The sequence below is a fragment of the Serratia proteamaculans genome, assembly GCF_008830365.1.
Taxonomy (GTDB): Bacteria; Pseudomonadota; Gammaproteobacteria; order Enterobacterales; family Enterobacteriaceae; genus Serratia; species Serratia proteamaculans.
In genome coordinates, this window is sequence record NZ_WBKI01000001.1 from 399,535 (window position 1) to 860,907 (window position 461,373).

Genomic DNA, 461,373 nt, shown 5'->3' on the forward strand with positions numbered 1-461,373 from the left:
TTTGTGCTGCCAACGCCGATTTTCACCGCAATCATTGTTCGCGAAGTAGCCACTCAGCCAGTGAAAGATAGACCCGGGCAGCGTTTTTAATTATCCTTTGCCGTCCTTTGACCAGGCATAAGAATGAAAATCTGAGTTAATCCACTGATTATTATTAAAAATTCGCGGAGAAGGATATCCCGTTAGGCGCAATCGTTGTCGCTGCAGATTAAGGTAAGCTTTCCTATGAGTACGATTTCTCCCGATTCAGGCACGCTGGTTTCCGCCCAGCCGGGCAAATGGAACAAGACTGACACCGTCTGGATGTTCGGTCTCTATGCCACTGCGGTGGGGGCAGGTACGTTGTTTCTGCCGATCAACGCCGGCTTAAACGGCCCACTGGTGCTGTTGTTGATGGCACTGTTTGCCTTCCCACTGACTTATTTACCGCACCGTGCCCTGAGCCGCTTTGTGCTTTCCGGCTCCAGCCGCGACGGCAATATCCATGATGTGGTGGTCGAGCACTTTGGCGTGCTGGCCGGAAAAATCATCATGGTGCTGTACCTGATGGCGTTCTTCCCGATCGTGCTGGTGTACAGCATTTCGATCACCAACGCGCTGGACAGCTTCCTGACTCATCAGTTTCGCCTGACGCCGCTGCCACGCATCTGGCTGAGCCTGGCGGTGGTGGTGGTGTTGAATCTGGTACTGCTGCGCGGTAAAGATGCCATCGTTTCGGCGATGGGCATGCTGGTGTTCCCGTTGTTGGTATTTTTGATGGGCATCTCGCTGTACCTGATGCCGACCTGGCAAACCGCCAACTTCGTCAGTGGCCTGGCCAACACTCAGTTCAGCAGCCCGGATCTGTGGCATTCGTTGTGGCTGGCCGTGCCGGTGATGGTGTTTTCTTTTAGCCATGCGCCGATCATTTCGTCCTTCGCCTCGACCCAAAAAAGCCTGTATGGCGAGCTGGCTGAACGCCGCTGTGCGCGTATCATGCGCTACAGCTATGTGTTGATCTGCGTTACCGTGTTGTTCTTTGTCCTCAGTTGTGTGCTGAGCCTGTCCCACGAAGAAATGCAGCAGGCGAAAGATCAAAACATTACCGTGCTGACCACGCTGGCGAACAAATTCTCCAACCCGCTGATCGCCTATTTGGGGCCGATGATGGCGATGCTTGCAATGGCCAAGTCCTATCTGGGCACCTCACTCGGGGTGACCGAAGGGGCGACCAGCCTGATTGACGGCCTGACGCGCGCCGTCGGCAAACCGTTAAGTTCGCGTATTACGCACCGAATTTCCGCCGTGTTGTTGTTCCTGCTGACCTGGGCGGCAACGGTCTGGAACCCAAGTGCACTGCATATTATTGAAACCATCAGCGGCCCGCTGATCGCGGCGATCCTGTTTATTTTACCGATGTATGCGGTACGTGCTGTGCCTGCCATGCGTCGCTACCGTGCGCTGAGCAACGTCTTCGTGCTGGTGATGGGCCTGATTGCGCTGTCGGCGCTGATTTACGGCCTGATTTAACCTGTGTGGCGCGCCGAAACTGGCGCGCCATCTTGCTGCTGTTCACATCCCTTTTCAATTAAGCGAAAACTCGACCGGCGTTCTCTTTGATAATGGGAGCAATTCTCATTATTATTTCTGGATTAATTTCCAACGCTAAGGAGTTTTACGTGCACCGTCGAATAACCCTGCTGGCTTTGGCCTGCGCCTGTGGTTTGTCTGCCCGGGCGATGGCAACCACTTATCCACTGACACTGACCGATACCGCCGGACAGACGGTAACGATTAAACAAGAGCCGAAACGCATCGTGGTGCAGGACGGGCGCGATATTCTGACGCTAGCCTTGCTGGACCGTGCCGATCCCTTTACCCGGCTGGTGGCGTGGAACAACCTGCTGAAGAAAAGTGATGGCGAAACCTGGAAAATCTTGCAGAGTAAATGGCCTGAAGCGAACAACATTATCGATATGGGGTTCAGCGACAAAGGCGAGATCAACCTCGAAAGCGTGATCGCCAAACATCCCGACCTGATGGTGGCGCAACTGCGCTCCAAACCCTCACTGAGCCAGACCGGCGTACTCGACAAGTTGCAAGCGTTGAATATTCCGGTGCTGTTTATCGACACCATGCTCAAGCCGGTGGAAAATACGCCGAAAAGCATTAGCTTGCTGGGGGAAACCCTGAACCGTGAGAGTGAAGCGAAACAGTACACTGATTTTTATCAGCAGCACTATCAGAGCATCCTCGACAAAACCAAAACGGTAGAGCCAAAGCCCCTGGTGTTTATTGAAGCCAAAGCCGGCCTGAATGGGCTTGAGTCTTGCTGTTTCACCCATGCGCACGTGGGTTGGGGTGGGATGATCGAGGCGATAGGGGCACGCAATGTCGGTTCTGCACTGTTGCCGGGCGCGACCGGTGACGTCTCGCTGGAAAAAGTGATCAGCATGAAGCCGGACGCCTATATTGTTTCCGGTTCCCAATGGGCCAGCAAAACCAACGCTGCGGTGCCCTTTGGCTATGGTGTGACGCAACAGCAGGTGGATGACGCTTTCAATCGCATGAAGCAGCGCCCGGGCTTTGCTCAGGTCTCGGCGGTGAAAGATGGCCGCTTCTACGGCATTTACCACAATTTCTACAACCACCCGTACAATATTGTCGGGCTGGAGTATTTGGCGAAATTTATCTATCCAAATCAGTTCAAGGATTTGGATCCGGCGAAAACCTACAGTGAGATCCTCAGTCGTTTTACCGAAGTACCGGAAGGTAAGGGGATTTTGGGCGCACAGGCCCCGGCAGGTAAATAGTGAAGTGGGCGCGATTCATTCATTATCGCGCCCGTTTAATCGGTCAGGCAACGGCTGGCGTATAGGTCGAGATGATCTCCAGGATGCCGTTGATAATAAACTGTACGCCCATACACACCAGCAGGAAGCCCATCAGGCGTGAGATTGCCTCAATGCCGCTTTGACCCACTAAACGCATGATTGCACCGGAGCTGCGCAGGCAGGCCCACAAAATCAGGGCGACCGACAGGAAGATCGCTACCGGTGCGACCAGCAGCACCCAGTGTGCAAATCCCAGCGTATTTTCTTTAACGCTCGAGGCCGAACTGATGATCATCGCAATGGTACCGGGGCCGGCGGTGCTGGGCATCGCCAAGGGGACAAAGGCGATATTGGCCGAGGTTTTCTTACGCAACTCATTGCTTTTGCTTTCAACCTCGGGAGCCTCATCCGCACTTTGCTGCGGGAACAGCATACGAAAGCCGATAAACGCCACAATCAACCCACCGGCGATCCGTAAGCCGGGAATCGAGATACCGAAGGTGTTCATCACCAACTGGCCGGCATAGAACGCCACCGTCATGATGAAGAACACGTAAACCGATGCCATCAACGATTGCTGGTTGCGTTCTTCGCGGGTCATATTGCCCGACAGCCCGAGCAACAGCGCGACGGTGGTCAGCGGGTTGGCCAGTGGCAGCAGCAGTACCAAGCCCAGACCGATGGCCTGGATTAACTGCAAAATACTTGTCATAACGCAAACTCCCTGTTTTCAGTCAAAAGCGCGGCGCAGCTTATTGCCTGGTTTGCCCTGCAAGTCGCGGCAGCAATATGAGACTAAAGGTTAAAATAAAATGGTTTTTTGCAACATCAACCCGGACTCTGCCGTTAGTGGCATCAGAATAGCGGGAGTGGGGGATCTTCGCCATAGCTGATTTTTGAGTGGAAAATGCATCGGGAGCCCGTTGAACCAACGTCGGCAATCTTTTTTCCTGCGCTTACCTTGGTGGTTTTGCCTGAGATTTTTGTTTTTTATGGCGCTTTGGCGCTGTGCCGGCCCCGAGAAGGGCCTATTTCGCATTAATTGCCACGATCCCCATAGACAGAGGCCTACCATAGGCGCGCTTTAAATAATAACGAGTATGACTATGAAACATGATCTGCAAATTATACTGGGGAAAGTAAGTCGTTTTCTGCTTTATAGCCTGTTACTGGCCGGCTTGATGGGGCTGATTTTTATCGATGTGCATTGGCTGCATAACTTTGTCTACGAAACCTCTTTAACTGAAATAGCCCAGGAGCTGATGCTTGCGACTATCTCATCCTGCTTTTTCATTGCGGCATGTCGGCAACCCACTTACCGACCGGCGTGGATGTTGGTGAGCGGGTTTTTCCTGTGCATGCTGATTCGTGAGATGGATTTTGCTTTCGATATGCTCTGGCATGGCGCCTGGATGTGGTTTGCCCTGGCGGTTACGCTAATTTGTCTGGGGTATGCGTCACGTCATGTCGCTGCCACCATGCAGGGCCTGGTGCATTTTGTGACGCACCCGAGCTACGGCATGATGTGTGCTGGTCTGCTGTGCATTTTGGTGTTCTCGCGCCTGTTTGGCATGAATTTACTGTGGCAGACATTGATGATCGATGGTTACAACCGGGTGGTGAAGAATATGGTTGAAGAGGGGTGTGAACTCCTGGGGTATACCTTCTGCTTGATTGCCACCCTGAGTTACCTGAAAGGCTCTTTATCGTCATGCAAGGTAGATATTTGATGAGCGCGTTTGAATTGCAGTTTATTTATCCGAAACATTTTTAGTGATAGTATCCACTTAGCCAAATATGGCTGTGAAGGTATGCTTTTCATTCTGTGTACCAGGTTAGGTATCAATCTGGCAATTGTGGGCGAGATCTGAAACCTAACTGACTAAATCCCAATCCAATTTTCGTACTGCATGTGATCTGTCGTGTGGGTCACCACTGTAGATAAGGAATTATTAATGCCTGTTATTACTCTTCCTGATGGAAGTCAGCGTCATTTCGAAAACCCTGTTTCCCCCCTCGATGTTGCCCTTGATATCGGCCCTGGTCTGGCGAAAGCCTGTATTGCCGGCCGTGTGAACGGCGAATTGGTTGATGCTGGCGATCTGATCGAGTCAGATGCGCAATTGGCGATCATCACCATCAAGGACGCCGAAGGCCTGGAAATCATGCGCCATTCTTGTGCGCACCTGTTGGGCCATGCGATCAAACAACTGTGGCCAGACACCAAAATGGCCATCGGCCCAGTGATCGACAACGGTTTCTACTATGACGTTGATATTGACCGCACCCTGACGCAGGAAGACCTGGATCTGCTGGAAAAGCGGATGCACGAGTTGGCCGACAAAGATTACGACGTCATCAAGAAAAAGGTGAGCTGGCAAGAAGCTCGCGATACCTTTGCTGCGCGTGGTGAAAACTACAAAGTGGCGATTCTGGATGAAAACATCAGCCATGACGACCGTCCTGGCCTGTATCACCACGAAGAATATGTCGACATGTGCCGCGGCCCGCACGTACCGAACATGCGTTTCTGTCATCACTTCAAACTGCAGAAAACGTCGGGCGCTTACTGGCGTGGCGACAGCAAGAACAAAATGCTGCAGCGTATCTACGGTACTGCCTGGGCAGACAAGAAACAGCTGAATGCTTACCTGCAGCGTCTGGAAGAGGCTGCCAAGCGCGATCACCGCAAGATTGGCAAGCAGCTCGACCTGTACCATATGCAGGAAGAAGCACCGGGCATGGTGTTCTGGCACAACGACGGCTGGACTATTTTCCGCGAGCTGGAAGCCTTTGTGCGCATGAAGCTCAAAGAGTACCAGTATCAGGAAGTAAAAGGGCCATTTATGATGGACCGTGTGCTGTGGGAAAAAACCGGCCACTGGGAAAACTATAAAGACGCCATGTTCACTACCTCGTCGGAAAACCGCGAGTATTGCATCAAGCCAATGAACTGCCCGGGTCACGTGCAGATCTTCAACCAGGGCCTGAAGTCTTACCGCGATTTACCGCTGCGTATGGGCGAGTTCGGCAGTTGCCACCGTAACGAGCCTTCGGGTTCTCTGCATGGCCTGATGCGCGTGCGTGGTTTCACTCAGGATGACGCCCATATCTTCTGTACTGAAGAGCAGGTGCGTGCTGAAGTGAATGAATGCATCAGAATGGTCTATGATGTGTACGGCACCTTTGGCTTCGACAAGATTGCGGTGAAACTGTCCACCCGTCCTGAGAAGCGCATCGGTACTGACGATATGTGGACCCGTGCGGAAGAGGATCTGGCTGCGGCGCTGACTGAAAACGGGATTCCGTTTGAATATCAGCCGGGTGAGGGGGCCTTCTACGGACCAAAAATTGAATTTACTCTGCATGATTGTTTGGATCGTGCATGGCAATGTGGTACCGTGCAGCTCGATTTCTTCTTACCGGGCCGTTTAGGCGCATCGTATGTTGGCGAAAACAACGATCGCGTGGTCCCGGTAATGATTCACCGTGCTATTTTGGGCTCCATGGAGCGTTTCATCGGTATCCTTACCGAAGAATACGCAGGGTTCTACCCAACCTGGATTGCTCCGGTACAGGTGGTGGTGATGAATATCACCGACAGCCAGTCTGATTATGTCCAGCAATTGACCAAAAAATTGCAGGACGCAGGTATTCGCGTTAAAGCGGACTTGAGAAATGAGAAGATTGGCTTTAAAATTCGCGAACATACTTTACGACGGGTTCCATACATGTTGGTGTGCGGTGATAAAGAGGTCGAATCAGGCAAAGTTGCCGTTCGTACCCGCCGTGGCAAAGACCTGGGAAGCCTGGACGTAAACGAAGTCGTAGACAAGCTGCTAAAAGAGATTCGCAGCCGTAGTCTTCATCAACTGGAGGAATAAAGTATTAAAGGCGGAAAACGAGTTCAACCGGCGCGTCCTAATCGCATTAACAGAGAAATTCGCGCGCAAGAAGTTCGCCTAACCGGCGTCGATGGCGAGCAGATTGGTATTGTCAGTCTGAATGAAGCTCTTGAAAAAGCTGAGGAAGCGGGCGTTGATTTAGTAGAAATCAGCCCAAATGCCGAACCGCCAGTTTGTCGAATCATGGATTACGGCAAATTCCTCTACGAGAAGAGCAAGTCGACAAAAGAACAGAAGAAGAAGCAAAAAGTTATTCAGGTCAAGGAAATCAAATTCCGTCCTGGTACCGATGATGGCGACTATCAGGTCAAACTACGCAACCTGATTCGCTTTCTGGAAGATGGCGATAAAGCCAAAATCACCCTGCGTTTCCGTGGGCGTGAGATGGCGCACCAACAGATCGGTATGGAAGTGCTTAACCGCGTCCGTAAAGACCTGTGTGAAGATTCTGATCTGGCCATTGTCGAATCCTTCCCTACGAGGATCGAAGGCCGTCAGATGATCATGGTGCTCGCACCGAAGAAGAGGCAGTAAGGCTTCCAAGTAATAGAACCCACGCAGCGCTTGCGTTGTGTGGGCTTTATTCGCCTCACTGATTCGTTGTTTAACAATGCGAAGTGGATTTAATTAAAATGCCAAAGATTAAAACTGTACGTGGTGCAGCCAAGCGCTTCAAAAAAACCGGCAGCGGTGGTTTTAAGCGCAAGCATGCTAACCTGCGTCATATTCTGACCAAAAAAGCAACCAAGCGTAAACGTCACCTGCGTCCGAAAGGCATGGTGTCACAAAACGATCTTGGCTTGGTTATTGCGTGCCTTCCGTACGCATAAGCCATTTTTTTTGAATCTAGAATAAGACTTTAGGAGAGAGCATATGGCTCGCGTAAAACGTGGTGTAATTGCACGCGCACGTCACAAGAAAATTTTAAAACAAGCGAAAGGTTACTACGGTGCCCGTTCGCGCGTTTATCGTGTTGCCTTCCAGGCAGTAATCAAAGCAGGTCAGTATGCTTACCGTGACCGTCGTCAACGTAAGCGTCAGTTCCGTCAGCTGTGGATTGCACGTATCAACGCAGCTGCTCGTGTGAACGGCCTGTCTTACAGCAAATTCATTAACGGCTTGAAAAAAGCTTCTATTGAAATTGACCGTAAGATCCTGGCTGACATCGCAGTCTTCGACAAAGTGGCCTTTGGCGCACTGGTCGAGAAAGCGAAAGCAGCACTGGCGTAAGTCAGTTATTAAAGAGGGAGCTTGCTCCCTCTTTAATCTTTGTTTTCAGCTACGAATATTGACTTTTATTGACCGCCGCCGTATCACTGGTGGACAATCATCGACAAGGTAACGCAATCATGAACGCTGCTATTTTTCGTTTCTTTTTTTACTTTAGCGCCTGAACTCAGGAGGCTTTGCGCGTAAGAAAAGAAACGAAAAGTAGCGCCTAAGCCTCCCCTGTGGAGGCTTTTTTGTTTTTGGCCATCTCCAGTCATTGCCGGGCTATAACTTAAAATGCTTTGGAGATGCGCTAAAGGCGTGTTCGAATAATAGATAACAATTACTTAGAGCCATATCGGCCAGAGGAAGAGGAAAGCAATGCCACATCTCGCAGAGCTGGTTGCCAATGCCAAGGCAGCCGTAGAAGATGCCCAGGATGTTGCCGCGTTAGATTTGGTACGCGTCGAATATTTAGGCAAGAAAGGCCATTTTACCTTGCAGATGCAATCGCTGCGTGACGTGCCGGCAGAAGATCGCCCGGCAGCCGGAGCGGTGATCAACCAGGCAAAACAGGCGGTACAGGAAGCGCTGAACGCGCGTAAGAATGCGCTGGAATCTGCTGCGTTGAATGAGCGTCTGGCGGCAGAAACCATCGACGTTTCCCTGCCGGGCCGTCGTATGGAAAACGGTGGGCTGCATCCAGTGACCCGCACCATCGACCGTATCGAAGCCTTCTTCGGCGAACTGGGTTTCTCCGTAGAGACCGGGCCTGAGATTGAAGACGACTATCATAACTTCGATGCGCTGAATATTCCGGGCCACCACCCGGCGCGCGCCGATCACGATACCTTCTGGTTCGACGCCACGCGTTTGCTGCGTACCCAGACTTCTGGCGTGCAGATCCGCACCATGAAGAACCAGCAGCCGCCAATCCGTATTATTGCGCCTGGCCGCGTTTACCGTAACGACTATGATCAGACGCACACCCCAATGTTCCATCAGATGGAAGGCCTGATTGTCGACAAAGACATCAGCTTCACTAACCTGAAGGGCACGTTGCATGATTTCCTGAATAACTTCTTTGAAGAAGATTTGCAGGTTCGTTTCCGTCCTTCTTACTTCCCGTTTACCGAACCTTCCGCTGAAGTGGATGTGATGGGCAAAAACGGCAAGTGGCTGGAAGTGCTGGGCTGCGGCATGGTTCACCCGAACGTGCTGCGCAATGTGGGTATCGATCCGGAAATTTACTCCGGCTTCGCTTTCGGTATGGGTATGGAGCGTTTGACGATGCTGCGTTACGGCGTCACCGACCTGCGTGCATTCTTCGAAAACGATCTGCGTTTCCTCAAACAGTTTAAGTAAGGCGGGAATATCACATGAAATTCAGTGAACTCTGGTTGCGCGAGTGGGTAAACCCGGCCATCAGCAGCGAAGCATTATCCGATCAAATTACCATGGCCGGCCTGGAAGTGGACGGGGTGGAACCGGTAGCCGGTGCCTTTAACGGCGTAGTTGTGGGCCATGTTGTTGAGTGCGGCCAGCACCCGAACGCTGACAAACTGCGTGTGACCAAGATCAACGTGGGTGGCGATCGCCTGCTGGATATCGTCTGTGGTGCACCAAACTGCCGCACCGGTCTGAAGGTAGCCGTTGCTACCGTCGGCGCAGTGCTGCCAGGCGATTTCAAAATCAAAGCTGCGAAACTACGCGGTGAGCCTTCAGAAGGGATGCTTTGCTCGTTCTCCGAACTGGGTATTACTGATGATCACGACGGTATCATTGAGCTGCCGGAAGACGCGCCGATTGGCACCGATATCCGTGAATATCTGAAGCTGGATGACAACGCGATCGAAATCAGCGTAACGCCGAACCGTGCCGACTGCCTGGGCATTATCGGCGTGGCGCGCGATGTGGGTGTATTGAACCAGGTTGCCCTGACCGAGCCGGACATGAGCCCGGTGGCGGCCACCATTAATGATACGTTGCCGATCCGCGTCGATGCGCCTCAGGCGTGCCCTCGTTACCTTGGTCGCGTAGTGAAAGGCATCGACGTCAAGGCGGCCAGCCCGCTGTGGATGCGTGAGAAGCTGCGTCGCTGCGGTATCCGTTCCATTGATGCGGTAGTGGATGTTACCAACTACGTGCTGTTGGAACTGGGCCAGCCGATGCATGCCTTCGACCTGAACCGCATCGAAGGCGGTATCGTGGTGCGTATGGCGAGCGAAGGTGAAACCCTGACGCTGCTGGACGGCAACGAAGCCAAATTGAACGCTGATACCTTAGTGATTGCCGATCACCAGAAAGCTTTGGCGATGGGGGGGATCTTCGGTGGCGAACACTCCGGTGTGAATGAATCCACCCAGGACGTGCTGCTGGAATGTGCTTTCTTCAGCCCGCTGGCGATTACCGGCCGTGCACGCCGTCAAGGTCTGCATACGGATGCTTCCCACCGTTACGAGCGCGGTGTTGATCCTGCGCTGCAGTATAAAGCCATGGAGCGTGCGACTCGCCTGCTGATTGATATCTGTGGCGGTCAGGCTGGCCCGGTTATCGATGTGACCGCCGAAAGTGAGTTGCCAAAGCGTGCCACTATTACTTTGCGTCGTGAGAAGCTGGATCGTCTGATTGGCCACGTGGTGCCAAGCGAGCAGGTCAGCGACATTCTGCGTCGTCTGGGCTGCCAGGTAACCGAGCAGGGCGATAACTGGCTGGCGGTTGCGCCGAGCTGGCGTTTCGATATGGAAATCGAAGAAGACCTGGTGGAAGAAGTGGCACGTGTTTACGGCTACAACAACATACCTGACGTGCCGGTCCGTGCTGATCTGATCATGACCAAGCATCGCGAAGCGGATCTGACGCTGAAGCGTGTGAAAACCATGCTGGTCGATCACGGTTACCAGGAAGCCATCACCTACAGTTTCGTTGATCCTAAGGTACAGGCCTTGCTGCACCCGGGTGAAGAAGTGCTGATCCTGCCAAGCCCAATCTCGGTAGAGATGTCTGCGATGCGTCTGTCGCTGTGGACCGGCTTGTTGTCCGCCGTGGTTTATAACCAGAATCGTCAGCAGACTCGTCTGCGTCTGTTTGAAAGCGGCCTGCGCTTTGTCCCTGATACTGCGGCAAATCTGGGTATCCGTCAGGACGTCATGCTGGCAGGGGTGATTGCGGGCCATACGCATGAAGAACATTGGGATCTGGCGCGTAAGCCAGTCGACTTCTATGATTTAAAAGGGGATCTGGAGTCTGTCCTGGAACTGACCGGTAAATTATCCGAAATTCAGTTCAAGGCAGAGGCTAATCCGGCCTTGCACCCAGGGCAAAGCGCAGCCATTTATTTCCAGGGCCAACGTGTCGGTTTCATCGGTGTGGTTCATCCGGAACTTGAGCGTAAACTGGATCTTAACGGCCGCACAGTGGTATTTGAACTGGAGTGGGACAGGGTCGCAAGCCGCGCCGTGCCTCAGGCGCGGGAGATTTCTCGCTTCCCGGCAAACCGTCGTGATATCGCTGTTGTGGTGGCTGAAAACGTCCCCGCAGAAGATATTTTGGCAGAGTGTAAGAAAGTTGGCGCAAATCAGGTAGTTGGCGTAAACTTGTTTGATGTGTACCGTGGCAAGGGCGTGGCAGAGGGTTATAAGAGCCTGGCTATCAGTCTGGTATTGCAGGATACCGCTCGTACACTGGAAGAAGAGGAGATAGCCGTTACCGTTGCAAAATGTGTAGAGGCTCTAAAACAGCGATTCCAAGCATCCTTGAGGGATTGAACCTATGGCGCTTACTAAAGCTGAAATGTCAGAACACCTGTTTGAAAAGCTTGGGCTTAGCAAACGGGATGCCAAAGACCTGGTAGAACTGTTTTTCGAAGAGGTTCGTCGTGCTCTTGAAAACGGTGAGCAGGTTAAACTGTCAGGTTTTGGCAATTTTGATTTGCGTGACAAGAACCAACGTCCGGGGCGTAACCCGAAGACCGGCGAGGACATTCCGATTACGGCGCGCCGCGTGGTCACTTTCCGTCCAGGACAAAAGCTGAAAAGTCGGGTAGAGAACGCAAGCCCGAAAGAGTAAGTTGCATGAAACCAAAAAAGGCCGCTTTTGCGGCCTTTTTCTTTTTAACGTTAGAGGTAAATTTCGGTTTATTTTTAAACGACGAAAGAATAGATAATTCACTCAATAATATTGATACCTGTAATGCACATTAAAATAACCTATGGCTTGCGGATTATTCTTATGGTTATTTTTTTGACGGAGATAGAAATAAAACAGAGGCCGAAGCCCCTGTTGACTAATAATGATTGTAGTAGTGGCTTTGTCCGCCACCGCCACCGCCACCGCCACCGCCACCGCCACCGCCACCGCCACCGCCACGGTGACCACCACCGTGAGGCCCGAAGCAGCAGGCGCTGAGCGCCACGGACAGTAGGGTGACGGTCAAAAAAAGCCCAATGCGTTTAATCATAATAGTATCTCTCTGATGGGTTTCAGATTAATTATAAAGACCAACAAGGCTTGCGGTATGTCAGCGATTCGTTAACGGTTGTTAGCGGCTATTTTATTCAAGCAATAAAAATAGAATGTATGGAATTTGTAAGGGGGATGAAAACGATCTGAAAATAGGCATTAGTGAGATAGGCGCAAAATAAACACACTGATATAACCCCCTCAGCGAGAAAATAAAGTAGGAGCGAAAAATGAAAAAAATCCTGTTGCTGGTGTGTTTACCGCTGCTGCTGCCAGTAGCGGCGCAGGCGGATGTCTCGATTGATATCAACGTGCCGGGTGTTGCGGTGCATCTGGGGGATCAGGACCGGCGGGGTTATTATTGGGATGGCTATGACTGGCGTCCGCCGCAGTGGTGGCATGAGCACCAGGGGCGCGGCAAGGGTGAACGCAATAATCGTGGCATGTACTGGGATGGTGGCCGTTGGCAATCTTCGCCACCGCGGGGTAACGAACACGGTGGCCCGGATCGGGGCGGCAACCCTTTCCACGGTGAGCGCGATAATCGTAACGACGGTAACCATCATGACAACGGCGGCCGCGACAATGGCCGTGACCATGACAAGGGGCGCGGCAATGACAATAGTCAGGGTAAACCCTATCCGCAAAAGGGTAACGACCAGCGTCGATAATTGATTCAACGGCGGCTGGTTTTGCCATCACTTACGGGTGATTGGCAAGATCAGCTGCTGTTTTCCCGCAATTCTCCTGATGCAATGCTTTCCCTTCGGGCGCTAACCCCCTAATATTCGACCCAGACGTCAATATTCGGCCGCTGATCACGGTCCGCAGGGGATCTCCACGCCTATGCCAGCCAGCCAGACCTTTACCTTATTGCTGCACAAACAACGCCATCGCGATAAACGGCATCTGCTGTTGTTAACGTTGGGCGTTGCCGTGGCATTTGTTTTCAGCCTCAGCGCGGGCGACATTTGGCTTTGGCCATCACAGTGGTCGAGTGAAGCGGCGCAGCTGTTTGTCTGGCAGTTACGCCTGCCGCGTGCGCTGGCGGTGATGTTGGTGGGGGCCAGCCTGGCGGTGGCCGGGGCAGTGATGCAGGCATTGTTTGAAAATCCATTGGCCGAACCGGGCTTGCTGGGTGTGGCAAACGGGGCCGGGGTGGCGTTGGTGTTAACGGTACTGCTGGGCAACGGCCTGCTGCCGGTGGCGCTGATGAGCCTGAGCGCCATTGCGGGCGCATTGCTCATGACCTTCTTGCTGCTGAGCTTTGCCCGCCGTAAGCGCCTGACCAATGCCCGTCTACTGTTGGTAGGGGTTGCCTTGGGCATCGTGTGCAGCGCGGTAATGACCTGGGCGGTGTACTTCAGTTCCAGCCTGGATCTGCGCCAACTGATGTACTGGATGATGGGCGGTTTTGGTGGGGTTGACTGGCGGCAAAAATGGCTGGTGCTGGCGCTGTTACCGGTATTGCTGTGGCTGTGTTGCCAGGGCAAGGCGCTAAACTTTATGGCGCTGGGTGAAGTACAGGCGCGTCAACTTGGGCTTTCACTGCATCTGTGGCGTAATCTCCTGGTGCTGGCGATCGGCTGGCTGGTGGGGGTGAGTGTGGCCCTGGCGGGGGTGATCGGTTTTGTCGGGCTGGTGATTCCGCATATGCTGCGCCTCAGTGGCCTGACGAATCAGCGTTATTTATTGCCAGGCTGTGCACTGGCCGGCGCCGGTGTGTTGCTGGCGGCCGATGTGGTGGCGCGTATTACACTATTGTCGGCTGAATTACCCATTGGGGTGGTCACCGCCACGCTGGGGGCACCGCTATTTATCTGGTTACTGACCCGGGTAAAAAGCGTAAGGTAGTTTCTCTGTTCACCTGCAAGTAAAACAAGAGGATAAGCTCCATGACTCAAGCGATTTATGACATTCCGCTGGACACTATCGAGAACCAATCCATCACGCTGGGTAAATATAAAGGCAGCGTGTTGCTGGTGGTGAATGTGGCTTCGGAGTGCGGTCTGACCAAGCAATATGAAGGGCTGGAAGCCTTATACGAAACCTACCGTGGGCAAGGGTTTGAAGTGCTGGGCTTTCCGTCCAATGAATTCCTCGGGCAGGAGCCGGGCAGCAACGAGGAGATCCTGGCGTTTTGCCGCGGTACCTTTGGCGTTGAGTTCCCGATGTTTGCCAAGCTTGAAGTGAACAGCGAGAACCGCCATCCGTTATATCAGGCGTTGATTGCCGCCGAGCCGCAAGCCGTGGCCCCGCAGGGCAGTGAGTTCCTGACGCGCATGAGCAGCAAGGGTCGGGCACCGAAGCAAACCGGCGACATTCTGTGGAACTTTGAAAAATTCCTGATCGGCCGTGATGGCAAGGTGATCCAACGTTTCTCTCCGGACACCACGCCGGAAGATCCCGCACTGGTGGCCGCCGTCAAACAGGCGTTGGCCGAATAATAAACAAGGAGCGGTGATCCATAATGCTGCAACTCAGTCAGGTTGGGGTAGAAGGGCGTCTGGCCCCATTTTCAGCACAGGTCGATGCTGGGTTGCAGTTTCACCTTATTGGTCCGAACGGTGCCGGTAAAAGCACACTGTTGGCGCGGCTGGCGGGCATATTGCCCGGTACGGGAGAGATCCTGCTGGCCGGGCAGCCGTTGGGGGGTTATCAGGGCAATGAACTGGCGCTGCGCCGTGCCTATCTCTGCCAGCAACAGCCGCCGGTGGCGCTGATGCCGGTTTTCCAGTATCTGGAGCTGCACCGGCCTGCAGGGGCCACTGAGCAGGCGCTGGAGAGCACCATTGTGTATTTGTGTCAGCGCTTGAAACTGACGGACAAGCTGTCGCGTATGTTGACGCAGTTGTCCGGCGGTGAATGGCAACGGGTACGGCTGGCGGCGGTATTGCTGCAGGTTTGGCCGACGGTCAACCCCCATAGCCAACTGCTGCTGCTGGATGAACCGACCAATAGCCTGGATGTGGCGCAGAAGGTGGCGCTGGATCGGCTGTTGCGAGAGTTTTGTCAGAGTGGACGCAGTGCATTGGTTTGCGCGCACGACCTAAATCATACCCTACAGCAGGCCGATAAGGTTTGGTTACTGCATGCTGGGCGGCTAATCGCGCAGGGAACCACGCGGGAAGTGATGGAGCCGGTATTGCTTTCACAGATTTATGACGTGGATTTTCACCTGCAGGCGGTGGGCGACCAACGCTGGATTATGACCAAAACGGCATAATTGGGTAGTGCATTGAAAATGCACTATAAACGAAAATTAAACGGACCTGATATAAATAGCCGGGTAAGCACCGGCTTTATTTCCCACCTTTCCTCAAAACCCTCCTATCAATCTTGAAAACCGTCGCTGACGTGCTACGCTAATTTAGTTCAAACATAATAAGTAAATAATAAAATATAACTATAACTAATTGATTCTATAATCAATTTAATTTAATGATGATAGCCCCCCGCAGATCAGGTAGTTAGCTGATAATTAATCGCACCTTAAGGTTTAGTTAAGCTTACGGCCGTACATTGGCAGTTAATCCACCAGGAACGATTCTCTCTGGCGTTTAATATTCGTTAAATAAAAGAGATCTACAGTGTCATTAAAGAAATTTGATACGTTTGGGGTTAACTATGGATCAATTTTTACCTTTCTCACGCCCGGCGATTGGCGATGAAGAAATCGCGGCGGTAGAAAAGGTATTGCGCTCAGGTTGGATCACCACCGGGCCGCAAAATCAGCAGTTGGAAAGTGAGTTCTGCGCCACCTTCGGTTGTAAACACGCCATTGCCGTCTGTTCCGCTACTGCGGGTATGCATATTACCCTGATGGCACTGAACATTGGCCCGGGTGACGAAGTGATCACCCCTTCACAAACCTGGGTTTCTACCCTCAACATGATCGAATTGCTTGGCGCAACGCCGGTGATGATTGACGTTGACCGTGATACGTTGATGGTCAGCGCCAGCGATGTTGAAGCCGCTATCACTGCCAAAACCAAAGCCATTGTCCCGGTACATTATGCCGGTGCACCGCTGCAGATGGATGCATTGCGTGAGGTGGCTACACGCCACAACCTTCCCCTGATTGAAGATGCTGCTCATGCGGTAGGCTCCCGTTACAACGGTGAGTGGGTGGGGGCACGCGGCACGGCAATTTTCTCATTCCACGCGATTAAAAACCTGACCTGTGCCGAAGGCGGCCTGATTGCTACCGACGACGACGAACTGGCCGATCGCCTGCGTTGTCTGAAGTTCCATGGCCTGGCCGTTGATGCCTTTGACCGCCAGCAACTGGGGCGTAAGCCGCAGGCCGAAGTGGTGGAGCCAGGCTACAAATACAATCTCTCCGATATCCATGCGGCCATCGCCGTGGTGCAACTGGGCCGTCTGCCGCAGCTTAACGCTCGCCGCAAGGTGCTGGCTGAGCGTTACCTCTGCGCTCTGGAAGGGTCACCTTTCCTGCCGCTGGGGCTGCCTGATTACCCGCATGACCATGCCTGGCATCTGTTTATGGTACGCGTCGACGCCGAACGCTGTGGCATCGATCGTGACCAACTGATGGAGCGCCTGAAAGAAGTGGATATCGGTACCGGCCTGCATTTCCGCGCCGCCCATACCCAGAAATATTACCGTGAGCGCTATCCGCAGTTGTCCTTGCCCAATACCGAATGGAACTCGGCGCGCCTGTGCACCTTGCCTCTGTTCCCTGATATGACCGACGCCGATGTTGATCGCGTGGTTAAAGCCTTGTCTTCTGTTGTGGAGTCGCTACGTGTCTCGCGTTGAACCGATAAAAAAAGTTTCGGTGGTGATCCCGGTATACAACGAGCAGGAAAGTTTGCCTGCCTTGCTTGAACGTACCACCGCCGCCTGTAAAAAACTGACCCAAGCTTATGAAATTATCCTGGTCGATGACGGCAGCAGCGACAATTCTGCCGATATGCTGACCGCCGCCGCCGAACAGCCAGGTAGCTGTGTGATTGCCGTATTGCTGAACCGCAATTATGGCCAGCACTCGGCAATCATGGCGGGCTTCAATCAGGTGAGCGGCGATCTGGTAATTACGCTGGATGCCGATTTACAAAACCCGCCGGAAGAGATCCCGCGTCTGGTCCAGGTGGCGGAAGAGGGTTATGACGTGGTGGGTACCGTGCGTGCCAATCGTCAGGACTCCTGGTTCCGTAAAAGCGCCTCGCGCATCATTAATATGATGATCCAACGCGCCACCGGTAAATCGATGGGGGATTACGGCTGCATGTTGCGCGCCTACCGTCGTCACATTATTGAGGCGATGCTGAACTGCCACGAACGCAGCACTTTCATTCCGATCCTGGCGAATACCTTCGCCCGACGCACCACTGAAATTGACGTGCTGCACGCCGAACGTGAGTTTGGTGATTCCAAATACAGCCTGATGAAGCTGATTAATCTGATGTATGACCTGATCACCTGCCTGACCACGACGCCGTTGCGTTTGCTCAGCGTGGTGGGCAGCGTAGTGGCGCTTTCCGGCTTTGTGCTGGCGGTACTGTTGATCGCCCTGCGTTTGATTATGGGGCCTGAATGGTCGGGCGGCGGGGTATTCACCCTGTTTGCCGTGTTATTCACTTTTATCGGTGCCCAGTTTGTCGGCATGGGCCTGTTGGGAGAGTACATCGGTCGCATCTACACCGACGTGCGTGCTCGTCCCCGTTATTTTGTTCAGAAAGTGGTCGGTGAACAACCGAATCACAATACTCAGGAAGAAGAATAATGAAAGCTATCGTATTTGCTTACCATGATATTGGCTGCGCGGGTCTGAAAGCTCTGACTGACGCGGGCTATGATGTTCAGGCGGTATTCACGCATACCGACGATCCTGGTGAGAACAACTTTTTCTCCTCTGTAGCCCGTCTGGGTGCAGAATTGGAGTTACCGGTCTATGCGCCGGAAGACGTTAACCATCCGCTGTGGATCGAGCGTATTCGCCAGATGCAGCCGGACGTTATCTTCTCATTCTATTACCGTAATCTGCTGAGCGAAGAGCTGCTGTCCCTGGCACCAAAAGGCGGCTTTAACCTGCATGGCTCACTGCTGCCGCGCTACCGTGGGCGCGCACCGGTGAACTGGGCGCTGGTTAATGGCGAAACCGAAACCGGTGCCACGCTGCATAAAATGGTCAAACGCCCTGATGCCGGCGACATTGTTGGCCAGCAAAAAGTGGCGATAGCTGCCGGCGACACCGCGCTGACGCTGCACAAGAAAGTGCTGGAAGCGACACAGGTATTGCTGAAGCTGGAACTGCCAAAACTGAAAAATGGCACCGCTTCCTTCACGGTGCAAAACGAAGCCGATGCCAGTTATTTTGGTCGTCGCACCGCGGCTGACGGTGAAATCCTGTGGCATAAATCCGCGCAGGAAATTAACAACCTGATCCGCGCAGTGACCGAACCTTACCCTGGGGCTTTCAGCTACCTGGGGCAGCGTAAACTGATCGTCTGGCGCGCTCGAGTGCTGGATACCCAGCATGACAAGCAGCCGGGTACCGTCCTCAGCACCTCTCCGCTGATCATTGCCTGTGGTGAAGGTGCACTGGAAATTGTTGCCGGCCAAAACGATGTCGGCCTGTATGTGCAAGGCAGCCGTCTGGCGCAGGAAATGGGCATCGTTACCGATGTCCGTTTGGCCGCTAAACCTAACGCAGTGATGAAACGCAGAACACGCGTATTGATCCTCGGTGTGAACGGCTTCATCGGTAACCACCTGACCGAACGCCTGCTGCGTGATGATCGTTACGATATCTACGGTCTGGATATCGGCTCTGATGCTATCAGCCGTTTCCTGGGTAACCCGCGCTTCCACTTTGTGGAAGGGGATATCAGCATCCACTCCGAGTGGATCGAGTATCACATCAAGAAATGCGACGTGATCTTGCCGCTGGTGGCTATTGCCACGCCGATCGAATACACCCGCAACCCACTGCGCGTGTTCGAGCTGGATTTCGAAGAAAACCTGAAAATCGTTCGCGACTGCGTGAAATACAACAAGCGCATTATCTTCCCGTCCACTTCCGAAGTGTACGGCATGTGTGACGACAAGGAATTCGACGAAGATCACTCACGCCTGATCGTCGGGCCGATCAACAAACAGCGCTGGATTTACTCGGTGTCCAAGCAGTTGCTGGACCGGGTGATCTGGGCCTACGGTGCCAAAGAAGGGCTGAAGTTTACCCTGTTCCGTCCGTTTAACTGGATGGGCCCACGTCTGGATAACCTGGACGCCGCGCGTATCGGTTCTTCCCGTGCCATCACCCAGCTGATCCTCAACCTGGTGGAAGGCTCGCCGATCAAACTGATGGACGGTGGGGCGCAAAAACGCTGCTTTACCGATATCAACGACGGTATCGAGGCGCTGTTCCGCATTATCGAAAACCGTGACGGCCTGTGCGATGGCCAGATCGTCAACATCGGTAACCCGACCAACGAGGCCAGCATCCGTGAACTGGCGGAAATGCTGCTCGAAAGTTTCAATAACCACCCGCTGCGCGATCGCTTCCCGCCGTTTGCCGGTTTTAAGGATGTTGAAAGCAGCAGTTACTACGGCAAAGGTTATCAGGACGTCGAGCACCGTACGCCAAGCATCAAAAATGCCCGTCGCCTGCTGGATTGGCAGCCGACCATCGCGATGCAGCAAACCGTTGCCGATACGCTGGATTACTTCCTGCGCACTACCGTTCAGGAAGGTGATGGTGCATGAAGAAAGTCGGTCTGCGAGTTGATGTAGATACCTTCAGCGGTACCCGGGAAGGGGTGCCGCAGTTGCTGGAGCTGTTTGCCAAGTACAATATTCAGGCCAGTTTCTTCTTCAGCGTAGGACCGGACAATATGGGGCGCCATCTGTGGCGCCTTTTGCGTCCGAAATTCCTGTGGAAAATGCTGCGCTCGAATGCGGCATCGCTGTATGGCTGGGATATTCTGCTGGCCGGCACCGCCTGGCCGGGGCGCAATATTTCCCGCACTCTGGGGCCATTGATGAAGCTCACTGCGCAGGCCGGGCATGAGGTAGGGCTACACGCCTGGGATCATCAGGGGTGGCAGGCCAAGGTCGGCTGGTGGTCTGAGGCGCAGTTGACGCAACAGGTTCAGCTTGGTGTGGATGCGTTATCAGCCAGTACCGGCCAGCCGGTCAAATGCTCGGCGGTTGCTGGCTGGCGTGCCGATACGCGGGTGTTGGAAGTGAAGCAGCGCTTTGGTTTTCACTACAACAGCGACTGTCGTGGTACCCATCCTTTCCGTCCGCTGTTAAGCGATGGTCGTCTGGGCACCGTGCAGATCCCGGTCACGTTACCCACCTTTGATGAGGTGATTGGCAGTGAGGTCAGTATGGCTGACTTCAACGATTACATTCTGCGGGCGATTGAAAACGATCGCGGCGTGCCGGTGTACACCATTCACACAGAAGTGGAAGGAATGTCACAGGCCGCTATGTTTGAACAGTTACTGCAACGGGCGCAACGGCAGGGCATAGAATTCTGCCCGTTAAGCGCTTTGTTGCCTCAAGATTTGGCGTCATTGCCATTGGGCCGCGTCGAGCGTGCTCCTTTCCCTGGCCGCGAAGGTTGGCTGGGTTGTCAAACCGATGTGAAGGACGATTCATGAAGGCGCTAAAAGGATCCTGGGCCATCTTGTTGGCCATTTTTTTTGCTCTGGTTTACCTGAACCCACTTAACGGTCGCCTGCTGTGGCAACCGGACGAAACTCGCTACGCCGAGATTAGCCGAGAAATGCTGCAACGCGGCGACTGGGTCGTGCCGAACTTGCTTGGCCTGCGCTATTTTGAAAAGCCGGTCGCCGGTTATTGGATCAACAACATCAGCCAATGGCTGTTTGGTGATACCAACTTTGCGGTGCGCTTTGGTTCGGTATTCAGCACCGGCATGACGGCGCTGCTGGTGTTTACACTGGCGATGCTGATGTGGCGCAATGCCAACCGTGCCTGCCTGGCGGTACTGATTTTCCTGTCGATGGTGCTGGTGTTCAGCATCGGCACCTACAGCGTATTGGACCCGATGATCTCGTTGTGGCTGGCCGCTGCGATGGCCAGTTATTACCTGACGCTGAAAGCCACCACGGTCAAAGGCAAACTGGGCGGATACGTGCTGTTGGGGCTGGCCTGCGGCATGGGCTTTATGACCAAGGGATTTCTGGCGCTGGCGGTGCCGGTGATTGCGGTGATCCCGATTGTCATTCAGCAGCGACGCATCAAGGACTTGCTGATCTACGGCCCGGTAGCGATCCTGGTGGCGGTGCTGCTGAGTTTGCCGTGGGCGCTCGCCATTGCACAACGTGAGCCGGATTTCTGGAACTACTTCTTCTGGGTGGAGCACATTCAACGTTTCGCCGAGGATAATGCACAACACAAAGAGCCGTTCTGGTATTACATCCCGATTCTGATGGCGGCGGTATTGCCATGGTTGGCACTGTTGCCGGGCGCACTGGTGAAGGGCTGGCGTGAGCGCGTGCAACGGCCAGAGTTATTTTTCCTGCTGAGTTGGGTGGTGATGCCACTGATTTTCTTTAGCATTGCCAAGGGTAAGCTACCGACTTATATATTGCCGTGCATGGCACCGTTGGCATTGCTGATGGCGGTTTACGCCGAGGATTATGCGACGGCGCTGCGCAGCAAGGTATTCAAGGTTAACGCAGTATTAAATGGCCTGTTTGGTCTGATCGGCGTGGTGGCACTGTTGGTTATTGGCGCAGGGTTGCTGCCAAAGGTGCACTTGTTTAGCTCGCAGGAATGGCCGAAAATTGTTATCGGTATTATCGCCTTTGCCGGCTGGTTATTGTTTGCCGTGGTCTCGGTGCGTAATCATGGGCAGCGTTGGCGCTGGGCGGCGGCTTGTCCGTTGTTGCTGTGTTTGCTGATCGGTTACGCTATCCCACAACAGGTGACCGACTCCAAACTGCCGCAAAACTTTATTCGGGTGAATATGGCCGAGTTAAATCACAGTCGCTATGTGCTGACCGACAGCGTGGGTGTCGCCGCGGGGTTGGCCTGGGAGTTGAAGCGCAGCGACGTATTGATGTTTAACCAGAAGGGTGAGGTGTCCTATGGTCTGGACTATCCCGATGCTCGCAGCCATTTCATCAGCGACGGCGATTTTCCGCAGTGGTTGGCACAGGCACGCAAACAGGGCGATGTCTCATTGGTATTGCAGCTGTCGCGTGGCGAAAGTATCGATCAGCAAGATCTGCCGGCAGCAGATAAGGTGCAAGTGATGAACCGTCTGGTCTTGTTCTGGTATTCTCAGCAGCCATGATTATCGGCTATTTGTTGGTGGTTGTGGTCAGCCTGCTCACCTGTGGTGGGCAGCTGTGCCAGAAACAGGCGGCCCAGAGCTGGCAGTTACCCCCCGGCGTCAGACGAGGGGTAACGCTGCGTTGGTTGGCGCTGGCCGTATTGCTGCTGGGGCTGGGCATGGCGGTGTGGCTCAATGTGCTGCAGCGTTTGCCTCTGAGCCTGGCATACCCGACGCTCAGCATAAATTTTGTGCTGGTGACGCTCGCTGCCCGTTGGCTGTTTAAAGAACCCACTACCGTACGTCACTGGTGCGGAGTGGCTTCGATCATGCTGGGGATCCTGTTGATGAGTATCAATCCATGAGAGGTTACGCCTGGGGCGCGGCCAGCGTGCTGTTGGTCACGTTGGCGCAGTTACTGATGAAGTGGGGCATGGCCCAGATCCCATTGATGTCGTTTGCTGACGTCACGCTTAACCTGTTTATCCAGTACTGGTTGCCCTTACTGACGGTCAGCGGCGGTATTTTCGGCTACGCGTTGTCCATGCTGTGCTGGTTCTTCGCGCTGCACCATTTACCACTCAACCGGGCTTATCCGTTGCTGAGCGTGAGTTATGCGCTGGTGTACCTGGCGGCGGTGATCCTGCCCTGGTTTAACGAATCCGCCACGTTGCTGAAAACGTTGGGTACGCTGTTTATCCTGTTTGGCGTGTGGCTGATTAACAGTCAGGTCAAGGTAAAAACGCCCGAATAGTGCAAAAACCGGCGTCAATTCGATTATCTCCTTCAGCACGCTTGCCTTTTTCCCCCGCTGAGGGATAAATTAGCCCAAAATAGCGCTCACCTTACTTGGTGCCGGCTTTGCCTCGCAGGCGGTAAGCTTACCGGACGGCATGATGCGGCAATCTGTTCAATGAAGGGATATTATGCGGATGCGTATTTGGTTTTTATTAGCCAGTTTACTTCTTGCCGGTTGCAGTAGCCATGCGCCACCGCCAAGCGGCCGATTGTCGGACTCTATCGTGGTTGTCGCACAATTAAATGAGCAATTGCGTCAATGGTACGGTGCCCCCTATCGCTATGGCGGCTTGGATCGTGGTGGCGTCGACTGCTCCGGATTCGTTTATCGCACCTTCAGCGATCGTTTCGATATGCAATTGCCGCGTTCTACGGAGGCGCAAACCTCACTGGGGACCAAAGTTTCACGCGATGAGTTAATGCCCGGCGACCTGGTGTTTTTCAAAACCGGTGGCGGTGAGAACGGTTTGCATGTGGGCATTTATGACACCAACGATCAGTTTATCCACGCCTCAACCAGCCGTGGGGTGATGCGTTCTTCACTGAATAACGTCTACTGGAAGAAGGTCTATTGGCAGGCACGCCGCATTTAGCCTTAACCCTTTGATTTGGTGTATCATGGCGGCATCACGTCCTTAACGGTGACCGCCATGAATAACTTACGCCTACTGATTTCCGATTCCTACGATCCCTGGTTCAATCTGGCTGTGGAAGAGTGTATTTTCCGCGAAATGACCACGCAGAAAATTCTGTTCTTATGGCGTAATGCCGAAACCGTGGTGATTGGCCAGTCACAAAACCCGTGGAAAGAGTGCAACACCCGCCGGATGGAGCAGGACGGTATTCGCCTGGCGCGGCGCAGCAGCGGCGGTGGGGCTGTATTTCACGATCTCGGTAATACCTGTTTTACCTTTATGGCGGGCAAACCCGGTTACGATAAAACCGTCTCCACCGGCATCATTCTGCAAGCGCTGGCTCAACTGGGTATTACGGCCACCGCATCGGGACGCAATGATCTGGTGATTGATACCGCAGAGGGCGTGCGTAAAATTTCCGGCTCGGCCTACCGGGAAACCCAGGATCGCGGATTCCACCATGGCACACTATTGTTGAACGCCGATCTCAACCGTCTGGCGGATTACCTTAATCCGGACCCAAAAAAGTTGCAGGCCAAGGGCATTACTTCGGTGCGGTCGCGGGTTGCCAATCTGGCGGAGTTTAAACCCGATATCAGCCACCAACAGGTGTGCGACGCGGTGACTCAGGCGTTCTTCGAACACTATGGAGAAACCGCCAAAGCGGAAATCATTTCTCCGGATGTTTACCCGGACCTGCCGGATTTTGCCACTCAGTTCGCCAAACAAAGCAGCTGGGAATGGAATTTCGGCAAGGCGCCGGCATTCAGTCATTTGCTGAATGAGCGGTTTGTCTGGGGTGGGGTGGATATCTTCTTTGACGTAGAAAAGGGCTTGATCTGTCGGGCACAGATTTTCACCGATAGCCTCAGTCCGGCGCCGTTGCAACGGTTGGCCGAGATGCTGGTGGGCTGTGCCTATCGCAGTGAGGCGCTGGCTAATTGCTGCGACACCTTGATTGCGCAGTTCCCAGAACAGGCCGCTGAATTAACCGAACTGCGGCAATGGCTGCTTGAAACGATCAAATAACGTTCGGATCCTGAATGCTCCGGGATGAGGTGACTCATCCCTTTTTTATGCCACGAGTTTGCTCCTTCTTTCCTGACGTTATCCTTTTGTGTAAAAAAATGCAATGAAAACACCGAGCTAGCATAACTTCCCCAAAAAGCAAGGTGAGCATTTTTTTACTGATTCAATGCAAAGAATAACGCGAAGAATTGATGCGTTATTAAATTTAATCAGTTGAGACCACTTCTTCGTACATGCGTTCGGGTGGCGGGTTTGATATTTATCTGGCAATAGGAATTTCTTTAATTAAAACAATGGTGATAAGTCAAATTTTCAGAATTACCCTATTACCTAAGCTAAATATGACTTGAATTCATACCAAGATCTCTATTTTTTGCCTTAAGCCAAATTGTTTTTGACGCTGCGTTCCGCTTGGTCAATATAGCTTTAATCTATCAATTAAATGATAATTTATCACTGGCTGCATTGATATTTCCGATTAATCCCACAGGGATTGATCGATAAAATATATTGATATACGATGAGATGTTCGCCATTCAGCCTATGGCACTGAAATGAAAATCCAATTCGAAGCTGACTTTATTAGTAGCTATGTTTTTCAACCTGTTTACTCAATGGAGGGCAGGCTGTTGGCGGTGGAAATTTTGAACCGTTTTAATAGTCTGGACGGTGATTTGGCGATGCCGGCTGACATTGGGATCAATTTATTGACCCCCGAGCAAAGGATTGAGTTATTTAATGAGCAATTGAGTTTGGCAGAACAGAACGCCGCCTGGTTTGTCGAGAATGGCGTGATGTTGACCCTTAATGTTGAAGAACCCCTGGTCGATTTGATTCTCTCTGATGATCAATTGTGTGAGCGCATCAGACAGTGGTCATTTATTGCCTTTGAAATCAGCGAGGGTTTTCCGAATCTTTCAGCAGGAAAAAACAATGCAAAGATCCGTCAGCTTAGCGAGATGTTCTCACTGTGGCTGGATGACTTTGGTTCCGGCCAGGCGACCCTGACCGCATTGTATGATGGATTATTCGACTACGTGAAAATCGATAAACGTTTTTACTGGCAGTTGTTTAACCATCAGGGTTATGACGTAGTGTTCGACTCGCTATTAAAGAATATCAATCTGCTGTGCAAGGGGGTGATCGTCGAAGGAATAGAGAAGGAGGAATATTTTAATAAGCTCAGACACGCCGGCGTTTTTGGTTTACAAGGTTTTTTATGGCCCAGCGTTGGTGTGGATAATCTGGCGGTGTTACGGGTAACGCCCGATGAGTTCAATAACAATAATTGACAGTACTTACTACACACAATGGGGCCAATAATGGACTGGATGATGTTTGCTGTGATTCCTGCGCTGTTATTCATTATGATTTTCTCGCTGATAAAGTATTTTATCTATCAGCGCAAAAGGGCTTTTAAGCCATATCGGCATAAACGTTGAACCATGCGCATCTGTCCTGGTTTCAGGCAGATGCGTTCTCCCTGCATTTCCTCTGTGTTAATCGCCGCGCCCAAGCTCTACACTAGGTGGAACGGAGGGCCTATGCCGCAGTTTGAAAACGCTTACCACCAACAGTTAACCGGTTTTTATACCGAATTGAACCCCACGCCGCTGCAAGGCACCCGGCTGCTGTATCACAGCGAGCCGCTGGCCCGAGAACTGGGGTTGGACGAAAGCTGGTTTACCCAGGATAAAACCCCGATTTGGGCGGGTGAAACGCTGCTGCCGGGCATGCGCCCGCTGGCCCAGGTGTACAGTGGCCACCAGTTCGGCGTCTGGGCCGGGCAATTGGGTGACGGTCGCGGCATTCTGCTGGGTGAACAACGACTGGCCGATGGCCGCAGCATGGACTGGCACCTGAAAGGCGCAGGCCTGACGCCGTATTCGCGCATGGGTGACGGCCGTGCGGTACTGCGCTCGGTGATCCGTGAGTTCCTGGCCTCCGAGGCACTGCATCATCTGGGTATTCCAACTACGCGCGCGCTGACCATCGTCACCAGTGAGCAGCCTGTCTACCGTGAACAACCGGAGCGCGGTGCAATGCTATTGCGCGTAGCGGAAAGCCACGTGCGCTTCGGCCATTTTGAACATTTTTACTACCGTAAGCAGCCGGAACAGGTTCAGCAGTTGGCCGATTTTGTTATTGCCCGCCACTGGCCGCAGTTTCAAGATCAGAGTGATGGCTATCTGCAGTGGTTTACCGACGTGGTTGAACGCACCGCGCGGTTGATTGCTCATTGGCAGACCGTTGGTTTTGCTCATGGCGTAATGAACACCGATAACATGTCGATCCTGGGTATTACCATCGACTACGGCCCGTACGGTTTTCTCGACGACTACAAACCCGACTACATCTGCAACCATTCGGATCACCAGGGGCGTTACGCCTATGATAATCAGCCGGCGGTGGCGCTGTGGAACCTCCATCGGCTGGCGCAGACTCTGTCCGGGCTGATGAGTACCGAACAGCTGCAGAACGCGCTGGCGGCCTATGAACCGGCCCTGATGCAGGCTTATGGCGAACAGATGCGTGCCAAGCTCGGTTTCTTCACTCAGTCTTCGCAAGATAATAGCCTGCTGACCGGGTTGTTGAGCCTGATGGCGCAAGAGGGACGAGACTACAGCCGCACCTTCCGCCTGCTGAGCCAGACGGAGCAGCAACAGGCGCAGTCACCGTTGCGGGATGAATTTATTGATCGCGCCGCGTTTGACGGCTGGTACCAGCAGTACCGTCAGCGCTTGCAGCAAGAGCAGGTGAGTGATGCCGAACGGCAACAGGCGATGAAGGCAGTGAACCCGAAGCTGATCCTGCGCAACTATCTGGCGCAACAGGCGATTGAAAGCGCCGAACAGGATGATGTCAGTAAGCTGGCTCGCCTGCATCAGGCATTGCTGACGCCGTTTGCCGACAAGTCGGAGTATGACGATCTCGCCGCGTTGCCGCCGGATTGGGGCAAACATCTGGAGATCTCCTGTTCGAGCTGATGGGTGATAGAAGATGACGGGTGCGGCCTGCCGCACCCGCTATAAGCGTTACTGACGCAAATACACCTGCGGCAGCGCCACTTCCGGGTGGTAAACCACTCCCAGATCCGCCTGATACCAACGGGTGAGAATATCCGCCTGCAACACTTCCTGCGGCGTGCCCGTAGCGACCAATTGCCCCTGATGCAGCAATAAAATGCGGTCCGCGTACAGTGCGGCCAGATTGAGATCGTGCAATACACAACACACCGCAATTGGCTGTTGCCGCGTCAGCGTGCGCAGCAGCCTCAGCGTATGTTGCTGGTGGTAAAGATCCAGCGCCGAGGTCGGTTCGTCGAGAAACAGCCAGGCCGGCGCGGGCTGCGGTTGCCAAAGCTGTGCCAGCACGCGGGCAAGCTGTACCCGTTGTTGTTCGCCACCGGAAAGCTGCCGATAATCGCGCTGGGCCAATTCGAGACAGTCGGTTTGCGCCATCACTTGCTGCACCGCCTGCTGTACGTCGCGCTTACCGTGGGGTGCGCGACCCATACTGACCACTTCCTCGACGGTAAAAGGAAAGGCCAGATCGCTGTGCTGGCGCATTACCGCGCGCACTTTAGCCAACTGTTGCGGTTGCCACTGCTCCAGCGGTCGGCCAAGCAACTGGCATTCGCCACAGCCCGGCTGAAGATAACCGGTTAACAGACGCAGTAACGTCGACTTACCCGCGCCGTTCGGCCCGATAATTGCCACCATTTCGCCGCTGGCGATACTGAGTGACACGTCACTGATCAGCCGGCGTGAACCCAGGCTGTAGCGTAATTGCTGCGCCGTCAGGCTTGATGAGTTATCCACCCACGCGCTCCCGCTGGCGCATCACCAGCCATAAAAAGTAAGGCCCGCCGATCAGGCTGGTCATCAAGCCGACCGGCATTTCTGCCGGTACCACCAGGGTGCGCGCCAGCGTATCGCTGACCAGCAGCAGACAGGCGCCACCGAGTGCAGAGCAGGGCAGCAGCCAGCGATGGTCACCACCGAGGCGCATACGTACAAGATGTGGCACCACCAGCCCGATAAAACCAATCACGCCACTCATCGCCACCGCTGCACCAATCAACAATGCGCTTAACAGCAGCAGTTGCAACTTGGCCCGCTGAACATTCACCCCCAGGTAGTGCGCTTCTTCATCACCCAGTTGCAGCAGGTTCAGGCGGCGCGCCTGTAACAGCGTCAGCAGGGTGGCCGGCAGGATTAGCGAGGCGGAAACCACCAACGTTGGCCACTGGGATTGGCTCAGACTGCCCATCATCCACAGTGAAAACTGACGCAGCTGCTGGTCGCTACTGAGGTAAGACAGCACGCCAATCGCCGCCATACACAGGGCGTTGATGGCGATACCTGCCAGCAACAGGCGTGACAGGCTGCCGTGACCGCTGCGGCTGATGCCGTAGATCAACAGCGATACCAACATGCTGCCGAGGAACGCCGCCAGCATATGGCCATACAAAGCGATTACCGGTGGCAGGGCCAGTGGCATAACGATAATCAGCGCAACAAACAGCGCGCCGCCGCTGCTGATACCCAACAGGCTGGGATCGGCCAATGGGTTACGAAACAGCCCTTGCATCACGGCACCAGACACCGCCAACGCACAGCCTATCACCACTGCCAGCAGTACGCGCGGCAGGCGGATGTTCAGCCAGATATGCCAGGCGGTGTCGCTGAAGGGCTGTTGCCACAGGGTGCGAAACGACAGCGTTAATGCACCCAGATTGGCGGCGCCCAGCGCCAACAACATCAGCAGCACCAACAGGCCGGTGATCGCCAGACGGGGGGAGGTGCGACTGCGCATTATTTTTGCTCCGCCGCACGACGCAGCTCGGCCAGTGCGGCCGGTGTTTCCAGCCCAAAGCCCAATAACGCCATATCGTCAACCACCAACACCCGGTGCTGTTTACCCGCCGGGGTGAGTGCGATGCCCGGCAATTTCCACAGTTGTTGTTCGCCGCCGAGCGTTTTTATGCCGTCAGTGGTGACCAACAGCAGGTCGGGGGCGCTGGCAATTACGCCTTCCTGCGACAGTGGGCGATAGCGGCTGAACCCTTGCATGGCGTTCTTCAGACCCGCAGCGGTGATGACCGCATCGGCGGCAGTGTGTTGTCCGGCGGCCATTGGCGTAATGCCGCCGTGGCTCATGACGAACAATACCCTGACCGGCAGAGCATTGGTTTTCACCGCCGCCAATTGCTGCTGGTAGCGATTACTTAACTGCTTACCCTGGTCGACTCGCTGCAACGCATTGGCGATCACGTCGATTTTTTCCGGCACGCTTTGCAAGGTGGTATCACCGGGAATGCGCACCACTTTAACGCCGCTTTCTTCCAGCTGTTTGAGCACCAGCGCCGGTTCGGCTAACTCGGTGGTCAGCACCAGCGTAGGTTTTAGCGCCAAAATCCCTTCGGCGTTGAGCTGGCGCATGTAACCGACATCCGGCAACTTTTTAACCGCTTCCGGCTGCAGGCTGGTGCTGTCTCGTGCTATCAATTCATCGCCCGCGCCCAGTGCGAAGGCAATTTCGGTGACGTCACCACCTATCGAGACAATACGTTCCGCCGCCGCAGCGGTGAACGGCAACGCCAGCGCAATGCACAGCGCCAGACGACGGGTCAATGAAGGTTTCATGCGGCAACGTCCTTGGGTTCAAGCGCGGCAACCTGCTCACGCCACGGAGTTTGCTCCGGCTGGCCTTCGGTACGCTGGCCGTAAAGTTGAGCTATCTGGGTGCCGTCGGCGGCAAACAGTTCCAGACTGGTGACGAAGCCGTCTTTGGTGGGCTTGCGGGTGATCCAGCTTTCGGCGATCGCATCTTCGATCAGGTGCAGCGTGAAGCGGCGATTGAACACGTTAATCCAGCCTTCCTGCGGCATCAGACGTTCAATCTGACCGGTAAAGATCTGCACGCAGCCACGGTTGCCGACAAAAATCATGATTTCGTTCTGCAGGCCCATCGCGGCGTTAAGCAATTGGCTCAGGGCGCTGTTATCGACCCGATAGGCCAAATCGTTACCGACGGCGCTGAAGGCTTGCTGGCGGGTCAGTTTGTTGCGGCTCAACAACTGGAAGAACTGGTGAACGTCGGTCATTGCACGCCATTCCTGGTCAATTTTGTCGGCATCTGGCGAGGCGTTACTGACCGTGGCGTCTGCCGGTTGCAGCGCCAGCTCTGGGTTTTCTGCGTTCAGGTGGCGTTCAACCAGCGCCATCCAGGCCGGCAAATCGGTTTCATCGGTGGTGTACACCTTATGCAGTGCGTCACCCTGATGATCGAAGAACTGAATGCTGTGACGTACACCGCGCTTGTTGGTTTCACTCATGGCGAAAGCGCTGGCCCACTGGTTGAGGAACAGGCGCAGATCCAGCTCACGCGGGTTCAGGATCAGCCCGGCGTGGCCGTTCAGGTGCTGGTTGCGATAGCGGCCCATTTGCTCATGTACCGCGTAGCTGTTGCGGGTGATGGATTTGGTCATGCCGACCTGCTCGAGTTCGGTCAGCAGGGTACGGGCGTCCGCCAGCAGGCGACGGGTATCCTGACCGACGCGGGCGTGGGTCAGTTCCGCTTCACTGACGCCAAGCAGCTCAGCCAGATCGCGTGCATATTTGCCCGGGTTATCAATTTTTGCCTGTTGGTAGCGTGCGTATAGGGTATTGCTCATAGGGTGTTCTCCTGTGTGAGGTTCAATCGGCGGGCAATCGGCTTGCCCGCCGGATTCAAAACGTTACCACTGATAGCTGACCAGCAGTTTGGCATTACGCCCATCCTGTGGAATGCCCTGTGGCGAGTAATATTCTTTATCAAAGGCGTTGCCCAGCACCACCGTGGTGGTGACGCCCTGCAGGCGCTCACGGCCTTTGTAGCTGAGGTAGAAATCGTTGACGCCATAGCCGCCTTGCTCCGCCGTGCCGGTTGCCACGTGGGTGGATCTTTCGGCGAAGGTCGCTACCCAACCGGTCGACAGGCCGCTTTCACCTAAAGGGACGTCAAGCGAACTGGTAACCGTATCCGGGTTGATGTCGCTTAGCCATTCGCCGCTGTTGCCGTTCAACTCACCGCTGCGTGACTTATCTTTACCGCGCGTACGGTTGTAGGCCAGATCCCAATTAAACCACGGGGTTTGATAGCTCAGCGATGTATCCCAACCCCAGATTTTAGCGCGTGAGATATTTTGCGAGGCAGTCTGAGTCCGGGTGACGTACAGGCTGATGTAGTCTTTGGCATCGGTGTCGAAGTAGCTGGCTTTGAACTGCAGGTTATCGCCAGCCATCAGTAAATCGTCGAAGCGCAGGCCGAAACCGTACTCCGCGGTGCTGGTGGTTTCAGGTCTCAGATTTGGGTTGGGAACCCAATAGTTGCCGGGAAAGTGCCTGGAGTCATTGTACATTTCGCCCATGGTAGGTGCGCGGAAAGCCTGGGAATAAGAACCGAACAACATCAACCAATCGGTAGGTGAATAGGTCAGTGCGCCGCGGGATGACCACTTATCCGCATTAACATCATCATGGCCCTGGCTGCTGCCCTTGTAATTGTCGTAACGTGTTCCTGCCAGAAGGGTGACAGGGATATCACGCAACGTAATTTCATCCTGCAACCAGCCTGAGGCGAAGTCGATTTTAGCCTGTGGGAAGCTGGTAGTGGCGCCGCCTGGCGCTTGTTTTTGTTGATAGCTTTCTGAACCGTAGGTCAGCAGGTGCGAAGCGAAACTGTCGGCAAACAGGCGGGTGCGGTTTTCCAGTTTGGCACCGTGGGTGGTTTGCTTACGGAATTCATCCGTGGAGCCGGCATCGTGAGCGTTAATTTTGACTTCTGAGGTATACACCTTAACGTCGGCGTCCAGCCATTGCTGATTTAGCGGTTTCAGCTTATAGCTCAACGCCGCATCGCGCTGGATAGTCGAGCGTTGGGTCATAGGATTGCTGCGGGAAAAATTGGGTTCCTGCGGGTTTTTTGGCTCACGGGCGCTGTTATTGTAATAGCGCAGATCGCCGCTCAGTGACTGAGCATCATCGATTTTCCAGGTTCCCTTGGCCAGCACATTGCTGATGGTTTCATCGTTGGGGGCATCAAAGCCGTTGCCCTGGCGTAGATCGCCGACGTCACGGGTACCGAACGACAACAGGCCGTCGAGATTGTCTGTCTTGCCATAGGCGCTGGCGCCCATACCCAGGCTATGATCGCCGCTGCCGGCGGTGCCGTAGACCCGGTAGCCAGTATCATGACCCGGCAACAGCAGATCGGCGGCATCCACGGTTTCATAGGCGATCACCCCTCCCAAAGCCCCGCTGCCATACAGCATGGCGGCGGGGCCTTTAACCACCTCAATGCGTTTTACCAACGCCGGATCAAGGAAGGTGGCACCAATGTGCCCGGTGTCTGTGCCCTGGCGGATGCCATCGACCAGCGTCAATACGCCATTTTTACCGTAGCCGCGCATAGAAACATCCTGACCGTTGCTACGGCCTGTACCATTGATGGTAAGCCCCGGTACGCGGCGTAGCATATCGGCGGCGCTGGTGGCGGTCTGGCTTTCAGGCGAATTACCCTCGATCACCGTAACCATCATCGGTGCTTCAAAGCTGCTGCGTGCGTTGCCGGTGGCGGCGACGGTCAGGGTTTCGTCGCTGGCGTTGTCCTTTTTTACCTGCGGGGTCGTGGAAGAAGAAGCAGGGGTACTGCTGGTTTGTGCAAAAGTCACCGTCGGCAGAGCGCAGGCAATCGCCAGACTCAATGCGGATAAACGCAGCCGGGTGGAATAGGTCAGAGGCATGTCGCAACTCTCCGTATGTTTTAAACATATCAATAGATTTGCTGGCTGCCTGGATCAAAAACGATCGGGGTGGCTGGCGTTGAGGTGTAAGGGGTTATTTGGTCAGGATCAATTTTCCGGCTTTGGTCTGCCGCAGTTGATAACGCTGGCCCTGATGGATGATGATCGCCACGCCGTCGGCATCAAGCAATTGCGCACTATCGTAGCAAGGAGGCGAAACCAGGCCGCTTTCAGCGGGGTGAGCTGCTTGGGCAGGCGGGGTACGGTTATAATTATCCATCGTCATGTGTTTATAAAACAGACCGTTAAATAGTAATTAATATCAAATTGAGAATCATTATCATGTGAACGAAAGGTTACATCAAGGAAAATTTTCTTACCGATGGAACCTTTTTGCAAGAAGGTGATGTGAGACGGGCTGAGACGACTCAGCCCGTAAAAAACGGGGTTATTTCAGCAGGGTTTCGATGCGCTCAAACAGGCGCTCGGGTTTGGTGATGGGCGCGTAGCGTTTTACCCGCTGGCCGTCGGCGGTCAGCAAGAACTTGGTGAAGTTCCATTTGATGCGTTGGCTGCCCAGAATGCCGGGTGCCAGGCGTTTTAATTCGCTGAACAGGGGATGCGCACCTGGGCCATTAACCTCAACCTTGCTGAACAGCGGGAAGCTGACGCCATAGTTCAGCGTACAAAAGTTGGCGATCTCCAGTGGATCGCCAGGTTCTTGTGCACCGAACTGATTGCAGGGGAAACCCAGCACCATCAGGCCGCGATCGCGATAGTACTGCCACAGATTTTCCAGCCCGTGGTACTGAGGCGTAAACCCGCATTTGCTGGCGGTGTTGACCACCAGGTAAGCCCGGGCAGGGAAGTCGCCCAGGGTTTTGTGCTCCCCTTGCAGTGTGACGCAGGGGATAGATAACAGTGAGTGGATCATGCCTTGGCTCCAAATCCGTTCCATGGGGAACTGCGAGAATTGCTACCAGTATAGATGAGTGAGTGGCGGGCGGAAAAACCGGGGCGGGCGCCCCGGTCATGGGATCAGAAGCGGGTGTCCACCGCATCGGCCAGCATGGCCAGCAGTTGTTCGCTATCGGACCAGCTCAGGCAAGGATCGGTGATGGACTGACCATAGGTCAGCGGCTGACCGGCAACGATTTTCTGGGTGCCTTCCACCAGGAAACTTTCTGCCATTACACCGGCGACGGCGACGGAACCGGCGCGGATTTGCTGGCAGACGTTTTCGGCTACTTCCAACTGGCGACGATGCAATTTCTGGCAGTTACCGTGGCTGAAGTCGATCACCAACTGCTCCGGCAAATCGAATTCGCGCAGGCTGTCGCAGGCGGCGACCACATCGGTAGCGTGGTAGTTTGGCATCTTGCCGCCACGCATGATGATATGGCCGTAAGGGTTGCCGCTGGTCTGATAGATTGTCATCTGCCCGTGTTTGTCCGGTGACAGGAACATATGTCCGGCCCGTGCCGCACGGATGGCATCAATCGCGATACGGGTGTTGCCGTCAGTGCCGTTCTTGAAGCCCACCGGGCAGGAAAGCGCAGAGGCCATTTCACGGTGGATCTGGCTTTCGGTAGTGCGTGCGCCAATCGCGCCCCAACTGATTAAGTCGGCAATGTACTGACCAACCACCATGTCGAGGAACTCGGTGGCGGTTGGCAGGCCGAGCTGGTTCACTTCCAGCAGCAGCCGACGCGCCATTTCGATCCCCCGATTGACCTGGAAGGTGCCATCCAGTGCCGGATCGGAAATCAGGCCTTTCCAGCCGACCACGGTACGCGGTTTTTCAAAATAGGTGCGCATCACGATTTCCAGACGGTCCTGGTAACGAATGCGCAGCGCATTCAGACGGCCGGCATAGTCGACGGCGGCGTCCAGATCGTGGATAGAGCAAGGGCCGATCACCACCAGCAGGCGACGATCTTCGCCGGTCAGGATCTTTTCAATTCGCTGCCGTGAGGCAGTCACGTTGTCCGCGATTTCCGCCGAGATTGGCAACTTCTCCGCCAGTTCTTGTGGCGTGACGAGGCTGTCGATGCGCGCGGTCCGCAGTTCATCTGTTTTGTGCATGATTTTCTCTAAAGACTTTTCTTCGCTGCGGCAGGAGTGCCGGGAAGTGATGGCGATCACAATAACGTAAAAACCGATGAATTCAACCGGAGAAACTGTGTTCTGTTGATCAAAACCGCTAAAAAAAGCACAAAAAACGTGGCCCGTGGGGAAATAAACAACAGATGGCAGGGGGCTTCTTTCCCGCCATCTTATCATCAGAACATACGGCGGCTCATGCCCAGAATATCCAGTATTTTGGTCGAGATCTCTTCCACCGAATAATTGGTGGTGTTCAGATAACGGATCTGGTTTTTACGAAACAGCGCCTCGACTTCTGCAAGCTCCATCCGGCACTGGCGAATTGAGGCATAACGGCTGTTTTCTCGACGTTCTTCGCGGATGGCGGCCAAACGTTCCGGGTCGATGGTCAGGCCGAAAAGCTTGTGCTGAAACGGCTTCAGCGCCACGGGAAGGTGCAAATTGTCCATATCGTCGGCGGTAAACGGGTAATTGGCGGCGCGGATACCGAACTGCATCGCCAGATACAGGCTGGTGGGGGTCTTGCCGCAGCGCGAAACGCCGAGCAAAATCACCTGAGCCTGATCGAGATTACGCAGCGAAATACCGTCATCATGGGCTAACGTGTAGTCAATGGCGGCGATACGGGCGTCATATTTGCCGAGGTTGCTGGCGGTCAACCCGTGGGTGCGGTTGGGCACCGGGGTCGGTTCCACTTCCAGTTCACCCTGCAACGGGCCGACCAGCGCCTGCACGATATCCTGGCAGAAACCTTCGCTCTGGGTAATGACATTGCGCACTTCCGGCGAAATGATTGAGTAAAACACCAGCGGCCGCACGCCGGTCTCTCGATAAATATCGTTAATCTGCTGACAAACCCCACGGGCCCGCGCTTCGGTTTCCACAAAGGGCAGCGTAAAGGTGGTGGCCTTCACCGGAAATTGCGACAACACTGCGTGGCCTAAAACCTCGGCGGTGATCGCCGTACCGTCCGAAATATAAAAAACGCTTCTTTCCACCCTGGGCTCCTTACCTGAAACGCTGACGTCATTATCACGTTTGCCTGTCCTTATCATGGGCTGCAGATTTACCTGCGGTAAAGGGGCGGGCGAAAAAATTGTGATAATGCAGGCAGAGTCGATGACCAATTGCGGCGGTCAGAGAATAACCGAACGTCATGAAAATACCTGGTTAAAACGCTATTTTAATTTTTATGAAAAATGCGGGTTTATTTCTAATGAGGAATTATTCGGCAGGGTGGCGCTATTTTCACCAAAGACAGGGTGAATCACAGGGTTTTTAAAAATGAAGTTTAAAATATACTTAATTTGTTGAGATTTAAGCTATTAGTGCGAAAGGGAACGATTCCAGGTCGATTTCTCTTTTCAGGAAGTTTTCCTAAAATCCACTTTCTTCGCCGGGTTGATCGATTCACCTTTCCATTTCTTATGGATCATTGTGCTAGTCTGATTCGGCACCGTTTTAGCGGCGCTGAGAAAGCAAGCGAATTAAATCCGTCTATACCCTACTGATAGCAATAAGGATTGTCTCGATGTCCAACAATGGCCCAGACTTGCGTAATGTGCTTTGGTACAACCAGCTCGGCATGCACGACGTTGACCGTGTCGGCGGCAAAAATGCCTCCCTCGGTGAAATGATCACCAATCTTTCCGATTTGGGCGTTGCCGTGCCAAACGGTTTTGCCACCACCGCGCAGGCGTTTAACGATTTCCTCGAGCAAAGCGGTGTTAACCAGCGCATCTATCAGTTACTGGATCAAACTGACGTTGACGACATTGCTCAATTGACCAAGGCTGGCGCGCAAATTCGCCAATGGGTCATCGACACGCCGTTCCATGCGGAATTCGAGCGTGAAATTAACCTGGCTTACCAGCAACTGGCTGACGGCGAGCCGGAAGCGTCATTCGCCGTGCGCTCCTCAGCCACCGCAGAAGACATGCCGGATGCTTCCTTTGCCGGTCAGCAGGAAACCTTTCTTAACGTGCAGGGTATCGACGCCGTTATGGTAGCGATCAAGCACGTGTTTGCCTCACTGTTTAACGACCGTGCCATCTCCTACCGCGTGCATCAGGGTTACGATCACCGCGGCGTGGCCCTGTCGGCTGGCGTGCAGCGCATGGTGCGTTCTGACCTCGCATCTTCGGGTGTGATGTTCACCATCGATACCGAATCCGGATTTGATCAGGTGGTGTTTATCACCTCCGCCTTCGGCCTGGGTGAAATGGTGGTGCAGGGCGCAGTCAACCCTGACGAGTTTTATGTGCATAAACCGACGCTGCTGCGAGGCAACCCGGCTATCGTGCGCCGCAACCTGGGGTCGAAGAAAATCCGCATGGTGTATGCGCCATCGCAGGATCACGGCAAACAGGTACAAATTGAAGATGTGCCAGAGCAGCAACGCAATCGTTTCTCTCTGACCGACGAAGAAGTGCAGGGGCTGGCACACCAGGCGATCCTGATCGAAAAACACTACGGTCGTCCGATGGACATCGAGTGGGCAAAAGACGGTCATACCGGCAAATTGCTGATCGTACAGGCCCGTCCGGAAACCGTGCGCTCTAACGAGCAAACCATGGAGCGCTATCAGCTTAACGCAACCAGCCCGGTGCTGGTGGAAGGGCGTGCCATCGGCCATCGCATTGGCGCAGGCCCGGTGAAGGTCATCCATAACATCAGCGAGATGGATCGTATTCAGCCGGGCGATGTTTTGGTGACTGACATGACCGACCCGGATTGGGAACCGATCATGAAGAAAGCCGCGGCGATCGTCACCAACCGTGGCGGCCGTACTTGCCACGCAGCGATCATCGCGCGTGAACTGGGCATTCCGGCGGTGGTGGGCTGCGGTAACGCAACAGATCTGCTGAAAGAAGGCCAGCAGGTCACCGTTTCTTGTGCAGAAGGTGATACCGGCTTCGTTTACAGCGACATCCTCGATTTTAACGTGCAGAGTTCCGAAGTAACCGAATTGCCAGATCTGCCGCTGAAAATCATGATGAACGTCGGTAACCCTGACCGTGCCTTCGATTTCGCGCGTTTGCCGAATGAAGGTGTGGGGCTGGCCCGTCTGGAATTTATCATCAACCGTATGATTGGCGTGCATCCGAAGGCGTTGCTGGAGTTTGATCAGCAGACCCCAGAGCTGCAAACGGAAATCAAGGCGTTGATGCAGGGCTATGACCATCCGGTCGAGTTCTATGTTGGCCGTCTGACAGAAGGGATTGCTACGCTGGGTGCGGCGTTCTGGCCGAAGCGGGTGATCGTGCGCCTGTCCGACTTCAAGTCCAATGAGTATGCCAACCTGGTCGGTGGCGAGAAGTATGAACCGCACGAAGAGAACCCAATGCTGGGCTTCCGTGGCGCCGGTCGCTATGTGTCTGACAACTTCCGTGACTGTTTCGCGATGGAATGTGACGCGGTAAAACGCGTACGTAACGAAATGGGCCTGACCAACGTCGAAATCATGGTGCCGTTTGTTCGCACGGTGGAACAGGCGGAAGCAGTGGTTGCCGAGTTGGCACGTCAGGGCCTGAAGCGTGGCGAGAACGGCCTGAAAGTGATCATGATGTGCGAGATCCCGTCCAATGCGCTGTTGGCGGATCAGTTCCTCGAGCACTTTGATGGCTTCTCTATCGGCTCCAACGACATGACCCAGTTAACCCTGGGGCTGGATCGTGACTCGGGCGTGGTGTCTGAGCTGTTTGATGAGCGTAACGAAGCGGTGAAAATTCTGCTGTCGATGGCGATTCAGGCGGCCAAGCGCCAGGGGAAATACGTCGGCATTTGCGGTCAGGGTCCGTCCGACCATGAAGACTTTGCAGAATGGCTGATGGATCAGGGCATTGACAGCCTGTCGCTCAACCCGGACACCGTAGTGCAAACCTGGGTTAATCTGTCGAAGAGAAAGTAATTCTCGGGTAAAGAATTAACCACGGATCTTAAAGCCGTAGCTCAGGTTACGGCTTTTTTATTTCTGAATGTAAATAGAATTGGTGCTGGGAATAATAATGGTCAAAAAAAGAATAAAAAAAAGCCCATCATAGAAGACGGGCAAAGACTACACACAGCAATTCACATGTATGGCATTACATTGTTTGGAAATCTTGCTTTAAATCAGGTATTTGAAGCAATAGATGGCAATAATACTAAATATTTAAGCGTCGCCAGTCATTAAGAATCGTCCTAATCAAGTTCCGTATTAGAATTTATTCTAAAGGGAACTCAATTTTATCTGTCTCTAAAAAGATGTATTTACTCAGTATGTTTAATTAATGTTCATTGGGGACGTCACAGCGGCGAGTTTGATAATCGTGGCGGGAGAATTCAAAAAACAAAATGGAGCAGGAGGTTCCTGCCCGGCAGCCCGGACAGGAACGGGGGATTACATCTGTTCCAGTTCTTTGGCGACGTCTTCCAGATCGGTGGTCGGCTCGGGGGCTTCGTTCATCCAGGCAGTGAGCAAACGATAAGACACCGCCAGGACCACCGGGCCGATAAACAACCCAATCATGCCGAAGGCCAGCAGGCCACCGATAACGCCGGACAGGATCAGGATCATCGGCAGATCGGCGCCCATGCGGATCAGCACTGGCCGCAGCACGTTATCCAGCGTGGCCACCACGCAGCTCCAGACCAGCAACACGGTGCCCCAGGTGGTATCGCCACTCCAGTACAGCCAGATAATGGCCGGCACCAGCACCAGTAACGGCCCCAATTGCGCCACGCAGCAGATAAAGATCAGTACCGTCAGCAGAGTCGCAGCAGGAATGCCGGTTACGGCCAGGCCAATACCGCCCAGTACCGATTGCACCAGCGCGGTGACTACCACACCCAGCGCCACGGCGCGGATCGCCTGACCGCCGAGCACCACCGCCGCGTCGCCTCTTTCGGCACCCAGGCGGGTTGCAAAGTGACGAATGCCCAGAGCCACTTGCTCACCGCGGGCATACAGCAACACGCTAAATAACAGCATTAGCGTGCAATGCAACAGCAGGCGGCCAATATGTGCGGCCTGTGCTACAAACCAGGTGGCGGTCTGGCCGAAGTAAGGCTGTACCTTCGCCACCAGTGCGGTTCCGCCGGCGTTCACCAGCGTATGATAACTGGTATAGATCTTGTCGCCGATCATCGGGATCGATTGCAGCCAGGCCAGATCGGGAATATGCAGTTTCCCAGGCGTACTGGCCCAGGCAACGATTGGCGCGCTGTTGTCCACTACGCTGCTGACCAGAAGAGAGATTGGCAGGATGAACAGCAGGATCAGCAGCAGCGTCATCACGATCACCGCCAGCGAACGCCGTCCCCACAGTATTCTTTGCAGTTTAATCAGCAGCGGCCAGGTGGCGATGACCACCATGCCGGCCCAGGCAAAGCCGAGTATAAAAGGTTGAACGACCCAAAAACAGGCGACGATCATAATGACGATAAACATCACGCCAAAAATGAGCCGTGGCAAATCATATCGGGATTTCGGGATTGTCATGAATGGGTTCTCATTCTGGTAAGTTAACTCCTTGGGGCCGTTTAATCATGGTGCATGTTGGTGAAAAACGACAGGGCGGCACACCTTTTGTTGCAGGCCATACTGCGGCAGGGCAATTGCAATAATCTGCATGCCTTCACTAAACGAGTATGTTAGTTTTTATCCCTAATAAAAAACAGGGTGGGCCTGAATAAAGGCCTGATTCAGCGTTCATAAGCGCATAAAAATTAGACAGACAGGGTCAAAAATCGAATGATCCCACAAATTTCTCAGGCACCCGGCCTCGTTCAACGGGTGCTCGACTTTTTGGAAGCGTTAAAGCAAAACGGATTCAACGGTGATATCGCCACCAGCTACGCCGACCGGCTGACGATGGCCACCGACAACAGTATCTATCAGTTGCTGCCTGACGCGGTAGTGTTTCCCCGCTCCACCGCCGATGTGGCGCTGATAGCCCGCCTGGCGGCCGAAGAGCGTTTCACTGCGCTGACCTTCAGCCCGCGCGGCGGCGGTACCGGCACCAACGGTCAGTCGCTCAACAGCGGTATCGTGGTGGATATGTCGCGCCACATGAACCGCATTCTTGAAATCAACGTCGAGCAGGGCTGGGTCAAGGTTGAGGCCGGGGTGATCAAGGACCAGCTAAACCAGTATCTGCGGCCGTTCGGTTATTTCTTTTCGCCGGAACTGTCCACCAGTAACCGCGCCACGCTTGGCGGTATGATCAACACCGACGCCTCCGGCCAGGGTTCGCTGGTGTACGGCAAAACTTCCGATCACGTGTTGGGTCTGCGGGCGGTGCTGCTGGGCGGCGATATGATTGACACCCGCGCCATGCCGACACCGCTGGCGGAAACGATTGCCTGCGAAGAGACCGTTGAAGGGCGTATTTATAACCAGGTGCTCAACAGTTGTCGCGATCAGCGCGGGTTGATCCTGGAAAAATTCCCCAAGCTTAATCGCTTCCTGACTGGTTACGATCTGCGCCATGTGTTCAGCGATGATATGCAAACCTTCGATCTGACGCGTATTTTGACCGGCGCCGAAGGGACGCTGGCGTTTATCACTGAAGCGCGGCTGGATATCACGCCGCTGCCGAAGGTGCGCCGACTGGTGAATGTCAAATACGACTCCTTTGATTCCGCCCTGCGCAACGCCCCCTTTATGGTGGAAGCCAAGGCGCTGTCGGTCGAGACCATTGACTCCAAGGTATTGAACCTGGCGCGTGAAGACATCGTCTGGCATTCGGTCAATGAACTGATCACCAACGTGCAGGATAAAGAGATGCTGGGTCTGAACATCGTCGAGTTTGCCGGCGATGACAAGGAACTGATCGACCAACAGATGGAGAGTCTGTGCCTGCGGCTGGATGAGTTGATCTCCGGGCAACAGGGCGGGGTGATCGGCTATCAGATCTGTGGCGATCTGGTCGGCATCGAAAGAATTTATAACATGCGTAAAAAAGCGGTCGGGTTATTGGGTAACGCCAAAGGGCGTGCCAAACCGATCCCGTTTGCTGAAGATACCTGTGTGCCGCCGCAGCATCTGGCCGATTATATTGTCGAGTTCCGCCAACTGCTGGACAGCCATAACCTCAGCTACGGCATGTTTGGCCATGTAGATGCCGGCGTCTTGCACGTGCGACCGGCGCTCGATATGTGCGATCCCCAACAGGAAGTGCTGATGAAGCAGCTTTCTGACCAGGTGGTGGCGTTGACCGCCAAGTATGGCGGCTTGCTGTGGGGGGAACATGGCAAAGGGTTCCGCGCCGAATACAGTCCGGAGTTCTTCGGTGAGCAACTGTACCAGGAACTGCGCCGTATCAAGGCTGTGTTCGATCCGAACAACCGGCTCAACCCCGGTAAAATCTGCCCGCCGTTAGGCGTCGATGCGCCGATGATGAAAGTGGACGCCGCCAAACGCGGTACGCTCGATCGTCGGATCCCGGTCGAAGTGCGCACCTCGTTCCGCGGAGCCATGGAATGTAACGGCAACGGCTTGTGCTTCAATTTTGATGTGCGCAGCCCAATGTGCCCATCGATGAAGATCACCGGCACCCGCATTCACTCGCCAAAAGGCCGGGCGGCACTGGTGCGTGAATGGCTGCGCCTGCTGTCCGAGCAGGGCGTCGATCCGCTGGTGCTGGAAAAGCAATTGCCGCAGCAGCGCCTCAGCTTCCGTACCCTGATCGAGAAAACCCGCAATAGCTGGTATGCCGGTAAAGGCGAATATGATTTCTCGCACGAGGTGAAAGAGGCGATGTCAGGTTGCCTGGCCTGTAAAGCCTGCTCCACCCAGTGTCCGATTAAAATTGACGTGCCGGGCTTCCGCTCACGTTTCCTGCAGCTTTACCACACCCGCTATCTGAGACCGGCGCGTGACTATATGGTCGCCGGCGTGGAAAGTTACACCCCGCTGATGGCGAAAGCGCCGAAAGTGTTCAACTTCTTCTTCCGCCAGCCTTGGGTGCGTGAACTGAGCCGCAGCAGTATCGGCATGGTCGATTTGCCGATGCTCTCCAGCCCGACGTTGCGCCAACAGCTTTCCGGTCACGGCGCGCTAACCATGACGCTGGAACAGCTAGAAGCGTTGAGTTCGGAGCAGCGTGAACAGCATGTGTTGATCGTGCAGGATCCCTTTACCAGCTATTACGATGCCAAAGTGGTGGCGGATTTTGTACGGCTGGTGGAAAAGTTAGGTTACCGCCCGGTGCTGCTGCCGTTCTCACCCAACGGCAAGGCGCAGCATATCAAAGGCTTCCTGACGCGTTTTGCCCGCACTGCACGCAAGACCGCCGATTTTCTCAACCGGGTGGCCAAGCTTGGCATGCCGTTGGTGGGGGTCGATCCTGCCCTGGTGTTGTGTTACCGCGATGAATATAACGAGATCCTCGGGGAAACTCGTGGGGACTTCCAGGTGCAGTTGGTACACGAATGGTTGCAGCAACTGTTGGCCGAGCGAGCGGAACAGCCGGCGACCGGTGAGGCCTGGTATCTGTTTGGCCACTGCACCGAGACCACGGCGTTGCCGACCAGCGGCCAACATTGGACGTCGATCTTTGCACGCTTTGGCGCCAGGCTGGAAAATGTCAGCGTCGGTTGCTGCGGCATGGCGGGGACTTACGGCCATGAAGTGAAGAACCTGCAGAATTCGCTCGGCATTTATGAGCTATCATGGCACCAGGCGCTGCAACGTTTGCCACGGCAACGTTGCCTGGCAACCGGCTATTCCTGCCGCAGCCAGGTCAAACGCATTGAGGGTAACGGTGTACGACACCCATTACAGGCACTTCTGGAGATGATTGAGTGAAACTGTGGAAAAGAGAAACAACGCTGGAACAATTAAACCAGGCCGGTGAAGGTTGCATGGTCAGCCATGTCGGGATCCGCTTTACCCGACTGGAAGATGACTACCTTGAGGCTACCATGCCGGTCGACCAGCGTACCCGGCAGCCGTTTGGCCTGCTGCACGGCGGGGCATCGGTTGTGCTGGCGGAGTCGATGGGATCGATGGCCGGTTACCTGTGCTGTGAAGGCGAGCAGAAAGTGGTGGGGTTGGAAATCAACGCCAACCATTTACGAGCGGCATTTGAAGGCGAAGTTCGCGGCGTGTGTCGTGCGTTGCATATTGGTCGCCGTCATCAGGTTTGGCAGATCGAAATCTTCGATTCGCGCGATCGTCTGTGCTGCACCTCACGCCTGACTACCGCCGTCATCGATTAAGCGTTTACCCCGCAGGCAGCCCTGTCTGCGGGTATTCTTGCCGTTCAACCGGGTTACAGCTGAAAAGGCACCCGCTTGACGAAGTCCTTTTGGAAGGCATTGGCCTTCTCCCAGGTGCCTTCCATCGCATATTTCTGACAAATCAAGGTCAGGGTATGGCGGGCAAAATGATAGCTCTGAACCCGGAACAACTGGCAGCGCTGTGGATTATTGATCTCCACGATCAGCCGATTATGCAGTTTGCTCAGCGCATGCAGGTAGCTTTCATCATCGCCATTCTCCAGACACAGGTTAGCCATGTTCAGGCTGACGTTGTTATAGCGTTTCAGGTGATTGACGTTGCACTCTGGCCGTCGAAGCGATGCTTCCGCCATGTAGAAATCTACCGTGGCGTCGCGCACGCTGAATTTGTAGTCATCAATTTTGCCCAGCAGCCACGCATTCATCGAGATATTCATTTACCCGCGCTCAATGTGAATTGAATGATAATCATTATCATATTTATTGACGCGTTGGTGATCAATCATTCTGTTGAAATATTTATTGTCGGTAGGGGATGGATTGGGGCAGGGACAACCCAATATAGCCAGTAACGACTAAACTTTAATCAGAGGTTGCCGTTTCTGTTGGCTCAGTTGGGTGAGCGGAATGGCGTGAAATGCGCCTTATTGTCGATAAACGCATTTTTAAGACAGACAAAATGAAGAAATAGGTATTTTCTATGAATGTTTAAATCGACAGAAAAAGTCCGGCCCTGTAAAGCGTTCGAGCCAACGGGCAAGCGCAATGGTGATACAGGATGTGCAGTAAATTCATAAGGATAAAATGATTCCATTTCCGACCGGCAGCGTCTGACGCGCTGACTGTCCCGCGCGCTTGCCGCATGCCGAAGTGAAAATCCGGGCTTTTCGCGGATACCCCTGTAAAACAAACGGTTGAAGTGATAATCGTTATCACTAACATAGTAGCAACCCAGATTGGCTGTGGTAAAACACGAGTGTGAGGTAGGCCATATGCAAACGGAAAATGTCGGCACCTTTTCTCTGGACGAAAATGTCTGGCAAGGCATTTTGCTCAGTGACAATGCCGTACAACAAATCAGTAAATTAATGCAGCAGGATCCACAGGTGAAAGGGCTGCAACTCGGGGTGAAGCAATCAGGCTGCGCCGGGTTTGCCTATGTGTTGGATCTCACCCGTGCGCCTGCCGACGACGACCTGCTGTTTGAGCGCGATGGCGCCAGGCTGTATGTGCCGTTGAAAGCCATGCCGTTTATCGATGGCACCACGGTGGATTTTGTCCGCGAAGGGCTGAATCAGATCTTCAAATTTAATAACCCTAAAGCTCAGCATGCCTGCGGGTGCGGCGAGAGTTTTGGCGTTTGAGCGATGCAATCAACATGACACGAAGCAATGTAGAAATGCCTAATGAAGTGCAGGCTTGGGTCAGCGAAGGTCGCTACAAAGAAGGTTTTTTTACCCAGTTGGCTACCGATGAGTTAGCGATGGGCATCAACGAAGACGTGGTGCGCGCTATCTCGGCCAAGCGTAATGAACCTGAGTGGATGCTGGAGTTCCGCCTCGAAGCCTACCGTGCCTGGCTGCAAATGGAAGAGCCACACTGGCTGAAAGCGAACTACGATCGCCTGAACTATCAGGATTACAGCTATTACTCGGCGCCGTCCTGCGGCAGCTGCGATGACGCCTGCGGCTCACAGCCTGGCGCAGAACAGCAACCTGGTGCACCGACGGACAACAACTACCTGACCAGCGAGGTTGAACTGGCGTTTAACCAGCTCGGCGTCCCGGTGCGTGAAGGCAGCGAAGTGGCGGTAGACGCCATCTTTGACTCGGTCTCGGTGTCGACCACCTACCGGGAAAAGCTGGCGGAGAGCGGGGTGATTTTCTGCTCGTTCGGTGAAGCTATCCATGAATACCCGGACCTGGTGCGTAAATACCTCGGCCGCGTGGTGCCTTCTAACGACAACTTCTTTGCTGCATTGAATGCGGCAGTGGCCTCCGACGGGACCTTCGTCTACGTGCCGAAGGGCGTGCGCTGCCCGATGGAGCTGTCGACCTATTTCCGCATCAACGCCGCCAAAACCGGCCAGTTCGAGCGCACCATCCTGATCGCCGATGAAGGCAGCTATGTCAGCTACATCGAAGGCTGCTCGGCCCCGGTGCGCGACAGCTATCAGCTGCACGCGGCGGTGGTGGAAGTGATCCTGCACAAAGACGCCGAAGTGAAATATTCGACGGTGCAGAACTGGTTCTCCGGCGGCGACAGCAAGGGCGGTATCCTCAACTTTGTTACCAAGCGTGCGCTGTGTGAAGGGGCAGGTTCGAAAATGTCCTGGACCCAGTCGGAAACCGGCTCGGCGATCACCTGGAAATACCCGAGTGTGATCCTGCAGGGCGACAACTCTATCGGTGAGTTCTTCTCGGTGGCGCTGACCAGCGGCCATCAGCAGGCGGATACCGGTACCAAGATGATCCACATCGGCAAGAACACCCGTTCGACCATCATCGCCAAAGGTATTTCTGCCGGGCACAGTGAGAATACCTACCGCGGTCTGGTGAAGATCCTGCCTGGGGCGGAAAACGCGCGTAACTTTACGCAGTGTGACTCGATGCTGATTGGGCCGGATAGCGGCGCCCATACCTTCCCGTATGTTGAAGCGCGTAACAACAGCGCGCAGCTGGAACACGAGGCTACCACCTCAAAAATTGGTGATGACCAGCTGTTTTATTGTCTGCAGCGCGGCATCAGTGAAGACAATGCCATTTCGATGATCGTCAACGGATTCTGTAAGGACGTGTTCTCAGAGCTGCCGCTGGAGTTCGCCGTTGAGGCACAGAAGTTATTGGCCATCAGCCTGGAACACAGCGTGGGCTAAATGCCGGATTTACAGCGCAACAGCGCGACCTAAGGACACTGCATGTTAAGTATCAAGAATTTAAAAGTCAGCGCGGAAGGCAACGAGATCCTCAAGGGTCTGGATCTGGAAATCAAACCGGGTGAAGTGCATGCCATCATGGGGCCGAACGGCTCGGGCAAGAGCACGCTTTCAGCCACCCTGGCCGGGCGCGAAGAGTACGAAGTGACTGCGGGCGAAGTGACCTTCAAAGGCAAGGACCTGCTCGAACTGGCCCCGGAAGATCGTGCCGGTGAAGGGGTATTCCTGGCGTTCCAGTATCCGGTGGAGATCCCCGGCGTCAGCAACCATTTCTTCCTGCAGACTTCGGTTAATGCGGTGCGTAAATACCGCCAGCAGGAGCCGCTCGATCGTTTCGATTTCGCTGATTTTATCGAAGAGAAAATTGAACTGCTGAACATGCCACCCGATCTGCTGACTCGTTCGGTTAACGTTGGCTTCTCCGGCGGTGAGAAAAAGCGCAATGACATTCTGCAGATGGCCGCGCTGGAGCCGGACCTGTGCATTCTGGATGAAACCGACTCCGGTCTGGATATCGATGCGTTGAAGGTCGTCGCCAATGGGGTTAACTCACTGCGGGACGGCAAGCGCTCGTTCATTATCGTCACGCACTACCAGCGTATCCTGGATTACATCAAACCGGATTACGTCCATGTTCTTTCCCAGGGTCGCATCGTTAAATCCGGCGATTTCTCCCTGGTGAAACAGTTGGAGGAGCAGGGCTATGGCTGGCTTACCGACGAACAATAATTCACGCGCGCTGCAGCAGCTTTACAGCCTGTTTGAAGCCCGCGGCGGTGAGCATTCCGCCCATGCGCTGGCTCACTGGCAACAGGCTTTACGCCTAGGCTGGCCGACCCGCAAGCATGAAAATTGGAAATACACCCCGTTGGAGGGCTTGCTGGAACAACAGTTCCTGGAGCCGCAGCCGCAGCCGGTCACGGCCGCTCAGCGGGATGCACTGGCGCTGGATATTGACGCTTACCGGTTGGTGTTTATCGACGGGCGCTTCTGCGCGGCGTTGAGTGACAGCGAACTGGGCGATTACCAGTTTGACGTGGCACCTTACGGGACGCTACAGGCGCTGCCGGAACCGATTCAGGCGGAAATCTTCCTGCATCTGACCGAGAGTCTGGCGCAAGAAACCAGCTTTATCCGCGTTGCGGCCGGCAAGATTGCGCAGCGGCCGTTGTATCTGCTGCATATCAGCAGTGGACGCGGTGCTGAGGGTGAAGTGAATACCGTTCATCACCGTCATCACCTTGAAATTGCGCGTAATGCCCAGGCTGAGGTGATCGAGCATTATGTCAGCCTGAACGATGCCGCACATTTCACCGGGGCACGCCTGACCGCCAACGTGGGCGACAATGCTCAACTGCATCACTGCAAACTGGCGTTTGAAAGTCAGCCGAGTTACCACTTCGCCCATAACGATCTGGTGATTGGCCGCGATGCGCGGGTCAAGAGCGACAGCTTCCTGCTTGGCGCGGGGCTGACACGACATAACACCAGCGCGCAGCTCAACGGTGAAGGCTCCAACCTGACGATCAACAGCCTGGTGCTGCCGGTCGGAAAAGAAATCTGCGATACCCGCACTTACCTGGAGCATAACAAAGGTTACTGCGAGAGCCGCCAACTGCACAAAGTGGTAGTCAGCGATCGTGCCAAAGCGGTGTTTAACGGCATGATCAAGGTGGCCAAACACGCGATTAAAACCGATGGGCAGATGACCAACCACAACCTGCTGTTGGGCAAGGTGGCGGAAGTGGATACCAAGCCACAACTGGAAATCTACGCCGATGACGTGAAGTGCAGTCATGGCGCTACCGTTGGGCGCATTGATGAAGAGCAGCTGTTTTATCTGCAATCGCGTGGCATCGACAAGCATGCGGCGCAGCAGATGATTATCTTTGCCTTTGCCGCTGAACTGACCGAGGGCATCGGCAACGAGACCATCCGCGAATCGGTGCTGGCGCGTATTGCAAGGCGCCTGCCGGGGGAGGCAACATGAGTTTTCCGATTGAACGGGTACGCAGTGACTTTCCTCTGTTGGCGCGTGAGGTCAATGGCCAGCCGCTGGCTTACCTTGACAGCGCTGCCAGCGCGCAGAAACCGCAGGCAGTTATCGATCGCGAGCTGGACTTTTACCGTCATGGCTACGCGGCGGTACACCGTGGCATCCACACCCTGAGCGCCGAAGCGACGCAGGAAATGGAAGCGGTGCGTGAAAAGGTAGCGGCGTTTATCAATGCCGGTTCGGCCGAAGAGATTGTGTTCGTCAAGGGCACCACCGAAGGCATCAATCTGGTGGCCAACAGTTTTGGCCGCCATTTCCTGCAGCCCGGTGACAGCATTATCATCACCGAGATGGAGCACCATGCCAATATCGTGCCCTGGCAGATGCTGGCGCAGGAACGCGGGCTGAACCTGCGCGTCTGGCCTCTACAGCCAGACGGTACGCTGGATTTGGCCCAGTTGTCTGGGCTGATCGACTCGACCACCAAACTGCTGGCCCTGACCCAGGTATCCAACGTGCTGGGCACGGTGAACCCGGTGCAGGAAATTACGGCGCAGGCGAAGGCCGCCGGTCTGAAAGTGCTGATCGATGGTGCTCAGGCGGTGATGCACCAGCGGGTGGATGTTCAGGCGATGGATTGCGATTTCTACGTGTTCTCCGGTCATAAGCTGTATGGGCCTTCCGGCATCGGTATTCTTTACGGTCGTCAGGCGCTGTTGCAGCAAATGCCACCCTGGGAAGGGGGCGGCTCGATGATCCAACAGGTCAGCCTGACTCACGGCACCACCTACGCCGCGCCGCCATGGCGCTTTGAGGCGGGTTCGCCCAACACTGCCGGTATGATGGGGCTGGGGGCCGCAATCGACTATGTGAATGCGCTGGGGCTGGAGGCAATTGGTGACTACGAGCAATCGCTGATGCATTACGCACTGGAAGCGTTGCAACAGGTGCCCCGGCTTAAAATCTATGGCCCGGCGGAGCGCGCGGGTGTGATCGCTTTTAACCTGGGTGAGCACCACGCGTATGATGTCGGCAGTTTCCTGGATCAGTACGGCATTGCTATTCGCACCGGCCACCATTGCGCGATGCCGCTGATGGCGTTCTATAATGTGCCGAGCATGTGCCGCGCTTCATTGGCGTTATATAACACGCGCGATGAAGTAGACCGGCTGGTGGCCGGCTTGGTGCGCATCCAAAAACTGCTGGGATAGGATAGACCGGGGGTTAATCCCTCCGGGGGAATAAATACCTGTAGTCAGTGATATGGGGCCGGCATGCCGGCCCCTGAATGATTGAAAGGATCCTCATGGCGAACTTGCCGGACAAAGAAAAGTTAGTACGTAATTTCTCCCGTTGCCTGAACTGGGAAGACAAGTATCTGTATGTCATCGAACTGGGCGCTAAGCTGCCGGCGCTTGACGATACCGAACGTCAGGCGGGCAATCTGATTTCCGGCTGCCAGAGCCAGGTGTGGATTGTGATGCGACTGGGCGAGCAAGGGCAGGTCGAGTTTCACGGCGACAGCGATGCGGCGATTGTCAAAGGACTGCTGGCCGTGGTGTTTATTCTTTATCACCAAATGACGCCACAGCAGATTATCGAATTGGATGTTCGTCCCTTCTTTGCCGAATTGGCGTTGAGCCAACACCTGACGCCTTCGCGTTCGCAAGGGTTAGAGGCGATGATCCGCGCTATCCGCAGTCAGGCTGCCAGGTTCTGACATAGCTATAAAACTCATTGATACGGTGCTTGTATTTGTTGTGTCAATGAGTCTTTACAAAGCCCGGCAAGCCTCGCCATCCGCTCTGCAAATCAGTGACATATCAGCAGCTTACCCCTTGACGTTGCATTGACAAATCTATAAAGCGATTACGTTATAACATGTTGATTTTTAGAGGACTTATTGCCTTTAACGTCAGCATTGCTAGTATTAATCAGGTCTTGTCTGATTTACCCGCCGCCAAGTGCCCGTTAGCCTTGTGGCCGAACCGTAATAAGCATAATAGGGATGATAATGAAACGTGCGTTGAGTTTAATGGGCATGCTATTTGCCACCGTACTGACTGGCACCCAAGCCGCCAGTGCGAGCGAATATCCGCTGCCGCCGCCGGACAGCCGTCTGATTGGCGAGAATACCACCCATACCGTTCCAAACGATGGGCGTCCGCTGGAGGCCATTGCCGCCGACTATCAAATCGGTCTGTTGGGCATGCTGGAGGCCAACCCTGGCACAGACCCGTTCCTGCCCAAGCCAGGTTCGGTATTAACTATCCCGACCCAAATGCTGCTGCCGGACACCAAGCGTGAAGGTATCGTGGTCAACCTGGCCGAACTGCGCCTGTACTATTACCCGAAAGGCGAGAACAAGGTGATCGTTTATCCTATCGGTATCGGCCAGACTGGGATGCACACTCCGCTGCAGGTCACTTCCGTCAGCCAAAAAATCCCGAACCCGACCTGGACGCCAACGGCCAATATCCGTAAACGCTACCTGGAAAAAGGGGTGAAACTGCCAGGGGTGGTGCCGGCCGGTCCTGAAAACCCAATGGGCTTGTTCGCCATGCGTCTGGCAATGGGGCACGGTGAATACCTGATCCACGGTACTAACGCCAACTTTGGTATCGGTATGCGCGTCAGCTCCGGCTGTATCCGCCTGCGTCCAACGGATATCGAGGCACTGTTCAATATGGTACCGCGCGGAACTCGCGTGCAGGTGATTAACGATCCGGTGAAAATCTCTGTTGAGCCGGACGGTAAGCGTTACGTAGAGGTGCATCAGCCACTGTCGAAAGTGGAGAGTGACGATCCGCAGACCATGCCAATCACCTTGTCGAAAGCCGAGAAAGCTTTTGTGGGTGACGCGCAGACCGATAAAGCGGTGTTCGACAGTGCGGTTGTACGCCGCTCTGGCATGCCGGTGCTGGTTAACCTGGGGAAGAGCCCGTCTGAGGTCAGTTTAACGCCTGTAGCCCCGCAGGAAGCGAATAAAAGCCTATTCAAGAGCGCACCCATCAGTTCGGTGAATTAAAAACGCGATTAATGGATGATTCTGAGGGGTTCAGCATGCTGAGCCCTTTTTTTTCGCCTGACGGCCGGGGGGAACGAAGGGGGAATTTGCAGGCAAAAAAAACGGCGCACATTGTGCGCCGTTTTCAATAACCGAAGCTAACTTACTTTTTGTAAGCGTGAGCTTGGTTGTCCAGGCGCTGGTTAGCACGTGCTGCGTCGTCTTTAGCTGCTTGAACGTCAGAACGGATTGCGTTCACGTCGTTGCTCAGCTGGTCAACTTTAGCGTTCAGAGTCTGAACGTCAGAAGACAGTTGATCGATTTTAGCATTGCTTGAACAGCCTGCCAGCATAGTGGAAGCCAGGATTACCGCGCCCAGTACCAGTTTAGTACGATTCATTATAACACCCTCTAGATTGAGTTAATCTCCATGTAGCGTTACAAGTATTACACAAACTTTTTTCGAAAGAGAATAATTTTTTTGGATTGGAGTGCTTTATTTTGATCGTTCGCTCAAACTTGCATCTTCTTTTGAAAAATAGTTAAAAAATGTAGGGAAAACAGCCGGATTCCATGGGACAACTCCGATTTGTAATTAGCTAAATAATGAGCAATCCACGGTTGCGTTTTTGAGAAAACAGTTTACTAGTGTTAAAAAAAACGCCGCTAAGCGGCGTTTTTGTCAAAATAATTATGTCACGTTTTATATTAAAGCACGTGAACCGAGGCAGTATTGGTTGTGCCGCTTGGTACCAGAGCACCAGAAACCATCACCACAACGTCGCCTTTTTGTGCCAAACCACTGGCGAGTGCCGCTTCTTTTCCGATGCGATAGAAGTCGTCGGTAGAGGCAATTTCCTTGACCATCTGTGGGATCACGCCCTTGGTCAGGATCAGCTGATGAGCGGTAGTTTCGTTGGTGGTCAGCGCCAGGATCACCGCGTTAGGGAAATATTTACGCACAGACTTGGCTGACTTGCCGCCGCTGGTGGCAACCACGATCAGTGGTGCATCCAGTTTCTCTGCGGTTTCAACCGCACCGCGGCATACGGCTTCGGTGATGCGCAGCTTGCGGTTGTCATGCAGGCTGTCGATACGGCTTGGCATCACGCGATCGGTGCGCTCACAGATGGTCGCCATGATGGTAACGGCTTCCAGCGGGTACTTGCCCTTGGCGCTCTCGCCAGACAGCATGACGGCGTCGGTACCGTCCAGAATGGCGTTTGCCACGTCGCCGGCTTCTGCTCGAGTAGGGCGCGGGTTCTTAATCATGGAATCGAGCATTTGGGTGGCGGTGATCACCACTTTACGTGCACGGTTACATTTTTCGATCATCATCTTCTGAGCGAAGATCACTTCTTCTACCGGGATTTCAACGCCCAGATCGCCACGAGCAACCATGATGCCGTCAGAAGCTTCGAGGATCTCGTCGAAGTTGTTCAGACCTTCCTGGTTTTCGATTTTGGAGATGATTTGGATTTGTGCGCCGCCGTGGGCTTTCAGGTGCTCACGAATTTCCAGCACGTCAGAACGCTTGCGGATGAAGGAAGCGGCAACGAAGTCCACACCCTGTTCGCAGCCGAAAATCAGGTCGCGTTTGTCTTTTTCGGCCAGTGCAGGCAGTTGAATGGAAACACCCGGCAGGTTAACGCCTTTGTTTTCGCCCAGGTCGCCGCTGTTCAGCACCTTACAAACCACTTCGCTTTCGGTGACGTTGGTGACTTCCATGCCGATCAGGCCGTCATCTACCAATACGGTGTTACCGATTTTCAGGTCAGCGCTAAAGCCGGCGTAGGTTACTGCAACACGTTCGTTGTTGCCGATAACGCTCTGATCGATGGTGAAAGTGAAGGTCTGACCGGCAACCAGCGCAGCGTCTTTGCCGCCTTCCAGTTTCATGGTGCGGATTTCCGGGCCTTTGGTATCCAGCAGGATACCGGCGTTCTGACCGGTTTTCGCCATCACAGCGCGCATGTTCTTGATGCGGTTGCCGTGCTCTTGGTAATCGCCGTGGGAGAAGTTAAGGCGCATTACATTCATGCCTGCATTCAGCAGGTTGGTCAGCATTTCTTCCGATTCGGTTTTTGGACCGATGGTACAAACAATTTTGGTCTTTTTCATGACGGATTTTTCTACAAGTTGTGATGGATAATAAAACGAATAAAACCAGCGGTCAGGCCACTGATAAGGGATTTGAGTCGCGCCTGGTGATGCAAAACACAGTTAAGGATAGGTGACCAGAGTCGAAATGGGGCGGAAAAATTCAGCCCGCGCCGGGATGCGGGGATGCTGCGCAACGTGATGAGATGAAAATGTGCTGTTATTGCGTTTTCGCAGATCAAGGGCTGAAACCATTCAACTGAAAGACGTTGCGCATTATAAAGGCTAAGCGGCGGGAAACAAAATAAAAAACCGGTGTAAAACCTCGGTTCTGTCAAATCAGCAGCAAATAGGGCGCAAATGCAAACCCGCAGCAGGTGTTTGTTGCGCAAAAAGCCATGCGCTTATAATGGGTATTGTGCTCTCAGTTCGTGGTGACGATTTCCCACAGCGTACCGGCCGTCAGACAGAAACAGCCGCTGGCGGTGTTAGCGGGGATTTCGATGGTTTCACCGGCGACCACCACCTGGCTGTCGTTACCTACGGTGAATTCAAACTCACCGGAGACCACTTGCGTTTGCAGAGCATAATCGCGTTTTTGCAACTGGCCAAAGGTACCGGCGTCAAACTTCACTTCCGTGGCACGGGCGCCGTTGCTCATAACGCCTTGCCGGCGAATGAGGCCGTTGTCGAGTTTCTCAAACGGGGTCTCTGCGGTAAATGTCAGCATGGGATCGGTCCTGATAAGATATTCGCCTTGATGATACCTGATACGGCTTGCGGTGACAGGAGCAAAGCTACGGGATCGGACTGGCGAGTTAACGGTAGAGAAAGTGTGAGTCGATAGGGTGGTGCTGAGGAAACAATGATTTGGTGCGTCCGAGTGGACTCGAACCACCGACCCCCACCATGTCAAGGTGGTGCTCTAACCAACTGAGCTACGGACGCACTGCACTGCTTTTAGAAATTTGGTGCGTCCGAGTGGACTCGAACCACCGACCCCCACCATGTCAAGGTGGTGCTCTAACCAACTGAGCTACGGACGCACTGTACTGCTGTTAGGAATTTGGTGCGTCCGAGTGGACTCGAACCACCGACCCCCACCATGTCAAGGTGGTGCTCTAACCAACTGAGCTACGGACGCATCTTTTCCTGTCTGTCATGGCTGACAGCGGGGACGAATATTAACGAGCTACCCGCGTGCTGGCAAGGAGAAAAACGTAATTTTATCCGGTATTTCACGCGATTGCTGCGCTTGTGTGCAGTGCGGTGGTTTTTTCTGCAAACAAGGGTGATGAAGTTGTCGACCGGGTTAACTTCCCGGTCGACAACTTCAGTTAGCGGGCAGAACGCTGCAGGATCAGCGCCGCCGGCTGTTTTTGCAGCCAACGCATGCGCATGGCCATCATGATGGCGGCGAAAGTCAGGCCAATGATAAAGCCAATCCAGAATCCGCTTGGCCCCATCGCCGGTACCACGACGTCGGTCAGCGCCAGCAGATAACCGCTCGGCAGACCCAGGATCCAATAAGCGACAAAGGTGATGAAGAAGATCGAGCGGGTATCTTTATAGCCACGCAGAATACCGCTGCCGATCACCTGAATAGAATCGGATATCTGGTAAATGGCCGCCAATAACATCAAGTGCGATGCCATGGCAACCACCGCCGGGCTGTCGTTATACAGCAGGGCGATTTGTTCACGGAAGGTGGCGGTAAACAGCGCGGTGCAACAGGCCATGGCGATGCCGACGGCAATAGCTGCGTAGGCGGCAATTCGCGCCCCTTCGACCGAGCCTTCGCCCAACCTATAGCCGACGCGGATAGTCGCGCTGACGCCCAGTGACAATGGCAAGACGAACATCAGTGCGCTGAAGTTAAGTGCAATCTGGTGCCCGGCCACGGAAACGATGCCCAGCGGCGAAACCAGCAGGGCGACGACGGCGAACAGCGTAACTTCAAAGAACAGCGCCAGTGCCACCGGCAGGCCAATGCCGAACAGACGTTTCATTGCCGGCCAGTCGGGGCGTTTGCTGCTGCCGTCATGCGGCAGAATATCGCGCTGTGAGGGGGCGCGTTTAACATACCAGCGCATCGCCAGGAACATAAACCAGTAGACGCTGCCGGTTGCCACGCCGCAACCGACGCCGCCCAGCTCCGGCATGCCGAACTTGCCGTAGATAAAGATATAGTTAATCGGGATATTTACCAGCAGGCCGAGAAAACCAATCACCATGCCCGGTTTGGTTTTCGATAGCCCTTCACACTGACCACGCAGCACCTGGAAGAACAGATAGCCCGGAGCGCCCCACATGATGGCATGCAAATACCCCACGGCTTTATCCGCCAGTTGCGGGTCGATATTGTGCATCATGTCGATGACGAACTTGCTGTTATACAGCACGACAATCACCAGCAGTGAGACGATGGCCGCCAGCCAAAAGCCCTGACGAACCTGATGAGCGATGCGATCGCGTCGGCCTGCGCCATTAAGCTGTGCGATCACCGGCGTTAGCGCCAGCAGCAGGCCGTGGCCGAACAGAATAGCCGGTAGCCAGATCGAGGTACCGACGGCAACCGCCGCCATATCCGTGGCGCTGTATGCGCCGGCCATAATGGTATCTACCACGCCCATTGCGGTTTGTGATATTTGCGCGATGATTACCGGGATAGCGAGGGCCAATAAACTACGCGCTTCAATTAAGTACTTCTGCACGCATACACCTTTTCTATTTATTTATGATGGAGGGATGGGTCGTCGCGAAAGGACAACAATTAAAAATAGCGGAATTTTGTCAAAAAGATTGTACCCGCTCGGCGTGGTTAAGCAAATGCTGTGATGAAATAGTTATTAAATGCGCAGGCGCAGATTTTTTGTCGCCCGAGGTTTGGTTTTCCTCGCCAACTGGGGCAAACTGCCTCAAGCGCTTTAAACATTTTCAGAAAGAAGAGGCTTACATGTTCACGGGTATCGTACAGGGCACCGCGCCGCTGGTTGCCATTGATGAAAAATCCAACTTCCGCACTCACGTTATCGACATGCCCACTGAGCTGCTGCCTGGTCTCGAGCTTGGCGCATCGGTCTCTCATAATGGTTGCTGCCTGACCGTCACAGCGGTTGAGGGCAACCGCGTCAGCTTTGATTTGATCAAAGAAACGCTGCGCCTGACCAACCTCGGTGAGCTGGCGTTGGGGGACGTGGTCAATATCGAAAGAGCGGCCAAGTTTAATGATGAAATTGGCGGCCACCTGATGTCCGGCCATATTATCTGCACCGCAGAGGTTGCCAAAATTTATACCTCTGAGAATAATCGTCAGGTGTGGCTGCGCATGCCGGATGCGGAACTGATGAAATACGTTCTGCACAAAGGCTTCATTGGCATCGATGGTATTAGTCTGACCATCGGTGAGGTGGTGAATAACCGGTTTTGCGTGCATTTGATCCCGGAAACGTTGGAGCGCACCACACTGGGCAAAAAACGCCTGGGTGATAAGGTGAATATTGAGATCGATCCACAAACGCAGGCGGTGGTAGACACCGTTGAGCGGGTGTTGGCGAGCCGTGAAGCGGCAATGGCGGCGGCGAGTGCGCTGGCGCAGAAGATCTGACGAACGACAAACTACAGAGGAGCAATCGCGTGAAGTTTTATGGGAAAACGTTGATGTTAACGGCGCTGTTGGCGCTGAGTGCTTGTAGCAGCTCGCCGGAACAGGGCGCAGCCAACCCCGCGGTAGATGCAGAGAATGACACCTGCGGTGCGGCGCAATATCAGAGCTATGTCGGTAAACCGATGTCAGCGCTCGAAGGCGTGCAGATTGAATCGCAAGTGCGCGCGATTCCGTATAACTCTGCGGTCACGATGGACTTCAACCTGAGTCGTCTGAACTTCCTCGGCGATAGCGATGATAAGATCATTCGCGTGTATTGCGGCTAATATACCCGTCGTCTTTCGAGTTGCAGCGTTGTTACCTGCACTCGCTCACCCCAGTTACTTACTCAAGTAAGCGCCTGGGGATGAGCGAGCTGGGCGCCTAGCTGCAACTCGAAATCCATAGGGTATAGTCGTTTACGCTGCAGGATTATTAACGCGTGACGCGAATACCGCCATCAACGCCTTTCGGGCTGAATACCACCTGCCAAAGCTGAATATCACGTGCGCGAAACGCTCCGGCGCAGGCGTTCAGATAATAGCTGAACATGCGTTCGAAACGATCCGAATAACGTTGGGCAAGTTGTGGCCACGCCTGTTTGAAACGTTCGTACCAGGCCATCAGGGTGCGATCATAATCGGCGCCAATATTATGCCAATCTTCCATCACAAAACGCCCCTCACTGGCCTGGGCAATATGTGAGATCGACGGCAGACAGCCATTTGGGAAGATATATTTATTGATCCACGGGTCAACATTCATATCTGTCCGATTCGAGCCAATGGTGTGCAGCAGGAACAGGCCGTCCGGTTTTAAATTACGTTCCACCACTTTGAAGTAGGTGGGGTAGTTTTTCGGACCGACGTGCTCGAACATGCCGACAGAAACAATACGGTCAAACTGGAGGTGTAAATCACGGTAGTCTTGCAAGCGGATTTCGACGTCCAGCCCGGCGCAGTTTTCCTGTGCCAGTTTTTGCTGTTCAGCAGAAATGGTCACGCCCACTACTGAAACACCGTAATTTTTCGCCGCATAGGCGGAAAGCCCGCCCCAACCACAGCCAATATCCAGCAAGTTCATGCCAGGCTGCAGCTGCAGTTTATCGCAAATCATCCGCAGCTTGGCTTCCTGCGCTTCTTCCAGCGTGGTGGCGTCTTTCCAGTAGGCGCAAGAATATTGCATATAAGGGTCGAGCATCTGTGTAAACAGATCGTTTCCCAGATCGTAATGTTCTTTACCGACTATCCAGGCGCGTTTCTTCGATTGCAAATTGGTGAGTCGCGCGGCGGCAATACGCAGGGTATCTTTTAGATGGCGGGGGAGTTTCTTTTCCAGACCGGCACGGACTACGTGTTGAAAGAATATATCCAGCCGTTCACATTCCCACCAGCCGTCCATATAGCTTTCGCCCAGGCCAAGGGACCCTTCCTGCAGCACGCGTTTAAAAAAATCGGGATTTTTAACCTGAATATCGAAAGGGCGCGAGCCGTTAACTTCAATACCGGCCATGCTGAGCATTTCATGGGCGATGCGATACCATTGGTTATCCTGAATACTCAGATCTTCTATACACGATGAACTCATAGCTTCTCCATCACCTTCTTCTGACTTATGACCCGCCAAAAAATAGCTTAGACAAATTCTGCGGGTGCATACGTTTACCTACGGTAAAAAGTCCCGTGGCGTCTGATATCCGACTATGAACAGAGGAAAATTTTAAGAAGGTTCCTGCGCAAGAAACGCGGGAAAGACAATCCTTAAAAAAGTGTGACGCCATACGCGTACACAACAGCAATTTGTGATAAAGAAATTATAAAAGTGTTATTTTAAAAGGTCGTTTTGAGTATAGGCTTGCCGAGGCGCTTACTCAACTGTAAATCACACTCGGCAAAAATATTCTTTAAGTGATTATTAATACATACAATTATGACGCAGAGTTAGCATGTTCCTGCCCTGCAGCCTGCTGATCATCCATCACTTTACCCCGTTGCAGCAGATAGCCCAACGCGGCCAACACCACCGTAGAAACCATCACTGTTACCGTTGCCAACAGCGGCTGGCCGATAAAGGCTGACACCAGCATACTGGCGACAAAACACAGGCCCAACTGCAGGGTGTTTTGCAAGGCTGCGGCTTTGCCGGTGCCTTCCGGGAACGGGGTTAACGCATTTGCCACTACGATTGGGTAGGTGGCACCGTTGACCAGCGCCATCACGCAGAACGGGATCAGCAGCGTGGTGAGCGTTGGCTCGGTCAGCGTGGCAACCAGATATAACGCCACCATACTGATGCCATAAGCTACCAGTAGCCACGGTAGCAAGGTGTTGCCATTCATGCGATTTAACGCGGTGCGACAGCCGTAACCCCCTAATAAGAATGCCAGGGTCTGCGGCACATAGCTCAGGCCGATATCATTTGGGCTGTAGCCCATATCACCAAGAATAAAGGGTGAGCCGGTCAGCCAGGCGAAGAAGCCGGCTGAGCAGGCGGCAAAGATGGTGACGTTGCCGCTGAAGGCCGGGGATTTCAGCAGTTGCAAGAAGGTCAGGGTGTTTTTCTTCTCGGCAGAAGGCGCGGCCTTGGCGCTTTCTTTCAACAGCAGCGTCGGCAGCAACAAAACCACCGTGATGCCCAGCAGCACGGCGAAAATGGCACGCCAGCCCATGTGGTTCAACAACCAGGCACCGACCAAGGGGGCCAGTGCCGGCGAAAGTGCGACCAGTGGCATAATGGTGGCGAAGACTCGGTTAGCCTTGCCTTCACGGTAACGGTCAATCACCAGGGCCTGCCAGGTGACGGCGGCAGAACACACGCCAATCGCCTGGATAAAACGCAGTGACCACAGTTGAACGGCATTCTGTACCCACAGCATACCGAGGCAACCCAGGGCAAACAGCGCCAGGCCAATCAGCAACACCGGTTTACGGCCGAGGTGATCGGACAGTGGGCCCCAGAGCAGTTGAGCAAAGGCAAAGCCGGCCAGGAAGATACTGAGGCTGGCACTGATCGCCCCGGCGGAAATCTGCAGGTCTTGCTGCATCACGCCAAAGGCGGGCAGGTACATGTCGGTGGCCAGATAACCCAGCATACTCAGGCCGGCAAGGTAGAACATAAAACCAAAGGAATTTCGCATGGTATTTCTCGTTAATATTTTAATGTCGCAGGTTTTTAGCGCCGGCAAGTGTATCCGGCTGGATCTCTGCTTGTGAAACGGTAATATTTGTGAGGTGCTGTTAAAAAAATTGAAGGCAAGGTTATGTGGTCTGAATATTCACTCGATGTAGTAGACGCGGTCGCCCGCACCGGCAGCTTTAGCGCAGCGGCGCAAGAATTGCACCGTGTGCCCTCGGCGATAAGTTATACCGTACGACAACTGGAGCAATGGCTGGCGGTACCGCTGTTTGAGCGCCGTCATCGCGACGTGGAGCTGACCCCGGCCGGCGTGTTGTTTGTTCAGGATGCGCGCATTGTCATCAAAAAAATGCTCGACACCCGTCGACAGTGTCAGCAGGTGGCGAACGGCTGGCGTGGCCAGTTGAAAATTGCCGTGGACATCATCGTGAAACCGCAACGCTGCCGCCAACTGGTGCTGGATTTTTATCGCCATTTTCCCGACGTTGAGCTGATGGTGCAACCGGAGGTGTTTAACGGTGTGTGGGATGCGCTGGTGGATGGGCGTGCCGATATGGCGATCGGGGCGACACGTGCAGTGCCGGTCGGCGGCGGGTATGCTTTTCGCGATATGGGGGACATGCGCTGGTTGTGCGTGGTCAGCCCGCATCATCCGTTGGCGGCGCTGGAAGGGCTGCTGAACGACGATCAGCTTCGGCCTTTCCCATCGCTGTGTTTGGAAGATACCTCACGCAACCTGCCCAAACGAGTCACCTGGACGCTGGACAACCAACGGCGGCTGGTGGCGCCGGACTGGGCCTCGGCGTTGGATTGCCTGTGTGCAGGTCTGTGCGTCGGCATGATGCCTGCGCATCAGGCATTGCCGTTGGTGCAACGCGGGGAACTGGTGGCGTTGCAGTTGCAACAGCCGTTTCCGGCCAGCCCTTGTTGCCTGACCTGGCAGCAGAATACGCCATCACCGGCGATGGCCTGGCTATTGGACTACCTGGGGGACAGTGAAACCTTGAATCAGGAATGGTTAAGCGAAGTGACGCCGGAAACCGCGGAGGCTTCCGGCGCTAACGACTAGCGGCGGTAATCGATGAAAGGGCCGTCAGCGACCGAACGGCGCTCAATCAGCTTGGGATGCACTTCAATCACCTGGGATTCTTCGCGCTTGCTGATGATACGGTCCAGCAACATGGTGAATGCCATCTCACCCAAACGCTCTTTCGGTTGATGAATTGTGGTCAGCGCCGGGGTGAAATAGCGGGCGTTACGCACGTTATCGTAGCCAATTACCGAGATGTCCTGCGGCACGCGCAGCCCAAGTTCATCGGCGGCACAGATCGCGCCCATCGCCATGATATCGCCACCGCAGAATACCGCGGTCGGGCGATGCTTTTGCGACAATATCTGGTGCATGGCCTTGTAGCCGGATTCTGGCTCAAAGTCACCCTGGACAATCCATTCGTCGCGAACTTCGATATTGGCTTCTTCCATGGCCTTTAAAAAGCCCTGATGGCGGCCGCCACCGGTATTACGCGCCAACTGACCCGGAATGGCGCCGATATCACGGTGGCCGCGTTCGATCAGATAACGCCCGGCCAGATAGCCACCCTCGAAGGCATTATCGATAATGGTATCGGTAAAATCACCGCGCGCGGTACCCCAGTCCATCACCATCATTGGGATGTTGCGATAGTCTTCCAGCATGCCGAGCAATTGGTCCGGGTATTCCGAACACATGACCAGCAGACCATCGACGCGTTTTTGCGCCAACATCGCCAGATAGGCACGCTGTTTGTCCAGATTGTTGTGCGAGTTACACAGGATCAGCGTATAGCCTTTACTGTAGCAACTGTTTTCCACCGCCTCGATCACTTCGGCAAAGTAGGGAGCTTCGCTGGAGGTCGCCAGCAAACCAATCGATTTGGTGTGATTGACCTTCAGGCTACGCGCCACGGCGCTGGGTGAATAGTGCAGCTCTTTAATCGCGGCAGCCACGGCCGTTTTTGTCTCTTCGGCGACGAAACGAGTCTTATTGATGACGTGCGAAACGGTGGTGGTGGAAACGCCAGCGCGTTTGGCCACATCTTTAATCGTTGCCATGTAAAGAATGACTCCTGAACTCACATGTTGCAGCATGTAAGTGTGATGTTAATCGTTTGCCTGCGTAGATCCTTCTCCAAAGAAGCGAAAACTGAGTTTTTAGTGTGTTGAAGTCGTCAGCGCTTGGTCAGGAGGGGCATTTTGCCGGTACACAGTTGTGAACTGCGAATTTTGTCCCATATTGAACAAAAGGGGAAGAGGTAATCGATATAATAAACCGGGAAATGATAACAAGATTTTATTGGCTAACTGTGTGAAAATGGTTTGACGCATTAATTGTGTGCCTTTTACCCTTGGGAAACCCAATCTGAAAAGGAGTTGTAATGGATACCGATCTGAAAATGTCACTGTTCACCACCGTCTGTGCGCTGGCCGTGATTATTGCTTTCAGCTTCACCGCTGCTTTGAACTGATCCCCTTAAGTAAAACAGGCGCAGCCCGCTGCGCCTGATTGCTCTTTCCCTCAGCTTTACGCCAGGTTTTTCTCCACAAATGCCCAGTTAACCAGCGCCCAGAAGTTTTCCAGGTAGGCCGGCCGCGCATTGCGGTAATCGATATAGTAGGCGTGTTCCCAAACGTCGACGGTCAGCAGCGGTTTATCTTCACCGGTGAGCGGGGTAGCCGCGTTCGAGGTGTTAACAATGGCCAGTGAACCATCCGGCTTTTTCACCAGCCAGGTCCAGCCTGCGCCAAAGTTTTTCACTGCGGCATCGCTAAATTGTTCCCTGAAGGCGGCGAAAGAACCAAAAGCCTGGCTGATTGCCGTTGCCAGTTTGCCCTGAGGTTCGCCACCGCCTTGTGGCGACAAACAGTGCCAATAGAAACTGTGGTTCCACACCTGGGCGGCATTGTTGAAGATGCCGCCGTCAGAAGCCTTAATGATTGCTTCCAGCGATAACCCTTCAAACTTGCTGCCTTTCAACAGATTGTTCAGGTTAACCACATAGGCGTTATGATGCTTGCCATAGTGGTATTCTAGGGTTTCTGCGGAAATGTGCGGCTCGAGGGCGTTTTTTTCATAGGGTAATGCGGGCAGTTCAAACGACATTGCTTTCTCCTTTTACAGTGCCAACCTGAATCAGAACAACGAACAACAGGTTGGCCTGTTTTTATTGTGGGTATTTAGCTTAGCAATTTTCGCGCTGAAATACAGGGGGAATGGCAAAGGATTAGTTGCAGCAGCGAGAGTTTGGGGAAACGCTCAGGGGAGAGCGGCTGGCAGGGCCAGCCGCAAAGGCAATTATCGAATGGTTTTCGGTGTCACTACCCGACGTGCGCCAATGTAGTGGTTTTGCCAGTAATCGTTGTCGAGCTGGCTGATGCGGATTTCTTCACCGGTACGCGGTGACTGAATGAATTTACCGTTGCCCAGATAAACCCCAACATGGTCTGCCACGCCGCGGTTGTTAATTCGGAAGAACACCAGGTCGCCGCTTTCCAATTCATTTTTCTTGATCGGCGCGGCGTCGCGCAGGTGGTACATCTCGTTGGCGGTACGTGGCATTTTGATTTTCACCACGTCCTTATAGGCGTAATAAATCAGGCCGCTGCAGTCAAAACCGGTTCTCGGTGAGGTGCCGCCCCAACGATAGGGCTTACCCATCTGATCCATCAGCTTGGCCATCGCGGTTTGCTTGGCATGCTGGTAGCGTTTCTTGTGCGCCGGGGTAAGTTTCAGCGGTTTCTCGTCACGAACCAGTTTGGCGGTTGCCATACCGGTTTCACGATGGCGCCCATAGCCTTTTTTGTAACCCTTTTTCGGCGGGGTCACTTTAATCTTGGCGACTTTATGAGTTTTGTTTTTCGATTTGGCGCTAACAATCTTTTTAGCGGTTTTTTCTGTTTTGGCTTTGGAAACCTTGGCAGTTTTCTGTGGGGGGGTGACTTTTACTTTTTTGCTGCTGGCTTTAACCGCTTTCTTTTTCTTGCGGTCATCCGGTCGGGCTTCGTTTACGTGGCTCTTACGCTGCTCGGCGGCAACACGAGACTGCGGCGCAGCATGCGCCAGATTAAAGAATAGCTGTGTAAACAACAGCACAAAAAGCGTAAGAATTAAACGCATGTCGACGTTACCAACCTTGGCCCCGGAACAGATATCGAAAGAATGACAGTATTCCCGAATTTCGCCATATAAAACAGCGAAGAACTCATAAATGATAATCCATATTGTGAGAAAACGTTAATAGCATTTTTTCTGCTGAAAAATCAAACTGTTGATGTATGAAAAATCAACAATGACCGTCACTGGATTTATTAAACGTCGTGTTTTGATGAAAAAATATATTAGTGAAATGGCCAGATTAAAAATGTTATTCTGCGCATATGTTTTGACCGGAAAGGCCTTGCCGGCGAGACGCGACTGACAACCAAGGAATGCCCCTGCAAAAGATGGCGTTTTCTTGCGACTGTTCCAGCCGCTACAATAGCCAGTGTGATGCATGTTGTAGCCATGAGATTTGGCTTGAGGAAGCAATATAATGACGACGACGATTGAGAAAATTCAGCACCAGATCACTGAGAACCCAATTCTGCTGTACATGAAAGGTTCACCGAAATTGCCAAACTGCGGTTTCTCAGCGCAGGCTGTGCAGGCGCTGTCTGCCTGTGGCGAACGTTTTGCTTACGTTGATATTCTGCAGAACCCGGACATCCGCTCCGAGTTGCCGAAATACGCTAACTGGCCGACGTTCCCACAGCTGTGGATAGACGGTGAGCTGGTTGGCGGCTGTGATATCATCATGGAAATGTATCAGCGCGGCGAATTGCAGCAGCTGATCAAAGAAACGGCAGAGAAATACAAACAGCAGGAAGACCAGCAGCCTTAATCGGCTCGGTTCTATTGTTGGAAGCCATCGGGCGGTGCCAGCTAAAACTGGGCCGCCCGATTTTTTGTGTCTTAGTCGGTATTACTGGCTGCCAACGGCCAGCCGCCAAGGCGTTTCCAGCGGTTAACCAGCTCGCAGAACAACTGAGCGGTTTGCTCGGTATCATACAGCGCCGAATGCGCCTGAGCGCTATCGAACGGGATATCGGCGGCAATGCAGGCTTTGGCCAGTACCGTCTGTCCCAGTACCAGCCCACTCAACGCCGCGGTATCAAAGGTGGCGAAAGGGTGGAAAGGGTTGCGTTTCAGGCTGGCGCGATCCGCAGCAGCCATCAGGAAGCTGTGATCAAAATTGGCGTTATGCGCCACTATTATCGCCCGGTTACAGCCACGATCCTTAATCCCCTTGCGCACCGCTTTAAAAATAGCGTGCAAGGCATCGTGCTCACTGACCGCACCGCGTAGCGGATTACTCGGGTCGATGCCGTTAAAGGCCAACGCTTCCGGCTGTAGGTTGGCGCCTTCAAAAGGCTCCACATGAAAATGCAGGGTTTCGTCCTGTTGTAACCAGCCGTCTTCATCCATTTTTAACGTAACGGCGGCAATTTCCAGCAGTGCGTCAGTCTTGGCATTAAATCCGGCGGTTTCTATATCTATTACTACAGGGTAAAACCCACGAAAACGGCCACTCAGGGCGTTAAGATCACTTTTTTCGGCCATCAGTTTCTTATCTTCATCGAATACAGCGCGCATTATGGCAAATTTTGCGCCCGGTTGCAGGCGGTTATCACGCGGAAAAAACAAGGGCGCAGAAAGCGCCCCTGATCGACCTTAGTGGCCGAGGCCATGGCCGGCGTGTTTGTTCTCGATCAGTTCGATTTTATAACCGTCCGGATCTTCAACAAAGGCGATAACCGTGGTGCCACCCTTGACCGGGCCGGCTTCACGGGTGACTTTGCCGCCGACGTTACGGATGCTGTCACAGGTGGCGGCAACATCGTCAACCCCCAGCGCCAGGTGGCCGAACGCGGTGCCCATTTCGTAACTGTCTGTGCCCCAGTTATAGGTCAGTTCAATCACCGCACCTTCACTTTCATCGGTATAGCCCACAAACGCCAGCGAGTACTTGTATTCCGGGTTCTCGCTGGTGCGCAGCAAGCGCATGCCTAATACCTTGGTATAGAAGTCGATGGAGCGTTGCAGGTCACCGACGCGGATCATGGTATGGAGTAAGCGCATAATTCCTCTGATTGGATGTGCCGTTGCCAATGGCGGATGGATTGAAGCGAAATCCAGTATAGCGTTGCCGCATAAGGGATTTCAATGTATGCCAAGGCAGGGCGCACAATACTATAGTGACGTTGTCACTCAATGGTCGGGTAAGACAGCAGCAACCGCACACTTTGTCGCCGTGCACAGTTTGGAAATAGGTACTATACCCCCTGCAAGGAACAGCGCGTCACGATAACGATATAGAGCCCGGATTGGACCGGGTTAATTTATAAATTTGGATCGGATTAATATGACGGTTTATTTTTTCAGTGCGGGAACATCGCGTTTGCCGAAGGAGTCGCTTAATGGATGAAATGCTCATTCTGGTGGATGCCGATGATAACTCTATTGGCTCGCAAACCAAAACGCTGGTACATCAGCAGGGGTTGTTGCACCGGGCGTTTTCAATTTTTATCTTTGATAGTCAGGGTCGCCTGCTGTTGCAACAGCGTGCTTTCAGTAAGTATCACTCGGCCGGGCTATGGACCAACAGTTGCTGTGGCCACCCACGCTGGGGGGAGGTAACGCTTGCCGCGGCTCAGCGCCGATTGCAGGAAGAGATGGGGTTTAGCAGTGAGTTGCAGCAGGTTTCCAGTTTCACCTATCACGCTGCGGTGCCCGGCGATTTAATTGAGCACGAGTTCGATCATATCTACGTCGGTTTATTTGACGGCGAACCGCAGGCGGCACCTGAAGAAGCACACAGCTGGTTGTGGATGGATATTAAGCAATTAACGGATGATATAACGCGCAACCCTGAAAAGTTTACCGTTTGGTTTCGCACGATAATGAATAATCTTGATGCCAATGAAATACAGCGTTGGGCGAGGTTGACTGTGAAGTAACTGACCGATAACCCAGATGGCAAAAAGCCCGTCGGTATAGGCACTCCGGCGGGCTTTTGTATTTTACTTACAGCGTTGGATAGTCGGTATAGCCTTCAGCACCGCCGCCGTAGAACGTTTCCGGCTTAGGTTCGTTCAGTTCAGCATTTTGTTTGAAGCGTTCAACCAAATCCGGGTTGGCGATATAGCTGCGGCCAAAGGCCACGGCATCGATAAAGCCTTTATTGATCAACTCTTCCGCTTTTTCGGCGGTGTAAGCGCCAGCCCCGACAATCACCCCTTTAAAGTGGGCGCGTACTGAATCACGGAAGGCGTCGGAATAAGGCTTGCCACCGGCCCAGTCAGGTTCGGAAATATGCAGGAAAGCGATGTTGCGCTTGTTCAGTTCTTCCACCAGATACAGCGCGGCATCTTCCTGATCTTCACCGTTGTCCAGGCCGTTGAACGGGCCCAGTGGTGAAATACGGATGCCAATGTGTTCTGAGCCCCATTCCGCGATGGTGGCGTCAACCACTTCCAGCGTCAGGCGCGTGCGGTTTTCGATGCTGCCGCCATATTGGTCGGTGCGCTGGTTAGACGCCGGAGCCATAAACTGGTGCAGCAGATAGCCGTGTGCGGCGTGCAATTCGACAAAATCGAAACCGGCCTCACGTGCGTTGGCGGTTGCCTGACGGAAATCATTAATGATGCCTGGGATCTCTTCGGTTTCCAGTGCGCGTGGGGTAGAGGTAGGTACTCGTACCCAGGCGCCGGTTTCGTCACGTACGGTGGTGCGGGTGTCGGCGTTGATCGCAGATGGGGCGACCGGTGCCTGTTGGCCCGGTTGCAGGCTGTTGTGGGAGATACGCCCCACGTGCCACAGTTGAACGGCGATATGGCCGTTTTTATCATGTACAGCCTGAGTGATCTTTTTCCACGCGGCGATCTGTTCTGGGGTATGCAGCCCCGGTGCGCCGGCATAGCCTTTCGCCTGGAAAGAAATCTGAGTGGCTTCGGTGACGATCAGACCCGCACTGGCGCGTTGGGCATAATACTCGCCCATCAACGGAGTAGGGATATCGCCAGGTTCAATGCTGCGCAGGCGCGTCAGAGGGGCCATAAACACGCGATTTGGCAGAGTTACAGCGCCAACCTTCAACGGGGAGAACAACTTTTCAATCTTCATAGTGAATCCTATATTAATAGACCGGTCGACTAGTAACGAATGTAGAACTGCCCAACAGGGTAATTCTTGATAAACCAAAGTGTTTTTTAGCGCTGCGCCGGGCGCAACAACAGTTCAATACTTTCCAGCGCGCTGGTCAGTGGGGCGACCGAGTGGCGGATTTTGGCTCGCAGTGAAGCGCCAAGCCACAGTGAATACAGCGTTTCTGCGGTAGCCGCCGGGCTCATGGCTATCGACAACGACCCTTCGCGGATACCGCGTTCAATCGTATCCTGCAGGTGACCAATCACCCGGGCACTGCCGGTTTCCAATGCATGACGCATGGGCTCCGACAGGTCGCTCACCTCGGCCGACAGCTTGACCGCCAGGCAGGCGTTATGGCATTCGCTGCGGCAGTGATAGCTGATAGCCTGAGCGTAATAACTCAACAACTGGTGGCGTGCATCACTTTTATCGTCGGTAAACAGCTGTTGCATTGCCGCATCATAGTGCTCGAAATAACGCTGTAGCATAGCTTCGCCAAACACTTCTTTGGAACGGAAGTAGTGGTAGAACGAGCCTTTCGGCACGCCCGCCGTGCTCAGCAATTCGCTCAACCCCATGCCGGTAAAACCAAGGCGCAGGCTTAGGGTCTCGCCGGTAGCGAGCAAATGTTCACGAGTATCTGTAGGGCAATGCGCATGTTTAGTCATAATGGGTGTCAGCATAATAGACCGATTGGTCTAGGTCAATAGCAATAAAAAAACCGGCACTGAAATGCCGGTTATTATGATGCTTATTTTGCCCTAACAGGGGCGGGAAGTTAAGCCCTCAGACTGCACCCCGGCAGCGTTGCAGAATATCCAACTGGGGTTGATATTCACGGGTCTGCACGTTCAGCATGCCAAGCAGGGTGTGGAACAGATTGTCTTGCGAAACATCCTCCTTTTCCGCCATGTTACTCAGGCACTGGCGATCCACCTTGAAGTTGCGCTCATAGTCCGCAGACATCCACATCAGGAAAGGAACGTGGGTCTGCTGGCTTGGGGCAAACACGTAAGGCGTGCCGTGCAGATACATGCCATTTTCACCCAGCGATTCACCGTGGTCGGAAAGATACACCAGCGCGGTGTTGAACTTGTCGCTGTGCTGTTGCAATAGCTTGATGGTGTCGTCCAGCATGGCATCGGTATACAACAGTGAATTGTCATAGGTATTCACCAACTGCTCGTGGGTGCAATCCTGGATCTGATTACTGTTGCAGGTCGGCGAGAACTTCTGAAATTCCGGCGTGCTGCGGCGGTAATAGGCCGGCCCGTGGCTGCCCATCTGGTGCAGTACTATCACGCCGTCGTCTTTCAGGCCGTTGATATAGTCGTTCAGTTTATATAGCAGCACGTTATCCATGCAGACGTCGCCGTCGCAATCCTGCGGCAGTTTCAACTTGGTCATGTCCACGTGCGGCACGCGATCGCAGGCATCTTTGCATCCGCCATCGTTTTCACGCCACAACACATTGACACCGGCATGCGCCATTACGTCGAGCATGCCTTCCTGATGAGTCGCCTGGGTGGCATCGTAATCCTTGCGCGGCATGTTGGAGAACATGCAAGGTACGGAGATGGCGGTTTCGGTGCCGCAGGAGCTGGCATTTTTAAAGTACACCACGTCGTCCTGCTTCAGGCGTGGGTTGGTTTCTCGCCCATAGCCACCCAAAGAGAAGTTCTCGGCGCGCGCCGTTTCCCCCACCACCAGGATCACCAGGGTTTTCTTTTGCTGCGCAGTAATCAGTGGCCCTTTGTGTGCATCTTCACCGATTTTCACCAGCGGCAGATTACGGGTGAAGTAACGCTGCTGGGTAAATTTGATGGTGCCGGAAACGAAGTTCGACGGCGTCAGCATTTTCACCACGCTTTTGTTATTGCGGATCAGTGAAGCGTAATCCTTATAAAACAGCGCGGCGATAATCAGGATCACCACCACCGAGAGCATTACGTTGGCGGCGCGCAGCCCGACCATGTACCACCATGGACGAGTTTTGCGGATGTCAACAAAGCAAACCAATACTGCAGGCAGAATACCGAGCAAGGTCAACCATAGCCCCATGCGCGGCGTTAACAGCGCCGTCGCTTCCTGGGGATTGGTCTCGAAGGCGTTCTGCATCATGTTGCCATCAATCACCACGCCGTAACTGAACATGAAGTAGTTGGCGGCCGCGCTGCCGAGCAGGAAGAAAATCATCAGCGGTTTGCGCAGGAACGGCACGGTCAGCACGCTGAAAATAATATTCAGCGCACAGAAAATCACCACCGGCATGGTGGCGGCGAAAATCACGCTATGGACGTTATCGAAGGTGATATACGACCAGGCTTTATGAAGGAATAACGCGTTCTGGAACAGAGTGAAGAATAGGGCACTGGCGAGGATAAAACCCAGGCTGTTGCACTGTAAGCGTTGACGTAACGACATTGCTAAATCTGAATCCTGATATTGTGTAATGCGCTGAAATTTACAGGATGAAACTTAAGAAAACCTTAGAGATTCAGAATCGTTGCGGGGGCGTTTAATTTGGGTTTAGGTTAGAGGCGCCAGACCGGATGGTCTGGCGCGGGGGGCTTAGTAGGCGGCGGTAAATTGCGCTTTAATAAACTGCGGCTTTTCGATCTCATCGAGGATAGCAACCGACAGGTCTTCTACCGAGATGCTGGCTGGAGCCTGGCCGTTCATCAACAATTGGGTGGTGCCGAGACGGAACTGACCGGTGCGTTTGCCGGGTTCCAGCAGTGCGGCTGGGGACAAATAGGTCCAGTCGAGTTGAGATTCATTGCGCAGCTTGTTGCGTAAATCACGCACGGCCTGCGCACCTGGGCGAATATTTTCCGGGAACTGCGGGGTATCTACCAGTTCAACACCCGGCGCCACTTCCAGGCTGCCGGCACCGCCAACCACCAGCAGGCGTTTGACGCCGGATTTTTTCACCGCGTCCAGGATCTGTTGTGACCCACGAGTGGTTTTTTCATACAAATTTTCTTCTGCCCAACCTGGGTTAAAGGTGCTGATCACCGCGTCCTGACCGGTCAGCTGTTTCGCCAGCCATTCGGTATCGGCGACGTCACCCAGTGCCACGGTCAGGTTAGCATTGTCCGGCAAGTCTTTTGGCTGACGAGCAATCGCCGTGACCTGTAAGCCACGGGCCAGTGCTTCATCCACCACGCGGCGGCCAACAAAACCGGTTGCTCCAATAATGGCTACTTTCATCTGTTTGCTCCTGTCAGGAATAGGTTCAGTGTTTTGTCTCAGGCCTGGTTGACCTGAGCGGCTATATACACTGTAGTACTTAACAATAGAGCTGATTAGTGCCATATTCATGCTTTCTTGATTAAGTAAAACTTCATAATCGTGGATAAACTGAATCGAATGGCGGTATTCGCTACCGTGGTGGCAGAAGGTTCCTTTGCTGGAGCGGCCCGGCGGCTGGGCATGACGCCGTCTGCGGTCAGCCAGCATATGCGGTCGCTGGAAAAATCGCTCGGTGTGCCGCTGTTGCACCGCTCGACACGGCGGTTGGCGCTGACCGAAGCAGGATCGGCGTTCTACCCTGGCTGTGAGGCGATGCTGTTTCAGGCGCAGCAGGCCGAACAGCGGCTGGCGGAGCTGCGTGACACTCTGGTAGGGGAGTTGCGTATCGCCACAACCATTGGTATTGGTGGCCGCCCGCTGGCGGAGGCAATGGCACCGCTGCTGCAGGCCCATCCCAAGTTGACGTTGCGGGTGCTGGCGGACGACCGGATTATCGATATGATCGAACATCGGATCGACATCGCGCTGCGGGTCAACCGTCAACTGGCCGACGCCAATATGATCGCCCACCCGCTGGCCGAATGGCCGATGGTGCTGTGTGCCGCACCACGCTATCTCAGCCAACATGGGGTGCCGGAGACGCCGCAGGACCTGGTGCAGCACCGGTGGATCTCGGGGGCTTTCAGCGGCGCACATCTGGATTTACATCATCAGGGCGGGCAACAGTTAAAGTTGCGCCTGGCGGAAGGGCAAATCGTCAGCGACAGTATGAACGTGATGCGCGCCTTTACCCGCAGCGGTCTGGGGATCTCGATTCAACCGTTGTATGAAATTGAAGATGAACTGCAGCGCGGCGAACTGATCCAACTGATGCCCGAATGGCGACCGGCACCTCTGCGGCTGCATGCGATGACGCTCGAACGGGCAATGCCGGAGAAAAATCGTCAGGCGTTGCGTTATTTACGCGACTATTTTCACCGTCATGCCGAAAAGTCACTTGCCAGCGGCGCCGATGGCGTCTTCAATTAGGAAAAGAACGCAGGAGGACGTGTGGCGCAGCAGCTCGAGTTTTTTGACATCCCCAGCCCGTGTCGCGGTATTTGTCAGGCCGACGATCGCGGGTTTTGCCGTGGCTGCCTGCGCAGCCGCGAGGAACGCTTTGGCTGGATGCAAATGAGCGATGCGCAAAAACGGGACGTGCTGCGCCTGTGTCACCAGCGTTTCCTGCGCCTGCAACGAGCCAATAAACAGCCCGACGAACCCTTGCCGGAACAACCCTCGCTGTTCTAAGTCATTTCTGATCTGCCGCACGTAAGCGCGGCTTTCCGCTTCCCACCGCGTTATCCGCTTGTGTATGCTGGCATTAAACAATGTCATGAGGTTTCAACAATGGTAAACCGTATACAACTCGCGCCGCAGGGGCCTGAATTTTCCCGCATGATTTGCGGATACTGGCGTTTGATGGAGTGGGGTATGTCGCCGCAGGAGCTACTGGCGTTCATCGAGCAGCATATTGAGCTGGGTGTGACCACCGCCGACCATGCGGACATTTACGGCGGCTATGCTTGCGAACAAGCCTTTGGCGAAGCGTTGCGCCTGAAGCCTTCGCTGCGTCAGTCGATGGAACTGGTGTCCAAGTGCGGCATCGCCACCACCGCCAAACCGGGTAATCCGATCGGCCATTACATTACCGATCGCGAACATATCGTTTACAGCGCGGAACGTTCGCTGGCGCATCTGCATACCGATTATCTTGACCTGCTGTTGATCCACCGCCCGGATCCGTTAATGGATGCCGATGAGGTGGCCGAGGCTTTTGTGGCGCTGCATAAAAGCGGCAAGGTACGCCACTTCGGCGTCTCCAACTTTACCACCACGCAGTTCACCCTATTGCAGTCGCGCCTGCCATTCTCACTGGTGACCAATCAGCTTGAGATCTCGCCAATTCATCAGCCAGCCATTTTGGACGGCACCCTGGATCAGTGCCAGCAATTGCGTATCAAGCCGATGGCCTGGTCCTGTCTGGGGGGCGGTCGCCTGTTCAACGATGCCGAGTTCCAGCCGCTGCGCGATGAGCTGCAGGCGGTGGCGCAAGAAATCGGTGCCGAGACGATTGAACAGGTGGTGTATGCGTGGGTGATGCGTTTGCCATCGGCACCGTTACCGATCATTGGCTCCGGCAAGATTGAACGCGTGCGTTCGGCGCTGAAGGCGCAGCAATTGACGCTGAACCGCCAACAGTGGTTCCGTATCCGTAAAGCTGCACTGGGTTACGACGTGCCTTAATCGCCCCAAGAAGCCGGGCAGCCTGGGCTGCCCGTTTTTTTACGCCAGTACCACCTGGCCGTCAGACAGGCTGCTCAGCCCCTGACCGACTAGCGTGACCGTATTACCGCCAAAGTTAAATACCAGATTGTCGTTCACTTCAGATACAAAATCGCGGAAGTCACCGCCCACGCTGCTGCCATCGGTCCCGATAAAGACCAGCTTGTCCTGCGCCTGATAGCCGTAAATCTGGTCCTGACCAAAGTCGCCACTGAACAGGAAGGTGTTGCTGCCGCTCTGACTGTGCATAACGTCGTTACCACCACCGCCGACAAAGACATCATTACCTTTGCCACCGAACAGTTGGTCATTGCCCTCCAGACCGAACAGCCAGGAACCGGAAGCCTTGGCGGTCAGGGTGTCATCGGCTGCGCTGCCGTTGGCCGAACTGGCATAGGGGGTCAGTCCTTTGTCGGATCGCAATCCGCTGTCGGTCACCTGGTGCTCAACGTCTTTGGTAAAAATCAGCAGTGCTGACTCTTTGCTTTTCAGCGTATTAATCGAACTTGCCAGGGTGATGCCGCCTTTGGCGTCGCGCAGGTAGAGCGTATTACCGTCGTAGGCGACCTCGCTATTTTTCAATGCATGCTGCAGATCCAGGGTGTTTTTGCCTCCACCACCGGAAATAATATTAAAACCGCCATCGTCACGGAAAATGTCATTACCGGCACGACCTTCAAGATAATCATTACCGGCACCGCCCTTGATTAAATCATTGCTGTCGCTACCCACAATAAAGGTCGGGCCGCTGTGGTGCTCGGCGTTGCGATTGAGATCCTCAACCCAGGTATTACCGCGAGTCACATCGGAGAGGTTGGAGACAATGACCGTCGAATCTTTACTGGTCAGCGAGTAAAACTCTGAATTTAATACTCGCATCAAGCCGTCCTGATAAAAGAACGGCAGATGGGATAGCCAGGTCGGAATATTCAGGATCGAGAAGGGCAGGATATTCCAGACGGCTGAAGCGTAGTGATCGTTGAAATTAACGATATTATTGGTGGCGGACTCCTGCGGCGCATCATGCACCCCAAAGGAGGCCAACGTCAGGTTTGTGCCGTCCAGTGCGCGGAATACCGGGTCGTTTTCATAGCCGATATTAATCACCTTGCCGCCGGTCTCATATTGCGTGGGGGAAGCGAAAGCCACATAGCTGGATTGCGCATAGAAACCGCCCCAGTTGTCGTCGCTGAGTGCCGCCATGCTGTTCACTGCCAGCCCACCGAGACTGTGTCCGCTGATGGTCACGTCATCGCCGCTCAGACCGTTTGACTGTGCGAATTTAGCGACGTCGCCCAGCAGGGTGCCAAAGGCCTTCAGGCTGTAGTTATCGGAATAACCGGCAGGGCCAAATCCCGCCAATAGGTCATTAATCAGATCGCCGATGGTATCGGTAATCAGGGATTCCCGCGGGCCGCTGGTGCCACGAAAAGCAATGCCAATGCCGGTGAGTTTGCCTTCGCTGTCATATTTCCCCAGTACTTCAGCCTGGGCGGTGGTGTAGCCCAGAGTTTCGCCATAATAGGTACCACGGGCATCGGTTTTACCCTGGTAGCCTAATTGGTCAGCGCCAATTAATGACCAACCGGCGTTATTGACCGCTTCCAGCGCCGCTTTTTCCGAGTCGGGGTTCCAGGGAATACCGGGTAATCCGCCCTGTGATTGCGTGCTGCCAACCAGCGCTGTCACCAACGTCAGGGGTAAGCCCAGACCGAATCCGGTATTGTGGTAGCCCTCATCAAATCCATTGTCGATATTGTGATAGGCGTAAGTAGAAATTGCCAAGGCGTCACTAAACAATATTTTGGACTTCGCATCATCGAGATCTTGATAATTAAAGATTCCCATATCAGTTCCTTATGAATTCGCTGCATTGCCGGGTTGATCTTTGAATAGCTGTTGCAGCTTGTGTCGGTAGATAAGGTATACCGAACGGCATCTGGTCAGAGGACAGACATCGGTAGAATTATTATTAGTATGAATTATTCATAATGCGAATTTGATCGGCAAAATTGTGTGCGTTTTGAGCGGTGGCTTACAGCTTCCCCTATACTTGAATGCTCACAGTAAGTTCAGGGAGATTAATTAATGAAACATTATTGGTATGCGGCCCTCGGCCTGATGGCCTGCGGAGCCGCTCAGGCGGCAACGGTGGATGTTGACATGAATCTGGTGACCGGACAGGGAATAGGTCAGGAAATTGGCAAAGTGACAATCAGTGAAACGCCTTATGGCCTGCTGTTTACCCCAGAGCTCAAAGCGTTACCAGCCGGGGTACACGGTTTTCACGTTCATGAGAACGGCAGTTGCGAGCCGGGAATGAAAGAGGGCAAGGCGGTTGCGGCACTGGCGGCGGGTGGACATTTTGATCCGCAAAAAACCGGTAAACACCTTGGCCCCTATGCCGATGGCCATTTGGGAGACCTGCCGGCAATTTACGTAACGGATGACGGCATGGCCAGCGATCCGGTGTTGGCACCGCGGCTGAAAAAAATCAGCGAAATAACCGGTAAGGCGCTGATGGTGCACGCCGGCGGTGATAACCATTCCGACCATCCCAAACCTCTGGGCGGCGGAGGGGAGCGTTTCGCCTGCGGTGTCATTAAATGATAAAGCCGGTTAGCGTGAGGCGGGGACCGCTGTTGTACTGTCAGGCGGGGTGATCGCCTGCTGTAACTGTTGCAACGAACAGTAAAGTCGCCAAATTAAGCCGGCAAGATCGCGCGCCGCCTGTTCCGGGTGGTGCGCCAGTGCACGACTCATGCGTTGCAGTTCCTGCAAGCTGGCGTCCAGTGAACTGTGCTGTACGCCTTTCTCCGTCATAATGCCCCGCAGGCAGTGGATACAAACATCTCGCACCGCCGAAAGCGGATCGGAGCGGGTCTGCCAGTCGCGCAGTTGCCAAACGATATGGCTACAGTTGAGCAGCACCACGCCCCAGCGTAATAACCAACTGCGTGCCTCTTGATCCTTGCTTTGATTCAATTGGCTGATACGGTGATAAATCAGCGATTCGAACCGACTCTCGCTCTGCTGCGGCTTTTTGCTCAGTTGATCGATAAAGTCGCGTCGCAGGGCACGGATAATACGCCGGCTTTTGCGTTTGTCCGAACTGGGCCGCAAGATTTGGAACGCCAGACCGGCCAACAGGACGCCGACAATTTTGCCAAGGCTGTCATTGATAAACGACTGATAATCGTAACTCGGTGGATTGGTGACGGATAGAAACGAGCCCATAAACACGATCAGTTGCCCCCAAAGCGCGGCATAGGGGGGATTCTGCAGCTTGAGCATCTGCATGGTCACCAGCACCGGGAACAGGAAGGCGCAGAACAGCCACAAATCATCTATCTGGATCATCAGGCCAAACTTCACCATAAAACAGACGATCGAAAGCAGCGTCACCGCCTTCAGTAAAGTCGTGATGCTGTTGATCGGCGAAGGCGTGGAGGAATAAAGCACGCAACTGATGGCGACCAGCGTCAAAGCGGAGCTACCAGCTTCCCATTGGGTGTTAATCCAGTAAGCACAGCCGAGGGTAATGCACAAAAAGGTGCGTAACCCGTTATAGGCGGCTTCGTAGCTATCTGTGTGGCGTGCCAGAGAGGTCACATGTGGCGGTTGGATATCGCTGACCGGGGTAGCGTTTTCCAGCCGCAGCAGCCAGCGGCTGCAATTCAGATACAGCCAGCAGAAATGCCGTAGCCGCAACCAGAAGGCGCGGTGGCGGTAATCGGCAGGATCCTGCGGGGCGATTTGCTGCAGAATACGGGCGAGCCGATACTTATCGGTATCAGGACTGCGCAGCTCGTTCAGCAGTTGATCCAGAACGCTCGCCAAATTGGCCGGACGATCCGGCCAGTTTAACAGCATGCGACGCAGGCTGGAGATCACGCTGGTAATGCGCAACTGCTGATGCAGCATATAATTGAGCAGGTTATTTTGCCTACGCAGCCGATAGTGGCTCCAGAAGGCCTGAATACGCAGCAGGTTCATGGTCAGGATCTGGCCGATGACCCCTTCGTGCGACGTACGCATCTGCACGGTAATTTCCGGTTGCCACAGCATGGCGGCATGCTCCAGCAACCGCAGGTGCATGCGCCGCAGTGAGGTCAGCAGAGCTTCACCGTCCGAGGTGCTGGGCAGGATCATCATCATCAGACCACCGCACAGAATACCGGTTATCACTTCGCAAACGCGCGCCTGGGCGATATCAAAGATTTGCTGGGTGTCGGTCACGTTGACCGTGCTGAAGGCGATGATGGCGGCGGTATAGCCCGCCAGCGCAAAGGCGTAGGAGACATTGTTTTGATAATGATTGGAAATGTAGGTGCACAGGCCAATCCAGGCGGCAATAAACAGGGTGAACAACCAGGGATCGTTCAGGCAATGGCCGGCAATCGCCACCGAGGCGGCGGCTCCGACCAGACTACCGAAAACACGTCCGATGCTTTTACTGATCACGCCGCCGACGGTGGGGAAACTGACCACCGCCGCCGAGGTTAGCGCCCAGTAGGGTTCGTCAAGATTGAGAACAAAAGCCACCCACAGTGACAGGCACATCGCCAGCGAATTGCGCAGTGCATAGCGCCATTGCCCGCCGGTGGCTTTCCCCCAGGGCGTGCGGTTCCATTCCAAAAAAGGCAGATTCACTGGTTAGCCTTACTGATGAATGGAGATGGTGCAGGTGGTGCCGGCCACCAAGGGCAAATCGGCGGGCACGTTCAGCAGTTTTATCCGCACCGGTACGCGTTGCGCCAGACGTACCCAGGGTACGTTGGGCTTTACGTCCATTAATAAATCACTGCTGCTGTCGACGCTTTGATCGTAAATGGCTCTGCCAATACTCTCCACTTCGCCCTGGAGCGGGATGTTGCCATTATATAAAACGATATCCGCCTGATTGCCTTCTTTTATATGTTTTAGCTTGGTTTCCTCAAAATAACCGAGTACATAAAAAGAGTGCACGTCAACCAGTGCGACCAGTGGGGTCCCGGCACTGGCATAGTTTCCAACCCGTGCCTGTAAATTGGTGATATAGCCGTCGGTAGGGGCGAAAATTTTAGTTTTACTTAAATTCCATTTTGCCTGTTCCAGATTAGCTTGCGCGGCTTTATACGAAGCTTTCATTGCCTGGGCCGCTAAATTTGACTCGTCCATGTCTTCGGCAGAAATAACATTTTTCGGCAGGCCACGACGGCGTGCCGCCTCATGGTCGGCCTTGGCCATATCGGACTGCGCTTTTGCCAGCGCGGCCTCAGCATTGTCGAGCGCAATCTGGTATGGAACCGGGTCGATCGTAAAAATCAGACTTCCCGCAGGTATGAACTGATTGTCATGAACGGTTATTTTCTCTAATCTTCCAGATACTTCTGGCGTGATATTGACGAGCTCTGCGCGCACCTTCCCATCACGGGTCCACGGGGATTGCATATAATAATTCCATAGCCACCAACCGGCACAGATGGCAATGGCGCAGACGATTACCGTAGAGAAATATTTTAAAGTTTTATGCGTCATCAGTTACCAACTCGCTAAAAGCCACAGGGAGCCGCTGACGGCAATGACGAAAATAGACAAATCCATCAGCATGGGATGCCAAATTTCGCCGGAATAAATCCAGTCTCGCAGCAGGTGGTGTACCAGTAACCATAAAACCAGGCCAAGCAAAACAGCCTTAAATATGGGTGGAAAATAAAGCGAGGCGCCCAGCACCAAATCGGGTAGCGGGGACGAGGCATGAAGCCATGAAGTATTCACATTAACAATCCCGATGAGTGAATATGTTGAGTCTTTGCATAGAGAATAAACAATAACAGATCAAAATGGTGGCTATTTCCACAATATACATTATATACATTTGTGTTTTTAATGTTAGTTACTCAAAATAGTCTAAGCTCTGGGAGGGTATGTTAGCATGCTAATTATAAGGAGGGGTAAGTGGAGTCAACATTAGGTTCAGATTTAGCACGATTAGTTCGTGTATGGCGCGCGCTCATTGATCATCGGCTCAAGCCGCTGGCGCTCACGCAAACACACTGGGTAACCTTGCACAGTATCAATCGTTTGCCGCCGGAGCAGTCGCAGATCCAACTGGCCAAGGCGATCGGCATTGAGCAACCGTCATTGGTTCGTACGCTGGACCAACTGGAAGAGAAGGGGTTGATTACTCGCCACACCTGCGCCAATGACCGGCGTGCGAAGCGTATCAAACTGACCGAAGCGGCCGACCCGATTATCCGGGAAGTGGACAGCGTCATCAGTTCTACGCGGGGTGAAATTTTGAGCGGAATTACCACCGATGAAGTGCATCTGCTGGTGGGTTTGATTGGCAAGTTGGAACAAAACATCACTGAACTGCAAAATAAACAATAAGAATTTCTTCTTTTTTCGATTTGATTTCACAGCATCGGAAATGAAACCGGAGGCCTAAAGCCTCCGGTTTTACCTTCTAGATTCAGCTTACAGCGGGGATACGGTAATGGTATCGCCAGTGCGAGCCATACGAACGCGTTGCCCTGGGCTGAACTTGGTGTCGCCTGCCTTCTGAACCACCACGATGTTCTCTTTCTGGTCGGTCTTGATTTCCAGCTCATAGCCTGTAGTACGACCGGCTGCTTCACCGATACTGTTACCGGCAACGCCACCCGCTACCGCACCGGCTGCCGTTGCCAGGCTACGGCCTGTGCCGCCGCCAACGGTGTTACCGAGGAATCCACCCAGCACGGCACCGCCGATGGCGCCAATGGTGTTCGATGTTTCACTACCCTGGATCTTGACCGGGCGCACAGAAACCAGCGTGCCATAAGTCACGGTTTGCACCTGTTTGGCCTGCGAAGCGGAATAAACGTCGCCGGACATGGAATCATTGGCACACCCTGCCAGCGTAACTGCGGCGATGGCAACGACGAGAAGACGCTTGATCATATAAAACTCCTGTTGGTAGTAGTCCATAACCTGGGGAACCTTTCCAGGCCATATTCATAAAAATGATAGACAAAGTATGGCCTAAACGCACGCACATCACCATGACCCGCTACTGCACGCAGCTTAACTTTGCTCTGTTCAACCAATATTAAACGGTGGTTTAGCTTTATAACAGCGTCGAAAGAAAATACGTTGCGGGTTGAACCACTGTTTAACCGCAGTTATCAATATGTGGCTCTGGCAGGAAACAGGCACATTGCTCACAGAGGTGAAAAAATACAACATAATTCATGGCGTTAATGTGGCAATTCTGGTTTATTTGTCAGGTCAAAATTTTGCTTCCCCGTAAAGGGTAAAGGATGTCGCTATGAAGTCAGGCCGCTATATAGGTGTTATGTCTGGCACCAGTCTGGATGGCGTCGACGTGGTGCTCGCTGCGATCGATGGACGTATGGTTGCGCAACAGGCCAGTTACAGCCATCCGATGCCGATCCATCTGAAGCAGGAGATTCTCGGGATGTGTCAGGGCCAGCAGACCACGCTTTCTGCTGTGGGGCGGCTGGATGCACAGCTTGGCACGCTGTTTGGCGAGGCCGTACTGGGCTTGCTGAAGCAAACCGGTGTGGCGGCGCACGACATCACTGCTATCGGTTGTCATGGGCAGACGGTCTGGCACGAACCGGAGGGGGATGCGCGTTTCTCTATGCAGCTGGGTGATAATAATCGCATTGCCGCGTTGACCAATATCACCACCGTTGGTGATTTTCGCCGACGTGACATGGCCTACGGCGGCCAGGGGGCTCCGTTAGTGCCTGCCTTTCATCAGGCGCTGCTGGCGCATCCGGTAGAGCGTCGTATGGTGCTGAATATCGGCGGCATCGCCAATCTGTCGATGTTGTTGCCGGGGGCTGCGGTGCGTGGCTTCGATACCGGGCCGGGCAATATGCTGATGGATGCCTGGATATGGCGCCATCACTCGCAGCCTTACGATAAGGACGGCGCTTGGGCGATGGAAGGGCGGGTTTGCTTACCGCTGTTGCAACAGATGTTGGCCGATCCTTACTTCGCACTGCCGGCACCGAAAAGCACCGGGCGAGAATATTTCAATGCAGCCTGGCTGGAGCGTCAGTTAGCGGGTTTGGCGGCGATAAGCCCGGTTGATGTGCAAACCACGCTGACAGAACTGACGGCAATCACCATTTGTGAACAGGTCCAGTTGGCGGGCGGCTGCGAACGTGTGCTGGTCTGTGGCGGTGGGGCGCGTAATAGCTTGTTGATGGCACGGATGTCTGCGCTGTTGCCGGGTACCGAAGTGTGCCTGACAGATGATTTCGGTATCAGCGGTGATGATATGGAGGCTTTGGCCTTCGCCTGGTTGGCGTTTCGCACTTTGTCCGGGCAGCCCGGTAACCTGCCTTCGGTCACCGGCGCCAGCCGTGAGACCTTGCTGGGTGGGATTTATCCGGTTTTGCCTTTAGGGGGCCGCTAGCTCTGTTAGGATAGAAATCGATGGATTTCCCTAAGGAGCAACAGCATGAAAAAAATCATCATTGCCGCTGGCGTACTGGCGCTGGCTGGCTGCAGCTACGTTCTGCCGCAAAACAGCCAGACCTTGCATTACCAGTGTGGCACTACGCCGTTAACGGTGTCACTGGACGGCAAAGAGAGCACCGTCAGCATGTTGATGGACGGTGAACAACTGAAGCTGAAACAGGTGCTGGCCATGTCCGGTGCAAAATACAGCGACGGTAAATATACCTTTTGGTCGAAGGGCCAAAACGCCTATCTTGAGCGCAATGGCAAAGTGATCATGAGCGATTGTACGTTGACGAATTGATCAGGCCGGTGCGGCGTCAGAGCGATTGAGATCCTGACGCCGCTGGCGCAGAATAGAATCACGATTTTTCAGTTGGTTGATAACCGAATGATTGAAAATAATGAATTTGATGTTGCGGACCTGCGCCGCGAATACACCCGTGGCGGCCTGCGCCGTAACGATTTGTCCGCCAATCCGCTGGCACTGTTCGAGCATTGGCTGAAACAGGCCTGTGACGCCCGCCTGGCCGATCCGACTGCCATGTGTGTGGCGACGGTGGACGAAAACGGCCAGCCCTACCAGCGTATTGTGTTGCTCAAGCATTTTGATGACAAAGGGCTGGTGTTCTACACCAACCTTGGGAGTCGCAAAGCTCAGCAACTGGCGAATAACCCGCACATCAGCCTGCTGTTCCCGTGGCACATGCTCGACCGTCAGGTGATTTTCCTCGGTAAAGCAGAGCGCTTGTCCACGTTCGAAGTCATGAAATACTTCGCCAGCCGGCCGAAAGACAGCCAGATCGGTGCCTGGGTGTCGCAGCAGTCATCGCGTATTTCAGCGCGTGGCGTGCTGGAGAGCAAATTCCTCGAACTGAAACAAAAATTCCAACAGGGCGAAGTGCCACTGCCGAGTTTCTGGGGTGGATTCCGGGTTAATTTCGATTCCGTCGAGTTCTGGCAGGGCGGTGCCAACCGTCTGCATGACCGTTTCCTGTATCAGCGGGACGGGAATGACTGGAAAATTGACCGACTGGCACCCTGAACAGCGAAAATCCCCCTTAAGCGCTGGCACTGATGTCGCCGGCGCTTTATTCTATGCGTTATTCTGAATTTAATATTTCGCCAGTGGGCGAAAGGTCGTGTACCGACAAAGGTGCATTCGTTTATACATGGAGTCATTGATGGCAAGCAGCAACTTGATTAAACAACTGCAAGAGCGGGGCCTCGTTGCCCAGGTTACGGATGAAGAAGCGTTAGCAGAGCGACTGGCGCAAGGGCCAATTGCACTGTATTGCGGTTTCGATCCGACCGCTGACAGCTTGCATTTGGGCCATCTGGTTCCTCTGTTGTGCCTGAAGCGCTTCCAGCTCGCCGGGCACAAGCCGGTAGCCTTGGTTGGCGGTGCCACTGGTCTGATTGGTGACCCGAGCTTCAAAGCGGCTGAGCGCAAGTTGAACACCACCGAGACGGTGAATGAGTGGGTGGATAAAATCCGCAAACAGGTTTCTCCGTTCCTCGATTTTGACTGCGGCAGCAACAGCGCAATTGCCGCCAACAACTACGATTGGTTCGGCGGTATGAACGTGCTGACCTTCCTGCGTGATATTGGCAAGCATTTCTCCGTCAACCAGATGATCAACAAGGAAGCGGTGAAGCAGCGTCTGAACCGTGACGACTCGGGCATTTCTTTCACCGAGTTCTCCTACAACCTGTTACAGGGCTATGACTTCTCCGAACTGTACAACCGTCATCAGGTTGAACTGCAGATCGGCGGTTCCGACCAGTGGGGCAATATCACCTCCGGTATCGATCTGACTCGCCGCATGCACCAGCAGCAGGTATTCGGCCTGACCGTACCCTTGATCACCAAGGCCGATGGGACCAAATTCGGTAAGACCGAAGGCGGCGCAGTCTGGCTGGCACCAGAAAAAACCAGTCCGTACAAGTTCTACCAGTTCTGGATCAACACGGCAGATGCCGACGTATACCGTTTCCTGAAGTTCTTCACCTTTATGGATCTGGCCGAGATCAACGCGCTGGAAGAAGAAGACAAGAACAGCGGTAAAGCGCCACGCGCCCAGTATGTTCTGGCAGAAGAAGTGACCGGTATGGTACACGGTGCGGAAGGTTTGGCCGCGGCCAAGCGTATCACCCAGAGCCTGTTCTCTGGCGCGCTGCACGAGATGACCGAAGCAGACTTTGCCCAATTGGCGCAGGACGGCATGCCGACCATCAAGCTTGATGGTGACGCCGATCTGCAACAGGCGCTGGTTAACGCTGAGCTGGTACCTTCACGCGGCCAAGCGCGCACCATGATCGGTTCCAATGCGGTGACCATCAATGGCGAGAAGCAGTCCAACGCCGAATACAGCTTCAGCGATACCGATCGCCTGTTCGGTCGCTACACGCTGCTGCGCCGCGGCAAAAAACATTACTGCCTGGTTGATTGGAAGTAATCAAAATCACAGCAAAGGGGCCCTCAGTGGCCCCTTTATTTTTAAGGCCTCAGAGTAGGTTTTTGATGAAAAACATTCTTTCTATTCAATCCCATGTGGTATTTGGCCATGCAGGCAACAGCGCTGCAGAGTTTCCGATGCGTCGCATGGGTGTTAACGTTTGGTCGCTGAATACCGTGCAGTTTTCCAATCATACCCAGTACGGCAAGTGGACCGGTTGCGTGATGCCGGCCAGCCATCTGACGGAGATTGCTCAGGGCATTGCGGATATTGATCAACTGAAGCATTGCGATGCAGTACTGAGTGGTTACATCGGTTCACCGGAGCAGGGCAGCCATATTCTGGAGATTGTGCGCCAGGTCAAGCTGGCCAATCCTAACGCCTGGTACTTCTGTGATCCGGTGATGGGTCATCCGGAAAAGGGCTGTATCGTGGCGCCGGGTGTGGCAGAGTTTCACTGTCAGCAGGCGTTGCCGTGCAGTGACATGATTGCCCCCAACCTGCTGGAACTGGAATTGCTGAGCCAGCGCACCGTGACCAACGTGGAGCAGGCGGTTAGTGCTGCACGCGAGTTGATCGCCAAAGGGCCGAAAGTGGTGCTGGTCAAGCATCTTAGCCGCGCTGGTTACCATCTTGACTGTTTCGAGATGCTATTGGTTACGGCAGACCAAGCCTGGCATATCAGCCGTCCGCTGGTAGATTTCGGTGAGCGTCAACCGGTCGGTGTCGGTGATCTGACCAGCGGTCTGCTGTTGGTTAATTTGCTGAAGGGCGAGGCGTTGGACAAAGCGCTGGAGCACGTGACGGCGGCGGTGTATGAGGTGATGCTGACGACTCAGGCCATGGGGGAGTATGAATTGCAGGTGGTCGCGGCTCAGGATCGTATTGTGCAGCCGGGCTGTGAGTTTAAGGCGGTAAAACTGTAACTCAAAGTGCCCCGGCGGCGGATTGTCGCGCCGGGGCGCAGATATTATTTCAAACCTTCCGCATTCAAGGTCGCATCTACGGCTGGTCGTGCGGCCACGCGATCAAAATAGGCCGAAAGCTGGGTGCGCTTTTTGATATCAAACTGCAGGGCGATGGCCCAACGCATCACGGTAAACAAATAGGCATCCGCCACGCTGAACTTGTTGCCCAACAAGAAATGCTGCTTCGCCAACACTGAATCCAGATAGTCGAACTGCTTGTCCAGTTTTTCCCGCGCGATGGTTTTGTATTCATCAGGCGTTTTGGGGTTAAACAGCGGGCTGAATCCCTTGTGCAACTCAGTGGCAATATAGTTTAGCCATTCAATTGCATGATAACGCGACAGCGTACCTGCAGCGGGGATCAGGCCGCGATCCGGCACGCGGTCCGCCAGATATTGCACAATCGCCACGCCTTCGGTCAACAGGCTGCCATCATCCAGCAGCAGCGCCGGCACTTGCCCTTTCGGGTTGATGGCCAGGTAGTCCGCGCCGCTTTCGGTTTTTTTCAGCGCCAGATCAACCTTTTCCGCTGTGAAATCCAGGCCCGCTTCGCGCAGAACAATATGGGGAGACAGAGAACAGGCACCGGCTTTATAGAACAGTTTCATCGAAAGCTCCTTGATAGTGATGAGTGACAGGCATGCTTAACCTGTGATCCTAGCTCTATAACGTCAAAATTACAGCGGTTTAATCGACAAATTTAACTTATCAGTTCGGCTTGCGGCTGCAACTGCGCCAAGGTATCGGCAATTTGCTGTTGCAACGCCTGTGGCACGGCTTGCATGGGTGAGCGCAACTCATTGTGAATCAACCCCTGCTGTGCCAGCGCCGCTTTGACCGGTGCCGGATTAGGGAAGCTGAACATCTGGTGGATCATCGGCAGCAGGGCATAGAAATTTGCCCGGGCGGCGATCAAATCTCCCTCTGCGACCTGTTGTACCAGCTGTACAAAGCGCTGCGGGTGAATGTGTGCAGAGGCAGAAATTGCACCGGTACCGCCCAGACACAGCGTAGTGAGGATCAGGTTATCTTCACCGGTCAGTACGTCGATGTCACCGTCATTAATCAGCGCCATCATGGTGTCAGGATTACCGCTACATTCTTTGATCGCTTTCACTTGCGGGTGACGCGCGATCTGCCGCAGGGTAGCCAGCTCGATCACAATACCGGTGCGTTGCGGAATGTTGTAGAGGATCACCGGCACGCTTGAGGCATCGGCAAGCTGGGTGAAGTAGTCCACCAGGCCGCATTGCGATGGGCGAATGTAATAAGGGGCAGGGATCAATACGCCGGCGATATCGCGCAGTTGGATCGCCTGCTGCATTTGCAAGGTGTCGACCATGTTATTGCCGGACAGGCCCATAACCACCTGATGAGCCGGGGTGACGGCCAACACTGCATCGAGCACTGCCAACTGCTCGTCCTGGCTTAACGCGGCTGCCTCACCGGTAGTGCCACAGACCACCAACCCATCGACGCCAGAGGCGATCAGATGTTGAGCCAGCCGTTGGGTCGCAGGCAGGTCGACGGCGTGATGATTAAATGGGGTAACCAGCGCCACCCAAATACCGGAAAATGAGGCCATAGTAAGTTCCTTCAGTGCGAGCAATAAGAAGCCAGATAAGAAAACAAGCGAGGAGATGATGCGCTGATAATGAATATTCTGCATGAGTCTGTCAATTTACAACCGTTTGATAACATGGTTATTCATGATTAAGTCGTGCAGATGAGTTTGGCTAATAAAAAAGGGAAATAAAAAACCCCGCCTTGGCAGGGTTTTCTGGCGGTCTTATCGGGGGCGGCGGGTGCTGTTCATCGAGGCCGTCCAGTTGAAGGTTTCACCGGTGGGCTGGATGCGATTGGCTTTACGCTCGGCCCGGGTGGCCTTTTCAATTTTCGCACGGGCGGCAGTAATTCGCGCCACCACTTCATCTTTGATCTTGTTATTTTCGGCGTTGGTTAATGCTCGGCCGAGGTTTTTGCGTGCTTTATCCAGCTCGGTTTTAACTTCACGTTGCTCGCTTTCCGTCATGTCTTTCAGCGTCAGTTTTTTCATTGTTGTAGCCCGGTCAGTGAAGATGACAACCAGTGTACAGCAATTAAAGGCCCGAAGATGCCGCTGCCGTAACCTAAATGCTGAGAGAGCCAGCTTGTCACATCTCTTCCTGCAACTCGCTGAGAAAACGCCGCATGCGATCGGTGCGTTGCAGTGCCATTTTCTTGCCGGTCGCGGTTTGAAAACCCTCCTGCAGCTTGAACAGTTTGGTTTCGAAGTGATCCAGACAAAAACGCTTGTCGTCATATTGGCGCTGTTGCGCCAGCGGATCGGCAGCATCGTACAGCGCACTGCGCATACGTCCGCCAATATAGAAACAGCGCGCCACGCCAATCATGCCGATGGCGTCCAGGCGGTCGGCATCCTGAAGTATTTTGGCTTCCAGCGTTTCCGGAGTAATGGCGGCGGAAAAACTGTGGGCCTCAATAGCATGGGCGGTTTTGGCTATCTCCTGCGGCTCCCAGCCCAGTTGCGTCAACATCAGGGTGGCTTTTTCCGCCGCCATGCGTGAGGCCAGATGGCGCTGTGGCGAGTTCTTTTCCACCGCCACACAATCATGTAACAGCACGGCCGCACAGAGCACACGGCGGTTACCGCCTTCCTGCTGGCTGATAGTGTGAGTATTTTTCCACACGCGGTGCAAATGAGCCACGTCATGTGAGCCGTCATCGGAATCGAGAGTCAGTGGCAACAGTGCCTGGGCCAATTCCTGATGAGGTGAAAACGGCTGCAGCAATTCCTGCGCCAGAGTTGAAAAATGCACGCTATGCTCCTTATGGGTGGCAAACCTAAAATCATAGCAGCCGACGATGAGGCCGTTATGACAGACCTGTAAAATAATTGTTTACTGTATTGCAATAGACTATTGCCGTAATCGCGGTTTTTATACCGGAATAAGCAACCTAGAATGTCCCTATTCCGGTCATCCCCGCTTGGTGTAAGCCTGTGTCCGTGGGGTTGGCCGGAGTATCCCGCTTATGCAACTGGAGAAAAGCCATGTCAACGAATCTTGAAATCGTACGCGCTACCTATGAAGGCGGCAGTGCCGAGGAGAATGGCCGCAACCTGCTGGCGGCATTGGCGCCAGACGCGCAATGGACCGAAGCCGCAGGCTTTCCCTACGCCGGCACCTATATTGGTCCAGAGGCGATCTTCAAAAATGTTCATCAACGCCTGGGAACGGAATGGCAGGGTTATCGCGCCGAAGTCGATCACTTCTATGATGCCGGTGAGAACATCATCGCCCAGGGCTTCTACCATGGCACTTATGGCGCGACCGGCAAATCATTCAGCGCATCCTTTGCACATATTTATCAGTTGCGCGCCGGAAAAATCATCAAGTTTGTGCAAATCGTTGACAGTGCAAAAGTGCTGGAAGCCATGCAGGGCTAAAGGCCGCTGTGTTTGCCAAATTTGCGATCGTACTCCCGTCGGTAAGCGCGTGCCTTGTTGCGGTCGCGGATCCACAAATAGCCGCATACCAGTGCGACAGCGCCTGAAAAAGTAATATTGCGCATATCCCGGTCATAAAAAAACACCAGCACCGCGTCCATTGCCGCGATAAAGGCAATCCACTTGTACATATGGGATTGCCGTCGCGTGGCGGCGTTGAGGCGCTTTAACTGTCTGGCTTCGTGCATAACCGGCTTTTGCTGCATAACGTCTCGTCGGTAATAAATTTCTTAGGATAAATTAACAGAAGTTTCCTGACGGCGGCAAAGACAAACGTGCGCCGCGTTCTGTTTTTCACCGCGAGGGATCTCAGAGGAAAATCTTGTTGCGGACCAGCAAATTCGCCGAAAAAAGTGATGGGTTATTTCTTCACTTTAGGCTGTGGTGATGGCTGAGGGCGCGTGATCGCGCCCCATCTTATAACGCCAGGACGGCTTCGATCTCAACGCTAACCTGCGGTGAGAAAAATGCGCTGACCGCGACCAGTGAACAGGCCGGCAGCGCCCCATCAAAATAGTCAAACAGTACCGGTCGTATGGCCTGCAGATCGCCGATATCGGTTAAGAACACCGTTATTTTAATCAGCGCCTTGAGATTTGTTCCCTCGTCGGCGGCGATGGTTGCCAACTGCTCCAGAATCGCCTGCGCCTGTTGCGGCGTGGTTTGCCCCTGAGCCTCGGTGGCAAATGCCGTCAGTCCGGAAATATACAGCGTATCCCCATGGCGCACCGCATGGACATAGGGGCCGCCCGGCGTCGGCAATTGCGGATAATTAATGCGCTTTAATGATGTCATGGTAAAAACCCCGAGAGATTAATTAAAAAAGTAAACAAACTTGGTTAGGATGGCGTGGTGAACATCGGAAGTACGCTGAGACTTATTGCTTTTAAATAATATCACTAACATTCATTTATAACTGTGAAGGACGTTTCAGGGTAATGAATCAGGTCTTAATTCCCTATATGCAACGTTGGCAGTTGCAGCCCGACGGCCCGGCATTTGAAACTCACAGCAGCCTGCTGATGCCGGTACGCTATCAGGGGGGCGCCGCCATGTTGAAAATTGCCCGCGAACAGGAAGAGAAGTTCGGCGGACTACTGATGTGCTGGTGGCAGGGCGAAGGCGCTGCGCGAGTGCTGGCCTGGCATGACGATGGTATTTTGCTGGAACGCGCGCAAGGTGGCCTCTCTCTGCCGCAGATGGTGCGAGACGGCGATGATCGGCAGGCGACGGCGATCCTGTGTCAGGTGATTGCCCGTCTGCATGCGCCGCGCGCTCAGCCTTTGCCGGAGCTGATCCCTTTAGATCAGTGGTTTAACTCGCTGTGGCCGGCGGCGCAGGCGCACGGCGGCATGCTGCGTCTCAGTGCCACGGTGGCGGCGGAGCTGTTGACCAGTCCGCGTGAACTGAGTGTGCTGCATGGCGATATTCACCATGACAACGTATTGGACTTCGGCGAGCGCGGCTGGCTGGTGATCGACCCTAAACGTCTGTATGGCGAACGCGCCTTCGACTACGCCAATATCTTCTGTAACCCCAATTACGGTATTGCTACCGACCCCGATATTTTTCTCCGGCGGGTAGAGCAGGTCTGCCAACTGGCCCGGCTGGATCGCCAGCGTCTGCTGCAGTGGATCCTCGCCTGGGCCGGGTTGTCTGCGGCCTGGTTTATGGAGGATGGAGAGGCAGCGGATATCGATTTCCGTGTCGCAGAACAGGCCGCACGCGCGTTGGACCTCCCGCTACCGGAAGGGGACTCAGGGTTCATCCTGCCAATAATCGAGCGAGGCTGAAGGACGTTGCACATAGCGCACCGGTTTACCCTCATGCAGCGCCGTCGCCTGAAACTTGCCTGAGTCCGGGTATTCCACCAGTTCTGGCTGTTCGCGGGTGCTGATGGAGAGGTATTTCAACGGCGCGTCAGAACTGTTGATGATCTGATGTGGGTATTCCGGCCCCGGCGGGATAAAAATAATGTCACCGCTTTTGATCGGCAGGTGTTCGCCCGCCACCCGTAAAGTGCCGGTTCCCTCCAGTACGATAAACATTTCTTCCTGTGCATAGTGAAAGTGATAAGGGCAGGAACGCATGCCCGGTGCCACGATATCGATGGAAGCCCCCAGCTTGCTGGCGGCAGTACCGGTACCCAAACGGGCACCTATGCTGTCATACAGCGGCGGGCGGGAATCGTGATTTTTTTCAACCTGTTCGAAGTTACGGATCAGGCGCTGGGCAAGCAGCGCGGCAGGGTCATTCATGACTATCCTCGTGACATTGTCACTTAATCGTTAACGATGGCGAAACCGGCAGCAGCACTGTCTCCAGCCTTTATCGATTTGCATGTTCCGAGTGGCTATACCAGCCCGGGCGGCGTTTGGGTTGCGGCCAGAACAGCGCGGCCTGACCTCCGTTTGGGATCTGCCACACCTCGCAATCATAAATAGTGAAAGTGTCGCCGAATTTATCGACGCGCAGGCCGCGATACCCTTGAGCAATACCTTGCCGAGTCACCGTATCCAGTAATTGCTGGCGCTCTGCGCGGTCTGCCGGGGATGCACTTAACCTAGAAGGTAACGCGATAAACTCATCGAAGGAATAGCCAAAGCACTGCTGAGCACAGTGATTGGCATAGATAAACACCGGGTCGCCGCCGCCGGTGTGAGCCAGCAAGCTGTAGGGGGCCTGTTGATGCAGCCAGGGGAAGCGTTCGGCGGTAGCCGCCTGTGGGCCGGGCAGGCCTTCGCCAGTCCAGTGTTGGTACGCGACATCTATCTGTTGAATCAGGTCAATCTGCGCGGAAGATGGCATAAAGGCTCCCTTAATGGTCCCGAGGGGCAACAATCGTTCCCCCTCTCAGTTAAGCAGAAGATCGCCGAAGGGGGAACATATTGCCGGGCGAACCGAGACTTGAACGCAGTTTTGGGGCTATTTTGCCCGTTGCGGCAGCGACAGGATGATATGGGCAACTGCGCCGCCAATAATCCCCCAAAAGGCAGAGCCGACGCCGAGCAGCGTCACGCCGGACGCGGTGATCAGGAAGGCGATTAACGCGGCGTCGCGCTGTTTTTCATCCTGCAGGGCGCGTTGCAGACTACCGGCGATAGTACCCAGCAGAGCCAACCCGGCAATGGTGTGGATCAAGGCGACGGGTAATGCACTGAACAACATGCCGATAACGCCGCCGAACACGCCGGCCAGCAAATAAAATACCCCGGCGGCAACGGCAGCCATGTAGCGGCGTTGTGGATTGAGATGCACGTCCGGCCCCATACAGATAGCCGCGGTAATGGCGGCGATACACACCGAGAACCCACCGAACGGCGCCAGCAGGAGCGCCGTCAATGCCGTCCAGCTAATTAGCGGCGAAGTCGGGACGCTGTAGCCGGCCGCCTTTAGCGTGGCGATGCCGGGGGCGTTTTGTGACGCCATGGTGACCACAAAGAACGGCACGCCAATGCCCAGCAGTGTCGACCAGCTAAAGTGGGGAGTAATAAATTCCGGCATGGCGAACGCCAGCGGTTGCTGTGAAAGATGAATATTGCCCTGCAGTGCCGCAATCGCCAGCCCGACCAGCAGCGTCAGCACAATCGCATAACGCGCCAGATAGCGCCGTGTCACCAGATACACCAGGCCCATTCCGGCACTGAGCACGAAATTGACCTGTAGCGAGGCAAAAGCATCCAGGCCAAAGCGCAGCAGGATCCCCGCCAGCATCGCTGCCGAAATGGCCTGCGGAATATAATCCATCAGCCGGGCGAACAGCCCGGTTACGCCGCACAGCAGGATCAACCCGGAGGCGAAGATGAATACGCCAATCGCTTCGTTAATCGGCGTGCCGGGCAGGCTGGTGACCAGCAGGGCGGCACCGGGGGTCGACCAGGCCGTCAGAATGGGCGTACGGTAATACAGCGACAGCCCGAGCGAGGTAATGCCCATCCCCAGCCCCAACATGCTTAGCCAGCCGCCGATCTGCAACGGCGTGGCGCCGGCCGCGGCAGCAGCCTGAAAAATAATCGCGGCAGAACTGGTGTAGCCGACCAATACCGCAACAAAGCCAGCCATGACGGCAGGCAGGGACAGATGACGTAAAGAGATAGCAGGGCGCATGGCACACTCCGGCAACGGTTGTGCGTTATAACGTACGAAGAGCGGTGAGCATAGCACCGTGCGTTATAGCGCACAAGTGGCTATAATCAGCCGCACTATCAGGGGAGAAAAATATGCAGGAATTGTCTGGCCATCTGGCACAAACGCTTCGATCGCTACGCATGCAGCGCGGCTGGAGCCTGGCGCAGGCGGCCGAAAACACCGGTGTCAGCAAGGCGATGCTGGGGCAGATCGAACGGGGGGAGTCCAGCCCGACGGTGGCTACCTTGTGGAAAATCGCCACCGGTTTTAACGTGGCTTTTTCTGCCTTTCTGGAGATCTCGCCGCTGCAACAGCAGGCCACGCTGCATCGCTATGGCGATGCTCCGGTGTTCAATCAATACAATGCCGATATGCGGGTGGTGCCGTTGTTCCCGTTCGATCGACAACTGGGTTTTGACATGTTCGTTATCGATCTGGCGCCGGGCGCGCTCAGCGAATCATCGGCCCACGAGCCGGGCGTGATTGAGCATGTGATTGTCATCAGCGGTGAGTTGGAGCTGGCGGTAGACGGCGAGTGGCACCACCTGACCCAGGGGGAGGCGATGCGCTTTCAGGCCGATCGGCCCCATGCCTACCGTAACGCCAGCCAACAGACGGTGCGTATTCACGATTTGATCCACTACCCTAAATTTTGACTTAACGACGTTGGGGCAGGCTTTGACTCCGCCTCACCAAACGCCTACTTTATTGAAAATGATTCTTATTAACTATCAAAGGGAGCTTGATTTTGCCAATCACCCACCGCAATCGACGCCAGTTTCTTAAACTCAGTGCACAAACCGCAGGAGCCGTATTCGCAATGACTTCATTACCTAACAGTATCCGCCTGGCGATGGCGGCAGAAGGCGGCGCCAGCGCCACCGATGAATTTTTATGGCTGGAAGAGCTGCAGGGCAAGGCCGCACAGGCGTGGATCAAGCAGGAAAATCAGCGGACCACCGCGCGTTTCGCTCAGGGCGAAGGCTTCCGGCAGGTGGAAAAGCAGGTGCTGGATATTCTGAATAAAGAGAGCCAAATCCCGTGGGTCGCCAAGCGCGGCGATTATTATTACAACTTCTGGCAGGATCAAACCAACCCACGTGGCTTATGGCGACGAACCACGCTGCGGGAGTACCGCAAAGCCAAACCAGTCTGGGAAACCGTGCTGGATATAGACGCTTTGGGCAAGGCCGAGGGCAAAGACTGGGTGTTCCATGGTTCGCAGTCGCTGGCACCGGAATACCGCTATTGCCTGCTGGAGTTGTCGCCGGATGGCGGTGACGCGACGGAAATCCGCGAGTTTGATCTGGTCAGCAAGCAGTTCGTCAAAGATGGCTTTGTGCTGCCGGTGGCGAAAAGCCAGGCTTCGTGGATCGATAAGGACACGTTGTTTATCGCGACTGATTGCGGTGCAGGTTCGATGACTCAGTCCGGCTATGCGCGCATAGCCAAACGCTGGCGGCGTGGTACACCGCTGAGTGCCGCTCAGACGCTGTATGAGGCGCAACCGCAGGATATGACGGTGTTTGCTTATCATGACCAGACGCCGGGCTTTGAACGCAACTACGTGGGACGCAGTCTGGATTTTTACCGTCGTGAAACCTATCTGCTCAATGAGCAAGATCAACAAGTCAAAATCGACATTCCCGCCGATGCCGAGTTCAGCACGCACCGGGAGTGGATATTGATTAAACCGAGCAGCGACTGGGAGGTGGGGGGAAGTCATTATCCTTCAGGCTCACTGCTGGCCGCCCATTTTGACGATTATCTGGCGGGTAAGCGTGAGCTGACGGTGTTATTTACTCCGACGGCCCAGGCGGCCCTGAGTGGCTACAGCGGCACGCGTGACCATCTGATCCTCAGCATCATGGATAACGTGGTCAACCGGCTGGAAGTGCTGACGCCGCAGGGCAAAAGCTGGCAGCGTAAGCCGTTGGGCAAACCGGGGGCGATCAGCACTATTTCTGCCGGTGGCGTCGATGACGAAACCAACGATTATTTCCTGACGCTCAGTGGGTTCCTGCAACCAACCTCGCTGTACCTGGGCAATCTCGACGGCGGTGAGGCGGAATTGCTCAAGCAGGGGCCGAAGGACTTTGACGCCAGCGGCTATCAAGTCAGTCAGCACTTTACGGAGTCTAAAGACGGGACACGCGTGCCGTATTTCCAGATCTCGGCCAAGGGCATTAAGCTGGACGGCAGTAATCCCACGCTGCTGTACGGCTATGGCGGATTCGAGGTGTCGTTGTTACCGGGGTATATGGGAGCCAAGGCACCGGCCTGGCTGGAGCGCGGCGGGGTGTATGTGGTGGCGAATATCCGCGGCGGTGGCGAGTATGGCCCGGCCTGGCACCAGGCGGCGCTTAAGCAAAACCGTCATCGTGCCTATGAAGACTTTGCCGCCGTGGCGCAGGATCTGATCACCCGAAATGTGACATCGTCACAACATCTGGGGGCGCGGGGTGGCAGCAACGGCGGCTTGCTGGTGGGCAATATGCTGACACTGTACCCGCAGCTTTTCGGCTGTATCGTCTGTGAGGTGCCGTTACTGGACATGCAGCGTTATACTCAGCTTTCTGCCGGTGCTTCCTGGATTGCCGAATACGGCGACCCAGACAAAGCGGAAGAGTGGGCGTACATCAAAACTTTCTCGCCGTATCACAACATCAAAGCGGGCGTGTCCTACCCGCCGGTGCTGTTTTACACCGCCACCAGTGACGATCGGGTCAATCCGTCGCACGCCCGTAAAATGGCGGCACGCATGCAGCAGATGGGCTATCCGCAGGTGTATTTCTACGAGAATACCGAGGGCGGGCACAGCGCGGCGGCTGACAAGAAACAGGCGGCCTTCCACAGCGCACTGGTCAGCGAATTCATGTGGGCTCAGTTGAGTCGAAAACCGGCGTAAAGCGTCATCAGCCGTGAAATCGCCGCCGCGTTTGCAACGCGGTGGCGATTTTTCTGTTAGGGCTACATCGGGTTACATGCATTATGGATATTGTTTGTGATTATTCCTATCCCTGGAACCATCCTCTTTATAATATTCATAAGTTATATCTTCGATTGCATGTGTTTTTATATTTGTTCCACCGAATATTTTCGTCTCTTCCTTAAACACTCGGCCCATAGAGAAAAGCGCATGATAGTTGTCTTTATAATGCTCAATCGTTGCTAATCCTTGCGGTGTCTCGTTGCCTAAAATAATAGTTATTTCAGCATTATCCCATGCACCATAGTTATCAATATTCGAGGAGCCAGCCCACAAGAACTCCGTGCTGCCCTGTAAATCACTTTCCATTGTTTCATTTGGCTCCCCCTCAACAATCATATACTTTGAATGAATATAGGGGGTCCATTGCTGGCTATTGTTGTTAACTATCCTTATTGATACATCATCTTTAGATAATTGATTGTCGTTTTCTAGCATGGTATCTCTGAGCCGGAAAAACTCTGGAATAGCCAACGCATTTTCTTTATAGTGCGCTAACTGTGGTACGGGGTCATTCTCGTTCCAAAACAATCGATTTGTGGCGTCTTCTGGAAGTGCAATCTGATTGATAATGATCGATACTTCTGTACTTTCATTTTTTACTCTTTCAATCAAATGATCTGTAACGCCTACGCGGCGAAACGTATATCGCCCCTCATAGGGCCTGACACCTTGCCAGTACGCCATTGCAACTTTTATTGAGTTTATTTTTTTAAATTTATTAAAGAACTGTACAATAGGGTCTGATTTTGCGTAAGTTTTATCATCATTTTTATCATTGTCACGCAATACTCGTGGGTAATATAAAACCCCAACTCCGCGGGCCCCTTTAGAGGTCAATACAGTGTCATATTTTATAAACTTACTAATCAATTCATTAAAATACCCAACGGTTTTATGATAAATGAAGCCAGCATGCGTGTCGTTTTTGTTATCCTCCCAGTTCCAGCTTAGAGTCAGGTCTTGATATTTTCTGGCATCCATTTCAGATAGATTTGCAGAGGTGATGATGGTGACTAAAAAAACATCGACCTCATTGGTGTTCGCAACGCCAAAATACTTTGACACCGTATTTGTTAAGGTCAGAGAACTGATCATTACACCTTTGAAATGGTTCCAGTGTTTTGGGTAAGTATAGATTACATTTTTATTATTAGATGCGAATTCATCGAGCTTTTTATTCATGGTAGGGCTATTATATTCACTCTCTTTTATTTGGTCTCCCTTTGGTTTGATAAGGTTTATTTTACAGCCTCGATCTGCAGCTTCCTGCAGCGCGTCAAGTACGTCTTCACCGTCAAAGAAACTGTCGTCCGTTTTATCATCTTTCCAAATGCAGGTGGCGACATGAATTTCTGCATTATCGCGTGTGGCCTTTATGCAATTAACAATCAGTCTTAAAATATGATAGGACTCATTTCCAAACTTTGCGAAATGACCTCTGACGCCCCATTCCTGCACATTGTTATTATTATCAATTACGCAACCAGGGCAAGGAAGGGCTTTTTCTTCATTCATTTGAATTCCTTAAATAAAATGAGTTTTTGGAGTGATGTGACCGCTTGGCATTCCTATATTCGGTATCAGGTTTTCACCTTTGTTAAGGCTAACTCTTAACGGGATTCATAGTTTGCCTTGTTAATAATTCTAAAGTGAAGCTATTACGATAAGGTGAAATATTTGTATATGGGTAATGACAATATATGTACTAATCATATAGTAAAGTCCCGGGGTTTATTAAACTCAATTTATTTTTTGTTTTTCTCTTGTATGAGTGAGCTTTAAATTAAAAAGTTAAAAAAACAATGCGATAATTTCAATATTTGATCTTTGATGAAAAATTCAAAGGTGAATTATTTCTACGCACATTATTTTTATGGCGATGGATGCTTATTTGAAGCTGAAGTGGATTGACGTTTTTAGATCGTATTTCTATGGGGCTATAGATGGGGGGGAAGGGCGATCTCGCTGCAATAAAAAACGGGGCAAAATAGCCCCGTAGGTGTGGTTCACTCCCGGCGATCAGTGGGCCGCAGCGGCCGCCTGCGCTTTCTTCTGCGTATCTTCTGCGGTATCCAGCGTCATGCGATACAGCTTCGGCGCGGTCAGCATCATCAGGATGGCGATCACGGCGGTGGCGATACCGATCTGCATAAACACGTGGCTATAGATAGCCAGTGAAGCGTGCGCATCGTTAATGTTGGCAGGCACGGCAGTCAGCCCAGCGACCTTACCGGCAATTAGCGCAGCAGCAGCCGTGGTCAGGAACCAGGATCCCATGATAAAGCCCATCAGGCGTTGTGGCACCAGTTGCGCGACCATTGCCAGGCCCAGACCGGAGATCATCAGCTCGCCGATACTCTGCAGTGCATAGCTCAGGATCAGCCAGTTAACCGAAACGATGCCCTGTTCATTAGCGAAGCTGGCACCCCATGGCAATACCAGGAAAGCGCCGGAGCACAGGATCATACCGAAAGCGAACTTGTGTGGCATCGGCAGACGGTCACCCATCTTGTTATACAGTGCTGCCAGAATCGGGCTGGCCAGCATGATCCAGAACGGGTTCAACGCCTGATACTGCTCAGGTTCGAACGCCAGGCCCAGGATGTTGTGCTCAACGTTATGGATGGCGAAGAAGTTCAGTGAGGTTGGCATCTGGGCGTACAGCACGAAGAACACCACTGCTTCCAGCATCAGCAGGAAGGCAACGATCATCTTGCGGCGTGCCGCACCGTGCAGAGCAAAGGCTTCTTTGGCGAACACGATCACGATACCGATGGAAATAAGCGCCAGCGCCCAGCGTGCTACCACCTGGTTGTGCAACAGCCAGCTTGAAAGGGTGACCAGCGCAATCACGCCAACCAGCACCATCAGCAGTTTCTGCACTTGCAGCGGTTTAAAGTCAGGCTTGGAACCGTGATTCTTCACCCACTTGTGGCAAACCATAAAGTTGACCAGGGTGATCAGCATACCCACCACGCTCAGTGAGAACGCGACGCTCCAGCCATATTTCACTGCCAGCCAAGGAGTGGCCAACATCGACAGGAAAGACCCGATATTGACGGACATATAGTACATGGTGAATGCACCGTCCAAACGCGGATCGTCTTTCTCGTAGCAGGTTGACAGCAGGGAGGACGGGTTGGCTTTGAACAGACCGCTACCCACGGCGATGGTCGCCATACCCAGATACACCCAGAAAATTTCATGGCCGGAGTAGGCCACCATGGCATAACCGACGGCCAGCACCAGCGCACCCAGCACGATCACGCGCTTGGAGCCCAGCACTTTATCTCCGAGCCAGCCGCCGATGGCAACGAAGCCATACACCAGCGCACTGAAGGAGGAGAACAGGGTAATGGAGTCGGCTTCGCTCAGGCCAAGCATCTTGACCAGATAAACCGCCATGATGCCTTGCAGGCCGTAATAACCAAAACGTTCCCAGAGCTCGATGGAGAAGATCAGGTAAAACGCCTTAGGCTGTTTGAAGGCGTTGAGACTGACGCTTTCAGGATGTTCGCTGTTGTTGTTTGCAGTTGACACTGGTACCTCTGATTTTTCACTGCCCCGACTCAGAAAGACGGGAAATTGCAAAAGGTGATGCAGGACTGCATCCTTCTGCGTTGTTATAGGATGGAATGACGGCGGTTAATGTTCACTATCTTTGTCAACGAGGCAAGACGTTTGTCATATTCTGTTACATATAACGCTCGTGAATTGAAATGACCATGTTGCAAATGTTATGCAGCATTAACTTTCGACTTTGTTTGCTTTGCCGAGTTTTTGTTTTGATTAAAAGGGATACAGAATTTAAACAGTGATATATTCTGCTGTAATGACTTTTTATGGTTCATATCAATAGGTGTGGTGAATAATCCATTGGATTGTTGTGCATATGTCGGGTTTTATAAAATTATAGAAATTTGAGAAAACGGCCCTGGCGGTTGTGACGACAATGTGATCGTCAAAACGTGAGGTTTACCGCAATTTTTGACTAATTTTTCGCTTGAAAATAAGCGAGAAGTGAGTTTTTCACTGAAACCCGTGGAAACACCAAGGTTACTGCTGCTTGATATCACATTTCCGATAAAAAATAGGTCAGTGCGGTGGGGACCCGAAACGGGGTGCTGGATTGCACCCATCGGGATCAGGCGTCGGGATAAACTTTCTCTTTAAACTCGCAGAGGTCTTCAATCATGCAGGAACCGCAGCGGGGTTTACGCGCGATGCAGGTATAACGGCCGTGCAAGATCAGCCAGTGGTGGCAGTCGACCTTGAATTCGGCCGGCACCACCTTCAGCAGTTTCTCCTCCACCAGATCGACGTTCTTGCCCGGTGCGAAATTCGTGCGGTTACAGACGCGGAAGATATGGGTATCGACGGCAATGGTTGGCCAGCCGAAAGCGGTATTGAGCACCACATTGGCGGTTTTGCGGCCAACGCCGGGCAGGGCCTCCAGCGCAGCGCGGTCTTCAGGCACCTCGCCGTCGTGCAGTTCCAACAGCATACGGCAGGTTTTGATCACGTTTTCGGCCTTGCTGTTAAACAGGCCGATGGTCTTGATGTAGCCCTTAACGCCGTCAACGCCCAGTGCCAGCATGGCGGCCGGCGTATTGGCCACCGGATAGAGTTTGGCGGTAGCCTTGTTGACGCTGACATCGGTCGCCTGTGCAGAAAGCAGCACGGAGATCAGCAGTTCAAACGGCGTGGTGTACACCAACTCAGTGGTCGGGTGCGGATCGTTATCACGCAGGCGGGTAAGAATTTCCAACCGTTTTTGCTTGTTCATTATGCTTTCTCTGCCTGTCCTTGTCCCTGCGCCGGTTCAGCCCGTAACGCCCTGGCCGTACGCGCTTTCATCCTTTCATCAATCAGATATTTTACCGCCAATAGCAGACCCAGACCAATAAAGGCCCCCGGTGGCAGCATTGCCAGCAGGAAAGGGCTGTCGAAGTGAACCACCTCAATACGCAGTACCTTGGCCCAACTGCCCAGCAGCATGTCGGCCCCGTCGAACAGGGTGCCGTTGCCCAGCAATTCGCGCATTGCACCCAGCGTCACCATCACGCCGGTGGCGCCCAGACCAATCGCCAGGCCATCCAGTGCGGACAGGCCGACCGGTTTTTTAGAGGCCACCGCTTCGGCGCGACCGACCACGATGCAGTTGGTGACGATCAGCGGGATAAAGATCCCCAACGACTGGTAAAGGCCGAAGGCGTAGGCATTGATTAACATTTGCACGATGCTCACCGCAGCCGCGATGATCATCACGTAAATCGGGATGCGCACTTCATTCGGCACCCAGCGGCGCACTGCAGATATCGAGGTATTGGTCAGTATCAAGACCAGCGTGGTTGCCAGCCCCAGACCGAGGGCGTTGGTGACGGTGGAGGTGACGGCCAGCAGCGGACACATCCCCAGCAGTTGCACCAGCGCGGAGTTGTTCTTCCACAGCCCCTGGACAATCAGATCTTTGGCTTCACTCATTCGCTGGCTCCACAGGCAGGTAAGCTATCAAGTTTAGGCGGCAGCGTTTCCATATACAATGCCGTACGCCGAACGGCGTTTACCACGGCGCGCGGTGTGATGGTCGCGCCGGTGAACTGATCGAACATACCGCCGTCTTTCTTCACCGCCCAACGTTTATCGTCCGGGCCGTCAATCTTTTTGCCGCTGAAGAACGAGATCCAGTTCGAGATACGCAGTTCAATTTTATCGCCCAGCCCCGGGGTTTCGTGATGTGAGACGACCCGGGTACCCAGTACGTTACCGTTGAAATCGGCACCGACCAGCAACTGAATGGCGCCGGAGTAACCGTCCGGTGCGGTGGTTTCCAGTGCGGCTGCGGTGGGTTGACCGTTTTTGCGCGCCAGATACAAACGGTGTGGCGAGCCATTGCCCAATGCCGGATCGCTGACCAGGAAACACTCGGTCTGCATATTATTGTCGTAGTGTTCCGGTGGCACCACCTGATCAAGCAGCGTTTTTTGTTGTAACGCCGCCTGATGGGCGATGGTGTTCTGCGTCAGGCTATGGACTACCGCAGTCAGGCCGGTGGTCACTGCGGCAAATACCGCCAGCGTGGTGCCATGCTTTCTCATTGAATTTAGCATCATGGCTCCTTAGCGATGGCCGTACACGCGGGGCTGCGTATAGTGGTCGATGAGCGGAACGGTGATATTAGCCAGCAATACCGCGAAGGCCACGCCATCCGGATAACCGCCGTAAACGCGAATCAGCCACACCAGCACGCCCACCAATGCGCCGTAAATCAGGCGACCTTTCGGCGTGGTGGAGGCACTGACCGGGTCGGTGGCGATAAAGAATGCGCCCAGCATGCTGGCACCGGAGAACAGGTGGATCAGCGGCGAGGCCTGCTGCGCCGGATCAAGCCACCAGGCCAAACCTGAGCACAGGGCGATGGCCGCCAGCATACTGAACGGGATCTGCCAGTGGATCAGGCGACGGCCCAGCATAAACAGGCCACCGGCCAGGAAGCCCAGGTTAACCCATTGCCAGCCGATACCGGCCAATACACCACCGAACAGCGGTTGTTGCAGTACTTGCTCAACGCTATGGCCGCTGCGCAGGCCGGTTTTGAAGCCGTCCAGTGGGGTGGCCTGGCTGATGCCGTCGATGCCCATTTGCAGTTCATGGATGGTGGCACCCTGGCCGGTATGGCCGCTGAAAATGGCCAGCAGGGTATCCTGGAACGACAGCGCGGTGGCGCGCAGCTCATCCGGCGGCAACCAACTGGTCATCTGCACCGGGAAGGCGATCAGCAACACCACGTAACCGACCATCGCCGGGTTGAACGGGTTTTGCCCGAGACCACCGTACAGCTGTTTGGCGATGACGATGGCAAAGAAGGTGCCGATGACAATCATCCACCAGGGGGCCAGCGGCGGCAGGCTGATCCCCAGCAGCAGGGCAGTCAGCAGGGCGGAGTTATCCGCCAGTCGGGTCCGTACCGGCAGCTTGCGTAGCGCAAGGATAGTGCCTTCTGCCAGCAGGGCGACGATCATTGCCAGTGCGGTCTGAACCAGCGTGCCATAGCCAAAAAACCATACCTGCGCAGCGATACCGGGAATGCAGGCCAACATCACCCACAGCATGATACGGCTGGTGCTTTGCTGGTTATGGGTGAAGGGGGAGCTGGCGATGTGCAAGCCTTTGGCGGCTGTGGGTTGTACCGGCCTGAACTTCATAGAATAACTGTACCTATCTTTGCCGGACATCGGCAGGTTCAACGCGCCTCTCAGCGGAGACGCAGGAAAAATTATAGCGCTGCATTCTACCTGAATCACCGCAAGGGTAATACGTCTTAATGGTAGGGTTATTAGTCTTATAGCACGGTGTGTACGCTGTGGTTTGAGGGTCATATGGCGCGATCGGATTTTTTTTGCTGATAAAATCGGGTTAGTTTGGTGATGCAGCTGTAAACTGTCGGCATTAACTCCCGGCGCATAACGATAACCGCTGGATTAACATGGTATTTTTGGTTCGTTTTTTCGCACAAAATAACAACTTTTACATAATCTATGTGGGTTATTATCCCGAGTATTATTGAGTCAGTGAATGTAAATAATGACAAATGAAGATGTCTTTTTTATTGAAGAATTGATTGAATGGGTTGAGATACATCTGGAAACACGGCCAAACCTGGATGAAGTCGCACGCATTTCCGGCTACTCCAAATGGCACCTGCAACGCAAGTTCAAACGTATCACCGGTATTCAGCTCGCCACCTATATTCGCTCACGTATCCTGACGCGTGCCGCAGTGGCGTTGCGTATTACTCACCGTTCCATCATCGATATTTCAGACGAACTGGGCTTCGATTCCCAACAAACCTTCACTCGCATGTTCAAACAGCGTTTCGACACCACGCCTAACCGTTACCGTTCGATGGAAAGGTGGGACGTGAAGAATTTGATGCCGCGTTTCAGTTTTGATGCCAACTTTGCGGCCGATTACTACCCAGAGATCAAACGCCTGACGCTGCCCGATATGCAGCTTGTGGGTTACTCGCGGCAGTTGGATTTTGCCGGAGAGACGGAGATTGAACATTCGTCCTGTATGGCGATGAAGGACGAGATCTTTACCGATTTTTTCCGTGGGTTGAATGTGGATTGCCGCCGGGTGTACAGCATCCATTCTGTCCGTAATCGGGGAGGAAACGAATGTTCAGCGACTCATATCATGGCGGTGGATCCTGAGAACAAAAAGGATATTCTGTCGGGCTACCAGATCGACGATATTCCAATTGCCGGGCGTGAATATATCTCTATCAATCATTTGGGGACTGCCAAAGAATGCTCGCAGTTCTTTGCCTATCTGAGTACTCATGTGATGCCGGGGTTGCGTCATGAAGTACAGGGGAGCGTGGAGATGGAAATTATTCAAACCAAGGAATGGAATCAGGACTCGAAGATGCGCCAGATTGACGTTGATTACACCTACCTGATTTCTATCGATTAGTAGGCTGCGTCCCTCAAATGACCTCCAGCGGTGCTGACGTATCATTGAGGGACACAACCTGTGCCGCCTTGCTTCCTGCAAGGCGTCTGCGTTAATTACTCTTTATCCGTATCCGCCGTGGTCAGGCTTTGTGCCGCTTTTTTGGCTTTGACGCGGGCGATGGCTGCTGCCACTGCCGCCTTGCGTGGGTCTTCTTCTGGTACCGCCGCTGGTGGCTCGGTCGGAGTTTCCACTGTCGCCGCCTGTTGCGCAGCTTTCTTGGCTTTGGCGCGGGCAATGGCTGCCGCAACCGCCGCCTTGCGCGGATCTTCTTCTGGTACCGCCGATGGTGGCTCGGTCGGAGTTTCCACCGTCGCCGCTTGTTGCGCGGCTTTCTTGGCTTTGGCACGGGCAATGGCTGCCGCAACCGCCGCCTTGCGCGGATCTTCTTCCGTTACCGCCGCTGGTGGCTCGGCCGGAGTGTCCACCGTCGCCGTCTGCTGTGCCGCTTTCTTGGCTTTGACTCGCGCCAGTGCAGCGGCCACTGCAGCTTTGCGTGGATCTTCTTCTGTCACCGCCACCGGTGGCTCGGCCGGAGTATCATTCGTAGTCGTTTGTTGTACCGCTTTCTTGGCTTTGACGCGTGCCAGTGCAGCGGCCACCGCCGCCTTGCGTGGATCTTCATCTTCGCTAGCCGATGCCGTTACCGGTGCTACAGCAGTTTCCTGCTGCGCACGTCGTTCACGCGCCTGTGCCTTACGGGCCTCGCGGGCAGCGATCATCTCACTGTTATCCGGTGCATCGCCGCTGATGGTGCCGGTCGCCGGTGCCGCGTTTTTACTGCGAACCCGAGCCAGGGCGGCCTGAACGGCATCCTGATCGCCATCGGTCAGCTTGACCGCCGCTTTCTTATGACGCTCTTCACGCGCCAGTTTTTCACGTTCCAGGCGCGCCAGTTTGGCTTCGTAACGTGCCTTGGCTTCGGCGGTGCGAGCGGCTTCCTGATCGATGGCTTTGATCTCGGCCTTTTCCTGGCGGTAGTACTGCACCAGCGGGATATTGCTCGGGCAGACAAAGGCACAGGCACCACATTCAATGCAGTCAAACAGATTGTGATTGCGGGCTTTTTCGTGTTCTTCGCCGCGGCTGAACCAGTAAAGCTGTTGCGGTAACAGGCCCGCCGGACAGGCGTCAACGCACAAACCACAGCGAATACAGGACTGCTCCGGCTCCTGCAGTGCCATTTCGCTGACCGATGGTGCCAGAATACAGTTGCTGATCTTGACGATCGGCACGTTGAGTGCGGGCAGGGTAAAGCCCATCAGCGGGCCCCCCATCACCACCATTTGCTGAGCCTGCGGCTGGAAACCGGCAAATTTCAGCAGGTGCTGTACCGGCGTGCCGATGCGTGCCCACAGGTTGCCCGGATGGCTGAGGGCCTCACCGGTCAGGGTCACCACGCGCTCGATCAAGGGTTCGCCGTCGACAATCGCGCGTTTAATGGCAAAGGCGGTGCCGACGTTCTGCATCAGCACACCGATAGCGGAGGAGTGCTTGCCGTGTGGGACTTCTTTACCGGTCAGGATTTTGGTGAGCTGCTTGGCACCGCCAGAAGGGTATTTGGTCGGAACCACCCGCAGGGCGATACCGGGCTGGTCGCGCAGTGCCAGTTTCAAGGCGGCGATCGCTTCGGGTTTATTGTCCTCAATGCCAATCAGCGTGAGCTTGGGTTGCAGCAGGTGGCGCAGGATCTGCGTGCCTTCAATGACTTGATCGGCATGTTCCTGCATCAAACGGTCATCGGCAGTGATATATGGCTCGCATTCTGCGGCGTTGAGGATCAGGGTTTCCACCCCGTTCATGCCGCCCTGCAGCTTGCTGGCGGTTGGGAAACCTGCACCGCCGAGTCCGGCGATGCCAGCCTGATGAATACGTTGGATCAACTCGCTGGTGGGCAGTTGACGGTAGTCTGCCACCGGTGCACGCTCGCACCAGCGGTCTTCGCCGTCTGGCTGAATGATCACGCACAGTTCCGCCAACCCGGAGGGGTGAGCGGTGATATGCGGTGTGATGGCGCTGACAGTTCCCGAGGTCGGTGCGTGCACCGGCACGGTACGCCCCCGGCCCACGGTCAGCGGCTGGCCTTTCAGCACCGGGTCGCCGACCTTGACACAGAGTTCGCCTTCCGGACCCAAATGCTGTTGCAGCGGGATCACAAAAATATCGGGCAGTGGGGCGGTACGCAACGGCACGCCGCTGGACAGGGCTTTCATTTCCGGCGGATGGATCCCGCCGTCGAAATCCCAAATCCGGTCTTTTTTGAAGGCGGCGAACAGATTAAGCATGTTGCTCCACGTGGATCACTTGCACCGGGATCGTCTTCATGTCCCACTTCCAGTTGGCGGTAGTGGTGGCGACCGGTCTCATTTCAATACAGTCGGTAGGGCACGGCGCAACGCACAGGTCGCAGCCGGTACAAAGATCGGTAATAACGGTGTGCATGGCGCGAGTAGCACCGACGATGGCGTCCACCGGGCAGGCCTGAATGCACTTGGTGCAGCCAATGCAGTTGGCTTCGTCAATGTAAGCCACCTGGCGCACCGGTTCGACGACGGCTTCGCTGCCCAAGGGTTGCGGCTCGACGTTGAGCAATTCGGCCAGCTTCAGCATGACCTGCTCGCCACCCGGCGCGCATTTGTTGATCATCTCACCGTTGGCGACCGCTTCGGCATAAGGACGACAGCCGGGATAACCGCACTGGCCACACTGGCTCTGCGGCAGGATCTCGTCGATCTGCTCGGCCACCGGATCTTCTTCTACTTCAAAGCGGCGTGCGGCAAAGCCCAGCACCAGCCCGAACAGCAGGCCAAGGGCGCTTAATGCAGCAATCGCAATCCATAACGCGGTCATTAGAATTTCACCAGCCCGGTAAAGCCCATAAAGGCCAGCGACATCAGCCCGGCGGTGATCAGCGCGATGGAAGAACCGCGGAAGGGTGCAGGCACGTCGGCAACCGCCAGACGTTCACGGATCGCAGCGAACAGTACCATCACCAGCGAGAAGCCCGCGGCGGCGCTGAAGCCATATACCGCAGACTGCAGGAAATTGTAGCCCAGGTTGACGTTAAGCAACGCAACGCCGAGCACCGCACAGTTGGTGGTGATCAGCGGCAGGAAAATGCCCAGCAGGCGATACAGCGCCGGGCTGGTTTTGCGGACCACCATCTCGGTGAATTGCACCACCACGGCGATCACCAGAATAAATGACAGCGTGCGCAGATACACCAGATCCAACGGAACCAGAATAAAGGTATTGATCACCCAGGCGCTGACGGAGGCCATCGTCATCACGAAAGTGGTAGCCATTCCCATACCAATGGCACTTTCCAGCTTCTTGGAAACGCCGAGGAACGGGCACAGGCCAAGGAACTTCACCAGGACGAAGTTATTCACCAGTACGGTGCCGACAAACAGGAGCAGGTATTCGGTCATTGCGATGCCTAAAAAAATAAAAGCCGCCTATTATCGGGAATTGGCGGCCTGATCACAACATAGGGAAAGCAGGGTTATTGCCCTTTTTGCCCTTTTTTGGTGAAAATTTACACAATTATTCGCACAAAACGTGCCACAGAGTGGCCTAGCTCTCGGTAAAGGTCCCTTTGACTCGTTTGGAACGCTTCATATAGGGCACCAATAATGCCGCCATTAACAGTGGCCAGCCGAGACTGCGTACCGCCAATTCATCCGGCACCGGCGCAAAGGCAAAGGCTTTCACCGCCAGCAGCACGGTAATCAACAGCCACAGCAGGAACAATTTGGGGAACCGCTGTGCGCGGTGGCAGAACAACCACAGCAGCCACAGGGTAAAGCACCACATCGCCAGGGTAGTCAGCACCGAGAAATACCACTGCATGCTAAACGCCTGGGCGTTGGTGAGCAGATATTCGCGCGATTCCGGTACGAAAATCGCCATGCCATACAGGAGCAGCATCAGACTGGCGCTAAGCAGGGTGACAATCAGATAGGCCATCGGGGCCAGCAACCAACCGCCAATACGGGTGTATTCAGCTTGAGACATAAACGGCTTCCTGGGTAAGACATGATCCAATGTGACAGCCGCATAGCTTAGCGGGTAATGCGGGCTTCGTCATCAATATCAAACGGATGGTCGGACTCAGGCGGGGGGTTGCAGCACGTTTGGCTACCGACAGCCCAATGTGCTGCCGGTAGCCAGCCGATTAACGGCGGTTAAGTTGATAGTAGGCTTCGTTCCAGCGCAGCTCGTTTTTGAACGACGGCAGGGTGGTATCCTGGTCGATCAGCAAGAACTCGATGTTATGCATTTCGGCATACAGCCGCAGCATATCGGCATCCAGCGCTTGCGAGAACACCGTATGGTGCGCGCCGCCTGCCAGGATCCAGGCTTCGGCCGCAGTCGCCAGGGTGGGTTGGGCCCGCCAGATGGCACGGGCCACCGGCAATTTGGGCAGCGGGTGCGGCTGTTCCACGGTATCCACCTGATTGACCAGCAGGCGGAAGCGATCCCCCATGTCGATCAGGCTGGCATTGACGGCCGGACCGGCAGGTGTAGAGAAAATCAGTCGCGCCGGGTCGGCCTTGCCACCAATACCGAGCGGTTGAATATCCAGCAGCGGCCTGGATTCTTTGGCGATCGACGGGCAGACCTCCAGCATGTGCGAGCCGACCACCAGATCGTTACCCGGCTGGAAATGATAGGTGTAATCCTCCATAAACGAGGTCCCGCCGTGCAACCCACTGGCCATCACTTTCAGGATGCGCAGCAAAGCGGCTGTTTTCCAGTCGCCTTCGCCGCCAAAGCCGTAGCCTTGCTGCATCAGGCGTTGCACTGCCAGTCCCGGCAATTGCTTCATGCCGTGCAGATCTTCAAAGTTGGTGGTGAAGGCCTGGAAGTGACCCTGTTCGAGGAAACGTTTCATCCCCAGTTCGATGCGTGCCGCGTCGATCAGGTTTTCACGTTTTGCGCCGTTAACTTTCGCCGCGTCGCTCAGCACATAGCTGGCTTCATACTCTTCAATCAGCGTCCCCACATCGCCACGGCTAACTTCATTGATCACGCTGACCAAATCGCCGATGCCATAGGCATTGACCGAGTAGCCGAACTGGATCTGTGCGCCGACCTTATCGCCATCGGTCACCGCCACCTCACGCATGTTGTCGCCAAAACGGGCCACTTTCATCTGCTGACTGGCCTGCTTGGCGGTGGCGACCCGCATCCATTGAGCAATGCGTCGGTGTGCCTCGGGATCTTGCCAGTGGCCGGCAATTACGCTGTGCTGCTGACGCATACGGGCACCGATAAAGCCGAACTCACGGCCGCCGTGGGCGGTCTGGTTGAGGTTCATAAAGTCCATATCCATGCTGTCCCATGGCACCTGGGCGTTGAATTGGGTATGGAACTGCAGCAGCGGCTTGTGGAGCACGGATAGCCCGGCGATCCACATTTTGGCCGGTGAGAAGGTGTGCAGCCAGGCCAGAATGCCAACGCACTGTGGCTGATAGTTGGCGTCACGGCACAGGGCGGTGATTTCATCCGGCGTGGTGACCAGCGGTTTCAGCACCAGTTTTACCGGTAACCCGGCCTCGCGGTTGAGGCTTTCCACCACCTGTTCGGCGTGCGCCTTGACCTGCTGCAGGGTTTGCGGGCCGTACAGGTGCTGGCTGCCGATGGCGAACCAGACTTCGCGCTGCTTGAATGCGTCCATTAAAAACTCCCGAATTGTCATGTCGAATCAGGGTTCAGCTTGCTGAACCGGAGGTAGAGGTGTAGCGCGGCTCGGCGGCCTGGCACCACTGTTGATAGCGTTGGTAAAGCTGTTGGTAGCGAGCGACGTGTTGCGGGCTCGGTTGCAGGGTGCGTTCGATACCGCAGGCCATCTGGTGCTGGGCTTCGGGCACGCTGCCAAATTGACCGGCGGCCACGGCGGCGAAGATCGCTGCACCCAGCGCGCAGCACTGATCGGAAGCAACGATTTGCAGCGGTCGGTTCATGACGTCGGCGCAGACCTGCATGATCGCCGGTGATTTACGCGCAATGCCGCCCAGCGTCAGCACGTTATCGACCGGAATATCCTGCTGTTCAAAGCACTCCATAATCGCGCGGGCACCAAAGGCGGTGGCGGCGATAAATCCGCCGAACAGCGTCGGCGCATCGGTACCTAGGTTCAGATCGGCGATCACGCCTTTCAGCCGCTGGTTGGCGTTGGGGGTGCGGCGGCCGTTAAACCAGTCCAGCACCACCGGCAGATGAGCCAGTGACGGGTTTTCAGCCCAGGATGCGGTTAGCGCCGCCAGCAGGCCGGCTTCAATCTGTTGTAGCTGGGCTTGCAGTTCAGGCTGATTTTTCGCGGCTTCGCGCAGTGGCCAGCTCAGCAGGCGGCTGAACCAGGCGTACATATCGCCAAAGGCCGACTGGCCTGCTTCCATGCCGATCATCCCCGGCACCACACTGCCATCGACCTGACCGCAGATCCCCTCGATGGCGCGTCCGTCCACCCGCTGACGATCGGCGATCAGAATGTCGCAGGTGGAAGTACCAATCACCTTCACCAGAGTGTAAGGCTGGGCACCGGCACCGACGGCACCCATATGGCAGTCGAAAGCGCCGCCGGACAGCACCACCGTGGCGGGGAGCCCGAGCCGAGTCGCCCATTCGGCGCTCAGGGCGCCTACCGGCAGGTCGGCGGTGTGGCAGTCCTCAAACAGCGGCCAGGGCAGGTGTTCAACCAAGAGCGGATCGAGTGCGGCAAAAAACGCCTTCGGCGGCAGCCCGCCCCAGTCCGGGTGCCACAGGGTTTTGTGGCCGACGCTACAGCGCCCGCGTTTTAACTGATGCGGCGCGCAGGTACCGGACAGCAGCGCCGGTACCCAATCGCAGAGTTCAACCCAGGAGGCGGCGGCCTGACGGACTTCGGCGTCCTGGCGCGTGACGTGCAGGATCTTGGCCCAGAACCACTCAGAGGAGTAAACGCCGCCGATATAGCGGGAATAGTCGGGGAATTCGCCGCTGCGGCACAGCCGGTTGATGGCGTCTGCCTCTTCAATGGCGGTGTGATCCTTCCACAGCACAAACATGGCATTCGGGTTGTCGGCAAACTCCGGGCGCAGTGCCAGCACCTGGCCTTGCTCGTCGATCGGCGCCGGCGTGGAGCCGGTGGCGTCAACGCCGATACCAATCACCTGTAGCCGCTGCTGCGGTGACATGCGTTGTACCAGACTGACGATCGCCTGTTCCATGGCTTCAATGTAGTCGAGCGGATGGTGGCGGAAACGGTTCTCCGCCGCATTGCAGAATTCGCCGCGTTGCCAGCGGGGGTAATAGACCACTTCGGTATCCAGCTCAGTACCCTTATGGCAATCGACCGCCAATACCCGCACCGAGTCGCTACCGAAGTCCAGTCCCAGGGCAATAGCACCTGCCGTCATGATGTTGACTCCTGATGTGTTAATACGCTGTGACAACCATAGGAGCCGAAGCGCGGTGCAGGTGAGGAGCCGTTAGCTGGAAGTATGCACTTTTCTGCTTCCCGCAGTGGTTTTGTGACGGCTGTCATAAGTTATCGCTTGGCGGAATTCGCTAAATATATGCACATATCAGCTGTATTCCACGGATGTGATAGCGCTCTACATTTCAGTAACAAATACCCGCTAAAACTTATGCCGTCTTACCCCCGTTGTGGATGAATGCCGCGAGATAAGCGCCACACCGACAACGGACATCCTAATGATAACGTTTTCACCGCGAGCGGGTTTCGTCGCCACAGAGAACAAAATAGCGGAGAGCATCATGCATAAATTCACTAAGACGCTGGCGACACTGGGACTGGCGGCCGTTATGTCACATTCAGCTATCGCCGAGACCATGAAGCTGGGTTTTTTAGTCAAGCAACCGGAGGAACCCTGGTTCCAGACCGAATGGAAGTTTGCCGACAAGGCCGGTAAGGATCTCGGTTTTGAAGTGATTAAAATCGCCGTGCCGGACGGGGAGAAAACCCTCAATGCCATCGACAGCCTGGCAGCCAGCGGGGCCAAGGGTTTTGTTATCTGCACGCCGGATCCGAAACTCGGCTCGGCGATTGTCGCCAAGGCGCGCAGTTACAACCTGAAAGTGATCGCCGTGGATGATCAGTTTGTCACTGCCAAGGGCAAGCCTATGGACAGCGTGCCGTTAGTGATGATGGCCGCCACCAAAATCGGTGAACGTCAGGGCCAGGAGCTGTGGAAAGAACAAAACAAACGTGGCTGGAAATTGCCGGAAACCGCGGTAATGGCAATTACCGCCGATGAGCTGGACACCGCCCGTCGCCGCACCGGCGGCTCGATTGCCGCGCTGAAAGCGGCCGGCTTCCCGGAAAAGCAGATTTATCGGGTACCGACCAAGTCTAACGATATCCCTGGGGCGTTTGACGCTGCCAACTCGATGCTGGTGCAGCATCCTGAAGTGAAAAACTGGCTGATTGTCGGCATGAACGACAACACCGTACTGGGCGGCGTACGCGCTACCGAAGGCCAGGGCTTCAAGGCACCGAACGTGATCGGCATCGGTATCAACGGGGTGGATGCGGTCAGCGAGCTTTCCAAAGCACAGGCCACCGGTTTCTACGGCTCGCTGCTGCCAAGCCCGGATATCCATGGTTACAAGAGCATCCAGATGCTGCATGACTGGGTCGAAAAGGGCGTAGAACCACAGAAATTTACCGAAGTGACCGACGTGGTGCTGATCACCCGCGACAACTTTAAGACCGAACTGCAGAAAAAAGGCCTGATGTAATTAGCGAGGCCGCCCACAGCACGTTGTCGGGCGGCATTTTTAACTGCAGGAGGAGCGCACTATGACCGCCGCACTGCCGTATTTGGCGTTTAAAGGCATCGGTAAAACCTTCCCGGGCGTGAAGGCGCTGGATGACATCAGCTTTAGCTGTCAGGCCGGGCAGATCCACGCCCTGATGGGGGAAAACGGTGCCGGGAAATCCACGCTGCTGAAAATTCTCAGCGGTAACTACGCGCCGACCCAGGGGGAAATTCAGTTACAGGGGCGATCGGTGCAGTTCGCCAACACCACCGATGCGCTGAATGCCGGGGTGGCGATTATCTATCAGGAACTGCATCTGGTGCCGGAAATGACGGTGGCGGAGAACATTTATCTTGGCCAACTGCCGACCAAACGTGGGCTGGTGGATCGCAAACTGCTGCGCTACGAGTCCCGATTACAGTTGGAACATCTTGGGCTGGATATTGATCCGGATACGCCGCTGAAATACCTGTCGATCGGCCAGTGGCAAATGGTGGAAATCGCCAAGGCGCTGGCGCGTAACGCCAAGGTGATTGCCTTTGACGAACCGACCAGTTCGCTGTCTGCCAGAGAGATTGAGCAATTGTTCCGGGTGATCCGTGAATTGCGCGCCGAAGGGCGGGTGATCCTGTATGTCTCGCACCGTATGGAGGAAATCTTTGCCCTCAGCGACGCTATCACCGTGTTTAAAGATGGCCGCTATGTGCGCACCTTTGACGATATGCAACAGGTAGATAACGCACAGTTGGTGCAGGCGATGGTCGGACGTGACCTGGGGGACGTGTATGGCTATCAGCCGCGTGAGCTGGGGCCGGTACGTCTGGCGCTTGAAGGGCTGAAGGCACCGGGGGTCAAAACGGCGATCGACCTGAGCGTGCGGGCGGGGGAAATCGTCGGGCTGTTCGGCCTGGTCGGTGCCGGGCGCAGTGAGCTGATGAAGGGCATCTTTGGTGCCACCCGGATCAGTGCCGGTCAACTGGTGCTGGATGGACAAGCCATTGCCATTCGTTCACCGATTGACGCTATCCGCGCCGGTATCATGCTGTGCCCTGAGGATCGCAAAGCGGACGGCATCATCCCGGTGCATTCGGTACGCGACAACATCAACATCAGCGCACGGCGTAACAGCATTCGTGCCGGTTGCCTGATCAACAAAGGGTGGGAGGCCAGCAATGCCGATCATCATATTCGTGCATTGAATATCAAAACGCCGAGCGCCGAGCAATTAATTATGAATTTGTCCGGTGGCAACCAGCAGAAGGCCATTCTGGGCCGCTGGCTGTCGGAAGAGATGAAAGTGATCCTGTTGGATGAACCGACACGCGGCATTGACGTCGGTGCCAAGCATGAAATCTACCACGTGATTTACCAACTGGCGCAGCGGGGCATTGCCGTGCTGTTTGCCTCCAGTGATTTGCCCGAAGTGCTGGGATTGGCGGACCGCATCCTGGTGATGCGTGAAGGCGCACTGTCCGGCGAATTACATCATGACGAGGCCAGTGAGGAAAAAGCCCTCAGCCTGGCGATGCTGCGCACCCCTGATATAGCCCCTGATGCCGCTGCGGCGGTGGCCTGATCGTGAAGGAGAAAGAGATGTCGACCATAACGACCCATTCTGTGAAAAAACGCAGCGGCCTGGGGCTGGCGCGAATTTGGGACAGCTACGGCATGCTGGTGGTGTTCGCGGTGCTGTTTATCGCCTGCGTGCTGTTTGTGCCCAACTTTGGTTCTTTTATCAATATGAAAGGGCTGGGGCTGGCGATCTCCATGTCCGGCATGGTGGCCTGCGGTATGCTGTTCTGTCTGGCCTCCGGGGACTTTGATCTGTCGGTCGCCTCGGTGATTGCCTGCGCTGGGGTGACGACGGCGGTAGTGATCAACATGACCGAAAGCCTGTGGATCGGCGTGGCGGCCGGTCTGTTACTGGGCATGGTTTCCGGGCTGATTAACGGCTTTGTTATCGCCCGGCTGAAAATCAACGCGCTGATCACCACCCTGGCCACCATGCAGATTTTCCGCGGGCTGGCCTACATTATCTCCGACGGTAAAGCGGTGGGGATTGAGGACGAACGCTTCTTCGCGCTGGGTTACGCCAACTGGCTGGGGCTGCCGGCACCGATCTGGATCACCGTCGCTTGTCTGATCCTGTTCGGCTTCCTGCTCAATAAAACTACCTTTGGCCGCAATACGCTGGCGATTGGCGGTAACGAGGAGGCCTCGCGGCTGGCTGGGGTGCCGGTAGTGCGCACCAAAATCGTGATCTTTATGCTGTCCGGGCTGGTTTCCGCTGCCGCCGGCATCATTCTGGCTTCGCGCATGACCAGCGGCCAGCCGATGACTTCAATCGGCTATGAGCTGATCGTGATCTCCGCCTGCGTGCTGGGTGGGGTGTCATTGAAGGGCGGCATCGGCAAAATCTCCTACGTGATCGCCGGTATCCTGATCCTGGGCACGGTGGAAAACGCCATGAACCTGCTGAACATCTCGCCGTTCTCTCAGTATGTGGTGCGCGGTGTGATCCTGCTGGCCGCGGTGATTTTCGACCGTTACAAACAGCAGGCTAAACGCAGCGTTTAAATTGCCAGCCCTGCTCACAGTTCTGTTATCGGCCCGGGCAGTAATCCGCCGGGCCGCTAAGCTAGGATTGATATCTAAGCTATAAGATTGCCGGGAGGACCGATGTATCATCGCATGGCACAGGAACCGCAACCGAACCCGCTGTTGCCAGGTTACACCTTTAACGCTTATCTGGTGGCGGGGCTGACGCCGATCATGGCGGAGGGTCCGCTGGATTTCTTTATCGATCGCCCCGGCGGCATGAAGGGCTATATTCTCAACCTGACCATCAAGGGCCAGGGCAAGGTGTTTGACGGTGAAGATACCCTTTACTGCAATCCGGGCGATCTGCTGCTGTTTCCGCCCAAGGCGGCGCATTACTATGGCCGTTCACCGGACAGCGACTGTTGGTATCACCGTTGGGTGTATTTCCGTCCGCGCGCCTATTGGGCCGACTGGCTGGAATGGCACAGCAAAACCCATGAGGTGGGGCGGCTGACTCTGCCAAACAATAACCTGCTGCTGGAGTTTGACCGGCTGTTTGCCAATATCGAACAGACCCAGCGTTCCGGCCGCCGCTTTGCCGAAGAGTTGGGGATGAACCTGCTGGAACGACTGCTGTTGCGCGCGATGGAAGAAGATCCGCTCAGCCCGCAGAAAATCATGGATCCGCGGGTGATCGAAGCCTGTCAGTTCATTACCGGCAATCTGGCCGGCGAGTTGCGAATTGACGAGGTGGCACGCCATGTCTGCCTGTCGCCATCGCGGTTGGCGCATCTGTTCCGTGAGCAGGTGGGCATCAATATTCTGCGCTGGCGAGAAGATCAGCGGGTAATCCGTGCCAAGCTGCTGTTACAGACCACGCAGGAGTCGATCGCCACTATCGGGCGGGTGGTGGGCTATGACGATCAGCTCTACTTTTCCCGGGTGTTCCGCAAACGGGTGGGCGTCAGCCCGAGCGATTTCCGGCGCCGCAGCCTGGAGATAAATTATCCCGCCAGAAATCAGCGCGATCAGCCTTATATGGCGGTCACCAATTAACATTAAATTTACTTCTTGTTCCTGCCTGCGTCATGGTGTCAAATCTGATGGGTCTATTGCGAGCCAGTAAGAGGAAACACCATGGCAGAAAAAATTCGGGTTGGGCTGGTCGGTTACGGCTATGCCAGCAAAACCTTTCATGCGCCACTGATCGTTGGCACTCCCGGCGTAGAGTTGGCCGCCGTTTCCAGCAGCGATGCCGGGAAAGTGCACGCAGACTGGCCGTCGATGACGGTGGTCAGCGATCCGCAGGCGCTGTTTAACGACCCCTCTATCGATCTGATCGTCATTCCTACCCCCAACGATACCCACTTCCCGCTGGCACAGCAGGCCATGGCCGCCGGTAAACATGTGGTGGTGGACAAACCGTTTACCGTGACGTTGTCACAAGCTCAGGAGCTAAAGCAACAGTCGGAGCAGAGCGGCAAGCTGTTGTCGGTATTCCACAACCGTCGCTGGGACAGTGATTTCCTGACGCTCAAGGCGCTGCTGAAAGAAGGCGTGCTCGGCGAGGTGGTTTACTTCGAGTCTCATTTCGATCGCTTCCGGCCGGAGGTGCGTCAGCGCTGGCGCGAGCTGGGCGGTGCAGGTAGCGGCATTTGGTACGATTTGGGGCCGCACCTGATCGATCAGGGATTGCAATTGTTCGGCAAGCCGGAAACGCTGTTTGTCGATTTGGGCGAACTGCGTCCGGGCGCACAGTCGGTGGACTATTTCCACGCGGTGCTTAACTACGGTCAACGTCGGGTGGTGCTGCATGGCACGGTGCTGGCGGCGGCGGAAACCGCGCGTTATATCGTGCACGGTACCCAGGGCAGCTTTATCAAATTTGGTCTGGATCCGCAGGAAGACCGGCTGAAGGCCGGTGAGCGCCTGCCGCAGGCTGACTGGGGTTACGACATGCGCGACGGAGTGGTGACGTTGTCACGTGATGGCGTGCTGGCGGAAAAACCACTGCTGAGTATTCCGGGCAATTATCCCGCTTATTACGCGGCAATCCGCGATGCGATTAACGGTGAGGGTGAAAACCCGGTGCCGGCCGCCGATGCCATCCAGGTGATGGAATTGATCGAGCTGGGCATTGAGTCTGCCAAACAGCAAAAGGCGCTGCCGGTAGCTTGACCGCCAGGCTTCTTATCCGGGTTCGGCTGACCGAACCCGCCTAACTTCTCGAGGTATCCGGATCCATGTCTTGGTTGCAACGTCTGCGCATTGATAAATTTTTGCTGGTCTTGATTCTGGTGGTGATCGTCGCCTCGGTTTTCCCTTGTGAAGGGGTATGGAAAACCTTCTTTGATCGCCTGACCACTGCCGCTATCGCGCTGTTGTTCTTTATGCATGGCGCCAAGCTGTCTCGTGAGGCGATTATCGCCGGGATGGGCCACTGGAAGCTGCATCTGGTGGTGTTCCTCAGCACCTTTGCGCTGTTCCCGCTGCTGGGGCTGGCGATGAATTTGATGGTGCCGGGGCTGATGACACCGACGGTGTATATGGGCTTCCTCTACCTGTGTGCGCTGCCGGCGACGGTTCAGTCGGCCATTGCCTTTACCTCGGCGGCGGGCGGTAACGTGGCGGCAGCGGTCTGCAGCGCTTCGGCATCCAGTATCCTCGGCGTTTTCCTCTCACCCTTGCTGGTGGGCGCGTTGATGCACACTCAGGGTGGCGATACTGATGTGTTGCACGCCATTGGTTCGATCATTTTGAAACTGATGGTACCGTTTGTGGTGGGGCATTTGGCACGGCCGTTGATCGGTAAATGGGTCGATCGCCACCGCAAGCTGATTAATCTCACTGACCGGTCATCGATTCTGCTGGTGGTGTATACCGCCTTTAGCGCCGCGGTGGTCGAAGGCATCTGGCACAAGATTGACGGTTGGTCGCTGCTGACCATTCTGGTGATGTCCCTGGTGTTGCTGACGGTGGTGCTGATTATCAATACCTTTGCTGCACGTTGGCTGGGATTCAATACCGCGGATGAGATCACCATTGTGTTCTGCGGTTCGAAAAAGAGCCTGGCGAACGGCATTCCGATGGCTAACGTGCTGTTCCCGGCGGCGGCGGTGGGTGCGATGGTGCTGCCGTTGATGATATTCCATCAGGTACAGTTGATGGTGTGCGCCGTGCTGGCCCAGCGCTATGCGCGCAAAACCGCCAAACAGCGCGCAGAAGTGCTGACGGCGAAATAAAAAATGGGCGCGAAATCGCGCCCTTAAAAACAATTTTAATCTTGGCTTTTAACCCGAGATACCCGGGCCTAGCGCACCGAGGGCCGCTCCGGCGGACAAGCCGCTACGACCCCTTCGGCACGCTCTCCTAATATTCGGCTCAAGTGGAAGCCTGAAGGTCTGGTTTAACCCCGAACTTTATCGCGCAGCGCCTGCTTTTCCTGCTCGCTGAGGAACGCCATTTTCAGGCCATTTTCCTGAGCGGTGCGGATCTCCGCCGGCGTCAGCCCGGCCTGGGGTGCTGCCACCCGGTATTCGTGTTCAATTTCGATACCCTGAACCGCCGGATCGTCGGTGTTGATCGACGCCATGACGCCGTGTCGCAGGAACTTCGCCAGCGGATGCTGTGCCAGAGAAGGCACGGTGCTGGTTTGTATATTGGACGTCAGGCAAGACTCGATGCCAATACCGTGCTCCGCCAGGAAGTCCATCAACGCCGGATCTTCAATCGCTTTCACTCCGTGGCCGATACGCTCGGCGCCCAACTCACGAATCGCCTGCCAGATGCTTTCCGGACCGGCTGCTTCGCCTGCGTGTACGGTGATGCGTAATCCGGCGTCACGGGCGCGGTTGAAGTGGTTAAGGAACAGGCCACCTGGGAAGCCCAGTTCGTCACCGGCCAGATCCAGCGCGGTGATGCCATCGCGGTGCGCCAGCAGGCCATCCAGCTCTTGTAAACAGGCCGCTTCGCCGAAGGTGCGACTCATGATGCCGATCAGGCGGACGTCAATGCCAAAATCACGGGAGCCGGAACGAATGCCATCAATCACCGCTTCCACCACTCCAGCCACCGGCAACTGGTGCTTCATCGCCATGTAATACGGCGAGAAACGCAGTTCGGCGTAGTGCAGACCGGCGTTAGTGGCGTCCTCGACGTTTTCGTAAGCGACCCGGCGGCAGGCTTCCAAGTCCCCCAGCACCGCTACCCCCCAGTCCAGCTTTTGCAAAAAGCTGACCAGATCCGGTTCGGCATGGGTGATTTGCACGTGCGGACGCAGCGCTTCCAGTTCGTCGGCTGGCAGGGCAAGGTTAAACTGACGGCCCAGATCGAGAATGGTTTGCGCACGAATGTTGCCGTCGAGGTGACGGTGGATGTCGGTCAGTGGTAGGCGGGAGTCAATCATGATGTGCACTCGTTATTTTGTTGTAGGTAAAGTGCAGATCAGTATAAAAACAAAATGATGAAAATTGCCATTTTGTTGCATAAAAAAGTGATTAAAATCACATTAATTGCGAGTGGTGCCGCATTTTCAGGCGAGTGCGGGAGAGATATACCCCCGCGACCTGGCAGGCAAACGGCGGCCAAACCTCATCAACCCACCCTCAGTTTAGTGATATTTTCATCGCCGTTATCGGCTACGCCGTGCAGTGCCAGCCAATCTGCAATCTTGCCGATCTCCAGCGGCAGCGCTTGATCAACGCGGATCACCGGGCCTATGGACATCGGCATGGCGCGTTCGGCCAGCGCCCGCAGCTCAGGCAAATATTCTGCGCCGGGATGGCCAGCAGAGCGCTGACCAATGCGGGCAGCATAGCGATCGGTCGCCAGTTCAGCGGAGATCTGGTTCCACACCTCTAAAACCTGGACCACTCCCGCCTCGCGTAGGTATTGACGCAACAGTTCTCTGGGCTGAAAGCCGAACCAGGCATCAATAACGTAGATACAGCGTGACGGAGCCTGCGCCACCGTCGACCAGATTGCCTGATAGGCGGCGTAGCCAAGCCGACGGTTAAGCTCACGATCCACGTTGTCCAACCGGGCCATAAAAGGCTCTTTGATGCCGTCGAGGCTCAGATAAGGCAAACCAAAGTGATGCGCCAGCGCACGGGCGAGGGTGCTCTTGCCAGAAGCCGGAATGCCATTAACCAAAATAACGCTTTTACCACCGCTGTCAGTGAGCACAGTCATAGGATTTCTACCACCTCTTGCCACAGTTTGGCGGCGCGCAGCTTATCGAGCCGCTGTTTGTTGTCCAGTAACTCGACAATCGCCCGGATGCCTTCTTCAATATGCCGGTTGCTGTCCGTCGCACCGAACAGGATGACGATATCGGCCTTTTCACTGTCCTGAAAGGCGACAGGCTGATCTAACAGCACCATGCTGAAACAATCTTTGATCACGCCGCATTCCGGCCGGGCATGGGGGATGGCAATCCCCTCATCAAACACATAATAAGCGCCATGGGCCAGCGTATTGCTGATCACCGCCTGGTGATAGGAAGGGTGAATATAGCCGTTCTCGACCAAAGGCTGCGCCGCCAGCTCAATCACTTTTTTCCAGTCCGTTTCCTGCACACCGACCTGTATTGCTCCGGCCTCGATCAACAGTTGTTTAATGGTCATCATGTTCCCTCAAAGAGACTTCCTGATAATATTGCGCAGCTCGTCAATCTTGATAAAAACCGTATCAATATGTTGGCGATGGTTTTTATTTTTGGCATAAATCTTTAATGCTCGATTATAGGTCAACATTAAGGTTTTATGTATTTCGCTATTTGTCGGTGTGGCCGCCAACTGCTGCTCCAATACGCTTATTTCGGCTGATATATCATTGGCTTCATCATCATTATGCACATCGGGAACGGCCTTTTTATTTCGCCGTAATTTCATAAAATCAAGCATAGTATTCTCCAGCCCCGACGGGCGCCGGGGCACCAGGGTTGTAGGGTTATATTAAAAAGAAAACGGAGCAGTGATTATTTAAACAGGCCGATCTTTTCCATTAATACCTGGGTGACGGCATTATTGGCGGGGATCAGGAATTTGCGCACGCTGTCATTCACCTTGCCCTTTTCAAATGTCTGCATGCAACGACCAACCCATTGCACGTTCATCTCGGTACCGACGTTGACCTTCTCAATGCCGCCGGCCACCGCGCGTCGCATGTCCTCATCACTGACACCGGTACCGCCGTGCAGCACTAACGGGGTCTGGGTGGCCTCGGTGATTTCCGCCAGACGCTGGTGCTGAATATGTGCCTTGCCGGTGTACATGCCATGAACGGTACCGACCGAAACGGCCAGCATGTCGACTCCGGTTTCATCGACAAAGCGTTTGGCGTCTTCCACCGTGGTGAAGGTGATGTCTTCTTCCGCCACGGCCTTGCCGTCTTCCGAGCCACCGATGGCGCCCAATTCGGCCTCAACCGACACATTGCGCTGGCGTGCAATGTCGATCACCTTGCGGGTATTGACGATGTTCTCGTCCATTTCCAGGTGTGAACCGTCATACATCACCGAACTGAAACCGGCGTCGATCGCGGTAACGATAGAGGCGATGTCAGAACAGTGATCCAGGTGCAGGCAGGTTGGCACCTGTTCGCTTTCTGCCAGTGAGCGCACCGAATCAACCAGCAGCTTGTAGCCCAGATACTCGGCGGTGCCGGTTGAAATCTGGATCATCAGCGGGCTGTGGGTGTCCCTGGCCGCTTTAAAGAAGGCCGGCAGCATTTCCAGGCAGTGGAGATTGAATGATCCTATTGCCTTGAAGTCACGCGCTTTGGCCACGGACAACAGCTCGTTGAAATTATAGAGTTTCATGGACTTTTTCCTCATGGTGTTTGGTTGATTTACCGTTAACAAACCACGCAATCAGCGTGACGAAGACGATGAACAGGGCGATGAACAGCCAGTTACCCTGGAAGGCATGGCCCATCACCAGACCGCTACTGATGACGTCGGCGTCGCTGAAGGTCACGCCGACAAAGCCGTAGCTTTCCAGCATCGGCACCAGAATCGCCGGCAGGAAGGTGATAAACAGACCGTGGACCACGCCGCCGATCATAGCGCCGCGGCGACCACCAAGCGCATTGCCGAAGATGCCTGCGGTACCGCCAGCGAAGAAGTTGGTCAACAGACCAGGCAGGATCATCGCCAGACCGAACATAGGGAAAACGATCATGCCGATGATGGAGCCCAGGGTGGTGGCCAGGAAGCCAACGATCACCGCGTTCGGGGCGTAGGGGAACAGCACCGGGCAGTCCAGTGCCGGTTTGGCGTCCGGCACGATGCGCATGGCGATACCGCGAAAGGCGGGGACCAGTTCGTTAAGCAGCAGGCGCACGCCGCTATAGAGAATAAAGACCCCGGCGACAAACTGAATGGCCTGCATAAAGGAGTACATCAGGTAGTTCATACCGCCGGCATATTGGGCAATGTATTGCGGACCGGCCGCCAGCGCGGGGATCAGGTACATCGGGATCATCACCACCGCCATCGACAGGTAGGTATCCTGCAGGAATTTGAAGTTGTCTGGCAGCTCCAGATCTTCGGTTGAGCGGGAACCTTTACCAACCACCTTGGCGACTGCCGCCTGGACCAGATAGCCGATGGTACAAAAGTGCCCCAGCGCCACCTCATCCGACCCGGTGATTTTGCGCACCACCGGTTGGGCCAATGCCGGCATTAACACCGCCATTACGCCGCCAAAGATGCCGCCGGTCAGGATCAGCGGCAGGCCGGTTAGGCCGGCCTTGTAGCCGATCACCGCCCCGATGGTGGCCATCCACAACAACGCCTGGCCGGTCAGGAAGATGTACTTGAACGGGGTAATACGGGCAATGATGATATTCACCGCGAAAATCACCATCAGGGTCATCGCCACTTCCGAGCCCAGCTCACGGTTGGCCAGGCCGGCAATGGCGGCGACGTCGGTGATGTAGCCGGTCATGCCGAAGCCGTGAGTGAAGATGCTGTTCAGGTAGGTCAGGGCACCGACAATAATGTTGATGCCTGCCATCATGATCAGAAAGCCCAACAGGGTTTTAAAGGTGCCCTCGGCCACTTTCCCGGTAGATTTTTTCTGCAGTATTAGCCCCAGCATGGCGATAAAGGCGATCAGGATCGAAGCCTGACCGAGCAGGTCTTTGACAATGAAGTCAATCAGGCTATTCATGGCAGTTTTCCTTCATGTCGCGCTCTTTTAAAAAGGCCACGATCTTTTGCTCAATTTCTACTTTATCGGTGAGCCGGTGGAGAATAATCACCCGTTTCTTTTCCTCTTCGCTGGCATCGGCATTTAAAATATCGGCGAAGGTTTTTTGGGTGAGAATAATATCTGATTTAAAGGCGCTGGCCTCAGAGATAGTGGTGTGATCAATGTCTGCCTCAATCTCTAATTTTTTCAGCACCGCTCTTGCGCTCATTTCGATGGCAAAGCTGGAGCCGAGGCCACAGCCACATACGCACAGTATTTTAAGCATGGGGATCTCCTCAGATTATATTTAATTGCCTGGCGAGTTTGTAATGGTGTCCTTCGGTATCAATCAAACGTTTTTGCATGCTGATTAAGTCAATCGGAATGGGTTGGTTGCTGGCATTAATAATAATGGCTTTGTTTTTCATGCCGGAATGAATACAACGAACCACTTCGCTGGCCATAATAGTTCCCTGATAAATCTCTTCACAGGTAGGATCGCCATTGCGTAAACCATAACCCATAATGGTTTTACGGATGCGTACACCAATTTTTGGTTCAAGCTGTTTAATCATGGTGTCAATGGCACCCTGAAAGCCTGGCGAATATTCTTTGGTATATCCCTCGGAACATAAAATAATGACGCTATTTTGTTGTTCCAGCCGCTGGGATATTTTTTCTGCCAGCTGGCTTAAGGCATATTGGCATTCCGGGATCAGGGCAAAGTCCGCATTGGATTTGATCGCCGCCTGCAGCGTCAGTTCCCCACAGTAGCCGCCCAATAGCTCAATCATAAACACGCGTCCGGGCAGGGCGCGTCCGGTGTTGCGCAGCTTGGAGACCTCTTTGATCACCTGCTCGCAGGCGGTAGAAAAACCAATACTGTAATGGCTGCCAAACACATCATTGTCGATGGTCATGCCCACGCCAAAACAGTTAACGCCAAATTCGCTGAGGGTATTTAAAAACTGCAGCGAACCGTCGCCACCGGCCATAATAAGCACTTCAATGTGTAAGGTTTTAAGCTGCTTGCTGATGGTTTCATATTCACCGGCAACCAATTTCTTGGCCGTGCGGCCGGAAGACATTATCGGCATCGATGAAATAGAGTAATCAACCAGGTCGCGATGACTGACAGATTGATGTTGATTAGCCAATAATCCGGGTATTCCGCCGTTAAACAGAACGATATCGGCCTGCGCCAGTCTGGCGACCTGGAAAATAAAGTTATTAATGCCGGTGACGTCGCCGCCGCTTATTACCACACCGATTTTCATATGCTGGCCTCCAATCTGTTCCGTGGGGCTCATTGTCATTTTTGGCATCGCTAAAATTTGCAAGAGACATCACAAAACACTCACAAATATTTCCGTGATTGTCCTTGACAGACTGGTTGTAGTTAATGTTTTTGAGAGGTAGATCCCATTTTAATTTAAGTGCCTCAGCAGCGTTAAAACGACTATTTATTAATAATCATCATGTTACATCTGTGTTGTCGTAGGATTATTAGTAGGGAGAAAAATGATTGGCTGGGAGAAAATAAGTTTAACGAAGTGTGATTTCTCTCGCATTTTTATCCTATTCGCGGAGATTAATCGTAATAAATACGCAAAGAAGATTAATAACCGCGTATTTATTACGTTATTTAATTCAGGATACCACTCAGGCTTTGATAACGGTCAACCCGGCCTGTTCCAGTGGGGCCGTTAGCGCGGCGTCGGTCGAACGTTCGACAATAATACTCTGCGCCAGTGTGATATCGCCAATGGCATACTGTGAGGCGGCATTCAACTTGGCGGCAGAGGCCAACACCACGGTTTCGGCTGCCCGCGCCGCCAGAGCGCGCTTGATGTAGGCCTCTTCTAGATCGCCGGTGCTCAGGCCGGCGGTCGGGTGCACGCCGGTCACGCCCATAAAGTAGAGGTCGGCGCGGATGTGCGACATAGCTTCCACCGCTGCCGCGCCCACGCTGACGATCGAGTGTTTGTACAGCCGCCCACCGATCAGAATGACTTCCACTTTGGGGTGCTCCACCAGGCCAACCGCCACGCTGGGGCTGTGGGTGACGATTGTGGCTTCCAGCGTGGAGGGAAGCTGTTTCACCAATTCGGCGGAGGTGGTACCGCCGTCGATGATCACCACCTGACCGGGTGCGATCATTGCCGCTGCGGCTTTGGCAATTGCGCGCTTGGCGGCAGATTCCTGCCCGTTTCTTTCGGCGAAGGTGGCAATCGCCGGAGAGACCGGCAGCGCGCCACCGTGCACCCGTTGCAACAGTCCTTCACTGTCCAGCTCGCGCAAGTCACGCCGCAGAGTATCCTCGGACAACCCGAACATCTCGCTGAGCTGTTTGGCCAGCACCTGTCCGTCCTGGGCCAGTTTTTCCAGAATGATTTTTTTACGTTGGCTGGTGAGCATGACGTTCTCCCGTTAAATTTACTCTGCACGAAATATCTTGATAATACACGAAACCGCACGATAGTATCGCTTTCCTTTCCTGGTTGTGGAGTTGACCAACATGATCGCCACTAAAGATCGGGTTCGTATTATCGAAACCCGGGTGCTGTCCGATGACTGGTATCTGCTGAAAAAAACCACCTTTGATTTTTTACGTCGCGATGGAGTATGGCAGCGGCAAAGCCGTGAAACCTACGATCGCGGCGACGGTGCTACCATTTTGCTGTTTAACCGCCAGGCGCAAACGGTGGTGCTGACGCGCCAGTTTCGCTTCCCAGTGTTTGTCAACGGTCACGACGGCATGCTGCTCGAGGCCGCCGCCGGTCTGTTGGACAACGCTTCGCCGGAAGAACGTATCCGTGCGGAAGCGGAGGAAGAAACCGGCTATAGGGTGCAAAACGTGCAAAAGGTATTTGAAGCTTATATGAGCCCCGGTTCCGTTACCGAGAAGCTGCATTTCTTTGTCGGCGAGTATCATGCCGCCGGGCGGGTCAGCGACGGCGGTGGGGTGGAAGCGGAAGGCGAAGATCTCGAGGTGATCGAACTGCCGCTGACGGAGGCGCTGAACGCCATTGCTCAGGGGAGTATTGTCGATGCCAAAACCATCATGCTGCTACAGTTTGTTGCCCTTAATCACACGCTGGAGAATGCGCTATGAAAGCTCAACTGATATTAATTGCTGGCCCTTACCGCAGCGGTACCGATGGCGATGCACAGCGTATTGCCGATAACCTGCAACGCCTGGAACAGGCAGCGCTTGAGGTGTACCAACGGGGGCATGTACCGGTGATTGGGGAATGGCTGGCGTTACCACTGGCGGCAGCGGCAGGCTCAACCCGCCATGACGATGCCATTAGCGAGGAATACCTCTATCCGGTGGCCCATCGGCTGATTGCCCAGTGTCAGGCGGTGTATCGCATTGAGGGGGTGTCGGCGGGGGCCGATAACGACGTACGCTTGGCTCATGAGCGCGGCCTGACAGTTTATCAGCGTCTCGCAGAGATCCCACAGGTTTAAGCCTGGATAGCGGTGACGTAGCAAAGATGAGATAGGCCCTCTCCTGGCGAGAGGGCTTGAGGTGAACGGACTAAGCTGGGCCCAGCACAAATTTCATTCCGTTAATCAACTTGTCCATACCGGCCTCTACCTTGCTGCGCGGGCAGCCGACGTTCAGCCGCAGGAAGCCACGGCCTTCTTCGCCGTAGGTGAAGCCCGGCATGATGGCAACCTTCTCCCGCTCGATCAGCACCTGTTGTAACTGACGGTCGTCAATGCCCAGCGGGCGCAGATCGATCCAGGCCAGGTAAGTGGCCTGTGGTGGTTGCCAATTCAGTGTCGGGAACGCCTGATTCAACCGCTCGGCAACGTAGGTTAGGTTGTCCTGCAGGTAGTCGCGCAGTGCGTCCAGCCAGGGCTCGCCGTGGCGATAAGCGGCAATATGCGCGACAACCGCCAGTACTGCCGGAGAAGATAACCCGTCGCGTGCCTTAAGTTGCTGAGTGTAGGCCTCACGCGCGGCATCATCGCTGATAAAACCGTAGGCCCCGGTCAACGCCGGGATATTGAAGGTTTTGGAACCTGAGGTCAGCAGTGCCCAAGGCGTGGTGGCAAACTGGCTCCAGGGCGTATGATGTTGCTCGCCCCAGACCATATCCATATGGATCTCATCGCTGATCACCCGCACGTCGTGGCGTTCGCACAGCTCGGCCATTTGCTGCAATTCCTCCGCACGCCATACCTTGCCGGTCGGGTTGTGCGGGCTGCACAGCAGCAGAATTTTGGTTTGCGGCCGTGCCAGTAACGCCTCCAGGTGGGCCATATCGCACTGCCAGTCGTTGCCGTCCTTGTGCAGTGGGCAGGCCAGCAGTTGGCGTTGATTACCGAGGATCACCTTATAAAAAGCGTCATAAGCCGGGGTGTGGGTGACGACGTATTCACCCGGTGCTGACCACTGGCGGATCAATTGCGCCACCATGTAAATCACCGACGGACCATAGACGGCCATATGGGTGTCTATGGGGGTATTGAAGCGCTGTTGATACCAGTGGCGCACCGCGCCGAGAAAATCCTCATGCTGCCAGCGGCTGTAGCCCAGCACACCATGCTGCAGGCGCTGTTGCAGCGCCTCGAGAATGCAGGGCGCGGTGGCGAAATCCATATCGGAAATGGTGAACGGCAGCAGGTCATCGTGACCAAAACGGTCAGCGATGTAATCCCATTGCGTGCACCAGGTACCGTGGCGATCGACCGGGGTGGAAAAATCAAACATTTGACGTTCCCTGCAGGGCCGCAGCAGGAAGCGCTGCCGCTATCAGTGAGTCTAATTCATCTTTCACCGATTGCACCTGCGGGCCGATCACCACCTGAAGATTGTGCTCATTGAGGTGTACCACGCCAATGGCGCGATTGGCCTTCAGCGCTGCGTCATCCACCTTGCTCATGTCGTCGACCGACAGGCGCAGGCGGGTGATGCAGTTATCCAAAGAAACAATATTCTCACTGCCGCCCAGCGCCGCCAGAATGGCCGGAACGTTATAGCCGGATTTGCCGACCGGGCCAGCGGGGGCGCTCTGGCTGGCTGTGGTTTCGCTTTCGCGGCCCGGCGTTTTGATATTAAAGCGCTGAATGGAGAAGCGGAAAATGGCGTAGTAGGCGGCGAACCAGATGCCGGCGACGATCGGTACCAGATACCACTTGGTGGCGGTACCGTGCAGAATGCCGAATACCACGAAGTCGATGATATTGCCGTCGGTGTTGCCGATGGTCACGCCCAGCAGCGCCATCACGGTGAAGCCCAACCCGGTGAGGACCGCGTGAATGAGATACAGGAACGGTGCGACAAACAGGAACAGGAACTCGATCGGTTCGGTGGTGCCGCCGACCACGCAGGCCACTACGCCGGAGATCAGCAGGCCTTTAATCTTGTGGCGGTTTTCCGGCTTGGCACAGTGATACATGGCTAACGCTGCGCCCGGCAGACCACCCAGGAAGGCCGGCATCTTGCCCTGTGACAGGAAGCGGGTGGCGCTTTCGGCAAAGCCGGTGGTGGTTGGGCAGGAAAGCTGAGCCTGGAAGATGGTCAACGCACCGCTCACGGTATGGCCGCAGACGTCGAGCGTGCCGCCCGCCTCGGTAAAGCGGATCAGCGCCACCAGAATATGCTGCAAGCCGAAGGGTAACAGCAGGCGTTCGCCAGTACCGAACAGCATCGGCCCAAAGGCACCGGCGCTGTTGATCACCCAGCCCAGCCCGGTAATACCGGCGGCAAACCAGGGCCAAATCAGGGGGATCACCAGGCCACACAAACCCAGTATCACGGTGGTGACGATCGGCACAAAGCGGGTGCCGCCGAAGAACGCCAGCGCATCCGGCAGACGGATGGTGTGGAAACGCTCGTGCAATTTATAAACGATGATACCGACGATCACCGCACCCAGAATACCGGTATCAATCGATTGAATACCGAGGATATTTTGGATGTTGTTGGCTTTCAGCACCAGCGGATCGGTGGTGGGTAAAATGCCGGTGGTGGTCAGGTAGAAGTTGGTGGCCAGGTTCAGTACCGCAAAGCCGACGAAGCCGGAGAACGCGGCGACGCCCTTGTTTTCACGCGCCATACCCAGCGGAATGGCAATGGCGAACATCACCGGCAGGAAGCTAAAGGCAAAGGAGCCGATCTTGCTCATCCAGGTGAACAGCAACTGGAAGGCAGGGTGGCCGATAAACGGCAGCAGGGTGATGACATCCCGGCTGCTCAGTGAACTGCCGATACCCAGCATGATGCCGCAGAACGACAGCAAGGCGACGGGCAGCATAAATGTTTTGCCCAGGCTCTGGAAAAACTCCCAGAGCGTGATTTTTTGTTTTTTAGGTGCTGGCATAACCGGCGGCTCCTGGCGGAAAAACGTGCGAAAGTGGTGTGTACCCCTGTTAGGTAAAAATAAGATAAAACGTTTTACCTACTAAAAATGCGCCACTAATCACAATTCCGACGCGCACTTTGCGGTGACAATGACGAGACCAGTAAAACGTTTTACTGACCAAACAGATTCGGTATACCATTTGCTGCAAGATGCAGAATGCCCAGGAGCGGGCTCGCAGAGGTCATGACCATCAAAAAGATCACCATTACCGATGTCGCGCAGCAGGCCGGTGTCTCGGTTACCACCGTTTCGCTGGTGCTGAGCGGCAAAGGGCGTATTTCACCCACCACCGTGGCGCGGGTGAACCACGCCATTGAACGCTTGGGCTACGTGCGCAACCGTCAGGCGGCGACGCTGCGTGGTGGGGCGTCGGGCGTGATTGGCCTGATCCTGCGTGATATCTGCGAGCCGTTTTATGCGGAAATGACCGCCGGGCTGAGCGAAGTACTGGAGGCGCATGGCAAAGTGTTGTTCCTGACCCAAAGCGGTCGCGACGGCAAGGGGCTGATGCGTTGTTTTGATACGCTGCTGGAGCATGGGGTTGACGGCATGGTGCTGGCGGGGGGGATACGCTCGGCCGAGGGGCTGAAGGAGAAGGCCACAGAGCAGGGCGTGCCACTGGTGTGCGCCGCACGCTCGAATGGTTTGGAAGGGGTTGATGTGGTGCGGCCGGACAATATGCAGGCCGCCAAGATGGCCACCGAATTCCTGATCAAACGCGGCCACAGCCAAATCGCCTATCTGGGCGGGCAAAGCAGCTCCTTAACCCGTGCCGAACGGCTGGGAGGCTTTTGTGCCACGCTGGTGCAGTATGGCCTGCCTTTTCGCTCCGACTGGATTGTCGAGTGTGACTGCCATCAGCGGGCGGCGGCAGAAGCAGCGGAAAACCTGCTGCGGCAACACCCGAACATCAGCGCACTGGTCTGTCATAAGGCGTCGGTGGCGTTAGGCGCCTACTTTGGTATCGTGCGCAGCGGGCGCAGTATCGGTTCGGAAGGCGTCGACACTTACTACGGCCAGCAGGTGGCGCTGATTGGTTTTGGCGATGTGCCTGAGGCCGAACTGACCGAACCACCGCTGACGCTGGTTTCCAGCTCGGCGCGAGAAGTGGGGCGCAGCGCCGCCTCACGCTTGCTACAGCGGATCGCCGACGCTGAGTTACCGCCGCAAAACGTGATTCTGCCGCCGGTGTTGATCAAGCGTGGCTCGGCTTGATCCCAACCTCATTGTTGTTCATCCTTGACCTGCTGCTGGATCCAGCTAACAAACACTTTCATCGCCGGCGTCATATCGCGTGATTTCAGGTGGGTCAGCCAGTAGCTGCCAAGATCCGCTTCGGCGCTGAAGGGGCGCTGCAACAGGCCTTCCCGCAGCTCGCGGGCAAACATACGTGCCGGAGCCAGCGCCACACCACCGCTGTGGATCGCCCCTTCTACCATCAGCCGGGAAGAGTCGAACACCGGGCCGTTAATCCGCCACGGTGTCACCTGTGCAGCGGCAAACCAGCGTTCCCACTCGTCCTTGCGGTAGCTGCGCATCAGCAGTTGGTGTTGCAGATCCTGCGGCGTGTGGAGTTGCTCTGCCACATGCGGTGGGCACAGCACCGTCAGCGGGGCGTCAAACAGTTTGAGGTTGTGGGTCGCGGGCCATCGGCCTTCACCGAAGCGGATAGCGAAGTCCATTCCGTCGGCCGACAGGTTAACCAGGTTATTATTGGTTAACACCCGCAGATCGATAAACGGATGTGACTCTCTGAACGCCGCCAGCCGGGGCATCAGCCAACCGACGGCAAAGGTGCCGACCACCGCCACCGTCAACACCTCATGGAAATGCCCGCCTTCGAACTGTTGCAGTACCGACTCAATGCGGTCGAAAGCGTCGGTCAATATCGGCAGCAGTGCCTGTCCTTCCTCGGTCAGATCCAGCCCGCGCGGCAGGCGACGGAACAGCTGAATACCCAACTGTTGTTCGAGTGTACGCACCTGCTGGCTGACGGCGGCCTGGGTGACGCTCAGTTCCAGCCCGGCGCGGGTAAAGTTCAGGTGACGGGCGGAGGATTCAAATGCCCGCAGGGCATTAAGCGGCAATCGGTTGCGCATAGAGTTAGCCATAAGTTTTTCTTTATGCTGGCTGAAATTCTTATCGCTTGTCAACCTCAGGCGAAAACCCGATATTTAGCCCAGCTGTTGCGGAATTAACGCAGTCAGAAAAGGAATAACACCGTTACCCAAGGATATCTTCGTGTCGAATGGCAATAAAATCTTTTACCATCGGCCGATACCCTGCAACCCAAGAGCTTTCACATGACCAAAATAAATCGCTTGGCGGCCGCGTTGCTGGCCGCAATGATCCTGCCGGCTGGCCATGCCGCCGATAGGGCCGACATCGACGCCATTATTCAACCCCTGATGCAGAAATATGGTGTGCCGGGCATGGCCATCGCCGTGTCGGTGGACGGCAAGCAGCAGTTTTATCACTATGGTGTGGCGTCCAAACAGACTGGCAAGCCGATCACCAACCAGACTTTGTTTGAAATTGGTTCATTGAGCAAAACCTTCACTGCCACATTGGCTGCCTATGCACAGAATGAGGGCAAATTGTCCTTTGCCGAACCGGCCAGTCATTACCTGCCGGAACTGCGCGGCAGCGCCTTTGACCACGTCAGCTTGCTGAACCTAGCCACGCATACCTCTGGTCTGCCGTTGTTTGTTCCGGACCAGGTGACCAACGACGCGCAACTGATGGCCTATTATCGGCAGTGGCAGCCGACGCATGCGGTAGGCAGCTACCGGGTTTACTCCAACCTGGGGGTTGGCATGCTGGGGATGATAACCGCCAAAAGCCTGAACCAACCTTTTGCTCAGGCGATGGAAACACAGTTGCTGCCAGGGTTGGGCATGAACCATAGCTACGTGAATGTTCCGACCGGGCAGATGGAAAATTACGCCCAGGGTTACAACAAGCAAGACCAGCCGGTGCGAGTGACTCCGGGCCCGCTGGACGCAGAAGCCTACGGGATTAAGTCCAATGCCCAGGATCTGATCCGTTACCTGGAAGCCAACATGAAGGTGGCCAAGGTGGGGGATAAGTGGCGCAAGGCACTGGCCGTGACCCATACCGGTTATTTCCAGGCGGGGGTCTTTACCCAGGATCTGATGTGGGAAAGCTATGCTTACCCGGTGGCATTGGCCAAGCTGACGGAAGGCAACAACGCCGGAATGATCATGAACGGCACGCCGGCCACCGCCATCACGCCGCCGCTACAGCAGCAGACGACCGCCTGGTTCAATAAAACCGGCTCAACCGGCGGGTTCTCCACCTACGCGGTATTTATTCCGTCGCAAAAAATTGCGGTGGTGATGCTGGCCAATAAATGGTTCCCGAATGACGACCGGGTCGCGGCCAGTTACCGGATCGTGCAGGCGTTGGATAAACCTTAATGCTGAAGCTCAGGGCGCCATACTGGCGTCCTGAGTGCGGCGCTGTTGCGACCGTTTCTCCCGCATAAAATCAATGAAAACCCGCAGCTTGAGCGGCATATGCCGACTGGCCGGAAAGTAGATGAAAAAACCGGGGGAATCGCCGCTGTACTCCGCCAGTACTTCCACCAGTTGCCCACTGCTTAGCTCGCGTTGCACCGTGTTGGCAAAACGTTGGGTCATGCCCAATCCCATCAAAGCGGCGTCTTTAATCAGCCGGTCTTCGTTAAATATCAGGCTGCCGCTGACCTCCAGCGTGAGCTGCCCGCCATCCTGCCTGAAATACCAGGGTTCAAACTTGCCGCTGCCGGGGAAACGGTAACGCAGGCAGTTGTGGTCGCTCAGCGCCTGTGGCGTCAGTGGTGTGCCGTGCTGCGCCAAATAGCCGGGAGTGGCAATAATCACCCGCCGCTGGTCGTGGTCGATCGGCACCGCAATCATGTCTTTTTGTAGCATGGCTCGCATGCGAATACCGGCATCGAAACTGTCCAACACCAGATCGGAAAAATGGTCGTCGGTAAACAGCTCAAGCTGCACCTCGGGGTAGAGCGCCTGAAATTCCGTCAGATAAGGCATCACCAGCAGCGAGGCGGCCAACTGCGGCAGGGTAATGCGCAGCAGGCCGGAAGGGTGACCGTGCAGGGTGCGCACATCGTCGGCGGCCACCTCGATCTGTCCCATGGCGGGCGCCACCCGTTGGTAAAAAAGACGCCCCTCATCGCTTAGCCGCACCGACCGGCTGGTACGGTTGAACAGCCGTACCCCAAGCCGGGTTTCCAACGCCTGAATGTTTTGCGACACCGCCGGAGGGGTGACACCCAACTGATTAGCTGCCTGGGTAAAGCTGCCCAAGCGTGCGACGGCTTCGAAAAACGGCAGTAATTGCAATAGTGAACTCATCTATCAGTAATCCCTGCTTAATGATTCGTTAAGTAATAGGGTATTTAATTTTATAATAATCACTTTAGACTGATTTCATACCCCTCAGAGAGCATCAAATAATGTCGACATCGAATCAGTCATTAGCAGAACGAGTACAGATGGTCAGCAGACAGGCGCTTGCCGAACAACGCATCGTCGGCAGCGTGGTGCTGGTGGCGCAGCAGGGTAAGGTGATTTACGCCGAGGCCAGCGGCTACGCAGATCGAGAACTACAGCGGCCGATGCGACGTGAAACCCAGTTCCGGTTGTCTTCGGTCTCCAAGCCCTACATCACGCTGGCGGCGATGCGCATGGTCGAACAACAAAAGCTGGGGCTGGATGATGCCGTCAGCCGTTGGCTGCCCTGGTTCACGCCTGCGCTGGCCGATGGCCGCCAGCCAGAGATTAAAATCCGTCATTTGCTCAGCCACACTGCCGGGCTGGATTACCGTTTTAATCAACCCGCGGATGGGCCGTATCAGCAGTTGGGCATTCAAGACGGCATGACGTTGTCACCATTGACGCTGGAGCAGAATTTACGACTGTTGGCTCAGGCTGATCTGTTGGTGGTACCCGGCAGCGAATTCAATTATTCGCTGGCGATCGACGTATTGGGGGCGGTACTGGAGCAGGTAGCTGGCGAGCCGCTGCCACTGTTGTTCGAACACTGGGTCGCGCAACCATTGGGGCTGAGTAATACCGGGTTCTACACCAGTGACGTCGACAATCTGGCGACGGCTTATCACGACAACGCCGCCCGGCCGGAGCCGATTCACGACGGCATGCATCTGACACTGCCGGAAGGTTTTGGTTTTGACATTGAATTGTCGCCATCACGCGCGCTTGATCCGCTGGCCTATGCATCTGGCGGTGCCGGCATGGTCGGCGATGCTGATGACGTGCTGCGCCTGGTAGAAACCTTGCGCGGTGGTAGCGAGGGGATTTTACAACCGGCCAGCGTGGCGCTGATGCGTCAGCCGCATGTCGGTGCTGAAGCTGAAACCCAGGGACCGGGCTGGGGCTTTGGTTTTGGCGGCGCGGTGCTGGTGGATGCACAACTGGCGATGACGCCACAGCATAATGGCACCCTGCAGTGGGGTGGTGTGTATGGACACAGTTGGTTTTACGATCCGCAGGCGGCATTAAGCGTGGTGGCGCTGACCAATACGGCGTTTGAAGGTATGAGCGGGCAGTATCCGCAGCAGATCCGCGATGCGGTGTACGGGAACCAGGAATAAAACAGGGGCCCGACTAAGCGGGCCCCAAGGCTGTGATGCTGAGAATTACTGGGCCGGTACCGGTGCAGGAACGGCGTCCTGTGCCGGTGCGCCTTCTGCTGCTGGTGCACCCAGCAGGCCAAAGGTACCGATGAACTCTTGCAGCGACATCTTGTTGCCGTTCAGATCAACCTGGTTGTCGGCGTAATGGAAGCTGCTGCCGATCACCCCGTCCTTCAAGGTGGTCAGTTTGAACATCTGCCCCATGGCGGCCAGACCCTGCACCTGCTGCTGGGCCAGTTTCTGTGCTTCTTCCGCGCTGTAACCTTGCAGTAAAGCCGTTTGCGAGGTGGTTTCGGTTGCCATCGCTACCGGAATGCTCAGATTGGCGTCCAGTTTTTTCACTGAACGGGCAATCAGTTGATCCGGTGATTCGGCAGGGGAATCGGCCTGCGCAGGATCGGTCAGATCCAGATTCAGGGTAAAGGTGCTTTCACCCTTGCTGTTTTTCCAGCTCAGCGGTGCAACGCTGATGCTAGGGTTGCCCTTCAACAGCAGCGGCAGGTTCTGCAGCAGGATGTCGGTGGTTTGCTGCTGGTAGGCCACAGGATCCATAGTTTGCGTCTGTTGCAGCATTTGCATCGCCTGCTGGTTATAGCGGTCAGCAAACTCTTTCAGCGATTTGGCGTCCAGTTTGTCGATTTTCAGCGACAGCTTGCCGGAACCGAAGTCGCTGTTCTGGATCTTCAGCGCGTCCATGGTGTAATCGATCTGGCCGTTCAGGTTTGCGTCTTTCTCACCGAATTGGCTTGCCAGCTTAAAGCCGTCCAGCGTCAGGGTATCTTTACCGTCAACGGCAACCTTGACCTGCTTCAGTTCCATATTCTGGTTGCCCAGGCTGAGATCGAACTGACCTGCGTGGGTCTTGCTCTTCAGCGTAGCGCCCAGCAACTGGACCTGCTCGGTCTGACCAAACTGGTTCGGGCCGCTGATCATTGCGCTGTCGCTGCTGGCGTCCAGGGTGATGGCTTTCATATCGCGTGAGACATCGGCATTGATGGTCGCACCGCTGAATTTCAGCGCTGACTTGTCCTTCTGGTATTCCAGCGGGATCACGTCAATGGCAGATGAGGTATCACCACTGTAGGAAATACGGGATTCGGCGGTGAACAGCGACTTGCCCTTGGTGATATCAAACAGGCCTTTGGTCGCCGGGGTGTTTTCCAGTTCGGTATGCACTGACGCCATGCTTGGCAGCAGGTTGAATTTTTTCAACTGGGCAAACGGGAAGGGACCGTGGTCGATGGTTTCCATAAACGCCACTTCATCACCGGCTTTCAGCGGAGCCTCGTCGGTGGTGACGCTGCCGTCGGCGCGCAGCACGTAGCGAATTTTACTGCTGAAAATACCGCGCTGGTAATTTTCATAACCCAGCTTAACCCCGGCTTTTGGCAGATAGACTTTCAGCTGGCTGTTGGCGTTATCAACCACTTCACCCATCCGTTGTTCGATCAGTTTGCCGGTGTACCAGGAAGCCCCGGTCCATGCTGCGCCAAGAACCACAATGACGCTAACAGCGACTAACGATTTTTTCATAGTTCTGTTCATCCTTATTAAGCCATCTGTCTCGAACAGATGGATGGGCAAATTGGGGCCAATAAAAAAAACGCCCGTAGGCGTTTAATTGTGAAGGTAAGCCACTCTTTCAGCAACCAATTTGCGGAAATTTACCGAGTGTTTACGACAACAGGTTATAAACACGAGCGATTCGACCGCTGCCACTGACGTTAACCGGCGATTCGAACGCGCCGATAAAGCAGGATTCACCCGGCTTGAGCACCAGTTGCTGATCCTGTTTGGTTAGTACCGCTTCACCGTCAACGCAGAACACGATGGCCGCGCTGTTTTGCGCCAGCGCCTGTGGAGCAGTGGAAAGGTCATGCAGTGAGAAGGCGAAATCTTCGACCGGGATTGGGAAGAACAGCTCGTCACCGCGCTTTTGCGGCTGGGTCAGCAGGCCGGAGGCCGGTTGCGGACGGAACTGCAGGTTGGCCAGCAATTCTGGAATATCGATGAATTTTGGCGTCAGTCCGGCGCGCAGCACGTTGTCCGAGTTGGCCATAACTTCCAGCGCCACGCCTTTCAGGTAGGCATGTGGGGTTTCGGCATACAGGAACATCGCTTCGCCCGGCTTTAGCTGTACCACGTTCAGCAGCAGCGGTGAGAACAGGCCGCTGTCTTCCGGGTAGAAACCGGCGATAAAGCGGATAGTGTCCCAGGTTTCGCCCTGTTGATTATTCAGTGCGGCTTTCAGTACCCCAAGCGCCAGCGATTTCTGTTCACCGCTCATCGCCAGCAGGCTGGCAAACAGGGATGACAGGTGGCTGATATCCGGCTGTTGCAGGAATGCGGCGATATCATGATGGGCACCGGCAATCGGCTGCAGCAGGGAAACAATGTCGGACAGTTCGCGGAAGCCGTTCATCGCCAGGAAAGGCGTCAGGGCGAACACCAGCTCCGGTTTGTGATTCGGATCTTTATAATTACGCTCGGCGGCGTCGAGCGGAATACCGGCGGCATTTTCTTTGGCGAAGCCTGTTTCGGCGGCGGATTTACTTGGATGCACCTGAATAGACAGCGGCTGATCGGCACACAGCACTTTGAACAGGAACGGCAACTCACCAAAGCGGCTGGCAACTTCGGCACCCAATTGTTTAGGCTGATCTTTATCAATGACATCGCGCAACGAGCGCAAAGTGCCGTCGGCACCGGCCACGCGGGAGCTGCTTTTCGGATGAGCGCCCATCCACAGCTCGGCCATCGGCTGCCCTTGCGGGTTAGCGATGCCATACAGCTGGGTTAACGCGTCGTGACTGCCCCATGCATAGTTTTGCACTGCGTTGGTCATTTTTTGCATCTTGATAAACATCCTTTGCATTCCCGTCGAGGCGACGGTCAGTATCTGACAGTGAGTAAACCTTGTGCGGCTTATCCTACACGCGAACCTTGGCGTAAAAACGGGGCGCGATCAAACAAGTAGCGTTCCGCAAGGCCGGCAAAGTATAGCGTGATAGCCCCCCCTGTCACAATTCGGACGTCGGTTGGCAAAGTGGTGGGGTTGGATAAAAAAACACCGTTTCTTTTTTGCGGGTAAATATATTTTTCGGCGTAAATGCAGACGTTGGCATTTTAGTCCGCTTCCTCAATTTATATTTCAAACTGTGTTTTTTGAAGTGAATTATTACCGGCAGAATATATCTCTCATCATAATTATTGGGTTTGTATTGGCAATCACACAACTAGCTAAATTTAGTGGGCAGCGTCGCTATACAGTGCAGGCAAATAAACTCACTGATTAAATTTTGCTAAATTAGAGGCGCTGATGAAAAAACTGCTACTGGTTCTGATGCTGTGCACTTTCGCAGCCCATTCGGCCGTCGTGGTCACCCATGCTTATGGTTATGGCGTTGCCCGGCCGGTGGTGGTCGCTCCAAGACCGGTGATCGTCGCGCCACGCCCGGTCGTGGTTGTGCCTCAGCCCGTGGTGGTTACACCGGCACCGGTGGTGGTCACTGCTGCCCCGGTAGCTCATCCTGTTGCCGCCGTTGCCGGTGCCGTCGGTGCGGGGGTGTATCGCCACAACGAGCGTCAGGACGCCTACGATGAAATCAATCATCTGCAGGACCAAAGAATTAACGCTTATAATCAACACCACCCTTAATCTGTGGGTTGAGAATAAATAATCGGAGCGCCAGACGGTGCTTTTTTATTGCTGATATTTGCCTGCCGGGCTGAGAGAACCTACCCCAAAACAATATCCGTACAATAATCCAGACAATGTTGAAAAAATGCTGTGAAGTAACTCTCTTAATGCGAATAGTTATTATGTCACTATACTGGTTGGGTGTGCCGGCGGGCTTGAGCGCGTTGGCGTAATCGTACATTTTTAGGAATTGTACTAAGGAGATCGTGATGGCAGCCGTTCGTATTGAAAAAGACTCTATGGGGCCGATTGAAGTGCCGGCCGATCGGCTATGGGGGGCGCAAACCCAGCGTTCACTGGAGCACTTCCGCATCTCTTCCGAAAAGATGCCGACCGCCCTGATCCATGCGCTGGCGTTGACCAAACGCGCTGCGGCCAGCGTGAATATGGATCTGGGCCTGCTGCCCACCGAACGTGCCAACGCCATCATCAGCGCTGCCGATGAAGTGCTGGCGGATCAACATACCAATGAATTCCCGTTGTCGATTTGGCAAACCGGCTCCGGCACCCAGACCAACATGAACATGAATGAAGTGCTGGCCAATCGCGCCAGTGAGCTGTTGGGTGGCGTGCGGGGGGAAGAGCGAAGGGTGCACCCGAACGACGACGTCAACAAGAGCCAAAGCTCCAACGATGTGTTCCCGACCGCGATGCACGTAGCCGCGGTAATTGCAGTGCGTGAGCATTTGATCCCCGAACTGAAAGTGCTGCATAAAACCCTGAGTGACAAAGCAGAAGCCTACCGCGATATCGTCAAAATTGGCCGCACCCATCTGCAGGATGCAACGCCGCTGACCCTCGGCCAGGAGATTTCCGGCTGGGCGGCGATGCTGGCGCATAACCTGCAGCACATTGAGGCCAGTATTCCGCATATCTGTGAACTGGCCTTGGGTGGGACTGCCGTGGGCACCGGGCTGAATACTCATCCGGAATACGCGGTTCGCGTTGCCAGGGCGCTGGCTGACCTGACGAAACAACCGTTCGTCACCGCCCCCAACAAATTTGAAGCGCTGGCGACCTGTGATGCGCTGGTGCATGGTCACGGCGCGCTGAAAGGGCTGGCGGCGTCGTTGATGAAAATTGCCAACGACGTGCGCTGGCTGTCCTCCGGCCCGCGTTGCGGCATCGGTGAAATCTCGATCCCGGAAAACGAACCGGGCAGCTCGATCATGCCGGGCAAGGTCAACCCAACCCAGTGCGAAGCGATGACCATGCTGTGCGCGCAGGTGCTGGGCAATGACGTGGCGGTGAATATCGGCGGGGCTTCCGGCAACTTTGAGTTGAACGTATTCCGCCCGATGGTGATCCACAACTATTTGCAATCTATCCGCCTGCTGGCCGACGGTATGCAGGGCTTTAATGAGCACTGTGCGGTGGGTATCGAACCTAATCGGGACCGCATCAGCCAGTTGCTGAATGAATCCTTGATGCTGGTTACCGCGCTGAATACCCACATCGGTTATGACAAAGCGGCAGAAATCGCCAAGAAAGCGCACAAGGAAGGGCTGACGCTGAAAGGCTCTGCACTGAAGTTGGGCTACCTGACCGAAGAAGAGTTCGACCTGTGGGTGCGCCCAGAAGACATGGTCGGCAGCATGAAGAAGTAATTGATTGAGTCAGAAGCATAAGGCTTACTTGAGGTAAGCCTTTTTTGTGGAAAAAAATCAATGTCACGTACCGAGCGTTTACTCGATTTAATGCAGATCCTGCGGCGGCATCGCTACCCGGTTGCCGGCCATGCATTGGCGCAGGAAATGAATATCAGCATGCGCACGCTGTACCGGGATATCGCCACGCTGCAACAGCAGGGCGCCGAGATTGTCGGTGAGACCGGGGTGGGCTATGTGCTACGGCCTGGCTTTATGCTGCCGCCCCTGATGTTCTCGCAGCAGGAAATAGAAGCGCTGGTGCTGGGGATGCGCTGGGTGGGCCGTCGGGGGGACAGTCAATTGGCCGGTGCGGCCAATAATGCGCTGGCGAAAATCGCCGACGTTCTGCCTGCGGCGCTGCGCGATGAGTTGGAGGCCAGCACGCTGCTGATTGGCCCGGTGGATCTGGTGAAGGTGGCGGACGAGACTCTGGTGCTGATCCGCGAGGTGATCCGCCAGGAACGCAAACTGGCGGTGGATTATTGCGACCGTGACGGTAACCCCAGCGAACGTATTCTCTGGCCCTTTGCTCTGGGCTATTTTGAACAGGCGCGGATGCTGGTTGCCTGGTGTGAGCTGCGCCAGTCATTTCGCCATTTCCGTCTCGACCGTATTCGTCTGGCGACGCCGTTGGCGCAGCGTTATCCGCGTGGCCGTCGTTCGCTGATGAAAGAGTGGCACGAGACTCAGGGCATTCCGCCGCAGTAATTTCACTGCTGCCAAAAACTGTCAGTAGGGCGTTTTAATCTTGGGTTATCGGGAGCCGGTCGGTTTCCTTCAACCAAGAGGTTAGTGCGATGACAACCCCAAACATGACCCTGCTTTATGTTGATAACCCCGAAAACAGCGCCGCTTTCTACCGTCGCTTACTGGGGCAGGCACCGGTGGAACTTTCACCCACCTTCGCGCTGTTCGTATTGAGTAATGGCCTAAAACTGGCGATGTGGTCAAAACATAGCGTCGAGCCTGCTGCTGCGGCAACCGGCGGTGGTGGCGAAATAGGCTTTATGTGCGAACTGCCGCAGCAGGTGGACGCGCTCTATCAGCAGTGGCGCGAACAGGGGCTGGAGATGATTCAGCCACCAGTGACGCTGGACTTCGGCTATAGCTTCGTCGCCTGCGATCCGGATGGCCATCGTCTGCGGGTGTACAGCCTCAGCGAGTAGGAACGTCGGTATACAGATGCAACCGCTTGACCAGCAGCCGTAGCGGCCTGGCGTGCGGTTTGTATTTATGTTTGACCGCCGAGGCGTCGTAATTGAGCAATTCGCCAATCTTCGGCACCTGGGCACCGTTTTCCACCTGACACAGGGCAATCAGCGGCAGCGGGCAGGGGTGTTGTACCTGCTTTTGCTGCGGTTGATACCAAACCCGGGCGATGGGTTGCACTTTTACCGGTCGTTTGATTTTTAGCACCGCCTGCTGGGGCAGGCGGCTGACGTCATCGATCTCACGGTTGACCAGTTCGGCCCATTGTTCGCGCGTATGGGGCGGCACTGCGCGTCCGGCCTTCAGGCTCTTTTCCAATTGCGCCAGAATATCGTCGCGTTTCACGTTCTTGATGATGTGCTTATTGGCCCAGCCGAAGCGCACCGAATCCGGATTGGTCAGAACGGTGAGGGTACGATAGGCGCTGAGGGTGATCAGGCCATGCAGGTGGGTGTGGACGAAGTCAAAACGCTGCTCCGGTGCCAGGCCAGAGTCGACGGTGATAATCTGCTCCAGCTCGGCCTTCAGCCGGTTAATCAGGGCAATTTGCTGCTGTAACTCAGGGTATTCCGTTGCTTCCACCGCCAGGCAAATCACACCGGGCAGGCGTACCGCCGCCTTACTGCTGATGTTGTGCTTGTTGTGATGGATAAACAGCCGCTGATAGTGCTCCAGCGCCAGATCGCGCGCGGCCAAGCCCAGATGTTGCTCGACGGCAATCTGCGCCACGGCATCGTGCTCTTTACCTTTCTCGATTTCGGGCAGGCTGAACACCCGCCCAGCCAGCAAGCGCAGCGGCAGGATCTGCTGGTGGAGGCTTGTCAGCGCCTGTTCAAGCTCGCTAAAGCAAACATTCATCCTGCTGATTAAACCGTATTTATCCATCACTCGCTCCTATTTTAGTTACAACATACAATAAGACAACCACAAACGAAAGGGCAACATTAGCAACAGTGTGGGTGGGTATACCGAGCGGTCCAGGCCTGACAGAGTGATTAAGGCCACCGCCGGCACCCATTGGGCCGGCGGTGGGCCAGAGATTAAACGCGTGCCGCTTCCGGCAGTTTCTTCAGATAATGCACCACCAACAGGGCCAGCAACAACATCACGCTGATAAAGGCCACCACGCCATTCCAGCCAAAGCTGTGCCAGAACACGCCGCCGAGGGTACCGGCGACGCTGGAGCCCACGTAGTAGCAGAACAGATAAAGCGAAGATGCCTGACCCTTGGCCCGGCGCGCACGCCGACCAATCCAGCTGCTGGCAACCGAATGGGCGGCAAAGAAACCGGCGGTAAACAGCATCATACCGATGAAAATAACCGCTACCGGTGCCAGTGCGGTAATCAGGATCCCGATCAACATAATCAGTGTTGATGCCAACAGCACCGGCCCGCGGCCAAAACGGGAGGTCATGGCACCGGCTTTCGGTGAGCTGTAAGAACCGGTCAGATACACCACCGACAGCAGGCCAACTATCGCCTGGCTGAGGTGATAAGGATCTGCCAGCAGGCGGTAGCCAATATAGTTGAACATAGTGACAAAGCTGCCCATCAGCAGGAAACCTTCGGCAAACAGCAGCGGTAAGCCTTTGTCATGCCAATGCAGCCGGAAGTTAATCAGCAGGGTACGCGGGCGCAACGAACTGGCGCGAAAATGCTTTGATTCGGGCAAGATGCGCCAAAACATGCAGGCCGCGGCCAGGGCGAACAGGCCGATCACCGCCAGCGAAACCCGCCAGGAGAAGAAGTCGGTCAGTACCCCAGTCACCAGACGACCGCTCATACCGCCGATGGAATTACCGCTGATATACAGCCCCATCGAAAAGGCGACAAAGCTGGGATGGATCTCTTCGCTCAGGTAAGTCATGCCGACGGCGGCGACGCCGCTCAGCGAGAGCCCTATCAGCGCGCGCATCAGCAGAATACCTTGCCAACTGGTCATAAAGGCGCAAATCAGGGTGCAGATTGCCGCCAGCAGTAGCGCTACCACCATCACCGATTTGCGGCCGACGGCGTCGGACAGTGGGCCGGTAAACATCAGGCCAATCGCCAATAGCCCGGTGGACACCGACAGCGACAGGCTACTTTCCGCCGGGGAGATGCCGAAGTCCTGTGACAAAACCGGCAGGATCGGCTGCACGCAATACAACAAGGCGAAAGTGGCCAACCCGGCAGAGAACAACGCCAGGGTGACGCGCATAAACTGCGGCGTTCCGCGTTCGATGTAGGGAAGTTTATTAAGAGTGGAACGTTGAGTTTTTGGCGCAGCAGCCGCATCGTCATTGGCGGCCAGCGTCGACGGCATATTGGCCGCAGAACGCACAGGGGTTGTCACAGTTTTTCCTTACCGAACTTGGCGTGATTTAAACAAGCACATCTTTGGTTAACAAAATCATAGGGAGAGGGCAGTTTTTTGTCTAATATATTAATAATTAAAATTAAGACGTTTAAAGTATGAATATCGAATTGAGGCATCTGCGTTATTTCATTGCCGTGGCAGAAGAGCTGCATTTTGGCCGCGCCGCGGAACGCCTGCGAATTTCCCAGCCGCCGCTCAGTCAGCAGATCCAGGCGCTGGAGGAAATGGTCGGCGCACGCCTGCTGGCGCGTAACAACCGCAATGTCAGCCTGACGCAGGCGGGGGAAATGTTCCTGAAAGAGGCCTATCAGGTGCTCGATCAGGTCGGCCGCGCGGCGGAGAAAGCGGCGCGGCTGGAACGCGGTGAGGTGGGTGAGTTGACCATAGGCTTCACCTCTTCGGCTCCCTTTATCAGCGTGGTGTCGCGCAGTTTGCGTGCTTTTCGCCAACAGCACCCACAGGTGCATATCAAAATGCGCGAAGTGAACACCAAGCAGCAGATCGAACCCTTACTCAATGGCAGTCTGGATCTGGGGGTGATGCGTAATACCCGCTTGCCGGACGCTTTAAAGCATCAACTGTTACTGTGCGAGCCGTTGGTGGCGGTGGTACCGGAAGGGCACCCGCTAACCCATGTGGCACCGGGCACGCTGCGTTTCCAACATCTGGCGGAAGAACCCTTTGTGTTTTTCTCACGCGAGGTGGGCACCGCGTTACATGACGAGATCTTGTCGCTGCTGGCCAAAGCGGGGATCACTCCTTATATCACCCAGGAGGTGGGCGAGGCGATGACCATCATTGGCCTGGTGTCTTCCGGGCTGGGTATCTCGATTCTGCCGGCGTCTTTTGCCCGGGTTAAAATCGACGGTGTGCAATATTTACCGCTGGCGGAACCAGAGGCGATGACTGAAGTTTGGTTGGTACATCATCGTCAACGGCCCCTGACCGCCGCGGCCAAATCCTTGATGGCATTACTGTTGCCCTGAATGCTGAACTGGGTGAATAAAATACAATCCGCAGTGAAAGTGGGGTGAATTTGTGCAGCAAATCACATAACGAATCAAATAGTTGACGCTGTATTACAAAAGCCCCACCATAGCCGATAGTCTTTATTTAGAAGCGCGAAAAATAGTAGGAGCAGGTTTGTGATTGCTGTTGGGCAGCCTGGGCATATCGATCAAATCAAGCAAACAAATGCAGGGGCAGTTTATCGGTTAATCGATCAACTGGGCCCAATTTCGCGCATCGAACTATCAAAACGCGCTCAGCTCGCCCCCGCCAGTATCACCAAAATCGTACGCGAACTGCTGGAAGCCCATCTGGTTAAAGAAACCGAATTTCAGGAAGTCGGTAGTCGCGGTCGTCCGGCGGTTGGGCTGGTCCTGGACACCGAAGCCTGGCACTACCTTTCAGCTCGCATCAGCCGTGGCACCATTACGCTGGCACTGCGCGATATCAGCAGCAAGCTGGTGGTGGAAGAGTTGTTGCCACTGGCCGCCGAACATCCCGATCCGCTGTTAAAACGCATTCTCGCTGAAGTCGACCAGTTCTTTATCCGTCATCAAAGCAAGCTGGAACGGTTAACGGCGATCGCCATTACGCTGCCGGGCATGGTCGACGCGATTTCCGGCGTAGTACACCGCATGCCGTTTTACGATGTAGAAGACATGCCATTAGGACCTGCGCTGGAAACGCGCACCGGGCTGCCGGTTTATTTGCAGCACGACATCAGCGCCTGGACCATGGCCGAAGCGTTATACGGTGCTTCACGCGGCAGCCAGAACGTGATCCAGGTGGTGATCGACCACAACGTCGGCGCCGGGGTGATCACCGGTGGCAGGGTGTTGCACGCCGGTAGCCACAGCGTGGTTGAGATTGGTCATACGCAGGTTGATCCTTACGGTAAACGCTGTTACTGCGGTAATCACGGCTGTCTTGAAACCGTCGCCAGTATCGAAAATATTCTGGAAATCGCCCAGCAACGTCTCGGCACCTCAATGAGTTCCAGTCTGCACGGTGCGCCACTGACGGTTGAGTCACTGTGTGACGCGGCGCTGGCGGGCGACCAACTGGCTAAAGACATTATTCTGGGAGTGGGTCACAGCGTAGGCCGTATCCTGGCGATAATGGTCAATCTGTTCAATCCGGAAAAAATCCTGGTCGGTTCCCCGCTGAACCGGGCGGCAGAAATTCTGCATCCGGCCATTGCCTCCTGTATTAGCCAGCAGTCACTACCGGCCTACAGCGAGAAGGTCCAGGTGGAGTCCACGCAGTTCTTCAATAAAGGCACCATGCCCGGCGCGGCACTGGTGAAAGAAGCGTTATACAACGGCTCTCTGCTGGTGCAGTTGCTGCAGGGCTAGCACCAATCAGCAATTCTTATCGTTTAACGACAAAAGGTTGAGCTACCTCAAGCCCCGTCCTCCTTGCATCCTCTAGACTTTTCCCGTTCGTCTCTTTCGCCGTATTTTCGGCGATATTTTGGTTAACGGTGCATCTCGGGGCAATTCATTCATGTTATCGCGTTTATTTGTTACAGGTACGGATACCGATGTCGGTAAAACCGTGGTTTCCCGCGCTTTATTACAGGCGCTGGCCGCGCAGGGCCGTTCTGTGGCCGGTTACAAGCCTGTTGCAGCACGCTGTCAGGAAACCAGCGAAGGCCTTCGCAATAAAGACGCTTTGGTTTTACAGGCATCCTCAACCCTGCCGCTGTCGTATCAGGAAATTAATCCCATCACCTGTCTGGAAGAAGTGTTTCACGCGCAACCTACCGACGATATCGACTACGGTGTGATGAGCAGCGGGTTGCAGCATTTATCCGCCAAGGTCGATACCGTGGTGGTCGAGGGTAGCGGCGGCTGGCGCGTACTGATGAACGATATGCGGCCTTACGCCGAATGGGTGATTCAGGAGCAACTGCCGGTGGTTTTGGTGGTGGGGATCAAACTGGGTTGTGTCAGCCACGCTCTGTTAACTGCGCAGGCGATCATTAATGATGGCTTACCTTTGCTGGGTTGGGTCGCCAATCGCATCAACCCGGGGCTGGCGCACTACGCCGAAACTATCGATGCGTTGCAGCAGCGTATTCCCGCGCCACTGCTGGGTGAAGTTCCTTATTTGCCACGCGCCGAACAGCGTGAACTGGCGCGTTATCTGGATATTTCTCCGCTGCTAAACCGTTAGGCATTGTGATAGACAGACACCGAACGCAAGCCGCGCGATACGGTGGTGGCGATCACACAGGCCAGCAGAATGCCTGGCAGCAGGGTATATTCACCGGTCATTTCGAACACCATCAGCGCAGCCATAATGGGCGCGTGGGTGGTGGCCGCCAACAGCGTGGCCATGCCGGTTAACGCCATCAGAATCGGTACCGCACTGCCCAGCTCCGGCCAGATGGCACAGAGTTGCCCAACCACCGAACCCAGTGCCGCCCCGACAAACAGCGTTGGCGTGAATACACCGCCGGGCGCCCCGGAACCGCTACTGGCGAGTACCGCCAGCAACTTGCAGATCAGAATGGCGCCAACCAGCAATACGCCGGGGGGCGCACTGAGCAGCGACTGCACCACGCTGTAGCCATTGCCCCACACCTCAGGAAACAGCAGCGAAAGCAGCCCGACAATCAGCCCACCCAATGCCAATTGCAGCGGCGGTTTTAGCCGTAGCGAGCGGAATGCGCGACCGGAAGAGGACATGGCCCACAGGAACAACGGCCCACAGACGCCGGCTAAAACGCCGAGTAGCGCCATCAGCAGATATTGCACCGGCCAGGGTGCGGGCAGGGGTTCCACCAGATACAGGGGCGCCTGGCCGCCGTTGAGCAAATTGGTCACCAGCAGGGCGCTGACGGCTGCAATCACCACTGGGCCGAGTGAGGCCAGCATCAGTGTGCCAAACAGAATTTCGGCGATAAACAGGCTACCCGCCAGCGGCGCATGGTAGGCGCTGGCCATACCGGCGGCGGCACCGCAGGCTACCCACAGCTTCCACTCTTTCTCATGGGTGAAACGCTGGGCAAAGACTGACCCCACTAACGCTGCCAGCAGGATCATTGCCCCTTCGCGCCCAATAGCGCTGCCGCTGGAGACCACCAGCAGTGAGGCCAGACATTTCACCAGGCTGGCGGTGACGTCCAGTCGCCCATCACCGGTTTCTATCGCTTCCATGTAGTCGGTTGGGGCAACCTGCCGTTGGTGTTGATAACGCTGATAAACCCACAGCAGCAAACCCGCCGCCAATCCGCCTAACGCCGGGGTTAACGCTCTGCGCCAGCCCGGCATTGCCGCGGCGGCAGCCACCAGGCTGCCATCTTCGTGGTCGAGCAGTAACCATTCCAGCCCGAGCATCGCACGGTGAAACAGCCAAACCACCAACGCAGCGGCAATACCAAGAAAGATGGCGATAAACAGGCGGCGCAACAGGGCGCGATAATGGTGCAAGTGGACCAATCGTTTCATATGTCAGTAAAATCTTGAGAAAAATGAAAGGGTCGCTGAACATTGTGCTTGTCACCCCAACCGAAGGCCAGAGAATCTTTCCAGATTCGCCGACAGGCCCGTGGTTTGTTCGTCGTGGTGAGCCATGGAGTGGTTTATTTGTTACGATGTCACCTTCTGTTCAAATGGTGCGTTTATCGCCAGTCAAAACAGGGAACCAGACGCCGGTAACGGCAACCTTTAATTCGGCTGGTATAATTTAAAGCAAATAAGAATCCATGGTTTGTAATAACGCTATGACAAATAACGACACACCTGCTCCGATCGCCCATCGTCCCTTAATCCTGATTGCCTGCATGCTGGCGATGTTTATGTCCGCCATCGAGGCGACCATTGTCGCCACTGCGATGCCAACCATCATTGGCGATCTCGGCGGCTTTTCCCTGCTCGGTTGGGTGTTCGCGGTTTATCTGTTGGCGCAGGCCATCACCATTCCAATCTATGGCCGGTTGGCGGATCTGCTGGGCCGCAAACGGGTATTTTTCTTTGGCGCGTCGCTGTTTTTGTTGGGATCGATACTGTGCGGTTTCTCCCCCAATATGTACTGGCTGATTGGTTTTCGGTTGTTGCAGGGGCTGGGTGCCGGGGCGATTATGCCGACAGCCACCACCATTATTGGTGATATCTATAGCCCTACCGAGCGTCCAAAGGTAATGGGCTATATTTCCAGCGTCTGGGGCGTGTCGGCGATTATCGGGCCATTGCTGGGGGCGTTTATCGTCCAGCATTTGCCCTGGGCGCTGGTGTTCTGGGTCAATTTGCCGATCGGTCTGCTGGCGATGTTTTTCCTCGCGCGTTATCTTCCCTCCAGCCGACAGGTGCGTAAACACGCGCTGGATCTGGCGGGTACCGCCTGGCTGACGTTGTTTGTTACCGCGCTGCTGTTGTCGCTGCTGCAGGCAGAAAATCTCGGTTGGTGGGTAGTGCCGCTATTGGGGTTGGCGGCGGTCTCGCTGATGTTGCTGGTCCGCCAGGAACGTCGCGCTCCTGAGCCGCTGTTCCCGCTGGCGCTGTGGCAAAGTCGGGTGATTGTGGCCGGCAATATTGGTGGGCTGGTGATTGGTGCGGCGATGATGGGCATCAGTGCCTTCCTGCCGACCTTTATTCAGGGCGTGATGGGCGGAACGCCGCTGGAGGCCGGTACCACACTGGCGCTGATGTCGATTGGTTGGCCGTTGGCCAGCACCTTCAGCGGTCGGTTGATGCTGATGACCTCTTACCGCACCACGGCGCTGTTGGGGGCATTGCTACTGTTGGCCGGTGGCCTGATTCTGTTACTGCTGCAGCCGACCGGCGGTTTATTGTGGGGGCGGGTAGCCGCCTTTATGGTCGGTGCGGGCATGGGGTTGTGCAACACCACGTTTCTGGTTTCGGTGCAGAATGCCGCTCACCACAGCATCCGCGGCATTGCCACCGCCTGTACGGTATTTACCCGCATGATGGGTTCGGCCATCGGTACCGCCATTTTGGGTGCGACGTTGAACATCAATCTGCAAATTCGCTTGCCGCAAACGGCCGATCCGGTACAGCAACTGATGGAACCGGCAGCGCGTAGCGCAATGGCATCAGAAATCCTGACCGAGATGACGCAGCAGGTTGCCGCTTCTTTGCATTGGGTGTTTTTGGTTTCTGCGTTGTTGTCATTGCTGGCGTTGGCGGCAGCGATGCTGATCCCCGCGCGGCATCGGCCACAGGGTGAGGGTGAAGAGGCGGAGCAGGCGTAAAAAAGGAAAGGGCGCACAGAGCGCCCTGAACAACAATTATTGCGAGGTTTTCGTATCCTGGCTGGTGCCGGTCTGAGCCGCGTCACCGTTGTCATCGCCGTTGGCAAGGCGAGTATAAACAATCTTCTGCGTGTCGTTTTCGCAGTGGCCAACCACCAGCCCACCGGCCTGTTGGGCCTGATCGTTAGGCACGATATCCAGCTTGAAGCCAGATTCCGGCACGCCGTTTTTGACAATTTTTTGCGAAATGTCTGCCTGTACGCTTTCGCACGAGGCCAGGGCGGCCAGCGGCGCAGCGGCCATCAGCAGTGCACCCAAGATAAGCGCTTTTTTCATCAATTCGTCCTTATTTGAAAATGAGCATCCTTTGTCAGGATAGCAGCAACGGCGGCGCAGGGTAACGGCCACCGCGGGCTGCGACAAGATTAAGGATTAATCTGACGACCGGTCTGGCGATCCAGACATTTGCGGGTGTTTGGCTCCCAGTAAGCGTTAACGTTCAGGCTGTCGTCGCAACGTTCTTCGCTGTCAATGGCCTTGTCTACCTTGTCGAACTCTTTCTCTACGCGGGTATTAACCTTATTACGCAGGGATTTGGTATCGTTGAACTGCTGTTTGCTCTGGCGGGCCGCTTCGGTACTCATGGCGCCGCTGTTGCTGCCATCGACGGTCACGCAGGTGCTGCCCTGTGTGCAACTGGCAGCCAGTGCCGGAGCTTGCCAGGCCCCCATCAGCATCAGCATGGCGACCGGCAGCATCCCGCGCAGCAGTCGTTGAGTCGAAAGTGTTTTCATCGTTTCATCCTTATGAGTTAGTGTTGCCTGATAACGGCAACACTGGCTTTGACTTGCCCGCAGGCGTGTTGATAAATATACCATCACGGCCTTGGACTGCACCAGTCAAGCACTGCCTCGTTTAGTTTACAGAGAGAAAGTTTCCCCATGTTAAAGACCACCCTGCTATTTTTCGCCACCGCACTGGCCGAAATCATCGGCTGTTTCTTACCCTACCTGTGGCTGAAGAAAAGTGCCAGCACCTGGCTATTACTGCCTGCGGCGTTCAGCCTGATGCTGTTTGTCTGGCTGTTAACACTGCATCCGGCGGCCAGCGGGCGAGTTTATGCGGCCTATGGCGGGGTCTATGTGGCGACGGCGTTATTGTGGCTGCGAGTAGTGGACGGGGTTAAGTTATCGGCACTGGACTGGCTGGGGGCGGGTGTGGCGTTAACCGGCATGCTGATTATCGTTTCCGGCTGGCGCGCGGCCTGAAAAACGACGGCAGGGGCAACCCCTGCCGTACAGGATCAAGACTCGCGGTGGATGTTCAGCCCGGCAAAGGACTGGCTGACCGGCATGATTTCCAGCGAGTTAATGTTGACGTGGCCTGGCAGGGCCGCGACCCAGAACACTGATTCGGCGATATCTTCTGGCGTCAGTGCGTTAGCGCCGTCGTAGACCTTATCCACCTTGCCGTCGTCGCCCTTGAAGCGCACGTTAGAAAACTCAGTGCCGCCCACCAGACCTGGCTCAATGTCGGTAACCCGGATGCGAGTGCCGTGCAGATCGGCACGCAGGCCCAGGCTGAACTGCTTGACGAAGGCCTTGGTCGCGCCATAGACGTTACCGCCGGCATACGGCCAGTTAGCCGCGACCGAACCGATGTTGATCACATGGCCAATGTTGCGTTCGACCATGTCCGGCAGCAGGGCGCGGGTCATGTTCACCAGGCCTTTGGCGTTGGTGTCGATCATGGTTTCCCAGTCTTCGGCGTTGGCTTTGTGGGCAGGTTCCATGCCCAGTGCCAGCCCGGCGTTGTTCACCAGTACGTCAATGTGGCGCAGTGCCGCCGGCAGTTCATCAATCACCTGTTGAATGGCCGCGCGATTACGCACGTCGAGACGGACAATATGCAGTGCCTCGCCCAATTCGTCTTTCAATTCTTCCAGGCGTTCCATACGACGGCCGGAGGCAATCACCTGATGACCTTCGCGGATAAAGCGTCGTGTAATGGCCTCACCAAAACCGGATGTGGCGCCCGTAACAAAAATGATCATGTTGCTGTTCCTCAACTGTTTTTAACCTGAATGCTAATAGCATTAGCATAAACCTACTTCAAGTGGCAGTGGTTATCGGCATCCACGTTGAAAAACCGCCATCGCTGCTGCCAGACGGGCGGTTTTCGGTCAATTATTTAGGGGGGAAGCCAAGGCGGGCCAGACAGGCAGGCCCGCGAGAATGTTTATAGCTGCGGAGGGATGTGATACACCACGCAGTCGTATTTGGTGTTTTCGCGGCGGCCGGCTACTTTGCCGCCCAGAGATTCGGCGATACGTCGGCTTGGGGTGTTCTGTTCGGCTACCGGGTAGATAAAGTGCCGCGGATGGTAGCGTTCACTGGCCCACACCGCCATGGCGTGAACAATTTCACGGCCATAGCCTTTGCCGTGCAGGTTTTCTTTTACCCAGATGCCCAGTTCCGGCGTGGTGTTATACAAATCGTGCACGCCGCCCATGCCGACAAACTGTTTGGTATCGCGCAGCCGGGCGATGTAAATCATTTCCTCGCCTTCGCGGATCAGCGGCAGCCAGGTTTGCCAAACGTTAGCAAACGCCTCCGGCGACTCCTCGGGCTCAAAGTTCATATAGCGCGTCAAAGTAGGGGTGATCGCCTGGTAGACATCGTCGGCGTCTGCTGCGGTAAATGGGGCAATCAACAACCGGTCGGTGTTAACGCGGCACTGAGAAAGGTCACTGTGAATCATTATTATTACCTCGCTTTTCAGGCCAAAACGGCAAAAAACCCGCACCGGTGAAACGGGGCGGATCATCGATATTACGTTGATTGGCGGCAGATGCGACTTATTTCTGCAATCGTTGCGGTGATTGCGCTGTCGGGATGGTGGCGGGTTTCCTTTGGCGTACCTCGCTGCCGGCGTTGGCGTCCAGAGTAAAGCAGTCGATCACCGCCAGCAGGGCAATCACGCCGATGACCACAAACGCCCACTGGAAATCGACCAAGGGGATGCGTTCGCCCGATTGCGGCATCAGCATCTCCGCCAACCGCAGCGCCAGCGCACCAATGGCGATCCCCAGCCCGCTGCCCATTTGTTGCGACACATTGAACAGGGTATTGGCACCGTTCATCTGCGGCTGCGGCACCTCGGAAAAGGCCAGCGTATTGAGCGCCGTGAACTGCATGGAGCGCGTCAGCCCGCTGACGAACAGCAGCGCCAGAATTAGCCAGATCGGGGTCTGTGGCGTCAAGAGTGCACAGGCGAAAATGGTAATGGCGTTCAACAAGCCGTTCACAACCAGCGTGGTTCGAAAGCGAAAACGGTAAAGCACCGCCGAGGTAAACGGCTTCATCACCAGATTCCCGGCGAATACCGCCAGCACCAGCAGCCCGGCGTCAAAAGCGTTCAAACCAAACCCGATCTGGAACAGCAGCGGCAGCAGGAAGGGCACGGCACCAATGGCGATACGAAACAGCGTGCCACCCCAAATAGTGACAGCGTAACTTTTTATCCGCATCGCCCACAGGTTGATCAGCGGGTGTGCGGTACGTTTGGCATGCCGAACCGCTAGCGTGCCTAACGCCAGGCTGCCGGCAATGCACAGCGCCGGCACCAGCCAGGACAGCTGCGGATGATTGATTAAGTCCAGGCCGAACATCAGACCGAAGCAGGCGATGCCGGTCAGCACGAAGCCGAGGGCGTCAAAGGGCACGCCTTTCTGCGGTGCTTCCTGTGGGATCAGCCGCCAGGCCAGCCACAGTGCGGCGATACCCAAAGGCACATTGAGAATAAAAATCCAGTGCCACGAGGCATAGGTAGTAATAAAACCGCCGACCGGTGGGCCGAGGATCGGTGCCACCAGCCCCGGCCAGGTAATGGTGGCGATGGCTTTGATCAGATCCGGCTTGGCGGTGTTGCGCAGTACCACCAGGCGGCCGACCGGCACCATCAGTGCGCCACCGAAGCCTTGCAAAATACGGGCGGCGGTGAAGGTGGGCAGGTTAACGCTGGCGGCGCACAGCACCGATGCCAGGGTAAAAATCAGTACCGCCGCGGCGAAGATATTACGGGCGCCGAAGCGATTGGCGATCCAGCCGCTGGCGGGAATAAACACTGTCAGCGTCAGAATGTAGGCCGAGATGCCAATGTTCATGTCCACCGGCCGCACGCCGAAGGCCGCCGCCATCTGCGGCATGGCGGTAACAATCACCGTACCGTCGAGGTTTTCCATAAAGAAGGCGCCCGCCACCAGCAGCGGTAGCGCGCTTGCACGTGAAAGCAAGCTCATGACAGAGCGCACCGGGCGGAGCACAAACAGAATGCAGGCATGACAGAAACCCCGTTTCAAAAATGTTAACGCTGGCAGAGTTTTGGAGCATAGCGCATCACACAGAGGTTAAAAAGAGGTTATGGGAGTGATTATTAGCGGGCGCACTGATGGCGCCCGCTGGGGTGTTTACCGGCTTCAATTCTCACTCAGTCGTTGCCCCGTTGCGGCATCGAACAGGTGGATGGCCTCCGCGTTGGGCGCCAGCCACAGCGGCTGACCGCTCTCGGCATTAACCCGTCCGCTGAGTTGCACATGCAGGGGGTAACCGCCCCAGGTCAGGTGCAGCAGGCTGACATCGCCGGTGATCTCCATCAGACGTAAAGTGGCGGCCGGTTGTTCGCTGACGTCGACCAAATGGAAATCGTGCGGCCGCAGCCCGAGGATCACCGGGTTGCCGGGCGTCGCAAATCGCCATTTGGCTGGCAGAGGTAACCACAGTTCACCGCAGGTCACGCCGGGCCGATCGTCGCGCGGGGTGACGATACCCTCCAACAGATTCATTGGCGGTGAGCCGATAAAACGCGCCACAAAGGTGTTGGCGGGCGCATCGTAGATCTCCAGCGGCTTGCCCTGTTGCACGATATTGCCGTCTTTCATCACCACGATTTGGTCGGCCAGCGTCATCGCTTCAATCTGGTCGTGGGTGACGTACACCGTGGTGGTCTTGAACTGCTGATGCAGCGATTTGATCTCGGCGCGCAGCTCCATCCGCAATTGGGCGTCAAGGTTGGACAGCGGCTCATCGAATAAAAAGACTTTCGGGTTGCGCACCATAGCGCGGCCCATCGCCACCCGCTGGCGCTGGCCGCCGGACAGCTCTTTGGGATAGCGTTGTAAAAGATGGTCGATCGCCAGAATACGCGCGGCCTGCAGTACTTTGCTTTGCTGCTCGTTTTTGGCGACCTTCATCACCTGCATATGAAACGCCATGTTTTCCGCCACCGTCAGGTGCGGGTAGAGCGCGTAGCTCTGGAACACCATGGCAATATCGCGATCGGCCGGATCCAGATCGTTGATCTTTTGTTTATCCAGCAGGATCGCGCCTTCGGTCAGCGTATCCAGCCCGGCCAGCAGGCGTAACAGCGTGGACTTGCCGCAGCCGGACGGGCCGACCAGCACGGTAAAACTGCCGTCGGGGATAGTTAAATCCAGCGGGTTCAGCACCCGCAGTTTGCCGTAGTATTTGGCCACTTTTACCAGTTCGACACTAGCCATCAGACCATTTCTCCGGCGCAGGTTTTCAGGGTATTCCAGTCCAGATATTGGCGTGGCGAACTGCTGATGGCGTGGCTGGCGGCACGAATGCCCCAGCGAAGCGCCACCGCGGCCGAATGGCCGTGCAGGCAGGCCGTCAGAAAACCGGCGTTAAAACTGTCGCCCGCACCTATGGTATCGACCACCTTGATCGGATGTGCTGCCGCCTGCAACTGCCGTTCACCACACCACATGCGTGCGCCGTCCGGGCCGCATTTCACTACGCAGGCCGCATCGGCCGGCTGTTGCCGGTTTAGAGTGCGGGCGGCGGTATACAGATCCTGATGGCCCGCCATACCGCAGGTTTCCACTTCATTCAGCAGCAGCAGGTCGCAGAATGGCAGCCAGTCGGCGATCTGCCCGCGTAGCGCATCGCTCCAGCCCTGTGGCGGCCAGCCGGTATCGACCGCAATGCGGTAGCCGCGTTGACGCAGGGTTTGCAGCAACGCCGGATATTCTGCCAACAAGGTGGTGCACAGGAAGGTGCCGCACAGCAAAATGGTGTCGCCATTACCGGCGAACAGCGGGATCTGATGCAGTACGTCGTCCTGGCTCAGGCGGGTAATATGGCCTTGGTTGCTGAAAAAGGTGCGCTCGTTGTCGGGATGGGTCACGCCGAAGGTTAGCGAGGTTTCGCAACTGTAGGTCGGCCAGTACAGCGAGCTCTCCGGGAACAACTGCGCCAGCCAGGGGCTGAAGTAGTCATTGCCCTGATTGGCCACCAGCCGATAAGGGGTTTCCAGCGCCGCCAGCGCCAGCGCGCAGTTGCCGGCCGAGCCGCCGGGGCGCAGTTCGCTGTGATCCAGCATCGCCTCAGTGCCTTTTTGCGGCCACTGTTGCAGGGTGCTCATGATCACGTCGACGTTGATATTGCCCACCACGTACAGCGTGGGTCTGGTGTTGGTACTCATCATATTAATTTCCCTGAATAAATTAGCCCTTGCTGCCGCCGTTGGTTAAACCGCTAACCAGCGTTTTTTGCAGCCCGATGGCAATGAAAAGCGGCGGAATGGCAGCCAGGATGCCGACGGCGGCGATCAGCCCGTCATCGGTGGCGCGCCCGGCGGTGAAACCGGCGATGGTCACCGGCAGCGTCTGCGCCTGAATATTGCTGGTGAACAGCAGCGCGTAGAAAAATTCGTCCCAGGCCAGCAGCCAACCAAACAGCGCCGAGGCCCCCAGCGCCGGCTTGGCCAACGGCAGCGTAATACGTAACAGTACCTGCCACTGACGTAACCCATCCAGCCGCGCCGCCTGTTCAATATCGATCGGCAGGGCGTCGAACTGGTTTTTCAGCATCCAGGTGAGGAACGGCAGGATCAGCGAGCAGTAGACCAGCACCAGGCCGATATGGGTGTTCAGCAGCGCCAATTGCTGCAGGATAAAATACAGCGGCAGCACGAAGGCCACCGGTGGCACCATGTAAATCGCCAGGCTGGCAAACAGCCAGCCGTCGCGGCCGGGATAGCGCGAGAAGCTGAACGCCGACGGGATCGCCAACAACAACGAAATCAGCGTAGCGCCGCAGGCCACCAGCAGGCTGTTGAACAGCGCGTGCAGGAACAAGGCTCCCGGCTGGCCGGGCTGCAAAGACAGCAGGCTGGCGTAGCGCGAAAAATCCCAGTGGCGCGGCAACCATTCCAGCGGCACCCGGGTGAGATCGGCCGAGGAACTGACGCTCATCAGAAACAACCACAGCATCGGCGCGAGGATCGACATGGCCAGCAGCAGCGCAGCGCCATAGCGCAATATCAGGCGGATTTTACGCTTCATCGGCGGGGCTCCTTCTGCGCTGGCGGAACAGCATCAGCATGTACAGTGCGATCAACAGGCCGCACAGCAGGGTCATTAACACCGCATAGGCCGCGCCGCTGCCGGCCCGCAAATAGCTGAACGACTCCTGATAAACGAAGAAGCTGAGGGTCTTGGTACTGTCCATCGGCCCGCCGCGCGTCATCACGTAAATGATGTCGAATACCTTGAAAGCGTCAATGGTGCGCAGCACCAACGCCACCGCCAGCGGAGCCAGAATGGCGGGCAGGGTGATGGCACGGAAGCGTCGCCAGGCGGAAGCGCCGTCCAGTCGGGCGGCTTCATACAGGTCGTCCGGGATCGATTGCAACGCCGCCAGCGTCAGTAGGGTGATCAGCGGGTAGTTCTTCCAGATGTCCGCCAGCATGACTGCGTTAAGCGCCGAGGCCGGGTCTCCCAGCCAACTGCGGTAGTGGTCAATCACCCCGAGCTGGGTCAACAGCGCGTTGATGCTGCCGTAATCCGGGTTGAAATTCAGCCGCCACATCGTGGCGTTGACGATGGTGGGGAGCGCCCAGGGCAAAATCACCAGCACCCGCAGCACATTACGGCCGTGGAATTTCTGGTTAAGCAGCAGCGCCACCAGTACGCCGATCACCCCTTCGAACGCCACCGAAACCAGGGTGAAATACAGCGTGCGCCACAGCGCGGCCTGAAAATCCGGGTCGGTCAGGGCATAGATAAAGTTATCCGCGCCAACCCAGGCCGGCGTTATGTCGTTACCCACCAGTGCTGCGTCGGTAAAGCTCAGCCACAGGGTACGGCCCAGCGGCCAGGCGGTTAACAGCAGCATCATTAGCAGCATGGGTGCCAGCAGCACCCATGCCTGACGCCGCTCACGTTGAGGTAAAGTGAGCATGCTCATCGCTTAACGCAACCGTGCAGCGCTTTGGGTCGCGGCATCCAGCCCGGCCTGTGGCGTGATCTTGCCTTGCAGGATCTGCTGCAAGTCCTGCTGCAAACCGTTGGACAACCGGGAGTAATCGGCGGTTTCAGGGCGCGACAGCATCACGTTCAGTGACTGCTTGGCGGCGGCGATCAGCGGTTCCTGATCTTTCTGCACCGCCGGGTCGTCGTAGGACGACTTCCAGATCGGCAGGCTCAGCTTGGCGTATTTGTCCTGCACCGGCTGTGAGGTCATGTAGCTGATGTACTGCCAGGCCTGATCGGGGTGGGCGCTGGCCTTGGCGATACCCAGCCCCATGGAGCCGTTCACCGCAGAAACCTGGCCTGCTACCGATCCCGGAGCCGGGACGATACCGACGTCACCGGCCACTTTGCTTTGCTTCGGATCGTTGGCCATGTTGTACATGTAGGTCCAGTTGAGCGCGAAGGCCGCATCGCCGTTGGAGAACGCCTTACGCACGTCCTCTTCCAGATATTCGCGGGAGTTCGGGTTGGTCAGCCCCTTATCCAGCGAGGCTTTCATATAGTCGACGGCCTGCAGAGAACCCGGGCTGGAGAAGGTAATTTTACCCTGCTGGATAAACTGGCCTTTGAAGGCGGACACCAGCGTGGTGTAGTCGCAAACCAGCGCCTCGGCCTGTGACCAGCTCCACACCAGTGGATACTTGACCACGTTTTTCTGCTTGAGAATTTCAGCCTGCTGCGCCAGTTCCTGCCAGGTTTGCGGCGGGGCGGTTATCCCGGCCTTGGCCAGCATGGCTTTGTTGTAATACAGGTATTTGGTGTCGAGGATCCACGGCATGCCCCAGCGCTTGTCCTTGTAGGTGACGGTAGTCATGGCACCGGCAAAGATCTTGCCGCTGTCGTCGGCGCTGATGCGCGAGGTGACGTCTTGCAGCAGGCCGAATTTGGTGAATTCTGCCGGCCAGATGGCGTCGAACAGCACCACATCGTAGCCGTTGCTGCCTGCGCCGCGTGCCGCGACGATTTTATCGTGCAGCGCTTCGTAAGGGACAAACTCCAGGTTAACGGTGATATCCGGGTGCTGTTTGCTAAAATCCGCGGTCATGGCACGGATGTCGTTTTCGCTGTAGGCCGCCTGGGTCATAAACAACGCATTGATTTGCGTTGGGGCGGCATAGGCGGATGACAGGCTGAGCGCCAGGGCAGACAGGGTACAGGCTGCCGTAGCGGCGAGGGTATGGCTTTTCATTGTGCGTTCTCCGGTGTTAAAAAGATTCTTAAATCAATTTGATTGCTTTATTGGAGGGCACCATACTGCAAAGACGATTTCCCTTTCTGCATAGGCAGTTATGACGACTTCCGGCACTAACCTTGAACATGCTCGTGCACACAACCGGCGCGTAGTGATAGAGGCTATCCGTCTGCACGGTGAACTGACCCGTGCCGAAATTGCCCGGCTGACCTCACTGACGCCACAAACCGTTTCAAACATCGCAACAGAACTGGAACAGGCCGGCATTCTTTCCTCGCACCTGCCGCGTCGTGCCGGCGGGCGAGGTCAACCGGCCACGCCGTTGACCCTGAATCCTGACAGTGCGTATTCCATCGGCATCCATCTGGATCATCAATCACTACTGCTTATCGTGGTTGATTTGTCAGGCAGCGTTCGTTTCCACCGGCTGATTATGGTGCAAAAGCCGCAACCTGCTGCCACCTTGAAACTGATTTGTGATGTACTGCAAGAAATGCGCCAGCAGCCGGATCTGAGCTGGAGAAAAATGCTGGGCATTGGCGTGGTGATGCCGGGGCCGTTCGGCGTGGAGGGAATTTCATCCGTGGGGCCGACCACCCTCAACGGCTGGGAAAATATCGATGTAGTAGCCGAACTTAACGCGCAGAGTGGCCTGCCGGTGACGTTGGAGAACGATGCCACCGTCGCGGCTATCGGCGAACGTCTGCACGGTGTCGCCAGGCAGCTTAATTCATTTATTTATTTGTACATTGGCACCGGTCTGGGGGCGGGGATTTTCACCGACGGCCGAATTTATACCGGCCATGCGCACAATGCTGGTGAAGTCGGCCACATGATTGTGCAACCGGGCGGGCGGGCCTGCTACTGCGGCAACCAAGGCTGCCTGGAACGTTATGTCTCACTGCAGGCGGCCTACGAAAGCTGCGGGCTGGATCCGATGCGCGCCATGCCGCAGGACTTGCTGGCGTTACCGCAGCCGAAGATTGACGCCTGGCTGGATTCAGCGGTGCCGGCGTTACGTCAGGCCATCAACATTATCGAATGCATGTTTGATGCTGAAGCGGTGATTATTGGTGGGCTGATGCCCGAAAGCCTGGTGGAACAGCTGATCAAACGATTAGCGCCACTGCACCGCTCGGTGCGCAGCAAATACCTCGACGGCCTGCGGGTGCGACTGGGTACTACCGGTGCGGATACCGCCGCATTAGGTGCGGCAGCGTTACCACTGTTTGATGAGTTCAACCCGCGTTATGAAGTGTTATTGAAGTAATAACTTTCATCCCACGATTTCTATTGTTGCCCGTTATTGGTGCAGGCTCATAATTAGCCCAACACAAGCAAACGGTTGCTATTTAAGGGCAACCGTTTGCTTATTTGCCGCTTATTTTTATTGATTCAGATTATTGTGCGAGTGATTTTTATCTGATTGTTTTTAAAAGAAAACATGCATTAAAAAACCAACTGGCACGCCGCTTGCTATCCTTAAATCAACACCTGCGATCGATAAAAAGACCGCCATAGTTCCCCCGGCTGAATTCACTCCGCCGGGTGCTGTGCGCTGGTCGGTAGAGAAGGAAAGCAAAATGAGCATGTCATTCACCACGGCGGTCCGTGGCAATTTTTTTGATATTGCTGCCTGCGTGGATCAGCCGCAGCAGTTAGAGCAACATCTGCGACATATTCCGGACGGATTACTGCTGCTCGATGAAGGCACCATTGTCTGGTTTGGCCCCTGGCAGCAGGGTGAGGCGTTGTTACCACCGGGGTTTGAGGTCACTCATTATCAGGACAAACTGATCGTGCCGGGTTTTATCGACAGCCATATTCATTATCCGCAAACCGAAATGATCGGCGCCTATGGCGATCGGCTGCTGGCGTGGCTGAAGCATTACACCTTTCCGACAGAAAGCCAGTTCTGCTGCGAGCAGCACTCCGACAAGATGTCGGCTTTCTTTCTGCAACAGCTGTTAAGCAACGGCACCACCACGGCGCTGGTGTTTGGCACCGTACACCCGCAGTCGGTTGAAGCGCTGTTCAGTCAGGCCGCGGCGCTGAATATGCGCCTGATCGCCGGTAAGGTGATGATGGACCGCCATGCGCCGGACGAACTGCTGGAAACCCCGGAGCAGAGCTACCGCCAGACACGTGAGCTGATCGAACGCTGGCACGGAAAGCAACGGCTGAGCTATGCCATTACGCCGCGTTTTGCGCCGACCAGCACCCCGGCGTTGTTGGCTCAGGTACAGCGGCTGCGTGAAGAGTTTCCGGATGCCTATTTGCACACCCACCTGAGCGAAAACCAGGAAGAAATCGCCTGGGTGAAGGAACTGTTCCCGGACAGTCGCAGCTACCTGGATGTTTATCATCAGTATGGGCTGACCGGTGAGAGAAGCGTGTTCGCTCACTGCCTGCATCTGGAAGAGCAAGAGTGGGACTGCCTGTGCCAGACCCGCTCGGCGATCGCTTTTTGCCCGACTTCCAACCTGTTCCTCGGTAGCGGGTTGTTCAACCTGCAAAAAGCCTGGCAGAAGCAGGTCCGGCTGGGCATCGGTACCGACGTGGGCGCCGGTACCACCTTCAATATGCTGCAAACGTTGGGTGAGGCTTACAAGGTCGGTCAGTTGCAACGCTATCAGCTCTCGGCCTGTGAGGCCTTCTACCACGCAACGTTGGGTGGGGCGCGGGCGCTGTCGCTGGATGACAAAATTGGCAACTTTGGGGTCGGCAAAGAGGCGGACTTCGTGGTGCTGGATCCGGCGGTGTCGCCGCTGCAAAAGCTGCGCCATGAAAACAGCCATGCACTGACTGAGCAACTGTTTGTGTTGATGACGCTGGGCGACGACCGCAACGTTTACCGAACCTACGTCGACGGCAAAGTGGTGTATCGACCGACTACCCAGCAGGAGGCCGCATGATCCAGTTTCTGCTTAATCAAACGCTGAAAAATGAGCGAGCAATCGATCCCAATACCACGGTGCTGAACTACCTGCGCCGCGATCTCGGCCGCTGCGGCACCAAAGAAGGCTGCGCGTCCGGTGACTGTGGTGCCTGCACCGTAGTGCTGGCGGAGCCGGACGGTGAACAATTGCGCTACCGCAGCGTTAACGCCTGCCTGACGTTTGTCAGTGCGCTGCATGGCAAGCAGTTGATCACCGTAGAGGATCTGAAACAGCAGGGGGAATTGCACAGCGTGCAGCAAGCGATGGTCGACTGCCACGGCTCACAGTGCGGTTTTTGCACACCAGGATTCGTGATGTCGATGTTCTGTCTGCAAAAGAATGGCGCGGCCTATCAGCGTGAACAGGCGCAGCAAGCACTGGCCGGTAATCTGTGCCGCTGTACGGGCTATCGGCCTATTTTGGCGGCGGCGCAGCAGGCGTGCGATAACAAAACGCCAGACAGCTTCGATCACCACCAACAGCAAACCCTGCAACGCCTGCAGGCTATTCCTGCGGCCACGCCGTTAGCGGCGGCAGGTAAGCGCTGTTTGCAGCCGCAAACCCTGGAGGAGCTGGCGACGCTGTATCAACAGTATCCGCAGGCCAAACTGTTAGCAGGGGGCACCGATCTGGCGCTGGAAGTCACCCAGCGTCATCAGGATTTACCCTTGATGATCGCCATTGGCCAGATAGCGGCGTTAAAGCAGGTGAGTCGACAGGACGACCGTCTGATCCTGGGGGCCGGTGCTGCGTTGAGCGACCTTTACCCGCTATTGGCCGATTACCACCCGGCCTTTGGCGAACTGTTGGCGCGTTTTGCTTCGCAGCAAATCCGCAATCAGGGCACGCTGGGGGGCAATATCGCCAACGCCTCACCGATTGGTGACGGTGCGCCGCTGCTGCTGGCGTTGGATGCACGGCTGATCTTGCACCGTGGCGCTACGCAGCGTGAGCTGCCGCTGAATGACTTTTTCATCGACTATCGGCAGACCGCGTTGCAGCCGGGGGAATTTATTGAAAGCATCGTGCTGCCGGCCACCGCGCCTACAGATTTCCGCGCCTGGAAAGTGTCCAAGCGGCTGGAGGATGATATTTCTGCAGTATGTGGGGCCTTCAACCTGACCCTTGAACAGGGGATTATTCGAGATGCCCGGCTGGCGTTTGGCGGCATGGCCGCGACGCCGAAACGCGCCAGGCTGTGCGAACAGCAATTGGTGGGGCAGCCGTGGCGGCGGGCGACGATTGAACGTGCGGTTCAGGCGCTGGCGCAAGACTTTACGCCGCTGAGCGATTTTCGTGCCAGTAGCGCTTATCGCCTGCTGGTGGCGCAAAATCTGCTGCGCCGCTATTTCATTGCGCTGACCGCGCCGCAACTGGCGATTGAGGTGACGGCTCATGAGTAATAGCAAACGCACCGAATATACCCAGCAGCAGTTAGCCGAACGCTTCCGACAATCGCTAACCAGCGGTGTTGGCCGTAGCCGTAAACACGAAAGCGCCGACAAGCACGTCAGCGGTGAAGCGCAATACATTGACGACCGGCTGGAGTTTCCCAATCAGTTGCATCTGGCGGCCAGGCTGAGCGATCGGGCGCATGCCCGCATCGAAAAGCTGGATCTGTCGGCCTGTTACGATTTTCCCGGCGTGGTGCGAGTGATCACCTGGCAGGACGTCCCGGGCGAGCTGGATATTGCGCCGTTAACTCATGGCGACCCGCTACTGGCGAAGGATGAGGTGGAATACGCCGGGCAGGTGATTGCGGTGGTGGCGGCGGTGGATCCGGAAATCGCCTGGCGTGCCGCGCAGGCCATTAAAGTGAGTTATCAGGATCTGCCGGCACAGTTGGACGTCACTCAATCGCTGCGGGAAGGTTTCCTGGTGCAGGAGGCGCATCATCATCAACGTGGTGACGCCGAGGGGGCACTGACGCGGGCTTTGCATCGCATTCAGGGGGAGCTACACGTCGGTGGCCAGGAGCATTTTTATCTGGAAACCCAGATTGCCTCGGTAATGCCGGCCGAAGACGGCGGTATGCTGGTGTACTCATCGACCCAAAACCCCACTGAAATTCAGAAGCTGGTGGCCTCGGTGCTCAATCTGCCGATGCACAAGGTCACCATCGACACACGGCGTATGGGTGGGGGCTTTGGCGGCAAAGAAACTCAGGCTGCCGGCCCGGCTTGTCTGTGTGCCGTGGTGGCACATCTGACTGGACGCCCGGTAAAAATGCGCCTTAACCGCCACGACGACATGCTGATCACCGGTAAGCGCCACCCGTTTTATATTCAGTATGATGTCGGTTTTGACGGCGGCGGGCTGCTGAACGGGGTGAAAATTAGCCTTGCGGGTAACTGCGGTTACTCGCTCGATCTTTCAGGTTCGATTGTCGATCGCGCCATGTTCCACGCCGATAATGCCTATTTCCTGCAAGATGTCTTGATAACCGGCCACCGCTGTAAAACCCATATCGCCTCTAACACCGCGTATCGTGGCTTTGGCGGACCTCAGGGCATGATGGCGATTGAGCAGATCATGGACCATATCGCGCGCTATTTGGCACTCGATCCGCTGGCGGTGCGCAAAACCAATTATTACGGCAAAGATCAGCGTAACGTCACCCATTACCATCAGCCGGTGGAACAGAACCTGCTGCAGGAAATCACCGCCGAACTGGAGCACAGTGCGGATTATCAGGCGCGGCGTCAGGCCATTGTGCAGTTCAACGCGCAAAACCCGATCCTGAAGAAAGGGCTGGCGCTGACGCCGGTCAAGTTCGGCATTTCCTTTACCGCCGGTTTCCTCAACCAGGCGGGAGCGCTGGTACTGATTTACACCGACGGCAGTATTCAGCTCAACCACGGCGGCACCGAGATGGGCCAGGGGTTGAACACCAAGGTAGCGCAGATTGTTGCTGAAGTGTTTCAGGTGGAAATAGAGCGCATCCAGATCACCGCCACCGATACCGGCAAGGTGCCGAACACCTCGCCGACGGCGGCGTCGTCCGGCACTGACCTGAACGGCAAGGCGGCGGAAAATGCCGCTCTGATCATCAAGCAACGGCTGATCGACATGCTGGTTAAGCAGCATCAGGTGAGCGCCGGGCAGATCGTTTTCAGTAATGCTCAGGTCAGGGTCGGTGAGCGTTACTTCAGCTTTGAACAGGTGGTTGAGCAGGCCTATTTCAATCAAATTTCCCTCGCCAGCACCGGTTACTACCGCACGCCGAAGATCTTTTATGATCGCGACAAGGCCAGCGGCCACCCGTTCTATTACTTCGCTTACGGCGCGGCCTGTGCTGAGGTGTTGATCGACACCCTGACCGGCGAATACAAACTGCTACGCGCCGACATTCTGCATGACGTGGGCGACTCACTGAACCCGGCCATTGACATCGGTCAGGTGGAAGGCGGTTTTGTGCAGGGCATGGGCTGGCTGACCAGCGAAGAGCTGGTGTGGGATCAACAGGGCAAGTTGCTGACTCATGGCCCGGCCAGCTACAAAATCCCGGCGATTGGCGACGTCCCGGCGGATCTGCGCGTCACGCTGCTGGAGAACCGCAAAAACCCCGAGGAGACGGTATTTCATTCCAAAGCGGTGGGTGAGCCGCCGTTTATGTTGGGCATCTCGGTCTGGTGTGCGATCAAGGATGCGGTGGCCAGTCTGGCAAATTACCGTCTGCAACCCAATATTGATGCCCCGGCGACACCGGAACGGGTGCTGTGGGGCGTGCAGCAGATGTTAGCCAGTGACATTGTCACTGAATTGACTGGGGAGAACGGCGATGGACGAGTGGATTGAGGTTCTGGCCGACTTGCGACGGCGCGGAGAGCCCTGCGTACTGGTAACGCTGGTGGATGAGCTGGGTTCCACGCCGCGCAATCGTGGCACCAAAATGCTGGTGACCGCCGAACGGGCGGTGAATACCATTGGCGGTGGGCATCTGGAGTTTCAGGCGCTGTCGATTGCCCGCGAGATGCTGGAACAAGCGGCGACGACATTACGGCTGGAGCGTTTCCCGTTGGCGGCACGACTGGGGCAGTGCTGTGGCGGTACCACCAACGTGCTGTTCGAACCCTTGATCCCGCCGCGCCCGCAAATTGCCCTGTTTGGCGCCGGGCATGTGGGGCGGGCGCTGGTGCATATCCTCGCCACGTTGCCATGCCGGATACGCTGGGTTGATGGCCGCGCGGCGGAGTTCCCGGCGGTTATCCCGGCCGGGGTGCAACAAGACGTCTGCGAAGAACCGCTGGAGATCGTCGACGCCATGCCGCCGGGCAGCTATTTCATCGTCATGACCCACGACCACGCGTTGGATCTGGCGCTGGCGGAACGTATTCTACGCCGTGGCGATGCCGGATATTTTGGTCTGATCGGCTCGCTGACCAAGCGTAAACGCTTCGACTATAAGCTCGGCCAGCGTGGCATCAGCGAAGCGGCGATTGCCGGCATGCGTTGCCCGCTGGGCCTGTCGGACGTTAAAGGCAAACTGCCGGCCGAAATCGCGGTGGCCGTTGCCGGGGAGATCATTGCCTGCTATGGGAACTGTAGTCACTAATACATAATTCCTTGCTGGGAGCTGCAGTATGGGGGCCGCTGTTAACGATAATTTCAAGGTTTACATACAAGGAAAAGTAAAATGTGAGCATTAACTGAATTGGAGATATTATTAATTTCTGGCGGAGGTGTCGATCAGGATGCCGTTGTTGCCAGTGGGACGATTGTCGGCAGATTAGTGGGGAATGCAAGAAAAGTACCTAATGGCGGGCTTTATGGGTCAGTTGCTGGTGGTTATATTTCTGGTAAAGGTTACGATATGGTAGCTAATTCACCTACAATCACTATACCACATGTAAATGTGAATCCAGCCACACATGGAACACCATGCTATATTTCTCGCCTTGGAATGAATAGCTCTATTTACGGAAGCTAAATAATAAACAAATGGTGTCATATTGATACCATTTATAAATATAGGTTGAGACGATAAATAGGATAGGGCTATGGAAAATTTTAAGAAAGCTGCATGCGTATTCTTTAGTATTTTGTTAGTTGCACCTCATGAAATACCTGTTGATCCAACCGAGCCTGGAGCGCGATCACCACTTACGTAATTTCCGACCGCACCACCGGCGATGGCACCGGAAATAGCTAAACAATCATTTGGGTAAGGTTACGCATAACTACTCATTAATATTTAAGTTTTCAATTAACCAGCACTATCACACTTTGTGTTTTTGCTAATATAGACTAATAGCCTACGTGAGCTGATGATGGCAAAGGCGATAAGTACATACTTTAAAAGTCGATTGATTTCAAAATAATCTGCCACGATGCCAACAACGAACCCGCTAAGAATAACGATAAATAGGTAAAATACTTCCCTAATATTATTCATGCATTACTGTCTCCTTATGTTTGTTTTTTATTTCTATTTTTCTGGTGCTATCAGAAAAATGCCGCGAGTAGCATATAACAAATATATTGTCTAATTATTGAGCCAGGAGCTCATCTCATTTTTAGAAAAAAATAAAAATGTATACAAACATGTAGTAATGGCAGAACAAGAAAATTTAAGCGTCTGGCATTTTCATCTGAATCTCGAATGATAGGGAATAGTTCAATGTCATGTGCATTATTTCACATGCCAAACATGTAGAATCATAAGGTGAACAAGGTTAATTTGATTAGGGTGCTCTTTATTTTGATTGTATAAATATACATATTGATATACAGCAAGGCGTCCAGGTAACCCACTAAAAAGCATTGCATTTATTTATATTGCTCTATATCATAATGAGAATGATTATCCTTACGATTCATTGCTCGAAAAACGGACTGGCTTGTCTTATAAGCGCTGCGGTTGTTTTTTCGGTGCCTTGACGTATGTTTCAAGCCAGGGTTGGCTTGAGCTTTATTTCTGGAAAGGGATCTCATGCGTGATTTGTTTCGACAGGAAGCCACTGAGCATCAGCGGGTGAAGTGGGCGGGCAAAGCCCTATTGATAACCGGGCTGCCCGCATGGTGCTTTGGTATTTTGTCGTTTTTATTTATTCTTATTTTTCTCTCTTTCCTTCTATTCAGCAATTATACGCGCCGCGTTAATGTTTATGGCGAAATTATAACCTTTCCTCGTTCGGTGAACGTGTTTGCGCCACAAGTCTTCATAAAAGGCAACGCCGCAGCGCTTCAGGTGCGGAATCTGCGTTACCAATATGATCGTTTGGCGAAACCTATCATCACGGATTTGAATCTCAGCATCGCGGCGGGAGAAAGCGTGGCGATCGTCGGCCCTTCCGGCGTGGGTAAAACGACGTTGATGAAGTTAATGTGTGGGCTGCTGCCGCCGGATGAAGGGGCCGTGCTGGTCGACGGTATGGATATCAGCAACATTGGCGTTAATAATTATCGCCAATGTATCGCTTGCGTGTTGCAGGATGACAAACTGTTGGCGGGCTCTATCGCTGAAAATATTTCCGGGTTCGACGCCGAAATGGATCTGAAGCGTATAGAAGCGTGCGCGCGGCGTTGCAATATGCATGATGATATTCAAAAAATGCCTATGGGGTATGAAACCTTGATCGGTGAATTAGGTGGCAGCTTGTCCGGCGGGCAAAAACAACGTTTGTTGATCGCACGTGCGCTGTATCGTCGGCCAAGTATATTATTCATGGATGAAGCAACCAGTCATTTGGATTTAAAAAACGAGGCACATATTAATAACGCCATTGCACAGTTGAATATCACTAGAGTTATTATTGCACACCGACCTTCGACTATTGAATCGGTCGATCGGTTGATTGCTTTGGTGTGATGGGTTATATAATTTAATTTTATTATTTTTATCGAGGTTATGTATGAAATGAAAAGACTAATTATCTTATACCTCACTTTTTTTATTGTAATTTTCACCGTCCAAATTATCTCAGGAAGCGGCGTGACCTATAAATCCATCGGTTATTCATTATTAGGTTCGGGAGTGTGGATGTTTTTTTCATCGGTAATTTCACGGTTATCACAAAAGGAGAAGTAAAATGAGAGCATTGCTAGAAAGTGAGATTATGCTAATTAATGGTGGCGATATTGACCGAGAGGCTGTTGTTGCTGGCGGAACCATTCCACCATTTTACCTGCGGTATAGGCGGCACCGCCGATGACGGCACCGGCAACGGTGCCAGGGGCGACGCCGACGCCGCCGGCCATCGAACCGGTCATTTTGCCGTCGCGGAAGACGCGACGTCGGCGATAGGGTTGTTGGCCAGCAAGATCGCGTTATTGGGCACTGCGCCGTAAGGCAGTTGCTTGGCCATTACGTTTCCCCATAATGCCTCCAACACTGCGCCTGTCATCGTCAACTCGCCATCGACATGTTTGGCACCTTGGCCGACTAACGCATTGGCTCCGATGCCTTTAACCTGCCAACGCCCATCAAAACCGCAGCGGGCGCCGCCGCCATTGCGCGAAATAGCACCGCCGCCATAACGTTCGGCGAAAAATACTTTTTCATCGTTGGAGAGTGGCGTGCAACCATCAAAAATAGCATGACGTTTATTTTCTTCGATAAGATAACTGGTCGCTGTTTTCAGATCATCCTGCTCGGCAGGGCTTAATGCATTGTGCCAGAGTAATTGAGAGCCTATTTTTTTTGCGACGAAAGGAATCAAACTTTCGTGAAGCATGGCGAGGTTTTTCATTTTTAAGCGTTATTGTTGTTATTGATACAGAGTGAGTTAAATACCAGCCTTATTGCGCAAGGGATAATAAGGACGCGTTTTTTAATTTGAAGAATCCGGTGTTGAAAGTGACGACGAAGGTGAAGGGCGCCCGCCGCCGCTGCCGTTCCATGTCGGGCCCATTGGAACCTGCGGAATAGCAATGTTGACCGGCAGATGCGGTGCGGTCTGAATAGCAATTTCGGTTCCAACCCCAACGGCTAACGATACCGGCGTGGGTAATTTCGCTATTGTGCTTAGGCTACCGACAATGAGGGAGGTCGGGTTATAAGAATCGTTGCCGTCAGACCCGCTAGTGAATGATAATTCAACTTCCGTTAATGCTCTCATTTAAATTCCTTCTTGCGAGAGGTGGTGTACAAAAAAAGCGAAAAAATAAATGCCATCGGGAAACCATAAATTGCCGTTGTTTTTAGTGCGGCCAGATCCAAAAGGATCGCCTGGCGCTGCAGGCAGTAGTCTAAAAAAACGGCAAGGGGAAAGATCAGGAACGGCACGACGATGTGATAGGTGCGCCATCCTTTTTTTTGCGCTTTTTTATAGATGTAACTGATAATAAGGATAAAAATGATAATTAGAATCATTTCCATTATAAGGTGCATTTGATTAGCTCCATTAATCAAAGTTTACATCAAGTTACATTGGCTAACCTGACAAGTCAACAGGCTATCTTATAATTCCTTTCACTTTTCATAGGGTTGAATTAATTCCCTATGCAACTGTTTCGCATGCTGACTATATATCGCTGATAAAAAATAGCGGCGCGACCGAGGCGTATTGAATGCAGTCGGCAAGGTGACTAACTTCTAATCACTTGTTTTTGCTCAATCTCCCAACAGCGCCTAAGCTAGGATGTGACTCAAGGGGAGATGAGCTCTCCGCGACCTTATTCTGTGAACATGGAGGAGTTTCGATTTGATGCGTTTATCGACATTGGTGTTGGCGATCGGCATGGCGCTGGGCTCGCAGGCACAGGCAGAAGAAACCCATCCGCACGCGGACCATAGCGCGTTGCCAAGTGGCCAGGCAAAGGAGGCTAACGTGACCGGTGAAGCCAACCAACACAACAATAAAAAGAATGAAAACCCGTTCTTCTATCAAAGTCGTCTGCCATTCCAGGCACCGCCGTTCAATCTGATCAAAGAAAGCGATTATGCCCCGGCGATCGACGCCGGTATCAAGCAAAAGCTGGAGGAAGTGGAGAAGATCGCCAACAACCCGGCCAAGCCTGACTTTAAAAATACCTTAGTGGCGCTGGAACAAAGCGGCGCGATGTTGTCACGGGTGATGAATGTGTTTGGTGCCATGACTTCGGCCAACACCAGCGACACGTTGCAAAAGTTGGATGAGCAAAGCTCACCGAAGCTGGCGGCGTTGGATGATGCCATCATGCTCAACAGCAAGCTGTTTGCCCGTATCAAGGCCGTTCATCAGCAGCTCGACACGCTGAAACTGGATGCGGAATCACGTCGATTGGTTGAAGTGACCTATAAGAACTTCGAACTGGCGGGGGCCAATCTGTCCGACGCCGATAAAACCAAGCTGAAGGCGCTGAACCAGGAAGCAGCAACGCTGAGCACCCAGTTCTCCAACAAATTGCTGGCGGCGACCAAAGAGGGCGCGCTGGTGATCACCGAACAAGGGAAACTGGATGGCCTGTCGGAAGGCGAACTGGCTGCGGCGTCCCAGGCGGCCGGTGAACGCAAGCTGGATAAACAGTGGCTGCTGGTGTTGCAAAACACCACTCAGCAACCGGAATTGCAGAGCCTGAAAAACCGCGAGACGCGTAAAGCCCTGTTTGATGCCTCGTGGAACCGCGCAGAAAAGGGCGACGCTAACGACACTCGCCAGACTATTGCTCGTTTGGCTAAAGTGCGTGCTGAGCAGGCCAAACTGCTGGGCTTCCCGAATTACGCAGCCTGGAAGTTGCAAAACCAGATGGCGAAAACCCCTGATGCCGCGCTGAGCTTTATGCGAGATATCGTCCCGGCGGCTACCGCACGTGCCGAACGTGAGGCCAAAGATATTCAGGCGGTGATTGACCAGCAAAAAGGCGGTTTCAAGGTTGAAGCCTGGGACTGGCAGTTCTACGCCGAACAGGTACGCAAAGCCAAATACGACCTGGATGAGTCACAGATCAAACCTTACTTTGAGCTGGATAACGTGCTGAACAACGGCGTGTTCTATGCCGCTAACCTGCTGTACGGTATCAGTTTCAAAGAGCGTAAGGACATCCCGGTTTATCAGCCGGACGTAAGGGTTTATGAGGTGTTCGATAAAGACGGCAAATCGCTGGCGTTGTTCTATACCGACTTCTTTAAGCGCGACAACAAGGGCGGTGGCGCCTGGATGAGCAACTTTGTCGAGCAGTCGAAGCTGAAAGGCACCAAGCCGGTGATTTACAACGTCGCCAACTTCACCAAACCGGCACCGGGTCAGCCTGCACTGTTGTCGTACGATGACGTGATAACCATGTTCCACGAGTTTGGCCATGCGTTGCACGGTATGTTCGCCGATCAGGAATATCCAAGCCTGTCCGGCACTAACACCGCGCGTGATTTTGTCGAGTTCCCATCGCAGTTCAACGAGCACTGGGCCAGCGATCCCAAGGTCTTTGCGCACTACGCCAAGCATTACAAAACCGGTGAAGCGATGCCGCAAGAGTTGGTCGACAAAATCAAAAAGGCCGACAAGTTCAACAAAGGCTATGACATGACCGAACTGCTGTCTGCGGCGTTGTTGGACATGCACTGGCATATGTTGAGTGCCGACCAGCCGCAGCAGGACGTGGATAAGTTCGAGGCTGAATCGCTGATGAAAGACAAAATCGATCTCAGCTATGTGCCGCCGCGCTACCGTTCCAGCTACTTTAAGCATATCTGGGGTAACGGCTATGCGGCCGGTTACTACGCCTATCTGTGGACCGAAATGCTGGCGGATGATGCCTTCCAGTGGTTCAGCGAACATGGCGGCCTGACCGCAGAGAACGGCCAGCGTTTCCGCAATATGATCCTGTCACGCGGTAACAGTCAGGACCTGGAAAAACTGTATATCGACTGGCGCGGTAAGGCGCCAAGCATTGAACCGATGCTGATTAACCGGGGCTTGAAAGACGAGTAATACACCAGGGTGTTAGCCGGAAGGGCCACTAAGGACGCAAACTTGCTTGCGTCCTTTTTTTATTCCACGGGGACATAGCCGGTGTGATGGTTTATCATGCGCCGATTATTTTTTGGCCCGTGAGCAATGAAGATAAGAATCCTCCTAACGCGCTGTTTTGCTTTGATTATGCCATTGCTGCTTTCAGCCTGTGGCACGTTATCACGCATGCCGACCGACACATCACCGTTGGAAAGCAGGCGCTTGGCGTGCAGTGCTGACTTGCAGGCTGAGGTCGACAGCCTGGCACGGCCGATTATTGACGGCGAGCAGACGCCGGGGTTGGTGGTGGGCGTATTGACGGCAGACGGGCAGGCGCACACCTATGGTTACGGCGTGACCGATACGCCGCAGGGCTATCCGGTCAGCGGCAATACGCTGTTTGCCGTGGGATCGGTCAGCAAAGGGTTTATCGCCGAGGTGACGGTGGTATTGGTCAACAAGGGCGTGCTGCATTGGGACGATACGTTGGCTACCTTACTGCCGCCCGGCACCTTGCTCAGCAAGGATGCGGCCAAAATTACCCTGCTGCAGTTGGTGACCCATACCTCGGGCCTGCCGCGTCAGATGATGACACCGGAGATGTTGGGGGCCTTTGTCCGCTATCTGTTTACCGGCGATAATTTTTATGGCTCGCTGGATACGCCAAAAGTCCTCGACGACCTGGCGCAGTTTGAGGCCCCGGCCGTTGAAGCGCCGCGCTATTCCAATCTGGGCTATGCGCTGCTGGATTACATCCTGCAACGGCGCACCGGTAAAACCGTCGATCGTCTGACCACGGAAAACATTCTCCAGCCGTTGGGGTTGATCCACACCAGTTACGATGCACAGCAGTTGCCGGGTTATGCGCAACGGGCCATTGGCCATGCCGGCGATCAGCCCAAGTTTATTCGGCGCGGGCAGCCGGTGCCCGACTGGCAGTTTTCTTCCTATATGATTGGCGCCGCCGGGTTATATACCGACGCCGACGATCTGCTGCGCTATGCGCAGGCACATTTCGTCCCTACTGGTTCGGCAGCACTGGATCAGGCGCTGAAAGACTCGCTGACCGTGCATTTTGCGCGCAGTAAAGAGGCGGCGGCCATCGCCTGGGTGGTTGACGACGTGGGCTCGCAGCAAATTACCTATCAGGTGGGGTTTATCGGCGGCTATTCCAGCTATATCGGCCTGGATCTGCGCCATAAAACAGCGGTGGTGGTGCTGCAAAACAGCTTTAACTGGAGTAACAATATTGGTCATCGTTTGCTGCAACGCATGGGCGAGGCGGCGGACGGGCATTTCATCTGCCCATAAGTCGGGCCCCGCGAACGGAGCCCAACATCCTCAGCGGTTAACCACCTTGGCCGGCAGCGCGACCACCAGCAGGGAACTGATCAACAGGCAACCGGCGAACGCCCAGAGTGCACCACCGCTTTTGCCGGTCAGATCCAGCGCCAGCCCCATCAGCGAGTTACTCACCAACCCGGCGATATTGGCCAATGAGCAGGCCAATGCGAAGCCGGTTGCTGCCGCCGTCCCCCGCAGGAAAGTGGCGGGCAGGCTGAAGAACACCGGTACCGCCCCGATGATCGCCGCCTGGGCGACAGAGAACAACAGCACCGTGGCGATTACGTTGTGGGTGAAGAAAGTGCTACCGGCCATCGCCATCGCGCCGACAATAAATGGCACTATGATATGCCAGCGTCGTTCACGCATACGATCAGAACTGGTGCCGATCAACAACATCCCCAGCAGGGCGGCGACGCTCGGCAGCGCGGTCAGCATACCTATAGTGGTAATGTCGGTCACCCCGGCGGTTTTGATAAAGGTCGGCATCCAGAACCCCATCGCATAGGCGCTAAGCAGGATCGAGAAGTCAATGCCGCCCAGCATCCAGACCTTGAGATTAAAGAAGCCGTCGCGGAAGCTGTGTTTACTGTGACCGGCCTCGGCGTCGTCTTGCGCCAGATCCTCGGCAATACGCTGTTTCTCTTCGTCGGATAACCATTTGGCCTGGCGAAAATTGTTCGGCAACACCCAGAAAGTCAGTACCCCCAGCAGCACGCTGGGGATGCCCTCCAGCAGGAACAACCATTGCCAGCCATGCAGCCCGTGGCGCATATCAAAATGCCCCATGATCCAGCCGGAAATCGGCCCACCCAGCACGCTCGACAGCGGCAGACCGATCATGAACAACGCAATAATGCGGCCGCGGCGGTAGGTTGGGAACCACAGCGTCAGGTAATACAGCACGCCGGGCAGGAAACCGGCTTCCGCCACGCCGAGCAGAAAACGGATGACGTAAAACTGGTTAGGCGTGGTGACGAACATGGTGCAGGCGGAAAGCAGGCCCCAGGTGATCATGATGCGGGCAATCCACACCTTGGCACCGACCCGTTGCAGGATCAGGTTGCTCGGTACCTCAAACAGGATATAGCCGACAAAAAACAGCCCGGCTCCCAGACCGAAGGCCGCCTCGCTCAATTGCAGTTGATCGGCCATCTGCAGCTTGGCCAGCCCGACGTTGATGCGGTCGAGATAGGCGGCCAGATAGCACAGACAGAGGAACGGGATCAGCTTCCAGGTGATTTTGCGGTACAGAAGCGATTCTGCGCCCGCTTTCCCGGTTAACGGGGTTTCAACAATGGCCATGATGATGTCTCCAGGTGGTGCATGGTGGCCTCCGGAGGAGGAGCGTTGTGTGTTTGCTTGGAAGCCGCCCTGTATCGGGCGGTCGCCTGAGGCGCTTGCCGCGCCTTCTTTATTTTTCAGCTCTCCGTGCAGGTGAAACTCTGGATTACAGCCGGTTCAGATAATCGATAGCCTCCCGTTTGGCCACGACGTCGCCGTATTTACTGTCGATGTCGAACAGGTTGGCCTCATGCGGACCAGGGTGACGATCGCCCACGCATTCACGTACCACGATGGTGCGAAAGCCGTGCTGTACCGCATCCACAGCGCTGGCGCGGATACACCCGCTGGTGGAACAGCCGACCAGCAGCAAAGTATCGACGCCGAGCGCCACCAGCATGGGGGCCAGCGAGGTACCAAAAAAGGCGCTGGCATACTGCTTGGTCAACACCACTTCTGTGGCTCGCGGGGCCACCTGTGGACAGAACGCCGCCAGCGGATTCCCCTCCACCATGTCCTTCATGACCGGTGCTTTTTTCACCCAGATGCCGCCATCGGCAAAATGCCCTGCATGATAGCGGATATTGGTGTGGATCACCGGAATTCCCACCTGGCGCGCGGTTGCCAGCAGCGCCACGCTTTCTTCGACCGCACTGACCACGCCGGGAGCGAACAACGGCGCGCCTTCGGTGGTGTAACCCTGCATAAAGTCGACCACCAACAGGGCCGGGCGCAGACCGAAGCCGATGCGGTTACCCCAGACGCCGTGGTAGTTATCGGTAAGCGAGTGCTCGGCTGCCATTTTGCCTCCTTAATAAGCGCCGGACAGCAGGGCGCCGGCACCGGGAACGATCGGCTCCAGTTCCAGTGCCGTCAGCATGGCGTAGGTGGTGGCGATGGCGGCGGTCAGCACCGGCTTGCCGGTTTGCGCCTCAACGGTAGCGACCGCCGGTAATGACGGCATCTGCACGCAGGCAGACAGCACGATGGCGTCGACACCGCTCAGATCCATTTCGGCAACAATGCCCGGCAGTTTGGCCGGTTCATGACGGCCTACCGCCAGATTGTCGGCGATCTCCAGCGCGCGCCACACCTTGACCTCGATACCTTCGTGCTCGATATAGTCCACCACCATTTGGGTCAGTGGCTTCATGTAGGGGGCAACCAGCGCAATGCGTTTGGCACCCAGCACCTTCAGGCCGTTGACCAACGCACCGGCGCTGCTGATCACCGGGGCTGCGGCGTTGTTGTCCTGGGTAACCTGCGCCAACCGGGCCTGGGACTCGCGGTGATAGCCCAACCCCATCGACATGATCGCCACCAGGCAGGCATAGCCCAGCACATCAACCTGGGCGTCGGACAGCTCCAGTGCGCAGCGGTCTGATTCGGCGTCCATGGCTGCCAGTTCCGCCTTGCTGACGTGTTTCATGCGCATGCGGCTGGAGTGAAAGGTAAAGCGTTCCGGACGGATCAACTGGCGTGCCGTCAGCATCGCCGGGATCTCAGTTTCCATCGTGGTGTTGGAACTGGGCACGATCTGGCCGATACGGTAATTTTTACTCATGACAAAGGCTCCTTAATTAATCCAGAAAATCGCCCAAGGCGTGGAAGAAACCGTCGAAGTCATCCCACGGGATCATATGGCCGGCTTTTTCAACCTGTACCAAGGTGATTTCCGGCTGCAACTGGCGGATCTCCGCTGCGTCTTCCGGTTGGATCACACCGCCAAGGCCCGCAATCATCAGCAGCGTCGGCATGCTCAGTGAGGGGTAATCACGATGACTGTCGACCTGATGAAAATCTTCGTAGGCGCGTTGGATCGCCGGTTCGTAGCAGGTGTGCAGCCATTCGGCCCGCAGTTGGCGCTGCTGTTCGCTCCAGCTCGGGCAGTAGGCCCGCATCTGCTCGGCGTCCATTCCCTGCAATGACTGACGAATCGAATCCACGTACCAGGGCCATTTGCCTGGGTATTCACGACGGCCGGGGCCGGAGACCGGCGGATCGACCAATACCAATCGCCGTACGCCAGCCGGTTGCAACGCAGCGGCGCGCAGGGCAAAGCGCGCCCCCATCGAATGGCCGAGCAGGGCGTAGTTTTCCAGCTTTAATGCGGCGGCGAAGGCGTTGACGTCCTCGGCGCAGGTTTCGGCGTCATAGGCCAGGTCTGGCCCGCTGGCGGACAGGCCACGACCGCGCACGTCCAGCACATAGGTGTCGTAGCGCTCGGCCAGGCGTTCAGCAACGAAGCCCCAGGTGATCGCCGGGCTGGTGATACCGGGGATCAGGATCAGTACCGGCCCCTGGCCACCGTAGCGCAGGTAGTGCTGGCGGATACCGTTGGCCTGCACGTTGGCGCCATACAGAAAATGGCTCATGCGGCGTTCTCCGACTTCAGCGTCTGCGCGTACAGGTCATAGCCGTAAACCCAGGCAGGATCTTCCTGAGTGCGCAGGAAGGTATTGGCATTCGAGACCGCCTGGACGCGGGAGGCGCGTTCTTTGCGGTTGGCTTCATACAGTTGGAAAGCGGTGCGGTAGTCGGTCAAACCGGTCTCTTGCAGGCAGCGCGCCAGCATGGCCGCATCTTCGATCGCCATCGCCGCGCCTTGCGCCATGTGCGGTTTCATCGGGTGGCAGGCGTCGCCCAGCAACACCATGCGGCCTTCGCTCCACAGCGGCAGTGGTTTACGGTTTAACAGCGGCCATTTGGTGACCTGCTCGCTGGATTCGATCAGCGCTTGCACAATCGGGTGATAGCCGGCAAAGGTTTCGTACATTTCTTCGCGGCTGCTGTCGATAAAGCTGCCCTGGAAATCCCACGCCGGGTGGGGCACGCCGCTGACGTAGTAGTACTCGTCGCGTTTTTTGGTGGTGTAATAGACCATCAGGTGGCGATCTGCCGACCACCATTTCACGCAGTCTTCAAAACTCAGGTTGTATTTGGCCAGTTTCTCGCCGCGGATCAACGCGCGGTGGGCGACCCAGCCGCTGTAGGTGGGCGCTTCTGCGCCCAGCAGGTGTTCGCGAATGCGTGAGTTGATGCCGTCGGCGCCAATCACGATATCGGCGTGGGCCTGGGTGCCATCAGCAAAGTTCAGCACCACTTCGTTGTCACGCTCCTCAATCTTGCTCAGACACTTGCCAAAATGCACGCTGCCCGGTTGCAGGGCGGCCATCTGCAACGCCTGCAAATCGCCCCGATGCACCGTCACGTAAGCCGCACCGTACTCTTTGCGGGCAAAGGCGCCCAGCTCAATGCGCGACAGATAGTCACCGCTTTCGGCGTCGCGGCTGAACCAGAAGTCCGGGTGCGAGGCCATTTGCTCCAGCGGTTGCTCGATGCCGAGACGGCGGAAAATCTTCAGGACGTTCGGTCCCATATGGATACCGGCCCCCAGGCGTGAAAACACCGGGCTCTGTTCGTACAGGTCGACGGTAAAGCCCGCTTTCTGCAGCAGACCGGCGGCGGCAGCGCCACCCAGACCGGCACCGACCACGGCAATGCGTTGTTGTTTGCTCATCATTTTTCCCCTGACTGTTTGGTTTTTTACCTGTCATCCGCATTGATGCTGGACGATTGATTTATAGTGTATACGCTAAATAACGCAAAGTTGCACAAGTGTTAATTTAGATCTGGCTCACGCTAATTAACCGGCCATTGCTGTTAAACTCATGTTAATCACAGGATGGATAGGGCTTAAAATAGGATTTGCTTATGGGTGGCTGCGCGGCCTTGCTTCCTGTTTGATTTTCGGCTTAGATAATTAAAAGAGTGTGATCACTTTAATTTGTACAAAACAACCTCACCGGCGCCTGGTGTGTCGGCCAACCTTTAGCGAGACAGGAGATACACATGGCGGTCAATGATAGTCAGTTGGTTCAACTGTTCGAGCAGGTCCTTACGCTGTCGAAGGTTGATGCTTCGCAAAGCGTGGCGATCCTGAAAAGTCACTATTCCGATGCGCGTACGGTGCGCGCTGCCACCGATGCGGCACTGCGTCTGGGCGCCAAGGTTTACGCAGTCGAACTGCCGTCATTTAACCATCCGCGCGCCATGGGCAATGACATGACGGCTTACTGTGGCGATACGGCGTTGACCGGTAACCACGCAGCACAACGTGCACTGGAGGCGGCCGATCTGATTGTCGACACCATGATGCTGCTGCACTCGCCGGAGCAAGAGCAGATCCTGAAAACCGGCACGCGCATTCTGTTGGCCGTCGAACCTCCGGAGGTGTTGGCACGCATGTTGCCTAATGCAGAGGACAAAGCGCGAGTGCTGGCGGCGGCAGCGGTGCTGGAGCAGGCAAAGCTGATGCAGGTGAAGTCTGCCGCCGGCAGCGATTTCCGTGCGCCGTTGGGGCAATACCCGACGGTGACCGAATACGGCTACGCCGACGAACCGGGGCGCTGGGATCACTGGCCGAGCGGCTTCCTGTTCACCTGGCCGAATGAAGAACAGGCCGAAGGGGTGCTGGTACTGGAGGTGGGCGATATCCTGCTGCCGTTCAAGAGCTATGCCCGTGAACGCATTACGCTGGAGATCGACAAAGGCTTTGTGACGCGCATTCACGGCGGCTTCGAGGCGGAATACCTGCGGGAGTACATGAAGTATTTCAACGATCCGGAAGTGTACGGCATCTCGCATATCGGCTGGGGTTTGCAGCCGCGTGCGCAGTGGACGGCGATGGGGTTGCACGACAAAAACGACGGGATGTGTATGGATGCACGCGCCTTCTACGGCAATTTCCTGTTCTCCACCGGGCCGAATACCGAAGTCGGCGGCACGCGCAAAACGCCGTGCCATATGGATATCGCGCTGCGCCACTGCGACATCAGCCTGGATGGCACCACGGTGGTGGCCGATGGTGAAGTGGTGGCACCTGCGGCGTCGCGGGTCAACCGGGGTTAACCTTGCTGCTAAACGCGGGGGTTTGTACTATTCTCGGTGGTTTCCATCGATGGTGAGAGTAACGCAATGACGCCCCCCGAATACCCGGCTGCAGATAACGGCAAGACCGAAAATTATCACTTTACTGAACAAGTCGGGCACCTGCTGCGTAAGGTTTATCAGCGCCACGTGGCGATTTTCCAGCAAAACGTGGGCGATTCGCAACTGACCGCCGTGCAGTTTATTACCCTGTGCGCGGTGCGCGACATGGGCCCAAGTTCGTTGACCGAACTGGTGCAGGTGACGGCGGTCGATCAGGCCACCATTCGCGGTATTGTCGAGCGTCTCAAGGCGCGTGACCTGATCACCGTGATGCCGGATCCGATCGACCGACGCAAAGTGGTGGTTGGGCTGACCGATACCGGTGCCGTGCTGTTGGCTGAAACAGTGCCGCATGCGGCGACGATCACAGAATTAACTTTCGGTACGCTGAATCCGGCCGAACGTATAGCACTGATGTTCCTGCTCAATAAAATGCTGGAAGACCAGCCGCCCGGCTGATTCGCCACCCGCAACTGCGGTTGTCTGGTGAATGCGGTGGCGGCGAGGTCACGGCCGACAATACATACCCTAGAGCTTTCAAGTTGCAACTAGGCGCCCAGCTTGCTCATCCCCACGCGCTTACTCGAGTAAGTAACTGGGGATGAGCAAGTGCAGCTAACAACGCTGCGGCTTGAAAGATGACGGGTATAACCAGAGCGCAGGCGGAGACGCAATAATGGCGATAGCTGAAGTGCAATTGCCCAGGGAAGGTGCGGTAAAAACACTGACGGAGCATCCGCTGATGCTGTCAGTCAACGGCGAAAATATTCATATCCAAGTCATGGCGGATACCCCTCTGCTATTGGTACTGCGAAACGATCTGGCGCTCAACGGTCCGAAATACGGCTGCGGTCTCGGTGAATGCGGGGCCTGCACCGTGTTGATAGACGGCATCGCCGCACGCTCTTGTGTGATCCCGGCGCTGGGTGTGACCGGTCGCGCGGTGACCACGCTGGAAGGGCTGGGCGATCGTGACCATCTGCACCCGGTGCAACGGGCCTTTATAGAAGAACAGGCCGCGCAGTGCGGCTACTGCCTGAATGGCATGATCATGACCACCAAAGCCCTTTTGGATCGCAATCCGTCGCCCAGCGACCGCGAAATCCGCCAGGCGCTGTCCGGCAACCTGTGCCGCTGCGGCACCCATATCGAAATCCTGCGTGCGGTTCAGCGCGCCATCATTCTTTGCCGCAGTGAGGAAACCTCGCCCCATGACTGACACCCATTCCTCATTACCGAGCCAGGCCGAATTATTGCAGCGTCATGGCACGTTGCTGATTATCGATCAGATCCAGCCGCCGCCGGGTCTGGTGCCGAAAGGTCAGACGCCGAGCCTGAAACCCAAAGAACCGGGGCTGTTTATCGCCATTTGCGACAGCGGTGAGGTTTACGCCTTCAACGGCCATGTCGATCTTGGCACCGGGGTACGCACCGCGCTGGGGCAAATCGTCGCCGAAGAACTTTACTTACGCATGGAACAGGTGCGCATGGTGTTGGGCGATACCGAAAGCACGCCAAATCAGGGCGCGACCATCGCCAGCGCCACGCTACAGATTTCTGCCGTGCCGCTGCGTAATGCGGCGGCCGAGGCACGGCGCTGGCTGCTGCAACAGGCCGCACAACACTTTGGCGTTACGGTTGAACAACTGACGTTGAATGACGGCAGGATTGTCGGCCCACAGGGACAAGCGCTGAGCTACGGCGAACTGGTCACCGGTGTGCATGTTGAACTATCGATCTCCGGCGATGCGCCGCTCAAGCCGCAGGCCGAATACTGCTTGGTTGGCACCAGCACTGCGCGTGTCGATATCCCGGCCAAGGCCACCGGCGAATCTACCTATGTGCACGACATGCGGCTGCCGAACATGCTGCACGGTCGGGTGGTGCGGCCACCCTATGCCGGTTATGACAGCGGCGAGTTTGTCGGCACCAGCCTGCTGGCGGTGGACGAGTCGTCCATTGCCCATATTCCCGGCATCGTCAAACTGGTGGTGATCGGGGATTTTATCGGCATCGTCGCCGAGCGCGAAGAACAGGCGATCAAGGCAGCGGAAGCGCTGCAGGTGAGCTGGAAGGACTGGCGGCGTAACCTGCCGCAGATGACCGACGTTGCGCAGGCGCTGCGTGATAACCCGCACTCGACACGGGTGGTGCATGACACTGGCAACGTAGATGCGGCATTGGCTGCTGCCGATCGGCGCTTTACCCACAGTTACCTGTGGCCGTATCAACTGCACGCCTCGATCGGCCCGTCTTGTGCGCTGGCGGACTACCAACTGCAGCAGTTACAGGTTTGGTCAGGCAGCCAGAACCCGCATCTGCTGCGTGCCGATCTCGCCTGGCTGTTGGAATACCCGGAAGAACAAATCGACATTATCCGCATGGAGGCGGCGGGCTGTTATGGCCGCAACTGCGCCGATGATGTCTGTGCCGATGCGGCGTTATTGTCGCGAGCGGTCGGCCGCCCGGTACGGGTGCAGTTAACCCGCGAGCAGGAACACCTGTGGGAACCCAAGGGCACCGCACAACTGATGGAGGTGGATGGTGGACTGGACGCCGCCGGTCATCCTGTGGCCTATGATTTTCGCACCTATTACCCGTCCAACGGCGCACCTACGCTGGCGCTGTTGCTGACCGGAATGGTTGAACCGGTGCCGGTGGCCTATGAGATGGGGGATCGTACCTCGGTGCCGCCTTACGAATACCCGGAGCTGCGCGTCAGCATTGAGGATATGGCGCCAATCGTTCGCGCCTCCTGGATGCGTGGCGTGTCGGCACTGCCGAATACCTTCGCGCACGAGTCCTATATTGATGAACTGGCCACTGCGGCCGGTGTGGATCCGCTCGAATACCGACTGCGTTATATCAAGGATCAGCGGGCCACCGAACTGATGCTCAGCACCGCCGAACGTGCAGGCTGGACGCCGCATACCGAACCGATGCAAACCCCGGCGGAAGATGGGGTGCTGCGCGGGCGTGGTTTTGCCTATGCGCGCTATATTCACAGCAAATTCCCCGGTTTTGGTGCTGCCTGGGCGGCCTGGGTCGCCGATGTGGCGATCGACAAGGCCAGCGGCGAAGTGGCGGTGACGCGTATTGTGGTCGGACACGATGCCGGCATGATGGTCAACCCGGACGGTGTGCGCCACCAGATCCACGGCAACGTGATCCAGTCGACCAGCCGGGTGTTGAAAGAGCGGGTGACCTTCGAAGAATCGACCATTTCCAGCAAGGAATGGGGGGCTTACCCGATCCTGACTTTCCCTGAGGTACCGGCAGTTGACGTGGTGATGATGCCACGGCCCTACGATCCGCCGCTGGGGGCCGGGGAGTCTGCTTCGGTGCCCAGTGCTGCGGCCATTGCCAACGCGGTGTTTGACGCCACCGGCATTCGTTTCCGCGAGTTGCCGATCACTTCCGACCGACTGCGCGAGGCGCTGAACGGCCCGGATAGCGCCCGACAGGAAGCTGCGCCAGCGGCTAAACCCAGGCGCAGTAAATGGTGGTTTGGCGGTGCGGCCGGTATTTTTGGCGCGGTGTTGGGCGTAGCGGCTACGGCACTGCCGTGGCGTGCCGAAATTGCCCCGGTAGCCACTGCGGGAGCGGGTACCTGGTCGGCCGCCACCCTGGAACGGGGTCGTCAACTGGCCGCCGTCGGGGATTGCGCGGTGTGCCACACCGCCTCGGAAGGGGCAACCAACGCCGGTGGGCTGGCAATGGAGACTCCGTTTGGCACCCTGTACAGCACCAATATCACGCCGGATGTGGAGACCGGCATCGGCAACTGGTCGTTTGGCGCTTTTGACCGGGCGATGCGTCAAGGCATCAGCCGCGACGGACGTAATCTGTACCCGGCTTTTCCTTATACGTCGTTTAGCAAAATGACCGACGGTGATATGCAGGCGCTGTATGCCTATATGATGTCGCAGCCAGCGGTCGCGCAGAGCAATCCGGCTAACCAGATGCGTTTTCCGTTTAATGTCCGCCCGTTGATGGCCGGTTGGAATGCACTGTTTCTGCGTCAGGGTGAGTTTCAGCCGGACCCTGCGCAAACCGCCCAGTGGAACCGGGGCTCTTATCTGGTCAATGGGTTGGGGCACTGTGCGGCCTGCCATTCACCGCGTAATTTGATGGGGGCGGAAAAGGGGGGCAGCAGCTTCCTGGCCGGGGCGATGGTGGACGGCTGGGAAGCCCCGGCGCTGAACCAACTGGCCACGGCGGAGAAACCCTGGGATGAAGAACAGCTGTTCCAGTACCTGAGCAGCGGTCATTCCGCCGAGCACGGCGTCGCGGCCGGGCCAATGGGGCCGGTGGTCAGCGAGCTGGCGACGTTGCCGGAGTCTGACGTGCGGGCGATGGCCAACTATCTGATATCCCTGAGCAGCCCGGCTCAATTAAATGTAGAGCCGCAGGTCAAACTGGCCACCCGTCTGCAACCTGCCCTGGGGCAACAGGCCGGTGAACGCCTGTTTCAGGGGGCCTGTCAGGCCTGCCACAGTGCCGCTGCCGGTGGGCCACAGCTGTTTGGCGTCAGTCCGGATCTGGCCAATAACACCAATATTTTCAGTGAGCGACCGGATAACCTGATCAAAGTGATCCTGCAGGGGATTGCCAAACCTGCCACCGCCGATCTGGGTTTTATGCCGGGCTTTAAGGACAGTTTCTCCGATCGGCAGGTGGCAGATCTGGTGAATTACCTGCGCCAGCGTTATGCCGGTGACAAACCGGCCTGGCGCAATGTGGAAGCGCAGGTGGCCAGGCTGCGTGCCAATCCGGGCAGCCATTAATCTCTACTGGGAGGCGGCGCTTTTGCGTCGCTGTTTATTTATTGGTTTATTGGCATTACTAATTTAAATTCCCAAGGTAAGTTGTTAGTTGAATATTAAATAAATAAGGTTTTTTTTGCGATAGAATTAATATTGATTCTTGTTAGTTTCCAGATTAAGCTTCTCGTGTAAGTCGCTTTATTTATTTGAATTTTTATTGTGGTGGCGATTAACTTTAATATTGACGCGCTGCTGTTTTATGTTTATATATGTCTGTATTATACGTTTCAAATATGTGGTTTAAATATGGACTTTTAAAATAAGGAGATGTTATGAAAAGCTTAACGAGAACCGAAATTATGATGATTGGCGGTGGTGGTGAAAGCAGCGTAGATACCCGGACCAGAGTAAATCACTATGGCCGCGGGATATCCGCTAACTACGGGAGGCAGACTTACAACCCGGCTGTTGCTTCAACCCCTGTAATTAGCTCAGAGTGCGCAAGCGCACTTGGTTTTGCTGTATTAGGAGGGGTGGCAGGTGGCCTCATTGTTGGAGGTGCCAGAGCTGTTTTTGGCAGTGTGGTAGGTTCATCAATTGGTTCGCTGAGTGCTTGTTTTGGTAGTGGCAATGGTTCACAAAATGCGTCAAAAGGTAACTCTGGCACTTATAATGGCGGCACCTGCAATTGGTAATAAATACGTATACCACCTTAGTATAATGGACTGTTTAAGATATTGACATGGTTGCATGTTAATGTTGAATGGGTGTCTTTTATGAAGACGTTTTGGTCGGTTTTTATTATGGTCATTCTTGCCGTTACGCTATCCCATAATCTGTTTTTTATTGTGGGGCTTAGCCAATATGACGGTCTGTTAAAAATCAATATCCCTTGTGAATTGGCCAAGTGGATGATTTGTTTTTTCGTGCTGTTAGGGACAATGACTTTTATGAAGTCAATATATACCTCGGCGCAAAGATTGGTCCGTAAATGGAAGCGTCGCGGTCAGTAAGATGATTATCGACCTATAATGCCGATAAAGGTATAACCCCCAATGACAGGACGTCCCCCCCAGCTTTACCGCGAGGGTTATTTTGCCGCTCAGGCCACCAGGGCCGAGGGTGAAGTGATTATCCCCGCCAGCCTCAGTTTAACCGCCTATGCCTGGGTCAGCATTCTGCTGGTGCTGGCCATCATGCTATTTCTGATACTGGGTGAATATACCCGCAAAGCGCGGCTGGAGGGGGTGGTGATGCCGTCCAGCGGATTGATCAAGGTGGTGGCGCGCAGCGCCGGGCAGGTCACCGAACGGCTGGTGGAGGAAGGCGCGGCGGTCAAGGCCGGGCAGGCGCTGTATCGGCTCAGCGGCGAATATTTCAATGGGCAGGGTATAGGTACTCTGGCCTCGGTTTCTGATTCATTAAATCGCCAATACCGCATGCTGGAACATCAGCGTGCTCAAGAGCTTGCGACCCGCGTCCTGCAGCAAACTGGCGTGCGTCAACGCATCGCGCAGCTCAATCAGGAGTTGGCCAGCACAGAGGCGGCAATGGTGCTGGTTCAGCAGCAGGCGCAACTGGCCCAGTCGCTGATGGGGCGTTACCGCAAGCTGATCGCTAAAGGCTATGTCTCAGAGCTTGAATTCCAGCAGCAGCAAATGGCGCTGGCGAAGGCGCAGGAAAAGGTTGAGCTCCAGCGGCAGGCGCAGGTACGGCTGAAACGCGAGCTGGCCGCGGCGGCGTCAGAACTGCGGACCCTGGAACAGCAGCAGCAGGCACGTGACGCCGAACTTGAACGCCAGTTGCTGGGCATTAAGCAGCAACAAATCGAACTGGGTGCCCAGCGCGATCATACGCTGACTGCGCCGGTGGATGGCCATATCGCCGTGGTGTTGGCCCGGGCCGGGCAGACGGTAAAACAAAGCGATCCCTTACTGATGATGGTTGCCGACGATGCACAATTGCAGGTCGAACTCTTTGCCCCGAGTAAAGCGGTGGGGTTTATCAAGCCCCAACAGCGGGTGGGGCTACGCTTTGCCTCATTCCCCTATGAAAAGTTTGGCGTGCAGTACGGCGCCACCCGGGCCATTACCGACACCAGCCTCAGCGCCAGCGAAGCAATGCTGCAAAACCCCATGGTATGGAAGGAAAACGAAGGGCATTACCGCGTCATCGTAGCCTTGGATAAACCCACCATTACGGCTTATGGCCGGCAGGAGCCATTGCGCGTCGGCATGACCGTTTCCGCAGATGTAGAACTGGACAGTCGTCGCCTGTACGAGTGGCTGCTGGAGCCATTATGGAGCCTGCAAGGGAGGATCTGAACATGGACGTTATCGAAGTGATTAATTGGGGATGGCGCAAGCGCCTGCCGTTGATCCGCCAGACAGAATCGGCGGAGTGTGGCGTGGCCTGTCTGGCGATGATCGCCGGTTGGCACGGGCATCGGGTTGATCTGCCCACGCTGCGCGCGCAATTTAACGTTTCGCAGCTCGGTATGACATTTTCGCAATTGATGAGCTGCGCCGAACACCTGCACTTAAGCGGACGCGCGGTGCAGTTGGAGCTTGAGGAATTGCACCAGTTGGCACTGCCCTGCATTTTGTACTGGGACATGAATCACTTTACGGTGCTCAAGCGGGTACGGGGGCAAACGCTGGAGCTGCACGATCCGGCGCGCGGCCAGGTAAAAATGAGCCTGCGGGAGGCAGACCGTCATTTTACCGGCGTCGCGATGGAGCTGACGCCCACTCACCAGTTTGCAGCCAAAGACCAGCGTAAAAAGATCCGCCTAATGGATCTGATTGGCAAAACCCAGGGGCTGAAGGCCGCATTGGGCAGAATCTTCTGCTTTGCCCTGGCGCTCGAAGTGTTTGCGCTGATCGGCCCGCTGATTAACCAACTGGTGATTGACGAGGTTTTGGTGGCGCTGGACGCCAGCCTGCTGACGCTGATCGTCATTGCCATGTTGCTGATGGCCGCGACCCAGACGCTACTGGAACTGGCCCGCCAGTGGGCGACCCTCACCATGGCGGTCAATTTCAACATGCAGTGGACGGCGAATGTGTTTCACCATTTGCTGCGGCTGCCGATTGGCTGGTTTGAGGCGCGAAACATGGGGGATATCAGCGCCAAATTCGATGCAGTCGACACCATTCAGGACACCCTGACCACCACGTTGCTTGAAGCCTTTCTGGATGTGTTGCTGGTGGTGGGTACCCTCACCATGATGTTTTTCTACAGTGCCAAATTAACCCTGGTGGCCTTGGTGGCCGCCCTGGTTTATGGCCTGCTGCGGCTGTTTTGGTTCAGTACGCTGCGTAAAGCGGCAGAAGACAGCTGGGTCGCCGGTACCCAGGAATCCAGCCACTTTCTGGAAAGCCTGCGCGGGGTGTTGAGCCTGCGGGTCAACGGAGCGCTGACGCCGCGAGAATCGGTCTGGCGTAACCTTAACGTCGCCCGGCGCAATGCTCAGTTGCGTGAAAGCAAACTGATGATGGTTTACGGCATTATGCAGACGGTGATCGGCAGCGTGGTGGGGGCGGCGGTGCTGTGGCTGGGAGCCAGCGCGGTACTGGCCGGTCAGTTTTCGGTGGGCATGCTGGTGGCCTATATGTCTTTTCAGGGCCGCTTCTCGTCCAGCATCAACGGGCTGATCGACAAGCTGGTCGCTTACCGAATGCTGGATGTCTATAACGAACGGTTGGCGGATATCCTACTGGCAGCGCGTGAAGATGCGGCGTCGCAGGCGGCTGGTGGCGCGGGTGTGTCATCAGCCGCCTGCGTCTGGCCGAGCGATCGGCCGGCGTTGAGTCTGGATCAGGTCAGTTTTAAATATGCTGGCACTGAGCGGGAGATCCTGTCGCAAGTCTCGCTGCAGATCATGCCAGGCGAGGTGGTGGCGCTGGTTGGTGCCTCTGGCAGCGGTAAGACCACGCTGGCCAAGCTGGTGCTGGGGTTATATCCACCGACCGCCGGGGTGATACGCACGCTGGGCATTGAGCACCGGCAGGCGGAGTATCCACAGGTTCGTCAGCATATCGGCGTGGTGTTGCAGGAGGATCAACTGTTTCGCGGCTCTATCGCAGATAACCTGACATTTTTCTCTTCGCGGGTGGATAAGCAAAAGCTCAGCGAGTGCGCCCGTTTGGCGCAGTTGGAGCAGGACATCGATAAATTACCGATGGGCTATCAGACGTTAATCGGGGAAATGGGTGGCACCCTGTCAGCGGGACAGAAACAACGTTTATTATTGGCGCGGGCATTGTACAAACAGCCACAGCTGCTGATCCTGGATGAAGCCACCAGCCATTTGGACATCAATAATGAAATGCTGATCGGCCAAACCTTGCGCCAGCTTGGCCTGCCCATTTTACTGATCGCCCACCGACCGGAAACGATCGCTACGGCGGACCGAGTGATCGAACTGGCGGCGGGACGCATACGTAGTTTGGAGACCTGAAGTTCTCCCTCTGCGAGCCGGAGAGCGGAAGCGACTCAGGCCAGCGGCCCACCCATTATGGTTTCTTTCATGCCGGAGAGAATACGCTCACCGGTTTCGGTTTTTAGCTCTTCATACCAGCCACGAGTGATCTCCATCTCTTTGCCGTGGGTCACATCGCAGCGCTTGCGCGCCTTGAGCACCAAATCCTTCACCCGATGGCTGCGTTTTTCCTGATAGCGCAGCAGTGCGTCTTCAATGCCCAGTGAGTTGGTTTGTAAGGCAATCGCCAGCACCACCGCGTCCTCCATGGCTGCGCAGCCGCCCTGGCCGATATCCGGTGTGGTGCTGTGCCCGGCATCGCCCAGTAAGGCCACGCGCCCACGCACCAGCTGTTCGAAGGGTTCAATATCGTGGATCTCAATGCGGTTGATGGCGTCGGGATCGAGTGCGGCAATCAGCTTTTGCACCGGCTCGGCCCAACCGGCAAAGTAACGCTGCAAATCGGCACGTGCGGTGCTGCGGTCTTCCGGCAATCCGGTAGGCAGCGGCACATCGAAAAAATAGTAGAAGCGGTTGTCGGAAACCGGCATCAAAGACACACGTTTCCCCTCACCGACAAAGGTGGTCCACTGGTCGGCCGGGGCGATGGACTCATCAATGGTTACCAGCCCGTTCCAGTTAACGTAACCGGCGTAGCGACGATCCACCCCGTGGCCCAGAACATAAGGACGAATGACGGAATGGGTGCCGTCGGCGGCGATCAGGAAATCGCCGCTGGCCTGGCTACCGTCTTCAAACCAGGCGGTGACACCTTGTGGAGTTTCCTCAATGCCGCTGACGCGCTTGCCGAAGTGCACCTGGTCGCAGCCGTAAGTGTCCAGCAACATCGCCTGCAGTTCGGCGCGGGCTACCGGGTAAGGGCGTTCACCGACGCTGGCGATCAGTGGATCCAGGCTAAAGCGTGTCAGGGTCTGGCCGTGCAGGTATTCCTGATAAGCCATGTAATGCATTGGGCCGCCCAGTGCGCGCAGGGCGTCCTTCATCCCCAGGTAGTTAAGGCATTTGACACCGTTGGGCCAGATGGAAATCGCGGCTCCAACCGGTTTGATCTGTTTAACCGCTTCAAAAACCTCGGTGTCGATACCGCAACGCTTCAATGCGATGGCGGTACACAGACCGCCGATGCCGCCACCAATGACAATTGCTTTCATCTGCTTCTCCCTCATAGCCATGATCGGGATAAGCAATTTCCATACCAGTCCGCAAACCGAGCGCTGGCGCGCTATCGGGCAGTTGCTTGATGCAATTTGGTGCAATCCATGGGCCGTGGCGGGGCATCATTAGGCAGCCAAAGCATTTTGTGAACTGCTAACCCGCACAGCACAAATCCGCAACAGAAAACCCAGCTCAAATGTTAAACAGACAAATTAATAGGCTACGCTAACTATTAGCCAGCCGTGCTTGTGCATGCAGACGGCGCGCATAAAAAGAATGATTTCGCCGCATTGATCAAGGTTGATCGGCATTTTGGAGCGATGAGCAATGAAACTACCCGAAGTCCCGCTTACCCGGCGGCGGTTTATCGTCGGCACTGGCGCGTTGGTGATCGGCGCCTATCTGCCGTCTACCGGTGCGCTGGCCCGAACCAGCCCCGCCACGGCAGCAGAAAACACCACTTTTGAAGCCAATGCCTTTGTGCAGATTGGCGAAGACGGCATTGTTACCGTTATCAGCAAACACACCGAGGTGGGTCAGGGTGTGTATACCGGCATGGCGACGCTGGTCGCCGAAGAGCTGGACGCCGATTGGGCGCAGGTGCGGGTGGTTGCCGCGCCGGTTGATACCAACGTCTATAAAAATCTGTCGTTCGGTTTCCAGGGCACCGGTGGCTCCAGTTCGGTGGCCAATGCCTATGAGCAAATGCGCCGCATGGGGGCCATGGCGCGTGCAATGCTGGTGCAGGCGGCCGCTCAAAGCTGGAAAACCTCGGCAGAGGAAATCACCGTGCAGGCGGGGAAAATCCGCCACGCTGCCAGTGGTCGTGAAGCGGGCTTCGGTGAGTTTGCTGCGCTGGCCACCCAGTTGCCGCCGCCCGATCCCGCCACGCTGACCCTGAAGGATCCTTCCCATTTTACCTTGATCGGCAAGGCCAGCGGTTTGCACCGGGTGGATTCACTGGCGAAGACCAACGGCTCGGCGCAATTTACCCAAGACATTCATGAGCCGGACATGCTGACCGTGACCATTAAAAAGCCGCCGCGGTTTGGCGGCAAGGTGGCCTCGTTTGACGCCAGCCGTGCGCTGACGGTACCGGGCGTGGTGGCGGTGAAGCAGACCGACACCGGTGTGGCGGTCTACGCCAAAAATACCTGGGCGGCGATCCAGGGCCGTGAAAAGTTGCAGGTGGAGTGGGACGACTCGCAGGCCGAACGACGCAATACTGAGCAGATTTACGCCGAGTTCCGCCAGGTGGCGCAAAAACCCGGAGCGGTGGCAAAAAGCCACGGCCAGCCGGAGCAGGTTTTTGATAAAGCCGACAAAGTGATTGAAGCGGAATACACCTTTCCCTATCTCGCCCATGCGCCGATGGAGCCGCTGGACGGCTATTTGTTCTGGGACGGCGAAAGCGTCAAGGCGCGCTATGGTTGCCAAATCCAAACCCTCGACCAAATACAACTATGCAATCTGTTTCAATTGCCACCGGACAAGGTAGAAATTGAAACCATTCTGGCGGGCGGCAGTTTTGGTCGCCGCATCGATCTGGGCAACCCGCAGTTGGGGCCCGATCTGGCTGCCGATATGGCAGCGGCAGCCAAGGCGATTGGCCCCGGTCACGGGGTGAAGGTGGTATGGACACGTGAGGACGATATCCGCAACGGTTGGTATCGCCCGATGATCCTGCATCGGCTGCGCGGGGCGATCCGTGACGGCAAGGTGGTGGGCTGGAGTGACACCATCGTCGGCCACTCCTGGACGCTCAATAGTGCGATGACGGCGCTGGTGGTAAACGGCGTCGATCAGATGATGATCGAAGGTGCCAGCGAGGTGCCTTATACCTTTGAGAGCTTCCTTTGTGACGCCCATATCGTGCCGGGCAAGGTACCTACCACCTCACTGAGATCGGTGGCCAGTACCCATACCGGCCACGCGGTGGAAAGCTTTATCGATCAATTGCTGCAGGAGACCGGGCAGGATCCGGTGGAGGGGCGGCTGGCGCTGATGGGGGATGCACCGCGTGAGGCCGGCGTATTGCGGGCGGTGGCGAAAGCCGCTAACTGGCAGGGTGCGAAGGTAGTGGATGGCCGCGCGCGCGGCGTTGGCGTCGCCAAGGCGTTTAATACCCGGGTGGCGCAGATTGCCGAGGTGTCGATCGGTGAAGGGGGCATTCCGCGAGTGCACAAGGTGTGGTGCGCCGTGGACTGTGGTGTGGCGGTCAATCCGGATGTGATCCGCGCGCAGATTGAGGGCGGTATTGGCTACGGTCTGAGCATCGCACTGTACGGCAACATTACGTTAAAAGACGGCGTGGTTGAGCAGTGCAACTTCAATAATTACCGTCCGCTGCGTATCGACGAAATGCCGGAAATAGAGGTGATTATCGTGCCTTCAAGCGAAGCCCCGACCGGCGTGGGTGAACTGGGTGTGCCCACCATCGCCCCGGCGGTCGGTAATGCTCTGGCGCTGCTCGGGCGCCCTCGCAGCTCACTGAGCCTGCCTTTACACCGTCCCAACAGTGACGCCAGCGTCTGAAAAGGAAAACAGCATGATAACTTTAACCGTAAATGAACAACCGCTGACGTTTGATGGCGACCCCCATATGCCGCTGCTGTGGTTCCTGCGCGATGAAGCCGGACTGACCGGCACCAAATTTGGCTGCGGCATCGCCATGTGTGGCGCTTGCACCGTCCATCTGGATGGCGTGCCGGTGCGTTCTTGCATGACGCCGGTCTCCGCCGCCGAGGGCAAGAAAATCACCACCATTGAAGCGATCGGCGAAACGCCGACCGGCAAAGCGGTGCAGGCGGCCTGGGTCAATCTGGATGTGGTGCAATGTGGCTACTGCCAGTCCGGCCAGATCATGAGTGCCAGCGCACTGCTGGCCCAGAGCAAGAACCCGAGCGATGCAGATATTGACGCGGCGATGAGTGGCAACGTTTGCCGCTGCGCCACTTACGTGCGCATTCGCGCCGCCATCCACCAGGCCGCCAAGGCGTTGGATTAAGGGAGAGACTCATGAGCAACGCCCTGAGATGGCTGTTATGGCTGATTGTCGCAGTAGTGGTGATAGCGGGCGGTTACGCGCTCTACACCCTGTTGCGTCCTGTCGGTCCGGAGCCTGCAGCGCCTATCGCCGGTGCGCCGGCAGGTATTAGCGATAAACTGGCGCGCGGTGAGTATCTGGCACGTGCCGCCGACTGTGTGGCCTGCCACACCGCACCGGGAGGGAAACCTTTTGCCGGTGGTTTTGCCTTTAAACTGCCGTTCGGGACCATTTACGGCACCAATATTACTGCGGATCCGGAAACCGGCATCGGCGGCTGGAGTGACGATCAGTTTGTCCGTGCGGTGCGTGAGGGCGTCGGCCCACAGGGCAATCTCTACCCGGCCATGCCTTATACCTCTTACACTGCGCTGAGCCGTGATGACGTGCTGGCGATCAAGGCTTATCTGTTCAGCCTGCCGCCGATAAAGCAGGCCAATCCGGAAAACGGGCTGTCGTTCCCGTTCAACCAGCGTTGGGGCATGAAGTTCTGGAATTTGGCGTTCTTCAATGAAAAACGCTTCGAGCCGAACCTCAATCAGGATGAGCAATGGAACCGGGGGGCCTACCTGGCGACAGCTCTGGGGCACTGTAGCGAATGCCACACGCCGCGTAATCTGGGCTTTGGCATCAATCAGAGCAAAAACCTCAGCGGCGAAGTGATCCAGGGGTGGTTTGCTGCCAATATTACCCCAGACAAGCAGACCGGTATTGGTGCATGGAGCGAACAGCAACTGTCAGAGTACCTGGCAACCGGCCATGCGCCAGGGCGCAGCAGCGCTTCCGGGCCGATGGCAGAAGCGGTAGAAAACAGCCTGCAATACCTGACGCCAGAAGATAACCAGGCGTTGGTGAAATACCTGCGTAATATCGAACCTATTGCCACCGACAGTGCCAGCGCAGTGAACCTGCAGCCGAAAGGGGCGGCGTCTTCCAGTGCGATATTGCCGGGTGGGCAGGAAGATTCGCTGGGGCGTCGGCTGTTTGCCGGGGATTGCAGCGGTTGTCACCAATGGAATGGTACTGGTCGCCAGAGTAAGTATGCCTCTCTGGTCGGCAGCACTGCCGTTAACGATCCACAAGGCCGCAGCGTGGTGCAGGCGATCCTCAAAGGAACGCGTATCAGCATCGGTGAGCAGCACGAGCTGATGCCGGACTTTGGTGCCCAATACTCGGACGAGGAAGTAGCGGCGGTAGCCAACTATGTGGTGGGGCAGTTTGGTGAAAAACAAGGTAAAGTGACCGCTAAACAGGTCGCAGAACAGCGTAAGCAGTAACCATAGGCGAGGGGGAAACCCCTCGCCATACCCATCAACTTCTGCGGCGAGACATCACCAGTTTATCCTTGGGGCGATCCAGCCAGTCGGCAATCTGGTTATTGAAGTTATCCGCCAACAGATAGGCTGGGGTTTTTGCCAGCCAGTCCGACAGCGAAATATCCTGGTAAATACCGTTATCCAGTACGATCAATACCTTCAGATCTTCATCACCCATATTCTCAATGTAATGACCAAACCCCTGTGGTACATAGCCAACATCGGTCGGTGCATATTCTTCGGTCTGCACATGGCCGTGCGAACTGAATACCGTCATGCGGCCTTTTCCGGAAATGTAATACTGCCATTCATTGGCGTTGGGATGCCAGTGCAGCTCTCGGATTGCTCCGGGCTTGACGATTTCAATAATCCCGGTAATGGTGGTGGAAATAGGAAATTCCTTCGATGAAACCAGGTGCACACTGCCGGCATCATTTTCAAAAAAAGGTTTCTTTTTCATTAATTCATAACGGTGAGTCAGAGGGGAATTATTCAATCCGCCGTCGTTGCTGGGCAGGGGAAGCGCCGGTGGAATGGCACCGCCAACAATATAGGCTTCACCCTGTTTGGCTTTGGAAAACACGGCTGCCGGCATATTGACGCTTTTTTCCAACACCTCTTTGGGCATGTGTGCCACCCAGTCGGTAATGCTGAAAGTACCGAACTCGGAAAAGTGGCCGTTATCAAAGGTCAGGATGAAATGTGCACCGTCTGCCAGCGCCTGAATTGAGTGTCCGTAACCTTTGGGGAAGTACCAGACGTCGCCTGGGCCGAAGTCCGCCACTTCACACTTGCCTTCCGGGTCGATGATGGTGATACGGGCATGTCCTTCCAGCATAAACGCCCATTCGGCGGCAATGGCGTGCCAGTGCAGCTCGCGGACACCGCCCGGTTCCAGCGTCATATCCACCCCGGCAACGCCTTCAGAAATCGGGAATTGTTCGACGGTGGCCTCTCTGGCCCACCCGCTGGGCAGGCTGCGTTTTTTGCTGTTGGCAAAGACATATTTATAAAGGCTTTGTGCCTCTGCGGCGGGTTGGAAAGTACTGGGCGGGACAATATTGCGATGTTCGTCGGCGCTGGCGGATTTAATCATACCGACCATTACGCTGGCTGCTGCTGCGCTGACCGCAGAGGCTTTTAATATATCACGACGCGATAACATATAACTTTCTCCAATATATAGAATGCCTGCAAAAATATAGGCAGGGTTTATCTGTTAGTTTTATTGGCTGCAGGTGTGTTATTGCCGCATTAAAATGCTCGGCGACGGTTAAATCATAGTGGCTTAGGCCGTATTCACCGCAAATAATTTATTTGTTTGTGTTACCAATTGAGAGAGGCTGTAATTATTATGTTTACTATTAAATAATAATGCATCGGTATCAATTAAACTGTGTTTTTTGTTCAATAAATAATAAACAGAGTTAATTTATTTAGGCGGCAGTTTTTTGTCAGTGTTATTTTAATCGGTTAATTTAACCTGTGCGCTAAAGTGGGGCGTGGTGGGCAACATTGCAGTGCATTTTCGAAAATTAGTGATGTTAATCACAAAGCTTAACGCAGGCTATTGCCGAAAAATCACAACTATGACGATACTTTCGCCGCGATCTTAGCGATCGCCAGACATTTTTATTACGGCGTGTTACTGCTCAGGCAGGCAAGACCAAAATAGGAATGCACCTCTCATTGCGATGAGGCGCATTTTGATTTTGGTCTTTTTTTTGTTTTTTTTACGGGGAAATCTTATGGATTACAAACAGCTGGGCCTGGAAATACTGGCGCGGGTAGGGGGCAAGGGCAACGTCAGCAAACTGACGCACTGCGCTACTCGTCTGCGCATGGAGTTTAACGATGACAGCCTGGTAGAGGCGAAAGCCATTGAGGCCTTGCCGGGGGTGATCAGCGTGGTCGAGCGCGGCGGCCAGTTCCAGATCGTGGTTGGTAACAACGTGCAGCAAACCTTCCGCACGCTGCAAAAAGAAATGGGCGATCTCAGCGGCCGGCAGAGCGAAAAGAAATCCCAGGCCCGCGGCGGAGTGATTTCGCAGATTATCAGCGTGATCTCTACCACCTTCACTCCAGTGATCCCGGCGATCACCGGCGCAGGGATGATTAAGGCGCTGCTGGCGATCCTCAAGCTGACCGGGACGATAGATGCCGCCAGCCCAACCTATCATCTGCTGGACACCATTGCCGATGCGGCTTTCTTTTTCCTGCCGGTGTTGCTGGCCTATGGTGCAGCAATCAAGTTCGAGTGTAACCCGATACTGGCCATGACCATCGCCGGGGTGTTGTTGCACCCCAATCTGGCGCAGATGCTGGCGGCTGGGACGCCGATTGACTTTATCGGAATTCCGGTGCGAATGGCCGACTATGCCGGTTCGGTGCTGCCGATTATTTTCACCGTCTGGCTGATGTCCTATATCGAGCGCTTTGCCGAAAAAGTTTCGCCGACGATGATCAAATTCTTCACCAAGCCGATGATTATTCTGTTGGTTACCGCGCCGCTGGCATTGGTGGTGGTAGGCCCCTTCGGTATTTTCCTTAACGATCTGGTTGCCGCCGGTGCGACGATTGTCGACGGCAAAGCCAGTTGGCTGATCCCGATGCTGATGGGCGGGCTACAACCCTTCCTGGTGATCACCGGCACCGCCTGGGCGATGACGCCAATCGCGACCGGTCAGTTGAGCAAAAACGGTTTCGAAATGATTAACGGGCCGGGCATGCTGGCCTCCAACATTGCGCAGGGCGCTGCCACCCTGTGCGTGGCCTTCCGTACAAAAAACAAAAACCTGCGCCAACTGGCGTCCTCTGCCGGTTTCACCGCGCTGCTGGGTATCACCGAGCCTTCGCTGTACGGTGTGACGCTCAAGCTGCGCAGACCGCTGATTGCCGCGATGATCGGCGGTGGCTGTGCCGGTGTCTATGCCGGGCTGAGCGGGCTGGTGCGTTATGCCTTCGTCTCTCCGGGGTTGGCGGCACTCCCGGCGTTTATCGGTGAAAACCCGATGAATATCGTCCACGCGCTGGTCACCTGCGCCATTGCTATCGTAGTGACCTTTGCGTTGACCTGGATCCTGGGTTTTGAAGATCCGGTCGAAGAGCAGGATACGGCGGTGACGGCCTCTCTCAGCGGCGATGAACAACAGATTTTCAGCCCGCTGTCCGGCCAACTGGTGGCGCTTGACCAGGTGAACGACGATGTCTTTTCCCAGGGGTTATTGGGCCAGGGTGTGGCGATACGGCCGCAGGAAGGGCTGCTGCGTGCGCCGCTGGACGGTGAGGTGGTGACCTTCCTGCCCTCAATGCACGCGGTGGGTATCAAGGGGGATAATGGCGTTGAACTGTTGGTGCACATCGGTATCGACACGGTTAATTTGGCAGGGCAGCACTTTAGCTCCAATCTGCAAATTGGCGACCGGGTCAAGATGGGGGATGAACTGGTGCGTTTTGATCTGGCGGCGATCGCCGGGCTGGGTTACGACCTCACCACGCCGGTACTGGTGGTCAACAGCGAAGATTTCCCACAATTGAGTTGCCGTCAGCCGGGTCGGGTCGGCTTTGGCGAATCCATCATCAGCCTGAATAATGCGCAGCAGGAGCCGGCATGATTTATCAACGACTGAACGATTTCCCCAAAGATTTTCTGTGGGGGGCTTCTACCTCCGCCTATCAGGTAGAAGGGGCCTGGGAAGAAGATGGCAAAAGCCCGTCGATTGTAGATATGCTCGATCATCCGCCAGGCACCGCCGACTTTAAGGTGGCCAGCGATCACTATCATCGCTTTCGCGAGGACGTGAAACTGTTTGCCGAGTTGGGGCTGAAGGCCTATCGCTTTTCCATTGCCTGGACGCGGGTGCTGCCCAATGGCACCGGCGAGGTCAACGCTGCCGGGCTGGATTTCTACCGCCAGTTGATTGATGAACTGCTGAGCCATGGCATCGAGCCGGTGGTGACGCTGTACCATTTCGATCTGCCCTATGTGCTTGAACAGCAGGGCGGCTGGTCTAATCGCGCCACTATCGACGCCTTTGTCGAGTATGCCGGGGTGCTGTTCGACGCCTTTGGCGATCGGGTGAAGTACTGGCTGACCATCAACGAGCAGAACACCATGATCCTGCACCCGGGGGCCATTGGTACGCCAAAGGGTGGCGTACTGCCGTCAAAACGGGTGTTGTATCAGCAAAGCCACCATATGTTGGTGGCCCAGGCGCGGGTGATGGCACTGTGTCACCAGCGCTGCCCCGCAGGGAAGATTGGCCCGGCGATTAACACTACCTCGATGTATCAGGAAACCTGCCATCCGCTGGATGCTATCGCCGCCCATAACTGGGAGACGCTGCGTTGCTGGAGCTTCCTCGATGTTGCGGTGCATGGCCGCTATAACCCGCTGGCCTGGCGTTATTTGCTGGACCGCGAACTGGCTCCGCAGATGGCGCCGGGCGATGCGGCTCTGTTGCTGCAAGGCAAACCGGACTATGTGGCGATAAACTATTATTCTACCGCCACCATTGCCGCCAGCCGTGGCGACGCCTCCGACATCAGCGCGCGCGCAGGCGATCAGCAAATCATGCTGGGGGAATCGGGAGTTTACCGTGCAGCAGAGAATCCGTTCGTCGGTAAAACCCGCTACGGTTGGGTGATCGACCCGGTCGGATTACGGTTAACGTTGCGCAAAACCGCTGAACGCTATCATTTGCCAATATTGATTACTGAAAACGGCATCGGTGCCCCGGATGAGTTACAGACCGATGGTACAATTAACGACGATTACCGCATTGAGTTTATGCGTCAGCATGTCGAACAGATGCAGTTGGCGATCAACGACGGGGTAGAACTGCTCGGTTATTGCCCCTGGGCGGCGATAGACGTGGTCAGCACTCATCAGGGCTATGCCAAGCGTTACGGGTTTGTCTATGTCAACCGGGGTGAGCAGGATCTGAAAGATCTGCGGCGAATCAAAAAGCGCAGTTTTGACTGGTATCAACGGCTGATTGCCTCCGATGGCCGGCAACGCTAATAAAAATAAAGGGTGACGGCCGCGACGATGAAAGTCATTAAGGTACTCAATAATAGCCTGGTGCTATCGACTGACGACGATAACAATGAAGTTATTGCTATGGGCAAGGGTATTGGCTTTAACAGCAAAGTGGGTGACATTCTCGACCCGGCCACGATAGAGAAAGTGTATGTGGTGCAAAACGGGCAAAAGGGCCGTGATTACCTGCGGCTGATAGAGTCCACGCCGGAAGAGTATATCGAGATCGTGCAGATGATCCTCGCGGAGGCCAATCGGCAGCTCAATGGGCGGATTAACGAGCAGATTTTCTTCACGTTGGCAGACCATATCAGCTTCGCCATTGAGCGCTACCACAAAGGGATTGCTATCCAGAACCGGCTGCTGTTTGAGGTGAAGCGCTTTTATCCGCAGGAATTCGCGGTGGCCACGCAGGCGCTGGCGCACATCAACCGGCGGTTGAACATCAGCCTGCCGGAAGAAGAGGCGGGCAATATCGCTTTCCATCTGGTTAATGGCCAGACCGATGTGCAAAACATGGAGCACACGCTGCTGGCGGTGAAAATGTTGAAGGACATTTTCAATATCATCAAATACCATTTTCGCATCAATATCGACACCGATTCGCTCAACTACTCGCGTTTTCTGGTGCATATGCAGTTTTTCATTCAGCGTATGGTCGAGGGGCAACAGATGACGTCGAAAGACGATTTTATCTTTGCTCAGGTAACCAAAGAGTATCCGCATGCCTACCGTGGCGCGCTGCTGATCCGCGACTACGTGAAAAATCTGCTGCAAATGGAAATGTCGAACGATGAACTGCTGTATCTGGTGATCCACCTGACGCGCATCGCCGACAAGGAAGATTAGCCGGGTGGGTGCTCACTGACAGCTTCGGTCACCAAATCGCGAAAACGCGTGATGATGGCCGATGTTCGGTTGTTGCGCAGCGCCAGATAAAGCGGCGCACTGAGCTGGGCCCGATCGTCAATCGCCCGGTAGACAATGCCGTCGCCCCCCAAACGTCGCATCGAGGCAGGCACGATGGATAGCCCCAAACCGGCACCGACCAAACTGAGGGTCGCGGGCAGGCGCGGGGCCTCCTGAATCACGCGCGGGCTGAAACCGGCACGGTGGCAGGCCGCCAGAATAGCATCGTACAAACCCTGACCCGCAGGTCGACGGTACAAAATAAAGGCTTCGCGGGTTAACGCCGTCAGCGGCAGCGGTTGTTCGCCGTTAACCGCCAGTGGATGACCCACCGGAAGCGCGACCAACATCGGTTCGCGCAGCACCGGTTCAATCGTCAACCCTGGAATGCCGCCCACCGGCGAGCGCACAAAGGCCACGTCAAGGCGTTCATCCACCAGTGCCTCCAATAGCTCACCGCTGCCGGCCTCTTCCAACTGAGTGGTAATGCCCGGCAGGATCTCCCGGTAGCGGCGCAGCAGATTGGGCACAAAAGGGTGCAGAGCGGCAGAACTGGTGAAGCCGATGGCAATATGCCCTTGTTCACCGCGTGCGGCACGGTGTACCGCCTCGGTCAGATGTTCCGCACGTTCCAACAGTGCACGCGCTTCATTGAACAGTACATTGCCGGCTTCGGTGACGCGCACGCCGCGCGGCAGGCGCTGCAACAGTTTTACCCCCAGCTCGTCTTCCAACCCCTGCAACAGGCGGGTTAACGGCGGCTGCTGAATAAACAGACGTTCGGCGGCGCGGGTAATATTGCCTTCTTCTACCACGGTAACGAACGCCCGCAGGCGGCGAAGTTCGATCATAGCCATACCCTAAAGGTATCCTTGTTGCTTATGAAATGCATTAGACAGCATGACATGGCGGCGCGCATCATACCAGCCATCATAAAAGCAATGTGGAAGCGGCAATGTCTGAATCTGATGCGATAAAAAACAGCCAACCTGCGTTACCACCGGGTAATGGCGAGTTGTTTTGGGGCTTTCTGATGCTTGGGTTAATGGGCTTTGGCGGCGTACTGCCGCTGGCGCGCAACATGCTGGTGGAGGATCGTCGCTGGCTGAGTGGTGAACAGTTTACCGAATTGCTGGGGTTGTGTCAGTTTTTGCCCGGTGGCAACGTGATCAACCTTTCTGTGGCGGTGGGCATGGAGTTCCGCGGTCTGCGGGGGGCGTTGTGTGCACTGTTGGGGCTGATCAGTGCGCCGACGGCGATTGTGGTGGGATTGGGCATGGTCTACGCCCGCTTCCAGAACGATGCACATGTGCAGGGCGTGTTTGCCGGGTTGGCCGCTGCGGCGGCGGGTTTACTGTTGTCCACCGGGGTAAAAATGCTGTTACCGCTGCGCGGTAAATGGCTGGCGCTGGCGATTGTCGCACTCAACCTGATCGCCATCGCCTGGCTGCGTCTGCCGTTATTACCGACCATGCTGGTACTGGCACCGTTGAGCATTCTGCTGATGGGGTGGAGGAGCCGTTCATGATGGGCATCCTGATTTCGCTGGCGGTGATCTTCACGGAGTTGTCGTTGCTGGCGTTCGGTGGCGGCATGACCATTCTGCCGGAAATGCAGCGTCAGGTGGTGGAGGTTCACCAATGGATGAGCGCGCAGGAGTTCAGTGCGCTGTTCGCCATGGCGCAGGCTGCACCGGGGCCGAATATGATGATCGTGCCGCTGATTGGCTGGCACGTGGCCGGCTGGGCCGGACTGCTGGTCTCTTCGGTCGCCAAATTCGGTCCGTCGTCGTTCGTCACCCTGTTGGTGATGGGTGCCTGGCGGCGTTTCAAGGACAAACCCTGGCGGCGCAGAGTGCAGAGCGGTCTGGTGCCGGTTACCGTCGGTTTGGTGGCGGCGAGTGGGGTGCTGATTGCCGAGGCTTCCGCGCCAAGCTGGCCGCTGGCGGCGATTATTCTGCTGGCCACGCTCGTGAGCATGAGCAAGCGCATTCATCCGCTATGGGTGCTGGCGGGCGGGGCGTTAATGGGATTGTTGGTGGCGTGACGGCAGATTTTTTTACGCTGCCGCCATGCCAGAAAAGCAGGTTATTGGCGTGGTGTCAGCGTAAATCGCGGCTTGCCGTTATGGTTCATCACTTCATAGTGCTTAGGGGCCGTCAGCGCCAGGAACGCGACCATGCTGCCGTCGGCGTTGGTTAACGTCATACCGTCCGGCGTTGGGCGCCAGGCAACCGGCAGTTCTGTCAGGGCCAGCGGCTGCAGACACTGTGTCGAGGCGGTAAAACGGTAGGCGTTGGTACCTTCGATCAGTTCATCACTTAATTCAACGTCACAGGTGGCGGCGTTGTTTTCCGCATCATTCAACTGCCAGTGCCCTTTCAGTGCAGAGGGGGCCAGCAGGGGCAGTGAACTGGCAAAGCTGGTGCTGCTTAACATAAGGCTCATAACAACTCCTGTCAGGGCAACGCGCCGTAGTGTGCGCAAACAGAGAAATCTCGACATCGGCCACTCCTTACTGAAATCCGCTAATACCATAGCACGATCCCTGGTACTGGGTGAGTAAAGGGCAAGGGGTTTTAATGCTCGTTTACCGGCGAAAAATAAGCACCATCAGCATTTCGTCGAGATAACCTTGTTCGGTTTTTAAAGCTCGAGGTTCCATGCCATAGGGCTCGAAACCGTATTTTTTGTAGAGGCTGATTGCGGCATCGTTGTCCGCTACAACCGTCAGCAGTATCTGCTCGACCTGGTTGGAACCATAGTCAATGACCGCTTTTAGCAGTGCATTGGCGATCCCCTGGCCTCTGAATTCGGGTTCAACAAATACCCCCGTCAGGGAAGCCTTATGGGTATCTTTAATCCCCTCGGCCTGCCTGAATACCATAATTCCCACGATCTTGCCGTTTGAATAGGCGCCGAATACGGCGCAGTTGGCGAGTCTGTCGGCAAAAAACGGTAGCGATCTTATGGCCTCAACCGAATAAAGCGAGCCGAACATCTCGGGGGACTTTTTTAAAGCCGAAAGCCGGATAGTCCGAAAATCCTCGGCGTCTTCTGCTTGCAGGCGGCGAATTTTAATATCAAGCATGGAGGGTTTCCTGTCCTGTATCGAGAGGGTTATGGCTGCAATGTCTTGATCAGCGCCTGATTAAATTGCGCAGGTTGTTCCATCTGTGGCGCATGGCCCAGCCCCGGGAACTCGATCAGGCGGGCGTGCGGGATCAGTTTTGCCACCTGTTTGCCCAGTAGATTGTAATGACCGAGCTTGGCCTTGACCGCTGGCGGGGCGATGTCGCTGCCGATGGCGGTAGTGTCAGCGGTGCCAATCATCAGCGTGGTCGGCGTTTGCAGATCCTTAAATTCGTAGTACACCGGCTGGGTAAAAATCATGTCGTAAATCAGCGCCGAGTTCCAGGCCACCAGGCGATGCCCCGGCCCGTTGTTCAGCCCGGCCAGCATATCGACCCAGCGGTCATATTCTGGTTTCCAACGGCCGACATAGTAGGTATTCAACTCATATTGTCGGATACCGGCAGCGGACGTTTTCAGTTCACGCTCGAACCATTGATCGACGCTGCGCCACGGCACACCTTTGGCTTTCCAGTCTTCCAGCCCAATCGGGTTCACCATCACCAGTTGTTCTACTGCCAGCGGATACATCAGGCTGTAACGCGTAGCCAGCATACCGCCGGTGGAGTGGCCGACGATCACCGTTTTACTGATTTTCAGGTTATTCAGCAACGCGTGGGTGTTCTGCGCCAACTGTTGGAAGCTGTATTGGTAATGTTGTGGTTTGGTCGAGCTGCAAAAACCGATTTGGTCCGGCGCGATCACCCGGTAGCCGGCTTTGCTCAGCGCCTTGATAGTCTCTTGCCAGGTGGCGGCACAAAAGTTTTTGCCGTGCATCAGCACCGCAGTGTGACCATTGGCTTCACCCTCTGGCGGCACGTCCATATAACCCATGCTTAACGACTGCCCTTGAGAGCTAAAGTTGTACTGCTCCAGGGGATAAGGGTAGTGAAAGCCCTGCAGTTCCTGACCGTACTTCGGCGTTTCGGTTGCCGCGTTAGCCGTAAAGGCGGTGAGGGCGGCGGATAGCAGCCAGAGGCGGGAAAATCTCAGCATCCTGATCTCCTTATGAAAAATCGGCAAGAGTCTGAGTATAGTTGCATTACATTGGCTTTCAGAATGAAAAGTCAATTTGCAGAGTTGTGGACTAATAGTTATAGAAGGGACCAGCCATTTTTAATTCAGATTGCCACTGGAGGAAATAGTGGTTTATTAGACTGTTTTGTATTGAAAAACACACTGCACCAGGAAGATGGTCACCATGGTGGTTTATTAACATGGTAATTATTCATTAAGAAATAAAATAATGATTTTAATTTTAAATAGGGTGCCTGATTAATTTTTAAACTTGACAACTCTCTATCATCATCTTTAATGATAAATCGTATGTAAAAATAATCCTATTTATAACGAGCGCTATCTACAGGAATCCATGCAATGGAAGAAATGCTGATACTCGTTGATAACGAAGATAACTCTATTGGTTCTGCGGGTAAATTATCTGTTCATCAACAAGGGCTATTACACCGAGCATTTTCGATATTTATATTTGATAGTGAAGGAAAATTACTTCTACAGCGACGTGCATTAAGTAAATATCACTCGGCAGGGCTGTGGACTAACAGTTGCTGTGGCCATCCCCGCTGGGGCGAGGCTACGCAAGCCGCGGCTTGCCGACGCTTGCAAGAAGAAATGGGTTTTGTTACCCGTTTGAAGAAAGTTTCCAGTTTTACTTATCATGCTGAAGTTCCTGGTGATTTAATTGAGCATGAGTTTGACCATATATTTGTGGGTCAGTTCGACGGTGAACCGCAGATTAATTGTGATGAAGCGGCGGATTGGCAGTGGATTGATATTATACAATTAATTCATAAAGTAGAGTCATATCCTGAAAACTTCACCGCATGGTTCAATGTAATAATAAAGAATGTCAGTGCCAATGAACTTGAAGAGTGGGGGAAGCTCGCTTCCTGCTAGTGCTATCAACGTTAATTAACGGGTGAATGGCTATGGATACCCTATTGGATTTAATTAAGTTTCCGGCCGATTTACGGAAACTAACCTGTGAGCAATTAGTGCAGGTAGCCAATGAACTGCGCACATTTTTATTATCCAGCATCGCGCAAAGCGGTGGCCATTTAGCCTCTAATCTCGGCGTGGTGGAATTAACCTTGGCCTTGCATTATGTCTTTGATACGCCGAACGATCGCCTTGTCTGGGACGTAGGCCATCAATCCTATCCGCACAAGGCGATCACCGGTCGGCGTGGGCAGATGAGCAGCCTGCGCAAAAGAGGTGGCATCTCGGGGTTTCCGCGGCGCGATGAATCCCCCTATGACACCTTCGGCACCGCCCACTCCAGCACCTCTATTTCTGCCGCGTTGGGGATGGCTCATGCTGCACGGTTGCAGCAACAACGTAGGCATTGCATCGCTGTAATCGGTGATGGGGCGCTCAGCGCCGGTTTGGCTTATGAGGCAATGAATAACGCCACGCTTGACTCGAATATGTCCTTGCTGGTGATTATCAACGACAACGACATGTCGATTTCACCTTCGGTCGGTGCGCTGAAAAAGCACCTTGCCGGCCTGTTGGGGGGCGAGTCGACCGCACTGTTCAGTACATTGGGGTTTAATTACACCGGCCCGGTAGACGGGCACGATATCGCCGCGTTGGTTCCGGCGTTGGTGCGCGTGCGCGATCGGGGCGGAATACAACTGTTGCACGTCATCACCCGCAAAGGCTGTGGCTTTTCATACGCCGAGGCCGATCCTGTGGGCTACCATGCACCCGCCAAATTCTGTCCGCAGGCCGGGATCTTGCCCGCCAGCGGCGGAAAACTCACCTATACCCGGGTATTCAGCGACTGGCTGTGTGATGAAGCCGAACGAGATCCGCGGGTGGTCGGCATCACCCCGGCGATGCGGGAAGGTTCCGGCCTGGTGACCTTCCAGCAACGCTTCCCCGATCGTTACTTCGATGTGGGCATCGCCGAACAGCATGCGGTGACCTTTGCGGGCGGACTGGCTGCCGAAGGCATGCGGCCAGTGCTGGCGATTTATTCCACTTTCCTGCAGCGCGGTTATGACCAGTTAATCCACGATATCGCCATCCAGCACCTGCCAGTGACCTTCGCCATCGATCGCGCCGGGGTGGTGGGGGCTGATGGGGCGACCCATATGGGGATGTTTGATTTGGCCTATCTGCGCTGTATTCCCAATCTGCTGGTGATGTGCCCGGCGGATGAGAATGAATGCCGTCAGATGCTGCACACCGCCCTGCATCATGAAGGTCCTGCTGCGGTGCGTTATCCGCGCGGTAGTGGCCCCGGCGTGGTGCCGCTGCGGCAGATGGTGGCATTGCCGTTGGGCGAGGCTCAGGTTTGCCGTATTGGCCGGCGGATCGCCATTCTGGCTTTTGGCTCTATGGTGGCACCCAGTCTGGAAGTCGGCGTCAGGCTGGATGCGACCGTGGTCAATATGCGTTTCGTTAAACCGCTCGATGCCGGGTTGTTGCAGCGCCTGGCGCAAACCCATGAGGTTGTGGTCACCGTAGAAGAAGGTTGCCTCGCCGGTGGGGCCGGCAGCGCCTGTCTGGAGAGTCTGTCCGCCGCCGGGATCGCGGTGAAGAGCCTATTGCTGGGTTTTCCGGATCATTTTGTTGAGCATGGCGAATCCGCCGAGCTGTTGGCGGCGTATGGTCTGGACGCTGACGGCATTGAAAGCGCCATCGTCAGCTTTGTGACCCCGTCGGTAGCGGACCTCGCCACCGTGGCGGGGAGTTTTACCGAGGGAAGTGAATCTTTCTTGCCCGAAAATACGCACATTTATCGAGGAGAGCGACCATGAGCAATCTGTCTGAAACCCAGTATTCCGATCCGGTGTATCTGCAGAACCTGCCTTATCAGGTGATCCGGGATAAGCAAACCGACAGTTATGAAGAGAAGGTGGTGCAGACCTACTGTGAAGAGCCGGAGCATTGGCGCAAGGCGATTGGCGATACGTTGCTGTTTCAGTTTGGCGTGTATGAGGATGTCTCACCGTCATTGGCCCCGGCGTCAAAGTTGAAGCCCACCGCCTCGCTGGACGAATCCAGCGTACGCTATTTTGAGCAGCAGCTATTTCTGGCCGGCGTCACCGGCAGCGATCGCCCGGCGATGCGCCGTATCCTGGATATCGGCTGTGGCTGGGGTTACATCCTCAAGCATTTGGCGGAACGTTATCCTGAGTGCCGGCGCTTGGATGGGGTTAACGTCAGCGCCCAACAGCTTAATTACTGCGCCAGACTTCACGCCGAGCAAGGGCTGGCTAATCGCATTAATCTGTTCTTATGCAATGCGCAAGATATCGGACTGTTGCCGGATCCGGCGGATTTGTACGACCTGGTGATCATTCGCGGCGTGATTTCGCATTTCCCTAATGAGCTGTATGAGAAGGCGATGCGTGCATTGTTTACCCGAGTGCGCCCCGGCGGCAAGGTGATTATTTCCGACAATCTGTACAACGTCGAACCGGATCGCTACCAGTCCGATACGCCGGATATGGTTGATCGCCTGGCCTGCCGCCATCAGAAAACTCCGGCCTATTTCAGCCAGGTGCTGGAGGACAGCGGCTTTGGCGTGAAGGATTTTCGCGTGTTGCCCTCCAACGTCGATGTGGCGCACTGGTTGATGGACTCCAAGGCCAATATTGAACGCCATTTCCCGGAAGGCGTTGGCGGTGCGCTGGAAGAACTGCGGATACTGGCTGAAAACTGGTCGGTAGCCTTGCTGAAGGACAAGGTTTCCACCTACAGCGTGATTGCCCAAAAGCCGATCAAACCGGTGGTTTAAGGCGGGTAAGCTTCGGCCACGGGATAACCAGAGCCGCAGTCAGGTGGCCAAAGCCCAATTGATAGTTCAGTACAGGAATTCATTATGGATGCATTCTCGACGGCAGAGCAGGACAGCGTAGTGCCTATTACCCTGATATCCGCGCCAGCACATAAGCGCAGTGCCACGGGTATTGGCCAGATCGCCTTGCCTTATCCCAACGGGTGGTTCGCGGCTGGATTCAGCCACCAACTGCTGGCGGAGCAGGTTCAGCGGGTGTCCTTTATGGGGCAGGAGTTGGTGCTGTACCGTACTGCCTCCGGCATAGCGCGGGCGATAGACCCTTATTGTCCGCATCTCGGTGCGCATCTGGGTTATGGAGGCAAAGTGGTGGGAGAAGAGCTGGTTTGCCCGTTTCACGGTCTGGCCTTTAACCCTGATGGACTGTGTGTGCGAACTGCCGGTGGTCAAAAACCCCCGGTAGCGGCGTTGACGCAGCGTTACACCACTGAGGTCGACGGCGTCATTTTCGTCTGGCGCCATCAGGATGATTTACCGCCGTACTGGCAATTGCCGGTACTTGACCGAGCGGGTTTTTCGCAGGGACGCTATGAAAATTTCGTGTTGCAGGGGCTGTGTCAGGACATGACGGAAAACAGCGCCGATCCGCTGCATTTCGCCTATTTGCACGGTTTGCAAGAGGTGGTCACTCGGCACCAGGAAGATCGGCACCAGATGACCTACACCATGCAAGCCAAGGTCTTCGGCCAGGCGGTGAATATGAAAATGCGATGCTTTGGTCTAGGTTACGCCGTAGGTGAGGCCGAATTCGCTCGTTTGGGGCTGATTGCGCGCACTCAGGCTCTGGGCACGCAGATCACGCCGTTAAGCTGGGATTTCCGCATGATTGACACTATCCGCGTTGAGCGAGTTTCGCGTTTGCCGCACCGGCTGCAGCGCTTGGTTTATGCCGCCTTGCTGCTTTACATCCATCGCTGGTTTGTCAAAACGGTGAAGGAGGATTTTGATGTCTGGCGCAACCGGCGCTTTGTCGAACAGCCTAAATTGATTGCTGGCGAAGGCAATATGGCCGTGTACCGTCGCTGGACCACACAATTTTATCCGCAAGGAGACCTGGAATGACCATCAAATTGCCGGAACTTCCCCAACCGTTCAGCTTTGCTATTCACCCCCATTTTTCCCCCGGTAACGCTACACCTTATCTGGATCAGGATTGTTATGACCGTGATCCCTTCGAGCAGGCTACCCGGGCTTATGCGGATCGTTTCGAACTTTATCAGGATGATGAACAGCGTCAGCGGCTGGCCAATATTCACTGCAGTTGGCTGGGCTCGATGATGTACCCCGTTGGCAGTGACGAACTGCTGCAGGTTGGCGTGGATTTTTGCATGTGGGCTTTTGCTTACGATGACGAATATTGCGATGAGGGGCCGATCTCCAGCGAGCCGGAAAAATTCATTCAGGCCTCGGCGGAGATCTGGCGACAGTTTGAATCACCAGAATACCCGCTTTCGCAGGACCGTTATGCCTTGGCTGCGCGTGACCTGCGGGTTCGGCTGGATAAATACGCCAAACCAGAACAAACCGCCCGCTTTGTCGAATCGATGCGTATATATATGATGGCCGAGATGTGGAAGGCCATTAATCCGGCCCCTTCGTTGAACGACTATGTTTCCATGCGTGTGACCGGCGGCGGCGCCTGGTCGTTTCCGACGTTAGGGCATGTGATCGCTAATGTTGATGTGTCGCAGCGGGAGTTTGAGGATCGCCCTGTGCGGGCACTGTTTGAAATGCTGTCACACCTGATGGCCTGGGAGACGGAACCTCATGCCTATCTCAAGGAGATGGTGCGCGGCTCGAACTATAAAGAACACAACTTGATCCGCGTATTGATACGTGAACGACAATACAGCTTTGACGAAGGCATTGAGGAGTACCTTGAGATGCGTCTGCGGCTGTTGGGGCTATTTTTGCGTCTGCGTGCTGAAGTTGAGAAAACGGCCTCTGTCGGGCTTAAAGCTTATATCGAGTCGGTGGTGCGTTACTATGTCGGCGCGACCGCCTGGTCGCAGAATACCCGCCGTTATAAATCAATGAGTGGCAATAGCGATGAGGGGGCTTTTGAAGGCGGCCAACTGACGCAACCCCAGCCGGAAGAAATCTTCAACAGCACCCAAACTATCGATATCGACGCGCTAAAATGGTGGTGGCAGTACGATCCGGCACGTGGACGGTAGCTGACGATACTGGCGACGTTTATACCGCTCGACGACGCCACAAAGCCGTGAGCCTGCCCGGTTTGGCGAACATCACCAGATTGCCCAGCAGGATCAGGCACAGGCCAATCACCGCATTGAGGTGCCACTGGTAGCCTTCATAAATTGTAGAAATACTCAGCGCCACCAGAGGGAACAACAGGGTGCTGTAGGCCGCTGCACCGGCACCGATACGACCCAGCAGACTGAAATAGGCGGCGAAGGCGATCACCGAACCGAATATCGCCAGATACAGCAGTGAGCCGATATAGCGGCTGCTGAACTCAATCTGGAACGATACGCCCTGAGCCAGGGCAATCAGCGCCATCAGGATCGCGCCGTAGCTCATGGCATAGGTATTGGTGGACAGAATATCCAGACCGCGCCGCTGGTGACGGGTACTGATCATATTGCCCAAAGAGAACCCGTAGGTGCCCAGAGCGCTCAGCCCGATGCCTTTCAACAGCTCCGGTGCCAGCTGTGTGGCGGCCAGATCCTGCCAGAACAGGGCGACGATCCCGCTCAGGCCCAGCACTGCCGCCGGCAGCAGGTTCGGGCTGGGGCGCTGGCGGAAGAACAGCACGCCGTTAACGGCGTTGAACAGCACCGCCATTGAGAAAATTACCGACTCCAGTCCGCTGCTGATATAGGCTGCGGCATGGTAGAAGCAGTAGAAGTTAAAACCGAACACGCAGCAGCCTTGCAGGATGCAAAAAAAATGATCGCGCGGGGCAATACGGCGCAGGCGGCGCGCCAATAGCAGAATCACCAACATCACTCCCGCAGCAACCACAAAGCGGTAACTGATGGAAACGGGAATGGCTACAGGCCCTTCCTGCTGCAGGGTAATTGCAATCCAGGTCGTGCCCCAGATCAGCACTACGGCAAGGTACAACAGCGTGTTCATCATAGACTCCAGCAAAAAATAGACCGGCTCAGGATCCGTTGTTGCAGGCCGCCGTGCTTTCAGCGCTTTGCGTACAATTGCATATTCTTGCGCTTTTTTTGGCAAAAGCGCGGGCTGACGGCTGGTGTGGCGCAGTGCCTCTCTCTACACTGGAGGGATTGAGAAACGGAGGCGGCATGTCCAGCTATAAGGCGTTTGAAACCCTGCGGGAGCATAAAGCGCGGTTGCACAACAGTGTACAACTGGCTTCTGGCGTGGAATTGGCCTCCTGGTCAAACTGCAACGATCGCATTACTCAGGAAAGCGCCAATCACCATACGCTGAGCCTGTATGTCGCCGACGGCTATGAGTGCTATCAAAAGGTGCCGGGTGGCTGGAAGAACGGCGGTGGGCCGGACCGTTTTTGTATTATGCCGCGTCAATATGAATCTACCTGGGATGTACGCAGCGATTTATCTTTTGTGCATCTTTACTGCACCGACCACCACCTGCGCCAGGTGGTGGAGCAAACCTGGGATCGCAGCCCGGCGTCAATTAACCTCGAACAATGCGCCTTTGGCGAAGATCCCCAAATCACGCTGCTGTATCGCCAGTTTTTACTTAACTGCAATTGGCAAGAACGGGCCAACCAACTGGCGCTCAGCAGTGCCACCACTTTGCTGATGTCGCACCTGGTGCAGCGCTATAGTCAACTGCAATGGGCGATGCCGCAGGTGCGCGGCGGTCTGGCTCCGGCGGTCGCCAGACGGGTGAAAGAGTATATTGAGCAGCATCTCGACCAGCCGTTGTTGCTGGCAGATCTGGCGGTACAGGCCGGACTGAGTGAGTTCCACTTTGCTCGCATGTTCAAACATGACACCGGCCTGGCACCACACCAGTTTGTCATGCGCGCGCGGCTACAGCAGGCGGAAAGACTGTTGTGCCACAGCTTGCTGCCGTTGACGCAGATTGCGCTGGAGTGCGGTTTCAGTTCCTCCAGCCATTTCAGCAACCGTTTCAAGGCGGCCTACGGAATTGCCCCGATGCAAATGCGTTTGGGGCGTTGATAGCCAACAGGAGAGAACATGGAACAGCAGTTCGCAGGACTAGGCGTGTTGTTTGTCGCCGGATTTGGGCCGATTACTCAACAAACTGAGCACAGCAAGGCGTTTTATGCTGACGCGCTGGGGCTACCGCTTAAGCCGATGGACGGCAATGCCGATTATTTGCTGACCGAGCATGGCGCGCTGGAGGGGGTTAAACATTTCGCTCTGTGGCCGCTGGCGCAGGCCGCACAGTCGTGCTTTGGTAGTGAGCAATGGCCGGCCGATTTACCGGTACCCCAGGCGTGGATGGAGTTTGACGTCGCTGATATGGCGCTGGCGACGCAGGGGTTGATTGATCGTGGCTATCGTTTGTTGATCGCCAACCGTGAAGAGCCTTGGGGTCAGAGCGTTACCCGGTTGCTCAGCCCGGAAGGGCTATTGATCGGTGTGACCTTTACCCCCTGGCTGCGTGATTAACCGTTGCCAAGGTTTTTTTTAAGAACGACAGGGCCGCGGTGGCGGCCCTATTGATCACTTCCGTACGCCCTCGACCTTGTTAAATTGACTACGCACCTGCAGGCAGTTAATCAGCACCAGCACCGCCGTTACCGCAAACACCCAGCGGAAGCCCATCAGTGCCGAAACGCCAGAGCCAATTAGCGGACCCACCACATTTCCAAGATACATAAACGACTGGTTGTAATTGTGTGCTAAAATATTCTCAATGTTTCTAATGAGATGAATGTCATGAAGGCTTATCTGTACTGTCGAATTTCTTCAGGAAAACAAAAAGATGGCTATGGTATACAGCGTCAATCTGACGCTGTGCTAGAGTATCTTTCCAACTCTAAAGAGGCGGAGAAGTTAGGGTACAAGCTCTCACCAGATCACTATGAGATGCTCGATCCCGATCTAGGGAAGAGTGGCTATCATGGCTACCAATTTACCAAGGGAGCATTGGGGAGGTTTAAGCAACGTGTAGCTGACGGAGAGATAGCCTGTGGTGCATTGGTTATAGAGAACGTCGATCGCTTCTCAAGAGCAGAAGAGTACACAGCATCCGAGGAGTTCAATTTCCTGATTCAACGAGGCATCGACATACACGAGGTAGAAACAGGTATAGTCTATTCAAGTAAGATATCGGGGACTCTTTCTAAACTCTCTCATGCTATTGAACGTGCACATGGTGAGTCAGAACGTAAAAGCCGTATGGCTAGTAAATCATGGTCAAACCGCCACAAAAAAGCATTAGAACAGGGTATAGCACTTAAAACGAATCACCCACGTTGGCTACGGATTGTTGATGATCACTATGAAGTACTTAAAGAACAGTTAGCAATTTATATAATTATTTTCGAACGGTTCCTTGAAGGGCACGGAATAGCTGTCTTATTGGACTATCTAAATGAGAATGGGATTCTGAATAATGGAAAGCGTTGGACACGTACATCACTTCATCATATCTTACGTGATCGACGACTAATTGGATATAACAAAGACAACCGCATATATCCAATCGCAATAAATGAACAAATGTTTAAGCGGGTTCAGGATCATTTTGATTCTCAGGATGGATCTACGAAGCGTAGAACAACTCGTAAGATGCGTAATGTGTTTAATGGTATGACTAAATGTGGGGTCTGTAAGAGTGCCATGATCGCTAATAAAAATCCACATGGTAAGCATCATCTTTATTGTGTTAAGAAACGTGGTGATAAACATGCTTGTTCTGCGTCTGCCTGTAGATATGAGTATGTAGAGAAAGAAGTGCTAAAGCATTTACACAATATTGACTGGAATAGTGTCTACTCAAATAAAAACAAAGTCAGTGTGGATGTTCAAGGGAAAAATACGCAATTAATCGATCTTGCTCGTAGAATAGATGAACTACAAAAAGAGATGACGGGTGCAGACCACGACATGGTTTTAGCACTAGTGCGGTCTTTGAAAGTTCTGCGTAAAGAGCACCAAGAACTTAAAGATGAATTGACAATAATTTCTACAGATGTTAAGCCAAAATTTAACTTTGACATTTCAGAGGTTATAGAACAAAAAAACGTAAGCCTTCGACAAGAAATAAATGTTCTTATCAAAAAAACAGTACATAAGATTTTTGTTCAAAAGTTTTCAGGGCATATATATGTAAACGTAGAGTATTACAACACTGTACTTAGCCACATGTTAGTACTTGAAAACTTGACTGGAAAGTTATTGGCTAATATTGCTATTATTGATACCTCTAATGAACTTAGAATAAGTAGTAATGGTTTCTCAATATGGCATGACAAGACCAAAGACATATGGAATGTCAGTGATTTTAAAGCCATTGGAAGTAGGAATTTCTTCTTAGCACTTAATCATATGTCACAATTTGTAGACCGTGAGGTTATTGATGATTTGTTTGATATGTGGGAAATGAAATCATTAGGTTCTGTCGAGAACATGGTTTAGTACTCGATGAAACTAATCTAGATTCATTTAATTCTGTTTACTGGCCTGCTTTGTTCAACGTTTACAACAGAACATGGATGCAGTTCTCAAATAATTCTGAAAAAAAACCTGATTTCGGCTATAATATGTGGGGCGGGATTTTTTCTCTAAAAATGAAACGACGAAAATAAATGTGGTATAATTAAGGTGTTTTCAGTGGTTATTTCACTAAATAAGTACAGTGAAACTGCACAGGAAACACCGCATGAGAAAATTTATTAAAGACTTCATCGTATTAACTACACTCTTCGTAATACTGATTCTAATACTCGCTAACCCAATGTCAATCCTTTGGGGTATTGCCTTGTTATGGGCATTGGGGGTATTCAATGTCCAAGCCTAACATCATAAGTGCATGTGGATTATCAAAACGAGTATTCGATCTACCAGAACATCTAGTACTGGTAAATGAGATGCTACGATTTCTTCAAGACAACAATTTAGAATTAACCGAAAATATTAATCAATTCAATAGCGTATTCTGGCCTGTATTGTTCACGCTTTATGACGTGAAAGTAATAAATAACAATGATGAAAGTACAATAGCCTTTGTGATTCGTGATGAAAAGCTTGGAATTGCATATGGCAGTACTTACTACTCAATTCAATAAATAATAAAACAAAATCTCCAAAGATAAAGTTACCCGTTGTGACATTCGGGTACTTTTTTGCATGGAAAAAACAATAAAAGGTGCACAATATGAAAGAAAAGAAAAATACATCATTTGGCATACGTCTGAATGATAGACAAATCGAATTAATAGATAGTTTGATTGAGGGCGGGAAGGCCAAAACAAGAAGTGCCGCCATTCAGTACTTAATTAACCAACACATCATTTTAGGCCAAGGAGGCGATAATGAGTAAAAGAATATGGCATAAAGGTAGCTTGGGGAAACCAGGTGGCATCTATCAGACAAAAAGAAATGGATTGTGCGATCACTATCCTAAGGCGAAAAATAAAATAAAAGAAATAGGTAAGAGCTTTATAAAGTTGGATGAAAGTATGTACAAGTCCATTTTAAATGACCTATACAAGGTTGGCATAGATAGTGATAGAAGAGAAATAAACAAAAAGTTTGGTATCAATGGGTCAGCAAACTTTTATTTTGATCTAAAAAGCAACAATATAGAACAGTACAAAGATTGGTGGTTTGAAAAATAAAATTAAAGCCAGTACTGGAATACTGGCTAAACAATAAAAGGGAATTAACATGTATAAAAATATTTATAAGTTTATAAAAGCAGAATGTGGAAGCGGTAAAACTTACCAATTACAAGACTTAGTGAACAGTACTGAAGAGAAGTACCTCATAGTGCAGGGGAAGATAGATCTACTTAACCAAACATTTTCTGGAATTAATGGCGGTCATTTGATTACTTCGGAAACGCATACGAGTAATGTTGATACCTCGATTAATGATTTTCTTTTGAAAGGTACGGGTAGAGTACTGGGCATCACTGCAAAATCATTCTTCAAGATTGAGCCGAATTTATTAGTTGGTTGGAAGATTTACTTGGACGATGTAGTGAACTTCCACTCTTTTAAGTCTATCAATGAAAGGAATCGCAAGATTAAAGCAATCTTACAGGATGACATATTCACGGACTTTGACGAACTAAGTGATAAGTACTGCCTAACATCAAAGAAAGATGCAACAGGTGACATAGTTACTATGATCAGTAAAGGTTTCGAAATGGTTGATACCCACGATCACTTTGCCCTCAATACTGAGTACTTCAAAAAGAAGAGTACCGTACTAGATAACGTGACTATCAGTACTTACGATGACGATATTCAACAATTAACTATGTTGGCTTGGATAGATATCGAAAAGTACAAGGATTGTGACCTAACATTCATGGCGAATAAATTCGATGAATCACTACTTTATAAGTCTAAGCCTGATATGTTCGTGGAAAGTACTTTTGATGGCCTCAGAAAACGCTCAGTACCCGTTACACAGCGTTTAAAGGTAAAGTACTTCTCAAAGTCCAAGGTACTCAGTAAGTCCTTTAGGATGGCTCACAGAGAGCATTTCGAACGTGTTATTCAGTACATCAACGATGAGTTGAAAGGACAAGACTACTACTACACTCGGAACAACTCCGAGTCATTCACTATGGGCGGCCAGTATGTGCCAGTTGATACGCGTGGAATGAATGGCCTACAGGGATACAGTACTTGTGTATGGATGGCAAGTTGCCGCCCAAGTCCAGTAGAAGTCAGTATGACGGAACTATTCTTTAACATTAGTGGGAATGATCTTGTTAGAAGTCGTGAGTACGAGTCTTTGGAACAGTTTGCACAACGAGGTTGTTTGAGGGATTTTGAAAGTACTGAAGTGATGACAGTGTATGTGTTCGATGAACAACAAGCCTTGAGTCTTGGTGGTGAGCTTGAGTACATAGACATTGGCATTGATGATATTGCAGTACGCGTAAATGGTAGGCCAGCGGGAGTAATTCCAAGAGAACTTCAAAAAGCATTCAGTAAATGGCATGGACGTAATGTGAACAGTACTGAACTGATTGCTTCTTATAAGAAATGGAAGGCAAAGCAACAGGGGAAAAATCCCGATGTAGACTTCAGTACTCTTGATGCGAGAGTATTAAAAAACAAATAAACGCTCTATGTCGACATCACTATCATAAAAATTCATTGTGGATTGGGTAAAATGGGGGACAAAAGTACCTATACATATAAGGTAGTTATGTACCCCTTTTTTGTAACTAAAAAGGAAACCCTTTAAAATTAATGAAAAAGGAGTTGAGCAAGTGGATTTGGAGTGCTCTCAGCACGACAAAACACGCAGGGAAACGACATAATGCGGTTGCTTGTCAACTGCATTTATCAAGTAATAACAATATTAATTACGCCCATTGCTCACAAGTTCGCAATAGTCGGCCTGTTGTTCTTAGTTGCACTTGCTCCGCTGCGTTTACTTGCGAACAAAGGCAATTGCTTTTTTCAGTAGTTTAATTACTAATTGCTGGGTATTTTAACTGCCTTGTTAGTAGCTAACGCACTTCGTTTGTTTGGGTGTCGGGCTGTTGAAGCCCTTAATGGAAAGCCGATAAGGGTACTAACGCGAAGCCACCCGATCAATTACACCCCCTCATGATAGTGATTTCGACATGTAGCACTGGCACTGGCACTTGTACTTGCATGAGGCGATGATAGAGTACTATCAGGATGAACTATAAGGGACAATAGATGATCGAATTCGTAAACAAGTACAAAGATTTTGCTGCTATTAGTTTTAGTGCGTTATCATTCATAATTGCATGTATTGCACTGTTCTTCTCCGCAAGGACAGTTCTGAGAGATAGAGAAAAACTATTGATAACAGCACAAACTATAAGAGAGCCGCTTTATAATAAAATTCATAAAATTAAAGTTACAGTTATAAATGTTGGTAGGCGTATTGCTGCAATTGAAGGTATTCAATACAACTATGATAAAGGTTATATATGCCATGACTACACAAAGGACGGGTTTTCTCTCAAGGAAAAACAACGAGTGGTACTCTATATAGATAGGCAGTATACCATTAGAAATGATGATGATGGAGAGACCTATCAGCTTGAAGATATCACGGTGCTAGATACTCAAGGAAGAGAGTACAAAATTAAGAACTCCAAAAAATTAGTAGAAAGATTAATAGCGGAAGGATGAGTTAGCTATGGTATTAAATTGGAATGGAATAAAAAACATAGCAGATATTACTAAAATCACCATTTTTGCGTACTCATGTTATTTCTTCTTTAGGATGGGGGAGGCTGTTTTTTATGACTACCCATTTAGTTATATAAGTGTTGATTCATCGAGTTTGTTTTCAGTACTGATAAAGTCATTAATGGCCTTGTTAGTTGCTTTCTTTATGATAAAGACTGCAATAAAATCATCACAAGGTGCTATTTGGAATACATTCATCGTATCTGTTAGCATGGTCGCATCTGCAATAACCATATATAATAAGAGTGAAAATTTTCGTGAGATTGCTACCATTATTAGTTTTAATTTGGTGATGTTCTTTTCACTTTTTTCAATTGCAGCATTAATAAAAAAAATTAATAAAACTGGTGATGAAAATGTGCAAGGACGAGAGCTGTTAAAAGCTGTATTTTATTCGTGGGTTATTTGTTTCGCATTAGGAAATTACTACTATGGTTTCGCTCCTAATGGGTTATATCAAGATAAGGATGGACGTGTAATCATAGCTCAATACAATGGTAAGTACATAATGAAAAAGTGTCAAAGTAACGGAATTATGGAAACATATATAGCTGATATTCCAGATGGTATGTTAACTTCAGTACCGGAAAACTATTTTGATAGAGAATTTTTGAAAGCAAAATGTAGTATAAAATCCGATACTCCCAACAAGAAATAGAAACAGATAGTATATTTAAAGAGGTAATATGAGAAGGACACTATTAGTACTGGCTATGTTATCTCCAGTACTTCACGCAGCAACCATACCTAACTTCATGTGTGAAGACATACGCCGTACATCGTATAGTACTAACGCGAAGCCAACCCGACCTAATTGAACTGCCCTATGATGGTGAAATTAAAGCCGCAATATTGCGGCTTGTTAAACGCATAGAGTACTAGGAGAAGAAAAATAAGTTTTTAATATCCGTATCCAAATTCTTTTTGAATCCTTCGACTTTGAGATATTGCTGATCTAGATTCGTTTTTGCTTCTTTAAACATTTTAATATTATCAAGTTTTAAAGCACCATAAATCTTCAGGCAAAGATTATAAAATCTAACTAGATCTTGAAAATGCTGTTCAAGCTCCACTTTGCTCTTTATATTAAATCTTCTGCAAGCCTTTAATCTATCTTGTAATGGCAATACAGTGTATACGTGATCTTCAATATTCTTTTTAGTAGTATGGAATTCGTCATCTGATTTTTGCAGATCTAACATCTGGAAGTAAAAGCGATTCATTTCTAAAACTACTGTATCGTAATCAGCCATTAATTTTGCAACATGATCATAACCAGCTGAATTGTGTTTGTCTTTAATCCAGTCTTTGGCATTTACAGCCGCATAAATAGCAGCCCCAGCCATGAATATATTGGCACCCGCACTTAGCCAATCAGTCAATGAACCTATTTCCATCTTCTTATCCAAACTATAATAGATAGTACTAATCAACAGTAGTAGCACAAGAATGAACAGTACTATAACCAAACCAATAATTATTCTATTAGCCCATTTCATTTTACAAACTGCCATACGGTAGCTGGGATCTTATCGTACAACTTACCCATAGTGAGTTCTGCCAGTCGATGATCAGATGCCGCATAGAAGGTTTCAAGTTCATCATTAGATAGTTCATACTTGTTCTTATCAATTACTTTCTCAAGTGTTTCAATACTGCCGCAGCGACGAAGCTGCATTAACCAATCTTGTTTAGTCATTTTTTCTCTTGAATTTTAGTTGAGTAAGATCATCATATCTTACTCATTCTAAATTGGATAGAAGTGTTAGATATTTTTTGCCATTGTATTTTACTAGAGTGATTCTGCGTTTAAAATACTCCATAAAAGTGATACCGCATGGTTACAGAAACATCCAGGTATGGGTTAATCAACCATGAACCATCCCTCATAATATGTTCCTTTGGTTCCGCTTTCCTTTCGTTCACATGCGAAGGTTTTACCATTATCGAGGTTTCCTGTAACTATTTCAGGTTTATCTCTAATAATGGTTAGGGATGAGTTGGTATTCTTTTCTATGGCTTTAAGGCACTCTGCTAAAGTTCTGAACTCGGCTTTCATGACATCATCAGCTCGGCATCCAAAACTTAGGAAGATAGACATAATTGCTACTGTTTTTATTAAAATGGGTAATTTCATAGTGATTCCTTTATGTTTTGTGCATTGCTTTATAGAACGAAAATTCTAATTATTACTGTGTAATAGATATAAATAAATTTTTTGTTCCTAAGAGCAGAGTGTTGTTTAGTAACCAAGTTAATCATTGTTGTCGCAACCTAATCTGTGTTTTTTGTGAAAAAATCATGAACTTTTTTTGTTGAATGTTGAAATTCATCAAGGCACCTTATTATTACTCCAAAATGAATCTTTACGTTTTTAACTGAGTCAAATATATCGGTAACAATAGAATCACATACAATATCGTAATCGTTGATTTCATTATCAGGCCATCGCAACATCTGTATTCTTGTTGAGGCTGAAAGGTATATGGAATAAAATTCCTCTATTTTTGAGAAGAATTCATCAATAAATATTTTTTGCTTATTTTTTAGGACCCATCCCTGACGCTCTAATGTGTCAATATCTTTTTTAAACTCTCTAATTTCTTTAAAAAGATACCAAGCATCTTTATCTTTAAGCTCTAAGGTTTTTACTAATTCATCATGTCTTTCTCTTGAGTTAAATAAAACCTTATCGCCAATGTAATTAAATGGATCAGTTATTCCACCTAATGATATTGAAATGTTTGGACATGTTTCACAAATTACTTTATTAGCTAACAATAATGAAATCTCGTCAGCCTTTTGGTTTACCCAACCCTTAGCATTTAACGCAGCGTAAACAGCAGCACCCGCCATAGCTATATTACAGAAGGCACTGACTATATCAGCTACATTACCAAAGGATATTATAGGTTTCTCACCAAATGTAGAAAGGGCGATAGAAGAAAAGAGAGCTGTAATAATTATAAAGAAAAAATCTATGGATTTCACATTGTTGCTCAAATAAGTAAGGGTTTGATATTATAATACTACGGATCCGGGCTGCTATAAAGTGGGCGTCACCTTCTTATAATGTTAGCAACCCGGATCAATCCCACCTCATGTAAGCCTCACTAAGCGATTTAATCCACTAAGCCAATATGATTGCATGGGTTTATATCAAGACGTCTCACGATGGCGTACACGCACGATTTAACACTGTTGATAGTTTGTAGCGATCAATAACAAACCATTGATCGCTTTTATCGATCAAATCGCTTTGCTTTGGTATCATCTCCCACAAGCCCAATGGCGATAAATAAAATAACAATCTCTGGGAGTAACAACATGAAGAAACTATTAGCAGCATTAGCATTGGCAACATCACTACTATCAGGCTGTAGTACAACACACCCTTGGATGGATAACGCTAAGGTAGGGGTTGTTGATGGGGAACAAGTGGTAGTACTGTTCCCGGCAGGTGATGGATTTTACTACCGCCCACAGTTCAGTAGCGATTGCCGCCGGACATACAACAAGTACTATCAGTTGGACAATAATAGTACCGGATGTCGCATTGCTGCCGAAAGAGTGAGTAATATCCGTGCCTATCGTGAAACGGGTAACACTACGGTAGTACGCACTGATAGCCCGATGCAGATACAGATTCACAGCAATAGTATTGAGAACCTATAGAATTACCAACACCAGTGAATAGGGGATTTAACCAATAATAGTAATAATAAATTACCCCAGTCTCGGCCTAATCGCCGGGGCTTTTTTTTACCTAAATACAATGGAGGATATATCATGACGCAATTATCAGAATGCAAGGTTTTTAAATTAAAAGACTCACTCTATCAGTACATCACAATTGATAATATTCAGATTGAAACGATAGTTACAATCGTGGGTGAATGGTCATGTACTATCAAGAATTTAGATACTGATATAGTACTTGATACTCCAGCTTATGAACTCAATGAAGATGTACTATTTCATTATAATACACTACTCACATCCAGAACGATTGATTATTTAATTATGCAGCATGAGTCATTGAGAGATTTATTGTTGAGTATGAAATGACGCTAGGAATATAAATAAAAATAATGAAGTGGTCACATTCAATAGGTGAATACTATCATTAATAGGTTCTCCAATGAGAATTATTCTCATGCGTAGTTTCGCAGCCCGGTATTTTAAATATATATCAATATTAAACACTCTCCCGCACCGTAAAAACAAGGAAAACCATAAAATGATCAGTTTACGAGAACTCGCACGCCAGTACAGCTATGACGAAGCAACAGTCCGTCAATGGAAATTAAAAGGAATGCCACACGGTAAAGATATTCCCGATGAAATAACCCGAAACTGGATTGTTGAAAATATAATTAAGCCTCTGCGTGATACAAACACACGAGAACAAATAGAAAAAGAAAAACTACGTGACATTACGGCATCCGCCAATATTAAAGAGCTGGACGAAGCCGAACGCAAGGGTGAACTAATTAACGTTGCTATTGTTGAGTCAGAACTTGCAAAGTACTTTCACCAGTTCAAAACAATCATGCGGTCAATCCCGTCAAGCGAGTACTTAAAACTATTTGAAAGCAAGGATGCAATAACATTAAAACACACATTTCAGGAAGTAATTGATAATGCACTTAGAGAGATCGGATCTCTCGAACTCGGAAATGAAGAAGTTCAAGAAGATCTACAAGAAAACGATAAAAAAGATACTACCTCCAGAAAAGATACTACCGAGTAAATTTGCAGAACAACATTTAGTTTTTCCCGATGGTAGATTAGCAGGACAGAAACTACGTTTATTTGAATTTCAGCGTCAAGTACTCGACACAATCGTTGAACCTAATATTCATCGCATCGCCATGCAAAGTAGTGCTCAGTTGCTTAAAAGTACAATCATCATGACAGCGATGCAGTACTTCATTGTGAATGACCCTTCAAATATGGCATATGGATCACAGTCTGGTGCTAGTACTCAGAAATTCAAAACTGGTAAATGGCAACCGAGCATTGATCAAAGCATTCTTAAAGATTATGTAACTCTCAAATCAGATAAGAATGCCGCCAATAATGCGAATACACAACAGAACATTGACGGTACTAATACGTATTTCATTAATTTGAATGCACCTAGTACTCTCAGGGGTATTACAACCAAGCGAATTTTTCTTGATGAAATCTCGGGAAATACTGATGACAGTGAAGGCGATCCGATTGCATTAGCAAGCCAACGTATAAAGAGTTTTGACGATGGTTTGATCATGCTGGCCAGCACTCCAACAAACAAACTCGATGCAATAGTTCAAGAATATGAAGCAGGTGATCAACGTAAATTTCATGTGCCATGTCCGAGCTGTAATCACTATCACGAATTAGTATGGGATAACGTTAGGTTCGATTGGCAAGTACTGCCAAATGGACGGAAAAAAGCAGTACCAGAAACTGCCAAGTTACTTTGTCCGAACTGTGAGCATCATATAACTGAGGGTGAACGGGTAAGGGCAATTGCTGGTGGACACTGGGTAGTAACTAACCCCGCTGGAAAATATCCAAGCTACCACGTTAGCCGCTTGTACAGTCCTATCAATACCATTGAGTCAACGGTTGAGGACTTCAGCAACGCACACTATAACTTCGATTTGCAAAGCTTCTACAACAACTCCCTTGGCTTGCCATATGAGCCAGAAGAGAACAAAGAACATAACCTAATCGAGCTGGAGAACTTACGAGAAGAGATTTCAGTACTGGCAATCCCTGATAACTGCCTAGGTATCGTCCTAGGGGTAGACCAACAACAAGACCGCCTAGAATGCACCACTATGGGCTTCACAGAGAAAACCCTCTACGTACTGGATCATAGAAGCTTCTATGGCGTGGACTGTAACCAGATTGGCAGCAAAGCCTATATCGAACTAACCAAGTACAGTAAAGGCGTATTCAAAACAGTTTCAGGACGTCCAGTACGAGTACTTGCCGGGTTCCTGGATAGCTCGAATGGGAACGCAACACAGACGGTCTACACGTACTGCAACAGTTACAACCCATTATTCAAACCAATTAAGGGTGAAGGGTGCAGTACTACGAAACCGTTGTTCAGGAGTAGTAGAACTGGCGGCCACGAACTACAGATACTAAACGTGAATCTCGCTAAAAGCACTATCAATAAGATGTTGCGTACTTGCCTTGTAGACAAGAACAACCCGCCAATACGATTTAGTGAAACACTACCAGATGATTATTTCAATCAGCTTACTGCTGAAAGGGTAGACGTTAAACATGGTTTCAAGCAATGGTCATTAAAAGTATCAGGCTCACGAAATGAAGCACTTGATTGTCTAGTGTATGCATATATCTGCATGAAACATTATCTAAATACATTAACTGGTGCAGATCCTTATCATATTTTACGAGAATACAACCATAGGGTACGCAATAAATATAACGAGACAACAAATACTTCTAACGATAGTCCACCGGAACCAAACCAGCAACCTAAGAGACTACGAAGACGTAATTCATTCTGGAATTAAAATATGACAACAAAATTAGAAAGGGTTTATATCGGTGAGGTTATTATCTATCATCAAAATGATAGTGAAACAACTACATTGGTTTCCCCGAATAAAACAAAAAAAGAGATCAGTGGTGAAACAACAGCGATTAGTACTGAACAATGGGAAGCCGGATTATGGACGCAAATAATTAAAACTGATATGTCAATCAGTGAGGTAATTCATTTCACCGTAATCGACCCAATAGCATCGAGTGAAAAATATCAAGAGCTTCTAAAGATGTTAGAGGACATTGACCAATTAATAAAGATGCGTGTTGCTGGTGGATTAATCACTACTACCAGTATTAATAACAAAACATTAGTTAATGAATCCCTAGATGTACTTTACAGGTTAAAGGATCAATACACCAAACAGGCGAATAAAGAACTACTGAAACTTAATGGTAAGTCTGGTGATGGACAACGCCCGATTAAAAGCATAACCAAACTCCATAGGAAGGAATGATAATGTTTAATTTTTTTAGAAGACAGGAAAAGGTAGCAGAGCCACCACAAGTACCAATGCCAGTACCTAATATTCAAAAACCACATAGAAATAGAACCTCACAACTAGAACGTGATTTAAATACGATCAATGTCAGTCGTCAAAGTACTTTATCATTTGGGTATTCTGGATCTGGTCAAGGTGCAAACATCAACCGATTGATTCAAAGTAGCTTACCTACACTACAAACTAAGGCACGTGATTTAGCAATAAACAATCCAGTAGTTAGAAAGTACATTCTAATGGATGCCGATCAAATATCGGGTGCAGACGGTATTAGTATTCGTTCGAATGTAGAAATTTATGATGATGAAACAAAGAATCATGATCTTTCGATGAGTATTGAACAACTCTTTTATGAGTGGGCAGAAGATCCTGATGCATTTTCAACTACTGGCCGACTAGATATAAGTACTTTTCAAAATCTAGTTTGCCGTACAAGAGCACGTGATGGTGAGTGCTTTATCAGGATTCATAAGATTGAGGGTATTATGAAACTGGAAATTATAGATAGCTTACGTGTACCTGTAATTGGAAATCAACAGTTCAGTAATGGTGAGTACATCAGCAATGGTATTCGTTTTGATAAGTTCAAGAAACCAATTTCCTACCACATCTGTAAAACTGATCCAACAACCTATGCTTATTATCAAACAGACTATGAGGTAGTTCCAGCAGACGAGGTAATCCACTTCTTTATTCAGGACTATGCCGAACAGGAAAGGGGATTACCGGACATCATTGCCTGTACTGGACTCATCAAAGAGCTAGAGCAGTTCGTGAATGCAAGTCTGGTGCAGAAGAAAGTCTCAGCCAGTTCTATGGCTTTCATTACAAGTGATGATCAGCAATCAGCAACTACTGACTTACTCAATAGCATTGATGAAGCAAACTTAGCAACTGAAACGTACGAAGGGTATCTAGAGCCGGGCGTATTACTTGAGTTAGAGCCGGGAAAGAAAATACAAACTGTGAATCCAACATCAAGTACTGACGGCTTAGACAGCTTTATGGATCAAATGATGGGACAAATTGCAATGGCACTTAATGTAACCAAGATGAACTTACTATATGACACCAAGAATAGTTCTTTCAGTGCTGCCAAGTTATCAGACCGGATGATGCAACAAGTAGTTAAAGGTAAGCAAAATGCATTAATCGTTCAAGTACTGAAACCGATTTATAAAGAGTACTTAAAAGTAGAAATGCTAAATAAGAATGAACTAAATCTTAAATTCCAAAACTTTCGAAAGTTAGTAAAAGCAACTTACACACCTGTCGTATCACTTTCATTAGACCCTAATAAGGACGCTCAATACCAGATCTCATTGCTGGAAAATGGTTTGAAATCACGTCAACAAATTATTAGTGAGCTGGGGCAGGACTACCGGGATGTACTTAAGGATTTTGAGAAGGATGAAATAGATAACTATTTAAATGTTAAGGATAACAGAATAGATGGAAAACAAAACACCCAAAACCCAGATGAAGAGGGAGATGGAAGCCAGCCAGATCAATCAGGGAAATGACAGTAATGATAGTAAACTAATTGAATTAGCCTTTGCTTCAGAACAACCAGTACTACGCGAGTTTGGCGAACAAATTCTAAATGAAATTCTACTTTGCTCCCCAGAAAATGTAGATTTATCCCGCCTACAAAATAAAGCTGCCGTACTTTTCAATCATGACAAAGATAACATCATTGGTGTTGTTGAATCTTCAAGTATCGATGCGGATAAAGTTTGTCGTGCGAGCATTCGACTTTCAAGTACTGCCGATAAATATCAAACAATGGTTGAAGAGGGCATTCTTACTAAAGTCAGCGTTGGATATTCAATCCTAGATTATCGCATTGATGGTGACAATCTACTAGCTACTAAATGGCAACCATTCGAAATCTCCCTAGTTTCAATTCCAGCCGATGATATTCAAAGTGGTATTGGCCGCTCATTAGAGGAAGAACAGGAAAATACTGAATCAGAGCAGGAGCCAGAACAAGAAATTGATAATCAAGAGTCTGAAAGTACTGATGTAGAACAATCAAGTACTGAATCAGAACCGGAGATTGAAAGTACTGATGAGCAGGAATCAGAAGAAGAACAATCAAGTACTGATGAACCAGAGCCAGCTCAAACAATAAATACAGAAGAGCAAGAACAAGAGCGTCAAATGGAAATTGAAGCCTTGGGCAAGCTACTAAATAAAGATGTATCACGTTACCTCGAATCTAATTTGAGTCTCCGAGATATAACCAATGAACTAAAAAATTCTAATGATGATAAGGAAATCACAATGGAAAATAATCTTTCTAAAGCAATTCGCTCACTAATTGATAATTCACCGGTTGAAGGTGTTATTGAAGGTGAGCGTGGTTATGTTGTAGATCTACAACGTGATACCACTACTACTAATGCTGCCGGTGTTGTTGTACGTAAAACCGCAGATTCATACATTGATCAACTATGGGCACAATCCGTATTAGCTCAAGTAGCACAACCACAAGTATTTTCTGGCCTTGAAGGCAATGGCGAACTAGTTATCCCAGTAGCAAATACACTAACTGGTGGTACTTTTGGTTTCGTTGCAGAGGGTGCAGATAGCCCAATGCATGATGCACCATTCACTTCTGTAAGCCTAAAGCCGAAGAACTTCACTGGTTCAGTAGCCTTAACCCGTACTCTACAGTTATCTAATACTGCGGCTGAACGCTTTGTTTCAGAGCAACTAACTAAAACTGCGGCATCTGACTTAGAAAACGAAATCCTTCGTTATATTGCTACTAATGCAACGCAGCAATCCGCTACTGCATTCGATCTTGCTGCCATTGAAGACGCGGTAGAAGCACTAGCAACTGCAAACGTATATGCCGGTAACTGTGTGGCTATCATGCATCCGTCAGTTTATGCAGCACTACGTCAAGTACCAATGGCAGGTAACACCGCAGCCAAGATGTTGATTGAAGGCTACCGTGATGAACAATACCTAGCCGATGAGATTCGCGTAATTGTCAGTACTCGTGTACCTACTGATGCAATCCTAATTGGTGATTTCAGTACTCTTATCCTTGCTCAATGGGGTGGTGTAGAACTAGACCGCGACCTAACAACCAAACGTGCAAGCCAAGGTGTAGTACTACGTTCATTCAGTTATATGGATTTTGCAGTAGCACATAAAGATGCTTTCGTACTAGTAACCAAGGCTTAATGTTATGAGGGCATTTGAAATACAACAAGTATATGCCCTACTTAATTCATTTGGGGAAACCTTAAATTACAATGGAGTGGACTTTCTAGCCATAAAGGAAGTCCGCTCCTTTTTTTTAGAAGGTTCTGATAATTCGGTATTCACTCATGAATACTATTTTACGGCAAGGACTGACCCAAATTTACAAGTAGGTTCAATAATTGTTATCGACAAAAAAGAACAGATAATTTATCACATTGATGACGATCTTTCGGGTGTAAGTGATTACTTTTATAGGAGTGTACTTGATGATTCTGAATATTAATAAAGCAGTAAACACATTGTTATCAAACTTCTCTATAAGTACAAACCCACTTGCACAAGGTCAAGGACTGAATGAACGTTTGTTTTGTGAGGGGACAACCTCTGAACAGTTATATGCAAATATGAATCTACGCCAGCAAGGTAACTATTCAATTGACTTTGTATTGGTTAATGGAACAGAGAAAGACAAGAATTCATTCATGATTCGTTTCTCGGAGATTATTGAATATTTTCGGGTGGAAGTACCACATGTTTTCCGCCAAGATTTCATTATCGTAGATTGGATTATTAGTAATCAAGACACGCATCAAGATAAAACTACTGGTACATGTACTGGAGTTTTCACACTAAATATCTCAGTGATAGAAAAATAACAAGATAAAGGATTAACCATGAATAATAACTTATTAACTGGTGTTAATCTCAAGGTGTTTTATAGTTCGGACGTAGGGAACAGTTCCCCATCATCATCATTATTAAAACAGGTCAATGAGATAGCAGAATTTCCAGCAGTAGCAATACAGAATCAAGCAGCAAAAATTGAAACATATGATAGTGACTATACAAGCGTACTGATGGGTGATAAATCTATAGAAGCGTTTCCAATTACCGTGAATCTCATAGCAGATGATATTAGCCACCAATATCTAACACAAGCCGCCAAAAACCAATCAGTACTTCAAGTAAAAGTACAATATGAAGAAGCAGAAAATCAAGAGGCATTCATTTTACTAAATGGCTATATTTCATCGTATTCAGATTCTGGTGATAAAGATTCAGCAGTAACGCGTTCATTTATCTTCACTCCAGAAACTATCGTTGCACAAGGCCTTGCAGATGTTCAGCCAGTACTCCGGCTCGGCGATTTTGGTGTTGGTAGTAATGGTGTAGACATACCACAGTATCAACTACCAATGGCAGGAAATGGTTTTATTCAAATCCCAAGTACTTCAAGCCCAGCATCAGCAAATCTAATTGGTATTGGCCTAACTAACCAAGGTCGAGAATCTGGATTTGTCATATCTGAGTCCGGCGATCTTAAACTGTATGCACGCAACTCGTCTACCGCATGGACGCGTATCTATTCCAGTAATGAGGCTGACAGTAGGTATGTACAGCGAACAGTAACAGTCAATGGATATCCACTCACAGGTAATATTGATTTAGTGAAGGGTGATGTAGGATTAAGCAATGTAACTAATAATGCACAATTAACAATATCCTCAAATTTGAGCGATTTAAGTAATGTCGGTACTGCGAAGACAAATTTGGGTTTAGACAATGTATTAAACGTACCGTCATACAGTAAAGCTGAGTCAGATGATGCATTCGTACAAAAAACACTAAAAATTAATGGATATGAGTTGAGTACTGACATCGATTTGCAATCTAGTGATGTGGGTTCATATAGTAAAGAAGAGTCCGATGGTTCATTTGTACCTAAAACACTAAAAGTAAATGGACATGAATTAAGTACTAATGTCGTATTACAACCTAATGATATTGGTTCATACAGTAAAGATGAGTCCGATGATACATTTGTACAGAAAACACTCAAAGTAAATGGACAGGAGTTAAGTACTGATATTGTGCTACAACCAAGTGATATTGGAACTATCCCCGTTGCTAATGGCGGTACCGGTGCTACTACAGCAGTTTCCGCAAGAACTAACCTTGGGTTGGGGAGTTCTGATACTTTAACGTTAAAGGGAATGACACTATCAGCTACTAATGCTGATGCAATACTGAATTTAAATACTTCAAAAGTTCGTGCAAACAGTAACGGTGACTTAATTATTGGAAGTAGTACTAACATCTACCTCCGCCCAAATGGTGATAATGTTTCAAGTCCCCAGATGATCTACACATCAGGAGGAAACTTAACAATGTCGGGAACTAATGTAAATATTTCAGGTTCTCTAACATTGGGTACTCCACTGGCAATTACAAGTGGTGGTTCCGGGGCAAATAATGCAGCAGGTGCAAGAACTAATCTTGGTTTAGCATATGGGACTTCAGCGGGCACTGTTGCACAAGGTAATGATACTCGCCTGAATACAGTAGGTGGGAAATCAGGTGGGCAATTGTTAGGCGGGCTTGGTGTGTTAAACGGTACTGCGAATGTTGACTTAAAAAACGCAGGCACATATATGCTATGGAATGAACAACCGGGAACTGGTGTTTCATCGCTTATTAATAATCCAGAAAGTGGTGGTGGTGGTTTTTGGATCCGTTTGATTAATAGTGCGAATACAGTAGAGCGAGCCAGATTTACGTTTAGCCCCGACAGCACCTTATTAGCTCCAGAAGGATTCCGATCAGTTGGCGGCCGTGTACGGGCATTTGCTAGTGTGACACCCACATACGTGACGATTGATGTTGATGGAGTGAACAAGGGAATAAACTTCTTTGATTCTGATAAAAGATTAAAAGAAAACATTTCCCCAATTGTTTTAGGTACTGCACTAGATAAATTGAATTTAATAGAGCCAGTTTCATACAAGTTTAAAGATACGTATTGGACTGACCAAGATGATATTAAACATACCATGCAAGGGAAATCATATTCATATGGTGTAATCGCCCAAAACATTATTGATGTAATCCCCGATTGTGTAAATGTTATGGATGATGATCGAGGCAGTATGTCATTAGATCCATTAGCAATGATTGGATTTTTATTAGCAGCTACAAAAGATTTAGCAGCAGAAGTTGAATCTCTAAAAAAAACAACTAAATAAATAAATACGGTGGGGAAAGGAATTCCCCACGTCAAATATAAAGGAATATAAAATGGATATTTTCTCAGGTGCTAACCTAAAAGTAGAAATCGGCACTGCCGGTACAGTTGTTTCAACTACATTTGAAACAGTACCAGAAGTTGCAACATTCACAACATCCGGTTTTGAATCTGCTGTAATCGAAGTGGTTACTTTTAATAGTGCATATAACCGTAAACTACTCGGCACAAAATCAGTACCAGATATTGAATTAACTGTTAACTATCTACCAGATGATGAAGTACATCAGAAGTTAGAAACAGCCGCAGACTCACAAAAACGCATTCAAGTACGCTTGAGTTATTACGAAGATGCAACTCATACTACTGGGTTCTATGTGGTTTATAACTGCTTCGTTTCAAGTACTACAATCGCTGGCGATAAGGATGCAGTTGTTACTAAGAAATTCAATCTAGCAGTAGATCAAGGTGCCGTAGCAAGTGGTGTACTACCTGTAGTTGGAGAGTAATATATGAATATTGACCAACTACTAAAAGCACTTAAACCAAAGCTACATGAAGTTGAATTTCATGGTCAAAAGCTATTCATCAAACGTCCAACTATGTCTAATGTTGAGCAGTGCTTAGCAACTGCAAAACAGACATTAATTCATTGTGTGACAGACGAGAACGGCGACCCTGTTTTTAGTGATGGTGAAATTACTGGTCGTATTGATGTTAACGCAATCGATGCAGTACTTGCCAATGAACTCTTCCAACTTGTAGTCGATCTCATGTCAGAGAAATCCAATGAAGTCGAAGAATTGGAAAAAAAATAATATCTGACCCCTCGCTACGTTTTACATTGAAGATGTTAACAAAGCGGGGGCTTTCCCTGTCAGAGTTAAATGAAATTACGCCAGAACTATTTTCTGCAATGGTGGTTTTCGATCAATTTATTGAACCTAATGGGGCAAAAATTGACATGATCAAGTACGCCAATCTTTGCAATCTAATTCTTTGTACTTCTCCGAATATATCCGAAAAAGGTCGTAAAGAAGCCCGTGTTGATGACTGGGATTTTCTTGGTATCTTTGATGGTCATTTGACTACGAAAGAACGTGAAGAAGAGAACAAGAAGAAGAAAACCGAAAAAGAACAAAATAGTATTAAACAAATTGGGGAATTAATTAAAAAGCAGGCATTAGGGAAAAAAGATGGCAAATAATAGCAATCAAATTAATTTTCAAATAACAGGAAATACCACAGGTCTTAATAATGCCTTGAATCAAGGTACTACCGCACTTACCACATTTGGTAATCAAGCCGGTGGAGTACTCGGTAACACTGCTAGCATGTTTGAAAAATTCAATAAATCAATGAATGGTTTCGGTGGTGGCCTAGTTGGATTTGCCGGTGGTGCAGGGCTTGCAGTAGCTGGAATTACTAGCCTTGTCATGGCCTCAAATAACTATGTGCGTGAATTGAATGAAATTTCTAAAGCTTCCGGACTCTCTGTTGAAATGCTCCAAAAAATGGATAAAGCATTCTATGGTGTTGGCCTTAATATGGAAAAGTACGCCGATATTAATAGGGATGTACTTGATCACCTTGGTGATGCATTTCGGGATGGTTCAGGTCCAGCCGAAGATATGAAAGCATACGGGCTTAAGTTGCAGGACTTTAACAAGTACCTAAATCAGTCCGATGGTGGTATTAGAGCATTAGCCAATTCATTCTATGAAATGCAAAAGGCCGGCAAGAGTACTGCCGAAATCACCAACATGTTGGAAACTCTTGGTTCTGATGGCAGTAAACTAGTTGAAATCATGAAGCAGTACTCGAACGAAACTGATCTGATGAATGCCATCCAAGAACAACATATCCAATTAACAGATGAGAATGCCCAAAAGTACGCCGAATTCGATAAGAAGGTGGACGCACTTAGTACAACATTCCAGTTGTGGAAAGCTAATGCACTTGCCGGTACGGTTGATGAATTGAACGACATTCTTAATGTGATGAATTCATCAAAATGGACTAGCAATAACTTCATTGAAATGATGAAGAAATTCTACTACGGCGGCGATACTGCATTTGCAAAATGGGCAAGAAATCTTGATGGTGTTCAAGAAGTAGGCTATTCAAATGCGGCGACAGAGCGATTAGAAAAACAAACTAATGAAATGATGAAGTTTGTTAAAGACAATACTCAGAAGGTAGCTCCGAAGGATGGTTGGGTAAACAAAGAGAAAGAAGCAAAAGACGCAGAAGCAGCACGAAAGAAACTAGAGTCAGCCGCTAAATCTGCCGCAGCAAAAGCAGAAGCCGCCGCTAAGGCAGCAGCAGCAAAGAGAGTACAGGCACAAAAGAACCTAGAACAGGCACTTAGCCAGATTGGTGAAACTGAGGGTGATATTCGAATTAAAGCCTTTGAACGCCAACAGAAAGAAATCCAAGACAAAATTAGGGAAAGTGCCAATACTCTTGGAATGACACAAGAGCAGCTCAACAAGCTACTTGGTCAGGCATCTAGCAGTACTTCAATGCAGAGGGCAAAACTCGCCGATGAAATGATCGGTCGTACTGACCCGAATCAAGACCTAAAAAGCCTTAATCAAAATCTTGGCGGCGGCCTCACTTTAAACCAAGGCCAGAAGTCTTATCTCGCAGACCAGCAATCACAACGTATCAATGGTGATAACCCATTTATGTATGATGGTACTGCACAGAAACAGGCTGAACTTGATGAAAAGTACAACCTTGAAATGCAACTCAATGAGAAGCTACTTGGTGGTACTGAGGACTATGAAAAGCGAAAAGCTCAAATAGAAGCACAGTATGCACGCCAATCAATGGATTTAGCTACTGAGAATACTCGATCTCAAATGGCAATGATCAGTTCATCTGCCGGTGATCTCGGTACTATGTTAGCGGGAGTCTTTGGTGAAAGTTCTGGTGCAGCTAAGGCAGCATTTGCCGTACAAAAGGGCATTACGATTGCACAGACTGTATTAAGCATCCAAGCAGCATTGGCACAAGCACTAGCAACACCTTTCCCGGCCTCATTGGCAGCGTATGCACAGATAGCCACTATGGGTGCCAGCATTATCAGTACTGCACGTGGAACTACTGCACAGGGACAAGCACATAGTGGTATTGAGTCAGTACCTGGCTCTCTGGGTAAAGACAGTACTTGGATTCTACAGGCAGGGGAACGCGTAGTTAGTCGTGGACAGAATGAGCAACTTCAACAGTTCTTGGATAAAAGCGATTCTAATAAATCCAGTTCGAATGAGTACACGATCAATGCACCTTTAATCGTACAGGGTGATGTTAGTGAAGATGATGCGAAATTCAATGCAATGTTGAAGAAACACGCAAACTCTGTAAACCAAGCCGTAAGAAGTGCTCAGACCCGTAATACCTAAATCCTAAACTCTAAATATATGGCCCCTTCACTGGGGCTTTTTCATTGCTAAATATATCTAGAAGGAAACTTTATCCTGCAATGAGTAATCAAGGAAAATAAAATGGCGGCATTCACCAATAACATAAAAATAAACAATGTGACATTATCCAGTACTGAACCAAGATACTCAAATGAATCTTGGACTGGTGCAATGATCACTCGCAGTACTGGTATTCAATATTACAATATTCAGTTTGGATTGTCTTTCAATCAAAAAGACGTAGCAGAATATCATGCATTTGTCTCTCAATATTCACAAGGCAAACCATTTGCAATGGCACTTGGACATTTAAGTACTTATAAAGGTTCTCAAGTGGGGGCGGTAAGTGCAACATCACCAGCAGCAAAGGGAACATATCAAGTTAGTACTACTGCAAATACACTCGAAATCGGTACTCTTATTCAGTTCTCAAACCATAGGAAAATATACCGCATAATCGGGCGTACAGGTAACACTATTCAAATATTCCCCAATCTACGTGCCAACGTACAGACAAATGAAATAATGCGTTATACGTCCATTGAGGGCGAGTTTGTACTACTACCAGATAACGAGTACCAGTTACCAATTAGTAATGTTATGTCAGTACAACTAACAGCGAGGGAGAATTTATAATGGATACTCTATTAGCAAACCCCACGTTGTTGGCGTACTGGAACCTAACACGTGGTGGTAATAAAACCAAACTAACCATAACTGAATTGATGAGTCTTGGCGTTCACTGTAAGTGCGTCGATGTATTCCCTACATCACTACCCGGTATTCATTGGACTGATAGTTATGTAGATATAAATCTGAACGGTACACCATACACTAGTTTTCCAGATCTAATTAGCGACTCATTTCCCAGCTTCAATGAAGAGAAGGGGATTAGTAATAATTCGATTAGCTTTAAAGTATCTAACGTGAATGACAGTTCTCGAGTACTTGCACTAAGTGGTGGTTTTCGAGATGCCAAAGTAAATATCTATTTGGTTATCCTAAGTCCAGCAGACAATTCAGTACTGTATAGTTCAATGATGTTCTCGGGATTCATTGACTACATCACAGCAGAAGCAAACCCTCAAGACCAAAAGAACGAAATGACCGTTAACCTAAATAGTGTTTATAAGAAGCTTGATGTACAACCACGAACATTAGCGGCTAACTCAGTACATCAATCATACAACCCCGGTGATAACTACTTCAGTCTACTTGGACAAGTGAACGCGGGGCAAACATGGAAATATAAGTAATGGATTATAACGTAACAAATAAAATTGTTGATATTTGTTCTGATGCTCTCGCAAAAGATTATGTACTTGGAACCAATGACTGCAATATTCTTTCTTTGAAAATATTAGATCTATTAGCTGGTACTGATTATGTCAGTACTTGTACATATGACACTTTGCGAAAAGGCAAAAGCCAACTAAAGAAACTCGGTGTTGAGTACACATCGCAACTCATACTTCCACATGCCGAACAAACAGAATATCCAATTCCCGGTGATATTTGGATTGATGATGAAGACCCACTACAAATGAGTGTGTATGTAAGTAATCGGATTCTTGTAGTTGATGAAGGACATAACAAATTTAAATTGGATGTGCCACGGAATGGCAAGTTCTACAGAATAAAAAGGAAATAATAATATGGGTAAAATTTCAGGCGGGGGAATATTAGGTTCGATTATAACAGCCGTCGTTGTTGCAGCCGCCGTTTATTTTTCTGGTGGTACTGCCTTAGCCGCTATGGGATGGGGAGCCGCAGCAGGGGCAGCATCTCTTGTAAGCTCTTCAATGATGGCACAACTACCGGGATCGGCTACGGGTTATGGCGACTCGGCGACAAGTGTTAGTCGTTCGACATCTCCAGCAACAGGTATGCCAATTATATATGGTGGGCAATTCCCAGATAAAGATATAAATGGTAATGGTAGTTTCATTCAAACAGGTTCTATCGTTCCTTGGTTTAATATTCAAGATGATAGTTCACAATATCTATTCACAGAACATGCAATTTCTATGGGGGGTGTAGCAAAGTACATTAATCAAATCTACATTGATGATGAGCCAATTCTAACTTCACCAATCACTACAGAAGGCATCGTTGATAAAAACACATTCAATGAAAAGTACCGTGACATTCTTCAACTTGAAGTACGTTTTGGCGGTACGTATACAAATAGTAAATCACTCCCAAAACAATATGCCGGGCCAAAATGGAATGACACATTCCTAGGTAATAATGTCGTAAGTATCAGTACTGTCATTAAAAAAACACAAGATTCTTTAGAGAATACAGTACTTGTTAATGATAACTATGTAATGATTGTTGAAATGAAAGGGCTAGAGATAATTGATCTAAATGATATGGTCAAACGTCCTTCAAGTAATGCCCCTAGTCAAATCTACGACTACATGACGAACTCTATTTATGGAATGGGACTTGATCCTAATCTATTCGATCTGCCTTCATTCCGTAGTGCTGCACAGTACTGCGTTTCAAATAATCTATGGTCTAATGGTGCTGTTTCATATCAAGAGTCATATAAAAGTAACATTGAGAAGATGTTACAGACCTTCGGTGGAATTATGTATGTTCATGCCGGTAAGATTTTCATGACTCTCGACATTAAATCGTTACCGGTAGCTTCATTTGATGAAAGTACTATATTCGGAACTGTAAGCATTACGACAAGTGGTAGTACTGATTATTATAACTGTATCGATGCATCATATAAGAATCCATATTCACGTTATGCAACAGATGTAATGCGTATTCCAAGTGATATCTCACAAGATGATGTTGTACGTAGTGATGGGAGAGTAATCGCTTTAGCAAGGGACTATACGTGGATTTATGACCAGACTCAGCTAAGCAAGTTAGTTAATGTTGAACTACTAAAATCTAGATACTCACAGAATACAATCTCATTTGTTACAAGTGAAGGTTGGGATCTTAAGGTATGGGATGTTATTAACATAAAGGTTAATGAGTTTGGTATCAATGGGCAATATCGAGTACTAAGCAAAGACATTAGTACAAGCCAAGATTCCATAGGGTACTGCCAATTAACATGCGTTGAATATAATGCTGCAATGTATGATGGTAAAGATCCGGGCGTATGGTCTCCACCGGGGTCTATAACTGATAATGTGCTTGGTGTTAGTCCTCCTACTAACCTGCAAGTTAGCAAGAAGGGCGGTGTAGTTAATGGTCAGATTGTTATTATTGATTGGGATGCAAGCCCCGATCAATATCTAAGAGGTTACTACATTTACTATCGTGAAACCGGCACAACGGCTTGGTCATATGTGGGAAGTACTTCACCATATCAAACAGACTATGAGCTATTCGGGTTGGTTGCAGATGTAAAATATGACTTTGCAGTAGCTGCATATAACAATCTTGGATTCTTGAGTAATAAATTAACTGTGAATGGGCTTGTACCGGACTTTAATTTTACTTTGCCAGCTCCAACAGGTTTAACCCTAGTAAATGCTATGGACAGTGCTACCAGTACAGAATCAGCCGATTTCAATATTCAATGGAACGATCAAAGCAGCTTGATAATCAACGGTAAGCCGATGAGAGATTATCTTAAGTACTATGAAGTCACTGTATATGATTCGTCAAATACCAAGAGAAAGTCCTATTTGGTCACTGGTAACACCTTTAGCTATACGTTCGCAATGAACCAAGGGGACTACACAGGCCGTCAAGTAACGTTCGGTGTTAAGGCTCAGGGCTTCAATGCTGGAACCTATTCGGATGAAACCAAGTTCACAGTGCATAACCCGCAGGCTCCGTTGCTACAAGGTCTATCTATCAAATCGGGCATTGGTTCTTTGGTGTTCGAGTGGAGTGATTCAAATCGACCAATCGACTACGCCGGGATCATGTTCCAAGTCAGTGCTAGTGAAGATTTTAGTTCTGGCGTTCTGACATTCACAACCAATGCAGAATTCATGTACTGGGCGAGTGTCCCCGATGGTCAGTACTACATCCGGGCCGGTCAATATGATGTGTTCGGGTCTGCCGGGATCATGTGGACGGTTGCAGTACCGTACAAGCAACAAACATCCGTGCCGCACTCACAGCTAAACGACGATGTGATTGATTGGATCATTGGGTCATCTGAGTTTGGACAAGTTAAACAAGAGATTATTGATGAGGCAGGTTATACCGGTTGGACTGTGAGTGTGAACAACAATGGCTATGTATCGGGTATTGGGTTAGCTAACTCTGGGACAGAATCAGTATTCACAATCATTGCTGATAGGTTCAGTTTAATTAGTTCTGGTTCAGCAGCAGAAAGTACTAAGGTCTACCCATTTGTTATACAGGGCGGTACTACCTACTTACAGAACGCCATGATCCAAAACGCCGCTATAGGTACTGCACAGATTAAGGATCTGGCGGTCAGTAATGCCAAGATTGCCAATGCCAGTATCAACGCTGCAAAAATTATTGATGGCGAAATCACGAATGCGAAGATAGGTAACACTATCCAAAGTAACAACTACTCTCCAAATAGTGCAGGCTGGCAGATTAACAAAGATGGTACTTTCTATATCAATGGTAACTCTGGTGGTCGTATGGTTATAAATAATAACAGAATAGAAGTATACGATCAAAATAACGTATTACGCGTAAGAATGGGGCTTTGGTAATGGCACAGGGTTTACAAGCTTGGAACGGTTCCGGGCAAATGGTCGCCGACATTGGCGACTATTCAATGAGATATGCAGGGACAGTTAATTTTAATGCCACCGCCGGAACTACTTCTTGGTGGGTTCCCTTTGGTGGTATGCGGCCCAATGGATGGATAGCAGTTCAAGTAGGGTTATATTATAGAACATACAGTTGTATTCCCAGTACAGATGGTTTTACCCTCCGATATCTTCCAACAGGACATGGTACCGCAGAGACAATAACAATAGAGGTGTATACTTTTGCATGAGTGGATTTCAAGTTTTTAATACGGCAGGGAATCAAATTATTGATTCAAATACCAAAGGCACGGCATTCAGTACTGAAATAGGTTTTCCAGCACTTACAGACATTGGTTTCTTCTTAATCAATAGTCAGTTTGGAAATGGAAGTACTCTAGGTATCCTTTCACAGACATTCCCCCTTGATGCTGGCCTTACTTGGTTTAGGTTCAACCGGGGAAGTTATTGTATGCCGGGTGCCTTGCTGTTTGAGGGCAACAGTGGGCAGTTCATGAGAACAACAGCTAATGGACAACTTCAAAGTGGCTATCTGGATGTGTTTGACGGTGGTGGAAGGCTAGTATGGAGTGCGGCAAGTGCCGGTACTATGCCTCGTATTGTCGATTTTATTGATGTACCCGCAGGATTTGATCTACAGGATACCGTGTTAACAAAACCGATTGGTTTTAATCCGTGGATTTGCATTAGCCAAATGCCAGCTAACGTGTCATTCGATGGTACAGCGGGTGGTTATTCAGGTTTTCAGACTCGATGGACTGGGAGTAGTGTTCAACTCACTTATGTATCTCGAGCACAAAATACTTTTTCATATTCTGTTGGTACTGGTGGTTTTAGGATCGCGTTAGCTACTTTCACTGGATACTAAATACAGTAGTACAATAATAAAGGAAATACTTATGGGTTCTGAATGGTTAATAACCGTTGTAATAATTCCTATTGTTGTGTTTTTATTCAAGGGTTACTTCCGTCATCAAAAGAACTTCAATGATAGAATTTCAGTACTTGAACAGAAAGTACAAGTTGTAGAACTTACAATTTTAGATCTTCGTGATGATGTTGAAGAAATCAAGAAAATCAAAGACGATCTAAGTGATGTTAAGTTAGACATTAGAGAAATTAAAACACTACTAAACAATAGCAAATAATATAGGGCATCATTTCGATGCCTTTTTTTGTGTCTTCCATAAATAAAGTAAATGGAGGTCACAATGGACTTAGTGAATAAATTAAAAGAATATGAAGGTACTAAAGCGTACCAAACAAAATTGAAGTATTTCCGTGAGGGTAAGTTTTATCCGTATAAAGATAGTCGTGGTTATCTAACTATTGGCTACGGACATCTTGTACTAGCTAATGAAAACTACTCACAGGGTTTAACAGAGCAACAGGCAGATACATTACTTGATAAAGATATTGCCATTGCACGTAGAGGCGTAGAAGCATTAAAACTAAATCTACCGAGTGATTCACGTTGGAATGATTTTCTAGTACTAATGGTGTTCCAATTAGGTCTAACGAAGACAAGAGGGTTTAAGAGATTCTTGGCGGCGTTGAGCAATAAGAACTATGCAACTGCCATTCTTGAAGTGAAAGACTCTCAGTGGTATCGCCAAACACCAAACCGCGTTGATTCAATGATTACCTATGTAGTTAGGGGGTAATCTATGAACAACAACGACAGTGAATGGACAATGTTCAGCCCCGACTTCTCTATTGATGATGTACCCGAATGTGCAGCATTTGTGTATCTTATTCAGTTCCCCGGTACTGGGGAGTACTATATAGGTGTTAAACAAACCTATAAAGGACTCAAAGACATTAAGAAAAGGTCTAACGATACCAAAGACTCAAATTGGCCTATCTATACCAGTAGTAGCAAAGTTGTTAATCAGTACATCTGTGAAGGGCATAACTATAAGAAACAAATCCTATGGTGTTTCCCTACGGTACAGCAAGCGGTGAACTGTGAGACCGTGTTGATTAGTCTGTTCGGTACTCAATGGGGTTGTCTCAATAAGGCAATAATGACCAAATCAAGATTGCACAAAGATAATGGTGAGCAATTCAACATTATTCAAGAGATAGTAGGGTGGTTATCATGAGGTTTCAAGGAACGATAACGGGTATACCACAGGCAAGGGTATACCTTAATCAACAGGGGCAGAGAGCTGGACAGAACTTTCTAAAGGAAGTATCCAACAGGGCAAGGCGTCTTGCCAATCAAATGCAAATTGATATGAATGCTGCAATTGCCGGTGGGCCAGTACCATTTACAAGTAATGCAATTCTTTTTAGATTCAAAAGAACAAGTACAGGTGCAGTTAATGAAATCATAGTGAAGGATTATCAGGCCAAGTACTTGCACGATATTATTGTGAAACCACGCAATCAAGTAAAGATAGTTCCTACATCGGTTGCAAAACTCACTGCACAGGGGAACATCAGTGCAATGAAATCTGGCATTAGGAACGGTAAATATAAAATAGTAGATTCGGGTGGGAAGAAACGAATGATTGATACTACAAAGAAAGGTAAGAAAAACCGTTCTAAACGTGTTGTCGGTGTTCGTGAGGTTAAGAAACGTAAAATGGTTTATGACTTTTACGCAAACGCCGAAGCCGGGGCACGTCTTATTTTATCTGACCTACAAGGCCAATATATCTTTCGGAGAATGTAAATGATAATGCAAGACCAACACTATGAAGATGACACACGTTCAATTCTAATTAATGATTTAGTACCAGATGGTAACTCACTACCTACTAATATTTGTTTTCTTGGTCAGAAGTACAAGAAACTATTAAAGCAACAACTAAAGCTAATTAATGAAGAACTTGAAATGAAAGTTGATGTACAAGAAACAATGAATATCATCTTTGAGAAAGAACAACAACTAGAACTTGGAAGCATGTACCAATGGTCATTGTTTGACGTTGAACGAAATATCATTGTCATTGATAAAACAAAATTGTTCGTCAAGGCTAAGTGCTTCTGGGTTTATTCAACTGGGATACTAAAATGTTTGGAATAGGAACGATCATAGATTTGATCAAGACTGGTTTCAGTTTCTTCCAGAAAAAGGAACAAGGTAAGGCCGAATTAGATGCACAAAATAGTCATGAACAAAATCAAATTACACTCGAAGAAACTCGTAAGGGTTTCACTTGGCGGCAGGCTTTGGGGTATGTCCTAACGTTTATTGTGGCATGGAATTACGTGATTCTACCAGTACTGATGGTCTGTGGGTTAGTACTCCCGCCAATACCACTTGATGATGTATGGCGGGTACTGATAGTATTGATTGGTGGTAGTTAATTATTTTTTATATAGCACGAATATTGGAGGGGCTATGTCAGATGAAAACGATACGCGTTCGAAGGACGAGCTGATAAAAGATATAATTTCTAAAGCAAAGCTTCTCGCTACTGTTGATTTTGAAAAGTTAGAGTCAGAAGGTGTGATAGGAAAAGTTAGAGGTGGTTATCTCGTAAAAAAACACTCACTTCTACCCGAAGTGGCTATGAAATATTTAGTGAAGTCTATAACTCCTACAAAAACTGGCACAAAAGTATTGCTTTTTAAGCCACCTAAGAGTTTCATTGATTTATCAAGGAAAAGTGAATAATTTGATATTTGTTGCGACAACGCTTAAATTTCACGATTGAGGCTTTTTTTAAAAGCCTCATTTGGAAACTTATGAAATTTAACCAATGCTGTTCTTCTTAAATTTCATAACGGTTTTGTTACATCTGACGGGGCAATTATCAAATTTGACTTTAGTACTTTCCTCAATTTTATCACATTTTAGTTTTACTTTATTCTCATTGAGTGAGGTGTTTTTCTTAAGGCTCATTATTGTTTTGACGGTTGCTAGCTTATCCTTTGTGTTAGCACAGACAAAATATAGGTTGTTCAAGCTATTTTCTTGAGTGAAATCTGTTGTGTCTTTACTATACTTTGTGTAAGTATTTTCTAAGTCGGTAAATTCAGAAAGAGTTCTTACAAAACCTTTTAGTTTTGGGGTTGGTAGTAATTCAATATTTGATGAACATGCATCATTAAATACATTTGTCAGATTTTCAATTCGACCTAACAGACTTTTATATTCTTGAGATGATGGTAATGGAGCGAAAGTGCATAGCTTCTCAATATACCAATTGCTTGTCATTCCTTTTTCACCCCTAGAATGTCGTAATACATCTATATGTAAATCCCAATTCTTTGTTTTTTGGGCTTGATTTAAGTATGTTAAAACGATGTCAGGGAACCCATTGTATAGGTGATCAGCTCTTTTTTTAATTAATTCGATGCTTTTTTTTAACTCGCTATGACGAGTAGTTAACGAAAAAAAGTTTTCTTTATAATTAAGCAGTTGTTCTAAATTCTCTCTTCTGTCTAACTCGGCATCTATACGATTTTTTTCCTGCACAAAAATTGTATGCTCACTGAAATACTTATCACCGCAGTACCCACCAATCAATCCTTCCATGCCATTTTGAGTAACTCCAACATAGCCAATTTGATGTTTTTTCCCACAGATACCATGGTCACTTTTAACTTGGCACTGAACACTTTCACTAAGATGGTATCGACCTACGAGGGTATGAAAGTTTTCAACGGTAATATTAACATTTGAAGAATAATTTGGGCGTGAGGTTATCTGTTCAACACTTGCAAAAGACTCTGAATTAGTGCTCATCGTATTTCCTTACTCCCATTGTACTGGTTGGATAGACAGCATGGTTAAATGTACAACTCGGACTAGCCTTTTGCAAGAGGTGGTGAGTATGTTTTCTATACAGAGTCACTGTATGTGATGTTATTGCAGGTCGTTATGAGGTTGAAGCAGGACTTGATACTTGTATCAAAAGGAGGTCAGTGACACGGAAGTACAGTTGAAGAGTAACGAAGATAAAAGAATATTTTAGTTCTTGATTGCTTATAGCCGAAGATGCGGCCAGTGACCTGATCGGAAGAGTACTTCAGCAGCAGCGTCTGCACGGCAGGCATCAAGGCGCCGTCGGCAAAACCCAGCAGAAAACGCAGGATCCCCAGCTGTAACGGTGTTTCCACCCACGCCATGATGGCGAATAACACCGTGGTTAACACTAACGCCGCTAACAGAATACGTGCGGTACCGATACGATCGCCAAGTCGGCCGAGGCTCGGTGCGGAAATCAATGCGGCAACGCCGGGAACGGCGGCGATCATGCCGCTAATAAAAGCTATATTGCCGCTATCACCGGACAAATCCTTGATAAACAGCGTCAGAATGGGACTGATGGAGGAGTTGGCCAACTGGATCATCAGGGTGCTGATAAACAGGGTCACAATCAGCGTCGGATAGGGCAGCGACTGGAATACCGCTTTGCCGCTTAGCCGATCGGCTTTTTTCACCTCGATACGGCGTTCTTTTATCAGGAACAGGGTAATCAGGAAACTGACAAACATCAGCCCGGCGGTGACGAAAAACACCACGCGTAACCCCAAATGGTCAGCCATCAGGCCACCCAGTAGTGGACCAACGATCACTCCGGTCACCGGGCCGGTAGACAAGGTGCCCAAAGCCCAGCCGCTTTTATCTCGCGGCACCTGCGACGCAACCAGCGCCATGGCATTGGGGATATAGCCGGAGGTCAGGCCCATCAAGGCACGCAGCGCAAACAGCTGGTAAACGTTGGTCACCATGCCTTGCAGCGCAATCACAACCGCCATCCCCAGCGAAGCACGCAACAGCATCAATTTACGCCCTTTGCGGTCAGCCAGGCTGCCCCACAGCGGTGATACCAGCGCCGAGACCAAAAAAGTGCCGCTGAACACCAGACCGGACCAGATGCTCAGAGACTGGTGACCGGTGACGCCGAGCTGTTCAATATACAGTGGCAGAAAAGGGAGGATTTGGCTCATTGCCAGCCCGGTGAAGAAACAGCCGAGCCAGACCGAGATCAGATTGAGTTTCCACGCTTCCATCAGCTTGTCGTACCACTTTGAATTAGGAGGGATTTGTTGAGCAGAGTAATAATAACACCGGTTATCAGGCGTTGCTGGGCGAAATCAGTGAACAAAAGTAAAACCCGCCAAACGGCGGGGGCGTTTACTGCTGATTATCTTGCTCCACGGCGTCATACAGCTGCTGCAGAATGTCCGGGAAGGCAGACTGTACGCGGTTCCAGCTCGGCACAAAAGGTTTGTCACCGGGATTTTCGCTAAAGGCGTGACCCGCCTGAGAAATGACACGGGAGAACAGCTCGACTGCCGATTCTTCACTGTGACGATCGAAGCCCAGACCGTTCATTTTGGCGTCGTGCTCGAAGGCGTCGATCATATCCAACGCGGTGCGGTAATAGGTGGCGCGCAGTACACGGAAAGAATCACTGGTGATCGGCACCCCCTGGATCGCCAGCTTGCGATACAACGCCTTGGTAATGTCGCTCGCCATACGTTGCAGGCCGGTGTTCGGGTCATCCTCTGACATTGGCTGATGCTTGTGGTCGTAATGGTCGGCGATATCGACCTGGCAGATGCGGTTGGTGGCGGTATTACGGTGGATCTCCGACAGCACGCCAATCTCCAGCCCCCAGTCGCTGGGAATACGCAGATCATTGAGGATATGGGTACGCATGGCGAACTCGCCGGAGAGCGGGTAGCGGTAGCTGCGCAGATAGTCGAGAAAATCCGAGTTGCCATAAACCTTTTGCAGTGATTTCAATAGCGGAAACACCAGCAACCGACCCACGCGGCCATTCAGCTTGCCGCCGGCCACCCGGGCGTAATAGCCCTTGCAGAAGTCGTAATGAAACTGCGGATTTGCCACCGGGTACAGTAAGCGCGCCAGCATGCGACGATCATAGGTGACAATGTCACAGTCATGCAGTGCTACACAGCTGCTGCGGCGCGATGCCAGGGTATAGCCGACGCAGAACCACACGTTGCGGCCTTTGCCCGGTTCGTTGGGTGCCAGTCCTTCGGCGCTGAGCTGTTCGGCAATCGCCGTCAGGCGCGGCCCATCATTCCACAAAATCCGGTGGCGCTGTGGCAGGCGCGAGAAGAAGGCTTTGGCGTGCAGAAACTGCTGATGGTTGGCGCGATCCAGGCCAATCACGATTTCCTCGAGATAGGGCACCTGTGCCAGCGTATCGACGATCTTGTCCAGCGCCGGACCTTCCAGTTCAGAATAGAGCGAAGGCAAAATCAACCCCATGGTGTTGCGGCCGGAGAACACCTGCAGCTCATATTCCAGCTCGGCCAAGTCACGTTGGGCCAGATTGTGGAAGTTGGTGATGATGCCATCCTGATAAAATTCACTCATGCAGAGATCTCCCGTTAAGCAGAAAATGATCCAATCCTTCGCACCAGCCCTGTGGGCCTTGCTGTTGCGTGCGGTACAGCCGGCCGGAGAAGTCGTTCGGTAAGTTAAGCGGTTGGGCCTGCTGGCCGCGGATCAATACCGCCAGATCGCTGGCGTGCAGCAAGGAGAGATCATTGGGGCCATCGCCCAGACTGAGGGTGGTTAAAGGTTGACGCCGAATTAATTGATAACGCACGGTCAGCCAGCGGGCAGCATTGCCCTTGCTGACCTCTCGGCTCATCAGGTGATAAAAGCGCCCCCCCTGGGTCAGATGCAGGTCGTGTTGCGCCAGCAGGGTGCGAAAGTGTTCAAGTTGGCGATCGGTGCCTGCCCAACGAAGCGGTTCTGAACCGGCACGTTGCCGTGCCTGGCGGGCTTGCGTCAGGGTTAAGCCGGTCCAGCCTGCCACCGTCGCGGCATCCACATCGGCAAATCCCCGAAAGGCGAAACCGGTCTGGTGGCGCAATGCCCGCAAGGTTGCCGTCAGGCTGTGGTAATCGACCCCCAGGGTTTTCGCCGGGTAGTCGGGTTGGTCGTGCCATCCCTCGGGAAAGACAATCTGCGCGCCGTTTTCGGCGATAAATGGCCAGTGGCTCAGCCCCAGTTGCTGTTGCAACGTGCAGACCTCGGCGGCGGTTTTACTGGTGGTGATGATCAGCGGCGTTTGGGCCAGTGCCAGACGATCCAGCCAGGGCTGCGCCGCTTGCCAGCGGTAGCTGTGGTGATCCAGCAGTGAACCGTCCAGATCGGTAAAAATTAACAGGTCGGGACTCAGTTTCAGCATTTCATCTCCATTCTATCGTGCACAATTCGCTGATAAATAGGCGGATTACTTTGTTTTAACGCGGGATAGCAAGAGGGGGATTTATCGCCGCACGCACCTTAAAACTGTGATGCAAATCACAATTAACCCTAACGGGTTATCGGCGAGGGTGCAAGTTTTGGCCACCGCGGGTGGCAGGGAACCTTTGCTTTTGCGTGGCAAAATGAGGGAATATCAGGGAGCCCGGTGGGCTTAGGGCGCAATCAGTCGATTGAATAATATTTGCTGAATATCCTGCTTTTGTGCAAGAAAAGCGTGCACGGTAATGAGTGAGTCTTCGAGCGAATAGATGACGCGATAGCCATTTACCGTATTACATTCACGGTATTTATCGCAGCCAATCTTTAAAAGTTCAGGACATATCTGACAATCGGTTGAGAACTGACTTACCCTTGCTTCAAACGCATTGATGATTTTGCCCACGACAGGGATCGGAGGGACATTATTGGCTTTAAGATGACGGATAATCTCGACCAGGGTGCTTTTTGCCGTTGCGGTATACTCAATATCAAGCTGTTCCTTCATGCGACATCTCCTTTTTACCGCATTAGTTATCTATATCAGCCAGTAACTGGTCGCGGGTATAAACTTTCCCTTCTTTTTTGTCTTTTTCAGACAGCGTTAGCAATTTAAGCAGGGCAATAGCGTCATCCCGTTGCTTGCGCTCTTCATAAGACTCGATCACATAAGCCGGTGTGCCATTTTGCGTAACCAAAATAGGTTCAGACAAATCTAGCGCGGCGGCATGTTTCTTTACATAGCTAATGGTTTCAACTTTCATACTGATCTCCTTGCAGAACGAATGTGTCAAATTTAGTCCATATTAAGGCCACAAGCAATGCGCCAGACAGAACCAAATCTGATACTTTGTGATAGGGCGATTCTCGCCACCCACTGACCCTATGTTTATTGAATCAGGAGGCAAACGTGCCCCAGGAAAATCAGACTATTAAGTTGCGCCCCATGGTCGAAACAGATCTGCCGGCCGTATTCGAGCTATCACAGCAGGTGCAGTGGCCCCATCGGCTGGAGGATTGGCAGCAGGCGTGGTTGTTGGGGGGAGGCGTAATTGCCGAGGCCAGCGGTGAGGTAGCAGGTTGTGCGCTACGTTGGCTGTGGGGCGAACACCGTGCCACGCTGGGGCTGGTGATTGTCGCGGAGCAGCACCGTGGGCAAGGCATCGCCAGGGCAATGATGCAGCAGTTGATGGCGCCATTGAGCACTTATCAGCTGCAATTGGTGGCAAGCGATCAGGGCAAGCCGCTGTATCAGCAATTGGGGTTTGTCGAACAAGGCCCTCTGGCGCAGCATCAATGCCGGGAGTTGCCGCTACGCGATGCTGCACCTTTGCCAAATGGGCTAAGTCTTCGTCCGGCTTTGCCTGCGGATATTGCCTTACTGAGTGAGTTGGATTTACTTGCCAGTGGCATGCAGCGTCAACCGCTGTTGGTAGCGTTATTGGCAGGTGCCGGGCAGGCGCTGGTGCTCGAGCGGCAGGGGATTGCCGTCGGTTTTGCCCTGCGGCGTCGTTTTGGTTATGGCAGCATGATTGGCCCGGTGGTGGCGTCAGATCCTGCCGATGCGATCGCCTTGATTGACGCCCTGTTCCAACCCTGCGGTGGTCAGTTCGTGCGGGTGGATACGCCTCAGGGCTGCGGCCTTGGCCCATGGCTGAACCAGCGCGGTCTGCCTTGCGTGGATACGCCCACAATCATGGTTCGTGGCACGGGCCATAGACCGGATTGTTCTCTTGCGCAGACTTTTGCACTGGTTTCGCAAGCCTGGTCATGAAATTGAAATTAAGGGTTCACGGCGGTGCATTGCCAGATGCATTGCCCAAATGTTGTGCAATAGTTATCAACTGATGACCATGTTGTAACCGCAGGTTCTGCCGTTCCTGCACCGCCGTCCGCCGTCGCGCGAGAATTTTTCCCCAGTAGTCCGCAATTGGCACAGGCCATGCATTGTCATCATCAGTCTCTGTTACCTGAGTAACAGAAGGTGGTTTGGTGACAACTCAACAACAGCGGGCGAACTATGGCAGAGCATCCTGATGTGATCGCGCAAATAGAAGCGTCATTTGCGGTACAGACCCCGACCGGCAAACGCATCGCCGGTTACCTGCTGGCCAATCTGGCGCAGGTGCCGTTTGAAACGGCCGACAGCATCGCCCGCAGCACCGCCACCAGTGGTATATCGGTGGGGCGCTACCTGCGCAGCCTGGGTTACCGCAATCTTGATGATTTGAAACGCACGCTGCGTGAACAGGGGACGGCACTGTACCAGCCCTGGGGCGTGACCGATCGTCTGGGAGCTTATCGCCAACGGCGTGAACAGCCGCAACCGCAAAAGCTTCGTCAGTCGTTAACGCTGGAACTGGAGGCGATCGAACAGGTTTATCAATTGGCCGGTGGCGAAGCCTTTGCTCAGGTCAGCCGACAGTTGGCGCAGGCGGAAGCGGTATTTGTTATCGGCATTCAATCAACGCGCGGCATCGCCAACGCCTTCTACAGCCACCTGGAGTACCTGCGCCCCAAGGTCTACTACGCCGACGGATTATCCGGCACCTATGTGGAATCACTCAACTCTGAGTTCAGCACGCCTTATCTGGTGCTGACCGATACCCGCGCTTATTCCACTATCGCCCAGAAATTCTGTCAGGCGGCCTGCGCACGTGGGCTAAGGCTGGCGCTGATCACGGATATTTACTGCCCGTGGGCACGGGATTACCCGATTGACCTGCTACAGGTGAAAACCGACACCGGCCAGTTTTGGGATTCGCTGGCGCCGTTCAGTTGCCTGTTCAACCTGTTGTTGTCTTCGGTGTTGGAACAGGGCGGCACAGCGGTGGAACAACGGCTGGCCAACAACCGCAGCCTGCAAAAAGAGCTGGGGCAATTTGAATCTTAACCGCTATGGGAAAACGTAATGAGTGACAATGTAACTTTAATCGATCTGGCTGAGGCCTTTCCCGGGCTGCCGATCGATTTGAAATACGCCAGCGCCGACAATCTGACCGGCCGGGCGATTTACCTGGAGAACCGCTGCCTGTTGCATCCCGATGCGCTACCGGGGCTGCAGCGCTGCCTGTTGGCGGCGAAGCTGGCCGGTTTTTCCTTGCTGGTGTTCGACGCCTATCGGCCGCAGCGGGCGCAGGCGCTGCTGTGGCTGGCCTGTCCGGACCCACAGTATGTCATCAGCACGCAAACCGGTTCGCACCATAGCCGCGGCGTGGCGATCGACGTGACGCTACTGGATGCCGACGGCGCGGCACTGGATATGGGCACCGCCTTTGATGAGATGAGCGAAGGCTCCCACCCGTTTTACCCAGATTTTCCTCCGGAGGTGCAGCGCAACCGGCTGCTGCTGAATGCGGTGATGGCTGCCGGAGGTTTTCGCGGTATCGCCAGCGAATGGTGGCACTTTGAGCTGCCCAACGCCGGGGATTACCCGCTGCTGGCCGATCGCTTCGGCTGTTTTTCTTACGATTAAAACAACACACATTCAACGCATCAGGAGCTTTGTTTATGAATAAGATCAAATACGCCGCTCTGGCGGCTGCAGTGACGATGGGCCTGGCGGTAATAGGTCAGGCGCAGGCGGCGGTCCCCAAGGACATGCTGGTAATTGGCAAGGCGGCCGACCCGCAAACGCTGGATCCGGCGGTCACTATTGATAACAACGACTGGACGGTGACTTATCCGGCTTACCAACGGCTGGTGCAGTACAAAACCGAAGGCGGCAAAGGCTCGACCCAGGTGGAAGGTGAGCTGGCCGAGAGCTGGACGGCTTCTGACGATCAGCTGGTCTGGACCTTTAAACTCAAACCCGGCAACAAGTTTGATGATGGTTCGGACGTCAATGCCGAAGCTGTGAAGTGGTCGTTCGAACGCCTGATGAAGATTGGTCAGGGCCCGTCCGAAGCTTTCCCGAAAGATTTACAGGTCACGGTGGTGGCTCCGCTGACGGTACGCTTTACCTTGAAAACGCCGTTTGCGCCGTTCCTGTACACCCTGGCCAACGACGGGGCCGGTATTGTTAACCCGGCGATTGCCAAGGCCAATCCGGCGGATGAGGGTAAAGCCTGGCTGGCCAACCACAGCGCCGGTTCTGGTGCTTACAAGTTGGATCGTTGGCAAAAAGGCCAGCAACTGGTGCTGGTGCCGAATCCACATTACAGCGGGGCTAAACCGGCGTTTAAACGCGTGACGGTGAAAATCATCGGTGAAAGCGCTACCCGCCGTTTGCAATTGACACGCGGTGACCTGGATATTGCCGAATCGCTGCCGATTGACCAACTGACGGCGCTGAAGAGTGAAAACAAGGTGGCGGTCAATGAGTATCCGTCGCTGCGGGTGACCTACTTATATCTCAACAACGGCAAAGCGCCGCTGAATCAGGTTGATCTGCGCCGCGCCATTTCCTACGCGGTGGATTACCAGGGCATGGTGAAGGGTATCCTCGGCGGCAATGGTAAACAGATGCGTGGCCCGATCCCTGAAGGCATGTGGGGTTACGATGCCAACGCGCAGCAATACAGCCAGGATGCGGACAAGGCCAAGGCGGCTCTGGCTGCGGTGAAGGATAAACCCGCTTCACTGAACTTCCTGTACTCGATCAGCGACCCAAACTGGGAGGCGATTGCGCTCTCGGTGCAGGCCAGCCTGGCGACAGTAGGCATCAACGTCAAACTGGAGAAACTGGCCAATGCCACCATGCGTGACCGCATCGGCCAGGGGAATTACGACATCGCCATCGGCAATTGGAGCCCGGATTTTGCCGACCCCTACATGTTCATGAACTATTGGTTCGAATCCGACAAGAAAGGCCTGCCGGGCAACCGTTCGTTCTACAGCGATCCGCAGGTAGACGCGCTGTTGAAGAAAGCGGTTTCGGTGTCCGATCAACAGGTGCGTACCGGCGATTACCAGGCGGCGCAGAAAATCGTCATCGACCAGGCGGCCTATGTTTACCTGTTCCAGAAAAACTACCAGGTGGCGATGAACAAAGACGTGAAGGGCTTTGTGTATAACCCGATGCTGGAGCAAGTGTTCAACGTTGGGCAGATGAGTAAGTAATCTTCTTCGGGCAGCCGTTTGGCTGCCCCTGCACCATGGGAAATCGCTATGAACGTTTGGAGCCTTATCCGTCAGCGTTGCTGGGGGTTGGTGCTGGTGATGTTCGGGGTGTGCGTGATCACCTTTACCATCTCGCACCTGATCCCCGGCGATCCGGCGCGGTTACTGGCCGGTGACCGTGCCAGCGAGGAAATCGTCCAGCACATCCGCCAGCAACTGGGCCTGGATCAGCCGTTATATGTGCAATTTGGCCGCTACGTGCTGGATCTGCTGCATGGCGATCTGGGTACTTCCATCCGCACCGGCCGCCCGGTGCTGGAGGATCTGCGTGCTTTCTTTCCCGCCACGCTGGAGCTGGCTTTTTGCGCCTTGCTGCTGGCAATAGTGCTGGGGGTGCCGCTCGGCGTGGTGTCGGCGGTTTATCGCAATAAATGGCCCGATCATCTGGTACGACTGCTGTCGGTAACCGGCATCTCCACCCCGGCATTCTGGCTGGGGCTGGGCGTCATTATCCTTTTTTATGGCCAACTGAATCTATTGCCCGGCGGCGGCAGGCTGGACGACTGGCTGGATCCGCCCACCCATATCACCGGCTTCTATCTGCTGGACTCCCTGTTGACCGGCAACGGCGAAGCATTCTGGAACAGCCTGCAGCATCTGATCTTGCCCGCGCTGACGCTGGCGTTTGTTCACCTCGGGGTAGTGGCGCGGCAAATCCGCTCGGCGATGCTCGAACAACTGGGGGAAGATTACATCCGTACTGCGCGCGCCAACGGCCTTTCGCACTGGCGAGTGGTACTGGGTCATGCATTGCCGAACGCGTTGATCCCCTCGGTAACGGTGTTGGGGCTGGCATTGGGAGATCTACTCTACGGTGCGGTGCTGACCGAAACGGTATTCGCCTGGCCGGGCATGGGCGCTTACGTGGTGGATTCTATACAGGCGCTGGATTTCCCGGCGGTAATGGGCTTTGCGGTGGTGGTGTCCTTCGCCTACGTGATGGTTAATTTGATTGTCGATCTGCTCTACCTGTGGATCGACCCGCGAATGGGGCGCGAGGGATAATGACGATGACTCAAATCGAACAACCGCCGGTGACACAACCGACCTTACGTTTTATCAGCCTGCGTCGTGCCTGGTATCGGGTGCGGCGTAGCCCGCTGACGCTGTTGGGCGCCGCCATAATGATTGTCGTGCTGTTCCTGATGCTGTTCTCACCGTGGCTGGTACCGCACAACCCGGATGCGATTGACCTTACCGCACGTTTGCTGCCGCCCTCTGCCAACCACTGGTTCGGTACCGATGAAGTGGGCCGAGATCTGTTCAGCCGGGTGCTGGTCGGCAGCCGACAGTCGGTGGCCGCCGGGCTGGCAGTGGTGGTGCTGGCGGGGGGGATTGGCTCGCTGCTTGGCTGTTTCTCCGGCGTGATCGGCGGCACGGTCGATGCGTTGATCATGCGTTGCATGGACATCATGCTGTCGGTGCCTTCGCTGGTGCTGACCATGGCGCTGGCGGCGGCGCTCGGGCCCAGCCTGTTCAATGCCATGCTGGCGATTGCGGTGGTGCGCATTCCGTTTTATGTCCGACTGGCGCGTGGCCAGACGTTGACGCTACGCCACCAGGCCTACATGCAGGCGGCGCGTACCTTTGGCGCTTCCCGCTGGCACCTAATCGGTTGGCATGTGCTGCGTAACGTAATGCCGCCGTTGGTGGTTCAGGCGTCACTGGACATTGGCACCGCGATCCTGATGGCGGCTACGCTGGGCTTTATCGGCCTGGGTGCCCAGCAACCGACCGCTGAATGGGGTGCGATGGTGGCCAACGGCCGTAACTATGTGCTCGACCAGTGGTGGTATTCAGCCTTTCCCGGTACGGCGATCCTGATCACCGCCACCGGCTTCAACCTGTTCGGCGATGGTCTGCGCGACCTGCTGGATCCTAAAGCTCGGGGGCGCTGATGAGTGAAACTACCGTTTTATCTATCGATGAGTTGCAACTGGAATTTCCGGTCTACGGCGGCAGCGTCAAAGCGCTTAACCGTGTCTCACTGCAGGTTAAGGCCGGTGAGATTGTCGGCGTGGTGGGCGAGTCCGGCTCCGGCAAGTCGGTGACCGCGATGATGACCCTGCGTCTGCTGGCGGAGGACGGCTACAGCGTGACCGGCGGTTCGCTGGAGATGTTGGGTACCGACGTACTGAAGGCCAGCGAGCGACAAATGCGCCAACTGCGGGGCGCCAGGGTGTCGATGATTTTTCAGGAGCCGATGAGCGCGCTGAACCCGACGCGCAAGATTGGTCGCCAGATGTGTGAAGTGATCCGCCTGCATCAGCGGTTATCGGCGGCAGCGGCCCGTGACAAGGCGATCCAACTGCTGCGGGAGATGCAAATTGCCGATGCGGAGCGGGTGATGGAGCGTTATCCGTTTGAGCTGTCCGGCGGTATGCGCCAGCGGGTGCTGATCGCCATGGCATTCTCCTGTGAGCCAGAGCTGATTATCGCCGACGAACCCACCACCGCACTGGACGTCACGGTGCAGCGTCAGGTGCTGCGTTTGTTACAGCAGAAAGCGCGCGCCAGCGGTACGGCGGTGCTGTTTATCACCCATGATATGGCGGTGGTGTCGCAGCTTTGTGACCGGGTGTATGTGATGTACGCCGGGCACGTGATTGAAAGCGGGGTTACCGCCAGAGTGATTGAACACCCGAGCCACCCGTATTCCATCGGGCTGTTGCTGGCGGCACCGGAGCGCGCCGAACCGCGCAGCCTGCTGCGGGCTATTCCCGGCACGGTACCCAATCTCAGTGCGTTGCCGCCGGGCTGTGCCTTCAGCAACCGCTGCCGCCACGCCGACGCCCAGTGCCAACAAACACCGTCGCTGCTGCCATTAGCCGCTGAACCGACCCAGCGGGTGGCCTGCTGGCATCCGCAGTCAATCGAACTGGAGGTAAGAAATGAACCTTGAAGCGCTGCTGGAATTGCGCGACGTGCGGCTGCGCTTTCCCGCCAGTTATAACTGGCGCGGTAAGCCGCGAGAGTATGTGCATGCGCTCAATGGGCTGGATCTCAATATCATGCGTGGGGAAACCCTGGGCATCGTCGGCGAATCCGGCTGCGGCAAAAGTACGCTGGCGCAGTTGCTGATGGGGTTGTTGAAGCCCAGCAGCGGCGAACTGTTGCGTGCACGTAACGAAGGTTCCTGGTTTGGCAGCGGCATGCAGATGGTGTTTCAGGATCCGCAGTCGTCGCTCGATCCACGTCTGCCGGTGTGGCGCATTATCACCGAACCTGTGTATGTACAGCAGCATAACAGCGTGATGCAGCGGCGAGCACAGGCGGCAGAACTGGCGCAACAGGTCGGTCTGCGACCGGAGGCGATTGACCGGTTGCCGCACGAGTTTTCCGGCGGGCAGCGCCAGCGCATTTCCATTGCTCGTGCGCTGTCCTCACAGCCGGATATCATCGTGCTGGATGAACCGACCTCGGCACTGGATATCTCGGTGCAGGCGCAGATCCTCAATCTGCTGGTGGAACTGCAACGCCAGCGCAACCTGACCTATGTGCTGATCTCGCATAACGTCTCGGTGATTCAGCACATGAGCGACCGGGTGGCGGTGATGTATCTGGGGCAAATCGTTGAGTTGGGGCCGACCGCGCAGGTACTGCGCCAGCCGCAGCATCCTTATACCCGGCTATTGCTGGATTCGGTGCCCCGCGCCGGCCGTTCGCTGAGCGACAGTACCATTGAAGATCGCAAGGGCGAACTGCCGGGCAACCGCCAGTTACCCCAGGGCTGCTTTTTCCGTGAGCGCTGTCCCTACGCTGGAGAAGGCTGCCAACTGCCACAAAACCTGCGTGTCAATCTGGCAGGCACGGCGGTGCGTTGCCATAAGGTGGCATAACGGCCTCTTTGATCAACGGATAATACCGCGCGTCGAACGTGTAAAAAAATCGTTGAACAGGCTCAACAGCGGGTATTCCACGCTGAGGTGAATGATTTCTTGCCGGACGTCCTCCAGTGCCATGGCCCGGTGGTAGATCATGTCATACAGCGAGTGAATCACCCGCTGCTGTTGCGGGTCGGCGGCCAAAAAAGCCGGTGCGGACAGGTGTACACCACCGGGTTTGGCGCGCTGCCCCGCAGCCAATACGAAAGGCGGCAGATCTTGCACCGCCAGGGAGTGGTCGTCTAAGCGCGCATGGGCACCGATAATGCAAAATTGATGTATCGCGCACCGGGCGCCGATCCAGGCGGCATCGCCCAGTTCAACATGCCCGGCCAAACCGCTGTGATCGCCGAGGTAAGTGCCGTCACCGATGATACAGTCGTGGGCCACATGCACATTGTCGCGCAGATCATTGTCATTACCGATAATGGTTCGCTGGCAGCCTTGCAGCGTCCCGCGATGCAGGGTGGCATATTTGCCGATGCGATTGCGATCGCCGAGGGTTAGCGTGGTTGGCTCACCAGCATATTTCAAATCCTGGCTGGCTTCGCCGATCGAGGAAAACGGGCCGATGACATTGTCACGGCCGATACGTGTCAGGCCATTAATCACCGTATGCGAGGCGATTGAGGTGCCTTCACCAATCTCAACGCCGGCAGAAATGTAGCAAAAGGGGCCGATACGCACGCGGGCACCGATAATCACGCCGGGCTCAATCACGCTGTTGTCGGCAATACGGGCAGAGGGAGAAATCATGGCGCATCCTGATGGCGGCGCGTGGCTATCCATCAGCCAGGCCAGTCATCGGTTAATTATTAAGCCGGATTCTGGATTAATTAAGGGGGGAACAGGAAAGTGTGGCAGGAAGTTTGCCTTCCCGTCGGTGTGACAAGGTTGTCTGGGGCCAGCATAAGCCGGTAGACGCCTTAGACTGCTACTTTATATTTTATTTATTTTGTGAACCTTTAGGTAATAACGGAATGTTACCACCGGCGGTAAACAGAAGATCAACAACAGGCAAAACGGTCACGCTTTGCCTGTTCATTCAGGCTCAGGGCATGGGCCAGTCGGTGGGAGTGTTGCTGACGACTTCGACATACATGTCCCAGGCGTGGGACCAGAAAAGCACAAAACCTTCCTGACTGAAGCTGATGCCCATCAAGCCCATGACGAACCAGCAGGTGGTGAACAACCCCAGGCTGCTGAACATAAATGCCATACCGTTGCGGCTGGTCTTACGGCAAACGACGTTTAGCTGGCTGGCCATAAACATCATAACGGCGCTCAGTAACTCCCAGCGCATCATAATAAAACCTGTGGCAATGGCACTCATCGAACATGGTCCTTGGGAAAAGCCGCAACCGACAGGGCGCCGGGAGGTTTATGCGGGCAAAAATGGAATAATGTGATCTGCGTCACATTGTAGCACTGGCGCAAACGGCGGCTCAATCCCTGAGCGGGAGAAAAATCGGCATTTGGTAACATTCCAACATGCTGAAACATTTATGTCATTTCATTAGCAACCTTTTAATGGGGCACCTTCGGCAATAACGCTATGCTTGCCGACTTTTCACTGCCCTGATTTATCTTGGGAAAGTGTGACGTCAGACAGGTAACTCGCCACGCATGGCCCTATTACAAGATAAAATTCGTGACCATTCCGCAGAGGAAATGCTGTTTATCCGCCGTGCCAGTGTGGCTATGGTGCTGGTTGTCGCCTGTTTTGGTGTACTGGTCGCCAACCTGTACCGTTTGCAGATTAAACAGCATGGGTTTTACCAAACGCGATCTAATCAAAACGACATTAAAATGGTGCCGATTGCCCCTAGCCGCGGGCTGATCTTTGATCGCAATGGCACCCCGCTGGTGCGCAATATAACGTTGTATCAAATCCAGATCATTCCCAGCAAAATCGACAATATGACCGCGCTGCTGCAAGAGCTGACGCCGATTGTCGATCTGACCCCCGAAGACATCACCGCCTTTCGCGATGACATGCACCACAATGGCCGCTATAAGCCGGTGACGCTAAAAAACGGCCTGACCGAAACGGAAGTAGCGCGCTTTGCCGTCAATCAATACCGCTTTGACGGGGTAACCATCGATACCTATCAGCAACGTGAATATCCCTATGGTGCCGAGCTGGCGCATGTGGTGGGTTATGTATCGAAAATCAATGACGGTGATTTGAAACGGTTGGATAAAGAAGGCCTTAGTGAGAACTACGCCGCCGACCACAATATCGGCAAGCAGGGCATTGAGGCTTACTATGAGTCTGAGCTGCACGGTACCACCGGCTATCAGGAAGTGGAGGTGGACAACCACGGCCGGGTGATACGCCTGCTGAAGGAGCAGCCACCGCAGGCCGGCAAGAATATCTATCTAACGCTCGACTTGCGGTTGCAGCAGTACATTGAATCCGTGTTGAAGGGGCAGCGTGCGGCGGTGGTGGTTGAGGATCCGCGTGACGGCGGCATTCTGGCGATGGTGTCCAGCCCCAGTTACGATCCCAACCCTTTCGTGAAGGGCATCAGTTATCCCGCTTACAAGTCTCTGCTGGCTAACCCTGATTTACCGCTGATTAACCGCGTTACGCAGGGGCTGTATCCACCGGCCTCCACCGTGAAACCCTACATGGCCACTTCTGCGCTGTTTGCCGGGGTGATCACCCCCAACACCACTTTCTTTGGTGCCCCGACCTGGACCTTGCCGGGCACCCAACGCCGTTACCGTGACTGGCTAAAAAGCGGCCACGGCATGCTGAACGTGACCAAGGCGATTGAAGAGTCTGCCGATACCTTCTTCTATCAGGTGGCATATGAAATGGGCATTGACCGTATTCACAGTTGGCTGAGTCAGTTTGGTTACGGTCAGGCGACCGGGATCGATCTTAATGAAGAGTATCGTGGCGTGCTGCCAAGCCGTGAATGGAAGCAGCGGGTGCATAAAAAACCCTGGTACCAGGGTGACACCATCTCGGTAGGGATTGGCCAGGGGTATTGGGTCGCCACGCCGATCCAGATGGTGAAGGCATTAACCACGCTGATCAATAACGGCAAGGTGAAAACACCGCATCTGCTGTATTCGATGAAGCAGGGCAACCGGGTCAGCCGCTATCAGCCGCCGGTACAAACCGCGCAGATTGGTGATGCCAAATCACCGTATTGGGACATCGTACGCAACGGCATGTACGGCATGGCCAACCTGCCGAACGGCACCGGTTACAAGTTGTTCCACACCGCGTCATACCAAATCGCCGCCAAGTCCGGCACTTCACAGGTGTTCGGTCTGAAAGAAAATCAGACCTATAACGCCAAGATGATCCCAGTGCGGCTGCGTGACCATATCTTCTATACGCTGTTCGCCCCCTATAAAAATCCGCGGGTGGCCATGGCACTGATTTTGGAAAACGGCGGCGGTGACGGCGTGGTTGCAGGGCCGACCGCCCGGGCGATCCTCGACCATATTTTCGACCCGGCTAATGCGCCACAGGCTGCGGACGATCGGCAAGTTAAACCGGAGTTAAACGACAGTGCGGACGTGCAACCGTAAACGCGTTTGTTTTTACTTTCTTACAAACTGCAATCTTCTAAAGATTTTTGTCAGGGTAGACTGAAATCATTACATAACTTTAATAAAAACGCAGGGTTAACAGTGGCGCCATCAACAAAAAAAAGCGGTAAAAATTATTCCACCCTTCGCTTTGGCTGGATTTGCGCCGGGATTCTGGTGTGCTTTTTCCTGCTGGCGTTCCGGGTCGGCTACTTACAATTGCTGGAGCATCAGCAATTGGCCGACCAGGCGGATCAGCGTTCGATCCGCACCCAGGTGCTGCCGACCAACCGGGGGATGATCACCGATCGCAATGGTGAAGCTTTGGCCGTCAGCGTGTCTTCAAGAGACATTGTGCTGGATCCCAAGCATATTCTCGATACCCATACCGATCTGACTAATGAACGTTGGCAGAGTCTGGCCACCGTGCTGAAAATGCCATTGACCGAGGTGCAGAAGCTAATCCAGACTAACGCCCATAAGCGATTTGTCTATCTGGCGCGTAAGGTTGAAGATGATAATGCCAACTATATCAGCAAGCTGCATTTAACCGGTGTCAGCACGGAGCAGGACTTCAGCCGCTTTTATCCGATGAGTCAGGATGCCGCCGGGTTGATCGGTATTGTCGGGCAGGACAATCAGGGGCTGGAAGGCATTGAGCTGGGCTTTAACCACCTGCTGCAAGGCAAGAACGGCGTCCGCGTCTACCAGAAGGATGGCAGTGGGGCGGTGATTGGCGTGATCAAAAACGTCGACCCTGTGCCACCGCCGAACGTCACGTTGAGCATCGATAAATTCATCCAATACGTGTTGTATGCGCAGATCCGCGACGGTGTGGTGGCGAATCAGGCCGACTCCGGCTGTGCGGTGTTGGTGAAGGTGAATACCGGCGAAGTGCTGGGCATGGCCAGCTACCCGTCATTTAACCCAAACAACTATGCCAATACGCCAACGAAAGACATTCGTAACCTGTGTAGCAGTGACAGCTTCGAGCCGGGCTCCACGGTGAAACCGATTGTGGTGATGGTCGGGCTGGAGCACCACTTGATTAAGCCGGATACCGTGCTGGATACCACGCCTTACCGGGTCAACGGTCACCTGATCAAGGACGTGGGCCACTGGTCGAAGCTGACCATTACCGGCGTACTGCAAAAATCCAGTGATATTGCCGTTTCACACATCGCACTGGCGTTGCCTGCCACCGTACTGCCGGCGGTTTACAAAAGTTTTGGTCTGGGGCTGCCAACCGATCTGGGCATCGGTAACGAGAGCAGCGGCTACTTGCCGCAGCACCGTGAGCGCTGGGCGGATATCGAACGCGCAACCTTCTCCTTTGGCTATGGGCTACGTGTGACGCCGCTACAAATGGCGCGTGAATATGCCACCATCGGTTCCTATGGGGTTTATCGACCCTTATCGATCACCAAGGTCACTCCACCGGTGATGGGACAACGCATTCTGCCGGAAGATACGGTAAAAACCGTGGTGCATATGATGGAAAGTGACGCCTTGCCGGGCGGCAGTGGCCTCAGCGCCGCCGTGCCGGGTTACCGGTTGGCGATTAAAACCGGTACCGCCGAGAAAATGGGAACCAACGGGAAATACGACGGTGGTTATATCAACTACACCGCCGGTGTGGCCCCGGCCAGCGATCCTCAGGTGGCACTGGTGGTGATGGTCAACAACCCGAAAGCCGGTAAGCACTTCGGTGGTTCGGTGGCCGGCCCGGTGTTCGGCAAAATTATGGCCCAGGTACTGGAGCATATGAACATCCTGCCTGATGCCCAGCCGCTGAATGTGGTATCTCAGGTTAAGGGGTGACACAAAACCCCCTCGATGGAGGGGGCGCAGGCCTTGTCGAGCGGATCAGAAGTAGTAGCCGATGTTCACGTTGGAACGGAAATACCATTTATTGCTGCCGGAGGACTGGGTGCTGGTCCAGCCGGTGGCGTTTTCGGCGCCACCCCAGGGGTTGGCGTTTTGCGCCCAGGTCAAATCAACCCAAACCATCACCGGCATGGCGAAGATCTGTACTCCCAGGGTATTCATTTTAGAGTCTGACCCGCCGTCCTTATCCTTCCACAGCATGCTGTAGTCGTTATAAAAGCGCAGTTTTTTTACCGGTCCCCAGGGCACTTCGACATCGCGTGCCAGGTTAATCGACGCGGTAGTGGCCTGGGCCGGAATCAAATAGGCTGGGGTCAGGCCGTTGCCGCCCATTAAAATCACCGAGTTGTTTGCCCCCTCAGGCCCCTTGGCATCATAAGAATAACGGATAACCTGAGTCGACAGATGCCATGGGGCGTGGTTCACCAACGCGTGCAGGCCTGCCGCCAAGAAAGAGCCATTATCCCCGGTGGCATGATTATAGAGCCGGGAGCCCGCCAGCGAGCCGCCGAGCTCGTTGTTCCAGTCACCCTGATGGAACTCACGCGTCAGACGCAGGTTAACCTGGTCGCGTTTCTCGTTGGATTGCAAATGCTGCGAGCCGTAGTTGGTGTTTTTCAGATCGTCATAATTGCCCACCTCCGGCGCATAGCGCACGCCTGCCGGCATCATGCGGGGAAAATAGGCTGCATCGAACGCCCAAGCATTGTCATGGTATTGATATTTGGCACCCAGCCCGTTATTAACACCGAAACCGAGGTAAAACGGGATGCCGTAGGACCAACCAAACTGCGGATAGGGTTGCAAACCAAAGGGTTTGAAAGGCGCGCCAAGCTGTAGGTCCGAGTTGCCAGTCAGGTGATAACCGACATAAGCACGGTCGATAGCGTATTTCCGGTGATCCTGAAACCAAAAACCAGAATCAAAGAATGCGTCATTATAATTGGCGTTGGTGTCGATGCGGAAGGCATCAAAACGCAAGTGCGGCGGGTTGCGATAATTGCTACTACCCCAATCCTCATAGCGGTAATTGGCACGTAATGCTCCACCGATATCGATGTTTTTCTTATTATCTGTGCTTTGCCAATGAAGGTGAGGAAATATCGGGCTGCTCTTTTTTACCGGCGATCCGGTGACGAGATTATCCTTGCTTGGTGTAATGGTATTTGCGTAACTCATTGGTGATAAGAGTAAAGTTATGATGATGGCCTTACGCATGGTTTTCCCCTGATCAATACTGACTTTTTAAAAACGAGCGCGTTCCGCCATAAAATAATGGAAGCGTTGCTTGGGTTTTATATATGAGACAAGTTTTGGTTAAGTATTTATTATTTTAACTTTGAGTAAGTTTCAAATGTGAAACTTTGTTCCACATTTAATATTGGAACTATAATCCTGACATGGTGTAAGTCAAGAAATAAAAATAGCAGTGCGAATAAAGCGAACATTGCTCACGAAAGGTCAGTTGTCAGGTCATGGAAAGGTGAGGGAGTGTGCGGGTAGGACCCGAAATGTTATTCTGATTGGGTTTTATGAGGGGTAATAAAAACCACTACTGAGTTTCTTTAATATTAATAAATAATGGAATGGCATAGATTTCAGGTCGATTACTTTAAACAGACAATAACCGACCTGAAACTGATATTTCTTGCTGTAAATATCAGCGGCTGGTCTGGTGGCCGATGATGCCGCCCAACGCTGCACCACCCAAGGTCCCCAGCGTGCTGCCGTCGGTCAATACTGCACCACCCAATGCACCTACGCCGGCGCCAATAGCAGTGTTGCGATCGCGGTGAGACATATTCCCGCATGCAGTCACGGAAAGCGTTGCCATGATAACAACCATTACGCCTGCAGCACGTTTAATGTTCATAAGAGTTTCCTGGTAAAGTTGCCTAATTAACAGACAAAGAAAGCACTGATTAATCGGCCGGTAAAAGTTGAGATGAATGTATTCCTGCGAAAGAAATTAGAATAGGTAAATATTCTTAATTTTTAGCATTCGGATTTTGCCGAACGGCTTCCTGCATTCTTTATGACGATAAAATGAACAGCCTGACTGCAGGACTGAAACAATGGCATGTCACCGGCACTGGGCCGGTTAACAGGACTGGCCAGCAGATCTACACGAGTTACGAGCGAAATTGACAACGACATGCCTTGGTTTGCATTAGGGGGAAGAGACAGGGCCCTCTGCCCTCAAGAGAGGGTATTGAAGTTATTTTATAATGATTGTCTTAAAGTGAACTCAGAAACCAAATAAACCCACAGACCACCAGCCAAAATAAGCCACTGACAATAAATACGCCATGCCAGGCATAGCGTTCAAGCCACTGTTTTCAATATGAACAAAACCAGGGCGTTGATTCGTGCAGGAGAGGGCTGCTGGGAGTTCTGCCAGGATGGCGCAGCGTTTTTGAGCACGTGGCTTGAGGGACAATCGGCTTGCAGGAAAGAGCATTTTTTTGTATTGCGGTAATGCAACTGTGTAAGTTACATTAGCGATGTTATGGTGTGATCTGCATCACAGATTGAAATCAAGCAACAATAACCTTAAGAAAACTCAGGGAAATATTTCTTTTCTGAGAAGGCTTTTCTCTGCTTAAAAACCAGGTGACGACGATGTTAGAGATGATTGAGAGTTTGGCAACCGTGGTGGTCCTGGTGCCGGTAATGATAGCCGTGTTACTTGGCTCGATTTATGGCCTGGGTGAGCTGTGTAATCTTTTCTCCGCCATAGGCAAAAAGAAAGACTGAATTTAATGATCAGGGGGCGCAATGCCCCCCGACGCAGGTTTAGAGCACGGTAGCCAGAAAGTCACGCGTTCTCTGATGCTGCGGCGCATCCAGTACCTGCTGCGCAGTTCCCGTCTCCACCACTTTCCCTTGATCCATAAAGATGATTTGATCTGCCACCTCGCGGGCAAAACCGATTTCGTGCGTGACTACCACCATGGTCATGCCCGAATGCGTCAGGCCCTTCATTACCTGCAGCACTTCACCCACCAACTCAGGATCGAGCGCAGAAGTTGGCTCATCGAACAATAACACCTCGGGGTTCATCGCCAGTGCACGAGCAATGGCAACCCGCTGTTGCTGACCGCCAGAAAGCTCACGCGGCCAGGCGTGGATACGGTGTTCCAGTCCGACGCGGGTCAGCAGCGCTTTTGCCCGTTCCAGCACCACGGTTTTCTTTTCCTTTTTAACCAGCAGTGGCGCTTCGGTGACGTTTTCCAGCACCGTGCGGTGGGGGAACAGATTGAACTGTTGGAATACCATGCCAATACTTTTGCGTTGTTCGGCGACCTCACGTTCCTTCAGTTCATACAGTTGATGACCTTTTTGGCGATAGCCGATGAGCTGTTCACCCACGCGAATAGTGCCACCGTCGAGTTTCTCCAGGTGGTTGATGCAACGCAGCAGGGTCGATTTCCCCGAGCCGGAAGGGCCGAGGATCACCGTGACCGAGCCCGCCGGGATCTGCAGGCTGATATTCTTCAGCACTTCGGTGCCGGAAAAGGACTTCCGCACCTGATTAATCACAATGGCGGCGCTCATGATTCTGCTCCCTGTGCCTGGCTAACCGGGGCCTTACGGCTGCGGAACAGCCAGTTGCTGCCCGTGGCCTGGCTGCCCCGACCAAAGTAACGCTCAACGTAGTGCTGGCCGATCGACAAGATAGAGGTCATGACCAGATACCACAGCGTGGCGACCAGCAGCAGCGGGATCACCTCGTAGGTGCGCTGGTAGATGATCTGCGCCGAATACAGTACGTCCTGCAGGGCAATCACCGACACCACCGCGGTGGTTTTAAGCTGTCCGATCACCTCATTCCCGGCCGGTGGCAGAATTGTGCGCATGGCCTGCGGTAACACGACCCGCCACAGGATCTGCCCACGGCGATAGCCCAGGGCCTTAGCCGCTTCCAACTGACCGCTGCCGACGCTTTGGATACCGGCACGCACAATCTCTGCCGCATAAGCCGACTGATGCATTACCAGGGCGATCACCGCCGCGCTAAAGGTGCTGATAATGGTGTTGGTCGGCGCGCTGGCGACTTCGCCCAGAAAAGGGATCCACAGGCTGATACGCGGATAGAGCGCGGCAATGTTGTACCACAAGAAAAGCTGCACCAGCATCGGTACCGCGCGGAAGAACCAGGTATAGAACCAGCTCACTGCCACCAACACCGGGTTGGCCGACAGACGCATTAACGCCAACAGTACGCCACCGGCGAAGCCGAAGATCACCGAAATTACCGTCAGTTTCAGCGTCATGATCACGCCGTTGATAATCGAGTCTTCGGTGAAGTTTTCCGCCACCACCGCCCATTCGAAGCGCGGGTTGTGCACCATCGAATTGGCGATGATGCCCACGATCAGCAGCACCAGCAGCGCGCTGATCCAACGCCCATAATGCCGATGACCGACGATGCGCAGCCCGGCATCGTCGATGGGGTGTTGCCCACTCATTTTGCGATCTCTTCGTTGATACCGGCAGTTTTCACCGCACCAAAACCGATATCCCAGCCGTCGAGGATTTTCTGGTAGCTACCATCGGCAATCAGCGAGTTCAGCGCCGCCTGCACCGGTTTCACCAGTTCAGAGCCTTTTGGCAAGGCAATGGCGACGGTGGTGCCTTCAATGTTGATGTCGCCGGCCAGTGCCAGCGGCTTCACATGAGTAGCCTGGTAACGCAAGCCTTCATATGGGCCGAAGAACATCGGTACGCGACCGCTGATCACCGCCTGAACGCCGGCCGGGCGGTCGGGGAAGATCGGAATGGTGATTGCCGGTTTGCCGCCGCTGACGCATTGATCGCTGGCTTGCTGCAAACGGGTGATCTGCGAAGTGCCGGCACCGGCACCGACGGTCTGACCACAAAGCTGTGCCAAATCGGTATAAGGACCAAGTGCCGCATCTTTACGGGCAATCAGCGCCAGTTTAGAGGCATTGTAATAGCCGACGAAATCGACCTGCTGGAAGCGTTTTTTGTTGGCGTCGATGTTGGCCAGCGCCACGTCATAGCGGCCGGATTTCAGGCCGGGAATGATATTGTCGAAGCCGCCGGTATCTTTCCAATGGATCGCTACGCCAAGACGATCGGCAATCGCGCTCATCACATCAATTTCACGCCCGGCCAGCGTTTTGTTGTCTGTTTCATAGAAAGTGGTTGGCGGGGTATTCGGGTTGGTCCCCGCCACGATGTAACCGGCCTTTTTGATGGCTTCTGGCAGGCTGTCGTGCAGCGCAGGATCGGCGTTGGCCTTAACTGCGGCACGGAAGGGCACATCGCCTTCTGCCGCGAATCCGCTGGCCAGCGGAGCCAGTGTGCCAGCGGCCAACAGCAGGGACAGTGCGGTGCGTTTAATGGTGGTTTTCATTATAATATTCCCCAGTGAATTAAGCCGACTTAACGTTGGCGAAGTTGATTGCCGGTTGTGGCAGGCCCAGGTTTTCACGCAGGGTTGAGTACTGATATTCCTCACGGAACAGGCCACGACGGCGCAACTCCGGGATCACCAGTTCGACGAACAGCTCCAGTTGGTTCGGCAGCACGGCAGGCATGATGTTAAAGCCGTCAGCTCCTTGTTGTTCCAGCCACAGTTGGAAGTCATCGGCGATCTCTTCGGCGGTACCAACCACCACGCGATGTCCTCGTGAACCGGCGGCAACGGCGGCCAATTCACGCAGCGTCAGATTTTCACGCGCGGCCAGATCGGTCAGCAGTTTCACCCGGCTTTGGCCGCCTTCGGTCGCACCCACGTCCGGTACCGGGCCGTCAAGTGGGAAACCGCTCAGGTCAAAGCCAAAACGGGCAGACAACTGCTCGATACCATTGTCGATATCCACCAACTGATTGAGTTGGTACCAGGTTTCCTGTGCTTCGGCCTTGGTGCGGCCGATGATCGGCATCACGCCCGGCAGGATCAGCAAGTGATCCGGGTTGCGGCCGGCATCGGCGACAAATTTCTTCTGGCTGCGGTAAAACGCCTGGCCTTCTTCCAGCGTGGCGGCAGCGGTAAACACCACCTCGGCGGTTTCAGCCGCCAACTGCTGCCCGGCCGGTGAGGAACCGGCTTCGATAATCACCGGACGCCCTTGTGGCGAGCGCGAAATGTTCAGCGGTCCCTGTACCGAGAAATGCTTACCCTTGTGGTTGGCGGCATGGATTTTCTCGTCAATGGCGTAAACGCCGTTTTCTTTGTCACGCACGATGGCGTCTTCTTCCCAGCCGTCCCACAGTTTGTAGCTGGCCTGCAGAAATTCGCGCGCCACTTCATAGCGCTCGGCGTGCGAAGGCAGGTCGTCACGGCTGAAGTTGCGTGCCGCATCGCTGGAGAATGAGGTCACCACGTTCCAGGCTGCACGCCCGTGGCTGATATGGTCAATGGAAGCCATGGCGCGTGCCAAATGGAAAGGTTGGTCGAAAGTGGTAGAGGCGGTGGCCGCCAGCCCGATATGGCGGGTATTAACCGCCAGCGCGGCCAGCAGCGTCAGCGGCTCCAGGCGTGACATAGTCGACGGCAAACGGTGCACGCTGGTCGCCAGCGCATCGCCGACGAAGAACATGTCAAAGGTGCCTTCTTCGGCCTTTTGAGCGATCCAGGTAAACCAGTCAATGTCGGTCGGGGAACCGCTGGCACCGGCGGCACGCCAGCCGCCGACGTGGTGGCCGAGCGCCTGAACAAACAGGCCGAGACGTAATTGACGCGATGGTGTTGAAGGTGAAGTACTCATGATTATTCCTATATTTATTATTGGTTTAGTAATTTTATTAAGCGGAGCAGCGCCTCGGGTTGCGCTAACGCGCAATCATCCATCACGCTGTCGCTGTCCAGATGCGGCATCAGTTGCAGGATGCTGCGCAGCTTGGCGTTGACGTCGGTTTGGCGGGCGGCCGTTTGCCTTCTGGTGACAATGTCACTGAGTTGACGGCCATCATGCAAAGTTAAGGTCACGCGGTGGAAGCGTAACTCTGCATCCAGTTCATCCGGTGGGGCCGTCAGGTCGGCATGGCGTTCAACCCGCGCTGCCAGGGCGGCAATCACCGGGTCCACCGGATTTTCGCCGTAGTGCATCAGTGGTACGGATCCGCTGTACAGGGCATCGGCGATGACGTATTCCAGGCTGAAGCGTGCTTCAACCCCGTTTGACGGACGACGAATATAGGGAGCGGTATCGGCACCAGGCGGAAAACTGACCTGAATGTGGCTGATTACCGCAGGAATATCGGCAGGGGGAATACCTTGTTCGATCAAGCGATCACGCAGGTTGAATGCCGCTTCGGCGGCGCTGTGGGTGCCGCCGCAGGTCGGGTAGCGTTTAAACTCCAGACCCGGTTGCAGAATGCGCCACGGCGCGCCCCAGTCGATGGTCAACAACTCTGGCCGTTGCCTTCCGTCACCGTGCGATTGCAACAGGCTGTCTATTACGCCTTCCGGCTGGCCGGTAAAGTCCGCCTGCGCCAGCAGCACCGCATTGACCGCTGCACGCGCCGCCAATCCCGCGTGCAGCGGTTTAGCGGCCGAACCAAACTGACTGCGCAACCCGGCGGCCTGGGTGGCGGCCAGCCCGAGGGCGATCTGCGTTTGTTCGGGTGTCAGCTGTAAATAGCGTGCCGCTGCCGCACTGGCGGCCACCGCCCCGAGGGTAGCGGTGCTGTGAAAACCTAACTGATAATGCTGAGTCCCGGCCGCCAACCCCAATCGCCCGGCGGCTTCCACGCCGATCGCATAGGCGCTCAGCAGCGCATGTACATCAGGTGTATCGCCGGTCAGCGCCAGCAGCGCAGACAGCACCACCGTAGTTGGGTGGCCGCGTAGCGCGGGGTGATAATCATCAAAATCCAGTGAGTGGCTGACATAGCCAAAGTACAGCGCGCGGTTCTCTGCCCCGATGGGCGGGAATACCGATGTCACCGCCGCCAGGCCGCTGTCGGTGAGTGCGCCCTGGGCGACAGGCAATGCGCAGGCGAAATAATCCATCAGCCCGACACGGGCGGCCGACAGGGCGGAACCCTCGGGCTGGCTATTCAACACCAGACGGGCAAATTGAGCAGTAATTAGCAATGACAAGATATAAAACCTGATTTTTTATGCGGTTATGCACTGGACTGCGATTCAGATTTCATTGTGTGGTGATTTGAACGCACCCGAAAGAACGAACGGGACTTTGATATTTCAAAATGGAATATAGAAGGGACTGGGTGGCGCAGAATACCGAAGGAATAGGCTGTCGCGCCTGTCTTAGACATTTTTGTGCAAAGCAAAGCTGGAATTGAGAATAAGCCATTGGAGTGGGTCACTGTAGCGCTCAGCATCAGGGCTTGGCTGCTGACGGGCGACACAGTGACTCAAGGCATCACTTGATCATCGCCATCACACGTTTGAACATGGCGCTGTCAGGATTGGCCAACTGGTTCACCAGGGTGAAATGGTTGCTGTGTCGGTCTTCCAGCAGGGTGACATCAAGCCCTTTCTCGCGGCAGGCGGTGTAATAGGCCAGTGTCTGGTTTTTAAAGCCCTGGGTTTCTTTGGCGCCTACGTCGAGCAGGATCTGCGGTGCATTGGCCTTTTCCGGCAGCATAAACAGCGGGCTGAGTGTCAGCGCCTGTTCTGCCGTCAGGCGCATCCAGTCATTCACGTAGATATCACACAGCGGGCGAATGTCGAACAGGCCGCTCAACGCCAGTGCGCCTTTGATCACATTCACCGGCAACTGATAAAGGTGCTGCCAGTCATCGGCGATCAGCATGCCGCTCAGGTGGCCACCGGCCGAGCTGCCACTGACAAAAATACGCTCGGGATCGATGCCATATTGGGCGGCATGGTGGTAAAGCCAGGCTATCGCGCTGCGCACCTCGCGGACGATTTCCGCCAACGTAGCTTCCGGTTGCAGAGTATATTCCAGCGTCGCCACCGCTACGCCGTGACGGGTGAAACTGGCGGCCATCGAACAGGCTTCTTCTTTGCGCTGGGAATGCCAATAACCGCCATGAATAAAGACCAACAGAGGCGAAGGCTGGTTGGCGGCCGGGAACAGATCCAGACGCTCGGCAACGCCCATACCGTAGTGAATGTCATAGATCCCCGGCGTTTGTGCTTTGGCTTGGGAGGCCAGCGTCGCATATTGCGCCATGCAAGCATCAAAATTTTCTACCGAAGCGCGGGCGTTGTATTGCTCGGCACGCACGGACAGGTCATCAAACAGCAGATCGATTTTCATCTTGTCTCCTTGTGTAATTCCTCATCATCTGCCTGAAGCGGATTTGAAGTTTGATCCTTAATGCTGACCGATGACATGGCGTCATATGCATTAATAAACTGCATAGGCTGCGCCTTCCGCCATATCATGGGCTGACATAGGCTACTGACAGGTTCTTTCAGGAGTCAGTACTATGAAGCTAATTACTCAATCTGCGGTGGGCAACCCCCATTCCGGCGGCATTCTCACCGGCCTTTCCCTGACCATGCTGGTTTCATCTCTGGGCGCCAGCATTGCCAACATCGGTTTGCCTACGTTGGCACAGGCGTTCAACACGTCGTTTCAGGCGGTGCAGTGGGTGGTGATCGTCTACCTGCTGGCCATTACCACTTCCATTATAGCCATAGGGCGTCTGGGGGACCGGATCGGTCGCCGTCGCTTGTTGCTGATGGGCATTGTCTTGTTTACCCTTGCCTCCGGACTGTGTGCCGCCGCACCGGATATCTGGCTGCTGTTGGCGGCACGCGTTGCCCAGGGAATGGGGGCCGCAGTGATGATGGCGATGACCATGGCACTGGTGGGTGAGACACTGGGGAAAGAAAACACCGGCCGTGCCATGGGATTGCTTGGCAGCATGTCGGCCATCGGTACCGCGCTTGGGCCTACGCTCGGCGGCGCGTTGATTTTTGGCTTCGGCTGGCGGGCGATGTTTCTGGTGAGCCTTCCTATGGGCGGGTTGGCATTTATGCTGGTTTATCGTTATCTGCCGGTGGGTTCGCCGCAGTCGCAAAAAGATAACGGCAATTTTGATCTACCCGGGACTTTGCTGCTCGGTCTGACGCTGGCCTGCTACGCGCTGTCGATGACGCTGGGGCATGGTAACTTCGGCGTCATCAATTTGCTGTTGTTGCTTTGTGCGGCGCTGGGGATCGGACTGTTTGTACGGCTGGAAAACACCACGGCCTCTCCTTTAATACAGTTGGCGCTGTTCCGTCAGGCTGGGCTGAGTGTTGGGTTGGTGATGAGCGCACTGGTCATGACGGTGATGATGACATCGCTGGTGGTTGGGCCGTTTTATCTGACGCATGGCCTGGGGTTGGCAGTGGGACAGGCCGGACTGGCGATGTCAGCCGGGCCGTTGGTGGCGGCTTTGCTCGGCGTGCCGGCCGGTCGGCTGGTGGATCGTCTTGGTGCACAAAAAATCACCGCCGTGGGCCTGGCGATCATGACCCTGGGGGCCGGCGTAATGTCGATGATGACGCTCAACCAGGGGGGCTTTGGCTACGTGGCCCCCCTTTGCCTGATTACCCTGGGCTACACGCTATTTCAGGTCGCCAATAATACCGCGCTGATGAAGCATGCGGCCCCTGAGCAGCGGGGGGTGATCTCCGGCATGGTTAACCTCTCACGTAATCTTGGCCTGATCACCGGGGCTTCTGCCATGGGCGCTTTGTTTATGCTGGCGGCGAACACCGGTGATATCACGTTGGCGACGGCGGAGGCGGTATCAAACGGCATGCGTGTGACTTACCTGGCGGCAGGTGTGTTGGCGGCAATAGCACTGGTGATGACCCTCCGGAACCATGCCGCCATTAAACCGGACGGGGATCACAGCAGGTCACCCCGGTAGGCGATATGAATCTTGTTGCCGTCCGGATCGCGCAGGTAAGCGCCAAAATAACCTTGGCCATAATGAGGGCGCTCACCGGCTTCACCTTCAGAAATGCCGCCTGCCGCGATACCGGCGACATAGGCTTCACGCACCTGTTGTTCACTGTGGGCGATGAAGGCCACCATGCTGCCGTTACCGGCGCTGGCCGGTTGTCGATTATAGGGCTGGTAAGCGTAAAAACGCGGCAATGCCTGATCGGGTATCACCCAACAACGTGCGGCGGGGCCCCCATCCGGGGTGACCGGGCGTTGTATTAACCCCAACGGCAGCAAAATGGCATCGTAAAAAGTGGCGGCTTGCTCCAGATCGCTGACGCCTACGGTGATATGACTAAACATGCTTTCCCTTAATATGTCTGGTTTACCGGTTCATTCATCTTATGCCAATGGACCTAAAATGGTCGTGGCAATCCTAAACTCTCAGCCCAAATACTCGATGATCGACAAACCGCCGTTGTAATCCGTGCTGTAGATAATACCCTGGGCGTCGACAAACACGTCGCAGGATTGGATCACCTGCGGGCGGTCCGGGCGTTTATCCATCATCGTTTCTGGAGCGGCGGGCACCAAAGCCCCGGTTTCTTTCGGTTGATAAGGGTTGCTGATGTCATAGGCGCGCACACCGGCATTTTGGTAGGTGGCAAAAATCAGCGTTGAGCTGATAAAACTGCCGGGGCGGTTCTCATGCAGGTTATGTGGCCCGAAATGCGCTCCTTTGCTGATGTAATCACGTTCCTCCGGTTGCGGGAAGGTGGCAATGCTCACCGGGTTGGACGGTTGGCGGATATCAAACAGCCAAATCAGTTTTTCGCCGTCCTGCTGGTTATCGAGCACCGCCTCATCCAGCACCACCAGCAGATCCCGATCCGGCAGCGGTAGTGCGGTGTGGGTGCCGCCGCCAAACGGCGGGCTCCAGTTGCGATGGGCAATTAGCTGCGGTTGGCTGCGATCTTTGATATCCAGCAGGGTCAGGCCGCCGTCACGCCAACTGGCATAGGCGGTGTCGCCGCTGATAATCGCATGGTGCAGGGCGTAGCGTTTGCCTTCCGGCCAGTTGGGTGTTTCTCCACCGGCGCTGTGCATACCCGGCAGCCACCAGCGGCCGGCGATCTGCGGATTGCGTGGATCGGCCAAATCGACGGTCAGAAAAATGTAGTCGCTGTAGCCGTCAATCAGGGCGGAAACATAGGCCCAGCGTCCACCGACATACCAGATGCGGTGGACGCCGATCCCCTCCAGCGCCAGAAAACCGATCTCCTTTGGCTGGTCCGGGGTAGAAATATCGAAAATTCGCACCCCGGCACTCCAGCCGCGGGCGTCATTGCCTGACACCGTCTGGCTGATGGCGCGGGTGTAGTAGACCTTCTCATCGGCGAAACGGGCATCGGCAAACAAATCGCGAGCGTTGATCACCAGCAGCAAATCATCGTGCGCCTGTAAATGTACGTTCCATGTACCCGGCGGCGCGGGGACAAAACCGGCCGCACGCGGATTTTTCACGTCACGCACATCGACGATAGAAAATCCCTGCGAAACCATATGCCCGATATAGGCATAACCCCGGTGAACCATAACCTGCACGCCGTCAGGCTTACCGCCCTGATCGCTGTGGCCGATCAGCCGCATATTGCGGCTGTACTCGGGTTGGGGAAGCGCTCGCGATGCCATATCCGTTCCTTACTTCTTAGCCTGTTGCGCTTCAAGCGTGGCGAACCACGGCGCGATAAAATCGTCCGATTTTCCCCAGCCAGGAATGACTTTGGCCAGTGACGCGACGTTGGTGGCATCCGGGTGACTGAGCAACAGATCCTGCGGGATGGCAGCGGCTTTAAATTCATAGGTCGCCGGGGTTTTCTCTCCGGCAATCTTATTGGCCACCAGCCGCAGGTTAACGGCACCAATCAGCTTGGGATCAACCGCCACGCTAAGCTTCCAGGCGCTGCCCTTGGCACGCATCAGCGCCAGATCCTGGTTTGAAATATCAATACTGTAGAGTTTGATTTCGGTGCGGCCATTCTCCTGAAGGGCCTTGTAGGCGCCCTGGCTAAACGCATCCCAGGTTCCCCAGATGGCGTCGATTTTGCCCTTTGGATACTTGGCCAGGATCGCGCCGATCTTGTTGGCGGTGTCACCCTGAACGTCGGAGGATACCGCGCCGATGGACTCAAGCTCCTTGATGCCCGGCTGATCCTTCAGCAACTTTTGATACTGCGCCTGACGTCGCTCCATCGGTGGGAAACCCGCTACCCACAGCTTGACGATATTGGCTTTGCCGTCGAAGTCTTTCACCAGTTGGCCGAATGAAAGATCGGTCAACGAAGCATCATCCTGCTGGCTGATGGTTACCCCCGGGATCTCGCCCTGTACGGCGGTATCGAAGGCAGCCACTGCAATACCGCTGTCGGCAATGCGTTTCAACAGGGCGGTGGAATAGGGATCGCGTCCCTGAGACAGGATAATGCCGTCGTACTTCTGGCTGATGGCCTGGTTGACGAAGTCCTGGAACTTGGCATCGTCACCGTTGGTCAGGAAGGTATTGACCTGAAAGCCCAGTTTGCGGCCTTCCTGCACCGCGCCGCTGACAAACTGCGTGGTATTGTCGTCAGACCCCAGATTGCGGATCACCGCGATACGGATTGGCCCCTGGTGATCGGCAATCGCCGCCGGGATCGGCGCGGTAGCGGGGGCGGAGAACGCGGGAAATACGGCGAACAGGCTTAACGCCAGTAATGAGGTGTTGAACAGTTTCATTAAATTTTACCCTGCATGGTTAAGCATCATTAAAAACGGGAGGACAATTCATCGTCACCATTGGGATGGTTGTTTATTCAAAGAATGAATTGAAGCCGTCAGTTTCCACGCGGGCGGAACGGATGACAATGAACGAAAAATCATAAGCTAATGCTAAAGAGTATTAGGCAACGCTAAACTCGCCTTTATGATGGCAAGATCAGACAAAATAAGGACTTGAACATGAGTGATAGCCACATTCGCGTGGTCGCCGGCTCCGCCAACTATTTTTCTTACCCTGGGGCCATTGACCAACTGGCGCAATTTTATTCCCCGCAACAGTTGAACAATGCGCTGTGGGTGTATGGCGAACGTGCGCTGGCCGCGGCCAAGCCCTGGCTACCGGCGGTGTTTGATGCTGCCGATGCCCGCCGGGTGTTGTTCGACAGCCACTGTAGCGAAACCACGGTGCAGGATATCGTGCAACAGGCCGGGGCAGATCGTCAGGTGGTGATTGGCGTTGGCGGCGGTGCGGTACTGGACACCGCCAAAGTGGTAGCCCGTCGGTTGGGCTTACCCGTGGTGGCTATCCCGACCATTGCCGCCACCTGCGCCGCCTGGACGCCGCTTTCGGTCTGGTACAACGACCAGGGGCAGGCGCTGCGCTACGAGATTTTCAACGATGCCAATCATCTGGTATTGGTCGAGCCGGAAATTATTCTGCGCGCGCCAAAAGAGTATTTGCTGGCCGGTATCGGCGATACTTTGGCGAAATGGTACGAAGCGGTGGTGCTCAGCCCGCAACCGGAACGTTTACCGTTAACCGTGCAGTTAGGTATCAATACCGCGTTGACCCTGCGTGACGTACTGCTGACCGAAAGTGAGGCGGCGCTAAAGGCGCAGGCGGAAGGGCAATTGAGCCAGGCTTTCCTCAATGTGCTGGAAGCCATTATTGCCGGCGGTGGCCTGGTGGGCGGACTGGGCGATCGTTATACCCGTATTGCCGCAGCGCATTCGGTGCACAACGGCCTGACCGCGCTGCCGCAGACCGATGCCTTCCTGCATGGCACCAAAGTCGCCTATGGCATTCTGGTGCAAAGCGCGTTGTTGGGGCAGCAGGACACCGTGGCTCAGTTGATTGCGCTGTATCACCGCCTGGATCTGCCTGTCAGTCTGGCGGCGTTGCAGGTGGACATTCACGATGAGGCGCAAATCAAACGGTTGATTGAGCGCACCCTGCAAGCGGGGGAATCCATTCATTTGCTGCCGCTGGCGCTTAACCCAGCGACATTGCGTTCCGCGCTGAGCTATGTGGAGTCACAGACGGCGTAATCAGTGTCAGGTGGACGGGCGGTGATTGCGTAGCCAGGCCACCGTATCCTGCAGCGTTTGTTCCAAAGGTCGGAATGTCAGCCCCAGGTCTCGTTCACTTTTGGCGTGATTGAAATGAGAACGGTTGGCCTCTTTCACCATCAGACGCACGGTTGCCAGGCTGAGCAATACCGGTTTGCCGCTGAGGCGGGCGTAGGCCTCCTGCAGTGCTGCCAACAGGTAGAGTAACGGCAGTGGTAGTGTGCGAGTTGGCGTTTTGACTCCGGCAATAGTCCCCAACAGCGGCACCAACTGGTGCATGGTCATGTGTTGTCCGGCGGCCAGATAACGCTCACCGCGTTTGCCTCGTTCTGCCGCCAGTATCATGGCCTGTGCCACATCTCGTGCATCAACCACTGAAAAACTGCCCGCCACCAATCCCGGTAATTTACCGCGCATGACGTCATTGGCCAACTGGCCGGAAGAGGTGGGGCCAAGATCGCCCGGCCCCCACATCCAGCCCGGCAAAACCAGGCTAGCGTGCATTTCCGGATGCTTATCCAGGAAGGCAAAAACCCTTTCATCTGCCAGTATTTTACTGCGGTAGTAATCATCGGCCTCTTCGGGACGTCGCAAACAGGTTTCGTCGATCGGCATGCCCGCTTCACCGTTGAGCACCGCGATGGATGAGGTATGCACAAAACGACGTACACCTGCGCGGTAAGCCTGCTCCAGCAGACGCTCGGTTCCCTCGACGTTGATAGCTTTAAGCTTCGCCCAATGGCTGCCACCTTTGTAATTATCACGGAAGTAGGCGGCGGTATGGAACAGCACGTCACAGTCGTGCAGGTGTTCAGCAAAGGTGGCCACGTCAGTCATATCGCCTTCGATCAATTCGATGCTGTCGGTTGCCCCGAACTGCTGACGACCTTTTTCCATCGAACGCACCAGGGCTTTGACCCTGGCCCCCTGAGAAACCAACTCACGCACCAGGTTGTTGCCGAGCAATCCGGTCGCGCCGGTGACAAACGCCGTTTGTATTTTCATCATGATTAAAATCTTAAGTGAATTTCAAAGTTCAAGTGATATATAAATCTATGGCTAGAGGTTTAAAATATCAAGTGATATCTTGAATACCTAAGGGCAATGACAACCAGCGTAAAGTTGATACAGATGAAAACGATAAAAAAACGGTTAACTCGCGAGGAGAGCCAGCACCAGACGCGCGAACGGTTGATTGAAACCGCTCGCCAACTGTTTATTGTCGGTGGTTATGGCGGTACCTCAATCCGTGATATCGCCAGTCAGGCTGGCTATTCGCAGGGGGCTTTCTATTCCAATTTTGCTTCCAAGGAGGATCTGCTGCTGCAACTTTTGCAGCGGCATATGGAAACCGAGGCGGCACAACTCACCAGCCTGACCCAGAGTCATACTGATAGCGCGGAACAGGTGTTAGCGGCACTTGAGGCATGGTCGGCGACCCTGAATCGGGAGGCCGACTGGTGCATGTTATCGATAGAACTGCAACTGCATGCGCAACGCAGCCCGGCCTTTGCCGTTGAATATCAAAAGGTTTGGGATGTACATCAGGCAAAAATTGGCGCGGTGATCGGTTCGCTGTTTCAGCAGGTGGGCAAGACGCCGCCTGCGGAACCCAATGAGCTAGCGGCGGCCTTTATGGCGATGGCGCACGGGTTAGCCTTGCAACGGACTGGTGTGGGCGCCGATCCTTCTGGCCGGTTGATTATGCTGTTTCTGCGTAGCCTGCTGTGGATGCCAACAGCAGGCTAGCCGTTATTCAAGGCACGTAAATGATTTCAAAGCTGGAGGTTTTGTCGTAGTAGGGCGTCATGCCGCCATCGACGTAGAAAACCTGCAGGTCGTAATGATAAACCAGCTTTTTATCCGGGTTGAGGATCAGATCCAATGCCGAGACTTTTACCGTCACGTCATGACTGGGGTGCTCTTTGGTCAACTCAACCGTCTGGTTGTCGATGTTCACCAAAATGCGTTTGATCGGGCGTGGCCCTGAGGGATCGTAAGCGCCGCTGTCGCTTCTGAATTCAACGGTTTTGTAGATGTCCACCGGGGCGGACTGTTGGATAAAGTCGAGCACCTTGCTCTGGTATTTGGCGTCCAGCGCCAGCACCACCGGCAGATGATCCGGGTTAAAGCCGGTAAATTGCACCGCCAAATAGCCTTTCAACAACAGGTTTTGCGGTGAACGGTTAAATAATGCGTCCCAAATCAGCGCGAACTGCCGGGCGGGCAACGTGAATGAATCGACAATCCCGCTTTGCAGGTTGATCAGCGCATTTTTTTCCTCGGTTTTCCCCTCCGGCAATGCCAACTGCAACACCAGCGAGTCGGCGTTGGCGAAAGGGGCCAACCTGGCATCCGGCTGCATTTGTGAAAACTGTGCCGTGGCGTTAGCAATGCGCCCTTGGTTCACCTTGGGTGACAGGAAGTAGTCAAAGGTCACCTTGATCTCATCCAGTGAGGTGGCGTGCTCGCCGGCAGAGAATGAAATCGACAGCATCGGTTTGCCGTCGGTATCGGTCGCCAACAGGAAGGTATCCGGCAGATAGTAAAGGGAATTTTTGCGCACATAGTCCTGATAGTAATTGTACCAAAGCTGCTGATACTCCAGTGGGGTGAGGATCAGTTGCAGACGAGCCGGTGGCGGCAAAATACCCTGATAGATATACGGATAGTAGTTTTCGGCAAAGTAGAAAACTTTAGGGTCGGTGAGGGTATTGGTGATGCCATGATCGGTTTTGATGGCGACCACCAGCGTGGTTTGCGCATCGTAATCCGACAGGGCCTGCAGCAAGGCATCGCGCTGCTCCAGCTTGTACAGATCAAGCTGTGCCTGATAGCGATTTTCCTGCGATGTCAGCATCACCTGGTCGAAGATCATCTCTTCGACGCTGCCAAAGCGGGTGAAACTCAGAACCACATAGGGAACCTGCGGCACCTGGCGACTCAGGGCGAAATCCAGCTCCATGCGCCAACTGGTGCCGTCGGTACTGGTGGCAATCTGGTAACGAGTTTCTCCTGAAACGATCTCGGTGCAGACCTCGGCGGTCATCTCATCCGCCAGCACCGGCGGGGCAGCCCGATAGCGTAGCTGCCTGGCCTCGACGTCAGGAAACTGTTCGCGCGCATTCTGCAGAATAATTTGGTTCAGTGTCACCAGGTCATTGAGAAAGGTATTCATGGTTATCCTCAGTGCGTTCAGTGTGGGCCAGGGTTCTGAATTGGTTCAGGCAGGACGAAGTCCAGAGGAAGCGTCCGTCATGCCGACGATAGAGCGGGCTTTCCAAGCGGTCGGCGGGCCAGTGCCAGTGGGCCAATGCATCAATCAGCGGCGTGAGTTGCGGGACCCCCGCCAGCCTGGCGTACTCCAGAGCGACGCGCCATTCGTTGGGGTGGGCATAATAGGGGGTTAGGGTACTGACTCGGTCGTAACGGTGGCCACTCCATTGCAACGCCTGATTCAGCATCTGAATAATACGCCGATAAGCCGGCAGTACGGCGTCGCTCCCGGCCACCAACGTATGGAGCAAAATCAGCGCGTTGGTATTTACGCAGCAATCCAGTTGGCGAATATCATTGTCGTCCTTCATCCAGGTATAAAAGCTTTGGCACTCTGCCCATTGGTGTTGTACGGCGGCCTGACGGGGATCAACCCGGCGGATCTGGTAGCCGTTCATCTGTGCAATGGTCTGCCTGACCTGTGCCAGCGAAATACGGCCAAACTTGTACAGCAGCTCGGTAATGATGGCGGTGTCATCAATGTCGGCGCAGATACGCTGGTTTGCCATCCACTGGGGATGGGCGGCCGTTGGCCAAAAGCTGAAGTGGAACGGACGGGTTTCGCAGGCGATTAAAAAATCCAGTGCCCTCTCAATAAAGGGAGCGGTTTGTGGGGTGTAATCCAGGGTGCGTAACACCTGCGCGGTAACAAAGGCATTTTCATCCTGATGCCAGCGTCCGTCCGGTGTTCGGACATGGGCGGTAAAGGCACCGCTGGCACATTGTTGCTCAAGTAACGCCGTCAGACTGGAGCGGACAGTCCTTATGGTGGAGGGAGTAGGACTCAGCGGTATCTCCCCGAAGTGGGTATTTTGCGGGCTGAAAGTACAGCTGATGGCCTGACGCCCCTGCATATCCACCGAAAACCCTACCACGTTGAATTGCAGCGGAACCTGCGCGCTCATTGCACATTGCAACAAGGGCATGGTTTGACGGCTTTGGGTCAGCAAGGCTTGCACCGCAGGGAACACCCGGGTGTTATCACCGAAGAAGCTGGCCGCCATGGTGAACAGCGTGAAGCTTTCCAGTTCACCGCCGGGGCCGTAAACCAGGCTAAAGCCGTAGGTAGTGGCAGGAAAACCTTCACTGCTCAAAGTCTGTTGCAGGGCGTGGTCCATCAGCGGTACCAGCGCTGGGAACAGCCGTTCGCAGCCGAAAAAGGTCATCACCGCCAAAATATCGGCATCAGTGATGCGGGCGCTGTGCCACTGAAAGTAATATTCACGCGGTGAGTCGGGCTGCTGCGGATAATAGCCCACCATCAGCAATGACAATCCCGCCTGTTGGCAGGCAGCGGCAGGGTAATCCTTCACGCCGCCGGGCCAATCGTCCGGATCTGGAGCTCCGGGCGGCACTTCGGAATACACTTTGGTTTTTACCGTCTCCGGACTGTATTTTCGTCCCAGCCACGAGCCAAACCGCAGTGGCTGTGCCCCCTGGTGCTGCATGCGGCTGACTGCCGCCAAACAACTTTCGACCTTCTGCTGCGGTAGTGAAAGGGTCAGTTGCTGGTAGTGTCGGTAAAAACTTTCAACTCCCCGATCTTCGGCGTAACGCGGCAAAAAGGGATCCAACGTGCAGGAAAGTGCCTGCGGGTTAGACGATGAAACGGTGAACTCGAGTGGGCACCCGTTATACCCCAACAGGCTGGTGTTAAAGGCGGCAGACAGGCAGCCGGAGGCCAGGCGTGCCTGGCTGAACCGGGCGATCTCGGGCACCAGCGTAGTGTGTAAGTACGGCGCTTCCTGACACAGGGCGCTTACCAGGGCGTTCCATGCCGCTGGTAATACTGCATGGCGTTCGACCATCGTCAGTCACCTATGCCACGGCCGGGATAACAATGGCCGGTGGGTTTTCGCTGCCGTCTATCGTGACGCTGTCACCTCCCACTTTCAGGTAGGTGATTTTGTAGTTAACCGTCCAGGGCTGCTCGGTCAGGCAGCGATACTTAAAGGTCTGTTCTTCGGTTTTATCCGGATTAAACTGGTATTTCTTGGTTTTTCGACTCTTTTTGTCATCCAGATAGGTCAGTTCGACGATCACCTGATTGTAATTCTCCCAGGAAAATTTCCGGTCGAGGAAGATGGCAATCTCGTTGAAGGTCAGCACCGCCCCGGGATCCAAATTCAGCAGGGTCGACGCCGAGACCGACTGCGGTTGATAGCTGCTGCTGCCTTCCCAGCCGGTGGTGGCGGCAGACTTGAAGGCATACTCGCTGCGGATCACAAAGAGTTCATTGTGGTCGCTGCTGCGCGAGATGCTCTTGCTCCATTTACCGTCATCGGTGATAAACGGCTCGGCGGTATAAACCTGTTTGTTGTAGTCGATTCTGAAGCTGGCGGCTTTAATGCCGTACTCGGTAAAGCCGTCCGGCCCCAATACGGTAAAGTCGATTTTCTGGAAGAAGGGATCGTTAACGTTCACTTCAATAAAGTAAGGCGGTTCTTTTTTGGCGCGCAGGATATCGCTGCCGATAAAGTTTTGCGGCACCGCCGATTGGCTGAGGGCTTTCGACGAGATGTAATTGAAGTTCAGGTTTTTGGTTTCTTCGATCCGCACCAGCTTGATCTCCAGTGAGGCGCTGGGGAACAGCCCGCCTTTACCGCCTTCTTCGCCGTCTTCCTTGCCGCTGGCGAGCAGAGATTCCAGGATCGAGTCGCTGGCTGATTTGGCCTGGGTATTGCTGTCATCATTAGGTTTAAGCGACGCGGTAAAGAAGCTTTTCAGGATCTCTTCTTTGACAAACTGCAGCGCCCACTCTTTCTCTTTGGCTTCCTCCTCGCTTGGCATGCTCTCGGTCACCTTGATGATCAACTTCTGGTCCTGCTGCAGTTTTTTGATCACGCTGTCAAAGCCCAACCAAAAACTGGCGGGGGTTTCCACCGGGATCGGGATATTGGCGCCAAATTTCAGGTCGAATTCCTTGTAAAGGCTTTCAAACTTGGCCTCGACCTCGACTTTCAGTGCCGGGGTAATACCGGTAAAGCTAAGGTTGTAGGCCACGGCGGCTGGGGCCTGTGCCTTATTAAACGCCGCCTCGAGGATCACCGCCTGCTGCGGCGTCAGTTTGGCGCTGAAGATGGCGCTGTTGTTGCCAAACAGGCTGGGGCACTGCGCGCTGATTAACTCGCCGTTGGCATTGCTGCCGACATCAAGCACAAAGAAGTTCACCGTGCCTTTGTCATAGGGGACCTGGGCCTTGCGGGCGGTTTTCGGATCCACTTTCAGTTTGCGCAGGTATTCGTTGAAGGCGGTGTCCAGCTCGGCGGGGTCGATCGAGGTATTGACCTCGAAGTTGATGTAGCCCCCTTGCTGGCCGCTGCCGTCGCCGGTGTACTTGATCAATGAAAATATCGGCTTTCCGTCTTTCGCTGCGATATGGATATCACCGGGCAAATACCAGAACTGCTTGTCATCGGAGTCGTCGGCAAAGAAGGTGATGTTGTTGATGGTGGCGGTTCTTGCTCTGAGTAATAACATGGCGTTTCCTTAATTAATTGAGGTTGGCAATATCAATAGCGTCTAGACCGGTGGCGGTTTGGACGTACTCGGGTTTATCCCCGCCCTGGCCCGGCAGGTAGCTGAACCAGACCTCCAGGTCGACGGCAAGCCGCTCTGGGTCGATTTGGTCGGCGCTAAAGCGCTGGGGGGCGGCTTCGGTTTCGGTAAACTGAAAAATTTGCTGCAGAGGCGGAGTGTCATCGCCGGGCAAATAGGCATAACTGGCGGAAACCAGCACCGACGCCACCTGTTGCCAGTCCATACTGGCGGACAGCGTTAACACCCGCTGGTGATACAAACTGGAGGGCAGATACACATCCTGGCTGGTCGGTTCATTCAGCACCGCAGAGATATGGGGTGAGTTGACGGCGCTGCTGTACTCCTTGGTTACGTCAAATAAATACTGATCGGGGTTGGGCAGCATCACCGGGTAGCTGTCCTGCTGCGCAGTCTGGCTAATCTGAAAACTTTTCGACAGGCTGGATGCCGTCTGCCCGATTGGACGGCAGCGCAGGGTGACCAACACCGACTGGTACCAGCGCCAGTCAAACAGGTTGGCGGCCTTGATGACAAAATCGTAGCGGCCATAGAGCGACTCAATATCCAGATAGACATCGTTCAATTCGGTTTGCAGCGCGCCGGAGCTGACCGACCTCACGCCGCCCACCGCCTGGTTGAGATAGACGGTGAGGTCATACTCGACGGGCCACAGCATTTTGCCGGTTTTAGGATCGATAATACTCGGTGACCTGAAGATTTTCGGTTTGGTATCGCCCTGGCGGAAGGTGTATTGCTTGTTGTCCGGGCCATAGCGCAGACGCACCATCACCAGTTGAACGTTATCGTCCAGTTCGTCGGACAACAGATTGATCCGGACCTCGCGGTGGGCGAAGAAATCATCCTGCAGATCGCTTTGGCTGATCACTCGATCGGCCTGATAGTCGGTACCGGCGACGAGTTCAGCAAACAGCGCCTGTGGATAAAGTGAGCGTTTGACCACCGTGGTTTCCGTCAGTTTTCCGCTTAAACGTCGCTGGTCAAGATCCTCAACCGACAGTCGTTGCAGGTAAAAACCGGCCTGAGGTTTGTCTTGTTGTGGCACTTCGGCAAACACCGGGGTAAAAAACTCACCGGTCAGGATCTGCGTCAATTCGGCTGTGGCCTGCATGAAGTGGCCGTCGGGATCGGTGTCCCTGACTTTGATGGTCACCACTTTTTCGCTGATCAGCTGTGCCGAGGTTTTTTCGATATCGACGGAAAAGAACAGCAGGTTGAAACCGACCGACTGTTGCAGGAATTGATAAACCTGGTCCCAGCGGGCCTCCAGTTCAAAGGTGGCCGGAGGAAGTTGTAGCAGGTAGTCAATTTTGTAGCTGATGGCAATCGGCGCAGTGGCCGGTGTGGCCATCAGGCTGGTCAGCAGGGCGATATCGCTGTCCGGGGCCAGTTTGGCCAGCAGATAACAGTTGAGCTGCTCGCTCAATGAGGTCTTGCTGGTTTGGCCTGCGATAAAGCCGGGAATGTTCAGCGTGGCGGTACAGCCGATCGCCTGCAACGGCACTAACACCGCGTCGTGCGGCATGTCCGGGCTGGCGGCTGCCGCAGCACGGGCGGCCTCGGGGCTGCTGTTCAACTGGGTTTGCAGCGACAGCATGGCGTAGTAAACCGTGGCCGGTTGACTGCTGTTTCTAAATATCTGTAGCTGGACAGCGGGCTGGTTACCATCAATAACGCTAATGCCCGGTGCCGCCGCGCAATAATAATAAATCGGCCTGTCTGGGTCGGCTCGGATAAAACAGATGTTTTGCACTACGACCTGAGTGTTCATAGCGACCATTCCATTTTATGAAGGTGAATCAGGGCAAAGAAGCTTTGCCCTGGGGGGCTCAGCGCGTCAGAAAGTCACCACCACGATGGTGCTGGTTCCTGTCACATCCTTCTCGACGGTTTTTTCAAGATTGTCAGTCCCGTAATACACCGTAGAAACGTAATGGATCTTCACCTCGTTGCCTTTTTCCACCTGCATCAGATCGAAGGTCAGATATTGGGTGAGGGATTTAGGATCAAACTCGGTCAGGGCCAGGGATTGGGACTGTGTAAAGTCCCATTTCGGGTAATACACCACCATTTCATAGGTGATCAGCGTGACGTCTTTCTGGGTCGGTTTGAAGATAATGGTGTACTTCTGCGTTTTCGGCAGGGCATTGGCGACCAAAATCTGGTGGCCACGGATCAGCCCATAACCCGGTAGCTGTGGGCTGGTCTCAACGCCGTTGGGGATGTAGGTCAGGCTGTCACCGTCCAGGGCATAGTAATCGGTGGAGAAATAAATCGGTTTATCCACATCGACGCCAATCGGATAAATAAAGGGTTGAGGGGGGGTCGACTCATTGACCACCTGGCTGTTGGTCTTGAGTTTGACCCCTTTATCCGGATCGGAATATTGGGTTTTGATCACCACCTGGCTAAAGACTTTCCAGCCCATAGGATCAAGTAGCGTAGCAATGTCGGCATAAACGATGCCGCATTCGGCTACGTTGATAGAGATAATCAGATCCTTATCGCTCTGAAGGTCGCCAGAGTGGTAGGGTTTGGCCTGCATACCGGTGAAGTTGACGGTATAGGAGTATTTAAATGCGCGGCCCAACTCGGGTTTGATAAACCATTTGCCGGTTTTTTTTGCTCCGCTGTCGCCAGGGGAAAACTGCAGGGTGCTCTGGTTGTCTTTGTCGTAGTAGGCGGTCACCACGATATTGGCCACGTTATATTTCGCCAGATCCGGAGTGACAAAAAACTCGGGCTGGATGTACTGATAGAACGGGTCGTTGAGATCGTACTCTTTGAAGTACTCTTTCAGATTGGCTTCGCCGACGATGGACTGAATCGACGGCAACTGGGTCTGTGGCGCAATGGAGAAGGAGACCACCGAGTTTTCTTCATAGACGCGAGTAAAGCTTTTGGTTTCGCTGAGGCTGGATTTGAATTTATCAAAACCGTCGGCGTCATTAAGCAACTCGAGGCTCATGTCCAACCCGGTTTGGCTACTTAAAATCTGTTCGACCTGTTTCTGACCCCAGGCGGTCAGACCGTCCTTCCATTTAATGTACTGATCCGGTGACATGCCCATTTCTGCTGCGGTCAGCCCGACCTGAACGTCGATCTTGATCGCGCCTTTTTCGATATATTCGCGCTCAATTTTTTTCTCATCGGCCGACCAGGTATGGTAGCTGATGCTTTGCGTTACCGACTTGGTGATCTCACTGTCGTAGCTGACGGTGACTTTGGCGGCCGGCAGGGAGGCGTCCAGGCTGAAGTCGAAGCGAATGCCTACGCTGGAGTTTTTATCGGTGCCTTTCAACACCTGTTCGAACAGGGTGGCACCTTCACCGGTCAACGACAGGCTGAACACGGTGTTGTTATCCCCCAGACCTGATGGCGACAGCGTGGTGGGGATTTGGCGATAGAATTTCTCGTTGCTGTCCAGAATCAATGAGGCCTGTGCCGAGGTGAGTCTCGGGACTTCCAACCTGATTTCTGTCGGCGTCAATTCCAGCACGAATTGGTCATTGCCTTTGTTGGCGTCATACAACGCGACAAATCTGGCAGCCTGGTCGTCATTCAGGCTGGTATTGCGCAACGCGGTATCCATGGCGGTTTTTTTGGTCGCGTTTTCAGGATCGGCCACAGAGGCCTGCTCGGCTTGAACATACTTGACGATCAGGGTGGATTTCGCGATCAGCGGATCTTTAAGCTTGCCGAGCAACTCGATGCTGATCTTGCTTTTCATCGCCGAATCAGGCTGCGGCAGCATGACGGTAAATTGCGCATAGCCGCCCTGGGTGTCTTCACTGCGATACTTGTAGAACATGAAATAGGGGCTTTTGGCATCCCTGGCGACAAACACCGGGATCTCGGGCACCACATAATAAATATTCTTATCAATACTGTCGCCGTAACAGGTAAAGGCATATTCCTTAATACCCAGATATTTATCCGTAGGGATTTTGACCGATTGCTGCAAAGCGGTGGTTAACATAGGGTGTTCCTCTTGTTTATATCACTTGTTGTATTGCAGTTTGACGGGGCTGGCGCTGGCCTGCTGCGGGCCAGAGTCGTAGGTTTTGGGGAATATCGAGGCGGTTTTTCCTTGCCAACGGTAGTCAATGCGACCGTTTAATCCGTTGGCATGGGCATTGATCCACCAGTTGGCTTGCCACTGTTGGGTGCTAAACGAGAAGCTAAAGTTTTGTTTTTTCCCCTGGCTGGCCGGCGAATAGCTCGCGGTGCCGCTGACCGTTTTAAACTCTGCCTTCAGGTGTTCGGCTTCAAACAGCACGCTGTAAAACCCCAGGTCTTGCGGAGTGAGCGCGATGTTGTCTTGCCAGTGGAGTTGATTCTCATAGCTGGAGTAATCAGAAAACGTCACTTTGAGGGTGATATCGCTGACTTCCGAGGTGGTTTTCAATGTCACCGGCGGGAAGTTTGGCCACGGCATCGGGGTTTGTGTTTGGTCGTAACGCAGCTCAATCGACGTGATATTAAAACCGTTTGGATTGAAGCCCAGGCTCACTGTGCATTCGCGGTGCTTGACGGGTTTGTCCGGCCGAGTGGGTTCAGGCAATGGCGTCGGCGTGAACGTGATCATGCTGTCGGCAGGCAGTTGACCAAGCAGGATGGCAATATCCTGCTGCTGCGCCAGCAAATAGCGCTGTGGCACGCTATTGCTGTAGCTGACGTCATAATTGAGCTTGCTGGGGATCTCATCAATCGAGTGGATGTTACGCAGCGTGTTGCTGACCAGTTGTGAAGCAGTTTTCACTAATGAATCCCTGACCAGCTCGCGAGTCTGTTCCGAGGGGGCGTTGTCGAACTGTTCCAACAGGGTGATCACCCCGGCGTCGATCTGTTGGTTGAGCAGGATGGCGATAATTTCCGGTTGGCGCGCCTGTTCGTTGAAGGCCAGGGTTAAAAATGCTACCCAGTCGGCCTCCAGCCTGGCGGTGGCGCGGCTGCTGACGCTGAACCGGCTGTGGGTCACCAGATAAACCTGGCTCTTGGCTCCGCGAATGGCACTGTCCAGCAGGCCTGACTCAGTGTGGGTCAGCGGCATTTTGGACTGTTCAAACTCGACGTTATAGCTGTCTGACTCTGGCTGGCGGATAAAACGCAGGAACAGCGATTGGCGGATATCGCCTTGCTCCAGGCTGATTTTTCCGGGTGCCGAAATGAAATGCTGGCGGATATAGGCCTCAATTGCCGCCGTGTCGACCGGCAGGTTGGGGGCGATAAAGGTCGCCAGACCGCCGCCCGGACTGGTCAGCAAATGCAGCGCACTGATTTTACCGCCCGGACCATCCAGCACCACCTGCGGAGTATAACTGCCGTAGGTATAGCACCCCGGTGGCTGCGTTTGGTCGTGGAAGGCCAGGGCTCTGCCAAGCAGGAAAAAGTTTTGTAACGTCTGCTGGGGATTCAGTTCTTCACTGTTCATTTTTCACCTTTGACATCAATCGTTTGATCGCCGGTCACATAGGCCGACCATGGGCCAGTGTTGATTTGGTAGCGAAACCCGCTGGCAAAAATCGAAGTGACCGTCCAGGGGTAGTCGTAGCTGTTCTGCTGGTGGGTAAAGGTGTGCTCCGTGGTGCGGCTTTGGCTTTCCGGCTGAAAGGTCAATGCGACTTTGAGCATTTCAGCGGGCAGAGTGACGGTGATCCGCGCTCGCTGTGAGCCAAACTGCGGGAAGCTGTAAGCCCCGATAGTGGTGGCCTGGGTAATCGGCATCGGTAGCGGCACGACTCCGCTCCCGGCCAACTGATAAGCCGTTGCTTCAATAAAGGTTTCGTCACCGAGAACTGGACAACTGAAATAAGGCGCCGCCGCGGTTAAGGCCAAATCTTGCAGCCAACCGGCAGAATGGTAGATACCGCCAATCTGACTCTGCTGAGCGAAACCGGGATCAATGCTGATGGTGAGAAATGGGCAGGGTAATGCGGCGTAATCCAGTACCAGCGCCCGATCGGCGCAGGGGCGCCGTTCGCCGATCAGGGTGTGCCAGCTTCCTTGCTGCGGATAATTAACCCGGATTTGGTAAAAGAAAGGTTCTGGCTCCAGCGAACTGGTAAGAAACTTGAAGGTCAACCGGCTCTGGTCCGGGCTTAGCTGCTGGGTTTGCGTTTGTTCCTGCGGGTAAATATCTCCTGCCGGTACGCTGAGTTGAATATCGATAAATACGGTGTTTTTCAGCCCCATGGGAGACACGTAAAAGACGTCGATTTCCCGTTCGCCCGGCGGTAATGGCGGGGCGGTGGTGCGGTGAATAATGGTATCAGGCGAGACCTTGGCAATTTGCTGTGCGGCGGTAAAAGGATCCAGTATGAAGCACAGCGGACGTCGGCTCAGTACCACTGTGTCGAGCTTGAAGATCACCCGGCCCCCTTGCTCAGGAATGCTCAGGGCGATCATTGCAGTGTTACTGGACGCCGGACCGGCGTAGGGTGTACCCCGCAAATTGTAGAGACGATCCAGTAACGTCTGGCTGAACAGCAGGTTTCCCTCGGGATCGCTCACCGGTAGTGGCGGACTGATTTGCAGCGGCAGCAGCGCAATATTCTGGTAGAGATATTGCGTCAGCAGGCCATAGTCGAAGGCCACCCGATCATCGCCAACAGGCTGCGCGCCTTTGACTCCTGCGGCCAATGCCAGTATCAGCTCCCTGGGATCAAACTCGACGGAGTACGCCAGCCGTGGTGAGACCCCTTCAACAAAACCGTCCAGTCGGGCATTAAAGCCGATAGTCTCATTGAGCAGGGTTTTCTCGATCAGTTGAGTGCTGGCCGAGTTCAGCAAAATAATAAACTGGATGCACTGCGCCGAATACCAGGTCGGGTCATAGCTTTGCCCACTGAGGGCGCTGTGATACTCAATCGGTACGTCAAAGCCCAGGCTGGCAGGCAACACGGGGAGCACCTTCACCGCTTTATCCGGGTGCTGTTGTTTGAAGTCCGCCAGACTTTGCTCACCGGCATACTGCAGTTCGGTGGTGAAATTCAGCCAACCGTAAATGCTGTCGGTACTGGGACTGCGAACAATATCCAGCGAGAACGCCAAGGGATCCGCTGCCAAAATGGTGAGAGATGCCGGGTATAAAAAATAGGCATCATTTTGCTGATAGGCTGCAATGAACCTGTGCTGATCGGTAATGATAATCTGCTGAAAGTCCGGGTATCCCTGATACATAAGTTATTTACCCGCCGAGTTGAGATGGTTTTGGTAATCCTGATGCCATTCTTTTGGCAGTTTGTTCAGGATATTCGCCGGACGTTGGTAATATTCATCCTCATAGATGCGTTGCATCTGGATATCGCCGACCAGGATACCGTTAGCGTACAGGGTGTTATCGTCGTAAAGACCATTCTCAGCGGATGGTTCGGCGGACAATTGCAGGTTATATACCTTCAGGTCACCTTGTTGTTGCACCATGCTTATGATTTCGCTTTCACCGTCCAGGGTGATTAATTTAGTGGAATGATTTAATTCACGGGCTATCACCACGCCTGAAGAAGTAATAAAAGGATGACCCCGACTGGTAGTAATATTCGTTATTTTGCCTTTGTCATTGCGCAGGGTTAACTCAATATAATGGCGTTCCTGTCCGCTGGTGACGGCTTCAACCCTTAGCGGTTGATTATTTCTCGACAACAGGGTCTCACCGATACTGATGGCTGAAATGGGTTTCTCACTGCCATCCTGCATCAGGATTTTTGTATCTTCGGCCAGGCAGCCGTAAACAATACGCATCGGCTTTAACTGTACGGTATTTAAAAATCGCTGGTCGGGTTCAAGGTTTTTAGGCGCATTGGTAATAAAGCTAACAATGCTTTTTCCGTCGACGTTAAGAATCACCTTGAAGACGTAATAAACCCATTCACCAGACTCAAAATCAACCTGATTGAACCTTAGCCAATCCAGATCCCAGGCGATATTGTTACTATTAATTCGGGTGTTGGGTGAGTTGAAAATATTATAATCACCGAATGGCGTGACAGGGTCGCCGCCAGCGCGGGTGCGAATTAAATAAATACTATTACTGGCGTTGACCGGTCGACCGCCGCTGAGTTCAATTTGACCCAGGTAGGTGATATTACCTTTAATGGGCACCCTGACCGAGCCATCATAGGTATTGCGGTAATCACAGTCACCTTCATCGCGGGTTAAACAGATTTTTATTTCGTTAGGATTGTTAATACTCCGCGGTGATTCATTATAAATATCTTTAGGGTAACTCTGGCTGGTAATAATTTCCGCGCCGTAAACCGTATTGTTATTGATGGTTTGGGCAAAGGTATAAATCACCGTGACCGGATAATCCGCAGCAATCTGGCTACCCGGATAGACCCCGTTGGCGCTAAGGGTGCAGTCTGCGGCGTAGACATAAGCCTGGTTGTAATTCACCGCGCCGACATTGGTCGCTTCAGCGTCAAACAAACCCAGGGTTTGCGTCACATTGGCTGCGGACACCGGCAGGGAGCCAATGGCATCGGCGCGGTAGTTTCTGCCGTCAATGGAGTCGAGCCGGACAATGCTGTAGACCGGTTGGGCGGAGCCGTCACTGGCTTCGCTCAACCGGCCGGCGCTGCGTTTAAGCAATTTTGCCTGTTGCCAGCATTGGGTAAACTGCGGAGTATTGCCAGAGGCAAGGCCGGCCAGTTTTAATTGAATATCGTAAAAGCTGACCAGCAAAGGGTCGCCGGGCTGAATAATAAACAGGCCGGCATTGCTATATTTGCTGATAACACTTTTGACAATAGTTTTTTCATCTGAAGTATAACCTTGTGTGATCATAATATCAGCACCCAATAAGTTTCAGACATAAAAGTGCGAAAAACATGACAGAGATAAATCAAGCTTTGGTGTTAATAGCCTATGAGTTTATTTGCAGGTTTCTTTGCAATAGGCGTAAATGGCGCTCAGGGTATCGGAACCCAGATATTCTGCAAATTGAGTATCGGTAGGGTCGACATCAGGATCCGCAGTCATGTTATACAGCTCTTGAGCAAACATATCTTTGGTGGCGGAGGGTTTGTTTTTAAAATAAGATTTTAACTTTCCTTTGCTGACCTTGCGTATCCAGGCGAACTCGCCGCCAAGCGCTACCTTTCCGGTGAAGAGAAATACCTTGCTGGTATAGAATATAATATCATTGGGGAAAACCTTATAGCGAACAACCTGTTCTACTTCAATGTTTTTCAGGGTTTCTTCCAATGTTTCTCTTTTTATCACGTTTAGAGCAAAATTCTTGCCATCAACCGGGCCATCTTTTGCATCCGCAGTGCCGCCAAATAACATCGGACAACCTCGGGCAAAACCTTCATTTTTTAAACCTAATAGAATAAAGTCATCATTCCCAACAGCAGCTGGATCGCTGTCAAGAATGACGTATTTTTTAATGGGCATAGTCAGGTCCTTATACATTTGTGAGTATAAAAATAGAGTTTATTTGTCTGGTCGGGAGCGATGAATTACTCATCTTCAACAATAGCAATGGCGACTAAAAAATCAACTGACACTTAAAAATAAATGAAGTATTTTTTTGTTGTGATCGAGATAATCAAGCAAATCACTGCGTTAACAAAACCAAAGAAAAATTATTTAAAGAATCAAATAAACAGGAGGGAATTGTTTTTATTTTGTTAATTCCGATTTTTAACCTCATTAAATCAAGGCATTGAAAATGGCGATTTTGTAAGCCTTTTTACGGTTGTAAAAATAAACAAAAACGCTTAGCCAAGAAATTAATTTTGGTGTGGGAATTTCTTTAATCATAAAGGTTGTGAATAAATGATTAAACAGTTGAAATAGTCATCACAATAGGTCGGTAATGATATTTATACCTTGCTAATGATATATCGGTGCAGGAAACCGCCAGCCCAAGACGGATGTCTGGGCTGAGGCCTTAATCAGCAGCAAGGAGCATCAGGATTGTGGGAATTGAATATCGGCGCTAATACGGGAGCCGTCGGCATCAAATACCAGGCATTGTCCCGCCAGGAAACCCGGCTGAAGTTTTTGGTAAGGACGAAAATGCGCATCCCCGGGGAGCAACATTTTAAAGCCGTCGTAGCCGTGGCATTGGCCAAAAAGATAGGTGTTGTTGCCGAGTCGCTCGACCACTTCGCAATGAAAATCGAGCCGTAACACTGAGTCGGAGTGGGTGGTCAGGTGCTCGGGACGGATCCCCAGCGTGACTGTTTCACCGGGGGCAACCTGCAGGGTGGCGATAGTCAGGGTCAGCGTTTTATCTGCGCCGATAGCGACGGTCAACGCTTCCGGCGTCCAACTTACCACCGTGGCCGGCAAGAAATTCATTTTCGGTGAACCAATAAACCCGGCGACAAATTTGTTGATGGGGTTGTAATACAGCGCCATTGGCGCGCCCATCTGCTCGACTTTGCCGTAGTTCATTACCACAATTTTATCGGCCAGCGTCATGGCTTCCACCTGATCGTGGGTGACATACACCATGGTGGTTTTCAGCTCCTGGTGCAGCTTGGCAATATGCAGGCGCATATCGACCCGCAGCTCGGCGTCCAGATTGGAAAGTGGCTCATCGAACATGAATACTTTGGGATTACGCACTATGGCACGGCCGATGGCGGTGCGCTGCCGTTGGCCACCGGAAAGCTGCTTGGGTTTTCTGTCCAGCAGGTGGGAAAGTTGCAGGGTTTTGGCCACCATTTCGATTTGGTGGCGGATTTGTTCTTTGGGCATCCCGTTCACCTTGAGCCCATAACCCATATTTTCGGCCACCGTCATATGCGGGTAGAGCGCATAAGACTGAAACACCATGGCTACACCCCGGTGGGCTGGCGCAACGTCGTTGACCCGTTCATTACCAATTAGGATATCTCCGTCGCTGATCTCCTCCAACCCGGCAATCATGCGCAGTAGCGTTGATTTTCCACAGCCTGATGGCCCCACAAAAACGGCGAATTCGCCACTTTCAATTTCAAGATTGATATTGTGCAGCGTCACCGTTTTGTCAAAACGCTTGGTGACATTCCTCAGTCTTATGCTGGACATCTGTTGATCCTCGGAAAGTTATCAGTAGACAAACCCTGTCAGGGTGTCTTTCGGCGAGCTCTGCGAGAGGTTGTAGTACGTATAACAATTGTTTTATCTCCTTCAGAACCGCCGGAAAGGCTTGAAAAGACTATAACTGCGCTGCATTTCAAGCCATATCACTGGTTTTCATTTCTGCAATAACGATCACACAATGATGATAATTGTATAGAGTTGGTGCGCTTCAAAGCGTAGCGTATAACAAGGTGAGGTAATGAAAGAGGTTGCACATTAGATGTTGTAATATCGAATATTATGCCTGACCTGAATGCTGCACTTGCAAAGTGATAAAACTAAAATGTAATACCTTCACATGAGGTGGGTAATGAAAACCAAAACAATCACTGCTTTGATATTGACCGCTCTGGCGGCCAGTCACTATTCCGGCTTTGCTGTCGCCGCGGCGGCGGGCCAACAGCTGACCGTCTGGGAAGATATCAAAAAGTCAGACGGCATCAAGGGGGCAATCACCGATTTTGAAAAACAGAACAACGTGAAAGTTAACCTGTTGGAAATGCCTTTCGCCCAGCAAATTGAAAAGCTGCGCCTGGATGGTCCGGCCGGTATTGGGCCCGATGTGTTGGTGATCCCCAACGACCAACTGGGGGCGGCAGTAGTGCAAGGCTTACTGGCCCCCATAAAGCTGGATCAGGCCGCGATGGACGCCTACACCAAGCCTTCCATTGGCGCTTTCACCCTGGAGCATCAGCTGTACGGCGTACCAAAGGCGGTAGAAACGCTGGTACTGATTTACAACAAAGACCTGTTAGCGCAGCCGCTGGCGGATCTGGATGCCTATTACAATTTCTCCAAACAGCAGCGTGCAGCGGGTAAATACGGTTTGTTGGCCAAGTTTGACCAAATTTATTACAGCCGCGGCGCGATCGCCGGTATGGGGGGGTATATCTTCGGTGACGACGGTAAAGGGGGACTTAACCCGCTGGATGTCGGTCTGAATACCGCTGGTAGCGTAGCCGCCGTGAGTTATCTGAAAAAATTCTACGCTGATGGTCTGTTCCCTGCGGGCATCATCGGAGACGGTGGGTTAAATGCGATTGACTCTCTGTTTACCGAGAAGAAAGCGGCGGCGGTGATTAACGGCCCCTGGGCCTTCCAGCCTTATGCCGACGCCGGTATCAATTACGGCGTAGCACCGTTGCCAACTCTGCCAAACGGTAAACCGATGAACTCCTTCCTGGGAGTGAAAGGCTACGTGGTGTCAACCTGGAGTAAAGATAAGGTACTGGCACAGAAATTTATCGAATTTATCAACCAACCGAAGTATGTGAAAACCCGCTATCAGGTGACCCAAGAGATCCCTCCGCTGGTAGCGATGATTGACGATCCGATCATCAAGAATGACGAAAGAGCCAGTGCGGTTGCGATACAGGCCAGTCATGCGACTGCCATGCCCGGGATCCCGGAAATGCAGGAAGTTTGGGGGCCGGCCAACGCGGCGTTGGAACTGAGCATGACCGGCAAACAGTCGCCCAAAGCGGCGCTGGACGATGCGGTAAAGCAAATCAAAATGCAAATCGAAGCGATGCAGGCCAGCAACCAGTAATCGCGCAGCGGGAGGTTTCCTCCCGTTATCAAGAAGGAGCAGTGTGTGATTGTCACTCCAAGTGAAAAATTGTCCGTCGGCAGAGGTCGATACAGCCATGCCATGGCAGCGCTGATTGTGGCGTTGATCCCCGGGTTTGGTCAGTTCTATCACCGACAATGGGCGAAAGGGTTGATTTTCCTGCTGCTACTTAGCAGCTTTGTCGGCGTGAGCTGGCAGTTCCTCACCGAAGGGCTGTGGGGGCTTTATACGCTCGGCAGCGAAGTCCCGCGCGATAACTCGATTTTCCTGCTGGCGGAAGGGATCCTCAGCGTTTTGGTTATTGGTTTCGGGCTGACGATTTATGCTCTGTCGCTACGCGATGCCTGGGTAAACGGCAGGAAGCGCGATGCCGGTATGGCGCTCAACAGCGTGCGTAAGCAATACCAGATGCTGCTGAGCGATGGTTTTCCTTATCTGATGATTACCCCAGGGTTTATCCTGCTGGTGTTTGTGGTGATCTTTCCGATTCTGTTTGGTTTCTCAATCGCCTTCACCAATTACAACCTGTACCACACGCCGCCGGCAAAACTGGTGGACTGGGTCGGGTTTAAAAACTTCATCAATATTTTCACTTTGTCGATCTGGCGTTCGACCTTCTTTGATGTGCTGCAATGGACAGTGGTCTGGACGCTGCTGGCCACCACGCTGCAATGCACCGTAGGGGTCCTGCTGGCGATTTTGGTCAATCAGAAGGATTTACGTTTCAAGCCGCTGATCCGCACCATTTTCATTCTGCCCTGGGCGGTGCCGGGTTTTGTCACCATTTTGGTGTTTGCCGGCATGTTCAATGACTCTTTCGGGGTGATCAATAATGCCATACTGGCGTTTTTCGGTATTGCCCCGAAAGCCTGGATGACCGATCCGTTTTGGACCAAAGCGGCGTTGATCCTCATGCAAACCTGGCTTGGCTTCCCGTTTGTGTTCGCCATGACCACCGGCGTGCTGCAGGCGATCCCGGATGACTTGTATGAAGCCGCCACCATGGATGGGGCAAGTACCTTGACCAAGCTGCGAACCATTACGCTGCCGCTGGTGCTCTATTCAATTGCGCCAATAATCATCACGCAATACACCTTCAATTTTAACAATTTCAATATCATTTATCTGTTCAACAACGGCGGTCCGGCGGTAGCTGGCTCCAATGCCGGAGGAACCGATATTCTGGTGTCGTGGATCTACAAGTTGACGATGTCGTCTTCGCAGTACGCCATCGCAGCCACCATCACCATCCTGCTGTCGATTTTTGTCGTGGGTATCGCGCTGTGGCAGTTCCGCGCCACCCATTCGTTCAAGAATGATAATGGGGCCTAAGGGGAGAGTCATGTCAAAGAGCATCAGGAAAGAGAAGTGGGTGCGTTTATCCCTGTCGTGGCTGGTGATTATTTTGGTGTCCGCCATCATCATTTACCCGCTGGTATGGACCGTTGGCGCTTCGCTTAATGCCGGCAACAGCCTGTTGAGCAGTTCTATCATTCCGGAGAACCTGTCGTTTCAGCATTATGCCGACCTGTTCAATGGCAAAGTCAATTACATGACCTGGTACTGGAATTCGATGAAAATCAGTTTCTTGACCATGGTGTTGACGTTAATCAGCGTCAGCTTTACCGCTTACGCGTTTTCACGTTTTCGCTTCAAGGGACGGCAGAACGGCCTGATGCTGTTTCTGCTGTTGCAAATGATCCCGCAGTTTTCCGCGTTGATTGCGATATTTGTTTTGTCGCAACTACTGGGGCTGATCAACAGCCATATGGCGTTGGTACTGATCTATGTGGCGGGGATGATCCCTATGAACACCTATCTGATGAAAGGCTATCTGGATGCGATCCCTAAAGACCTGGATGAGTCTGCACGCATGGATGGAGCAGGTAACTTCAGGATTTTTATAGAGATTATCATGCCACTGTCCAAGCCGATTATCGCGGTGGTGGCATTGTTCTCGTTCACTGGCCCGCTGGGGGATTTCATCCTCTCCAGCACCATTTTACGGACTCCAGACCAATATACCCTGCCAATTGGCCTGTATAACCTGGTGTCGCAAAAGATGGGCGCCAGTTACACCACTTATGCGGCGGGGGCAGTACTGATAGCGCTGCCGGTCGCCATCCTATATCTGGCCCTGCAGAAGTACTTTGTTTCTGGCCTGACCTCTGGCAGCACCAAAGGATAATCCAATGAAAATATTGAAACCGGGTTTATTAAGTTTCTGTCTGGCCGGGCTGCTGTCCACCACGGCGTTGGCGGCGGTGGAAAGCGTCATCATTAAGCCACTGAATAATGTTCCGGCCGCCTTTATCAAAGGTGTTGATATTTCGACGCTGGCCGACGTGGAGCAACACGGCGGTAAGTTCTATGACGCGAATAACGTTCAACAGGATCCGTTGGTGATCCTCAAACATAACGGAGTTAATTACGTCCGTCTGCGGCTGTGGGTCAATCCGCAGGACAGCGCCGGTCATCCTTATGGTGCCGGCAATAATGACCTCGCCACTACGCTTGCATTGGCAAAGCGGGTGAAGGCGCAGGGCATGAAGCTGCTGCTGGATTTCCATTACAGTGATTTCTGGACTGACCCGGGTAAGCAGTTCAAACCTAAAACCTGGGAGCAGATGAGTTATGACCAGTTGAAAGTGGCGATCCATGATTACACCCGCGACACTATCGCCAGTTTCAAGCAGCAGGGCGTGCTGCCGGATATGGTGCAGATCGGCAATGAGATCAACGGCGGTATCCTGTGGCCGCAGGGTAAAAGCTGGGGACAGGGCGGCGGTGAGTTTGATCGGCTGGCCGGGTTGCTGAACGCCGCGATTAGCGGCCTACGGGAAAATCTGGATTCCCCGGCACAGGTGAAGATCATGCTGCATCTGGCGGAAGGGACCAAGAATGACACTTTCCGTTGGTGGTTCGACGAGATCACCAAGCGCAACGTGCCGTTCGATATCATTGGCTTGTCGATGTACACCTATTGGGATGGGCCTATCGCCAGATTACAGGACAATATGGATGATATCAGCCAGCGCTATAGCAAAGACGTGATTGTGGTGGAGGCCGCCTATGGTTATGGCCTGGAGAACTGCGACGATACCGACAACAGTTTCTCCGCCAAAGAAGTCCAGGATGGAGGTTATCCGGCCACCGTTCAGGGACAGGCTGATTTTATTCGCGACCTGATGCAAAGCATTATTAACGTGCCGGCCAGCCGTGGCAAAGGCCTGTTTTATTGGGAACCCACCTGGATTGCCGTACCAGGTGCTGGCTGGGCCACCCCTGCGGGCATGAAATATATTAGTGAGTCCGGCAAGGATGGTAATGCGCGAGAAAATCAGGCGTTGTTTGATTGCCGAGGAAAAGAATTGCCCTCATTAAAGTCATTTAATTAATTACGTGGATTACTAATAAAGCCTTCCAATGATTATTTTCTAAGGAATTATAATGAATAAATTTCCGCCTTTGAGTGCCAAGGTGCCGGGGCTATTACATGGTGCAGACTACAACCCGGAGCAATGGGGTAATTATCCTGACGTGATAGAAATGGATATGCAGATGATGACAGAAGCCCACTGCAATATTATGTCAGTGGGCATATTCAGTTGGTCGAAGTTAGAGCCCGAAGAAGGAATATATCAATTTGATTGGCTGGATGGGGTACTGAATAAGTTATTTCAGCAGGGTATTCATGTGTTTCTGGCCACGCCAAGCGGTGCACGACCTGCGTGGATGTCGCAGAAATACCCGGAAGTGCTGCGCGTGGGGCGAGACCGGGTGCAGGCTTTGCACGGCGGTCGACATAACCACTGCCTGTCATCCCCGGTGTATCGCCGTAAGGTGAATGAAATTAACCAGCAGTTGGCGCAACGTTACGCGCAGCATCCGGCAGTGATTGGCTGGCATATTTCCAATGAATACAGTGGTGAATGCCACTGCAGCCGTTGCCAGAGTGCTTTCCGTCAGTGGGTGCAGCAGCGTTACCAAACGCTGGAGCGACTGAACGAGGCCTGGTGGAGCGATTTCTGGAGCCACACTTACAGCGACTGGTCGCAGATTGAGTCACCGGCACCGCAAGGTGAGGTCTCCATTCATGGTTTGAATCTGGACTGGCGGCGTTTTTGCAGCAGCCAGGCCACCGACTTCTGTGCACAGGAAATTGTGCCACTGAAGGCGGCCAACCCATTGTTACCGGCCACCACCAACTTTATGGAATATTTCTATGATTACGATTATTGGCAGATGTCGAAAGTCATAGATTTTATTTCCTGGGACAGCTACCCGATGTGGCATAACCAGCAGGATGAAACCGGGTTGGCCTGCTATACCGCCATGTTCCACGATCTGATGCGCAGCCTGAAGCAAGGCCAGCCTTTTGTGCTGATGGAGTCGACGCCAAGCGTGACCAACTGGCAGCCGACCAGCAAGCTGAAGAAGCCGGGGATGCATATCCTGTCCTCACTGCAGGCGGTGGCCCACGGTGCGGATTCGGTGCAGTACTTCCAGTGGCGCAAAAGCCGTGGTTCGGTGGAAAAATTCCATGGGGCGGTGATTGATCACTCCGGGCGACTGGATACCCGCGTCGGTAAAGAGGTGTGTGAGTTGGGCCGCCTATTGGCCGCTATGGCCCCAGTGGCAGGCAGTCGGGTTGAGGCTCGGGTCGCGATTATCTTCGACTGGGAAAGCCGCTGGGCAATGGATGATGCCCAGGGACCACGCAATATCGGGCTGCATTATGAACAAACGGTCGTGGAGCACTATCGACCGTTTTGGGAACAGGGCATCGCGGTGGATATTATTAACGCCGACAGCGATCTTTCGGGTTACCAACTGGTGATTGCCCCGATGCTCTATATGGTGCGTGAAGGTTTCGCCGAGCGAGCTGAAGCCTTCGTTCGGCAGGGCGGTCAGTGGGTTGCCAGCTACTGGAGTGGCATCGTCAATGAGAGCGACCTGTGCTATCTCGGTGGCTTCCCGGGGCCATTACGACCGCTGCTGGGAATATGGGCGGAAGAGATTGACAGCCTGACAGAGGGTGAGACCAATAGCATCCGGGGCGTTCCGGGTAACGAACTGGGTCTGCAGGGAAATTATCAGGCGCGTCACCTGTGCGAGTTGATCCATCTGGAGGGAGCTAGTGCGCAGGCAGTCTACGGTGGGGACTTCTATGCCGGGCGTCCGGCGCTGACGGTGAACCGCTTTGGTGAGGGTAAGGCGTGGTATGTCGCTTCGCGGAACGATGCCTCGTTCCAGCGTGATTTCTTTATGGCGATAGCCGAAGAGCTGGCGTTGCCGCGTGCACTGGCCACTTCACTACCGCAGGGGGTTACCGCGCAGCGCCGCACCGATGGTGAGTCTGAATTTGTGATCGTGCAAAACTACAGCGACAACGTAAAAAAACTGTCGCTTCCGGCGATTTATGTCGATATGGCAGACAATCAAACCCAGCAGGGCGAAATGGTTTTGGCGCCCTGGGGCTGTCGTGTATTAACCCGTCGCCTGGCATAGTTTTTCCCCTTACGCCCGTTCAAGTGAACGGGCGTTTTTTTACGTCTGAATGTTGTGAGGAAAATACCATGGTCAGTTTAAAAGCCTTTACGCACTATTTTTCCCATCCTAAACTTCCGCCTGAAGATAATAGCGTTGAAACGTTATTTTTAGACAACCTGATGCAGTACCTCGGCGGGCGAGAGAATATCATTCATGTCGATGCCTGTATTACCCGGTTGCGCGTGACGGTAGCGGATTTATCCAAAGTCGATACACAGGGGTTACAGCAATCGGGTGCGTTGGGAGTGATTATTATAGGTCAGGAGGTGCATGCCATATTTGGCAAGAAATCGGATAATTTGCGAAAATTATTGTCAGAATTATTTCTGACCGATCCAGAATAATAAAAAAATAGATAACCCCTACAGGGGTTATCTATCGACGACAGCAACCGGAGAACATCGTCAAAGAGACCGGTAACAATGATGGGGTATTAATATATTAACCTAGGCGTACGACTATTTTTGCGGATATTTACCTGTTACCACCATGCCTCGACCTGAACGCCAAAGTTCCAGGTATTGCTGGCCGTACCGTCCTGGAATGAATTGCCTTGCTCAGAGTCATTGAGATAGGAAGCGAACACGCGTAATTCAGGGCGTGACATGAACTCCGGCCCATCCGCTAACCCCAGCGCCAGCGTGTACTTCTCGCCGCCTTGCTTGTAGTGGCTACCGTCTTTGTTGTCGTCTTTCTGGTAGAAACCACCGACTTCGCCAATACCCCGAACGTACTGGGTAAATTGGTATTGGGCGCGACCTACCAGGGAAACCAGGTTACTTTTATCAATCGAGTCGCTGATGTCGCTGGCTGAACCCCAGGTCAACACATGGTTGAGTGAGAACTTATCGGTAATCGGGATCAGGCCGGTGTTGATCACCCGGTAACCGGTCGCATCTTGGGTGTTATTCCATACGTCATACCAACCGCCGCCCTGGGACACCATATTTTGTGCCAAGCCTTTGGTCGCGTATTGCAGTACGGTTTTGTTGTAGCCACCCAGTATATCCTGGCTGATTTCTCCGGTCAGCATTACGCCGTTTTTGGCATCATACAAACCGCCATATTCTTTCTGCTTGTTGGTCGGATTTGGCATCGCATAGTCGATACCAAACTCGGTCCAGGCTCCGCTCCAGGGCTTCCAGCCGGCATAGCGCAGATCGAGATAGTTGATGTTGAGGTCGTTATCGTTGTCGACACGGTAATCCACGTCGTTACCATCACCGCGGATCCAGGCTACGGAGAGGGCTCCGGGGCCGAGCGTGTAATTTTCTACACCGGCGCCGGCACCGGAGATGTTCCAATACTTGGTATCAATGATGTGCAGGTCGTGGCGCTGGTAATAACGTTTCCCCCCCCAGATCACCGCATTCGGATCACCGGGTATCAGCCCCTTGATTTGCAGATTAAGCTGGCGTAGTCCGAACTGGGCATCGTCCCCCAGCGTGGTTTCATTGTCGTTGGAACCATCAGATACCATGCTGACCATACTGTCGAGGTAGAAACTGACATCGTTCTTTTTGTAGACCTCGCTACCCAGCTCGATTTCTCCATAGGTATCGGATTCGTTACCCAGACGGCCAATCTTGTTCTTTTGCCACTCTTCTAATCCACCGTCTTGGGAGACGCCAACTCCAGAACGTAGATAACCATGAAAATCGATCCCTGGAACATCGACAGCAAATGCGGCCGGTGTGATAAGCGTTATCGCCAGAGCGACAGGCAGTGTGCGTAATGTTGTTTTCATGTATTCCTCTTGATGTTTTGTAATACGTTCACATTTTGTCAGCAATAAAATGGCTATTCATGACAACACACAATCTGCTTGTTGATTTATTGTGATTTAGTGCAAATAAAATAGCGATATTTGTAACGAAAAGTGAGAAGGATCACGAACGCTATGGATGTGAACGAATAACTTTCATGGAAATTCTTTGGATGTGACCCGGGTAACTATGTTGTGAAGGGGACGCCTGCTACAATTCATACAGAGCAATCACAGGGAATGGGTTATGAAGTCGAAAAGTACCACTTTAGAGGATGTTGCCCGCCATGCCGGCGTGTCTTATCAGACAGTTTCACGGGTATTGAACAAGTCCGCCAATGTATCTGAGGGCACGCGTCGTAAGGTGGAACAATCGATAGAACTGCTCCGCTATGTGCCAAATCGCCTGGCACAGCAACTGGTTGGCAAGCAGAGCCGCACTGTGGGGTTGGTGACCATATCACTGGCACTGCACGCCCCTTCACAGGTGGCGGCGGCGGTAAAACGGTACGCTAATGCGGAAGGTTATCAGGTACTGATTTCCATGATTGATGAGAACGTCAATCATGGCATACAAGATTCGATCAACGATCTAAAATCGCAACGGGTAGAGAAGGTGATCATCAACGTACCGCTGGAAACGGCGGTGGCGGAAAAAATTGCTGCGGACAACGACGACATCACTTGTCTGTTCCTCGACGTCGATCCTTACAGTTCGGTGTTTAACGTTTCCTTCAATCCGGCGGACGGTACCCGTGCCAGCGTGAAGTATCTTTATGAACTGGGGCATCGTGACATTGCCTTGTTGGCTGGTCCGCAGTACTCGATATCGGCCAATTTACGGCTGAAAAACTGGCAGGAAGCGCTGCAGGATTACGGCCTGACGCCGGTCACCGTGCTGCACGGAAATTGGGATGCTCAAAGTGGCTATGCCGGTGCATTGCAGATGCTGCGTGAAACTCCGCATTTTACTGCGGTGCTGGTGGGGAACGATCAGATGGCACTCGGTCTGCTCAGCGCCTTCCATCAGAACCAACTGCCGGTGCCGGGGCAAAAATCGGTAATTGGTTATGATGACGCTTATGAAAGCGCGTTCTTCTTCCCGGCGCTGACCACCGTCTCGCTGGATCTTGACTTGCAGGGCAAGGAAGCCGTCAGGAAGGTGCTTAACACCAGCGAGAGTGAAGTCTCACGTTCCTCGTCCATTCTGTCGGCCAGGTTGGTGATCCGTAATTCAACTGGGCCACGTGAGCAGAATGACAAGGATTTGAAGCAGATTGCCGAACAACTGCGCCAGTTGGCTCAACGTCTGGCACAGTGAGTAAAGTTGCTAAATCATTCACAAAATATCCCAAGCCGTCATCAATGCCGTGACGGCGGGGGTAATCACGCTGCACTTTCAGATGGCGCCAACCGAGCGCCGTCTGACGTCAGGCGTTATCCACACGTGGATTAGAGTGGGTCGGCTGGCTCGGATACTCCACCTGATGTTTTTGCAGATAGTCGCGTATGAGCTGGCGGATCACCTGAGAAGGGGTGACATCCTGTTGCAGACACAAGTCTTCCAACGCTTTTTTCTTGTCAGGATCAATGAGTACGGTCAGACGTGCCGTTTTCTTTTCCATGATGGTGACTCCAGAGAATAATAATCAAATGATAATCGTCAGGCGGCCATACCGCCTCAGCTAAAGTGCAACCGTTCAATCTTGCGCGACAGGAAGCGGAGGTCGCAGTTAAAGCTCGGGCCAATCTCGGCGGACAGGCGGCGCAACAAGCTTAACGGCGTCTCGATTTCGGCCGGTGTCGCATAGATAATCACGTTGCCGCTGGGTGCCACGCAGTACAACACGGTGTTAAACACCCGGTGCAGGCTGTGGTACAGCAGTGAGTTTTGATCGGGCACTTCATGGTAGTTCAGCACTAACCAACCCTGTGGTGAAAGTCGTCCGGCACAGCGCTGAAGAAAGGTTTGCGTTCCTTGTTGCGGATCCATACTGAAGGCGCTGTAGAGATCGGAGAAAATCAAATCATAGTGTCGCGTTACGGCAGCCCGTAAAAAATCGGCCGCATCCGCCACGTGTAATATCACCGTTTCGTCAGTGGGCAAGGTAAAGTAACTTTGGGCAACAGAGATCACCGCCGCACGCAGTTCCACCACTTCCAGTAGCATATTGGAATCATAGGCATGCAGCGCCCGCACCAGGCCCCCTCCGCCCAGACCCAGGATCAATGCAGATGAAGGTGGTTGCCAGGCGACCGCCATCAACATGGTTTTGATGTAGTTGTGAACCGGTACCTGTGGCGCGTCGATGCACATTTTGCTCTGCTCGCAGATGCCGTCAAAACGCAGGGTCCGGTAGCCCTTGTGGTCAGAGACAATAATTTCGCCGCAGTGATCCTGCTCACGGGCAATGACCTGACCGCGAGGCGAGAAATCCAGACTATTGAGCAATTTATCAACCAAAGACATAGTAATTTCGTTAAGCCTCCATCAAAACGGCGGTGTTACTTACGGGCGCACATAAACTCGGCGGTACAGATACGGCGGCCATCTACCGTGGCACGACCGGTAAAGCGGGCAAGGCCGGAGCGTTGTCGGACAAAGGCGACTTCCATGCGCAGTTGATCGCCAGGCCGGGCCGAACGATAGAAACGGGCACGATGAATGGCGGCAAAGTAGTAATGCTCGCCGGGCAACAACGGGCTAAGAAAGTAGTGGGCCAACAGGCCTGTGGTCTGTGCCAGCGCTTCTACCATTAATATGCCGGGAAACACCGTAGTCTGATGGTGGCCGGTCCAAAAGGTCGGTTCATTGGCGGTGATATTTTTGATGGCGCTTAGGCGACCTTCGGCAATAGAGGTGCCGTCAGGCAGGATGCGGTCAACCAGCAGACAGGGAAAGCGGTGTGGCAGGATAGATTGAACGTCCTGAAACTGTATAGGTTTACCATTCAGCGGCATGATTGATTTGGGTCCTGTCAGCGGGACGAAGCTCAGCTTACGCCGGCTTTTGTGCCTGTCGAAGTGTAATAACATTATAATGTTATTATCATCAGATGCACTAAATGAAAATGATCAGACTGGTAAATAGGGGTCTATTAGTGACAATGTCACTAATTAAAGATAATAAGAATATAATTCAATTTATTGATTAATAATATTTTTTGGCAGAAAGGGGAGCGATTAGCCGCCAACAGAGGGTGGCGGCTAACGGGGATCATTTTTTATCGCGGGTCAGTTTATCGAGATAGCCCATCACAAAGGCGGAAAGCACGAAGGTGAGGTGGATGATCACATACCACATCAGCTTATTGTCCGGCACGTTCTTGGCATCCATAAACACTCGCAGCAGGTGGATGGAAGAAATGGCGACAATCGACGCGGCCACCTTGCTCTTCAGCGAGGTGGAGTCCATTTTCCCCAACCAGCTCAGTTTTTCTTTGTCGTCGCTGATATCCAGTTGCGAAACAAAGTTCTCGTAACCCGAGAACATCACCATCACCAGTAATCCACCCACCAGTGCCATATCGATCAACGACAGCAGCGTCAGAACCAAATCCGCTTCTGCGATGGCGAAAATGTTTGGCAGAACGTGGATGATCTCTTGGAAGAATTTTATCGACAGCGCCAACAGGGCCAGCGACAGGCCAAAGTAAACCGGTGCCAGCAGCCAACGAGAGGCGTACATGGCATTTTCTAGAAAGCGTTCCATAGTCATCTGAGTTCGTTACAAAAAGTGGAGCACAGTATAACGCAACAGGCCTGGCAAATGGCAAGTGACCGTGGCGCGATTAAGGGGGATTTCACCGGGGCTGTAGCTGTTCTGGCCGAGGGGGTAATTCCCTCTTGTTATAAGGTGCTTTTATAGCGGTTTACTCCGGCGTGATTTATTTTGCCAATATATATTGAGCTATCTGGAAATCATACTAGGATTTAAATGTCGTCGAATAACATGGCGGCAATCATTTATATCGCGAGCGAATTATATATAACGGAAATGAATTAATCGAATGGAGATGGAGATGGAAAATTCCCTGAATGGAAAAGCAAGCGGTTGGGACAGCGTCAATGATTTGCTGAATTACCATAACAGAGGTAATGGATTAACCCTCAATAATAAGCCTTCTTTTGGTGTGGAGGAGGCCGGTAAACAAATAGCGCGCAGTGAGCAGACCTGGAATGGCATTCATGTTACCGGTCAAGGCGCTACTGTGACTTATTCCTTCCCGGATTGGGATTATAATCAAAGTAATTTAAATTTCCGCTTTGGCGTCAAGAATCAGGACACCGGCCTTAGCGCCTTCACTGCCGATCAACAAGCGCAGGCCAAGCTTTCTCTGCAGTCCTGGGCGGATGTGGCAAACCTTAACTTTGTTGAGGTAGCCCCAGGGCAAAAGTCCAACATTACCTTTGGTAATTATCAGGGCGACGGCCAGGCCTACGCGATTAAGCCTTTTAGCGGTGCCGGCAACGACTACCGCGGGCATAATACCGATGGTCAAAGCTGGTTCAATATCAATTACAAGTATGAAGATGCCCGGGATGGGGTTTACGCCAACCTGCACCCTGAATTGGGTAACTACGGGCGTTTGAGTATCACCCACGAACTGGGGCATACGTTGGGACTGGATCATCCGGGTAAATATAATGCCGATGAAAATAATCCACCCAACTATAGTATGGCGAGTTATGCCGAGGATACCCGCCAGTTCAGCGTGATGAGCTATTGGGATGAAGCTGTTACCGGTGGTGACAACGGCGGCCATTATGCTGCCGCACCGCTGGTTGACGATATTGCCGCTATTCAGTATCTCTATGGCGCCAATACCACTACGCGCACCGGGGATACGGTGTACGGGTTCAATTCCAATACCGACAGGGATTTCTACACGCTGACGGACAGCAACCAGAAGCTGGTGTTCTCCGTCTGGGATGCGGGCGGCAACGATACGCTTGATTTCTCGGGTTATACGCAGAACCAACGCATCAACCTGACGCAAGGCTCCTTCTCTGACGTCGGCGGGTTGACCGGCAACGTATCCATCGCTCTGGGCGCCGTTATTGAAAATGCCATTGGGGGTTCAGGGAATGATGTGATTGTCGGCAATGATGCGGCCAATATTCTCCATGGCGGTGCGGGCAATGACGTTATTTACGGTGGCGGCGGACAGGATCAGCTATTTGGTGGCAGCGGCAAAGATATCTTTGTTTTCGCGGCGGCGAGTGACTCGCCAATCAAATCACCGGATAAGATCATGGACTTTGAAACTGGCATCGACAAAATTGATCTGTCCTTCTTTAATTATGGCGATAACGGCACAGACTTTATTCACTTCGTCGACAGTTTTAGCGGCCAGGCAGGGGAAGCACAGCTAACCTATAATTCACAAAATAATTTAAGTGAATTAGCGCTAAATATAACTGGCCAGGCTACTCCGGATTTCCTGGTTAATATCGTAGGGCAAGCCAATATGGCCACTGACTTTATTGTTTAAATCCGCTGCGGTGGGTTATGCCCACCGTTTTTTAAGGTCTTTGTTCTTCATCCCTCCTGACAGCCTTCTCTCTGACCCGGTACCTGCGCCACTTTGTAAGGATTTCGTAAAAGTTGAGGAATAACCCAGCAATAGATTTAATAGGGTTATATCGATATTGATTATGATAAGCATTGTCATTATCATTTGTTCCATCAAGTCTACGCAGAGAGACCTTTCTTTAAGCATTATTACTTTTTATTAATATCATTTATCCCGGATAACCACCGGGAGACGAAGCAACTGCGAGCGCATACTAATAATTACTGCAGGGCTAACACATGCGCAAAACCTTTAATTACCGGGGAGTTATCGGTCAGTCTTTCCTGTGGGGAACCTTGTTCACCACCGCCTTTAACGTTAATGCCGAGGTAAAGAAAAACTTAACAGAAAAGACCACGCAAAATGAAGAGGAAATAACGGTTGTTGCACCGGTGATTGAGAAGAAAGCCGGTACCATCACCACGATTTCTGCGCAGGATATGCAGAAAAAGGGCGGTAATGACTTCGGTTCGATTATGCGCTATGAACCGCTGATTAGCGCCACCGGCGTTAGTGGCGGCTCGTCCTCAGGTAAAAGCGGATTCGATCGCAGTGGCTATACCGGCTATAACATCCGTGGTCTTGAGAGTAACCGTGTCGGGCTGGATGTCGATGGCATTCCACAACCGGATGCCACCGGGCGAAGCTATGTCAGCCGTGCCGGCCTCAACACCTTTGGTATTGGCCGCGACTATCTTGACCCCTATATGTATGGTCAGGTGGACATCGAGTCAGGGGCCACTTCAACCGAACGTAGCAACACCTCCATCGGCGGTGCGGTGTCGTTTTCACCGAAGTCGGCGGACCAGTACCTGTCACCGACCAAACCGACCTATTTTGGTTACCAAAGCGATTACGACTCCGCTAACCGCAGCTGGCATAACGGCATTACCGCAGCGGCGGGTGATGAACAACTGCGCGGGGTGTTTGTTTATAGCCGCCGCGATGGTCAGGAAACGCGTAACAACAGCGGTACCCACCAGGCTTATCCGGCCAACTGGCATTCCAACGCGTTGATGGCTTCCGGCATCTGGCAGCCGAGTGACGAACATAAACTCACCGGTACAGTGGATTATTACGACAAAACCAACCACACCCACTACGACAGTTGGAACTCGGCCGGCAGCGCCATTCTTGGTACCGCCCAGCAGCAGAGCAATACGCGCCGCTGGGGTATCAGCCTGAAAGATGAATGGACGCCGTTCAATGATTACGTCGACACCCTGACATCGAAAGCTTATTACCAGCAAACCCAGGCGCACGACAACACCTACATGCCGACCAGTACCGGCAGCATGGAACGGGTTTACTCCGACTACAACGTCAACACCTACGGTTTTGAAACGCAGATCGCCAAAACTCTGGGTCGGCATACGCTGAGCGGTGGGCTCAATGGGCGGGTCACCGATACCGAGCGTCCCTTCCGTGAAGAGCCTGCCCCCAGTGCATTTACCGCCATCATGCAGCCGGAGTCAGACAGCCGCAGCTACGTGTTGGGCGGGTTTGTTCAGGACCGGGTCCAGTTTGATCTGGACGGGCACGGTTTTGCCATGGTGCCTGGCGTGCGCGTGACTCACCAGAACACCAAGCCGCAGAACCTGAGCGGCCTGACCACCGGCAGCACGGTGCTGACGGAGTCCGAACTGGAAATGCTGTACGGTAAAAGCAACACCGATACCCAGGTATTACCATCACTCAGCTTCCAGTACGACATTACGCCGGGGTTGATGACCTACCTGCAATACAAACGCGGCGCACAGTTCCCGAATGCCAGCCAGCTTTATGGCTCCTGGAACCTTGGTTCCAGCTACGCGGGTACGGCGCAGTACGCGTTGATCGGCAACGCCGATCTGAAAACCGAGACCAGCAACAATCTGGAATGGGGCGTGAAGGGGGAAGTGGTGGAAGGGGTGACGTTGCGAACCTCGTTGTTCTACAACACCTATAAAAACTTCATCGCCTATACCCGTTATCAGCGTGCCAGCAGCCCAGACCGGTTCACTAACGTGCCTTCCAATATCTACACCATTTATCAGGCGGAAAACCGTGACAAAGCCTACATCTACGGCGGGGAAGTCAGCACCAGGCTGAATTTTGGCACCTGGTTTGAGCAGGTTAACGGCCTGAGCGCCAATTTTGCTCTGGGGTATAACCAGGGTAAATCCAAGTCCAGCTACTCCGGTGACAAGTATGTCGATATCGACAGCGTCGCGCCAATGAAGGCGATAGTGGGCGTGGCGTGGGATGATCCGGCAAAACGCTACGGTGCGGCGGTGACCGCGACCTTTGTCAAAGGCAAACAGGCAACGGCTACCAACCGTGAAAGCTACAACAACGCCAGCGGCGGCACGCTCACCGACTCTACGGCTGAGTATCTGCGCGTGCCGGGTTACGGTCTGGTCGACATGTCGGCCTACTGGCAGGTGGCCCGCAATGTGAAGCTGAGCGGCGGCGTGTATAACATCACCGACAGAAAATACCGCGATTACCTGAGCAGCCGCGAACTCACGGACTCCACCAATCAGGATGCTTACGATAATGCGCTGGCTGTCATGCCGGGAAGAACCTTCCAGCTTGGCGTCAACGTAGATTTCTAAGGCCAGCCTTGACTGCAACAACCGTCTCTCATCTTTGAACGACGGTTGTTGTGTCAGTCATCTTCATAAGGAGCTAGCGGATGCAATCATGGATTATCGGACTACTGATGCTGCCGTTTTCGGTGTTCGCCGGCGAGCGCGTGATAGCTATTGGCGGTGACATCACGGAAATTATTTATGCACTGGGTGCGCAGCAAACGTTGGTCGCACGCGACAGTACCAGCCAGCAACCACCGCAGGCCAGCGAATTGCCGAATGTCGGTTATATGCGCCAGCTCAACGCAGAGGGGATCCTGGCGATGAAACCCACGCTGGTGATCGCCAGTGAACTGGCACAGCCGTCATTGGCCTTGCAGCAGGTTGAGCAGGCCGGAGTTAACGTGGTAACGGTGACCGGCAAACCCGAATTAGGTGTGATTAACCAAAAAATTGCCGTTATTGCAGCCACTTTGGGACGAGTTGCCGAAGGGCAAATTCTGCAGGCCGAACTGGAGCGTCAGATCGCCGCCGTACCTACTCGCCCGCTGCCCGTCAGGGTGCTGTTCATCATGGCGCACACCGGGATAACGGCCATGGGGGCAGGCAATGGCACCGCAGCCGATGGTGCCATTCGCAGCGCCGGCTTGGAAAATGCCATGGCTGGGGTGGCACGTTATCAGTCGTTGACTCAGGAGGGGTTGGTGGCTGCTGCGCCGCAGTTATTGGTAATAGGGAAAGCCAGTCTGCAACGGTTGGGCGGAGAAACCAATCTTTGGACATTACCGGGGTTGGCGTTTACCCCGGCGGGTCAACAACGGCGGCTGTTAGTGATTGATGACAACGCCTTGCTGAGCTTCGGGCTGGCGATGCCGACTGCCATCGGCCAATTGCGACAGGCGGCGCAGGCAGTTATGCCTTAACTTTTAGCCCCTTTATTATCCACATGTCCTAAGGAACGCTCGGGAAAGCAGCGATCGCGCAGACGCTGCTTTAACGCGGCCGCCTCCGGGAACCCACCGTCGATTTTTCGATCCCAAATGACCAGGTCATCAACGGTTACCTGGTAAATGCCTCCGGTGCCGGGAACCAGCGTGACGGAGGCCAAATCGGTGCTGAAAGTATGGAGTAACTCTTGCGCCATCCACGCGGCTCGCAGCAACCAGTTGCATTGCGAGCAGTAATGGATCGTGACGGCAGGGGATGTTTTCATGGGTTGGACCTGAGCGGTAACATTGCCAGCATCATCGGATGCCATGGCAACGCTGTCAATGCCACCACTGTGTCGCTCAGGGGCGAAAAAGCGTTAAATCGATCTGCCATTTATTGATTTTGTTGTACAGCGTGGTTCGCGACAGCCCGAGCATCTGGGCTGCCTGCCTCAAATTGCCGCCATTGGATCCAATCACCTGAATGATATGAGCGCGTTCATTGTCTTCCAGTCGGTTTGAGGGGGCGGCGTCCGTTTCTGGGGGCTTGCGCCGCATATCCTCGGGCAGGTCGCCCACGTCAATCAGTAATCCTTCACACAGGTTCACCATCCGTTCCACCAGGTTTTCCAGTTCGCGCACGTTGCCCGGCCAGGGCCAGGCGTTCAGACAGGCCATCGCCTGCGGTGAAACCTGCGGCGGGACTTTTTTCATCCGCGTACTGAGCTTATGAATGAAGCCGTTAACCAGTCCGGCGATATCTTCCCGGCGTTCACGCAGCGGCGGAACCGGGATCGAGAGCACGTTCAGACGGTAATAGAGATCGCGACGAAACGCGCCGGTCTCCACTGCCTGTACCAGGTCACAATGGGTGGCCGCAATGATGCGCACATTTACTTTTACCGGGTGTGCCGCACCAATTCGCAACACTTCGCTTTCCTGCAGCACGCGTAGCAGGCTGGTTTGGGCTTCCAGCGGCATTTCACCAATTTCATCCAGCAGTAGGGTTCCCCCGTCCGCCAGTTCGAACTTGCCGGCGGAACCGCCACGGCGCGATCCGGTAAAGGCACCGTCTACGTAGCCAAACAGCTCGCTTTGCACTAAATCGCGCGGTAAGGCTCCGCAGTTGACGGCGACAAAGGGTTCGTTGCAACGCCTACCGCCGTTGTGGATCGCCTGGGCAAACAACTCCTTGCCGGTGCCGCTTTCGCCGGTCAACAGCACCGTGCTGTCACTGCGGCTGCAAGTGCGCGCCTGCGTGATTGCCTCGCGCATGCGGCTGGAGTGGCCGTAAATCATTTCAAAGGTATAGCTGGCGCTGACCCCCATCACCCGGCGGGTAATGGCGCGGATACGCTGGTTCTCTCGCACGGAGAGCACCCGGCCGTCATCCGGCGCGGGCATCAGGGAAATCACGCAGGAAAGGGCGGGCTTGCCTGCCGGCATAAACACCATTTCACGGTCGTTGCAAAACGGCATGGTCAGCAGTGAACCGGATTGTGGGCGCAGTAACTCATCGATAGAGAGGTTACCCGGCTCCAGGCCGTCAAAAATCTGGCGGGCATAGCGATTAACGGTTTTCAACTGCCCGTGGCGATCGCAAACCATTACACCTTCATTCAGGGTTTCCAGAATCGACTGTTGTTCGGCCAGCAGCCGGTGCAGCTTTAGTTGCTGACCAACGGCCTCTGCCGCCGCCTGCACGGTGCCCAGCGTATGGGCATTGAAATTATCCGGCGTGGCGGTGAGCGTCAGCACGCCAATCATCGCTCCCTCGGCGTTACGTACCGGTGCGGCGGCACACTGACGATGCCGTTGGCGCAGACCCAACTTCCAGTTCTCGCCGCTTAATACATATACCAGGCGCTGTTCCAACAGGCAGCGTGCGGTGCAGTTGGTGCCCTGAACCTCTTCACGCAGAATGCTGCCAACCGGCGTCAGGTCGGCGCCACAGTAGTGAAGGGTGACGCCGTTGGCATCGGTCAGATTGATGTGCCCGTCGGGATTGTAGGCTAACAGGTTTTCCATGATGCTTCGCGCCACGGTAATCAGCTCGGCGTTGTGCAACAGGATGGCCTGTAGCTGGTCTGCCGGAGGTGCGTGATAGACAAACTCATCGGGGTCAATACCGTACTCCCGCGAGCGCCGCCAGGATTGCAGGATCGATTTGCGTATCCAACCCGGCTGACCTCCCTCGTTGAATGCCTGCCAGCCTTGCCAAAATAGGCTGTCCCATTCACCGGCCTCTGGCCCTTCCGGCAGGCTGAAGATCGGGTCGCTCTCATCTTTGATTGGCATCAGGCCAGCGGCGGTGTGCATCGGCAGCTCCGTTTTGGAATGTAATGTCCATTTTATTGACATGTGAAATTGACATGTCAATTTAGTTGTCACTTTGTTACGCCTATCTGTGCAATGCCTCACAATTTCCCCGCGTTTCAAGCTGGCATCCCCTTTGCACTACCGCTAGTGAACTCTGTTGCCCGTGAGGGCGTAACCCCACATAAGGAATCACTATGAGTCATTCACCCAAAATCCTGCGCGTTGGTCTGATTGGTGCCGGCCGCATGGGCAGCTTTCATGCAGAATCGCTGGCGCGGCGAGTGCCGGGCGCAGTGTTGGTCGCGGTGGCCGATCCGTTACCGGGGGCGGCACAGCGGCTGGCGGAACGTCTGGGTGTGGAGGCCTATAGCGATTTGCAGGCGATGCTGGATGATCCGGCCATTGATGCCGTCGTCATCGCTTCTCCGGCGCGTACGCATGCGCAGTGGGTGGTAGCGGCAGCCAAGGCCGGTAAGCACGTGTTCTGTGAAAAGCCGATGGCCGTCACGCTGGAGGAAGCGGATAACGCCATTACCGCCGCAAACCGGGCGGGCGTGGTCCTGCAGGTGGGCTTTAATCGCCGTTTTGTCGCCGGGTTTGCCGCCGCTATTGCCTCCGTCAAGTCAGGGGAGAATGGCACCACCCAGCTGTCGCGCTCGGTCACGCGCGACCCGCAGTTACGCGATCCCGCGCCGATCCCGGCCTGGACCATCTTTCTGGAAACCCTGATCCACGATTTTGACACGCTGCTGCATTTCAACCCTGGGGCCCGGCCGGTGGAAGTGTATGCACTGGCGGATGCACTGGTACGTCCGGACTTCAAGGATCGGGGGCTACTGGACACGGCGGTGGTGACCATTCGCTTTGATAATGGGGCTATCGCCACCGCCGAAGCCAATTTCCAGGCGGTCTACGGCTATGACGTGCGTGGTGAAGTGTTCGGCAGCCAGGGCATGCTGCAGGCGGGCAATATCAACTTGAATAACTGCGTGCGCTATCACGCCGGCGGCATCGCCATTGAGACCTCACGACAGGATACCGATTTGCTGCATGACGCCTACGTGGCGGAGCTGACCGAGTTCGCCCAGTGCATTCAGCAAGGGCAAAAACCTCGGGCCACTGGCCAGGATGCACGCAATGCGCTGGAAATCGCGCTGGCCTGTATTGCGTCGGTGCAGCAGGGCAAACCGATCAAACTGGGAGATCAATAATGGCCAATTATCAGTTGTCCGTTTGCGCCGAAATGGTGTTTCTCGATCTGCCGTTTGTCGAACGCGTGGCGCGTATTGATGCACTCGGTTTTGGCGTTGAAATCTGGAACTGGGGCAATAAAGACCTTGATGCTTTGGTGGCTACCGGAGCGCGCTTTACCTCGATGACCGGCTATCTCAGCGGTAATCTGACCGATGAAGAGGACATCGCCCAACTGTTGCACAGCGCCCGGCAATCGCTGGTCGTGGCGCAGCGCTTAAACTGCCCGAGTTTGAACCTGCATGGCACCGGCCTGGACTCGCAAGGGCTGCCGGTGAAGCCGGTGCAGGTGGTAACAGGTGCCATGTGGATGAAGGCGGCCGAGACGCTGACCCGATTGGCGCAGATGGGCGAGGAGGCCGACAAAGTCTTCACGCTGGAAAACCTCAACCTGCCGCTGGATCACCCGGGTACGCCTTTTGCCAAAGCCGGCGACACGCTGGCTCTGGTGGAGGCAGTTAACCGCCCGGGGCTGAAGATGAATCTCGATCTTTATCATGCGCAAATTGGCGAGGGTAATTTGATTGCACTGATCCGCCGCTGCGGTCCGGCGATCGGTGAAATCCAGGTGGCTGATGTGCCGGGGCGAAAACAACCCGGTACCGGCGAAATAAACTACCGCGCCATCGCCCGCACGTTGGACGAAATAGGCTATCAGGGCGTGGTGGCGATGGAGGGCTGGGCAGCCGGTGACAGCACCGAGGCGCTGCAACAGTTCCGTGACCATTTCACCCTCTAATCCTAAGCCGGTCGGGTAGTGGTCTGTTACCCGGGATAAGCAGTGATGCGTTGATTTTAATAATAAATAAACCTCAACCTACAGGATGTCATCATGAAAACAAAAACGTTGCTGTTGCTTCTGCTGAGCCTGGTTATGACCTTCAGCGTCCAGGCGAAAACCTATAAGGTCGGCGTGGCACTGGCCAATTTCGATCTTAATTTTGTCTCTATTCTGCGCTCGCAGATGGTCAGCGAGTTGAAACTGCTGAACATGGACGGTCAGTTTGTCGATGCCAAGGGGGACGTGGCGCTTCAGGTACAGCAGGTAGATGACTTTATCAACCTGGGGGTAGACGCGATTATCCTCAACCCGGTCGATACCCAGGGGGTGAAACCGATGATGGATGCCGCCGAACGCGCCAACATTCCACTGATTTTCGTTAACCGTAAACCCGAGCTGAAATTGGGCAAGACCATGGCCTATGTCGGCTCCGACTCGGCGGCGGGCGGTGAGATGCAAATGGAAGCGCTGGCGGAAAAAATGAACTACCGCGGCAACGTGGCAATCCTGATGGGGGCGCTGTCCAATGAAGAAGCGCGTGAGCGTACCCGTGCAGTGGAAGCGGTGATCGCCAAGTACAAGGACATGAAAGTACTGGAGAAGCAGACCGCCAGATGGCAGCGTAATGAAGCTGTGGACGTGGTGTCCGGCTGGCTGCTGAATGGCCGCCCGATTGACGCTATTGCTGCCAACAATGATGAAATGGCAATCGGTGCCATCATGGCGCTGAACCAGGCCAAAAATAAAACCATTCTGGTGGCGGGTATTGACGGTACACCGGATGGTCAGCAGTTTATCAAAAACGGCAGCATGACCCTGACCATCTTCCAGGACGCCAAAGGCCAGGCCACCGGCGCGGTGCAGGTGACCCAGGCGCTGCTGGAAAAACAAAAAACCGAGCCGTATCACTGGGTGCCTTATAAAATCATCACCCAGGATAATCTGGCCCAGTTTATGGCGGCTACTCCGAAATAAGACCCAGTGGCTCAGGCTGCGGCGCGGGTACCGGGTTTGGCCAACATCCTCAGTACCAGTCCACCCGTAGCCGCCAGGGTAGCCAGTGTCACCACGCCCGGCCAACCGGCACTTTCGAGGATCTTGCTGCCCAGTGCCGCGCCGCTGGCCATACCGACAAACACCAGGGTAAACATGATGGCGTTGAGGCGGCTGCGTGCCGCCGGGTTGATGGCGTAAATAATGGTCTGGTGCGCCACCAGCGTAGCCTGAATACCGAGATCAAAACCTACTGCGCTCAGGGCAATCAACGCCAGTTGCGCCGGTACCGACAGCAACGGCAGCAGAAACATCAGGGCGAATGAAACCACCACCATGGCAGCACCGATTTTTGTGACGTAGTCCGGTCCGTGACGATCGGCCAATATCCCCGCTAACGGCGCAGCCAGGGCACCGGCCGCCCCCGCCAGACCAAAAGCTCCGGCGACGGCGCTGCCCAGTTGATAGCGCTCTGCCAGCATCACCGCCAGTGTCGACCAGAAAGCGCTGAACGCCACCGACAGTAAGCCTTGCGCCAGCGCCGCGCGCCGCAGCTCCGGGTAGTCCGCCCACAATTTGCCTAAAGATCGCAGCAATGCCGGGTAGGTCAGTGTGGTATTGGGCTTAAAGCGCGGCAGTACCGCCCCGATCGCCAAGGTGATCGCCAGCACACCCAGTGCCGCCAACAGGTAAACGCTGCGCCAGCCGAAATACTCCGCCACCACGCCGCTGAAAACCCGCGACAGCAAAATGCCGGCCAGCAGCCCGGTCATCACCGTACCCACCGTTTTGCCCCGGTTGGCGTCAGACGCCAGCGTGGCAGCCGCCGGGATAATGTCCTGCGCCACGGTAGCGGCCAGACCGATCGCCAGGCTACTGAGCAACAGCAACGGAAATGACGAAGAAAAACCGCAAAGCAGCAGGGTGAGTGCCAGCAGCACGCCTTTAATGCGAATGATCTGGCGACGATCGTGGCGATCGCCCAGCGGCGCCAGCAGCAGGATCCCCAGTGCGTAACCGACCTGAGTCAGCGTAGGCACCATGCCGGTGTCACTCACTCCGGCGTGGAATGCATTACCCATAATGCCGAGCATTGGCTGGCTGTAGTAAATGGACGCGACGCTCAGACCGGCGCCGGTAGCCAGCAGAAAGACAACTTTGGCGGAAAGCGCACTGACAGGCGCGGTGGTGTTAGTGACGGGGGAAATCTGGCTCATGGTGGTTATTCCAATCGAGGTTAAGTGCGGCTATTTTTGCCAGTATTCGCCACAAACTGTAGCCCCCGTGCAGGTAAAACTGTTATACGTAATAGGTATGAATAAGAACCTATTTCCTAATGGCGACCGCATAGCCATGCTGCAAACCCTGGTGCGTATCGTCGACAGCGGCAGCCTCTCGGCGGCGGCGGCACAAATGCAGACTTCACAGCCCACCGTCAGCCGGCGTTTGCAGGTGCTGGAACAACTGCTGGGCGTTAAATTAATCCAGCGGACCACCCACAGCATGAAGCTGACCGACGATGGCGAACGTTGTTATCAACATGCCCGTAAGCTGATTGAGCAATGGCAAATCATGGAGGATGAACTGCGAGGCGCGCGCGATGAGCCGGTCGGTGTCTTGCGGGTAAGGGCGCCGCATGCCTTTGGTCAGGACCAGTTGATTGGGCCTCTGGGCGATTATCTGCAACGCTATAGCCAAACCAGCGTGGAGTGGACGCTCAACGATCACTCGCCCGATTTTATACCTGAAGGCGTGGACTGTGCGATCCACGTCGGTGCGGTGACCGATCCTTCCGTGGTCGCTGTGCTGCTGGCGGAGGTACCGCGGATAGTGGTGGCCGCCCCTGAGCTGTTGGCGGCGCATGCGCCACTGGGGCAGATCGAGGATTTGGCACAGTTGCCCTGGCTGGCGCTAAACAGTTTTTATCGCAATGAGGTCAGCTTGACCCATAATGTCAGCGGTGAAACCTGCCGTTTTGATATCACCCCCCGGTTGAGCACCGACAGTCTCTATGCGATACGCAAAGCGGCGTTGAACGGCGTGGGGGTGGCGATGCTGTCATCCTGGGTGGTCAAACAGGATCTGGAACAGGGGCGGCTGACGCCGTTGATGCCGGACTGGCGAGCCGCCTCTTTGCCCATCTATCTGCTTTACCCCTACGCCAGTTATTATCCGGCGCGCTTGCGTAAATTCCTCGAACTGATGAAAGAAGTGATGCCACGCATCACCGGCGCACATGCCCCTCTGTCGTGAACGAGCCAGTTTTGCACTGAGCACAGCGGAATAGGTCGTGGCGAGGGTGATAAACAGCGTAAATACCGAGTGCCAGAGGGCGGATTCAGCCTGATTGGTGATGCTATCTGTTTGATAATCGAAGAACAGTGACCGTCCTTTTCAACCGAGAGAATCGCCCATGCACTTTACTCAAGCCATTGCCAGACTCCCTGCTGATAGCTGCGCCAGCGGGCAGACCACCGCCCAACTGGGTGCCCCGGATATCGCGACCACCGGCCGCCAGTTTTTGGCCTATGTAGACACCTTGCTCCGCCTGGGGCTAAAAGTGACAGTGTTACCGGCTGCTCCGGCATTTCCTGATGCACATTTTGTTGAAGACACCGCCGTTGTGATGCCGGAATTAGCGGTGATCACCCATCCGGGTGCGCCCAGCCGTCAGGGCGAAGTGGCCACCATTGCACCGTTGTTTGAAGGGGAACGCCCGGTTGTGCGCATGAGCCAACGTGGCCATCTTGACGGGGGGGACGTGTTGCTGGTCGATCGCCAGTTTTTTGTCGGCCTGACGTCACGCACCGATGAGGCCGGTATCGGCGAGTTTAGCGCGGCGGTAGAACCCTATGGCTACAGGGTCACTGCCATTGAGGTAAGCGCCGGGCTGCACCTGAAATCTATCGTCAACTACGTGGGTCGCAATACACTGTTGTTGACGGAGGACTACCAGCACCATCCTGCCTTTAGCGATTTTAACAGCATCGTGATCCCGGAAGCGGAGTCCTACGCCGGTAATACGCTGTGGATCAACGATACACTGATCACGCCGCAGGGTTATCCGCAAACGCTGGCCCAAATCGAAAAATTAGGTATGCCGATCGTTCAGCTCGACACCAGCGAATTTAAAAAAATGGACGGCGGCCTGACCTGCCTGTCACTGCGTTTCTGACACTTACTTTTACCGGGGATCTCAGCCATGAAAAAAACATTAGCGGTTTTACTGACTAGCCTGGCATTAAGCGGCCCTGTGGCGGCTCAGGCCATCGACACCATCAGCTTTGGCGTGGACGGTGGTTATCCGCCGTTTGACGTGCTGGCCCCCAGCGGTGAGATCACCGGTTTTGATATCGATATCGCCAATGCGTTATGTACCCAACTGCATGCCAAATGCGTGTTCGTTAAACAACCTTTCGAAAGCATGATCGCGGCGCTCAACGCCCATAAATTCGATGCCATTATCGCCTCGCTGACCATTACCGATGAACGCAAAAAAGAAGTGGATTTCACCGACCGCTATTACCGCAGTTCGGCCCAGTTGGTAGCGCGCAAGGGCAGCACGTTACTGCCTGACGTCGCCAGCCTGAAAGGCAAAACCGTTGGTGTGCAGACCGGCTCGATCCACGAAGCCTACGCCAAGCAACACTGGGGCGGAAAGGGAGTGAAAATTGTCTCTTATGCCAACCAGGATAACGTCTATCTGGATCTGATGTCCGGACGTATTAATGCCTCCTTGCAGGACAATACCCAGGCCGCCAGCAGCTTTATCGATACCCCACGCGGGCAGAAATTTGCCTTCGCCGGTCCGGTGATTGAAGACAGCAGCATTTCCTCCGACGTGGGTATCGCCGTGGGTAAAGACAACCCGGCGCTGCGCGATGCGCTTAACGGGGCGATCAAGGCGATCCGCGCCGACGGCACCTATGAGGCGATCCAGAAAAAATATTTCAGCTTCGATATTTACGGCGGCTAAACCGGCCCGGATTCAGTCATGTAGGGGAGGCCGGGAATGGTCATAGAGTATTTGCCGTTGCTGGTGCATGGTGCGTTACTGTCGCTGTGCGTGATGCTGGTTTCACTGGCGGTGGCGCTGGTGCTCGGCATGACCAATGCGCTGATCAAGCTGTTTGGTCCGCGCTGGTTGCGCTGGGTATCAACTGGCTACACTACGTTGGTACGCGGGATCCCGGAGCTGGTGATCATGCTGCTGCTGTTCTTTGGCGGTGAGATGCTGGTTAACGGTTTCCTTGGCCTGCTGGGGTTGGGGCCGTTGCGTTTCAATACCTTTATCTCCGGCGTGCTGGCGATTGGCTTTGTGTTTGGCGCTTACTACACCGAAACCTTCCGCGGTGCATTTCTCACCGTAGAGCGCGGTCAACTCGAGGCGGCGATGGCCTATGGCATGCGTCCGGGCCAGGTGTTTCGCCGCGTATTGCTACCGCAAATGCTGAGTTTTGCTATCCCCGGCATCAACAACAATTGGCTTGGGTTGATGAAAGCCTCGGCGCTGGTGTCGATCCTCGGGCTGGAGGACATGGTATGGCTGGCGGAACAGGCGGGGCGGGCAACGCAAAAACCCTTCTTGTTCTACTTCCTGGTGGCGCTGATTTACATGGTGATTACCGCCGTTTCCAGTTGGGGTTTTAGTCGGCTGGCACGGCGTTATGCGCTGGCTTCCTCACATTCTGCCGGAGCACGCTGATGAACCTGCAAAACATCCTGGAAGCCGCACCGAGTTTTCTGTGGAGCGACGGTTCTGACGTGACCGGACTGGCGATGACCGCCAAACTGTTCTTGCTGTCGGTGGTCCCGGGGTTACTGTTGGCGGCGCTGATGGCAATTGGCCAGGTTTATGGCCCACGCCCGGTGTCATGGCTGATCCGCAGTGTGACCTATTTTTTCCGCAGTACGCCGCTCTATTTGCAGTTGATGCTGATTTACTACGGCCTGTCACAGTTTGACGTGGTGCAACTGGGCTGGCAGAACGATCAGCCTTTCTGGCTGCTGTTTCGTGACGCCACATTCTGCGCCACGCTGGCATTGGTGCTCAATACCAGCGCCTACGTCGCCCAACTGTTGGCCGGCATGATGGAAACCTTCCCGCGTCAGGAGTGGATTGCCGGTGAGGCCTATGGCATGAGCCAGTGGCAGATCATCCGTCGGCTGGTGCTGCCGGCAACGCTGCGGCGGGGCATTCCTGCGCTGAATAACGAGATGGTATTCCTGCTGCATGCCACTTCGTTGGCCAGTACCGTCACGCTGCTGGATATCACCGGCGTGGCACGCGCCTTTTATGCCGCCACCTATTCACCCTTTATTCCGTTCCTGATGGCGGCGGCACTGTACCTGCTGTGCACCTTCCTGCTGATTTTCCTGTTTTCACGCGCGGAGCGACGCTGGCTGGCGTTTATCCGCCGTGACTGAGCGCCTTCAGGAGCGTTTGATCGACTGTAGTTCGGTCAGAGTGACGATTTTATCCACCCGGAACTTCTTGCTGGTCAGCCAGGTATCGGCCAGCAGCCGGTAGTTTTCCATGCTGCGGCAGCCAATACGCACCAGAAAATCGAAGTTGCCGCTGACCAGCCAGCAGTCCAGCACTTCCGGGGTGTTACGCATTTCCTGCTCGAACGCCGGTTGAGAATGGCCATGGTCGGCCAGCGCGATCTGCGCCTGGATCACAAACGCATGTTCGGGCTCCGGCAGTTCGATAATGGCGCTGTAGCCACGAATAATACCGTCGCGTTCCAGCCCGCGAACTCGTTCCAGGCAAGGACGAGCGGTCAGATTGACCTGCTCGGACAGCTTCTGATAGGAAATGCGGCCATCCCGGCACAGTATTTCAAGGATTTTTTTATCGATGCGATCAAGCCGGGCTTTCTTTTCCACAGATAGGGCGTCCAATGAAAAGTAAACATCATAAGTTACCTGAACATGCCCTGGGTGGGCAGCGCCAATTCACCAGTTTTCATTTCGGCCAGCCGGGTAAAGGCGAAAAAATTTACCTGCAGGCTGGCCTGCATGCCGACGAACTGCCCGGTATGCTGGTGCTGCATTATCTTAAAAGATTACTTAACCAGGCGGAACGGCGTGGTGAGCTGCAAAGTGAAATAATTCTTGTCCCGGTAGCCAATCCGCCAGGACTGGCGCAGGTGGTTCTCAATGGTGGCGTAGGGCGCTTCGATCTGGTCAGCGGTCGCAACTTCAACCGTGACTTTCCTGACCTGGCCCAGTTGTTACAGCAACAGGATTTCAGTAGCACGGAACTTGCACATCAGCAGGTGCGTGCCGCGATGCGCAGCGTTTTACAGACCGCGCCAGACACCAGTGAAGTCGCGGCGCTACGCCGACAATTGCTGCTGTTGGCCTGTGATGCGGATGTGGTTCTGGATCTGCACTGTGACGACCGCGCAATTTTGCATATGTACGCCGATCCGGCCTGGTGCGAACAGGCCGAAGTCCTGGCTAGCTTTATGGGCATTGGCGCGGTGCTGCTTTCGCAAGACAGCGGCGGTGGCTCCTTTGATGAAGCCTGCGGCCTGCCTTGGCACCGGCTGGTGGCGCAACATCCGGCGCTTGATGGGATGTCGCCAGGCTGTATGGCGGTCACACTGGAATTACGTGGGCAGCGCGATATCAGCCATGAACTGGCCAGCGCCGACGCTGAACGTCTCTATCGATACTTACAGCACCGTGGAGCCGTTGCCAGTGACCCACTTGGGGTACCGCAGCTAGAAGTGGCCATGTTGCCGTTCGCCGCCGGGGAGATCGTCACCGCTTCAGCCAGCGGCATCCTGTTGCTGCTGCGCCAGCCGGGAGAATGGGTAGAGGCCGATGAAGCGGTTGCTGAAATAATCGACCCGATCACCGATACGGTAAAAGCGGTGCGAGCCCGTGCCGGTGGACTGATTTATGCCTGCCGCCAGGCACCTTTTGTCACTCTGGGGGCCGAGGTGATGAAGATTGCCGGTAAAACCCCTTACGCGGGCGGTGGCGGACTGGCGTCGTAGCTATCGCACCAGCGTTTGGCTAATTTCGGGGCCGTAGCCGGTAGTCGAAAGTGTATCCCCAGCCAGTTCAACCATGGCGAACGGCAACAGGTCGTCGCCATCCACCATACCCTTCAGGGTGATAAAGTCCGTATGCTCCACCCGCAGATAGTCGCCCAAATGGTAATGACCGGCAAAGTAGGCGCGTATTTATCTGGTATGAATAATTAATGACAGTTGTATGTCGTAGCGGCCCCATGTCCTTACGCGAAAGATGGCTTGCCGACCGCCGTCCGTGTTAAATTTGACCTTTGCCACTCCGTAGCCCCTGATGATAAAGAGAATTTCAAATGGAAGAACGGCTGCCTGTGCCAAAGAAGTCAGGGTCTATGAGCACAGCCAAACCTCGCCGTCCGCACGGGCGATGGGTCTATTACATCCTGCATGAAGATATTCTGTGGCCTTGCCCGGTCAAGTGGGAATGGGAGAGCAACTTCCACGCCTGGCTGCCTTTTTACTACTCACCCACCCTGGAATTTGTTGCCGGCAACCCCGCCAAAGCGACAAAGATCATCAAAACCAAACGTTAATCATTATTCTTGCTTAAGTACCTTTTTATCCCTCTCGCCGGAGTGATATTAAGTGACGCCGAAAGTCACCAAAAGGCCGTTGGGTGACATCAACGCCATCTTTGAAGAGATGAAGTCAGGCACCATCCGTGGCCGTATGGTTATCGATCTAACCCGTTCTTAATTCAATAGGCTAAGGGAAAAGGATATCGATAGCATCGAACTCAGGAGCGATGTAAAGGTGAAACCGCCATCGACGGCGGTTTCAGATGAGACTGACGGGCCTTATCACGACAACAAATTAAAACAGTCCAAGCGGTTTGGCATCGTAGCTGACCAACAGGTTTTTCACCTGCTGGTAATGCGACAGCGCCACCTTGTGGGTTTCGCGGCCGACGCCAGAGTTCTTATAACCGCCGAAGGCGGCATGTGCCGGGTAGAGGTGATAACAGTTGGTCCACACGCGTCCGGCCTTGATGGCACGCCCCATGCGGTAAGCGCGGTTGACGTCGCGGGTCCACAGACCTGCCCCCAGCCCGAACTCGCTGTCATTAGCCAGTGCCAGCGCTTCCGCTTCGTCTTTGAAGGTGGTCACGCCAATTACCGGCCCGAAGATCTCTTCGCGGAAGAAACGCATGCTGTTATTACCGGTGATCAACGTAGGCTGGAGATAGAAACCGCTCTGCAACGTCTGCTCATGGCCGGCACGCTCGCCACCGGCGATGATTTTCCCGCCTTCGTTTTTAGCGATCTCGATGTAGGACAAAATCTTGTCGAACTGCTGCTGGGACGCCTGCGCGCCGATCATGGTGTCGGTATCAAAGGGGTCGCCCTGGCGAATGGTGGTGATCCGCGCCAGCACTTTTTCCATAAATTGCGGGTAGATAGACTCCTGGATCAGGGCGCGTGAAGGGCAGGTACAGACTTCGCCCTGGTTGAAGAAGCCGAGGATCAGCCCTTCAACTGCCTTGTCGATAAACTCCGGTTCGGCCTGCATGATGTCTTCAAAGAAGATATTCGGTGATTTCCCGCCCAGCTCGACGGTGCTGGGAATGATATTTTCCGCTGCACAGGCAAGGATATGTCGTCCTACCGGGGTTGAGCCGGTAAAGGCGATTTTATCGATGCGCTTGCTGGTCGCCAGTGCCTCACCGGCTTCTTTCCCAAAGCCCTGAACCACATTGAGTACCCCGGCCGGCAGCAGGTCGCCAATCATTTCCAGCAACACACAGATGCTGAGAGGAGTTTGTTCTGCCGGTTTAAGCACCACGCAGTTACCGGCAGCCAGCGCCGGAGCCAGTTTCCAGGCTGCCATCAGCAGCGGGAAGTTCCAGGGGATAATCTGTCCAACCACACCCAGCGGCTCGTAAATATGGTAGGCCACGGTGTTCTGGTCGATCTCTGCGGCGGTGCCTTCCTGTGCACGCAGGCAACCGGCAAAGTAACGGAAGTGGTCAATCGCCAGTGGGATATCCGCGTTCAGCGTTTCGCGGATCGGCTTACCGTTGTCCCAGCTTTCGGTCAGCGCCAGCAACTCCAGCTTTGATTCCATACGATCGGCGATGGCCAGTAATACGTTGGAACGTTCCTGCACGCTGGCTTTACCCCAGGTTTCGGCGGCGGCATGGGCGGCATCCAGCGCCAGTTCGATATCTTTCGCGTCGGAACGGGGGAATTCGGCGACAGTCTGACCGGTCATCGGGGAGGTATCAGTGAAGTAGTTGCCTGAAACGGGTTCGACAAATTTGCCACCAATATAGTTGCCATAACGTGGTTTGAAAGAAATCAGCGAGCCAGGTAAACCGGGATGAACGTATTTCATGTAAACACCTCTCATGGGAACAGACTGTGTAGGGTTGACGCCGGAGTGCGTAGCGCCATCAGCTTAACCCTAAGCATTGCTTATGCCACATTGCGTCACTGTCGTCCCTGTAAAACTAAAAAATGTTTTATATCAATAAATTAAATGAATTAAAATGCGTTGTCCGGCAATAAGTCCGAGGGCTTATTATTGGTTTCTATTATTTTTGTGTCCCACGTCGCAACGCATGGGACACATTTATGATACAAAAATGCAACACTTTTATTGGCGGGAGTTGGCCATGTTGCATAAAGACCAGACCACCCAGACCGGGTTTGCCTCTGATAGCGATAACCTGTCTCTCCCTGGTCCAATGTCTGAATCCTGGCTACGTAGTCAGGCTTACGGTCTTAACCGGGCCGACGATCGGATGCCTGTTGTCCGGCCGGGTTTACTCAATGAAGTGCGCGGGCAAAACGGCTGGGTGGCACAGTTGGCAAGGCCGCTGATCGAACGTCTGGGCAGCGAAATTAACCGACAGCCTTCTATTGTGGTGGTATCCGATGCCAGCGGCATGGTGCTGGAAACCTGCGGCAATAGCCATTTTTTGCGCAAGGCGTCGCGTCTCTCGCTGGCACCGGGCAATTTATGGGGCGAGCAGGAGCGGGGGACCAATGCCATCGGCACGGCGCTGGCGTTGGGCGGCTTGTGTGAAGTGAATGGCGACCAACATTTTCTCAATCAAAATACCGGGCTTTACTGCGCAGCCGCGCCGATTTACCGGCCTGACGGCCTGATTGCCGGGGTGCTGGATATTTCTACACCGGCACAGCGCCCTTACGATGACGCACGATCCTTGATTCTGCAGGCGGTCAGGCATATAGAGCACCAGTGGACGATGGGGTGTGTCACCTCTCAGCACTGGACGCTGCGGCTACATAGCGATGCTCGGGTGCTTGGCAGCGCCCATGAGCTGATACTGGTGTTTCGCGATGAGGTGCTCACCGCCGCCAATCGACTGGCAATGCAAGAATTTAATCTCACCGCCGCCTGCTTTGGCAGCCTGGATTGCGCCACGTTGTTCCCGGAAATGCAGCGTCAGACGCTAAACGCACCGCGCCAAACTTTGGCGGTCAATAATCGCCACTATTATTCGCTGTTGCAGATGCCGGAAACGCATTCACCGGCCATCAGATCGCGGGTTCTGCCTTTTGATCAAGACGGTGCCGACAGACAAAAAGCATTACGTATTTTGAATGCCGGGCTGGCGCTGTGCATCAGTGGCGAAACCGGCTGCGGCAAAGAGTATTTCAGCCAACGGTTGTTTGAGGAAAGTCACCGGCGGCAGGGCAATTTCGTGGCGATCAACTGTGCCGCGCTGCCCGAGAACCTGATCGAATCCGAACTTTTTGGCTATGCGCCCGGCGCCTTTACCGGAGCTAATCCGAAAGGCTACCTCGGCAAGATCAGAGAGGCCGACGGGGGCGTGTTGTTCCTGGATGAAATTGGCGATATGCCATTGAGCCTACAGACACGACTGCTGCGGGTATTGCAGGAAAAAACGGTCACGCCGCTCGGCAGCCGTATCAGCTATGCCGTCGACTTTTCGCTGATCTGCGCCACCCACCAGGATTTGGCGCAGCAGGTCGCGGCGGGGGCATTCCGTGAAGACCTGATGTACCGCATTCAGGAATTTAACCTGCGTATTTTACCGCTGCGCCAACGGGCGCACGTCGATCGTTTTATCCTTAATTTGTGGCGTGAGCTGGGGGCCGAGTCACGGGGTATCCGGCTGGCACCGGACACCGTCGCTGCGTTGGCAGGTTATCCGTGGCCCGGTAATGTTCGGCAGTTGATGAGTACGCTGAAAGTCCTGCTGGCGCTGGCGGACGACGGTAATCTGATCCGGCCGAACGATCTGCCGGAACAGTTCAACACCTTGCCGGTGCGCTGTGCCGATGCTCACGCCGCACCACAGGAGATGCTTGAGGCTATCCGAAGCGCTAACGGCAATATCAGCCAGGCAGCGAAACGGCTCGGCGTTTCACGCAGTACGCTTTATCGCAAGATGGAGAAAGGGCGTCGGCGTGATATGTAGAGGATAGTTGCAATGCAGGGCCCCTCCCTGGGCCCTGTTCTGGATGTTACTGGTCGCCCAAGCCCAGTGGGTTGATTTCAGAATGTTCGATTTTCTCGTCGCTTTCCGCCCAACGATCCAACACCTTCAGGTAGCTGCCATTGGCGATAGCGCTATTGAGCGAAGCCTGCACCGCGTTCACCAGGCCATTGCCCTTTTTCACCGTGACGGCAATGTTGGCGCTGCGTGGCCAGCCGCCCGGTACGATGCCCACCAACGTGGTTTTACCGTTCAGTTTTGCCTGATAAGCCCCGGCCACGTTCGGCCCAAAGGTCGCATCTGCCCGGCCCGACTGGAGGGCCAGCGTGGCGGCCGCTTTGTCGGTCACGTAGATCGGCAGCAGGGCGGGCAGCCCTTTGGCCTGATTCTCTTTATCCCAGGCCAGTAACACCGCCTCCTGATTGGTGCCGGAATCGACGATAATTTTCTTGCCAGCAATATCCGGTGCTGATTTTATCGAGGTGATTTTACTGTCGCTCTTCACGTAGAAGCCCAGCGTATCCTGGCGGTAAGTGGCGAAGTCAAATTTGGTTTTACGTTCCTGGGTGACGGTAATGTTATAAATTGCCGCGTCGTATTTACCGGAGGTGACGCCCAGCGGCCAGTCTTCCCACGAAGTCGGTACTAGTTTGAGTTTCAGCCCCAGGCCATCGGCTACCAGCCGGGCAATATCCGATTCGCTGCCAATCACCGTTTTATTGTCACGGGCGTACAACCCGAATGGCGGGCCACTGCCAAGAATAGACACGGCCACGGTCAGCGTACCCGGCTCGACGAATTTAAATCCAGCCGGGATCTTGGCCGCCGCTTCAGCACTTTTCAGCGTATTAATCGGGGTTTCGTTGGCGATCAGATCAATGCCTGGTGCGGCATGCGCCAGGGCTGAAAGGCTAAGGAGTGCCGCCGCTGCGGTGAGTTTTGCGCTATACATCATTATTATTACCTGCATTATTATGTGGTTGAGGCGGTCAACTCACTATCCTTCAAGCCGCTGATTCTGTGAACGAACAAAAATGGCTAACTAATTGCGGGATAAAAAAATGCCGACAGCCGGAGTTTGTTGGGCGGTCGGCCAGGGGCAGGGTTATTGCTTGTCCGGGTATCCGGCGGAGCTTAGCGCGGCAAGGAATGGGGTTTCGTCCAGGGTGCTGTCGACCATAACTTCACGCGCGGCCAGATCGGTTTCGATCACCGCCTGAGGGTCGACGCTCAGTAGTGCTTTGGTGACGGAGCTGGCGCAACCGCCGCAGGTCATATTGGGAATGTAGAAACGTAGCATGGTGAACTCCTTGTGAATGGCTGTGTTCGGCCAGGATGCGGCCTGCCAACGTAGTAAGGTCAAGCGGTTGTTTTCACGAGTGACCGCGCTGGCGCGCCGAGGCGGGCATGTCGATACCAAATCGGAGTGTCCTGCGGGGGGCCGGTGAATGCGGTTCCACCGTCGCTGTCTTCTCTGCCAATCCTTCAATGATTGGGCAATCCGGTCGGTCATTGCCGTGGCAATGTTCGGCCAGGTATTCGATGGTTTGTGCCATGGCCTGCAGCTCGGCTATCTTCGCCTTTAGCCCGGCGACATGGGACAGCGCCATAGCCTTAACGTCGGCGCTGGAACGGTCACAGGCGCGCCACAGGATCAGCAGCTCCGAGATTTGGTCAACGGGAAAACCAAGGTCGCGGGCACGCCGGATAAAGCGCAGGCTATGGGCATCTGCCGTGCTGTAATGGCGATAACCGGCATCAGAACGCATCGCTTTCGGGATTAAGCCAATTTGTTCGTAGTAACGAATCATCTTCGCCGAGACGCCGGAGAATTTTGCCGCTTGTCCGATATTCATCATTCACCCCTTAATCTTGTTTGGTTTCGACCGTCATCGGTGCCTGGAAGCGTTTGAGCCGCAGGGCATTACCGAGAACGAAGACGCTGGAGAGCGCCATCGCCGCCGCGGCGAAGATCGGTGAAAGCAATGTGCCGTTCAGCGGGTAGAGCGCACCGGCCGCCACCGGGATCAGCACTGCGTTATAGGCGAAGGCCCAGAACAGGTTCTGCTTGATGTTGCGGATGGTCGCCTGGCTGAGTGCAATGGCATTCGGCACGCCGCGCAGATCGCCCGACATCAGCACCACGTCAGCCGCCTCAATCGCCACATCGGTTCCGGTGCCGATAGCGAGCCCAACGTCAGCTTCGGCCAGTGCCGGCGCGTCGTTAATGCCGTCGCCCACGAAGGCCACCCGTGCTCCATTGAGGCGGAATTTCTTCAGTGCCGCGACCTTGCCGTCAGGCAGGACTTCGGCGGCGACTTCATCAATACCGAGCTGTTTGGCGATGGCTGCGGCCGTTGCCGCATTGTCACCGGTGATCATCGCGACCTTGAGGCCCAATGCATGCAGCGCCTTGATCGCCTCCGGGGTGCTGTCCTTGATTGGGTCAGCGACCGCGATCACCGCTGCCAGCCGACCGTCGATGGCGGCATAAAGTGGGCTCTTGCCTTGTTCACCGAGGCGTTGGGCCGTCTGCTGGAAGTGGCTCACATCAAGGCCGAGCTGAGTCATAAAGCGGTCTGCACCGACGGCGACAGTTCGCCCCGTGACGCTGGCCGTAACGCCGAAGCCCGGTGTGGCGTCAAAGCTTTCAATGGCCGCGAGCGTCATGTTCCGTTGCCTGGCTGCCGCGACAATCGCTTCGGCGATCGGATGCTCGGAGCGGGTTTCAACCGCTGCCACCAGCGCCAGAACCTCATCGTGTTCAAAGCCTTCTGCGGGCACCAGATCGGTCAGTTCAGGACGTCCTTTGGTCAGCGTGCCCGTCTTATCGAGCGCAATAACACTCACATCACGCAGTGCCTGCAAGGCTTCACCTTTACGGAACAGCACCCCGAGTTCGGCAGCGCGGCCGGTACCGACCATGATCGAGGTCGGCGTGGCCAATCCCATGGCACAAGGGCAGGCGATAATCAGCACCGCGACTGCGTTAACCAGTGCAAAGGTCAGCGCCGGATCCGGCCCGAAGATCAACCAGATCAGGAAGGTCAGCGCCGCAGCCGCCATCACCGCCGGCACGAACCACAGGGTGACCTTGTCGACCAGCGCCTGGATCGGCAGTTTGGACCCCTGAGCTTCCTCGACCAAACGAATGATCTGAGCGAGCACCGTGTTAGCACCAATTTTGGTGACGCGGAAACTGAAAGCCCCGGTTTTGTTGATGGTGCCACCGACCACATCAGTACCGACGTTTTTCTGCACCGGCACCGGTTCGCCGGTGATCATGCTCTCGTCAACGTAAGAGGTTCCTTCGACGACTTCGCCATCAACCGGCACTTTTTCACCCGGACGAACCAGCACGATGTCACCGGTGGCGACCTGAACGAGTGGGATTTCCAGGGTTTCACCATTGCGCTCGACGCGCGCAGTCTTGGCCTGCAGACCGACCAGCCGCTTGATCGCCTGCGATGTCCGCCCTTTGGCACGGGCTTCCAGCGTCCGTCCCAGCAAGATCAAGCTGACGATCACGGCGGCAGCTTCGAAATAGACGTTGGCGGTGCCCTGCGGCAGCACTTCGGGGACGAAGGTCGCCACAACCGAGTAGCCGTAAGCCGCCGCTGTGCCGACCGACACCAGCGAGTTCATGTCGGGAGCGCCGCGCAGCAACGCCGGGATCCCCTTACGGAAGAAGCGCAAACCCGGCCCGAACAGCACCAGGGTGGCGAGAACAAACTGCAGATACCAACTGGTCTGCTGCCCCAGCACCTGCATTACCCAATGGTGCATCGCGGGCACCAGGTGCGAGCCCATCTCGAGAATGAACACCGGCAAGGTGAGGGTAGCGGCAATCAGTAATGAGCGCCGCAGCCCCCGCGCCTCATGCTCACGACGCTCGGTATCCTGATCGTCTGCACTGGCCGTAGCGGTGGATAAACGTCGTGTTTTATAACCGGCCTTTTCAACGGCAGCCTCAAGGTCGGTGATGGCGACGACCCCGGCAAGGTGACGTACCCGCGCACGTTCGGTAGCCAGATTGACGCTGGCCTCGAGCACGCCGGGGAGCTGTGCCAGGGCTTTTTCAACCCGGCCGACACAAGACGCACAGGTCATCTCCTCGATCGCCAACTCGGTGGTCTCTTCACGCACGGCGTAACCGGCGCTCTCGATGGCACGGACCACCTCCTGGGGGGCGGCCGCGCCAGTGAAGGTGAGATCGGCGCGTTCGGTAGCAAGATTGACCGAGGCGGTCTGCACGCCCGGCACAGCTTTCAGCGCGCGTTCGACACGACCGACGCACGAGGCGCAGGTCATGCCGTCGACCGGTAAACTCAGTCGAGTGACTGAGGACAGCGTCGGATTGGCATCGGGTTTGAGGGTAACGGAAGTCATTGAACTGCCCCTTTATGGTGTCTGTTGCTGAAAGCTTAAAGCTTCCCACCGCTGGAAGGTCAACAACTGTCGATGATTTATTTTACCCGTTGCGAATTAGTCGTGCCGTCGGCGCCTCGGCAGTCGTTCAGTCCCGATGTACAAGCTTGCCAACCACCGCCCAGCGCCTTGTAGATACTGACAATGGCAAGCTGCTGGTCGATTCGTGCGACGCTCAGCGCCCGGCGGCTGGCGAAGTCAGAACGTTCGGCATCGAGGACCTCCTGGTAGAGGCCTTCACCTTGAGAGAACCGCACCCGGGCCAGTCGGGCCGCCTCGCGATTGGCCGCTGACTCATGCAGACGCAGCGCCAGCGTGCTGCCAGCGGCGCTATAAGCCTTAAAGGCATCATCGGTTTCCTGCAGGGCCCGCAGCAAGGTTTGGTCGTAGAGGATCAGGGCCTGTTTGGCGCGTGCCTCGCTGGCGGCGATGCGGGCGCGGACACGCCCGCTATCAAACAGTGACCAGCGAATGACCGGGCCGATAAAGCTCGACAGGGCTCCCGCGCCGCTCATCGCATCCAGACTGCCGGCGACGAACCCGATCGACCCCGTTATCTGGATCTCGGGGTAAAGGCCAGCCGTTTCTACACCAATTCCGGCGGTTGCCGCCGCCAGGTTCCGTTCGGCCGCTGCAATATCAGCGCGCCGCCACAGGAGCGCGGCAGGGTCACCCACGGCCAGGGTTCGAACTTTCAGCATCTCCTGCGTAGCTGTGGCAGCAGGGGGGCTGAATCTTTGCGGCGTCTCACCCAGCAGGACGGTCAAGGCGTTGCCGGCGGCTGCACGGCGGCGTTCAAGTTCTGGCGTGGCCGCCTCAACATTTCGCAGTAAGGCTTCGGCACGCAGCCGGTCGACTTCGCTGGCGGAACCGGCGCTGATCCTTCGCTCAACCAACGCCAGACTTTCGCGCTGGTTTTGGCGAGTCGCGGCGACTACCGCAAGCTCGGCCTCGATACCTTGTAATTCAAACCAGGTCGCCGCCACTTCGGCAGCGACGCTCGCCTGTACACCGCGCAACAAGGCTTCGCGTGAGCCCGCTTGTGCTTGAGCGGCCTCCACCGATCGCCGCACGCGGCCAAAGAGATCGATTTCCCAGGCTGCGTCGATCGCCCCACGATAGCTTTCAGCTTGGCGCGGTTGGTCAGGCGAAATCTCCGTTTCACTCCAGCGACGCTGGTCATAGCTGAGCGCCGGGCCCCCTCGCGGCAGGAAGTTCTGACGGTTCTCGCGCAGCAGGGCTTTTGCTTCCTCCAGCCTTGCGGCAGCGATACCAATGTCATGGTTTGCCGCCAGCGCTTGCTGAACCAGACGGGTCAGCGCCGGCTCCTCGAAGGTGCGCCACCACTGCACCTCAACCCGGCCCGAACTCAGACCTGCGGCCGGGTTAGCAAAACCGCTGGGAAACGCCGATGACGACAGCGGGGGCGGCGTGTAATCGGGGCCGACCGCCACGCAGCCGCTCAGCAGGACCAGCGCACTCAGCGGTGCTACAAGAGCTTGATAGCGCATTTTCATGACGAGACTCCCTCTCTGCGTGCTTTGATTCGCGAACGGTACCGATCGAAGCGGGCCGCCAGGCCACGCATCACCAGATAAAAGACCGGCGTCAGGAACAAGCCAAACAGCGTCACGCCGAGCATGCCGGCAAACACCGCAATCCCCATGGCCTGGCGCATCTCTGCGCCCGCGCCACTGGCCAGCATCAGCGGAACCACTCCGGCAATAAAGGCAAGCGAGGTCATCAGGATCGGCCGTAGCCGCAGTCGACAGGCTTCGATAACCGCCTCCAGGGGGCTGGTCCCTTCGGCTTCAAGACTGCGGGCAAACTCAACGATCAGGATCGCATTCTTGGCGGCCAGGCCGACCAGCACAATCAGCCCGATTTGCACAAAGATGTTGTTATCACCGCCGGTTAGCCACACGCCGGTGATGGCACTCAGCAGGCTGGTCGGCACGATCAGCAGCACTGACAGGGGCAACAACCAACTGTTGTATTGGGCGGCGAGGATCAGATAGGCGAGCAGCACACACAGCGGGAAAATGAACAGTGCCGTGGAGCCCGCCAGTTTTTGTTGGTAAGTGAGATCGGTCCATTCGAAAGTCATACCCTTCGGCAGGGTTTCCCTCGCCAGGCGTTCCATCACTGCCACGGCTTGTCCCGAACTGACACCCGCCACTGCGCCCCCCGAGATGTCGGCCGAAGGATAGCCGTTGTAGTGGATCACCCGGTCTGGGCCTGAGCCCGGCGTAACGGTGACAAATGAAGATAAAGGCAACATCTCACCGGCCGCATTGCGCACCTGCAAACGGCCAATGGCTTCGGCCTGCATGCGATGGTCGGCATCGGCCTGAGCGGTCACCTTATAGGTGCGACCGAACCGGTTGAAGTCGTTGACATACAGAGAGCCAAGATAGACCTGCAGCGACTCAAAGACGTCCGCCAAATTGACCCCCTGACTTTTGGCCTGGGTGCGGTCGATGGCGACGTCGAGTTGCGGGGCATTGACGTCAAAACTGGTGAGCAGCCCGGCCACCTGACCGGACTCATTGGCTTTCATCATCAGCACTTGCGTCTGCTGGGCCAGGGCTTCCAGTCCGGCACCGCTGCGGTCTTCGATCTGCATCTTGAAGCCCCCGGTTGCACCGAGGCCGGGCACCGGTGGCGGTGGGAACACGCCGAGGAAGCCGTCAGGAATAGCGGCGAATTTTGCTTGCAGGCGGCCGGCGATCGCCGTCGCTGCCAGGTCAGACGTTGTACGCGCCTTGAACGGGTCGAGCATGATGAACATGACGGCGGCATTGGGTACATTGACGAAACCGTTGATCGACAACCCCGGGAAAGCCACCACGCTTTCAACGCCAGGCTCTGCCAGTGCCATTCTCGACATCTGTTTGACGACCGTATCGGTGCGATCCAGCGACGCCCCATTGGGGAGCTGGGCGATGGCAACCAGATAGTATTTGTCCTGCATCGGCACAAAGCCCGGCGGTACAGCCCTGAAACCGAAGAAAGTCAGCGCGAGCAGCCCGCCATACATCACCAGCGCCACGCCACTGATCCGGACCACCTTGCGCACCGTACCGGCATAGGTATCGGGTGCACGCTGGAATGGCCGTCCGAAAGCCTGAAACCAGCGTTCGGTGCGGCCACGCAGACTGTGTGGATCGCGCGCCATGGCAGGCTGACGTGGCCGCAGCAAAAGCGCGGCGAGCGCCGGACTGAGTGTCAGCGAATTCACCGCCGACAGCAGGGTCGAGATAGCAATGGTGAGCGCAAACTGGCGATAAAACTCACCCTGCAGACCGCTCAGGAAGGCGGTCGGGATGAAAACGGCGGCCAGCACCGAGGTAATGGCAATGATCGGGCCGGTGACTTCGTCCATCGCTCGCCTGGCGGCTTGTCTGGGGGGCTCGCCATTTTCGATGTGACGTTCGACATTCTCGACAACCACGATCGCATCATCGACAACGATGCCGATCGAAAGTACCAGGCCAAACAACGATAAGGTGTTCAGCGAAAATCCCATCAGGTGCATGACGGCAAAAGTGCCGATCAGCGAGACCGGGACGGCCAGCAGTGGGATCAGCGAAGCCCGCCAATTGCGCAGAAACAGCACCACCACAATGACCACCAATATCAGGGCTTCCAGCAGGGTGAGGGCCACCGATTCAAGCGAGGCGCGAACGAATACCGTCGGATCATAGGCGATGCGTGAGCTAAGGCCGGGTGGGAAGTTGCCTTCAAGCCGCTGCATGGTTGCCCGTACCGCCTGTGAAACGTCCAGCGCATTAGCACCGGGACTCTGAACGATTTGCAGCGCAACGGCCGGTTCACCGTCGAGCAGGCTACGCAGGGCATAGGCATCGGCCCCCATTTCAATGCGGGCGACATCACGCAGGCGCGTAACTTGTCCGTCCAGACCGGTGCGAATGATGATATCGCCAAACTGTTGTTCGTCGGTCAACCGCCCGAGCGTGTTTACCGTCACCTGAAATGCCGCATTGGAGTGGGGTGCCTGGCCAACGGAGCCGGCCGCCACTTGCACGTTTTGCTCACGCACTGCGGCGATTACTTCACCCGCTGTCAGCCCGCGTGCGGCGATCAGGTCCGGGTCGAGCCACAGGCGCATGCTGTATTCACCGGCTCCCCAAACCAGAACGTCGCTGATGCCCGGAATGCGGGACAGCTCGTCGCGCACCTGTAGAAAAGCGTAGTTCGACATGTAAAGCGGATCGTAGCGCTTGTCGGGTGACAGCAGGTGAACCACCATCAGGATGTCCGGCGAGGTTTTCTGCGTCACCACGCCCTGACGTTGAACCTCTTCCGGCAAGCGCGGCAATGCGCGCGAGACCCGGTTTTGCACCTGGATCTGTGCCATATCGGCATTGGTCCCCTGTGCGAAGGTGACGGTCAGGATCATTCGCCCATCGCTAGCCGACTGCGACGACATGTACAGCATGCCTTCAACACCGGTGATCGCCTGTTCGAGCGGCGCAGCGACCGTTTCGGCGATCACTTTGGGGTTGGCTCCCGGGTAGGTCGCGCTGACTTGCACGGTCGGTGGCGTCACCGCAGGATATTCGCTGAGCGGTAACTGAAAGAAGGCGAGGATCCCGGCGATCACCATCAGGATCGAGAGAACGATAGCCACGATAGGGCGGTCAATGAAGAAGCGCGGGAAGGTCATGACTTAGCCCTCGGCAATGGCGTACCGTCGATCGCCGCCGGTTGCGGGGTAATCTGCATACCGGGGCGCACCAATCCCTTGACGACAATACGTTCTCCGGGTTGCAGACCTTGCTCAATCACGCGTAATCCCTCAAGTACCGGGCCAATTTCAACGGGCCGATACTCCGTCTTATCGTTTTTACCGACCACGAGTACGTAGCGGCGTCCCTGATCGGTACCGATCGATTGATCGGAGATTAAAACCCTGGCCTGTGGTGCACCGGTCTCCAGTTTGACCCTGGCGAACAGGCCGGGCATTAATTGCCCCTCGGGATTGTCGACAATGGCGCGCACACGTACCGTTCCGGTACCTCGATCGGCGGTGTTAGCGAGAAAGTCGATCCGGCCCGGCCGTGAATAGGTCTTGTCGGTAAGTAATGCCACCCCGACCCTGGCGGTCGCGTTGGCCCGGTCTGCGGCGAGCGATCGTAAATAGGTGCGTTCGTCGATATCGAAATAGACGTAGAGTGGGTTGAGCGAGACAATGGTGGTGAGCGGCGTTACGCCACTGGCGACATAGTTGCCCTCGGTGACCAGGACTTGCCCGATGCGTCCGCTGATCGGCGCAGTGACGCTGGTGAAGCTCAGATCCAACTGTGCGGCATCCAGAGCTGCCTTTGCGGCGTCGACCTGCGCTTTACGCGTATTTAAAACGGCCGTCGTCGTATCGAGGCGCTCACGGGCCACCACCTTTTGGGCAAACAATTGTGTGGCACGCCGATGGTCCGTTTGGGCGAGAATGAACTCCGCCTCAGTCTCACGCAGACGGGCTTTCGCGGCGTTCACCGCCGCCTGGAACTGCCGAGGGTCGATCAGGAACAGTTTGCGCCCCTTCTCAACAAAGCGGCCCTCCGGAACGCTCACCTGCTGGATATAACCGGCAACGCGCGGGCGCAATTCCACCCGGTCTATGGCCGTGAGTGAACCGGTGAATTCGGCAAAGGGTGCTCCCGAACGGATGAGTACTTCAGACACCGGTACGCTGGGTGGTGTTGCCACCGTGGCGAGCGGTACGACTTCCTTGCATCCGGCGATAGCCAGCGTGACGCCTAGGGCCACGGTGAATCGAATCGGGTGTTTATCTTTCATCGTCTTGCCTCCCTCAACTGGAGCGAATAGGGTTGCAGAGCCGGGGTGGCTGCGGTTCCCTTTCTCAGACGATCAGATTTCCCACGTTGGGAAGGTCAAGCGGATATTTGTGGGGCAGGTCTCATTAACAACATGCTGCGCGCTTTAGGTGCCTCAACGGCCTGGCTAAACAGGAAACCCTGGCCCAAATGGTAGCCTGAGTCACGCAGCGTTTGGCGCTGCTATATCTTCCTTCCGTGGTGGCAGCAGATATTAAAAAGCCCCCATCTTTATCAGATGAGGGCTTGATGATTATAACCTATGGCCAGATTTATTTATCGAGAGCATAGGCAATGACGTAGTCACCACGGTCTGGCGATTGACGTGCACCGCCGGCGGAAATCACAATGTACTGTTTGCCGGTGGTTGGCGACACATAGCTCATTGGCGTACCGCCGCTGCCGACAGGCAGACGTGCTTTCCACACTTCTGCGCCGGTAGAAGAGTCAAACGCGCGCAGGTAGTAATCCTGAGTACCGGCAATAAACACCAGGCCACCCTGAGTGGCCAGCGTGCCGCCCAACGTTGGCATACCTACCGGCATAGGTGCGCGCATTTTGATGCCGAATGGCCCGGTATCCTGCACCGTACCGGCCGGAACTTGCCACACCACTTTCTGAGTTTTCAGATCGATGGCGGACAGGGTGCCGAACGGTGGTTTCTGGCATGGAATGCCCAGCGGTGACATAAAGCGGTTTTTGTTGACGCCGTAAGGCGTCCCTTTCAACGGCACGGCACCCATCCCGGTGTTGACCGACTCTCCGCCATTGCTGGCCGGTGTATTGGCATCGGTTTTCTGCGGGATCATCTGTACCCACAGGCCCAAGCGCATATCGTTGGCGAAGATATAGTGGTTGTTCGGATCGGTCGACAGGCCGCCCCAGTTCATGCCACCCAACGAGCCCGGGAAGCTGAGCGAGATATCCGTGTCGGGGGCGGTAAACAATCCGTCATAACGCATCGATTTAAAGCTGATGCGGCACATCAGTTGGTCGAACGGCGTTGCGCCCCACATGTCAGACTCGGTTAACTTTTGATTACCAATCTGCGGCATGCCGACAGAAAACGGCTGAGTGGCCGAGTATTGCTCGCCAGGGATGGTACGAGTTTTTACCGGTAGCTCTTTCACTTCGGTTAAAGGTTTACCGGTATGGCGATCCAGCACGAAGAGCTGCCCGGTTTTGGCACCAATGACCAGCGCCGGCTTGGTGGTGCCATCCTTCATCGGGAAGTCGATCAGGCTTGGCTGCATTGGCAGGTCGAAGTCCCACAGGTCGTTATGAACGGTCTGATAGACCCATTTTTCTTTACCGGTGGTGGCATCGAGCGCCAGGATAGACGCGCCGTATTTGTGATCCAGTGCGTTGCGGTTTGCGCCCCACAGGTCAACCGAAGAGCTGCCCATCGGCAGGAACACGGTGTTCATGGCCGGATCGTAGGACATCGGTGCCCAGGAATTCGGCGTACTGCGCACAAAGGTCTGGCCCGGTTTCAATGCCGAGTTCGGATCTTGATTACCCGGGTCGAACGCCCAGCGCATTTTGCCGGTGGCCACGTCGAAACCACGCAGCACGCCGCCTGGCATGTCGGTTTGTACGTTATCGGCTACGCGACCGCCGACCACGATGGTGGTACCTGCCAGCGTAGGTGCAGAGGTCAGTTGGTATTTGGGATCGGAGGCATCACCCAGACCGGCCTTCAGATCGACCACACCCTGGTTGCCAAAGCTCTGGCAGAACTCACCGTTATCGGCGTTGATTGCTACCAGGCGTGCATCGATGGTGTTCATCAGAATACGACGCTGGCAACTGTCGCCGGCTGCCAGGGTGACCGGCGTGGCGGGGGTAGAGCCTGGCACCGTCGGTTGCGACAGCGGTTTGGTGACGTCGAAGTAGGCCAGCCCACGGCAACGGTTCCACACCTGGGATTTCGCATTGACTTCACGCTTCCAGATCTCTTTCCCGCTGTCGGCATCGACGGCAATCACGTTGTTATGCGGCGTACACAGGAAAATACGGTTACCGATTTGCAGCGGCGTTTGCTGGTCTTCGGCGCCGTTGCCGTCCGGACTTAACGGAGTATCGCCAGTGTGGAAAGTCCAGGCGACTTTCAGTTCTTTCACGTTGTCGCGGGTGATTTGGTCCAAAGCCACGAAGCGGCTGCCGCCCGGGGTGTTACCGTAATTGTCCCAGTCTTTTTGCTGTTTGGCTTTATCCACCGGGATCAACGGCAAGGGTTTTCCGCTAAAAGCGACGGTAGGGTGTGGCTGGAACATCTGTACGAAAGTACCGACCATGCCCACCGCCAACACCGCGCTGAGCAGGTAGGACAGCTTCGCCAGCGGTGCCTTGCCTTCCGATCTACGCAGCGTTGGCCAGCCAAGCAAGGTCAGTAGCATCAAACCGGTAGGGACCATTAAGCGTGAAACCAGTGGCCAGAAATCGAAACCGGCATCGTACACCGACCAAATCAGCGTGCCGATAAACACCAGCAGGAACAGCACCACCGCTGAAGATTTGCGACGGAAGAATTGCACTGCGGCAAGCAGGGTGGCGATACCGGCAACCAGGAAGTAGCTGCTACCCCCCAGCGAGACTAATTTACCGCCGGCAATGGCAAAGAATAGGCCGACTGCGGTAAGGATTATCCCCAATAAACAACACCATAGTTTAAGTTTTATACCCGGGCGGGCATTTGATTCAGGCATGGCTGACAGACTCCAAGATTATGTTTTTCTTCATGTTTACCCCGAATGAACGCGGTATCGCTGTTCCATGAAACACGAGAGGGAACCGAGCGCGAGTCAAACAGTGGAATCTGCATATTGTACCATTTGATTCGTTAGCAGGTTAAGGGTATGTTGGTTTTTTGCCAAATTTGTTAGCCAGAAACACCAGACGCCAATGTTTTATGACGATGTTGTTGCCGAAAAATGTCACCTCTTGAGACAATCTTGAAAATCAGAAATACCGTCAAAGGAGATGGGCATACCATAGCCTTGTCTGGATTAAATCAATGCGTGGATGACGAAGTCATTATTATTTTATAAACCCTTTGCAGCGCAGGGGAAATAAAGGCTGCTAGTTTTTATGAACAGGGAATAGACAAACCTGGCCTTGTAATTCATATGGCTGATTTTTCCAGCCCGTTAATCGGGCCTTTTTGGTTTTTTTAGTTACATAGGGTTAAATGCTTTAATTTGTCATGTTAATATTATTATTCCGCTATGCAGTGCTTCGGTTGATTGGGCGTCATCGTTTTTAATGTACTGCATAGTGGGCATCCTTTAATCCAGATTTATCCTTAATCAAAAATCCTATAAATTCTCCTCTGTGTCTTATCTATTGAATTAATAACGTCTGAGTCACCGTCCCCATCAGGTATTGATCGTCGCGAAACGCTGTTTAACCACGCTTAATACTAACTGTCGCAGCCAGCGATGTGCCACATCGGCTTCTAAACGCGGATGCCACATCTGTGAAACGGTAATAGCCTGGGTTTTTACCGGCAGTTCAAAAGCAAAGAGAGTGGCACTGTCACCATTGCCTACGGGTTGATTGATCAGGAAAGAGGCGGGCACCAACGCCACCAAATCAGAGGCCTGAGCCACCGCCAGCGCGGCGGGAAAGCTCGGTACTACCGCAGCAACTCTGCGCTCCAGCCCCAATTCGGTCAGCGCCCGGTCTACCGGCCCGGTTAATAGCCCACGGCGTGAGGCAACTACATGGCCGCAAGCGGCATACTGCTGGGCGGTAATTTCACTTTGCTGTTCAAACGGATGACCTTTACGGACCACCGCGACGAAACGATCGCGAAATAACGTCTGTAAGCGGATCTCAGGCCCCATTTCGCCCAGTACGCCAATCTCGATGTCCACCAGCCCTTCACGCAAATGTTTTGAACTTTTTTCAGGTTTGGGGGCAAAACACAGGCGTACAAAAGGGGCTGCCTGCGCGGTGGCCGCGATCAGCACTGCGCCAAACGCCTCGACAAAACCTTCGTTGGCGCGCAGGGTAAAGGTCCGTTCCAGGGTGGCTAAACTCAGTTCTGACACCGCCGGTCGAAGTACCGCACGGGCTTCGAATACGGCGTTTTGCGCGCGTTCGCGTATCTCTTCGGCGTAGGGTGTCAACACCATATTGCGGCCCGCTCGTACCAATAAAGGGTCACCGGTGACCGCTCGCAGGCGGCTAAGCGTGCGGCTCATCGCAGAGGCGCTTAATTTAAGACGACGGGCCGCGCCAGCGACGCTGCCCAGAGAAAGGAGTGCATCGAGAGCAATCAGTAAGTTGAGATCGGGGTCTGTCATTGCTGGCATCCTGAGCTATCAATAAGGGGGCGTCTGGTGCAAAAAAGCCGATAACCCGCAAAGGTTATCGGCTTTTGGCTGCCGGTCAGGGCGGATTAAGCGGCAGGCAACTGCTGCGCGGTTTTTTCCACCAGTGCCAGCAGGACTTTGATATCGTCCAGGCTGACCGTTGGGTTTAACAACGTCATTTTCAGGCAGGTTACGCCATTAAATTCGGTCACCCCGACGTTGGCACGTCCTGACTCCAGCAATGCATCACCAATTCGCTGGTTCAGCAGTGCCACTGCGGCATCGCTGCTGGTGGCTAATGACTGCGGACGGTAGCGGAACAGCACGCTGGCCAACTGTGGATGCATCACCAACTCCAGCGCCGGTTGGTCGCCAATATAGTGGGCAACCTGTTGCGCCAGCGTCACGCCGTGATCGATGATCGCGGCATATTGCTGCTGGCCTAACGCCTCCAGCCCCATCCACAGTTTTAACGCATCAAAACGGCGGGTGGTCTGCAAGGATTTAGACACCAGGTTAGGCACCCCCTGAGCTTCGTCGAACTCGGAGTTCAGGTAAGCCGCCTGATAACGCATCAGCTCATAGTGACGGGCCTCTTTCAACAAGAAAGCGCCGCAACTGATGGTCTGGAAGAATTGCTTGTGGAAGTCCAGGGTAATGGAATCCACCAGTTCAATGCCGTCCAGGTAGTCACGGTACTTCTCGGAAAGCAGCAACGCGCCGCCCCAGGCCGCATCAACGTGCAGCCAGATCTGGTGTTCTGCCGCCAACTGCGCAATCGCACGCAGCGGGTCGATAGCTCCGGCATCGGTGGTGCCTGCGGTGGCAACAATCGCCAGGATCTGCTCGCCATTGGCCTGGGCTTGCGCCAGTTTTTCGGCCAGGTCGTTCACATCCATCCGTGCGAATTGATCGGTTTTCACCAACGTAACGGATTGGTAACCCAGGCCGAGCAACGCCATGTTCTTCTGCACCGAGAAATGGGCATTTTCAGAACATAACACTTTAATCTTGCGCAGGTTACCGACCAGTCCATCCTGTTGCACAGAGTGGCCCTGATTGGCGAAGAAGGCATCGCGTGCCAGCATCAGACCCATCAGATTACTCTGGGTACCACCGCTGGTGAATACGCCCGCATCGCCAGGCTGATAGCCAACCTGGGTACGCAACCACTCGATCAGCTTCATCTCGATGATGGTGGCGGACGGGCTTTGATCCCAGGAGTCCATGCTTTGGTTGGTGGCGTTGATCAACACTTCCGCCGCCTGACTGATCACCAGACTTGGGCAATGCAAATGCGCGACACACTGTGGGTGATGCACCGACAGGCTGTCTTTTAAAAAGTATTCAATCGCGCGTTCGATGGCCGCCTGGTTGCCCAGGCCCTGCGGATTAAAATCAAGCGTAATGCGTTCACGCAGTTCGGCAACGGTTTTTCCCTGATACATCTCGGGTTGTTGCAGCCACTGCACTACCGCCTGGCTACTTTGCTCGATCGCTTGCTGGTAGGCTTCGGTGCTTTGCGCCGAGGCGGCCAGAATCGGGTTTGACCGGGACATTAAATTCACTCCATGCCTACAGGCTTGACGCCGGCGGCTAACAGGGCCTGTTCAAATTTATCCAGGAAAATGCCCAGTTCATCGTTGGTGATCAGTAAGGAAGGCAGCAGACGCAGTACGTTACCGTTACGGCCGCCACGCTCCAGGATCAACCCGGCTTCGAAGCATTTTTTCTGCAGCAGGGCAGACAACTGAGGATCCGCCGGGTAGCAACCCATATGATCCTGCGCTTCGTCAGGTTTAACGATTTCCATGCCAATCATTAAGCCCAGACCGCGCACGTGACCTATAGCCGGATAACGTTTTTGCAGCTCAGCCAGCTTGGCTTTCAGCCATTCGCCTTGTGCGGCGACCTTATCGGCCACGTTGTTATCTTTAAGGTACTGCAGGGTGGTCAGGCCGGTGGCCATCGCCAGCTGGTTACCACGGAAGGTGCCGGTATGGTGACCAGGCTCCCAGGCGTCAAATTCTCGCTTGATGCCCAACACCGCCAACGGCAAACCGCCGCCAACCGCTTTGGACATCACGATGATGTCCGGCTCAATACCGGCGTGTTCGAAGGCGAACAGTTTACCCGTACGGGCAAAGCCGGCCTGAACCTCGTCGATAATCAGCAGAATGCCGTGTTCCTGAGTCACTTTGCGGATGCGCTGCAACCATTCGACCGGGGCCGGGTTGACACCGCCTTCACCCTGAACTGCTTCCAGAATGACGGCCGCAGGTTTACGCACGCCGCTTTCGACGTCGTTAATCAGGTTTTCAAAATAGTAGGTCAGTGCCTTAACGCCGGCTTCGCCGCCGATACCCAGCGGGCAGCGGTACTCGTGCGGGTAAGGCATAAACTGGACTTCCGGCATCATGCCGTTAATCGCTTCTTTCGGTGACAGGTTGCCTGTGACCGCCAGCGCGCCATGGGTCATGCCATGGTAGCCGCCGGAGAAGCTGATCACACCAGAACGACCGGTGTATTTTTTCGCCAGCTTCAGAGCGGCTTCGACCGCATCCGCGCCCGATGGGCCACAGAACTGCAGGCAATATTCCTGGCCCTGTTGCGGCAATAAAGAGAGCAAATAAGCTGAGAACTGATCTTTCAACGGGGTTGTAAGATCGAGAGTATGTAACGGCAAGCCGCTGGTAATGACATTTTGGATGCTTTGAAGGACGTCAGGGTGGTTATGACCCAGAGCCAGCGTACCCGCACCAGCCAGGCAATCAAGATATTGATTATTCTCAACATCGGTGATCCACACGCCTTGGGCTTTCGCAATTGCCAACGGCAATTTACGGGGGTAACTCCTGACATTCGATTCAAATTCGGCTTGTCTCGCCAAATATGTTTCGTTGTTTACATTTTCTAAACTCACACCGAAATTATCAATACGGACTTTATCCGTCATCATATCTCTCCTACAACTGGGGGTATCGATACCACCCTAGTTGAATTATTAAATTGAATAAGTAACTACCGTGAAAAAACGCGCCCAATATATGGCTTTTTACCCCCCGGCTCAATAGTTATTTAGCCGCATGAAATTTAATGTTTTTTCTATTAAAAACAATAAATTGCTGGTTTATTGGCCAATAATGCCGCCGTATGGCCGTGACAGGGAAGTTGACAAGGCACGTAAAGCTACCGCAATAAAAGTAGGGCTACTGGCCCAATGCATTTATTTTGCTGACAATTTTCTGATTGTCGCCGGGTTGACGCCTAGGTGTTTTTTAAGCAACGACTTATTATAAATAAATCATTGCTTAGAAATTAACCGACTTAAGGCTGGCATACCCAGAGGGAAAACAGGGTCTATGGTCGTTAAACTTAAATATCGAGGGTTTTATTGACGTTTAGTCGGCATGATTAATTCCTCCCAAGGGCCAGTAAAACCAGCAGAACCGTCTAAGCTGAATGAAATAAGTCATTTACGGTGCGGTGTTAAGCCATGAAGGGTAACGGCTAGCCATGCAGGTTGTGAATCAGCATCGCCCAGAAAGGATAAGCCGGAGCAACCTATGTACGAACCCTGTTTTCCAGAAAATGAAACCGAACGGCTGTCGGTTCTGCATTCACTGAACGTACTGGACACGAATTCGGTAGAGAAATTAGACCGGGTCACGCGCCTGGCCGCCAAATATTTTGGCGTCAGTATTGCCCTGATTTCATTGATCGATCGTGAACGCCAATGGTTCCTTTCTCGCTCGGGTTTAGAGGCACGGGAAACGCCACGCAATATTTCATTTTGTGGCCACGCCATTTTGCAACGTGACGCGTTAGTGGTGCCGGATACCGCGGTTGATCCGCGTTTCTTTGACAACCCTTTGGTGACCGGCGGACCCAAGATCGGTTTCTATGCCGGTCAACCCTTACTGTCACTGGACGGTCTGCCGCTGGGCACCCTGTGCATTATCGACAGTCATCCTCAGAGCTTTTCACCCGAGATGGTGCATGATTTACGCGACTTTGCCGCTGTCATCGAAGAGCACCTGCACAGTGTTGAGCGTGATATTTACACGGAAAGTCTCAAATCCAATCTGCAACGTACCGAAGCCCTGTTTGAACAGACCTTTTCTCAGGCGGCAGTGGGTATGGCCCTGGTCTCGCTGGAAGGATATTGGTTACGGGTGAACCCGCGGATCTGTGAAATGCTGGGGTATTCTGAGCGCGAACTGCTGGATCGTACCTTCCAGGACATCACCTATCGCGAAGACCTGCACAACGACCTCGGACTGCTGCACCAGTTATTGGCCAATGAAATAGATACCTATTCGATGGAAAAGCGCTATATCCGCGCTGATGGTTCAACAATTTGGGTTCAACTGACGGTGGCGCTCAATCGTATGCCTAATGGCGAGCCCCATCATTTTATCTCGGTTATTGTCGATATCAGCGAGCGCAAAGCGGCAGAGGCCGACCTCTACACTCTGCAACATGAGCTCGAAGACAGGGTAGTGACTCGTACCCGTGAGTTGAATTTTGCCGTCAATAAGCTCAACCAGGAAATTGCCAGCCGCGTCCTTACCGAGCAGCAACTCAGTAGCGAAAAAGAACGCCTGCGGGCGATTACCGACAATATGCCGGCATTGATCAGTCAGATCGATGCCGATGAACGCTATCTTTTTGCCAACAGCGCCTATAAAGCCTGGTTTGACCTGGATGAAGGGCGTCTCAAGGCGATGACGGTGCAGGCGTTTATGGGGGAGGAGGCTTATGCCGCGGCCAAACCCATGATCGAAAGGGCGTTACAGGGGGAAACCGTCAGTTTTGAGAATGAACTCCAAACGCGCCAGGGGCCATTGATCATTCACAACACTCTGGTACCCAGTGAAACCCAGGGTTCCTATATTCTTTCCATGGATATCACCGAGCTTAAGCGTTTGCAGCAGCGGTTAGAGTATGACGTCTCTCATGACATGCTGACGGGGTTAACCAATCGACGGGCTTTCTTACTGCGGTTGGGTGCCACCCTGCAGGCTTGTTGCCCGCAGCAGCAAATGGCACTGTTGTTTATCGATCTTGATGGATTCAAAACGCTGAATGACAGCTTTGGGCATGATTTCGGTGACCTTATTCTGAAAACCTTTGCCGAGTTGCTCAGCGACTGTGCCGGCCCTCATCACAATGTTTCTCGCCTTGCCGGGGATGAATTTACGGTGATCCTCTGGCCTTTGACGCAACCGCAGCTGCAGGTATGCGCATTTTGCGAGTGCGTGTTGGCCAGGCTGGCGGCGACGCAACAGGTTGGTAATCAAAAAGTGACGCTCTCCGCCAGTATCGGCGCAGCCATATCCTCAGGCAGCAACATGACGGCAGAAGCCCTGCTGACCAGAGCGGATGATGCCATGTACCAGGCGAAATCCGCAGGTAAGGGGACTTACACCATTCGTTAATCAGCATGTATGACATTCCTCAGGTGAGTGTCCCCCGACAGAAGGGACATTAGCGCTTCTCTGACCAGCATTACGGCCTTTACTTCCCTTTTTTTTCAACCAATATGGTCCGACTGAAACGACAGTCTGGAGAAAAAGTATGGCCAACCCGTATCGCGAACTGCTGACAACCCCGGGCGTAAAGGGGTTAGTGTTCGCGAGTTCTATCGCTCGTCTGCCACAGGCGATGATCGGCATCGGTATTATTACCATGCTGGTACAACAGAGCGGCCTTTATTGGTTGGCTGGAGCGGTGGCCGGCATATTTACGCTGACAAACGCACTGATTGGCCCGCAGATTTCCAAACTGGTTGATCGGCAAGGACAGCGGCGGGTGCTTCCCTGGGTTACCGCTTTCAGTATTGCCATGCTGCTGGCGTTAATGACAGCAGCACATCGGCAAGCCCCAATTCCGATGCTTTTTATTTTTGCCGCACTGGCAGGCACGATGCCGAGCATGCCTGCGATGATAAGAGCGCGATGGACACTGCTTTTCCGAGGTAAACCCCAACTCCACACCGCGTTCTCCCTGGATACCGTGCTGGCAGAACTGACCTTCGTTATCGGTCCGCCTTTATCGATTGGCCTCAGCACCAGTCTTTTCGCCGCAGCAGGTCCGCTGGTGGCTGTTCTGCTACTGATGATTGGCGTAACCATTTTTCTTCTGCAACGACAGACGGAACCTAAGGTGGTCAAAAATACGGGTGAGCATACGGGTTCAACCTTGCGTATCCCCGGTATGAGTACCATTGTCCTGGCACTTTTGGCGATGGGGGTGATAGGCGGTTCAATTGATGTGGCTGTGGTGGCCTTCGCTAATGTACAGGGCTGGCCAACGGCCGCCAGTTTGATTCTGGCTGCTTACGCGCTCGGCTCGATGGTGGCGGGACTGGCCTTCGGCGCCGTCCGGTTAACTTTACCCATCGAGCGTCAATTCCTTATCGGCATACTGCTAACCGCAGCCACGGCCGTACTGCCGATTATTTCTGCGGACGTCTATATCATGATGGGAACGATCTTTGTGGCCGGTATGTCCTTTGCGCCTACCATGGTGATCGTCATGAATCTCGGCACTATCCTGGTGCCACCGTCCAGGATCACCGAAGGACTGACGTGGATGACGACCGGCATCAGTATCGGCGTGGCGCTGGGTGCTGCACTGGCGGGCCTGGTTGTTGATGCCTACGGCGCGCGCGCAGGCTTCGGTATCCCTATTATTGCGGGGCTTGTCATGGTGGTGGTGGTACTTATTGGTTTACGTACACTTCGAGCCGCTTCCGTGACGCACGCCGAACCCATATTCTCTTAAGGGGGCGGCAGCCTGCTGGGCTGCCGTCAGGGGGGCTAGAGGGTCAGCGAGTCATAATTTTTGCGGCGGTAATTCAGCGCGGACATTGCCCAAAGCACCACAAATAGCGCGATGGCGGCGTAACCTACACTGCCCATGTTGTCATTGAGGGCTTCAACACCGCGCCACAGGCCACCCTGTAACCCCAGCTTGTCGGCTAACAACCCCAGACCTTCCAGGCCGCCGATCACCAAAGCAATCGCCACGCTGGTGGCGGTAATGGTCATGTTGTAATACAGCTTGCGGATCGGCTTATTGAAGGCCCAACCATAAGCACCGACCATCACAAAGTTATCCAGCGAGTCAATCAGCGCCATGCCGCTGGCGAACAGCAATGGGAACACCATAATCGACCAGACCGACAGACCCGAGGTGGCACCCGCTGCGGAGATGCCCAACAGGCCGACTTCGGTAGCGGTATCAAAACCCAGGCCAAACAAAAAACCGACCAGATACATATGCCAGCTTTTATTCACCAGATTAAAAGCAAAGCGATACAGCCGTGTCATCACGCCGCCGGTGCCGTTCACCAGCAGGGCAACATCTTGCTCCACCAGTTTCTCCCCGCGTTTCACCTGACGAAAAATGCGATAAACATCGAGGAAAATCAGCCAGTTCAACAGTGCCATGGCCAGCAGGAACAGCGAGGAAATCAACGTACCCAGAGTCGCGCCGTACTGATGCAGCCAGCCAATGCGATCGCCAAATGCCAGAGAGGTGGCGGCAATCGCAATGCAGGCCAGGATCACGATGCTGGAGTGGCCTAAAGAGAAGAACGCGCCGACGGACACCGGGCGCTGGCCTTGCTGCATCAGCTTGCGGGTGACGTTATCGATAGCGGCAATATGGTCAGCATCCACCGCATGGCGCAGCCCATAACCATAAGCCAGCAAAGCGGCGGCAATCAACGTCGGATATTGATGGAACGCGGCAAATGCCGTTCCCCAGGCCAACAGATTCAGCGCTACCAACGCCAGTAATAGCCAAAAGGCGCGGGTATGGGTGTGGAAAAACTCGCGGTTTAACATGTTACATCCTGTCAGGGTTTACAGAGGAAATCGGGGAATGCTGGGCACAGGCGACCAGCGCCTGACCCAACGCCAGCCCACCGTCGCCCGCCGGCAGTTGTTGTGGCAACAGCACCTGCAACGGCGCCAGATGGTGCTGTAGCCGTTCACGTAATAAGCGGTTGTGCAGCACGCCGCCGCTTAACGCCACATGTTGGATGCCATGCTGAGCGGCAAAAAATTTGGCCAGGTTGGCAAAGCCTTGCGCCAGCGCATCATGGAATGCCCAGGCCTGTTGAGGGGCGGGGGCTTGCCAGCCCAGCCACTGTTGCCAGAATGCAGCAAGATCAAATTGATCGCCTTTCAGTGACAATGTCACCGGGTGAGGGCAAGGTCCGCTCTGGTGAGCCAGGGCTTCAAACCGGCTGGCCGCTTCTCCCTCCCAACTCTGTTGTGCCGGGGCACAGCCCAGGGTGGCAGCGGCGGCGTCAAACAAGCGGCCGCAGGAGGAGGCCAGCGGGGCATTAATGCCCGCGTTTATCGCTTTCAGCAGCGGTTGCCAGGGCAACGCCTGCAGCCGTTCGGCCTGAGGGTAACTTTGCCAGTCCGGTACGAAGCGCGCGAAATGCGCCAACTGGTTACGCCAGGGTTGCTGCGCGGCCAGATCGCCGCCGGGCAGTGCCACTGCGGGTAATCCCCCCAGATGACGGCAACGGCGGTAATCAACCAGCAGGCATTCGCCGCCCCACAGGGCACCGCCCTGGCCGTACCCGAGGCCATCGAGTGCCAGACCAATCACCGGCCCACCTTCCAGTGGCCAGCGGTGCTCGGCGAGACAAGCGGCCAGATGTGCATGATGATGCAAGACCGGGGTTACCGGCAGTGACTGCCGGGCAGCCCATTGATGGCTGATGTAATGGGGATGGGCATCGCTGGCCAGCCGCTGTGGTTGACAATGGTACAGGCCGGTGAAGTGCTGAATGGCTTGTTGCCACTGTTGCTGAATATCCTCTTGCTCCAAATCGCCAAAATGCGTGCTGAGCAGAGCCTGATCGCCCAGAACCAGGCAAAAGGTATTTTTGCGATCGCCACCCACCGCCAACAGGGCCTGCTGAGTGGGGAAGCCGGGCGGCAGCGGTAGGGCATCGGGAACGAATCCACGCGCCCGGCGGATCATTTCATGGCCTTCGGTTAGCAAACGCACCAGCGAGTCGTCAACGCGTTGCAGGATCTCGCGATCGTGCATCAACCACAGATCGGCAATGCCGTCCAGGTCGGCCAAGGCCTGGTCATTGGTTAACGCCGGAGCACGGCCACTGGCATTGCCTGAGGTCATCACCAGAGGTCGTTGTATGGCCTGCATCAGCAAATGTTGAATCGGGTTGGCGGGCAACATCAGGCCCACTTCATCGAGCTGCGGCGCAACGGCGGCAGACAACGGTGAGTAAGCGGATTGAGGGACCAGCACCACCGGCGCGGCGGGCGAAGTTAATAACGCCTGCAGCTGCACCTGGTCAATGCCATTGGCGCAGCGTACCAGCCAACTGGCATCCGGCAACATCACCGCCAGCGGTTTGCCTGGCCGCCGTTTACGCCGACGCAAACGCTCGACGGCCTGGGTGTCGGTGGCGTCGCAAGCCAGGTGAAAGCCACCCAGGCCTTTGATCGCCACAATTTGTCCGGCGGCCAGCGCTGCCACTGCCTGTTGTAGCGCTGCTTCGCCCTGATGCTGTGCCTGGCCCTGAGCCAGACAGCTAAACAACTGGGGGCCGCAGTCGCTACAGGCCACCGGCTGGGCATGAAAACGTCGGTCCTGTGCAGTATGGTATTCCCAGGCGCAGTGTGGGCAAAGGGTGAAGGGCGCCATGCTGGTCGCCGGGCGATCGTAAGGCATGGCGCGAATAAGGGTAAAACGGGGGCCGCAATGAGTGCAGTTGATAAAAGGATAACGGTAGCGCCGATCCTGCGGATCGTTCATTTCCTGCAGGCATTGGGGGCAGGTCGCCGCATCCGGCACGATCTGGGTCGCCTTGGCGCCATGCTGACTGGGGCGGATACTGAAATCCTTGGGGGCTTGCAGCCAGGTAAACGAACGTTGCTGGATACGTTCGATATGCGCCAGAGGCGGGGCCTGCTGGTACAACACATGCAGGAATACTTCCAGATCAACAGGTTGTACCAAGCGAATTTCCACCCCGGCGCTGTCGTTCCAGACTTCGCCATGCAGGTTGAGTTGTTCGGCCAGTTGCCAGACAAAAGGCCGGAAGCCGACGCCCTGTACTTTGCCACTGATGCGTAGCAGTAATCCTGAATGGGACACTTTTTTATTACTCTCGGTGTAGGGGCGCTGCATACTGCGCCCGCGTTAATCGGGGCGAATTTATTCGCCCCCTACAAAGTGACTGTGTAACTTTACATCACATCTTCAGCCGCGCGCCGCAGGCGGGCTTTCATATCGCTATAGCTCTGTTGCGCATAGTTTTCCGCCCAGTTCTGATCGGCAATGGCCTCCAGTTTTACCGCGCAGTATTTGGTTTCCGGCGTTTTGGAGATCGGATCCAAATTCTCCTGAGTCAGCTCATTACAGGCACCGATCCACCACTGGTAGGTCATATACACTGCGCCCAGGTTAATGCGCTCGTTATAGTTGGCGCGGCTGATCACCTTGCCGCGGCGCGAGCTGACCCACACCAGTTGCTGGTCGGCAATACCCAATGCTTCGGCATCCTGCGGATTGATCTGCACGAAGCCGGGCTCATCCGCGAGGGTTTGCAGGGCGGCGCAGTTACCGGTCATCGAACGGCAGGAATAGTGGCCGACTTCACGCACGGTACACAGCACCAGCGGATAACCGGCATCCGGCACTTCCGCCGGGGCACGCCAGGTCGTGGCGAACAACTGACCTTTGCCGGTCGGCGTGGTGAACTGGTTACCCTGATACAGGTAAGGGGTTCCCTGGCTTTCCAGCGTGGTACAAGGCCATTGCACGTGGCCCAGCTCGCCCATTTTTTCGTAGGTCGCGCCATAAAACAGCGGGCAGAGCTCGCGCATTTCGTCCCAGATTTGCTGGTTATCGTCGTAATGCATCGGATAACCCATCTCGGTGGCCAGCAAACTGATGATGTCCCAGTCGCGTTTGACGTTGTACTGAGGTTCAATGGCTTTCTCGAAACGCTGGAACCCACGGTCGGCACAGGAGAACACGCCGCCATGCTCACCCCAGGAGGTGGCCGGCAGGATCACGTCGGCCTGTTCGGCGGTTTTGGTCATAAAGATGTCTTGCACCACCACAAACTCCAGCGCCTCGAACGCGCCGCGCACCAGGCTCAGGTCGGCCTCGGTCTGCAACGGATCTTCGCCCATGATGTAGTAGGCTTTCACTTTGCCCTCATGAACCAAATGCGGAATTTCGGTGATGCGATAGCCCACGTTCGGATCCATTTTGGCAGCATCAATTCCCCAGGCGGTGGCGAACTTGGCGCGTACCGCAGCGTCGGTGACGGCCTGATAGCCGGGGAACTCATTCGGCAGCACGCCCATGTCGCAGGCGCCCTGAACGTTGTTTTGCCCACGCACCGGCCCGACGCCCACGTTGGCCCGGCCCAGATTACCGGTCAGCAACGCCAGGCTGGCGAGCCCTTTGACCACGTCGACCGCCTGGCCAAACTGGGTGACCCCCATGCCCCACATAATGGTGGCAGAAGGGGCGCTGGCGTAGGTGCGCATCGCCTGGCGAATTTGCTGGGCGCTGACGCCGGTCAGTTGTTCTACCGCTTCCGGCGCATAGTCCGCCAACTGCTGACGGTAAGCCTCGAACCCCTCGGTGTATTTCGCCACGTAATCACGGTCATACAGGTTTTCTTCAATCAGCGTATAGGCGAAGGCATTCACCAGCGCCATGTTACAACCGTTCTTGATCTGCAAATGCTGGTCGGCAATGCGCGCGGTTTCGATACGGCGCGGGTCGCACACGATAATCTGCGCGCCTTTCTCTTTGGCCTTCAGCACCCGGCGAGCCACGATAGGGTGTGAGTCGGCGCAGTTGTAACCGATGACCAGCAGGCATTTGGAGTTTTCGATATCACCAATCGAGTTGCTCATCGCGCCGTTACCCAGCGTGGCCTGCAAACCTGCTACCGATGGGCCGTGGCAGACGCGGGCGCAGCAGTCGACGTTGTTGGTGCCGATCACCGCACGGGCGAACTTCTGCATCACGTAGTTGGTTTCATTACCGGTACCACGTGAAGAGCCGGTGTGCATGATGGCGCTGGCACCGTGCTTATCTTTGATCTGTTGCAGTCGCTGTGCGGTGTAGCGGATCGCCTCATCCCAACTGACGGCCTCAAACTTGCCGCCTTTTTCGCGGCGGATCAGCGGTTGGCTCAGGCGCGGGGTCAGCAGCTTGGTATCGTTTAGAAAGTCCCAGCCGTAATAGCCTTTCAGGCACAGCTCGCCCTGATTGGTCACGCCGTCAGCCGCTTCGGCACGGATGATTTTACCGTTGTCGACCACCAGTTTCATTTTGCAGCCTGCACCGCAGTAAGGGCAGACGGTTGTGATTTTTTTCATCGGTTCAGTTCCTAAAACAGTGACGACAGGGTGTCGAGTGCGGCGCGACGACGTTTCTCGGCGTTCATTTCCTGCAGCATGTTGCGATCCACACAGTGCAGCGCATTGGTTGGGCAGGTTTCCATGCAGGCCGGTCCGCTATCACGGCCGATACACAGGTCGCATTTATGGGCTTCGGCTTTCTCGGTAGTGGCGCTCATCATGGCGCCGTTCTGGCGGACAACCGGGCGGGTGATCACTTCCATCGCGCCGTAGGGGCAGGCCACTACGCAGGTTTTGCAGCCGATGCAGCGTTCCTGCATCACCAGCACCATGCCATTGGTGCGACTGATAGCGCCATTGGGGCAGACGTTGGAACAGGGAGCGTCCTCACACTGGCGGCACAGCACGGCGGTGCTGACGTTAACGCCTTTGATCACATGCAGGCGTGGGGCGAAGCTGGCGGCGTTGAGCGCTGAAATATCCTGGCTTTCGCTGTGTGCCATCACGCAGGCAATTTCACAGGTACGGCAGCCGATACATTTCTTGGGATCGGCGATGATAAACCGGTTCATCAATAACTCCTGGGTTACCCTTCATCCGGGTATGACAATGGATAGGTTGTGCCTCGGATTAGGCATAAAGCATGCCAATCCTGAAAATCAAGTAAAAGCAGTGAGTTAGTCTGGCGATGACGAAGTGTCCGACGGTATGTCGACACAAATGACGATGCCGTGTCAGAGATTCGTCACCACCAGTGGCGAGTAGCCGCCGTTAATCGGCCAGTCATGCAGGCGTTGATGCAGCCGGGTCACCGCCTGCTGTACCGCCGCGCCGATCGGGTAGTAAAACGCCACCACCTCGGGCTGAATACCGATAAAGGTGATCTCCGGCACCGTTTCGCGCAGTTGGTCGATCAGGAAATTGAGCGGCAGGTTATGGGTGGTCATGATGAACATGTCGGCGATGTCTTTTTCATCGATCACCCGGGTTTCACCCGCCGCCAGCCCCATGTCGGTGGCATCGACAATCACCAACCGATCGGGGCGCAGTTCGCGGATATGGCCAATGTCGTTCTCCGGCGCGGCTCCGCCGTCAATCACTGTCCAGCCGGCGGGGGGATTACCGGCACAGAGTTCCGCCAGCAGCGGCCCGGCGCCGTCATCTCCCATCATGCAGTTGCCCACACACAATAAAACGTCACTCATCATGCCTCCGAACCATCAGGTAAATGGCGGGTTCGTTTTCAATCGACTGCAGCAGGGCGATCAACTGTTGGCTCCAGTCTTGCTGTTGGGTGTTCATCTGCGAGACGGCCCCGCTCAACGCGGTGGCCAACAGGTGGGTGTGGCTGCTGTCGATACAGATCTCACCGAAGCGGTCGACCCCTTCCAGCTTGCGCCGGGCGGTGCTGCCGGCGGGCAGTTGAGCCACCCAGCCGCGGAACCCTGCCAGCGGGCAGCTGAGTTTGGCCTCCAGACAGTCGATAACCCCCAGATGGTGGCCGATCGCCAGGCTGTAATAGATCACCTCCTGGGCTTTGGGCGGGGCTTTTTTCTCCTGCACGAATTTGCGGCTCAGGGAGTAAAACACCACCTGGGCATGGGAATGGCTCATAGTCGTAGTTCCCCACGCAGTACCCGCTGGTAGATGCCCAGCAGGTTGCCGACAATTTCACTCAGGCGCAGATCGTCCTGCTGTTGCAGGTAAGCGTGAATGCGCTGTTCGACCGGCAGGGGGCTGTCTGCTGCCAGCAGTTGCATAAACTGGTCGGCGATCTGGCGGCCATAGCGATATCCGGCCATCCGACGGGCTTCCCGATCCAGCAATACCCGCAGTGGCTGGGGCAATGCCGGGTGCAACAGTCGGGTGGCTTCGCCATCGGTTTCATCATGCTGGCGACCTTTTATTTTCTGATCCAACAGGCCGAGCGCCATGGCAAAACCGTAAATGGTGGCCGCCGGGGTCGGCGGGCAACCGGGAATATAGACATCGACCGGGACGATGCGATCGGTGCCGCCCCATACGCAGTACAGATCGTGGAAGATGCCACCGCTGTTACCACAGGCACCGTAAGAGATGCTGATTTTCGGGTCGGGTGAGGCCTGCCAGGCGCGGATCGCCGGGATACGCATGGCGCGGGTGACCGCGCCGGTAAACAGCAAGATATCAGCATGGCGGGGTGAAGGAACCACTTTGATACCGAAGCGTTCAGCGTCGAACAACGGGGAAATAGCGGCGAAAATCTCGATTTCGCAACCATTGCACCCCCCGCAGTCCACCCGGTAAACATAGGCCGAGCGGCGGATATCTTTCAGCAGGGTGGTTTTCAGCTTGGCGATACTTTCGTCGAGGGTGATCGGCACCGGCAGGCCATTTTCATCGCGAGGGCCAATCAGTGGCGGATTCATGAGATGACCTCCCGGGTCAGATGGCGGCCAATGTCAATGCGATCGGCCTGGGTCAGGTTTTGCTGCTGTTTGCAGGCCGGGCAGGTTTCAAACTGCGTGCGGCGCGCGGCGGTTTCGGTACTGTTCAGCCCAAGCAGCGCAATGGCATAGTCAATTTCCTTCTGCGACGAATAGGGCTTGCCACACTGGCGGCAATGACAGAGGGCGAAATCGGCTTGCTCGTACAGATCTTCTTTGCGCCACACCGCCAGTTCGAACTGTTGCGAAAGCCGGATGGCGGCGGTAGGGCAAACCTCTTCGCAGCGGGCACAAAAGATGCAGCGACCGAGAAATAGCTGCCAGCGTATCGTGCCATTACTCAGGTCTGTCGCCATGGTCAACGCATTGGATGGGCAGGCGTTGGCGCAGGCTCCGCAGGCAATACATTGCTGCGGGTTGTATTCGGGTTTGCCACGAAAGTTCGGGTCAATCACCAACGGCTGAGCCGGATAGGCCGCGGTGGCCGGCCCGGTTTTCAGCACTTTTTTAATCAGTTTCAGCATGATGGGCTCCGGTTAGAACGGTTTGTTTTTCCGTTCGATGCCATAACGCTCAATCTCTTTGTACGGCACGATGATGGACTGGCGTTTGCGCACGTCGACGATGGTCATGCGATCGGTACAGGAATAGCAGGGATCCAGACTGCCGATGATCAGCGGGGCGTCAGAGACCGTGTTACCGCGCAGCATGTAACGCAGGGTCGGCCAATTGGCGTAGGTCGCGGCCCGGCAGCGCCAGCGGAACAGCTTCTGATTGTCGCCGGTCATGCTCCAATGGATGTCGTCACCGCGCGGGGCTTCGGCAAAACCCAGGGCAAAGCGGTGCGGAATATAGGTGAAACCGTCCACCGCCAGCGGCCCGCTGGGCAGGCTTTGCAGCCCGAACTCGATGATACCGAGCGAGTTGAACACTTCGTGAATACGCACTTTAAGCCGTGAATAGACGTCACAGCCGTCCTCCACGCACAGTTCCACCGGCAGCTTGGCGTAACCGGCAAACGGATGATCGAGGCGGGTATCGCGGCGGTGGCCGCTGCCGCGGATCATCGGGCCGACGTTGCTGTAGTCGCGGGCAACCTGTGGATCGAGACGGCCAACCCCGACGCTGCGCTGTTCGGTATTTGGCGTGCTAAGCAAGATATCGACCAGATCCACCAGTTCACTGCGCATTTGCGCCGCCAGCCGCAGGGTTTGCAGCATGTCGTCTTTCAGAATGTCGCGGCGGATGCCGCCAATCAGGTTCAAACCATAGGTTTTACGCGCACCGGTCAGGATTTCAGCCATCTTCATCGACTGTTCACGCACCCGGAAGAACTGCATAAATCCAGAGTCAAAACCGACGAAATGGCAGGCCAGCCCCAGATTCAACAGGTGGCTGTGCAGGCGCTCCACTTCCAGCAGGACTGAACGGATCATCTGGGCGCGCTCCGGCACCTGAATGCCCATCGCGTTCTCGACTGAACTGGTGTACGCCACGCTGTGGGTAAACCCGCAAATGCCACACACCCGGTCCGACAGGAAGGTCACTTCGTTGTAACCCATGCGGGTTTCGGCCAGCTTCTCCATTCCCCTGTGCACGTAGAACAACCGGTAGTCGGCATCAATGATGTCTTCACCGTCGACAAACAGCCGGAAATGGCCAGGCTCATCCGAGGTGATATGCAGCGGGCCGATCGGCACCACGTTGGCTTTGCTACCGGCCAGACTCTGGAACGGATAGGTTTCCACGTCGGTGGTGGGTGCGGGACGTTGGCGATAATCCATGGCATCTTTGCGCAACGGGTAGAGATCGTCCGGCCAGTCATCCGGCAGCACCAACCGGCGTTCGTCCGGCAGGCCAATCGGGCGCAGGCCATACATGTCGCGCACTTCACGTTCACCCCAGACGGCCGCCGGTACCCGTGGCGTCACGGAAGGGAACTCCAGCGTTTGGGCGTCGACTTCGGCACGCACCGTGATCCAACACTTGGTGCCTTTCTCCATCGACAGCACGTAATACAGCGCATAACTGCCACACAGCGTGCGCTCATCGTTACCAAACAGCACCGACAGCCAGCCACCCTGTTGGTAATACAGCCATTCCACCACTTCCGGCAACGCATTGAGTTTCACGGTGACCGTCAACTGATCGGCCGTTTGCCATTCTGCTGCCAGCATGGCGGCAGGGAACTGTTGCTGCAGTGCCGCCAGATAGTGCTGGCCTTGATGTTCGTTAGTCATTATTGATTGCCTTAATCATTATTCAGCCGACGACCAGCCAGGAAACCAGCGCCAGAAAAGCCAACCCAAACCCGGCCCAGGTGGTACGGGCGGTTTTCAGGAAGCGCAAACGTGCCACGCTGTTTTCGATGAGTGCGATCAGCGTCACCGCACACAGCAGCTTGAGCAGCGCCAGTACCAGCCCGGTCAACAGTTGCGGAGCGGTGAGCTGTGCCGCTTGCCCCCAGGGCAGGAACACGCCGAGGAACAGTTGCAGTACCACCAGTTGTTTAAGGCTGATGCCCCATTTGATGATGCCGAGCTCAACGCCGGAGTATTCCGTCAGCGGGCCTTCCTGCAGTTCTTGTTCGGCTTCGGCCATGTCAAACGGCAGCTTGCCCATCTCGATATAAGTGGCGAATGCGCAGGCCAAACCGGCCAACAGCAGCGGTAATCCCGCGTGATGCGGCAAGCCCAGCAGGCTCTGCACCATGGCACTCAGTTGGGTGGAACCGGCGACCAGTGCCGTCACCCACAGACCGAGCAGCAGGATTGGCTCAACCAAAATGCCCAGCACCGCTTCGCGGCTGGCGCCGATGGCGGTAAAGGGGCTGCCGGTATCCAGCCCGGCAATGGCAAACACAAAGCGCACCACGGCGAACAGATAGATCAGCGTGATCACATCGCCTATGGCGGGCAGCGGTGAGGCAGTTGTCAACATCGGCAGCGCACAGGCGATGGCCAGCAAGGTGCCGGTCAACAAGTAAGGCATGGCGCGAAATGTCAGGCCGGAAGCTCCCGGTGCCACGCTTTGACGTTTAAGCAGTTTGGCGATATCACGGTATTCCTGTAATACGCCGGGGCCACGACGGCTATGGATGCGCGCGCGCAGCACCCGGCTGATACCGGCAAACAGCGGGGCAATAGCCAGTAGCAGCAGAGCCTGCGCCAGTCCGAGTAATACATTGGGATAGGTCATTGTCATCTCCTCAGGCAAAAGCCACGACCAACAGCACCGCCAGTTCTACGGCGGCCAAGCCACGGCAGAAGGCTACGAATGCGTTACGGTGTAACCCATTACCGAAGTTTTCCGGCAGCCAGCGGCGCAGTTGGTACAGCGGGGCAAACATCACCCGCAGCGGTTGAGCAAAGCCGGTCGCGGTGATCACCATCGCATCTTCATGCCCATAGCCGCAGGCCCAGGCACTGCCTTGCACCCGGCGAGGTTGGCGACGTGCCTGATAACGCGCCGCGATCAACAACGGCAGTAGCGGCATCGCCAGCAATAAAATGGCAATCAGCGGGGTGGAAACCAGCGTACCGGTGAAGGAAAGCGACTGTTCGGTCGTCATACCGGCCAGGCGGGCAAACAGCGGAATGATCCAGGGTGCACCCAGGCCGCAAACCAGACACAACAAAGCGGGCAGCGCATGGCTCAGCGTCAGGCAAAGGTTGGCCTGAACGGCTTTCGCGGCGGCGGCACAGCGTGGTGCCCCCAGACAGGCGACACCAAAGACCTTGCTGACGCACATCACCGCCAGCGCACCGGTCAGGGCCAGGGCCACGGCCAACAGCGGGCCGAACAGATGACCCATAAAGCCGGGCGCAGCGCTAAAGTGGAACAGCCCCTGGTAGATCAACCATTCACTGGCGAAACCGTTCAACGGCGGTAATGCCGCCATCGCCACCAGGCCAATCAGCAAAGAAACAGCAGTCCAGGGCATCAGCCGTGCCAAACCGCCCATTTTTTCCATGTCTTTCAGCCCGGTCTGCTGTTCAATTGCTCCTGCTGCCAATAGCAATGCGCTTTTGAACAGGCTGTGATTCAGCAGGTGGAACAGGCCACCAATCAGGGCGGAGGCAGTCAGTAACGGCAGTTGCAACGCCATACCGACCATGGCCCCCCCGATACCCAGCAGGATGATGCCGATATTTTCCAGCGTGTGGTAAGCCAGCAAGCGGCGCAGATCGTGTTCCATCAGCGCATACAACCCACCGAAAAAGGCGGTGCCAGCAGCCAGCAGCAGCACCAGTAATCCCCACCACAGCGGCGGCGTGCCCAGCAGATCCAGTCCGACTTTCAAAATACCCAGCAGGCCGACCTTCATCAGCGCGCTGGAAAACAGCATGGCGGCGGAGGCTGGCGCACTGCTGTGGGACTGTGGCACCCAGGCATGTAACGGCATCACCCCGGCAAAAATGCCAAAGCCGGCCAGCGCCAGCAGGAAAACGCCGTTGCGCAGCGCGTCCTGCAATGGCGTGGCGCGGATCACGCTGAACTGCAGGCTGTGGCTGTGGGAATAGATCAGCGCGAAGGCGAGCACTAACAGCAGGGTGCCTGAGCGCATCAACAAGAACTGACTATGCCCGGTGCGCAGGCTTTTAGCGCTCGGGGCATGGACAATCAGGAAATAGCTGCACAGTGCCGCCAGCTCGAGTAACAAAAGCAAAGCCAGGGCGTTATCGGCCATTACCGCGGCGCTTAATGCCGCCAGCATCAGATTGATTAATCCAACCTGTCGGCCACGGGCGTGCGGGTTCAGCCTGGATAAGCTGCCTGCGTGATACAGCGCGGCAAAAATCCCGCTGAGCGCCATCACCAGCAGCAACAGAGCGTTAAGGCCACTGATTTCCACCGCGTAGTGCAACCACGGCAAACGATCGCTGTGCAGTGGCGCAAACAGCATTTGCAGTGCCGCCAACAGCGAAGCGACAGCACAGAGCAAGGTGCCGCCACTCAGCAGGACGCTGATGCGTGACCAGGGGGCCAATAACCAGCCCAACAGGGCGCAGAGTAAATACCCCACCAATGCCGGCGTCAGCAGCAACAACGGGTCGGGCAGAAGGGCATACATCATCAATTCGGCTCCTTGTGGGATCCAGGGGCGGCGGCGAACGGCAACTCGGCGCTGAGCGCCTGCATGGCGTTGCGCCTTTTCTGTTCGCTGGCGTTGCGAACGTCCAGGTCAGTGACCAGCCGGATAGCCTGGGTTGGACAGGTGCGGATACAGGCCGGGCCTTCGGGGCTGAAGTCGCAGAGATCGCATTTCACCGCCACGGCACGCACACCGGGTACACAATCCAGGAAGGCGCTGATCGGGCGTGGTGCCTTGGCCGCTGGCAGTGCCCGCGGGGTGTTGCAGTCGGAGGGGATCGCCAATGGGCTACTGCCGCCGAAGCCAATTGCCCCGAACGGGCAGGCAATACCACAGAGCTTGCAGCTGATGCACAGGCTTTCGTTCAGTACGATGGCGTTATCCTGATGACGAATAGCGTTGACCGGGCATACCTGTGCACAGGGGGCATCCTCACACTGGTGGCACATCACCGGGGCCGAGTCGCGGGCGTTACGTATCACCTGCAAACGGGGTAATGCCTGCAAACCTTGCTGCCGGTGTTCCGCAGAACAACTGGCCATACAGGTATTGCAGCCAATACACAATTTGGGGTCCGCAATAATAAAGCGGTTCATGCACACTCCTTGCTTCGTCATTTATGACGAAATCGTCAGTAAAAAATGACGCTTCGACAGTTTTCTGTCGGTGATTAACGCCGACGGTCAGACGGGTAAGGTTATTTTCTTCAGTGCATCATGAATGGCGTGGCCGTCATGCAGGGAATCAAACAGACATTGATAAATAACGGCGATCTTATCCAGGTAATGATCAAATACCGCCTGCATATCGCGGTTGTTTATTACACCGTCGATATTGCCATTTTCATCCAGTGTGGCATGGGCGAATGGGGCAAAGTTTTCCGGCTCATGGGCCGTGGCCAGATTAATGCGGTAGCAAATATCACGGCTGTAAAAGCCCTCGCTCAGTTGGATACTGACCGTAAAGTGGTTGAACAGCACGAAGCGCAAATCGTTTTCCTGCCCGTAGGTAAACTGATGATTAATCTTCTTTTTGGTGGTGGTCACCGCTTTGACCAGGGTGCTGTGGTAAGTCTGCCACTGCGCCATCAGACGGTTGCTTTTGTTGGCGATATAATCGGCCTGACTGGTTACTTCACTGATTGTACTCATTGTCGTCACTCGATATTGATGGTCGTTGTCGAAATAGCTCCGGGTCAGCGAGTTAAAGCATAAAGCGTGCCAAGCTCCGGTAGGTTTCATTATTTCCTTTTAATTCAATTATCAGGATTAAATTAACCCGCCAGCCGGTTAGGCAATGAACGGGTTAATCACTGACGATGACATGACGCTCGACAAATATGTCATTGGTGACTTGGCACCCTATTTGCAATGTGAGGTAAATAACGCGTTTTATCGCCATTAACGGAGGCCAGATGCACGAAATAACCTTGTGCCAACATGCGATGGAAATAATGCAGCAACAGGCTAACCAACATCATGCGCAGCGTATTACCGCGGTGTGGTTCGAGATTGGCGCATTTTCCTGTGTCGAAGCGGAGTCATTGAGGTTCTGCTTTGACATGGTATGCCGCGATACCTTGGCCGAAGGCTGCGAACTGCATTTGATCGAACAGAAAGCGCTGTCCTGGTGTTATGACTGCCAGGCCAACGTCGAGTTACTGATGCCGCAGGTGCTGGTTTGTCCACACTGCTCCGGGCGCAACCTGCGGGTGCAGGCCGATGATGGCTTGCAGATAAAGCGTCTGGAAATTGAATAACAGAGGGGAACGAATATGTGCAGTACCTGCGGATGTGCCCAGGGCGAACTGACGATTGAAGGGGAAGTGAAGGTGCCATTCCGCCCGCAACGCAATGTGCAGGGCGATCTGCATTACGGCTTGGGGTTGGCGGGCACCCATGCGCCGGGCATCAGCCAGCGCCGGATGCTGGAAATTGAAACCCGGGTGCTGGATAAAAACGATCGCCTGGCGGAAGGTAACCGGCAATATTTTGCCGGGCAGCATATTCTGGCGCTGAATCTGGTTTCCAGCCCTGGCTCCGGCAAAACCACGCTGCTGACAGAAACCTTGCTGCGGCTGCGTGGTCGGCACCCGTGCGCGGTGGTGGAAGGTGACCAGCAAACTACCAACGATGCAGAACGCATCCGCGCCACCGGCGTGCCGGCGATTCAGGTTAATACCGGGAAAGGTTGCCATCTGGATGCGCAAATGGTTCACGAGGCTGCCCGGCGTCTGGAACTCAAACCCCATAGCCTGTTGTTTATCGAAAACGTCGGCAATCTGGTTTGCCCAGCCAGTTTTGATCTCGGGGAACGCCATAAGGTGGCGGTGCTTTCGGTCACCGAAGGGGAAGACAAGCCACTCAAGTACCCGCATATGTTTGCTGCTGCCCGGGTGATGCTGCTCAACAAGATCGATCTGTTGCCGTATTTGAACTTCGACCTGGCCACCTGCATCGACAATGCCCGTCAGGTGAACCCGACCATTGAGGTGATTACCCTGTCGGCGACCAGCGGCGAAGGCATGGATCAGTGGCTGGCCTGGCTGGAGGAACAGCTATGTGCATAGGCGTTCCCGGGCAGATCGTGGCGCTGGATGAAAAGCAGCCTCAGCACGCCTGGGCTGAAGTCTGTGGCGTGCAACGGGAAGTGAACATTGCGTTGGTGCGTCAGGACGGTGAGCCAAGGGAAGCGATGATCGGCTGCTGGGTGCTGATCCACGTGGGGTTCGCGATGAGTCGCCTTGACCAACAAGAGGCCGAGGATATGCTGGCGGCACTGCAGGCGATGGGGGAAGTGGAGCAGGATGTAGCGCTGTTTCTGGCGGGGGAAGGCAACCATGCATTACGTTGATGAATTCCGCGATCCGCAACGGGTAAAAACCCTGCTACAGCATATCCGGCAGCGAGCGGTGCAATTGCCGTTTACCGCTGAGCGCCCCTTGCAAATCATGGAGGTTTGCGGTGGCCATACTCATGCCATTTTCCGCTTTGGGCTGGATAAGCTGCTGCCCCCACAGATTGAATTTATTCATGGCCCCGGCTGCCCGGTTTGCGTGTTACCCATGGGCCGTATCGATGCCTGCTGCGAAATCGCCGCTCACCCGGAGGTGATTTTTTGCACCTTCGGCGATGCGCTGCGGGTACCGGGCAAACAAGGCTCGTTACTGCAGGCTCGCGAGCGCGGGGCCGACGTGCGGGTGGTTTATTCGCCGTCGGATGCACTGATGCTGGCGCAGCAAAATCCACAGCGGCAGGTGGTGTTCTTTGCCCTGGGTTTCGAAACCACCATGCCGGTCACCGCGATCACTTTGCAACAGGCCCGGCTGGAAGCGCTCGACAACTTCAGCGTGTTTTGCCAGCACATCAGCCTGATCCCCACCTTGCGCAGCCTGTTGCAACAGCCGGATGTGCGCATCGACGGTTTTCTGGCGCCTGGTCACGTCAGCATGGTTATCGGCACCGAGCCCTATGACTTTATCAGCCGGCAATACCACAAGCCCCTGGTGGTAACCGGCTTTGAACCGCTGGATATCTTGCAAGGGGTGATGATGCTGATTGAACAGTTCGTCGGGCAGCAGAGCCAAACCGAAAACCAATATCGGCGGGTGGTGCCGGAACAGGGCAATCTGCTGGCGCAGCAGGCGATGAGCGATGTTTTTGTGCTAAGCGGTGGCAGCGAATGGCGTGGTCTTGGCACCATTGCCGACTCCGGCATTGCCCTGACCGCTGCCTATCGTGCCTTCGATGCAGAAAGACGCTTCCGTCCGCAGCATCGGCAGGTGGCTGACGATCCTCATGCCCGCTGTGGGGAAGTGTTGACCGGGCGCTGCAAACCGCGAGATTGCCCGTTGTTTGGCCGTGGCTGTACGCCACAAAACGCCTTTGGTGCGCTGATGGTGTCTTCAGAAGGGGCCTGCGCCGCCTGGTACCAATACCGTCGTGAAACAGAGGAAACCCCGGCATGAATAACGTGATTACCATGGCTCACGGCAGCGGCGGCACGGCGATGCAGCAACTGCTGGATGAGATTTTCTTGCCGGCCTTCGCCAACCCACAGTTGGATCAGCGCGAAGATCAGGCCCGACTGGATTTGGCCGAGTTAACCCAACAGGGCGATCGGCTGGCATTTACCACCGACAGCTACGTGATTGACCCGATTTTCTTTCCGGGCGGCGATATTGGCAAACTGGCGGTTTGCGGAACGGCTAACGATCTGGCAGTCAGTGGCGCATTACCGCGTTATCTCTCCTGCGGTTTCATCCTCGAAGAGGGTTTGCCATTGGCCGATTTACAGCGGGTGGTGGCTTCGATGGCCGCCACCGCGCAGCAAGCCGGTATTCGCATTGTGACCGGGGATACCAAGGTGGTGCAGCGGGGTGCCGCCGACAAAGTGTTTATCAATACTGCCGGGATCGGGGTGATCCCACCGGGCCTGGATTGGGCGGCGCCCCATATCCGTGTCGGCGACGCCGTCATTGTCAGCGGCACCTTGGGCGACCACGGGGCGACAATCCTCAACCTGCGGGAAAAGTTGGGCATGTCGCTGGACGTGATCAGTGACTGCGCGGTGTTGGCTCCGTTAATCGCGCCATTGCGTGCCATTAACGGCGTGCGGGCACTGCGTGATGCCACCCGTGGCGGGGTCAATGCAATTCTGCATGAGTTTGCTCGTGCGGCCGGTGTGGGGATCGAGGTGGAAGAGAATCTACTGCCGATAACGCCGGCGGTTCGGGGCATTTGCGAATTGCTGGGGCTGGATGCCATCAACTTTGCCAACGAGGGAAAACTGGTAGTGGTAGCCGCACCTGAAGCCGAATTTGAAGTGCTGGCTGCCTTGCAGGCCCACCCGTTGGGCAAGGCCGCTGCGGTGATTGGCCGAGTGACGGCAGGACGTCAGGTGAGACTGCAAGGCGCTTATGGCATCAGCCGCCTGCTGGATTTGCCGCATGCTGAACCTTTGCCGCGCATTTGTTGATCCGGTCGGGGGAGAACCTTGCCGCCCAGCGTTACACTTTGTGACGTGACTCACTAACATCATCATCGCGACTCAGGCAAGTGATAAACAATGTCGAATGCACAATTAGAAAAACAAGAATTACTCGAAATAACTCGCACGCTGCTCAGTCAGCACAGCTTCGCCGATCTGTTACGGCAACTACGCCCGCTGCTGCAACGTCAGCAACTGGCTGACAGTGTGACACTGGTGCTGTTTGACCCACACAGTGAGCGCGTGTGTTTTCATGGGCTGGACGCGCAGCGGCAGCCGGTTATCTATCAGGATGAAACCCTGCTGGCTAACGGGCCGGTCAGTCAGTTACGGCAGAGCCCACTGTCACAACGTTGGCAGAGTGAAGATCTGCATGCGCGTTACCCGCAAATCAGCGCCCTGGCGTTGTACCCAGCCTTTAGCCACTATTGCCTGATGCCACTGCATGCCGGTGGCACCCTGATTGGCGGTTGCGAACTGTTACGCAATAGCGCGCAACCTTTCAGTGATGCGAGTCTGGTGCAGTTACAGACGCTGATGGAATTGGTCGCGTTGGCGGCGGAGCAGATCACATTGCGTGAGCAGGCAGAAATTCGCCAGCGCCAGTTGCGCCATGAGCGAGACGATTACCGTGTTTTGGTCGACGTGACCAACGCGGTACTGTCAAAGCTCGATCTGGATGATTTGATTGGCGAAATCTCAACGGAGATCCACCGTTTTTTCAAGATCGACGCCATCAGCATGGTGTTGTGTGTCGATAAAACCGATCAGGTGACCGTCTATTCCACACATTACTTGCAAGACGACGTGGTCGAACGCCAACAGTACAGCGTGGCGCTGGCAGGAACCTTATCGGAACAGGTGATGCAGAGCGGCGAAATGCTGCTGCTGAACCTCAAGCATTCCGATCGCCTGGCGGCTTATGAACGCCAACTGTTCGATCTCTGGCATGATCAAATCCAAACGCTGTGCCTCTTGCCACTGGTGTTTGGCAAAAAGACCCTGGGCGTATTGAAGCTGGCACAATGTCAGCCGGACAATTTCAACGCTGCCAATCTGCGGGTGTTGCAGCAGATTGCCGAACGTATCGCCATTGCAGTGGACAATGCGTTGGCCTACCAGGAAATCAACCGGCTCAAAGAGAGCCTGGTGCATGAAAACCTGTATCTGACCGAGCAAATTAACGGCAATAACCCGGACTTCGGTGAGATTGTCGGGCGCAGTGTGGTGATGTCTGCGGTGCTGAAACAGGTCGAAATGGTGGCCAAGAGTGACTGCTCGGTGCTGATCCTCGGCGAAACCGGCACCGGTAAAGAATTGATTGCTCGCGCTATCCACAACCTTAGTGAGCGACGTGACCAGCGTATGGTGAAAATGAACTGCGCGGTGATGCCGGCCGGTTTGCTGGAAAGCGATTTGTTTGGTCATGAAAAGGGATCCTTCACCGGGGCCACCAACCAGCGGATGGGGCGCTTTGAACTGGCGGATAAAGGAACGCTGTTTCTGGATGAAGTGGGGGAAATTCCCGTCGAACTTCAGCCTAAACTGCTGCGGGTATTGCAGGAGAGGGAGTTTGAACGGGTAGGTGGTAACAAGGTGATTTCAGTGGATGTGCGTCTGATTGCCGCCACCAACCGGGACCTGCAGCAAATGGTGGCCGACCGTGAGTTTCGCAGCGACCTGTTTTACCGGCTGAATGTCTTCCCTATCGTCATCCCACCCTTGCGTGAGCGGCCGGAAGACATTCCGCAATTAGTGAAGTTTCTTACCTATAAAATTGCACGGCGGATGAAGCGCACCATCGACAGCATTCCGGCAGAGACCCTGCGTCTGCTGAGTCAGATGCCCTGGCCGGGCAATGTGCGCGAGCTGGAGAATGTCATCGAACGGGCGGTATTGCTGACGCAGGGTACGGTACTAAATCTGGAGTTGCCCGAACTGCGCTATCCGGTGCCTTCGATGGCCTTACCCTTGCCGGCAGCGGAGCCGACCCTGGCGGGAGAAGACGAATGCCAGCGGATTATCCGCGTGCTGAAGGAAACCAACGGCGTGGTGGCCGGCCCCCGTGGTGCCGCGCAGCGTCTGGGGCTCAAACGCACTACGCTACTTTCACGTATGAAGAAGTGGGGGATTTTGGTCAAGTAAGCAGCATGGAATCATTAAAAGGCCCAAGTCCGGCGGAGTCTCCGGCTTGGGCCTTGTTTGTCGCTTAATTTGAATTAGAGTGTCACTTCATCGCTCTCATGCGGCCTTTGCTTGCGCAGCAGATGCAGCAGTAAAGACACCCGTCGCTCCGTTCGTTCCGGCGTATCCGGCGGCAAATTATAGCGCAGGGTATAACGCTCGTTTTTTTCATTGAAGAAATCGATAACCAGTACCGGTATCGAAGCCCCAACCACTTTGCGATAATTCAATGAGATCGATGACAGGTCTCGTTTCATGACGCATCCATCCTTGATCAACTCACAACAACGTTGCGACGTGTTGATACCGCAATCCGTCCGATACCAAAACTCAGCGCGGCACCCAACAGCAGCATCAGCAAGGAGCCCCAGGCGGCACGGGAGACTTGTTTGGCTGCCACATCTGCCGCTTCGCGGGCTTTCTGTTCAGCCTGAGCCTTCAGTTCTTCGACTTTTTGTACTGCCTGCTGATAAGTCTGGGCGTAGTTGTCGACAATTTGGGTCGCTTCAGCGTGGCTCTTGCCGGTTCGAGCCGCAACGATGTTTACCAGTGCGTCCTTATCAGCGGCATTCAGGGTTGGCTCACCGGATTGCTTCACGCGCTCGAACCATTGCTTAATCTCCGCTGCGGCCTGGGCCGGATCGGTGGCAACATCGGTCGCCGATTGTTTACCGTCCGCACCAACCTGTTCGGTTTTTTGTTCCAATTTGGACGGGTCTAATTCCGGCTTGCCGGTTTGCTTAAGCGTGGTAGCCAACTGATTTTGCAAATCATCCCAATCCAGGCTGATGCCTTGTTTGTCGAGTTGCTGTTTAACGCTGTCGCCAATGCCCGGTGCCGCCGCCGCCAGGCCGTTGCCCGCCAGGGATAATCCTTTACCAACGGCATTCCCGGCCAGACCGACCACGCCGCTTGCCAACGAAATAACCAGCCAGGTGGTCAGCAAGGTGGTGACCGCCCAGCTCAACAGGCCGTGTAAACCGCCCCGGTTGGGTGCGGTTCGGCCGGCGACAAAGGCCCCTGCGGCCAGGGAGAGCAAGGTGGTGACAAACAGCCAGATGCCGGTTCCGACACCGAAGCCACTCAGGGGATTGCCTGCCTGCATCGGGTCCACGGCCGATGCGCCGACAGCGGTACCCAGTACACTCAATATCAGATAGGTCGCCAGTGCCATGGCGCTCCCGGCCAATATTGAGCCCCATGAAACGTGAAACGCAAAGCGATTGGATTCATAGACAGTGGTCATTGTTATTCCTTATATTTACTGGACTAAGGGGTTGTACGCACAGCAGTCCGCTGCGCCGACAGAATCAGTCTGCCGATCTGCACCACCGATCGTCCCGGTTCATTTGCACCCTTGGCGCTAGTGCATTCACACCCCGCGAATGAACTACTTAAGCACTATGCTGGTTGGCACGTCGCATCATTGCCAGGCGCGAAGATCACCACTTGGTGGCCCGAGGCCTTTTGTCTTATGGAGAAATAATGAGCCAGTCCGTTCTTGCCAGCGAAACTAACCGCAGCCAACTACAACAGATCATTTCAGGATTGACCGAAGGGGTGATCCTGACCGAAATCGATCAGACCATTCTGTGGGCGAATGAAGCCGCGCTGAGCATGCATGGGCTGACCAAACTGAGTGAGCTGGGAGCCAATGCCCAGGAGTACGCGGAGCGTTTTGCCTTGCGTTATCGCAACAATCATCCTTTGACCGCAGAGCAATTCCCGATTAACCGGGTGGCCAAGGGTGAAGAATTCAGTGATGTGCTGGTCGAGGTAAAACCCATCAGCGAGCCGGAGTTTATCTGGGTTCACCGTTTGCGCAGCCTGATTATCACCGACGCTAAAGGGCAGCCCGAGTTATTGGTATTGATCCTGAGTGATGCCACCGAGTGGGCCAGTGCCGAAGATCGCTTTGAAAAAACCTTCAACGCCAATCCGGCACCCGCGGTGATCTGTAGCCTGAACGACCTGCGTTACATCAAAGTCAATCAGGGGTTCCTCGATATGACCGGTTACCACCGCGATCAGGTAATGGGCAATTCGGTCTACGCACTGGATGTACTGGAGCAGGCGGAAAATAAGGAACTGGCCGTGCAGCGCCTGAGTGAAGGGGCAACCATTCCGCAGATGCAGGCCGAGTTAAAACTGCCCGCCGGGGGAACCAAACTGGTGATCGTCGCCGGGCAGCCGCTGGATATCAATGAAGAAGATTGCATGCTGTTTACCTTTACCGACCTTGAGCCTCGCCGCAAAGCCGAGTCGGCGTTACGCGAGAGTGAAGAGCGGTTCGCCAAGTCCTTTCGTTTGAGCCCGGTCCCGACGCTGGTGTGCACTGCGGACAAGCAGCGAGTGCTGGATATCAACGAAGCCTTTATCAAGACCACCGGATACGCCGCTGGGGAGCTGATCGGCAAGACGGTCGAGGATCTCAATGTTATTGATGGGCAGGGGGAATGTCGCCGTTTGTTTACCCTGCTGGCAAAAACCGGCAACGTCGAGAGTCAGGATGTTAAAGTCCGTAAAAAGGGCAATGACGTGATCGACTGTGTGGTCTCCGCCGATGCTGTGAGTATTCAGGACGCGCCCTGTTATCTGTTGGTCATGATGGACATTACCGAACGCAAACGGTCGGAACTGGAGTTGGTGTCCGCCATCGAGGAGGTGATGCAAGATGCTTCCTGGTTCAGTCAAACGCTGCTCGAAAAACTGGCCAATGTGAAAAGCATCAATAAACCCCATCTGTCTGGGGTTTCCTTCACCGATCTGACTGCCCGTGAGCGCGATGTATTGGGGCTAATCTGCGAAGGCCTGCCTGACAAGAAAATTGCTACACGCCTTAATCTTGCCGCCAATACCGTGCGTAATCATGTGGCTACGGTGTATTCCAAACTCGACGTGCACAGCCGTAGTGAGGCCATTGTCTGGGCCCGTGAACGGGGGTTATTTGCCGGTGAACGGCAGCCTAAAAAGGAAAAGTAGGGCGCAAATGCACTAGTCAATTTCATGCAAATTGACCTTATGAGTGGCTAGGGGGCAGCTTAGTATTGAGGCAGTCATCTACCGATACCAAACTCAGGAGAACAGGATGAACAGCGATAAAATCGAAGGTGTTATGGATAAAGTTGTCGGCAAAACGCAGGAAGTTGCGGGGAATGTGACGGGCGATGAGCGCCTGCAAGCCGAGGGGAACGCCCGCTACGTGACGGGTGCAATACAAGAAAAATATGGCGATGCCCTGGGCTGTGTCAGCGATCTGGTCAAGAAGAAGCCACTCACCACTGTGGCGATCTTTGCCGGCGTGAGTTTATTGGCTGGCCTGCTGTTACGTCGCCGATAACCCTGTATTAATCGCCCGCACTCTGCGGGCGAACTCTCCCTCAGATGTGCCCCCCTGCGTCAGACCAAACCCTTCGTCGTCCCCGCAGTCATCTTATGCAACTTCGCCAGTGATTCCCCTTTGCAGCCGCAGACTTCTCATAACCCGGGCAAAGAACCTTTGCCTCTGATTTTGCGTCTGGGGCATACGTCCTATATATTTATTAACAGGCCCAAAGGCCGTTAGGGAATTGTGATACTTGATCCAACTAATCACCGATTACTAGGAAGCTATCATGCATAAAAGAACACTGGCGACACTGCACTACGAAAAAATGCCTTACGATGGAGTCTATTACCATATTTTAAAACGTGAGGCGCAAGGGCACACGGCGCTGTTGAAACTTGATGCTGGCAGCCAACAGTCAGCCCGTTTTCATCCGGGTTGGGTCAAACTGATGGTTTTGTCTGGTGAACTCAAAATTGGGGATCAGATTCTGCAAACGCATGAGATGTTGATGATCCCGGCGAAAACCGCCTACACGGTGGAGGCCATCACCGAAGTTTACTGCCTGGCGATTTCTGAACTGGACGGAGTAGAACTGGCTCGCTAGAGAGGGCTCCTGACAGAGTAGCCAGCCTGGCCCCGCATGGGCTTATCTGGTGGAATTCCCCGTCACTCAGCGGGGAGTTCTGATTTTAGCGCTGAAAGATATAACAACCCGCCTGATAGATAACCTCTTGCTACTCATCTGTCACTCTCCTTGTTTCTCTGGGGGAGGCGTTTGCCGTTTAATGTAGATTGTGACGTATTAATATATTGGTCACTCATTGTGAATCAAAACTCACAGAGATAAGCTATACCGATGAATAAAAAAATGAAGACACCCCAAACACGCGGCCCCTCTGATCACAGCGTTCGCGATCAGGTCGTAGAGGCGGCTACAGAATATTTTGGACATTACGGGTTTGAAAAAACCACGGTGTCCGATCTGGCCAAGGCCATCGGTTTTTCCAAGGCTTATATCTACAAATTTTTTGAGTCCAAGCAGGCGATTGGCGAGGTAATCTGCACCAATCGCCTGGCCATGATTATGGCGCTGGTGGATTCGGCGATCGCAGAGGCACCCACCGCCTCAGAGAAGCTGAGACGCCTGTTCAAGACGCTGTCAGAAACCGGCAGCGACTTATTCTTCCATGACCGCAAGCTGTATGACATTGCCGCTGTTGCCGCACGCGATCGGTGGCCTTCAGTGAAGGCGCATGAAGTTCATTTGCAGCAGGTTATTCAGCAAATCCTCCGAGAGGGCCGCGAGTCCGGGGAGTTTGAGCGCAAGACCCCGCTGGACGAAGCCGTCAGTGCGATTTATCTGGTGATGCGGCCCTATATCAACCCGGTACAACTGCAATACAACCTGGAAACGGCCGGTGAGGCTGCGGTGCTTTTATCAGCATTGATATTGCGCAGTCTGTCGCCTTAATGCCATTTGTGACCATTGACATAATTGGTCACTGGTTAGAGAATGCGGTTCTTGTCCTGTTAATGACGTAAGGGAACCCATGCCTCGGCTTAAACCTACCACCATTGCCATTTGTCTGTTGCCCCTGGCCCTGGTGGCCTGTGGTGACACATCGACCGGCGACGACCCACGAATTAAACCACCTTTAGTGCGGGCGGTAGCGGTTGAAGATTCAATCGATACTTCTCGTGCTTTCACCGGCGTCGTGGTCGCGCGCATCCAGAGTGACCTCGGTTTCCGCATATCCGGAAAAATACTTGAGCGCCTGGTCGATACCGGTCAGACCGTCAAGCGTGGTCAGCCACTGATGCGTCTTGATCCAGTTGATTTGGCTCTGCAGGCGCGAGCCCAGCAACAAGCCGTGACGGCAGCTCGTGCGCAGGCCCGGCAGGCGACCGCCGACGAAGCACGTTACCGTGGACTGGTCGCCACCGGTGCTGTTTCAGCCTCGGCTTACGATCAGATCAAGGCGGCAGCGGATACCGCCAAAGCACAACTCAGCGCCGCAGAGGCTCAGGCTGATGTGGCCCGTAATGCTTCCGGGTATGCCGTTTTACCCGCCGACGCTGATGGCGTGGTGATGGCGACCCTGGCTGAACCCGGACAAGTTGTCAATGCAGGTCAGCCGGTAGTTCGGCTGGCGCGGGCAGGGCAAAGAGAGGCCATAGTGCATCTGCCGGAAACTTTGCGTCCGGCCATTGGCAGTGTGGCGATGGCCAGTCTGTATGGCCGCAGTAGTGACGCAATGCCTTCCACATTGCGGCTGCTTTCTGATGCGGCCGATCCTTCGACGCGAACATTCGAGGCCAGATATGTGCTTGAAGGCTCACTGGCTGGAGCCCCTTTAGGGTCCACCGTCACCCTCGATATCGCTAACGGCAATCGATCGGCGTCAAGACTACAGGTACCGGTTGCAGCACTGTATGACCCCGGTAAGGGGGCTGGCGTATGGATTATCGCCGGTAAGCCGGCGAAAGTGACCTGGCGCGCCGTGCAGGTCCTGGGCATCAGTGACGATATGGCACACGTTGCGGGCAATCTCAGGGTCGGCGAACAGGTCGTGGCTTTGGGGGCGCACTTGCTGCGCGACGGTGAGCAGGTCAGATCGGCTCAGCAGGCTGACGACGGCGTTGCCGGGAGTCAGCCATGAGCACAGGGCGCTTTAACCTCTCGGCACTCGCGGTGCGCGAACGTTCCATCACGCTTTTCTTGATCTTTCTTATCACGGTAGCCGGTATTCTTTCGTTTTTCGAATTGGGACGTGCTGAAGATCCGCCCTTTACGGTTAAGCAGATGACGGTCATCACCGCCTGGCCGGGGGCTACGGCGCAGGAAATGCAGGATCAGGTCGCCGAGCCGCTTGAAAAACGGATGCAGGAACTGAAATGGTATGGCCGTAGCGAAACTTATACGCGCCCAGGATTGGCCTTCACCATGCTGTCACTGGCGGACAAAACACCGCCATCCGAGGTACAGGAAGCGTTCTATCAGGCCCGTAAGAAGCTAGGTGACGAGACCAGGAACTTGCCTGCGGGCGTCATCGGGCCGATGGTCAATGATGAGTTCTCAGACGTCACCTTTGCGCTGTTTGCGTTGAAGGCCAGGGGAGAATCGCAACGTCTGTTAGTGCGAGATGCCGAGTCCCTTCGCCAACGCCTGTTGCATGTGCCGGGTGTGAAAAAGGTCAATATCATTGGCGAGCAGGCGGAACGTATCTTTGTCTCCTTCTCCCATGATCGACTGGCCACCCTCGGCGTGACTCCCCAACAGATTTTTGCCGCACTGAATAACCAGAATGTGCTGACGCCCGCCGGTTCTATTGACACCCAGGGGCCGCAGGTCTTTTTGCGCCTGGACGGTGCCCTCGATACCTTGACGAAGATCCGCGACACACCGGTTGTGGCACAGGGGCGGACCCTGAAGCTTTCGGACGTCGCGACGGTGGAACGCGGTTATGAAGATCCTGCCACCTTTATTATCCGCAACAACGGCGAGCAGGCTCTGCTGCTGGGGATTGTGATGCGGGAGGGATGGAACGGACTGGACCTGGGTAAAGCGCTTAATGCAGAAACGGCCAGTATCAATCAGGCCATGCCACTGGGGATGACACTCACCAAGATCACTGACCAGTCGGCTAATATCCGGTCTGCAGTTGACGAATTCATGGTGAAGTTCTTCGTTGCACTACTGGTGGTGATGGTAGTTTGTTTTGTGAGCATGGGCTGGCGCGTAGGGGTAGTGGTCGCCGCGGCCGTGCCTTTGACACTGGCAGTGGTGTTTGTAGTGATGGAGGCCTCTGGCAAGAACTTTGACCGCATCACCCTGGGTTCACTGATACTGGCGCTGGGACTACTGGTTGATGACGCCATTATCGCCATCGAAATGATGGTGGTAAAGATGGAAGAAGGGTACGACCGGCTCAAAGCCTCCGCCTATGCCTGGAGCCATACGGCCGCACCAATGCTGGCGGGGACGCTGGTGACGGCCATTGGTTTTATGCCTAATGGTTTTGCACAGTCTACCGCAGGCGAGTACACCAGTAACATGTTCTGGATTGTTGGTATCGCCCTGATCGCATCCTGGGTGGTTGCGGTGATCTTTACGCCTTATCTGGGGGTGAAGATGTTGCCGAACATCAAACAGGTCAAGGGGGGGCACGCGGCTATCTATAACACCCGTCACTATAACCGCTTTCGTCGATTGTTGACCCGAGTCATCACCCGTAAGTGGGCAGTGGCTGCTACGGTGATTGCCGCCTTTATCCTGGCGGTTGTCGGCATGGGGCTGGTCAAGAAGCAGTTTTTCCCTACCTCCGATCGTCCTGAAGTACTGGTCGAGGTACAAATGCCCTATGGAACCGCGATTGAGCAGACCAGCGCCGCCACTGCCAAGGTTGAAGCCTGGCTGAAGAAACAGCCTGAGGCCAGGATCGTCACATCGTATATTGGTCAGGGTTCGCCGCGTTTTTATCTGGCCATGGCGCCAGAGCTACCCGATCCTTCGTTCGCCAAGATAGTGATACTCACGGACAGCCAGCAAGCCCGTGAAGCCCTTAAGTTCCGTCTTCGCGAAGCCGCAGCTGAAGGGCTGGCCCCAGAGGCCCGTATCCGGGTCACTCAACTGGTATTTGGTCCGTACTCGCCATTCCCTGTGGCTTATCGAGTCATGGGGCCGTCCCCTGATAAACTGCGTGAAATTGCCAGTCAGGTCGAGGCCGTGATGCAGAGCAACCCGATGATGCGGACCGTTAACACCGACTGGGGGCAACGAGTGCCCACGCTGCACTTCTCTTTGGATCAAGACCGTTTGCAGGCTGTGGGGTTAACGTCCAACAGTGTCGCGCAACAACTGCAATTCCTGATCTCTGGCATACCTATCACGTCGGTGCGCGAGGACATTCGTGCTGTGCAGGTTGTCGGCCGAGCGGCGGGGAATATTCGGCTCGACCCGGCCAAAATAGCCGGTTTTACCCTGGTGGGGTCTGCCGGACAACGCATTCCGCTATCGCAAGTGGGCGAAGTGGACGTGCGAATGGAAGATCCTATCCTGCGACGCCGCGACCGAATTCCGACGATGACGGTGCGGGGCGACATAGCAGAAGGGCTGCAACCCCCGGACGTTTCCGCCGTGATACTGAAAGCGTTACAGCCGGTCATCGACCAACTGCCCGCCGGTTACCGCATAGAACAGGCCGGTTCGGTTGAAGAGTCAGCCAAGGCGACCAAGGCGATGTTACCGTTATTCCCGATCATGATCGCATTGACGCTGTTGATTATCATTTTGCAGGTCCGCTCAATGTCCGCGATGGTCATGGTATTCCTCACGGCCCCATTGGGACTGATCGGTGTAGTGCCCACTTTGCTGCTGTTCCAACAGCCGTTTGGCATCAACGCTCTGGTCGGGCTGATCGCGCTATCGGGTATTTTAATGCGGAATACCCTGATCCTGATCGGGCAAATCGATCACAATCAGCAGGCGGGGATGGATCCGTTCCATGCGGTAGTCGAAGCTACGGTGCAACGTGCCCGGCCAGTGTTGCTTACCGCGTTGGCGGCCATTTTGGCCTTTATCCCGCTGACCCATTCGGTATTCTGGGGCACTTTGGCCTACACCTTGATTGGCGGCACCTTCGGAGGAACCCTGATGACACTGGTGTTCCTGCCGGCGATGTACGCCATCTGGTTTAAAATCCGTCCTGACAAAGGGTAATTAATCTGACTGCGCAGGTTGGAAGCCGCAAAAGGCGGTATCCAACCTGTCAGTTCGCCTGGAAAGGGCCAGAGACAAAATAGTGCTAACAAAATAAATGATGATTGACATCTATTATAGATGACATGCATCATTCAATGAGTGAAGTATGAGTCATTTTCCATCACAGAGAGGCAAGTATGACAGACATCAGTTCGGTATTGATCACCGGTGCCTCCACCGGTATTGGCGCAGTTTATGCGGACCGTTTTGCCCGCCGCGGGCATAACCTTATCCTGGTTGCGCGGGATGTTGCACGTATGGAAGCGCTGGCCGGTCGCCTGCGCGCAGAGTATGGCGTGGCCGTGGACATCCTGCCGGCAGACCTCACGCAGCGGGCGGATGTGCAAGCCGTGGCGCAGCGACTTCGTGACGATGAGAACATAACGGTGCTGGTGAATAACGCCGGGATGAGCCTGTCCGGTTCGTTTGCGTCTCAGGAGGCGGTGGATATTGACCGACTGATAGCCCTGAATCTGTCAGCGGTTGCCAGTCTGGCCCACGCAGTGGCTCCACGACTGGCCGCGGCCGGGAAGGGTGCCATTATCAACATCAGTTCAGTGGTCGGGTTGGCGCCGGAATTCGGCCTGACCATTTATGGTGCCACCAAAGCGTTTGTACTTTACCTGTCTCAGGGGATGAGTATCGAGCTCGCGCCGCAGGGCGTGTATGTACAAGCCGTATTGCCTGCCGCAACGCGTACCGAAATCTGGCAGCGTTCGGGGACGGACATTAATACCGTAAGCGGCGTGATGGAAGTCGATGAGCTGGTAGATGCAGCGCTTGTCGGCTTTGACCGCCGCGAGGTGGTGACCATTCCGCCTCTGCATAACGAACAGCAGTGGCTAAACTATAATCAAGCTCGCCAAGCGATGCTGCCGGAGTTTAGGCAGGAACATCCAGCAGCGCGCTACATTAGTGAATAACTTGCTCCTCCCGTCCCACCTGCGGACGGGATCTTTACCTTTCAAAACAGCGAATAGCACGATGAAAGCTTTACTACTGCAAGGCTATGCTAAAACAGGCCGACTGAGCTTTGAAAATATTCCACGACCGGGGATCAGAAACGATGAAGTCCTTGTCAAAGTGTATGCCGTGGGGCTAAACCCGATCGACAACATGATCCCAAAAGGAACATTCAAACCGATACTTCGATTTACTCTGCCAGCGGTCATCGGCAGCGACCTGGCCGGCGTGGTGGAAAATATCGGAAAAAAAGTCACGCGTTTTCGGCCCGGCGATGCAGTGTTTGCCAGCGTGTTTGATATGGACAGAGGGGCACTGTCTGAATATGTGGCGGTCCCAGAGAGTTCGGCGGCCCTGAAGCCGATGAGCCTCAGCTTTACGGAGGCAGCCTCGCTCCCGATGGTTGCGCTCACCTCATGGCAAGCTTTTGAGCATGCCAAGCTGAAACCTGGTCAGAAAGTCTTTATCCCTGCAGGCTCTGGCGGGATTGGTACCTTCGCCATCCAACTGGCAAAATATTTGGGGGCCAGCGTCACCACCACCACGAGCGCGGCGAATACCGGGCTTGTGACATCTCTGGGAGCCGATCACGTCATCGATTATCGACGTAAGAACGTTGAACAGGCCCCGGCTGACTGCGATCTCGTTCTGGGTACAGTTCGTGGCGACAGCCTTGAAAAGTCCCTTGAGATCCTTAAACCTCATGGTGAGATCGTGTCGCTCATCGGACCTCCGGACCTTGCATTCGCCCGTAAAAGAGGGATGAATATTGTGATGAAGGCTGTTTTTTGGCTGCTTAGCAGAAAAATAATCTCTCGTGCGGCCGATCGGCAAGTTAACTATTCGTTTTTTTTCGTTCGTCCTGATGGGAGCCAACTGACGAAAATAGCGACACTAATTGATGCTGGGAAAATGAAACCGGTGATCGACAGGACATTTCCGTTTGATGACAGCCTAAGCGCACTGGCTTATCTGGCAGACGGACACGCGAAAGGGAAAGTTGTGGTACAAATTGTGGAGTCCTGATTTAGTGACATTGTCACCAATTTTTTGAGTGTTCGGTCTTCAACGTGAAAAAATAATCCCCAGGTTAGCTGATCGATGGAGTCAGTTAAGATGATGACGAATATATTCAAACACTTTCCCGAAGCCGCACTTCAGGCAGAAGCTGAAACCTTCGAAACATTGCTTTCACAGCCTAATGTGAAAATTGAACGTATCATTTCTACCGGACAATCGAGCCCGCCGGATTTCTGGTATTGCCAGCCGCAAAGTGAGTGGATCATGGTATTGCAGGGTTCTGCGGGGTTAAGGTTTGATAATGAGTCTGATATCCGGGTGTTAAACAGCGGCGACTTTGTGAATATTCCTGCACAATGCCGCCATAGAGTTGAATGGACCGATCCCAACGGGCCAACTGTGTGGTTGGCTGTTCATTACGGGGGTGTTTAATGGTGCATTTTGACGAAATCTGCAGGGTGATTACTGCCAATTGTTTTCAGATTTCACGTAGCGCGATCAAAAAAGGAGGGCGTTTTGACCCATTCGACAGAGTTGTTGGCGGTGATCCAATCGCTGGAAGTTAAACTGCATCAGCCGGCAACGCGCAGTGACTTAGCTGCAGTCAGTGAATTGCTGCATGAAGAGTTTGCAGAAATTGGGCGTTCTGGCCAACGCTATGACAAACCGCAAACTCTGGCAGCTTTGCAGATGGAAAGTGACCCGACAGAAATTTTTGCTAACGGGTTTAAGTTAGCTGCAATTGCCGAAGGTACAGTGCTGCTGACATACCGAAGTTATCAGCGCAGTGCCGATGGCGGTGTTGCTCGTTGTACATTGCGATCGTCGATCTGGTTGTTAACCTCAGAAGAGAATGGCTGTCGATGGCAGATGCGTTTTCATCAGGGCACGCCGACTGATGATTAAGGCCTGCGATATTGAGGCACATATTGGCAAACGCGGATAGGCCTTGGTGACCGAGACCGATAAGGATTGAAGGTGAGGTGAGTTATAGCCAGGATGGCCAACCCGGTGCGTAACCACTAAAGCAATTTAACATAATATACATTATGCGCACCAAGATGACTGTACGTAGAATCTGAGCTTCTGGGTTTTATCATGGCCTTATCAAGATATCTCTAAATTGGTTGGCCGCCAGTCCACCGGATGAATTTCCACGGCTAAATCGACTCGAGTATCTCAGCTATGTTTTCTGGATAGACAATCTCATCCGTTGTTCTTAACTCTTCGATACTCCACCAGTGATGCTCGCTGATGACACGCTTTTCTTCACCGCTCCAACGGTCAGTGTTGATCTCGCGATGTCTCACTCGCACAACGTAAAACTTTTCCTGCGCTTCAACCATCTCGCCATTCGGCAACATCATCTCAAAGTTTCTTTGCGCCACACACTGGCCAACTTCATTGCACACAATGCCCGTTTCTTCCTGTAGCTCTCTAACAGCCGCTTGTTTATAGGACTCACCTTGTTCAACACCGCCGCCTGGTGTTGCCCAATATGATTGTCCCGCCAACGCGCCAGAGCTGTGCGTGAATTTAAACAACAAAACCTGTCCTGAAGGTTCAGTAATCAAAAGCCTGGATGCTGGTCGCGTTCGCACTTTATTTCCTTCCCTATATGAGAAACTGAGATCTGAAGCCCTGGCCATTATCATGGGAAAAGCTCCCTTTGCTATCAAGTCCAAAATACCTCTGCAAGATTTGGCTATTCTATGGGATAGTCAGCCCGGTTTGTATACAGGGAAACTCAGGATGTGTACCACAGAGAAACATATGATTGTTATCGGCGCGGGAATTATGGGGGCATCAATAGCCTATCATTTGGCAAGCCGCGGGATAAAAGTGACGGTCATTGATAAAGACCAACCTTCTTCTGGCGCTACCGGCAGCTCTTTTGGCTGGATCCACACGACAGTAAGTGATGATGCACCTGATGCTTTTCTTCGCCGCGCATCGGTGGCCGATTGGCAGCGACTGGAAAAAGAAATCCCGGAGCTTTGGGTGAATTGGACTGGTGCACTAAGTTATGACGATGAATCGCTGGAAAGTCAGCCCAATGAAAACCTGCTTCAACAACCCGAGATATCCAGGCTTGAACCCGCGTTTAACAACCCGCCACGGCGTGCATATTATGCGGTTTATGATGGTGCTGTCGACCCCATCGATGCCACGCACGCCCTGCTGGAAAAGGCTTGTAGCTTGGGCGCTACGCTGAAAATTCAAACGCCGGTCATCGGTTTTCTCCAAAATGGCAACCATGTTACCGGCATCCAAACCCCGGAGGGCGTATTAAATGCGGATAACCCGGAAATACCTGCAATTTATCGTCCTCGCCGCATCATTTCTGCCCCAAAACAACCTTAATAACGGCAATCGTCGCAGGACTTCACCTGGCGACGATTACCGATGAAGATACCGGTTCCGGCATACTCAAATAATGTATGAAAGCAGGAAGGTCATGCCCAGCGCCAATACCGAAGCGATAAAGGTGGCCGTAGTGTAATACTTGAAGGTTTCATTCAGCGTCGCTCCACAATATTGCTTCACCAACCAGAACAGCGAATCCGTCACTATGGTGCAGCCAATAGCACCAGAACCGATGGCAATGGTCACGATCTCCGGGCTAACATTGGGATAAAGCGACAACATCGGTGCGACTATCGCCGTAGCGCCCATCATGGCTACGGTGGCGGAACCCACTGCAGCATGCAGAATAAGCGCGACCAGCCAGGCTAACAGGATAGGATGCATATGCAGGTTTGACAGCATCAGCGCCAGGGTATCGGCCAGGCCACTGGTCTTCAAAATACTGTTAAATGCTCCGCCGGCACCGATGATCAACAAGATATTGGCAATGGAGGAGAAACCGGACTCTGTATGGTTCAACAGCGCGCTCATCCCCATGTGACGACGAATACCGAGAACGTAGTAAGCCACAAATACAGCAATAAACATGGCAATGATCGGGTTACCGATAAAGTCCATAGCGGCAAACAAGCGCCCTTCTTTATTCAGATTCAGCTCAGCGACCGTTTTGACCAGCATCAGCACTATGGGCAGTAAAACCGTAAACAGCGTTGCTCCCAGTGATGGCAGTGAATGTTCTTCTCGCACGGCCAGGTTGGAGAACTCAGGCGGTACCGCTTTAAACGGCAAGCGTTTACCCAGCAATTTCAGGAACAGTGGACCACCTACCAGTGATGCCGTCAGCCCGACGAACAGGCCATAAACAATCACCGTGCCCACATCGGCTCCCAGCTTGTTGGTAACAAATAACGCTGCGGGATGAGGGGGAACCACACAGTGCACCGCCATCAATGCGGTGCACAAAGGAATGGCCAGCTTGAGTAATGAAGTCCCGGTTTTTCTGGCGATGGAGAAAGCCAATGGGATCAATAGAACTACGCCCACTTCAACAAACAGCGTGATACCGCAAACCAAGCCGACCAACACCATAATCACGTCGACAGACAACCAACGGCAGCGTTGCAACGCAATACCAATACGCTCTGCCGCGCCGGAGACCTCCATCATCTTGCCCAGAATAGTCCCCAGCCCAATGACCGCAGCCAAAAACCCCAGCGTACTGCCGATGCCGTTTTCGATAGCATTGACCATATCAATCGGGCCCATCCTCATCATACTGCCGACAAAGAAGCTTGCTAACAGTAACGCCAAAAAAGGGTGAAACTTAAACTTCACGATGGTCAAAATGATGATCGCGATACTGGCGATCAACGTGCCGGCAACCCAAACTTGCGAATCCATAGCCCATACCCCCGTCATAAACTGACTGTCATTGGACAGGAAAACGACGATCGGTGACAAACGATAAAAATCCGCTCTCACATGAGTAAAACAGAATCAAACGAGTGACTTATGCCAAAAAATGGTGCAGTTTAGCGACATGGGTCAACTTTACTCACCAAGCTGGTGTGTAAATCGCAGATATTTTTAAATTTTCTGGGGGGATTATGTCGGTAAATCTAACGGGGCCACATCGCTCATTGAATGGCTGGCAGTTATCGCGGTTATTTACCTTTGAAGTGGCTGCGCGGCATGAGTCTTTCGCCATGGCGGCCGATGAGCTTTCTGTCAGCCCCAGCGCCGTCAGCCATAATATTAACCAGCTTGAAGCCAATCTGGGTATCCAGCTGTTTGTCCGCTCTCACCGAAAGGTGGAACTCACGACCGAAGGCAAACGGGTTTTTTGGGCGCTAAAATCCTCACTTGGCACCCTGAACCTGGAGATTCTGGATATCAAGAATCAGGCGCTATCAGGTTCATTAACGATTTACTCCCGCCCCTCCATTGCTCAGTGCTGGATCGTGCCGGCGTTGGCGGATTTCTCCCGCCGATACCCCGCCATTAATCTGACCATTCTGACCGGCAACGAATATGTGAACTTCCAACGCGCCGGCATTGATCTGGCAGTTTACTTTGACGCCACTCCGTCATCGCAGCTTCATTATCAATACCTGATGGATGAAGCGATCATCCCGGTATGCAGCCCGGAGTACGCCAGTCAATTTGAGCTGGCCAACTTTCCCGGCAACCTCTCTCACTGCACCCTGCTCCACGATCGACAAGCCTGGAGCTATGATTCCGGTACCGATGAGTGGCACAGTTGGGCTCAGCATTTCGGTGTCAATCTGGATACCTCTCCGGGTATAGGTTTTGATCGTTCCGATCTGGCCGTTACGGCAGCCATCAATCATGTTGGCGTGGCTATGGGCCGCAAACGGTTGATCCACAAACGGCTTAACTCCGGTGAACTGGTGGCGCCATTCCCGAAAATGGAGCTGAAATGTGACCAGCACTATTATGTATCGACACTTTCCGATCGCCAGTGGCCGAAGATTGACGCCTTCATTTCTTGGTTAAAAAACCTGGGGGAACTCCCTGTGTAAGCATCAGTCTCTCACGGAAATGCGGATGTTGGCAGGTAATATCACTTAATCGTCTTTGTTGTCGAGGATGATATTTTCGATAGGAATGTGATGTTCGAGATATAACCACTTCTTTACTGTCGGTATTATTTTCCGTCAGAACCAAGATATATCCCAATGGTTAAATTGGTTGAGATTGTGAGACAAACGGCAATTCACTATTATCAATAGGCTAACCCCGGATAAAATGTTTTAACATTTGCCAGATAAAACAGTACAATTCCGTCCGTTAATTTCGCACTATTTTAGGATATATGTGTCGTTAATTAGGACTGCCACATCGCGAAGCCGTCTCCCTGCCTGTCTGGGGATTTTTGCGATCCTAATGTTGTTCATTGCCCCGGTGATCTCACGGTCGCTGGAGCATGCACGCGTCGGGCAGTCTGAGCCTGCCAGCATGGCAGACTGCGGTATGGATATGTCGATGCATAGCCATCACCAGCCGCCGCCAGAGCCAACCGGCAAGGCCAGCATGTCAATGGCCATGCAGACCGGCAGCCACAATATGGCGATGATGATGGATGACAGCGCCTGCGGGTACTGCGTCTTGCTGATCCATGTCCCGCTGCTGGATCTGGCCTACTCGCCACTATTCTGGTCAGGCTCGTTGCTGTCCCGCGCCCCACCAGCACATTATATCTTCCCGTTATTCGCCCATGTGATCCACTCTGAGTCACAGCCCCGCGCTCCACCAGCATCGCTTCCTCTGATTTAAAAATTAATAGACTGCAGCCAAATTATTCCTGTTGAGATGATTCAATCAGGAGGTTAACTCACGCCAGTCATATTTACGGCTGCAGAACATTATTCATCGCAATCCGATTGGCGTTATTGATTCGCCATGACGGAACTGAACTCCTATTTACGGCGGCAAGATGCTCCGGGTGTTACTGTGCCTAAATAATAGCCAGTTGCGATGTGAAAATATTTTTAGTGTCAACATTTGCATTAAGGAACGATGATGTTCGGTACAACCAAGAATTATAAAAAACGCCCTCTGCCACTGCATATTACTGCGGCGATGCCACTGTTTGTCCTGGCCACCTTCAGCGCTCATGCCACTGAATCGCACCAGCATGAGGTTGCAGTCAAAGCCAATGATGGCGACGTGATCACCGTAACGGCACCACTCTATTCACCAATGACCATTGTGACATCACCGAAAACGCCGCGTCAGCCGGTGCCGGCCAGTGACGGTTCGGATTACCTGAAAACCATCCCAGGCTTCTCGCAGATCCGTAACGGTGGCACCAATGGCGATCCGGTGTTTCGTGGCATGTTTGGCTCACGACTGAAGATCCTGACCGACGGCGGCGAAATGCTAGGTGCCTGTCCTGCAAGAATGGATGCCCCTACCTCGTACATTTCACCAGAAAGCTACGATCTGTTGACCATCACCAAAGGCCCGCAAACGGTGCTCTGGGGGGCCGGCTCTTCGGCAGGCACGGTGCGCTTTGAACGTGAACGCCCTCGCTTTGAACAGCCCGGGTTAAAGGGAAATGCCAGTCTGCTGGCCGGTTCTAACGGGCGCTGGGATGAGAACATCGATGCCAGCCTGGGTGGTGAACAAGGCTATCTGCGTCTGATGGGCAATAAATCGCGTTCCAATGATTATCAGGACGGCGATAGCCAACGCGTAGCTTCGCGCTGGGATAAATGGAATGGCGATTTGGCGCTGGGCTGGACGCCAGACAGTGACACCCTGCTGGAGGTGACCATGGGCCGGGGCAATGGCGAAGCACGCTATGCCGGACGCAGCATGGATGGCTCACAGTTCAAGCGAGAAAGTCTGGGTATGCGAGTAGAGAAATCCAACATTGGCGAGGTGCTGGATAAGCTAGAAGCCCAGGTTTATTACAACTATGCCAACCATATTATGGATAACGTCACCCTTCGCTCCCCCGGTCAGGGCGGTATGGCGATGGGACATATGGGCATGGGGCACATGAATATGGGGATGACGATGCAGTTGGATCGCCGCACCGTCGGCGGGCGTGTGATGGGCACCTTCCTATGGGACGATTTAAAGTTGGAAAGCGGTATGGATACCCAGACCAACACCCACCGTAATAAACAGGGGGATGCCTGGCAAAAAGATGCGCAATTCCATAACTACGGTGCTTTTGGCGAGTTGACCTGGACCGCAACCGAACAAAGCAAAATCATCAGTGGTGCACGCCTCGATCGTAGCCTGGTGGATAACTATAAATCCGCTAATGACAGCGAACGTTCCGACACCTTGCCGAGCGGCTTTACCCGTATAGAGCATACGCTTGCCGGCATGCCATTGATGGTTTACGCCGGTATAGGCTATACCGAACGTTTCCCTGACTACTGGGAGTTGTTCTCCCCGACACTTGGGCCGGACGGCAGTAAGAGCCCGTTTGATAGTGTGAAGAGTGAAAAGACCACGCAGATCGATATCGGTGCTCAGTACACGGATAAACGCTTTAACAGTTGGGTTTCAGCGTATCTGGGTCATGTGAATGACTTTATCCTGTTCAAGTACGATCCCAACCACGCCCGTATCAGCCAGGCCGATAACGTCAACGCGACAATTATGGGCGGTGAGATGGGCATGGGTTATCAGCTTGCCGAGCATTGGAAAACCGATGCCAGCCTGGCCTATGCCTGGGGTAAAAACACCACAGACCATCAGCCACTGCCGCAAATTCCACCGCTGGAAGCGCGCTTGGGTTTAACTTACGAACGTGGGGACTGGAGCAGTACCGGCCTTTGGCGTTTGGTCAGCAGCCAGCACCGCGTGGCAATCAATCAGGGCAATGTGGTGGGTAAAGACTTTGCCGACAGCCCGGGCTTTGGCGTGCTTTCCGCCAATATGGCGTACAAGGTGAGTCCGCAGGTCAAACTCAGTACCGGTCTGGACAACATTTTCAATAAAACCTACAGCGAGCACCTAAACCTGGCGGGTAACAGCACCTTTGGCTATTCCTCGAATACTTCAGTGAACGAACCGGGACGCACTCTCTGGGCCAAGGTTAACGTCACCTTCTAAACTAAAGGGGCCGGGCGGTGGAATCCATTGCCCGGCAAAGCCCTTTCTGAGCCTGCCCTCACTCCCTCAGCTTACCGCGGCGACGATATGCTCGCGCAACCATTGATGTGCCGGATCACGGTGAGAACGCTCATGCCACAGCATGGTCATTTCGAACCCAGCGTCACCAGCAGGTTGAGATCCAGGCGTCTGATATTATTCATGGCAATACCTGTAATATTAGAAATTCATTTCTAGTATACCTAACTTCCACCTACCCTAACCTTCATCAACCCATGGAGGTCACACTATGAATGTTTTACTGGTCTATGCTCACCCTGAACCGCAGTCATTGAATGGCTCACTTAAGGATTTTTCTGTCCAACGACTTGAAGCCGCCGGCCATGAGGTACAGGTATCCGATCTGTATGCCATGCAGTGGAAAGCCACGCTTGACGCCGCCGACAGTACAGCGCAACCCAGGGATCGTTTTGATCCCTCGCGTGATTCCCAACATGCGTTTGCTCATGGCTTACAGAGCAAAGACATTGAGCTGGAGCAGGAAAAACTACGCTGGGCGGATACGGTCATTTTGCAGTTTCCCCTGTGGTGGTTTTCGATGCCGGCAATCCTTAAAGGCTGGGTTGAACGCGTCTATGCCTACGGATTCGCCTATGGCGTGGGGGAACACTCTGATTCACGCTGGGGTGACCGCTATGGCGAAGGTACCCTGGCTGGCAAACGCGCGATGCTGATTGTTACCACCGGTGGTTGGGAATCTCATTACGCTGCGCGCGGTATCAATGGCCCGATCGATGACATCCTGTTCCCTATCCAGCATGGCATCCTGCATTACCCCGGTTTCGAGGTGCTACCCCCCTTTGTCATCTATCGTACCGGCCGAATGGATGAAACACGTTTTACCGAGATCGGTGACGCCCTGGGGCAACGGCTGGACGACCTGGCGCATACCGCACCGATCCCCTTCCGGCGGCAGAATGCGGGCGAATACGAGATCCCGGCATTAACCCTGAAACCGGCTATTGCCCCTGGCCAGTCTGGTTTTAGTGCACATATCAAATAATGTTCAGGCCCGGTAAACCGGGCCATCAGCCAAATCATTTTTCCAGCGGATAAATGGTGCCGTTGTTTAGTTCGATCATGAACTGCCCCATTGTTTCATCAAAACCGCGTTCATCGCAGAAACGCTACTCAGCCTCATGGCTACGTTGGTAAAATACGTAGTTTTCCTGTGCCAGGCTATTTTTAACTCTGAAACGCCACGCCAGCGCCAGAGCGATAAACCACAGCGGCATGCTGCACAGCGCAATCAGCGTATCTCGGTCAAATACCATCAGCACCAGCGTGAAAGCAAAGAATGCCAACGTCAGCCAGGTCATGATCACTCCGCCCGGCATCTTGAAAGTAGAACGTGCGTGCAACTCGGGCCGTTGCTTGCGGTAAACCAGATAGGCCACCAGGATCATGCCCCAGCTGTAAACCACCAGTATCGCCGCCACGGTCGAGACAATGGTAAACAGCGTCATGACATCCGGCATCAGGATCAACAGCATGGTTCCCACCACCATGCAAAAGCAGGAGAACATCAGGCTGCGGATCGGAATCGCCGTGGTGCGGGACAGTATTTTGAACTGCCCGTGAGCGTGTTTCTCCATCGACAGGCCATACAGCATACGGGTACTGGAATACACGCCGCTATTGGCCGAAGACATCGCCGAGGTCAACGCCACAAAGTTAATCACCGCCGCCGCCGCGGGCAAACCGGCCTGGTCGAACAACATGACGAACGGGCTGCTGTCCGGTGAGACGTGGCTCCATGAGGTCACAGCGATAATCGCCAGCATCGAGAACACGTAGAAGATGATAATCCGCACCGGGATAACGTTGATGGCCTTCGGCAGAACCTTTTGCGGATCCTTGGTTTCGGCCGACATGGTACCGAGCAGCTCGATACCGGTGCAGGAGAAAATGGCAATCTGGAAGCCGGCAAAGAAGCCGAAAATACCGTGCGGCATGAAGATATTGGGGTCGGTGATATTGCTCACCGAGGCTTTAACTCCGTCCGGTGAGGTCCAGCCGATAAACACCATCCAGGCTCCGGTCAGGATCAACGCGATAATGGCTATCACCTTGATGATGGCAAACCAAAACTCCGCTTCGCCGAACATCTTCACCGACAGCATATTAAACAGACATAGCAGGCCCAGGGTCAGTAACGCCGGTAGCCAGGGGGAAACCTCGGGGTACCAATATTGAACGTAACCACCGCACACCACCACGTCGGCGATACAGGTCACCACCCAGCTCAACCAGTAGGACCAGCCGAGAAAAAAGCTGGCTTTGGGCCCCAGGTATTCGGAAACGAAATCGGCAAACGAGCGGTAGTCGAGCTTGGTCAGCAATAACTCTCCCATCGCTCGCATCACCATAAACATAAAGAAGCCGACAATCACATAGGTCAAAACAATAGAGGTGCCGGAAAGCGCAATAGTTTTGCCAGAGCCCATAAACAGCCCGGTACCAATAGCGCCGCCAATGGAAATAAGTTGAATATGGCGTTCGCTCAGGCCACGTTGCAATGTTTGGGCGCAGTCATGCCCCTCGGTTGAAGGAGTATTCAACCGATGTTGCTTACTTTTTGTCATGGTGTTACCTGTCCGTCATCAAGGCGATTAAGCAGCTTGTTGCCGCTGCAGCAGGAGTGAAACGCCGCTGGCGTTCTACCGGCAAAAAAGAAATTCAGGCCAAACGCTGCCTGCCCTTTTGTTAAAGGGAAGTAAATATCTGTACGTCTCAGAAAACCACTGTTCGAACTGATCGGTAGCCCACATTGAGCATGCGAAGCATGAGCGTGGAAATTAAAGGTCTTTATATCAGTGGGTTGTAATTATTCCCGGTTAAGAAAAAAACGTGACCAACGCAGATTTAACATGAATTTAACTCTGGCGTCAGGAAACGGCATTGTCAACACGACACTTAAATAAAATGAAACTTTTTGATCACATTCAAGCTTCTGAAAAATAGATAAAAACGAGTTTTATGCATTTTTTATGCATAAAGAATGCCTACTCAGGGCAACCTCCAAACAAAAGTAATTAACTATTCATTTTTACTCCTCAAAACCCGCTGGAAACCGGCCCGCAGCCCGACGAGGGGGGGCTAACAAGCCGCGTTTTTAATGGTAAATTTAGCGTCGCAAAAGTGTTATGCACTTAGTAATCCACGGTTAAACAAAATAAATACCTCTATATAAAAAAGGTTGGTTATGGAAAAGCTATCCTACGCTTCAGAAAGTAGCACAACGGCCTGGGCCACCTATCTGCAACAAATCGACCGCGTTGCACCTTACCTGGGTGATCTGTCGCGTTGGGTTGATACCTTGCGTCACCCTAAGCGTGCGCTGATCGTTGATATCCCACTGCAGATGGACGACGGTTCAATCCGCCATTTCGAAGGCTTCCGCGTTCAGCACAACCTGTCGCGCGGCCCAGGTAAAGGCGGCATCCGTTATCACCCGGACGTTGATCTCGATGAAGTCATGGCGCTGTCAGCTTGGATGACCATCAAATGTGCGGCAGTCAACCTGCCCTACGGTGGTGCCAAGGGGGGGATCCGCGTCGATCCTTTCAAACTGTCTGAAGGCGAGCTGGAAAGATTGACCCGTCGCTACACCAGCGAAATCGGTTTTATCATCGGGCCACAGAAAGACATCCCGGCACCGGACGTCGGTACCAACTCTAAAGTGATGGCCTGGATGATGGATACCTACTCCATGAACCACGGCACTACCATCACCGGCGTGGTTACCGGCAAGCCTATTCATCTGGGCGGTTCTCTGGGTCGTGAGAAAGCAACCGGTCGCGGTGTGTTCGTGACGGGCTGTGAAGTAGCGAAACGTCTGGGCGTGCAAATCGAAGGTGCCAAAGTTGCGGTTCAGGGCTTTGGTAACGTCGGCAGCGAAGCCGCTCGTCTGTTTGTGGGCATCGGTGCGCGTGTGGTGGTGATTCAGGACCACTCCGCTACCCTGTTCAACGCCAACGGCATCGATCTGGCTGCACTGACCGAATGGCAAGCCAAAAACAAGATGATTGCCGGTTTCCCTGGCGCCAGCGAAATCGAAAGCGAAGCTTTCTGGTCCGTTGACATGGATATCCTGATCCCAGCCGCGCTGGAAGGTCAGATTACCCGTCAACGCGCAGAAACCCTCAGCGCCAAACTGGTTCTGGAAGGCGCCAACGGCCCAACCTACCCAGATGCGGACGACGTGCTGCGTTCACGCAACATCACCGTAGTACCTGACGTAATTTGTAACGCCGGCGGCGTGACCGTCAGTTACTTCGAGTGGGTACAAGATATGGCCAGCTACTTCTGGAGCGAAAGCGAGATCAACGAGCGTATGGACAAGATCATGACCGACGCTATGGTTCACGTTTGGAACAAAGCCGAAGAGAAAGAGTGCAGCCTGCGCACAGCGGCTTATATCGTCGCCTGTGAGCGTATCCTGACCGCACGTAAAGAGCGTGGCATTTACCCAGGTTAATGCGTTATCTCTCCCGGCTTGCGTTGCAGGCCGGGAGTCTTTCAAAGTGATCCCTTTAGCGCAGCAGTCGCTTCATCACCTTACCGGTACTGGTCATCGGTAACCGTTCGACAAATTCAACGATACGCGGATATTTAAACGCCGCCAGCCGCTCTCTGGTCCAGGCTATCAACTGTTCTTCACTCACCGTTTCATCCACATCCTTTAACACCACCACCGCTTTGATCTCTTCACCGAGTGACGGATGCGGTACACCGATCACCGCCACAAATGATACCGCCGGATGACGGATCATCAGTTCTTCAACTTCACGTGGGTAGACGTTAAATCCGCCGCGGATAATCACATCCTTCGATCTGTCGACGATAAAATAGAAGCCATCGGCATCACGGCGGGCCAGGTCACCGGTCCTGAACCAGCCCTTTTCCAGCACCTCGGCCGTCGCTTCCGGGCGGTTAAGGTAGCCTTTCATCACGTTGTGGCCACGCACCGCAATCTCGCCTACCTGATCTATCTCCGTCAGCATTTTACCGGTGACATCAACCAGACGAACTTCAATGCCCCAAATGGGCTGGCCAATAGAACCCACTTTATTGACCCGCCCCGGATGGTTAAAAGTCGCAACCGGGCTGGTTTCCGATAAGCCGTAACCTTCCAGAATATTCACGCCGAAGCGCTGGGCAAAATCTTCAATAATTTGCACGGGTAAACTGGCACCACCGGATACCGCCATACGCAGGTTTTTGCGTAACAGAACAAGGTCCGCGGTGTCATCCAGCGCATTCAGTAACGCCCAGTACATGGTGGGTACCCCGGCAAAAAAGGTGATGGCGTGTTTTTGCATCAGCGCGATGGCCTGCTTCGCATCAAAACGCGGCACCAGAACCAGTGTCGCCGCCAGGGCAAAGCCGGCATTCATCTGTACGGTGGAACCAAAAGTATGGAATAGCGGCAGCGTCACCAAATGGCGATCGGGTTGTTCTACCGAACTATTGAACAACTGTACCGAACCCAGCGCGTTCAGCACCAGGTTGGCATGCGTCAGTTCAGCCCCCTTGGCGCGTCCGGTGGTCCCGCTGGTGTAGAGGATCACGGCGGTGTCCGACTCCAGCGTGGTGGCACTGTCAAAATCGGTGGGCTGGGTACTGATAACCTGGCTGAAACGGTCACCTGCCAACGGCAGGTTGTCGCCGATAATGATAAAATCACGACACTGCTCTGCAGTATCAAACGCACGACATGCCTCTTCCCCCAGCGTTAATCCGTTACCGCCCTCAAAGCAAAAGAAGAGCACCGCCTGCGAATCCTGCAGGTAGTATTCAAACTCCCCCGCCCTTAACAATGTGTTCAGCGGCACCACCACCGCGCCGGCTTTTAGCACACCATAATAGATAGCCGGAAACTCCCAAATATTTGGGCAGGCCAACGCCACCCTTTCGCCCGGTTGTACTCCTCGGGCAATCAGCAGGTTGGCGACCTGATTGGCCCGTTGATTCAGCGTGGCGTAGTTAAACTGAGTCTCCTCCTGCACCAACGCCAGACGATCCGGAAATGAACGCGCACTCTCTTCAAGCAATGTAGCCAGATTTAGCATGGTTTTTTCTCGAAAGCAGAGACCGGGCAAGCCCGGTGAGTCATCGACTGAGATACTGCGCTACCTCGCTGAGGTTGCTCTCCCTGAACAGCCTGAGGCGAAAAAGCCACGGCAATGAAAAGTATAGACCAGGTCATACCAGCGTACAGGTTCGCGTTCCACCGCCCGATCGACTATATGTTAGGGATCATTTCCCCTCCGGAGAGCCCCTGATGAGCAAGAAAAAGATCCTGATGTTGGTCGGCGATTATGCCGAAGATTATGAAACCATGGTGCCGTTCCAGGCATTGCAAATGATTGGCCACCAGGTGGATGCAGTGTGCCCTGATAAGGTCAAAGGTGACTACATCATGACCGCCATCCATGATTTTGATGGCGCGCAGACCTACAGCGAGAAACCCGGCCACCGCTTCACCCTCAACGCAGACTTTGCGGCGGCAAAAGAAGAAGACTATGACGCCCTGTTGATCCCCGGCGGCAGAGCGCCCGAGTATTTACGCCTCAACCCACAGGTCATCAAGCTGGTGCAGGCCTTTGACGTGGCACGCAAGCCAATCGCCGCCGTCTGTCACGGTCCACAGCTGCTGGCCGCCGCCGGTATATTGAAAGGCAGAACCTGCAGCGCCTACCCGGCCTGCGCCCCCGAAGTACAATTGGCGGGCGGGCACTTTGCCGACATCGGTATCGATCAGGCCCACGTCGATGGCAATCTGGTCACCGCCCCGGCGTGGCCAGCACACCCGCAATGGCTGGCGAAATTTGCCGAACTGCTGGCTGAATAACGCCATTAAAAGGCCCGCAATCAAGCTGCGGGCCAATATTTTACTTTGTCTGTCCATGGGTTAATTATTCCGCCAACACCCCAGTTTTACTTTAATTGTTCAATCAGAAAATGGATGTCATAGAGCCAACGCTTGGCGCGTGCAGATCGCACCAGCATATAAACATACAGCGGTCGGACCCTTTCCATCTCAAGATCCCAGTAATTGCCACGCCGGTTTGAAGATGAGAATAATAACGTCGACTTTGCCTCCTGACGGAAATACAGCTCATGATTGTAATTACTGCTGTCAATTCGGAAGAGATCGAAGTAGACGCGCATCAGCGTCTCCGAGCTGGGTAAAGACAGATTTAGCTCTTTGTTTATTTCTGTTTCAAGCGTTACGTCTACCCCCTTTTTAAGGAGACCGGGCACATTATATTTATCAACCACCGAAATAACCTGTTGCTGAATATCACTATCCATTTTAACCTCAATGTATTTGGCCGCGGGAATGATGCGATAACATTCAGACCCTGCTTCAGATGGCGAGTTCTGCCACCGGTGGTTATTTTCCTTTTCTTTACAATTTCACCACGGAATGAATATAAAAATACGCAGAGTGTTGTCACCACCCTGCGTAATAAGATGATTACTCGTGGTCAATTTTATTGGGTAAGGGAGCTATTATTGGCAATAACACCATCGCCCTGCTTCTCTGCCGTAATACCGCCACCCAGCACCTTATACAGCGTAATCAGGTTTTGATACTCGGTTTGTTGGGTGGTAATCAACGACTGCCGGGCGGTATACAGCGTTCGTTGCGCGTCCAGCATCACCAGATAAGTATCCACCCCATGGCGATAACGCAGTTCCGCCAGACGGTAATACTCCTGCGAGGCCGCCACATAGCCAGTTTGCGCCGCGAGCTGTTCCTGAATAGTCCCTTTGCGCGCCAATGCGTCGGCGGTTTCCTGAAACGCCGTCTGCACCGCTTTCTCGTAGGTGGCGACGTAAAGGTCTTTCTGCGCCTTGGTGTAGTTCAACTGAGCGGTGTTATAGCCGCCGGTGAAAATGGGCAGGCTAATGCTCGGTGCAAACGACCAGACGCCGGCCCCCTTACTGAACAGCGATGACAGTTCCCCGCTGCCTATTCCGCCACTGGCGGTCAGGCTAATCGACGGGAAGAACGCTGCACGGGCGGAGCCGATGTTAGCGTTGGCCGCCTTCAGGTTATGTTCGGCTTCCAGCACGTCCGGCCGGTTCAGCAGCACCTGCGAGGATACATTTGCCGGCAGGTCTTTCATGATACCGGAAAGCGCGGCGATATCCGTGGGTAACAGGCTCTCCGGCACGCTTTGCCCCACTACCAGATCCAGCGCGTTTTTCGCCTGCGCCACGCTGGTGGTGTAGCTGGCTACGTCCGAACGCGCCTGCTGATATACCGTGTCCGCCGAAGCCACATCGACCATCGACAAAATGCCGTTTTGCTGATTTTTGCGCGTCACGTCCAGCGACAATTTGGCGCTGTCCATGGTGCTTTTGGCGGCGGCCAGGTTGCTGCGTTCGGCGGCCACGTTCACCCAGTCGGTGACGATATCGGCGATCAACGTCAGGCGAGTGCTTTTGGCCGCCTCCGACTCTGCCAGATAGGTTTCAAAGGTCGATCGTGACAGGCTACGGTTCTTGCCGAACAAATCCAGCTCAAATGCACTGGTGCCGGCCGTGGCTTCGTAGCTCTGGCTGATCGCGGTGGCGTTACCGTTACCGGTTAGTGCCCGCCCACGGCTGCCGTCCACACCGGCGTTAATGGTCGGGAACAAATCGGAGCGCTGCTCGCCGTAAAGCGCCCGCGCCGATTCAATATTGGCAATGGCTTCACGCAGATCTCGACTGCTGCTCAGCCCCATCTCTACCACCTGCCGCAGTTTGGCGTCGACCACATAGTCGTGCCAGGGAATATCCGGGTAACTCAATGACAATTTACCGGAGGGTGCAGCATAAGCTGCCCCCTGTGGCATGGTGGTGGGAACCGGTGCCTGTGGGCGCTGATAGTCCGGATCCAGTGAGAGACATCCCGTCAGCAATAACGGAAATGTCAGAGTAATTAAACGTTGCAGCACATTATTCTCCTGCCTGTGGCGCCGTATTTTCTGTCGGTTTGGCGGCGGCGGTTTTGCGTGAAAACATCCGGCGTACCAAGACGTAGAACAAAGGAACAAAGAAGATCGCCAGTAACGTTGCCGTGATGGTGCCACCAATGATCCCGGTACCGATGGCGATACGACTGTTGGCTCCGGCGCCGCTGGACACCGCCAGCGGCAACACGCCGGCGCTAAACGCCAGGGAGGTCATCAGAATCGGGCGCAGACGCATACGGGATGCCTCGACCGCTGCGGCGATCAGCGTTTCGCCCCGCTGGTATTTCTCTTCGGCGAATTCAACGATCAGGATGGCGTTCTTGGCCGACAGGCCGATGATGGTTAACAGCGCCACCTGGAAGTAAATATCGTTTTCCAGTCCGCGGAGGGTGATCGCCAACAGCGAGCCGACCACGCCCATCGGCACCACCATCATCACCGCAAACGGTATTGACCAACTCTCATACAGTGCGGCCAGGCACAGGAACACCACCACCAGTGAAATGGCATACAGTGAGGCTGCCTGCCCGCTGGTCAAGCGCTCCTGATAAGACAACCCGCTCCAGGAGAAGCTGCTGACAGAGGAGAATTTCGCCGCCAGTTTTTCCATCTCATCCATCGCCGTACCGGAACTGGTACCGGGCGCGCCCTCACCGGTGATCTCAAACGATGACAGACCGTTGTAGCGTGACAAGTTTTCCGGCCCGTAGATCCAGTGGGACGAGGCAAAGGCCGAAAACGGTGTCATGCTGGTCGTGGTGGTACTGGAGGTCCCTCGCACAAACCATTTATCGAGATCTTCCGGCTTTGAACGGTATTCCACATCACCCTGCATATAGACTTTTTTAACCCGGTTACGGTCAATAAAGTCGTTGACGTAGGTACTGCCGAAGGCGCTGGTGAGAGTACTGCTGACGTCGCTGGCACTCAGCCCCAACGCCTGCAGTTTGTCATTGTCGATCTCCACCTGCAGTTGCGGGGTGTCAGGTAAGGTATTGGCCCGCACCGCACTCAGGCTCGAATTTTTTCCCGCCGCCGCGATAATCTGGTCACGCATCACCTGCAATTGCGCACGGGTGGTCGCCCCTTTGGCCTGCAGTTCGAAGGTGAAACCATCGGATTGACCAAAGCCATCAATCGCCGGTGGGCTCATCGAGAACACCTGGGCGTCGCGGATCTTGGCGAAGTGCGCCATCGCACGTTTGGCTATCGCATCGGCGGTATTGGCACTGCCGGCGCGGAGACTCCAGTCTTTCAGACTGACGAAGGCCATACCGGCGTTTTGTCCGCTGCCACTGAAACCAAAACCGTTAATGGTGAAGATAGTGCTGACGTTGGCCTTCTCGTCGTTGAGGAAGTAATCCTTCACCTCGTCGCTGACCGCAGAGGTACGGGCATTGGTCGCCCCGGCCGGCAGCGTGTACTGCACCATCACCACACCCTGATCTTCATTGGGCAAGAAGCCGGTCGGCAGCCGCATGTACATCACGGCGGCGGCAATCAGCAACAGGCCGTACAGCAACAGATAACGCATTGGACTGTGGATCACCCGGCCAACCTTGTCGGCATACTTCTCCTGCAGGCGGTTATAGCCACGGTTAAATTTGCCCAACAGGCCTTTGTTGGTCAGTTCCTCATGTGCGGGTTTCAGCAAAGTGGCACACAGCGCCGGTGCCAGCGTCAACGCCAGGATCACCGACAGCACCATAGAAGCGACGATAGTCACCGAGAACTGGCGGTATATCACCCCGGTGGAGCCACCAAAAAACGCCATCGGCAGAAACACCGCCGACAGCACCATGGCAATGCCCACCAGTGCGCCGGTGATCTCCTTCATCGACTTTTCCGTCGCTTCACGCGGTGGCAGTTTCTCTTCCCGCATCACACGTTCGACGTTCTCCACCACCACGATGGCATCATCCACCAACAACCCGATCGCCAGCACCATGCCAAATAGCGTCAGGGTGTTGATCGAGTAGCCGAAGGCAGCGAGTACGCCAAAGGTCCCCAGCAGCACCACCGGCACGGTAATGGTCGGGATCAGCGTGGTGCGCAAATTCTGCAGGAACACAAACATCACAATCACCACCAACACCACCGCCTCGACCAGCGTTTTCACCACTTCTTCGATCGAGATATTAATAAAGTCGGTGCTGTCTTTCGGATAGGCCACCTTGTATCCGTTTGGCATCGAGCTTTGATATTCCGCCACCTTGGCCTTGACCAGTTTGGCGGTATTGAGCGCATTGGCCCCGGCGGCCAGCTTGACCGCAATACCTGATGCCGGATGGCCATTCAAGCGGGCACTGGAGGAGTAATCCTCATTGCCCAGCTCAACCCGCGCCACATCACCCAGTCGCACCAGGGCACCGCTGCTGTCACTTTTAAGGATGATATTACGGAACTGCTCCGGCGTTTGCAGTCGCGACTGCGCCTTCACTGTGGCGGTCAATTGCTGATCGGCTCCAGACGGCAAATCGCCGACCTTACCGGCAGAAACCTGGGTATTTTGCGCCTCAATAGCCGTTTCGACATCGGACGGCATCAGTGAATAGGACGCCAGTTTGGTCGGGTTCAGCCAGATGCGCATCGCGTATTCTGACCCGAACACCTGTACATCACCGACACCGTCGATGCGCGACAGCGGATCCTGAATATTACTCACCAGATAGTCGGATATGTCCGCCATGCTGGCCTTGTCGGTTTCGTCATACAACCCGACGATCAGCAAGAAGCTGCTCTGGGATTTCTTGACCGTCACCCCTTGCGCCGTCACCTCGGTCGGCAAACGGCTTTCCGCCTGCTGCACCTTGTTCTGCACCTGTACCTGAGCGATGTCCGGGTCAGTGCCCTGATCAAAAGTGACATTGATGCTCACCGAACCGTCAGAGCTGCTGGTCGCCGAGAAATAAAGTAGCCCGTCCAGGCCGGTCAGTTGCTGCTCAATCACCTGGGTGACGCTGTTTTCCAGAGTCTCTGCATCGGCCCCCGGATAGGTGGCGGAAATGGAAATCTGCGGTGGCGAGACGTCCGGATATTGAGAAATGGGCAGCGAGTTGATCGACATCAGGCCGCACAGCATGATGATGATCGCAATTACCCAGGCAAACACCGGGCGGCGAATAAAGAACTGCGCCATGGTTACTGCTCCCCGCCGCTAGCTGCGGCGCTATCCGCCGTTTTTTTCACCTCAACCGCCTTGACCTCAACGCCGGCAGCCACTTTATTGGTGCCTTCGACGATTAACCGATCGCCGGCATTCAAGCCTTTACTGACCAACCAGTTGCTGCCGATAACCTGCTCGGTGGTGACCATGCGTTGCTCCACCTTGTTTTGCGCGTTAACCACCAGTGCGGTCGCTTCGCCCTTGGCATTGCGGGTAATACCCTGCTGCGGTGCCAGAATCCCTTTGGGATCGACGCCGTTGTCTACTCTGGCGTGCACATACATCCCCGGCAGTAATTCATGCTCAGGGTTAGGGAACACGGCGCGCAGCGTGACAGAACCGGTAGACTCGTCCACCGACACTTCCGTCAGTTCCAGCTTACCGGGGTGGGTATAGGGCGTACCGTCCTCGAGTTTGATCGTCACTGGCGTGACATCGTCACGTTGCAATGAAGCCTGTTGTTTACGCAGCTTAAGCAGTTGGCTGCTGGACTGGGTGAGATCGACATAGACCGGATCAAGTGCGCGAATGGTTGCCAGTGCATCAGTCTGGCTGGCGGTCACCAGCGCCCCCGGCGTGACCGAAGAAATACCGATACGGCCGGAAATCGGCGCGCGCACCTGGGTATAGGCGAGATTGATTTTAGTGGTTTCCAGCGCGGCCTGATATTGCGCGACGGCGGCTATCGCTTCCAGATAGGTCGCCATGGCGTCATCCGCATCCTGTTTGGAGACGCCATTCTCTTTCACCAGCGCGGCATAGCGCTGGGCTTTCAGGCGGCTTGAATTGACCGTGGCCTGGGCGCTTTTCAACTGGGCGGCGGCCTGATCGTAACTGGCCTGGTAGGTCGCGGGGTCGATTTGATACAACACCTGACCGGCTTTGACCTCCGCACCTTCGGTAAACAGGCGTTTTTTGATGATGCCCTCCACCTGCGGACGAACATCTGAGGTCATGGTGGCGTTTACCCGGCCAGTCAGGTCACTGCTCAGCGTGACCGCTTGCGGCTGCAGCGTTGCCACACCCACCTCCTGTACGCTGCCTGCCCCGGTAGGTGCACTACCGGTTTGGCCATCACAGGCGGCCAGCAACAGCGACAGGCTGACCAGTAAAACCTTTTTCCTTTGCATCAACTTTCTATCCTATTGAGAACGGTTATTCTCAATATATAGAAAGCGATGTTTTTAGTCTGACAGGGTTACGTAAGGATTGAGTAAAAGTGCATCGCGGAGCATGGGGAAACCGGTACGCCTGCCTTTAACGTACCGGCTCAGGGGTTATTTCTTGCGCAGAGGCACATCTTTCAACAACCAGGTCAGGGCGAAGGCCAGCGCCATCACCCCAGCCGCAATCTGATACACCGAGTGGATCGCCCCACCGAAGGCCTGTAAATAGTCGTGTTGCAGTTCCGCAGGCAGATGGTGTACGGCATCGGCGCCCAGTGAACGAGGCAGCTCCGCACCTTCCGGCAGCAAGGTGGTCAGGCGGCTGTGCAGTACATTGGTAAAGATCGCGCCGAACACCGCCACGCCGATGGAACCGCCTATCGAGCGGAACAACGTGGCGCTGGAGGTCGCGACCCCCATATGTTTTGGCTCAACGCTATTTTGCGCCGCCAGGATCATCACCTGCATTACCATACCCAGTCCCAACCCCAGCAGGCTGATGTAGAGATACAGCAAATGCACCGGGGTCGAGTTTTTCAGCGTCCCCAACAATACCATCCCCGCCAGTGCACACAGGGTGCCAATAATAGGGAAAATACGGTATTTACCGCGCTTGCTGATTAACCGACCGCTGACGATCGAACTGAGCATGATCCCTCCCATCAGCGGCAGCAGTTGCATCCCGGCCTGGGTCGGCGTTGAGTCCTTCACCACCTGCAAATACAGCGGCAGGAAGGTCACCGAACCAAACAGCGACATGCCAACGATAAAACCGATCAGCGCACAGAGCACAAAGGTGCGGTTGCGGAACAACCCTAGCGGAATGATCGGCTCGCTCGCCAACCGTTCTTCGTAGATAAAACCGCCCAACGACACCAGGCCAAAGGCCAGAATGCACCACAGTTGACCGTCCGACCAGGCCATCACCGTACCGCCCTGGCTGGTAAACAGGATGATGCAGGTCAACGCGGCAGCCAGATAACTGGCACCCAGAAAGTCAATTTCGTGCTTCACCCGGTTAACCTTGGACTGGAACACCGCACCGATCACCAACAGCGCGAAGATCCCAAGCGGCAGGTTGATATAGAAGATCCAACGCCAGGAGAAATGCTGTACCAGTACCCCACCGATCAGCGGGCCGACTACCGTCGCCAGACCAAACACCCCGCCAAACAGCCCCTGATAGCGCCCGCGATCGGCCGGTGGAATAACATCACCGACCACCGCCATGGTCACCACCAGTAACCCACCGCCACCCAGTCCCTGCAGCGCACGCATCAGGATTAACTGTGTCATGTTCTGCGCCAGCCCGCATAACACCGAGCCGAGTAAAAACACCACAATGGCGATCTGCAGCACGATCTTGCGACCGAACAGATCGCCAAACTTGCCATACAGTGGCACCACAATGGTTGATGCCAACAGATAGGCCGTCACTACCCACGACAGATTCTCCAGGCTACCGAATTCGCCAACGATGGTTGGCAGCGCGGTGGAGACAATGGTCTGATCGAGCGCCGCCAGCAGCATCACCAGCAGCAGTGCGGAGAACAGCAAACGGATCGAGGGTGCCTGTTCAGATGCCCTGCCGTTATCTTCGTTGCCCGCCAGATTATCAATACCCATTTAGCTGAGCCTGCTTGTAATTAATTAATCGAGTAATTAATATATGAGTTATTCATTTCTTCGGTCAATGGATCTCACCGCGATGACAGCACAAAACGTTCAAAAACCGCGCCGCCCCGGTCGCCCTAGCGGCAGCGCTAATGGCGCAGAAAAACGCGAGCACCTGCTCAACACGGCGCTTAATATGTTTGCCCGTCAAGGCATTGCCGATACGTCGTTGAACGCCATCGCCCGTGAGGCCGGTGTCACTCCAGCCATGCTGCACTACTACTTTCACAACCGTGAACAGTTGCTGGATGTATTGATCGACGAACGTTTTCTACCGGTGAGGCTCGCTGCCAGCAGCGTTTTTGACGCCAATGCGGACGATCCCGTGGCTGCCATTACCCAACTGGCGCAGCGGTTTATTGATATCTCCAGCGAGCACCCGTGGTTTCCCCCGCTGTGGTTGCGTGAGGTGATGAGTGATAACGGTGTATTGAAGCAGCGAATGAACGAGCGTTTTGGCGACACCCAGCGCAAAGGTGCACTGCAATCGATCATCCGTTGGCAAGCGGAAGGTAAACTGCATGCCGGGCTGGAGCCCTCATTATTGTTTATCACCCTGTTTGGCATGACGTTGCTGCCGTTGGCCACCGCGCCCAAATGGCAGCGTGATGACAGCAACCCATTGAGCGCCGATGTCATCGCCCGCCATGCCATTACGCTGCTGACCCACGGCCTGGGACCAAAGCGCTGAGGTATTGAAAACGGGCATTAATGATTTTACGTTCGGTCGGAGAAATGAGAGATTATGACCTCACCTCTTTAGGATAAAGGGTTTAGCTATGAAGCAGGAAAGGCTCAAAAGATTAAAGCTGGTCGCGGGCGTCTCTTTTACCGTCTATTTGATAACCCATATCAGGGAGTTTAACTTCCCCGGTTCTTTGTTTAATGCCTGCCTTGCTTCAATCATTGTCACCCTGCTTTATGCCTTCTTTTCCAGCCACTTCTGGAAAAAGTATGTTTTGAAACTAAAAGACGTTGAATAACCTTTTTGGGTAAAATGCTTTTGATAATATAATTGGTTATATGAATAATTAGTTTGATGACCGAGCCTGCAGGCAAACCATTAATTATAACTGGCAGATTAACCACCCGAATTGAATATTATTTATTTATTTTTAATGCAAAAATCAGCTTTTACACCATAATATTAAGTTCATATTAAGATTTTCGTTACCAATAATTAAAACCAAAATCACCACATTGCATTACTTTCCAAGCTAACCAATAAAATACTATAATAACAATACATTACCATCTACCCCAGGGTTTTCCACATCACGGATGTTTAATGATTTTAAAGACATTACATCACTGAAAACCCAAATCTTGGAGGTAGCATGAGAAAATATTTACCAATGGCAGTCATAGGTATGGCGATTGCTGCAGCAAGCTCACCATTATCCGCTCTGTCAGCAAGCAGCAACGATATTACCGTCACCGTTTCTTCCGGTGCAGGCCCCGTTGATGGTACGCAACAGAATTCCGATGAGTTTATGTGGCGGCAATTCGTTGATCTGGTATCCCCATCGGCAACGACCCCCTCGAAGGTAGAATTCGAAACCTGGGCCTCCGACAGTGACACCTTTACCTCAACGCCGCAATGGCCGGCCCCTGACGCACGACCTAAGCTGCACGCCAGCCTGCTACAGGCGCTCAAAAGTGGTCATTCATTGGCTGCCACGTTGGATGTGCCCTGTGCTAAACCGGGAAATGCCGCAGTCGCAGGCTTTCCAACTAGTGGGACGCCAACCCCTTGTGTCGCGGAAGAAACCAAAAGGAACAAACCGCAATTCGACTACATCGTCAATAACAACCTGAATACGCGGGCCGGGTTGGCAAAAGCTTTTGCCAACAGTGCTTTTAGCGCGTTAGTCATGCCAAAAGAGTCTTTATCGGTCAAAACCGACTGGGTACCGGTTAAAACCGTATTGCAATGGATCCCCTACACCACCGAGAAGTTTATTCGTGATAACTATTACATCACTACAGACAATGGTACCGAATATGCTCTGGTTTCAATGCACGTCAGTAGTCGGCAAAACCCGAACTGGGTCTGGGCAAGTTTCGAACATTTTTTAAATCCTGGTCGCTGCGACAGCATCGGATGTAGCGACAGTTTTGGCTCCACCGACCCCGTGGTACAACCCAACCGCAACGCCGCCAACAAACAGTATGGAGCCTGCAGAATCAGCACCGCCCTGGCGCAGCTGATGAAGGAAAAAAATCTTTCGTCCGTTTGGCGCTCCTACTGTCTGAAAGGCAGTCAGGTTGACTATGCCGCCAGTAATGGCATTCCCAGCGCTTTAGGTAACTCGGTGATTGAAGGCGTGGTCGGCAACGGAACAATATCCGCATCATCCTGCATTGCCTGCCACGCCTACGCTTCTTTCGGGAAAGAGGGGAAACCCACCTCGCAAACCACAGCAATGCTCCCCTATAACCCAACAGGAGAACCAATCCAGAATGTACTTATTGGTTCGAAGCAGTATGACTTTATGTGGGGAGTGCTTTTGGCTCCGTGACAGGAGGCTATCACCCAGGGATGTTATGCACGCCCCTGGGCCCCATTACCGGGTTTAAACGGCCGGCAGTTGGTTGGTGACGCAGTGAATACCGCCGCCGCCAGCGGCGATGGCATCAATATCCAATTGCACCACTTCACGATCCGGATAAAGCCCGTTTAATAACCGCAACGCTTCAGCATCTGCCTCCGGGTCGCCAAACTCGGGGGCGATGACTGCACCGTTGATCACAAAGTAATTGATGTATCCCGCCGCAAAATCCGGATTCCCCTTGCTGAAACGGCTGCGACGCGGTTCCATCGGGGGCGACATGGTGTGCACCTGTAGCTTGCGGCCATCGGCATCGGTCGCTTGTTTAAGGATCGCCAAATGCACCTGGGTGACTTTATGGTCGTAAGAGTCGGGATCGGTGTCCATATTGGCCACCAACACTCCCGGGCTGGCAAAACGGGCATAGAAATCGACGTGGGCATCGGTAATATCCTTACCTTTAATCCCCGGTAGCCAGATGATTTTGCGCAGGCCAAGCATCTCTTTCAACTCTTGTTCTACCCGGTCACGACTCCAGCCTGGGTTGCGGTTATTGTTGACCCAACTGCTCTCGGTCATGATTCCGGTGCCATAACCATCCACTTCTATGCCGCCGCCTTCGCCTACCAGTCCACTGCGCCGTATATTGGCGACGCCGTAATGATTAGCTTCAAACGCTGCCAGACGCGCATCATAGGTGTGCTGCTGTTTGTTGCCCCAGCCGTTAAAATTAAAGTCCACTGCCCCCAGTTTGCCCGTATCGTTGATGACAAAATTGGCGCCAATATCACGCATCCAAATATCATCGAGTTCGGTAACGATATAGGTCACATTGTGGCTGCCGCATTTCTCCTCTGCCAACCGACGCTCGCTCTCCCGGCAGAATACCGTTAACGGCTGATATTGAGCGATGGCGCGAGCGATCCGTCCCAGGGCACTCTGCACACCCGAAGTATAATCAGCCCAAATAGCCCGCTGGGCCCCGAAGGCGATAAACGCGCGTTGTTGCTCCTCGCCTTCATCCGGCATGCGCCAGCCTTCTCCGCGCCCGGCCTGCGCTGCGTGGGCGGGTAACGTCAGCCCCATGGATGCCGTCAGGCTCATGCCGGCAATCAGGGATGCCTGCTTAATAAATTCACGACGCGTTGACATGTTTTGCTCCTGTATTGTCGTCATTGAGATAAGATATTCTGTTCAGTGAAAGACGGCGTGATTTCGATGTGATACATGTTAAAGCTTCCAATGCGGCCATAACAAAGGATACATTTAGCAGACACCTGATTAGATAGGCTTATCAATAATGCTAAAACACTGGCCGCCGATGAACGCGTTACGTGGGTTTGAAGCCGCTGCCCGCCTGGGCAGTTTCCACCAGGCCGCCGATGAGTTGCACCTCACCCAGTCGGCGATCAGTCAGCAAATACGCAGCCTGGAAGCCTATCTGGAACAACCGTTGTTTTTCCGCAGCGGCCGCAGCGTCAGCCTGACCGACGCCGGGCACGATCTGTACAGCACCGCCCAGGTGATGATGCAACAACTGGCGGTCGGCATCCGCCGCCTGGATCAATACCGCAAACCCAACCAACTGATCGTCAATACCACTCCGGCGTTTGCCCGCCACTGGCTGGTGCCGAACCTGAAAAGCTTTCATCGGCTGCACCCGGATATCGATCTTTGGTTGTTCACCAGCTTTGATCCCCCGGATATGGCGACGGAAACCGTCGATCTGGCGATCCGTGACGATCTCAGCGCACAAGCCGAATGCAGCCTCCGGGTATTACATCAGGACCGACTCTATCCGGCTGGTCATCCTGACTTACTGAAACTGGAGGCTGAGCAACGAACCACTCTGCACGGCGAACGTGAGATGGACTGGAGCCATTGGGCCGTTCAGGGCGGCGTCAATGTGGGGCAAAGCAGTCACGGGCTGAATTTCTCAGACCCGGGCCTGTTATTGGACGCCGCCTGCGATGGTCTGGGCATCGCGCTGGTCAGCCAATTGCTGGCACAGCAGGCGTTGGCAAAAGGGGGATTGCAACCGCTGACGGAACAAAGCGTGCGCGGCCCTAACTGGGCCTGGCTTGTCCATCGTGACAGTGAAAACAGCCCGCATACTCGGCAGTTTTGTGAGTGGTTGCTAACTCAATTGCCGCCGCCAATTTAACGTTCCAGCTCACGGATCCAGGCGGCAGATAAAGCAGGTCGGATTGAGCGGTGCTACCTTCAATCAGGCGCCCTTAAAACCTCATAGAATGGCGCTAAGTGATTGTTGAAATTGAATTCACCTGTCATCGTTCAATTCGAAAAGGAACCGCTATGCATTCTGGCTTATTGAAAACCTTAGTACTCAGCGTGGCGATTGCCACCCTCAGCCCTTCAGCCTGGGCCGCAAATCTCAACGCCGGTGCCGTGGCAGCACCGGACCAATACGGCGCCAAAGTGGCCGCACAAATTTTGCAGGCCGGCGGCAACGCGGTCGATGCGGCAGTCGCTACCGCTTTTACTCTGGCGGTGACCTATCCCGAAGCCGGTAACATTGGCGGCGGCGGTTTTATGACGCTGTACGTTGACGGCAAGCCCTACTTCCTCGATTACCGGGAAATCGCCCCCAAAGCCGCCACCAAAACCATGTACCTGAACGATAAAGGCGAGGTAATTGAAAACCTCAGTCTGGTGGGCACCAAAGCGGCCGGCGTGCCAGGCACGGTACTCGGCCTGTGGGAAGCGCACAAACGTTTCGGTAAATTGCCTTGGGCCGAGTTGCTGACCCCGGCGATCGGTTACGCGCAGCAGGGCTTTAAGGTGGCCGATCAGCAATATCAGTACCGTGAAGACGCCAACAAGCTGTTCGCCGGTCAAACCAACTTCGGCGATTATTTTGGCAGCATGAAACCCGGCGCGGTGTTTAAACAGCCGGAGCTGGCCAAAACGCTGGAGCGTATCGCCAATAAAGGCGCGGACGATTTCTATCAGGGGGAAACGGCCAAACTGCTGGTGGCCCAAATGCAGCATGATGGCGGCCTGATCACCCAGGCGGACCTGACGGACTACCGGGTGAAATGGCGCGATCCGATGCAGATTTCCTGGCGTGGCAACACCCTTTACACCGCCCCGCTGCCCAGTTCTGGCGGCATCGCGCTGGCTCAGTTACTGGGCATCAAAGAGGATCGTGCTGCCGATTTCAAAGGAGTGGAGCTAAACTCGGCGCGTTATATTCACCTGCTGTCGGAAATTGAAAAACGCGTATTTGCCGATCGTGCCGATTATCTCGGCGACCCGGACTTCGCCAAAGTCCCGGTTGCCCAGTTAATCGCCCCGGACTACCTGCAAAAACGCGCGGCGGAAATCAACCCGACGGCCATTTCACCGACAGAAAAAGTACGGCCGGGCCTGGAGTCGCACCAAACTACCCATTTCTCGATTGTTGACGCCCAGGGCAACGCCGTCAGCAACACCTACACGCTGAACTGGGACTTCGGCAGCGGCGTGGTGGTGAAAGGCGCCGGCTTCCTGCTGAATGATGAAATGGACGACTTCAGCGCCAAACCGGGTGTGGCCAACGCCTTCGGCGTGGTCGGTAGCGACGCCAATGCCATTGAGCCGGGCAAACGCATGCTCTCTTCCATGAGCCCGACCATTATCACCCGCGACGGTAACGTCAGTCTGGTGATCGGCACTCCCGGCGGATCGCGCATTTTCACCTCGATTTTCCAGGTGATAAATAATATCTATGATTATCAGTTGCCATTGGACAAAGCGGTGGCCGCCCAGCGCGTTCATCACCAACTGCTGCCGAAAGACACCATCTTCTACGATGGCTTTGCCCCGCTGACCGGCAAAGTGGCCGAACAGTTGAAAGCGATGGGCTATAAGCTAGAAGATCAGGGCTGGTACATGGGGGATATTCAGGTGATCCGCGTCGACGGCGATACGCCAGAGACGGCGTCTGATCCTCGCGGCCGCGGCGTGGGATTGGTGGTGAAAAAGTAACGATAAAAACCGGGCGGCTTCACAGTAAGTCCGCCCGGTTGGCTTTATTACCTCGCAGCAGTGGCCGCCTTAACGGCCCCTTGAGTCAATTCACCATAGACCACCTGCCCACGGAAACCGCGACGTACCTGTTGGAACAGCTCGCGGAATGCCGGATAATCCTGTGGCTGGCAGAGCGCGTCCTTGCCGCGAATGGCATTCATCTGCAACCGATGGTTGACGACCACCTGCTGCCCCTTGAGTTGCCATTCCACCTGGTATTGACCGGCCGCATTGCTGAATTTTTGGTTCTTGGGAATGGCGATAATCGGCACCCCGGCAGGCAATTGCAGGCGATAGGTTTCATCGTAGCGCTGTGCGGTACAATAAAACGGCGTCTCGTTGGTCGGCGCTGAAGTAGTTGAATAAAGCGTTCGGAAAGACTTGCCACCGGGCGGAGTTGGCACAGTCATGCCCCCTACCACGCTAAAATCGACATAGTCCTCGGCCTTGAAACGATAGCTGTAACCAAACTGCTTTTTGAGATTGAGGGGATCGCCTTGCATCACAATTTTCCCACGCCCATCAATGCCGGAAGAGGCCATGATGGTTTCTTCAACCCGCGCCTGATTCTGCTGATTGATTTGGGAAAAATACCCTCTCAGGTCGATCTCATCCACCTCACCCAAGTTACGTTCGGTTTGTCCGTGCATGTTGCCCGATTTATCAAATTCGAAATCCACGCGGAGTGAGGTGTTATTGCGCAGTTCATCATTGTCTGGGGTACGCGCCAATTTTGCTTCGCGAGTGAGCAACACCGGCGCCCCAAGATCGGCTCCCGGCAGTTGACCAAAACGGGCCCAGGGATTGGTGGAATCCAGATACAGCTTGAACTCCGGCACATAGGTAATGACATGGTTAAAACGGCCCAACAGCGGTACCGTCGGCAGAACCGGCCCTTCATCCATGCCAATCAGCACCGGTGAACTGACAATGCCCTTGGCGGCTAACAACGCCTCCAGCAGAACCACGTGATCCTTGCAGTCACCGTAATGGTTATCAAGGATGCTCTGCGCCGAATTCGGTTCCAGCCCGCCGTTACCCAAATACACGGCAACGTAACGAATATTCTGTGCCACCCAACGGTAGAGAGCCGCCGTCTGTTCACGGCGATCGCTGATACCATTGGTGATTTGATCTGCCAGCGTTTGGATCGCCGGGGTGACTTTCGTCGCTTCGCCGGCTTTCAATTGGTAGGCTTTGGCCAGCTGTGGCCATTCACGATAGGTACTGGCCATGATGGTTGGACTGAATGTCCAACTGTTGGCCGACCAGTTCTGTGCTTTCAGCGGCTCGCTGCGTTGATAACGCCAGCGCCAATGCGCCTGACCGTCGCGGACCTGCGGCGTATTACCGCCCTCAACTCCCCGGGTAAAAACATGCATCGGCAAGTCAGCCGGTGCATGTAAGTTAACTTCCGCGCCATCAAATTGGTCGAATACGCTAAAGGTTTCCCACAGGCCGAAGTAGTCCGGGAAATACGGAGTATTTTGCGTGCGGCGCAGCTCATACACCACGCGAGATCCCGGTGCCAGGTTGGAGAACACGATAACCCGCACCTTGCGATCGGCATACAGCGGCGCCGAGGCGCTGGAGTAACTCTCCTGGGTATAGATACGATCGGGTGCCACGTCATGGCGCTGTCCATCGGCCGTCAGCGTATAGGCTGAGACCACCTCGAGCGTTTCCATTTTCTCGCTGTAACTCAGGCGGATTTGGCTAAATTTCTCGACGGCGGCTTTGGTTTTAAGCAGAACTTCATAGCTCTCGGTTTTCACATTACTGGCATTGGCCCGCACTTGATAATCGGCGCGGTAACGCACAAAGCTAAAATCATTGCGCACGGCGGCTTCCTGCGCGCTAGCCGTCGTGGGGGTGTCAGCGGCCAGCAACATGGTCGGTTGTGCTGCCGTCAGGCCGGCGAGTAGCAATATTGAGGGGATAGCGATTTGCATCTTCAATCCTTGAAGGTTTATTTAACCATAAGGGTGGCCTTAATCAGGCGCAGACCACCGTCGCAACAGGCAGGTACAGTAGTGTAAATGAGAAGTGTTTTCAATAAAACACCGGTTCCACTGACAGGATCCGATGTATCATTCGGGACAGCAAGTTTAAACACGCCAAAGACCACGCTTCAAAAGGAAGGCTATTCTTGGACAATATCATTATCGAAAAAGCGAAAAAAACGGATGCCGCAGAAATTGTAAGGCTGATAACCCTGGCAGATAAAAATGCCGTACTGGCCCTTTCCGGTAAAGATGATATTGATGATGCTCTGCGTCAGTATGAAATAAACTTCGGTCGTGAGGATATCTACTTCAGCTACAAGAATATCTTTGTGGCACGCAGTAACAGCCGCATCCTTGGCTGCATCCTCTACTTCCGGGGCGAAGATGAGTCCAGTTTCCAACCCATCTCGGAACGTCCGCTTGAAATGGAAATGGAAAATGAATCTGATCCCGATGAAATCTACATTGATTCACTGGCGGTGCTGCCGGAGTGCCGGGGAAAGGGAATCGCTAAACGGCTGGTTAAACAGGTCACTCTTGAAGCCAAGAAACAGGGTTTTCAAAAGGTAGGCTTGCTGGCCGACAAGAGCAAAGCCTATCTGGGTAGCATGTATCAAACGCTGGGATTTAACGTCACGGCCGAGGTGAGTTTGCTTAACGACCATTACGAAAAGATGACCTTCTACACAGAACCATCATGTTCCTGAAACTGTCCCTCTCCCAAAGGAGAGGGAACAATCTCGCTGCGTGACGATTGAGCTAGCCTTGCTCTATCAGCATCACCGCCGTGGTATCCGCTGCCAGGGCTTCGAAAATGTGCTCCCGATCGGCGGAGTAACTGATGTAATCCCCCGGGCTCAACTCTACCGCCTGGTCTTTCGGTCCCACTAGCGCCCTGCCACTGCTGATAATCACGTGCTCAATGGTCCCCGGCATATGCGGCCGCGAGATGCGCGTTTCGCCCGGTTGAACACTCAAACGGTAAATATCGCGCTGGGCTCCCGGCGGACACGTCGCCAATAAGGTGGCGGCGTAATTGGCGTGTTCGGAAACGGTAGTGACCCCTTCGTTAGCGCGGATCACCTGAACGTGCTGTCGCGGCTGGGAAATTAACCGGCTGACCGATACATCCAGCGCCATCGCCAATGCCCACAGCGTTTCCAGGCTAGGGTTACCGTTACCGGTTTCAAGCTGTGAAAGCGTTGATTTGGCTATCCCGGCCCGTCGGGCCAGTTCGGTGACCGATAACCCCAACCGCTCACGCTCTCGGCGAATGGCGGTCGAAAGCAGGCCGATCGGCGTGGCAGTATTGCAGATGTCATCGCTCATTGTTCACCATATCATCCATTTGTTCGACTTGACGAACGCCCACGAGGTGTTCATCATAATGTTCAGTTGTTCATTTTAATGGTAACCACTTCAATCGGCAAGCGCTGAGCGCCATCAGGGAGAAGGGATATGAAGGTAAAAACCAGTGGCGTCATGCAGATGACCCTCGCCATGGTCATTTCCGGCACCGTGGGTTGGCCGGTAGTGATGCTGGGGCAGCCGGCCACCACGGTAGTTTTCTGGCGTTGTGCGTTTGGTGCGCTGGCAATGTTGGTGGTTTGTGCCCTGCTCGGCCTGCTGAAAAAAGGCCTGCTGACCCGACGACTGGCCGCGATAGCGGTGCTGGGTGGCATCGCGCTGGTGTTGAACTGGACGCTGCTGTTCGCTGCTTATTCCTACGCCTCTATCGCCGTGGCTACGGTCACCTACCACGTTCAGCCCTTTATGTTGGTCGGGCTCGGGGTGCTGTTTTTTGGTGAAAAACTGACGGCGACCAAGCTCGGCTGGTTGTTATTGGCCTTTGTCGGTATGTTGTTGATCATCACCGGCAAGCAAAATGCCGGCGACGCCAGTTCCCATTACTTCACCGGCGTATTACTGGCGCTGGGCGCCGCTTTTATGTATGCGGTTGCGGCGGCGATCGTCAAACAATTGAAAGCAGTGCCGCCGCATCTGATTGTGTTGATCCAGCTCTCCGTTGGTGCGCTGCTGTTGGCTCCCTTCGCCGATCTGGGCTCTCTGCCATCAACGGCAAATGTCTGGTTGCTGCTGGCGACCCTGGGTCTGGTACATACCGGGTTAATGTCCTCACTGCTGTACAGTGCGATCCAGAAAATCCCTACCAGCCTGGTGGGTGCCTTGTCCTTCATCTATCCGTTGGTAGCAATTATTGTCGACTGGAGGGTGTTCGGTCACCGCCTGAGCCTGCTGCAGCTGTTGGGCGCTGCCGCGATCTTGCTGGCTGCAGCGGGAATGAACTTTGGCTGGCGCTTGATGCGCGCGAAGAAAACTCCCCATCCTGCGGACGGGATCTAAATGCCTTAAAGATCCTCCTTATCACTGATACATCTGCGGCAGGGTTATCCCGAAAATATCAAAAGCTCAGCAAATTAACGTATTCGCCCTGGCCGACAATAGCTGTTATTTATTGAGTCAGACACGGCGGAGGAATCAACGATGACGCTTTATGTGTGGAGTAACCGGCTGAAACAGCGCGTCCGTTTCAGTTACTGGAATGAGCTGTGCGTGATTAACTAAATCGGGGGCCTGTAATGGCCCCCGACAATTTTAGAACCCTACCTGTCCTCAGTCTCACTGCGTATATGACTGATCTGCTCTTGCAGGTCGGGCCACGGTGCTTTCCCCGCATAGTTTTGCCGCAGGTAGTTAAGCAACGCCGCTATCTGCCCATCATTCAGGTTATGACGGAATGCCGGCATATAACCCAGATTGATATTGGCCGGTTGCTGAATACCGTCCAGTACCACCCGAATGGCGTTGTCTGGCGTATCGGCAAACAGATTGGTGTTCAGCGCCAGCGAAGGTCTGATCCCGGCCATTTGCGCGCCCTTTTCCTGAGCATGGCAAGCCATACAGGCCCCGGAGAAAATACGTGCCCCCTCGGTGGTTAACGGCTCGGTCTTTAATTCGGCCCAGTCATTCAACCGCTGCGCCTGCGCCACCTTGGCTTGCGCCGGGTGGTAGCTGCGGAGATAGGTGGCGATGGCCTGCAAGTCTTGTTCCGGCAGGCGTGAAAGCCCCTCTTCGATCACCGGTGCCATCGGCCCCGCCGCGACACCATGATTGGCCGAATACCCGCTGCGCATAAAGCTGAGCAAATCCTGCCGGGACCAGTCCAGCGGGGCCAAAGAACTGCCGGTGAGTGACGGTGCCGTCCAGGCCTCTGCCACGCCGCCGTTCAAATGCGCAGTGCCGCCTTTTTCGCCAAACATCAGATTGCGCGGTGAATGGCAGGCGCTGCAATGCCCAAGACCTTCGGTCAGATAGGCCCCCCGGCTCCACTCGGCACTTTGCTCAGGATCCGTTTTCATCGCGCCCGGCGTCAGGAATAGCCAGTTCCAGGTCACTATGCCCTGGCGAATGTTAAACGGAAAACTCAGCGCGGTGACCGGCGGCTGGTAGCTCACCGCCGGCTGCGACATCAGATAGGCGTACAACGCCTGCAAATCTTCGTCACTGGTACGGGTAAAGGCGGTATAGGGGAAGGCCGGGTAGAGATAATGCCCTTCGCGATCCACCCCATGACGCATCGCCCGTTCAAAGGCAGCATAGGACCATTTGCCAATGCCGGTTTCGTTATCTGGCGTAATGTTGGTGGTGTAGATAGTGCCAAACGGGATCTCCATCGCCAACCCGCCAGTATCGCGTTTACCGCCTGGCCGGGTATGGCAAACCGAACAATCGCCGAGGTCGGCCAGCATTTTGCCACGGGCGATCTGTTGCTGACTAAAAACGTGGGTCTCGTTCGCATCGCGTGGCGCAATTTCCGGCTGCCAACTGACAATCACACCGGCGACCACAACGGCGATGACCGCCAGGCTGCTCCATCCGGCGACTTTCTTTAACTTGCCCATTATGACTTATCCCTTTCTGCGTTGGTGGAAGCCTGCTGTTTTAACGCCTTCAGCACCTGCTCCGGGGTGAATGGCACTTCCCGCAGTCGCACACCCAGCGCGTCGAATAATGCATTGGCGATTGCTGCTGCACTCGGTACCGAGGCCGATTCCCCCGCGCCCATCGACGGCTCATCCGGGTAGTCAAGCAGTTGCACATCCACCTGTGGCAATTCGTCAAAACGCAGGATCGGATAGCCACCCCAGTCCAGTGACGTCACCGCTGACGCATCAAAGGTGACAAACTCCTTCAGCACCCGACTGGCGGACTGGAGGATATTGCCATGCACCTGATGACGAACCCCGGCCGGGTTGATGATGCGTCCGCAGTCATGTGCCACGAAGATTTTGTCGAGTTTGATCTGGCCGCTGTGGCGGTTAACGCTAAGGTCACACACCCAGGCTGCCCAGGCCGCGCCGAACCCCGGGAATTTGCTGTGGAAGTAACGGGCATAGGCAAAGCCACGGCCACTTACCCACGCCTGTTCGCCCGTTGCCGGGTTGCGATGCGCCGGGCCATCCTGCCAACCGGCCTGTTTTTTCAATGCGTTGATCAACGCCACGGCGCGCGGGTCTTTCAGATATTGCAGGCGGAAGGCGATCGGATCCTGCCCGGCGTGCCACGCCAGCTCATCAATCCACGATTCGTGAGCAAACACATTGGGCAACGCCGAAACCCCGCGCATCCACGAAGCCCGCACGATCGGCGCAGCATCCTGGCAAATCACCCGCATATTCGGATATTCGTACTGAGGAATGGCGGTTCTGTCGCCCATCTGCTGCACATCGGCCCGATTGGTCACCTTACCGGTCAACACCAGTGACAATGTCACGGCGTTATTGGAGGGATAGCTGGTTTTCAGCTCGTAGGCCGCCACCTGCCGGTGCTGATCCAACCCACCGCGCACCCGCATCAACTGCCCGGTGCCCTTGGGTTCCCAACCCGACTCTTGCTCACGCATTAACTGCACTCTGACCGGTTTGCCGGCGGCCTGCGATAACAGCGCGGCGTCTGCCGACACGTCATCGGCACAGTTGCGACCGTAACAGCCGGAGGCCTCCATGCGATTGATATGCACCAGCTCAGGCTGTCGATCGAGCAAATGGGCAATGTCTTTGCGCAGGTCATGAGGGTTTTGCGTACCCGACCAGATTTCTGCGTGCTCACTGGTGACATCGGCCACCGCACAGGAAGGGCCAATGGAGGCATGCTGATGATAAGGCCAGACGTAATCGGCATTGACTTCGGTGTGCAGCGAAGCCAGCGCGGCATCGACGCCCGCATCATCGCGCAGTACGCGATCGCTTTTCGGGTTAGCCGCCAGCGCCGCCTGCAATCCCTGCACCGAAAGATCCGGCAGCCCGGTCCAGGGACGCCATACGGTCTTCAATTGCCGCATGGCTGCGATCGCCTGCTCTTCACGCTCAGCAACGATGCCGATAAAATCGTTAATCACCACCAGTTTCACGATGCCCGGCAGATGAGAGATAGAAGCTCGGTCCACCGACAGCAGTCCACTGCCCAGGGGCGCACTGCTGTCCGCGCCGGTATAAGGCGGGCGCACCACTCTGCCATGCAGCATGCCCGGTAGCCGCAGATCGTGTACATAAGTCAGTTGACCGGTAACCTTGGCGGGGATATCTACCCGCGGCACGGCCTTACCAACATAGCGGCTGTCCGCCACGCTTTTCAGCTTGACCGTTTTATCCAGCGCAACCTGCAAGTTTTGCCCGTTGGCCAGGTCGCCATAACTCAGGCTGACATGGGGTTTGTCCGCTGAAAATACCCGGCCATTCTCGGCCCGTAACCTGTCTACCGGTAGCGCGAAGGCGCGTGCGGCCAGCCCCAGCAACAACTGCCGCACCTGCGCCGCCGCCTGACGCAGCGGAATTGAGGTTACCTGAATAGTGGCACTGGCGATGGTCGGCCCCTGATCCGGCGTGCGCTGGGTATCCCCCAGAATGACCGTGACATGGTCAAAGGGCACGCTGATTTCATCGGCAACAATCTGTGCCAATGCAGTGCGAATACCGGTACCGAGATCCACATGGCCATTAAAGGCAGTAACCCGACCGTCGGCGGTCAGGCCAATAAAGCTGTCCACACGATCCAGCGGCAGGTCGCCCACGGCAGCAGGCGTATCGGCAAAGGCATTGAGTGAAACCGGCAGCAGACTGCTGACCATCACCAATCCCCCTGCCTGTAACAGGCGGCGTCGGGTGAGTTCCAGGCGGCTCATGACTGCCCCCTTTCGGCCAACAGCTGTCGGGCTTTGGCGGCGGCCCGCAAAATCTCAATATGGGTGCCGCAGCGGCACAGGTTATAGGCCAGTTCATTTTTGATCTGTTGTTCATCGGCCTGCGGATTGCGCTCAAACAGCGCAACCAGCGTCATGATCATACCGTTGGTGCAATAACCGCACTGCGCGGCTTGCTCATCGATAAAGCCCTGTTGAACCGGGTGCAGTTGCCCCGCTTCGCTGAGCCCTTCCAGCGTGGTAATAGATTTATTGATGGCACCGCTCAGTGGGATAGAACAGGAACGAGCGGCAACGCCGTCGATCAGTACCGTACAGGCACCGCACTCCCCCAGACCACAACCATATTTGGGGCCGTTGAGGCCCAGATCATTGCGTAATACGTACAGTAAAGGCGTCTCGGGCGAAACGTCGTCGAGTGCGACCATCCGGCCGTTTATTTTAATTTCCATGGTGAAATATATCCTTAACCAAACGGATTTCTCCGTAATATCACTGCGATGAATTATTCGCAGCATGCTAATTATAATCATTAAAAGACTTAGCAATGTTAAGGTGATGTAGCATCAATTGCTTTACCGAAAAATGGGTATTTATTATAAATTTCTGATAGATATTCATAATACTCTTGGCAAACACCCCTCCCAGGCTAAAAAATTACCGTTTGATCTCCGTCAAATACGGCTAAATAAAGCGCCTGTTTATTCCCCTCGAGCCCGCATGTTACGACTGCCTGTTACCGGTTTTACTCCGTCGGTCACATTACCGGTAACACCTTTTTTTAACATCCTCCAGCGTGATATCTGTCGCAAAACCGCCTGCGGAAAACCGCTTTGATAGCTCTATCGAAGCGACTTTTTTTAAGCAGGTGAAACCATGACAACCCCAACGCCCAATGAAGTACTGTTAATTGCCCCCGTGATGGAAAACCTGCAGGCCCGCCTTGAGGCGGCCTTTGTGGTGCATCGACTGTATGAACAAGCGGACCCGGTGGCGTTTCTCGCCGCCAAGGGAGAAGCCTTTCACGCGATTGTTACCCGTGGCGATATCGGCGTCACCACGCCGATTCTCGAGCAATTACCGAAGTTGGGGCTGATTGCGGTATTTGGTGTGGGCACCGATGCGATAGACCTGGAGTACACCCGCCAACGTGGCATTGCCGTCACCATCACCTCCGGCGCGTTGACCGAAGACGTGGCGGATATGGCGTTGGGGCTGCTGCTGGCCACCGCTCGTCAGCTCTGCCATAACGACCGTTTTGTCCGTGAAGGCCGCTGGCTGCAGGAGGCACCCGGTCTGTCGGTACAGGTCAGCGGAAAGCGTCTGGGGATTTTTGGCATGGGTAACATCGGTCGTGCCATCGCCCAGCGCGCCACCGGCTTCAACATGCACATCCAATACGCCAGCCACCGGCAGGACAGTACGCTGCCCTATGCCTATTACCCGGATCTGCTGGAATTGGCGCGAGAAAGCGACTTTTTTGTGATTGCCATTTCGGGCGGAAAGGACAGCGCCGGTTTGGTAGACAAAGCCGTGTTTGACGCGCTGCCGTCGCACGCACTGGTGATCAACATTGCCCGTGGCAGCATCGTCAACCAAGCGGATCTGATCGCCGCGCTGCAAAACGGTGACATCGCCGGCGCCGGGCTGGACGTTTACGCCCAGGAGCCGCAGGTGCCTGCCGAACTGCTCGCGATGGAAAACGTGGTGCTGCAACCGCATATCGCCAGTGCCACCCAGGAAACCCGGCAAAAAATGAGCGACATCGTCTTCACCAACGTTGAAGCCTTTTTCAACCAGGCACCACTGCCCCACGCCATCGAGTAATTAACCCGCTTTAGTTCGATTTTATTCTTGCCGAATAACAGAACCTCCCGTTCTGGAGGTTCTCCCTGCGTCCTGTAAAGAGAGATCGCCATGGATAAGAAAATACCCAACACCCGCTGGCTGCGGGTCATTGCCCCGATCCTGATCGCCTGCATTATTTCCTTTATGGACCGGGTTAATATCAGTTTTGCCTTGCCCGGTGGTATGGAAAGTGATTTGGGCATTACCAGCCAGATGGCGGGTTTGGCCAGCGGCATCTTCTTTATCGGTTATCTGTTTTTGCAGGTTCCCGGCGGCCGCATTGCGGTTAACGGCAGCGGCAAACGCTTTATCGCCTGGTCACTCTGTGCCTGGGCGGTGGTTTCGGTGGCCACCGGCTTTGTCACAAACCACTACCAACTGCTGGTGTTACGTTTTGTATTAGGCATTTCCGAAGGTGGCATGTTGCCGGTGGTGCTGACCATGATCAGCAATTGGTTCCCGGAAAAAGAACTGGGTCGCGCCAATGCCTTCGTCATGATGTTCGCCCCGCTGGGTGGCATGCTTACCGCCCCCATTTCGGGTGCCATCATTAACCAGCTCGACTGGCGCTGGCTGTTTATCCTCGAAGGTTTGCTGTCACTGGTGGTGTTGGCCGTTTGGTGGCTGTTGATCAGCGATCGTCCGCAGGAGGCGCGCTGGCTGCCGGCCCGTGAGCGCGAATATCTGATAACAGAACTGACGCGCGAACGTGAGATCCGCAGCAGAACCCAGCCGGTCAGCAACGCACCGTTAAAGGATGTGTTCCGCAATAAGGGGCTGATGAAACTGGTACTGCTGAACTTCTTCTACCAGACCGGTGACTATGGCTACACCCTGTGGCTGCCGACCATTCTGAAAAACCTGACCGGTGGCAATATGGCCTCGGTCGGCTTCCTGGCGATCTTGCCGTTCGTCGCGACCCTGCTGGGGATTTACCTGATATCGGTGCTGACCGACAAAACCGGCAAACGTCGGCTGTGGGTGATGGTTTCCCTGTTCTGCTTTGCCGCCGCGCTTTTGGCCTCGGTGGTGTTACGCCATAACGTAGTGGCAGCCTATATCGCGCTGGTGGTTTGTGGCTTCTTCCTGAAGGCGGCGACCAGCCCATTCTGGTCGATGCCAGGGCGTATCGCCTCGGCGGAAGTGGCCGGTGGCGCACGCGGCGTGATTAACGGCCTCGGCAATCTGGGCGGTTTCTGTGGCCCCTATCTGGTCGGCATGATGATCTACCTGTACGGTCAGAACGTCGCGGTTTGCGCGTTGGCGGTATCGCTGATCATCGCCGGTATCATCGCCTGGCGCTTGCCGAAGGAATGCGATCTGACCGGCAGCGAACCGACGCATGACGTGCTGCTGGAGAAGGCCAAACGCGCCTGAATAACAACGAAAACCACGAGCGGGCAACGGCAAAATTTGCTATGTTAGCCCGCTTATTAAGGTCTGTTGTTACTCGCCGGATAGGTCTATGTTTACCCATAAAGCAATTGCCGAACTCAATGCGCTGGAGTTGATGGTTTATAACTACGTCATCAAAAACAACACCCCGGTGATGTATATGACCATCCGCGAACTGGCCGAGGCCGCCGGGGTGTCCACCACTACCGTGCTGCGTTTCTGCAAGAAAATGGGTTGCGAAGGTTATTCCGAATTCCGTATCCGCTTCAAACTGTATCTTGAGCAGAGTGAGACACCACCGGTAGATTTTGGCACCAGTGAAATCATCAACTTCTTTAAAAGCATCAATAACGATGAGTTTAATCAGCTGATTGACCAGGCGGTGCAGCATATTGCCGCCGCCGAACGCATTATTTTTGTCGGGGTAAGTACCTCAGGGGCATTGGGGAAATATGGTGCGCGTTTCTTTTCCAATGTGGGGAAATTCAGCACCCATATTGATGACCCTTATTATCCGATCAATAGCGACATGTATAAAAGCGCGGTAGCGATCATGCTTTCCGTCTCCGGTGAGACCGAAGAGATCCTGCGCCTCGCCAGCCAGTTCAGCCTGCACCACTGCAAAATCGTCAGCATCACCAACAACGAAACCTCGTCACTGGCGCGTATGGCGGACTTCAACCTCTCCTACCACGTTCCCCCGCAGTTGATTGCCGGGCAACATAACATCACCACCCAGATCCCGGTTATTTACATTATTGAAACTATCGGCAAGCGGCTGGGCCATATTAACGCCAGTAAATAAAACAGCCTGTTTTTTTAATGTGACAAATTACCAAATCGGTATTTTGTTATATCGTGACATTCAATCCCAGCTTGCTAGTATATTCTCAGAACCTTTCATGAATAAGCGAATGAGAAACCAGCGATGAAACAGCAACAGTTACCGAAAGATTTTCTGTGGGGTGGCGCGGTCGCCGCGCACCAGGTTGAAGGCGGTTGGGATCAGGGCGGCAAAGGTCCAAGCATTGCTGACGTGCTGTCAGGTGGTGCACACGGCGTGGATCGCGTAATGACCGATGGCGTACTGGAAGGCTATCGCTACCCTAACCATGAAGCCGTGGATTTCTACGGCCGCTACAAACAGGATATCGCGCTGTTCGCCGAGATGGGCTTCAAATGCTTCCGCACCTCGATCGCTTGGACGCGCATCTTCCCTAAAGGTGATGAGCTGGAGCCAAACGAAGCCGGTCTGCAATTCTACGACGACCTGTTTGATGAACTGCTGAAATACAATATCCAGCCGGTGATTACCCTGTCGCACTTCGAAATGCCCTATCACCTGGTGAAAGAGTATGGCGGCTGGAAAAACCGTCAGGTGGTCGATTTCTTCGTGCGTTTCAGCGAAGTGGTGCTGCGCCGCTATCAGCATAAAGTTAAATACTGGATGACCTTTAACGAGATCAACAACCAGAGCAACTACCAGTATCCGCTGTTCGGCTACTGCTGCTCCGGCGTGGTGTATAACGAAGAACAGAACCCGGAACAGACGCTGTATCAGGTGCTGCATCATCAGTTCGTTGCCAGCGCCCAGGTGGTGAAACTGGGTCACCAGATTAACCCGGAGTTCAAAATCGGCTGCATGCTGGCCTGCGTGCCCTTCTACCCGTTCTCCTGTAAGCCGGATGACGTGATGTACAGCGTTGAAGCCATGCACCAGCGTTATCTCTACACCGACGTCCAGGTGCGCGGTTACTACCCGTCTTACCTGCTGCGCGACTGGCAGCGCAAGGGCTTGCAGATCGAAATGCAGCCGCAAGATGAGCAAACCCTGCGTGAAGGCTGCGCGGATTACATCGGTTTCAGCTACTACATGAGTAACGCCCTGCAGGCCGATGCTGTGAGCAGCAGTGATCCGATGTTCGGCTTCCCCGGCAACGTGCCAAACCCACATGTTAAAGCCTCCGACTGGGGCTGGCAGATTGACCCGGTTGGGCTGCGTTATTCGCTGAATGTGCTGTACGAGCGTTACCAAAAGCCGCTGTTTATCGTTGAGAACGGCTTTGGCGCGTTCGATAAGGTCGAGGCCGACGGTCAAATCAACGATGACTACCGTATCGACTACCTGAGTGCGCATATCGAACAGATGAAAAAAGCGGTGTTCGAAGACGGCGTGGATCTGATCGGTTACACCCCGTGGGGCTGCATCGACTGCGTTTCCTTCACTACCGGCGAGTACGGCAAGCGCTACGGCTTTATCTACGTCGATAAACATGACGATGGCACCGGCACCCTTGAGCGCTCACGTAAAAAGAGCTTTGACTGGTACCGCCGCGTGATCGCCAGCAACGGCGAACAGCTTTAGTCATATCTATTTCTTAAGGGCGGCGTTGCCGCCCTTAAACCTACTAATTGCAACGACTCAGCCAGTGAGGTCAAAGGCTTTTGGCGGTAACCTGGCTGGCCAACTGCGCCTGACGGTTAAAGCCCTTGGCACCCTTGATAAAAATGGCGCAGGCGGTGATCAGCGCCGGAATGGCGATAAGGGTAAAAATGCGATCGAAGCCCCAGCCCAGCGCCAGCATTTCCGCCCCGGCAAAGGCACTCAGAATGGCACCAATACGCCCAACGCCGTGCATCCAACTGGAGCCGGTGGCCCGCGCCTCGGTCGGGTAATAATGAGCCGACAGCGCATTCATGCCAGTATTGGCGCCGTTCAGGCAAAAACCGCAGGCTAACGCCAACACGCCGAGCAGCAAACTGCAGTGGGACGCCAGGCCGATCGACCACGTAAACACGGCACCCAACAGATAAATCACGCCCAGTGCCCGGTGGGGATTGACCCTATCCATCAACCAGCCGGCAAACAGTGAGCCGAAGGTGCCGCCAGCCTGATACAACGCGGTAATCACCGCCGCCTGCGCCACGCTCATTCCAATGCCTTTTACCAGCGTCGGTAACCAACTGCCCAGCAGATAGACCAAAAACAGGGCCATGAAATAGCCCAGCCACAACATCAGGCTGCCAAATCGGTACTGCCGGGAGATCACAATCTGCATCGAGCCTTTACCGGGGGCTACCCGCGACGGCAGTGTGTAGTGGGTGTTGGCGTCGGTACTGCCCGGCGCCAGCTTTTCTACAATCTTGCCAATGCGTTGCTTGCTGGCACGTTTGGTGACCAAAAATCGCACCGACTCCGGCAGTTTGGCGAGCAACAGCGGAACGCTCAGCAGCGGCAGTATGCCCCCCAGCAGCAACAATGCATGCCAGCCCATCTGCGGAATGATCCACGAGGCAGCGAACCCGCCCAGCGCGGCACCGAAAGTAAAACCGCAAAACACCACGGTGATAATAAAAGAACGTTTCTTTTCCGGCGCATATTCAGAGATAAGCGTGCCGACGTTCGGCATCGCCGCCCCCAGCCCCAGCCCGGTCATAAATCGGAAGAAAATCATTTGATCAATAGTGTGCGAAAACGCAGTGACCAACGTCCAGACACCAAAAAAGAACACGCTGTTGATGATGATCACTTTACGGCCCAGCCAGTCCGCCAATGGCCCGGAAAGCAGTGCGCCGATGGTCAGACCGACCAGCGCGGCGCTCATCACCATACCCAGTTGCTGATTGCTGACGCCCCACTCGCTTTTCAGCTCCGGCGCGATAAATCCCATCAGGGTAATGTCGAAGCCATCGAGCGCAACCACGATAAAACCCAGCAAAATAATCAGTTTTTGGTAACCACACAGCGGACGATCGTTGATCAGCGTACGAACATCAATTTCGTTTGAAGCCACAATTTTTCCTTGGACAGACGCCAATAAGTGCAGGTGTTCGATAATCGAACTGACATTGAATTTCCCGCTTCTAATGTATGAACTCCGGTGCAGGTCGGCAACGGGGATTATCGATAATCTGGCGTCTATCGAACCTGACGGTACATTTACCCTCAATTAAAAAAACTGCCACATCCGATTAACTCAAAACAATATGCTAACAAGCAAACCCGTAAAGCCCTTTATCATCCGGCCGGCAGTCCGTTGCCCGGTGGGAAATAATGTTGTCGAATTGTGAGAGGGATCGTCTCAACCCTCAGGTTATCGCCGCGCAGGTTTACCTGTGAGCAATATGACGTCGTTCACAAAAGCCCGGCTATGGCGGATTGTATTGCCGTGTGACCCCGGTTACTCTTAACTGGTGTTCCCCTAAAGATAAGTGACTGATGTTTTGAAGAATGATGAGATCACTGCCACCAAACGCAAAAACGACCCCGTTGGCCTGAAGCAGCGTATTTTCGCTGCGGCGCTGACCGAGTTCGCCGAGGCCGGCCTGAAAGGCGCCCGCATGGAAAACATTGCCGAGCACGCGGCCACCACCAAACGCATGGTGGTTTATCACTTCAAGACCAAGGAATCGCTGTACCTGGAGGTACTGGAACACGTATATCAGCACATCCGTGCGCACGAAATGGGGTTGGATCTGCAGGCATTACCGCCGGTGGCGGCCATGACAAGGTTGGTCGAAGAAAGCTTTAACTATCATGCGGAGCACCCCGACTTCATCCGGGTGATTTGCATGGAAAACATGATGCGCGGTCAGTATATCCGCCAGTCGCCACGTATTAAGGCATTGAATCAGAGCGCCCTGACCCTGCTGGAAGATATTTTGCAGCGCGGCAAGCAAGGGCGAGAGTTCACCCCAGACGCCAGCGCCACAGATGTGCATCGTTTGATCAGCAGCCTGTGTTTCCACTACGTCGCTAACCAGTACACCTTTAATACACTGTTTGAAAACCATGAGCCGCAGGAAGATCAGGCTCGTCACATCCGTCGGTTAGCCGTTGTGGCAACCCTGCGTTATTTGGCTCTGTAAGCACGGAGACTGTGATGACCAAGACCTCATCCGGCGAAGAGATCGCCGCGCCTGATAGTTCACTGTCCGCCGCCAGGGGCGATCCCAATTTTATGGCGTCGCCGGCCCGGGGGCTTGAGGTGATCCAGGCTTTTACCCCGCAACTGCCGATCCTGCTGGAAGGCGCAGAGGAGCTTTCGCTACTCACTCATTAAATCGACTGGTGCGCGGTGGCCAAATACTTGGTCATCTCCGCCTCAGGCACCATACCGCCGCCGGTGGCCCACACCAGGTGGGTGGCATTGTTCATCTGTTCCGCATTCAGCCCCTGGCTCGCCAACCATTCGACATCAGCCGTGACTCGCCATGGGCCCGGCATGCCTGCCAGCGCCGAAGGTTCGAGCTGAATGTGCTCATGGCTGTCCAGCAGCCCCAGCAGTGCAAACATCTCGCGGTCACTGAGAGTGTAAAAACCGGAAAGCAGCCGCTCCATGGCACGGCCGACAAAGCCGGATGCGCGCCCTACCGCCAGCCCATCCGCCGCCGTCTGATTATCGATACCCAGATCCTGCACCGCGATGCCATCGTGCAGGCCGGTATGCACCCCCAACAGCATACAAGGTGAATGCGTCGGCTCGGCAAAGATGCAGTGTACATGATCGCCAAAGGCCAGTTTCAGCCCAAACGCCACCCCGCCAGGGCCACCGCCGACGCCGCAAGGCAGGTAAACGAACAACGGGTGCTGAGCATCCACCTTGACGCCGCTGTCGGCAAACTGCCGCTTCAGACGGCCACCGGCCACGGCATAACCCAGGAACAGCGTCTGTGAGTTCTCGTCATCAATAAAGAAACAGCGCGGATCGCTCGCCGCCTGCAAACGGCCCTGTTCCACGGCAACGCCATAATCTTGCGCGTACTCCACCACGTTGACACCATTCTCACGCAGCTTTTGCTTTTTCCATTCGCGGGCGTCGGCCGACATGTGCACGCTGACGCTGAAACCCAACCGGGCGCTGATAATACCGATCGACATCCCCAGATTACCGGTCGACCCCACGGCAATGCGGTAACCGCTGAAGAATTCACGGAACGCCTCCGAGAACAAGCTGGCGTAGTTATCCGTCAGTTGCAGCAGGCCCGCGGCCAGCGCCAGTTTTTCTGCATGCGCCAGCACCTCGTAGATGCCGCCGCGTGCCTTGATCGAGCCGGAAATCGGCAGATGGCTGTCTTTTTTCAGCAGTAAGCGGCCAGCCAGCGTCAGGCCATAGCGCTGATCGAGCGCAGTTTGCATCGCAGGAAGGGCGACTACTTCGGACTCGATCACTCCGTGGGTGACACGAGTTTCCGGGAAGGCAGCACTCAGATAAGGGGCAAAACGGGCCAGCCGTTGCTCTGCATCGCTCACGTCGCTGGCGTCAAGCCCTACAAACGGCAACCCGACCTGCAAAGTGGTCGCTCGCGGGTTGAACCAGGTCACTGGTTTAAGCTCGATCAGTTCCTGCACCAGTGGGAATTGCGTAACCAACTGCTGAATCTGTGTCTTTTCCATGATTGTTCTCTGCGCTGCATAAAGGTTAGCCCTAGGGTGCAGCGATTTGCTCAGGCTGACAAATGATAAAAACTCAACCTTGGGTGAGCAGTATTGATGCAAAAAGATGATTTGCGTCAATTTTTCGCTCACATTGATTCCTTGAGTGACAGAAAATCACCTTAAGTGCCCCGCAACAAAAAAGAGACTGCGGGGCATTAACGCACCGACTCTTACCCGCGAGCCGCTGCTTCCAGTCCGGCGATATCCAGTTTGACCATCTGTAACATCGCTTCGGTGACCCTGCGCACCTTGACGCTGTCAGGATCACTCATCAGCTCTGACAGGCGTTTCGGGACAATCTGCCAGCTCAGCCCCCAGCGATCGCGCAGCCAACCACACTGCTCAACCTGGCCACCGTCACTCAATGCTTCCCATAAGCGGTCCACTTCGGCCTGATCGACACATTCGACCATAATGGAAAAGCTGTGATTGAAGGGATCCAAAGGACCGGCTTCAATCGCCGCATAGCGCTGATCGCCAAGGGTAAATGACGCCAGCTTGACACTGCCGGCCGGTCCGCTGGGGGTATCGGCAGGCAAGGTGGACTGCCAGGTCAGGGAGGAACCGGGGATTAAAGCCACGTAGCAACGCAACGCCGCTTCCATGTCTTTCTCAAACCACAGGTGTTGGGTAATTTTCACGATCCCCCTCCGCTACTGGTCCAGAATAGTTTCGAAGCCGCCGAAAATCATGCGTTTACCGTCAAACGGCATTTGGTCGCCGAATGCCTTCATCCTCGGATCGGTCATCATTTTCTGACTTGCGGCATCGCGGACCTCTTTTGACGGATATTCGATCCAACTGAACACAACCACCTCGTCGGCTTCAGCCTTAACCGCGCCGCGAAAATCGGTGACTTTTCCATCGGGAACATCATTGCCCCAGCATTCGACGATCCGCGTAGCACCGAACTCTTTAAATAACGGTGCAGTCGCGGCGGCCAGTTTTTTGTACGCCTCCTTATTGGCGGCCGGCACCGCCACAACAAAACCTTCTACATATTTCATCGGAGTGTCCTCTTGTCGGTTCGACAGTCGGGTTGGCGCCGGCGGAGCTGCCTGCGCCCTCTTCCATTTTAGACCCCATTAGCGGGGTCAACCATTAAGCACAGCGACGGGTTTCAAAGCTCGGAGTCAATACGTTGCGCAGTTATGGCGTAGCGACCCGGTTGCGACCGCTATTTTTGGCTTTGTAGACCGCCAGATCGGCGATTTTCAGCAGGTTGTCCAGATTTTGCCCGGCTCCGCCGATGCAGGTAACCATGCCGATACTGACGGTGATCTGCAGCGGTGTACCGGCTGGCATGGTGATAGATTCGATTTCAACCCGGCGCCGCAGGCGTTCGGCCAACAACAGCGCATCCTGTAGCTGTGCGATCGGTGAAACGATCGCAAACTCTTCTCCGCCCATGCGGCCAAAAAGGTCGTTATCACGCAGATCGGCAGTAATGGTACGGGTAAAAGACAGTAATGCCGTATCGCCGCCAGCATGACCAAAGCGGTCATTGATCGATTTAAAGTAGTCGATGTCCAGCATCATGATGCAGATCCGCTCGCCCTTTTGACTCACCAGCCTGGTACCGCGCTGCATAAAGGCGCTGCGAGTCAATACGTGGGTCAGCGCATCATGGTTCGCCACGTGCTCAAGTTTGCGCAGCAGTGCATTGCGGGCAAAGTTCATGCTGGCAACGGCAATAGGACCCAGTGCCAATAGCGCCACACCAAGACGCATCGACACCGTATTTTGCAGCATTTTCATATCGAGGTTAGTGGTGATCAGGCCCAGATCGATCGCCAAATGGCACCATATCACATAGGCCAACACGGTGATCATGGTGGTGAACAGGGAGAAAGACATCGCCAACCACAGCAAGATTGGCATCGGGAAGATCACCGCGCCGGGGCCGCCAATCAGGATGCTACAGATGCAGGCCAACAGCAGCAGGATTAACACCGCCATTTTTCTGCAGGTGCTATACCACTGGTTACGCAGGGTGATCGCCTGGACGATACTGCGCAGATAGATTTTCCCGTCTGTCGGGAAGGCCAGAATAAACGGCATCAGCGTGATGTAATTAGTGAATTCTGACGACAGCCACAACGCCAATGAGGGTAAGTACTGGCGATCAAACAGCAGCACCGAAGCCCCGGCCCCGAGGATCCCCGTAGCCATCGCGCTCACCAGGCAGATGGCGAACAGAAAAATACTGGATGAGGTGCGTTCCAGAGTTCTTACCTGCGGCGATAAACGCATAAACAGATAAAACCCGACCGCCACGCCGGCGATATTGGCACCATTGAGCAATATGGCTTTGCCGGGCGTACTACCGGTGATCAAATCCGCAGCCAAATAGCCCAGCACCGCCATCACCCACCCCACACGGCTGGCAAGCACCGGATAACGCACCAACATCGCCAGCAATACCGCATTGGTTGGCCAGAACGCCGACAACAGGCCAGTCGGGCGGCTTTCAATGCCAAAGATGCAGGTGGCAAACACCAGCAGAAAGACGATCAGCGCAGGCTGTATTTTTGTGGCGACAGGTAACTCAGTGGTGTGCATCTTGCTTCCAGGGGCTTACGAAGAATACGGATAAAATCCTGCCTGCATGACGGTGGCCATAAGCCTGCCGGTCATGTCTGACCACGAGTGTAAATTGAGCAGCCAGCCTGACATTATTGCTACTTTTCTCAGACCTGGCATCCGTTAATTGAAAATTTAAAAATATGATTATGTATCAATCTGTAGCCTCAGGCTTTGGGATGATTTACAGGGGGTACTGCTCTGGTGAGCGGGAGTCGGCGGGATTATCTGCAAGCAAATTAAAAACACCCTGGAGGGTTCACAGGGTGTCGAGAGGTCAACTGTCATGCCAGAGTGAACCAGCAGGAAAGACAGTTACAAACGTTGTCTGCGGCGTGCCGCTATTTCAGTTTCAGCATCTTCCCGAGCAGAATATCGGTTGATTCGAGCATATCCGTATCGATGCCGGCGGAAGGTGTGAAGGTCAATTCGCCAAAAATGGGTTTGCCGTTGTCGATATAAAAATCAACGCGGACAAATTCAAAAGGCTCAGATAATTTTTTGGCGTACTCAAACAGCGCGTCATAACCTTCGGGTTTCACAAAAGCATCGATCTCTTGCTGGCTGAGCGCCAGACAATCCTGGCTGTAGCAGAGAAACGTAAAGTCTTTATCAAAAAAGTAATATTTCGGCATCCCGGTTTCTCTACCGACACAAAGTAATGTGCAGTAAGGAACACCATGGAAGCAGTATATTTTATAGTCATCAGGGCCATGACCACCTGATGAGGCTATAAACTTCTCGCCTATTATTTTTTTAGTGATCTTCTTGTAGTTTAACTCCGCATAGACCTTCCAGTAGTCCTCTTTCATCCAGCTTTCAATGGTTTTAGAGGCTTGTACGGTATCCAGTGACTTTTTATCCTGGCAAATCAGGTTGTAACCAGAGCCGTGGTTGCCCTTAATCACAAACTTGTCAGGTAACGATTCCCACGGGATCTCATGAGCTGAATCGCAGGCGAAGTAAAGCTCATTGAGTATTTCCTCACAGCCTTTCGCTTTCAAATACTCCCTGACGGCATATTTATCAGCACATTGCGTCACCAGTGCATTGTTACTGTAATCATTAAGCTTGAGATAATTTATCTTCTCGTTCCAGGTCATCGGCGGGTTTAGATTTAATTTTTTCCCGAATGCTTTTTGGTAGATAAATTTGGTCTTGAGGGTCGGCGCAAATGTAGCCAACTGATTCATGATAAATTTGTTAATGTGTTTTCTCATACAACCTGTCTTATCATTTGATAAAAGTATTAAAACGGCTCCTGGCAGGAACCCAAGAAAGTTAAAGCGATTGGCTGTTATTGCTCACTGCGCCATTGAATCATCGCCGGTGCCGTACTCAGATCAAATTGGCTATTACCTAAAACCCGGTTGAGGATACGGGCCGATCGCCAGGCCATCAGGCTGAGTTGAGGGTCAGCAATACCGTGGTGGTGCATGCTGGCGTTGACGGCAAACAAAGCATTCTCATGGACCCCTTCCCGTTCAAGGGTAAAATCCGAGGCAATGCGATATTGTCCATCCGCGTCGGTTAACACTCGGTCAGCCAGGGATTCAAGAAATGCCGGGCGGGCCTGCGCATAACCGGTAGCAAAGATCACCACGTCGGCATCAAGAGTCTCACGCCCTTGATCAAGATGATGCAGTGTCTCTAGCTGATAAGAATTGTTTTTGGCATTAAGGGCCGTAACGGAACGGCTGGGCAGCAGTCGTACCCATCGTTTATCCCGAAGGACATCGAAGCGGTGATACATGGCGCGATAAATGGCCAAAAGCGACTCGCTGGTGATCCCATCGGAGGTCATTTTTTGTTCGCGCAGCATCTGCTGTTTGGCCGTGTTGCCAAGCGTGTAGAAGTCCTCGACATAATCGGGGGTAAAATACTCGTTGGCAAATGCAGCTTCATCAAGGGCGTTATAGTTGTTACGCCGGGAGATCCAACTTAGCTGTTCCGGCTGGCCCCATTCCCCCTGGAAAACATTTAGGAACAGATCGGCCCCGCTTTGACCGCCGCCCACAATGGCCACACGTTTTCCGCTAAGGTTTGGCTGACGAAACATCATTTCGCTGGCGTGAAAACATTGATCGTTTTGTTCGGTCACACAGTCGGGCAGTTTGACTTGCTTGCCAATACCCACGCAGACATGTTTGGCGTGAAATACCTCATTCTGGGTGGTGACAACAAACTGCCGCTGTTGGTCATCAAACTCCACGCGCTGAACGTCCTGGTTAAAAACCAGTGAATCCAGGCCCGTTGCCGCCCAGCTAAGATAGTCGGCAAACTCTTCTCGTGACACGGTGCGTTGTTCTGTCGTCAGGAAGCGGTAGAATTTTTTTCTTTTCACCAGATAGTTGAGAAAACTATAAGGGTTGGTTGGCGAGACGGCCGTCACCAAATCTTTCAAAAAGTTGGTCTGCATACTGCAATCTGCCAGGATCATACCTGGGTGCCAGGAAAAATGCGGTTTGCGCTCGAGGAATTTACAATTAAAACCTTCGATTTCGCTACCAAGCGCAGCAATACTGAGGTTGGACGGACCGATGCCAATACCGATAAAGTCCAAACACTGGTTCATTGTGTATGCTCCTGAATGTATATACTTACAGATATGTATTCTGTGTTTTGGAAAGTGACGGCCAAAATTTAAAAGATCAAAATGGCCCCAACATCCCGTCATTTTATTTTCACAAAATTCCGAACATATCTTGCCTTTGAAAACTCATTTTTATTTAAATGAAAACTTCGCGGAGCCATAAACAAGGAGCGCTTTGGAAGCGAACCTCCAGGAAATGAAAATCAATGGGCATCAGATAAATGGGTAGCATATCCCTATGTTAATCTGCCTATTTCGCCCGACATCATCCTTGATTAGACACAGCCAAATCAGAGTAGCGCTAAAGTTGAAAGCTGGCATGTGAAAAAAAATAATATTAAAGGAATAGACCGATTTGTTAATATGAAATTAAAAGTGAAATCGTAAAAAATCATAAAATTTCACTTCGGTTTAGCTAACGTTGTAGTCAGGACAGCACCAGATAAATGCTTTCGCCAAAACAAATTTAAAATAAAATCGTTAAATATCAACAAACTGTATGAAACTCATGGCTTCAGAGCAAAAATCAAACAGAAGTCTGTATGGTTTTTAGTCATTTATGCCATCGCATACGCCAGTGTGTGAGATTTTAAATCCAGGGCGGGGTTTTTCAGATGTTTTTCTATCGCAGTGCCTGTATGGGGAATGTTAACCCTCACTCCCCAGCATTAAAATGGGGCAAGTCGTATATTTAATGATTCGTAAGGGAAGTAATTAATGGGGAAAGCTGGAGAATTAAAATAACTTTCCCACCAAATTAATTTAGGATGGATATTAATCCATTCCGATATAAATCCCTACTGATAGATCCGCGCCTCAAAAGGGCGAAGTGTTTGTCGCTCACCTTCTTGGGGATAATTACTCAGTAGCAACGCTCTTTTTCCCAACGATAAATCCTGAGCGTCAATTTGCTGAGTTTCAGCGCTCAGGTTGCACAGTACCAACACTTGTCGCTCATCCTGGCTACGGAAATAGGCGTAAATATGCGGATGTGCCGCCAGTTGTAATTGGTAACGCCCGTAAACCCACAGCGGATCCTGCTTGCGCAGGTGGATTAACGCCCGGTAAAAATTCAGTACCGAGTCGGGTTCTTCACGCTGACGTGCCACGTTGATTTGCTGATAATTGGCATTCACCGCAAACCACGGTTTGGCAAGGCTAAAACCTGCGTTGGGGCTGTCGTCCCACTGCATCGGTGTGCGTGAGTTATCGCGTCCGCTGCGGCTGAGGAACGTCAGGATCTGCGCTTCCTCCATACCCTGCTCCTGCAGTTTGGCGAAGCGGTTTCTGGCAGCGATATCGTTAAAATCGGCCAGACGGTTGAAGCGGGTGTTGGTCATCCCCAGTTCCTGCCCCTGGTAGATAAACGGCGTTCCCTGCATCAGGAAATACATCGCCGCGATGGCGGTGGCACTTTCGCGCCAGTACCGCTTGTCGTCACCCCATTTTGATACCACACGTGGAATATCGTGGTTTTCAACATACAGCGCGTTCCAGCCTTTCCCCTCCAGCAAGGTCTGCCAGCGGGTAAAGATGTTTTTCAGGCCCAGCACGTCGACCCCGGCGTCCGGCGACTGCTGATGGCTGGTTTCCCACAGTTTGACGTGTTCAAACTGGAAGATCATATTCAGGCGGCCATGCTGCTCGCCCACCCAGTCTTCGCCCTGCTCTGCCGAGGCTCCGTTCATTTCCCCCACCGTCATGATGTCATAACGGTTAAACACCTGTTCGCATAGGTCATCGACGTAATCCAGCAGACCTTCGTAGTTAAGGTGTCGTTCGAACGACGGCACGTAGCGCAGCCCTTGCGGGTTGGGCATGTCGGTCAGCCCCGGCTGTTTTTTCATATGGCAGATGGCGTCGATGCGAAAACCGTCAATGCCCTTATCCAGCCACCAGCGCATCATGTCGTACAGCGCCGCCCGCACCTGCGGGTTTTCCCAGTTCAGATCCGGCTGACGCTCAGAGAACAGGTGCAAAAAGTATTGCTCACTGCCGGCATCATATTTCCAGGCCGAACCGTTAAAAATGCTTTCCCAATTGTTGGGCTCTGCGCCGTTTTTTCCCTCGCGCCAGATATACCAGTCGCGCTTGGCGCTGGATTGAGATGACCGGGATTCAATAAACCACGGGTGCTCGTCCGAGGTATGATTAACCACCAGATCCAGAATCAACCGCATACCGCGGGCATGCACCTCGGCCAACAGGCGGTCAAAGTCCGCCATGGTACCGAACTCCGTCATAATGGCCTGATAATCACTGATATCGTAGCCATTGTCGTCGTTCGGCGAGCGATACATCGGACAGATCCAAAGCACGTCAATGCCCAGCCACTGCAAATAATCCAGCCGGGCAGTGATACCGTTCAGATCGCCAATCCCATCGCCGTTAGAATCCATAAAGCTGCGCGGATAGATCTGATAAACCACCGCCTGTTTCCACCAACGCCCCGTTTCTCCACCGCTCATGCCCCTGCTCCCTTAAATTGGTTAATGCGCCTGATCCGACGCCAGAATACGCTGGAATGCCCGCCCCTGACGGTCAAACAGGTAACAGCATTCGACCGGCAGGCGCACGCCCACCCTATCCCCGGCCTTGATGGTCGAACGTTCGGGATTGCGAAGCACCCAGGGTTCACCGGCATTACCGTTATCCAGGTAGAGATAGGTTTCATTACCCATGTGCTCCACGAACATCACTTCGCCCTGAAACTCACACTGTGCCTGTTCACCCCCGCAAATATGCTCCGGGCGAATGCCGACGTTAACGCTTTGGCCTTCCGCCGCCGTCGGCGTGGCGATCGGCAGCACCAGCGCCTTGCCGTTGTCCAGCTCTACCACGCTTTGACGCTCACCTGCACGCCGCAAAATTGCCGGGATCAGGTTCATTTTGGGTGAGCCGATAAACTGAGCGACAAACTCATTGGCCGGCTGGTCATATAACTCCAGCGGTGTGCCTACCTGTTCAACATGCCCCTGGTTCAACACCACAATACGGTCGGCCAGCGTCATGGCTTCAACCTGATCGTGGGTCACATATATAATGGTCGACCCCAGTCGCTTATGCAGCGACGCCACCTCCATGCGCATCTGCACCCGCAGCGATGCATCAAGGTTGGACAAGGGCTCATCGAACAAAAACAGCTTCGGCTCGCGCACGATGGCGCGACCAATCGCCACCCGTTGCCGCTGCCCGCCGGAAAGGTCCTTCGGCCGTCGTTCCAGTAACGGCTCAAGCTGCAAAATGCGCGCACTTTCACGCACCCGGCTGTCGATCTCCGCAGCCGAATGCCCCGCCAACTCCAGCGCAAACGCCATATTTTTATACACGCTCATATGTGGATAAAGTGCGTAAGACTGGAACACCATGCCGATGCCGCGTTCGGCCGGCGTATCATCGTTGACGTAGTTGCCATCGATATACATGCCGCCGCTGCTGATCTCCTCCAGCCCGGCGATCATCCGCAACAGGGTAGATTTGCCGCAGCCGGAGGGCCCGACGATCACCACAAACTCTCCGCTGTTGATCTGCAGATCCAGCGATTTAATAACCTCTGCGTTAGCGCCATAGCGTTTTTGCAGTTTTTCCAGCGTTAGTTGCGCCATATTCCTCCCGTTCGCACCACAGTGGGCAATTAGCGGGACGCCGATCCGCGCCCCGCCATCCGGCTTATTTCAGGTAGTCGAGCCACGGGCCCTGGCGTGAAATCATCACGTCCACCAGTTCGGGGATCGCACGGCATTTGTCGTTAACCGAATCCACCAACAGCGCCTGGATCACCAGATCGCGCGAACCTTCAATCACCGCGTCAGCCGTCAGGTCATGGATGGCGATCTGATTGCTCAACAAGCCACCGATACCGGCGGGCATATCGACCTTGATGCCGTGCACGCCCTTGCTATCGATAATTGCCGGCACTTCAACCGCAATAAACGCCGGCAGCTGTTTGATAAAGCCCTGGTTCGGGATATTGACCGCCGACTCTTCATAACCTGAATCGGTCAGGATCCCTTCCATGATCGGCACCACGCGCTCCTTCAGCTTCAGTTCGATTTTTGGCTGCACATGGCCCAGGTAATTGCGATAGAAGGTGTAAAAATCGAGGATGCCACGGTGGTCGCTGACCTCGCTGGCCCAGCGGATGTACTCACCAAAATGGCTGTCGCCGGTGATCGGCAAGTGGTGGAATTTCTCCAGGATCTCTTTGAACAACGTGCGGTCAGCCCAGGGATAAGCGCTGTCTTTGCCACCCAGCGCATCGCGCTCGGTGCTACCTTCGGTCTGTACCAGTTTGCCGTGGGTGCGAGTGTAAGCCAGGATGTCGCTGTAGCCCGGCAGGCGGGAGAAGTAATCCGGTGCCTTGGCACGTACGTCGGCATAAGCATCTTTACCGCTGTCTTTATAGCTGGCTTCCAGCAGTACGCTAAAGTGGTTAAGCCCGGCGGCACGCAGGGTGAGATTGTCGAACGACGTACCCAGCATTTCCGGCAGATAGCGTTCCAGTGAGGCGATTTCGTGGCACATGCCGACAAAGTTGAGCTGCGGGAAACGACGATGCACGGTGGTGCAGATGCGGCTCATCGGGTTGGAATAGTTAAATATCCAGGCGTTCGGGCAAATATCAGCAACGTCGGCACAGATGTCGAGGATCGGTGGAATAATCCGCAGCGAATGGAACAGGCCACCGGGGCCACCGTTTTCGCCATACACCTGTTGAATGCCATACTGCTGCGGGATTTGCCAGTCGAGATCCCACAGCGCAAAGCGATCCCCTACTTCGATGGAGATAATCACAAATGCCGCCCCGCTTAGCGCCGTTTTGCGATCGGTGGTGGCGCTGACGGTAAACGGCAGATCTTCCGCTGCCAAAAAGTCCCGGGCCGTTTTCTCGGTCACCGCCAGGGCGGCAGGATTGATGTCATGCAGCACAATTTCACTGCCGTACAGCGTCTTGCTCTGGAAGATATCCCCCAGCGTGCCGTAGCCGAATTGCGCGCTGCCTGCACCCACTAAAACGATTTTTGTAGCCATTGGTTTGCTCCTGCTTAGGGTTAATCGAAAATCAGCCTTTTACTGCGCCGTTGGTTAATCCGCTGACGATGCGGCGCTGGAAAATCAGCACCAGTGCGATGATCGGCAGTGTGACGATGACCGAGGCCGCCATGATGGTGCCCCAGGGAAGTTCGTACTGAGAAGCGCCCTGCAGCATGCCAATCGCCACCGGCACGGTGCGTTTGCCGCTGGAGATAACAAAGGTCAGGGCGAACATGAATTCATTCCAGGCACCGATAAAGGCCAATAGCCCAGTGGTTACCAGCGACGGTCCCATAATGGGAGCAAAAATGCGGGTGATGATGGTCCAGGTACCGGCGCCGTCGACGATTGCCGCTTCCTCCAGCTCCGCCGGGATCGCCTTCATAAAGGTGGTCAGCACCCAGACGGTAAACGGCAGTGAGAACGTGGTATAGGACAGCACCAGCGCGCCTAGCGAGTCATACAGCCCCATAAAGCGCACCAGTTCGAACATGCCGGACAGCACTGCCACCTGCGGGAACATCGACACACAAAGGATGGTGAACAGCAGGTATTTGCGGCCACGGAAACGGATGCGCGCCAGGGCGAAGGCGGCGGTGATCGACACCAGCAGGCAGATGCCTACCGTCAGCGTCGCCACCACGATGGAATTCAGCAGGCTGCGGGCAATGCCGTTATCCATCAGCGCGGTCAGGTAATTACCCCAGTGCAGATTGCTCGGCAAATAGGCGACCTGGAACAGATCCTGCCCGGAACGTAACGAGGTGATCAGCGCGTAATAGAATGGAAACAGGCAGATCACGCTGGCCAATGCGGCACTGGTAAAGATTAGCGTCTTATGGCCGTATTTTTGTTGTTGGCGGCTCAGTTTCATGCTTGTTTCTCCTTGTCATTCAGGCGGCCCAGCGTGAGAAAGCAAGCGGCAATGCCCGCCACCATCATAAACACCAGCACCGAAGCGGCAGAGCCGGCACCCATTTCCTGATAACTGACCATGCGATCGCGGGCATAGCCGGATACCGATACCGTGGCCTCGCTGTTGGAGGTCAGCACGTAGATCAGATCAAACACCCGCAGTGCATCCATCACCCGGAAAATCAGCGCGACAATCATCGCCGGCATAATCAGTGGCAGGGTAATGCGGCGGAAGCGCTGCCAGGCGTTGGCCCCATCGACCCGGGCGGCCTCATACAGATCGCCGGGGATCAGTTGCAGCGCGGCCAGCAGCATCAAGGCCATAAACGGCGTGGTTTTCCAGACGTCTGCTATCACCACCGCCCACATCGACAGCCCCGGCTCCGCCACCCAGGCTAACGGCGTGGCGATGATGCCGGTCTTGAGCAACAGGTCATTCACTACCCCGTACTGGTCGTGGAACATCCAGCCCCACATCTTGGCGGAAACAATGGTCGGAATGGCCCAGGGCACCAGAATGGCAGTGCGTACCAACCCTTGACCGCGGAACTTCTGATTCATCAACAGCGCCAGCAGCATGCCGAACACCAGCTCAAGCGACACCGACAGCAGGCTAAAGCGCAGCGTATTGCCCACTGCCAGCCACCAGAGCGGATCTGCCAGCACGCCGTAATGGTGGCCGCCCTCGGTCAGGTCCAGGTAATTGGCGAAACCGACAAAGCGGTAGTCGTCCGGTGCGTCCAGCATGGCATCGGTAAAGCTGTAAAACAGGGTGCGCAGCAACGGCCAGCCCGCCACCGCCGCCAGCAACAGCATCGCCGGGGCCACCAGCAACCAGGCGATACGGCTGCGACGCTGCTGGTGATTAAGCTTGCTGTGTCTTGCCGGCCGTGCCTGCGCGGAAGCAGGCGTGACCGTCAGGGATAAAGCCTCAGTATTGCGTTTCATGCATCAGACTCCGGCGGTTAATGGATGATTGCCCTGCTTTCAACGCCATCCTCTGGCTTTGATCCGCTCCAGTCGCTGCTGTAAATCCGCCACCGCCGTGACACCGTCACTATCACCGCGCAGTACGTTAAAGGTGGCGTTGTAGATAGCCCGGGAGACCTGCGCATACTGCCGTTTGGTTTGGGTAGCTGGGCGTGGCATCGCCTGGGCGAAAATACCCTTGAAGTCCGCTAAATAAGGCGCCTGCGCCAATACCTGTGGATCGTCGTATAACGCGGTGCGTGAAGGTGCCTGGCCCATCAGTGCCAGCGCCCGTTTTTGTGATTCGGCATCGCTGACGATTTTCAGCAACGTGATTGCCGCCTGCGGGTGCCTGGTGTAACCGTTGATCGCCCACTGCCAGCCGCCCAGTGCACTGACCGAGTGCCCGTCGGCCCCTTTCGGCAACGGCATCACGCCCACCTTGCCGCGGATCGCACTGCTGCTGTCCTGCGCCAGGACGTAGGCGTATGGCCAGTTGCGCATAAACATCGCATCGCCGCTCTGGAATAGCGCCCGCGACTCTTCTTCCATGTAACCCAGCGTGCCCTTCGGGGTGATTTTGCCGATCCAGCCGGCGGCCATATCCAGCGCCTGTGCCGCCTGGGGATTATTAATGGTGATATTGCCCTGGGCGTCGATAAAACTGCCGCCGTTCTGCGAAGCCACCCACTCCAGTGCGTTGCAGGTCAACCCCTCATAGGATTTGCCCTGGAACACCAGTCCCCAGAAATTTTTATGACCGGCGGCACGTTCGCCCTGCTGAATGCGGGTGGCAATGCGGGTCAGATCGGCCCAGGTTACCGGCGGTTGCTCAGCGTATTTTTCCAGCAGATCCTTACGGTAGTAGAGCGCACCGCTGTCCAGGTAAGCCGGTACCGCTTTCACACGGCCGTTTACCACGTTGTTTTGCCAGGCGGCGGGGAAGAAATCCTGTTTGATGTCGGCCACACTGTCGGTCAGATCCAACAGGTGTTTGTTCAGCACGCCAATCCATACGGTATCTGCCTGAAACAGATCGATGGCGCTGGCGTCTTTGGCGGCAAACAGTTGCTGGAACAACGACAGCTTTTCATCAGAGGCTGGGGGAAGATCGATAAACTCCAGGGTATAGCCGGTCTGAGCCTCAAAGCGCTGTTTAATCTCATTGCAGTATTGGCGCCCTTCTTTGCTGGGCGCACACTGCATGCGCAGCGTCTCGGCCAGAACCTGACCGGACATCAGCGCCAGGGCGACGGCAACCATACTCGGTATCAATCTTCTCATTGCATCCTCTCTGGTGGCGGCTGGAAATACCGGCATGAGAGCAAGCTATCGAAGGCGGGTCATTGGCGGAAATCGTTTTTCACCGCTACGATATAGAAACTTTCTATACCACCAGTGGAAAATATGATCGTGGACAAAATTCTGCGGCAGTTTATCGAAGTAGCAATGTTCAAAAATGTGAGTCATGCAGCAAACAAGCTTTGCCTGAGCCAGCCGACGCTGACCCACAACATGAAGAAGCTGGAGGAGAATCTGGGGGTGCAGCTGTTGGAGCGCACCTCCACCGGGGTGAAAACCACCGAGTACGGCGATTTACTGCTGGAACAGGCGCAGATGATGCAGCGAATTTATGACAATACGCTGATCAAACTGGCGTTTATCAAGGCGCGTCAGGAGCAGAGCCTGCGCATGGGCACCGGCCATGCCTGGTGGTACATGTTTGTACGTGACAGCTTCAATGCCTACCGCCAACTTCACCCGATGGTGAATATCCATATCGATCTGGGTAACCACCTGCGCCTGATGGATCTGTTATTGGGCGGGGATATCGATTTGTTTATCGGTCACGAAATTCAGGGGTTGACCCCCAAGGCAGGCATCAGCTTTCTGCCGCTGTTCGGTACCCGCGACACCATGTTCGTGCGGCGCGGGCACCCACTGCTGGGCCAACCGGTGGGGCCGGATGCGCTGCTGGACTACTCTTGCGTTGAGCTGACGCCGGATGAAAGCCGCTATCATCATATGGTGGCAGATATGCAGCCGAAAAAGCTGGCGCGCAACCGCCTGCACCTGGCGGAACGGGTGATCTGTTCGACCAACTCGATGATGTCGGCGGTAGATATGATCAACGATTCCGATGCGGTGCTGCTGGCCTATCCTTCTTGTATGGCCGGGTATTTTGCCGAATACGGCATTGAGCCGCTGCAGCTGACGCAGCCAGGCCAACGCTGCACCGTCGGTATTTACCTGATGCGCGAAAAGGCGGATGCGCCCCACGTGGTGCAGATGCAAAGCTTAATGCAGCAACACCTGGAACAGATCCGCCCGCTGCTGTAGTTACTTCTCACCACTCAGCGCGACCAGCGCCTGATACAAGGGTTTGGCATTCCCCGGCCCAACCACCAACTGATACTCGGTGGTTGACTGGGGCGTTTCCACCTCCAGCAAGGCTTTAACGCCCGGCAGGTTATCAATGCTCTGCCGATCCAGTCGCCTGCCATCGTGCAGTTCCGCCCTGATACGGCTGGCGCAGTAGCGCAGTTTGACCAAATTTTCTTCACCACCGAACGCGGCCAGCAGTGATGCCGCCAATTGATGTGTTTCCATTATGCCCCCTGAATGAGATTACCCTATGCAACAACAGCATAGAGCCGACGGGCGGTTGAAGTGAAATTGGTTTCACCCACGCGGATATAGACGCCATCTATAGCGCATCATTGGGCGGTGTGAGTGTCTTTCAGGGCATATACTTAACAGAGTGTTGTGATCGGAGGTAAGTGAAATGAAAGCGATGATCCCCCTGTTTTTACTGCTGATGCTTTCCGGCTGTATGGGCCGGGGCGGCCCGCAGGATGTACCGCCACCGCCGGTGCATAATGATCCACAGACCTGTAATAACTCTTCCGCCAGTGCCAACAGCGACTGCTCGCAGTCCGTGGTACCAGCGATGCACTGAGTTTACTCCTACGTCCGGCCCCACAGGACCGGCCGTAGAAGTCAGCAGATTACGAAGATTGTTCTTCGTCGTTGGTCAGGTTTTTCGCCTGCTGTTTCATAAACACCACTTCCTGTGGGCTGGACATATTGACCCGCTCAGCCCGCAGCAGCTTGAGAATATTGAACAGCAGCTCACTTTTGGTGGCGCCAACCATGCGTGGGCTGGCCACATAGCCGGTCACGCTGAGAATAATACCTTCCGGGCCGAGCTGGCTAAAGCGAACATAAGGCGCCGGGGTATCCTGGATGGCTTCATACTCCTGGTAGGCACTCAGCAGAATATTGCGCACCTGCTCCGGGTCGATATCTGTCGGGAACGTCAGCGCGATAGTCACCACGCCCTGTGCATTGCCCATGGTGGCGTTACGCACGTTTTGCGAGATGAGCTGCGAGTTAGGTACGATCATCGTCGAACGGTCGCTGAGCTGGATCTCGGTGGCACGCACGTTAATGCGACGCACATCCCCTTCCACGCCACCGATACCGATCATATCGCCCACTTTTACCGGCCGTTCGGTCAGCAGGATCAACCCGGAAATAAAGTTCTTCACGATTTCCTGCAGACCAAAACCGATACCCACCGACAACGCACTGACGATCCACGCCAAATTGTTCCACTGGATGCCCAACGCCGCCAGGGTGATCAGGATCAGCAGCACATAACCTACATTACTGAATAGCGTAACCAGCGATGCGCGAATACCAATGTCTGAAATGGTTTTCGGCAGCAGTTCCTGGCTAAGCCAGCGCTGAGTAACCCGCAGAATATAGATGCCTATCACCAGGCAAATCACCGAGTTGATCAGATTGCCCGGCACGATATTCAGCCGCTGCAGCCCTTCACCGCTCAGGATGGCGATGATCTTGTCCAGCAAGGAGTTGGGCGTGGTGGTGCCGAATGAACCGTTAAACAACGAGACAATCATCAATAACAGCAGCGAACACTTGGCAATGGCGGTGAAGATAATCGCCATCTGCTCCAGATGACGATCCTTAAAGTTAAACGACTTTTTCAGCGTTTTGCCGCTGGCGGTCTGCGGCGAAAAGATTGCCCCGCACAGGTCGGTAGCGAACATCAGCAGGAAATAGAATGCCATCAACACCAGGGCAATCCAGATCACCTGATAAGTCAGGAAACGGGCGAAGGCGATATACCCCACCAGCAGTGAGAACAGGATAATCACTGAACACACCAGGGTGCTCATGTGCAACAAGCCACTGATGGTGGAACGTTTCTCTACGTGTTCGCCCTGCTGCTCCAGTCGGCGGCGAATGCGCTGGGAACGCAGCGGCATCGCCAACAGCACCATACCGATTAATCCGGCAACCAGACCGTTGCCGAAAATGGTGGTGGCCAGGCTGGCACTCACCACGTTGTTGATAAGCTCAATTGAGCCAAATGCCAAGGCTAACCCGGCCAGCAGCGGCGAAAAATAGCGTAAGCCGGCGGCCACCGCGTCATCCATGGCACCCAGACGCCATGACGGTCGGTTAAGAGACAGCGTCGCCCGGCCCAGACCGGCAATCAGTGCGCAGAAGATCCCCAGCCGATAAAAGCCTTCGGCAAAATCTTCCAGCATCCCCGGCAACGGCTGCGCACGGGTAAAAGTAAGATACAGCAGATTCAGCGCAATACTGGTGGTGATCACCGTAACGCTGACGGTGACCATGGCCATAAAGCTGCGGCGTAAACGTCCGTCCGGCAGAAAACGAATACTCACCCAGGCCAGAAAACGCTCGGAAAAATAACGCCCCCAAGACCAGATAATCACCGCCAATACCAAAAGAGTGAGGGTGCCGTAGCGCCACTCTTCCTGCCAACTGGCATCCCAGGCCTGTTTCATCGCAGTATTGAACGCATCCAATCGCTGTACGTCACTGTCCGCAGGTTGCACCACCGGCGACCAAAACTTGCCACCCAGCACGCTGCCGGTGTTCAACGCCAATTGGGTTTTGAACGCCACACGGCGCAAGTCGCTGATTTGCTGGCCCAGATCGATCGCGCCGGCTTTCATGGCCTGCGCGCGTTTTACCGCATCATCCAGCTGCTTTTTGCTGTTATTCAAGGCATTACGCTGCTGTACCACGGCGGCGGTTTCAGCCATCGAACCGGCGGCCGGCTGTGGGCCCAGGACGTCCAACTGCCCCTGCAGTTTCTCCTGCGCCGGTTGCAGATCGGTCGCCAGTTTGTCCAGCCCAGCGGCCAGATCGTCGGTAGCCAGCTTCAGCTTGCTGAGTTGGTTATCGTTGTCGGCCTTCGAGACCTGTTGCTTGATGCTGTCCAACTGTTTTTGGTAGTTCTTCAGCGCGGTGGCAGTATCCGGCGTGCTTTCGGCAACCGGGGTATCGTCCTGCGCAGCGACGCTGGTGAGCGGCGTTAACTGCAAGCCAAACAGCAGGAACAGGAAAAGAATAATCTGGCGGGGCTTTAACATAAATTCGGTGCTCAGCGTTTGCATGATAGACAGACGAAACAGGCGGGCCGGTATTTACCGATCCGCCTGGCTAATCATAAACTGTGATTATGATAACTGCTTAATCTGCGCTTAAATATCAGTATTACTCCCATTCAGCACGATTATTTACACCATCGCATTTCTCTGCGTAACACCAACAGATTTTTCCGTTTACCACACTGATAACTAAAGTCATTCACAGTGGCGTAACCGACCAAAGCGCCCTATACTCAGCTCACTCATTAACCAACGTTATAAAAGGAGGATTACTATGTCGATGTGTGAATTATTTTTTTACTCACACTTCTATAGTAATCACGGCTGCTCAAGCATTACCGGTATCGTGCTGCGATAACCCAGGCTTGAGCGAAGTTTACTAAAATCTGAAGTCCCTTCCCTCCGGCTTACCGGGTTGTCGTCAGCGATGTTTGACGATAGGCATCTGCATGCCTGTAACTCTTGAGTAAGCAATGAGCACATTACTTTCTGCACAATCTGTCGGTTACGACAACAATTTCGGCCCTCTGCTGGTTGAGGTTTCTTTTAGCCTGAAGAAAGGCGACCGCATTGGTTTAATCGGCCACAACGGCTGTGGCAAAAGCACCCTACTTAAAATTCTCAGCGGCGATCTGCCTGCCAGCAGCGGCAGCGTGACCCCGGCCCACCAATGTTTGATGGCGCGGGTAGAACAACACCTGCCCGAAACCCTGCACGGCTGTACCCTGCTGGAGGCGGTACTGGCCCGGCTGCCAGAAAGTCAACGCGTCAGTGAAAGCTGGCAAGGCGAAGTGCTGCTGGCCCGTCTGGGTTTCGCGCCAGCGTCATGGACGTTAACCGCCGGTACCCTGAGCGGTGGCCAGCACACCCGCCTGCTGCTGGCGCGCGCGTTAATCCGTCAACCCGACCTGCTGCTGCTGGATGAGCCCAGCAACCATCTGGACTTGCCCACGCTGCTGTGGCTGGAACGGTTCTTGCAAAACTGGTCCGGCAGCTTTGTGCTGGTCTCCCACGATCGTTACCTGTTGGATCAGGTGACTAACTGCACCTGGATCCTGCGTGACAAAACCCTGCAGTTCTTCCGTTTGCCCTGTACTGCGGCGCGCCAGGCGCTGGAGGAACAGGATGCCGCCGATGCCCATCGTCGTCAGGTGGAGCAGAAAGAGATCGACCGGGTGGCAAAAAGCGCCCATCGGCTGGCCATCTGGGGCAAGGTTTACGATAACGAAGACCTGGCCCGCAAGGCCAAGCAAATGGAAAAACGCGTTGACAGGCTGAAAGAAGAGCAAACCATGCTCAGCGCGGGCAGCCAGTGGCGGCTCAGGCTGAAGGGGGAAGCCGTGAATGCCGACCGTCTCTTGGCTCTGCCACTACTGGCAGTGCGCCCGGCGGTCGATGCACCGGTGCTGTTCCGTCTCGATCCATTGTGGGTCAAAAGCGGAGACCGCATCGCCATCGTCGGGCGTAACGGCTGCGGTAAATCATCGCTGCTGCAGCATCTGTGGCGGGAATACCAGGACGCGTCCCTGCGGGAAACGGTTTTCCATCCGCGGGTACGCATTGGGTATTACGATCAAAGTCTGCAACAGTTACATGATGACGACACGCTAAGTGAAGCATTAACCCACTTCGCTGCGCTGGCCGAAGACCAGCGGAAAATGGCATTGATTGGCGCCGGTTTCCCTTATCTGCGTCATCAACAACGCATCAGTACCCTGAGCGGCGGCGAGCGTTCACGCCTGCTGTTTGTTGGCCTGACGCTGGCTAACCATTCGCTGCTGTTACTCGATGAACCCACCAACCACCTGGATATGGAAGGCAAGGAGGAGCTGGCGGAGACTTTGCGCCAGTTTAACGGCGCAGTCATATTGGTCACTCATGACCGAATGCTGATCGAAAATAGCTGCAACCGTTTCTGGTTGATTAACCATCAGCGGCTGGAAGAGTGGCAGGATCTGGAGCCGGTTTACGCCCGCCTGGCAGAAGAGAGTGACACTGTCACTATAACTACCCCAAACCAGAATGCCGTCAATTATCCGTTGCAGCACGATGACGAGGAACGGCTGTTGGCCGCGCTGTTTGAACTGGAAAGCAAACTGCAGGAGGATTTGGCGCGCAAGCCAAAACATCAAAAAACCCAGTTGCAACAGCAATGGCGCGAAGAGATTGCCACCCTTAGCGCCCGGTTGAATCTGGACTAACCTTCACAGGCCGCCCACGGGCGGCCTTTCCACAAGGCTCCGCTGCCGGACTCAGACGACCGATTTGGGCTTGATCGGTTCCACATGCCCTACTGCCCGGGAAATACTTGGGTAAAGCGCGCGCAGTTGGCGCTCTATGCTGTCCACCGCCGCGTGCGCTGACACAATGGAAGCCGCCGGGGAAACCCGACAATGGAAATTGACGATAATGCCGTCGGCAGTTTTACGTGCGCGGATGTTATGGACGTCCTGCACCATCTCGCCGTTCTCCACCACCGTCTGCAGGATTTGGCGAATGCTTGCCAGTTGGTCAGGCGCAACATCCTCGCTGGCAATCCAATGGTGCATCTGCGGTTCCAGGTGCGTTTCAATCTCCGTATCTTCACCTATCGCCTGCCGCAGCAGGGTTTCAATCTCACTGGCAATATCGTGGGCCTGCGCGACGCTGGCATTGGCCGGCACCGCCAGATCCATGCTGATCGACATCCGTTCCGGCAGTTGCTGTAACGCCACATTTTGCACCACTGCACCGTGATTGGCGGCGATCACCCGGATACGGGTTGCCATGTCTTCATCGCTGCGGGTTTGCGGATTGGCAATCACCGTGGCCTCGGCGTGGGCATACTGCTGTTCCAGACGCTCGGCGATAGACTGTTTCAACGCGTTGATGCGCTCCAGCGGCAGAGTGCGGCAAACAGCGACGGTCACTTCAATAAACACAATGGCACCGGCGTTACGAATACGGAGACTCTCGGTGGCCAAAATCGCCGGGAAGCTGTCGAGCAAGGCGCTGATTTCTTCTTTGGCACCGACCGGCGCCGTGTCCATCAGGGAATCGAACGAACGTTTCCCCAGTTTTATCGCTGCCACCACAATAAAACAGGCCACGATCAGCGCGGCAATAGCATCTGCACGGTTGAAGCCCAGCAGGACAAACACCATGCCCAGCAACACCACGGCGGAAGCCAGCATATCGGAGAAGAAGTGCAGCGCATCGGCTTCCAAAGCCGCGCTGTCGGTGGCCTTGGCCACGCGATTCAGCGCCTTGACGCGGAAGAAGTCGACCACAATCGAGATCAACAGCACGGCGATCACCACTGGTGCCGCGACAATCTGATGGGCTTCGCCGAGCAGGCTTTTGCCTGCCTCATAAACTATCCAGCCCGCGGCGCCCAACAGCAGCAGCACTTCAAACAGCGCCGCCAGGTTTTCAACCTTGCCGTGGCCAAAATGGTGGTCATCATCGGCCGGCTTGTCGCTGATACGCACCGCCAGCCAGGTAATACTGGTGGCAACAAAATCGGTAAGCGAGTGGATCCCTTCGGAAATAAGGCCAATACTGCCGGTAAAAATACCGGCAATAAATTTACCGATCGCCAATAGCCCGCTGGCTATCATGGAATTTCTGGCAACGGATTCTTTTTCGTTTTGCATATTACGGCTCACATTCAAATAGGTAATTCATTTTTTTATTTTAGTCGACCATTGCCAGACAAAAGCAACCAGCAGCATAGTACCCGAGAATGTCAGCAGTAAACTAGAAAGGAATTCTGATTTTCCGGTTGAATAAAAATAAATCTCATTCACACCGACAGAGATCATCAAAATGGCATAAAGCAGGCCAAGAATAAGAATAGTCATGGTGGTAATACTCCCTGAAATTCGCTCCAGGCGGTCAGTATTTAATCGCACCCTCCCCGACGTAAATAAAACCTACGGGGAGGATGCATCCAGGCGGATCTTTAGCGTTCATTAATCATCCCATTTGGTGCTCATATAGGCGGCCAACAGGCCCAGCGAGCTGATAATGCTCAGGAATCCTACAAAAATTGTCATATTTCCCATTATTTTGTCCTCGGTTAACTAATATCGATAGATGCCCCTTTAATTAAAAAACGGGGATTGTCATTACTCATGGATATTTACCTTCCTCCTATCCAGTGAGATAAAATGCCCGCTCCGGCTGCGACACGGAGCGGATCGCGGTTTAAATATCCAGAATGTACTGGGCGATTTTGAAGTAAATAATCAGGCCGGTGCCATCAATAAAGGTGGCGATAAAGGGTGCCGAAACCACTGCCGGGTCGATCCCCAATCGCTTGAGCAGCATCGGGATAATCGAGGAGACAATGGCGCTCCAGACGGTGATCGCCACCAGCGACAGGCTGACCACCAGCGTCACATCCATCCCCACGCCCATGATCCAGGCCCGCACCCAGGCGGCGATGCCGATGGTGACCGCAATCAACAGTGACGTGGACACCTCTTTACGGATCACCGCACCCAGATTACGCAGGCTAACCTCGCCCAGGGCCATGGCCCGTACCAGGGTAGAAGTAATCTGGGTGCCGCTGTTACCGCCGGTACCGATCAACAGCGGGATAAAAAATGCCAGCGCGATCGCCGCTTCCAGCTGTTCTTCAAACGCCTTAAGCACATTGCCGGTGTAAGCTTCGGCAACAAACAGCATCAGTAACCATACCGACCGCTTGCGCCATAATGCCCAGGGGCTGGTCTCCAGATAAGGTTTATCCAGCGGCAGGCTGGCGCCCTGGCGTTGTGCATCTTCGGTGTTTTCATCTTCAATCAGCCGGGCAATTTCTTTTTCGCCCAGCACACCAACCAGGGTTTTATTCACCACTACCGGCACCACGTCCAGCCCCCCCTTACCCAATAAATGGGCGACGTCATTACGATCGTCATCCGGGGAAACCTGAAAATAGCTGTGGTTGATCATTACGCCAACGGCTTTATCGTGATCTTCACACTGTAATAATTTTTTAACCGACAGCGTGCCACGCAAATGATAATCATCGGCGGTGACAAACAGTTGTGTCGGAATTTCGTCGGTTTTAAGCTGCGAAAGGAAATACGCTTTGGCTTTATTGACCGTCATATTGCCTGGGATCGTAATAAAATCGGCATTCATATAGCCAGCTACCGAAGACTCATCAAGAGTTTCAGTTGCGACCAGCGCCGAACAGGGGGAGTTGTGATGTGACTTCATTATGTTAGTCCCTATTTCTGTTTAAACTTCAACAGCGAATCGCATAGGGGCGTTAACCACAGAGGGAGTGCAGACAGCCTATCTCCGCGTCCAGGTTTTAGCACTATACAACGTATCTGATGGTATGCATCAGAAGTTACTTTGGGCTGAACCTTAATCCGATAAAGCCTGTCTTAACCTTGGGCATCTCTCGATGTCGTCAGATCAGTAACCTGTGTTTGTATAGGAGCCTCGCCAAACGAGATACTGCATATAAACTACGGGAGGCAGTATAGGCGCGGTTTTTTATTTTCGGGTGAAAATCTGGCTAACCGTTTATGAAACATTTAGAAAAAGTAATTAACAGCGGTTCAGAATCCTCCCAACCCGCATTATTAAAAGCTTAATGTGCGATGATATACACGTTTTTATCGTACAGCGGCCCCTGTCGGGTAAAGTCGATACCCTTCACATAGGGTTTGACCAGGGTCGCATTGGCTTCGTAGTAAACCGGGGCCACCGGCGTCTCTGCCGACAACAGGTCTTCGGCCTGCTGGAAGTATTGCTGCACCTGCTGTGGCGTCTGAGCGGCAGTGGCCTGATGCAACACGCGATCGTAATTTTGATTGGCGTATTTGGCCGAGTTCTCACTGCTGGTGGAGCGGAACACGTTCAGGAATGTCGAGGGATCGTTGTAGTCCGCCAACCAACGGCTGAAGACCACGCTGTATTGCCCGTTGTTGATGTTGTCCAGCACCACCTTGCGCTCCTGATTCTGTAAGGTGACGTCCACACCCAGGTTCTTTTTCCACATCGCACTGGCGGCGATCACAGTCTTCTTGATGGTCGCGTCGTTGCTGTACAGCAGGGTAAAGCGTAACGGATGTTCCGCGTTAAAACCGGCTGCGGCCAGCTGTTTAATCCGCCGGTGCTTCCAGCCGGTTATTGACTGAGTTAAACGGCGTAAGCCGGGGTTCAGACAGCACCTGTGCTCCCCCTTGTGCCAGGCTGGCGGTGGAATACGTTATCGGACCCCGTAATAATGGCGAAACTTAATTTTTCCTTAAGACAAGATAATTAGTGAGCGAAATCTAAAAATAAATTAATACGAATCGTTTTCACTATCATTATTAATGTTCTTATATACAATCAGGGCAGCCCGACGCCCGTCAGGCCTTGTTGACTGAACTTCTCTGCACTCCCTCAATAAAAAAGGATGACTGTATGAAGCTGCGTTTTTCTTCTCTCGGCCCGATTGCCCTGTTGGCGTCGTCCATGATGCTGGCGTTGTCGGCCAATGCGGCATCCCAGGATGAAGGCATTGTTATTTATAACGCCCAGCACGAAAACCTGGTGAAATCCTGGGTGGATGGCTTTACCAAAGACACCGGCATTAAAGTGACCCTGCGTAACGGCGGTGACAGCGAGTTGGGGAACCAACTGGTGCAGGAAGGCAGCGCGTCCCCTGCCGACGTGTTTCTGACGGAAAACTCCCCGGCGATGGTGTTGGTGGATAACGCCAAACTGTTTGCCCCGTTGGATGCCGCCACGCTGGCGCAAGTTGAACCGCAATACCGTCCGCAGCACGGCCGCTGGGTCGGCATTGCCGCCCGTTCAACGGTGTTCGTCTACAACCCGGCGAAACTGACCGAAGCACAGTTGCCCAAGTCGCTGCTGGATCTGGCCAAGCCAGAATGGAAAGGCCGCTGGGCTGCCTCGCCTTCCGGTGCGGATTTCCAGGCGATTGTCAGCGCTTTGCTGGAGCTGAAAGGCGAAAAAGCCACGCTTGAATGGCTGAAAGCGATGAAAACCAACTTCACCGCCTATAAAGGCAACAGCACCGTGATGAAAGCGGTCAATGCCGGTCAAATCGACAGCGGCGTTATCTACCACTATTATCCGTTCGTCGACGGTGCCAAAACCGGCGAGAACAGTAAAAATATCAAGCTTTATTACTTCAAACACCAGGATCCGGGCGCTTTCGTCAGCATCTCCGGTGGCGGCGTGCTGGCCTCCAGCAAGCACCAACAGCAGGCACAAGAGTTCGTTAAGTGGATCACCGGTAAAAACGGTCAGGAGATCCTGCGCACCAACAATGCCTTCGAATATGCGGTTGGGGTCAACGCGGCTTCTAACCCGAAACTGGTTCCGCTGAAAGAGCTGGACGCGCCAAAAGTTGACGCTTCCGCGCTGAATGGCAAAAAAGTGGTCGAATTGATGACCGAAGCCGGGTTGATGTAAGCCGGTTGATCAGTACAGAGAGCTTTTAACCTTATGTCCAATATCGGTTTCAACGCCGCAGGCACGGCGCCACGCTATGCTTCGGCCCGCCGCCATCAACGGCCAGGGCTGTTTATCGTCGCGGCAGCCATTTTATTTTCCCTGTTGGCGTTGCTGCCCTTGGGCTTTGTCATTAGCGTGGCGTTTGAAACCGGCTGGTCAACGGTGAAAGCGCTGGTATTCCGCCCCCGGGTGGCCGAGCTGCTGTTGAACACCCTGCTGTTGGTGGTGTTCACGTTGCCAATTTGCGCCATTCTGGGGGTGACGCTGGCCTGGCTGACCGAACGCACTTCGCTGCCGGGCCGCCGCATTTGGTCACTGTTGGCGACCGCGCCGCTGGCGGTTCCGGCGTTCGTGCAAAGCTACGCCTGGATCAGCCTGGTGCCCTCAATGCATGGGCTCGGTGCCGGAGTCTTTATTTCGGTCATCGCCTACTTCCCGTTTATTTATCTGCCGGCCGCTGCGGTATTACGCCGGTTGGATCCCGGTATTGAAGACGTTGCTACTTCGCTCGGCACGCGACCGTCGGCGGTATTTTTCCGCGTGGTATTGCCGCAGCTCAAACTGGCGATTTGGGGCGGTTCGCTACTGGTCGCGCTGCATTTGCTGGCCGAATATGGCCTGTATGCGATGATCCGCTTTGACACCTTCACCACCGCCATTTTCGATCAGTTCCAGTCCACCTTTAACGGCCCGGCGGCCAAT

At 54.0% G+C, this 461,373-nt stretch carries 419 protein-coding genes, 3 tRNA genes, 1 other RNA gene, 7 pseudogenes, 1 riboswitch and 1 other annotated feature (1 of these 432 only partly in view); of the genes and pseudogenes, 220 read left to right on the forward strand and 210 right to left on the reverse strand.

What is annotated here, in order from left to right; translation table 11 throughout:
* Positions 1 to 225 precede the first annotated feature (225 nt).
* Both F8R23_RS01935 and F8R23_RS01940 read left to right on the forward strand, forming a co-directional pair.
* Positions 226 to 1,509, forward strand: a complete 1,284-nt coding sequence (locus tag F8R23_RS01935) for an SLC5/6 family protein (RefSeq protein ID WP_129934850.1) — start codon at positions 226 to 228, stop codon at positions 1,507 to 1,509.
* Between the two features lie 149 nt (positions 1,510 to 1,658).
* Positions 1,659 to 2,792 carry an ABC transporter substrate-binding protein gene (locus F8R23_RS01940; RefSeq protein ID WP_129934849.1) on the forward strand — a complete coding sequence of 378 codons (1,134 nt, stop codon included), beginning with the start codon at positions 1,659 to 1,661 and terminating at the stop codon, positions 2,790 to 2,792.
* Between the two features lie 43 nt (positions 2,793 to 2,835).
* On the opposite strand, the gene F8R23_RS01945 is transcribed toward F8R23_RS01940, so the two are convergent.
* Positions 2,836 to 3,525, reverse strand: a complete 690-nt coding sequence (locus tag F8R23_RS01945; RefSeq protein WP_129934848.1) for a MarC family NAAT transporter — start codon at positions 3,523 to 3,525, stop codon at positions 2,836 to 2,838.
* 394 nt (positions 3,526 to 3,919) lie between these two features.
* Here F8R23_RS01945 and F8R23_RS01950 point away from each other — a divergent pair, with 394 nt between their 5' ends.
* The 25 genes from F8R23_RS01950 to F8R23_RS02065 all read left to right on the forward strand — a co-directional run bounded on the left by F8R23_RS01950 (position 3,920) and on the right by F8R23_RS02065 (position 28,113).
* Complete coding sequence (locus F8R23_RS01950; RefSeq protein ID WP_151415184.1) at positions 3,920 to 4,543, forward strand: hypothetical protein; 624 nt, start codon at positions 3,920 to 3,922, stop codon at positions 4,541 to 4,543.
* 225 nt (positions 4,544 to 4,768) lie between these two features.
* Positions 4,769 to 6,697, forward strand: a complete 1,929-nt coding sequence (gene thrS / locus F8R23_RS01955; RefSeq protein ID WP_112347559.1) for a threonine--tRNA ligase — start codon at positions 4,769 to 4,771, stop codon at positions 6,695 to 6,697.
* 3 nt (positions 6,698 to 6,700) lie between these two features.
* A complete protein-coding gene (infC, locus tag F8R23_RS01960; RefSeq protein WP_013812633.1) occupies positions 6,701 to 7,252 on the forward strand; it encodes a translation initiation factor IF-3 in 552 nt (183 codons plus the stop codon).
* 98 nt (positions 7,253 to 7,350) lie between these two features.
* Positions 7,351 to 7,548: a 50S ribosomal protein L35 gene (gene rpmI / locus F8R23_RS01965; protein WP_085116448.1), complete on the forward strand. Its 198-nt coding sequence runs from the start codon at positions 7,351 to 7,353 to the stop codon at positions 7,546 to 7,548.
* Between the two features lie 43 nt (positions 7,549 to 7,591).
* On the forward strand, positions 7,592 to 7,948 hold the full coding sequence (rplT, locus tag F8R23_RS01970) for a 50S ribosomal protein L20 (protein WP_004943595.1): 357 nt from the start codon (positions 7,592 to 7,594) through the stop codon (positions 7,946 to 7,948).
* A gap of 115 nt (positions 7,949 to 8,063) precedes the next feature.
* Positions 8,064 to 8,186 (forward strand) — a sequence feature (Phe leader region).
* Positions 8,068 to 8,112, forward strand: coding sequence for a pheST operon leader peptide PheM (gene pheM / locus F8R23_RS24195; RefSeq protein ID WP_106120997.1), 45 nt, complete (start codon positions 8,068 to 8,070; stop codon positions 8,110 to 8,112). (Overlaps the previous feature by 45 nt.)
* 122 nt (positions 8,187 to 8,308) lie before the next feature.
* The gene (gene pheS / locus F8R23_RS01980) at positions 8,309 to 9,292 is read left to right on the forward strand and encodes a phenylalanine--tRNA ligase subunit alpha (protein WP_151415185.1); all 984 of its coding nucleotides are present in this window, start codon (positions 8,309 to 8,311) and stop codon (positions 9,290 to 9,292) included.
* Between the two features lie 14 nt (positions 9,293 to 9,306).
* A complete protein-coding gene (gene pheT, locus F8R23_RS01985) occupies positions 9,307 to 11,694 on the forward strand; it encodes a phenylalanine--tRNA ligase subunit beta (protein ID WP_151415186.1) in 2,388 nt (795 codons plus the stop codon).
* Positions 11,695 to 11,698: 4 nt separating this feature from the next.
* The gene (gene ihfA / locus F8R23_RS01990) at positions 11,699 to 11,995 is read left to right on the forward strand and encodes an integration host factor subunit alpha (protein WP_004943604.1); all 297 of its coding nucleotides are present in this window, start codon (positions 11,699 to 11,701) and stop codon (positions 11,993 to 11,995) included.
* Positions 11,996 to 12,218: 223 nt separating this feature from the next.
* Positions 12,219 to 12,350, forward strand: a complete 132-nt coding sequence (locus tag F8R23_RS24365; RefSeq protein WP_261101208.1) for a hypothetical protein — start codon at positions 12,219 to 12,221, stop codon at positions 12,348 to 12,350.
* Positions 12,351 to 12,618: 268 nt separating this feature from the next.
* Positions 12,619 to 13,059, forward strand: coding sequence for a DUF2502 domain-containing protein (locus tag F8R23_RS01995; protein WP_129934844.1), 441 nt, complete (start codon positions 12,619 to 12,621; stop codon positions 13,057 to 13,059).
* A gap of 175 nt (positions 13,060 to 13,234) precedes the next feature.
* Positions 13,235 to 14,242 carry a vitamin B12 ABC transporter permease BtuC gene (gene btuC, locus F8R23_RS02000; RefSeq protein ID WP_099065537.1) on the forward strand — a complete coding sequence of 336 codons (1,008 nt, stop codon included), beginning with the start codon at positions 13,235 to 13,237 and terminating at the stop codon, positions 14,240 to 14,242.
* A 41-nt stretch (positions 14,243 to 14,283) separates the two neighbouring features.
* Positions 14,284 to 14,835 (forward strand): glutathione peroxidase, encoded by a 552-nt coding sequence (locus F8R23_RS02005; RefSeq protein ID WP_129934843.1) that lies wholly within the window; start codon positions 14,284 to 14,286, stop codon positions 14,833 to 14,835.
* A 23-nt stretch (positions 14,836 to 14,858) separates the two neighbouring features.
* Positions 14,859 to 15,614: a vitamin B12 ABC transporter ATP-binding protein BtuD gene (gene btuD, locus F8R23_RS02010; protein WP_129934842.1), complete on the forward strand. Its 756-nt coding sequence runs from the start codon at positions 14,859 to 14,861 to the stop codon at positions 15,612 to 15,614.
* A gap of 401 nt (positions 15,615 to 16,015) precedes the next feature.
* On the forward strand, positions 16,016 to 17,170 hold the full coding sequence (gene arnB / locus F8R23_RS02015) for a UDP-4-amino-4-deoxy-L-arabinose aminotransferase (protein WP_129934841.1): 1,155 nt from the start codon (positions 16,016 to 16,018) through the stop codon (positions 17,168 to 17,170).
* On the forward strand, positions 17,157 to 18,137 hold the full coding sequence (gene arnC, locus F8R23_RS02020) for an undecaprenyl-phosphate 4-deoxy-4-formamido-L-arabinose transferase (RefSeq protein ID WP_099065541.1): 981 nt from the start codon (positions 17,157 to 17,159) through the stop codon (positions 18,135 to 18,137). The genes arnB and arnC overlap by 14 nt, the downstream gene beginning before the upstream one ends.
* Positions 18,137 to 20,119 carry a bifunctional UDP-4-amino-4-deoxy-L-arabinose formyltransferase/UDP-glucuronic acid oxidase ArnA gene (gene arnA, locus F8R23_RS02025; protein WP_129934840.1) on the forward strand — a complete coding sequence of 661 codons (1,983 nt, stop codon included), beginning with the start codon at positions 18,137 to 18,139 and terminating at the stop codon, positions 20,117 to 20,119. The genes arnC and arnA overlap by 1 nt, the downstream gene beginning before the upstream one ends.
* The gene (arnD, locus tag F8R23_RS02030) at positions 20,116 to 21,021 is read left to right on the forward strand and encodes a 4-deoxy-4-formamido-L-arabinose-phosphoundecaprenol deformylase (RefSeq protein ID WP_129938006.1); all 906 of its coding nucleotides are present in this window, start codon (positions 20,116 to 20,118) and stop codon (positions 21,019 to 21,021) included. The genes arnA and arnD overlap by 4 nt, the downstream gene beginning before the upstream one ends.
* Positions 21,018 to 22,685 carry a lipid IV(A) 4-amino-4-deoxy-L-arabinosyltransferase gene (arnT, locus tag F8R23_RS02035; protein ID WP_151415187.1) on the forward strand — a complete coding sequence of 556 codons (1,668 nt, stop codon included), beginning with the start codon at positions 21,018 to 21,020 and terminating at the stop codon, positions 22,683 to 22,685. Before arnD ends, arnT begins: the two co-directional genes overlap by 4 nt.
* Positions 22,682 to 23,029, forward strand: a complete 348-nt coding sequence (gene arnE, locus F8R23_RS02040; protein WP_129934837.1) for a 4-amino-4-deoxy-L-arabinose-phosphoundecaprenol flippase subunit ArnE — start codon at positions 22,682 to 22,684, stop codon at positions 23,027 to 23,029. Before arnT ends, arnE begins: the two co-directional genes overlap by 4 nt.
* Positions 23,026 to 23,418 carry a 4-amino-4-deoxy-L-arabinose-phosphoundecaprenol flippase subunit ArnF gene (gene arnF / locus F8R23_RS02045; RefSeq protein WP_129934836.1) on the forward strand — a complete coding sequence of 131 codons (393 nt, stop codon included), beginning with the start codon at positions 23,026 to 23,028 and terminating at the stop codon, positions 23,416 to 23,418. The genes arnE and arnF overlap by 4 nt, the downstream gene beginning before the upstream one ends.
* Before the next feature lie 172 nt (positions 23,419 to 23,590).
* On the forward strand, positions 23,591 to 24,055 hold the full coding sequence (locus tag F8R23_RS02050; RefSeq protein ID WP_151415188.1) for an NlpC/P60 family protein: 465 nt from the start codon (positions 23,591 to 23,593) through the stop codon (positions 24,053 to 24,055).
* A 57-nt stretch (positions 24,056 to 24,112) separates the two neighbouring features.
* A complete protein-coding gene (lplA, locus tag F8R23_RS02055) occupies positions 24,113 to 25,126 on the forward strand; it encodes a lipoate--protein ligase (RefSeq protein WP_112347549.1) in 1,014 nt (337 codons plus the stop codon).
* 554 nt (positions 25,127 to 25,680) lie between these two features.
* A complete protein-coding gene (locus tag F8R23_RS02060; RefSeq protein WP_129934835.1) occupies positions 25,681 to 26,418 on the forward strand; it encodes an EAL domain-containing protein in 738 nt (245 codons plus the stop codon).
* A gap of 252 nt (positions 26,419 to 26,670) precedes the next feature.
* Positions 26,671 to 28,113 (forward strand): protein adenylyltransferase SelO, encoded by a 1,443-nt coding sequence (locus tag F8R23_RS02065; protein ID WP_112347547.1) that lies wholly within the window; start codon positions 26,671 to 26,673, stop codon positions 28,111 to 28,113.
* A 48-nt stretch (positions 28,114 to 28,161) separates the two neighbouring features.
* Here F8R23_RS02065 and F8R23_RS02070 read toward each other — a convergent pair whose 3' ends face one another.
* The 9 genes from F8R23_RS02070 to ppsR form a co-directional block, all read right to left on the reverse strand.
* Positions 28,162 to 28,947, reverse strand: coding sequence for a heme ABC transporter ATP-binding protein (locus F8R23_RS02070; RefSeq protein WP_129938008.1), 786 nt, complete (start codon positions 28,945 to 28,947; stop codon positions 28,162 to 28,164).
* Entirely contained in the window at positions 28,940 to 29,944 is a 1,005-nt protein-coding gene (locus F8R23_RS02075; protein ID WP_129934833.1) for a FecCD family ABC transporter permease, read from the reverse strand. The genes F8R23_RS02070 and F8R23_RS02075 overlap by 8 nt, the downstream gene beginning before the upstream one ends.
* The gene (locus F8R23_RS02080) at positions 29,944 to 30,774 is read right to left on the reverse strand and encodes a heme/hemin ABC transporter substrate-binding protein (protein WP_129934832.1); all 831 of its coding nucleotides are present in this window, start codon (positions 30,772 to 30,774) and stop codon (positions 29,944 to 29,946) included. Before F8R23_RS02080 ends, F8R23_RS02075 begins: the two co-directional genes overlap by 1 nt.
* Positions 30,771 to 31,805, reverse strand: a complete 1,035-nt coding sequence (locus tag F8R23_RS02085; protein ID WP_151415189.1) for a hemin-degrading factor — start codon at positions 31,803 to 31,805, stop codon at positions 30,771 to 30,773. Before F8R23_RS02085 ends, F8R23_RS02080 begins: the two co-directional genes overlap by 4 nt.
* Before the next feature lie 63 nt (positions 31,806 to 31,868).
* Entirely contained in the window at positions 31,869 to 33,914 is a 2,046-nt protein-coding gene (locus tag F8R23_RS02090; RefSeq protein ID WP_129938012.1) for a TonB-dependent hemoglobin/transferrin/lactoferrin family receptor, read from the reverse strand.
* A 94-nt stretch (positions 33,915 to 34,008) separates the two neighbouring features.
* On the reverse strand, positions 34,009 to 34,200 hold the full coding sequence (hemP, locus tag F8R23_RS02095; RefSeq protein WP_369804786.1) for a hemin uptake protein HemP: 192 nt from the start codon (positions 34,198 to 34,200) through the stop codon (positions 34,009 to 34,011).
* Between the two features lie 162 nt (positions 34,201 to 34,362).
* Positions 34,363 to 34,848 carry a glutathione peroxidase gene (locus F8R23_RS02100; RefSeq protein ID WP_129934829.1) on the reverse strand — a complete coding sequence of 162 codons (486 nt, stop codon included), beginning with the start codon at positions 34,846 to 34,848 and terminating at the stop codon, positions 34,363 to 34,365.
* Positions 34,849 to 34,952: 104 nt separating this feature from the next.
* On the reverse strand, positions 34,953 to 35,999 hold the full coding sequence (locus tag F8R23_RS02105) for a 3-deoxy-7-phosphoheptulonate synthase (protein WP_112347540.1): 1,047 nt from the start codon (positions 35,997 to 35,999) through the stop codon (positions 34,953 to 34,955).
* A 197-nt stretch (positions 36,000 to 36,196) separates the two neighbouring features.
* Positions 36,197 to 37,018, reverse strand: a complete 822-nt coding sequence (gene ppsR, locus F8R23_RS02110; protein ID WP_085116558.1) for a posphoenolpyruvate synthetase regulatory kinase/phosphorylase PpsR — start codon at positions 37,016 to 37,018, stop codon at positions 36,197 to 36,199.
* Positions 37,019 to 37,551: 533 nt separating this feature from the next.
* Between ppsR and ppsA the strand changes: the two genes are divergently transcribed.
* A complete protein-coding gene (gene ppsA / locus F8R23_RS02120; protein WP_099065558.1) occupies positions 37,552 to 39,930 on the forward strand; it encodes a phosphoenolpyruvate synthase in 2,379 nt (792 codons plus the stop codon).
* 112 nt (positions 39,931 to 40,042) lie between these two features.
* On the opposite strand, the gene rprA is transcribed toward ppsA, so the two are convergent.
* Both rprA and ydiK read right to left on the reverse strand, forming a co-directional pair.
* An RNA gene (gene rprA / locus F8R23_RS02125) (antisense sRNA RprA) lies at positions 40,043 to 40,153 on the reverse strand.
* 248 nt (positions 40,154 to 40,401) lie between these two features.
* Complete coding sequence (gene ydiK, locus F8R23_RS02130; protein ID WP_099065631.1) at positions 40,402 to 41,502, reverse strand: AI-2E family transporter YdiK; 1,101 nt, start codon at positions 41,500 to 41,502, stop codon at positions 40,402 to 40,404.
* A gap of 252 nt (positions 41,503 to 41,754) precedes the next feature.
* Here ydiK and ydiJ point away from each other — a divergent pair, with 252 nt between their 5' ends.
* Positions 41,755 to 44,811 carry a D-2-hydroxyglutarate dehydrogenase YdiJ gene (gene ydiJ / locus F8R23_RS02135; RefSeq protein ID WP_151415190.1) on the forward strand — a complete coding sequence of 1,019 codons (3,057 nt, stop codon included), beginning with the start codon at positions 41,755 to 41,757 and terminating at the stop codon, positions 44,809 to 44,811.
* Positions 44,808 to 45,224: a 1,4-dihydroxy-2-naphthoyl-CoA hydrolase gene (menI, locus tag F8R23_RS02140; RefSeq protein WP_112347538.1), complete on the forward strand. Its 417-nt coding sequence runs from the start codon at positions 44,808 to 44,810 to the stop codon at positions 45,222 to 45,224. Before ydiJ ends, menI begins: the two co-directional genes overlap by 4 nt.
* 53 nt (positions 45,225 to 45,277) lie before the next feature.
* Here menI and F8R23_RS02145 read toward each other — a convergent pair whose 3' ends face one another.
* The gene (locus F8R23_RS02145) at positions 45,278 to 45,682 is read right to left on the reverse strand and encodes a hypothetical protein (protein WP_085116573.1); all 405 of its coding nucleotides are present in this window, start codon (positions 45,680 to 45,682) and stop codon (positions 45,278 to 45,280) included.
* 555 nt (positions 45,683 to 46,237) lie between these two features.
* Here F8R23_RS02145 and sufA point away from each other — a divergent pair.
* From sufA to F8R23_RS02180, 7 genes are all read left to right on the forward strand, one after another.
* Positions 46,238 to 46,609, forward strand: coding sequence for a Fe-S cluster assembly scaffold SufA (gene sufA, locus F8R23_RS02150; protein WP_085116563.1), 372 nt, complete (start codon positions 46,238 to 46,240; stop codon positions 46,607 to 46,609).
* Positions 46,610 to 46,623: 14 nt separating this feature from the next.
* Positions 46,624 to 48,120: a Fe-S cluster assembly protein SufB gene (sufB, locus tag F8R23_RS02155; protein WP_085116564.1), complete on the forward strand. Its 1,497-nt coding sequence runs from the start codon at positions 46,624 to 46,626 to the stop codon at positions 48,118 to 48,120.
* A gap of 42 nt (positions 48,121 to 48,162) precedes the next feature.
* Entirely contained in the window at positions 48,163 to 48,909 is a 747-nt protein-coding gene (gene sufC, locus F8R23_RS02160) for a Fe-S cluster assembly ATPase SufC (RefSeq protein WP_112347536.1), read from the forward strand.
* Positions 48,884 to 50,170, forward strand: coding sequence for a Fe-S cluster assembly protein SufD (gene sufD / locus F8R23_RS02165; RefSeq protein WP_129938013.1), 1,287 nt, complete (start codon positions 48,884 to 48,886; stop codon positions 50,168 to 50,170). The genes sufC and sufD overlap by 26 nt, the downstream gene beginning before the upstream one ends.
* Entirely contained in the window at positions 50,167 to 51,387 is a 1,221-nt protein-coding gene (gene sufS, locus F8R23_RS02170) for a cysteine desulfurase SufS (protein WP_151415191.1), read from the forward strand. Before sufD ends, sufS begins: the two co-directional genes overlap by 4 nt.
* A 95-nt stretch (positions 51,388 to 51,482) precedes the next feature.
* Positions 51,483 to 51,896, forward strand: coding sequence for a cysteine desulfuration protein SufE (gene sufE, locus F8R23_RS02175; RefSeq protein WP_085116568.1), 414 nt, complete (start codon positions 51,483 to 51,485; stop codon positions 51,894 to 51,896).
* 294 nt (positions 51,897 to 52,190) lie between these two features.
* Entirely contained in the window at positions 52,191 to 53,204 is a 1,014-nt protein-coding gene (locus tag F8R23_RS02180; RefSeq protein ID WP_151415192.1) for a L,D-transpeptidase family protein, read from the forward strand.
* Between the two features lie 142 nt (positions 53,205 to 53,346).
* Here the strand turns inward: F8R23_RS02180 and F8R23_RS02185 are convergent, their stop codons facing one another.
* The 7 genes from F8R23_RS02185 to F8R23_RS02215 all read right to left on the reverse strand — a co-directional run bounded on the left by F8R23_RS02185 (position 53,347) and on the right by F8R23_RS02215 (position 57,997).
* Complete coding sequence (locus F8R23_RS02185; protein WP_005165631.1) at positions 53,347 to 53,583, reverse strand: major outer membrane lipoprotein; 237 nt, start codon at positions 53,581 to 53,583, stop codon at positions 53,347 to 53,349.
* 308 nt (positions 53,584 to 53,891) lie between these two features.
* Complete coding sequence (gene pykF, locus F8R23_RS02190; protein ID WP_112347531.1) at positions 53,892 to 55,304, reverse strand: pyruvate kinase PykF; 1,413 nt, start codon at positions 55,302 to 55,304, stop codon at positions 53,892 to 53,894.
* A 403-nt stretch (positions 55,305 to 55,707) separates the two neighbouring features.
* The gene (locus F8R23_RS02195; RefSeq protein WP_129934824.1) at positions 55,708 to 56,013 is read right to left on the reverse strand and encodes a cupin domain-containing protein; all 306 of its coding nucleotides are present in this window, start codon (positions 56,011 to 56,013) and stop codon (positions 55,708 to 55,710) included.
* A 141-nt stretch (positions 56,014 to 56,154) separates the two neighbouring features.
* Positions 56,155 to 56,231: transfer RNA gene (locus F8R23_RS02200), tRNA-Val, on the reverse strand.
* A 21-nt stretch (positions 56,232 to 56,252) separates the two neighbouring features.
* Positions 56,253 to 56,329 (reverse strand) — tRNA-Val (locus tag F8R23_RS02205).
* Between the two features lie 21 nt (positions 56,330 to 56,350).
* Positions 56,351 to 56,427, reverse strand: a tRNA-Val gene (locus tag F8R23_RS02210).
* Between the two features lie 193 nt (positions 56,428 to 56,620).
* Positions 56,621 to 57,997, reverse strand: coding sequence for an MATE family efflux transporter (locus F8R23_RS02215; protein WP_112347529.1), 1,377 nt, complete (start codon positions 57,995 to 57,997; stop codon positions 56,621 to 56,623).
* Between the two features lie 242 nt (positions 57,998 to 58,239).
* Here F8R23_RS02215 and F8R23_RS02220 point away from each other — a divergent pair, with 242 nt between their 5' ends.
* Positions 58,240 to 58,890 (forward strand): riboflavin synthase subunit alpha, encoded by a 651-nt coding sequence (locus F8R23_RS02220; RefSeq protein WP_099065640.1) that lies wholly within the window; start codon positions 58,240 to 58,242, stop codon positions 58,888 to 58,890.
* 29 nt (positions 58,891 to 58,919) lie between these two features.
* Positions 58,920 to 59,216 carry an I78 family peptidase inhibitor gene (locus F8R23_RS02225; protein WP_176979206.1) on the forward strand — a complete coding sequence of 99 codons (297 nt, stop codon included), beginning with the start codon at positions 58,920 to 58,922 and terminating at the stop codon, positions 59,214 to 59,216.
* 148 nt (positions 59,217 to 59,364) lie between these two features.
* Here F8R23_RS02225 and cfa read toward each other — a convergent pair whose 3' ends face one another.
* Entirely contained in the window at positions 59,365 to 60,516 is a 1,152-nt protein-coding gene (gene cfa, locus F8R23_RS02230; RefSeq protein ID WP_129934823.1) for a cyclopropane fatty acyl phospholipid synthase, read from the reverse strand.
* 340 nt (positions 60,517 to 60,856) lie between these two features.
* Complete coding sequence (gene punC / locus F8R23_RS02235) at positions 60,857 to 62,065, reverse strand: purine nucleoside transporter PunC (RefSeq protein WP_129934822.1); 1,209 nt, start codon at positions 62,063 to 62,065, stop codon at positions 60,857 to 60,859.
* A 123-nt stretch (positions 62,066 to 62,188) separates the two neighbouring features.
* Between punC and punR the strand changes: the two genes are divergently transcribed.
* On the forward strand, positions 62,189 to 63,133 hold the full coding sequence (gene punR / locus F8R23_RS02240; protein ID WP_129934821.1) for a DNA-binding transcriptional activator PunR: 945 nt from the start codon (positions 62,189 to 62,191) through the stop codon (positions 63,131 to 63,133).
* On the opposite strand, the gene purR is transcribed toward punR, so the two are convergent.
* Positions 63,130 to 64,155 (reverse strand): HTH-type transcriptional repressor PurR, encoded by a 1,026-nt coding sequence (gene purR, locus F8R23_RS02245; RefSeq protein ID WP_112347525.1) that lies wholly within the window; start codon positions 64,153 to 64,155, stop codon positions 63,130 to 63,132. The two genes, punR and purR, sit on opposite strands and share 4 nt — an antisense overlap.
* 323 nt (positions 64,156 to 64,478) lie before the next feature.
* Here purR and cydH point away from each other — a divergent pair, with 323 nt between their 5' ends.
* Entirely contained in the window at positions 64,479 to 64,568 is a 90-nt protein-coding gene (gene cydH / locus F8R23_RS02250) for a cytochrome bd-I oxidase subunit CydH (RefSeq protein ID WP_004943739.1), read from the forward strand.
* Positions 64,569 to 64,624: 56 nt separating this feature from the next.
* On the opposite strand, the gene sodB is transcribed toward cydH, so the two are convergent.
* Positions 64,625 to 65,203, reverse strand: a complete 579-nt coding sequence (gene sodB / locus F8R23_RS02255) for a superoxide dismutase [Fe] (protein ID WP_112347524.1) — start codon at positions 65,201 to 65,203, stop codon at positions 64,625 to 64,627.
* 192 nt (positions 65,204 to 65,395) lie between these two features.
* Complete coding sequence (locus tag F8R23_RS02260; protein ID WP_151415193.1) at positions 65,396 to 66,217, reverse strand: C40 family peptidase; 822 nt, start codon at positions 66,215 to 66,217, stop codon at positions 65,396 to 65,398.
* A 415-nt stretch (positions 66,218 to 66,632) separates the two neighbouring features.
* Between F8R23_RS02260 and F8R23_RS02265 the strand changes: the two genes are divergently transcribed.
* On the forward strand, positions 66,633 to 66,980 hold the full coding sequence (locus tag F8R23_RS02265) for a Grx4 family monothiol glutaredoxin (RefSeq protein WP_099065646.1): 348 nt from the start codon (positions 66,633 to 66,635) through the stop codon (positions 66,978 to 66,980).
* Positions 66,981 to 67,051: 71 nt separating this feature from the next.
* On the opposite strand, the gene rnt is transcribed toward F8R23_RS02265, so the two are convergent.
* Positions 67,052 to 67,732 carry a ribonuclease T gene (rnt, locus tag F8R23_RS02270; protein WP_129934820.1) on the reverse strand — a complete coding sequence of 227 codons (681 nt, stop codon included), beginning with the start codon at positions 67,730 to 67,732 and terminating at the stop codon, positions 67,052 to 67,054.
* Positions 67,733 to 67,810: 78 nt separating this feature from the next.
* Complete coding sequence (gene gloA, locus F8R23_RS02275) at positions 67,811 to 68,218, reverse strand: lactoylglutathione lyase (RefSeq protein ID WP_112347522.1); 408 nt, start codon at positions 68,216 to 68,218, stop codon at positions 67,811 to 67,813.
* 338 nt (positions 68,219 to 68,556) lie between these two features.
* Between gloA and idi (F8R23_RS02280) the strand changes: the two genes are divergently transcribed.
* Positions 68,557 to 69,096, forward strand: coding sequence for an isopentenyl-diphosphate Delta-isomerase (gene idi, locus F8R23_RS02280; protein ID WP_129934819.1), 540 nt, complete (start codon positions 68,557 to 68,559; stop codon positions 69,094 to 69,096).
* Between the two features lie 67 nt (positions 69,097 to 69,163).
* On the opposite strand, the gene nemA is transcribed toward idi (F8R23_RS02280), so the two are convergent.
* From nemA to F8R23_RS02300, 4 genes are all read right to left on the reverse strand, one after another.
* The gene (gene nemA, locus F8R23_RS02285; RefSeq protein WP_099065736.1) at positions 69,164 to 70,261 is read right to left on the reverse strand and encodes an alkene reductase; all 1,098 of its coding nucleotides are present in this window, start codon (positions 70,259 to 70,261) and stop codon (positions 69,164 to 69,166) included.
* An 86-nt stretch (positions 70,262 to 70,347) separates the two neighbouring features.
* Positions 70,348 to 70,968 (reverse strand): TetR/AcrR family transcriptional regulator, encoded by a 621-nt coding sequence (locus F8R23_RS02290; protein ID WP_112347520.1) that lies wholly within the window; start codon positions 70,966 to 70,968, stop codon positions 70,348 to 70,350.
* A 103-nt stretch (positions 70,969 to 71,071) separates the two neighbouring features.
* On the reverse strand, positions 71,072 to 72,709 hold the full coding sequence (eptA, locus tag F8R23_RS02295) for a phosphoethanolamine transferase EptA (protein WP_129934817.1): 1,638 nt from the start codon (positions 72,707 to 72,709) through the stop codon (positions 71,072 to 71,074).
* 147 nt (positions 72,710 to 72,856) lie between these two features.
* The gene (locus tag F8R23_RS02300) at positions 72,857 to 73,498 is read right to left on the reverse strand and encodes an NAD(P)-dependent oxidoreductase (RefSeq protein ID WP_112347518.1); all 642 of its coding nucleotides are present in this window, start codon (positions 73,496 to 73,498) and stop codon (positions 72,857 to 72,859) included.
* A gap of 141 nt (positions 73,499 to 73,639) precedes the next feature.
* Between F8R23_RS02300 and F8R23_RS02305 the strand changes: the two genes are divergently transcribed.
* The 3 genes from F8R23_RS02305 (at position 73,640) to F8R23_RS02315 (ending at position 75,826) form a co-directional block, all read left to right on the forward strand.
* A complete protein-coding gene (locus F8R23_RS02305; RefSeq protein ID WP_198642483.1) occupies positions 73,640 to 74,569 on the forward strand; it encodes a LysR substrate-binding domain-containing protein in 930 nt (309 codons plus the stop codon).
* A gap of 21 nt (positions 74,570 to 74,590) precedes the next feature.
* Positions 74,591 to 74,830, forward strand: a complete 240-nt coding sequence (locus F8R23_RS02310) for a DUF1289 domain-containing protein (RefSeq protein ID WP_112347516.1) — start codon at positions 74,591 to 74,593, stop codon at positions 74,828 to 74,830.
* A gap of 99 nt (positions 74,831 to 74,929) precedes the next feature.
* Positions 74,930 to 75,826, forward strand: coding sequence for an aldo/keto reductase (locus tag F8R23_RS02315; protein WP_129934816.1), 897 nt, complete (start codon positions 74,930 to 74,932; stop codon positions 75,824 to 75,826).
* Between the two features lie 39 nt (positions 75,827 to 75,865).
* On the opposite strand, the gene F8R23_RS02320 is transcribed toward F8R23_RS02315, so the two are convergent.
* Positions 75,866 to 77,713: a polyurethane esterase gene (locus tag F8R23_RS02320; protein WP_151415194.1), complete on the reverse strand. Its 1,848-nt coding sequence runs from the start codon at positions 77,711 to 77,713 to the stop codon at positions 75,866 to 75,868.
* 240 nt (positions 77,714 to 77,953) lie between these two features.
* Between F8R23_RS02320 and sodC the strand changes: the two genes are divergently transcribed.
* The gene (gene sodC / locus F8R23_RS02325; protein ID WP_151415195.1) at positions 77,954 to 78,475 is read left to right on the forward strand and encodes a superoxide dismutase family protein; all 522 of its coding nucleotides are present in this window, start codon (positions 77,954 to 77,956) and stop codon (positions 78,473 to 78,475) included.
* A 9-nt stretch (positions 78,476 to 78,484) separates the two neighbouring features.
* Here the strand turns inward: sodC and F8R23_RS02330 are convergent, their stop codons facing one another.
* Genes F8R23_RS02330 through F8R23_RS02340 form a run of 3 tightly spaced genes read right to left on the reverse strand, consistent with a single transcriptional unit; the run spans position 78,485 to position 81,625 of the window.
* On the reverse strand, positions 78,485 to 80,518 hold the full coding sequence (locus F8R23_RS02330; protein WP_129934814.1) for an FUSC family protein: 2,034 nt from the start codon (positions 80,516 to 80,518) through the stop codon (positions 78,485 to 78,487).
* 9 nt (positions 80,519 to 80,527) lie between these two features.
* The gene (locus F8R23_RS02335; protein ID WP_099061825.1) at positions 80,528 to 81,385 is read right to left on the reverse strand and encodes an efflux RND transporter periplasmic adaptor subunit; all 858 of its coding nucleotides are present in this window, start codon (positions 81,383 to 81,385) and stop codon (positions 80,528 to 80,530) included.
* A 3-nt stretch (positions 81,386 to 81,388) separates the two neighbouring features.
* On the reverse strand, positions 81,389 to 81,625 hold the full coding sequence (locus tag F8R23_RS02340; protein ID WP_170925021.1) for a DUF1656 domain-containing protein: 237 nt from the start codon (positions 81,623 to 81,625) through the stop codon (positions 81,389 to 81,391).
* A 180-nt stretch (positions 81,626 to 81,805) separates the two neighbouring features.
* Between F8R23_RS02340 and slyA the strand changes: the two genes are divergently transcribed.
* Positions 81,806 to 82,240, forward strand: coding sequence for a transcriptional regulator SlyA (slyA, locus tag F8R23_RS02345; RefSeq protein ID WP_099061826.1), 435 nt, complete (start codon positions 81,806 to 81,808; stop codon positions 82,238 to 82,240).
* 87 nt (positions 82,241 to 82,327) lie between these two features.
* Here slyA and F8R23_RS02350 read toward each other — a convergent pair whose 3' ends face one another.
* Positions 82,328 to 82,792 (reverse strand): outer membrane lipoprotein, encoded by a 465-nt coding sequence (locus F8R23_RS02350; RefSeq protein ID WP_099062075.1) that lies wholly within the window; start codon positions 82,790 to 82,792, stop codon positions 82,328 to 82,330.
* 367 nt (positions 82,793 to 83,159) lie between these two features.
* Here F8R23_RS02350 and anmK point away from each other — a divergent pair, with 367 nt between their 5' ends.
* From anmK to pdxY, 5 genes are all read left to right on the forward strand, one after another.
* The gene (gene anmK, locus F8R23_RS02355; protein ID WP_129934812.1) at positions 83,160 to 84,281 is read left to right on the forward strand and encodes an anhydro-N-acetylmuramic acid kinase; all 1,122 of its coding nucleotides are present in this window, start codon (positions 83,160 to 83,162) and stop codon (positions 84,279 to 84,281) included.
* A 45-nt stretch (positions 84,282 to 84,326) separates the two neighbouring features.
* A complete protein-coding gene (locus tag F8R23_RS02360; RefSeq protein WP_129934811.1) occupies positions 84,327 to 84,629 on the forward strand; it encodes an MliC family protein in 303 nt (100 codons plus the stop codon).
* Between the two features lie 87 nt (positions 84,630 to 84,716).
* The gene (pdxH, locus tag F8R23_RS02365; RefSeq protein ID WP_129934810.1) at positions 84,717 to 85,370 is read left to right on the forward strand and encodes a pyridoxamine 5'-phosphate oxidase; all 654 of its coding nucleotides are present in this window, start codon (positions 84,717 to 84,719) and stop codon (positions 85,368 to 85,370) included.
* Positions 85,371 to 85,509: 139 nt separating this feature from the next.
* The gene (gene tyrS, locus F8R23_RS02370; RefSeq protein WP_085116600.1) at positions 85,510 to 86,784 is read left to right on the forward strand and encodes a tyrosine--tRNA ligase; all 1,275 of its coding nucleotides are present in this window, start codon (positions 85,510 to 85,512) and stop codon (positions 86,782 to 86,784) included.
* Positions 86,785 to 86,849: 65 nt separating this feature from the next.
* Positions 86,850 to 87,710, forward strand: coding sequence for a pyridoxal kinase PdxY (gene pdxY, locus F8R23_RS02375; protein WP_129934809.1), 861 nt, complete (start codon positions 86,850 to 86,852; stop codon positions 87,708 to 87,710).
* A gap of 44 nt (positions 87,711 to 87,754) precedes the next feature.
* Here pdxY and gstA read toward each other — a convergent pair whose 3' ends face one another.
* From gstA to F8R23_RS02395, 4 genes are all read right to left on the reverse strand, one after another.
* On the reverse strand, positions 87,755 to 88,360 hold the full coding sequence (gene gstA / locus F8R23_RS02380; protein WP_112347504.1) for a glutathione transferase GstA: 606 nt from the start codon (positions 88,358 to 88,360) through the stop codon (positions 87,755 to 87,757).
* A gap of 92 nt (positions 88,361 to 88,452) precedes the next feature.
* A complete protein-coding gene (gene dapA, locus F8R23_RS02385; protein WP_129934808.1) occupies positions 88,453 to 89,337 on the reverse strand; it encodes a 4-hydroxy-tetrahydrodipicolinate synthase in 885 nt (294 codons plus the stop codon).
* Positions 89,338 to 89,541: 204 nt separating this feature from the next.
* A complete protein-coding gene (gene yjbD, locus F8R23_RS02390) occupies positions 89,542 to 89,808 on the reverse strand; it encodes a DUF3811 domain-containing protein (protein ID WP_085116604.1) in 267 nt (88 codons plus the stop codon).
* Positions 89,809 to 89,905: 97 nt separating this feature from the next.
* The gene (locus tag F8R23_RS02395; protein ID WP_151415196.1) at positions 89,906 to 90,571 is read right to left on the reverse strand and encodes an HD domain-containing protein; all 666 of its coding nucleotides are present in this window, start codon (positions 90,569 to 90,571) and stop codon (positions 89,906 to 89,908) included.
* A 233-nt stretch (positions 90,572 to 90,804) separates the two neighbouring features.
* Between F8R23_RS02395 and F8R23_RS02400 the strand changes: the two genes are divergently transcribed.
* Positions 90,805 to 91,200: a nuclear transport factor 2 family protein gene (locus F8R23_RS02400; protein WP_129938022.1), complete on the forward strand. Its 396-nt coding sequence runs from the start codon at positions 90,805 to 90,807 to the stop codon at positions 91,198 to 91,200.
* On the opposite strand, the gene F8R23_RS02405 is transcribed toward F8R23_RS02400, so the two are convergent.
* Together F8R23_RS02405 and F8R23_RS02410 are read right to left on the reverse strand one after the other, a co-directional pair.
* On the reverse strand, positions 91,197 to 91,466 hold the full coding sequence (locus F8R23_RS02405; RefSeq protein WP_129934806.1) for a hypothetical protein: 270 nt from the start codon (positions 91,464 to 91,466) through the stop codon (positions 91,197 to 91,199). The genes F8R23_RS02400 and F8R23_RS02405 overlap by 4 nt on opposite strands.
* Positions 91,467 to 91,677: 211 nt before the next feature.
* Positions 91,678 to 92,055, reverse strand: coding sequence for a RidA family protein (locus F8R23_RS02410; protein ID WP_151415197.1), 378 nt, complete (start codon positions 92,053 to 92,055; stop codon positions 91,678 to 91,680).
* A gap of 143 nt (positions 92,056 to 92,198) precedes the next feature.
* Here F8R23_RS02410 and F8R23_RS02415 point away from each other — a divergent pair, with 143 nt between their 5' ends.
* Positions 92,199 to 93,053 carry an aminoglycoside phosphotransferase family protein gene (locus F8R23_RS02415; RefSeq protein WP_129934804.1) on the forward strand — a complete coding sequence of 285 codons (855 nt, stop codon included), beginning with the start codon at positions 92,199 to 92,201 and terminating at the stop codon, positions 93,051 to 93,053.
* On the opposite strand, the gene F8R23_RS02420 is transcribed toward F8R23_RS02415, so the two are convergent.
* The 3 genes from F8R23_RS02420 to F8R23_RS02430 form a co-directional block, all read right to left on the reverse strand.
* Complete coding sequence (locus F8R23_RS02420) at positions 93,018 to 93,518, reverse strand: cupin domain-containing protein (RefSeq protein ID WP_129934803.1); 501 nt, start codon at positions 93,516 to 93,518, stop codon at positions 93,018 to 93,020. The two genes, F8R23_RS02415 and F8R23_RS02420, sit on opposite strands and share 36 nt — an antisense overlap.
* Positions 93,519 to 93,588: 70 nt before the next feature.
* Entirely contained in the window at positions 93,589 to 94,068 is a 480-nt protein-coding gene (locus F8R23_RS02425) for an MEKHLA domain-containing protein (protein WP_129934802.1), read from the reverse strand.
* A gap of 117 nt (positions 94,069 to 94,185) precedes the next feature.
* Positions 94,186 to 95,367 carry a benzoate/H(+) symporter BenE family transporter gene (locus F8R23_RS02430; protein WP_129934801.1) on the reverse strand — a complete coding sequence of 394 codons (1,182 nt, stop codon included), beginning with the start codon at positions 95,365 to 95,367 and terminating at the stop codon, positions 94,186 to 94,188.
* Positions 95,368 to 95,480: 113 nt separating this feature from the next.
* Here F8R23_RS02430 and F8R23_RS02435 point away from each other — a divergent pair, with 113 nt between their 5' ends.
* Entirely contained in the window at positions 95,481 to 96,044 is a 564-nt protein-coding gene (locus tag F8R23_RS02435) for a helix-turn-helix domain-containing protein (protein ID WP_112347496.1), read from the forward strand.
* Positions 96,045 to 96,208: 164 nt separating this feature from the next.
* Positions 96,209 to 98,296 carry a prolyl oligopeptidase family serine peptidase gene (locus F8R23_RS02440; protein WP_151415198.1) on the forward strand — a complete coding sequence of 696 codons (2,088 nt, stop codon included), beginning with the start codon at positions 96,209 to 96,211 and terminating at the stop codon, positions 98,294 to 98,296.
* An 81-nt stretch (positions 98,297 to 98,377) separates the two neighbouring features.
* Here F8R23_RS02440 and F8R23_RS02445 read toward each other — a convergent pair whose 3' ends face one another.
* The 6 genes from F8R23_RS02445 to rsxD all read right to left on the reverse strand — a co-directional run bounded on the left by F8R23_RS02445 (position 98,378) and on the right by rsxD (position 105,585).
* Positions 98,378 to 99,895: a phospholipase D-like domain-containing protein gene (locus F8R23_RS02445; RefSeq protein WP_151415199.1), complete on the reverse strand. Its 1,518-nt coding sequence runs from the start codon at positions 99,893 to 99,895 to the stop codon at positions 98,378 to 98,380.
* 504 nt (positions 99,896 to 100,399) lie between these two features.
* Complete coding sequence (dtpA, locus tag F8R23_RS02450) at positions 100,400 to 101,920, reverse strand: dipeptide/tripeptide permease DtpA (protein WP_151415200.1); 1,521 nt, start codon at positions 101,918 to 101,920, stop codon at positions 100,400 to 100,402.
* A 604-nt stretch (positions 101,921 to 102,524) separates the two neighbouring features.
* Complete coding sequence (gene nth, locus F8R23_RS02455) at positions 102,525 to 103,166, reverse strand: endonuclease III (RefSeq protein ID WP_099061846.1); 642 nt, start codon at positions 103,164 to 103,166, stop codon at positions 102,525 to 102,527.
* Positions 103,166 to 103,864, reverse strand: coding sequence for an electron transport complex subunit E (locus F8R23_RS02460; protein ID WP_099061847.1), 699 nt, complete (start codon positions 103,862 to 103,864; stop codon positions 103,166 to 103,168). The genes nth and F8R23_RS02460 overlap by 1 nt, the downstream gene beginning before the upstream one ends.
* Complete coding sequence (rsxG, locus tag F8R23_RS02465) at positions 103,861 to 104,490, reverse strand: electron transport complex subunit RsxG (RefSeq protein ID WP_099061848.1); 630 nt, start codon at positions 104,488 to 104,490, stop codon at positions 103,861 to 103,863. The genes F8R23_RS02460 and rsxG overlap by 4 nt, the downstream gene beginning before the upstream one ends.
* A 9-nt stretch (positions 104,491 to 104,499) precedes the next feature.
* A complete protein-coding gene (gene rsxD, locus F8R23_RS02470; protein ID WP_129938028.1) occupies positions 104,500 to 105,585 on the reverse strand; it encodes an electron transport complex subunit RsxD in 1,086 nt (361 codons plus the stop codon).
* Between the two features lie 379 nt (positions 105,586 to 105,964).
* On the opposite strand from rsxD, the gene F8R23_RS02475 reads away from it, so the two are divergent.
* The gene (locus F8R23_RS02475; RefSeq protein WP_099061850.1) at positions 105,965 to 106,858 is read left to right on the forward strand and encodes a helix-turn-helix domain-containing protein; all 894 of its coding nucleotides are present in this window, start codon (positions 105,965 to 105,967) and stop codon (positions 106,856 to 106,858) included.
* A gap of 95 nt (positions 106,859 to 106,953) precedes the next feature.
* On the opposite strand, the gene rsxC is transcribed toward F8R23_RS02475, so the two are convergent.
* The 6 genes from rsxC to F8R23_RS02505 all read right to left on the reverse strand — a co-directional run bounded on the left by rsxC (position 106,954) and on the right by F8R23_RS02505 (position 114,300).
* Positions 106,954 to 109,182 carry an electron transport complex subunit RsxC gene (gene rsxC, locus F8R23_RS02480; RefSeq protein ID WP_129938029.1) on the reverse strand — a complete coding sequence of 743 codons (2,229 nt, stop codon included), beginning with the start codon at positions 109,180 to 109,182 and terminating at the stop codon, positions 106,954 to 106,956.
* Positions 109,175 to 109,747, reverse strand: a complete 573-nt coding sequence (rsxB, locus tag F8R23_RS02485; protein WP_085116623.1) for an electron transport complex subunit RsxB — start codon at positions 109,745 to 109,747, stop codon at positions 109,175 to 109,177. The genes rsxC and rsxB overlap by 8 nt, the downstream gene beginning before the upstream one ends.
* Entirely contained in the window at positions 109,747 to 110,328 is a 582-nt protein-coding gene (rsxA, locus tag F8R23_RS02490) for an electron transport complex subunit RsxA (RefSeq protein WP_085116624.1), read from the reverse strand. The genes rsxB and rsxA overlap by 1 nt, the downstream gene beginning before the upstream one ends.
* 145 nt (positions 110,329 to 110,473) lie before the next feature.
* Complete coding sequence (locus F8R23_RS02495) at positions 110,474 to 110,914, reverse strand: DUF2569 domain-containing protein (protein ID WP_112347490.1); 441 nt, start codon at positions 110,912 to 110,914, stop codon at positions 110,474 to 110,476.
* A 160-nt stretch (positions 110,915 to 111,074) separates the two neighbouring features.
* Positions 111,075 to 112,580 carry an L-arabinose isomerase gene (araA, locus tag F8R23_RS02500; protein WP_151415201.1) on the reverse strand — a complete coding sequence of 502 codons (1,506 nt, stop codon included), beginning with the start codon at positions 112,578 to 112,580 and terminating at the stop codon, positions 111,075 to 111,077.
* A 34-nt stretch (positions 112,581 to 112,614) separates the two neighbouring features.
* Positions 112,615 to 114,300 carry a ribulokinase gene (locus F8R23_RS02505; RefSeq protein WP_151415202.1) on the reverse strand — a complete coding sequence of 562 codons (1,686 nt, stop codon included), beginning with the start codon at positions 114,298 to 114,300 and terminating at the stop codon, positions 112,615 to 112,617.
* A 361-nt stretch (positions 114,301 to 114,661) separates the two neighbouring features.
* Between F8R23_RS02505 and F8R23_RS02510 the strand changes: the two genes are divergently transcribed.
* From F8R23_RS02510 to F8R23_RS02535, 6 genes are all read left to right on the forward strand, one after another.
* Positions 114,662 to 115,645 (forward strand): arabinose ABC transporter substrate-binding protein, encoded by a 984-nt coding sequence (locus tag F8R23_RS02510; protein WP_085116628.1) that lies wholly within the window; start codon positions 114,662 to 114,664, stop codon positions 115,643 to 115,645.
* A gap of 61 nt (positions 115,646 to 115,706) precedes the next feature.
* The gene (gene araG, locus F8R23_RS02515; RefSeq protein WP_151415203.1) at positions 115,707 to 117,242 is read left to right on the forward strand and encodes an L-arabinose ABC transporter ATP-binding protein AraG; all 1,536 of its coding nucleotides are present in this window, start codon (positions 115,707 to 115,709) and stop codon (positions 117,240 to 117,242) included.
* A gap of 17 nt (positions 117,243 to 117,259) precedes the next feature.
* Positions 117,260 to 118,243 (forward strand): L-arabinose ABC transporter permease AraH, encoded by a 984-nt coding sequence (gene araH, locus F8R23_RS02520; protein ID WP_112347485.1) that lies wholly within the window; start codon positions 117,260 to 117,262, stop codon positions 118,241 to 118,243.
* 102 nt (positions 118,244 to 118,345) lie between these two features.
* A complete protein-coding gene (gene araC / locus F8R23_RS02525; protein ID WP_129934793.1) occupies positions 118,346 to 119,263 on the forward strand; it encodes an arabinose operon transcriptional regulator AraC in 918 nt (305 codons plus the stop codon).
* Positions 119,264 to 119,344: 81 nt separating this feature from the next.
* Complete coding sequence (locus F8R23_RS02530) at positions 119,345 to 120,385, forward strand: oxidoreductase (protein WP_151415204.1); 1,041 nt, start codon at positions 119,345 to 119,347, stop codon at positions 120,383 to 120,385.
* Between the two features lie 65 nt (positions 120,386 to 120,450).
* Positions 120,451 to 121,449 carry a bile acid:sodium symporter family protein gene (locus tag F8R23_RS02535; RefSeq protein WP_129934791.1) on the forward strand — a complete coding sequence of 333 codons (999 nt, stop codon included), beginning with the start codon at positions 120,451 to 120,453 and terminating at the stop codon, positions 121,447 to 121,449.
* Between the two features lie 164 nt (positions 121,450 to 121,613).
* Here the strand turns inward: F8R23_RS02535 and add are convergent, their stop codons facing one another.
* From add to F8R23_RS02585, 9 genes are all read right to left on the reverse strand, one after another.
* Positions 121,614 to 122,612 carry an adenosine deaminase gene (gene add / locus F8R23_RS02545; RefSeq protein WP_129934790.1) on the reverse strand — a complete coding sequence of 333 codons (999 nt, stop codon included), beginning with the start codon at positions 122,610 to 122,612 and terminating at the stop codon, positions 121,614 to 121,616.
* A gap of 188 nt (positions 122,613 to 122,800) precedes the next feature.
* Positions 122,801 to 123,397, reverse strand: a complete 597-nt coding sequence (locus tag F8R23_RS02550) for a P-loop nucleotide/nucleoside kinase family protein (protein ID WP_151415205.1) — start codon at positions 123,395 to 123,397, stop codon at positions 122,801 to 122,803.
* Entirely contained in the window at positions 123,394 to 123,831 is a 438-nt protein-coding gene (locus F8R23_RS02555) for a PTS sugar transporter subunit IIA (protein WP_012144983.1), read from the reverse strand. The genes F8R23_RS02550 and F8R23_RS02555 overlap by 4 nt, the downstream gene beginning before the upstream one ends.
* A gap of 9 nt (positions 123,832 to 123,840) precedes the next feature.
* A complete protein-coding gene (locus tag F8R23_RS02560) occupies positions 123,841 to 124,110 on the reverse strand; it encodes a hypothetical protein (protein WP_129934788.1) in 270 nt (89 codons plus the stop codon).
* A gap of 74 nt (positions 124,111 to 124,184) precedes the next feature.
* A complete protein-coding gene (locus F8R23_RS02565; protein ID WP_129934787.1) occupies positions 124,185 to 125,027 on the reverse strand; it encodes a class II fructose-bisphosphate aldolase in 843 nt (280 codons plus the stop codon).
* Positions 125,014 to 126,381, reverse strand: coding sequence for a PTS sugar transporter subunit IIC (locus tag F8R23_RS02570; protein WP_129938035.1), 1,368 nt, complete (start codon positions 126,379 to 126,381; stop codon positions 125,014 to 125,016). Before F8R23_RS02570 ends, F8R23_RS02565 begins: the two co-directional genes overlap by 14 nt.
* Positions 126,374 to 126,688, reverse strand: a complete 315-nt coding sequence (locus F8R23_RS02575; protein ID WP_112347477.1) for a PTS sugar transporter subunit IIB — start codon at positions 126,686 to 126,688, stop codon at positions 126,374 to 126,376. Before F8R23_RS02575 ends, F8R23_RS02570 begins: the two co-directional genes overlap by 8 nt.
* Before the next feature lie 10 nt (positions 126,689 to 126,698).
* Positions 126,699 to 127,679: a 6-phosphofructokinase gene (locus F8R23_RS02580; protein WP_112347476.1), complete on the reverse strand. Its 981-nt coding sequence runs from the start codon at positions 127,677 to 127,679 to the stop codon at positions 126,699 to 126,701.
* A gap of 385 nt (positions 127,680 to 128,064) precedes the next feature.
* On the reverse strand, positions 128,065 to 128,820 hold the full coding sequence (locus tag F8R23_RS02585; protein ID WP_129938036.1) for a DeoR/GlpR family DNA-binding transcription regulator: 756 nt from the start codon (positions 128,818 to 128,820) through the stop codon (positions 128,065 to 128,067).
* A gap of 100 nt (positions 128,821 to 128,920) precedes the next feature.
* Between F8R23_RS02585 and F8R23_RS02590 the strand changes: the two genes are divergently transcribed.
* Together F8R23_RS02590 and F8R23_RS02595 are read left to right on the forward strand one after the other, a co-directional pair.
* Positions 128,921 to 129,517, forward strand: a complete 597-nt coding sequence (locus F8R23_RS02590; protein ID WP_129934784.1) for an NUDIX domain-containing protein — start codon at positions 128,921 to 128,923, stop codon at positions 129,515 to 129,517.
* Complete coding sequence (locus F8R23_RS02595; RefSeq protein ID WP_129934783.1) at positions 129,514 to 129,876, forward strand: NUDIX hydrolase; 363 nt, start codon at positions 129,514 to 129,516, stop codon at positions 129,874 to 129,876. The genes F8R23_RS02590 and F8R23_RS02595 overlap by 4 nt, the downstream gene beginning before the upstream one ends.
* Before the next feature lie 70 nt (positions 129,877 to 129,946).
* On the opposite strand, the gene F8R23_RS02600 is transcribed toward F8R23_RS02595, so the two are convergent.
* Both F8R23_RS02600 and malX read right to left on the reverse strand, forming a co-directional pair.
* A complete protein-coding gene (locus tag F8R23_RS02600) occupies positions 129,947 to 131,128 on the reverse strand; it encodes a MalY/PatB family protein (RefSeq protein WP_129934782.1) in 1,182 nt (393 codons plus the stop codon).
* The gene (gene malX, locus F8R23_RS02605; protein ID WP_151415206.1) at positions 131,121 to 132,740 is read right to left on the reverse strand and encodes a maltose/glucose-specific PTS transporter subunit IIBC; all 1,620 of its coding nucleotides are present in this window, start codon (positions 132,738 to 132,740) and stop codon (positions 131,121 to 131,123) included. The genes F8R23_RS02600 and malX overlap by 8 nt, the downstream gene beginning before the upstream one ends.
* 225 nt (positions 132,741 to 132,965) lie before the next feature.
* On the opposite strand from malX, the gene F8R23_RS02610 reads away from it, so the two are divergent.
* Complete coding sequence (locus F8R23_RS02610) at positions 132,966 to 133,997, forward strand: Mal regulon transcriptional regulator MalI (RefSeq protein WP_151415207.1); 1,032 nt, start codon at positions 132,966 to 132,968, stop codon at positions 133,995 to 133,997.
* An 8-nt stretch (positions 133,998 to 134,005) separates the two neighbouring features.
* On the opposite strand, the gene F8R23_RS02615 is transcribed toward F8R23_RS02610, so the two are convergent.
* Positions 134,006 to 134,893 carry a LysR family transcriptional regulator gene (locus tag F8R23_RS02615; protein WP_198642482.1) on the reverse strand — a complete coding sequence of 296 codons (888 nt, stop codon included), beginning with the start codon at positions 134,891 to 134,893 and terminating at the stop codon, positions 134,006 to 134,008.
* Positions 134,894 to 135,085: 192 nt separating this feature from the next.
* Between F8R23_RS02615 and ampC the strand changes: the two genes are divergently transcribed.
* Entirely contained in the window at positions 135,086 to 136,222 is a 1,137-nt protein-coding gene (gene ampC / locus F8R23_RS02620; protein WP_129934779.1) for a class C beta-lactamase, read from the forward strand.
* A 9-nt stretch (positions 136,223 to 136,231) separates the two neighbouring features.
* On the opposite strand, the gene F8R23_RS02625 is transcribed toward ampC, so the two are convergent.
* Positions 136,232 to 137,161 carry a LysR family transcriptional regulator gene (locus F8R23_RS02625; RefSeq protein ID WP_151415208.1) on the reverse strand — a complete coding sequence of 310 codons (930 nt, stop codon included), beginning with the start codon at positions 137,159 to 137,161 and terminating at the stop codon, positions 136,232 to 136,234.
* Positions 137,162 to 137,262: 101 nt separating this feature from the next.
* Here F8R23_RS02625 and F8R23_RS02630 point away from each other — a divergent pair, with 101 nt between their 5' ends.
* The gene (locus F8R23_RS02630; RefSeq protein ID WP_151415209.1) at positions 137,263 to 138,420 is read left to right on the forward strand and encodes a serine hydrolase domain-containing protein; all 1,158 of its coding nucleotides are present in this window, start codon (positions 137,263 to 137,265) and stop codon (positions 138,418 to 138,420) included.
* A gap of 45 nt (positions 138,421 to 138,465) precedes the next feature.
* Here F8R23_RS02630 and F8R23_RS02635 read toward each other — a convergent pair whose 3' ends face one another.
* Together F8R23_RS02635 and manA are read right to left on the reverse strand one after the other, a co-directional pair.
* Complete coding sequence (locus F8R23_RS02635; protein ID WP_129938038.1) at positions 138,466 to 139,995, reverse strand: YdgA family protein; 1,530 nt, start codon at positions 139,993 to 139,995, stop codon at positions 138,466 to 138,468.
* Between the two features lie 142 nt (positions 139,996 to 140,137).
* Complete coding sequence (gene manA / locus F8R23_RS02640) at positions 140,138 to 141,316, reverse strand: mannose-6-phosphate isomerase (RefSeq protein WP_129938039.1); 1,179 nt, start codon at positions 141,314 to 141,316, stop codon at positions 140,138 to 140,140.
* A 465-nt stretch (positions 141,317 to 141,781) separates the two neighbouring features.
* Here manA and F8R23_RS02645 point away from each other — a divergent pair, with 465 nt between their 5' ends.
* The 4 genes from F8R23_RS02645 to F8R23_RS02660 all read left to right on the forward strand — a co-directional run bounded on the left by F8R23_RS02645 (position 141,782) and on the right by F8R23_RS02660 (position 144,977).
* Complete coding sequence (locus tag F8R23_RS02645) at positions 141,782 to 142,120, forward strand: hypothetical protein (RefSeq protein WP_129934774.1); 339 nt, start codon at positions 141,782 to 141,784, stop codon at positions 142,118 to 142,120.
* A gap of 251 nt (positions 142,121 to 142,371) precedes the next feature.
* The gene (gene fumC / locus F8R23_RS02650; protein ID WP_129934773.1) at positions 142,372 to 143,769 is read left to right on the forward strand and encodes a class II fumarate hydratase; all 1,398 of its coding nucleotides are present in this window, start codon (positions 142,372 to 142,374) and stop codon (positions 143,767 to 143,769) included.
* A gap of 60 nt (positions 143,770 to 143,829) precedes the next feature.
* Positions 143,830 to 144,519: a helix-turn-helix transcriptional regulator gene (locus F8R23_RS02655; protein WP_129934772.1), complete on the forward strand. Its 690-nt coding sequence runs from the start codon at positions 143,830 to 143,832 to the stop codon at positions 144,517 to 144,519.
* An 89-nt stretch (positions 144,520 to 144,608) separates the two neighbouring features.
* A complete protein-coding gene (locus tag F8R23_RS02660) occupies positions 144,609 to 144,977 on the forward strand; it encodes a VOC family protein (protein WP_112347467.1) in 369 nt (122 codons plus the stop codon).
* Here F8R23_RS02660 and tus read toward each other — a convergent pair.
* Together tus and F8R23_RS02670 are read right to left on the reverse strand one after the other, a co-directional pair.
* On the reverse strand, positions 144,967 to 145,905 hold the full coding sequence (gene tus / locus F8R23_RS02665; RefSeq protein ID WP_151415210.1) for a DNA replication terminus site-binding protein: 939 nt from the start codon (positions 145,903 to 145,905) through the stop codon (positions 144,967 to 144,969). The genes F8R23_RS02660 and tus overlap by 11 nt on opposite strands.
* A gap of 155 nt (positions 145,906 to 146,060) precedes the next feature.
* The gene (locus tag F8R23_RS02670) at positions 146,061 to 147,326 is read right to left on the reverse strand and encodes an MFS transporter (RefSeq protein WP_176979580.1); all 1,266 of its coding nucleotides are present in this window, start codon (positions 147,324 to 147,326) and stop codon (positions 146,061 to 146,063) included.
* A gap of 149 nt (positions 147,327 to 147,475) precedes the next feature.
* On the opposite strand from F8R23_RS02670, the gene F8R23_RS02675 reads away from it, so the two are divergent.
* From F8R23_RS02675 to bioD, 3 genes are all read left to right on the forward strand, one after another.
* Complete coding sequence (locus F8R23_RS02675; protein WP_129934770.1) at positions 147,476 to 148,366, forward strand: LysR family transcriptional regulator; 891 nt, start codon at positions 147,476 to 147,478, stop codon at positions 148,364 to 148,366.
* Between the two features lie 159 nt (positions 148,367 to 148,525).
* Positions 148,526 to 149,743, forward strand: a complete 1,218-nt coding sequence (gene mlc, locus F8R23_RS02680) for a sugar metabolism global transcriptional regulator Mlc (RefSeq protein ID WP_099061881.1) — start codon at positions 148,526 to 148,528, stop codon at positions 149,741 to 149,743.
* Between the two features lie 151 nt (positions 149,744 to 149,894).
* Entirely contained in the window at positions 149,895 to 150,566 is a 672-nt protein-coding gene (gene bioD, locus F8R23_RS02685; protein ID WP_129934769.1) for a dethiobiotin synthase, read from the forward strand.
* On the opposite strand, the gene clcB is transcribed toward bioD, so the two are convergent.
* Positions 150,563 to 151,843, reverse strand: coding sequence for a voltage-gated ClC-type chloride channel ClcB (clcB, locus tag F8R23_RS02690; RefSeq protein WP_129934768.1), 1,281 nt, complete (start codon positions 151,841 to 151,843; stop codon positions 150,563 to 150,565). The genes bioD and clcB overlap by 4 nt on opposite strands.
* 275 nt (positions 151,844 to 152,118) lie before the next feature.
* Between clcB and F8R23_RS02695 the strand changes: the two genes are divergently transcribed.
* Positions 152,119 to 153,606: an MDR family MFS transporter gene (locus F8R23_RS02695; protein WP_129934767.1), complete on the forward strand. Its 1,488-nt coding sequence runs from the start codon at positions 152,119 to 152,121 to the stop codon at positions 153,604 to 153,606.
* Between the two features lie 36 nt (positions 153,607 to 153,642).
* Here F8R23_RS02695 and F8R23_RS02700 read toward each other — a convergent pair whose 3' ends face one another.
* Both F8R23_RS02700 and F8R23_RS02705 read right to left on the reverse strand, forming a co-directional pair.
* On the reverse strand, positions 153,643 to 153,942 hold the full coding sequence (locus F8R23_RS02700; RefSeq protein ID WP_112347462.1) for a DUF1161 domain-containing protein: 300 nt from the start codon (positions 153,940 to 153,942) through the stop codon (positions 153,643 to 153,645).
* 89 nt (positions 153,943 to 154,031) lie between these two features.
* Positions 154,032 to 154,400, reverse strand: coding sequence for a DUF1283 family protein (locus tag F8R23_RS02705; protein ID WP_012145016.1), 369 nt, complete (start codon positions 154,398 to 154,400; stop codon positions 154,032 to 154,034).
* A gap of 147 nt (positions 154,401 to 154,547) precedes the next feature.
* Here F8R23_RS02705 and F8R23_RS02710 point away from each other — a divergent pair, with 147 nt between their 5' ends.
* Positions 154,548 to 154,874, forward strand: a complete 327-nt coding sequence (locus F8R23_RS02710; protein ID WP_129934766.1) for a YnfA family protein — start codon at positions 154,548 to 154,550, stop codon at positions 154,872 to 154,874.
* A 35-nt stretch (positions 154,875 to 154,909) separates the two neighbouring features.
* Here the strand turns inward: F8R23_RS02710 and ydfG are convergent, their stop codons facing one another.
* From ydfG to F8R23_RS02750, 8 genes are all read right to left on the reverse strand, one after another.
* Entirely contained in the window at positions 154,910 to 155,659 is a 750-nt protein-coding gene (gene ydfG, locus F8R23_RS02715) for a bifunctional NADP-dependent 3-hydroxy acid dehydrogenase/3-hydroxypropionate dehydrogenase YdfG (RefSeq protein WP_112347461.1), read from the reverse strand.
* A 185-nt stretch (positions 155,660 to 155,844) separates the two neighbouring features.
* Positions 155,845 to 156,366 (reverse strand): GNAT family N-acetyltransferase, encoded by a 522-nt coding sequence (locus F8R23_RS02720; RefSeq protein ID WP_112347846.1) that lies wholly within the window; start codon positions 156,364 to 156,366, stop codon positions 155,845 to 155,847.
* A 97-nt stretch (positions 156,367 to 156,463) separates the two neighbouring features.
* Complete coding sequence (locus F8R23_RS02725; RefSeq protein WP_151415211.1) at positions 156,464 to 157,906, reverse strand: MFS transporter; 1,443 nt, start codon at positions 157,904 to 157,906, stop codon at positions 156,464 to 156,466.
* A 177-nt stretch (positions 157,907 to 158,083) separates the two neighbouring features.
* Positions 158,084 to 159,163, reverse strand: a complete 1,080-nt coding sequence (locus F8R23_RS02730) for an ABC transporter ATP-binding protein (protein ID WP_151415212.1) — start codon at positions 159,161 to 159,163, stop codon at positions 158,084 to 158,086.
* Entirely contained in the window at positions 159,163 to 160,116 is a 954-nt protein-coding gene (locus F8R23_RS02735) for a carbohydrate kinase family protein (protein WP_129934763.1), read from the reverse strand. The genes F8R23_RS02730 and F8R23_RS02735 overlap by 1 nt, the downstream gene beginning before the upstream one ends.
* 19 nt (positions 160,117 to 160,135) lie before the next feature.
* A complete protein-coding gene (locus F8R23_RS02740) occupies positions 160,136 to 160,975 on the reverse strand; it encodes a carbohydrate ABC transporter permease (protein WP_129934762.1) in 840 nt (279 codons plus the stop codon).
* Positions 160,965 to 161,873, reverse strand: coding sequence for a carbohydrate ABC transporter permease (locus F8R23_RS02745; protein ID WP_112347456.1), 909 nt, complete (start codon positions 161,871 to 161,873; stop codon positions 160,965 to 160,967). The genes F8R23_RS02740 and F8R23_RS02745 overlap by 11 nt, the downstream gene beginning before the upstream one ends.
* A 9-nt stretch (positions 161,874 to 161,882) precedes the next feature.
* Positions 161,883 to 163,133 carry an extracellular solute-binding protein gene (locus F8R23_RS02750; RefSeq protein WP_151415213.1) on the reverse strand — a complete coding sequence of 417 codons (1,251 nt, stop codon included), beginning with the start codon at positions 163,131 to 163,133 and terminating at the stop codon, positions 161,883 to 161,885.
* A 100-nt stretch (positions 163,134 to 163,233) separates the two neighbouring features.
* Here F8R23_RS02750 and F8R23_RS02755 point away from each other — a divergent pair, with 100 nt between their 5' ends.
* Positions 163,234 to 164,406 (forward strand): ROK family transcriptional regulator, encoded by a 1,173-nt coding sequence (locus F8R23_RS02755; protein ID WP_129934759.1) that lies wholly within the window; start codon positions 163,234 to 163,236, stop codon positions 164,404 to 164,406.
* Positions 164,407 to 164,568: 162 nt separating this feature from the next.
* Here the strand turns inward: F8R23_RS02755 and F8R23_RS24125 are convergent, their stop codons facing one another.
* A complete protein-coding gene (locus tag F8R23_RS24125) occupies positions 164,569 to 164,727 on the reverse strand; it encodes a hypothetical protein (protein WP_170287972.1) in 159 nt (52 codons plus the stop codon).
* On the opposite strand from F8R23_RS24125, the gene guaD reads away from it, so the two are divergent.
* From guaD to F8R23_RS02785, 5 genes and pseudogenes are all read left to right on the forward strand, one after another.
* Complete coding sequence (gene guaD, locus F8R23_RS02760; protein ID WP_129934758.1) at positions 164,720 to 166,051, forward strand: guanine deaminase; 1,332 nt, start codon at positions 164,720 to 164,722, stop codon at positions 166,049 to 166,051. The genes F8R23_RS24125 and guaD overlap by 8 nt on opposite strands.
* Positions 166,048 to 167,478 carry a xanthine dehydrogenase small subunit gene (gene xdhA, locus F8R23_RS02765; RefSeq protein WP_151415214.1) on the forward strand — a complete coding sequence of 477 codons (1,431 nt, stop codon included), beginning with the start codon at positions 166,048 to 166,050 and terminating at the stop codon, positions 167,476 to 167,478. The genes guaD and xdhA overlap by 4 nt, the downstream gene beginning before the upstream one ends.
* Positions 167,471 to 169,873, forward strand: coding sequence for a xanthine dehydrogenase molybdopterin binding subunit (gene xdhB, locus F8R23_RS02770; protein WP_151415215.1), 2,403 nt, complete (start codon positions 167,471 to 167,473; stop codon positions 169,871 to 169,873). Before xdhA ends, xdhB begins: the two co-directional genes overlap by 8 nt.
* Before the next feature lie 52 nt (positions 169,874 to 169,925).
* Positions 169,926 to 170,630, forward strand: coding sequence for a xanthine dehydrogenase accessory protein XdhC (xdhC, locus tag F8R23_RS02775; RefSeq protein ID WP_390901292.1), 705 nt, complete (start codon positions 169,926 to 169,928; stop codon positions 170,628 to 170,630).
* 1,599 nt (positions 170,631 to 172,229) lie between these two features.
* Positions 172,230 to 172,886, forward strand: a pseudogene (locus F8R23_RS02785) (ATP-binding cassette domain-containing protein); the annotation flags it as partial.
* 254 nt (positions 172,887 to 173,140) lie between these two features.
* Here the strand turns inward: F8R23_RS02785 and F8R23_RS24130 are convergent.
* From F8R23_RS24130 to F8R23_RS02800, 4 genes are all read right to left on the reverse strand, one after another.
* The gene (locus F8R23_RS24130) at positions 173,141 to 173,287 is read right to left on the reverse strand and encodes a hypothetical protein (protein WP_165366341.1); all 147 of its coding nucleotides are present in this window, start codon (positions 173,285 to 173,287) and stop codon (positions 173,141 to 173,143) included.
* Positions 173,284 to 173,766: a mchC domain protein gene (locus F8R23_RS02790; protein WP_198642487.1), complete on the reverse strand. Its 483-nt coding sequence runs from the start codon at positions 173,764 to 173,766 to the stop codon at positions 173,284 to 173,286. Before F8R23_RS02790 ends, F8R23_RS24130 begins: the two co-directional genes overlap by 4 nt.
* 81 nt (positions 173,767 to 173,847) lie before the next feature.
* Positions 173,848 to 174,135, reverse strand: a complete 288-nt coding sequence (locus F8R23_RS02795) for an E492 group microcin (RefSeq protein WP_129934747.1) — start codon at positions 174,133 to 174,135, stop codon at positions 173,848 to 173,850.
* On the reverse strand, positions 174,132 to 174,395 hold the full coding sequence (locus F8R23_RS02800) for a hypothetical protein (RefSeq protein ID WP_129938048.1): 264 nt from the start codon (positions 174,393 to 174,395) through the stop codon (positions 174,132 to 174,134). The genes F8R23_RS02795 and F8R23_RS02800 overlap by 4 nt, the downstream gene beginning before the upstream one ends.
* A 328-nt stretch (positions 174,396 to 174,723) precedes the next feature.
* Between F8R23_RS02800 and dcp the strand changes: the two genes are divergently transcribed.
* Together dcp and F8R23_RS02810 are read left to right on the forward strand one after the other, a co-directional pair.
* The gene (dcp, locus tag F8R23_RS02805; RefSeq protein ID WP_129934745.1) at positions 174,724 to 176,925 is read left to right on the forward strand and encodes a peptidyl-dipeptidase Dcp; all 2,202 of its coding nucleotides are present in this window, start codon (positions 174,724 to 174,726) and stop codon (positions 176,923 to 176,925) included.
* A gap of 126 nt (positions 176,926 to 177,051) precedes the next feature.
* Entirely contained in the window at positions 177,052 to 178,257 is a 1,206-nt protein-coding gene (locus F8R23_RS02810; RefSeq protein WP_170287973.1) for a serine hydrolase domain-containing protein, read from the forward strand.
* A gap of 30 nt (positions 178,258 to 178,287) precedes the next feature.
* Here the strand turns inward: F8R23_RS02810 and F8R23_RS02815 are convergent, their stop codons facing one another.
* The 5 genes from F8R23_RS02815 to F8R23_RS02835 form a co-directional block, all read right to left on the reverse strand.
* Positions 178,288 to 179,595, reverse strand: coding sequence for an MFS transporter (locus F8R23_RS02815; RefSeq protein ID WP_112347447.1), 1,308 nt, complete (start codon positions 179,593 to 179,595; stop codon positions 178,288 to 178,290).
* A 145-nt stretch (positions 179,596 to 179,740) separates the two neighbouring features.
* Positions 179,741 to 180,376, reverse strand: coding sequence for an N-carbamoylsarcosine amidohydrolase (locus F8R23_RS02820; protein WP_129934744.1), 636 nt, complete (start codon positions 180,374 to 180,376; stop codon positions 179,741 to 179,743).
* Positions 180,377 to 180,385: 9 nt separating this feature from the next.
* A complete protein-coding gene (locus tag F8R23_RS02825; protein ID WP_129938050.1) occupies positions 180,386 to 181,138 on the reverse strand; it encodes a maleate cis-trans isomerase family protein in 753 nt (250 codons plus the stop codon).
* 16 nt (positions 181,139 to 181,154) lie between these two features.
* Positions 181,155 to 181,949, reverse strand: coding sequence for an alpha/beta fold hydrolase (locus F8R23_RS02830; protein WP_129934742.1), 795 nt, complete (start codon positions 181,947 to 181,949; stop codon positions 181,155 to 181,157).
* A complete protein-coding gene (locus F8R23_RS02835) occupies positions 181,946 to 183,097 on the reverse strand; it encodes an FAD-dependent monooxygenase (RefSeq protein ID WP_129934741.1) in 1,152 nt (383 codons plus the stop codon). The genes F8R23_RS02830 and F8R23_RS02835 overlap by 4 nt, the downstream gene beginning before the upstream one ends.
* 329 nt (positions 183,098 to 183,426) lie before the next feature.
* Here F8R23_RS02835 and F8R23_RS02840 point away from each other — a divergent pair, with 329 nt between their 5' ends.
* The 7 genes from F8R23_RS02840 to F8R23_RS02870 all read left to right on the forward strand — a co-directional run bounded on the left by F8R23_RS02840 (position 183,427) and on the right by F8R23_RS02870 (position 193,794).
* Positions 183,427 to 184,485, forward strand: coding sequence for a 2,5-dihydroxypyridine 5,6-dioxygenase (locus F8R23_RS02840; protein WP_129934740.1), 1,059 nt, complete (start codon positions 183,427 to 183,429; stop codon positions 184,483 to 184,485).
* 66 nt (positions 184,486 to 184,551) lie between these two features.
* On the forward strand, positions 184,552 to 185,025 hold the full coding sequence (locus F8R23_RS02845; protein WP_112347441.1) for a MarR family winged helix-turn-helix transcriptional regulator: 474 nt from the start codon (positions 184,552 to 184,554) through the stop codon (positions 185,023 to 185,025).
* A gap of 217 nt (positions 185,026 to 185,242) precedes the next feature.
* Positions 185,243 to 185,785 (forward strand): (2Fe-2S)-binding protein, encoded by a 543-nt coding sequence (locus F8R23_RS02850; RefSeq protein WP_129934739.1) that lies wholly within the window; start codon positions 185,243 to 185,245, stop codon positions 185,783 to 185,785.
* Positions 185,778 to 189,353 (forward strand): molybdopterin cofactor-binding domain-containing protein, encoded by a 3,576-nt coding sequence (locus F8R23_RS02855; RefSeq protein ID WP_151415217.1) that lies wholly within the window; start codon positions 185,778 to 185,780, stop codon positions 189,351 to 189,353. Before F8R23_RS02850 ends, F8R23_RS02855 begins: the two co-directional genes overlap by 8 nt.
* Positions 189,354 to 189,664: 311 nt before the next feature.
* Entirely contained in the window at positions 189,665 to 190,027 is a 363-nt protein-coding gene (locus F8R23_RS02860; RefSeq protein ID WP_129938051.1) for a hypothetical protein, read from the forward strand.
* A gap of 360 nt (positions 190,028 to 190,387) precedes the next feature.
* Complete coding sequence (locus F8R23_RS02865; RefSeq protein WP_129934736.1) at positions 190,388 to 191,656, forward strand: HlyD family secretion protein; 1,269 nt, start codon at positions 190,388 to 190,390, stop codon at positions 191,654 to 191,656.
* A gap of 2 nt (positions 191,657 to 191,658) precedes the next feature.
* A complete protein-coding gene (locus tag F8R23_RS02870; protein WP_129935181.1) occupies positions 191,659 to 193,794 on the forward strand; it encodes a peptidase domain-containing ABC transporter in 2,136 nt (711 codons plus the stop codon).
* Between the two features lie 35 nt (positions 193,795 to 193,829).
* On the opposite strand, the gene hpxO is transcribed toward F8R23_RS02870, so the two are convergent.
* The gene (gene hpxO / locus F8R23_RS02875; RefSeq protein WP_151415218.1) at positions 193,830 to 194,987 is read right to left on the reverse strand and encodes an FAD-dependent urate hydroxylase HpxO; all 1,158 of its coding nucleotides are present in this window, start codon (positions 194,985 to 194,987) and stop codon (positions 193,830 to 193,832) included.
* A 331-nt stretch (positions 194,988 to 195,318) separates the two neighbouring features.
* On the opposite strand from hpxO, the gene F8R23_RS02880 reads away from it, so the two are divergent.
* From F8R23_RS02880 to F8R23_RS02890, 3 genes are read left to right on the forward strand one after another with little or no spacing between them, the layout of a single operon-like run.
* Complete coding sequence (locus F8R23_RS02880) at positions 195,319 to 197,526, forward strand: xanthine dehydrogenase family protein molybdopterin-binding subunit (protein ID WP_151415219.1); 2,208 nt, start codon at positions 195,319 to 195,321, stop codon at positions 197,524 to 197,526.
* A 13-nt stretch (positions 197,527 to 197,539) separates the two neighbouring features.
* The gene (locus F8R23_RS02885) at positions 197,540 to 197,998 is read left to right on the forward strand and encodes a (2Fe-2S)-binding protein (protein WP_099061921.1); all 459 of its coding nucleotides are present in this window, start codon (positions 197,540 to 197,542) and stop codon (positions 197,996 to 197,998) included.
* Between the two features lie 11 nt (positions 197,999 to 198,009).
* Positions 198,010 to 199,314 carry a cytochrome c gene (locus F8R23_RS02890; protein WP_112347436.1) on the forward strand — a complete coding sequence of 435 codons (1,305 nt, stop codon included), beginning with the start codon at positions 198,010 to 198,012 and terminating at the stop codon, positions 199,312 to 199,314.
* A 34-nt stretch (positions 199,315 to 199,348) separates the two neighbouring features.
* Here the strand turns inward: F8R23_RS02890 and F8R23_RS02895 are convergent, their stop codons facing one another.
* Entirely contained in the window at positions 199,349 to 200,518 is a 1,170-nt protein-coding gene (locus F8R23_RS02895; RefSeq protein ID WP_151415220.1) for a cupin domain-containing protein, read from the reverse strand.
* Positions 200,519 to 201,101: 583 nt separating this feature from the next.
* Here F8R23_RS02895 and F8R23_RS02900 point away from each other — a divergent pair.
* From F8R23_RS02900 to licT, 3 genes are read left to right on the forward strand one after another with little or no spacing between them, the layout of a single operon-like run.
* Complete coding sequence (locus tag F8R23_RS02900) at positions 201,102 to 202,967, forward strand: beta-glucoside-specific PTS transporter subunit IIABC (protein ID WP_129934732.1); 1,866 nt, start codon at positions 201,102 to 201,104, stop codon at positions 202,965 to 202,967.
* Positions 202,964 to 204,376 carry a glycoside hydrolase family 1 protein gene (locus tag F8R23_RS02905; RefSeq protein WP_151415221.1) on the forward strand — a complete coding sequence of 471 codons (1,413 nt, stop codon included), beginning with the start codon at positions 202,964 to 202,966 and terminating at the stop codon, positions 204,374 to 204,376. Before F8R23_RS02900 ends, F8R23_RS02905 begins: the two co-directional genes overlap by 4 nt.
* A 27-nt stretch (positions 204,377 to 204,403) precedes the next feature.
* Entirely contained in the window at positions 204,404 to 205,243 is an 840-nt protein-coding gene (gene licT / locus F8R23_RS02910) for a BglG family transcription antiterminator LicT (RefSeq protein ID WP_151415222.1), read from the forward strand.
* Here the strand turns inward: licT and F8R23_RS02915 are convergent.
* Positions 205,240 to 206,160: a LysR family transcriptional regulator gene (locus tag F8R23_RS02915; RefSeq protein WP_129934729.1), complete on the reverse strand. Its 921-nt coding sequence runs from the start codon at positions 206,158 to 206,160 to the stop codon at positions 205,240 to 205,242. The genes licT and F8R23_RS02915 overlap by 4 nt on opposite strands.
* A 98-nt stretch (positions 206,161 to 206,258) precedes the next feature.
* Between F8R23_RS02915 and F8R23_RS02920 the strand changes: the two genes are divergently transcribed.
* On the forward strand, positions 206,259 to 206,831 hold the full coding sequence (locus F8R23_RS02920; RefSeq protein WP_129938058.1) for a chromate transporter: 573 nt from the start codon (positions 206,259 to 206,261) through the stop codon (positions 206,829 to 206,831).
* Complete coding sequence (locus tag F8R23_RS02925; protein WP_129938059.1) at positions 206,828 to 207,349, forward strand: chromate transporter; 522 nt, start codon at positions 206,828 to 206,830, stop codon at positions 207,347 to 207,349. The genes F8R23_RS02920 and F8R23_RS02925 overlap by 4 nt, the downstream gene beginning before the upstream one ends.
* A 41-nt stretch (positions 207,350 to 207,390) precedes the next feature.
* Here the strand turns inward: F8R23_RS02925 and F8R23_RS02930 are convergent, their stop codons facing one another.
* The 3 genes from F8R23_RS02930 to F8R23_RS02940 all read right to left on the reverse strand — a co-directional run bounded on the left by F8R23_RS02930 (position 207,391) and on the right by F8R23_RS02940 (position 209,430).
* Positions 207,391 to 207,750 (reverse strand): AprI/Inh family metalloprotease inhibitor, encoded by a 360-nt coding sequence (locus F8R23_RS02930; protein WP_099061928.1) that lies wholly within the window; start codon positions 207,748 to 207,750, stop codon positions 207,391 to 207,393.
* A gap of 142 nt (positions 207,751 to 207,892) precedes the next feature.
* A complete protein-coding gene (locus tag F8R23_RS02935) occupies positions 207,893 to 208,393 on the reverse strand; it encodes a GNAT family N-acetyltransferase (protein WP_129934725.1) in 501 nt (166 codons plus the stop codon).
* 29 nt (positions 208,394 to 208,422) lie between these two features.
* A complete protein-coding gene (locus F8R23_RS02940) occupies positions 208,423 to 209,430 on the reverse strand; it encodes an alpha/beta fold hydrolase (RefSeq protein ID WP_151415223.1) in 1,008 nt (335 codons plus the stop codon).
* A gap of 381 nt (positions 209,431 to 209,811) precedes the next feature.
* On the opposite strand from F8R23_RS02940, the gene idi (F8R23_RS02945) reads away from it, so the two are divergent.
* From idi (F8R23_RS02945) to F8R23_RS02965, 5 genes are all read left to right on the forward strand, one after another.
* Complete coding sequence (gene idi / locus F8R23_RS02945) at positions 209,812 to 210,351, forward strand: isopentenyl-diphosphate Delta-isomerase (RefSeq protein ID WP_129938062.1); 540 nt, start codon at positions 209,812 to 209,814, stop codon at positions 210,349 to 210,351.
* A gap of 26 nt (positions 210,352 to 210,377) precedes the next feature.
* A complete protein-coding gene (gene dxs / locus F8R23_RS02950) occupies positions 210,378 to 212,222 on the forward strand; it encodes a 1-deoxy-D-xylulose-5-phosphate synthase (protein ID WP_211369064.1) in 1,845 nt (614 codons plus the stop codon).
* A complete protein-coding gene (locus F8R23_RS02955) occupies positions 212,219 to 213,205 on the forward strand; it encodes an SAM-dependent methyltransferase (protein ID WP_129938064.1) in 987 nt (328 codons plus the stop codon). Before dxs ends, F8R23_RS02955 begins: the two co-directional genes overlap by 4 nt.
* Positions 213,206 to 213,289: 84 nt before the next feature.
* Positions 213,290 to 214,327 carry a Rieske 2Fe-2S domain-containing protein gene (locus F8R23_RS02960; RefSeq protein ID WP_129938065.1) on the forward strand — a complete coding sequence of 346 codons (1,038 nt, stop codon included), beginning with the start codon at positions 213,290 to 213,292 and terminating at the stop codon, positions 214,325 to 214,327.
* Positions 214,324 to 215,442 (forward strand): terpene synthase family protein, encoded by a 1,119-nt coding sequence (locus tag F8R23_RS02965; RefSeq protein ID WP_129938066.1) that lies wholly within the window; start codon positions 214,324 to 214,326, stop codon positions 215,440 to 215,442. The genes F8R23_RS02960 and F8R23_RS02965 overlap by 4 nt, the downstream gene beginning before the upstream one ends.
* A gap of 19 nt (positions 215,443 to 215,461) precedes the next feature.
* Here the strand turns inward: F8R23_RS02965 and F8R23_RS02970 are convergent, their stop codons facing one another.
* On the reverse strand, positions 215,462 to 216,367 hold the full coding sequence (locus F8R23_RS02970; protein ID WP_151415225.1) for a DMT family transporter: 906 nt from the start codon (positions 216,365 to 216,367) through the stop codon (positions 215,462 to 215,464).
* A 176-nt stretch (positions 216,368 to 216,543) separates the two neighbouring features.
* On the opposite strand from F8R23_RS02970, the gene F8R23_RS02975 reads away from it, so the two are divergent.
* Together F8R23_RS02975 and F8R23_RS02980 are read left to right on the forward strand one after the other, a co-directional pair.
* The gene (locus F8R23_RS02975) at positions 216,544 to 217,413 is read left to right on the forward strand and encodes an AraC family transcriptional regulator (RefSeq protein ID WP_129934719.1); all 870 of its coding nucleotides are present in this window, start codon (positions 216,544 to 216,546) and stop codon (positions 217,411 to 217,413) included.
* A gap of 18 nt (positions 217,414 to 217,431) precedes the next feature.
* Positions 217,432 to 217,869 carry a VOC family protein gene (locus F8R23_RS02980; protein WP_129934718.1) on the forward strand — a complete coding sequence of 146 codons (438 nt, stop codon included), beginning with the start codon at positions 217,432 to 217,434 and terminating at the stop codon, positions 217,867 to 217,869.
* Between the two features lie 54 nt (positions 217,870 to 217,923).
* Here F8R23_RS02980 and F8R23_RS02985 read toward each other — a convergent pair.
* Positions 217,924 to 218,094: pseudogene (locus F8R23_RS02985) on the reverse strand (multidrug transporter subunit MdtG); the annotation flags it as partial.
* A 45-nt stretch (positions 218,095 to 218,139) separates the two neighbouring features.
* On the opposite strand from F8R23_RS02985, the gene F8R23_RS02990 reads away from it, so the two are divergent.
* The 7 genes from F8R23_RS02990 to F8R23_RS03015 all read left to right on the forward strand — a co-directional run bounded on the left by F8R23_RS02990 (position 218,140) and on the right by F8R23_RS03015 (position 224,277).
* On the forward strand, positions 218,140 to 219,843 hold the full coding sequence (locus tag F8R23_RS02990; RefSeq protein WP_170287974.1) for a recombinase family protein: 1,704 nt from the start codon (positions 218,140 to 218,142) through the stop codon (positions 219,841 to 219,843).
* A gap of 368 nt (positions 219,844 to 220,211) precedes the next feature.
* Positions 220,212 to 220,493 carry a hypothetical protein gene (locus F8R23_RS02995; RefSeq protein ID WP_151415227.1) on the forward strand — a complete coding sequence of 94 codons (282 nt, stop codon included), beginning with the start codon at positions 220,212 to 220,214 and terminating at the stop codon, positions 220,491 to 220,493.
* An 89-nt stretch (positions 220,494 to 220,582) separates the two neighbouring features.
* Entirely contained in the window at positions 220,583 to 220,747 is a 165-nt protein-coding gene (locus F8R23_RS24135; RefSeq protein ID WP_170287975.1) for a ribbon-helix-helix domain-containing protein, read from the forward strand.
* Positions 220,740 to 221,045, forward strand: coding sequence for a hypothetical protein (locus tag F8R23_RS03000; RefSeq protein ID WP_129938069.1), 306 nt, complete (start codon positions 220,740 to 220,742; stop codon positions 221,043 to 221,045). The genes F8R23_RS24135 and F8R23_RS03000 overlap by 8 nt, the downstream gene beginning before the upstream one ends.
* A 49-nt stretch (positions 221,046 to 221,094) precedes the next feature.
* Complete coding sequence (locus tag F8R23_RS03005) at positions 221,095 to 222,507, forward strand: hypothetical protein (RefSeq protein ID WP_151415228.1); 1,413 nt, start codon at positions 221,095 to 221,097, stop codon at positions 222,505 to 222,507.
* Positions 222,508 to 223,097: 590 nt separating this feature from the next.
* Complete coding sequence (locus F8R23_RS03010) at positions 223,098 to 223,559, forward strand: hypothetical protein (protein WP_129938071.1); 462 nt, start codon at positions 223,098 to 223,100, stop codon at positions 223,557 to 223,559.
* 7 nt (positions 223,560 to 223,566) lie between these two features.
* Positions 223,567 to 224,277 carry a hypothetical protein gene (locus tag F8R23_RS03015; protein WP_151415229.1) on the forward strand — a complete coding sequence of 237 codons (711 nt, stop codon included), beginning with the start codon at positions 223,567 to 223,569 and terminating at the stop codon, positions 224,275 to 224,277.
* A 220-nt stretch (positions 224,278 to 224,497) separates the two neighbouring features.
* Here the strand turns inward: F8R23_RS03015 and F8R23_RS03020 are convergent, their stop codons facing one another.
* The 4 genes from F8R23_RS03020 to F8R23_RS03035 form a co-directional block, all read right to left on the reverse strand.
* On the reverse strand, positions 224,498 to 225,016 hold the full coding sequence (locus F8R23_RS03020) for a hypothetical protein (RefSeq protein ID WP_151415230.1): 519 nt from the start codon (positions 225,014 to 225,016) through the stop codon (positions 224,498 to 224,500).
* Between the two features lie 98 nt (positions 225,017 to 225,114).
* On the reverse strand, positions 225,115 to 225,318 hold the full coding sequence (gene hha, locus F8R23_RS03025) for a hemolysin expression modulator Hha (protein ID WP_115184189.1): 204 nt from the start codon (positions 225,316 to 225,318) through the stop codon (positions 225,115 to 225,117).
* Between the two features lie 165 nt (positions 225,319 to 225,483).
* Complete coding sequence (locus F8R23_RS03030) at positions 225,484 to 225,756, reverse strand: hypothetical protein (protein ID WP_151415231.1); 273 nt, start codon at positions 225,754 to 225,756, stop codon at positions 225,484 to 225,486.
* Positions 225,757 to 225,893: 137 nt separating this feature from the next.
* Positions 225,894 to 226,610, reverse strand: a complete 717-nt coding sequence (locus F8R23_RS03035) for a hypothetical protein (RefSeq protein ID WP_151415232.1) — start codon at positions 226,608 to 226,610, stop codon at positions 225,894 to 225,896.
* A gap of 336 nt (positions 226,611 to 226,946) precedes the next feature.
* On the opposite strand from F8R23_RS03035, the gene F8R23_RS03040 reads away from it, so the two are divergent.
* From F8R23_RS03040 to F8R23_RS03165, 26 genes are all read left to right on the forward strand, one after another.
* Entirely contained in the window at positions 226,947 to 227,294 is a 348-nt protein-coding gene (locus F8R23_RS03040; protein WP_151415233.1) for a hypothetical protein, read from the forward strand.
* Between the two features lie 114 nt (positions 227,295 to 227,408).
* Positions 227,409 to 227,687 (forward strand): hypothetical protein, encoded by a 279-nt coding sequence (locus F8R23_RS03045; protein WP_151415234.1) that lies wholly within the window; start codon positions 227,409 to 227,411, stop codon positions 227,685 to 227,687.
* Positions 227,688 to 227,859: 172 nt separating this feature from the next.
* Positions 227,860 to 228,372 (forward strand): terminase small subunit, encoded by a 513-nt coding sequence (locus tag F8R23_RS03050; RefSeq protein ID WP_170287976.1) that lies wholly within the window; start codon positions 227,860 to 227,862, stop codon positions 228,370 to 228,372.
* A complete protein-coding gene (locus F8R23_RS03055) occupies positions 228,299 to 230,161 on the forward strand; it encodes a terminase gpA endonuclease subunit (protein WP_170287977.1) in 1,863 nt (620 codons plus the stop codon). The genes F8R23_RS03050 and F8R23_RS03055 overlap by 74 nt, the downstream gene beginning before the upstream one ends.
* A 3-nt stretch (positions 230,162 to 230,164) precedes the next feature.
* Positions 230,165 to 230,650, forward strand: a complete 486-nt coding sequence (locus tag F8R23_RS03060) for a hypothetical protein (protein WP_151415237.1) — start codon at positions 230,165 to 230,167, stop codon at positions 230,648 to 230,650.
* Positions 230,651 to 230,652: 2 nt separating this feature from the next.
* A complete protein-coding gene (locus F8R23_RS03065; RefSeq protein WP_170287978.1) occupies positions 230,653 to 232,218 on the forward strand; it encodes a phage portal protein in 1,566 nt (521 codons plus the stop codon).
* Positions 232,148 to 233,893, forward strand: coding sequence for a phage major capsid protein (locus F8R23_RS03070; protein WP_151415239.1), 1,746 nt, complete (start codon positions 232,148 to 232,150; stop codon positions 233,891 to 233,893). Before F8R23_RS03065 ends, F8R23_RS03070 begins: the two co-directional genes overlap by 71 nt.
* Positions 233,894 to 233,897: 4 nt before the next feature.
* On the forward strand, positions 233,898 to 234,197 hold the full coding sequence (locus F8R23_RS03075) for a hypothetical protein (protein ID WP_046373732.1): 300 nt from the start codon (positions 233,898 to 233,900) through the stop codon (positions 234,195 to 234,197).
* Entirely contained in the window at positions 234,181 to 234,570 is a 390-nt protein-coding gene (locus F8R23_RS03080) for a hypothetical protein (protein ID WP_151415240.1), read from the forward strand. The genes F8R23_RS03075 and F8R23_RS03080 overlap by 17 nt, the downstream gene beginning before the upstream one ends.
* An 18-nt stretch (positions 234,571 to 234,588) precedes the next feature.
* Complete coding sequence (locus F8R23_RS03085; protein WP_151415241.1) at positions 234,589 to 236,937, forward strand: tail fiber domain-containing protein; 2,349 nt, start codon at positions 234,589 to 234,591, stop codon at positions 236,935 to 236,937.
* 52 nt (positions 236,938 to 236,989) lie between these two features.
* Entirely contained in the window at positions 236,990 to 237,445 is a 456-nt protein-coding gene (locus tag F8R23_RS03090; RefSeq protein WP_129938086.1) for a phage tail tube protein, read from the forward strand.
* Positions 237,446 to 237,448: 3 nt separating this feature from the next.
* Positions 237,449 to 237,754: a hypothetical protein gene (locus F8R23_RS03095; RefSeq protein WP_151415242.1), complete on the forward strand. Its 306-nt coding sequence runs from the start codon at positions 237,449 to 237,451 to the stop codon at positions 237,752 to 237,754.
* 32 nt (positions 237,755 to 237,786) lie between these two features.
* A complete protein-coding gene (locus tag F8R23_RS03100; RefSeq protein WP_151415243.1) occupies positions 237,787 to 238,143 on the forward strand; it encodes a hypothetical protein in 357 nt (118 codons plus the stop codon).
* On the forward strand, positions 238,133 to 240,346 hold the full coding sequence (locus F8R23_RS03105; RefSeq protein WP_151415244.1) for a hypothetical protein: 2,214 nt from the start codon (positions 238,133 to 238,135) through the stop codon (positions 240,344 to 240,346). Before F8R23_RS03100 ends, F8R23_RS03105 begins: the two co-directional genes overlap by 11 nt.
* Positions 240,347 to 240,448: 102 nt before the next feature.
* A complete protein-coding gene (locus F8R23_RS03110; protein WP_151415245.1) occupies positions 240,449 to 241,003 on the forward strand; it encodes a hypothetical protein in 555 nt (184 codons plus the stop codon).
* On the forward strand, positions 241,003 to 241,623 hold the full coding sequence (locus F8R23_RS03115; protein ID WP_151415246.1) for a DUF2163 domain-containing protein: 621 nt from the start codon (positions 241,003 to 241,005) through the stop codon (positions 241,621 to 241,623). The genes F8R23_RS03110 and F8R23_RS03115 overlap by 1 nt, the downstream gene beginning before the upstream one ends.
* Entirely contained in the window at positions 241,623 to 242,018 is a 396-nt protein-coding gene (locus F8R23_RS03120; RefSeq protein ID WP_151415247.1) for a DUF6950 family protein, read from the forward strand. Before F8R23_RS03115 ends, F8R23_RS03120 begins: the two co-directional genes overlap by 1 nt.
* Positions 242,019 to 242,022: 4 nt before the next feature.
* Entirely contained in the window at positions 242,023 to 245,046 is a 3,024-nt protein-coding gene (locus F8R23_RS03125) for a phage tail tip fiber protein (RefSeq protein WP_151415248.1), read from the forward strand.
* A 286-nt stretch (positions 245,047 to 245,332) separates the two neighbouring features.
* Entirely contained in the window at positions 245,333 to 245,974 is a 642-nt protein-coding gene (locus tag F8R23_RS03130) for a hypothetical protein (RefSeq protein WP_151415249.1), read from the forward strand.
* A 31-nt stretch (positions 245,975 to 246,005) separates the two neighbouring features.
* Positions 246,006 to 246,254 (forward strand): DUF2746 domain-containing protein, encoded by a 249-nt coding sequence (locus tag F8R23_RS03135; protein WP_129938095.1) that lies wholly within the window; start codon positions 246,006 to 246,008, stop codon positions 246,252 to 246,254.
* A 63-nt stretch (positions 246,255 to 246,317) separates the two neighbouring features.
* Positions 246,318 to 246,770, forward strand: a complete 453-nt coding sequence (locus F8R23_RS03140) for a glycoside hydrolase family protein (protein ID WP_151415250.1) — start codon at positions 246,318 to 246,320, stop codon at positions 246,768 to 246,770.
* A 3-nt stretch (positions 246,771 to 246,773) separates the two neighbouring features.
* Complete coding sequence (locus F8R23_RS03145; RefSeq protein WP_151415251.1) at positions 246,774 to 247,211, forward strand: GIY-YIG nuclease family protein; 438 nt, start codon at positions 246,774 to 246,776, stop codon at positions 247,209 to 247,211.
* A complete protein-coding gene (locus tag F8R23_RS03150) occupies positions 247,208 to 247,786 on the forward strand; it encodes a hypothetical protein (RefSeq protein WP_242506411.1) in 579 nt (192 codons plus the stop codon). Before F8R23_RS03145 ends, F8R23_RS03150 begins: the two co-directional genes overlap by 4 nt.
* Positions 247,787 to 248,140: a hypothetical protein gene (locus F8R23_RS03155; protein WP_151415252.1), complete on the forward strand. Its 354-nt coding sequence runs from the start codon at positions 247,787 to 247,789 to the stop codon at positions 248,138 to 248,140.
* Positions 248,128 to 248,424 carry a hypothetical protein gene (locus F8R23_RS03160; RefSeq protein WP_151415253.1) on the forward strand — a complete coding sequence of 99 codons (297 nt, stop codon included), beginning with the start codon at positions 248,128 to 248,130 and terminating at the stop codon, positions 248,422 to 248,424. Before F8R23_RS03155 ends, F8R23_RS03160 begins: the two co-directional genes overlap by 13 nt.
* Positions 248,425 to 248,458: 34 nt before the next feature.
* Positions 248,459 to 248,734, forward strand: a complete 276-nt coding sequence (locus F8R23_RS03165) for a hypothetical protein (RefSeq protein WP_151415254.1) — start codon at positions 248,459 to 248,461, stop codon at positions 248,732 to 248,734.
* Positions 248,735 to 248,812: 78 nt separating this feature from the next.
* Here F8R23_RS03165 and F8R23_RS03170 read toward each other — a convergent pair whose 3' ends face one another.
* The 6 genes and pseudogenes from F8R23_RS03170 to F8R23_RS03195 all read right to left on the reverse strand — a co-directional run bounded on the left by F8R23_RS03170 (position 248,813) and on the right by F8R23_RS03195 (position 254,061).
* Complete coding sequence (locus tag F8R23_RS03170) at positions 248,813 to 249,808, reverse strand: hypothetical protein (RefSeq protein WP_151415255.1); 996 nt, start codon at positions 249,806 to 249,808, stop codon at positions 248,813 to 248,815.
* Positions 249,809 to 250,017: 209 nt separating this feature from the next.
* Positions 250,018 to 251,079: pseudogene (locus F8R23_RS03175) on the reverse strand (multidrug efflux MFS transporter); the annotation flags it as partial.
* A 124-nt stretch (positions 251,080 to 251,203) separates the two neighbouring features.
* Positions 251,204 to 252,418: a glycosyltransferase family protein gene (locus F8R23_RS03180; protein ID WP_129938102.1), complete on the reverse strand. Its 1,215-nt coding sequence runs from the start codon at positions 252,416 to 252,418 to the stop codon at positions 251,204 to 251,206.
* The gene (locus F8R23_RS03185) at positions 252,411 to 253,241 is read right to left on the reverse strand and encodes a mannosyl-3-phosphoglycerate phosphatase-related protein (RefSeq protein ID WP_129934715.1); all 831 of its coding nucleotides are present in this window, start codon (positions 253,239 to 253,241) and stop codon (positions 252,411 to 252,413) included. The genes F8R23_RS03180 and F8R23_RS03185 overlap by 8 nt, the downstream gene beginning before the upstream one ends.
* Positions 253,242 to 253,472: 231 nt before the next feature.
* Positions 253,473 to 253,805, reverse strand: coding sequence for a type II toxin-antitoxin system RelE/ParE family toxin (locus F8R23_RS03190; protein ID WP_129934714.1), 333 nt, complete (start codon positions 253,803 to 253,805; stop codon positions 253,473 to 253,475).
* Between the two features lie 22 nt (positions 253,806 to 253,827).
* The gene (locus F8R23_RS03195; protein WP_012145071.1) at positions 253,828 to 254,061 is read right to left on the reverse strand and encodes a type II toxin-antitoxin system Phd/YefM family antitoxin; all 234 of its coding nucleotides are present in this window, start codon (positions 254,059 to 254,061) and stop codon (positions 253,828 to 253,830) included.
* A 182-nt stretch (positions 254,062 to 254,243) separates the two neighbouring features.
* On the opposite strand from F8R23_RS03195, the gene F8R23_RS03200 reads away from it, so the two are divergent.
* From F8R23_RS03200 to F8R23_RS03235, 8 genes are all read left to right on the forward strand, one after another.
* Positions 254,244 to 255,071: a GNAT family N-acetyltransferase gene (locus F8R23_RS03200; protein ID WP_244953373.1), complete on the forward strand. Its 828-nt coding sequence runs from the start codon at positions 254,244 to 254,246 to the stop codon at positions 255,069 to 255,071.
* Between the two features lie 246 nt (positions 255,072 to 255,317).
* Entirely contained in the window at positions 255,318 to 256,190 is an 873-nt protein-coding gene (locus F8R23_RS03205; RefSeq protein ID WP_151415257.1) for a MurR/RpiR family transcriptional regulator, read from the forward strand.
* Between the two features lie 18 nt (positions 256,191 to 256,208).
* Positions 256,209 to 256,772: a D-alanyl-D-alanine dipeptidase gene (gene ddpX / locus F8R23_RS03210; RefSeq protein ID WP_151415258.1), complete on the forward strand. Its 564-nt coding sequence runs from the start codon at positions 256,209 to 256,211 to the stop codon at positions 256,770 to 256,772.
* A gap of 35 nt (positions 256,773 to 256,807) precedes the next feature.
* On the forward strand, positions 256,808 to 258,358 hold the full coding sequence (locus F8R23_RS03215) for an ABC transporter substrate-binding protein (protein WP_129934712.1): 1,551 nt from the start codon (positions 256,808 to 256,810) through the stop codon (positions 258,356 to 258,358).
* Between the two features lie 48 nt (positions 258,359 to 258,406).
* The gene (locus tag F8R23_RS03220; protein ID WP_085116706.1) at positions 258,407 to 259,423 is read left to right on the forward strand and encodes an ABC transporter permease; all 1,017 of its coding nucleotides are present in this window, start codon (positions 258,407 to 258,409) and stop codon (positions 259,421 to 259,423) included.
* A 5-nt stretch (positions 259,424 to 259,428) separates the two neighbouring features.
* Positions 259,429 to 260,316 (forward strand): D,D-dipeptide ABC transporter permease, encoded by an 888-nt coding sequence (gene ddpC / locus F8R23_RS03225; protein WP_112349988.1) that lies wholly within the window; start codon positions 259,429 to 259,431, stop codon positions 260,314 to 260,316.
* Positions 260,316 to 261,320 carry an ABC transporter ATP-binding protein gene (locus tag F8R23_RS03230; RefSeq protein WP_129934711.1) on the forward strand — a complete coding sequence of 335 codons (1,005 nt, stop codon included), beginning with the start codon at positions 260,316 to 260,318 and terminating at the stop codon, positions 261,318 to 261,320. Before ddpC ends, F8R23_RS03230 begins: the two co-directional genes overlap by 1 nt.
* On the forward strand, positions 261,310 to 262,257 hold the full coding sequence (locus tag F8R23_RS03235; RefSeq protein WP_129934710.1) for an oligopeptide/dipeptide ABC transporter ATP-binding protein: 948 nt from the start codon (positions 261,310 to 261,312) through the stop codon (positions 262,255 to 262,257). Before F8R23_RS03230 ends, F8R23_RS03235 begins: the two co-directional genes overlap by 11 nt.
* 12 nt (positions 262,258 to 262,269) lie before the next feature.
* On the opposite strand, the gene lpxA is transcribed toward F8R23_RS03235, so the two are convergent.
* Positions 262,270 to 263,058 carry an acyl-ACP--UDP-N-acetylglucosamine O-acyltransferase gene (gene lpxA / locus F8R23_RS03240; protein WP_129934709.1) on the reverse strand — a complete coding sequence of 263 codons (789 nt, stop codon included), beginning with the start codon at positions 263,056 to 263,058 and terminating at the stop codon, positions 262,270 to 262,272.
* A gap of 295 nt (positions 263,059 to 263,353) precedes the next feature.
* Positions 263,354 to 263,635 carry a YjcB family protein gene (locus F8R23_RS03245; protein WP_085116713.1) on the reverse strand — a complete coding sequence of 94 codons (282 nt, stop codon included), beginning with the start codon at positions 263,633 to 263,635 and terminating at the stop codon, positions 263,354 to 263,356.
* A gap of 293 nt (positions 263,636 to 263,928) precedes the next feature.
* Here F8R23_RS03245 and mrdA point away from each other — a divergent pair, with 293 nt between their 5' ends.
* Together mrdA and F8R23_RS03255 are read left to right on the forward strand one after the other, a co-directional pair.
* Positions 263,929 to 265,854 (forward strand): penicillin-binding protein 2, encoded by a 1,926-nt coding sequence (gene mrdA / locus F8R23_RS03250; RefSeq protein ID WP_165367271.1) that lies wholly within the window; start codon positions 263,929 to 263,931, stop codon positions 265,852 to 265,854.
* Between the two features lie 102 nt (positions 265,855 to 265,956).
* Positions 265,957 to 267,675: a penicillin-binding transpeptidase domain-containing protein gene (locus tag F8R23_RS03255; RefSeq protein ID WP_129934708.1), complete on the forward strand. Its 1,719-nt coding sequence runs from the start codon at positions 265,957 to 265,959 to the stop codon at positions 267,673 to 267,675.
* 45 nt (positions 267,676 to 267,720) lie between these two features.
* Here F8R23_RS03255 and F8R23_RS03260 read toward each other — a convergent pair whose 3' ends face one another.
* Together F8R23_RS03260 and osmB are read right to left on the reverse strand one after the other, a co-directional pair.
* On the reverse strand, positions 267,721 to 268,959 hold the full coding sequence (locus F8R23_RS03260; protein ID WP_151415259.1) for a hypothetical protein: 1,239 nt from the start codon (positions 268,957 to 268,959) through the stop codon (positions 267,721 to 267,723).
* A gap of 442 nt (positions 268,960 to 269,401) precedes the next feature.
* The gene (gene osmB, locus F8R23_RS03265; RefSeq protein ID WP_085116717.1) at positions 269,402 to 269,614 is read right to left on the reverse strand and encodes an osmotically-inducible lipoprotein OsmB; all 213 of its coding nucleotides are present in this window, start codon (positions 269,612 to 269,614) and stop codon (positions 269,402 to 269,404) included.
* A gap of 749 nt (positions 269,615 to 270,363) precedes the next feature.
* On the opposite strand from osmB, the gene F8R23_RS03275 reads away from it, so the two are divergent.
* Positions 270,364 to 270,498, forward strand: coding sequence for an AcrZ family multidrug efflux pump-associated protein (locus tag F8R23_RS03275; RefSeq protein WP_099061955.1), 135 nt, complete (start codon positions 270,364 to 270,366; stop codon positions 270,496 to 270,498).
* Between the two features lie 39 nt (positions 270,499 to 270,537).
* Here the strand turns inward: F8R23_RS03275 and F8R23_RS03280 are convergent, their stop codons facing one another.
* The 6 genes from F8R23_RS03280 to F8R23_RS03305 form a co-directional block, all read right to left on the reverse strand.
* A complete protein-coding gene (locus F8R23_RS03280) occupies positions 270,538 to 271,299 on the reverse strand; it encodes an amino acid ABC transporter ATP-binding protein (RefSeq protein ID WP_112349760.1) in 762 nt (253 codons plus the stop codon).
* Positions 271,296 to 272,213 carry an amino acid ABC transporter permease gene (locus F8R23_RS03285; protein ID WP_129934706.1) on the reverse strand — a complete coding sequence of 306 codons (918 nt, stop codon included), beginning with the start codon at positions 272,211 to 272,213 and terminating at the stop codon, positions 271,296 to 271,298. The genes F8R23_RS03280 and F8R23_RS03285 overlap by 4 nt, the downstream gene beginning before the upstream one ends.
* Positions 272,210 to 273,124: an ABC transporter substrate-binding protein gene (locus tag F8R23_RS03290; protein WP_129934705.1), complete on the reverse strand. Its 915-nt coding sequence runs from the start codon at positions 273,122 to 273,124 to the stop codon at positions 272,210 to 272,212. The genes F8R23_RS03285 and F8R23_RS03290 overlap by 4 nt, the downstream gene beginning before the upstream one ends.
* 19 nt (positions 273,125 to 273,143) lie before the next feature.
* On the reverse strand, positions 273,144 to 274,481 hold the full coding sequence (locus F8R23_RS03295; RefSeq protein ID WP_099061959.1) for an LLM class flavin-dependent oxidoreductase: 1,338 nt from the start codon (positions 274,479 to 274,481) through the stop codon (positions 273,144 to 273,146).
* A 17-nt stretch (positions 274,482 to 274,498) separates the two neighbouring features.
* The gene (locus F8R23_RS03300) at positions 274,499 to 275,818 is read right to left on the reverse strand and encodes an MmgE/PrpD family protein (RefSeq protein ID WP_151415260.1); all 1,320 of its coding nucleotides are present in this window, start codon (positions 275,816 to 275,818) and stop codon (positions 274,499 to 274,501) included.
* A 286-nt stretch (positions 275,819 to 276,104) separates the two neighbouring features.
* Complete coding sequence (locus F8R23_RS03305) at positions 276,105 to 276,968, reverse strand: alpha/beta hydrolase (protein ID WP_151415261.1); 864 nt, start codon at positions 276,966 to 276,968, stop codon at positions 276,105 to 276,107.
* A gap of 172 nt (positions 276,969 to 277,140) precedes the next feature.
* Between F8R23_RS03305 and F8R23_RS03310 the strand changes: the two genes are divergently transcribed.
* On the forward strand, positions 277,141 to 278,577 hold the full coding sequence (locus F8R23_RS03310) for an MFS transporter (RefSeq protein ID WP_129934702.1): 1,437 nt from the start codon (positions 277,141 to 277,143) through the stop codon (positions 278,575 to 278,577).
* Here the strand turns inward: F8R23_RS03310 and F8R23_RS03315 are convergent.
* The 3 genes from F8R23_RS03315 to F8R23_RS03325 all read right to left on the reverse strand — a co-directional run bounded on the left by F8R23_RS03315 (position 278,556) and on the right by F8R23_RS03325 (position 281,369).
* Complete coding sequence (locus F8R23_RS03315) at positions 278,556 to 278,957, reverse strand: VOC family protein (protein WP_129934701.1); 402 nt, start codon at positions 278,955 to 278,957, stop codon at positions 278,556 to 278,558. The two genes, F8R23_RS03310 and F8R23_RS03315, sit on opposite strands and share 22 nt — an antisense overlap.
* 81 nt (positions 278,958 to 279,038) lie before the next feature.
* Positions 279,039 to 280,286 (reverse strand): LVIVD repeat-containing protein, encoded by a 1,248-nt coding sequence (locus F8R23_RS03320; protein WP_085116723.1) that lies wholly within the window; start codon positions 280,284 to 280,286, stop codon positions 279,039 to 279,041.
* Positions 280,287 to 280,295: 9 nt separating this feature from the next.
* On the reverse strand, positions 280,296 to 281,369 hold the full coding sequence (locus F8R23_RS03325) for a sugar ABC transporter substrate-binding protein (RefSeq protein ID WP_112349768.1): 1,074 nt from the start codon (positions 281,367 to 281,369) through the stop codon (positions 280,296 to 280,298).
* A 222-nt stretch (positions 281,370 to 281,591) separates the two neighbouring features.
* Between F8R23_RS03325 and F8R23_RS03330 the strand changes: the two genes are divergently transcribed.
* Positions 281,592 to 282,680 (forward strand): oxidoreductase, encoded by a 1,089-nt coding sequence (locus F8R23_RS03330; RefSeq protein WP_151415262.1) that lies wholly within the window; start codon positions 281,592 to 281,594, stop codon positions 282,678 to 282,680.
* Between the two features lie 6 nt (positions 282,681 to 282,686).
* Here the strand turns inward: F8R23_RS03330 and F8R23_RS03335 are convergent, their stop codons facing one another.
* Positions 282,687 to 283,709: an SDR family oxidoreductase gene (locus F8R23_RS03335; protein ID WP_129938112.1), complete on the reverse strand. Its 1,023-nt coding sequence runs from the start codon at positions 283,707 to 283,709 to the stop codon at positions 282,687 to 282,689.
* Between the two features lie 123 nt (positions 283,710 to 283,832).
* Here F8R23_RS03335 and F8R23_RS03340 point away from each other — a divergent pair, with 123 nt between their 5' ends.
* Entirely contained in the window at positions 283,833 to 284,450 is a 618-nt protein-coding gene (locus tag F8R23_RS03340) for a TetR/AcrR family transcriptional regulator (protein WP_151415263.1), read from the forward strand.
* 7 nt (positions 284,451 to 284,457) lie between these two features.
* Here F8R23_RS03340 and F8R23_RS03345 read toward each other — a convergent pair whose 3' ends face one another.
* From F8R23_RS03345 to F8R23_RS03390, 10 genes are all read right to left on the reverse strand, one after another.
* Positions 284,458 to 285,879 carry a hypothetical protein gene (locus F8R23_RS03345; protein WP_151415264.1) on the reverse strand — a complete coding sequence of 474 codons (1,422 nt, stop codon included), beginning with the start codon at positions 285,877 to 285,879 and terminating at the stop codon, positions 284,458 to 284,460.
* Positions 285,860 to 287,785 carry a hypothetical protein gene (locus F8R23_RS03350; RefSeq protein WP_151415265.1) on the reverse strand — a complete coding sequence of 642 codons (1,926 nt, stop codon included), beginning with the start codon at positions 287,783 to 287,785 and terminating at the stop codon, positions 285,860 to 285,862. The genes F8R23_RS03345 and F8R23_RS03350 overlap by 20 nt, the downstream gene beginning before the upstream one ends.
* A 10-nt stretch (positions 287,786 to 287,795) precedes the next feature.
* The gene (locus tag F8R23_RS03355; protein ID WP_151415266.1) at positions 287,796 to 289,457 is read right to left on the reverse strand and encodes a hypothetical protein; all 1,662 of its coding nucleotides are present in this window, start codon (positions 289,455 to 289,457) and stop codon (positions 287,796 to 287,798) included.
* Positions 289,458 to 289,470: 13 nt separating this feature from the next.
* Positions 289,471 to 291,306 (reverse strand): hypothetical protein, encoded by a 1,836-nt coding sequence (locus F8R23_RS03360; RefSeq protein WP_151415267.1) that lies wholly within the window; start codon positions 291,304 to 291,306, stop codon positions 289,471 to 289,473.
* A 66-nt stretch (positions 291,307 to 291,372) separates the two neighbouring features.
* Positions 291,373 to 293,514, reverse strand: a complete 2,142-nt coding sequence (locus tag F8R23_RS03365) for a hypothetical protein (RefSeq protein WP_129934693.1) — start codon at positions 293,512 to 293,514, stop codon at positions 291,373 to 291,375.
* 21 nt (positions 293,515 to 293,535) lie between these two features.
* Positions 293,536 to 294,969, reverse strand: a complete 1,434-nt coding sequence (locus F8R23_RS03370; RefSeq protein ID WP_129934692.1) for a hypothetical protein — start codon at positions 294,967 to 294,969, stop codon at positions 293,536 to 293,538.
* Positions 294,966 to 296,717 (reverse strand): hypothetical protein, encoded by a 1,752-nt coding sequence (locus tag F8R23_RS03375; RefSeq protein ID WP_129934691.1) that lies wholly within the window; start codon positions 296,715 to 296,717, stop codon positions 294,966 to 294,968. The genes F8R23_RS03370 and F8R23_RS03375 overlap by 4 nt, the downstream gene beginning before the upstream one ends.
* Positions 296,718 to 296,720: 3 nt before the next feature.
* On the reverse strand, positions 296,721 to 297,983 hold the full coding sequence (locus F8R23_RS03380) for a Hint domain-containing homing endonuclease (protein WP_242503210.1): 1,263 nt from the start codon (positions 297,981 to 297,983) through the stop codon (positions 296,721 to 296,723).
* A gap of 426 nt (positions 297,984 to 298,409) precedes the next feature.
* On the reverse strand, positions 298,410 to 298,934 hold the full coding sequence (locus F8R23_RS03385) for an NUDIX hydrolase (RefSeq protein ID WP_129934689.1): 525 nt from the start codon (positions 298,932 to 298,934) through the stop codon (positions 298,410 to 298,412).
* 519 nt (positions 298,935 to 299,453) lie between these two features.
* Complete coding sequence (locus tag F8R23_RS03390) at positions 299,454 to 300,560, reverse strand: ABC transporter ATP-binding protein (RefSeq protein ID WP_129938119.1); 1,107 nt, start codon at positions 300,558 to 300,560, stop codon at positions 299,454 to 299,456.
* A 364-nt stretch (positions 300,561 to 300,924) separates the two neighbouring features.
* On the opposite strand from F8R23_RS03390, the gene F8R23_RS03395 reads away from it, so the two are divergent.
* From F8R23_RS03395 to F8R23_RS03420, 6 genes are all read left to right on the forward strand, one after another.
* Complete coding sequence (locus tag F8R23_RS03395) at positions 300,925 to 302,163, forward strand: extracellular solute-binding protein (RefSeq protein WP_129938120.1); 1,239 nt, start codon at positions 300,925 to 300,927, stop codon at positions 302,161 to 302,163.
* A gap of 102 nt (positions 302,164 to 302,265) precedes the next feature.
* A complete protein-coding gene (locus tag F8R23_RS03400) occupies positions 302,266 to 303,516 on the forward strand; it encodes a carbohydrate ABC transporter permease (protein WP_129938400.1) in 1,251 nt (416 codons plus the stop codon).
* A 10-nt stretch (positions 303,517 to 303,526) separates the two neighbouring features.
* The gene (locus F8R23_RS03405) at positions 303,527 to 304,372 is read left to right on the forward strand and encodes a sugar ABC transporter permease (protein WP_129938121.1); all 846 of its coding nucleotides are present in this window, start codon (positions 303,527 to 303,529) and stop codon (positions 304,370 to 304,372) included.
* 4 nt (positions 304,373 to 304,376) lie between these two features.
* Positions 304,377 to 305,582 (forward strand): glycoside hydrolase family 53 protein, encoded by a 1,206-nt coding sequence (locus F8R23_RS03410; protein WP_129938122.1) that lies wholly within the window; start codon positions 304,377 to 304,379, stop codon positions 305,580 to 305,582.
* 52 nt (positions 305,583 to 305,634) lie between these two features.
* Entirely contained in the window at positions 305,635 to 307,695 is a 2,061-nt protein-coding gene (locus F8R23_RS03415; RefSeq protein ID WP_129938123.1) for a beta-galactosidase, read from the forward strand.
* A gap of 68 nt (positions 307,696 to 307,763) precedes the next feature.
* Positions 307,764 to 308,081 (forward strand): PTS sugar transporter subunit IIB, encoded by a 318-nt coding sequence (locus F8R23_RS03420; protein WP_129938124.1) that lies wholly within the window; start codon positions 307,764 to 307,766, stop codon positions 308,079 to 308,081.
* Positions 308,082 to 308,218: 137 nt separating this feature from the next.
* Here F8R23_RS03420 and F8R23_RS03425 read toward each other — a convergent pair whose 3' ends face one another.
* Positions 308,219 to 309,484: a maltoporin gene (locus F8R23_RS03425; protein WP_129938125.1), complete on the reverse strand. Its 1,266-nt coding sequence runs from the start codon at positions 309,482 to 309,484 to the stop codon at positions 308,219 to 308,221.
* A gap of 265 nt (positions 309,485 to 309,749) precedes the next feature.
* Between F8R23_RS03425 and F8R23_RS03430 the strand changes: the two genes are divergently transcribed.
* On the forward strand, positions 309,750 to 310,823 hold the full coding sequence (locus F8R23_RS03430) for a LacI family DNA-binding transcriptional regulator (RefSeq protein WP_129938126.1): 1,074 nt from the start codon (positions 309,750 to 309,752) through the stop codon (positions 310,821 to 310,823).
* Positions 310,824 to 310,932: 109 nt separating this feature from the next.
* On the opposite strand, the gene F8R23_RS03435 is transcribed toward F8R23_RS03430, so the two are convergent.
* The 4 genes from F8R23_RS03435 to F8R23_RS03450 all read right to left on the reverse strand — a co-directional run bounded on the left by F8R23_RS03435 (position 310,933) and on the right by F8R23_RS03450 (position 313,214).
* Positions 310,933 to 311,127, reverse strand: coding sequence for a ribbon-helix-helix protein, CopG family (locus F8R23_RS03435; RefSeq protein WP_085116739.1), 195 nt, complete (start codon positions 311,125 to 311,127; stop codon positions 310,933 to 310,935).
* 56 nt (positions 311,128 to 311,183) lie between these two features.
* The gene (locus F8R23_RS03440) at positions 311,184 to 311,972 is read right to left on the reverse strand and encodes a spermidine synthase (RefSeq protein ID WP_129934687.1); all 789 of its coding nucleotides are present in this window, start codon (positions 311,970 to 311,972) and stop codon (positions 311,184 to 311,186) included.
* Positions 311,973 to 312,007: 35 nt separating this feature from the next.
* Entirely contained in the window at positions 312,008 to 312,463 is a 456-nt protein-coding gene (gene fabZ, locus F8R23_RS03445; protein WP_099061984.1) for a 3-hydroxyacyl-ACP dehydratase FabZ, read from the reverse strand.
* 256 nt (positions 312,464 to 312,719) lie between these two features.
* A complete protein-coding gene (locus tag F8R23_RS03450; RefSeq protein WP_012145114.1) occupies positions 312,720 to 313,214 on the reverse strand; it encodes a TIGR00645 family protein in 495 nt (164 codons plus the stop codon).
* Positions 313,215 to 313,524: 310 nt separating this feature from the next.
* Between F8R23_RS03450 and F8R23_RS03455 the strand changes: the two genes are divergently transcribed.
* The 3 genes from F8R23_RS03455 to F8R23_RS03465 all read left to right on the forward strand — a co-directional run bounded on the left by F8R23_RS03455 (position 313,525) and on the right by F8R23_RS03465 (position 318,574).
* Entirely contained in the window at positions 313,525 to 314,997 is a 1,473-nt protein-coding gene (locus F8R23_RS03455; protein WP_151415268.1) for a serralysin family metalloprotease, read from the forward strand.
* Between the two features lie 320 nt (positions 314,998 to 315,317).
* Positions 315,318 to 317,675, forward strand: a complete 2,358-nt coding sequence (locus tag F8R23_RS03460) for a TonB-dependent receptor domain-containing protein (RefSeq protein WP_151415269.1) — start codon at positions 315,318 to 315,320, stop codon at positions 317,673 to 317,675.
* A gap of 80 nt (positions 317,676 to 317,755) precedes the next feature.
* Positions 317,756 to 318,574, forward strand: coding sequence for a heme/hemin ABC transporter substrate-binding protein (locus F8R23_RS03465; protein WP_129934684.1), 819 nt, complete (start codon positions 317,756 to 317,758; stop codon positions 318,572 to 318,574).
* On the opposite strand, the gene F8R23_RS03470 is transcribed toward F8R23_RS03465, so the two are convergent.
* On the reverse strand, positions 318,571 to 318,864 hold the full coding sequence (locus F8R23_RS03470; RefSeq protein ID WP_129934683.1) for an Rdx family protein: 294 nt from the start codon (positions 318,862 to 318,864) through the stop codon (positions 318,571 to 318,573). The two genes, F8R23_RS03465 and F8R23_RS03470, sit on opposite strands and share 4 nt — an antisense overlap.
* Before the next feature lie 76 nt (positions 318,865 to 318,940).
* Positions 318,941 to 320,899, reverse strand: a complete 1,959-nt coding sequence (locus F8R23_RS03475) for a sigma-54-dependent Fis family transcriptional regulator (RefSeq protein WP_151415270.1) — start codon at positions 320,897 to 320,899, stop codon at positions 318,941 to 318,943.
* A gap of 194 nt (positions 320,900 to 321,093) precedes the next feature.
* Between F8R23_RS03475 and F8R23_RS03480 the strand changes: the two genes are divergently transcribed.
* The 3 genes from F8R23_RS03480 to F8R23_RS03490 all read left to right on the forward strand — a co-directional run bounded on the left by F8R23_RS03480 (position 321,094) and on the right by F8R23_RS03490 (position 323,906).
* Positions 321,094 to 322,110 carry a Gfo/Idh/MocA family oxidoreductase gene (locus F8R23_RS03480; RefSeq protein ID WP_129934681.1) on the forward strand — a complete coding sequence of 339 codons (1,017 nt, stop codon included), beginning with the start codon at positions 321,094 to 321,096 and terminating at the stop codon, positions 322,108 to 322,110.
* The gene (locus tag F8R23_RS03485) at positions 322,110 to 322,889 is read left to right on the forward strand and encodes a TIM barrel protein (protein ID WP_129934680.1); all 780 of its coding nucleotides are present in this window, start codon (positions 322,110 to 322,112) and stop codon (positions 322,887 to 322,889) included. Before F8R23_RS03480 ends, F8R23_RS03485 begins: the two co-directional genes overlap by 1 nt.
* Positions 322,890 to 322,982: 93 nt before the next feature.
* On the forward strand, positions 322,983 to 323,906 hold the full coding sequence (locus tag F8R23_RS03490) for a substrate-binding domain-containing protein (protein ID WP_129934679.1): 924 nt from the start codon (positions 322,983 to 322,985) through the stop codon (positions 323,904 to 323,906).
* Positions 323,907 to 323,917: 11 nt separating this feature from the next.
* Here F8R23_RS03490 and F8R23_RS03495 read toward each other — a convergent pair whose 3' ends face one another.
* Entirely contained in the window at positions 323,918 to 325,141 is a 1,224-nt protein-coding gene (locus F8R23_RS03495; RefSeq protein WP_151415271.1) for an MFS transporter, read from the reverse strand.
* Between the two features lie 97 nt (positions 325,142 to 325,238).
* Between F8R23_RS03495 and F8R23_RS03500 the strand changes: the two genes are divergently transcribed.
* The 5 genes from F8R23_RS03500 (at position 325,239) to F8R23_RS03520 (ending at position 329,351) form a co-directional block, all read left to right on the forward strand.
* A complete protein-coding gene (locus F8R23_RS03500) occupies positions 325,239 to 326,177 on the forward strand; it encodes a LysR family transcriptional regulator (RefSeq protein WP_151415272.1) in 939 nt (312 codons plus the stop codon).
* 160 nt (positions 326,178 to 326,337) lie between these two features.
* A complete protein-coding gene (locus F8R23_RS03505) occupies positions 326,338 to 327,099 on the forward strand; it encodes a dimethylarginine dimethylaminohydrolase family protein (protein ID WP_129938129.1) in 762 nt (253 codons plus the stop codon).
* Positions 327,100 to 327,126: 27 nt separating this feature from the next.
* On the forward strand, positions 327,127 to 327,900 hold the full coding sequence (locus tag F8R23_RS03510; protein ID WP_129938130.1) for an ABC transporter substrate-binding protein: 774 nt from the start codon (positions 327,127 to 327,129) through the stop codon (positions 327,898 to 327,900).
* A 36-nt stretch (positions 327,901 to 327,936) separates the two neighbouring features.
* A complete protein-coding gene (locus tag F8R23_RS03515) occupies positions 327,937 to 328,629 on the forward strand; it encodes an ABC transporter permease (protein ID WP_151415273.1) in 693 nt (230 codons plus the stop codon).
* Complete coding sequence (locus F8R23_RS03520) at positions 328,629 to 329,351, forward strand: ABC transporter permease (protein WP_129934674.1); 723 nt, start codon at positions 328,629 to 328,631, stop codon at positions 329,349 to 329,351. The genes F8R23_RS03515 and F8R23_RS03520 overlap by 1 nt, the downstream gene beginning before the upstream one ends.
* A gap of 6 nt (positions 329,352 to 329,357) precedes the next feature.
* On the opposite strand, the gene F8R23_RS03525 is transcribed toward F8R23_RS03520, so the two are convergent.
* Complete coding sequence (locus tag F8R23_RS03525) at positions 329,358 to 329,813, reverse strand: Lrp/AsnC family transcriptional regulator (RefSeq protein ID WP_085116755.1); 456 nt, start codon at positions 329,811 to 329,813, stop codon at positions 329,358 to 329,360.
* A gap of 14 nt (positions 329,814 to 329,827) precedes the next feature.
* Between F8R23_RS03525 and F8R23_RS03530 the strand changes: the two genes are divergently transcribed.
* A complete protein-coding gene (locus tag F8R23_RS03530) occupies positions 329,828 to 330,934 on the forward strand; it encodes a succinylglutamate desuccinylase/aspartoacylase family protein (protein ID WP_151415274.1) in 1,107 nt (368 codons plus the stop codon).
* On the opposite strand, the gene F8R23_RS03535 is transcribed toward F8R23_RS03530, so the two are convergent.
* Positions 330,935 to 331,093, reverse strand: coding sequence for a hypothetical protein (locus F8R23_RS03535; protein ID WP_211369065.1), 159 nt, complete (start codon positions 331,091 to 331,093; stop codon positions 330,935 to 330,937).
* Between the two features lie 209 nt (positions 331,094 to 331,302).
* Between F8R23_RS03535 and F8R23_RS03540 the strand changes: the two genes are divergently transcribed.
* On the forward strand, positions 331,303 to 331,503 hold the full coding sequence (locus tag F8R23_RS03540) for a hypothetical protein (RefSeq protein ID WP_099062002.1): 201 nt from the start codon (positions 331,303 to 331,305) through the stop codon (positions 331,501 to 331,503).
* A gap of 52 nt (positions 331,504 to 331,555) precedes the next feature.
* Positions 331,556 to 331,666 (forward strand): annotated as a pseudogene (gene adhP / locus F8R23_RS03545) (alcohol dehydrogenase AdhP); the annotation flags it as partial.
* 117 nt (positions 331,667 to 331,783) lie between these two features.
* On the opposite strand, the gene exaC reads toward adhP, so the two are convergent.
* Entirely contained in the window at positions 331,784 to 333,304 is a 1,521-nt protein-coding gene (exaC, locus tag F8R23_RS03550; RefSeq protein ID WP_129934672.1) for an acetaldehyde dehydrogenase ExaC, read from the reverse strand.
* A gap of 280 nt (positions 333,305 to 333,584) precedes the next feature.
* On the opposite strand from exaC, the gene F8R23_RS03555 reads away from it, so the two are divergent.
* Positions 333,585 to 335,381, forward strand: a complete 1,797-nt coding sequence (locus tag F8R23_RS03555) for a sigma-54-dependent Fis family transcriptional regulator (RefSeq protein ID WP_129938132.1) — start codon at positions 333,585 to 333,587, stop codon at positions 335,379 to 335,381.
* Positions 335,382 to 335,427: 46 nt separating this feature from the next.
* On the opposite strand, the gene F8R23_RS03560 is transcribed toward F8R23_RS03555, so the two are convergent.
* From F8R23_RS03560 to F8R23_RS03610, 11 genes are all read right to left on the reverse strand, one after another.
* On the reverse strand, positions 335,428 to 336,354 hold the full coding sequence (locus F8R23_RS03560) for an ABC transporter substrate-binding protein (protein WP_198642377.1): 927 nt from the start codon (positions 336,352 to 336,354) through the stop codon (positions 335,428 to 335,430).
* 150 nt (positions 336,355 to 336,504) lie between these two features.
* Complete coding sequence (locus F8R23_RS03565; protein WP_112349801.1) at positions 336,505 to 336,699, reverse strand: heavy-metal-associated domain-containing protein; 195 nt, start codon at positions 336,697 to 336,699, stop codon at positions 336,505 to 336,507.
* Positions 336,700 to 336,772: 73 nt separating this feature from the next.
* The gene (cueR, locus tag F8R23_RS03570; RefSeq protein ID WP_425326473.1) at positions 336,773 to 337,258 is read right to left on the reverse strand and encodes a Cu(I)-responsive transcriptional regulator; all 486 of its coding nucleotides are present in this window, start codon (positions 337,256 to 337,258) and stop codon (positions 336,773 to 336,775) included.
* Between the two features lie 7 nt (positions 337,259 to 337,265).
* The gene (locus tag F8R23_RS03575) at positions 337,266 to 339,788 is read right to left on the reverse strand and encodes a heavy metal translocating P-type ATPase (RefSeq protein ID WP_151415275.1); all 2,523 of its coding nucleotides are present in this window, start codon (positions 339,786 to 339,788) and stop codon (positions 337,266 to 337,268) included.
* 77 nt (positions 339,789 to 339,865) lie between these two features.
* Positions 339,866 to 341,344: an efflux transporter outer membrane subunit gene (locus F8R23_RS03580; RefSeq protein WP_151415276.1), complete on the reverse strand. Its 1,479-nt coding sequence runs from the start codon at positions 341,342 to 341,344 to the stop codon at positions 339,866 to 339,868.
* Positions 341,341 to 344,517, reverse strand: coding sequence for an efflux RND transporter permease subunit (locus F8R23_RS03585; RefSeq protein WP_129934668.1), 3,177 nt, complete (start codon positions 344,515 to 344,517; stop codon positions 341,341 to 341,343). The genes F8R23_RS03580 and F8R23_RS03585 overlap by 4 nt, the downstream gene beginning before the upstream one ends.
* Complete coding sequence (locus tag F8R23_RS03590) at positions 344,514 to 345,647, reverse strand: efflux RND transporter periplasmic adaptor subunit (RefSeq protein ID WP_129934667.1); 1,134 nt, start codon at positions 345,645 to 345,647, stop codon at positions 344,514 to 344,516. Before F8R23_RS03590 ends, F8R23_RS03585 begins: the two co-directional genes overlap by 4 nt.
* A gap of 310 nt (positions 345,648 to 345,957) precedes the next feature.
* Positions 345,958 to 348,393 (reverse strand): glucose/quinate/shikimate family membrane-bound PQQ-dependent dehydrogenase, encoded by a 2,436-nt coding sequence (locus F8R23_RS03595; protein WP_151415277.1) that lies wholly within the window; start codon positions 348,391 to 348,393, stop codon positions 345,958 to 345,960.
* A gap of 669 nt (positions 348,394 to 349,062) precedes the next feature.
* Entirely contained in the window at positions 349,063 to 349,995 is a 933-nt protein-coding gene (locus F8R23_RS03600; RefSeq protein ID WP_129934665.1) for a LysR family transcriptional regulator, read from the reverse strand.
* Positions 349,996 to 350,090: 95 nt separating this feature from the next.
* Positions 350,091 to 351,563 (reverse strand): pyridoxal phosphate-dependent decarboxylase family protein, encoded by a 1,473-nt coding sequence (locus F8R23_RS03605; RefSeq protein WP_129938137.1) that lies wholly within the window; start codon positions 351,561 to 351,563, stop codon positions 350,091 to 350,093.
* A 5-nt stretch (positions 351,564 to 351,568) separates the two neighbouring features.
* On the reverse strand, positions 351,569 to 352,960 hold the full coding sequence (locus F8R23_RS03610) for a diaminobutyrate--2-oxoglutarate transaminase (RefSeq protein ID WP_176979583.1): 1,392 nt from the start codon (positions 352,958 to 352,960) through the stop codon (positions 351,569 to 351,571).
* Between the two features lie 610 nt (positions 352,961 to 353,570).
* Here F8R23_RS03610 and F8R23_RS03615 point away from each other — a divergent pair.
* Together F8R23_RS03615 and F8R23_RS03620 are read left to right on the forward strand one after the other, a co-directional pair.
* The gene (locus F8R23_RS03615) at positions 353,571 to 355,445 is read left to right on the forward strand and encodes a diguanylate cyclase domain-containing protein (RefSeq protein WP_151415278.1); all 1,875 of its coding nucleotides are present in this window, start codon (positions 353,571 to 353,573) and stop codon (positions 355,443 to 355,445) included.
* A 139-nt stretch (positions 355,446 to 355,584) separates the two neighbouring features.
* The gene (locus F8R23_RS03620) at positions 355,585 to 356,793 is read left to right on the forward strand and encodes an MFS transporter (protein WP_129934662.1); all 1,209 of its coding nucleotides are present in this window, start codon (positions 355,585 to 355,587) and stop codon (positions 356,791 to 356,793) included.
* Between the two features lie 35 nt (positions 356,794 to 356,828).
* On the opposite strand, the gene F8R23_RS03625 is transcribed toward F8R23_RS03620, so the two are convergent.
* From F8R23_RS03625 to hycA, 13 genes are all read right to left on the reverse strand, one after another.
* Positions 356,829 to 357,860, reverse strand: a complete 1,032-nt coding sequence (locus F8R23_RS03625; RefSeq protein ID WP_129938138.1) for a HoxN/HupN/NixA family nickel/cobalt transporter — start codon at positions 357,858 to 357,860, stop codon at positions 356,829 to 356,831.
* 1 nt (position 357,861) lies between these two features.
* The gene (gene hypF / locus F8R23_RS03630) at positions 357,862 to 360,192 is read right to left on the reverse strand and encodes a carbamoyltransferase HypF (RefSeq protein WP_454292440.1); all 2,331 of its coding nucleotides are present in this window, start codon (positions 360,190 to 360,192) and stop codon (positions 357,862 to 357,864) included.
* Positions 360,193 to 360,251: 59 nt separating this feature from the next.
* Positions 360,252 to 362,408: a formate dehydrogenase subunit alpha gene (fdhF, locus tag F8R23_RS03635; RefSeq protein WP_112349820.1), complete on the reverse strand. Its 2,157-nt coding sequence runs from the start codon at positions 362,406 to 362,408 to the stop codon at positions 360,252 to 360,254.
* Between the two features lie 11 nt (positions 362,409 to 362,419).
* Entirely contained in the window at positions 362,420 to 362,962 is a 543-nt protein-coding gene (gene hydN, locus F8R23_RS03640; RefSeq protein ID WP_129934660.1) for an electron transport protein HydN, read from the reverse strand.
* A gap of 162 nt (positions 362,963 to 363,124) precedes the next feature.
* Complete coding sequence (gene hycI / locus F8R23_RS03645) at positions 363,125 to 363,595, reverse strand: hydrogenase maturation peptidase HycI (RefSeq protein WP_129934659.1); 471 nt, start codon at positions 363,593 to 363,595, stop codon at positions 363,125 to 363,127.
* Positions 363,588 to 364,004 carry a formate hydrogenlyase maturation HycH family protein gene (locus F8R23_RS03650; protein ID WP_129934658.1) on the reverse strand — a complete coding sequence of 139 codons (417 nt, stop codon included), beginning with the start codon at positions 364,002 to 364,004 and terminating at the stop codon, positions 363,588 to 363,590. Before F8R23_RS03650 ends, hycI begins: the two co-directional genes overlap by 8 nt.
* The gene (locus F8R23_RS03655) at positions 364,001 to 364,798 is read right to left on the reverse strand and encodes an NADH-quinone oxidoreductase subunit B family protein (RefSeq protein ID WP_129934657.1); all 798 of its coding nucleotides are present in this window, start codon (positions 364,796 to 364,798) and stop codon (positions 364,001 to 364,003) included. Before F8R23_RS03655 ends, F8R23_RS03650 begins: the two co-directional genes overlap by 4 nt.
* Positions 364,795 to 365,340: a formate hydrogenlyase complex iron-sulfur subunit gene (locus tag F8R23_RS03660; RefSeq protein ID WP_151415279.1), complete on the reverse strand. Its 546-nt coding sequence runs from the start codon at positions 365,338 to 365,340 to the stop codon at positions 364,795 to 364,797. The genes F8R23_RS03655 and F8R23_RS03660 overlap by 4 nt, the downstream gene beginning before the upstream one ends.
* A gap of 12 nt (positions 365,341 to 365,352) precedes the next feature.
* Positions 365,353 to 367,056: a hydrogenase large subunit gene (locus F8R23_RS03665; protein WP_112349826.1), complete on the reverse strand. Its 1,704-nt coding sequence runs from the start codon at positions 367,054 to 367,056 to the stop codon at positions 365,353 to 365,355.
* A 22-nt stretch (positions 367,057 to 367,078) separates the two neighbouring features.
* Positions 367,079 to 368,014, reverse strand: a complete 936-nt coding sequence (locus F8R23_RS03670) for a respiratory chain complex I subunit 1 family protein (RefSeq protein ID WP_129934655.1) — start codon at positions 368,012 to 368,014, stop codon at positions 367,079 to 367,081.
* Between the two features lie 10 nt (positions 368,015 to 368,024).
* Complete coding sequence (locus tag F8R23_RS03675) at positions 368,025 to 369,893, reverse strand: proton-conducting transporter transmembrane domain-containing protein (protein ID WP_129938141.1); 1,869 nt, start codon at positions 369,891 to 369,893, stop codon at positions 368,025 to 368,027.
* The gene (locus F8R23_RS03680) at positions 369,893 to 370,507 is read right to left on the reverse strand and encodes a 4Fe-4S dicluster domain-containing protein (protein WP_129934653.1); all 615 of its coding nucleotides are present in this window, start codon (positions 370,505 to 370,507) and stop codon (positions 369,893 to 369,895) included. The genes F8R23_RS03675 and F8R23_RS03680 overlap by 1 nt, the downstream gene beginning before the upstream one ends.
* Before the next feature lie 87 nt (positions 370,508 to 370,594).
* Positions 370,595 to 371,062, reverse strand: a complete 468-nt coding sequence (hycA, locus tag F8R23_RS03685; protein WP_099062029.1) for a formate hydrogenlyase regulator HycA — start codon at positions 371,060 to 371,062, stop codon at positions 370,595 to 370,597.
* 263 nt (positions 371,063 to 371,325) lie between these two features.
* Between hycA and hypA the strand changes: the two genes are divergently transcribed.
* From hypA to flhA, 6 genes are all read left to right on the forward strand, one after another.
* On the forward strand, positions 371,326 to 371,670 hold the full coding sequence (gene hypA / locus F8R23_RS03690) for a hydrogenase maturation nickel metallochaperone HypA (protein ID WP_151415280.1): 345 nt from the start codon (positions 371,326 to 371,328) through the stop codon (positions 371,668 to 371,670).
* Positions 371,671 to 371,685: 15 nt separating this feature from the next.
* Positions 371,686 to 372,480, forward strand: a complete 795-nt coding sequence (gene hypB / locus F8R23_RS03695; RefSeq protein ID WP_099062031.1) for a hydrogenase nickel incorporation protein HypB — start codon at positions 371,686 to 371,688, stop codon at positions 372,478 to 372,480.
* The gene (locus F8R23_RS03700; RefSeq protein WP_129934651.1) at positions 372,471 to 372,764 is read left to right on the forward strand and encodes a HypC/HybG/HupF family hydrogenase formation chaperone; all 294 of its coding nucleotides are present in this window, start codon (positions 372,471 to 372,473) and stop codon (positions 372,762 to 372,764) included. Before hypB ends, F8R23_RS03700 begins: the two co-directional genes overlap by 10 nt.
* Positions 372,751 to 373,878 (forward strand): hydrogenase formation protein HypD, encoded by a 1,128-nt coding sequence (gene hypD / locus F8R23_RS03705; RefSeq protein WP_129938143.1) that lies wholly within the window; start codon positions 372,751 to 372,753, stop codon positions 373,876 to 373,878. The genes F8R23_RS03700 and hypD overlap by 14 nt, the downstream gene beginning before the upstream one ends.
* Complete coding sequence (gene hypE, locus F8R23_RS03710) at positions 373,875 to 374,888, forward strand: hydrogenase expression/formation protein HypE (protein WP_129934649.1); 1,014 nt, start codon at positions 373,875 to 373,877, stop codon at positions 374,886 to 374,888. Before hypD ends, hypE begins: the two co-directional genes overlap by 4 nt.
* Before the next feature lie 90 nt (positions 374,889 to 374,978).
* Positions 374,979 to 377,045, forward strand: coding sequence for a formate hydrogenlyase transcriptional activator FlhA (gene flhA / locus F8R23_RS03715; protein WP_129938144.1), 2,067 nt, complete (start codon positions 374,979 to 374,981; stop codon positions 377,043 to 377,045).
* Between the two features lie 74 nt (positions 377,046 to 377,119).
* Here flhA and F8R23_RS03720 read toward each other — a convergent pair whose 3' ends face one another.
* Complete coding sequence (locus tag F8R23_RS03720; RefSeq protein ID WP_129934647.1) at positions 377,120 to 377,341, reverse strand: hypothetical protein; 222 nt, start codon at positions 377,339 to 377,341, stop codon at positions 377,120 to 377,122.
* Positions 377,342 to 377,358: 17 nt separating this feature from the next.
* Complete coding sequence (locus tag F8R23_RS03725; RefSeq protein ID WP_129938145.1) at positions 377,359 to 378,330, reverse strand: hypothetical protein; 972 nt, start codon at positions 378,328 to 378,330, stop codon at positions 377,359 to 377,361.
* 239 nt (positions 378,331 to 378,569) lie between these two features.
* On the opposite strand from F8R23_RS03725, the gene F8R23_RS03730 reads away from it, so the two are divergent.
* The 10 genes from F8R23_RS03730 to F8R23_RS03775 all read left to right on the forward strand — a co-directional run bounded on the left by F8R23_RS03730 (position 378,570) and on the right by F8R23_RS03775 (position 389,062).
* Positions 378,570 to 380,066, forward strand: a complete 1,497-nt coding sequence (locus tag F8R23_RS03730) for a helix-turn-helix transcriptional regulator (protein WP_129934645.1) — start codon at positions 378,570 to 378,572, stop codon at positions 380,064 to 380,066.
* Between the two features lie 106 nt (positions 380,067 to 380,172).
* Positions 380,173 to 380,424: a CsbD family protein gene (locus tag F8R23_RS03735; protein ID WP_129934644.1), complete on the forward strand. Its 252-nt coding sequence runs from the start codon at positions 380,173 to 380,175 to the stop codon at positions 380,422 to 380,424.
* Positions 380,425 to 380,698: 274 nt separating this feature from the next.
* Positions 380,699 to 381,016 (forward strand): cupin domain-containing protein, encoded by a 318-nt coding sequence (locus tag F8R23_RS03740; protein WP_112349836.1) that lies wholly within the window; start codon positions 380,699 to 380,701, stop codon positions 381,014 to 381,016.
* A gap of 264 nt (positions 381,017 to 381,280) precedes the next feature.
* A complete protein-coding gene (locus F8R23_RS03745) occupies positions 381,281 to 381,883 on the forward strand; it encodes a TetR/AcrR family transcriptional regulator (RefSeq protein ID WP_232811040.1) in 603 nt (200 codons plus the stop codon).
* A gap of 79 nt (positions 381,884 to 381,962) precedes the next feature.
* Positions 381,963 to 383,072: an efflux RND transporter periplasmic adaptor subunit gene (locus F8R23_RS03750; RefSeq protein ID WP_129938146.1), complete on the forward strand. Its 1,110-nt coding sequence runs from the start codon at positions 381,963 to 381,965 to the stop codon at positions 383,070 to 383,072.
* Positions 383,069 to 386,131: an efflux RND transporter permease subunit gene (locus tag F8R23_RS03755; protein WP_151415281.1), complete on the forward strand. Its 3,063-nt coding sequence runs from the start codon at positions 383,069 to 383,071 to the stop codon at positions 386,129 to 386,131. Before F8R23_RS03750 ends, F8R23_RS03755 begins: the two co-directional genes overlap by 4 nt.
* Before the next feature lie 179 nt (positions 386,132 to 386,310).
* Positions 386,311 to 387,096, forward strand: coding sequence for an SDR family NAD(P)-dependent oxidoreductase (locus F8R23_RS03760; protein WP_129934640.1), 786 nt, complete (start codon positions 386,311 to 386,313; stop codon positions 387,094 to 387,096).
* 61 nt (positions 387,097 to 387,157) lie between these two features.
* Complete coding sequence (locus F8R23_RS03765) at positions 387,158 to 388,162, forward strand: NADP-dependent oxidoreductase (protein WP_151415282.1); 1,005 nt, start codon at positions 387,158 to 387,160, stop codon at positions 388,160 to 388,162.
* 90 nt (positions 388,163 to 388,252) lie between these two features.
* The gene (locus F8R23_RS03770; RefSeq protein ID WP_129934638.1) at positions 388,253 to 388,588 is read left to right on the forward strand and encodes a cupin domain-containing protein; all 336 of its coding nucleotides are present in this window, start codon (positions 388,253 to 388,255) and stop codon (positions 388,586 to 388,588) included.
* Between the two features lie 84 nt (positions 388,589 to 388,672).
* Positions 388,673 to 389,062, forward strand: coding sequence for a nuclear transport factor 2 family protein (locus F8R23_RS03775; RefSeq protein ID WP_151415283.1), 390 nt, complete (start codon positions 388,673 to 388,675; stop codon positions 389,060 to 389,062).
* 254 nt (positions 389,063 to 389,316) lie between these two features.
* On the opposite strand, the gene F8R23_RS03780 is transcribed toward F8R23_RS03775, so the two are convergent.
* A complete protein-coding gene (locus tag F8R23_RS03780) occupies positions 389,317 to 389,730 on the reverse strand; it encodes an NUDIX hydrolase (RefSeq protein WP_012145176.1) in 414 nt (137 codons plus the stop codon).
* Between F8R23_RS03780 and F8R23_RS03785 the strand changes: the two genes are divergently transcribed.
* The gene (locus F8R23_RS03785; protein WP_244953374.1) at positions 389,687 to 390,520 is read left to right on the forward strand and encodes an NAD(P)/FAD-dependent oxidoreductase; all 834 of its coding nucleotides are present in this window, start codon (positions 389,687 to 389,689) and stop codon (positions 390,518 to 390,520) included. The two genes, F8R23_RS03780 and F8R23_RS03785, sit on opposite strands and share 44 nt — an antisense overlap.
* 66 nt (positions 390,521 to 390,586) lie before the next feature.
* Here F8R23_RS03785 and dsdX read toward each other — a convergent pair whose 3' ends face one another.
* Positions 390,587 to 391,924, reverse strand: coding sequence for a D-serine transporter DsdX (gene dsdX / locus F8R23_RS03790; RefSeq protein WP_151415284.1), 1,338 nt, complete (start codon positions 391,922 to 391,924; stop codon positions 390,587 to 390,589).
* 206 nt (positions 391,925 to 392,130) lie between these two features.
* Here dsdX and dsdC point away from each other — a divergent pair, with 206 nt between their 5' ends.
* The 3 genes from dsdC to F8R23_RS03805 all read left to right on the forward strand — a co-directional run bounded on the left by dsdC (position 392,131) and on the right by F8R23_RS03805 (position 396,121).
* A complete protein-coding gene (gene dsdC / locus F8R23_RS03795) occupies positions 392,131 to 393,066 on the forward strand; it encodes a DNA-binding transcriptional regulator DsdC (RefSeq protein ID WP_151415285.1) in 936 nt (311 codons plus the stop codon).
* Between the two features lie 295 nt (positions 393,067 to 393,361).
* Positions 393,362 to 393,820, forward strand: a complete 459-nt coding sequence (locus F8R23_RS03800; protein ID WP_129934633.1) for a DUF2946 domain-containing protein — start codon at positions 393,362 to 393,364, stop codon at positions 393,818 to 393,820.
* Positions 393,821 to 394,066: 246 nt separating this feature from the next.
* Positions 394,067 to 396,121 (forward strand): TonB-dependent copper receptor, encoded by a 2,055-nt coding sequence (locus F8R23_RS03805; protein ID WP_151415286.1) that lies wholly within the window; start codon positions 394,067 to 394,069, stop codon positions 396,119 to 396,121.
* A gap of 66 nt (positions 396,122 to 396,187) precedes the next feature.
* Here F8R23_RS03805 and F8R23_RS03810 read toward each other — a convergent pair.
* Positions 396,188 to 396,295: pseudogene (locus tag F8R23_RS03810) on the reverse strand (LysR family transcriptional regulator); the annotation flags it as partial.
* Between the two features lie 115 nt (positions 396,296 to 396,410).
* On the opposite strand from F8R23_RS03810, the gene F8R23_RS03815 reads away from it, so the two are divergent.
* Complete coding sequence (locus F8R23_RS03815; RefSeq protein WP_129934630.1) at positions 396,411 to 397,184, forward strand: NAD(P)H-dependent oxidoreductase; 774 nt, start codon at positions 396,411 to 396,413, stop codon at positions 397,182 to 397,184.
* Positions 397,185 to 397,308: 124 nt separating this feature from the next.
* On the opposite strand, the gene F8R23_RS03820 is transcribed toward F8R23_RS03815, so the two are convergent.
* Positions 397,309 to 398,766 carry an amino acid permease gene (locus F8R23_RS03820; RefSeq protein WP_151415287.1) on the reverse strand — a complete coding sequence of 486 codons (1,458 nt, stop codon included), beginning with the start codon at positions 398,764 to 398,766 and terminating at the stop codon, positions 397,309 to 397,311.
* Between the two features lie 620 nt (positions 398,767 to 399,386).
* Between F8R23_RS03820 and F8R23_RS03825 the strand changes: the two genes are divergently transcribed.
* Positions 399,387 to 400,661 (forward strand): Glu/Leu/Phe/Val family dehydrogenase, encoded by a 1,275-nt coding sequence (locus F8R23_RS03825; RefSeq protein ID WP_112349856.1) that lies wholly within the window; start codon positions 399,387 to 399,389, stop codon positions 400,659 to 400,661.
* 55 nt (positions 400,662 to 400,716) lie between these two features.
* Here F8R23_RS03825 and F8R23_RS03830 read toward each other — a convergent pair whose 3' ends face one another.
* On the reverse strand, positions 400,717 to 402,255 hold the full coding sequence (locus F8R23_RS03830; protein WP_129934628.1) for a long-chain-fatty-acid--CoA ligase: 1,539 nt from the start codon (positions 402,253 to 402,255) through the stop codon (positions 400,717 to 400,719).
* A gap of 212 nt (positions 402,256 to 402,467) precedes the next feature.
* Between F8R23_RS03830 and F8R23_RS03835 the strand changes: the two genes are divergently transcribed.
* Positions 402,468 to 403,037, forward strand: coding sequence for a DJ-1/PfpI family protein (locus F8R23_RS03835; protein ID WP_112349858.1), 570 nt, complete (start codon positions 402,468 to 402,470; stop codon positions 403,035 to 403,037).
* Positions 403,038 to 403,123: 86 nt separating this feature from the next.
* Here F8R23_RS03835 and F8R23_RS03840 read toward each other — a convergent pair whose 3' ends face one another.
* The 5 genes from F8R23_RS03840 to F8R23_RS03860 all read right to left on the reverse strand — a co-directional run bounded on the left by F8R23_RS03840 (position 403,124) and on the right by F8R23_RS03860 (position 411,114).
* The gene (locus tag F8R23_RS03840) at positions 403,124 to 403,501 is read right to left on the reverse strand and encodes a DUF1493 family protein (RefSeq protein WP_129934627.1); all 378 of its coding nucleotides are present in this window, start codon (positions 403,499 to 403,501) and stop codon (positions 403,124 to 403,126) included.
* A 182-nt stretch (positions 403,502 to 403,683) separates the two neighbouring features.
* Positions 403,684 to 405,138, reverse strand: coding sequence for an efflux transporter outer membrane subunit (locus F8R23_RS03845; RefSeq protein WP_151415288.1), 1,455 nt, complete (start codon positions 405,136 to 405,138; stop codon positions 403,684 to 403,686).
* Between the two features lies 1 nt (position 405,139).
* The gene (locus tag F8R23_RS03850; RefSeq protein ID WP_129934625.1) at positions 405,140 to 408,295 is read right to left on the reverse strand and encodes an efflux RND transporter permease subunit; all 3,156 of its coding nucleotides are present in this window, start codon (positions 408,293 to 408,295) and stop codon (positions 405,140 to 405,142) included.
* Between the two features lie 2 nt (positions 408,296 to 408,297).
* Positions 408,298 to 409,452 carry an efflux RND transporter periplasmic adaptor subunit gene (locus tag F8R23_RS03855; protein ID WP_129938159.1) on the reverse strand — a complete coding sequence of 385 codons (1,155 nt, stop codon included), beginning with the start codon at positions 409,450 to 409,452 and terminating at the stop codon, positions 408,298 to 408,300.
* A gap of 147 nt (positions 409,453 to 409,599) precedes the next feature.
* Positions 409,600 to 411,114 carry an MDR family MFS transporter gene (locus F8R23_RS03860; protein WP_151415289.1) on the reverse strand — a complete coding sequence of 505 codons (1,515 nt, stop codon included), beginning with the start codon at positions 411,112 to 411,114 and terminating at the stop codon, positions 409,600 to 409,602.
* Between the two features lie 43 nt (positions 411,115 to 411,157).
* Here F8R23_RS03860 and F8R23_RS03865 point away from each other — a divergent pair, with 43 nt between their 5' ends.
* From F8R23_RS03865 to F8R23_RS03875, 3 genes are all read left to right on the forward strand, one after another.
* Positions 411,158 to 411,853 carry a TetR/AcrR family transcriptional regulator gene (locus F8R23_RS03865; protein ID WP_129938161.1) on the forward strand — a complete coding sequence of 232 codons (696 nt, stop codon included), beginning with the start codon at positions 411,158 to 411,160 and terminating at the stop codon, positions 411,851 to 411,853.
* 88 nt (positions 411,854 to 411,941) lie between these two features.
* Positions 411,942 to 412,145 carry a hypothetical protein gene (locus F8R23_RS03870; RefSeq protein WP_129938162.1) on the forward strand — a complete coding sequence of 68 codons (204 nt, stop codon included), beginning with the start codon at positions 411,942 to 411,944 and terminating at the stop codon, positions 412,143 to 412,145.
* 354 nt (positions 412,146 to 412,499) lie between these two features.
* Positions 412,500 to 413,684: a hypothetical protein gene (locus F8R23_RS03875; RefSeq protein WP_151415290.1), complete on the forward strand. Its 1,185-nt coding sequence runs from the start codon at positions 412,500 to 412,502 to the stop codon at positions 413,682 to 413,684.
* 54 nt (positions 413,685 to 413,738) lie between these two features.
* Here the strand turns inward: F8R23_RS03875 and F8R23_RS03880 are convergent, their stop codons facing one another.
* Entirely contained in the window at positions 413,739 to 414,866 is a 1,128-nt protein-coding gene (locus F8R23_RS03880) for an agmatine deiminase family protein (RefSeq protein ID WP_151415291.1), read from the reverse strand.
* A 148-nt stretch (positions 414,867 to 415,014) separates the two neighbouring features.
* Between F8R23_RS03880 and F8R23_RS03885 the strand changes: the two genes are divergently transcribed.
* Both F8R23_RS03885 and ggt read left to right on the forward strand, forming a co-directional pair.
* The gene (locus F8R23_RS03885) at positions 415,015 to 415,878 is read left to right on the forward strand and encodes a LysR family transcriptional regulator (RefSeq protein WP_151415292.1); all 864 of its coding nucleotides are present in this window, start codon (positions 415,015 to 415,017) and stop codon (positions 415,876 to 415,878) included.
* A gap of 152 nt (positions 415,879 to 416,030) precedes the next feature.
* The gene (ggt, locus tag F8R23_RS03890; RefSeq protein WP_151415293.1) at positions 416,031 to 417,704 is read left to right on the forward strand and encodes a gamma-glutamyltransferase; all 1,674 of its coding nucleotides are present in this window, start codon (positions 416,031 to 416,033) and stop codon (positions 417,702 to 417,704) included.
* A 47-nt stretch (positions 417,705 to 417,751) separates the two neighbouring features.
* Here the strand turns inward: ggt and F8R23_RS03895 are convergent, their stop codons facing one another.
* Positions 417,752 to 419,698 carry a DUF3857 domain-containing protein gene (locus tag F8R23_RS03895; protein WP_151415294.1) on the reverse strand — a complete coding sequence of 649 codons (1,947 nt, stop codon included), beginning with the start codon at positions 419,696 to 419,698 and terminating at the stop codon, positions 417,752 to 417,754.
* 197 nt (positions 419,699 to 419,895) lie between these two features.
* On the opposite strand from F8R23_RS03895, the gene F8R23_RS03900 reads away from it, so the two are divergent.
* The gene (locus F8R23_RS03900) at positions 419,896 to 420,459 is read left to right on the forward strand and encodes a GNAT family N-acetyltransferase (protein WP_129938165.1); all 564 of its coding nucleotides are present in this window, start codon (positions 419,896 to 419,898) and stop codon (positions 420,457 to 420,459) included.
* 52 nt (positions 420,460 to 420,511) lie between these two features.
* On the opposite strand, the gene F8R23_RS03905 is transcribed toward F8R23_RS03900, so the two are convergent.
* On the reverse strand, positions 420,512 to 421,081 hold the full coding sequence (locus F8R23_RS03905; protein WP_151415295.1) for a helix-turn-helix domain-containing protein: 570 nt from the start codon (positions 421,079 to 421,081) through the stop codon (positions 420,512 to 420,514).
* Positions 421,082 to 421,210: 129 nt separating this feature from the next.
* Here F8R23_RS03905 and F8R23_RS03910 point away from each other — a divergent pair, with 129 nt between their 5' ends.
* Positions 421,211 to 422,116 (forward strand): DMT family transporter, encoded by a 906-nt coding sequence (locus tag F8R23_RS03910; RefSeq protein ID WP_129934613.1) that lies wholly within the window; start codon positions 421,211 to 421,213, stop codon positions 422,114 to 422,116.
* Positions 422,117 to 422,376: 260 nt separating this feature from the next.
* On the opposite strand, the gene F8R23_RS03915 is transcribed toward F8R23_RS03910, so the two are convergent.
* Genes F8R23_RS03915 through F8R23_RS03925 form a run of 3 tightly spaced genes read right to left on the reverse strand, consistent with a single transcriptional unit; the run spans position 422,377 to position 426,424 of the window.
* Positions 422,377 to 423,675, reverse strand: a complete 1,299-nt coding sequence (locus F8R23_RS03915) for a c-type cytochrome (RefSeq protein WP_151415296.1) — start codon at positions 423,673 to 423,675, stop codon at positions 422,377 to 422,379.
* The gene (locus F8R23_RS03920) at positions 423,675 to 425,954 is read right to left on the reverse strand and encodes a xanthine dehydrogenase family protein molybdopterin-binding subunit (protein ID WP_151415297.1); all 2,280 of its coding nucleotides are present in this window, start codon (positions 425,952 to 425,954) and stop codon (positions 423,675 to 423,677) included. Before F8R23_RS03920 ends, F8R23_RS03915 begins: the two co-directional genes overlap by 1 nt.
* Positions 425,951 to 426,424 (reverse strand): (2Fe-2S)-binding protein, encoded by a 474-nt coding sequence (locus tag F8R23_RS03925; protein ID WP_129934610.1) that lies wholly within the window; start codon positions 426,422 to 426,424, stop codon positions 425,951 to 425,953. The genes F8R23_RS03920 and F8R23_RS03925 overlap by 4 nt, the downstream gene beginning before the upstream one ends.
* A 424-nt stretch (positions 426,425 to 426,848) precedes the next feature.
* Between F8R23_RS03925 and F8R23_RS03930 the strand changes: the two genes are divergently transcribed.
* The 4 genes from F8R23_RS03930 (at position 426,849) to F8R23_RS03945 (ending at position 431,580) form a co-directional block, all read left to right on the forward strand.
* The gene (locus F8R23_RS03930) at positions 426,849 to 427,799 is read left to right on the forward strand and encodes a 2-hydroxyacid dehydrogenase (protein ID WP_129934609.1); all 951 of its coding nucleotides are present in this window, start codon (positions 426,849 to 426,851) and stop codon (positions 427,797 to 427,799) included.
* A 90-nt stretch (positions 427,800 to 427,889) separates the two neighbouring features.
* Positions 427,890 to 429,197 carry an MFS transporter gene (locus F8R23_RS03935; protein WP_151415298.1) on the forward strand — a complete coding sequence of 436 codons (1,308 nt, stop codon included), beginning with the start codon at positions 427,890 to 427,892 and terminating at the stop codon, positions 429,195 to 429,197.
* An 88-nt stretch (positions 429,198 to 429,285) separates the two neighbouring features.
* On the forward strand, positions 429,286 to 430,020 hold the full coding sequence (locus F8R23_RS03940) for a MurR/RpiR family transcriptional regulator (RefSeq protein WP_129934607.1): 735 nt from the start codon (positions 429,286 to 429,288) through the stop codon (positions 430,018 to 430,020).
* A gap of 123 nt (positions 430,021 to 430,143) precedes the next feature.
* Entirely contained in the window at positions 430,144 to 431,580 is a 1,437-nt protein-coding gene (locus tag F8R23_RS03945; RefSeq protein ID WP_151415299.1) for a 6-phospho-beta-glucosidase, read from the forward strand.
* Positions 431,581 to 431,650: 70 nt separating this feature from the next.
* On the opposite strand, the gene F8R23_RS03950 is transcribed toward F8R23_RS03945, so the two are convergent.
* A complete protein-coding gene (locus F8R23_RS03950) occupies positions 431,651 to 433,012 on the reverse strand; it encodes an MFS transporter (protein ID WP_390900941.1) in 1,362 nt (453 codons plus the stop codon).
* Between the two features lie 415 nt (positions 433,013 to 433,427).
* Between F8R23_RS03950 and F8R23_RS03955 the strand changes: the two genes are divergently transcribed.
* Positions 433,428 to 434,084 (forward strand): TetR/AcrR family transcriptional regulator, encoded by a 657-nt coding sequence (locus tag F8R23_RS03955; protein ID WP_369804753.1) that lies wholly within the window; start codon positions 433,428 to 433,430, stop codon positions 434,082 to 434,084.
* A gap of 14 nt (positions 434,085 to 434,098) precedes the next feature.
* Positions 434,099 to 434,239, forward strand: a pseudogene (locus F8R23_RS03960) (IclR family transcriptional regulator); the annotation flags it as partial.
* A gap of 35 nt (positions 434,240 to 434,274) precedes the next feature.
* Here F8R23_RS03960 and F8R23_RS03965 read toward each other — a convergent pair.
* The 12 genes from F8R23_RS03965 to F8R23_RS04020 form a co-directional block, all read right to left on the reverse strand.
* The gene (locus F8R23_RS03965; protein WP_129934605.1) at positions 434,275 to 435,612 is read right to left on the reverse strand and encodes a D-serine ammonia-lyase; all 1,338 of its coding nucleotides are present in this window, start codon (positions 435,610 to 435,612) and stop codon (positions 434,275 to 434,277) included.
* A 212-nt stretch (positions 435,613 to 435,824) separates the two neighbouring features.
* A complete protein-coding gene (locus tag F8R23_RS03970) occupies positions 435,825 to 436,295 on the reverse strand; it encodes a VOC family protein (RefSeq protein ID WP_129934604.1) in 471 nt (156 codons plus the stop codon).
* 12 nt (positions 436,296 to 436,307) lie between these two features.
* Positions 436,308 to 436,661: a DUF1428 domain-containing protein gene (locus F8R23_RS03975; protein ID WP_099062996.1), complete on the reverse strand. Its 354-nt coding sequence runs from the start codon at positions 436,659 to 436,661 to the stop codon at positions 436,308 to 436,310.
* Positions 436,662 to 436,803: 142 nt separating this feature from the next.
* A complete protein-coding gene (locus tag F8R23_RS03980; RefSeq protein ID WP_129934603.1) occupies positions 436,804 to 438,216 on the reverse strand; it encodes a GGDEF domain-containing protein in 1,413 nt (470 codons plus the stop codon).
* A 362-nt stretch (positions 438,217 to 438,578) separates the two neighbouring features.
* Positions 438,579 to 439,457: an ATP-grasp fold amidoligase family protein gene (locus tag F8R23_RS03985; protein WP_129934602.1), complete on the reverse strand. Its 879-nt coding sequence runs from the start codon at positions 439,455 to 439,457 to the stop codon at positions 438,579 to 438,581.
* A gap of 77 nt (positions 439,458 to 439,534) precedes the next feature.
* Positions 439,535 to 440,812 carry a lysine N(6)-hydroxylase/L-ornithine N(5)-oxygenase family protein gene (locus tag F8R23_RS03990; protein WP_129934601.1) on the reverse strand — a complete coding sequence of 426 codons (1,278 nt, stop codon included), beginning with the start codon at positions 440,810 to 440,812 and terminating at the stop codon, positions 439,535 to 439,537.
* Between the two features lie 815 nt (positions 440,813 to 441,627).
* Positions 441,628 to 443,298, reverse strand: coding sequence for a glycoside hydrolase family 13 protein (locus F8R23_RS03995; RefSeq protein WP_151415300.1), 1,671 nt, complete (start codon positions 443,296 to 443,298; stop codon positions 441,628 to 441,630).
* 21 nt (positions 443,299 to 443,319) lie between these two features.
* Positions 443,320 to 444,435, reverse strand: a complete 1,116-nt coding sequence (locus F8R23_RS04000) for an ABC transporter ATP-binding protein (RefSeq protein WP_151415301.1) — start codon at positions 444,433 to 444,435, stop codon at positions 443,320 to 443,322.
* A 64-nt stretch (positions 444,436 to 444,499) separates the two neighbouring features.
* Complete coding sequence (locus tag F8R23_RS04005) at positions 444,500 to 445,861, reverse strand: family 4 glycosyl hydrolase (protein WP_129938172.1); 1,362 nt, start codon at positions 445,859 to 445,861, stop codon at positions 444,500 to 444,502.
* A gap of 31 nt (positions 445,862 to 445,892) precedes the next feature.
* On the reverse strand, positions 445,893 to 446,738 hold the full coding sequence (locus F8R23_RS04010; RefSeq protein ID WP_129934598.1) for a carbohydrate ABC transporter permease: 846 nt from the start codon (positions 446,736 to 446,738) through the stop codon (positions 445,893 to 445,895).
* Positions 446,735 to 447,727 (reverse strand): carbohydrate ABC transporter permease, encoded by a 993-nt coding sequence (locus F8R23_RS04015; RefSeq protein WP_151415302.1) that lies wholly within the window; start codon positions 447,725 to 447,727, stop codon positions 446,735 to 446,737. The genes F8R23_RS04010 and F8R23_RS04015 overlap by 4 nt, the downstream gene beginning before the upstream one ends.
* Before the next feature lie 39 nt (positions 447,728 to 447,766).
* On the reverse strand, positions 447,767 to 449,032 hold the full coding sequence (locus F8R23_RS04020; RefSeq protein WP_129934596.1) for an ABC transporter substrate-binding protein: 1,266 nt from the start codon (positions 449,030 to 449,032) through the stop codon (positions 447,767 to 447,769).
* 123 nt (positions 449,033 to 449,155) lie between these two features.
* On the opposite strand from F8R23_RS04020, the gene F8R23_RS04025 reads away from it, so the two are divergent.
* Complete coding sequence (locus F8R23_RS04025) at positions 449,156 to 450,088, forward strand: LysR family transcriptional regulator (RefSeq protein ID WP_151415303.1); 933 nt, start codon at positions 449,156 to 449,158, stop codon at positions 450,086 to 450,088.
* Here F8R23_RS04025 and F8R23_RS04030 read toward each other — a convergent pair whose 3' ends face one another.
* A complete protein-coding gene (locus F8R23_RS04030; RefSeq protein ID WP_129934594.1) occupies positions 450,089 to 450,358 on the reverse strand; it encodes a PTS sugar transporter subunit IIB in 270 nt (89 codons plus the stop codon).
* A gap of 175 nt (positions 450,359 to 450,533) precedes the next feature.
* Here F8R23_RS04030 and F8R23_RS24140 point away from each other — a divergent pair, with 175 nt between their 5' ends.
* On the forward strand, positions 450,534 to 450,707 hold the full coding sequence (locus tag F8R23_RS24140) for a hypothetical protein (protein ID WP_165366349.1): 174 nt from the start codon (positions 450,534 to 450,536) through the stop codon (positions 450,705 to 450,707).
* Positions 450,708 to 450,756: 49 nt separating this feature from the next.
* Here the strand turns inward: F8R23_RS24140 and F8R23_RS04035 are convergent, their stop codons facing one another.
* The gene (locus F8R23_RS04035; RefSeq protein ID WP_207213242.1) at positions 450,757 to 453,183 is read right to left on the reverse strand and encodes a DUF3772 domain-containing protein; all 2,427 of its coding nucleotides are present in this window, start codon (positions 453,181 to 453,183) and stop codon (positions 450,757 to 450,759) included.
* Between the two features lie 491 nt (positions 453,184 to 453,674).
* Here F8R23_RS04035 and F8R23_RS04040 point away from each other — a divergent pair, with 491 nt between their 5' ends.
* Positions 453,675 to 455,402, forward strand: a complete 1,728-nt coding sequence (locus tag F8R23_RS04040) for an ABC-F family ATP-binding cassette domain-containing protein (protein ID WP_151415304.1) — start codon at positions 453,675 to 453,677, stop codon at positions 455,400 to 455,402.
* Positions 455,403 to 455,453: 51 nt separating this feature from the next.
* Here the strand turns inward: F8R23_RS04040 and F8R23_RS04045 are convergent, their stop codons facing one another.
* The 5 genes and pseudogenes from F8R23_RS04045 to F8R23_RS04065 all read right to left on the reverse strand — a co-directional run.
* On the reverse strand, positions 455,454 to 456,836 hold the full coding sequence (locus F8R23_RS04045) for a cation diffusion facilitator family transporter (RefSeq protein ID WP_151415305.1): 1,383 nt from the start codon (positions 456,834 to 456,836) through the stop codon (positions 455,454 to 455,456).
* Between the two features lie 27 nt (positions 456,837 to 456,863).
* The gene (locus F8R23_RS04050) at positions 456,864 to 457,043 is read right to left on the reverse strand and encodes a hypothetical protein (protein ID WP_129934590.1); all 180 of its coding nucleotides are present in this window, start codon (positions 457,041 to 457,043) and stop codon (positions 456,864 to 456,866) included.
* 111 nt (positions 457,044 to 457,154) lie between these two features.
* On the reverse strand, positions 457,155 to 457,247 hold the full coding sequence (mgtS, locus tag F8R23_RS04055; RefSeq protein WP_013813036.1) for a protein MgtS: 93 nt from the start codon (positions 457,245 to 457,247) through the stop codon (positions 457,155 to 457,157).
* 142 nt (positions 457,248 to 457,389) lie between these two features.
* Positions 457,390 to 458,409: a magnesium transporter gene (locus F8R23_RS04060; protein ID WP_129934589.1), complete on the reverse strand. Its 1,020-nt coding sequence runs from the start codon at positions 458,407 to 458,409 to the stop codon at positions 457,390 to 457,392.
* A 75-nt stretch (positions 458,410 to 458,484) separates the two neighbouring features.
* A riboswitch (M-box (ykoK) riboswitch) is annotated at positions 458,485 to 458,659 on the reverse strand.
* Positions 458,660 to 458,791: 132 nt separating this feature from the next.
* Positions 458,792 to 459,307: pseudogene (locus F8R23_RS04065) on the reverse strand (peptide ABC transporter substrate-binding protein); the annotation flags it as partial.
* 305 nt (positions 459,308 to 459,612) lie between these two features.
* Between F8R23_RS04065 and F8R23_RS04075 the strand changes: the two are divergent.
* Positions 459,613 to 460,629: an iron ABC transporter substrate-binding protein gene (locus tag F8R23_RS04075; protein WP_129934588.1), complete on the forward strand. Its 1,017-nt coding sequence runs from the start codon at positions 459,613 to 459,615 to the stop codon at positions 460,627 to 460,629.
* Between the two features lie 33 nt (positions 460,630 to 460,662).
* Positions 460,663 to 461,373 carry the 5' end (the start) of an ABC transporter permease gene (locus F8R23_RS04080; protein ID WP_129934587.1) on the forward strand. 873 nt of this gene lie beyond the right edge of the window, so only the first 711 of its 1,584 coding nucleotides appear in the window; its start codon is at positions 460,663 to 460,665; its stop codon lies off the right edge, out of view.

Excerpts from the sequence above, each read along its gene's own strand:
- F8R23_RS01935 (WP_129934850.1), top strand. The coding sequence starts at position 226 with ATGAGTACGATTTCTCCCGATTCAGGCACGCTGGTTTCCGCCCAGCCG.
- F8R23_RS01945 (WP_129934848.1), bottom strand. The coding sequence starts at position 3,525 with ATGACAAGTATTTTGCAGTTAATCCAGGCCATCGGTCTGGGCTTGGTA.
- F8R23_RS01950 (WP_151415184.1), top strand. The coding sequence starts at position 3,920 with ATGAAACATGATCTGCAAATTATACTGGGGAAAGTAAGTCGTTTTCTG.
- thrS (WP_112347559.1), top strand. The coding sequence starts at position 4,769 with ATGCCTGTTATTACTCTTCCTGATGGAAGTCAGCGTCATTTCGAAAAC.
- rpmI (WP_085116448.1), top strand. The coding sequence starts at position 7,351 with ATGCCAAAGATTAAAACTGTACGTGGTGCAGCCAAGCGCTTCAAAAAA.
- rplT (WP_004943595.1), top strand. The coding sequence starts at position 7,592 with ATGGCTCGCGTAAAACGTGGTGTAATTGCACGCGCACGTCACAAGAAA.
- pheS (WP_151415185.1), top strand. The coding sequence starts at position 8,309 with ATGCCACATCTCGCAGAGCTGGTTGCCAATGCCAAGGCAGCCGTAGAA.
- pheT (WP_151415186.1), top strand. The coding sequence starts at position 9,307 with ATGAAATTCAGTGAACTCTGGTTGCGCGAGTGGGTAAACCCGGCCATC.
- ihfA (WP_004943604.1), top strand. The coding sequence starts at position 11,699 with ATGGCGCTTACTAAAGCTGAAATGTCAGAACACCTGTTTGAAAAGCTT.
- F8R23_RS24365 (WP_261101208.1), top strand. The coding sequence starts at position 12,219 with ATGATTGTAGTAGTGGCTTTGTCCGCCACCGCCACCGCCACCGCCACC.
- F8R23_RS01995 (WP_129934844.1), top strand. The coding sequence starts at position 12,619 with ATGAAAAAAATCCTGTTGCTGGTGTGTTTACCGCTGCTGCTGCCAGTA.
- btuC (WP_099065537.1), top strand. The coding sequence starts at position 13,235 with ATGCCAGCCAGCCAGACCTTTACCTTATTGCTGCACAAACAACGCCAT.
- F8R23_RS02005 (WP_129934843.1), top strand. The coding sequence starts at position 14,284 with ATGACTCAAGCGATTTATGACATTCCGCTGGACACTATCGAGAACCAA.
- btuD (WP_129934842.1), top strand. The coding sequence starts at position 14,859 with ATGCTGCAACTCAGTCAGGTTGGGGTAGAAGGGCGTCTGGCCCCATTT.
- arnB (WP_129934841.1), top strand. The coding sequence starts at position 16,016 with ATGGATCAATTTTTACCTTTCTCACGCCCGGCGATTGGCGATGAAGAA.
- arnA (WP_129934840.1), top strand. The coding sequence starts at position 18,137 with ATGAAAGCTATCGTATTTGCTTACCATGATATTGGCTGCGCGGGTCTG.
- arnD (WP_129938006.1), top strand. The coding sequence starts at position 20,116 with ATGAAGAAAGTCGGTCTGCGAGTTGATGTAGATACCTTCAGCGGTACC.
- arnT (WP_151415187.1), top strand. The coding sequence starts at position 21,018 with ATGAAGGCGCTAAAAGGATCCTGGGCCATCTTGTTGGCCATTTTTTTT.
- arnE (WP_129934837.1), top strand. The coding sequence starts at position 22,682 with ATGATTATCGGCTATTTGTTGGTGGTTGTGGTCAGCCTGCTCACCTGT.
- arnF (WP_129934836.1), top strand. The coding sequence starts at position 23,026 with ATGAGAGGTTACGCCTGGGGCGCGGCCAGCGTGCTGTTGGTCACGTTG.
- F8R23_RS02050 (WP_151415188.1), top strand. The coding sequence starts at position 23,591 with ATGCGGATGCGTATTTGGTTTTTATTAGCCAGTTTACTTCTTGCCGGT.
- lplA (WP_112347549.1), top strand. The coding sequence starts at position 24,113 with ATGAATAACTTACGCCTACTGATTTCCGATTCCTACGATCCCTGGTTC.
- F8R23_RS02060 (WP_129934835.1), top strand. The coding sequence starts at position 25,681 with ATGAAAATCCAATTCGAAGCTGACTTTATTAGTAGCTATGTTTTTCAA.
- F8R23_RS02065 (WP_112347547.1), top strand. The coding sequence starts at position 26,671 with ATGCCGCAGTTTGAAAACGCTTACCACCAACAGTTAACCGGTTTTTAT.
- F8R23_RS02075 (WP_129934833.1), bottom strand. The coding sequence starts at position 29,944 with ATGCGCAGTCGCACCTCCCCCCGTCTGGCGATCACCGGCCTGTTGGTG.
- F8R23_RS02080 (WP_129934832.1), bottom strand. The coding sequence starts at position 30,774 with ATGAAACCTTCATTGACCCGTCGTCTGGCGCTGTGCATTGCGCTGGCG.
- F8R23_RS02085 (WP_151415189.1), bottom strand. The coding sequence starts at position 31,805 with ATGAGCAATACCCTATACGCACGCTACCAACAGGCAAAAATTGATAAC.
- F8R23_RS02090 (WP_129938012.1), bottom strand. The coding sequence starts at position 33,914 with ATGCCTCTGACCTATTCCACCCGGCTGCGTTTATCCGCATTGAGTCTG.
- hemP (WP_369804786.1), bottom strand. The coding sequence starts at position 34,200 with ATGACGATGGATAATTATAACCGTACCCCGCCTGCCCAAGCAGCTCAC.
- F8R23_RS02100 (WP_129934829.1), bottom strand. The coding sequence starts at position 34,848 with ATGATCCACTCACTGTTATCTATCCCCTGCGTCACACTGCAAGGGGAG.
- F8R23_RS02105 (WP_112347540.1), bottom strand. The coding sequence starts at position 35,999 with ATGCACAAAACAGATGAACTGCGGACCGCGCGCATCGACAGCCTCGTC.
- ppsA (WP_099065558.1), top strand. The coding sequence starts at position 37,552 with ATGTCCAACAATGGCCCAGACTTGCGTAATGTGCTTTGGTACAACCAG.
- ydiK (WP_099065631.1), bottom strand. The coding sequence starts at position 41,502 with ATGACAATCCCGAAATCCCGATATGATTTGCCACGGCTCATTTTTGGC.
- ydiJ (WP_151415190.1), top strand. The coding sequence starts at position 41,755 with ATGATCCCACAAATTTCTCAGGCACCCGGCCTCGTTCAACGGGTGCTC.
- F8R23_RS02145 (WP_085116573.1), bottom strand. The coding sequence starts at position 45,682 with ATGAATATCTCGATGAATGCGTGGCTGCTGGGCAAAATTGATGACTAC.
- sufA (WP_085116563.1), top strand. The coding sequence starts at position 46,238 with ATGCAAACGGAAAATGTCGGCACCTTTTCTCTGGACGAAAATGTCTGG.
- sufB (WP_085116564.1), top strand. The coding sequence starts at position 46,624 with ATGACACGAAGCAATGTAGAAATGCCTAATGAAGTGCAGGCTTGGGTC.
- sufC (WP_112347536.1), top strand. The coding sequence starts at position 48,163 with ATGTTAAGTATCAAGAATTTAAAAGTCAGCGCGGAAGGCAACGAGATC.
- sufD (WP_129938013.1), top strand. The coding sequence starts at position 48,884 with ATGGCTGGCTTACCGACGAACAATAATTCACGCGCGCTGCAGCAGCTT.
- sufS (WP_151415191.1), top strand. The coding sequence starts at position 50,167 with ATGAGTTTTCCGATTGAACGGGTACGCAGTGACTTTCCTCTGTTGGCG.
- sufE (WP_085116568.1), top strand. The coding sequence starts at position 51,483 with ATGGCGAACTTGCCGGACAAAGAAAAGTTAGTACGTAATTTCTCCCGT.
- F8R23_RS02180 (WP_151415192.1), top strand. The coding sequence starts at position 52,191 with ATGAAACGTGCGTTGAGTTTAATGGGCATGCTATTTGCCACCGTACTG.
- F8R23_RS02185 (WP_005165631.1), bottom strand. The coding sequence starts at position 53,583 with ATGAATCGTACTAAACTGGTACTGGGCGCGGTAATCCTGGCTTCCACT.
- pykF (WP_112347531.1), bottom strand. The coding sequence starts at position 55,304 with ATGAAAAAGACCAAAATTGTTTGTACCATCGGTCCAAAAACCGAATCG.
- F8R23_RS02195 (WP_129934824.1), bottom strand. The coding sequence starts at position 56,013 with ATGCTGACATTTACCGCAGAGACCCCGTTTGAGAAACTCGACAACGGC.
- F8R23_RS02220 (WP_099065640.1), top strand. The coding sequence starts at position 58,240 with ATGTTCACGGGTATCGTACAGGGCACCGCGCCGCTGGTTGCCATTGAT.
- cfa (WP_129934823.1), bottom strand. The coding sequence starts at position 60,516 with ATGAGTTCATCGTGTATAGAAGATCTGAGTATTCAGGATAACCAATGG.
- punC (WP_129934822.1), bottom strand. The coding sequence starts at position 62,065 with ATGCGAAATTCCTTTGGTTTTATGTTCTACCTTGCCGGCCTGAGTATG.
- punR (WP_129934821.1), top strand. The coding sequence starts at position 62,189 with ATGTGGTCTGAATATTCACTCGATGTAGTAGACGCGGTCGCCCGCACC.
- purR (WP_112347525.1), bottom strand. The coding sequence starts at position 64,155 with ATGGCAACGATTAAAGATGTGGCCAAACGCGCTGGCGTTTCCACCACC.
- cydH (WP_004943739.1), top strand. The coding sequence starts at position 64,479 with ATGGATACCGATCTGAAAATGTCACTGTTCACCACCGTCTGTGCGCTG.
- sodB (WP_112347524.1), bottom strand. The coding sequence starts at position 65,203 with ATGTCGTTTGAACTGCCCGCATTACCCTATGAAAAAAACGCCCTCGAG.
- F8R23_RS02260 (WP_151415193.1), bottom strand. The coding sequence starts at position 66,217 with ATGCGTTTAATTCTTACGCTTTTTGTGCTGTTGTTTACACAGCTATTC.
- F8R23_RS02265 (WP_099065646.1), top strand. The coding sequence starts at position 66,633 with ATGACGACGACGATTGAGAAAATTCAGCACCAGATCACTGAGAACCCA.
- rnt (WP_129934820.1), bottom strand. The coding sequence starts at position 67,732 with ATGCGCGCTGTATTCGATGAAGATAAGAAACTGATGGCCGAAAAAAGT.
- gloA (WP_112347522.1), bottom strand. The coding sequence starts at position 68,218 with ATGCGCTTACTCCATACCATGATCCGCGTCGGTGACCTGCAACGCTCC.
- idi (WP_129934819.1), top strand. The coding sequence starts at position 68,557 with ATGGATGAAATGCTCATTCTGGTGGATGCCGATGATAACTCTATTGGC.
- nemA (WP_099065736.1), bottom strand. The coding sequence starts at position 70,261 with ATGAAGATTGAAAAGTTGTTCTCCCCGTTGAAGGTTGGCGCTGTAACT.
- F8R23_RS02290 (WP_112347520.1), bottom strand. The coding sequence starts at position 70,968 with ATGCTGACACCCATTATGACTAAACATGCGCATTGCCCTACAGATACT.
- eptA (WP_129934817.1), bottom strand. The coding sequence starts at position 72,709 with ATGTCGTTACGTCAACGCTTACAGTGCAACAGCCTGGGTTTTATCCTC.
- F8R23_RS02300 (WP_112347518.1), bottom strand. The coding sequence starts at position 73,498 with ATGAAAGTAGCCATTATTGGAGCAACCGGTTTTGTTGGCCGCCGCGTG.
- F8R23_RS02315 (WP_129934816.1), top strand. The coding sequence starts at position 74,930 with ATGGTAAACCGTATACAACTCGCGCCGCAGGGGCCTGAATTTTCCCGC.
- F8R23_RS02320 (WP_151415194.1), bottom strand. The coding sequence starts at position 77,713 with ATGGGAATCTTTAATTATCAAGATCTCGATGATGCGAAGTCCAAAATA.
- sodC (WP_151415195.1), top strand. The coding sequence starts at position 77,954 with ATGAAACATTATTGGTATGCGGCCCTCGGCCTGATGGCCTGCGGAGCC.
- F8R23_RS02335 (WP_099061825.1), bottom strand. The coding sequence starts at position 81,385 with ATGACGCATAAAACTTTAAAATATTTCTCTACGGTAATCGTCTGCGCC.
- F8R23_RS02350 (WP_099062075.1), bottom strand. The coding sequence starts at position 82,792 with ATGATCAAGCGTCTTCTCGTCGTTGCCATCGCCGCAGTTACGCTGGCA.
- anmK (WP_129934812.1), top strand. The coding sequence starts at position 83,160 with ATGAAGTCAGGCCGCTATATAGGTGTTATGTCTGGCACCAGTCTGGAT.
- F8R23_RS02360 (WP_129934811.1), top strand. The coding sequence starts at position 84,327 with ATGAAAAAAATCATCATTGCCGCTGGCGTACTGGCGCTGGCTGGCTGC.
- pdxH (WP_129934810.1), top strand. The coding sequence starts at position 84,717 with ATGATTGAAAATAATGAATTTGATGTTGCGGACCTGCGCCGCGAATAC.
- tyrS (WP_085116600.1), top strand. The coding sequence starts at position 85,510 with ATGGCAAGCAGCAACTTGATTAAACAACTGCAAGAGCGGGGCCTCGTT.
- pdxY (WP_129934809.1), top strand. The coding sequence starts at position 86,850 with ATGAAAAACATTCTTTCTATTCAATCCCATGTGGTATTTGGCCATGCA.
- gstA (WP_112347504.1), bottom strand. The coding sequence starts at position 88,360 with ATGAAACTGTTCTATAAAGCCGGTGCCTGTTCTCTGTCTCCCCATATT.
- dapA (WP_129934808.1), bottom strand. The coding sequence starts at position 89,337 with ATGGCCTCATTTTCCGGTATTTGGGTGGCGCTGGTTACCCCATTTAAT.
- yjbD (WP_085116604.1), bottom strand. The coding sequence starts at position 89,808 with ATGAAAAAACTGACGCTGAAAGACATGACGGAAAGCGAGCAACGTGAA.
- F8R23_RS02400 (WP_129938022.1), top strand. The coding sequence starts at position 90,805 with ATGTCAACGAATCTTGAAATCGTACGCGCTACCTATGAAGGCGGCAGT.
- F8R23_RS02405 (WP_129934806.1), bottom strand. The coding sequence starts at position 91,466 with ATGCAGCAAAAGCCGGTTATGCACGAAGCCAGACAGTTAAAGCGCCTC.
- F8R23_RS02410 (WP_151415197.1), bottom strand. The coding sequence starts at position 92,055 with ATGACATCATTAAAGCGCATTAATTATCCGCAATTGCCGACGCCGGGC.
- F8R23_RS02415 (WP_129934804.1), top strand. The coding sequence starts at position 92,199 with ATGAATCAGGTCTTAATTCCCTATATGCAACGTTGGCAGTTGCAGCCC.
- F8R23_RS02420 (WP_129934803.1), bottom strand. The coding sequence starts at position 93,518 with ATGAATGACCCTGCCGCGCTGCTTGCCCAGCGCCTGATCCGTAACTTC.
- F8R23_RS02425 (WP_129934802.1), bottom strand. The coding sequence starts at position 94,068 with ATGCCATCTTCCGCGCAGATTGACCTGATTCAACAGATAGATGTCGCG.
- F8R23_RS02430 (WP_129934801.1), bottom strand. The coding sequence starts at position 95,367 with ATGCGCCCTGCTATCTCTTTACGTCATCTGTCCCTGCCTGCCGTCATG.
- F8R23_RS02435 (WP_112347496.1), top strand. The coding sequence starts at position 95,481 with ATGCAGGAATTGTCTGGCCATCTGGCACAAACGCTTCGATCGCTACGC.
- F8R23_RS02440 (WP_151415198.1), top strand. The coding sequence starts at position 96,209 with ATGACTTCATTACCTAACAGTATCCGCCTGGCGATGGCGGCAGAAGGC.
- F8R23_RS02445 (WP_151415199.1), bottom strand. The coding sequence starts at position 99,895 with ATGAATGAAGAAAAAGCCCTTCCTTGCCCTGGTTGCGTAATTGATAAT.
- nth (WP_099061846.1), bottom strand. The coding sequence starts at position 103,166 with ATGAACAAGCAAAAACGGTTGGAAATTCTTACCCGCCTGCGTGATAAC.
- F8R23_RS02460 (WP_099061847.1), bottom strand. The coding sequence starts at position 103,864 with ATGAGTGAAGCCAAAGATCTGATTGTCCAGGGGCTGTGGAAGAACAAC.
- rsxG (WP_099061848.1), bottom strand. The coding sequence starts at position 104,490 with ATGCTAAATTCAATGAGAAAGCATGGCACCACGCTGGCGGTATTTGCC.
- rsxD (WP_129938028.1), bottom strand. The coding sequence starts at position 105,585 with ATGAAGTTCAGGCCGGTACAACCCACAGCCGCCAAAGGCTTGCACATC.
- F8R23_RS02475 (WP_099061850.1), top strand. The coding sequence starts at position 105,965 with ATGACAAATGAAGATGTCTTTTTTATTGAAGAATTGATTGAATGGGTT.
- rsxC (WP_129938029.1), bottom strand. The coding sequence starts at position 109,182 with ATGCTTAATCTGTTCGCCGCCTTCAAAAAAGACCGGATTTGGGATTTC.
- rsxB (WP_085116623.1), bottom strand. The coding sequence starts at position 109,747 with ATGACCGCGTTATGGATTGCGATTGCTGCATTAAGCGCCCTTGGCCTG.
- rsxA (WP_085116624.1), bottom strand. The coding sequence starts at position 110,328 with ATGACCGAATACCTGCTCCTGTTTGTCGGCACCGTACTGGTGAATAAC.
- F8R23_RS02495 (WP_112347490.1), bottom strand. The coding sequence starts at position 110,914 with ATGTCTCAAGCTGAATACACCCGTATTGGCGGTTGGTTGCTGGCCCCG.
- araA (WP_151415201.1), bottom strand. The coding sequence starts at position 112,580 with ATGGACGCATTCAAGCAGCGCGAAGTCTGGTTCGCCATCGGCAGCCAG.
- F8R23_RS02505 (WP_151415202.1), bottom strand. The coding sequence starts at position 114,300 with ATGACGGCAGGTGCTATTGCCCTGGGACTGGACTTCGGTAGCGACTCG.
- F8R23_RS02510 (WP_085116628.1), top strand. The coding sequence starts at position 114,662 with ATGCATAAATTCACTAAGACGCTGGCGACACTGGGACTGGCGGCCGTT.
- araG (WP_151415203.1), top strand. The coding sequence starts at position 115,707 with ATGACCGCCGCACTGCCGTATTTGGCGTTTAAAGGCATCGGTAAAACC.
- araH (WP_112347485.1), top strand. The coding sequence starts at position 117,260 with ATGTCGACCATAACGACCCATTCTGTGAAAAAACGCAGCGGCCTGGGG.
- araC (WP_129934793.1), top strand. The coding sequence starts at position 118,346 with ATGTATCATCGCATGGCACAGGAACCGCAACCGAACCCGCTGTTGCCA.
- F8R23_RS02530 (WP_151415204.1), top strand. The coding sequence starts at position 119,345 with ATGGCAGAAAAAATTCGGGTTGGGCTGGTCGGTTACGGCTATGCCAGC.
- F8R23_RS02535 (WP_129934791.1), top strand. The coding sequence starts at position 120,451 with ATGTCTTGGTTGCAACGTCTGCGCATTGATAAATTTTTGCTGGTCTTG.
- add (WP_129934790.1), bottom strand. The coding sequence starts at position 122,612 with ATGATTGACTCCCGCCTACCACTGACCGACATCCACCGTCACCTCGAC.
- F8R23_RS02550 (WP_151415205.1), bottom strand. The coding sequence starts at position 123,397 with ATGACTGTGCTCACTGACAGCGGTGGTAAAAGCGTTATTTTGGTTAAT.
- F8R23_RS02555 (WP_012144983.1), bottom strand. The coding sequence starts at position 123,831 with ATGACCATTAAACAACTGTTGATCGAGGCCGGAGCAATACAGGTCGGT.
- F8R23_RS02560 (WP_129934788.1), bottom strand. The coding sequence starts at position 124,110 with ATGCTTGATTTTATGAAATTACGGCGAAATAAAAAGGCCGTTCCCGAT.
- F8R23_RS02565 (WP_129934787.1), bottom strand. The coding sequence starts at position 125,027 with ATGAAACTCTATAATTTCAACGAGCTGTTGTCCGTGGCCAAAGCGCGT.
- F8R23_RS02570 (WP_129938035.1), bottom strand. The coding sequence starts at position 126,381 with ATGAATAGCCTGATTGACTTCATTGTCAAAGACCTGCTCGGTCAGGCT.
- F8R23_RS02575 (WP_112347477.1), bottom strand. The coding sequence starts at position 126,688 with ATGCTTAAAATACTGTGCGTATGTGGCTGTGGCCTCGGCTCCAGCTTT.
- F8R23_RS02580 (WP_112347476.1), bottom strand. The coding sequence starts at position 127,679 with ATGAAAATCGGTGTGGTAATAAGCGGCGGCGACGTCACCGGCATTAAT.
- F8R23_RS02585 (WP_129938036.1), bottom strand. The coding sequence starts at position 128,820 with ATGCTCACCAGCCAACGTAAAAAAATCATTCTGGAAAAACTGGCCCAG.
- F8R23_RS02590 (WP_129934784.1), top strand. The coding sequence starts at position 128,921 with ATGATCGCCACTAAAGATCGGGTTCGTATTATCGAAACCCGGGTGCTG.
- F8R23_RS02595 (WP_129934783.1), top strand. The coding sequence starts at position 129,514 with ATGAAAGCTCAACTGATATTAATTGCTGGCCCTTACCGCAGCGGTACC.
- F8R23_RS02600 (WP_129934782.1), bottom strand. The coding sequence starts at position 131,128 with ATGTTTGATTTTTCCACCCCGGTCGATCGCCACGGTACCTGGTGCACG.
- malX (WP_151415206.1), bottom strand. The coding sequence starts at position 132,740 with ATGCCAGCACCTAAAAAACAAAAAATCACGCTCTGGGAGTTTTTCCAG.
- F8R23_RS02610 (WP_151415207.1), top strand. The coding sequence starts at position 132,966 with ATGACCATCAAAAAGATCACCATTACCGATGTCGCGCAGCAGGCCGGT.
- F8R23_RS02615 (WP_198642482.1), bottom strand. The coding sequence starts at position 134,893 with ATGGCTAACTCTATGCGCAACCGATTGCCGCTTAATGCCCTGCGGGCA.
- ampC (WP_129934779.1), top strand. The coding sequence starts at position 135,086 with ATGACCAAAATAAATCGCTTGGCGGCCGCGTTGCTGGCCGCAATGATC.
- F8R23_RS02625 (WP_151415208.1), bottom strand. The coding sequence starts at position 137,161 with ATGAGTTCACTATTGCAATTACTGCCGTTTTTCGAAGCCGTCGCACGC.
- F8R23_RS02630 (WP_151415209.1), top strand. The coding sequence starts at position 137,263 with ATGTCGACATCGAATCAGTCATTAGCAGAACGAGTACAGATGGTCAGC.
- F8R23_RS02635 (WP_129938038.1), bottom strand. The coding sequence starts at position 139,995 with ATGAAAAAATCGTTAGTCGCTGTTAGCGTCATTGTGGTTCTTGGCGCA.
- manA (WP_129938039.1), bottom strand. The coding sequence starts at position 141,316 with ATGCAAAAAATGACCAACGCAGTGCAAAACTATGCATGGGGCAGTCAC.
- F8R23_RS02645 (WP_129934774.1), top strand. The coding sequence starts at position 141,782 with ATGAAAAAACTGCTACTGGTTCTGATGCTGTGCACTTTCGCAGCCCAT.
- fumC (WP_129934773.1), top strand. The coding sequence starts at position 142,372 with ATGGCAGCCGTTCGTATTGAAAAAGACTCTATGGGGCCGATTGAAGTG.
- F8R23_RS02655 (WP_129934772.1), top strand. The coding sequence starts at position 143,830 with ATGTCACGTACCGAGCGTTTACTCGATTTAATGCAGATCCTGCGGCGG.
- F8R23_RS02660 (WP_112347467.1), top strand. The coding sequence starts at position 144,609 with ATGACAACCCCAAACATGACCCTGCTTTATGTTGATAACCCCGAAAAC.
- tus (WP_151415210.1), bottom strand. The coding sequence starts at position 145,905 with ATGGATAAATACGGTTTAATCAGCAGGATGAATGTTTGCTTTAGCGAG.
- F8R23_RS02670 (WP_176979580.1), bottom strand. The coding sequence starts at position 147,326 with ATGCCGTCGACGCTGGCCGCCAATGACGATGCGGCTGCTGCGCCAAAA.
- F8R23_RS02675 (WP_129934770.1), top strand. The coding sequence starts at position 147,476 with ATGAATATCGAATTGAGGCATCTGCGTTATTTCATTGCCGTGGCAGAA.
- bioD (WP_129934769.1), top strand. The coding sequence starts at position 149,895 with ATGTTATCGCGTTTATTTGTTACAGGTACGGATACCGATGTCGGTAAA.
- clcB (WP_129934768.1), bottom strand. The coding sequence starts at position 151,843 with ATGAAACGATTGGTCCACTTGCACCATTATCGCGCCCTGTTGCGCCGC.
- F8R23_RS02695 (WP_129934767.1), top strand. The coding sequence starts at position 152,119 with ATGACAAATAACGACACACCTGCTCCGATCGCCCATCGTCCCTTAATC.
- F8R23_RS02700 (WP_112347462.1), bottom strand. The coding sequence starts at position 153,942 with ATGAAAAAAGCGCTTATCTTGGGTGCACTGCTGATGGCCGCTGCGCCG.
- F8R23_RS02705 (WP_012145016.1), bottom strand. The coding sequence starts at position 154,400 with ATGAAAACACTTTCGACTCAACGACTGCTGCGCGGGATGCTGCCGGTC.
- F8R23_RS02710 (WP_129934766.1), top strand. The coding sequence starts at position 154,548 with ATGTTAAAGACCACCCTGCTATTTTTCGCCACCGCACTGGCCGAAATC.
- ydfG (WP_112347461.1), bottom strand. The coding sequence starts at position 155,659 with ATGATCATTTTTGTTACGGGCGCCACATCCGGTTTTGGTGAGGCCATT.
- F8R23_RS02720 (WP_112347846.1), bottom strand. The coding sequence starts at position 156,366 with ATGATTCACAGTGACCTTTCTCAGTGCCGCGTTAACACCGACCGGTTG.
- F8R23_RS02725 (WP_151415211.1), bottom strand. The coding sequence starts at position 157,906 with ATGAGCTTGCTTTCACGTGCAAGCGCGCTACCGCTGCTGGTGGCGGGC.
- F8R23_RS02730 (WP_151415212.1), bottom strand. The coding sequence starts at position 159,163 with ATGGCTAGTGTCGAACTGGTAAAAGTGGCCAAATACTACGGCAAACTG.
- F8R23_RS02735 (WP_129934763.1), bottom strand. The coding sequence starts at position 160,116 with ATGATGAGTACCAACACCAGACCCACGCTGTACGTGGTGGGCAATATC.
- F8R23_RS02740 (WP_129934762.1), bottom strand. The coding sequence starts at position 160,975 with ATGAAGCGTAAAATCCGCCTGATATTGCGCTATGGCGCTGCGCTGCTG.
- F8R23_RS02745 (WP_112347456.1), bottom strand. The coding sequence starts at position 161,873 with ATGCTCACTTTACCTCAACGTGAGCGGCGTCAGGCATGGGTGCTGCTG.
- F8R23_RS02750 (WP_151415213.1), bottom strand. The coding sequence starts at position 163,133 with ATGAAAAGCCATACCCTCGCCGCTACGGCAGCCTGTACCCTGTCTGCC.
- F8R23_RS02755 (WP_129934759.1), top strand. The coding sequence starts at position 163,234 with ATGACGACTTCCGGCACTAACCTTGAACATGCTCGTGCACACAACCGG.
- guaD (WP_129934758.1), top strand. The coding sequence starts at position 164,720 with ATGAGCATGTCATTCACCACGGCGGTCCGTGGCAATTTTTTTGATATT.
- F8R23_RS24125 (WP_170287972.1), bottom strand. The coding sequence starts at position 164,727 with ATGCTCATTTTGCTTTCCTTCTCTACCGACCAGCGCACAGCACCCGGC.
- xdhA (WP_151415214.1), top strand. The coding sequence starts at position 166,048 with ATGATCCAGTTTCTGCTTAATCAAACGCTGAAAAATGAGCGAGCAATC.
- xdhB (WP_151415215.1), top strand. The coding sequence starts at position 167,471 with ATGAGTAATAGCAAACGCACCGAATATACCCAGCAGCAGTTAGCCGAA.
- F8R23_RS24130 (WP_165366341.1), bottom strand. The coding sequence starts at position 173,287 with ATGACCGGTTCGATGGCCGGCGGCGTCGGCGTCGCCCCTGGCACCGTT.
- F8R23_RS02790 (WP_198642487.1), bottom strand. The coding sequence starts at position 173,766 with ATGAAAAACCTCGCCATGCTTCACGAAAGTTTGATTCCTTTCGTCGCA.
- F8R23_RS02795 (WP_129934747.1), bottom strand. The coding sequence starts at position 174,135 with ATGAGAGCATTAACGGAAGTTGAATTATCATTCACTAGCGGGTCTGAC.
- F8R23_RS02800 (WP_129938048.1), bottom strand. The coding sequence starts at position 174,395 with ATGGAAATGATTCTAATTATCATTTTTATCCTTATTATCAGTTACATC.
- dcp (WP_129934745.1), top strand. The coding sequence starts at position 174,724 with ATGCGTTTATCGACATTGGTGTTGGCGATCGGCATGGCGCTGGGCTCG.
- F8R23_RS02810 (WP_170287973.1), top strand. The coding sequence starts at position 177,052 with ATGAAGATAAGAATCCTCCTAACGCGCTGTTTTGCTTTGATTATGCCA.
- F8R23_RS02815 (WP_112347447.1), bottom strand. The coding sequence starts at position 179,595 with ATGGCCATTGTTGAAACCCCGTTAACCGGGAAAGCGGGCGCAGAATCG.
- F8R23_RS02820 (WP_129934744.1), bottom strand. The coding sequence starts at position 180,376 with ATGGCAGCCGAGCACTCGCTTACCGATAACTACCACGGCGTCTGGGGT.
- F8R23_RS02825 (WP_129938050.1), bottom strand. The coding sequence starts at position 181,138 with ATGAGTAAAAATTACCGTATCGGCCAGATCGTGCCCAGTTCCAACACC.
- F8R23_RS02830 (WP_129934742.1), bottom strand. The coding sequence starts at position 181,949 with ATGAGCCATTTTCTGTATGGCGCCAACGTGCAGGCCAACGGTATCCGC.
- F8R23_RS02835 (WP_129934741.1), bottom strand. The coding sequence starts at position 183,097 with ATGATGAGCAAACAACAACGCATTGCCGTGGTCGGTGCCGGTCTGGGT.
- F8R23_RS02840 (WP_129934740.1), top strand. The coding sequence starts at position 183,427 with ATGGCGGTCAATGATAGTCAGTTGGTTCAACTGTTCGAGCAGGTCCTT.
- F8R23_RS02845 (WP_112347441.1), top strand. The coding sequence starts at position 184,552 with ATGACGCCCCCCGAATACCCGGCTGCAGATAACGGCAAGACCGAAAAT.
- F8R23_RS02850 (WP_129934739.1), top strand. The coding sequence starts at position 185,243 with ATGGCGATAGCTGAAGTGCAATTGCCCAGGGAAGGTGCGGTAAAAACA.
- F8R23_RS02855 (WP_151415217.1), top strand. The coding sequence starts at position 185,778 with ATGACTGACACCCATTCCTCATTACCGAGCCAGGCCGAATTATTGCAG.
- F8R23_RS02860 (WP_129938051.1), top strand. The coding sequence starts at position 189,665 with ATGAAAAGCTTAACGAGAACCGAAATTATGATGATTGGCGGTGGTGGT.
- F8R23_RS02865 (WP_129934736.1), top strand. The coding sequence starts at position 190,388 with ATGACAGGACGTCCCCCCCAGCTTTACCGCGAGGGTTATTTTGCCGCT.
- F8R23_RS02870 (WP_129935181.1), top strand. The coding sequence starts at position 191,659 with ATGGACGTTATCGAAGTGATTAATTGGGGATGGCGCAAGCGCCTGCCG.
- hpxO (WP_151415218.1), bottom strand. The coding sequence starts at position 194,987 with ATGAAAGCAATTGTCATTGGTGGCGGCATCGGCGGTCTGTGTACCGCC.
- F8R23_RS02880 (WP_151415219.1), top strand. The coding sequence starts at position 195,319 with ATGAAACTACCCGAAGTCCCGCTTACCCGGCGGCGGTTTATCGTCGGC.
- F8R23_RS02885 (WP_099061921.1), top strand. The coding sequence starts at position 197,540 with ATGATAACTTTAACCGTAAATGAACAACCGCTGACGTTTGATGGCGAC.
- F8R23_RS02890 (WP_112347436.1), top strand. The coding sequence starts at position 198,010 with ATGAGCAACGCCCTGAGATGGCTGTTATGGCTGATTGTCGCAGTAGTG.
- F8R23_RS02895 (WP_151415220.1), bottom strand. The coding sequence starts at position 200,518 with ATGTTATCGCGTCGTGATATATTAAAAGCCTCTGCGGTCAGCGCAGCA.
- F8R23_RS02900 (WP_129934732.1), top strand. The coding sequence starts at position 201,102 with ATGGATTACAAACAGCTGGGCCTGGAAATACTGGCGCGGGTAGGGGGC.
- F8R23_RS02905 (WP_151415221.1), top strand. The coding sequence starts at position 202,964 with ATGATTTATCAACGACTGAACGATTTCCCCAAAGATTTTCTGTGGGGG.
- licT (WP_151415222.1), top strand. The coding sequence starts at position 204,404 with ATGAAAGTCATTAAGGTACTCAATAATAGCCTGGTGCTATCGACTGAC.
- F8R23_RS02915 (WP_129934729.1), bottom strand. The coding sequence starts at position 206,160 with ATGGCTATGATCGAACTTCGCCGCCTGCGGGCGTTCGTTACCGTGGTA.
- F8R23_RS02920 (WP_129938058.1), top strand. The coding sequence starts at position 206,259 with ATGTCTGAATCTGATGCGATAAAAAACAGCCAACCTGCGTTACCACCG.
- F8R23_RS02925 (WP_129938059.1), top strand. The coding sequence starts at position 206,828 with ATGATGGGCATCCTGATTTCGCTGGCGGTGATCTTCACGGAGTTGTCG.
- F8R23_RS02930 (WP_099061928.1), bottom strand. The coding sequence starts at position 207,750 with ATGAGCCTTATGTTAAGCAGCACCAGCTTTGCCAGTTCACTGCCCCTG.
- F8R23_RS02935 (WP_129934725.1), bottom strand. The coding sequence starts at position 208,393 with ATGCTTGATATTAAAATTCGCCGCCTGCAAGCAGAAGACGCCGAGGAT.
- F8R23_RS02940 (WP_151415223.1), bottom strand. The coding sequence starts at position 209,430 with ATGCTGAGATTTTCCCGCCTCTGGCTGCTATCCGCCGCCCTCACCGCC.
- idi (WP_129938062.1), top strand. The coding sequence starts at position 209,812 with ATGGAAGAAATGCTGATACTCGTTGATAACGAAGATAACTCTATTGGT.
- dxs (WP_211369064.1), top strand. The coding sequence starts at position 210,378 with ATGGCTATGGATACCCTATTGGATTTAATTAAGTTTCCGGCCGATTTA.
- F8R23_RS02955 (WP_129938064.1), top strand. The coding sequence starts at position 212,219 with ATGAGCAATCTGTCTGAAACCCAGTATTCCGATCCGGTGTATCTGCAG.
- F8R23_RS02960 (WP_129938065.1), top strand. The coding sequence starts at position 213,290 with ATGGATGCATTCTCGACGGCAGAGCAGGACAGCGTAGTGCCTATTACC.
- F8R23_RS02965 (WP_129938066.1), top strand. The coding sequence starts at position 214,324 with ATGACCATCAAATTGCCGGAACTTCCCCAACCGTTCAGCTTTGCTATT.
- F8R23_RS02970 (WP_151415225.1), bottom strand. The coding sequence starts at position 216,367 with ATGAACACGCTGTTGTACCTTGCCGTAGTGCTGATCTGGGGCACGACC.
- F8R23_RS02975 (WP_129934719.1), top strand. The coding sequence starts at position 216,544 with ATGTCCAGCTATAAGGCGTTTGAAACCCTGCGGGAGCATAAAGCGCGG.
- F8R23_RS02980 (WP_129934718.1), top strand. The coding sequence starts at position 217,432 with ATGGAACAGCAGTTCGCAGGACTAGGCGTGTTGTTTGTCGCCGGATTT.
- F8R23_RS02990 (WP_170287974.1), top strand. The coding sequence starts at position 218,140 with ATGAAGGCTTATCTGTACTGTCGAATTTCTTCAGGAAAACAAAAAGAT.
- F8R23_RS02995 (WP_151415227.1), top strand. The coding sequence starts at position 220,212 with ATGTCCAAGCCTAACATCATAAGTGCATGTGGATTATCAAAACGAGTA.
- F8R23_RS24135 (WP_170287975.1), top strand. The coding sequence starts at position 220,583 with ATGAAAGAAAAGAAAAATACATCATTTGGCATACGTCTGAATGATAGA.
- F8R23_RS03000 (WP_129938069.1), top strand. The coding sequence starts at position 220,740 with ATGAGTAAAAGAATATGGCATAAAGGTAGCTTGGGGAAACCAGGTGGC.
- F8R23_RS03005 (WP_151415228.1), top strand. The coding sequence starts at position 221,095 with ATGTATAAAAATATTTATAAGTTTATAAAAGCAGAATGTGGAAGCGGT.
- F8R23_RS03010 (WP_129938071.1), top strand. The coding sequence starts at position 223,098 with ATGATCGAATTCGTAAACAAGTACAAAGATTTTGCTGCTATTAGTTTT.
- F8R23_RS03015 (WP_151415229.1), top strand. The coding sequence starts at position 223,567 with ATGGTATTAAATTGGAATGGAATAAAAAACATAGCAGATATTACTAAA.
- F8R23_RS03020 (WP_151415230.1), bottom strand. The coding sequence starts at position 225,016 with ATGGAAATAGGTTCATTGACTGATTGGCTAAGTGCGGGTGCCAATATA.
- hha (WP_115184189.1), bottom strand. The coding sequence starts at position 225,318 with ATGACTAAACAAGATTGGTTAATGCAGCTTCGTCGCTGCGGCAGTATT.
- F8R23_RS03030 (WP_151415231.1), bottom strand. The coding sequence starts at position 225,756 with ATGAAATTACCCATTTTAATAAAAACAGTAGCAATTATGTCTATCTTC.
- F8R23_RS03040 (WP_151415233.1), top strand. The coding sequence starts at position 226,947 with ATGAAGAAACTATTAGCAGCATTAGCATTGGCAACATCACTACTATCA.
- F8R23_RS03045 (WP_151415234.1), top strand. The coding sequence starts at position 227,409 with ATGACGCAATTATCAGAATGCAAGGTTTTTAAATTAAAAGACTCACTC.
- F8R23_RS03050 (WP_170287976.1), top strand. The coding sequence starts at position 227,860 with ATGATCAGTTTACGAGAACTCGCACGCCAGTACAGCTATGACGAAGCA.
- F8R23_RS03055 (WP_170287977.1), top strand. The coding sequence starts at position 228,299 with ATGAAGAAGTTCAAGAAGATCTACAAGAAAACGATAAAAAAGATACTA.
- F8R23_RS03060 (WP_151415237.1), top strand. The coding sequence starts at position 230,165 with ATGACAACAAAATTAGAAAGGGTTTATATCGGTGAGGTTATTATCTAT.
- F8R23_RS03065 (WP_170287978.1), top strand. The coding sequence starts at position 230,653 with ATGTTTAATTTTTTTAGAAGACAGGAAAAGGTAGCAGAGCCACCACAA.
- F8R23_RS03070 (WP_151415239.1), top strand. The coding sequence starts at position 232,148 with ATGGAAAACAAAACACCCAAAACCCAGATGAAGAGGGAGATGGAAGCC.
- F8R23_RS03075 (WP_046373732.1), top strand. The coding sequence starts at position 233,898 with ATGAGGGCATTTGAAATACAACAAGTATATGCCCTACTTAATTCATTT.
- F8R23_RS03080 (WP_151415240.1), top strand. The coding sequence starts at position 234,181 with ATGATTCTGAATATTAATAAAGCAGTAAACACATTGTTATCAAACTTC.
- F8R23_RS03085 (WP_151415241.1), top strand. The coding sequence starts at position 234,589 with ATGAATAATAACTTATTAACTGGTGTTAATCTCAAGGTGTTTTATAGT.
- F8R23_RS03090 (WP_129938086.1), top strand. The coding sequence starts at position 236,990 with ATGGATATTTTCTCAGGTGCTAACCTAAAAGTAGAAATCGGCACTGCC.
- F8R23_RS03095 (WP_151415242.1), top strand. The coding sequence starts at position 237,449 with ATGAATATTGACCAACTACTAAAAGCACTTAAACCAAAGCTACATGAA.
- F8R23_RS03100 (WP_151415243.1), top strand. The coding sequence starts at position 237,787 with ATGTTAACAAAGCGGGGGCTTTCCCTGTCAGAGTTAAATGAAATTACG.
- F8R23_RS03105 (WP_151415244.1), top strand. The coding sequence starts at position 238,133 with ATGGCAAATAATAGCAATCAAATTAATTTTCAAATAACAGGAAATACC.
- F8R23_RS03110 (WP_151415245.1), top strand. The coding sequence starts at position 240,449 with ATGGCGGCATTCACCAATAACATAAAAATAAACAATGTGACATTATCC.
- F8R23_RS03115 (WP_151415246.1), top strand. The coding sequence starts at position 241,003 with ATGGATACTCTATTAGCAAACCCCACGTTGTTGGCGTACTGGAACCTA.
- F8R23_RS03120 (WP_151415247.1), top strand. The coding sequence starts at position 241,623 with ATGGATTATAACGTAACAAATAAAATTGTTGATATTTGTTCTGATGCT.
- F8R23_RS03125 (WP_151415248.1), top strand. The coding sequence starts at position 242,023 with ATGGGTAAAATTTCAGGCGGGGGAATATTAGGTTCGATTATAACAGCC.
- F8R23_RS03130 (WP_151415249.1), top strand. The coding sequence starts at position 245,333 with ATGAGTGGATTTCAAGTTTTTAATACGGCAGGGAATCAAATTATTGAT.
- F8R23_RS03135 (WP_129938095.1), top strand. The coding sequence starts at position 246,006 with ATGGGTTCTGAATGGTTAATAACCGTTGTAATAATTCCTATTGTTGTG.
- F8R23_RS03140 (WP_151415250.1), top strand. The coding sequence starts at position 246,318 with ATGGACTTAGTGAATAAATTAAAAGAATATGAAGGTACTAAAGCGTAC.
- F8R23_RS03145 (WP_151415251.1), top strand. The coding sequence starts at position 246,774 with ATGAACAACAACGACAGTGAATGGACAATGTTCAGCCCCGACTTCTCT.
- F8R23_RS03150 (WP_242506411.1), top strand. The coding sequence starts at position 247,208 with ATGAGGTTTCAAGGAACGATAACGGGTATACCACAGGCAAGGGTATAC.
- F8R23_RS03155 (WP_151415252.1), top strand. The coding sequence starts at position 247,787 with ATGATAATGCAAGACCAACACTATGAAGATGACACACGTTCAATTCTA.
- F8R23_RS03160 (WP_151415253.1), top strand. The coding sequence starts at position 248,128 with ATGTTTGGAATAGGAACGATCATAGATTTGATCAAGACTGGTTTCAGT.
- F8R23_RS03165 (WP_151415254.1), top strand. The coding sequence starts at position 248,459 with ATGTCAGATGAAAACGATACGCGTTCGAAGGACGAGCTGATAAAAGAT.
- F8R23_RS03170 (WP_151415255.1), bottom strand. The coding sequence starts at position 249,808 with ATGAGCACTAATTCAGAGTCTTTTGCAAGTGTTGAACAGATAACCTCA.
- F8R23_RS03180 (WP_129938102.1), bottom strand. The coding sequence starts at position 252,418 with ATGAGTGAATTTTATCAGGATGGCATCATCACCAACTTCCACAATCTG.
- F8R23_RS03185 (WP_129934715.1), bottom strand. The coding sequence starts at position 253,241 with ATGCTGAAACTGAGTCCCGACCTGTTAATTTTTACCGATCTGGACGGT.
- F8R23_RS03190 (WP_129934714.1), bottom strand. The coding sequence starts at position 253,805 with ATGAAGGAACAGCTTGATATTGAGTATACCGCAACGGCAAAAAGCACC.
- F8R23_RS03195 (WP_012145071.1), bottom strand. The coding sequence starts at position 254,061 with ATGAAAGTTGAAACCATTAGCTATGTAAAGAAACATGCCGCCGCGCTA.
- F8R23_RS03200 (WP_244953373.1), top strand. The coding sequence starts at position 254,244 with ATGGTCGAAACAGATCTGCCGGCCGTATTCGAGCTATCACAGCAGGTG.
- F8R23_RS03205 (WP_151415257.1), top strand. The coding sequence starts at position 255,318 with ATGGCAGAGCATCCTGATGTGATCGCGCAAATAGAAGCGTCATTTGCG.
- ddpX (WP_151415258.1), top strand. The coding sequence starts at position 256,209 with ATGAGTGACAATGTAACTTTAATCGATCTGGCTGAGGCCTTTCCCGGG.
- F8R23_RS03215 (WP_129934712.1), top strand. The coding sequence starts at position 256,808 with ATGAATAAGATCAAATACGCCGCTCTGGCGGCTGCAGTGACGATGGGC.
- F8R23_RS03220 (WP_085116706.1), top strand. The coding sequence starts at position 258,407 with ATGAACGTTTGGAGCCTTATCCGTCAGCGTTGCTGGGGGTTGGTGCTG.
- ddpC (WP_112349988.1), top strand. The coding sequence starts at position 259,429 with ATGACTCAAATCGAACAACCGCCGGTGACACAACCGACCTTACGTTTT.
- F8R23_RS03230 (WP_129934711.1), top strand. The coding sequence starts at position 260,316 with ATGAGTGAAACTACCGTTTTATCTATCGATGAGTTGCAACTGGAATTT.
- F8R23_RS03235 (WP_129934710.1), top strand. The coding sequence starts at position 261,310 with ATGAACCTTGAAGCGCTGCTGGAATTGCGCGACGTGCGGCTGCGCTTT.
- lpxA (WP_129934709.1), bottom strand. The coding sequence starts at position 263,058 with ATGATTTCTCCCTCTGCCCGTATTGCCGACAACAGCGTGATTGAGCCC.
- F8R23_RS03245 (WP_085116713.1), bottom strand. The coding sequence starts at position 263,635 with ATGAGTGCCATTGCCACAGGTTTTATTATGATGCGCTGGGAGTTACTG.
- mrdA (WP_165367271.1), top strand. The coding sequence starts at position 263,929 with ATGGCCCTATTACAAGATAAAATTCGTGACCATTCCGCAGAGGAAATG.
- F8R23_RS03260 (WP_151415259.1), bottom strand. The coding sequence starts at position 268,959 with ATGCGTAAGGCCATCATCATAACTTTACTCTTATCACCAATGAGTTAC.
- osmB (WP_085116717.1), bottom strand. The coding sequence starts at position 269,614 with ATGAACATTAAACGTGCTGCAGGCGTAATGGTTGTTATCATGGCAACG.
- F8R23_RS03275 (WP_099061955.1), top strand. The coding sequence starts at position 270,364 with ATGTTAGAGATGATTGAGAGTTTGGCAACCGTGGTGGTCCTGGTGCCG.
- F8R23_RS03280 (WP_112349760.1), bottom strand. The coding sequence starts at position 271,299 with ATGAGCGCCGCCATTGTGATTAATCAGGTGCGGAAGTCCTTTTCCGGC.
- F8R23_RS03285 (WP_129934706.1), bottom strand. The coding sequence starts at position 272,213 with ATGAGTGGGCAACACCCCATCGACGATGCCGGGCTGCGCATCGTCGGT.
- F8R23_RS03290 (WP_129934705.1), bottom strand. The coding sequence starts at position 273,124 with ATGAAAACCACCATTAAACGCACCGCACTGTCCCTGCTGTTGGCCGCT.
- F8R23_RS03295 (WP_099061959.1), bottom strand. The coding sequence starts at position 274,481 with ATGAGTACTTCACCTTCAACACCATCGCGTCAATTACGTCTCGGCCTG.
- F8R23_RS03305 (WP_151415261.1), bottom strand. The coding sequence starts at position 276,968 with ATGAAAATCGATCTGCTGTTTGATGACCTGTCCGTGCGTGCCGAGCAA.
- F8R23_RS03310 (WP_129934702.1), top strand. The coding sequence starts at position 277,141 with ATGAAGCTAATTACTCAATCTGCGGTGGGCAACCCCCATTCCGGCGGC.
- F8R23_RS03315 (WP_129934701.1), bottom strand. The coding sequence starts at position 278,957 with ATGTTTAGTCATATCACCGTAGGCGTCAGCGATCTGGAGCAAGCCGCC.
- F8R23_RS03320 (WP_085116723.1), bottom strand. The coding sequence starts at position 280,286 with ATGGCATCGCGAGCGCTTCCCCAACCCGAGTACAGCCGCAATATGCGG.
- F8R23_RS03325 (WP_112349768.1), bottom strand. The coding sequence starts at position 281,369 with ATGAAACTGTTCAACACCTCATTACTGGCGTTAAGCCTGTTCGCCGTA.
- F8R23_RS03330 (WP_151415262.1), top strand. The coding sequence starts at position 281,592 with ATGAGTGATAGCCACATTCGCGTGGTCGCCGGCTCCGCCAACTATTTT.
- F8R23_RS03335 (WP_129938112.1), bottom strand. The coding sequence starts at position 283,709 with ATGATGAAAATACAAACGGCGTTTGTCACCGGCGCGACCGGATTGCTC.
- F8R23_RS03340 (WP_151415263.1), top strand. The coding sequence starts at position 283,833 with ATGAAAACGATAAAAAAACGGTTAACTCGCGAGGAGAGCCAGCACCAG.
- F8R23_RS03345 (WP_151415264.1), bottom strand. The coding sequence starts at position 285,879 with ATGAATACCTTTCTCAATGACCTGGTGACACTGAACCAAATTATTCTG.
- F8R23_RS03350 (WP_151415265.1), bottom strand. The coding sequence starts at position 287,785 with ATGGTCGAACGCCATGCAGTATTACCAGCGGCATGGAACGCCCTGGTA.
- F8R23_RS03355 (WP_151415266.1), bottom strand. The coding sequence starts at position 289,457 with ATGTTATTACTCAGAGCAAGAACCGCCACCATCAACAACATCACCTTC.
- F8R23_RS03360 (WP_151415267.1), bottom strand. The coding sequence starts at position 291,306 with ATGAACACTCAGGTCGTAGTGCAAAACATCTGTTTTATCCGAGCCGAC.
- F8R23_RS03365 (WP_129934693.1), bottom strand. The coding sequence starts at position 293,514 with ATGTTAACCACCGCTTTGCAGCAATCGGTCAAAATCCCTACGGATAAA.
- F8R23_RS03370 (WP_129934692.1), bottom strand. The coding sequence starts at position 294,969 with ATGAACAGTGAAGAACTGAATCCCCAGCAGACGTTACAAAACTTTTTC.
- F8R23_RS03375 (WP_129934691.1), bottom strand. The coding sequence starts at position 296,717 with ATGTATCAGGGATACCCGGACTTTCAGCAGATTATCATTACCGATCAG.
- F8R23_RS03385 (WP_129934689.1), bottom strand. The coding sequence starts at position 298,934 with ATGCCCATTAAAAAATACGTCATTCTTGACAGCGATCCAGCTGCTGTT.
- F8R23_RS03390 (WP_129938119.1), bottom strand. The coding sequence starts at position 300,560 with ATGTCCAGCATAAGACTGAGGAATGTCACCAAGCGTTTTGACAAAACG.
- F8R23_RS03395 (WP_129938120.1), top strand. The coding sequence starts at position 300,925 with ATGAAAACCAAAACAATCACTGCTTTGATATTGACCGCTCTGGCGGCC.
- F8R23_RS03400 (WP_129938400.1), top strand. The coding sequence starts at position 302,266 with ATGGCAGCGCTGATTGTGGCGTTGATCCCCGGGTTTGGTCAGTTCTAT.
- F8R23_RS03405 (WP_129938121.1), top strand. The coding sequence starts at position 303,527 with ATGTCAAAGAGCATCAGGAAAGAGAAGTGGGTGCGTTTATCCCTGTCG.
- F8R23_RS03410 (WP_129938122.1), top strand. The coding sequence starts at position 304,377 with ATGAAAATATTGAAACCGGGTTTATTAAGTTTCTGTCTGGCCGGGCTG.
- F8R23_RS03415 (WP_129938123.1), top strand. The coding sequence starts at position 305,635 with ATGAATAAATTTCCGCCTTTGAGTGCCAAGGTGCCGGGGCTATTACAT.
- F8R23_RS03420 (WP_129938124.1), top strand. The coding sequence starts at position 307,764 with ATGGTCAGTTTAAAAGCCTTTACGCACTATTTTTCCCATCCTAAACTT.
- F8R23_RS03425 (WP_129938125.1), bottom strand. The coding sequence starts at position 309,484 with ATGAAAACAACATTACGCACACTGCCTGTCGCTCTGGCGATAACGCTT.
- F8R23_RS03430 (WP_129938126.1), top strand. The coding sequence starts at position 309,750 with ATGAAGTCGAAAAGTACCACTTTAGAGGATGTTGCCCGCCATGCCGGC.
- F8R23_RS03435 (WP_085116739.1), bottom strand. The coding sequence starts at position 311,127 with ATGGAAAAGAAAACGGCACGTCTGACCGTACTCATTGATCCTGACAAG.
- F8R23_RS03440 (WP_129934687.1), bottom strand. The coding sequence starts at position 311,972 with ATGTCTTTGGTTGATAAATTGCTCAATAGTCTGGATTTCTCGCCTCGC.
- fabZ (WP_099061984.1), bottom strand. The coding sequence starts at position 312,463 with ATGCCGCTGAATGGTAAACCTATACAGTTTCAGGACGTTCAATCTATC.
- F8R23_RS03450 (WP_012145114.1), bottom strand. The coding sequence starts at position 313,214 with ATGGAACGCTTTCTAGAAAATGCCATGTACGCCTCTCGTTGGCTGCTG.
- F8R23_RS03455 (WP_151415268.1), top strand. The coding sequence starts at position 313,525 with ATGGAAAATTCCCTGAATGGAAAAGCAAGCGGTTGGGACAGCGTCAAT.
- F8R23_RS03460 (WP_151415269.1), top strand. The coding sequence starts at position 315,318 with ATGCGCAAAACCTTTAATTACCGGGGAGTTATCGGTCAGTCTTTCCTG.
- F8R23_RS03465 (WP_129934684.1), top strand. The coding sequence starts at position 317,756 with ATGCAATCATGGATTATCGGACTACTGATGCTGCCGTTTTCGGTGTTC.
- F8R23_RS03470 (WP_129934683.1), bottom strand. The coding sequence starts at position 318,864 with ATGAAAACATCCCCTGCCGTCACGATCCATTACTGCTCGCAATGCAAC.
- F8R23_RS03475 (WP_151415270.1), bottom strand. The coding sequence starts at position 320,899 with ATGCACACCGCCGCTGGCCTGATGCCAATCAAAGATGAGAGCGACCCG.
- F8R23_RS03480 (WP_129934681.1), top strand. The coding sequence starts at position 321,094 with ATGAGTCATTCACCCAAAATCCTGCGCGTTGGTCTGATTGGTGCCGGC.
- F8R23_RS03485 (WP_129934680.1), top strand. The coding sequence starts at position 322,110 with ATGGCCAATTATCAGTTGTCCGTTTGCGCCGAAATGGTGTTTCTCGAT.
- F8R23_RS03490 (WP_129934679.1), top strand. The coding sequence starts at position 322,983 with ATGAAAACAAAAACGTTGCTGTTGCTTCTGCTGAGCCTGGTTATGACC.
- F8R23_RS03495 (WP_151415271.1), bottom strand. The coding sequence starts at position 325,141 with ATGAGCCAGATTTCCCCCGTCACTAACACCACCGCGCCTGTCAGTGCG.
- F8R23_RS03500 (WP_151415272.1), top strand. The coding sequence starts at position 325,239 with ATGAATAAGAACCTATTTCCTAATGGCGACCGCATAGCCATGCTGCAA.
- F8R23_RS03505 (WP_129938129.1), top strand. The coding sequence starts at position 326,338 with ATGCACTTTACTCAAGCCATTGCCAGACTCCCTGCTGATAGCTGCGCC.
- F8R23_RS03510 (WP_129938130.1), top strand. The coding sequence starts at position 327,127 with ATGAAAAAAACATTAGCGGTTTTACTGACTAGCCTGGCATTAAGCGGC.
- F8R23_RS03515 (WP_151415273.1), top strand. The coding sequence starts at position 327,937 with ATGGTCATAGAGTATTTGCCGTTGCTGGTGCATGGTGCGTTACTGTCG.
- F8R23_RS03520 (WP_129934674.1), top strand. The coding sequence starts at position 328,629 with ATGAACCTGCAAAACATCCTGGAAGCCGCACCGAGTTTTCTGTGGAGC.
- F8R23_RS03530 (WP_151415274.1), top strand. The coding sequence starts at position 329,828 with ATGAAAAGTAAACATCATAAGTTACCTGAACATGCCCTGGGTGGGCAG.
- F8R23_RS03540 (WP_099062002.1), top strand. The coding sequence starts at position 331,303 with ATGAGCACAGCCAAACCTCGCCGTCCGCACGGGCGATGGGTCTATTAC.
- exaC (WP_129934672.1), bottom strand. The coding sequence starts at position 333,304 with ATGAAATACGTTCATCCCGGTTTACCTGGCTCGCTGATTTCTTTCAAA.
- F8R23_RS03555 (WP_129938132.1), top strand. The coding sequence starts at position 333,585 with ATGTTGCATAAAGACCAGACCACCCAGACCGGGTTTGCCTCTGATAGC.
- F8R23_RS03560 (WP_198642377.1), bottom strand. The coding sequence starts at position 336,354 with ATGATGTATAGCGCAAAACTCACCGCAGCGGCGGCACTCCTTAGCCTT.
- F8R23_RS03565 (WP_112349801.1), bottom strand. The coding sequence starts at position 336,699 with ATGCTACGTTTCTACATTCCCAATATGACCTGCGGCGGTTGCGCCAGC.
- cueR (WP_425326473.1), bottom strand. The coding sequence starts at position 337,258 with ATGATGAATATCGGACAAGCGGCAAAATTCTCCGGCGTCTCGGCGAAG.
- F8R23_RS03575 (WP_151415275.1), bottom strand. The coding sequence starts at position 339,788 with ATGACTTCCGTTACCCTCAAACCCGATGCCAATCCGACGCTGTCCTCA.
- F8R23_RS03580 (WP_151415276.1), bottom strand. The coding sequence starts at position 341,344 with ATGAAAATGCGCTATCAAGCTCTTGTAGCACCGCTGAGTGCGCTGGTC.
- F8R23_RS03585 (WP_129934668.1), bottom strand. The coding sequence starts at position 344,517 with ATGACCTTCCCGCGCTTCTTCATTGACCGCCCTATCGTGGCTATCGTT.
- F8R23_RS03590 (WP_129934667.1), bottom strand. The coding sequence starts at position 345,647 with ATGAAAGATAAACACCCGATTCGATTCACCGTGGCCCTAGGCGTCACG.
- F8R23_RS03595 (WP_151415277.1), bottom strand. The coding sequence starts at position 348,393 with ATGCCTGAATCAAATGCCCGCCCGGGTATAAAACTTAAACTATGGTGT.
- F8R23_RS03600 (WP_129934665.1), bottom strand. The coding sequence starts at position 349,995 with ATGACAGACCCCGATCTCAACTTACTGATTGCTCTCGATGCACTCCTT.
- F8R23_RS03605 (WP_129938137.1), bottom strand. The coding sequence starts at position 351,563 with ATGTCCCGGTCAAACCCGATTCTGGCCGCCTCGGCGCAAAGCACCGAA.
- F8R23_RS03610 (WP_176979583.1), bottom strand. The coding sequence starts at position 352,960 with ATGACGGATAAAGTCCGTATTGATAATTTCGGTGTGAGTTTAGAAAAT.
- F8R23_RS03615 (WP_151415278.1), top strand. The coding sequence starts at position 353,571 with ATGTACGAACCCTGTTTTCCAGAAAATGAAACCGAACGGCTGTCGGTT.
- F8R23_RS03620 (WP_129934662.1), top strand. The coding sequence starts at position 355,585 with ATGGCCAACCCGTATCGCGAACTGCTGACAACCCCGGGCGTAAAGGGG.
- F8R23_RS03625 (WP_129938138.1), bottom strand. The coding sequence starts at position 357,860 with ATGTTAAACCGCGAGTTTTTCCACACCCATACCCGCGCCTTTTGGCTA.
- hypF (WP_454292440.1), bottom strand. The coding sequence starts at position 360,192 with ATGCAGCGCCCCTACACCGAGAGTAATAAAAAAGTGTCCCATTCAGGA.
- fdhF (WP_112349820.1), bottom strand. The coding sequence starts at position 362,408 with ATGAAAAAAATCACAACCGTCTGCCCTTACTGCGGTGCAGGCTGCAAA.
- hydN (WP_129934660.1), bottom strand. The coding sequence starts at position 362,962 with ATGAACCGGTTTATCATCGCCGATCCCAAGAAATGTATCGGCTGCCGT.
- hycI (WP_129934659.1), bottom strand. The coding sequence starts at position 363,595 with ATGAGTGACGTTTTATTGTGTGTGGGCAACTGCATGATGGGAGATGAC.
- F8R23_RS03650 (WP_129934658.1), bottom strand. The coding sequence starts at position 364,004 with ATGAGCCATTCCCATGCCCAGGTGGTGTTTTACTCCCTGAGCCGCAAA.
- F8R23_RS03655 (WP_129934657.1), bottom strand. The coding sequence starts at position 364,798 with ATGAATCCGCCACTGATTGGCCCTCGCGATGAAAATGGCCTGCCGGTG.
- F8R23_RS03660 (WP_151415279.1), bottom strand. The coding sequence starts at position 365,340 with ATGCTGAAACTGATTAAAAAAGTGCTGAAAACCGGGCCGGCCACCGCG.
- F8R23_RS03665 (WP_112349826.1), bottom strand. The coding sequence starts at position 367,056 with ATGACTAACGAACATCAAGGCCAGCACTATCTGGCGGCACTGCAGCAA.
- F8R23_RS03670 (WP_129934655.1), bottom strand. The coding sequence starts at position 368,014 with ATGACCTATCCCAATGTATTACTCGGACTGGCGCAGGCTCTGCTGCTA.
- F8R23_RS03675 (WP_129938141.1), bottom strand. The coding sequence starts at position 369,893 with ATGATGTATGCCCTTCTGCCCGACCCGTTGTTGCTGCTGACGCCGGCA.
- F8R23_RS03680 (WP_129934653.1), bottom strand. The coding sequence starts at position 370,507 with ATGAACCGCTTTATTATTGCGGACCCCAAATTGTGTATTGGCTGCAAT.
- hycA (WP_099062029.1), bottom strand. The coding sequence starts at position 371,062 with ATGAGTACAATCAGTGAAGTAACCAGTCAGGCCGATTATATCGCCAAC.
- hypA (WP_151415280.1), top strand. The coding sequence starts at position 371,326 with ATGCACGAAATAACCTTGTGCCAACATGCGATGGAAATAATGCAGCAA.
- hypB (WP_099062031.1), top strand. The coding sequence starts at position 371,686 with ATGTGCAGTACCTGCGGATGTGCCCAGGGCGAACTGACGATTGAAGGG.
- F8R23_RS03700 (WP_129934651.1), top strand. The coding sequence starts at position 372,471 with ATGTGCATAGGCGTTCCCGGGCAGATCGTGGCGCTGGATGAAAAGCAG.
- hypD (WP_129938143.1), top strand. The coding sequence starts at position 372,751 with ATGCATTACGTTGATGAATTCCGCGATCCGCAACGGGTAAAAACCCTG.
- hypE (WP_129934649.1), top strand. The coding sequence starts at position 373,875 with ATGAATAACGTGATTACCATGGCTCACGGCAGCGGCGGCACGGCGATG.
- flhA (WP_129938144.1), top strand. The coding sequence starts at position 374,979 with ATGTCGAATGCACAATTAGAAAAACAAGAATTACTCGAAATAACTCGC.
- F8R23_RS03720 (WP_129934647.1), bottom strand. The coding sequence starts at position 377,341 with ATGAAACGAGACCTGTCATCGATCTCATTGAATTATCGCAAAGTGGTT.
- F8R23_RS03725 (WP_129938145.1), bottom strand. The coding sequence starts at position 378,330 with ATGACCACTGTCTATGAATCCAATCGCTTTGCGTTTCACGTTTCATGG.
- F8R23_RS03730 (WP_129934645.1), top strand. The coding sequence starts at position 378,570 with ATGAGCCAGTCCGTTCTTGCCAGCGAAACTAACCGCAGCCAACTACAA.
- F8R23_RS03735 (WP_129934644.1), top strand. The coding sequence starts at position 380,173 with ATGAACAGCGATAAAATCGAAGGTGTTATGGATAAAGTTGTCGGCAAA.
- F8R23_RS03740 (WP_112349836.1), top strand. The coding sequence starts at position 380,699 with ATGCATAAAAGAACACTGGCGACACTGCACTACGAAAAAATGCCTTAC.
- F8R23_RS03745 (WP_232811040.1), top strand. The coding sequence starts at position 381,281 with ATGAAGACACCCCAAACACGCGGCCCCTCTGATCACAGCGTTCGCGAT.
- F8R23_RS03750 (WP_129938146.1), top strand. The coding sequence starts at position 381,963 with ATGCCTCGGCTTAAACCTACCACCATTGCCATTTGTCTGTTGCCCCTG.
- F8R23_RS03755 (WP_151415281.1), top strand. The coding sequence starts at position 383,069 with ATGAGCACAGGGCGCTTTAACCTCTCGGCACTCGCGGTGCGCGAACGT.
- F8R23_RS03760 (WP_129934640.1), top strand. The coding sequence starts at position 386,311 with ATGACAGACATCAGTTCGGTATTGATCACCGGTGCCTCCACCGGTATT.
- F8R23_RS03765 (WP_151415282.1), top strand. The coding sequence starts at position 387,158 with ATGAAAGCTTTACTACTGCAAGGCTATGCTAAAACAGGCCGACTGAGC.
- F8R23_RS03770 (WP_129934638.1), top strand. The coding sequence starts at position 388,253 with ATGATGACGAATATATTCAAACACTTTCCCGAAGCCGCACTTCAGGCA.
- dsdX (WP_151415284.1), bottom strand. The coding sequence starts at position 391,924 with ATGGATTCGCAAGTTTGGGTTGCCGGCACGTTGATCGCCAGTATCGCG.
- dsdC (WP_151415285.1), top strand. The coding sequence starts at position 392,131 with ATGTCGGTAAATCTAACGGGGCCACATCGCTCATTGAATGGCTGGCAG.
- F8R23_RS03805 (WP_151415286.1), top strand. The coding sequence starts at position 394,067 with ATGTTCGGTACAACCAAGAATTATAAAAAACGCCCTCTGCCACTGCAT.
- F8R23_RS03815 (WP_129934630.1), top strand. The coding sequence starts at position 396,411 with ATGAATGTTTTACTGGTCTATGCTCACCCTGAACCGCAGTCATTGAAT.
- F8R23_RS03820 (WP_151415287.1), bottom strand. The coding sequence starts at position 398,766 with ATGACAAAAAGTAAGCAACATCGGTTGAATACTCCTTCAACCGAGGGG.
- F8R23_RS03825 (WP_112349856.1), top strand. The coding sequence starts at position 399,387 with ATGGAAAAGCTATCCTACGCTTCAGAAAGTAGCACAACGGCCTGGGCC.
- F8R23_RS03830 (WP_129934628.1), bottom strand. The coding sequence starts at position 402,255 with ATGCTAAATCTGGCTACATTGCTTGAAGAGAGTGCGCGTTCATTTCCG.
- F8R23_RS03835 (WP_112349858.1), top strand. The coding sequence starts at position 402,468 with ATGAGCAAGAAAAAGATCCTGATGTTGGTCGGCGATTATGCCGAAGAT.
- F8R23_RS03840 (WP_129934627.1), bottom strand. The coding sequence starts at position 403,501 with ATGGATAGTGATATTCAGCAACAGGTTATTTCGGTGGTTGATAAATAT.
- F8R23_RS03850 (WP_129934625.1), bottom strand. The coding sequence starts at position 408,295 with ATGGCGCAGTTCTTTATTCGCCGCCCGGTGTTTGCCTGGGTAATTGCG.
- F8R23_RS03855 (WP_129938159.1), bottom strand. The coding sequence starts at position 409,452 with ATGCAAAGGAAAAAGGTTTTACTGGTCAGCCTGTCGCTGTTGCTGGCC.
- F8R23_RS03860 (WP_151415289.1), bottom strand. The coding sequence starts at position 411,114 with ATGGGTATTGATAATCTGGCGGGCAACGAAGATAACGGCAGGGCATCT.
- F8R23_RS03865 (WP_129938161.1), top strand. The coding sequence starts at position 411,158 with ATGAGTTATTCATTTCTTCGGTCAATGGATCTCACCGCGATGACAGCA.
- F8R23_RS03870 (WP_129938162.1), top strand. The coding sequence starts at position 411,942 with ATGAAGCAGGAAAGGCTCAAAAGATTAAAGCTGGTCGCGGGCGTCTCT.
- F8R23_RS03875 (WP_151415290.1), top strand. The coding sequence starts at position 412,500 with ATGAGAAAATATTTACCAATGGCAGTCATAGGTATGGCGATTGCTGCA.
- F8R23_RS03880 (WP_151415291.1), bottom strand. The coding sequence starts at position 414,866 with ATGTCAACGCGTCGTGAATTTATTAAGCAGGCATCCCTGATTGCCGGC.
- F8R23_RS03885 (WP_151415292.1), top strand. The coding sequence starts at position 415,015 with ATGCTAAAACACTGGCCGCCGATGAACGCGTTACGTGGGTTTGAAGCC.
- ggt (WP_151415293.1), top strand. The coding sequence starts at position 416,031 with ATGCATTCTGGCTTATTGAAAACCTTAGTACTCAGCGTGGCGATTGCC.
- F8R23_RS03895 (WP_151415294.1), bottom strand. The coding sequence starts at position 419,698 with ATGCAAATCGCTATCCCCTCAATATTGCTACTCGCCGGCCTGACGGCA.
- F8R23_RS03905 (WP_151415295.1), bottom strand. The coding sequence starts at position 421,081 with ATGAGCGATGACATCTGCAATACTGCCACGCCGATCGGCCTGCTTTCG.
- F8R23_RS03910 (WP_129934613.1), top strand. The coding sequence starts at position 421,211 with ATGAAGGTAAAAACCAGTGGCGTCATGCAGATGACCCTCGCCATGGTC.
- F8R23_RS03915 (WP_151415296.1), bottom strand. The coding sequence starts at position 423,675 with ATGGGCAAGTTAAAGAAAGTCGCCGGATGGAGCAGCCTGGCGGTCATC.
- F8R23_RS03920 (WP_151415297.1), bottom strand. The coding sequence starts at position 425,954 with ATGAGCCGCCTGGAACTCACCCGACGCCGCCTGTTACAGGCAGGGGGA.
- F8R23_RS03925 (WP_129934610.1), bottom strand. The coding sequence starts at position 426,424 with ATGGAAATTAAAATAAACGGCCGGATGGTCGCACTCGACGACGTTTCG.
- F8R23_RS03930 (WP_129934609.1), top strand. The coding sequence starts at position 426,849 with ATGACAACCCCAACGCCCAATGAAGTACTGTTAATTGCCCCCGTGATG.
- F8R23_RS03935 (WP_151415298.1), top strand. The coding sequence starts at position 427,890 with ATGGATAAGAAAATACCCAACACCCGCTGGCTGCGGGTCATTGCCCCG.
- F8R23_RS03940 (WP_129934607.1), top strand. The coding sequence starts at position 429,286 with ATGTTTACCCATAAAGCAATTGCCGAACTCAATGCGCTGGAGTTGATG.
- F8R23_RS03945 (WP_151415299.1), top strand. The coding sequence starts at position 430,144 with ATGAAACAGCAACAGTTACCGAAAGATTTTCTGTGGGGTGGCGCGGTC.
- F8R23_RS03965 (WP_129934605.1), bottom strand. The coding sequence starts at position 435,612 with ATGGAAAAGACACAGATTCAGCAGTTGGTTACGCAATTCCCACTGGTG.
- F8R23_RS03975 (WP_099062996.1), bottom strand. The coding sequence starts at position 436,661 with ATGAAATATGTAGAAGGTTTTGTTGTGGCGGTGCCGGCCGCCAATAAG.
- F8R23_RS03980 (WP_129934603.1), bottom strand. The coding sequence starts at position 438,216 with ATGCACACCACTGAGTTACCTGTCGCCACAAAAATACAGCCTGCGCTG.
- F8R23_RS03985 (WP_129934602.1), bottom strand. The coding sequence starts at position 439,457 with ATGAGAAAACACATTAACAAATTTATCATGAATCAGTTGGCTACATTT.
- F8R23_RS03990 (WP_129934601.1), bottom strand. The coding sequence starts at position 440,812 with ATGAACCAGTGTTTGGACTTTATCGGTATTGGCATCGGTCCGTCCAAC.
- F8R23_RS03995 (WP_151415300.1), bottom strand. The coding sequence starts at position 443,298 with ATGAGCGGTGGAGAAACGGGGCGTTGGTGGAAACAGGCGGTGGTTTAT.
- F8R23_RS04000 (WP_151415301.1), bottom strand. The coding sequence starts at position 444,435 with ATGGCGCAACTAACGCTGGAAAAACTGCAAAAACGCTATGGCGCTAAC.
- F8R23_RS04005 (WP_129938172.1), bottom strand. The coding sequence starts at position 445,861 with ATGGCTACAAAAATCGTTTTAGTGGGTGCAGGCAGCGCGCAATTCGGC.
- F8R23_RS04010 (WP_129934598.1), bottom strand. The coding sequence starts at position 446,738 with ATGAAACTGAGCCGCCAACAACAAAAATACGGCCATAAGACGCTAATC.
- F8R23_RS04015 (WP_151415302.1), bottom strand. The coding sequence starts at position 447,727 with ATGAAACGCAATACTGAGGCTTTATCCCTGACGGTCACGCCTGCTTCC.
- F8R23_RS04020 (WP_129934596.1), bottom strand. The coding sequence starts at position 449,032 with ATGAGAAGATTGATACCGAGTATGGTTGCCGTCGCCCTGGCGCTGATG.
- F8R23_RS04025 (WP_151415303.1), top strand. The coding sequence starts at position 449,156 with ATGATCGTGGACAAAATTCTGCGGCAGTTTATCGAAGTAGCAATGTTC.
- F8R23_RS04030 (WP_129934594.1), bottom strand. The coding sequence starts at position 450,358 with ATGGAAACACATCAATTGGCGGCATCACTGCTGGCCGCGTTCGGTGGT.
- F8R23_RS24140 (WP_165366349.1), top strand. The coding sequence starts at position 450,534 with ATGAAAGCGATGATCCCCCTGTTTTTACTGCTGATGCTTTCCGGCTGT.
- F8R23_RS04035 (WP_207213242.1), bottom strand. The coding sequence starts at position 453,183 with ATGTTAAAGCCCCGCCAGATTATTCTTTTCCTGTTCCTGCTGTTTGGC.
- F8R23_RS04040 (WP_151415304.1), top strand. The coding sequence starts at position 453,675 with ATGAGCACATTACTTTCTGCACAATCTGTCGGTTACGACAACAATTTC.
- F8R23_RS04045 (WP_151415305.1), bottom strand. The coding sequence starts at position 456,836 with ATGCAAAACGAAAAAGAATCCGTTGCCAGAAATTCCATGATAGCCAGC.
- F8R23_RS04050 (WP_129934590.1), bottom strand. The coding sequence starts at position 457,043 with ATGACTATTCTTATTCTTGGCCTGCTTTATGCCATTTTGATGATCTCT.
- mgtS (WP_013813036.1), bottom strand. The coding sequence starts at position 457,247 with ATGGGAAATATGACAATTTTTGTAGGATTCCTGAGCATTATCAGCTCG.
- F8R23_RS04060 (WP_129934589.1), bottom strand. The coding sequence starts at position 458,409 with ATGAAGTCACATCACAACTCCCCCTGTTCGGCGCTGGTCGCAACTGAA.
- F8R23_RS04075 (WP_129934588.1), top strand. The coding sequence starts at position 459,613 with ATGAAGCTGCGTTTTTCTTCTCTCGGCCCGATTGCCCTGTTGGCGTCG.